We start from the raw sequence: 385,849 nt of genomic DNA, 5'->3' as shown, positions 1-385,849 counted from the left end.
GTCCTCGTACTGGATGTACTTGGGCTTTCGCCCGGTGCGGCGAGAGTGCGTGCATGGCGTCGCGCGGCAGACGGGACTTTCGCAACACGCCCTAGGCTCCGTCGCCGAACCGGGCCCGCCACAGGTCACGCAGGAGGGCGATCTCGGCCATGTGGTGGACGAGTTCGACGTTGGTCTCCCAGACCACGTCGACGAACGGGTCGTCGGGGTCGGAGCCGGACGGGTACTGCGAGAGGCCGACGGTGTCGAGCTGTGCGTCGGTGACGGCGGCGAGGCCGGTGCGCCAGCGGTCCGCCGTCGCCCAGAACCGCTCCAGCGCCGTGGCGGCGTGCGGGGTGAAGTCGACGAGCAGCCGCGGCGGGCACCGCCGGTCGCCGAAGGTCCACTCCCAACGGCCGGCCAGGCAGGAGTGCAGGTGCCCGAGCCGCCAGGCGATGGTGGTGACCGGCGCCCGGTCCGGCTCCGGGGGTCCGGTGCGCGCGAGGATCTCCTCGACCCTGCCGGTACCGACGCCCCAGTCCTCGGCGATCTTGGCGACGGACATGCCCGCGGCGGCCTGGCGCGCGACCTCCGCGTACTCGCCGGCCGGGATGTCCGGCGCGCCCTTGTCGAGGACCCAGTCGCCGGGGCCGTACGCCCCGGGTGTCGTCGCCTCCGCCCGGCGCCGCACGGACCAGCAGCCGGGCACCGGCTCCCACAGGTACTCGTCGTCGCCGAGCCCGGTCAGCCGCACCTGGGCCAGTTCCCCGGCCCGGTCGAACTGGTCGAGCAGCAGTGCCGAACGGCCGGTCCCCATGCGTCGCTCCCTCCGCGGTCCCCTGCCTGCCACGCTCCGGCGGAGACTAACGGGCCGCCGGCGGCGGGCGCGACGGATTTCCGTGCCGGTGGCCGCGGGCCGCGGGCTCAGCTGTCGTAGTCGACGGTCAGCTTGTCGGAGACCGGATAGGTCTGGCAGGTGAGCACGTAACCGGCCTCCACCTCGGCCGGTTCCAGGGCGTAGTTGCGGCGCATGTCGGCCTCGCCGTCGGTGATCCGGGCCCGGCAGGTGCCGCAGACGCCGCCCTTGCACGCGAAGGGAAGGTCCGGGCGGATGCGGGCCGCGGCGTCCAGGAGCGCGGTGCCGCGCGGCAGGCGGGCGGTGGTGGAGCGGCCGTCGAGGGTGACGGTGACCTCGCTGGCCGGTCCGGTCGCGGGCGCCTCCTCGTGGCGGACGGGTTCGACCGGCTCGTCGGCGAAGAACAGCTCCTGGTGGATCCGCGCGCCGGGAACGCCGAGCCCGGCCAGGACCTGGCGGGCGTCGAGCACCATGCCGTGCGGGCCGCACAGCCACCAGTGATCGGCGGCGGGGACGTCGATCAGGCCCGCGACGAGGGCGGCGAGCCGGTCGCCGTCGAGGCGGCCGGAGAGGAGTTCGGCCTCGCGGGGCTCGCGGGAGAGCACGTGGGCGAGGTGGAAGCGGGTGCGGTACTCGTCCTTGAGGTCGGCCAGTTCGTCGGCGAACATCACGGTGTCGGTGCGCCGGTTGCCGTAGAAGAGGGTCACCCGGGAGCGCTCGTCGGCGGCCAGGACGGACTCGGCGATGGACATCATGGGGGTGATGCCGGAGCCCGCGGCGATCAGCACGTGGTGGCCGGGCACGGTGAGGTCGGGCGTGAAGGCTCCGGTGGGTGCCATCACCTGGACGGTGTCGCCGGGCCGTACCTCGTGGACCAGCCACGCGGAGAAGAGGCCGCCGGGCACCTCCCGGACGCCGATGCGGGGCGCGGCGCCGGCCGGCGAGCAGATCGAGTAGGAGCGCCGCTCGTCGCGTCCGTCGATCTCACGGCGCAGGGTCAGGGACTGGCCCGGACCGAACGCGAACTCCTCGGCGAGGTCGGCGGGGATGTCGAAGGTGACGGCCACGGCGTCCTCGCACAGGCGCTGGACGGCGGCGACGCGCAGGGGACGGAAGGCTGGGCGGCGCCGGCGGGCTGTCGTCGCGGGGGCGCCGGCGGTCGGTGCCATCAGCTCTGCCATCAGATCTCCTTGACGTACTCGAACGGCTCGCGGCAGGCCAGGCACCGCCACAGCGCCTTGCAGGAGGTGGCCGCGAAGCGGGAGGTCTCCTCGGTGTCGGCCGATCCGCAGCGCGGGCAGGTGACCGTGCGCCGGGTCGGGGACAGGTCGAGCGGGACGGGTCCCGCGGGGTGCCGTGGTGCGGCCGCGGGCGGCGCGATGCCGTGTTCGGCGAGCTTGCGGCGCCCCTCGGGGGTGATCCAGTCGCTGGTCCACGGCGGGTCGAGGACGGTGCGGATCTCGACCCGGTCGAAGCCTCCGGCGCGCAGCCTTGCGGCGACGTCGGCGCGCATCTCGGCCATGGCGGGGCAGCCGGAGTAGGTGGGCGTCAGGGCGGCGACCACCGTGCCGTCGGCCTCGGCCGTCACGGTCCGCAGCACCCCGAGGTCGGCCAGGGTGAGCATGGGCAGTTCCGGGTCGGGGACCTGTTCGGCGAGGTGCCGGGCCCGGTGCACGTCGGGCAGGACGGTCACCATGTCGCCTCCGGGTGGGCGCGGGCCACGCTCTGCAGCTCGGCCAGGAGCGGGGCGAGGTGTTCGGTGTGTCCGCCGTGCCGGCCGTGGCCGGGCAGCGGTGCGGCGGACGGCAGCGGGAGTCCGGCGGCGTCGAGGACCTGGCGGAGGTCGCCGAGGACCGCGTCGCGCACGTCCTCGGCGGCGAACAGCTCTTCCCAGTAGGGCGCCTGCGACTCCAGGGCGGCCAGCATCCGGGCGTGCGACTCCTCGGTGCCGTCACCGAGGCGTACGACCCATTCGGCGGCGTACTGCCGGTGGTAGGTCAGCTCCTTGACGCCCTTGGCGGCGATCGCCGCGAGCACCGGGTCGGGTGCGGCGGCCAGCGCGGTGAAGTGCGCGAGGCGCCAGCAGGCGAGGACCAGCAGCCGCAGGACGGAGAAGGCGAAGTCGCCGTTGGGGAGTTCGGCCAGGCGTACGTTGCGGAAGTCGCCGGGGTCGCGGAAGTAGGCGTAGGCGTCCTCCGTGCGGCCGGTGCCGTCCGTCTGGCCGCAGCGCGCGTACAGCAGCCGTGCCTGGCCCAGCAGGTCGAGCCCGATGTTGGCGAGCGCCACCTCCTCCTCCAGCTCGGGCGCCCGGGTGACCCATTCGGCGAGCCGCTGGGCCTGCACCAGGGCGTCGTCGCCGAGCGCCAGGCACTCGGCGGCGAGCCGGGCCGCGTCGACGCCCTCGGGGACGGCGGTGTCGACGCCGTGCAGCGGGTCCTCGAAGCCGGTGCCGAAGGCCCAGCGGGCGTCGCCGTCGTCGTGGCCCTCGGCCAGCGAAAGGTAGACGTGGTCGTCGCTCATCACCGGCTCCTAGATGTGCGGGACATCGTCGGGGATGTCGTAGAAGGTCGGGTGGCGGTAGACCTTGTCGGCGCTCGGGGCGAAGAAGGGGTCCTTCTCGTCGCGGGTGGAGGCGGCGATGTGGTCCGAGCGGACGGCCCAGATGCTGACGCCCTCGTTGCGCCGGGTGTACAGGTCGCGGGCGTGGGTGAGGGCCATCTCGTCGTCCGCCGCGTGCAGCGATCCGACGTGGACGTGGTTGAGGCCGCGCTTGCCGCGGACGAACACCTCGTACAGGGGCCAGTGCTCCGAGTCGCTCATGCGACGGTCTCCTTACGTGCCCGGGCGGTCTGCTTGGCGGCGTGCGCGGCGGCGGCCGCGCGCACCCAGGAGCCCTCCTCGTGGGCGTCGCGCCTGCGCCGCATCCGCTCCGCGTTGCAGGGGCCGTTGCCGCTGATGACGTCCTTGAGTTCGGCGTAGTCGGGGGTGCCGAAGTCGTGGCGGCCGCGCTCCTCGTTCCAGCGCAGGCCGGGGTCGGGCAGGGTGACGCCGAGCCGGGCCGCCTGGGGCACGGTCATGTCGACGAAACGCTGGCGCAGTTCGTCGTTGCTGTGCCGCTTGATCTTCCAGGCCATCGACTGCGCCGAGTTGGGCGAGTCGTCGTCGGGCGGGCCGAACATCATCAGGGACGGCCACCACCAGCGGTCCACGGCGTCCTGCACCATCTCCCGCTGGGCGTCGGTGCCGCGCATCATCGTCATCAGCAGTTCGTAGCCCTGTCGCTGGTGGAAGGACTCCTCCTTGCAGATCCGCACCATCGCGCGGGCGTAGGGCCCGTACGAGCTGCGGCACAGCGGGACCTGGTTGCAGATGGCGGCGCCGTCGACGAACCAGCCGATGACTCCGACGTCCGCGAAGCTGGGCGTGGGGTAGTTGAAGATCGACGAGTACTTCTGGCGGCCTTCGAGGAGGCGCTGGGTGAGGTCCGCCCGGTCGACTCCGAGGGTCTCGGCGGCCGAGTAGAGGTAGAGGCCGTGGCCCGCCTCGTCCTGGACCTTGGCGAAGAGGATCGCCTTGCGGCGCAGCGAGGGCGCCTTCGTGATCCACTCGCCTTCCGGCTGCATGCCGATGATCTCCGAGTGCGCGTGCTGGGCGATCTGCCGCACCAGCGTCCTGCGGTAGCCCTCCGGCATCCAGTCACGCGGTTCGATGCGCTGGTCGCGCGAGATCGTCGTCTCGAAGAGGGACTCCAGGTCGTGCTCGGCGTCCCTTCCGGCCGCTTCGGTCATCTCCACCCACTCCCTACCGACCATTCGTTCGGTTCATCATAAGGTATGTGCTCCCCGATCTGGCAAGGGCCGCACCGGATCGGTGCCCGGCGGACGAGGGCCGTCGACACCGGGCCGCCGCGCCGTCCGGCGGTCACCAGGTGTAGAAGCCGCGGCCCGTCTTCTGTCCCAGTTCGCCGCGGGCCACCTTCTCGCGCAGCAGCCGGGGCGGTGCGAAACGCTCGCCGAGCGTGGCGTGCAGGTGCTCGGCGATGGCGAGGCGGACGTCCAGCCCGACCAGGTCGGTCAGCCGCAGCGGGCCCATCGGGTGCTTGTAGCCGAGCCGCATCGCGTCGTCGATGGCCTCGGGGGCGGCGACGCCCTCCTCGACCATGCGGATCGCCTCCAGGCCCAGGGCCAGGCCGAGGCGGCTGCTGGCGAAGCCGGGCGAGTCCTTCACCACGACGTCCTGCTTGCCCAGCGCCCTGGTCCACTCCAGCGCGGACCGGACGGTGTGCTCGGCGGTACCGGGCGCGACGACGATCTCGACGAGCGCGGAGGCGGGCACCGGGTTGAAGAAGTGCATCCCGAGGAACCGGTCCGGGCGACTGAGGACGGCCGCGAGGTCGGTGACCGACAGCGAGCTGGTGTTGGTGGCCAGCACGGCGGTGTCGCCCACGGCGTCCTCCGCGGCCCGCAGCAGCCGGGCCTTGAGCGCCGCGTCCTCGGGGACGGCCTCCACGACCAGCTCGGTCCCGGGTGGCAGGGCGTCCACCGCGGGCACGACGCTCACGCGGGCGGCCACCAGTTCCGCCGGCTCGTCCAGGTGGCCGCGCTCCCCGGCCCGCCGCAGGCTGCCGGCGATCCGCTCCAGCGCCGCGGCGGCGGCCTGCGCGCCGCTCTCCACGACGGTCACCGAGGAGCCTGCGGTGGCGAAGGACTGGGCGATCCCGGCGCCCATCCGGCCGCCGCCGACGACCGCCACGGCCGCGGGTGCGGACGTCGTGCGCGGCTCCGGTCGTGAGGGATCCGAGGGGCCGGTCACACCCGCTCCACCAGCATCGCGACCCCCTGGCCCACACCCACGCAGAGCGTGGCGAGGCCGCGCCGGCCGCCCTCGCGTTCGAGGCGGCCGAGGAGGGTGAGCAGGATGCGGGCGCCGGAGCAGCCGAGCGGATGCCCGAGGGCGATGGCGCCGCCGTCCGCGTTGACCTTGTCCTCGTCGAGCTTGAGGCGGCGGGTGACCGCCAGGGCCTGCACGGCGAAGGCCTCGTTGAGCTCCACGGCGTCCAGGTCGCCGGTCTGCCAGCCGGCCAGGGCCAGCGCCTTCTCGGTGGCCGGGACCGGGCCCAGGCCCATGAGGTGGGGCTGCACCCCGGCGGAGGCCGAGGCGACGATCCGGGCCCTGGGGGTGAGGCCGTGCCGCTCCACCGCCTCGGCGCCCGCGACCACGAGGGCCGCCGCGCCGTCGGACAGCGGGGAGGAGGAGCCCGCGGTGACGACTCCGCCGTCGCGGAAGACGGTGCGCAGGGAGCCGAGCTTCTCCAGGGTGGTGCCCGGGCGCGGGCCCTCGTCCCGGGTCACCTCGCCGTCGCGGACGGGCACGGGGACGATCTCGCGGTCGAAGCGGCCGGCATCCTGGGCGGCCACGGCCCGGCGGTGGCTGCGCAGCGCGAAGGCGTCCGACTCCGCGCGCGTGATGCCGTCCAGGGCCGCCACCTCCTCCGCGGTCTCACCCATGGACAGGGTCACCTTGACCGCCTCCGGCCCGGCGCCCGCGGGGACGGCACGGTCGGCGGCGGTGAAGCGCGGGTTGGTGAACCGCCAGCCCAGCGCGGTGTCGTACACCTGACCCGGCTTGGCCCACGGGGTGCCGGGCTTCTCCGTCACCCAGGGCGCCCGGGTCATGGACTCCACTCCCCCGGCGACCATCAGGCCGGCCTCCCCGGCGCGGATCGCCTGGGCCGCCGAGGCCACGGCCGTCAGGCCCGAGGCGCACAGGCGGTTGACGGTGTAGCCGGGCACGGTGTGCGGCAGACCGGCGAGCAGCACCGCCATCCGGGCCACGTCCCTGTTGTCCTCGCCCGCCTGGTTGGCGGCCCCGAGGACGACCTCGTCGACGGCCTCGCCGGGTACTCCCGCGCGCCGGACGGCCTCTTTGACGACGAGGGCCGCGAGGTCGTCGGGGCGTACGGTGGCCAGGGCGCCGCCGTAGCGGCCCTGCGGGGTGCGGGCCCCGTCGATCAGGTAGACGTCCGGCATCGGGCGGCCTCCTCGGCTCTGGTGGGGACGGGGCGTCGCGACGGCGCCGGCCGGGGCCCGGAGGGGGCCGGTCCGGCATGCGGAGCACCTCTTGACATGCGGAGGGCTTGCTGGATTACTTGACCACACCGCACGCTAACCGAATGTTCGGTCGGTCCACAAGGTGGTGGAAATGACGACCCGGGTACCGGATACGACGCCTGGCCCCGTCGAGACGATGTTCGCCGCGGACGAGGCGTCGCGAGGACTCGGCATCGAGCTTCTCGAACACGGCGAGGGAACGGCCGTCCTGCGGATGACCGTGACGGCCTCCCAGGTCAACGGGCACCGGATCGCCCACGGCGGCTATCTCTTCCTCCTCGCCGACACCGCGTTCGCCTGTGCCTGCAACAGTCACGGCCCCGTGACGGTCGCCGCCGGCGCCGACGTCGAGTTCGTCGCGCCCGCCTACGAGGGCGACGTCCTGGTGGCCACGGCACGGGAGCGCATCCGGTTCGGCCGCAGCGGTGTGTACGACGTGAGCGTGGTGCGCGGGGACGATGTGATCGCGGAGTTCCGCGGCCGCAGCCGTACCCTCCGCGCACGGACCGAGGAGCCGTGATGAGCAGCGAAGTGATCGCGTCCGAGCCGAGGGCCGTCCGCCGGGGGGAGCCGCTGCCCGAGGCGCTCCTGGACGACGCCGAGCGGATGTCCCGCGCGGAGCTGACGGCGCTTCAGCTCACCCGGCTGCGCGCGACGCTGCGGCACGCGTACGACAACGTGGAGCTGTACCGCAGGAAGTTCGACGCGGCGGGCGTCGGGCCCGAGGACTGCCGCACCCTCGCGGACCTCGCCCGCTTCCCGTTCACCACCAAGGCGGACCTGCGGGACACCTACCCCTTCGGGATGTTCGCCGTCCCGATGTCCGAGGTGCGGCGGGTGCACGCCTCCAGCGGGACCACCGGCCGCCCGACCGTGGTCGGCTACACCGAGAACGACCTGTCCATGTGGGCGGACGTCGTCGCCCGCTCCATCCGGGCCGCCGGCGGCCGGCCCGGACACAAGGTGCACATCTCCTACGGCTACGGCCTGTTCACCGGCGGACTGGGGGCCCACTACGGCGCGGAGCGCGCCGGCTGCACGGTGATCCCGGCCTCCGGCGGCATGACCGCCCGCCAGGTCCAGATCATCCAGGACTTCCGTCCCGAGATCATCATGGTCACGCCGTCCTACATGCTCACCCTGCTCGACGAGTTCGAGCGCCAGGGCATCGACCCGCGCTCCACCTCCCTGGAGGTCGGCATCTTCGGCGCCGAGCCGTGGACGGAGGAGATGCGCCGGGAGATCGAGGAGCGTCTGGACATCCACGCGGTCGACATCTACGGGCTGTCCGAGGTCATCGGCCCTGGGGTCGCGCAGGAGTGCGTGGACACCAAGGACGGCCTGCACGTCTGGGAGGACCACTTCCTCCCCGAGATCGTGGACCCGCTGACCGACGAGGTGCTGCCCGAGGGAGACGCCGGCGAACTGGTCCTCACCTCGCTCACCAAGGAGGCTCTGCCGATCATCCGGTACCGCACCCGCGACCTGACCCGGCTGCTGCCCGGCACCGCGCGTCCCGGAATGCGCCGGATCGAGAAGATCACCGGCCGCTGCGACGACATGATCATCCTGCGCGGGGTCAACGTCTTCCCCAGCCAGGTGGAGGAGATCGTGCTGCGCACGCCCGGCGTGGCCCCGCACTTCCAGATCCAGCTGAGCCGGCGCGGCCGCATGGACCACATGACCGTGCGCGTGGAGGCCAGGCCCGACGCGAGTCCCGCCGACCGCGAGGCCGCCGCGCGGACGATCGCCCAGGGCGTCAAGGACGGCGTCGGGGTCACGGTGGAGGTGGCCGTCGTCGATCCGGAGACCCTGGAGCGCTCGCTCGGCAAACTCCGCCGGGTCAAGGACCTGCGCGAGGCGTAATGCGCTGGCGGACGGGCGGCCCCGGTGCCTACCGTCCTCCCCATGCCCGAGCTGCAGCCGCTCCGCTCCGACCACGCCCCGGCGCTCCTCGCCTTCGAGCTGGACAACCGCGCCTACTTCGCGGCGTCCGTCCCCGACCGCGGTGACGACTACTTCGCCCGGTTCGAGGAGCGGCACCGCGCGCTGCTCGCCGAACAGCGGGCCGGGAGCTGCCGCTTCCACGTGGTGGTCGGCGCGTCGGGCGAACTGCTGGGGCGGATCAACCTGGTGGACCTGGCGGACGGCGGCGCCGACCTCGGCTACCGGATCGCCGAGCGGGCCGCGGGCCGCGGGCTGGCGACCTGGGCCGCGCGGGAGGTCTGCGGCCTGGCCGCCGACGCGTACGGCCTGACCTTCCTGCGGGCCGCGGCCCGTCTCGACAACGAGGCGTCCCGCACGGTGCTGGCCCGGGCCGGCTTCACCGTCACCGGCGAGACCCGGCTGTCGGGGCATCCCGGTCTGACCTTTGTGCGGCAACTGGGCTGACGGGCGGGAACATTCGGGTTCGTCCCGTCGTTGGGCCGACACCGAATCCCGTCCCCGGCCCTGGGAGCATCGTGCCCGAATCCGTGTCCGCCGCCTCCGCCGTCCTGCCCGCGCTCCCGCCCCTCGGCACCCAGGCCGAACGGCTCATCGCGTCGGGGGTGCACGAGATCGCGGGCCTCTCCCCCGCCGAGGTGCGTGCCGTGGCCGCGGCCCCGGCCGGGGAGGGCGCCCTGCTCGCCGTGGACCCGCAGCGCGCTCCCGCCTCCGCGCTGGCGCCGCTGCTGCGGCACGCCGGGCGGCCGGGGTTCGTGGTCACCGACATGACCGACGTCGACCTCTTCGCCCCGCTCGGCACGACCGTGCCGCCCGCCGCCCCGCTCTACGTCCTCACCGGTCTCGACCGCGGCGACCGGCTGGCGAACCGGAGCCCGGACGAGGCGCTGCCCGCGCTCACCGCGGAGGGCCGCACGCCGCTGCTGCTCACCGAGGGCATCCACTGGCTGCTGCAGCGCCCCGAGGTGCTGGAGCGCAACCACTGCTTCATGACGATCGGTTCACGGCTGCGCAAGGCGGACGGCGCCCTGGACTCCCGCACCCCGGCGATCTGGCTGAGCAACGGCACCGGACGGGACGGCCGCGAGCGCCGCGACGCGCCCAAGGTGGGCTGGTGCTGGGCCGGCAACCGTCACACCTGGCTGGGCTTCGCCTCGGCGACGGACCGGCGGGCGGCCGGATGAGCCGGTAGGCACGCCTCGCCCGGGGCGGGTGGAGTACGCACGTCAGCGCCCGTCGCCGCCGTACCGGCCACGGGCGCGGCGGCGCGGGTGACGGCCGGCTGCTCGTACCCTGGCCGACGTGTCTCGCACCCCTCTGCACCGTGTCGCCGTCCTCGTCCTGGAAGGGGCCAAACCCCTCGACGTCGGGATCCCCGCGCAGGTGTTCACGACCCGGGCCAGCATGCCGTACGAGGTGCGGGTGTGCGGGGCGGCGCCCGGTCTGGTGGCCGGCGGCGACGGGCTGTCGTACCACGTCGCGCACGGCCTCGACGCGCTGGAGTGGGCGGAGATCGTGTTCGTCCCCGGCTACCGCTTCCCGGACCGCAACGACCCGCCGCCCGCGGTCGTCGAGGCGCTGCTCGCGGCACACCGGCGCGGTGCGCGGGTGGCCGCCATCTCGACGGGGGCCTTCGCGCTCGCCGCGACCGGGCTGCTCGACGGCCGGCGCGCCACGACCCACTGGCACTACACCCGGTCCCTCGCGGAGCGGCATCCGCTGGTCCGGGTCGACGAGAACGTGCTCTTCGTCGACGAGGGCAGCGTGCTGACGTCGGCCGGCGCCGCCTCCGGCATCGACCTGTGCCTGCACATCCTCCGCGGCGACCTGGGAGTGGCCGCCTCCAACCACGCGGCCAGGCGGCTGGTCGCGGCGCCCTACCGCAGCGGCGGCCAGGCGCAGTACGTGCCGCGCAGCGTGCCCGAACCGCTCGGCGAACGGTTCGCCGCCACCCGCGAGTGGGCGCTGCACCGGCTGGCCGAGCCGCTCACCCTCGACGCGCTCGCCCGCAACGCCGGGGTCTCGGCGCGGACGTTCTCGCGGCGCTTCGTCGCGGACACCGGGTACACCCCGATGCAGTGGGTGATGCGGGCCCGGATCGACCTGGCCCGGGAACTCCTGGAGCGCTCGGAGCGGAGCGTCGAGCAGATCGCCGGCGACGTCGGCCTCGGCACCGGGGCCAATCTGCGGCTGCACTTCCAGCGCATCCTCGGGACGACACCGAGCGACTACCGGCGCACCTTCACCAGGGGCGAGTAGCGCGCGGCCGCCCCGACACGGCCTGGCGGGATCCTTTTGAACCATGGCGATGTGGCCGCTGTCGCCCGCGGAGGCGGCCCGCGAACCTGGTGGCATGACGAAGGGACGCCACTCATGACTCGCATCGCCATCAACGGATTCGGCCGCATCGGACGCAACGTGCTGCGTGCCCTGCTGGAGCGGAACACCGACCTGGAGGTCGTCGCCGTCAACGACCTGACGGAACCCGCCGCTCTCGCCCGGCTGCTCGCCTTCGACTCGACGGCGGGGCGGCTCGGGCGTCCGGTGAGCGTGGACGGTGACGTGCTCGTCGTGGACGGCCGTCGTATCAAGGTGCTCGCCGAACGGGAACCGGCGCAGCTGCCCTGGGCCGCGCTCGGCGTGGACATCGTGCTGGAGTCGACCGGCCGCTTCACCTCCGCCAAGGCCGCCCGCGCCCACCTCGACGCCGGTGCCCGCAAGGTCCTCGTCAGCGCGCCCTCGGACGGTGCCGACGTCACGCTCGCGTACGGCGTGAACACCGGCGCGTACGACGCGGAGCTGCACACGATCGTCTCCAACGCGTCGTGCACGACCAACGCGCTCGCGCCGCTCGCCGCCGTCCTGGACGAACTCGCCGGGATCGAGCACGGGTTCATGACCACGGTGCACGCCTACACGCAGGAGCAGAACCTCCAGGACGGCCCGCACCGCGACCCGCGTCGCGCCCGTGCCGCCGGGGTCAACATCGTGCCGACCACGACCGGCGCGGCCAAGGCGATCGGCCTGGTGCTGCCGAACCTCGACGGCCGGCTGTCCGGCGACTCGATCCGGGTGCCGGTGCCGGTGGGTTCGATCGTCGAGCTGAACACCACGGTCGCCCGTGACGTCACGCGTGACGACGTGCTGGAGGCCTACCGTGCGGCCGCGGCGGGACCGCTCGCGGGTGTCCTGGAGTACTCGGACGACGCGCTGGTCTCCTCCGACATCACCGGCAACCCGGCGTCGGCGATCTTCGACTCGGCGCTCACCCGGGTCGACGGCCGTCACGTCAAGGTGGTCGCCTGGTACGACAACGAGTGGGGCTTCTCCAACCGTGTGATCGACACCCTCGAACTGCTGGCGCGGGGCTGACGATTCAAGAGAGCGGCCGGCCGTCCGACGACGGCCGGCCGCTCCGTCGTGCGGGTCGACCGGCGACGGCTGCCCGCCCGTCCTCAGTAGGTCGACCCCAGTCCCCGTGTCGTGTACGCGCACTCCGTGTAGAGGTAGCCGTCGCGCAGCTTGGCGGTGTCGGAGCCCGGCGTGGCCGTGCTGTCGGTCTTCGGCTCGTGCACGAAGTAGGTGGTACCGGGCGGCAGGCTGATCGTGTGCTGCGGGTAGTTCCTGCCGCTGTCGCCGCAGGGCTCCCAGCCGGGGCGCAGCGAGTCGGTGAACGAGTACGCCGTGCAGCTTGCGCACGGGCCGAGGGTGAAGCTTCCGGTGACCGGGCCGGTGTAGAGGACGGTGATCTCGTCGGGGCTGTCGTTCTTGACGGTCACCGGGATGGAGCCGCCGGACGCCGTGGTGGGCAGCTTCTTCCCGGCGGCCGGGAGGGTCTGGGCCACCTGGGCGCCGATCGCGATCTTGCGGGCCCGGTCGCGGTTCTTGTCGTGCGGGTTGTCGGTGACGAACTGCGTCATGGTCTGCTGCGCCTTGGCGAAGTCGCCGTCCCGGTACTGGTCGACGCCGCACGCGTAGCCGCCGGAGTCGGCGCTGCGGTCGGCCCGGCCGGCGACGGCGGCCAGGCCGTCGGTCCCGCCGGGCAGTTGGCCGATCTGGGTGCTCAGCGTGCGCAGCCGCTCGACGGCCGCGCAGGGGTCCTTCCCGGCGACGGCCTTCGCCGTCCGCTTCTCGGCCGCGTCGACGGCGGGGACGACCTTGGCGGCCTGCGCGGAGTCGGGGAAGGTGTCCAGCAGGTAGCCGAACCGGGGGACCCAGTCGCCGCCGGTGCCGGTCAGGCCGTCCGCTCCGCATGCGTACAGCGAGGTGGCGAGGCGGTCGTCGGGCCAGTGGGTGAGCGTGCCGAGCTGGTCCCTGGGCATCGAGTCGGGCACCGTCCGCAGGTACTTCAGCGGTTCGACGGCCGCGCAGTAGTCCTGGTCCGCGTAGGCGGCGGCGACGGTCGTGTAGTACGTCCGCATGCGGCCGGGGACCCGGGCTGCGGCACGAGAGCCCGCGTGGTGGACCGCGAGGTCGCGGTAGACGCCCAGGGCGTCCCGGTAGGCGGGCCCGGCGGTGGCGAAGTCCTTCTCCCCGGCCGCGTCGACCTGCCGGTCGGCGGCGGCGAGCCGGTCGAGCAGCGCGCGTTCGACGGCCTCCTTCCGCGCGCTGTCGTACCAGAGCGCGCCGCCCGCCGGGACGGCGAGGAGGACGATGCCCAGCGCGAGCGCGACGGCCCGCTGCCCCGGCCACACCAGCCGGGTGCGCAGGCCGGCGAAGGCGCCGTGGACGGCGGCGAGCAGCAGGAGGACCGCGTAGCCGGCCAGTGCCGAGCCGGGCACGCCGTCGGCGTCCGCGGGCAGCGCGACGAACAGCAGGGCGGCGGTCGCCGCCAGGCAGACGGCGAGCGGGAGCCACCGCCGGACGAGCAGATAGCCGAGGCCCAGACCGGTCAGGTTGAGCAGGGCCACGGCGGCGGCGCGCAGCGCGTCCGGCGGCGCGGGCGGCGGACCCGACGGCATCGGCGGAACGTACGGGCCCGGCACCGGGAAGCCCTGTCCGGGCGGCGGCCCGCCGAAAGGCCCGTGCGGAGGTTCCTGCTGCGGTGGTCCCGGATACGGACCGTACGCGTCCCCGGACATGGCGGCTCCCCCAATTGCTGCCGAATCCTACGGAATTGACAGCGTACGGCCAATCGCGCGACGCCGACAGGGTCCAGAGCACCCGTCAGGCGGCCGGACGGCCGTCCGGCCGCCATCCGCGTGAAAGCCCGGCCGCCTCGGGTGGTTGCCGTCGCGCCGTGCGCGTGGCACGCCGGGCGGCCGGGTGCGGCCCGCCTACATTCCGGCTGACGGACCGCCGGCCGGACCGTCGAGGAGTGGACCGTGCGCAACGACACCGACGAGACCCACTCGTTCCACATCCACACCAACGACTTCCAGCTGATGAGCGTCGACGGGAAGCCGCACGACCCCGACCACGCCTGGTACGACACCATCGACGTGCCGGTGCGCGGCACGGCGGTGCTCCGCGTGCACTACGCGGACTTCACCGGCAGGACCGTGCTGCACTGCCACATCCTCAACCACGAGGACATGGGCATGATGGCGGTCCTGGACATCGTCGCGCCCCGCGCGGACGCGCCCGGCAAGTGATCACCGCGCCGGGCCGCGCCCCCGGGACCGGTCGGGCGGGATCTCCTGCTCGGCCCAGATGATCTTGCCGTCGCCGGTGTAACGGGCGCCCCAGCGGTGGGCGAGCTGGGCCACCAGGAAGAGGCCCCGGCCGCCCTCGTCCATGCTGCGGGCGTGCCGCAGCCGCGGGGCGGTGCTGCTGGCGTCGGCGACCTCGCAGGTCAGCCAGGCGTCCCGGAGCAGCTTCAGCCGGATCGGCGGCTCGGCGTAGCGGATGGCGTTGGTGACCAGTTCGCTGACGATGAGTTCGGTGGTCATCGCCAGCTCGTCGAGCCCCCACGCCACCACCTGGCGGGAGGCCAGGGCCCGGAGGTCGGCGACGGCGGCCGGGTCCACGGGCACGTCCCACCAGGCGACGTGGTCGGCGCCCAGCGCGTGGGTGCGGGTCAGAAGCAGGGCGATGTCGTCGGGCTGGGGCACCGGCACCAGTTGTTCCACGGTGGCCGTGCAGAGCGTGGCGAGGTCGGCGGCCGGATCGGCGAGCGCGCCGCGCAGCCGGGCCATGCCGCGTTCGACGTCCTGGTCCGCGCCTTCGATGAGGCCGTCGGTGTAGAGGCCGAGGAGGCTGTTCTCGGCGAGTTCGATCTCGGTGGCCTCGAACGCCATGCCGCCGAGCCCGAGCGGCGGTCCCGCGGGCAGCTCGGCGAACCAGGCCCGCCCGTCGGGTGCCACGACGACCGGCGGCGGGTGCCCGGCCCGGGCCATGGAGCAGCGCCGGGTGACCGGATCGTAGATCGCGTACAGGCAGGTCGCCCCGACGAACGTGGCCGTGCTGCCCTGCGAGCCGGTGCCCCCGCTCTCCTCCTCCCCGAGCCGCAGCACCAGGTCGTCCAGGTGGGCGAGGAGTTCGTCGGGAGGCAGCTCCATGTCGGCGAGGGTCTGCACGGCGGTGCGCAGCCGGCCCATGCTCGCGGCGGCGGCGAGGCCGTGGCCGACGACGTCGCCGACGACCAGGCCGACCCGGGCGCCGGACAGCGGGATCACGTCGAACCAGTCGCCGCCGACGCCGTCCGTCGCGTCCGCCGGCAGGTACGAGGACGCCACCTCCAGGGCCGTACCGCCGGTCAGGGCCTGCGGCAGCAGGCTGCGCTGCAAGGTCACGGCCGCCGTGTGCTCCCGCGTGTAGCGGCGGGCGTTGTCGACGCACACGGCGGCGCGCGCGACCAGTTCCTCGGCGAGCAGGACGTCGTCGGGCTGGAAGGAGACCGGGTTCACCGAGCGGGCGAAGGTGGTGAGGCCCAGGGCGGTCTTGCGGGCCCGCATCGGCACCGAGATGAGCGAGTGCAGTCCGAACTGCCGCATCCGCGCGGTCCGCTCGGGCTGCTCGGCGAGCCACAGCGGGTCCTCAGGATCCAGTTCGGGGATGAGGACCGGGTCGCCGGTGATGAGCAGGTCCATGCCGTGCGCCGGGGGCAGGAAGTCCACCGGGTCGCCGATCTCCGCCACCGCCTCGGGGCTGCCGTCGCGGACGGTCCGCAGGGCGGCCCGGCGCATCACCGGGCCCTCGGGCACGGGGCCCGCGTCGCTCAGCCACGCGCCGTGGCCCTCGGTGCTCAGGACCGGCTCCAGCAGGTCGACGATGACGAAGTCGGCGAAGCGCGGGACGGCGAAGTCGGCGAGTTCCTGGGCGGTGCGCAGGACGTCCAGGGTGGTCCCGATCCTGGTCGCGGCCTCGTTGACCATCGACAGCCGCTGGCGGGCGTTCCACCGTTCGGTGACGTCGGAGACCATGTAGCAGACGCCGGTCACCGAGTCGTCGGCGTCCACGAGCGGGAAGAACGACGTCGAGTAGGCGTGCTGGCGGTGCGGATCGGCCCAGCTCCAGCCGAGGTACTCGTAGTCGGTGATGGGCTCCCGGGTGGTGAGCACCTTGCGCATCAGGCCTTCGATGGTGGTCGCCTGCAGGCCGGGCAGCAGTTCGCTCAGCCGGCGGCCCAGGCGCTGTTCCCGGGGCACCCCGCCGAACCGCTCCAGGGTGTCGTTGAGCCACACGTACCGCAGCTCCGGGCCCATGACGGCCATGCCGATCGGCGAGCGGGTCAGGAAGCCGTCGAGGACGGACTGCTCCATCGTCCACTGCGGCCGGCGCTCACGGGCCGACAGCAGGAAGCACTCCCGTTCGTCGATGTGGAAGGCGGCGGAGACCCGCAGGTCCACTTCGAGGGTGTGGCCGTCGCGGTGGCGTACCGGGATGAGTCCGCTCCATCCCATGCCGGAGCGGCAGCGCTCGGCGACGCCCGCGATCCGCGCCGGGTCCGCGCGCGACGCCAGCAGCCGGACCGCGGAACGGCCGACGACCTCGGCGGCCGGACGTCCGAGCAGGGCCTCGGCACCGCGCGTCCAGCCCAGCACGACGCCCTCGGCCGACAGCACCGCCGCGGCGTCGCTGGAGGCGTCGAGGAGGTCGCGCGGGCCCCGGGCGGGCGGCGCGTCGAATTCTTCTCGCGGAAAATCCATTGGCTACATCCTCTACGTACCCCAATGTTCCTGCTTGTCCACCCGATGCGCACGGGTCTCCGGAGCGCCTCCGGCGGGGCCGCGCGGGGGCCCGCCGCGCATCGGGGTACCCGGCCCGGGTCGGCACGGGCGGGCTGTCCGGGGCAGCATGGAAGTGCCGCGACGGCGATGTCGGCCCGCAGGCCGATGGAGGTGGTGGAGCCATGGCTGTGGGATTCCTGCGCTCCGGTGGCCCGGACGGTTCCGGTGGTGACGAGTACGGGCCCGGCGGAGCGCGTCCGACCGGCCTGCTGGACGTGCTGAGCGTGGCCGCGGTGGCCCTGGACTCGCAGGGCCGGATCGTGTTCTGGACCCCGCAGGCCGAGGAGCTCTTCGGGTACACGGCCGAGGACGCCCTGGGGCAGAACGCGGCACGCCTGCTCGCCAGCCCGGAGCACCTGAAGGCCGCGGTGAACATGTTCATGGAGGTGCTGGAGACCGGCCACAGCTGGGCCGGCGCCTTCCCGGTGCGGCGCAAGGACGGCGGCACCCGGTTGATGGAGTTCCGCACCATGCGGCTGCTGGACGATCTCGGCGACGTGTACGCGCTGGGCATCGTGGCCGACCACTCCATGCTCCAGCGGGTGGAGACGGACCTGGCGCTGTGCGAACGGCTGATCAACCAGTCCCCGATCGGTTTGGCCCTCCTCGACCCGGAGCTGCGCTATCTGCTGGTGAACCCGGCGCTGGAGCGGATCGACGGCGTCCCCGCCAGGGAGCACATCGGACGCCCGCTGCGGGAGACCCTGGCGCTGCCCGACATCGACAGCGTCGAATCGGCGCTGCGGCAGGTCCTCACCACCGGGACCCCGCTCCTGGACCAGTACCACGTGGGCCGTCCGCCGACCGATCCCGACCACGAGCACGCCTGGTCGTTGTCGTTCTACCGGCTGGAGGATCCCGGCGGCCGCGTCCTGGGCGCGGCGACCTCGGTGGTCGACGTCACCGAGCGGCACCGGGCGGCGGCCGAGGCCGACCGGGCCCGGCGGCGGCTCGCGCTGATCGCGGACGCCTCGGCCCGGGTGGGCACCTCGCTGGAGGTGGAGCGCACGGCGCACGAGCTGGCGGAGATCGCCACCCCGGTCCTCGCGGACGTGGTCGCCGTCGACGTGCTGGACTCGGCGCTGGCCCTGCGGCGCTCCCGCCGTCCGGAGAACGGCCCGGAGCTGTTCCGGGCGCTGGCGCTGAAGGCGGACCATCCCACGGTCGCGCTGCGGGCCGCCGACCCGCCGGGCGATCTCGCGGCGTACGAGGGCGACCGGCTGGTCACGCTGTGCGTGCACACCGGGCGGCCGGTCCTGGTGCCGCACGTCGGCGCGCGCGACCTGCCGCGCATCGCGCGCAACGCCCAGGCCGGCGAGCTGCTGGCGCAGGCCGGTGTGCACTCGTACCTCGCGGTGCCGCTGATCGCCCACGGCGAGGTGCTCGGCGCCCTCGACCTCAAGCGCACCCGCAATCCGGTGCCCTTCGACGAGGACGACGTCGTGCTGGCCACCGAGCTGGCCGGGCGGGCGGCCGTGGCCATCGACAACGCCCGCTGGTTCCAGAGCGTCCGCAACACCGCCCTGACCCTGCAGCGCAGCCTGCTCCCGGACCATCCGCCGCACCACACCGGTCTCGAACTGGCCTCCCGCTACCAGCCCGCCCAGGCGACCAGCGAGGTCGGCGGCGACTGGTACGACGTGATCCCGCTGTCGCAGGACCGCACCGCGCTGGTCGTCGGCGACGTCATGGGCAACGGCATCGACGCGGCGGCCACCATGGGCCGGCTGCGGACCGCCACCTGCGCCTACGCGGACCTGGAGCTGCCGCCCGCCGCGGTGCTCCAGCACCTGGACAAGATCACCTGCGATCTGGAGCACTACATCGTCACCTGCCTGTACGCGGTGTACGACCCGCGGCAGCGGACCTGCGAGATCGCCAACGCGGGTCACATGCCGCCCGCGTTCGTGCACTCGGGCCGGGCGCCGGACCTGCTGAAGCTGCCGCCGGCCGCGCCGCTCGGCGTGGGCGGCGTCCCCTTCGAGACCAGCACCGTCGACCTCTCGGCGGGCGACCTGCTGGTCCTGTACACCGACGGCCTCGTGGAGACCCGCCGCCACTCGATCGACGACCGCCTCGGTGTCCTGCTGGGCTTCCTGGACGAGCCGCAGCGGCCGCTGGAGGAGACCTGCGACCTGCTGCTGCACGGACTGCGCCATCCGGACGACCACGACGACGTGGCGCTGCTCGTCGCGCGGACGCTCTGAGGCTCCCCGGACGCTCCCGGTCTACGGCGTCCGGCAGCAGTCGGTGCGGCAGAAGCAGGACGCGCCGATCGGCACGTCCGCGTGGGCGGCGGCGATCTTCAGCTGCTGGGCCACGATCCGTGCCTCGCCGTCCTTGCCGAGCCGCCGCAGGCACTCGTGGAATCCGTGCAGGGCCCACACGTTGCCCGGGTGCTGGAGCGGCCGGGGCAGGGTGTCGTCGAGGCCCAGGTCGGCGCGGTAGACCGCCTCGGCCTCCTCGACCCGGCCGCGTTCGAGGAGCAGGGCGCCGAGGGCGTGCCGGGTGGGCTGCATCCAGCCCCAGGGCTCGTCGTAGGGCAGGTTGTCGTCCAGGTCCGCCGACCGGCGCAGGGCGGCGAACGCGGTGTCGAAGTCACCTTTGCGGTAGGCGAGTTCGCCGTCGAGCATGGCGGCGGCGACGGCCAGGATGTCGGCGCAGGTGTTGTTGAACAGCATGCGGGTTTCGGGGACGGCGGCGGCCGCCTCGCGGAAGCGGTCGCGGTCCGCCTCGGCCTCGGCGGTCCGGCCGGTGGCGGAGTGCGCGACGCCGCGCGCGTAGTGCAGCATCGCGGTGGACACGCAGTACAGCCGGGGGTCGGCGGGCAGCGGCAGGCGCAGGATGTCGTCCCAGCGGCCGAACCGGATCAGGACGTGCACCCGCATCGCCAGGAAGCCCTCCAGCCAGTCGGCCATCGGCGGGCTCGTCACCCGCAGCAGTTCCTCCGGCACGGCGGCTTCGAGCCGTCCGGCCGTGTCCAGGGCGTCCTGGAGGCGGCCGAGGAACATCGCGCCGTAGATCCGGAAGTGCAGGTTGTGGCAGCGGTAGAGGGTGTAGAAGTTCATCGCCCCGGCGCGCGCGTGGTACTTCTCGTCGGCGGCGACGGCCGTGGCGTTGTCGGAGAGCACCCGCCGGTAGTCGCCGCACAGCACCTCCAGGTGCGAGGGCATGTGCTGGAGGTGCCCGGCGTCCGGGACGAGGCCGCGCAGCAGGCCGGCGACGGGCAGGGCGGTCTCGGGCGCGGGTGACATCTCCATCAGGTGGATGTAGAGGTGCAGCAGCCCGGGGTGGCGGGTGCCCGCGTCGGTGCCGAGGGCCCGTTCGAGCACGGCCTTGGCCTCCGGCGTCCGGGCGCCCTCGGCCGGCCGGCCGCTGCGGACGTCCCAGAGCTGCCAGGGGGTGAGGTTCATCAGGGCGTCGGCGTACAGGGCCGCGACGTCGTGGTCGTCGGGGGCCAGCGCGTACACCTCGCGCATGCTGTCGGCGTAGGCCGCGTTCCACACCGGGCAGGCCGCCGCGTCCGGGGCCGACGCCTGCGGGTAGCGGGCCCGCAGCGCCTCGACGAGGGCGCGTTCGACCGGGGTGGCCTGGCCGGCCTTGGCATGGGCGCGCTCCACGGCGGCGTGCGTGCGCCGCACCGTGTGCGCCAGGTCCTCCTGGTCGAAGGAGTCCCAGGGCTTGTTGTAGTTGGGGCCGAGCGCGTAGGCCACGCCCCAGTCGGCCATCGCGCAGTCCGGGTCCGCCGCACCGGCGGCCTCGAAGCAGCGGACGGCTTCCTCGTGGTGGAAGGCGTAGGTCCAGATCAGTCCCCGGTCGAACCACGTCTGCGCCTCGGGGGACGACGTCGTCACAGGCCGGCTGTGACTGCCCAGGTCGTAGTAGTCCACGCCGACGAACCTAGCGGCGGCGGGCGCACGGCAGCGCCCCGTTCATCCGAACTCGTGAGGATGGCGCGGCGGTTGACGGGCCGCCGCGCCGGTCGTGCCGTCGGCCTCAGGGAGCGGTCGCGCGGCCGGTCGCCGGGGAGATGCGTCCGGAGCACAGGCCCTTGGCCGCCAGGGTCTGCGCGATGCGCGGGATCGCGCCGAGCGTGTTGGCGGGCCATTCGTGCATGAGGACGACCTGGCCGCCGGTGAGTCGGGAGACGGCCTGCACGATCGCGTCGGTGCTCGCGCCGTTCCAGTCCTGCGAGTCGACGTCCCAGATGACCTCGGTCAGTGCGTACTTGGCCTCGACCGCGCGCACGGTCGCGCCGGTCTCGCCGTACGGGGGCCGGAAGAGCACCGGAGTGCCGCCGCCGGCCGCGGCGACGGCCGCCTGGGTGCGGGAGATCTCCGAGTCGACCTGCGCCTGGCTCTGCTGGGTCAGGTGCGGGTGGGTGTAGCTGTGGTTGCCGACCCACATGCCAGCGTTCACCTCGGCCCGGACCTGGGCCGGGTAGGCGGCCGCGTACTGGCCCTCGTTGAACAGGGTGGCGCGCAGCCCGTTCGCCCTGAGGGCGCCGAGCAGGGCCGGGGTGTGGGCGTCGGACGGGCCGTCGTCGAAGGTGAGCCCGACGTACCCGGCGCAGCCGGCGGAGTGTGCGGGGGCGGCGCCGGCGAGCGTGCCCGCGACGGCCAGCGCGAGGGCGGCCGCGGCCGCCGCGGAGGTACGTGACAGGCGCTCCGGCACGGTGCTCATCAGGCCACCGTGATGCTGGAGCTGCCGCTGCTCTGGTAGCCCTCGGTCGCGAGGATCTGGTAGTAGGCGAAGGCGCCGAGGGGCATGCCGGCCCTGGCCCAGGCGTCGAAGTGGTTGCCGGTGGTGACGGTGCCGCCGGTGCGCTTGGACTGGCGCACGCTCCAGTACTGGTTGAAGGTCTTGGTGCCCTCGACGGACGGGGCGTTGTAGCGGGTGGTCTGGTAGATGTCGTAGGTGCCGCCGTCGCTGGTGACGCTGCCCTTGTAGGTGCCGGTGGGCCGGTAGGTGCCCCAGTTGTCGACGATGTAGTACTCGACGAGCGGGTTGGACGTCCAGCCGTAGAGGGACAGGTAGCCGTTGCCGGACGGGCTGAAGCTGCCCGAGTAGGTCACGTTGCGGCGGGCGCCGGTGCTCCAGCCCTTGCCGCAGACGAAGTTGCCGGTGTTGCGCCAGCTGGTGGCGTAGCCGCCGCCGGAGCCGAGGGTCATGGAGACGGTGCCCTGCGCGTCGGTCCAGAACGAGTAGTAGTACCCGTTGCTGGTGCCGGTCTGGTTCGTGGTGACGACCGTGGCCGCGCGGGCGGTGCCGGGCAGGGCGAGTCCTGCGGCGGCGCCCAGCAGCAGGGCGCCTGCGCTCCGGCGGCTCAGTGCGTGGTCGAGCGGGTTCATCGCGGTGCCTCCTTGTGTGGCCGTTGCGGGTGCGACTCGATGCGAGTTTTGGCCTGCACATGTCAGCTGTCAACAGTTTCGGTAATTGTTTCGAAACCTTCGCCGATCGGGCGCGACCGTTTTCGCACATCACATGCTGTACCGATATTCCGAGGGTCATCCGAGTCGACAATCGGCCATTCGAAGATCAGATCATGGGCATCAGAATTCCCGAATGTTTCGGAGCTGTGGCCGAACACGGTCGTGGGAGCGCCGGAACATGCCGCCGACCGGAGCAATCACCGGCGCGCCGGGCGGCCTGCCGCCAGGCTGGGCGTCTTGTCGAGATTCGCATGCCAGGAGTCCCAGGGTGAGGCACGACGGTCGCCACTCAGCACTGCCCGCGCCCCCCGCGTGGATGCGCTGGCTCCCGCTCCTGTACGTCATCGGCGTGCTGCTGCTCGAACCGATCACCCCCGTGCAGTGGCCGGTCAGCTTCGTACTGATCGCCCTCCCCCTGGTGACCGCCTTCGCGCACCCGCCCGCCGTCGTCGCCGGCGCCACCGTCTTCGGTATCGGCCTCGAACTTTTACTGGCCGGAACCCCGTGCTGCGCCGGACGCGCCGTCGGCTACGTCTGGGAACGGCACTACGTCGCCGCCTACGTGTGCACGGTCCTGGTCGGCGCCCTGGGCACGATCCTCGCCGCGCACCGGATCCGGCGGGAACGCACCCTGGCCGACGTCCGGTTCGTGGCCGAGATCGCCCAGCGCGTCCTGCTGCGACCCGTCCCGCACCGGATCGGGAACCTGCTGCTCGAAAGCTTCTACCTGTCGGCCGCCGCGGAGGCACGGATCGGCGGCGACCTCTACGAGGCGGTGCCGACCGCGTACGGGGTGCGGCTGGTCATCGGCGACGTGCGGGGCAAGGGCCTGCTGGCGGTGGAGACCGCGGCGGCCATGCTGGGCGCGTTCCGGGAGGCCGCGCACGACGAACCCGACCTCAACGCCCTGGTGGAGCGGGTGGACATCAGCATGAGCCGCCGGGCCCACCAGCTGGGCGGCAGCGAGACGGGCGAGCGGTTCGTCACCGCCGTCTTCGCCGAGGTCCGCGACGACGAAGGGGTGGTCCGGGTCGTCAACTGCGGCCACCCGCCGCCGCTGCTCATCCGCCCCGGCGAGGTGAGCGAACTGGACCGCGGGCGCTCGGGGCCGCCGCTGAACCTCGGCATGCTCGTCGGCGACCCCTACCACGTCGACACCTACCGCTTCGGTCCCGGCGACCAGCTGCTGCTCTACACGGACGGCGTCACCGAGACCCGCGACCCGCACGGCTCCTTCTACCCGCTGCTGCAACGGCTGCGTTCGTGGGGTCCGATGCCGCCGCCGGAGCTGCTGGACCGGCTCCACCAGGATCTGCAGACCTACAGCGGCGACCAGTTGCAGGACGACACGGCCGCGCTGACCGCTTTCCTGCTGCCCTCGGCGGCTGCCGGACCGGCGGACGCCGGGCCGGACGAGCAGGACGCCGAGGGGTACGCGGACCCGTCGCCGTGAGCCGGGACGCGCGGACGCGCCGCCGAGGCCCGGTCAGAGGAAGCTGACGCCCTGGGCCAGGGTGAGGGCGCCGGAGTAGTTGACCGTGTTGGTGGCCGCGCGCATGTACGCCTTCCACGCGTCGGAACCGGACTCGCGGCCGCCGCCGGTGTCCTTCTCGCCGCCGAAGGCACCGCCGATCTCCGCCCCGGAGGTGCCAATGTTGACGTTGGCGATGCCGCAGTCGGAGCCGGCCGCGGACAGGAAGATCTCGGCCTCCCGCTGGTCCCGGGTGAAGATGCTGGACGACAGGCCCTGCGGGACGTCGTTGTGCAGCGCGATCGCCTCGTCGAGGGTGTCGTAGGCCAGCACGTACAGGATCGGCGCGAAGGTCTCCTCGCGGACCACGTCGGTCTGTCCGTCGACGCGCACCAGGACGGGCTCCGTGTACGCGGCCGCCGGCGCCGCCTCCGCCAGCCGCCGGTTCCCGCCGGCCAGGACCTTGCCGCCCTGGGCCCGGACCCGGTCCAGGGCGTCGTGCATGGCGTCCAGGGCGGCGGTGGAGATGAGCGGGCCGACCAGGGTCGTCTCGTCGAAGGGGCTGCCGACGGGCAGCCGGCCGTAGACGGCGGTCAGCCGCTCGACGAGGGCGTCGGCGACGTCCCGGTGCACGATCAGGCGGCGCAGGGTGGTGCAGCGCTGGCCCGCGGTGCCGGCCGCGGCGAAGACGATGCTCGGCACCGCCAGGTCGAGGTCGGCGGAGGGCGCGACGATCGCCGCGTTGTTGCCGCCGAGCTCCAGCAGGCTGCGGCCGAACCGGGCGGCGACGCGCGGGCCGACCGCGCGGCCCATCCGGGTGGAGCCGGTGGCGCTCACGAGCGCCACCCGCGGGTCGTCGACGAGCAGTTCACCGACCGCGCGGCCGCCGAGCAGCAGCCGGTGCACGTCACCGGGCGCGCCGGTCTCCTCGGCGGCACGGGCGAGCAGGTGGTGGCAGGCCAGCGCGGTCAGCGGGGTGAGTTCCGAGGGCTTCCAGACCACGGTGTCGCCGCAGACCAGCGCGACGGCGGTGTTCCAGGACCAGACGGCGACGGGGAAGTTGAAGGCCGAGACGACGCCGACCACGCCGAGCGGGTGCCAGGTCTCGGCCAGCCGGTGGCCGGGGCGTTCGGAGGCGATCGTACGGCCGTACAGCTGCCGGGACAGGCCCACCGCGAAGTCGCAGATGTCGATCATCTCCTGGACCTCGCCGAGCGCCTCGGAGCGGATCTTGCCCGCCTCGACGGTGACGAGATCGGCCAGGTCGCCCTTGTGCTCCCGCAGCAGCTCCCCGAGCCTGCGCACGACGTCGCCGCGGCGCGGGGCGGGTGTGCTGCGCCAGGTCAGGAAGGCGGCGCGGGCGGCCGCGAGGGCCTCCTCGACGTCGTCGCCGGTCGCCGCTCCCAGTCCGAAGAGGTGCTCGCCGGTGACGGGCGTGCGGGCCGGGAGGTCCCCGCCCTCCGGGACCCGCACGCCGATGGTCCGCAGCCGGGTCCGGGCGAGGGCGCGCAGGTCGTCCGTGGTGGGCAGCGCGGTGCTGGTCATCGTGGGACCTCCAGGGGTGAGGGGTCAGCCGAGGGTGCCGGTGAGGCCCAGGGTGCGGGCGACGCGGGCGAGGGAGGCGTTCTGCTGCTGCTCGTAGAGGGCGAAGGGGTCCAGGACCTCGCGGCCCATGGCGCCGGAGAGCCAGTCGGCGTCGTAGGCGGTGCCCTGCCGGTCGTCGTCGCGCATCCCGGCGCCGGTGAGGTTGGACTGGAAGATGCCGGCGGCGGAGCGGGGCAGGAAGTCCTCGTAGACGACGGGCTCGGCCCGCACCCAGCCCTGCCGGACCAGTTCACCGATCCCGGCGGGCGGGCCGCCGCCGTGCCGCGGCCGTCGGTCGGCGGGCCGGTAGGTGAAGAAGGCCAGGCCGCGCGCCGCGAGTTCCTCCTCGCTGCCGGGCATGTGCCGCTCCCACACGGCGCGGGCGAGGCCGTCCCGCGCCGCCGTGGGGTTGCGGGACGCCTCCTCGTCGACGCGGCCGAGGAGTTCGTCGTAGTGGGCCCGTCCGGCGCGGGTGAGGGCGATGCCGCGGGCCTCGACCTCGCCGAAGCGCACCCGCAGGGAGCCGCGGACGACGTCGCCGTCCTCGGTGCGCATCGGACGGGATTCGGCCAGGGCGCGGAAGGAGGTCTGGCGCAGCAGGACGTCGGGGCCGTGCCAGGCCGGCGGCCCCTGGACGGTGTCGATCATCTCGACGCCCCGGTCCGTCATGCGGCGGTACAGCTCGTCGATGTCCAGGACGCGCGGGGTGAGGTGGTTGATGTGCGTGCCGCGCACCCCGCCGATGTCGGCGGCGACGGCCGAGATCCGCTCCAGGGTCCGGTACCAGGCCCGGTCCACCGGTTCCTTCGACAGCTCGAAGACCCCCACGGCCAGGGCGAGGAAGCGCTCGGCGTCGTCGGGCGGCAGTCCGCGGTCGGCCGCGGCGCGGTCGGCCAGGGCCAGCAGCTCCGGCGGGAACAGCTCGCGGCCGGCCAGGAAGGCCGCGAGGCGCGGGCGCAGTCCGGCATCGAAGAAGCGCGGGTCGGCGACGGTGAGCATGGAGGTGAACACCCGGAACGGGTTGCGGGCGAGTTCGGCGCCGTCGACCGGCCGGAAGGCGGTGGAGACCACGGGTACGGCGCTGGCGGCGGCCTCCCTGAGGTCGTAGAAGCCGACCGGGTGCATGCCGAGGGCGCCGAAGACCCGGGCGACCTGGGCCAGTTCACGCGGGGTGCCGACGCGGATCGCGCCGTGCCGCTCGGCGGTCACCCGGCCGATGGATCCGAGGCGTTCGGCGTCGGCTCCGCGGGTGCGCAGCACGTCCTCGTTGACCTCGCGCGAGACGTCCACCAGCGTCGTGTAGGCGGGCACCTCCCGGCCGTACATCTCCGACAGCCGCACCGCGAACGCGGCCCGCAGCCGCCACTGGCTGATCATCGGCATGGTTCGGCCCTCCGGACGGCCCGCGGGACGGGACGGCGATCATGTCTTCGATGGTCGCCGAACCTCCCTCCGCCGTACAGACGGCGGGGCCGTGCGCGGGCCCGCCGGCGGCGGAACGGAAACCCACTGGACCGACCGCCACCCGCGCTCCCTACCATATGACGGCAAGACAACTATGCGACCGGTGCGTTGGACGCGGGCCGGTCGGGGTCGCCGATGCCAGGGTCCGCTCCCCGGGCTGCGGTGATCTTCCTACCCAGGAGGACCTTCCGCATGTTCCGACGTATTGGCACTGCCGTCGTCCGACATCCCGTCTGGACGATCGTGGCATGGCTGATCGCGGCGGTGGCGATCGTCGCCACCGCCCCGAGCCTGCCCTCGAACAGCGACGAGAGCAGCTTCCTGCCCAAGAGTTACGAGTCGATCCAGGCGGCCGATCTCCAGCAGAAGGCGTTCCCCAGCGCCTTCACGCCGTCCGCGATCGCGCTCTACCAGCGCACCGACGGCGGCAAGCTGAGCGCCGCCGATCTGAAGGACGTCGCCCGGATCACCACCGAGCTGGGCGGCAAGCACATCGACCAGGTGCAGAAGGTCGTCCCCGGACCGCCGTCAAAGGACGGCAAGTACTCCATGACCCTGGTCCAGATGGACAGCAAGCAGGCCGGCCAGCCGGCCCAGGCCGACGCCGCCAAGGTGCTGCGCGACGACGTCAAGCAACTCGCCAAGGGCACGGACCTGGAGGTCAAGCTCGGCGGATCCGCCGCGCAGGCCCTGGACCAGCAGGACTCCTCCAAGCGCGGTGAGGCGCTGATCGGCATCGGCACCTTCGTGATCATCCTGGTCACGCTGCTGATCATCTTCCGGGCGCCGATCCTGGCCTTCCTGCCGCTCGTGCTGATCGGCGTGGTGTCGGCGATCGCCAACGGTCTGATCGCGTACGCCACCAAGCTGTTCGGCCTGCAGGCCAACAGCTCCGTCTCGTCGATCCTCATCGTCGTGCTCTTCGGCGTGGGCACCGACTACTTCCTGTTCCTGATGTTCCGGTACCGCGAGCGCCTGCGCGCGGGTGACGAACCCAAGCAGGCCATGATCAACGCGGTCGACCGGGTCGGCGAGGCCATCGCCTCGGCGGCCGGCGCGGTCATCATCGCCTTCCTCGCGCTGGTGCTGTCCACGCTGGGCTTCCTCAAGCAGATGGGCCCGGCCCTGGCCATCTCGGTCACGGTCACCCTGATCGCGGGCCTGACCCTGATCCCGGCCGTCGTCTCGCTCATCGGCCCGAAGGTGTTCTGGCCCTCGAAGTCCTGGCAGCAGGAGCCCTCCAACGCCCGGTTCGCGGCCCTGGGCCGAAGCGTGCAGCGCCGCCCGGCGCTGACCGCGGCGGTCTCCGGTCTGATCCTGCTCGTGCTCTCGCTCGGCACGCTCGGCTACAAGGCCACGTTCGACCTGGCCTCGGGCTCGATGCCGAAGACCAAGGAGTCGATGGTCGTCCAGGACCGGATGCAGACCGCCTACTCGGCGGGCGCCGCCGCGCCCACCGACGTCTACCTCTCCAGCGGCGACGGCAAGCCGCTGGACCGGTCCGCGTTCGACGCGTACGCCGCGAAGCTCGGGGCCGTGGACGGTGTCGCGAGCGCCCGGATGTCCCAGGTGAACAAGGCCGGTACGACCGCGGACTTCACCGTCACGCTCAAGTACGAGGCGTCCACGGACAAGGCGATCGACGCCGTGGGCCGGGTACGGGACGTCGCGCACGCGAACGCCCCCGACGGCACCGAGGCCGTGGTCGGCGGCATGTCCTCGATCTACAAGGACATCGACTCCGCGGTCAACCACGACTACCGCACGGTCTTCCCCGTCGCCGCCCTGCTGATCATGGTGATCCTGGGGCTGCTGCTGCGCAGTGTGGTCGCGCCCTGGTACCTGATCGCCTCGGTGGGACTGGGCTTCGGCGCCACGCTCGGTGCCACGGTCTGGATCTTCCAGGACGCGCAGAACAAGCCCGGTCTGATGTTCATGCTCCCGGTGATCATGTATCTCTTCGTGGTCGCCATCGGCACGGACTACAACATCCTCATGATCGCCCGGCTCCGTGAGGAGGCCCGCGAGGGCCGCGAGCCGCGCGAGGCGGCCGGGATGGCGCTGCGGCACGCCGGTCCGACGGTGGCCGCGGCGGGCTTCATCCTCGCGGCGACCTTCGCCACGATGATGCTGGCGGGCAACGCGCTGCTCACGGAGATGGGCTTCGCGGTCTCCTTCGGCATCGCGGTCGCCGCGTTCGTGATGGCGATGTTCTTCACCCCGAGCCTGACCGCGCTCATCGGCCACGCCGCCTGGTGGCCGGGCCACGCCGACCGGGCGCAGCCGGCCACGGACTCCGGTCCGGCCGCCGCCGCGGACGACGACGACGAGTACCAGGCCGCCGGACACCGCGGCTAGTACCGCGGTAACAGCGGGCAGGGGGTCCGCCGGGCCGTGAGGTCCGGCGGACCCCCTGCGTGTCTCCGGGCGCCGCCCGTGGCCGTGACCGCCGCGTCCGGGGCGGACGCCGGAGGCGGGTGCTACGCCGCCAGGGCGTGACCGGGATGCAGGACCACCTTGGTGTAGCCCTCGATCCGCTTGTCGAACTTCTGGTAGGCCTCCGGTGCGTCCTCCAGCGGCAGTTCGTGGGAGACCACGAAGCTGGGCTTGGCCCGCCCCGCGATGATCAGGTCGCGCAGCTGGCGGTTGTACTGCTTGACGTTGCACTGGCCGGTGCCCATCCGCTGCCCCTTCTCGAACATCCGGCCGATGGAGACCAGCAGCTGGCCGTGCTTGGCGTGCTCGTCGGGTCCGCCCGGGTCGGACGGGACGTACAGGCCGGGGATGCCGAGCATGCCGGTCGGACGTACCGTCTCGACCAGGGTGTTCAGGACGACCGCGGGCTCCTCGTGGCTGGCGTCGGGCGACTGGGCCTGGTAGCCGACGGCGTCGACGCCCTTGTCGGTGCCCTCACCGCCGGTCTGGGCCTTGATCTGCTCGGCCGGGTCGCCCTTGGAGAAGTCGATCGGTATCGCGCCGATCTGCTCGGCCTTGGCCAGCCGCTCGGGGACCCGGTCCACCGAGAACACCTTGGCGGCGCCGCGCAGCAGCGCGGAGTACGCGGCCATCAGCCCGACCGGTCCTGCCCCGAAGACGGCGACGCTCTCGCCCGGGGTCACCTGGGCCAGCTCACAGCCGTGATAGCCGGTCGGGAAGATGTCGGCGAGCAGCACGAAGTCGGTCTCGAACTCCTCGCCCGGCGGCAGCTTCAGGCAGTTGAAGTCGGCGAACGGCACCCGCAGCAGCTCCGCCTGCCCGCCCTCGTAGGGGCCCATGGCCACATAGCCGTAGGCTCCGCCGGCGAAGCCCGGATTGACCGTGAGGCAGAAGCCGGTCTTGCCGGCCAGGCAGTTCTTGCAGAATCCGCAGGCCACGTTGAACGGCATGACCACACGGTCGCCCTTGGACAACGAGGTCACACCGCTGCCGATCTCCTCGACGATGCCGAGGTTCTCGTGCCCGAAGACGATGCCCGACTCCGCTGCCGTCCGACCCTCGTACATGTGCAGGTCGGAGCCGCAGATGGCGGTCGACGTGACCCGTACCAGCACGTCGTTCGGGTGCTCGATGCGTGGATCGTCGACGTCCCTGACAGCGACGCTGAAGGGCTTCTCGTACACAACGGCTTTCACCTGGTTCACCTCCGCGTCGAACGCCGGGACACGACGACGGACCGCACAGACCGAGGCTCTGGCCAGGAGAAACATGTCGGAGCCGAGCCCCCGGTCCATGCCGCAGCCCTAGGCGCTCGTGTTTCACCATCGGATACTTCCAGAAAACGCCGGTCCCGCAGGCGCTGCAACCGGCGGCCGGCCGGTGTCTAGGGTGTGGGCCATGGATGCCAGTACAACGCCCTCCGCTCCGGCCGCCGTTGACCCCGCGGAGCTGTTCGCCGACCCGTACGCCGTGTACGCGCGGCTCCGGGAGGCCGGGCCCGTGCACCGCTTCACGGGGACGGACGGGCTGCCCGCCTGGCTGGTGACCCGGTACGACGACGTGCGGCAGGCCCTCGCCGACCCGCGGCTGTCGCTGGACAAGGCGCACGCGAAACCGGGCGGCTACCGGGGGCTCGCGCTGCCGCCCGCGCTCGACGCCAACCTGCTGAACATGGATCCGCCGGACCACACCCGGATCCGGCGCCTGGTGTCCCAGGCCTTCACCCCGCGCCGGATCGCACGGCTGCGCGAGCCCGTGCGGCGCACCGCGGACGCGCTCCTGGACGCCGTCGCACCGCTCGGCCGTGCGGACCTGATCGCCGACTACGCCGCACCGCTGCCCATCGCCGTGATCTGCGAGCTGCTGGGCGTGGCCGAGGACGACCGGCCGGACTTCCGGTCCTGGACCGACGCGCTCGTCGTCCCCGACCCCGCCCGGCCCGACGGCGCGCGGGAGGCGGTCAGGGCGCTCCTGGCCTACTTCGCCGGGCTGCTCGCCCGCAAGCGCGCCGAGCCCGCCGACGACCTGCTCTCCGCGCTGATCGCCGTACGGGACGAGGAGGACCGGCTCAGCGAGGACGAGCTGATGTCCCTGGCCTTCCTCATCCTGTTCGCCGGCTACGAGAACACCGTCCACCTGATCGGCAACGCCGTCCTCGCCCTGCTCGTCGACCCGCCCCAGCTGGCCGCCCTGCGCGCGGACCCGGCCCGGACCGGCGCAGCGGTCGAGGAACTGCTCCGCTACGACGGACCGGTCCCGCTGGCCATCCGCCGCTTCCCCACCGAGGACGTGACGATCGGCGGGGTCGCCGTACCGGCGGGCGAGACGGTGCTGCTGTCCCTGGCGGCCGCACACCGTGACCCGCGGCGGTTCCCCGAGCCCGACCGGCTCGACCTCGGCCGCGACGGCGCCGGCCACCTGGCCCTCGGCCACGGCATCCACTACTGCATCGGTGCGCCGCTGGCCCGCCTGGAGGCCGAGATCGCCCTGACCGCGCTGCTGGATCGCCTCCCCGGTCTCGCACTCGACGTCCCCGTGGACGCGCTGCGCCACCGCCCCTCGATGCGCACCCGCGGCCTGCTGGCGCTGCCGGTGCGGTTCTGAGCCGTTCGCGGCGGCCCGGAAGGCTGGCCGTACCCCGGGGCCGGGGGCGCGGGGCCGGCCCGGCGCCGGGGACGGAGTTCGTCGGAGCGCCGTCAGGAGGCGCCCGGGAGCGGGTCGTCGCGGCGGGGCACGGCGTCCGTGCCGCGGGCGGCGACCGGTCCGGTCACCTGGTCCACCGGTAGGTGGCGAAGGAGCCCGCCGGTACGGTCGCGACGAACGTCCGGTCGCCGACGGTCACCCTGACCCTGCGGTCGGTGCCGGCGCCGTTGCCGAGGACGGCCGTGTAGCCGCCCGAGCGGGTCCGGTAGACCACGTTGGCGACGCCGTTCTGCGCGGCGCTGGACTCCAGGCGTACGTCACCGGGTGACAGGTACTTCGCGAACTGCCCGAGCTGGTACAGCTCGTCGCGGACCGTGAAGGTGCGGGTGCCGGTGTTCACCGTGACCAGCCGGTCGGGCCACTTGGTGGTGGCCGCGACCTGGTCCCAGTCGATGTCGTTGTCCCGCGACGGCGTCCAGTGCAGGGTGCCGCCGTCCTGGTCGGTGGTCTGGGCCCAGAGGATGTAGGACCCGGCGTCGAGGCGGAAGTCGTCGAGGACGGTGGCGGGCGACAGGTCGCTCGTCTCGGTGAGCTGGACCGGTTTACCGGTCTGCTCGTACGCGTCGCGCATGACGGTCGCGTCGCCCCAGTAGGGGTGGAAGGCGATGGCGTCCGAGGCCGCGCGGACCTGGGCGCCGGTCACCGAGCCGTCCGGGGCGTCCTCGAAGATGCGGTGGTAGTTCTTGGTCGCGGTGCTGTTGGGGTCGCGCCAGTCCCAGAAGTTGAAGTCGTGCACGTAGAGCTGGGTGCCGAGGCGGGCGGCGCGCAGTTCGCGCTTGACGGCCAGCGCCAGCTTCTGCTGCTGGGCGACGCTGATGTCCATGGCCGGGTAGACGACGTCCATGCCCGGCTCGTTGAGCAGGGTCAGCGCGTCGACGCGGATGCCCTGCCCGGCGTACGCCTGCACGAACTTGACGTAGTAGCGGGCGAACACCTCGATGCAGTCGTCCCGGAGCTTGCCGACCTGGTAGTGGTCGGTGCTGCTGCCGGGCTTGAGGGCGACCTCGCCGAGGAACCGGTCGTTCGTCTTCATCCAGGCGGGCGCGCTCCATGCCGACGCGAAGAACGTGGCGCGGGGGTTGTAGCGCTGGATGAGCTTGACGGTGTCGACGATGTGCAGGTCGAGGTCGCGCCGGATGGAGAAGTGCTTCAGCCCGAAGTCCTCGGTGACTCCGGCGGGCAGGTCGTCCTCCGACCAGAACGGCAGGTGCTCGATGAGGTCGGGGCTGCCGATCGTCAGCCGGAAGCGGTCGAATCCGGCGCCGTGCTCGGGGTCCACCAGCAGCCGGATCGCCCTCGCCCGCTCGGCCGGGGTGAGCTTCCACAGGTTGGACACGCTCGTCTCGTCCAGGGAGAAGCCGATGCCGGTGTACCGCTGCCGCAGGGCGCGCGGGTCGGCGACCACGGTGGCGTCGACGGGGCCACCGGTGTCCGTGCCCGTCCTGACGACCGGCAGGGGACGCCAGGCCGCCGTGGCGCCCGAGGAGTAGGTGCCGGTCACCACCCGGCCGTGCCCGGTGTGTCCGGCCTGGCCCGCGCCGACGAGTGGCAGTGTCATGACCGTCACGGCCGCGACCGTGGTGAGCGCTCGTCTCACAGCTGCTCCTGGGTTCTGGTGGGTGGGGGGTGGTGCCGTGCCGAACCGGAGGCGCGTGACACCGCTGTTTCACCAACGGCCCACGAGGAACGCCGACTTGAGATCCAAGCAATGTCCTTGATGTTAAGTCAAGGCGTGAAGAAAGGGTTTCGCCGCGTGCGGCACCCGGCTCCGCGGCCGTCAGGCGCCCAGCCGCTCGATGTCCTTGCTGTACAGGATCCGGTTCGCGGTGACGTCCGGGCGGGTCAGGGCCAGCATGGCGCGGCCGAGGTGGTCGGTGGTCGTCGTGTGCGCGGGCAGGAGCCGGTGCAGCACCGGGTAGAGCCAGGACGTCAGGGAGTACAGGAAGCGGTAGGAGCGGGTGCGGGAGACGGCTCCGTGGCGGGGCTGGATGTAGCCGGGGCGGAACATGTACGCGTTCAGGCCCGTCGCCAGCAGCGCGTTCTCGGCACGTCCCTTCACCCGGGCCCACATGGTGCGGCCCTGCCCGGTGCTGTCGGTGCCCTCGCCGGAGACGTAGGTGAAGGTGAAGGACGCGTCGGCGCCGGCGGCGGCCAGCGCGCGGGCGGCCGCGAGCGGGAAGTCGTGGGCGACGCGGGTGTAGTCGGCCTCGCTCATACCCGCGGACGAGACGCCCAGGCAGTAGAAGCAGGCGTCCAGGCCGGTCAGCCGGTCCTCGACGACGGACAGGTCGGCGAAGTCGTCGTGGACGAGCTCGGTCAGCCGGGGATGGCTGATACCGAGCGGGCGGCGGACCACCACCAGGACCCTGTCGACCGCGGGATCGAGGAGGCAGGCGCGCAGGACGCCCTGTCCGACCATGCCGGACGCGCCGAAGACGACGACGTTCACGAGGATCTCCATGCGTGGGAGGCGGGGTCCGGCACGCTACCGGACCGCCGTCGGGTCTCCCGCGCCGGGAGCGGCGATCAGGTCGCACGGGTGCGCCCGGCGGGACCGGGTACCCGGCGGCCACGGGAGCGCCGGTCGCATCCGACGGCGTCCCGACGACGAGCCGTTTCCGACGAGGAGGAACCGATGAGCACGGTCAGGAAAGCCGTGGACGTCGCCGTCCCGGTCCACACGGCCTACAACCAGTGGACCCAGTTCGAGGACTTCCCGCAGTTCATGGAAGGGGTCGAGGAGGTCAGGCAGGTCGACGACCGGCACAACCACTGGACCACGAAGATCGGCGGGATACAGCGCGAGTTCGACACCGAGATCGTCGACCAGCTGCCGGACGACCGGATCACCTGGCGGTCGACCGAGGGTGACACCCGCCAGCGGGGCTCCGTGCGGTTCGAGCCGCTGGACGAGACCCACACCCGGGTCGAACTCACCATGGACGTCGAGCCCAGCGGCATGGCCGAGAAGGGCGCCGACGCGCTCGGCCTGATCGACCGCCGGGTCAACGGCGACCTCAACCGCTTCAAGGACTACATCGAGGGACGCGGAGCCGAGAGCGGCGCCTGGCGCGGCCGCATCCGCCCCGGCGACCCCGGCGGCACCCCCGGCCCGGCCTTCTGAGCCCGGCCGTGCGAGCGGCCGGCCCGCCGAGCCCGGCCCTGCGATCAGCACGGTGAGGACCCCGGGACCGGTATCCCCGGTCCCGGGGTCCTTCGTGCGCGGCGGTCCGCGCCGTGTCCGCCGTACCCGCTCGCTCCGGGCGGCCGCGCCTACCAGCGGCGCCGGGTCTGGTCCTCACCGGTCCTGGTCGGCGCGTTGCCGAGCTGGTGCGGGGTGAGACGGGTGCCGTCGTTCCCGGCCCGCGGCACCTCGTTCGGCTCGCGGATCTCGCTCTCCTCACGCACCGGTCCGGTGGCGGGCAGGGTGGGCTGGTCCGCGCTCCGGGGCGGCGGGGACTCCCGCCGCCGTACCCCGATACCGAGCCGGACCGCCGCCACCAGCGCGCCCGCGACGAGCAGACCGCAGACGACGATCACGATCATTCCCGCCGCCGAACCGGCGGCGGCCAGCTGTTCACGAGTCATGTCCATCGGCCCCGGGTACCCACCGCCGCGCGACGGATGCCCACGGGTCCGCTCAGAGCGGCTTGCTCCACGGGGCGTCGGAGCGGGCCTGCACGCACGCGGCGAGCGCGCAGCCGGCCAGCAGTACGCAGGCGAGCAGCAGCGGCAGCGCGGGGCTGCCGCGGCGGACGGCGAAGGCGCCGACGAGGGCACCGGCGAACATCGCGAGCGCGGACAGGGCCCGCCGGCCGGTCCTGCCGCCGGTGCCTCCCGCGGCCCGGCTGTCGGAGGCCATGCCGGTGATGGTCAGGGTCAGGACGGTCGTGGTCAGGTCGGGTACGGCGAGCGCGCGGGCGGTCGCGTTCTGGACGCCCATGGCGAGGCCGAGGAGCGCGATCAGCAGGTACCGGGCCGCGGAGGCGTCCGGTGCGGTGCCGTACCGGGCGACGGCGTAGGCCGCCAGGAACAGGACGGTCTCCACGGCGAGCGCCGCCCGCAGGACGCGGCCCCGGTGGGCGCGGGCCCGGTGCGCGATCCGGCCGCCCACCAGGGCGCCCGCGCCGAAGGCGGCCAGCGCGGCCAGCGCGGCGGCCAGGGAGAAACCCGCGGCGCCCGCGACGGCGAAGCCCGCGAAGACCACGTTGCCGGTCATGTTGGCGACGAAGACATGGCCGAGCACCAGGTAGCTGAAGGCGTCCACCAGCCCGGTCACGACCGTCAGGGCGAGCATCAGCGGAGGCAGCGGGCCGTGCCGGTCCGCCGGATCGGGCAGCACGGTCGCCCGCGCCTCCCGCAGGACCGGGCGGACGGCGTCCTTGATCGACATGGCGGCCTCTCGGGGCGGGGACGGGACCGCACCTCGTGCGGTGCGTGCCTCCAGCCTCCGGCCGCACGCATCCCCCTGTCCAACATATGGATGAGACCGCAGCGATCGCTCAGGCCGATCAATCGGGGTCGAAGCCTTCCAGGACCTCCAGGAACGCCTCGACGGCCGGTGCCGGCCGGGTGCCGTCGTGGACCACGCGGACGTGGTGCACGGCCTCGGGGTCCGTCAGACGGAGCATCCGCGCGCCCCGGGGCAGCAGGTCGGCGCTGTCGAGTCCCATGACGGAGCCGGGGCCCTCGACGGCCGACCGGGGCACGACGGTGACGCCGACCCCGCGCGCGGCCAGCCGGATCATGTCGCGGACCTGGCCCACCTCGAAGTGCCCGCCCGCCTCGGCGCCCGCCCGGGTGAAGGCGGCCTCGACCTGGCGGCGCAGGCCGGTGCCGCGGGTGAACTGGATCAGCGGATGGCTGTCCGGCAGGTCGGCCAGGCCGATGACGTCCCGGTCCGCGAGCGGGTGCTCGCGCGGTACGACGACGACCAGCGGGGCGCTGCCGAGCGTGCGGTGGGCCAGCCCGTCCGGCACCTGCGGGGCGGCGAGTCCGACCACCGCGACGTCGAGGGTGCCGGCGAGGACGGCGTCGGCCATCCGGGAGCTGGGCGCGTTGGAGACCCGCAGGTCCACGCCCGGATGCCGGGCACGGTAGGCGGCGAGCACCTCCACCATGTCGAAGGGGACGGCCATCGTCTGCACCAGGCCCAGCCGCAGGCGGCCCCGGCGCAGTCCGGCCAGCGCGTCGAGGGCGTCCTGCGCGTTGTCGACGTCGGCGAGGATGCGCCGGGCCAGCGGCTCCAGCAGCTCGCCGGCGGCGGTCAGCCGTACCGACCGGCTCGTCCGGGTGAACAGCGGGGCGCCGACGTCCTTCTCCAGCCGGGCGATCTGCTGGCTGAGCGCCGACTGGGCGACGTAGCAACGCGCCGCGGCCCGGGTGAAGTTGCGGGTCTCGGCCACCGCCAGGAAGTACTTCAGATGCCGCAGTTCCATGGCGGACAATCTCTCCCGCCGATCGACCGGGGTCAATTCATGCGTCACACCGATGCCGGGCCCCGCACCCGGCGTTTTCCCGGTCGTCCGACTGATGATCCGCGGGGCGGCTTCTGACAGGCTTACGGCGTTCCGGTCCGGCGGCGGTGCGCGCCGGCCGGGGCGCCCGGGCCCAACTCTCGCGGAGCGGTGACATGGCAGTGAGCACGAAACCCGGACCCGGCGGCGGATCCTCCGGCTCCGAGTCGTCCTGGGCGCCCCTCGCGCTCCCGGTGTTCCGGGCCCTGTGGATCGCGCAGTTCGTGTCGAACGTCGGCACCTGGATGCAGACGGTCGGCGCGCAGTGGCTGCTGCTCGGCCACGGAGCCACGCTGGTCACCCTCGTCCAGACCGCCTCCAGCCTGCCGGTCGTCCTGCTGGCGCTGCCCTCCGGCGTGCTCGCCGACCGTTTCGACCGGCGCCGGCTGCTGGTCGTCGCCCAGCTCGCGATGTGCGCGGTGGCCACCGTCCTGGCCGTCCTGGCCTTCGCCGGCACGCTGTCCCCCGGTCCGCTGCTCGCGCTGACGTTCCTGCTCGGCTGCGGCACCGCGCTGATGGGCCCGGCCTGGCAGGCGATCCAGCCGGAACTGGTCGCGCGCAGCCAGCTGGCGGAGGCGTCCGCGCTGGGCGCGGTGAACATGAACCTGGCCCGGGCCATCGGGCCGGCCGTCGGCGGCGTGCTGGTCGCGGCGGCGGGCGCGGGCTGGACGTTCGCCTTCAACGCGGTCTCGTTCCTCGGCATCGTGATCGTCCTGGTGCTGTGGAAACGCCCGCCGGCCGAGCCCGTCCCGGCCGCCGAACGCGAACGGTTCCTCACCGCCCTGTACGCGGCCCGCCGTTACGTCCGCAACGCCCCCGGCGTCCGCCGTGTCCTGCTGCGCACGGCCCTGTTCATCCCCGGCGCGGCCGCCGTGTGGTCGCTGCTGCCGCTGGTCGCCGGCCGCTCGCTCGGCCTGGGCTCGGGCGGTTACGGCCTGCTGCTCGCGGCCGTCGGCGTCGGCGCGGTCAGCGGCGCCTTCCTGCTGCCCCGGATGCGCAGGCTGCTCGGCGCCAACGGCACGCTCGTGGCCGGGGCCGCCGTCTTCGCCGTGGTGCTGGCCGTCCTCGCCACCGTCCACGTCACCTGGGTCGTCGCGCTGGCCCTGCTCCCCGCCGGCCTGGCCTGGATCGGTGTCCTGTCCACCCTGAGCGCGGCCACCCAGACCCGGCTGCCCGGCTGGGTGCGGGCCCGCGGTCTGGCCGTCTACCTCCTGGTCTTCCAGGGCGGGCAGGCGCTCGCCGCGCCGCTGTGGGGCGGACTGGCCCAGTGGCTCGGGCTGAGCACCGCGCTGCTGATCGCGGCGGCGCTGCTGCTGCTCGCCGCGGCGAGCGTCCCGCGGTGGCCGCTGTACGACGCCACCCGCATCGACCCGACGCCGTCCGACCACTGGCCCACTCCGCCCCTGGTCTACGAGCCAGGTCCGGCCGACGGCCCGGTCCTGGTCTCCGTCGTCTACCGCGTCGCGCCCGCCGACCGTGCCGCCTTCACCGCCGCCATGGCGGACGTGGCCCGCTCCCGGCGCCGGACCGGTGCGCTCACCTGGGGCCTGTACGAGGACGGCAACGAACCGGGCCGCTTCATCGAGAACTACCTCATCGCCTCCTGGGCGGAGCATCTCGCCCAGCACCACACCCGGCTGACGGAGACCGACCGCCGCTTCGAGACGACGGCCAGGGCCCTGGTCCTGCCGGGCACCGAGCCGGAGGTCACGCACGCCTTCGACGTCACCGCCACCGCGCGGGACACCGTCGCCTGAACGCACGCCGGCCACGACACCGGAGCCGAAGATCGTTGCGTACGCTCGGGCCCATGGTCCAGCATCGATTCATCGACGTGAACGGAATCCGGCTGCACATCGCCGAGGAGGGTTCCGGCCCCCTGGTCGTGCTGCTGCACGGCTTCCCCGAGTCCTGGCACTCCTGGCAGCACCAGTTCGGCCCGCTGGCCGCCGCCGGCTTCCGCGTGGTCGCCCCGGACCAGCGGGGCTACGGCAGCAGCGACCATCCCGAGGACGTCGACGCGTACAGCATCTTCCATCTGGTCGGCGACGTCGTCGGGCTGATCGGGGAGCTGGGCGAGGAGCGGGCGTTCGTCGTCGGGCACGACTGGGGCGCGCCGGTGGCCTGGCACACCGCGCTCTTCCGTCCGGACCTGGTGCGCGGGGTGGCCGGGCTGAGCGTGCCGCCGCCGTTCCGCGGGACGAGGCCGCCGTTGCGGGCCATGGACGAGATGTTCGGCGGCCGCTTCTACTGGAACTACTTCGCCCGGCCGGGCGTCGCGGACGCCGAGTTCGGCCGCGACCCGCGCACCACGCTGCGGAAGTTCTTCCACCTGGCCTCCGCCGACAGCGGTGCGGCCGGGCAGCCCCTGGTGGACCCCGAGCGCGGCTGGCTCGCCGACATGCCGGATCCCGAGGTGCTGCCCGCGTGGTTCACCGAGGAGGACCTGGACGCGCTGACCGAGAGCTTCTCCGCCGGCTTCACCGGGGCGCTCAACTGGTACCGCAACCTCGACCGCAACTGGGAACTCACCGCCCCCTGGCACGGCGCCCGGGTCACCCCGCCCGCGCTGTACGTCTACGGCGACCGTGACGTGGTCCCGGCGTTCCCCGGCACCCCCGAACTCATCGCCAGGCTGCCCGCCCTGATGCCCAACCTGGTGCGCGAGCCGCTCGAACTGGCGGGCTGCGGACACTGGACGCAGCAGGAGCGCCCGGACGAGGTGAACGCGGCGCTCGTCGAGTTCCTGACCTCCCTCTCCTGAGCGCTCGTCCCCGGCCGGTCCCGGCGCTCCCCGCTGCCTCTACGATCATCCGGTGAGCGCGTGGAAACAGAGCCTGACCGCGGCCGGGATCCGGGATCCGCGGCTGCGGCAGGACTACAGCACCCAGCGGCGTACGGTCCGGCGGTACCGCCGGAGCGCCTATCTGGCCTGCCGGTTGCTGCTGCCGCCAGCGGTGCAGCCGTACGTGGTGGCCGCGACGGCCGTCATGCACCACGGCGACGACCTGCTGGACAGCGGTCCCGAGGCGGGACGGGCGGGGGCGTGGGCCGACTGGGAGCGGCGGGTGCGGGCGGGGCTGGAGACCGGGACGAGCGCCGATCCCCTGATCCGCACCCTGCTCCACACGGTCACCGGGCATCCCGGTCACCGCGAGGTGGTGGAGACGTATCTCGGCACCGCCAGGACCGAGTTGGAGTTCACCGGCTTCCGTACCGAGGCCGAGTACCAGGACTATCTCGACGCCTACTCGATGCCGGCCTTCCTGCTGATAGGCGCGCTGCTGGGGCCCGCGGCCGATCCCGGCGGACGGTTCCTGGCCGCCTGCCGCCGGCTCATCGACGGCAGCCAGCGGCTGGACTTCGTCAACGACCTGGCCGAGGACCTGCGGGAGGGCCGGCCGGGCATTCCGGCACAGACCCTGGAACGGTTCTCGGTGACGGCGGACGACCTGCGGGCGCACCGCGCCTCCCCCGGTCTGCGCGCGCTCGTGGCGCACGAGGTCGAGCGGGCCAGGACCGACCTGGGCGCGGCCCGGGACGTGCTCGAACTGATCCCGCGGGCCCACCGGCCGCTGGTCGGCACGCTGATCGAGATCGAACTGCTCACCGCCGACGCCGTGCTCGCACCGGGCACGGACGTGCTGCGCGGCTCGGTCTCACCGTCCACGGCGGGCACGCTCAAGCTGGTGCTCGGTGCCCGCCGCGAGGCGGTCGGTGCTCAGCGGTAGGTGGTCCCGGCGGCCCCGGAGCCGGTCAGCCCTTGTGCCACTTCTGGTTGGGCGTGCCGGCGCAGGTCCACAGCTGGAGCTTGGTGCCGTTGCCGGTGCCCTTGTCGGTGACGTCCACGCACTTGTCGGCCAGCGCGCTGACCAGGTCGCCGGCCGAGCTGAGGTAGAAGAGCTGCGCGCGGTTGCCGCTGCACTTGGCGACCTGGATCGCGGTGCCGTTGGCGGTGTTGCCCCAGGCCAGGTCCATGCACAGGCCGAGCGAGCGGATGGTGCCGTCCGACTGGAAGACCCACTTCTGCTTGGCCGCGCCCGAGCAGTCCAGGATCTCCAGCCGGGTGCCGTCCCCGCCCGCGTTGGTGACGTCGACGCAGCGGCCGGACGGGTTGCCGATCAGGGCCACGCCGGGGACGGTGGTGGTCTTCGTGCCGCCGCCCGTGGAGGAGCCCCCGGAGGAGGTCTTCCCGCCCGAGGACGACGATTTCGTGCCGCCGGACTTCGTACCGGACGAGGTGGAGCCCGAGTTCGTGCCGCCGCCGGTGCCGGTGCCGGTGCCGGAGGCGACGGACCCGCCGCCGGACTGCTGCCCGCCCGAACCGGTGCCGCCGCCGCCCGTGCCGCCGCCGGATGCGGAGCCGCCCTGGTCCGTCGTGGCGGGCTGGTGGGAGGGAGCGTGGGACGGCTTCGACGACGAGGAGGACGGGGACGGCGACTCCGACGTGCTGGACAGCGTTGTCGGCTCTCCGGGCACCACCGCCGCGGCCGCCTTGGTGTCCGGGTCCGGGAAGAGGTCGACATGGCTCAGCACCGGAACGGCCAGGGCCGCGACGACGGTCAGTCCGGCCGCTCCGGCCACGGTCGCCCACACCCGCATGCCGGGCACCAGCCCGCGACGGGGCGTGGTGGGACGGTTGGCGAAGGTGTCACTGAAACGTCCCGTCGGATTGCCGGGCCGTCCTGCCGAGGGCCGGGGTTTGCGAAGGGGCGGCACGTCGTCTCCTGAAGGTCTCGTGAAGTTCTCGGAACGCCCGGAACGAGCGGGACACAGGAACAGTAACCAAGGCGGGGCCCAGCTCCGGACGCCTGTCAGCGAAGATCCCGCCGAACGTCACCTTCCGTCCACCTATGCGGAGTCGGCTGTGACGAAGTTGTTGAACTGCGCAGCAATGCTGGCTTCGGGAAGTTCCGCTTTTCGCGCTAGCGTTCGTCCCTGCAGCGTTTCACAGTGACACAGAGCAACACCGCACGACAGCACAACAGCACAACAGCACCACCCGACACCGGAAGGCGGAGGCATTGAGCCTCATCGACCCTGACCGCGCCGACGGCGCGGACCGGACGCTCGGCCTCCTGCTCGCGGAGCGCGAAAGCCTGCGCCGCTTCGTGACCGGCATGATGGGGCGCGACCCCCACGGCGCGGAGGACGTCGTCCAGGAAACCCTGTTGCGGGCCTGGCAGTCGGCCGGCCGGCTGGACTGGCACGACCGGCCCATCCGCCTGTGGCTGTTCCGGGTCGCCCGCAACCTCGTGGTCGACAGCAGGCGCCGGGACCGGTCGATACCCGTGGGGATCAGCGCGGCCGACTTCGGCCCCGCCCTGACGCCGACCGTGCCCGACCACGCCGAACAGGTCGGCGACCGCCGGGTGCTGGTCTCCGCGCTGCGCACCCTGGCCCCCGCCCACCGCGAGGCCGTCGCCCGGGTCCACCTGCTGGGCCAGTCCGGCGACGACGTGGCCCGTCAGCTCGGGCTGCCGCCGGGCACCGTGAAGTCCCGCACCCACCACGGCATCCGCGCGCTGCGCACCACCCTCGAATCCCACGGCTGCCCCCCGGCCGGAGCAGACAGACTCCGGAGAGAGACGCGATGACCTCCGACACCATCACCACCCTGCTCGGCCTCGTCGGCGTGCTGGTCCTCGTCCTCGCCGTCACCAGCTGGCTGGTCCGGCGCGGCGGCGGCTGGAAGGCCCTGTGGCGCCGCCTGCGCCGCGAGATCGCCCTGACCGTCAAGGCGTTCACCGGCCCGGTCCGCACCGAACTGCGCTACCGGCGCGGACTGCGCCTGCTGGTACGGCTGCTGCGCGATCCGGCCGTGTGGTCCGACGCCGAGCGGGCCACCGCCCAAGCCGCGGCCGTCCGTCCCGGGGTGCGTCCCTACGGCGTGCTGGCCGGGCCCGAATGGATGGCCGTCATGGTCGCGGCGGACGGCGACGCGCTGCGCGAGCCGCCGGAGCCGTGGGCGCCCGACGAGAGCGATCCGCGGCTGTGGTGGATCGACCGCGGCGATCTGGCGGACGACGTCGAGGACCCGGCCGCGCCGCTGCTGGTGTGCGTGGGCCACGACATGGGGCACGCCGTGCTGCTCGACGCGCGCTCGGGACCGCCCGCGCTGTCCGTGTACGGGCCGCCGCGCGCCGCCCGTACCGCCCGCGCCGTCCTCCAGGCGCTCGCCGCCCAGGCGGAGGCCCGGCTGCCCGACGGCAGGGTGGCCATCGCGGGCGGGGTGCACCCGAGGCATCCGGGGCCGACGGCCACCGCCGCCGTCGGACAGCCCGGCATCGAGGTCGCGGTGTGCGCCGATCCGCTGGAGCGGTCGCTGCCGTCCACCGTGCGGCTGCTGAGTCTCGGCGTGGCCCGGGGCCGGACCCGGCTGCTGGAGATCGCGCCGGACTCCACGCTCACCGTGCACGGCGCTCCCGCCGCCGCCCGCGTCGACGTCCTGCCGCTGTCGCGGGCGGTGGCCCGGACGCTGGCCGCCCTGCCGCCGTGCCCCGAGCGCCCGGACGACGAGGTGGCGCGCCCGCGGGACACCGCGTCCGCCGCCGACCCCGACCTGCTGCCGGACGAGCCCGGCCGCGGCGCCGAGGCACCGCCGGCCGCCGAGCCGACCGGCGTCTCCGCCACCCGGCCGGCCCCCGAGCCCGCACCGGCCGCCGCGCCGGTCCCCGCTCCGGCCGCGGCCGCCGACGGCGACGACGACTTCGCGGAACCGAGCACCTCCGGTGCGGCCGGTGTCTCCGCGAGTTCGCCGCCGGCGCCGTAACCCGCCGTACCCGTCCCCCGATCCCGTACGAACGATTGCCCGGCTGGGAGCCGTGAACCTCACCATCACCACCGTGGACGCCACGGACGGACAGCGCCGCGACCACCAGGTCCGGCTGCCCTCGAACGCGACCGTCGGCGATCTCGCCGCCGCCCTGACCCAGGACGAGGCCGCCGCCGGCGGCGCCGACTGGGCCGCGGCCGGCGCCCCGCAGGCCCGCAACCTCTACGCCGACGGCCACCGGCTGGATCCCGCGACGCGGGTCTCCGGCAGCGGCATCCGCGACGGCGGGCTGCTCGGCCTCGGCGGCCCGGCCCGCCCGGCCGACCTGGTCCGGGTCCACGACGACGGCGACCGGGACGGCGTCCTCGCCGAGGTGCACATCGTCTCCGGGCCCGGCGCCGGGCGCACCTGGCGGCTCGGCCCCGGCAGCCACGAGATCGGCACCGACCCGCTGTGCGCCCTGCGGCTCGACCCGGGCGCCGGGGTGCCCGAGTCCGGGCTGTGGGTGACGGTCGGCGCGGACGGCTCCGCGGCCTGGCACCGCACCGACGACGAGCCCGAGGCGACCGTGCGGGCCCGGCTCGCCTCGCCGCCGCCGGACGACGCCATCACCCAGCTGCGCCGGCCGCGCCCGCAGCCGCCGCGGGAACGCCCGGCGGGTCCGGGGCCGGTGCCCTGGCCGGCCGGCGAGGACCTGACGGTCGGTCCGGTGCTGCTGCGGATGAGCGCGCCCGTCGAGGCGGACGCCGCCGTGACCCCGTCCGCCGACGGGTACGGCGTGGACTACAACCGGCCGCCGCGGATCGCCCCGCACCTGGACGCCGAACGGGTCCGGCTGCCGCAGCCGCCGTCGCCGCCGCAGAAGCGGCCGTTCCCGACCGTGATGATGATCTCGCCGATCATCCTCGGCCTGTTCATGGTCAGCATCTTCCACTCGTACTACTTCCTGGTGTTCCTGTTCCTCAGCCCGATGATGATGCTGTCGAACTGGGCGACCGGCCGGCGCGCGGCGCGCAAGCAGTTCCTGGAGTCCGAACGCGCCTACGAGCAGCGCCGTGACGTCCTGGAGAAGCAGGTCAGGGACGCGGTCGTCGGCGAGCGGCGGGTCCGCGACAAGACCGGCCCGGACCCGGCGGCCGTCGCCCTGATCGCGACCGGCCCCGGCGGCCGGCTGTGGGAGCGCCGCCGCCGCGACCCCGACCACCTGGTGCTGCGCCTCGGCACGGTCGACCAGCCGTCGGTACGGGAGCTGGAGGACCCGGCGCGGGACGAGAACCACCGCTCGATCCGCTGGAACATCCCCGACACGCCGATCGGCGTCGACATCACCGCGCACGGGGTCGTCGGCGTCGCCGGCCCGGCCGCCGAGGTGCAGCCGCTGGCGCGCTGGCTGGTGGCGCAGGCGGGCGTGCTGCACAGCCCGCGCGACCTGAGGATCGTCGTCCTCACCGAGCCCGACCGGGTGGCGGACTGGGCGTGGACGCGCTGGCTGCCGCACCTCAAGCCCGGCACGGCCGCCGGCCCGGTGGTGCTGATCGGCAACGACCCCGAGTCCACCGCGGCCCGGATGAGCGAAATGGTCTCGCAGGTGCAGGCCCGCCGCCGGCAGGCCGGCAACGACCGGGACGTGGTCTTCACCGAACCCGACGTGCTGGTGATCGCGGACGGCGCCCGGCGGCTGCGTGACGTGCCCGGCATGGTCCAGGTGCTCACCGAGGGCCCGCGGGTGCGGATCTTCAGCGTCTGCCTGGACGAGCAGGAGCGGCTGCTGCCCGAGGAGAGCACCGGAGTGGTCCTCGCGGCCGCCGGCCGGCTGACCGTGAAGCGTCCCGGCGCCCCCGACCTGCCCGCCGTCCGCGCCGACCGGGTCTCCCCCGAGTGGTGCGAGCAACTGGCCCGCGCCCTGGCCCCGATCCGGGACGTCAGCCCCGAGCACGACGCCGGACTCCCCCAGCGGGTCCGCCTCCTGGACCTGCTGGACCAGGAACCGCCGAACGCCGAGGGCCTGCTGGAGCGCTGGCAGAGCCGGCCCGCCAGCACCTCCTTCCTCATCGGCACCGGCTTCGACGGCCCGCTCTCCCTGGACCTGGTCCAGGACGGACCGCACGGCCTGGTCGCCGGTACGACGGGTTCCGGCAAGTCGGAACTGCTGCAGACGTTCGTGGCCTCGCTGGCCGCCGCCAACCGGCCCGACGAACTCACCTTCGTGCTGGTCGACTACAAGGGCGGCAGCGCCTTCAAGGAGTGCGCCCACCTGCCGCACACCCTCGGCATGGTCACCGACCTCGACGCCCACCTCGTGGAACGCGCCCTGGAGTCGCTGGCCGCCGAACTCCGGCGCCGGGAGCAGGTGCTCGCCGCCGCCGACGCCAAGGACCATCCGGAGTACCGGGCCAAGCGGGCCGCCGATCCGTCGCTGGCGCCGCTGCCCCGGCTGCTGCTGGTCATCGACGAGTTCGCCACCCTGGTCCGCGAGGTCCCGGACTTCGTGCCCGGACTGATCAGCATCGCCCAGCGGGGCCGTTCGCTCGGCATCCACCTGATCCTGGCCACGCAGCGGCCGGCCGGCGTGGTCACCGGTGACATCCGCGCCAACACCAACCTGCGGATCGCGCTGCGGGTCACCGACCAGACCGAGAGCCAGGACATCATCGACGTCAAGGACGCCGTCGACATCTCCTCGGCCACGCCCGGCCGGGCCCTGGTGCGGCGCGGACCGCGGCAGGCGGATCCGTTCCAGACCGCGTGGGTCGGCGCCGAACGCCCCCGGGAGAACCCGGCCGCGGCGGCCGAGGCGGAGGCCGGTCCACGGGGGCCCGTGCGCTCGGTGGATGTCGGCTGGGACGCGCTCGGCCGGCCCGCCGGACTCCCCGCGGAGACCCGCACGGTCACGGCCTCGGCCCCGCAGGGCCCGGCGCCGACCGATCTCCAGGTCCTCGTCGAGGAGATCCGCTCCGCCGCCGACCTGCTGGACGACTTCACCCAGCAGCCCAGCCCCTGGCTGCCGCCGCTCCAGCGCCAGTTGGTCCTGGACGACCTGGACGAACTCGGTGCCACCCGCGACGGACGCCTGGTCATCCCCTACGCCCTGGAGGACGTCCCGCAGCTCCAGCAGCGCCGGGTCGCCGTCGCCGACCTCACCACCTTCGGGCACCTGTACATCATCGGCGCGCCGCGTTCCGGACGCACCCAGGTGCTGCGCACGCTCGCCGGTTCGGCGGCCCGGGTGGCGAGCAGCGCCGACGTGCACCTGTACGGCATCGACGCGGGCGGCGGCGGCCTCAGCGCCGTCGGCGCGCTCCCGCACTGCGGCGGCGTGGTCTCCCGGCACGACCTGGAGCGCCTCGGCCGGATGCTGCGGCGGCTGAACAGGGAGCTGACCGAACGGCAGGACCTGGCCCAGACGCACAGCGCGACCGGCATCGCGGAGCTGCGCCGGCTGCTGCCGAAGGCCCAGCGGCCGGCCCACATCATGCTGCTGATCGACGGCTGGGACTCGCTGCAGATCCTGCTCGACGAGCACGACCACGGTCAGCTGCTCCAGGAGGTCATCCGGCTGATGCGCGAGGGCGCGGCGGCCGGCATCCACGTCGTCGCCACCTCGGAACGGTCGCTGCTGGGCGGCCGGATGGCGGCGCACAACGACCACAAGCTGCTGCTCCGCCAGGGCGACCGCAGCGACTACCAGGCCGTCGGCATGATGCCGAACAAGATCCCGGCCGACATCCCGCCGGGCCGCGGCTGGCACGTGCTCAGCGGCACCGAGACCCAGGTGGCGCTGCTCGCCGAGGGCGGCGGTACCGAGCAGGCGGAGGCGCTGCGCTCGATCGGCGAGAGCGCCCGCAAGCGGGACGCCCAGGTGCCGGACGCCCGGCGGCCGTTCCAGGTGGCCGTGCTGCCGCGCTCGGTGGAGTTCGCCGAGGCCTACGCGAAGGTGCAGCCGGACCGGCGGCGGCCGCTGTGGGGTCTGCTGGGCGTCGGCGGTGACGACGGCGGCGCCGTCGGCACCGATCTGGCCGGGACCGCCTCGGCGTTCGGCGTGTTCGGGCCCGCCGGTTCGGGGCGCAGCAACACGCTCGCCTCGATCGCGGTGTCGCTGCTGGCCGGCGGGACCTCGCTGGTGGTGCTCACGCCGCGCGAGTCGCCGCTGCGGGCCCTGGACCGGCATGCCACCGCCACCGTGCTCACCGAGAACGACCCCTCGGCGGACACCGTGCGGGCGGCGCTGGACGCGCTGCCCGGACCGAAGGTGGTGATGATCGACGACGCCGACCTGCTCACCAACTCGGCCGCGGACAAGCTCCTCAAGGAACTCGCCGTGTCCGGCCGTGACCAGGGTCTCGGCCTGGTCTACGCGGCCTCCGCGGAGGGCTTCCAGAGCGGTATGAGCGGCTGGACGCTGGCCGCCCGGCGGGCCCGGAGCGGTCTGCTGCTCGCGCCGAAGAACCTGTCCGAGGGCGACCTGGTCGGCCTGCGGCTGCTGCCCAGCGTGGTCCGCGCGGCCACGCATCCGGGGCGGGCCTGGACGTCCGGCCCCGGCGGCACGCTGCTCTCCGTCCAGGTGCCGCTGACGCCGCTGCGCAGCTGACCGGCGCGGCGCACACGCGAAGGGCCTCCCCGGAGTTTCCGGGGAGGCCCTTCGCGTACGGGGTTACGAGTTGTTCTGCAGGCTGCTGCTGATGCCCTGGTCGAACTGGATCGCGTTCTCCTTGATGCCGTTGAACATCTCGGAGAAGTCGTTGATGCCCTTCACGGCGGCCAGCAGGCTGGTGTCGAAGTTGTTGTAGGTGGTCCGGATGACCTCGCTGGACTGCTGGAACACCATGCCGTCGTCGACCAGGGTGTTGACCCGGTTGCGCAGGTTGCTGAGGACCGGCAGGAGGTTCTCGTGGGCGTCGTGCAGCAGGTTCACGACCTCCTCGATCTTGTGGTAATCGAGGTTGATGCCGTTGTAGTTCGCCATTTCGTTCCTGTCGTTCTCGAAGGGGTGCTTCTCTGAGGGAGGTCTGTCGGGCTACGCGATGGCCGGGTGGGCGCCGCCACCACCGCCGCCACCGCCACCGCCGCCGCCCGAACCGCCGTCGTCGTCGTCCGGGTCGCCGCCCACCTGCTGCCAGTCGGGCTGGTTGCCGTCGGCGTCCTTGGGGCCTCGGGTGTACTCGGTGCGGTCACCGTCACTGCCGGTGGTGACCATCGTGCCGCTGCCGTCGGAGTTGAGGTTGGTCTCCGAGTGGACGGTGGAGCCGTCCGGGTACGAGGTGTCCGTGGTGTAGTGGTTGCCGTCGCTGGAGTAGTTGGTGACCGAGGTGTACGTCTTGCCGTCGTAGGTGACGGTGGACTCCTCCTTGATCACGTGGTGCTGGTCGTCGAGCGTGAGGTGGGTGTGGACGCTGCCCCGCTCGGTGTTGATGGTCTGGTCCAGCGGCGGGTCGCCCGGGTCGGTGGCGGAGCAGAAGTCCGGCATCGAGCCGTCCGGGCCCGGCACGCACTGGTCGAGGTGGGACTGCTTGTAGTCCCAGAGGTCCTTGTCCCGGAAGTAGTTCTGCAGGCCCAGGTTGCTGCCCGTGATGCCCATGCCCTGGGCCAGTTCCGAGTCGAAGGACAGGAACGCCTCGCCCACCGAACCGAACGCCCCGGCCAGCTCCTTGAGGCCCTTGTCCGCGTGGCTCATGGTGCTGCTGGCGTTGTCGTAGAAACCCGCGACCGCGTCGGCGAGGGTCGCGTCGCCGAGGATGGTGAAGGCGTCGCCGGAGGTGTATCCGTCGTAGTCCCGCTGTCCCACCTGGGAGAAGAGGCTGTTGTCGAGTAGCGGGCCGATGTCTCCGGCCAGGCTCTCCAGGTCCCTTTTGGCGTCGTTGAGGACGTTGTATTCGATTTTCAGGCTATCGGCCATGTGGGCCTCCCAGTCGAGACTCCGGTCAGTTGGACCACGCCGCACGCGTCCCGCCGGTTCACCGCCGGCGACGGGTGTAACCCAGATCACGTGAACCGCGGCGGGCACTGTGGCGTGGTCCATTGGGGAGTGACCGCCCCGAGCCACGCAGCTGCCGGGAGGAACCCGTATGCCACGCCCGACCGACTGGAACGCGATCGGGCTGGACAGCGACCCCACACCGGGTGACCCGGACCAGATCCGGACGCTGTCCACCGAGCTGAACAACCTGGGCTCCGAGGCCCGGCGCATCAGCACGGCCATCGACGCGGTCATGAACACCGCCGGGGACAGCGTGTTCGTCGGCGAGGCCGCCAACGCCCTGCGCGACAAGGTCAACGGGCGGCTGCGCGGGCACATCGAGGACGTGGCGCAGTCCTTCGAGTCCGCCGCGACCGCGCTCACCACCTGGGCGGACAAGCTCGTCGACCTCCAGTCCCGCGCGGACGGCGCCCTCAACTCGGGGCGCGGGCTGTCCGAGGACGACCCGGACCGCGAGACCTACGCCTCCACGGCCCGGCAGGCCGGCACCGAGCACGGCGAGGGCGCCTCGGCGGCGGCGGGCAGCATCTCGGGCGTCTCCAACATCCAGCTGCCGATCTCCAAGTGCCAGATCTTCTGGGAGGCGTTCCAGTGGCTGGCGATCATCCTGATCGTGCCCGCGCTGATCTTCGGCGGTCCGATCGCGCTGCTCGCCCTCGGCGTGAACCTGACGCTCTTCATCAAGACGATCGTCGACTTCGCCAACGGTGACGCCAGCTTCCTCGACCTCTTCCTCGCCGGACTCGGCATCCTCGCGCCCACCACCAAGGCGCTGCCGATCTTCCAGATCATCAAGGGCGTCGGCACGACCGCCTTCGCCAAGGGCTTCGCCAACATCGCGCGGGGCACCTTCCAGGCCCTGCGCAACCTCTTCACCAACGGCTTCCGCCCCACCACCCTGTTGCTCGGTCTGCGGGACCTGGTGAAGCTGGGCAGCACCTGGGTCTACAAGGGCGGCCTGTGGGTGCTGGACGGCATCCACAACCTGCCCGGCATCATCGGCCGCGGGGTCAACTCGGCCGGCCTGACGATCGTCCAGGGCATCAAGGGGATCCCCGGGTTCGTGCGCGGGCTGCCGGCGACGTTCTCCAAGGGCTGGCAGGCGACCAAGACCTGGGTGGGCCAGGAGTTCGGCGGCACCAAGTGGCTGCGGATCTTCCTGCCGGTGGACGCGGCCGAGATCGGCGAGTACGGCTTCGCGCGCGCCCTGCGGATCAGCCTCTTCGACCGCGGCGTGCTCGGCCAGCACGTCTTCGGCGCCCCGATCACCAGCGGCATCGGCCGCACGATCAGCTCGGTCCCGATCGACCCGCGCGGCGTGGACGCCCTGGTGGACATGCCGCGCATCCAGCTGGACCAGGTGCGGTTCGGCGCCGGTCCGGGCCAGAGCAGCATCCGCAACCTCGACCTGAACCTGCCCGGACCGCACCTGGACGTCACCTCGACGCTGCGGCCGCCGACCCTGAACCTCGGTGACGTCGGCGCCATCGCGCACCGCGGCAACTTCGGCGTGCACGCGGCGCGTACGGTCGACGCGCTGGTCGACATGCCCCATGTGCAGCTCGCCAACGTCCACGTGGAGAACTTCGGTGCGCTGGGCGGCCGTTCGGAGGTCGGGGTGAGCGCGGCCACGCCGACGGTCACCACCGCCTCCGGCCTCCACGTGCCCGCGTCGGCCGGCGTCCCCGGCGCCGCCAACGGCCTCACCGGCACGCCGGTCACGGCCGTCCCCGGCGGCGCCCACACCACGCTCACCGGTCTGCACCCGACGCCGGCGAACCTGACGTCCACCGCCGACGTGCTGCTGCCGGGCGGCGCGCACAACGCCAACCACGTGCCGGGCACCACCGTCCTCACCGGCACGCACGCCACCCCGCCGCCGGTCGCCGGCACCGTCGGGGACCTCTCCACCGGCAGCCCGGCCGTGGGCTCCGTGCACGCCGCGCTCACCGGCAACCCGGGCGTCGGCGCCGTGCACGCGCCCGGCACGCCCGGCATCGGCGCCACCCACGCCACGCTGACCGGCACCCCCGGCACGAACCTGGCGCACACCGCGCTGAACTCGACGCCGACGCCCGGCGCCCCGCACGACGTGACCGCCCCCAACAGCCTGCTCACCGGCCCCACCACGGTGAGCCACCCGTCGCCGACCGGTATCGGGCACGGCGCGCCGGGCAGCCTCGACACCGGGAACTCGGCGTTCGACCTGCTCGCGGGCACCCGCCACAGCACACCGAACTCCCCGGTGGCCCCCGGTACCGGCAACGCCCTGGCCGACCGCACCACCAGCGCCCTGTCCGCGAACCAGACCCGGCTGCACCTGGACGAACTGGTCCAGAGCCCCGGCTCCCCGCACCCCGCCTCCCCGCAGCAGCTGCACCACACGCCCGCCACCCCGCCGGCCGGCCTGGACCGGCTCACCACGAACCCGGCGTCCGTGACGACCCCGGACCGGCTCACGACCGGCCCCGGGAACGCCGGCAGCCCCGACCGCTTTGCCGGCAACGGCGGCCCGCACGACCCGGCGCCCGTCTCCCCCGGCGGCTCCGGGCACTCGGGCGGGCACGGCAACAGCGCCGCCCTCGATCTCGTGGACACCGGCCGCAGCGCCCGCCCGGCCGACAGCCCCGCCTTCGCCGGCACGCCCACGCACACGGACGCCGACAAGGGCCTGGCCGGATCGGCGAACGGCACCTCCGCGCACGTCCCCGAGACCCTGCCGGCCCACACCGCGCCCACCCCGCCCGGGACCCACACCCCGCTGCCGGGCCACTCCTCGCCCACGCCGGCCGTGCACACCGCCGACACCACGAGCGCCTTCGACGCCCTGCTCAAGGACCCCAACGTCGTCAAGGTCCCCGGCGGCCACGAACTCGCGGTCAAGGCACCGCGCGGCGGCACTCCCGAACTCCACGGCGGGGCCGTCGAGTCGGGCCTGTTCACCGTGGACAAGCTGGGCACGGGCTTCGTCGTACGGCAGCTGGACGCCGTCGGCGGCACCGTGGTGCACAGCTGGACGTTCAAGCGGCTGGGCGGCATCCGGCTCGCCGAGGAGACCGTGCGGTTCGGCGACGGGCCCTTCAGCGGGGTGAGCGTCAAGGTCGCGGGCAAGACCGTGGACCCGGTGAGCGACGGCGTCGGCACCTGGCCGGCGAAGCTGGGCGGCGACGACGAGATCGTCGTGGCCTCGGCGTCCGGCACCCACGTCTACAGCCGCTCCACCGGCGATCTGCTGCACGCGGCCACCCCGCACGCCACCCTGCCCCCGCGCCCGGCCGGACTCGTCGGCGCGCCCGCGGACAGCTGGGACGCCGCCGCGCACGCGACCCGCAGCCACATGGGCAGGGCGGCCACCGACAGCGAGACCAAGCTGTTCATGCAGGGAGTCATCGGCGGCGCGTTCACCTCGAAGAAGGGCTACGGCGGCTTCGTCAACCCCAGTGCCGTGGAAGGCGGCCTGGTCGGCAAGGTCAAGCAGTTCAACAAGATCGCCGGCGACCTGATGTTCGAGGGCCCCAACCAGCGCATGACGGTGTGGCGGGGCGTGTCCATGGACCCGCGGGCCGCCCAGGCCGACGTGTTCGTGGAACGGCTGCCCGCCTCGACGTCCAACGACTTCACCTTCCAGGCGGAATGGGCGAAGAACGGCGTCAACAGCAACCGGGTCGTCTTCGAGATCGACGTCCCCGCCGACCACGGCAAGTTCTCCATGGCCTATCCGCCGGGGTACGAGAGGTCCGCCGACGACGCCATCGCCCTCAACCAGGACCAGCGCGAGGTCACCCTGTCGCCGACCCGGCTGGTGCGGACCGGGCCCGCCCGGGTCGAGAATGGCATCACGGTCGTCCCGGTGCGCGCCGAGCAGATCCCGGAGACCCAGCTCGAAGGGCTCATCAACGAGAAGTGGTCGGGGCTCTCCTCGGGCGAGGCGTTCGAGGACTTCGGCCGTGCCTTCGGGCAGGACGCGATGCGCCGCTGGGAGGGCCTCGGCGACGCGATCGTCCGGGAGGGCGGTGCCGGCCCGGACGTGAAGACGTTCACCGTGGGCCGGCCCGGCCACGCGGACGAGATGACCATCACGGTCACCCACAAGGCGGACACGAACGCCGTCTCCGTGACGATCTCCGGCGGCGAGCGCACCTTCGCCAAGGAGTGGAGCGGCACCGGCTTCAACGACCTCGCCGCCGACCTGCGCGGCCACGTCCTCCACAACAACGAACTGCTCAGCTCGCTGCCGACGCCCACGTCCTGGGGCAGGGAACTCCCGAGCCCGGTCCACCCCGGCTCCCGTCCGGACACCCCGGTCCCGAGCCCGGCCCGTGCCACCGCGGACACCACGCCGACGCCGCACCAGGACACTCCGCACACCGGTGGCCAGGAACTGCCCGGTCACGGCTCCCGGCTCACCCCGGCCGAGATCGAACAGGCCTGGTTCCGCGACGGCCAACGCGTCGACGCACTCTTCGGCGACCTCGACGACCCCCTGCGCGGCGCCCGCCGCGACGCCTGGCGAGACCACGTCCAGGCACGATACGACCTCGGCCGCGCCGAAGACCTCCTCCCCCACAACGGCCACGCCGGCAGCTCCCACGGCCCCACCCCCGCCGAGATCACCGCCCGCGACAACGTCGACACCGCCCGCGCCCAGTACAACGCCACCCACCAGCGGCTCACCGAACTCGGCATCGACCCCGTCCGCATGGAAGCCGACCTCGCCGACCTCCGACAACTCAGCCTCAAGGAACGGCCCCGGCTGCTCGGCGGCACGGTCCTCGGCGCGTCGGACGACGCGACCGCGCCGCCCGCGAGCGCCGTCCCCGCCGCCCACGGCGAGAGCGGCGCGGCCTCCGTGACGCCGCCCCGGCGGCTGAACGAGATCCTGGCCGACCAGACCAAGGCCCACCAGGAGCTGCAGCAGGCGGAGATCAAGCAGACGCAGACCGGCAAGGACGTCGACAAGATCGCGGAGGCCAGGACCAACCTGTCCGACGCGGACACGAAGCTCAAGGACACCACCCGCGAACTCGACCAGGCGCTCCAGCACGAGCTGGACAACCGCCTGCTCTCCCAGCGTGAACTGAACATGCTCGTCGACCAGTTCGCGGGCGCCGGCGACATCGGACGGGCCCGCACGCTCCAGGCCCACGCGCAGGACCTGGACGCCGCCTCCCGCGGCGCGGGCAACGGCCCCGTCCGCTCGGACCAGTTCATCAGGACGGGCGGGGAGATCCAGTCCCGGTCGGTGACCGTCCGGCGGCTCGCCAACGAACTGGAGAGCCTGGTCACCGCGGGCGCGACGCCCCACGCAGAACTCAAGGGCCTGGCCGAGGGACTGGAGCAGGCCGCCAAGGACCTGGACGCGGCCCTCCAGGGGCACGTCACCGACGCCGCCCGTTTCGGGGGCACCTACACCCTGCGCAACGAGCACGCGCCCGTCGCCGCCGTGGCCCACCATCTCGCGGAGCTGGTCGACGACGCCGTCAAGGCGGCGAAGCCGGGCGACGGCCTCGTCCTCAAGGGCTTCCTCGGCACCGACGCCTCCGTGGAACGGGTCCAGCGCGGCATCCCGGGCCTGCTGCGCCGCTACCGCGAGAACCAGGCGTTCGGCGACGTGCACAGCGGCGAGCAGTGGAAGGCGGTCCTGCCCGGGACCGAGGCCCAGTGGAAGCAGGTCTTCGACGACTTCGACGGCTTCGACAAGCTGTCGAGGTCCCAGCAGCACGACTTCGTGCGCAAGCTGTCCGAGAAGAACATCGCGGACCTGCGTGCGGACGTCGAGGGCCTGCTCAAGGACCTGCCGGCGGCGGACCGCCTGAAGTTCCAGGAGCTGCAGGCGAAGCTGGAGGCGCTGCCGTACCGGATCAAGCACGCCACTCCGGCCTACCACGCCATCGCCAACAGCGGCGTGATGTCCTCCCAGGGCGACCTCGCCCGACGGGGCGTCAGGTTCCTGGCGTCCGGCAAGAGTTCGGTGAAGAACACCTCCAACCTGGGCAACGACGACTTCGTGTTCTTCCGCATGGAGGTCGGGGACAAGCCGATGGCGACCCGGTACGGGCCGACCACGCTCGTCTTCGACGCCAAGGTCCTGGAGGAGAAGGGCGGCTGGGTCTCGCTCCACGACCAGCTGCACCCGCTGGACCGCGACACGATGAACCAGCTGAAGTTCGGCGACGACACCGTCCGCAGCGCGAAGTACGACGAGGGCTTCGACGAGGTGGGCAAGCGGGGCCGCTGGACGTACGAGTACCCCGGTGAGCGGACCCGGCAGGTCTCCTTCGAGCAGGAGGTCTTCCACGGCGCGCACGTGCAGGAGGCGCTCGCCCTGTCGGTGGTGCGCGAGGTGCACCTCATCGGCGGCGGCTTCAAGGACGACGTCTTCCGGCTGCTCGCCGACACGACGACGCCGGAGGAGCTGGGCTCGGTCATCTCCAAGCTGTACCGGCCCGAGGCGAAGTTCGGCTCCGGGCTGCCGATCAACCCGCACGGGAGCCACGCCACGAGCGAGTGGCCGAAACCGCTGGCGGTCCACGACGCGGACGGCGACGGACGGTACCTCGCCGACGGCTCGGTCGATCCGGCGGCACGGGCCGCCGGCAAGGCCTTCGACGAGGCCTCGGACCGGGTGCGGCAGGCGGACAACGCCTTCAAGAGCGGCAACGCCAAGGCGCAGCGGTACAACCTCAACAAGGCGCAGCCGCACGCCGAGCAGGCGGTCAAGCTGACCCAGGAGTTCCACGCGGCCTCCGTCGGCGAGCGCAAGGCCATGGCGCAGACCCTGCTCGACCAGCGTGAGCAGCTCCTCAAGGACATCAACCTCCGCCTCGACGACCTCAAGGGCGGGAACCGGCCCGACGGTGCGAAGGGGCAGCCCAGGCCGGGCAGGAACCAGCCCGCCGGAGCGTCCTCGTCGGCCGCGGCGACCAACGGCCCGAACCTCGGCACGCTTCCGCAGGCGGCCGAGGACGCGCTCAACGCCGTCCCCGGGATCACCGACCACATGCGGAAGATGATCCGGGCGCTCGCCAACTCGGACGGCTTCCGGGTCCTGTCGGACTCCAAGAACGGCACCCTCACCGCGGAAGCCGTGGACCTGGGCCGGAACGCCTTCGACAAGGCGTTCAAGAACCTGTCCGGCAAGGGGCTGGTCCGCGGCGAGGCCGACGGCCTCCACCTCACGGACGAGGGACGCGCACTGTTCCTGCCGCCGCGCGCCGAGACGACTCCCCCCGCCCTCAGCGCGGACGGCCTCGTGTCCCGCCTCCCGGACACCGACGCCTCGGTCCCGAGCCCGGTCCGCACCACTTCGGACACCACGCCGACGCCGCACCAGGACACCCCGCACACCGGTGGCCAGGAACTGCCCGGTCACAGTTCCCGGCTCACCCCGGCCGAGATCGAACAGGCCTGGTTCCGCGACGGCCAACGCGTCGACGCACTCTTCGGCGACCTCGACGACCCCCTGCGCGGCGCCCGCCGCGACGCCTGGCGAGACCACGTCCAGGCACGATACGACCTCGGCCGCGCCGAAGACCTCCTCCCCCACAACGGCCACGCCGGCAGCTCCCACGGCCCCACCCCCGCCGAGATCACCGCCCGCGACAACGTCGACACCGCCCGCGCCCAGTACAACGCCACCCACCAGCGGCTCACCGAACTCGGCATCGACCCCGTCCGCATGGAAGCCGACCTCGCCGACCTCCGACAACTCAGCCTCAAGGAACGGCCCCGGCTGCTCGGCGGCACCTCGATGCCCGCCGACGACGCCACTCCCCCGCCCGTCCACTCCGGTCCCACCCTGCACAGCGAGACACAGGCGACCGCCGACCTGACACCGCCCCGGCGTCTCGCCGCGATCCTCGGCGACCACACCGACGCACAGCGCGGCGTGCACCAGGCCGAGATCAACCTCGCCAACGCCACGGTCAAGCAGCGCCCGGCCATGGAGACGGCGCTGGCCAAGGCGAACGAGGAGGCGTCCCAGGTCTCCGTGCACCTGGACGACGCCATGACGGAGGCGTTCACCGAGGGCCGGCTGTCCCAGCGTGACCTCAACATGCTGGTCGACCAGTTCGCCGGGGCCGGTGACATCCAGCGGGCCCTGCGGTTCCAGGAGCACGCGGTGCGTCTGGACACCGCGGCCCGCCACGCGCCCGGCACCGCCCGCGCGGACCAGTTCATCAGGACCGGCGGCGAGATCCTGGAGCAGTCGCGCGACCTGCGCGCGCTCACGCAGCGGCTGGAGGACCTGGTCGGCGCGGGCAAGAAGACCCCGCAGGAACTCCAGGCCCTGGCCCGCACCCTGGACGAGGCCGCCCTCACCCTCGACTCGTCCCTCCAGGGCTTCGTCAAGGACGCCGCCGAGCTGGGCGGCGTCTACACCCTGCGCAACGAGCACGCCCCCGTCTCCACGGTGGCCCACCAGCTCGCCAGGACGGTCGACGAGGCGGTGACGGCCGCGAGGCCGGGCGAGTCCATCGCGCTGAAGGGCTTCATCGGCACCGAGGCGTCGATCACCCGCCTGCAGCGCGACATGCCCGCCATCGCCCGCCGCTTCCGGACCGACCGGGCGTACGCCGAGGTGCCCACCGGCCTCCAGTGGAAGGCCGAACTGCCCGGCTCCCAGGCCCAGTGGAAGCAGGTCTTCGACAACTTCGAGGACTTCGACAAGCTCTCCGCGGCGCAGCAGACCCAGTTCGTGCAGAAGCTGTCCGAGCGGAACATCACGCAGCTGCGCCAAGAGGTCCGCGGCCTGCTCGACGGCCTGCCGTCGACCGAACGCGTCCGGTTCGAGAAGCTGTTGGACAGCCTGGAGCACCTGCCGTACCGGATCAAGCACGCGACTCCGGCCTACCACGCCATCGCCAACAGCGGAGTGATGTCCTCCCAGGGCGACCTCGCCCGACGGGGCATCAGGTTCCTGGCGTCCGGCAAGAGTTCGGCGAAGAACACCTCCAACCTCGGCAACGACGACTTCGTGTTCTTCCGCATGGAGGCCGGCAACAAGCCGATGGCGACCCGGTACGGGCCGACCACGCTCGTCTTCGACGCCAAGGTCCTGGAGGAGAAGGGCGGCTGGGTCTCCCTCCACGACCAGCTGCACCCGCTGGACCGCGAGACCATGCGCGACCTGAAGTTCGGCGACGACACCGTCCGCAGCGCCAAGTACGACGACGGCTTCGACGAGATGGGCAAGCGGGCCCGCTGGACCTACGAGTACCCGGGCGGCGGCGCGTCCCGCACGGTCTCCTTCGACCAGGAGGTCTTCCACGGCGCACACGTCCAGGAGGCGCTCGCCCTGTCCGTGGTGCGCGAGGTGCACCGGATCGGCGGCGGCTTCATGGACGACGTCCTGCGGCTGGCCGAGGGGACGGTCGACGTGGAGAAGATGGGCGCCGTCGTCTCCAAGCTGTACCGGCCCGAGGCGAAGTTCGGCTCAGGCCTGCCCATCAACCCGTTCGAGAGCGGTGTCAGGTCCGAGTGGCCGAAGCCGCTCGCGGTCCACGACGCGGAGGGCGACGGACGGTACCTCGCCGACGGGACGGTGGACCCGGCCGCGCGGGCCGCGGGCAAGGCGTTCGACGAGGCGTCCGACAAGCTGCGCCAGGCCGACAACGCCGTCACCAGCAACAACAGGAAGGCGCAGCGCTACAACCTCAACAAGGCGCAGCCTCTTGCCGAGCAGGCGGTGAAGCTGACGCAGGAGTTCCACGACATCGCCCAGGGCGCCCGCAAGGAGATGGCGAAGGGGCTGCTCGACGAGCGGGTGAAGCTCCTGGACACCGTCAACGGACGCATCGACGCGCTGAAGGGGCAGCCCGACACGGACGCGGTGAAGACGCAGCCCAGGCCGGGCAAGACCCAGCCCGCCGGGGCGTCCTCGTCGGCCGCGGCGACGAACGGCCCGAACCTCAGCACGCTGTCGCCGACGGCCGAGAGCGCGCTCGACGCCGTCCCGGGGATCACCGACCACATGCGGAAGATGATCCGGGCGCTCGCCAACTCGGACGGCTTCCGGGTCCTGTCGGACTCCAAGAACGGCACGCTCACCACGGAAGCCGTGGACCTGGGCCGGAACGCCTTCGGCAAGGCGTTCAAGAGCCTGTCCGGCGAGAAGCTGGTCCGCGGCGAGGCCGACGGCCTGCACCTCACGGACGAGGGCCGCAGGCGGTTCCTGCCACCGGGCGCCGAGACGAGGACGGCGGCGCCGTCCACGTCCGTCACGACCGGCCTCCACACGACTCCCGACCGCACCCCGCCCCAGCTTCCGCACACGCTGCCGGGCCCCGACACCAAGGCCCCCGCGCTCGTCGGCGACGGCCTCCCCTCCCACGGCACCGGCACGGACACGCTCATCCCCGCGCCGCACGACCTCGACGCCACGCCCCCGGCCCCGCTGCGCGTCGACCCGGACCTCGTCCCGCCGGTCGTCAAGGAGGGCGACACCGGCGTCTCCGTCGCCACGACCCACGGCGCGGAACCGCACCTCGCGGACACCGAGACGCGCACGCCGCACCCCACCGACACCGACACCACCCCGCCGCACCCGACGGACACCGACACCACCCCGCCGCACCCCGCCGACACCGACGCGGCCGTCGTACACCTCGACGACGTGCACGCCGTCGCGCCGCACCACGGTGACGACGGCGGGCTCGCCGTGCTGCCTGCGCGAGACGGCATCCGGCCCGGCGCGCCCGTCCTGGACGACCTGCTCGGCTCCCCGCGGCGGACCGGCGAGACCACCACGGCGGCCCCCGGCACCGCTCACGCGCCCGCCGCTGACCTCCTCGACCGGGACGTCTTCCGGCGCAGCACCTACCGGGAGCACGGCATCCGGGCCCGCTCGCAGATCCGGTTCGTCGACCGGGCCCTGGAGGACTTCCACGACGTCCCCGCCGACCAGTTGGCGCGCCGGGCCCAGGCGCTCGACACCGTGGCCGACGCGGCGGAGCGCTTCCTGCGGGACCGCCCGGTCTCGGTGCGGCGCCCCGGAGTGGAGGACCTGCTGCGTCAGGTGCGCGCCGAGGCGCACGCCTACCGGCTGCTCGACGACGTCCGGCGGCTCGGCGGCGACGGCGACGGGCTGGCCGGCCGTATCCGTACCGCTCTCGACGCCGGCGGCACGACCCCGGACACCCGGACCGGGCTCAGGACGGCGCTCGACGGCCTGGACCGCTCCGCGCGGGACCGGCGGCAGAACGACGCCCTGAGCCTGCTGGACGGCACCCCGCCGCTCCCGCACCCCGCCGACACCACCCTCGCCGCCCCGCCCAGGCCGGACGGCGACACCGCACCGGCGGCATCCGCCCGCCCCAAGGTCGACACCAGCCCCGCCGTACCCTCGCGGCAGCCCGCTCAGGCGCTGTGGCAGGAGGACCGGGCGCGGTTCGACGCGCTCCTCGGCGGCGAGGGCCGGCCGGTCCGGGAGGCCTGGGTCGAGCTGTCGGCCGCGCGGGCCGAACTGAACCGGGTCGAGGATCTGCGCGGCGCGCCGGGCGGAGCGAGCACCTCACGGGGTGTCAGCGAGTACGACGTCCAGCTCAACCACGAACTGGTCGCCGCCCAGGAGCGGTTCCGCGCCGCCTACACGAACCTGGAGGACCTCGGCGTCCGTCCGGCCGAGATCGAGACGCGGATCCACGAGATCGAGAGGGCGGCCACCGAGCGCGGCGCGACGCTCGGCGCGGGCAAGCTCAACACCCTGCCCGACAGCGTCCCGCACACCGTCGACCGGATCCCTCTCAACGACTCGGGCGTGTCCGGGCCGAACGGCCTGGTCATCGAGCGGAGCACGGGTCAGGACCAGGCGGTGACCCTCCAGGTGCTCGACCAGCGGCTGGACCCGGACCCGACGCGCACCGTCGTCACGCGGCCGGACGGCGGCTTCGACATCCGGCACACTCCGTCCGGCACCGTCGACACGTACACCGTGAACGGTGACCGGATCGCCCACGAGATGCCGCTGTACGGCGGTGCCGGCGAGCCGACCGGCATGCGTCTGCACGCCGCCCTCAACGGCCACGGCGTCCGCCAGGAGCTGACGGTGCACGGGCCCGGCGCCGACCGGCTGACGGCCCTCCCGCTGCCCGACGGCGCGGCACGGATCACGCACCTCGACACCGGCGTCACCCACCGCGTGGACGCGGCGGGTCTGCGGCTCGACGAGGGCGTGCGGCTGACCGGCCGCGACGGCGTACCCGGCGGCACCGACCGGGTGCTGGTCACCACGGGCGGCGACGTCCACGTCTCCGATCTCGCGGGCGGCCGTCTGGACCTGCGGGTGCAGCACCTGGGTGACGGGAACGGCGTCCGGGTCACCGACGAGGCGACCGGGGTGTCCGTACGCCACGACGGTCAGGGCCGCCTCCAGGAGACCGGTGTCTCGCTGACCGACCCGCAGGGCAGGCGCGGGCAGCTGTTCCTGGCCGGTGACGGCACGGGCCGCTTCACCCTGACCGACGCGGCCGGCGCCCGGCAGACCGGGACGGTCACCGCGCTGCCCGGCGGCGCCGGATTCCGGCTGACGGACGAGACGACCGGCGCGACCAGCAGGTTCGCGGCCGACGGCGGGTACCGGGACGTCGGCCTCGCGCTGTTCGACCCGGTGGCGAACGCCCGCGGCGGCCGGATCCTCGTACCGGACGGCACGGGCGGCCACCTGCTCACCGACACGGCGGGGCAGCCGCTGCCCCAGCGGGTGGTCCCGGTGGGCGGCAACCGGCCGCGCACGATCGACGACGTCACCGGCGAGTCCGTGCTCTACGACGTCCAGGGCCGCCCGCTCGGCACTTCGACCGCGCTGGCCGACCCGGCCGGCGGGCCGCGCGGCGCCCGCTTCGCCGAGCCCGACGGCGCCGGCGGCCACCGGCTGACCGACGCCGACGGCAACGCGCTGCCCGGTACCGTCACCGCGCTCCCGAACCACGGCGGTTTCCGTACCGGCCACGGCACCGGCTACCGCACGTTCGGCGCCAACGGCGACTTCGCGGGCGACGGACTGCGGCTGACCGGACGCGACGGAACGCCGGCCGGGCATCTGGACCGGCCGCTGGGCGCGGCTCCGCGCTGGCTGGACGACGCCTTCGCCCCGGACCCGGCGCGCGTGGTCACCTTCGACCCGGCGGGCCGGATCGAGGTCGGCCCCGCCGGCGGCGCCCGCCAGGGCTTCGACCAGGCCACCGGCCGGTTCGTCCAGGAGAGCGTCCCGCTGCCCGGCGGCGGCCACCGCACCACCGTGGCCGACGGCTCGTTCACCCGGTACGACGGCCACGGCGCCGTCACGGCGACCGGCACGCCGCTGCCCGCGGGCCACGGCGGCCGCTTCCTGGTCGTGGACCCGCCGGGCGCGGCCCGCCCCGGTGCCTGGCTGGAGGACGGCGCGGGCGTCAGGCTCGCCCACTGGGACGCCGTCCGGAACCCCGACGGCACCGCCCGGATCGCGTTCGATGAGCCGGGCCGTCCGCGGCACGGCGAGTTCCTGGAACTGGCCGCCGACGGGACCCCGGCCCGGCAGGGCTTCAACGTCCTCGACGACGGACGGCCCACGGCCTTCCGGTACGTCCTCGACCACACCGCCGGCACCTGGGAGCGGACCGCTCTGGACGGCACGCCGACGGCCGCCGGTTCCTTCCACCACGGCACCGCCGACCTCTCCGGCGCGGCGAGCGGCCACGTCCGCCTCCTCAGCTCGACCAGGACCCGGGTGCCGGTCTTCGAACGGCGGGTGCTGCCCGGCGCCGCCCAGGAGACGGTGGACGCCTTCCGCCGTACCGACACCATCGCCTTCGCCCGCACCAACCCCCGTACGCACTGGGTGCGCTGGGACGGGACCGGCACCCCGGCCGGTACCGGCGGCCGGCACTACGACACGGCGGGCACCGGCTGGCGGGACACCGACGGCCGGGGCCGCACGGTGCGCGAGTACCGCGACGGGCTGCAGAAGTTCGACGGACGGGCCGGGCACACCCTGGGCGTCCGCGACGGCGACGGCGGCTGGACCTGGCACCGCTACGACGGAGCGGGCCGGCAGCTCGCCTCCGGTCCGCGGACCCGTGAGCACCTCGGCGGCGGCTGGACCGACCGCACCGCCGGCGGTGGCATCGCGCAGCGGCAGTGGGGCACGGCGGAGTGGCCCGAGCGGGCCGGCCAGTACCAGGAGCACGCGATGAACGCGGACGGCTCGCTGCGCGGTACCTGGGAGCGGCAGTCCCCGCACGGCAAGGAGGTCGGGAAGCACGAGGTGTTCGGCGACGGCTTCCTGACCACGGACCGCTGGCGCGAGCAGCGCCCGCCGACCTGGGTGCGCACCCGCTGGCTGACCGGCGCCGAGCACACCCGGCCGCCGTACGCGCACGTGCGCGGCGACGACACCTACCAGCTGTTCACCTGGAGCAGGGAGGCGAACGACGGCACCGTCGCCGCCTCCGGTGTGCGCTACGTCGGCATGGACGGCAGCGCCCTGGACCTGGCCGCCGACGGCGGCTTCGCCCGGTTCAGCGGCAAACTGCACGACGGCACATCCCTGAAGGTCGGCGACCACGCCGGCCGTCCCGGGCACGCCCCGGCGAACCCCGCCGACCAGCCCTGGCAGGCGGGTGCCGTACGGGGCTACCGCGAGCAGCTCGACGGCGACCCGGCGGGCAGGCTCTGGCAGGACGTGTACCAGGACGCGGGCGGCACCACGCACGTCGCCCGCGAGGGACTGCCGGGCGGGGTGGTCAGGGAGTACACCGGCCTGCCGGCGGACCGGCGCTGGGTGGAGCGGGACCCGCACGGCAACCTGGTCGGCCAGAGCCACGCCATGCCGGACCGGCCGGGTCACGTGGTCCAGGGATCGGGCCGCGCCGACTCCGGCCGCTGGACCTGGCGCGAGCTGGACGCCAATGACGCGCAGGTCGCCGGCGGGCGGCGGGAGTACTTCCGCGGTTCCACCGACTCCCGGCTGCCCTGGGACGACTCCTACCGGGACTTCGACGCGAACGGACGGCTGGTCCGCGAGCGCCGGATGCTCGACTCGGGCGGCTACGTGGACTCCTGGCGCGGTGCCGACGGCCGGTGGAGCGCCAACGCCTTCCGGCGCGACGGCACGGCCCTGGACCCGGCCCTGGCGAACCAGACCCGCCGCTGGTGGCACGGCGGCGCCTGGCACGACCAGTGGGCCCCCGGCTCCCGGCACTTCCGCGACGAGCTGCCCGGCGCCGGGCAGGGCGCCGCGCCGACCGTGCTGCGCGAGACCCCGGTGCACAACGGCGGTCCGGTGCGGGTGCGGACGTACGACACCGCGGCGAACACGCCGGGTTCGGTGTGGAAGGAGTACGACCACGGCGGTGTGGTCCGCGAGCGGAAGGCGGAGGGCACCGGTTTCCTGGAGACCGATTCCTGGCGCGGCCAGTGGAACCGGTACAGCGGCCGGGGCGAGCTGATCGCCCAGCGCACCGACAACGGGCTGGTCTTCGAACGGGACAGCTTCGGCCGGATGCGGCTGACGGGCAACGAGTACGACTTCCGTGGCCCGCTCACCGAGATCCGCGGCTGGGGCCGCACCACCCGTGAGGCGCAGCGCATGCCGTGGTCGGGCACGGTCCTGCCGAACGGCGACGCGGCGCTGCGCGAGGCGCGTTACGAGCCGTACTGGCGGAGCGTGGCCAAGAAGGCGGCGCTGGAGTTCGGCCAGGAGTTCATCCTGGAGTTCGGTGCCAACCTCGCCGTCAACGGCATCGTGGCGGCCGTCCAGAACAAGCCGTTCACCGGGAAGGACGCGCTCAAGTCGTTCGCCAACGCGGCGGTCGGCGCGACCGTCAAGACCGGTCTGACCACCGCGGTGCACGAGAACCGGGCCCTCGGCTTCGAGAAGATCGGCTCGTTCAAGGCGGGGGTCGCCAACGTCGACGGCGGCAAGCCGTGGACCCGGCGTCCCATGAACCACGACAAGACCTGGGTCAACGAGTGGGCGGGCAACGAGACGCCGACCCGCTGGCGGGGCGGCACCTACGACTTCTCGTTCGGTGTGCTCAGCAGCGCGCTGTCCGGCTGGGTCAACGGCAGCATGAACGCGGCCGTGTGGGGCGTGACGAACGCCGACGGACAGACGGTCAAGCTGCACGGCGGGGACGCGGTCTGGGAGGGCGGCATCAACGCGGCCGCCTCGGTCACCACGGCCGCCACCACCGGCCTGGTCAAGAACGTGTTCGTGATGAGCGCGGGCGGCCGGCTCTTCCACCGCCAGGGCTTCGCCGACTTCTGGATCCAGCTACCCTTCAAGATCTTCGAGAAGTCGATCCAGTCGCTGTACCTGACCAGTGCCTACCGTGCGAGCATCAGTCCCACGTACTACCAGGCACCATGATCGGGCCGGCGACGATCACCGAGGACACTGAGGAAACGTAGATGACCACCCGTCACACCGTGGCGCCCAAGGGTCAGGGCGGCCGGGGCGCGTACCGGACCATCGGCGAGGCGATACGCGCCGCCTCGCCCGGCGACCTGGTGGTGATCGCGCCGGGCACCTGGACCGAGAACCTGGTCCTGGACCGTGCTGTCGTGCTCACGGCGGAGCACGGCCGGGGCAGCGTGGTGATCGCGCCGCCGCCCGGTGAGGCGCCCGCGGTGACGGTGGCCGGCCCGGACTGCGCCCTGCACAACATCACCGTGTGGGGGTCCGACGCGGGGCTGCCCGCGGTGAGCGTGTCGCCCGGGGCCGGTCTGGTCCTGGAGGAGTGCTCGGTGGAGGGCGGCCGGGTGCAGGCGAAGGGCCCGGAGGACGAGGAGGGCGGTACGACGGCGCTCGTGCTGCGCCGCTGCCGTCTGGAAGGGGCCCGGCTGGCCGGTCTGCACCTGGCCGGGAGTGTCCGGGCCCGGGTCGAGGACACCGCGGTCACCGGGGTCGACGGCACCGGTGTGGTGCTGTCCGGCACCGCGAGCCTGGACGCCGTACGGCTGCGGCTGGAACGCACCACCGGGTCCGGGGTGCGGCTGCGCGGCCGGTCCCGGCTGCGGCTGACCGACTCGGTGCTGGCCGGCAGCGGCCGGGCGGGGCTGCTCCTGGAGGACGCCACCGAGGCCACCGCCGGGGAGTCGCGCATCGAGACGCCCGGAGCGGCGGGGGTGCACCTGACGGGGTCGGCGCGTGCGGAGCTGACCGACTGCAAGATCCGCGGCGCGGCCGCCAGCGGTCTGGTGGTGCAGGAGACCGCGCGGCTCAGCGCGTCCGGCTGCTCGGTGGCCGACGCGGGCGCGAACGGGCTGCTGGTGACGGGCGCGGGCGAGGCCGAGCTGGCCGACTGCCGGATCGACCGCAGCACCTTCAGCGCGGTCCACCTCGCCGGTACGGCCGTGGGACGGCTCGCCGACTGCCGGGTGCGCGGCGGTGCGGAGCACGGGGTGCACGCCACCGGTGAGGCCCGGATCGAGCTGACCGACTGCGGGATCGTCGACGTCGCGATGACCGGCGTGAGCATCCTGGAGCGGGCGGTGGCCACGCTCACCGGCTGCCGGGTCGCCGGGTCCGCCGCGGGCATCGGCATCGGCTCGCCCACCGGGAGCACGGTCGCCGACTCCACGGTGACCGGTACGAAGGAGATCGGCGTGCAGGTCGCCAAGGGAGCCGCCGCCTCGCTCGCCGGGATCCGGATCAGCGGCGCCGGAGCGGCCGGGCTGGTGGTCGACGAGGGCGCCGAGGCGACGGTGACCGGGGGCTGGGTCGAGAACTGCGCGGGGTCCGGCGCCGTCGTGTGGACCGGGGCCAGACCGGAGATGACCGGGCTGCACATCGACCGGCCGGGCAAGAACGGCGTGTTCCTGGCGGAGGGCGCGGGCGGCACGTTCACCGGGCTCGACGTCAGCCGGGCCGGCTTCCCTGCGCTGCACGTCGCCGCCGGGGCCGACCCGGTGTTCCGGCACTGCCGGGTCCGTGACTGCGCGGAGGCGCTGGGCACCGACGAGGGCGCCAAGCCGGTCCTGGAGGACTGCACGGCCGACGGTGCCCCGCTGACCTTCGGCGCCCCGGCCGCGGCCGCGGCGAACGGCACCTCCGGCACGGCGCCCGCCGCGAAGACCGCGAAGACGGGCGGGGACGACACGGAGGAGCCGGAGGAGGAGAACCTGGAGGACCTGCTCGGCGAACTCCACGAGCTGGTCGGTCTGGACCGCGTGAAGCAGGACGTCGGGTCGCTGGTCAAGCTCATGCAGACGGTCCGGCGCCGCGAGGAGGCCGGGCTGCCGGCCCCGCCGCTCAGCCGGCACCTGGTGTTCGCCGGCAACCCGGGCACCGGCAAGACCACGGTGGCGCGTCTGTACGGCCGGCTCCTGAAGGCCCTCGGTCTGCTGCGCCGGGGCCACCTGATCGAGGTCGACCGGACCGCGCTGGTGGGCGAGTACGTCGGCCACACCGGTCCGAAGACCACCGCCGCCTTCAACCGGGCGCTCGGCGGGGTGCTCTTCATCGACGAGGCCTACTCGCTGGCGCCGGCGCTGGCGGGCAACGACTTCGGCACCGAGGCCGTGGCGACCCTGGTGAAGCTGATGGAGGACCACCGCGACGACGTCGTGGTGATCGCCGCGGGCTACCCCGGTGACATGCACCGCTTCATCGGCTCCAACCCGGGTCTGGCCTCGCGTTTCGGCCGCACGCTGCTCTTCGAGGACTACGAGTCCGCCGAGCTGGTCTCGATCGTGGAGTTCCAGGCCGGTCAGCACCGCTACGAGCTGACGCCCACCGCCCGCACCGAGCTGCTCGGCCTGTTCGAGTCGATGCCCCGCGGCGAGGGCTTCGGCAACGGCCGCTCGGCCCGCCAGATATTCCAGGAGATGACCGAGCGCCAGGCGCAGCGGGTCGCGGAGCTGTCCGCCCCGACGTCGGAGGAGCTGATCAGCCTGGAGGCGCAGGACCTGCCGCACCCGGCGGCGCGCTGACGGCGCCGCCGGACCCGGTGGCCGTCAGAGCGCGGCCGCCCAGGCGTCCACGGTCGTGACCTCGGCCTGCTTGGGGAACACCTTCTCGGTGAGGACCCGGTGCACCTCCGGGTCGGAGTCCAGGCAGGCGTCGGACAGGACGGTCAGTTCGAAGTCGAGGTCGGCGGCCTGGCGCAGGGTGGACAGCACGACGCCGCTGGTGGCGATGCCGGTGAGGACGAGGTGGTCGATCCCGCCGGCCCGCAGCACGACGTCCAGGTCGCTGCCGGCGAAGGCGCTGACCCGCCGCTTGGTCACGACGGTCTCGCCCGGTGCGGGCGCCACGCCGGGGTGCACCCGCGTGGTCGGGCCGTCGCCCGCCAGGGAGGCCGCACGGTCCGCCACGGCGGCGAACGTCTTGTTGCGGGGGCTGATCTCCGGGTATCCGGGGCGGAAGCCGACGACCACGTAGATCACCGGGATCCCGCTCGCGCGGGCCGCGTCGACCGCCCCGGCGAGGCGGGGCAGGTAGTCGTCCACGGCGAACCGGTCGGTGACGGCCTGCTGGACGTCCATGACGAGCAGAGCTTGCTGAGGCACCGTCGGTGTTCCTTCCCACGAACCCGTTGGCATCGGTCGATCACCCGCCAACGTAGCCCCGCCCGGCGGCCGGGGTCCGCCCGGGGTCCCGGTCACTCGGGCCAGGCGGAGCCCTTGATGACCTCGACGAAGTCGCCGCGGCGGAAACCGGGGACGTAGTGGGCCAGGACGTCGGCCTTGACGTTGCCGAAGGTGGTGTCGGGGCGGTCCTGGATGCCTTCGGTGAAGGCGGCGAGGATCTGGTTCTTGAAGTCCGGGCGGGGATGGGCGGCGACGACCGCCGTGCGCTGCTCGTCGCTTACCGCGTGGTAGCCGATGCCGAGGACGTCGAGTTCGACCCCGCGGGTGACCAGGGCGATCTCGGGTGCCATGTGGAGCGGGATCTCCGGTGTGGTGTGCAGGGCGATGGCGGTCCAGACCCGGTCGGCGGGCTCGCCGGTGATGCCGTGGCCGTGCAGGAAGCGGCGGGCCTCGTCGGCGCCGTCGATCTCGAAGCGCTGGTCGGTGCGGCGCAGGCTCTTGGTGAGCCCGAGGTCGTGGAACATCGCCCCGACGTACAGCAGCTCGGGGTCGTAGGACAGCCCGAGGGCCGTGCCGCGCAGCGAGCCCCACAGGAAGACCCGCCGGGAGTGGTCGAACACCAGGGGTGTGGCGGCGTCGCGGACCAGCTCGGTGGCCTCCCGCACCAGCGCGGTGTCCGGGATCCGTACGCCTGCGATCTCTTCGCTCATCGTCCTCTGCCTCCGTGCGGGATGGGGTGGATGCGTCTAGGGTCGCCGGGGCGACGTAGGCTGGGCCATGTCTCTGCTGCCGGGAAAACCACGGATTCGGACATGGCACATCGTGTGGGCCTCGTGGTCTTCGAGGGCGTCACCCTGCTCGACGTCAGCGGCCCCTCGGAGGTGCTGCACCAGGCGGGCCGCCTCGCCGGCCCCTACGAGCTGGTGCTGGTGTCGCCCGCCGGCGGAACGGTCACCAGCTCCGCCGGGCCGGCGCTCTCGGGCACCGTCCCGGCGGCCGACGCGGGCCCGTTCGACACGGTCCTGGTCGCGGGCGGCGACCGGCTGGCCGAGCGGCCCGTCGAGGAGGAGCTGCTGGCCTCGGTCCGTGCGCTGGCGGGGCCGGCGCGCCGGGTCGCCTCGGTGTGCACCGGCGCGTTCGTGCTCGGTGAGCTGGGTCTGCTCGACGGGCGCCGTGCGACGACCCACTGGCGGCATGCGGCCGCGTTCGCCCGCCGCTGTCCGCGGGTGCGGGTCGAGCCGGACGCCATCCACGTCCGCGACGGCCGCTACCTCACCTCGGCGGGGATCAGCGCGGGCATCGATCTCACGCTGGCCCTGGTGGAGGAGGACCACGGCGCGGGGGTGGCCCGGGACATCGCCCGCGAACTGGTCGTCTTCATGCAACGGCCGGGCGGGCAGTCGCAGTTCTCCACGGCGCTCACCACCCCGCCGGCCCGTAGCGGCCTCCTGCGCGGCCTGATCGCCTCCGTGCTCGCGGATCCGACCGCCGACCACAGCCTGCCGTCGCTGGCCGCTTCGGCCGCCGTCAGCCCGCGCCACCTCGCCCGGCTGTTCCGCGCCGAACTGGACACCACGCCCGCCCGCTGGGTCGAGCGGGTCCGGCTGGACCGTGCCCGTCAACTGCTCCTGGAGGGCCACAGCGTCACCTCGGCGGCGCACCGCAGCGGGCTGGGCACCGACGAGACCCTGCGCCGGGTCTTCGCCCGCCATCTGGGCACCACCCCTACGCACTACCGCAGGCGGTTCGCCACCACGGGCGGCGAATCACAGCTGGAGGAGTAGGTGGCGGGGGCCGCGGAGCATGGCGTTCTGGCGGTACGGCGGCGGGTCCTGGACCAGGCTCGCGGTGCCGAGCAGCGGAAGCAGGGCGCTCAGCGCGGTCTGGGCCTCGATGCGGGCCAGTGGTCCGCCGTAGCAGAGGTGGATGCCGTTCCCGAAGCCGAGGTGTTCGTTGTCCGGGCGGGTGGGGTCGAACCGGTCGGGGTCCTCGAACCGCCGCGGGTCGCGGTTGCCCGAGGCGAGCGCGAGGATGACCGGGGTGCCCCGGGGAAGGGTGGTGCCGCCGACGGCGATGTCGGTGAGCGGGATGCGTTCGCGCATGTGGACCGGGGGTTCGTAGCGCAGGAGTTCCTCGACCGTCCGCGGCATCAGGCCGGGTTCGCGGCGGAGCAGGTCCAGGTGCTCGGGTTCGCGCAGGAACGTGAGCACGCCGTTGGTGATGAGGTTGACCGTCGTCTCGTGGCCCGCGATGAGCAACAGGACGGCGGTCTCGGCGAGTTCCTCCTGGGTCAGCCGCAGGGCCGGGTCGGGTTCGTTGACGAAGGCGGAGAGCAGGTCGCCGCCCGGGTGGCCGCGGCGCTGTTCGGCGAGGTTCACGAGGTAGCCGCCCAGCTCGGCCCGTGCCTGCTCGCCCGCCTCGTGCTTGGCTGCGGAACCGGCGTCCTCGGGGGTGAGGTCGGCGGACGCGACCAGGGTGTCGGACCAGGCCCGGAAGAGCGGCTCGTCCTCGCGCGGCACGCCGAGCAGGCGGCAGATCACCGTGACGGGCAGCGGATAGGCGAAGTCGTCGACGAGGTCGATCCGGCCGCCGGCCTCCAGGGGCGCCAGCAGTTCCGCGGTGATGCGGGCGACCTCGTCGCGCATGGCGTCGACGTGACCGGGGCTGTGCGGCGGTCCGAAGGGCCGCATGGCCAGGGTGCGCAGCCGGTGGTGTTCGGGGTCGTCGAGCCGCAGGAAGGGCGGCTTGCGGGTCTCCTGGCCGCGGGTGCGCGGATCGGCGCTCATCCGCGGGTCGTGGAGCAGGGCGGCGATGTCGTGGTAGCCGCCGACGAGGTGGCTGCCGTCCGCCTGGCGTACCGCGGGGCCGGTCTCCCGCAGTTCCGTGTAGAGCGGGTAGGGGTCGGGGCGGCTGGCGTAGTCGGTGATCCGGGCCAGAAGCGTCTCGGAGTCCATGGTGGCTCCTCGGGGTGGGAGTCGTGGCCGGGCTCGGGTCAGTGCGTCGGCTGCACCACGGCCAGCCGGCGGTCGGGGAGGTAGCCGGTGAGCGCCACGGTGGGGCCGTGGGAGAGCACGGAGGGATCCGGGACGTCGGAGGGGACCGGGACGTCGGCGGCGAGCGCCCGGTCCGCCGCGCCGGGCGGGGGCGGGAACGGGGCGGCCGTCTCGATCATGTGCCGGTAGTAGTCGAGGGACTTGGCCATGTCGACGGTGACCGCGGCGGTGACCCGCCCCTGGAAGCCGTAGACCATGACCAGGCGGCGCGCCTCCAGCGATCCCTGGGCGATGACCACGTGGTCGGAGTAGGTCGGCACGCCCACCGACTTGATGTTGAGCCCGAACTGGGTCGACCAGAACGTCGGGATGGCGAGGTGGGGGCGGCGCAGCGGGCCCGGGCTGACCATGTTGTGGGCCGCGACCGCGGCCTGTTCGACCGCGTTGCCCCAGTGTTCCAGGGAGAGCAGCTGGTAGCCGAAGAGCGGGTGGGGGAAGCGCGAGACGTCACCGGCCACGAACACGTCGTCGGTGACGATCCCGTACATGGTGAAGGCGCGGCAGCCGGCGTCGCAGGCCACGCCGCGCGGGCCCGCGGCCAGTCCGGAGTCGGCCAGCCACTCGACGTTGCGGACGGCGCCGAGCGCCACGACGCACACGTCGGCGTCGACGCGGCTGCCGTCGGACAGCTCCGCGCCGACGAAGGCGCCGTCGCCGTCGCCGAGCAGGGCGCTGACCGTCACGCCGGTGCGCAGGTCGACGCCGTGGTTGCGGTGCATGACGGCCGCGAGTTTCGACAGGGTGCCGCCGAGGGCGCCGACCAGCGGCGCGGGGCCGCGTTCGGCGACGGTGACGGCGAGGCCGCGTTCGCGGCAGGCGGAGGCGATCTCCGAGCCGGTGAAGCCGCCGCCGATGACCAGGACCCGTTCGGGTCCGGCGGCCAGCCGCTCGGCGAGTCCCGCGGCGTCCTCGCTGGTGCGCAGCGTGAACACGCCGTCCAGGGCGCCTTGGTCGGCATGGGGCCAGGGGCGTGCGCGGGTGCCGGTGGCGATCAGCAGCCGGTCGTACGGCAGGGAGTCGCCGTCCGCGAGGAGCACCTGTCTCGCGAGCGGGTCCAGGCCCGTGGCGGGTACCCCGAGCCGCCAGTCGGCGTCCGGATCGCGACGCATCGGCAGTCCGGTGGTGTCCGCGGTCGCCTGTCCGAGCAGCACCTGCTTGGACAGCGGCGGCCGGTCGTAGGGCGGACGGGCCTCGTCGCCGACCACGGTCAGCGAACCGGTGAAGCCCTCGTCGCGCAGCGCCTCCGCGGCCCTCAGACCCGCGAGCGAGGCACCGACGATGACGATCCGGCCGTCCTTGAGGTCATCGGGCACCGCCGCTCACCTCTTCCCCGAGGAGGATCGCCTGCACCGGGCACGCGGCCACGGCCTGCTGCACCCGCTCCACCTGGTCGTCCGGGACGGCCGTGGCGTACAGCAGTCCCTCGTCGCCGTGCAGCTCGAACACCTGCGGTGCGAGGAAGACGCACTGCGCGTAGCCCTGGCAGCGCGTGAGGTCCACAACGACCTGCATCCCCACCACTCCCTCCGTTGCCGCGCCCCCCTCGTTGGCCGCCCCTCGTCTCCAGCATGGAGCCGGAGCGGGACTCCCGCACGCCACGCTGTCCGCGGTGCCGGAGGGCTCAGCCGCGGCCCTTGGCCCACGAGGCCCACAGACGCGCGTAGACGCCGTCCCTCGACCGGAGTTCGCCGGGGCTGCCGTGTTCGGCCGCGCGGCCGTCCTCCATGACCAGGACCGTGTCGCAGCCTTCCGCCTGGGAGAGGCGGTGCGCGACCACGACCGCGGTGCGGCCCTCGGTGACCGCGAGGGCGGCCCGGTCGAGGGTATGGGCCGCGTCGCTGCCCGCCTCGGCCGTCGCCTCGTCCAGTACGACCACTTCGGGGTCGAGCAACAGAACCCGGGCGAGGGCGAGTTGCTGGATCTGACGGGCACTCAGGTGGATGCCGTCGAGGCCGACGGCCGTGTCGAGGCCCTCGGGGAGGGCCGCGGTCCAGCCGGCGGCGCCGACGGTCGTCAGCGCCGCCTTCAATTCGTCGTCGGAGGCCGTCGCGCGGGCCAGGCGGAGGTTGTCGGCGACGGTCCCGGCGAAGAGGTGGTGTTCCTGGGGCACCAGTGCGATCCGGCGGCGGCCGTCGGGCGTGGGGCGGGCGAGGCCGGCGGTGGGGACGCCGTCGAGCGTGACGTGTCCCGCGTACGGCGCACGCGTCCCGGCGATCAGGCCGGCCAGGGTGGACTTGCCCGATCCGGTCGTGCCGACGACGGCCAGGCGGTCACCGGGGGCGAGGCCGAGGGTGATGCCGTGCAGGACCTCGGGGCCGTCGTGGTAGCGGTGGCGGACGTCGCGGACCGCGAGCCCGGTCCGCGGGCCGCCGCCGGGCGTGCCGGTCGCGGGTGCCGGTGCGGGGCCGGCGGCGAGGCCGACTCCGGCGATGCGGGCCAGGCCCGCCGCGGCCTGCTGCACGCCGTCGAAGGTGCCCAGCAGGGTGTTCACGGGGTCGAACAGGCCGACGAAGAACAGGGCGGCCGTGGTGGCGGCGCCGAGGTCGGCGCGGCCGGTGCGCACCAGGGCGTAGGCCACCACGAGGATCGCGGTCAGGCCGGTGAACTCGGCGGCGTTGAGGCGGCCGTAGAAGCGGGTCGCCGCCCGGGTGGCCGCGAACTCGTAGGCCGTCGCCTCCGTGGAGGCCGCGGCCACCCGGGTCTCCCGGCCGGCGCCGAGGCGCAGGGCCCGCAGGGTGGGCAGGCCGGTGAAGGCGCCGAGGAGCGCCGCGGCACGGCGGCCGTCGGCGGTACGGCCGGCCGCGTACAGCGGCCGGGAGGTGCGCAGGTACCAGCGCAGGGTGTGGGCCTGGAGGGGCAGCGCGAGCAGTCCCGCCACGGCGAACCGCCAGTCCAGGACGGCCAGTCCGGCGAGCGCGGAGACGATCGCCAGTGCCGCCGCGGCAAAGTCGCCCAGCGCGCCGGACGCGGCGTCCGTGACCCGGTCGACGTCACCGGAGACACGGGAGACCAGGTCGCCGGTGCCGGCGGCCTCGACCACGTCGGCGGGCAGCGTCATGGCCGCGGCGACGGCGTCCTCCCGCAGCCGGCCGGTCACGGCGAGGACGACGCGTGCCAGCAGCAGGGTCGCGGCCCATCCGGTCAGTGCGGCCGCGATCGCGGCGGCGGTCAGGAACAGGACCGGGCCGGTGAGCGCGCCGGGTCCGCGGTGGTCGGCGACGGCCTGGGTGATCCGGCCGATGGCCACCGGCGGGGCCAGGGTCAGCACGCTGTCGAGGACGAGGGCGGCGAGGGCGGTCACGAGCGCGGTCCGGCGGCCGTGCAGGGCCTCGCGGAGCCGGGCCCGGGTCTGCCGCGCGGTGGCGACGGGGAGCGGCGCCGGTGCGGTCGCGGGGGCGGTCACCGGGTCACCGTCCGGGCGGCGGGGACGCGGACGACCTGGTCGCAGCGGGCCAGCCAGGCGGGGGCGGCGGTGATGACGAGCGTGGTGCGGCCGGCTCTGGAGCGCCGCACCCGGTCGGCTATCGCGTCCTCGGTGACCGCGTCCACGGCGGTGGTGGGGTCGTGCAGGACCAGCACGGGCGGCCGGGCGGCGAGGGCGCGGCCCAGGGCGATCCGCTGGCGCTGGCCGCCGGAGAGGGTCTCGCCGCGGTCGCCGACCGGGGTGGCGGCGCCCTGCGGGGCCGCGTCCACGACCTGGTCGCTGAAGGAGGCCCTGGCCGCCTCGGACACCGCGGGGCCGTCCTCGGTGAGGGCGCCCAGGTTGTCCGCGACGGTGCCGGGGAGCAGGACCGGTTCGTGGTGGCAGACGAGGACGTCCGCGCGCAGCCGGTCCAGCGGCAGACCGGCCAGTGCGGTGCCGTCCAGCAGGATCCGGCCGGTCTCCGGGTCGCTCTCGCGGGCCAGCAGGGACGCGACGGCGTCGGCGGTGGCCGGGTCCTCGCACACGAGTCCGGTCATGCGGGCGGCGGGCACGGTCCAGTCGGCGCGGGTCCCGTCGGGCAGGAGCACGTCGCGGAACTCGATCCGGCCGGCCGTCGCCGCGGGCTCCGCGCGTCCGTCGTCCGGCACGGCCGGCGGTGTGGTGAGCACTTCGTGGACGCGGGCCGCCGAGCCCAGTGCGCGGGCGAGCCGGGCGTGCGCCGAGGAGAGGGTCCGCATCGGGCCGATCACGAACCGGGCGAGGCCGAGCACCGCGATCAGCTGGCCGAGGCCGATCCGGCCGTCGAGGGCGAGCCATGCTCCGACGGCGGCGACGGCCGCCAGGTACAGCCCGGTCAGGACGGTGCCGACCGCGATCAGGGCGGCCTCGGCGGACACCGCGCGGCGGGCCGCGCGCACGGCGGAGCGGCTGACCCGGGCGTAGTCGGCGGCTACGGTGTGCTCGGCCCCGATGCCCTGGACCACCCGGAGGCCGCGGACCAGGTCCTCGGCGAGCGCGGTCGCCCGTGCCTGCCGGGCCTGTTCGGCGGTCCCGGCCCGGCGCAGCAGGCGGGCGAGACGGTTCTGGGCGAGCAGGAGCACGGCGGTGCCGGCGACGACGAGCGCCCCGAGCACGGCGGAGATCCGCAGCAGCAGGGCGGTGGAGCCGAGCAGGACGACGACCGCGGCGACCGTGGTGGTGAGGGTCCCGGCGAAGGTCCCGACCCGCTCCGCGTCGCCGGAGGCGCGGCTGAGCAGGTCGCCGGGCGGCAGCCGTATCCCGCCCGCGGGACGCAGCACCCGTTCGGTGAGCGCCATCCGCACCCGGTGCTCGGTGTGCCGGCGGGCCCGGACGGCGGCCCGGGCGCCGAAGCGGTACGACAGGGAGAGCAGCAGGAAGTCCGCGGCGAGCAGGGCGAGGTACAGCGCGAGGCGGGCCGGGCCGCCGTCCAGGACCACCGACCCGACCGTCGCGCCGACGATCACCGGGACCAGTGACTCGCCCAGCTGGTGGGTGCTGAACAGCAGTGCGGAGAGCGCCAGGTCGCGGCGGCCGGCGCGCAGGGAGCGCCACAGCAGGGTCCGGGGCGAACCGGCCGGGGCCGCGGGCGGCGGTGCGGAGCGGGAGGTCGGGGTGGCGGAGGGGCCGGCCAGGGCGGATGCGGTCACCCGGCTACGTTAGGGTCGCCTTACTTTTGTCGTAAACGCCGCAGTGCGCCAGCGTATGTCGCGCAACAGCCATCCGGGGGACGGCCGCCGCGGCGCGCGGGACAGCGGAACAGAGACCGATCCAGAGGCGGAACACCGGGCATGACACAGGACGGCACCATCGACCTCACCCGGTTCGAGATGGTCCGGGGGCAGACCTTCCAGCACCATGTGCACGACGACCACCAGCTGGCGTGGGCGAGCAGCGGTGTCGTGATGGTCGACACCGGGGACCGCTGCTGGGTGCTGCCGCCGCATCTGGCGCTGTGGATTCCCGGCGGCCTGCGGCACGCCACCGGGGCGCTGCGCGCGTCCGTGCTGCAGGGCGTCTACCTGGAGCCGTCGACGTGCCCGCTGGCCTGGACCGTGCCGACCGTGCTGGCCGTGTCGCCGCTCGCCCGGCATCTGATCGCCTACCTGGCGGGTGAACTGCCGTCCGCGGTGCGCCTGCACGCGGAGGCGGTCCTGCTGGAGGTGCTCAGGCCCGCGGGCGGCGCCGTGTTCGAGCTGCCGCTGCCGGCCGACCCGCGCGCCCGCGAGGTCGCCGGGCTGCTCCTGGACGATCCCGCCGACCAGCGCGGGCTGGGCGAGCTGGCGCACGAGGTCGGCTCCAGTTCCCGCACCCTGCTGCGGCTGTTCCTGGCCGAGACGGGGATGACGTTCAACGAGTGGCGGGTGCACGCCCGGTTGCAGGCCTCCCTCGCACATCTCGCCGAGGGCACGCCGGTGGGGCGGGTGGCCGAGCGGGTCGGCTACGCGACGCCGAGCGCCTTCGTCGCCGCGTTCCGGCGGGTGACCGGGGCGACGCCCGCGGCGTACTTCGCCGGGCTGCGCGGCGAGGCGGCGGCCGGCCGGTGAGCCGGGGGCCGGGGCGGGTCCGTCCCCGGCCGTGGCGGATGCGCGACACGAGGTGGCGACTGACCGGCTTGTCGTGCCCACCCCCGCCTGCCTAACGTACTTAGGCAAGCCTAAGCTAACCCCTTGAGACCCTTCACGACCCCGCCGTTCCCCGTATCGGCAGGCACGCCGACGAGGAGCACGATGGCCTCCAGCACCACCCGCGCCACCGCCACGGTGGCCGGTCCCCCGGCCCGGGAGAGACGGCGGGCCGGGCCGCTCGCCGCCCGGCTGCTCGGACTGCTCGCCGCGGGCGCGCTGCTCGCGCTGGTCATGGTGGCGAGCGTCGCCGTCGGCGCCAAGGCCATCCCGCCCGGCGAGGTCCTGCACGCGCTCGTCCACGGCCGGGACTCGGTCGACAGCACGGTCGTCCTCGACCTGCGGCTGCCCCGCACCCTGCTCGCCGTGGCCGTCGGCGCCGCGCTCGGACTGGCCGGCGTGCTCATGCAGGCGCTGACCCGCAACCCGCTCGCCGACCCGGGGCTGCTCGGGGTCAACATGGGCGCGTCGGCCGCCGTCGTCGCCGCGATCGCCCTCTGGCGCAGCACGGATCCGGCGTTCTTCGTCTGGTTCGCCTTCCTCGGCGCGGGCGCCGCCGCCGCGCTGGTGCACCTGCTGGCGTCCCGCGGGCGCGGCGGCCCCGGCCCGGTGCGGCTGGCCCTCGCCGGCACCGCGGTCAGTGCCGTGCTCGGGGCGCTGATCTCGGTGGTGACCCTGCTGCGGCCCGACGTCTTCGACCAGTTCCGGTTCTGGGGCGTCGGATCGGTGGCCGGGCTGCCGCTGTCGCTGCTGGACGACGTGCTGCCGTTCCTCGCGGCCGGCGCGCTGCTCGCCCTCTGCCTCGCCGGTCCGCTCAACGCGCTCGCCCTCGGCGACGACACGGCCCGCTCGCTGGGCACGCGGGTGCGGCGCACCCGGGTGCTCGGGATGCTCGCCGTGACCCTGCTGTGCGGCGCCGCCACCGCCGCGGTCGGCCCCATCGCCTTCATCGGCCTGGCCGTGCCGCATCTGGCCAGGACCGTCACCGGACCGGACCACCGCTGGCTGCTGCCGTACGCGATGGTCCTGGGCGCGGTCCTGCTGCTCTGCTCCGACATCCTCGGCCGGGTCGTGGCCCGGCCCGGCGAGGTCCAGGCCGGGATCGTGACCGCCTTCGCCGGAGCCCCCGTCTTCATCGCCCTCGTGCGCCGCCGCCGGATCGCCGAACTGTGACCACGACCCGGACCTCCCCGAACCTCCCCTCCCGGACGGCCCCGCCGCCGGACTCCGCCGCCGGCCACAGCGTCCCGCGCGGCCGGGTGCTGCGGCTGCACGGCGGCCGGGTGTCGCTGCGCTGGCGGCCCCGCACCACGCTGGTGTGCCTCCTGCTGGGCGCCGCCTGCCTCGCCGTGGGCGTGCTCGGCCTGACCACCGGCACCTACCGGGTACCGCTGCCGGACGTGCTGGCCAGCCTGTCCGGCCACGGCTCCGGTGCCGACACCTTCATCGTGGTGAACCTCCGGCTGCCACGGCTGCTGTGCGCGCTGCTGGCCGGGGCCGCGCTCGGCATGAGCGGCGCGGTCTTCCAGAGCCTGTCCCGCAATCCGCTCGGCAGCCCCGACATCGTGGGCTTCACGAGCGGCGCCGCGACCGGCGCCGTCGTCCAGATCGTGGTCTTCCACGGCGGCGCGTACGCCACCTCCGGCGCGGCGCTCGCGGGCGGCCTCGTCACCGCGCTCGCGGTGGCGCTGCTCGCGGCCGGCCGGGGACCTGCCGTCGGCTACCGGATCGTGCTGGTCGGGATCGGCGTGAGCGCGATGCTCACCTCGCTGACCGCGTATCTGCTGACCCGGGCCAGCCTGTACGAGGCGCAGGACGCGCAGATCTGGCTGATCGGCAGCCTCAACTCGGTCAGCTGGTCCGTGGTCGCGCCGCTGGCGGCCGCCCTCGCCGTCCTCACCCCGGTCACCGTCGTCGCCGCCCGGGCGCTGGCCTGGCTGGAGCTGGGCGAGGACACGGCCCGCGGCCTCGGCGTGCCGGTGGGGCGCACCCGGCTGGTGCTGGTGGTCACCGCGACCGCCCTCGCCGCCGTCACGACCGCCGCGGTCGGCCCGATCGTCTTCGTCGCCCTGGCCGCGCCCCAGCTGTGCCGCCGGCTGGTCCGCTCCCCCGGCGCACCGGTCGTGCCCGCCGCGTTCATGGGCGCGCTGCTGCTGTCGGTGAGCGACTTCGCCGCCCAGCGCGTGCTCCCCGCCACCGAGTTGCCGGTGGGCGCCATGACCGGCGTGCTGGGCGGCCTCTACCTGTGCCGCCTCCTCGTCGTGCGCCGAAGGGCGAACGGCGCATGACGGTGATCCCCGACCGCGGGCGGCGCCTGCCGTCGTACGAGCCGTTACCCGCGCAGGCCCCGACCCCGCACCCGCGCTATCCCTAGGACGACCCCATGACCAGCACCACCCTCACCCGCCCCCGTTCCGCCGCCCGGCCCACCCGGCGCGGGCTCGTCGCCGGCGGGCTCGGCACGGCCGCGCTCCTCGGTCTGACCGCGTGCGGGAGCGGCGCGTCCGCCTCCGCCCCGTCGGCCACCGGATCCGGCGACGGCGGGTGGTCCTTCACCGACGACCGCGGCCACACCGTACGGCTGGCCCGCCGGCCCCGGCGGATCGCGTTCCTCACCGACACCGCGGGTGCCGCGCTGTGGGCGGCCGGCCTGCGCCCGGTGGCGGCCACCGACTCCGGGCAGGGCATCGTCTCCGCCGTCGGCCCGGACTGGAACGGTGTCACGAAGATCTACTCCGCGGACAAGGGCGTACGGCTCGAAGCGCTGGCGCAGGCCCGCCCGGACCTCCTGGTCGACGCGGTGCAGGCCGACGGCACCCTCCAAGTGGCCTCGCAGCTCTCCGAGGTGAGCAGCATCGCCCCGGTGGTGGGGCTGAGCACCTACCGGCCGATCGAGGACATCGCCGGGACCGCCGACCGGCTGACCCGCTCCCTCGGCCTGCCGCTCGCCGACTCCGCGGCCGAGAACCGCTTCCGGCAGGGCGGCACCCGGCTGCGCAGGGCCGTCGCCGCCAACCGGGACCTGCGGGTCGGCTTCGTCTTCGGCATCGACAAGGCCACCCTCGGCGTGATGAACCCCGGCACGTGGGCCGTGCTCAAGACGGTGCGCGCGCTCGGCATGCGCCTGCTGCCGGTGCCCGCCGGCGCCGACAACACCTACAGCCAGGCCGTCAGCTGGGAGAACGTGCCGACCCTGCCGGCCGACCTGCTGGTGTGGGCGGTCGCCGACCCGCTGCCGGACAACGCCCTGTGGCGGCGCACCCCCGCCGTGCGCGCCGGACAGGTCTTCAAGCCAGAACTGGCCTCCTGGTACGCCTACAGCTGGGAGAACTTCGCCGTCCTGCTCGACGGCCTCGCCACCCACGTCCAGTCAGCCCGCGCGGGCGTCGGCCCCGACGCCGCCTGACACCGGGCCCTCACCCCCGTCCCCTCCCCCGACACACTCACCTGGATCCGTCATGCCCCGGTTCTCCCGCACCACCCGCGCCCGCCTGCTGCGCCCCGCCGTCGCCGCCACCGCCCTCGCGCTGGCCCTCACCGCCTGCGGATCGTCCGGCTCCGGCGGCACGGACGCCAAGACCGCCGCGACCCGGGTGGTCGCCACCGCGCACGGCAAGGTGACCGTGCCCGCCCGCCCGCTGCGGATCGTCTCCGTGCACTCGTGGTCCACCGAGTCGCTGTTCGACCTCGGGCTTGAGCCCGTGGGCGTCGAGAACAGCGGCGCCAACTACGTCCCCCCGCGCTACCTGAAGAACTGGAAGGCCGCCGCGAAGGTGACCACGGGCGCCGACCTCGACTACGAGAAGATCGCCTCGCTCAGGCCGGACCTGATCGTCGGCGTCGACGTGCCGTACCTCTCCAAGGCCTACGCGAAGCTCTCGGCCATCGCGCCGACCGCCTTCGCGTCCTTCGACGAGACCGCGGACTGGACCAAGTACCCCGACGACACGGCCCGGTTCGTCAACCGCCCGGCCCAGCTGGACGCGCTGAAGCAGGCGTACGAGAAGCGGCTCGCGGCGGTGCGCGAGAAGTACGCGGGCACGCTGGCGGACGGCACGTGGGACGTCGTCCAGGGTGGCTTCGACAGCGGCAACTACTGGATCTACGGCTCCGCGTCGCCCGTCGGGAACATCCTCGGCAAGCTCGGGGTCCGGTTCGCGTCGGCCACCGCCTCGGTCGCCGCCGGCGCCACCAAGTCCGTGTCCTACGAGCGCGCGGACCTGCTGGACGACGCCGGCTACGTCATCTACTACACGAACAACGACGGCTCTCCCGCCAACGACATCCAGAAGCTGTTCGCGCTCGACTCGTTCAAGCGGCTGCCGGCCGCGAAGGACGGTCACGTGGTCGGCACCCCGGACTTCCTGCCGGGGTCCTACCGGGACGCCATGGGTGTCGTCGACAGCGTCGAGGCCGCACTGGGCGGAAAGACCGGCTGACCGGCCGCGGGGACCGGGGCAGGGCGGCGAGGACGGGCTTCACGCCTCGTCCTCGTCGTCCTCTTCCTCCTCCTCGGTCTCCTCGTCCTCGCCGTCGCCCTCCTCCGCTTCGTCCTCGTACTCGTCCTCGTACTCGTCGTCCGCGTCCTCGTCCTCTTCCGGGTACTCGTTCTCCGGCTGCTCCTCGTCCTCCTCGCCGGCCTCCTCGTCCGGTTCCTCGTCCTCGCGCTGCGCCTCTTCCTCCTCCATCGCCTCCTCGTGGGTGCGCACCACCTCGCCGTCGCGGATCTCACCGCGCCAGCCGTCGGGGTCCTCGTCGGAGAGGGTGACGTAACGCTGGAAGTGCTTGGCGTCCAGCCGCAGCCGGCGGCCCTGGGCACGCCACAGGTTGCCGGTCTTCTCGAAGAGACCGGAGGGGTAGTACTCGACGACGAGCACGATGTGGGTGAGCGTGGGCGTCACCTCGTGGAAGCTGACGCATCCCCGGGTGCTGCCCTTGGCACCGTCGGACGTCCACATGATGCGTTCGTCCGGGACCTGTTCCTGGATGGTGGCCTTCCACGAACGCGTGGAGGGACCGACCTTCACCTTCCAGTCGCTGCCGGTCTCGTCCCCCTGCGAGACACTGCGCACGCCCTTGGTGAAGGAGCTGAACTTCTCGAAATGGGTCCAGTGGTCGTAGGCGGCCCGGATCGGCACACCGACGTCCAGGTGCTCGATGATGGTCGTCACCTTGGGAGTTCCGGACTTGCGGCCCTTGCCGCCGCCGAACAGGTTCGAGATCTTCTCGGTGGCGCTGTCCTTGATGCTCTTCGCCTTCTCGCCGATGAGCGCCTTGACGGGCGAATCCCCCTGAAGGACGCGGGCGCCGACCTTCGGCAAAACACCGCCGCCGTCGACCACGTCCTTCAACTGGTCGGTCAGGCCCTCCACCTTGCCGCCCGCGACGTCCGCGAGATGCTCCACCTGCGCACCGAGGTAGTCGACGAACTCCTCGCGCAACCGGTCCAGGCCGGAGGACTGGTCCTGCCCGTTCTGCTCTGCCGTCCTCACCATGGCCTACCTCCGCCGCGCGGACGTCTTCTTGGCGGTCGTCTTCTTCGAAGCGGTCTTCTTCGCGGCGGTCTTCTTCGCCGCGGTCTTCCGGGCGGGCGCCGCGGTCTTCTTCGCCGCGGCCTTTCTCGCCGGAGGCGCGGACCTCTTCGCCGCGGACTTCCGGGCGGGAGCCTGCTTCTTGGCGGGCGCCTTCTTGGCCGGCTGCGCCTTCTTGGCGGCGGCCTTGCGCGCCGGGGCCTTGCGGGGCTCGGACGTACGACGGCCCGGCGACTCCTTCCCGGTGTCCCCGGACCGGCTCCGCCCCGACCTGAACCTCCTGGCCCTGGGCTTCTCCTCCGGCTCCGGCTCCTCCAACTCCTCTTCCTCGGGCTCTTCTTCCTCCTCTTCTTCCTCCTCTTCCTCCTCGCCCTCTTCCTCGTCCTCTTCCTCCTCCGGGCCTTCGCCCTCGCCCTCGTCCTCGTACTCGTCCTCGTACTCTTCCTCCTCGTCCTCCTCGGGCTCGTACTCCTCCTCGTCCTCGTCCTTCGCCTTCCCGCTTCCGACGCGCGCGGTCCGGGCGTGCAAGGCGTCCGCGAAGTCGGCGAGTTTGCGGTCGGCCGCCGCCATGAGGGCCTTGCGTCCCGCGTCCTTGAACTCGCCGCGCAGTTGCTCGTTGAGGTCCGCGACCTGAGGGATCTCCTGGACCCTGCGCAGTCCTTCGGTGAGCAGTTGCTGGGGTTCGAGACCGAAACGGCGGCCCGCCAGGTACGTGGCCAGGCCGAAGGCGACCTTTCCCTTCTTGGTGCGGCCGAGGACGTAGCCACCGGCGACCGCGGCAGCGAGAGCGATCTTCGTCGATTCGTTCATCGATCATTCCCTCCGGCGAGCCGCTGCGCGGCCGGACGGCGGCGCACGGTCGCCATCGGCCCGTCGCAGCACACTTTCAAGATGTATATGGTGAAATAGTACATTTTGACCATGGTGGAGCGCGCTCCAGCGACGGAGTTGGGAACATGGCCGCGTCCGACAAGAACGGCACGGGGAGTGGCAGGCGCCCCTCCCGCAGTCACGACGACGCACGGCGCAGCACCCGCACCGGGGGGACCCGGAAACCCGCCGGACACTCGGCGGCCTGGGCCATGCGCTCCGCGGCGGGGCAGCTGGAGGAACTCCTCGGACGCGCCCCGGAGTCGGTCTCGGCGATCAGACGGACCGAGGAGGGATGGGAAGCCGATGTCGAGGTACTCGAACTGGAGCGAGTACCCGAAACCACCAGCGTCCTGGGTACCTACCACGTGACGCTGAGTGCGAGAGGTGAACTGCTGGCGTACGAACGGACCGGCCGCTACACCCGCGGCCAGATCGACCGGCGCCGCTGATCCGCACCAGGGGGTGGTGAAGGGAGGCACCATGACTGTGGTGCCACAAGGCGCGGGCGGAGTCTCGCGCGGCAGCACGGGCAGCCTGTACGACGTCCTGGATCTGATCCTGGACCGCGGCCTCGTCATCGACGTCTTCGTCCGCGTGTCACTCGTCGGCATCGAGATCCTCAAGATCGACGCCCGGATCGTCGTGGCCAGCGTCGACACCTATCTGCGCTTCGCCGAGGCCTGCAACCGCCTCGACCTCGAATCGGGCAGCAAGCAGCCCACCCAGCTCACCGACCTCGTCGGCGAGATCACCGAGGGCGGGGCCGCGGGCAAGTCCAAGGGCGCCCTGACCGGCGCGGTCGAGGCCGTCAAGGACACCCTGACGGGCGACGGCGGCGAGGAGGACGAGGAAGAGCCCCGCCAGAAGCGGCGGCCGGCCAGAACGGCGACGCGGCGGCGGAGGGAATGACCATGGCCGTCTACGTGTACTCCATCATCTCCGAGGACCATCCGGCGCGGCTCGACGGCGTCCACGGCGTCGGCGACCCTCCCGCCGCGCTGCGCACGGTGGCCGGCGGCGGCCTGTGTGCGGTCGTCAGCGAGGCGCCCGAGGGGCTGCGGGCCAGGCGGCGTGACGTCGCGGCCCATCAGGAGGTCCAGGAGCGGCTGATGGCCGACGGTGCCGTACTGCCGCTGCGGTTCGGCATGACGACCGAGGACGACGACGCCGTGCGCGCGGCCCTGGCGGGCAGGGCGGCCGAGTACGCGGAACGGCTGCGCTCGCTGGACGGCACCACCGAGTACAACCTGAAGTGCTCGTGGGAGGAGGCGGCGCTGCTGCGCCGGATCCTGCTGGAGTCCGACGAGGCCCGCGAACTCAACACCGCCATCCGCGACGGCTCCGGCACCCCGCAGATGTCGCTCGCGCTCGGCGAACTGGTCGCCCGGGAGGCCGAGACCCGCCAGGAGGCGCTCGCCAAGGGCATCGTCGAGGCCCTGCACCCGTACGTGTCCGACGAGAGCGTCTCCGCGCCCGGCGGAGAGGACTTCCTCAGCGTCTCCTTCCTGGTCCCCGCGGACAAGGAGGAGATGTTCCTGGCCACCGGGATCAGCCTGGCCAACCAACTCGGCGAGGAGTGCGAGATCCGGCTGCGCGGACCTCTGCCTCCCTACAGTTTCGTCTGAGGGGATGCGCTCATGGGTTTGCTGACTCAACTCCTGACCCTCCCGCTCGCCCCGGTGCGCGGCGTGGGCTGGGTCGTCGACCGGGTGGTCGAGGCCGCCGAGCAGGAGTACTACGACCCGGCACCCGTCGAACGCGAACTGGCCGCGCTGGAGGAAGAGCTGCTGGCGGGCCGTATCGACCAGGCGGCCTTCGAGGAGCGCGAGGACCTGCTGCTGGACCGCCTGGAGGAGATCGCGGCCTTCCGGCGCGGCGATCCCACTCCCTGACCCGGAATCGAGGTGCTTGCGGTGTCCGAACCACCGGCCGACCGGCTGAGCGCGTACCCGTCGCGGGCACCGGCTCCGTACGGCTACGACCACGGCTCCTCGGCGAACCTGGCCGACATCCTGGAACGCGTCCTGGACAAGGGCATCGTCATCGCGGGAGACATCCGCATCAACCTCCTCGACATCGAGCTGCTCACCGTCAAGCTCCGGCTGATCGTCGCCTCCGTGGACAAGGCCAGGGAGATGGGCATCGACTGGTGGGAGCACGACCCGTCGCTGTCCTCACGGGCCGGGGACCGTGCCCTGGCCGAGGAGAACCGGAGGCTGCGGGCGGAGATCGAGGCGCTGCGGGAGGAACCCGCCCTGCGCGCGGACGAGCCGCGGCCGGCCGCCGTACGCAGGCGTGCGCCGCGGACCTCCCGCACCCGGCGCGGGAACGGAGCGGCCGATGACTGAGGAGGTCGCCTACGTCTACGCCGTGCTGCGTCCCGCCGAGGGCCTCGACGCGGCCCTCGGCGCGCTGGCGGGAGTCGCGGGAGCGCCCGTGCGCCTGGTGCCGCAGGGCGCCACGGACGCACCGGTGGCGGCCGTCAGCGCGGTACCCGCCCAGGACTTCCGGGAGGACGCCCTGCGCCGGCACCTGGAGGACCTCACCTGGCTGGAGGCCGTCGCCCGCGCCCACCACGGCGTGATCGAGGCCGCGGCCGCACGCACCACGGTGCTGCCGCTGCGGCTCGCCACCGTGTACCTGGACGACGACCGGGTGGCGGCGGTGCTCCGCGAGCAGGCGGACGCGTTCTCGCAGGCCCTGCGGCGGCTGGCGGGCCGGCTCGAATGGGGCGTGAAGATCTACGTCGAGTCCCGGGCGGACGCGCGGGGCGCCGACGAGACGGTGGCGGCCGGTGCGGCCGATGGGGTCAGCCCCGGCCGGGCGTACCTCCGCGCCCGGCGCTCCCAGCGGCACGCCCGCGACGAGTCCTACCGGGCCGCCCGGCAGGCCGCCGACCGGGTCGAGGCGATCGGCCGCGCGCTGGCCGCCGATCACGCCCGGCACCGGGTCCAGCAGGGAGAACTGGCGGTCGGCGGCGGGGAGAACGTGGTCAACGACGCCTATCTGCTGTCCCGTGAGACGGCGGCTGACTTCCGCAGCCAGGTCCTCGGCGCCGTCCGTGACCTGCCCGGCGTGCGGATCGACGTCACCGGCCCGTGGGCGCCGTACTCCTTCACCGCCCCGCCCGACGGCGACCCGCCCGGCGGTGAACCGCCCGACGGCGACCCGCCCGGCGGTGAACCGCCCGGCCGTGAGCCGCCCGCGGCGGAGCGGGCGCCATGACGGACGTCGAGCGGACGAGCGGGCGGACGAGCGGGGCGGAGCCGCTGGCCCAGCGCCAGGTGGCCCTCGTCGACCTGCTCGACCGGCTGCTCAGCGGCGGTGTCGTCGTCACCGGTGACCTGGTGCTCTCGATCGCCGACATCGACCTGGTGCGCATCTCGCTGCGGGCCCTGATCGTCTCCGTGAGCGCCCGGAACCCGTCGCCCTGGGCGGCCCCGGCTGACCCCGAGGGCCTGTCATGACCGGCGGACGCGCCGGCCGGAGTCCCGGCTCACCGGACCGGCTGGCCGAGGTGGCCGACGCGGCCGGCCGGGCCTTCCGGCTGCTGCCCGCCGTACCCGAGGACGTGGCGCCCGCCGGGCGGCCGGGGCCGTCGCGGCCGGTCCGCCGCATCAGCACCGATCCGGACACCGTCGAGCGGGACCTGGTCAGGCTGGTCCTCACGCTGGTCGAGCTGCTGCGGCAGCTCATGGAGCGCCAGGCGCTGCACCGTGTGGACCAGGGAGACCTCACCGAGGAGCAGGAGGAGCGGCTGGGCTCCACCCTGATGATCCTCCATGACCGCATGGCCGAGCTGTGCGCCGACCACGGGCTGACCATGGAGGACCTCAACCTGGATCTCGGCCCGCTGGGAACGCTGCTCCCGCCGCCCGGCACCGAGTGAGGGGAGGCCGAACGGGTGACGTCTGTTTCGTCGGCCGACATGGGGTTACTCGGTGGGCAGCACGGTTTCCCCCACGGGATGAGGACGGTGAACGAGGATGTCCGGAGAGCAGAAGGCCAAGGGCAAGATGGAAGAGGCCACCGGCAAGGCCAAGGAGACGGTCGGCCGCGCGGTGGGCAACGAACGGATGACGGCCGAAGGCCAGGCCAAGAAGTCGAAGGGCGCGGCCCGTCAGGCCAAGGAGAAGACCAAGGACATCTTCAAGCACTGACGGAGCAGCCGATGCCGAAGAGCGGGGTCCCCCTCCGGGGATCCCGCTCTTCGGCGTACCCGGGGCGGCCCGGTGTTTCCGCGGCCGCCGAACGGGGACCCGCCAGGAACGAGACCGCGACGCCCCGGACCCGGACGGCCGGGGCAGAGAGAAGACGACGTCGTGAGCATGGAAGTCATCGGCACGAGCAGCATCCGCGGATCCGAGACGGGATGGGCGACGGCACGCCGCCTGCGCGGAAAGGGCATACGCACCTGGGTGCGGGCGACGGCCGAAGGCGGCCGGGACCGGCCGCGGCGCGGCGACGACTGGAACGTGGTGCGGGGCGAGGACTGAGCCGTCACCCGGCCGCGCCACGGCGCGCTCACGCCGTCGTGGCGCCGTGGCCGACGGTGACGACGATCTTGCCGACCTGCTCGTTGGCCGCCATGTAGCGGTGCGCCTCCGCGATGTCCGCGAGGTCGAAGGTGCGGTCCACGACCGGTGCGAAGGCGCCGGAGCTGAGGCCCGCGTTGACGAAGGCGACCGCGCGGCGCAGCCGCTCGGGGTCGGTGGTGATCTCGAACAGCGTGTAGGTGCTGCTGGTCAGCGCCGGGAAGGACTGGGCGTTGGGCAGCGGCGTGGGCTGCGGGTCGAGGGCGCCGTAGACCACCAGGAAACCGCCGGGCGAGATGCCCTGGGCGAGGGTCTCGACGCCGGGTCCCGCGACCGGGTCGAAGGCCAGCCGGACGCCTTCGCCGCCGGTGATCTCCTTGATCCGGGCGGGCAGGTCCTCCTCGTCGGTGACGATCACATGGGCCGCGCCCGCGTCCAGGAGCCGCTGCTTCTTGCCGGGTCCCCGGGTGGTGGCGATCGGGACCGCGCCGATGTGGCGGACGATCTGAATGGCGGCCAGCCCGACGCTGCTGGAGGCCGCGGAGATCAGTACGTGGTCGCCGGGGCGTACCCGGCCGCTCTCGGTGAGCGGCCCGTAGGCGGTGACGTAGGCCATCCACACGGCGGCGGCCCGGACGGGGTCGACGTCGGCGGGGCGGGGCACGACGGCCGAGGCGGGGACGAGGACGTGGTCCCCGTAGGTGCCGTAGTCGGTCTGCAGGAACTGCGGTACGACCGCGACCGGGTCGCCCGCGGCGAGGCCGGTCACGCCCTCGCCGACCGCCTCGACGACGCCGGCGGCCTCGTAGCCCAGCGTCGAGGGGAAGACCGGGTCGTAGAAGTAGGCGCCCTCGCGGTACATGATCTCGGCGCGGTTCAGGCCGATCGCGTCGACGCGGATCCGCACCTCCCCGGCGCCGGGATCACCGACCTCGACCTCGCGGAGGGTCAGGACCTCGGGTCCGCCGGTCTGATCGAACTGCACGAGTCGTGCCATGGTGAATCCGTCCTCAGGCAGGAGAAAAGGGGCGTAAGGCGCACCGAACGCGCTCGGCGGCACGACCCACCCTGCCTCAAGCTTCGATGGCCGTCAAATTTCGACGGCGATCAAAATATGAACGGACCGGCGGCCTCAGCCGGCGCTCACCTCGTCCACGCGCTTCCCGTCCTCCGCCGCCACGGCGGCCAGCACCGCCGTCAGCAGGCCGGGAAAGCGCCCTTCCAGCTCGTCGGCGCGGAGCGTGTTCATCTTGGCGGTCCCGACGTAGTACTGCCGGATCACGCCGGCCTCGCGCAGCACGTTGAAGTGGTGGGTCAGCGTGGAGAGCGACACCGGGGCCTGGAAGGTCCCGCAGGTCAGGTCCTCGCCCGCGCGGGCGAGCTGCGCCACCACCAGGCGCCGTACCGGATCCACCAGCGCCTCCAGCACCTGCTGGAGCGAGACCTCCGCCAGCTCGGGGTGCTCCACGGTGCGGGCGGCGGTACGGGGGCGGGCCACGGTGGCTCCTTGGGGTGGCTTCGGGACGGTCAGGTCATGGTACGACCGTCGTCGCAACCACCGGCGGGACCGGGATCATTCCCCGGCGGCCCGCGGCGCCGGCCCGTCGGCCGCCAGCAGCCGGAAGTCCGCGAGATCGAAGCGGTGCCCGTTGACCTGGAGCTGCACGGCGTGCGCGCCCGGGTAGTAGACGCGTGTGGTGATGGGCCGGAACGAATGGCTCCGCCGTATGTCGGCCGACTCGCCGGGGGCCAGCTCGCGCTTGGCGAGCTTGAACACCTTCGGCGCGGGCCTGCCGTTCGCCTTCAGGTGGTGGACGACGTAGTCGACGGCGAGGGAGACCGGCCGCGCCGAGACGTTGGTGATGCGGGCCGTGAAGACGAGGTCACCGCCCATCGGGACGTCGGTCTCCGCCAGCAGCGGCCCGACCACCTTCAGGTCCTCGGCGCCGCCGTGGAACCCGACCAGCTCCAGGGCGGCCGGGTCACCCTGCTTGACCAGGGTGCGCATGGCGTGCCGGACCAGGGCGCCGGTGGTGGCCCGCGGCTCGCGCGCCCAGCGGGCCGCGGTCCCGGCGGCCAGTGCGGCGTCCAGCCGGGAGATGTCGTTGAGGTGGTTCGCCACCGACCTGCGCACGTCCGGCGAGGCGTCGGTGTACAGCCGGTCCAGCACCGGGACCGTGACGGCGGGGTCGCGGTTGAGCGCGGGCACCTGCCGGGCCCAGGGCAGCTTGGGGCGGGTGCCCTCGCTGGCCAGCCTGCGCACGGCGTGATCCGGGGAGCCGGTCCAGGCCAGGGCCGTGGCAAGGGTCCGGTCCAAGTCCGCGATCAGGAAGGTGCGGAGCGCGAACTCACCGGTGAGCCGCGGTGTGAGCCGGGCCAGCAGCTCCAGGCCGTCGTCGAAGTGGCGGCCGGTGCCGGAGGTGGTGGCCGCGACGGCGACGGCCTCGCTGACCGGCCAGATCATCCAGCCCGTCAGCTCGGGCCTGGCGAGCGCCCGCCGTACCGCACGGGCCAGCTCCTCGTGGTCCCGGCCGCAGTCGGCCAGCAGCGCCTCGCCCACCGTCCGGGCCCGGTCGCTCAGACCCAGCGGGCCGAGCAGGGCCGGGCTGTCCGCGACGGCCTGCCAGCGCGACGCGCGGGGGGCCGCCTCCTGGAGGACGGCCGCGAGACGACGCACGACGTCGGGGCCGATCAGCTCGTCCGCGGTGGGCATGCTTCCTCCAGGGACGCGGGTTGCCGGGGCCGAAGCAGATTACTCCACCCGCCCGAAGGCCCGGGTCACCGGCGGATCGCGGGGCCTCAGAGGTTGATCATGTGGCCGGCGAGTCCGTGCAGGGCGTCCTGGACCGCCTCGCTCAGCGTCGGGTGGGCGTGGACGTTGCGGGCGAGTTCGGTCACCGTGAGGTCCCATTTCTGCGCCAGCGTCAGCTCGGGCAGCAGCTCGGTCACGTCCGGGCCGATCATGTGACCGCCGATGAGTTCGCCGTGGCGGGCGTCGCTCACCAGCTTCACGAACCCGGCCGTGTCGCCGAAGCCGTGGGCCTTGGCGTTCGCCGTGAAGGGGAACTTCGCCACCCGCACGTCGAAGCCCTCGGCGCGCGCCTGTGCCTCGGTCCAGCCGAAGCTCGCGATCTGCGGCTGGCTGAAGGTGGCCCGCGGGATCATGCGGTAGTCCAGCTCCATGGTCTCCGCGCCGGCGATGCTCTCGGCGGCGACGATGCCCATCGCCTCGGCGGTGTGCGCGAGCATCAGCTTGGCCGTGACGTCCCCGATGGCGTAGATGTGCGGCACGCTGGTGCGGCAGTACCCGTCGATGTCGACGGCGCCGCGCCCGGTCAGGCGCACTCCGGTGGCGGCCAGTCCGTAGCCGGCCGTGCGCGGCTGGAAGCCGGTGGCCTGGAGCACCTTCTCGGCTTCGAGGACCTGCTCGGCGCCGTCCCGGCGGACGGTCACGCGCACGCCGTCCTCGGTCTCCTCGATCCCCTGGACGGCCGTCGAGGTCAGCACCCGGATGCCCTGGCGCTTGAAGCGCCGGGTGAGTTCGGCGGAGACCTCCTCGTCCTCCAGCGGTGCGATCCGGTCCAGGAACTCCACCAGCGTGACCTCGACGCCGTAGGACCGCAGCAGGTACGCGAACTCGACGCCGATGGCCCCCGCGCCCGCGATGACCATGCTGCCGGGCAGGCTGTCGGAGAGGATCTGCTCCTCGTAGGTGACCACCCGCCGTCCCAGGGTGGTGCCCGGCAGCAGCTTCACGACGGAGCCGGTCGCGACGATGCAGGAGCGGAAGGACAGCGCCGTCTCCCCGTCCCGCAGGCGCACCTGGAGGGTGTGCGGGTCGAGGAAGGTGCCCTGCCCGTCGAACTGCGCGATCCCGTTCTTGCGCATCAGATAGCCGACGCCCTTGACGCGTCCGTCGGCCACCACCCGGCTGCGCTCGTAGGCGGCGCGGTAGTCCAGGGCGATCTCGCCGCTGATCCGCACGCCGAACTTCCCGGCTTCGTGCGTGATCAGCTGGGCCACCTCGGCGTTGCGCAGCAGCGCCTTGGCCGGGATGCACCCGATGTTCAGGCAGACCCCGCCCCAGAACCGGCCCTCCACGACGGCGGTGCGCAGGCCCAGCTGGGCGGCCCGGATCGCGGCCACGTAGCCGCCGGGCCCGGCTCCCAGGACGACGACGTCGAAGTCGGTCTGCATGGCTCACCTCACCACTGGGTCGGGTCGGTCCGCGGCCAGGCCGCCGCACGCTCAGGCGGTGCCGTAGAGGAGATCGAGCGGTCCGGACAGCGCCGCGCGGACCTTCCGGGCCGTCTCGTCGACCAGCACCTCCGGCTCGTCGCGCGCGAGGGCGTCCATGGTCCGGGCCGCCACCTCGGACGGGTCGGACTTCGGGCCCGGGACCTCGGTGGTGGCGTCGGTGTCCACGTAACCCACGTGCACGCCGACGACCAGCGTCCCCTGGTCCCGCAGGGCCAGGCGCAGCGCGTTGGTCAGCGACCACTGGGCGGACTTCGACGCCGCGTAGCTCGGGAACCTGCTGTTGGCCCGCCAGGAGGCCACGGACAGCATGTTCACCAGCGCTCCGCCGCCGTTGGCCGCGAGGACCGGCGCGAAGGCACGGGAGACGGCCCAGGTGCCGAGGTAGTTCACCTCCAGCTCCCGCCGGGCCCCGTCCAGGGAGCCGTCCCCCAATAGCGGGGGGCCGCCCTGGATGCCCGCGTTGTTGATCACGACGGTGGCGTCGGACGCCGTCCGCGCCGCGGACGCCACCTGGTCGTGGTCGGTGACGTCCAGGAGCAGCGGTTCCAGGCCCGGTTCGGTGAGGTCCTGCGGCCGGCGGACGCCCGCGTACACCCTGGCCGCGCCCCGGTCCAGCAGGGCGCGGCAGAACGCCAGCCCGATCCCCCGGTTCGCTCCGGTCACGACGGCGACCGATCCCGCGATCTCCATGGCCGGCACCTCGTCTCGACGTAGGGATCCCGTCATGACCAGTCAAAGCGCACCCGGCGGCGCTGTCCACGCGGCCCGTGCCCGGCGGACCGCCGACGGCCCGTACGCGCATACCGCCGTCAGGTCAGTTTTTTGATGAGACCCGGTGTGCGGGGCTCGGTATCGTGAGGCCATGAAACGGACGTCGTTCGCCACGTGGCCGTGCTCCATCGCACGGACCGTCGACCTGCTGGGTGACCACTGGACGCCGCTGGTGGTGCGGGAGGCCTTCTACGGGATCCGTCGCTTCGACGAGTTCCAGCGGGAACTGGGCATCGCCCGCAACACGTTGACCGACCGGCTGCGCCACCTGGTCGACGCGGGGATCCTGGAGAGGCGGCCGTACGAGGCCGAGCCGCCGCGGTACGACTACGTCCTCACCGAGAAGGGGCGGGACCTGTTCGCGGTGCTGGCCGCGATGTCCGCCTGGGGCGACCGCTGGCTGGCCGGGGAGAGCGGGGTGCCCGTGGTGTTCCACCACGATTCCTGCGACCACGACACCACGGCCGAGGTGGTCTGCGCCCAGTGCCGCGCGCCCCTGCGGGCCGGGGACACCTCGATGCGGATGGGCCCCGGCTATCCCGAGCGGCTCGCGCGGCGCCCGGACGTACGACGGCGGTTCGGCACGGAGTGAGCGCCGTCCGGGCCCGGCGCGCGCCGGGCCCGGCCCGGACACCCGACACGCGGTGTCCCGCGCTCTTGACACGCAGAGTCTCATAAAGCAACTCTGGAGGTCAGACCCCGGACGGCGAGGAGGCCGACGACTTTGGAGTGGACGGGCGCACGCTACGCGGACAAACCCACGGTCGAGGTGCGGACCTGGATCGACGCCCCACCGGAGACGGTGTGGGCCCTGGTCAGCGACATCGAACTGATGCCGGACATGAGCGAGGAACTCCGCTCCGTCGCCTGGCTGGACGGCGCGACCCGGCCCGCGGTGGGCGCGAGGTTCGTCGGCCGCAGCGAGCACGAGGCGCTCGGCACGTGGCAGACCACGTCCCACGTGATCGAGTGCGCACCGGAGTCGGTGCTCGCCTGGGCCGTCGAGGACCCGGCCGCTCCCTCCGCGGTCTGGCGGTTCCGGCTGCGCCCCGAGAAGGGCGGGACCGAACTGGCGCAGTGGATGCAGCTGGGACCGGGCCGGTCGGGGCTGTCCGCGGCGATCGACCGGATGCCCGACAAGGAGCAGAAGATCGTGTTCGTGCGGCTGCGGGAGTTCGAGCGGAACATCACCGCCACCCTCGCCCAGATCAAGCGGCGGGCGGAGGCGTGATGCGGACGGCCACCACGATCGAGGCCTCGGGCGGCGACCACTGGTCCGGGCTGGGCGACTTCGTCGTCGAGGCGGAGAAACTGGGCCTGGACATCTGCTGGGTCGCCGAGGCCTGGGGCTCCGACGCGCCCTCCGCGCTCGGCTACTACGCGGCGCGCACCGAGCGGATGCTGCTCGGCTCCGGTGTGATGCAGCTGGGCACCCGGACCCCGACGGCGGTGGCCCAGACGGCCGTCACGCTCTCCAACCTGTCCGGCGGGCGCTTCCTGCTCGGCCTCGGCGCCTCCGGGCCGCAGGTGATCGAGGGGCTGCACGGCGTGCCCTTCGCCCGGCCGCTGCGGCGCATGCGGGAGACGGTGGAGATCGTGCGGCGGATCTTCGACGGCGGCCGGCTCTCCTACTCCGGCGCCGAGTTCGCGATCCCGCTGCCCGGCGGCGAGGCCAGGCCGATGCGGCTGTCGATGCGCGCCGAGCACCGGATCCCGGTCTACCTCGCCGCCCTGTCCCCGGCCATGCTGCGCCTGACCGGCGAGGTCGCCGACGGCTGGCTCGGCACCAGCTTCGTGCCCGAGGGCGCGGCCGAGGCCTACTTCGCCCCGCTCGACGAGGGCCTGGCGCGCGGCGGCAGGACCCGGGCGGAGCTGGACGTGTGCCAGGGCGCCGAGGTCGCCTTCGCACCGGACGAGGAGGCGCTCGGCGCGATGGTCGCCGGACGCAAGAAGGAACTCGCCTTCAGTCTGGGCGGGATGGGCTCGGCCTCGACCAACTTCTACAACGGCGCCTACAGCCGTCAGGGCTGGGCCGAGGTGGCCGCCGAGGTCCACGAGCGCTGGCAGGCCGGCGACCGGGACGGCGCGGCCGCCCTGGTGACGGACGAGATGGTGCTCGGCACGACGCTGATCGGCACGGAGGCCATGGTGCGCGAGCGGCTGGCCGTCTGGCGCGACGCGGGCGTGGACACGGTCCGCCTCTATCCGGCCGGAGAGACCCTGGAGGACAGGCTCGCCACCCTGGGCCGTGCCGTCGAGCTGGTCCACGAGGCCGGCCGGGCCTCCTGAGCGGCGTCCGGCCGTCCGCCGGGGGCGGGCGGCCGGCTCCGGGAGCGATGGCTGCTCAGGGCCGCAGGCCGTCCAGGAGGGCGGTCAGGATGCGGGTCAGCCGGGGTTCCACGTCGACCACCGCGTGCGCCATCTCCGGGTGGCTCTCGTAGAGTTCGCGAAGGCCCGTGCCGGGTGCGGCCATCTGCCAGAGCGCTCCGGCCATGCCCGTGGCGGTGGCGATCACGTCCACGGCCGCGTCCTCGCCGATCCCGAGCAGGCCGCGCAGCGCGGCGGCGATCGAGGCGACCTCGGCGAGCGCGACCGTCTTGAAGGCGTAGGCGGAGTCGAGCGACACGTTGCGCTCCAGGTTCAGCGGAGCCTGGGCGAGCAGGTCGCAGAAGAACGGCCGCGCCGCGAGCGACCGGGCGAGGGCCGCCGCGATCTCCCCGTGCCCGGCGCCGGCGAGTTCGCCGAGCCGCGCGCGCAGCGCCGCCGACCACTCCTGCCAGCCTTCGCCGGTGAGCGTCAGGAAGATCTGCTCGCGGGTCTCGAAGTACCGCAGCATCGCGGACTTGTGCATGCCGACGGCGGCGGCGATGTCGGTCAGCGTGACCTCACGCACGCTGCCGGCGGTGCCCAGCGACCGAGCGGCGTCGAGGATCTCCCGCTCCCGCTGTCGCTTGGCCTCCGTACTGCGGGCGCGCTGGGGGCGGGGCGAACTCACGGGCGGGATTCTAGCACAACCCGGTTGCATTAATTCCGTGGGCCCGTCCGGGCCGACCGCCAACACCGATCGGCCCGGCCGCCGTTAAAGGACACGCGGGGAGCCCGTCGCGGATCTCCCGCGGAATTGTCCGTGATCGGTAACGGATGGAGCCGGAGCCCACCGCCTTCCGTCTGCACGGGTGCACGAGGACAGCGGAACGAGGATCGGGGCGGACGATGGCACGGCGCGGACGAGGATGGTACGGCCAGGTGGCCGCGGCTGCGACGGCGGTCACGGCGGTGGCCGTGGCCGCCTCGCTGTGGACCTCACCGGCCGGTCCCGCCGACGGGAACACGCGGGCCCGCGCCGCGGAGCGTCCCGCGGCGCCCGGCGCGGGTCCGAAGGCGGCGCCGGTGTCGGTGGAGATCGCGCACGCCTCGGACCGGGGCGCCCGGGGCGTGAACATCACGATCGACGACGGCCCGGACCCCGTCTGGACGCCACGGGTGCTCCAGGTGCTCAAGGAGTACGGCGCGAAGGCCACGTTCTGCATGATCGGCCCGCAGGCGCAGGCCCATCCCGACCTGGTCAGGGCCGTGGTCGCGGCCGGTCACCGGCTCTGCGACCACACGGTGTCGCACGACGTCACCATGGACAAGAAATCCGAGGCCTACCAGTCCCGGCAGATCCTCGACGCGGAACGGATGATCACCGAGGCGTCGGGCGGCGTCCGGCCGCTCTACTACCGCGCCCCGGGCGGCGCCTTCACCCCGTACAGCAGGAAGCTCGCCGCCTCGCACGGCATGCGGCCGCTCGGCTGGAACGTCGACTCCAAGGACTTCGAACGCCCCGGCACGTCCGCCGTCGTCGCCACCGTCAAGGACGAGATGCCCAACGGACCGACCGTGCTCTTCCACGACGCCGGCGGCGACCGTTCCGAGACCGTGGCCGCCCTGCGCGAGCTGCTGCCGTGGCTCAAGGGACAGGGGTACACGTTCGGCTTCCCGGTGCGCTGAGCCCGGCCCGGCCGTACAGTCCCGGTAGACGGTGCGGACCGCGCGGCGGTGTCCGCACCCGGGTGGTGTGCGCGGTGCGGCGGCGGGGCCGGCTGCCCTGGGCCAGCGGGAGGTGTACATGTCGGGGCGGGCACCGCGCTGGCTGAGGTGGCTGCGCGACCGGGACCCGGACCTCGCGGCGACCCGGCGGGCCGCCCGCACCGCCCTGGTGATGCCCGCCCTGTTCGCCCTGTGCGGAGAGGTGTTCCACAACGCGACGATGGCCAGCTTCGCCGCGTTCGGGACGTTCTCCATGCTGCTCCTGGTCGACTACTCCGGTCCGATGGCCGAGCGGCTGCAGGCACAGGCGGCCCTCGCGGTGGCGTGGCTCGGGCTGATCTGTGTCGGCACACTGGCGGCCGCCGACGTCCGGCTCGCCGTCGCGGCCACGGTCGTGGTCGGTTTCGTGATCCTCTTCGCCGGTGTGGTCAGCTCGGTGCTGGCCGGCAGCTCGACGGCGCTCCTGCTGGCGTTCGTGCTGCCGGTCAGCGCACCGGTACCGCTGTCCCAGCTGCCCGACCGCCTGGCCGGAGCGGGACTGGCGGCGGCGGTGGCGCTGCCCGCGGTCGCCCTGCTGTGGCCGCGTCCGGTCGCCGACCCGCTCAGCGCACCGGCGGCGGCCGTCTGCCGCGCCGCCGCCGGCTACCTGCGCGCCCGCTCCTCGGGACCGGCCCCGGACGGACCGGCGGCCTTCGTCGACCACTGCCGGGCGGCCGCGGAGATCACCGCGCAGACCGGCGCAGACCTGCGCGGCGCCTTCGACGCCACCCCCTACCGGCCCACCGGCCTGTCCGCGACCTCCCGGGCCCTGGTCCGGCTCGTCGACGAACTCACCTGGCTGTGCGCCGTCCTCGTGGACCGGTCCGACTACACGGACGAACCGCCCGGCTGTGATCCGGTCGCCCACGACGTGCGCCGCGCCGCCGCCCATGTCCTGGACGAGGCCCGCGCGTTGCTCACCGACCTGCGCGGTGCCACCGGCCCGCTGCGCGCCCGCGGCGAGGAGCTGCGGGCGGCGCTGAACGCGATGGAGCACAGCTCCACCGTCCAGGTGCCCGCCGAACACCCCGGCGGGAACAGCACGGCGGAGGTCTACGGGTTCATCGCCGCCCTCGACGTGTCCTTCCGGGCCCAGGAACTCGGCTTCGCCGTGCTGCAGATCGCCGACAACGTCGACATGGCGGCCACCGCCTGGCAGCGCGGCTGGCAGGCTCGGCTGCTCGGCCGGGAGCCGGGCGCGCTGGCCGCGCCGCTGGCGGCGGCACGGGAGCGGGCCGCGGCCCACCTGCGGACCGACTCGGTGTGGATGCACAACAGCCTGCGCGGCGCCGTCGGACTCGGCATCGCCGTGTTCCTGGCCGACGCGACCGGCGTGGGGCACTCCTTCTGGGTCCTGCTGGGCACCTTGTCCGTGCTGCGGTCCAACGCGCTCAGCACCGGGCAGAACGCGGTCCGCGCGGTCCTCGGCACGGTGGCCGGGTCCGTCATCGGCGCCGCGCTGCTGCACCTGATCGGCCATCACGGCACCGCGCTGTGGTTCGTGCTCCCGGTGGCCATCCTGTTCGCCGGGATCGCGCCCGCCGCCATCTCCTTCGCCGCCGGGCAGGCGGCGTTCACGGTCACGCTCGTGGTGCTGTTCAACATCGGCCACGACCCCAACTGGCACGTGGCCCTGCTGCGCGTCCAGGACATCGCGCTGGGCTGCCTGGTGAGCATCGTCGTCGCCGTGTTCTTCTGGCCGCGCGGCGCCCAGGCCGCCGTCCACAAGGCCCTCGCCCAGGCGTACGAGGACAGCGCCCGTTATCTCGCGGGCGCCGTCGACTACGCCCTCGGCCAGCACGGCCCCGCCGACCCGGATCCGCGCGGCCGTGCGGCGGCGGCCTCCGCGCGCCGCCTCGACGACGCCTTCCGCAGCTTCCTGGCCGAACGCGGCGCCAAACCGCTGTCGCTGGCCTGCACGACGACCCTCGTCTCGGGAGTCGTCGGCCTGCGGCTCGCCGCCGACGCCGTCGTCTCCCTGTGGCAGGGCGAGGACCGGGCGCGCGTCCAGGCCGTGCGGGCCGACGCCCACTGCGCCGTCCTCGACTCGGCGGACCGCGTCACCGGCTGGTACCACGGGTTCGCCGCCGGCCTCGGCGACCACTCCCCCGTCCCCGACGTCGTCCCGCTGCGCCCCGAGGGTGCCGCGCGTCTGGTGCGTTCGGTGCGCGGCGAACTCAGCGACGGACAGGGCCGGGCCACTCCCGTCGCGGTCCGGATCATCTGGACCGACGACCACGTCGACGCCGCCCGCCGCCTCCAGCCGGGCCTCGCGGACGCGGCCCGCACCCAGGCGGCGGCACACCGCGGCCGCCTGCGGAAGTGGCCCGCCGGCTGACCCGGAGGCGGGAGGCGGGTGCGGCGCCGGAGGCCTCCCGTCACTGCCCCGCAGGCCGTACCGGTGTCCGGAAGAGGTAGGCGGGCGCGGCCCAGGCGACGTCGTCGACGGCGAGCCAGGGGGCGGCGGAGACCGCCGTGGGCGTTCCGCCGGTGAACGCGCGGACGTCGCGGTGCAGGTGGGACTGGTCGGCGTAGCCGATCTCGGCCGCCACCCGGGCGGCGCCGTGTCCCGCGGCGAGCAGGTGGGCCGCGTGGTCGAAGCGGATCAGCTGGGCGGCGCGCTTGGGGGTGAGGCCGGTCTGGGAGCGGAACCGCGACCACAGGCGCTTGCGGCTCCAGCCGACCTCGGCCGCCAGCGGTTCGACGCGGATCCCGCCGAGGCGCGTCACCATCCGCCGCCACACGAACGCGATCTCCGGGTCGACGGCGGCGCCGTCCTGGTGCCGGCGGGCGAGCGCGGCCTCGGCGAGCGCGAACCGGTCCGGCCACGACGTCGCGGCGCGCAGCCGCTCCTGGACGCGCTCCGCGTCACGGCCCCAGAGGTCCTCCAGCGAGACCACCGCGGAGCCCAGTTCCGAGGAGGCGCCGAGGACGGTGTGCGCGACGGCCGGGGACAGCCGGATCTGCAGGCACTCGACGGCCCGGCCGTGCCCGCGCAGCCCGCCGGCCGCGAGCCCGGCGACGATGCTGCCGTGGTGCCGGCCGCCCGGGTCGTCGACGCTCAGCGACCGGTCGCCCAGGTCGAGGACCACGGTGACCGCCGGGTACGGGATCACGCCCAGGTCGACGGGGTCGGCGGTGCGGGCGCGGAACCCCGCCATGCTGACCCCGGGCAGCCGGCCGGGCCGCCCCGGTACGGCGATGTCCCAGATCTGCGCGGCGTCCCGAGCCTGCCCGGCGGTTGGCATGGCGCCAGCGTACGGAACATTCGTCCAAGACGGAGCGGCTCGGGCGCGCCGAGACTGACGGCCCGTCCGTCGCGGACCCCGGCACACCCGCCGGACGTCCGACGGCGTCCCGGACCGGAGAGGACCGCACGTGACGCGCGCACCGATCGACCTGTTCACACCGGCCGTCGAACTCGCCCAGGCCATCCGCCGCAAGGAGGTGAGTCCCGTCGAGGTGGCGGACGCCTGCCTGCGGCGGACGGACGAACTGGATCCCCGGCTGAACGCCTTCTGCCACCGGGCCGACGACGACGTCCGCCAGGCGGCGGCCGCGGCCGCCGACGCGGTGGTACGCGCCGCGTCGCCGGACGAACTGCCGCCCTTTCTCGGCGTCCCGCTGCCGGTCAAGGACCTGATCGACGTGGCCGGCTGGCCCACCACCTACGGCTCCGCGGGCGCCGGCAGGGCACCGGCCGCGGTCTCGGACCCGGTGGTACGGCGGTTCACGGACGCGGGGTTCGTGCTCCTCGGCAAGACCACGACCTCCGAGCTGGGTGCCGTGCCCTTCACCGAGAGCCCGGCCCTCGGCGTCTCGCGCAACCCCTGGGATCCGCGGCGCACGCCGGGCGGGTCCTCCAGCGGGGCGGGCGTGGCCGTCGCCGCCGGGATGGCGCCCCTCGCCCACGCGGAGGACGGCGGCGGGTCGATCCGTATCCCCGCCTCGTGCACCGGGCTCGTCGGCCTCAAGCCCACCCGCGGCCTGGTCAGCGGCGAGATCGTCTTCGTGGAGGGGCTGGCGTCGAGCGGCGTGGTGACCCGCACGGTGGCGGACACCGCGGCCGTCCTCGACGTGCTCGCGCGCCACGATCCGGGCGCCTGGTGGTCGCCCCCGTCGCCGCGTGGTTCGTTCGCCGCCGCGGCGGCGAAGGAGCCGCCGGCCGGGCTGCGGATCGGTGTGCTCACCGGTTCGCCGCTCGACGGGATCACCGTGGACCCGGCCTGCGTGACGGCGGTGGAGAGCACCCTGAGGGCACTGGAGTCCGCCGGGCATCACCTGGTGGACGCTCCGCTGCCGCTGCCGGCGACGGAGGAGCTGGTCGGCGCGTTCACCACCGTCTGGAACGCCGGGGGCGCGGCGATCGAGCTGGCGGATCCCGAGCGCGTGGAGCCGCACAACCGCGCGCTGCGCGCGGCGGCGCGGTCGACCGACTCGTGGGCCTACGTCGAAGGGGTGCGGCGCACCCAGCAGTTGTCGCGGCGCGTCGTGGAGGGGTTCACGGCCCGCTTCGACCTCCTCGTCACGCCGACGATGGCCTGTCTGCCGCCGCTCGTCGGCACCTTGGGGGCGGGCGCCGACGAGAACCCGCTCGCGCCGCTGCTGAACAGCTACCCGATGGGGGTGTTCACGTCGGTGTTCAACGTGACCGGGCAGCCGGCCGTCTCGCTCCCCCTCCACCACGACGAGGCCACCGGACTGCCGGTCGGCGTCCAGCTCGTCGCCGCGCCCTGGCGGGAGGACCTGCTGCTCCAGGTGTCCCGCACCCTGGAGCTGGCCCTCCCGTGGAGCGGCCGGCGACCGCCGGCCTGCTGACGCCTCGCGTCAGGCGCGGTGGTACTGGACGGGCGCGCCGACCGTGCCGCCGAGCTGCGCGGCGGCGTGCCGGGCCCAGTACGGGTCGCGCAGGAGTTCGCGGGCCAGCAGGACGGCGTCGGCGGTGCCCGAGCCCACGATCTCCTGGGCCTGCCCGGGATCGGTGATCATGCCGACGGCGGCGACGGGCATGCCCGTCTCGCTGCGGACGCGCTCGGCGAAGGGAACCTGGTAGCCGGGGCCGGTTGTGATCCGGGCGTCCGGGACGATGCCGCCGGTGGAGACGTCCATCAGGTCGACGCCGTGGGCCAGCAGTTCCTTGGCGAAGCGGACGGTGTCGTCGGCGGTCCAGCCCTCACGGCCGTCCTCGGGGTTCTCCGAGAGCCAGTCGGTGGCGGAGATCCGGAAGAACACCGGCAGTTCCTCGGGCCACACGGCGCGGACGGCGTCGACGACCTCCAGCGCGAACCGGGTCCGGCCCTCGAAGGAGCCGCCGTACTCGTCGGTGCGGCGGTTGCTCTGCGGGGAGAGGAACTGGTGGATCAGGTAGCCGTGGGCGCCGTGGATCTCGGCGACCTGGAAGCCGGCTTCGAGGGCGCGCCGGGCCGCGTCGGCGAACTGCCCGACGATCTCACGGATGCCTTCGGCGGTCAGTTCCTCGGGGACGGTGGACTTCCCGTCGAAGGGGACGGCGCTGGGGGCGAGCGGGGTCCAGCCGAAGGGTTCGGCCGGGGTGATCGGGCGGCCGCGGTCGACCCAGGTGCGCTCGGTCGACGCCTTGCGTCCGGCGTGCGCCAGCTGGATCCCGGGGACGCTGCCCTGCGACTTCAGGAACGCGGTGATGCGCCGGAAGGCGGCGGTCTGCTCGTCGTTCCAGATGCCGAGGTCGTAGGGCGAGATGCGGCCCTCGGGGCTGACGGCGGTGGCCTCGGTGATGATCAGCCCGGTGCCGCCCGCGGCGCGCGCGGCCAGGTGCGTGAAGTGCCAGTCCGTGGGCACGCCCGCCAGCTCGCCGCCGGGCTCGGCGCTGTACTGGCACATCGCCGCCATCCAGACGCGGTTGGGGATCGTCAGCGACTTGAGGTCGAAGGGGGTGAACAGCGAGGTCGACACGGGACTCCTTGGGGGCGGACGGGACGGGTTCCGGAGACGGCCGGGGTCCGGCCGGTGCTCCGCACATCCCCAATAATTGCATGCGCGGGTTTTTTATTTCCGCCCACTACCCGCGACAAGAAAAGAATCTTCCCGGCCCGACGCCCGGTCGCCGCGCGCGTCCTCTCAGGGCCGCCGGTCCCGGGGCCTGTGCCGCGCGACGATGGCGGCGGCCTCCCGCACGGGACCGATGAGCTGCGCCTGCAGGAGACGCAGCGCGTCGAGGTGGTCCGCCGTCCAGATCATCCGTACGACCGAGGCGGCGTCACCGGCGGCCCCGTCGGCGGCCAGCTCACGGCGCAGCGCCTGTTCGAGGGCCTGGTCCGCCTCCCGCGGGCCCACCGTACGCTCCGGTACGGACGCGCGGCCCGCCAGGGCGCGGCCGGACCTCTCGAACCAGGCCGCGATCGGCTCGCAGACGCCGAGCACCGCGGCACGGGCGGCGGCACGGTCGCCGCTGGGCCGGTATCCCTCGCGCGACCACAGGTCGGCTATGGCGTCGCCGGTCAGCCGCACGGCCGTGACCGAGTTGACCATGCGGGCCACCTCGGGCAGCGGGAGCCGTTTGGTACCGCGCTCGGCCAGGAACCCGCGGAAGGCGTCGTCCAGCCGCCGGGCCGCGGCAGCGGCCGACCGCCGGTCCTCGCCCGAGGTCGCCGAGGGCGCCGCCAGGCCGTCGCAGCGCAGCAGTCCGAACGCGACGGCGCCGCGCAGGTACCGGGCCGCGTCCAGGAACGCCTCGCACAGCACGCAGCCCAGTGCGGCACCCGCCCCGCGGGGCCAGAACAGGACCCCCACCACCAGGCTCACCGCGCACCCGAGCGCCATGTCCTCGATCCGGACCAGCCCCACCTTCCAGCCGACGGGACTGATGATGCTGAAGAGGATCAGCAGGACGACGGTGAAGCCGGCCTGCCCGGCGGTGAACGAGGTGACGGACGGCTCCAGACCGATCAGGACGATCGCGAACGGGAGCAGCACCCACAGGGCGACGGGATGGGCGCCGAGCGCGAGGATGAGCGCCACCCCGACGACGAAGCCGATGGCGGTGCCCAGCAGGGCGCGTCCGGCGGTCTGGCCCGTGTTCACGGCGTTGGAGCGCAGCACGGCCAGCGTGCCGAAGACGACCCAGAACGAATGGCCCACGCCGCTGAGCTGCGCGACGACCACGGCGAGGCTGAGCGCGGCGGCGCTGCGCACGCTGTTGTGCAGCCACACGGAGTGGCGGTCGAGGTGGGCCGCGAGCCGGTCGCGGGCCGAGGACAGGGCGGGCGCGGTGGTCGCGGGGCGCTGTCCGAGCAGCCGTCGCCACCAGGCGCGGCGGCGGGCCGCGAGGGCGAGTTCGATGTCCGTCGCCGTCACCGCCACGACGAAGGCGATCCGCCGGGCCCGGAACCCGGGCTCCAGCGAGGCGATCAGCACGGCGATCGGATCGGCCGCCGTCACGGGACCCGTACGGGCCGGGGTCCGGACGGAGCGGGCCGCCAGGCTCTCGGGCAGCGCGCCGGTCATCACTTCTTCGAGACGCCCTCCCGCCGCCCTGAGCCGCGCGATGTCGGAGGCGAGGCCGTGCAGGGGTCCCGTGCCGGACTGCAGGAGTGCCGCTCCGCGCTCCAGCACGGCGGCGGCCGCGAGTTCCACGTCGCACACCACCAGCCGGCTCGCCCGGTCCTGCCGGTGCGAGGGCGCCTGCTGCAGGATGCTGCCGAGCCACAGGACCTCGTCGACCAGCCGGACCAGGGCACGGGCCGTCGTGGAGAGCCCGGTGGGACGGTAGGGCGTCGCGTAGAAGGTCTTCCGGAGCGCGGCGACGGCGGTCCCGGTGTCGCGTGCGGCCGCGTCCAGCGCCGCGGCCCGCGGCAGGCCGGCCCGGACGCAGTCCGTCTCGGCGCGCAGTTGTCCGGCCTGCCGGGCGCAGGCCTCGGCCAGGGAGGCACGCAGCGGGTCGACGGGCGGCCGGGGCCACAGCAGCGTCACGGCGAGGACGGTCGCGGCGCCGCCCAGCGACCAGCCGGCCACCCGGTCCGGGATCGAGGCGACCGGGCCGGTCAGGGTGGCCGACAGCACGAAGCTGATCAGCAGCGACGTTCCCGCACCGACCAGCGCGGAGCTGACGACACCGGCGAAGAGCACGGCGAAGGCGACCACGAAAGTGGCGACCCCGGCGAGCCACACCCGTTGGCCCGCGAGGCTCCCCAGGCAGACCAGCGCGGTGGAGACCAGCACCAGGCTCAGCTGCTGGGCGGCCCGCTCCCGGATCGGACCGCCGAAGTCCACGAACATCATCAGCACCATGGGGCTGAAGGCGGCGAAGACCGCCATCACCGGGTTGCCGATCACGAGATAGGTCACGGCGAACAGCGAGGGCGTGATGATCGCGGTGCGCAGTCCGCGCCGCAGCGCCGACAGACCCGGATCGTGCTCCCGTATCCGCCGGAACATCAGGACGGCCGGTCGCGTCCGAGGCCGGCCGCCCTCGGGGGGACGCTGCCGATCCGGAGCACCTTCATGGAGGACACCTCTCTCCCTCGCGACGGCGCCCGCCGGACCCCGTTCCGCCAGGGCGGGCCCTTCCCCGCGACGGGCCGCGCGTGCGGCGGAGCGGGACGAGCCCGGCTCCCCACCATCATGTCCCCGGCCCGCCCGGTCCCGCGACCGGCCCCGGCGGTCAGTACCGGTCAGGACGGTGACGGCCTCGCGGCCCGAGCCGGTCAGGCGGCGGACGCCGGCAGCGTGACGGACTTGTGCTCGACGTACTGGGCCAGTCCCACCGCCCCGTACTCGCGGCCGATCCCGCTCGCCTTGTAGCCGCCGAACGGTCCGTCGAAGGAGATGGCCGCGCCGTTGACGGTGACCGTGCCGGTGCGCAGGCGGCGGGCGACCTCCAGCGCGTGCGCGTCGTCGGCGGACCACACGCCTCCGGAGAGTCCGTACTCGGAGTCGTTGGCGATCCGTACCGCCTCGTCCTCGTCGTCGTAGGGGATGACCACGAGGACCGGGCCGAAGATCTCCTCCCGGGCGATCCGCATGGAGTTGTCGACGTCGGCGAACACGGTCGGCGTCACGTAGTTGCCCCGCTCCAGCCCCGGCGGGATGCCGGGACCGCCGGTGACCAGCCGGGCCCCCTCCGCGATGCCGGCCTCGATGTAGTCGCGCACGCGCTGCTGCTGGTCGCGGCGGATCATCGGGCCGATGAAGGTGTCGGGGTCGGCGGGGTCACCGACCTTGAGGGACTCCACGAGGCCCTTCAGGCCGGTGACGACCTCCTCGTACCGGCCGCGCGGCGCGAGGACGCGGGTCTGCGCGATGCAGGACTCGCCGTTGTTGAGCAGCGAGGCGAACCTGAGTCCCTGCACCGCCCGGTCGACGTCGGCGTCCGGCAGCAGGATCGCGGCCGACTTGCCGCCCAGTTCGAGGCTGACCCGCTTGAGCCGTTCGCCCGCGAGGGCGGCGATCCGGCGCCCGGCCCGGGTCGAACCGGTGAACGCGATCTTGTCGACGTCGCGGTGCGTCACCAGGTACTCGCTGGTCTCCCGGTCGGCGGGGAGCACGCTGATCACGCCGTCGGGCAGGCCGGACCGTTCCAGCAGTCCGGCGAGGAGTCCCATGCTCAGCGAGTTCTCCGGGGAGACCTTCAGGACGACCGTGTTGCCGGCCAGCAGCGCCGGGACGATCTTCGCCATGGCCGACGAGAACGGGGAGTTCCAGGGGATGACGGCGGCGACGACACCGACGGGTTCCCTGCGCACGACGGTGCGCACCGCGGAGCCCGACTCCAGCGTCTCCTCCCAGCCGAAGGCCTCCGCGGCCCGCAGGTAGGCCTCGGCCTGCCGGGTGAGTCCCGGCTGGCCGGCCCGGGTGAACCAGGCCGCCGAGCCGTTCTCGGCCGAGATCAGGCGGGCGATCTCCTCGGCCTCCTCCTCGCGGAGCGCGTTCAGGCGCCGCAGGACGGCGATGCGGTCCGCCGGTGCGGTGCGCGGCCAGGGCCCTTCGTCGAAGGCGGCCCGCGCGGCGGCCACCGCGCGGTCGACGTCGGCGGGCCGGGCCTGCGCGGCACGGCCGATGACCGACTGGTCGTGCGGGGACCTGATGTCGAGCAGCCCGGGGTCGCTGGGCGCCTCCCAGGATCCGGCGATGAAGAGACGGTCGTACGTGATCATGTGCCCGCTCCGGGGGGTGTCGAGTGAGGCCGGTCGATTAACTGTCACTTCAATGTAGCACTTGAATGACAGAAAGCCTCATGCATGAGTCGGTAGTCGGGTCAGACTCCACATCTGCGGGTATGCTCGGCGCGTGAGAGCAGACGCAGCACGCAACCTGGAAGCGGTCCTGACCACCGGGGCCCGCATGCTCGCCGCCGACCCGGCCGCGAGCATCGCGGCGATCGCCGCCGAGGCGGGTGTCGACCGGCGCACCGTCTACCGGCGGTTCGCCTCCCGCGAGGAGCTGCTGGCGGCCATCTACGAGGCGCGGTACGACGCGGTCGAGCAGGCCGTGGCCAACGCCAGGCTGCGGGCGGCTCCCGTCGCCGTGGCGCTGCACCGGTACGTCGAGGAGATCATCGGCGTCAACCGCACATGGCCGGTGGAACTCGGCCGGCTGCGCGCCGACGAGGCGATCAGACGGCGGCGCGACGCCCTGATCGGGGAGCTGGACGACTTCCTGCGGCGCGCCACCGACGAGGGGCTGCTGCGCGCGGACCTCCCGCTCGCCTGGGCGAGTTCACTGCTGCCGCAGCTGATGCACCTCGCCTCGCAGGAGTTGTCCGAGCTCAGCGCCGCCCAGGCCGCCGACGTCGTGGTGGACAGCTTCCTGCACGGCCTCGGCCCGCGATGATCGTCACGGCTCTTGTGGTGCGCTCGCGCGTCTGATTGGGTTCGGCCCGGCAGAACGGGAGCGACCGACATGGATCACGACGCGCCGCAGGGCGCCCGAGGGGCGCTGCCCGAGGGACTGGGGCAGGCGATACGGCGGACCGGCGACGACATCGCCGCCGTACTGGACGGCCTGGCGGACACGCGCGGCGCCGTGCCGGGGTCGCGGTGGACCGTCGGTGAGGCGGCGGCCCATCTGGCGCTGGCCAACGAGCTGATGGCCGACCTCGCCCTCGGCACCGAACGCCCCTACGGGGACGGCACGCCGGGAAGCCTGGCGGCGGCCAACGCCCGGTCGCTGGCCGCGTTCACCGAGCGGCGGGCCGCACCGCTCGCCGCGATGATCACCGAGCAGGCCGCGCGCTGTGCCGACGCGCTGGCCACGGCGCCGGACGGGCCGGCCCCGGTCACACCGCTCGGCCCGATGGACCGGTCGGTGCTCGGCTCCTACCTCCTCACGCACATGCTCGGCCACGGCTACGACCTCGCCCGCGCGCTGCGCCGCCCGCACATGGTCGACGCCCAACGGGTCGCGCTGTGCATGCCGTTCATGCTCGCGGTGATGCCCGCCGTGGCCGACGCCCGCGCCGTCGCCGGACTGACCGCCCGTTACACGATCCGGCTGCGCGGCGGCGGCGCCTTCGGCGTCGGCCTCGCCGACGGCACCGTCCAGGTGACACCGCGACCGCAGGACCGTCCGGACTGCACGATCCTCATCGACCCGGTCGCCTTCCTCCTCATCGCCCTCGGCCGCCGCGGTCCGTGGCCGGCCATGGCCCGCGGCCAGATCCTCGCCACCGGCCGCAAGCCCTGGCTGGCCCCGCGCTTCCCCGCCCTCTTCACCGCTCCCTGACGGCCCGTCCCGGCCCTCCACCCCGGCCCGCGACACCGTCCTCCCGGCCCGTCCCGTCCTCCCCCGGCCGACCGCCTCCGTCGGCCGCCCCGCCCGCACGCCCGGACACCCCCCGTTCGGCTCAGCCCCGCTCCGCCAGAAGAGGCGCGCGGGCGTGACCGATGTGACCGTGGTGGAAGGTATGGGCGCGCGTACGGATCCGAGGAGGCTGCATGGCCGAGGGACTGGTCGACGGCAGGGTGCCCCGCAGTGCCCCCGCGGACGGCTCGCGACAGCCCGGTGAGCCGTCCGGGCACGTGTTCGGTCAGGTGAGCGCCGTCGCCGACGCCGTCCTCTACGAGGGCTACCTCCTCTACCCCTACCGGCGGTCCTCGCCGAAGAACCGTGCCCGCTGGCAGTTCGGGGTGCTCTTCCCGAGGGACTGGGCGGAGGCGGGCGGGCCGGTCAGCCCGAGTGTGTCCGGTTCGGCCGACTCCTGGTACCAGCAGACGGAGTGCCTGGTGCGGGTGGAGCGGCCCGGCGCGGTCCTGCGGGTGCGGGTGCGGTACCTGCAGATGCAGCACAAGCAGGTCGAGGACGCCGACGGGCAGCCGGTCGAGTCGCTGACGTGCGACGACGGGACCGTGCACCTGACGTTCGAGGAGGCGGTGCCGCGCGAGAGGGACCTCGCCGTCCCGCTGGCCGAGGGAGTACACCGTTTCGCGGTGGGCTCCCCCTCCGGTACGGACACGGAGACGCTGCCCGGCGGCGCCGGACGGATCGTCAGGCGCCGGGAGGAGAGCGCGGCGAGCACCGCCCTGGAGATCGAGCGGGCGGGCGAGGACCTGCTCCGGCTCCGGGTGCGCACCGCGCACGAGGGACGCACCGCGGATCCGGACGCCCCGCGCGACCACGCGCTGCGGCACGCCCTCATCGCCACCCACACCCTGCTGGCCGCCGAGGGCGCCGTGTTCGTCTCCCTGATCGACCCCGGCCAGGACAGTCAGGAGGCGGCCCGCAGCTGCCGCAACGACTTCACCTTCCCGGTGCTCGGCGGCGCACCACCCGCCGTCTCCCCCGCGGACGGCTCGGCCTCCGCCCTGCTGCTCTCCTCGCCGATCATCCTGCCCGACCATCCGCAGGTGGCACCGGAGAGCCCCGGGGACCTGCACGACGCCGGCGAGATCGACGAGATCCTCACCCTGCGCACCATGCTGCTGACGGACCAGGAGAAGCGGGAGGCCCGCGCCACCGACCCGCGGGCCGCCGAGATCCTCGACCGGGTCGACACGATGCCGCCCGAGGTCCTCGGGCGCCTGCACGGCGCGATCCGTTCGCTGAAGCCCGCCGCGAACCGTCCCGCCTGGTGGCAGGAGGGCGCCGACGAGGGACTCTCCCCGGCCACCGACACGGTCCTGGTCGGCGCCGTCCGGGTCGGCGGCGGCAGCGCGGTACGGCTCCGGCCGCGCGGCCGGGGTGCCGACGCCCAGGACATGTTCCTCGCGGGCCGGACCGCGACCGTCGCCGCCGTCTTCCACGACGTGGACGGCAGCACCCACCTCGCCGTCACCGTCGACGACGATCCGGCGGCCGAACTGCACGGCTGGTACGGCCGATTCCACTACTTCCGGCCCGACGAAGTCGAGCCGCTCGGGGGCACCGACGTCCCGGACCCAGTGACGGCGCAGGAGCCGCCCGCGGGACCCACTCCATCGGAGGCCTAGCGTATGAGCACCGACAACGGCACCACCGCGGTGGACGCACCGGGCGCGACCGGCGAGCACCGGGGATTCGACGAGATCACCATCCTGTGGATCTCCGAGGGCATGAGCTGCGACGGCGACACGGTCTCCGTCACCGCGGCCGACCAGCCCTCCATCGAGGACCTGGTCCTCGGCCTGATCCCGGGGATACCGAAGGTCAACCTGGTCAACAAGGTGCTGTCGCCGAGCCTGGGCGGCGAGGACTTCCTCGCGCCCTACCGGAAGGCCGCGCGCGGCGAGCTGGAGCCGTTCATCCTCGTCATCGAGGGCTCGGTCCCGAACCAGAACATCATCGAGGGCGAGGGCTTCTGGACGTCCTTCGGCAACGACCCGGAGACCGGCCAGCCGCAGACCCTCAACGACTGGATCGACCAGCTGGCGCCCAAGGCCTGGGCGGTGGTGGCCGTCGGCACCTGCGCCACCTTCGGCGGCATCCACGCGATGGCCGGCAACCCGACCGGCTCCATGGGTCTCGCGGACTACCTGGGCTGGGACTACAAGTCCCAGGGCGGCCTGCCCGTGGTGAACATCCCGGGCTGCCCGGTGCAGCCGGAGAACTTCATGGAGACCCTGATCTGGGTGCTCTACCACGCGGCGGGCACCGCGCCGCCACCGCCGCTGGACCACATGCTGCGCCCGCAGTGGCTGTTCGGCCGGACGGTGCACGAGGGCTGCGACCGGGGCTCGTACTACGAGCAGGCGTCCTTCGCGATGGACTACAACTCCCCCAAGTGCCTGGTGAAGACCGGCTGCTGGGGTCCGGTCGTGAACTGCAACGTGCCCAAGCGGGGCTGGATGGCCGGCATCGGCGGCTGCCCCAACGTCGGCGGTATCTGCATCGGCTGCACCATGCCGGGCTTCCCGGACGCGTTCATGCCGTTCATGGACGAGCCGCCCGGCGGCACCCTCTCGTCGCTGGCCATCAAGCCGTACGGGGCGGTCATCCGCCGGCTGCGCGGCTTCACCAACGACCTGGTCAACCACGAGCCCAAGTGGCGCCACAACAAGCGCAAGCTCACCAGCGGGTACGCCCCGCGCTGGCGGCCCTGACACGCCGGCCACCTCCCACCCCACGTCCCCCCACAGCAAAGGTCAGCGACGCCGATGACAACCGAGGCCCGGCAGGCAGGGCGCAAGCCCGAGCAGATCGTGGACATGTCCTGGGATCCGATCACCCGGATCATCGGGAACCTGGGCATCTACACGAAGATCGACTTCGCCAACCGGGAGGTGGTGGAGTGTCACAGCACCTCCTCCCTCTTCCGCGGCTACTCCGTCTTCATGAAGGGCAAGGACCCGCGCGACGCCGGGTTCATCACCTCGCGGATCTGCGGGATCTGCGGCGACAACCACACCACGTGCTCCGACTACGCCCAGCAGATGGCGTACGGGGTGAAGCCGCCGCCGCTGGCCGAGCACATCGTCAACCTCGGCGAGGCGGCCGAGTACATGTTCGACCACACGATCTTCCAGGACAACCTGGTCTTCGTGGACTTCTGCGAGCAGATGGTCAAGGCCACCAACCCGAGCGTGCTGGCCCGCGCGCAGAAGACCGCCGCGCCGCGCGGTGACATCCACGGGTACCGGACCATCGCGGACATCATGAAGGCCTTCAACCCCTTCGAGGGCGAGGTCTACAAGGAGGCCCTGAAGGTCTCCCGGACCACCCGCGAGATGTTCTGCCTGATGGAGGGCCGGCACGTCCACCCCTCCACGCTGTATCCGGGCGGTGTCGGCACCATGCCGTCGCCGACCGCGTTCACCGACTACCTCAGCCGGCTGATGCACGTCATCGACTTCGTGAAGAAGGCCGTCGCCATGAACGACGACGTCTTCGACTTCTTCTACGAGGCGCTGCCCGGCTACGAGGAGGTCGGCAAGCGCCGTATCCTGCTGGGCTGCTGGGGTGCCTGGCAGGACCCGAAGGTCTGTGACTACCGCTACGAGAACATGGACCGCTGGGGCAAGGCGATGTACGTCACCCCGGGCATCGTGGTCGACGGCGAACTGGTCACCAACAACCTGGTCGACATCAACCTGGGCCTCAGGATCATGCTCGGCAGCTCGTTCTACGAGGACTGGGTGAACGAGGACCCGTTCGTCACCCACGACCCGCTCGGCAACCCCGTCGACATGCGCCACCCGTGGAACCAGACCACCCTCCCGGTGCCGCAGAAGCGGGACTTCGACGCCAACTACAGCTGGGTGATGAGCCCGCGCTGGTTCGACCAGCGCACCGGCGACCACCTGGCCCTGGACACCGGCGGCGGCCCGCTGGCCCGGCTGTGGTCGACCGCGCTGAGCGGCATCGTCGACACGCCGTACATCAAGGCCACCGGCACCAGCGTGCGGATCTCGCTGCCCAAGGGCGAGTCCCTGCCGGAGACCACGCTGGAGTGGAAGATCCCGAAGTGGTCCAACACCCTCGAACGCGACCGCGCCCGGCCGTACTTCGTCGCCTACGCGGCGGCCATGGCGCTGCAGTTCCTGGACGAGGCGATGGGCCTGGTGCGGTCCGGCGACACCAAGGTGTTCGAGGACTTCGAGGTGCCGGACGAGGCGATCGGCTGCGGCTTCCACGAGGCCGTGCGCGGTGTCCTCTCCCACCACCTGGTCATCAAGGACAAGAAGATCGCCAACTACCACCCGTACCCGCCGACCCCGTGGAACGCGAGCCCCCGGGACAAGTTCGGCACCCCCGGCCCCTACGAGGACGCCGTCCAGGGCCAGCCGATCTTCGAGGAGAACGGTCCGGACGACTTCAAGGGCGTCGACATCATGCGCACGGTCCGCAGCTTCGACCCGTGCCTGCCGTGCGGTGTCCACATGTACACCGGCAAGGGCAAGACGCTGAGCGTCACGCACTCGCCGACGTACGGGGCGAACCATGGCTGACCCCGGGCGGCTGGACGCGGCGGCGGTCGAGGCCCGGCTGGCCCGCCTCGACACGCTGCTCGAAGGCCTGGAGTCCACGCCCGGCCCGGCCACCGGACCGGCCGTCGAGGCGGTGCGCCTGCTCACCGAGGTCTACGGCGAGGCGCTCGCCCGGGTCCTGGACCGCGCGGACGCGGACCTGACCGGGCACCTCCTCGACGACGAACTCCTCGACCACCTGCTGGTCCTGCACGACGTCCACCCCGAGCCGCCCGAGCGGCGGGCGGCCCGCGCGGTGGAGCGGCTGCGGCCGGCCGTGCGCGAACGCGGCGGCGACGTCGAGTGGGCCGGCCTGGAGGGCCAGGTGGGCCGGGTGCGGCTGACCACGGGCGGCGGTTGCGGCTCCGGGTGCGGCGGAGGTACTACGGACGTGGCCGACGCGGTCCGCGAGGCGGTGCTCGCCGCGGCCCCCGAGCTGGCGGACGTGCAGCCGCTGCCCGAGGACCCGGCCCCCGCCTTCGTGCCCCTCGCATCGCTGCGCCGGCCGCAGGAGACACGGTGAGCACCGACGGAGCCCTGGCCCGCCTCATCCGCTCCGCCGCCGACCACCGGCCGGCGTCGGAAGCGGAGGTGTGCGACCTGTGCGCCGCCCCGGTGCCCGAGGACCACCCGCATCTGTACGACGTCGGTCAGGCCGAGGTCCGCTGTGCCTGCCGGCCCTGCTCGCTGCTCTTCCCGGCGGAGCAGGGACGGCCCGGTCCCGGCGGCGGAGACGTCCAGTTCCGGCTGATCCCGACCCGCCGGGTCCGCCTTGCGAAGGTGGACACGGCGACGCTGGGGGTCCCGGTCGGCCTGGTCTTCTTCGTCCCGCGCGCCGACGGCTCGGTCACCGCCGAGGGGCCGAGCCCGGCGGGTGCCATGCGCTGGGAGGTGGACGCGGCGGCCTGGCAGCGGGCGGCCGCCGGCTGCCCGCCCCTGGCCGGCATGGCCCCGGACGTCGAGGCACTGCTGGTCAACACCGTGCACGGCCTGGACCACCACTGGATCGTCCCGGTCGACGACTGCTTCCGCATGCTCGCCGTGGTCCGCCGGGAATGGCGCGGCCTGTCCGGCGGCGGGCGGATGTGGCCGGCCGTGGAGCGCTTCTTCGAGGAGCTCACCGAGCGCCCTTGAAGAACGGCAGCACAGGAAGGAGAAACCCCATGGGAAGCATCCGGCTCGGCCGACCGCAGGCGAGGCCCGACACGCCCTCCCACGTGCGCGGTCTGCACCAGGGCAACCAGGGGCCGCACACCACCCAGCCCGGGCACCACCCGGACGGCACCGCCGACGCGCGGCGCTCCACCGGCATCCACTGGAAGCGGCACGACACCCTGCTGGACGTCATGCCGAACATCCCTCCGGGATGACACAGAACAGGGAGTCCCCGTCATGAAGGTCCAGCGAAAGAGAACCGGAACCGCCGCCCGGCGGGTGCTGACGGCCGAGATCGCCGTCGTCGGCGCCGTCGCCCTCGCGCTGCTCGTCACGGAGCTGCCCTCGATCATGCGCGAGATGAAGATCTGGCGGATCTCGGGTGGCCTGCGTGCCGGTCACCGGTATCCGTGAGCCGGCCGTGCACGAACTGTCGATCGCGACCGCGATCGTGGAGCAGGCCGGCGAGTGGGCCCGGGCGGACGGGGCGGACACCGTCTCCGCCGTGACCGTCCGGGTCGGCGAGCTGTCCGGGGTGGTCCCCGACGCCCTCGACTTCGCCTTCGAGATGGCCCGCGACGGCACCGCGCTGGCCGCGGCCCGGCTGGTCGTCGAGCAGGTGCCCGGCCGGGCCTGGTGCGGGCCGTGCCAGGAGGAGTTCGCCCTGGGGATGCCGCCGTTCTTCTGGTGCCCGGTCTGCGACCGGCCGAGCAACGAGCTGCGCAGCGGCCGCGAACTGGAGATCACCGCGGTGGAGTGAGCCCGCGCGGTGCCCCGGCCGGTTCCGGGGCACCGCGCGGACACCGGTCCGTCGTCAGCAGATGCGCGGCAGCTGCTCGCCCAGCGGCAGGTCCACGACCCGGGTGCCGCCCAGCCCGGTGGCCACCACGACCATCCCCGGGTGCTCGGCCACGCACTCGCCGATCCGGGTCGCGCCCGCACCCTGCGGATGGGACCGCATCGCCGCCAGGACGGCGTCGGCCTCGCCCGGCGGGACGAAGGCCACGAGCCGTCCCTCGTTGGCGACGTAGAGCGGGTCGAGCCCGAGGAACCCGCAGGCGTTGGCGACCTCGTCCGGTACCGGGACGGCCCGCTCGGTCAGCCGCACCCCGGTGCCCGAGGCGCGCGCGATCTCGTTGAGCGAGGCTCCCAGGCCCCCGCGGGTGGGGTCGCGCAGGACGTGGATGTCCGGGGTGACGTCCAGCATGGTGGCGACCAGGTCGGCCAGCGGGGCGGTGTCGCTGGCGATCTCGACGCCGAACTCCAGGCCCTCGCGCACGCTCAGCACGGCCACCCCGTGCAGTCCGATCGGCCCGCTGACGATGACCGCGTCGCCGGGCCTGGCGCGCTGCGGCCGGATGTCGACGCGCTCGGGGACCAGGCCGATGCCGGCGGTGGTGACGTACACGCCGTCGCCGTGCCCGGACTCCACCACCTTGGTGTCGCCGGTGGCGATGGTGACCCCGGCCGTCTCGGCGGCCGCGCCCATGGCCCGCGCGACCCGCTCGACGACGGCCAGCTCCACGCCCTCCTCCAGCACGAACGCGGCGGACAGGTACGCGGGCCGCGCGCCGCTCATCGCGAGGTCGTTGACCGTGCCGTTGACCGCGAGGTCGCCGAGGCAGCCGCCGGGGAAGAACAGCGGCCGTACGACGTAGGAGTCGGTGGAGAGCGCCAGCCGGGCGCCGCCGAGCTGGAGGACCGCGGCGTCGGTCATCCCGGCCAGCAGGGCGTTGCCGTAGGCGGGGACGAAGACCTGCTCGATGAGTTCGGCGGAGAGGGCGCCGCCGCCGCCGTGCCCCATCACCACGACCGGCTGGTCACGGATCGGCGCCGGGCAGCTCCAGTTCGCCGGGTCGACGACGGTCGGGTCAGCCAACGGGGTTCATCTCCTCGGGCGCGGGGGCCGGTTCGGACATCCGGCGGTACAGGTAGTAGGCGGCGCAGGCACCCTCGCTGGAGACCATGGTGGCGCCGAGCGGGGTGCGCGGGGTGCAGGTGGTCCCGAAGGCCTCGCACTGAGTGGGCTTGATGAGCCCCTGGAGGACCTCTCCGGCCCGGCACTCGGCGGGTTCCTCGGTGCGGATGCCGGTGACGTCGAAGCGGTGCTCGGCGTCGAATCCCCGGTAGGCCTCGGAGAGCCGCCAGCCGCTGGCCGGGATGGGGCCGATGCCCCGCCAGGAGCGGTCGGTGACCTCGAAGACCTCCTCGATCATGCGGACGGCCGCCGGGTTGCCGTCCTCGCGCACGGCACGGGCGTAGGCGTTCTCCACCCGGTGTTCGCCGCGCTCCAGCTGGAGGACGGTGCGGCGGATGCCCTCCAGGATGTCGAGGGGTTCGAAGCCGGTGACGACGACCGGGACCCGGTGGCGTGCGGCCAGTTCCGGGTATTCGGCCATGCCCATCACGCTGCACACGTGTCCGGCGGCCAGGAAGCCCTGCACCCGGCACTCGGGCGCGGTCATGATGGCCTCGATGGCCGGGGGGACCCGCACGTGGGAGACCAGGAGGCTGAAGTTGGCCAGGCCCAGGCGCCTGGCCTGGTGGACGGCCATGGCGTTGGCGGGCGCGGTGGTCTCGAAGCCGATGGCGAAGAACACCACCTGGCGGTCGGGGTGCCGCCGGGCGAGCTGCAGCGCGTCCAGCGGCGAGTACACCACCCGGACGTCACCGCCCTCGCCCTTGACCCGGAACAGGTCGCGGTCGGTGCCGGGCACCCGGAGCATGTCGCCGAAGGAGCAGAAGATCACTCCGGGGCGGGCGGCGATCTCCAGCGCCTTGTCGATGCACTCCAGCGGGGTCACACAGACCGGGCAGCCCGGACCGTGGATCAACTCCACCTCTTCGGGCAGGAGTTGGTCGATGCCGTGCCGGATGATCGAGTGGGTCTGGCCGCCGCACACCTCCATCAGGGCCCAGGGCCGGGTGACGGCGGACCGGATCCCGTCCAGCAGCCGGCGGGCCAGCTGCGGGTCGTTGAACTCGTCGAGATACTTCACCGGACCTCCTTCTCCTCGGCCTGCCGGGCGGCCTGCTGCCAGGCGTCGCCGAACTCCTCCTCCAGCAGGCCCAGTTCCTCGAAGAGCCGGAGGGAGGCCAGGGCCGACTCCTCGTCCAGCTTCTGCAGGGCGAAACCGACGTGCACGATGACGTACTCACCGACGCGGACGTCGGACACGTACTCCAGACACGCCTGCTTCTGCACGCCACCGAAGTCGATCATGCCGGTGAGCGGGTCGGCGGTGGCGTCGATGCTCACGACTCTGCCGGGCACTGCCAAACACATGGGTCACTCCGTCTCGTCGCTGACTGCCGTACGTCGTCCGCCGTCGGGTCGTCGTCCCCGGGCCGCGACCATGAGCTGGCCGAGGGCCAGCCCGCCGTCGTTGGGCGGGACCTCGCGGTGCCGCAGGACCGTGAATCCGTCGTCGCGCAGCAGGTCGGCGGCGGCCTGCTCCAGAAGAGCGTTGGCGAAGACGCCGCCGGTGAGGGCGACGGTCGCCAGGCCGGTGTCCCGGCGTACGCCGCGGCACAGGCCGAGGACGGTCCGGGCGACCCCGCGGTGGAAGCGGGCCGCGATCACCGGCACCGGGGTGCCGCGCCGCAGGTCGGTGATGACCGCGCGCAGCGCCGGGGCCGGGTCGAACCGGTCGCCGAACGGGTGGGCGGCGGTGTCCTCGTCCCAGGCCAGGCAGGCCTGCGCCTCCAGCTCCACGGCGGCCTGCGCCTCGTACCCGGCGCGGTGGCAGACGCCGGCGAGGGAGGACACCGCGTCGAAGAGCCGGCCCATGCTGGAGGTGGCCACGCAGCCGACGTGGCTCGGCAACTGCCGTGCGAGGAGGCTGAGTTCGTCCGGCGAGCAGGCGGCGACGCTGGGCAGGTCAGGGTCCCAGGGCAGGCCGGCGGCCCAGAGTCTGGCCAGTGCCGTACGGCAGGGGTTGGCGACCCCGGCGTCCCCGCCGGGCAGCGGGGCCGGGGCGAGGTGGGCCAGGCGCCGGTAGCCGGTGTAGTCGGCGACCAGCACCTCGCCGCCCCACACGGTGCCGTCGTCGCCGTAACCGGTGCCGTCGAAGGCGACGCCGATGACCGGAGTGGTGCCGTCGAGTCCCGCTTCGGCCATGGCGGCGGCGACATGGGCGTGGTGGTGCTGGACGAACACCGGGCGGTCCAGCGGGAGGCGGGCGGCGCGGCGGCGGGCCCAGGCGGACGCGTGGTAGCCGGGGTGGCGGTCGGCGGCGACGAGTTCGGGGCGGACACCGGTGAGCCGGTGCAGGTGCCGTTCCACGCGGACGGCGGCCTCCAGCGTCGCCAGGTCGCCCATGTCGCCGATGTGCGGTCCGAACCAGGCCAGTTCGCCCTCGCCGACGCAGAGCGCGTTCTTGAGGTCGCCGCCCACCGCGAGCGCGGGCCGTACCGGGACGGGCAGGCGCAGCGGGGTGGGCACGTAACCGCGGGAGCGGCGCAGGACCTGTTCGGTGCCGTCGGCGCGCACCCGCAGCAGGGAGTCGTCGCAGGGCGAGGCGATGGGCCGGTCGTGGGCGAGCCAGGCGTCGGCCAGTCCGAACAGCCGGGTGAGCGCCTCGTCGTCGTCGGTGACGATCGGTTCGCCCGACCGGTTGCCGCTGGTCATGACCAGGACGCGGGGGCCGGGCGGGTCGCCGGGCAGCCCGAACAGGAGGGTGTGGAGCGGGGTGTAGGGCAGCATCACGCCGAGGTGCGGGCTGCCGGGGCAGACGCCGGGTGCCGGGCGTGCGCCGTCGCGGGGGCGGAGCAGGACGATGGGGCGGCGGGGCCCGGTGAGCGCGGCGCGTTCGGCGGCCCCGACGACGGCGATCCGCTCCGCCTCCTCAAGGTCCGCGCACATCACGGCGAACGGCTTGTCGCCGCGTGCCTTGCGGGTGCGCAGCGTCTCGACGGCCCGGGCGTTGCCGGCGTCGCAGGCCAGGTGGTAGCCGCCGACTCCCTTCACGGCGACGATCCGCCCGGCGGCGAGCAGCTCTCGCGCCCGTGAGAGGGCGTCACCGTCGCGAGCGGCTCGCACGCCGCTGTCCGCGGCGGGCACCAGCCGCAGCCGGGGTCCGCAGTCGGGGCAGGCCACGGGCTGGGCGTGGAAGCGGCGGTCGGCCGGGGCGTCGTACTCGCGGGCGCAGTGCGGGCACAGCGGGAAGCCGGACATCGTGGTGGCCGCGCGGTCGTAGGGCATGGCGTTGGCGATGGTGAAGCGGGGGCCGCAGTGGGTGCAGTTGATGAACGGGTGGCGGTGCCGCCGGTCGGCCGGATCGGCCAGCTCGCGCAGGCAGTCGGCGCAGGTGGCGGTGTCGGCCGGGAGCAGGGTGCGGCCCGCGGCGGCGTGCTCGGTGGCGCGGATGGTGAAGCCGGGGTCCGCGCCGGTGGCGGGCAGGTCCTCGACGGCGACGGCGGTCACCGTGGCCAGCGGCGGCGGCTCGCCGGCGAGCAGCGCGCAGAACCGCTCGACGGCGCTCGCCGTCCCCTCGACCTCGATGACCACGCCGTCCGCCGTGTTGCCGACGAACCCGGTGAGCCCGAGACCGGCGGCGAGGCGGTGGACGTACGGGCGGAACCCGACGCCCTGGACGGTGCCGCGCACGGTGACGCGGCGGCGGACGTCCGTCGCCGTGGGCGCCGTCACGGGGCGCTGGGCGCGTGCACGTGCGGGTGCGGGGCGAGGGGCGGCCGGTGCGCGGGAGCGCCGTCCCGTACCGCGAGGACGCGGTCCAGGACCGTGTCGACGCCCTCGCCGGTGCGGGCGCAGGAGCGGACGATCTCCACCCCGGGGTTGACCCGCCGCACCTGTTCGGCGAAGGCGGCCTCGTCGAAGCCGGCCGGCCCGGCGAGGTCGGTCTTGGTGAGGACGACCAGGTGCGCGGAGCCGAAGGCGGTGGGGTACTTCGCGGGCTTGTCCTCGCCCTCGGTCACCGCCATCAGCACGATCCGCAGCCGTTCACCGAGGTCGTAGGAGGCCGGGCAGACGAGGTTGCCGACGTTCTCCACGAACAGCAGCGCGGTGTCCCTGGGCAGCCAGCCCTCCAGGTGGCCGCGCACCTGCCGGGCCTCCAGGTGGCACAGCCCGTCGGTGAGCAGCTGCTTCACCGGCGCGCCGGAGAGGGCCAGCCGCCTTGCGTCGTTCTCGGTGGCGAGGTCGGCGGTGAACGCGGCGACGGGCACCTCACGTTCCAGTGCCCGCGCCAGCACCCGGCCGAGCAGTTCGGTCTTCCCGCTGCCGGGGCTGGAGAGCAGGTTCACCACGCTCACCCCGCGCGCGGCCAGGTCGTCGCGCAGGCCGGCGGCCAGGTCGTCGTTCCTCGCCAGGACGGCCCGGGTGACCTCCTCGGACTGACACATGGGTGCTCCTCGATCGCTGGGGTGCCGTGGAACCGCCGGACCGGAGGGGTCCCGTCCCGGTCCGCTAGCGATCCTCCGCGCCGGTGGCCGCCGGGTGCGGGAGCCCGGCCGCGGCGGGGCCCGCGGATTCCTCCGGGCGGGCCAACGCGGGGGTGGCCCGGGGATCGGCGAGCAGGGCCGGGACCAGGGCGTGCAGCGCTTCGACGGCCTGTCCGACCGCGGCCCGCACGGGCTCGGTCAGGCCGGGGGCGATGTCCTCGTCGCCGCGCGGCAACCGGCCGGGCTCGCAGGCGAGCACCAGGACGCGCGGCAGGGGTTCGTCGCCGAGGTGGGCGGCGAGGGCGAGCACCTTCGCCGGGTCCATGCCGTGCGCCTCGGGCGGGGCCGCCGGGGCGCCCGAGGGGAGTTCCGGCTCGATCAGCGAGAGCGTGCCCGGGGGCAGGCCGCGGGCGGCGGCGTCCACGAGCACGGCGACCGTCCAGCCGTCGAGCAGGGTGTAGGCGAGGTCCATGCCCCGGATGCCGTAGTCCCGGACCCGTACCTCGGCAGGCAGCGGGCGCCGGGCGAGGGCCCGGATCACCTCGGGGCCGAAGGAGTCGTCGCCGAGGAAGATGTTCCCGACGCCCGCGACCAGCAGCCGCGTCACCGGGCACCGCCCCGCGGGGAGAAACCGTCACCGGCGTTGACGGCGAGCAAGATGTCCATGATGCGGCATATTTACCGCATCAGCGTCGGCCGGAAAGCACCCCCGCGGCGTTTCGCCCGCCCTCGTGGGCCGCGCGCTCCGCCGGGGCCCGGAACGCCCAGTCCATCCTGGGCTCCAGCACGAACCGGAAGACCCGGCGCACCGGCGGTGTGCACAGCACGGTGACCACCGCGGCGGCGACGAGCGTGACCGTCACCGCGCCCAGCGGGCCGTGCATCCAGGCGGGGTCGTACCAGTGGGCGGGCTTGGCGCTCTGCGCGACGAAGCCGTGCAGCAGATAGCCGTAGAGCGTGCCGGCGCCGAGGGCGGTGAACCAGGTGCGGCGGCCCGGCACCCAGGCCAGGAAGCAGGCCGCCAGCACCAGCGAGCAGCCGAAGACGGCGAAGGTCATGACGGGTCCGTACCAGCCGGGCAGGCCGAGTTGCTGGGCGCTGTCCCGGTGGAAGAACCAGCGGTAGGCCAGGTGCGGCGCCGACCAGTAGGCCACGGCGAGCGCGCCCAGGGCGACCGGGACGGCGCACAGCCGCACGCTCCACCGGCGCAGCAGGCTGAAGTGCTCCGGCCGCAGGCACAGGCCGAGGACGAAGTACGGCAGGAACTGCAGGACGCGCTGGAGGTCGAAGTCGCTGCCGATGGACGGCGTCAGGCTCGCCAGCGCGGCGACGGCGAGCGCGACCGGCAGCGGCCACCGTACGAGCCGCCAGACCGGCGTGGTCAGCCGCCAGATGAACAGGGCCGCCAGGAACCAGGTCAGGTACAGCGGGTCCAGCAGGCTGATCTCGCGGTCGGGGGCGTGGTCGCTCCAGCGGGTGAAGAGGGTGTAGCCGACCTCGAACACCACGTAGGGCACGGCGACCCCGGTGACCAGCCGCTTGATCCGGGCGGGACTGGCGTCGAAACTGCGGGAGAAGTAGCCGGAGATGATGATGAACGCCGGCATGTGGAAGGCGTAGACGAACGTGTAGAGCGCGGTGACGGTACGGCTGTCCGAGCGCAGCGGCTCCCAGGCGTGCCCCACCGCCACCAGCACGATCGCCAGGTACTTCGCGTTGTCGAAGTAGGCGTCGCGCCGGACGGCGGGCGGCCCGTTGCGGGTGTCAGGGCCGCTCCGCACGGCCGCGGACCGGACCTGGGTCCGGTCCGCGGCCCTGACGGGCGGCGCGTCGACGGTGGCTGCTGACTCGCGGAAGCCGGACAGACCAGAACACCTCTCACACGACGGGCGCTCCGGGGAGCGACGGGGGCCGTGCGCGGGGCTCCGTCAGGGAGAGGTGCACGGCGGCGGTACACGGGCGGTACTCCGGTCACGCGGCTCTCCGGAATCCCGCGAAGTAAACCTGTCGTGCCGCTCCGGCGTCCATGCGGGAAACCCCACACGTCGGCCGGGCTCACGGCGCGAGGATGGTCCCGCCCGTGTCGACCGATGCCCCTGGGGAGCGTGCCGCGTGACGCCGTCGGACCGAGTCACCGCGCGAGTCGCGGAGTTGCTGGACACCCGCCCGGACGTCCTCGCGGAGGCGGCCGACGACTTCGGGCACCTGGTGCGCCGGCCGCCGCTGGGCGTGCTGCGCCCCCGGTCCGCGGCCGAGGTCAGGGACGCGCTGGTGTACGCGGGGCCGCGCGGGATCCCGGTCGCCGCGCGGGCCGGCGGGCATTCGCTGTACGGCCAGGGGCAGGCGCCCGGCGGGATCGTCCTGGACCTGTCCGGCCTCGACGCGGTCGGTCCGGTCAGCGGCGACCGGGTGGCGGTGCGCGCCGGGGCGCTGTGGCGGGACGTGCTGGCGGCGACCGGGGAGCACGGCCTCACGCCGCCCGTCCTCACCGACTACCTCGGCGCCGGCGTCGGCGGGGTGCTGAGCGCGGGCGGGCTGGGCGGCGCGAGCCACCGGCACGGTCTGGTCGCCGACTCGGTGCGGGAACTGGAGGTGGTGACCGGCGCCGGTGAACACCTGGTCTGCTCGCCGGACCGGCACGGCGACCTCTTCGACACCGTCCTGGCCGGCCTCGGCCAGGTGGCCGTGATCGTCCGCGCCACGCTCGCGCTGACGCCGGCGCCCGTCACGGTGCGCCGCTACTGCCTGTCCTACCGCTCGCTCGACGCCTGCCTCGCCGACCAGCGCCTGCTCGCGACCGCCCCGCGCTTCGACCATCTCGAAGGCCAGGCCCGCCCGGCCGAAGGCACCACGGACGCCTGGACCTACCTGATCGAGGCGGTGGCCCCGCACCAGGGCCCGACCCCGCCCGACGACCGGGCGCTCCTCGCGGACCTCGCCTTCGACTCCGCCGAGATCACGGACCTCGGGCACGCCGAGTTCGCGCACCGGGTCGCCGCCGACGAGGAACTGCTGCGCGCGACCGGCGAGTGGCTGCATCCGCATCCCTGGCTGAACCTGCTGCTTCCCGAGGACACCGCCGCGTCCGTCGTGACCGGCGTCCTCACCGACCCCGGCTTCCGTGACCTGCGCGAGAACGGCCTGGTCCTGCTCTACCCCCTGCTCACCCGCGCCCTGCGGGCCCCGCTGTTCCGCCGCCCGCGCGGCGAGGTCGTCTACCTGCTCGCCCTGCTGCGCACGGCCGCGCCGGGCGCCGCCGGTCCGATGGTGGCCGCCAACCGCGGCGCGTACGCGTTCGCGCGGGCACGGGGTGCCGTCGCCTATCCGGTCAACGCGCTGCCGATGACCCCGGCCGACTGGCGTGCGCACTACGGCGACCGGTGGGACGGCCTGGTCCGGGCCAAGGCCGTCCACGACCCGTACGGCGTCCTGGGCGGGGGCCACGGGATGACGGGCTGAGAATTCTCCTTCCGCCGGGTGTCGATTCCGCGGGGCGCCGTTCGTCGGTGGGGTGTAGGAAGCTCATGAGGACCGGGAGGAACGATGAAATACATGCTGCTGGTCTGCGGCGACGACACCGCGGACGCCTCCGGGACGGCACCCGTCGAACCCTGGGTGGAGGAGCACGGCGTCCGGACCGGGGCCCGGCTCTACGGCCACCGGCTGCGGCTGCCCGACGCGGCGGTCACCGTCCGCGTCCGCGACGGCGAGGTGCTGCGCACCGACGGCCCGTTCGCGGAGACGAAGGAGTACGTGGCCGGTTTCGACGTCGTCGACTGCGACAGCCTGGAGGAGGCCGTACGGATCGCCGCCGGGCATCCGGTGGCCACCGTCGGGGCCATGGAGGTGCGGCCGTTCTGGGACGAGGGGTTCGCCGAGGATCCCGCGGCGGCGATCCGGGCGCTGGACGCCGAGCTGACCGAGGCCGCCCGCGAGCGGGACGCCGAGCGGCTCACCGCCTGCTACGCGCCCGACGTGGAGGTCTTCGGGCTCACCGGCGCCGAGCCGCTGTCGGGGATCGCCGCGTTCCGCAAGGCGGTCGAGGGATGGTTCGCGGCGCTCGCCGGGCCCGTCCACCGCGAGGTGCTGGACCTGCGGGTACGCCCCGGGGAGGGCAGCGCCTTCAGCCATGCCCTGGTCCGGGTGCGCGGCACCCGCGTGAGCGGGGAGCCCCTGGACCGGACGGTACGGGTCACCACCGGCCACCGGGACACCGGCTTCGGCTGGCTGATCGCCCACGAGCACGTGTCGGCCGTGCCGGCCAAAAGCACCGGAGAGGAGCGGTCGTGAAGTACGTCCTGTTCATCTGCACGCCGGTCGGCGGCGAGGAGCTCAGCCCCGCCGAGATCGCCGAGGACCCGCGGTTCACCGCGTACGTGGACGAGGTCCGCAGCCGTGACGTCGTCAAGGGCGGCGCCCGGCTGCGGCCCGCGGCCGACGCGACCACCGTGCGCGTCCGCGGAGACGAAGTGCTGCTGAGCGACGGGCCGTTCGCCGAGACCAAGGAGTACGTCGCGGGGCTCGACATCATCGAGGTCGCCGACCTCGACGAGGCCGTCGCGCTCGCCTCCCGGCACCCCGCGGCGCTGGCCGGCGGCTCGGTCGAGGTCCGGCCGGTCTGGGAGTGACGGTCACGGACGACGTCAAAAAGGCCGTCGCCGCCGCCTTCCGCGAGGAGTGGTCCCAGGTCGTCGCCACCTTGATCCGGGTGACCGGCGACTGGGACCTCGCCGAGGAGTGCGCGCAGGACGCCTTCGCCCAGGCGCTCGTGCGGTGGCGGCGGGACGGGGTGCCCCACCGGCCGGGCGCCTGGCTGACCACGACCGCCCGCAACCGCGCCCTGGACGTGCTGCGCAGGGAGGCGGTGGGAGCGGCGAAGCTGCGGGAGGCGGCCGTGCCGGCACGCGACGAGGGACCGTACGACCCGGACCACGAGGGCGACGACAGCGGGGTGGCCGACGACCGGCTGCGGCTGATCTTCACCTGCTGCCATCCGGCGCTGGCCGTCGAGGCGCGGGTCGCGCTGACCCTGCGCACCCTGGCCGGGCTGACCACGCCGGAGATCGCCCGCGCCTTCCTGGTCCCCGAGGCGACGATGGCGCAGCGGCTGGTGCGCGCCAAACGGAAGATCCGCAACGCCGGCATCCCCTACCGGGTGCCGCCCGCGCACCTGCTGCCCGACCGCACCACGGGCGTCCTGGCCGTGCTCTACCTGCTGTTCAACGAGGGGTACGCGGCCACGGCGGGCGCCGGCCTGATGCGGGCCGGACTGTGCGCGGAGGCCGTCCGGCTGGCCCGGCTGCTCGCCCGGCTGATGCCCGACGAACCGGAGGTCCTCGGGCTGCTCGCGCTCCTGCTGCTGCACGACGCGCGCCGGGACGCCCGGGTGGACGCGGCCGGTGACCTGGTGACCCTGGAGGACCAGGACCGCTCGGCGTGGGACCGCGTCGAGATCGACGAGGGCACGGCCCTCCTGGAGGGCACGCTGCGCCGCGGCCGTCCCGGTCCCTACCAGATCCAGGCCGCCGTCGCCGCCTGTCACGCCACCGCCGCGACCGCCGCCGACACCGACTGGGCGGACATCGCCGGACTCTACGGCGAACTCCAGCGGTACGTGCCCTCGCCGGTGGTCCGGCTCAACCGCGCGGTGGCCGTGGGCATGGCCGAGGGCGGCGAGGCCGGTCTCGCCCTGGTGGCGGAGCTGGAGGCGGAGGGCGGCCTGGCGGGCTACCACCTGCTGCCGGCCACCCGCGCCGACCTGCTGCGCCGCATGGGCCGCGGCGGCGAGGCGGCCGCGGCCTACGAACGGGCCCTGGAACTGGTGGAGAACACGGCGGAGCGCCGCTTCCTGGAGAGCCGGCTCGCCGCGTGCCGGGCCGGGTAGCGGGGTCCGGCACACGGCGGAGGACCCGGCGGCGCGCCGCGACCGGCCGGTGCCGCGCACCGGCCGACCGCACGGCGCCCGCCCGAGGTCCGGCGCATCTCACCGCGTCCGCCCGCCGGGCCGCGCCGGCGCACCCTCGCGGCCTGAGCCGGACCCGCCGGCCACGGTCCGGCGCGGGCCGCGTCCGGCACGGGCCCGGCCGACGCGCGGTCGTCAGCCGCCGAGCGCGGCCGTCACGACCGCCTTGGCCTCCTCCTGGACCCGGGCGAGGTGGTCGGGGCCCTGGAAGGACTCGGCGTAGATCTTGTAGACGTCCTCGGTGCCGGAGGGGCGGGCCGCGAACCAGGCGCTCTCGGTGGTCACCTTGATGCCGCCGATGGCCGCGCCGTTGCCCGGGGCCTCGGTGAGGACGCCGGTGACCGGTTCACCGGCCAGGGTCTCGGCGGTGACCTGGGCCGGGGAGAGCTTGGCGAGGAGCGCCTTCTCCTCGCGGGTCGCCGGGGCGTCGATGCGGGCGTAGGCGGGCTCGCCGAAGCGGCCGGTGAGGTCGGCGTAGTGCTCGGACGGCGTCCTGTCGGTCACCGCCGTGATCTCGGAGGCGAGCAGGGCGAGCAGGATGCCGTCCTTGTCGGTGGTCCACACCGAGCCGTCCCGGCGCAGGAAGGAGGCGCCGGCCGACTCCTCGCCGCCGAACCCGATGGCTCCGCCGGCCAGTCCGTCCACGAACCACTTGAACCCGACGGGGACCTCGACCAGCCGCCGGCCGAGGTCGGCCGCCACCCGGTCGATCATCGAGGAGGAGACGAGGGTCTTGCCGATGCCGGTGTCCGACGGCCACCGGTCGCGGTGCCGGTAGAGGTAGGAGATGGCGACGGCCAGGTAGTGGTTGGGGTTCATCAGGCCCGCGTCGCGGGTGACGATGCCGTGCCGGTCGGCGTCCGCGTCGTTGCCGGTGGCGACCCGGAACGCGTCCCGCTTCTCGATCAGCGAGGCCATCGCGTACGGCGAGGAGCAGTCCATGCGGATCTTGCCGTCCCAGTCCAGCGTCATGAACCGCCAGGTGGGGTCGGTGTACGGGTTGACCACGGTGAGATCCAGGCTGTGCCGTTCGGCGATCCGGCCCCAGTAGGCGACGGAGGCGCCGCCGAGCGGGTCGGCGCCGATGCGCAGCCCGGACGCCCGGACCGCGTCGAGGTCCAGGACGCTGGGCAGGTCGTCGACGTAGACGCCCATGAAGTCGTACCGGCCGGTGGTGGGCGCGGCGAGCGCACGCTCGTACGGGATGCGCTGTACGTCCTTCATCCCGCCCGCGATGATCTGGTTGGCGCGGTCCTGGATCCAGGAGGTGGCGTCGGAGGCGGCGGGGCCGCCGCTGGGCGGGTTGTACTTGAAGCCGCCGTCGGCGGGCGGGTTGTGCGACGGGGTGACCACGACGCCGTCCGCGAGGCCGGTGGTCCGGCCGCGGTTGTGGGTGAGGATGGCGTGCGAGACGGCGGGGGTCGGCGTGTAGCCGTCGGCGCTGTCGACCAGGACGGTCACGCCGTTGGCGGCGAACACCTCCAGGGCGGTGACCTTCGCGGGCTCGGACAGGGCGTGCGTGTCGGCGCCCAGGAAGAGGGGGCCGTCGGTGCCCTGGCCGCTCCGGTACTCGCAGATGGCCTGGCTGGTGGCCGCGATGTGGTCCTCGTTGAACGCGGTCGCCAGGGACGATCCGCGGTGCCCCGAGGTGCCGAACGCCACCCGCTGGGCCGGGTCGGCCGGCTCGGGGTGGCGTGCGTAGTAGGCCGTGACCAGCCGGGCCACGTCGACGAGGTCCTCCGGAGCCGCCGGCCGGCCCGCTCGCTCATGCGGCATGAGTCCACTTCCTCCGCAGTCGTTGATCGATCGCTGGACGCCCATCTTTCCCTGCCCGCGGCGGCGGACGCGAGTGCGGCACCGGTGCTCCCGCGAAGTCACGGCGGATTCACGGCCGGTTCACACCAGTCGCGGGGTACCCGGGGCGCGGTGGCGGCGGAGCAGGTCCGCGATCGCGCAGCGCAGGCACTCGGCGTCCGGCGGGTGGCAGTCCGCCGTGCCGCCGACCAGGTCCTCCAGTTCGCTCAGGAGCTGTTCGGTCCGCTTCACCTGCTGGGCGAGCACCCGGACCCGGGCGCTCTGGCCGCCGATCTGCCGTCGGCTGGCCACCAGTTGTTCGTACTCGCGGACGGTGAGCGCGACGGCCTCGTGGCCGCCGAGGGTGATACGACGTGGCTGGGGGTGTCGTGCCACTCGGGTCCTCCGCTGCTCGCCTTGGGTCGTCCGCGCCCGGTCCGCCGGTGCCAGGAGAACGCGAGAGGGCCCCCGGTCGGTTCCGAAGGGCCCTCGCGTGGCGTGAATCGATCAGTTCGCGGCGGGAACCGCACGTCCGGCCGGAGCCGTCGCGGGCTTGGGGTTGAGCTGCCGGTGCGCCAACTCGCCGAAGACCAGGCCGAATCCGCCCCACAGCACCAGCTGGATGGCGAGCGCCGAGAGCCGGAACCGCCACAGCAGGGTGGCCGGGAAGTCGGCCGGCACCTCGTTGATGACGGGCAGGAACTGGTAGGCCAGGGCGATGACGACGGCGAACGCGGCCACCGCGGTGACGGTCGCCCACCAGGTGCCGAGGCTCGGCCGCAGCCGCTTGCCGAGGAGGGTGGCGGCGACCGCGAGCAGCACGCTGAGCACCATCATCAGGAAGTACAGCGTGGTCCGCTTGCCGATGGTGTCCGGATCGCCCACCGACGGCGGGTTGGCCGGGTACTTGAGGAAGGGCACCACGTAGACGGCGAGCAGCGCGCAGCCGGACAGCAGCAGCGTCGTCGCGCGCGGCGAGAAGCGGCCGACGCGGCCCAGGGCGAAGCAGAAGGCGAGCGCGGCGATGCCGCCGAAGGCGACCCCGTAGACCAGCACGCCGGTGGCCAGGCCCGCGGTGGACTGGAGCGAGCGGGAGACGACCTCCATCTCGTGCTCGTGCGCGTGGGCGTCCTCGAAGCCGATCGCCTTGTCGACGTTCGGCTCACCGAGGAGGTAGGCGACGACGAGGGCGAGCACGCCGGCGGCGAGGCCGGCGAGCATGCCCCGCACCAGGAGGTTTCGTACGGTTGCGGAGTTCATGAGCGGATGGCGTCCCTCGCGTCAGTGGCAGGGGAAGCCGAGGAGGTGACGGGCGTCGTGCACCCATTCGTGGACGTCGGTGCCGCTGAACACGGAGGTGGCGCCCTGCTCGGCGCCGACGAAGTAGAGCAGGATGAGCATGAGGATGCCGAAGAAGACCGCCCAGGGAGCTATCGCGCTCAGCGGCAGCTTGGCGGGAACGACGGGGGTGGTGGCTGTCGGCTGCGCGACGGTCTGCGCCATGGCAGAACCTCCTCTGGGAGTTCGCGTCCCATCTCGGTGGTGCACTGGACGACGGCTACGGGTCTGACTTACGAGCTCCCGGGGGTGCTCGCACACAGTGGCGCGACCGTGCCGGACTTGCACCGGCTTCCGTTCTGTCGTCATCGATACCGGACAGACGGTACCGCGTGTCAGGGGCACGGCCAAGACCGCCCCACCAGGCGTGATCTTCCTCTCCCGTCCGGTGACCTGCCGATGTCGCCGGATCAGCGGTGCGGATGTCCCGCGCCGTCGGCCAGTCCGAGTTCGCGCGCGCCGAGCGGGGCGAAGAAGCGGTCGACGTCGGCGTCGGTGACCTCGGCGAGGGTGGCCGGGGACCAGTGCGGGTCGCGGTCCTTGGCGATGACCTGGGCGCGGATGCCCTCCACCAGGTCGGCGGTGGACAGGGCGGCGCAGGAGACGCGGTACTCCTGGTCCAGGACCCGCTCCAGGCCGCCGAGTCGGCGGGCCCGGCGGAGCGCTGCCAGGGTGACCTTGAGCGCGGTGGGCGACCGGGACAGCAGGGTCCGCGCGGCCTCCTTGGCGGCGGGGTCGGGGTGGGCGAGCAGCCGGTCGACGATCTCCTCGACCGTGCCCGCGGTGTAGCAGGTGTCGATCCATCCGCGGTGCGCGGCCAGTTCGCCGTCCGGCGCGGGCCGCACGTGCCGGGCGAGCGCGTCCGGTACGGGCCGCTCGGCGAGGTCGGCTGTCAGCTGCCCGATGCGGTCGGAGGGGACGAAGTGGTCGGCGAGTCCGCACAGCAGGGCGTCCGCGGCGCCGATCTGCGCACCCGTCAGGGCGAGGTGGGTGCCGAGTTCTCCCGGGGCGAGGGCGAGCAGGTGGGTCCCGCCGACGTCGGGCACGAACCCGATCCCGGTCTCCGGCATCGCGATCCGGGAGCGTTCGGTGGCGATGCGGACACTGCCGTGCGCCGAGACACCGACCCCGCCGCCCATCACGATCCCGTCCATCACCGCGACGTACGGCTTCGGATACCCGGCGATCCGTGCGTTGAGCCGGTACTCGTCCCGCCAGAACGCGGCCGCCGCGCTCCCGTCGCCGTCCCGCGCGTCGTCGTGCACGGCCCGGATGTCACCGCCCGCGCACAGCCCCCGCTCCCCCGCGCCGCTGATCACCACCGCCTCGACGGCCGGATCCCGCTCCCAGGCCGCGAGCGCCTCGTCCATGGCGAGCACCATCGCGTGCGTGAGCGCGTTCAGGGCCTTGGGCCGGTTCAGCGTGATGTGTGCCGTCCGGCCGTCGGTGCGGAACAGGACGTCGCTCATCCGAGGACCTCCGTGCGGCGGCGGGTCGCGTTGACGCGCATGATCTGGTCGGTTCCTTCCGCGATCCGGTGGGCCCGCGCTCCGCGGACGATCTTCCCGCCACCGTACGCGCCCGTGCGGGCGGGCCGGTGCGGGCGGGCGGTGCGTCGCGGTACCGCCGGGCCGTGGCGGCCGCCCGGTCCGGCTAGGGCGTGTTGCGAAAGTCCCGTCGTTCGCCCGGAGGGCGGGCCGCGCGGCGTCAGGTGCGTGCTCTCGGCGTGCCGGGCGGAAGTCCTCGTACTGGATGTACTTGGGCTTTCGCCCGGTGCGGCGAGAGTGCGTGCATGGCGTCGCGCGGCAGGCGGGACTTTCGCAACACGCCCTAGCCGCGCAGATGCCGGCTCACGTCTCCCACCAGGTTGATCGTGACTCGTCGGGCGGCGAACCTCCAGGTGCCGTCGCGGAGTTCGAAACGGTCGAGGTAGCGGCCCGCGGCGATCGGCTGGAGGGGCAGCAGGCCGGGCAGCGCCTGGAACACGGTGACGTAGGAGCGGGCGGTGGCGGTGCCGGCCGCCGCGTCGGTCTCCACGGCGATGTTCGTCGTGGCGTGGTGGGTGCGCGGGGTGCCGTCCTCGTAGCGGATCACGGACTCGCGGAGCATCCGCTCGACGCCCTCGCGTCCCACGGCGGGCGGCCCGCTCCCGACGAACTCGCCGTCGGCGAAGAGTTCACCGGCCCCCGCGAAGTCACCGCCGTCGACCAGTTCCGCGTACCGCATGATCAGGCCGGTCACGGCCACGATGTCCGCCATGTCGTTCATGGCAGGCGAGGATAGGAGACCGGACCGGCGGGCGCGTGCGGGGTTCTCCGGGAGGCCGGGTGAACCGGCAGGGAACTCTTGGTCATGGGTTTGCCTGGACGGCCGTTCGAGCGGCCGGGCCTGCCTAGCATGAGGCGGTCACGCACGGTACGGACCCGGGAGTTCGGGATGGTGTTGTCCGGCCTGAGCCGGAGGTCGTCGCGTTCCTGGACGGTCGTCGCGGTCGCCGTCGTCTGCCTGGTGGCGGGCGTGCTGGCCGTCACCCGCGACCCGCACCCCGCGCACGCGGGCCCGAAGGCGCTGCCGCACACCGCGGTGGAGGTGTCCGCGGCCCGCTGCGGCCGGGGCTGGAGCGCTCCGGTCCCCGGCGTCCAGGTCTTCGACCTGAAGAACCCCACCGACGGAGCCGCCGAGGTCCTCCTGGAGGATCCGGCGAGCCGCGCGGTGTACGGCGAGGTGGAGGACATCGGTCCCGGCACCACCCGGCAGCTCACCGTCCGCCTCGGCAAGGGCAGTTACGCGTTCAAGTGCGTCCCCGACGACGCCGACGCCGTCACCGGGCCGACGGTCCGGATCACCGCGGGCCGGAGCGGTCCGGCCGCTGCCCCGGTCACCGAGCACGACCTGATCCCGCCGGCGCTCGCCTACCAGAAGTGGATCGGCGGCGGCCTGTCCGACGTCGTACGGCTGACGACGGCGCTCCGGGACGCGATCGACGACGGCGATCTCGCCGCCGCCCGCGCCGACTGGCTGCCCGCGCACCTGGAGTACGAGCGGCTGGGTGCCGCGTACGACGCCTTCGGGGACGCGGACGGCGCGATCGACGGGACCGACGCGGGGCTGCCCGGCGGGGTGCACGACAAGGACTTCACGGGCTTCCACCGGATCGAGTACGGCCTGTGGCACGGCGAGCCGGCGAGCGGCCTGCGCGGCCCGGCGGCCGGCCTCGTCCACGCGGTCGGCGCGCTCCGCGACGGCTGGGCCACGGCCCGGATGGACCCCGCCCAGCTCGGGCTGCGGGCGCACGAGATCCTGGAGAACACGGTGCAGTTCGAGCTGACCGGCCGTACCGACTACGGCAGCGGCAGCAACCTGGCCACCGCCCGCGCCAACCTGGACGGCACGGTGCAGGTCCTGACCCGGCTGGACCCGCTGCTGGCCACCCGCTACCCCGGGCTGCCGGCCCTGCGCGGCGCACTGGACCGGACCGGCCGGATGCTGGACGGATTCGACCGCGGCGGCACCTGGACTCCCCTGGGACGGCTGGACCGCCGGCAGCGCGAGCACGTCGACGCGGCCCTCGGCGACCTGGTGGAACGGCTGGCGTCGGTGGCGACCCTGTGCGATCCGCGGAGGACGGTGTGAACGGCGGCGAGAGGACGGCCGGCGGCCGGGTCGGCCGCCGCGGCTTCCTGCGCGGTGCGGCGCTCGCGGGCGCGGGGCTCGCCGCGGGCGGCGCCTCCGCACCGGTCACCGGCCCGGACGCGGCGGCGGCCGTCGCGCCCTTCCACGGCGCCCGTCAGCTGTCCGCGGTCGCGGCGCCCCGGCGGACGACCGTCTTCGCCTCGCTGGACGTCACCGCCGACGGCCGCGCCGAACTGGCCGACCTGCTGCGCACGCTGACCGAACGCGCCCGTTCCCTGACCGCGGGCGGCGTCCCCGGCCCGGTCGGCGTCACCGCGCCGCCCGCCGACTCCGGCGTCCTCGGCGAGGACGTGCCGTCGGGCGCGCTGGCGGTGACCGTCGGCGTCGGCGCCTCGCTCTTCGACGACCGCTTCGGCCTCGCAGGACGCGGACCGCGCCGGCTGACCGCCATGCCGGCCTTCCCCGACGACGACCTGCGGCCCGAGTGGTGCCACGGCGACCTCAGTTTGCAGTTGCACGCGGACGACACGGACACCGTGCTGCACGCCCTGCGCGACATCGCCCGGCACACCCGGGGCGGTATGCAGGTCCGCTGGCGGCTCGACGGGTTCAGCAGCCCGCCCCGGCCGTCCGGCACCCCGCGCAACCTGCTGGGCTTCAAGGACGGCACCGCCAACCCGGAGACCGGCAGCGCCCGTGAGATGGACCGGCTGGTCTGGGTCGGCGCGGGCTCCGGCGAACCGGACTGGGCGGTCGGCGGCAGCTACCAGGTGGTGCGGCTCATCCGGATGCTGGTGGAGTTCTGGGACCGGGTCTCGCTCGCCGAGCAGGAGCGGATGTTCGGCCGCTCCCGTCAGTCCGGGGCACCGCTGGACGGGGACGCCGAGCACGACACGCCCGACTTCGCCGCCGATCCCAAGGGTGACGTGATCCCGCTGGACGCGCACATCCGGCTGGCCAACCCCCGTACCGCGGCCACCGCGGAACAGCGGATCCTGCGCCGCGCCTACAACTACGACCGGGGCATGGACGCCAACGGCAACCTCGACATGGGCCTGCTGTTCTGCTGCTACCAGCAGGACCTGGCACGGCAGTTCGAGACGGTGCAGAAGCGGCTGGCCGGCGAACCGCTGGTCGACTACATATCGCCCTTCGGCGGCGGGTACTTCTTCGCGCTGCCCGGCGTGCGGGACCGCGCCGACTGGTACGGGCGCGCACTCCTCGCCTGAACCCGCCGAAGGCCAAGCTTGTCCGGACAACTCCCGCAGCCGGTCGGTCAATTCGCGGTCAAAGTTTGCCCCGGCATCCCTGACCCGGTATTCACCCGCCCGCCATCACGGCTCCGCCGCGACGCCGGGAAGCGGGCGAAACATGCCTGCCTGTACGACGCAGAGACGTTCATGCCCGGAGGGTGAGCCCGCATGGCCAGGACAGCAAGACGAACGGCGATCAGGAGCCTGGGGGCGCTCGCGGGCGCCGCCGCGCTCACGGTCCTCGGCGGCACCGCGCCCAGCTGGGCGGCCGTCCCCGCCGGGCACGGCGGCACGCCGTCGACCACGACACCGATCAAGCACGTGGTCGTGCTGTTCGACGAGAACATCTCCTTCGACCACTACTTCGCGACCTACCCGAAGGCCGCGAACACCGACGGCACGCGGTTCACGGCGTCCCGCAAGACCCCGAAGGACGTCGACACCGTCGCGCACGCCGGGCTGCTGACGAAGAACCCCAACCAGTACGCGCCCAAGCGGCTCTCCTCCTCGCAGGCCATGACCTGCGACCAGAACCACTCCTACGGGCCCGAGCAGCTGGCCTACGACGGCGGCAGGGCCGACCGGTTCGTACAGAACACCGAGGTCGACAAGTGCAGCGGCGGCCTGTTCGGCGAGCCCGGACTGGTCATGGACTACTACGACGGCAACACCGTCACCGGGCTGTGGAACTACGCCCAGCAGTACGCCCTCAACGACCGTTCCTACAGCTCGGTCTACGGCCCGTCCACGCCCGGCGCGCTCAACCTGATCTCGGGCCAGACGCACGGCGCCGTCTCGGTCGACTCCGTGACCGGCAGGCAGACGGCGACGCCCGACTCGTACGCCATCGCCTCGCCGAACGCCAAGGGCGTCGGCACGGTCATCAACGACCCCGACCCGGCCTTCGACGACTGCTCCGACAAGGACCACACCAGCACCAGCGCGCTCGCCTCGCTCCAGGGCAGGAACATCGGTGACCTGCTCAACTCCAAGCGCGTGAGCTGGGGTTGGTTCCAGGGCGGCTTCCGCCCGTCGACGGCCTACAACGGCACGTCGGGCTCCTACGCCAAGTGCGACACCACGCACACCAACGTCGGCGGCGCCGCCGTGGTCGACTACAGCCCGCACCACAACCCGTTCTCGTACTACAAGTCGACGTCCAACCCGCACCACGTGGCGCCGAGGAACGTCGACGAGATCGGCCACGACGGCCGGGCCAACCACAACTACGACCTGACCGACTTCACCGCGGCCGCCAGGGCGGGCAAGCTCCCGGCCGTCAGCTTCCTCAAGGCAGGCGAGTACCAGGACGGCCACGCCGGTTACTCGGACCCGACCGACGAGCAGCACTTCCTCGTCGACGAGATCAACGCCGTGCAGAGCTCGCCCCAGTGGAAGTCCACGGCGGTCGTCATCGCCTACGACGACTCCGACGGCTGGTACGACCACGCCTACGCCAAGCCCCGCAACGGCTCCAAGGACTCCACGCCCGGCTCCAACGGCCAGGCCACCGACGGCCCGGCCTGCCAGGCGGGACCGGCCGCGTCCGGCGGCTACGCCGACCGCTGCGGCCCGGGTACCCGGCAGCCGCTGCTGGTCATCTCGCCGTACAGCAAGGTGAACAAGGTCGACCACACGCGGACCGACCAGTCGTCGGTGATCCGCTTCATCGAGGACAACTGGCGCACCGGCCGCATCGGCGACCACTCCTTCGACGCCACCGCCGGCTCGCTGGCCGGCATGTTCGACTTCCGGCACCCCAACGGCAAGCAGGTGCTGCTGAACGCGAACGGCTCCGTCAGGCACATCGGCCCGATCCGCCACGTGGCTCCGGTCGGCACGCACCTCACGCCGGGCCCGGCGATGGTGGACACGGCCGCGGCCTCGGGCTCCGGGACCCTCCCGGTGGGCCTCGGCGTGGGCGCCCTGGTGGCCGCCGGCGCCACCGGCACGTACCTGACGCTGCGCCGCAGGCACCGCACCGCCGCCTGACCCCGGTTCGGCCCCGGCGACTTCGGCACGGTCCTCCTCCCCGGACCGTGCCGAGGCGCGTCCGGCCCGGTGCCGGGGGCGTCGCCGCGGCCCCGTGCGGGCTCCCCGGCGCCCGCTGGTTACGATCATGGCGGCACCGACAGCGGCACGGCGAACGGGGAGTTGCACGATGACAGCCGAGGAGACCGCCGTACTCGACGACCCGGTGGGCGCCTCCCTGCACGGTCACCACGCCCCGCTGGGGCGGCGGCTCGGCCGGGCCGCGAGCTACGTGCCGGACGTCGCGACCTTCTCGTCGGTGTCCGCCGACCCCGGTCCCGAGGACTGGGCCGACCTGGCCCGGCTGCTCGGTCCGGGCGCCTTCGCCGACATGTTCAACTGCCCGGCGGCGCCGCCCGCCGACTGGGAACCGGTGTTCGTCCTCGAAGGCCGGCAGCTGGTCTGGCCCCGCGACCTCCGGCCCGCGCCCGCTCCCCCGGCGGCCGGCACCGAGCTGGTCGAACTCGGCGCGGCCGACGTCCCCGAGATGCTCGCGCTCGTCGCGCGGACCGCACCGGGACCGTTCCGGCCGCGCACCCGCGAACTCGGCACCTACCTCGGCGTCCGCGAGAGGGGCACGCTGGTCGCCATGGCAGGCGAGCGGCTCAGGCCGCCGGGATGGACCGAGATCAGCGCGGTCTGCACCGCTCCCGAGGCGCGCGGCCGGGGTCACGCCGGCCGGCTGGTCGGCGAGCTGGCCGCCCGCGCGCTGGCCCGGGACGAACGTCCCTTCCTGCACGCGGCGGAGGCGAACACCGGCGCGATCGCGCTGTACGAACGGCTCGGCTTCGTGAGCCGCGCGCACGTGACCTTCCGCGGCTTCCGCACCCCGTGACCACGCCCGCGCACCGCACCCCGGCACACTGAGTGCAGTGTGCACCCTCTCACCCGGCGCGACGGCACGGATGCCGGCGGCGTCCCGGGTGTCCAGCCTGTGAGGAGAGACGTCCGTTGGCCATCCCGACCGCGACCCAGGGCAGTTACTTCGAGGCCGTCGACGACCACCGCTACAAGCCGACGCCCCGCGCGGGCGGCGCGTGGTCCCCGGACGAGCAGCACTTCAGCCCGCTGTCGGGGCTCGTCGTGCACGCCCTGGACCGGTACCGGGCCGCCCGCCCGGACAACGGCCTGCTGCTGTCCCGGATCAGCTACGACATCCTCGGCCGGCTGCCCCTGGACGAGTGCGAGATCGAGGTGGAGACGGTCCGCCCCGGACGCACCATCGAACTCCTCGAAGCGGTCGTGCGGATCTCCGGCCGTACGGTCCTGCGGGCCCGCGCCTGGTACCTGGCCGAGCTGGACACCGCCGCGGTGGCCGGCGGCCCCGACGACCGTCTCGCCGCGCCCGACTCCCTCGCCCCGTGGCCGGCGGGCGAGCTGTGGCCCGGCGGCTACATCGGCTCCGTGGAGATCCGCCCGGTCGGGCCGCGCCGCCCCGGCCGCACGGCCGCCTGGATCTCCTCGCCCGTGGACCTGGTCGCCGGGGTCCGGGTCGGTCCGCTCGCCTCGTTCCTCACCCTGGTCGACACCGCCAACGGCATCGCCGTACGCCGGTCGCCCACCGAGTGGATGTTCCCGAACGTCGATCTGACCGTCCACCTGCACCGCCAGCCCCGGGGGATCTGGACGGGGCTGGACACCAAGGTCAGCTTCGGTCCCACCGGACAGGGGCTCACCAGCACCGTCCTGCACGACGTGGACGGCCCGGTCGGGCACGCGACGCAGATCCTCACGGTCCGGCCGCTGCCGGCCGCGTGATCAACCGGAGGCGGCCCGCAGCTCGGCGCCCTTGACGGACAGCCGGCCGCCGCGCTGCACGACCTGGGTGACGGTCGCCGAGACGAGGGTGATCGTGCGGGCCCGGCCGGCGGGACGCGCGAGCCAGCGGGGGACGGCGTCCGGTGTGACGGCGACGGCACGGCGCGCCGGGAGCGGACCGCCGCCGACGCCGGTGACCCGGCCGGTCAGCCTGCGGACGTAGAGGGTGACCACGCCCGTGGCGCCCTGCCCCTTGAGCGTGGCAGTGGTCGCGGGCCGGGCCCGCAGCCGCAGCGCCGCGCGGCCCCGGCCCGCGGTGAGGTCGAGGTCGACGGCGTCCAGCGACCGCACGGTGAGCTTCACGGCCCGGACGGTGCCCGTCGCGGTGCGCATGGTGACGGTCCCGTGGAACCTGGCGCCGCGCAGCACGAGCCGGTCCGCACGCAGCACCAGGGAGCCCTTGTCGGCGGCGGACGGGCCGGGCCGCGGCGCGCCGGCGGGCGCCTGCCGGCCGCTCGCCGCCGGGTGCGGGAACAGGGACAGGGACAGGCAGGCCACGGCCGCCGCGCAGGCGAGCGGCGCGGACGCGCGGGCGAGCGCGATGGTGGTACGGCCCCGGTGCTGACGGCCGGGTCCGCCGGTGCGCGCGCTCGCGCCGTCGTCAGCGGTCGGCACCGGGACCCTCCGCCGCCGCGACAGCCGTGGCCGTGCCGTCGTGCTGGACGGACGGGCCCGCGTCGGCCTCGGGCGGCAGCCAGGCGCAGGCCAGGGAGCCGCCGACCAGGCCGCAGGCGACGCCCAGGAAGAGGCCGCCGAAGTTGGCGACGGGGAAGGAGATGACGGCGAGCAGGAGGGTGGCGACGCCCGCGAAGACCCTCAGGTGCGGGCGGCAGCACAGGGAGACGCCCAGCACCAGGAGCAGGATCCCGATCACCAGCGCCCCGGCGCCCGAGGTGGTCGACAGGGCGAGCGGGATGCCGGCCAGGTCCAGTCTCGCGTAGGGCCAGTAGAGGATGGGCAGTCCGGCGGCGAAGGTGAACAGGCCCGCCCAGAAGGGGCGTTCACCGCGCCAGTCACGGAACCTGCGGCGCAGCTCCGGTGCCGCGGCGAGCAGTTCGCGGCGCCTGCCGATGGGGTTGATCACTCGGCCCGTCCTGATCAGGGCCGCCGCGGTCCGCCGGGTCAGGGGCATGAACGGGCGCCCGATTCGATGCGGATCCGCAGTCCGGGGATGTTCAGGGTGCCGGCGGACACCGCGACCGTGTTGACCCGTACGTCGGTGAGGGTGACCGACGTGGACTGCAGGCCGACGCCGTCGGGGTTGAAGAACCGGGAGTCGCGGTCACCGGATCTGACCGGGCCCTTGGAGATGGCGCCCTGGGCGACTCCGATGTCGAGGCCGGTGAAGTTCGCCTGCGCGGCGGCCTCGGCGGTGGCGTCGAGGAACAGGTCCGTCGCCCCGACGAGCCGCTTGTCGCCGCCGCTGATGAGGAGGGTCTGGGTGCCCAGCACGGGGACGTCGACCGTGATGGCCTCGCACAGGCCGCTGATCGTCGCGTGCCGGAAGCCGGTGACCACGACGGGGATGAGTTCGCGCTTCCTGGTCACGTCGATCATGCTGTAGAGGCTGACGCCCCGGGCCGTCAGCGAGTCGGCGGTGACCTGGAACTTCTCGCCGGAGACGAAGAAGGACGCGGCGAGCACACCCTGCGCCATGCCGATGCCGACGGTCGCGCACGCGGCGACGGCGGGCACCAGGACCACCCCGAAGAGCCGCCAGCGGGTCCTCCCGGCGCGGTGCGACATCCCGACTCCTTCAGTCGTGAGGTACGGCCCCGCCCCTCCCGGACAAGGCGAGATGTCCTGTTTGTCCGGTCACGGATCCTAGGCTTCCGGGTCGCGCGATCGGCTGCACGCCGGGCCCGCCGTACGAGTGACGCACGTTCCGCTGGTCCCTTCGGGCGACGGGGGTGCGCCGCACGGGGGAAGAGGGCGGCGCCCGGAACGCGAGAGGTCCGGGACCGGCACGGTGGTGCCGGTCCCGGACCCGTGGAGCGGTGTGCGTCAGCCGTCGATGCGGTGGGTGGTCCAGAACGACGTCAGGTCGGTGCTGGTGGCCGCCTGCGCCGCCGCCTTGAACTCGGCGGTGGTGGAGACGCCGTACCAGTGCGCACTGGCGTAGTTCCGCAGCAGCGTGGTCATGGCGCTGTCGCCGATGAGGCGGCGCAGGTCGTGCAGGGCGCACTTGCCGTAGCCGTAGACGACGGTGGAGTAGCGGGAGGAGTGGGCGTCCCAGTAGGCCATCGAGTTGGTGATCTTCTCGGCCGAGGAGGCCCAGGACACGCTGTTCCAGCAGTTGGTGCCGCTCAGCCCCTGCGCGAGGTCGGTCGCGTAGTCGGTGAACGCCTCGTCCAGCCAGGGGCTGTTGTACTTGTCGTCGCCGACGATGCCGTACCACCACTGGTGGCCGATCTCGTGGGTGAGCGCGGTGGTGCTGACCAGGTCGAGGACGAAGCCCGGGTACTCCATGCCGCCGAACCAGAAGTTGTTGTCGATGACCGCGTCCAGCTCGCCGTACGGGTACGCCCCGAAGCGGCCGGCGTGGGCGTCGACGGCGGACTTGGCGGTGCTGAGCATGGACTGGGCGTTGGAGGAACTGATGCCCGAGACCGAGTAGATGTTGACCGGGACGCCGCCGGGCGAGGTGCCGGAGATCTTGCTGAAGGGCCCGGCCGCCCAGGCGAAGTCACGGACCTTGGAGGCGGTCGCGGTGGTGACGGTACGACCGCTGGTGCCGGGGGTGTCGGTCGAGGTGCCCGTGGCCGGCACCAGGAGGCTGGTGGGGTGGTCCAGGGTCACCTTGAAGTCGGCGGCCAGCGAGTAGAACGACTCGCCGTTGTTGGTGTACGGGTCCAGGTGCCAGCCCGAGCCGTCCTTGACCGCGAGGACCGGCAGCGCGTTGCCGATCATGTTGAAGGCGCCGTCGTGGCCGAACCGGTCGGCGCCGCTCGGGACGGTGATCCCGAGGTCGAAGCCGATCGTGGTCGACTGGCCCTGCGCCAGCGGGGTCGGCAGCGCGATCTGGAGGGCCGTGCAGGCCACCGACAGGGCGCCCGCGGTGCCGCCGGTGACGTTGGTGACCGTGATCGGCGGCGCGGAGCAGGTGCCGTGGTAGTTGTCCCACAGCCGCAGGTAGACCTCGGTGAGCGCGGTGGCCGAGGCGTTGGTGAAGGTCGCGCTCTCGTGTCCGGTCCACACGGTGCCGGCGGTGTTGCTGCTGAGGCTGACCGTGTACGCCGGGGCGGCCGGCGTGCGCGTCGAGTCGGCCGGCGGGGCGGTGTCGCCGGAGGCGTTCAGGGCGATGTCGTCCAGGACGAAGCTCGTCTGGAGGCTGGAGTCCTCGGTGCCGGTGAAGGCGAGGCTCACGGTCTGGCCGGCGAACGCCGAGACGTCGAAGGACTTCTGGACGTAGCCGGTGGCCTTGTTCAGGTTCGAGTACGTCGCCAGGGTCGTGCTGCCGATCTTCGCCGTGAGCTTGTCGTACGCGGTGGACGACGTCGTCTCGGCGGTGTCGACGTGCAGCCAGAAGGTGAGGGTGGCGCTGCTGCACCCGGACGGGATCGTGACGCTCTGGGAGAGCGTGTCGGTGTGCGTGCCGCCGACGCCGTCGAGCCAGGCGAAGCTGGTGCCGCCGTGGGCGCTCTGCCCGGTGCGGCTGGTGATCACGCTGGTCGACGACTGCGTCCAGGGCGAGGTTCCGCTCTCGAATCCGCCGTTGGCGACCACCTGGGCCGGGGTGCAGGCCGCCTGCGCGGCGGCCGACGCCGTACTGCCGGGGAGCAGGGCCGCGGCCAGTGCCGCGACGGCCAACGCACTGGTGACGAAGGCCTTGTGGGGGGTCGATCTCACACGAAACTCCTTTGCGGCGACCGGGGTCCCGGTCTGCTCGGTGGCCGCCCGGCCGGCTGGGGTGCGCCGGGGACGGCCACGGGTCACGCGCTCTGGGTGGTGCGAGTCCGAAGCCTGACAGAATTGACCAGGCCATGTCACTAAGGGATTACCCGCGTGTCAGGGATGGTCCGCGCAGCAGGGTGTGGGATCGGGTACCTCGAAGGGCGCCAGCAGGCCGCCCGCGGCCGGGACCAGGGCCAGGGTCAGGACGCCGTCACGCCACTCCGGGCGGACGTGGTCCTGCGTCAGGATGCGCGCGCCGGGCGGGAGTCCGGCGGCCGGCGCGCCGAGGACCACCAGGCGTTCCACGGCTGTGCGGTCGAGGACCGTGCCCGCGGTGACCGTGCCGGTGAGGTGCCGGACGCCCGGATAGACGAACAGCGGGAGTCGAGGTCATGGTGCGGTAAAGAACCGCCGATGCGCAGCAGGCTATGGGGAGTTGACACCGGACGGTGGCGCACGCGGACGCGAGGACGCCCGGGCCGGCCGGTGGAGGCCGGCCCGGGCGTCAGGTCCCGGGCGTCGCCGGGATCAGATCAGGTCGAACCGGTCCGCGTCGGCGACCTTCGCCCAGGCGGCGACGAAGTCCCGCACGAACTTCTCCTTGGCGTCGTCGCTCGCGTAGACCTCGGCGACCGCGCGCAGCTCGGAGTTGGAGCCGAAGACCAGGTCGGCACGGGTGCCGGTCCACTTGACCGCGCCGGTGGCCAGGTCGCGGCCCTCGAACGTGGTCTGGTCCTCGGAGGTCGACTTCCACTCCGTGCCCATGTCGAGCAGGTTGGCGAAGAAGTCGTTGGTCAGCACGCCCGGGGTCTCGGTGAGGACACCGTGCTTGGAGCCGCCGGTGTTGGCGCCGAGCACGCGCAGACCGCCGACCAGGACGGTCAGTTCGGGGGCGCTGAGGCCGAGCAGGTTGGCGCGGTCCAGGAGCAGGTACTCGGCCGGCAGGCGGTTGCCCTTGCCGAGGTAGTTGCGGAAGCCGTCGGCCGTCGGCTCCAGGGCCGCGAAGGACTCGGCGTCCGTGTGCTCGTCGGTCGCGTCGACCCGGCCCGGGGTGAAGGGCACCTCGATGTCCACACCGGCGGCCTGGGCGGCCTTCTCCACGGCGGCGGCACCGCCGAGGACGATGAGGTCGGCGAGGGAGACCTTCTTCGCACCGGAGTTGAACTCCTGCTGGACACCCTCCAGGACGCGCAGGACCTGCGCCAGCTCCTCGGGGTCGTTGACCTCCCAGCCGCGCTGCGGCTCCAGGCGGATCCGGGCGCCGTTGGCACCGCCGCGCTTGTCGCTGCCGCGGTACGTCGAGGCCGACGCCCAGGCGGCGGAGACCAGCTGGGCGACCGTCAGGCCGGAGTCGAGGAGCTTGGCCTTCAGGGCCGACACGTCGGCGGCGTCGACGGCCTCGCCCTCGGCGGCCGGCAGCGGGTCCTGCCACAGCAGGGTCTCCGCCGGGACCTCCGGGCCGAGGTACAGGGACTTCGGGCCCATGTCACGGTGGGTCAGCTTGAACCAGGCGCGGGCGAAGGCGTCCGCGAACTCCTGCGGGTTCTCGTGGAACCGGCGGGAGATGGGCTCGTAGATCGGGTCGAAGCGCAGCGACAGGTCGGTGGTGAGCATCGTCGGGAGCTTCTTCTTCGACGCGTCGTGCGCGTCGGGGATGATCGCCTCGGCGTCCTTGGCGACCCACTGGTTGGCGCCGGCGGGGCTCTGGGTCAGCTCCCACTCGTAGCCGAAGAGGATGCCGAAGAAGTCGTTGCTCCACTGGGTGGGCTTGGTGGTCCAGGTGACCTCCAGACCGCTGGTGATCGCGTCGCCGCCCTTGCCGGTGCCGTAGGTGCTCTTCCAGCCCAGGCCCTGCTGCTCCATCGGCGCGCCCTCCGGCTCGGCGCCCACGTTCTCCGCGGGGCCGGCGCCGTGCGTCTTGCCGAAGGTGTGGCCGCCGGCGATGAGGGCGACGGTCTCCTCGTCGTTCATCGCCATCCGGCGGAAGGTCTCACGGATGTCGCGGGCCGCGGCGATCGGGTCCGGGTTGCCGTTGGGGCCCTCGGGGTTGACGTAGATGAGGCCCATCTGGACGGCGCCGAGCGGGCTCTCCAGGTCGCGGTCACCGGTGTAGCGCTGGTCGTCGAGCCAGACCTTCTCGGGACCCCAGTAGACGTCGTCCTCCGGCTCCCAGACGTCCACGCGGCCGCCGCCGAAGCCGAAGGTCTCGAAGCCCATCGACTCCAGGGCCACGTTGCCGGTGAGGATCATCAGGTCGGCCCAGGAGATGGCCTGGCCGTACTTCTTCTTGACCGGCCACAGCAGGCGGCGGGCCTTGTCCAGGTTGCCGTTGTCCGGCCAGCTGTTGAGCGGGGCGAAGCGCTGCTGGCCGGCGCCGGCGCCGCCGCGGCCGTCGGAGATGCGGTAGGTGCCCGCGCTGTGCCAGGCCATCCGGATCATCAGCGGGCCGTAGTTGCCGAAGTCGGCCGGCCACCAGTCCTGCGAGGTGGTGAGCACCTCCGCGATGTCCCGTTTCACGGCCGCGAGATCAAGGCCCTGGAACGCCTGCGCGTAGTCGAAACCCTCGTCGAGCGGGTTCGAGACGGCGGGGTTCTTGGCAAGGATCTTCAGGTTGAGCCCCTCGGGCCACCACTGGCGGTTGCCGCCACCCTGGGTGGGGTGGGGCGCCCGGTCGTGCGCGACCGGGCACGTGCCCGCGGCGTTCTCCTGGGTCTCAGACATGGGGGAAATCCTTCCGGAGGGGGCGGATCGACATACTCATGAATCAGTGACGGTGGAGCAGGCGGGGCACAGGCCCCAGTAGATGACCTCGGCCTCGTCGATGGCGAAGCCGTGGTCGTCCGAGGCGGTCAGGCACGGCGCGTCGCCGACCGCGCAGTCGACGTCGGCGACGGCGCCGCAGGACCGGCACAGGACGTGGTGGTGGTTGTCGCCGACGCGTCCCTCGAACCGGGCCGGGCTGCCGGCCGGTTCGATACGGCGTATGAGTCCGGCCGTGGTGAGCGCGTGCAGCGCGTCGTACACGGCTTGGAGCGATATGTGGCCTACGCGCTCACGAACGCCCGAGGCGACCCCTTCGACATCGAGGTGGTCACCGCCGCGGACGGTCTCCAGCAGCGCGACGCGGGCGGCCGTCACCCGCAGGCCGACACCACGGAGCTCGTCGGCGGTGGTCGGGGGCTGGGATGCGGTCATGGCGGCCAACCTACCCCCACAAACACGAGTGATTCAAGAAAACAAACCATTCAAGTCTGGCGACGGCCCGGAGAACACCGACCACGGCCCGGCCTCCCGCCGCCACCCCGCCCACCGGCTTTGCCATCTCTTTACAACCTGTCCCGGCGCCGGGTCGTCTCTCCGCTCGATCCGTTACGCAGCCCGCGCCGACCACCGCGGGCCGACGAAAGAGAGCGTCTCCATGCGCCGAACTGTCCTGGCCGCCACGGCACTGGCCTGTACCGCCGTCCTCGGCGGCACCGTGCCCGCGTTCGCCGACGGCTCCACCCCGCGCCCGGTCCGTACCGCGACGCCGACCCCCGCCACCTCCGCGGAGCCCTCCGCCGCCCCCTCCGAGGCGCGGTCCGCCGAGCCCACCCGGGCCTCCACCCCCGCCCCGGCCCGGGACCGCGGCCAGGTCGCGGCCGTGCCCGCGGGCGCGCCCGACACCGGGGTGGCCGAGCCGTCCTCGGACTCCGGGACGGAGAACGCCCTGATCGGCGGCGGCGCGGCGGCGGTGCTCGCCGCGGGCGCCGTCCTGGTCACCGTGCGCCGCCGCCGGGCGACCGGGGCATGACCTCGCTCTCCAGGCGCGCCTTCGTCTCCGCGGCCACGGTCTCGCTGCTCGCGGGCTGCGCGGGGCCGACCGCCCACCGCACGGCGGGCGCCGTCCGCGACGAGCGGCCGTCCGCGCCCGTCCCGTCCGTCACGCCGGCCGCGCTCGGGCGTTCCGTGCCGGTCCGGCTGCGCATCCCGGCGATCGGCGTGGACACCCCGCTGCTGCGGCTCGGGCTGGCGGCCGACGGCACGGTGCAGGTGCCGCCGGTCACCGCGCACGACCGGGCCGGCTGGTACCGCCACTCCCCCACCCCGGGGCAGGTCGGCCCGTCGGTGATCCTCGGCCACGTCACGGTCGGCAGCTACGGCGACGGCGTCTTCCGCCGGCTCGCGGAGCTGCGCCGGGGCGAGCGGGCGGTGGCGCGTCTGGAGAACGGCCGGTCGGCGGTGTTCACCGTCGACGAGGTGCGTACGGTCGCCAAGTCCGCGTTCCCCACGGACGACGTGTACGGCGACGTGGACCGCCCCGAGCTGCGGCTGATCACCTGCGGCGGCCCGCGCGGCGGCGACGGCTACCTCGACAACGTGATCGTCTTCGCCTCGCTGACCGGCACGACCGCCTGACCACCGGCACGGCGGTGCGGGACCGGCGGAACGCGTCCGGCCGGTCCCGCATCCTCCTCATCGCCCACGATGAGCCCCTCGACCCTGGAGAACGTTGAAACGGTCCCGTGACAAGGCGGCGTCGGAGCTGTTCGCCGCCCTGTACCCGCGCCTGGCCGGCTGGTGCCGCCGCCTGGTCGACGACGACGAGACGGCCCACGAGATCGCCTCGGAGGCCTTCACCCGGCTGTGGGCCCGGTGGACGTCGGTGGAGGAGCCCCGCGGTTTCCTCTACGTCACCGCGGCCAACCTGGTCCGGGACCACTGGCGCAAGCTGGAGCGCGAGCGCCGGACCGTGCGCCGCGTCGGCTCGGACGCCGCGACCCGCCCGCACCCCGAGCAGGCCGACCCCTCGGTACGGCTGCTGGTGCAGTCGCTGCCGGAGCGACTGCGGGTCCCGATCCTGCTGCACTACTACGCTGACATGCCGATCCGGGAGGTGTCCGAGCTGACCGGACGCAAGGAGGGAACCGTCAAGGCCGATCTGCACGCGGCCCGTGAACTGCTCCGCGGCCATCTGAGGAGAAGCCTTGATCACACGCCTTGACGAGGAGCCGGAGTTCGACGGCCCCGACGATCCGCTCACCGTCGTCCTGCGGCCGCCGGCCGCCCATCTCGGCCCGCCGCCGGGCCGCTACGAGGAGATCCGGCGTGCCGCGGGCCGCCGCCGGCTGCTGCGCGTGGCGGCGGGGGCCGGAGCGACCTGCGCCGTGGCCCTCCTGATCGCGCTGCCGATGCGGCTGACGGCCCCCTCGGCGCCGGTCACCCCGCAGGTCCCGCTCGCGCCGCCGGCCGTCGGCCCGACGGCACCGCACCGCGTCCCGGCGTCCCCGGCGCCGAGCGCCCGGACACCGCGTCCGAGCGTCACGCCGGAGCGCAGCCGCGCCGCCCGGGACCCCGGCCGCACGCCGTCGTCGACTCCGTCCGCGGCCCTGGTCCCACCGTCCGAGCTCCGCAGTACACCGGCCGACGGGAGGCGCACCGCCGCCGCCACCCGCTCCCGGTCCTGACGGCGTCAAGTCGGCGAAGGGCCGCATCACCCGTTCGTGCGCCGGTGTTTCGGTGCGCCGTCCGTGCCGGGCCCGCACGGGCCGGGGCGTGCGGGCGGGGGGTGCGGCGGCGCGCGGGGGCGTCGGCCGGTACCGGCCGTCCGGGTAGGGTCGCACGCGCCCATCCGGCCGCCCCGGCTCGGCGTTGGTGTGATGTTTCGTGCGAGGCCGGAATGAAAGGTGCGGAACGGGCAACGTCCGTTCCATGCTCCACGCGCGAACCCTCCGGCAGGTGACCCGATGACGACGGCGACCAAGGCCCCGCTGACCGCTCCGGCCGCCGCTCCGCCCTCCCGCACCCAGCCGTCCGCCCCCGCACCCTCGCTGCCGTCCCTCACCGGGCTCCGCTGGATGGCCGCGCTGCTGGTCTTCGGTCTGCACGTGCACAACTTCCGCTATTTCGGCGGCACCGGCGCCCGTTTCGTGTCGTGGGGGTTCGAGGCCGGCGCGTCCGGGGTGTCGTTCTTCTTCGTGCTGTCCGGGTTCGTACTGATGTGGTCGGCGCGGCCGGGCGACCGGCCGGGGCGGTTCTGGTGGCGGCGCGTCGCCCGCGTCTACCCGGTGCACCTGGTGACCGCGGCGATCGCCCTGCTGATGGCGCTCACCCTGCCCCGGCAGCCGCGGCCGACCCTGCCCCAGGGCCTGGCCGACGTCTTCCTGGTGCACTCCTGGTGGCGGCCGTGGTGGCAGACGCTGGACCCGGTCAGCTGGTCGCTGGCCTGCGAGGCGTTCTTCTACGCCGCCTTCCCGCTGCTGGCCCTGCTGCTGCGCCGGCTGGACGTGCGGGGCGCCCGGCTGCTGGCCGGCGTCTCCGTCCTCGCCGTGTTCGCGCTGGCCGGGACCGACGCCCACCACTGGTGGACCCAGCCGATCAGTTCCTTCCCGGCGGCCCGGCTGCCGGAGTTCGTGCTCGGCGCCGCCGCCGCGCGGCTGGTGCTGCTCGGCCGCTGGCGCGGCCCGGGTCTGGAGGCCTCGCTCGCGCTGGCGGTCGTCGGCTACTTCCTGGTCCCGCAGTTCACCGCCGAGTACGCGGCGACCGCGTGCACCATCACGGGTTTCGCGCTGCTCATCCCGGCGGCGGCCCTCGCGGACCTGCGCGGGCTGCCCTCGCTGTGGCGGCGCCGGTGGCTGGTGCGCCTGGGAGAGCTGTCGTTCGCGTTCTACATGGTCCATCTGCTGGTGCTGCGGACGGGTACCCACCTGCTCGGTACCCGCCCGCGTTTCGGCCCGCTCACCGGCTCGGCCGCCGCCGTCGTCGCGTTCGCCGTGTCGCTCGGCCTGTCCTGGCTCCTCTACGAGGGCGTGGAACGGCCGGCCCGACGGCTGCTGCTGCGGCGTCCGGCCCGGCGGACGGCGGCCTGACCGGCTACGGGAACTGCGTCACCTTGGAGGGGGTGGTGCTGGTCCCCGACGTCGGCGATCCCGTGTTGTTGACGACGTGGGCGTACTGGCCCATACCGCCGAGCGAGATCACCAGCAGGTCGTGCATCTTGATTCCGGAACCGGTCGGCACCTGGAAGCCGTTGGACTGCACGATCGACGGATCGGCCGTGTAGTTGCAGTAGCTGCCCAGGCCCCACGCCTCGTGGTTGGTCACGGTGTCGGCGACCTTGTAGGCCGCGTATCCGACGACGCCGTCATGGGTGATGGCGGCGGCGTTCGGGGCGTCGTAGGCCTTCTCGTTCTGGAAGAAGATGGTGCGGCCTCTCTCGCCCTGCCAGTAGACGTCGTACTTGTTGAAATGCTCGACGAACAGTCCGGTGGCGAGGACGTCGTTGCCGTTGACCCGGAGGCCGTAGTCGGCGCGGTTGGTGTTCCATCCGACCCCGGTGCCGTGGTCGGCGCGCCACAGCCAGGTGTGGTCGATGAGGACGTTGTTGCTGTTGACGACCACGGAGTTGGTCGCCAGGCCGGGTCCGGCACCGCCGACGCGGACGAACACGTCCTGCATGCTGGTCGGGTTGGCGGAGTGGTCGGCGGTGGAGCCCGGGTCGCCGATCCGCAGCAGGGTGTCGGAGTTGACCGAGCCCGCGTCGATCAGGAACCCGGCGAGCTTGACGCCGTCGACGTCGGCCACGTGCATGGCGTCGATGCCGTTGTCCGGGACCAGGGTGGCCAGGCCCAGGCCGAGCACGACGGTGTTGGCGCGGGTCACGTTGATGGTCTGGTTGAGGTGGTAGACGCCCGGGGTGAAGAGCAGGTTGAGGCCCTGGGCGAGAGCCTGGTTGATGGTGGCCGCGGTGGCGCCGGCCTTGACGACGTAGAACTGGTCCAGCGGGATGGAGCTGCCCGCGTTGGCCGGCCAGGACACGCCCCGGGCGTTGGTGCGCTTGGCCGGGACGAAGACCTTGTACGTGCTGCCGTCCAGGTACAGGAACGGCTTCTCGCGCGAGACGGGGGTGGTGTCCAGCGTGGTGTACGGGCCGGAGTCGAAGTTGGTCGCGGGCGCGCCCTGGACACCGGTGAAGGTCATGTTCCAGACGCCGTTGGTCCAGCCGCCGACCGAGCTGTCGCGGGTGTACCACTGCTGCTGGGAGTACGGACCGACGGTGCCGTCGATCTTCGAGTCGGCGATGTAGCCGCCGGAGGCCCAGCCGTAGCCGTTCGGCGCCAGGTTGAGACCGCCCTTGACGTGAACCCGGCGGAAGGGGGCCGCCTGAGCCACGGCCCACCGGTCCGTCCCGTTCGACGGCGTGATGGCGAGGTTCTCCGCCGAACGCCAGAAGTTCTGCGTGGCGTTGCCGTTGAACCAGCCGGCGTCGACCGTGACGTCACCGTTGATCTGCGTGTCGTCGGGGTTGAGACCGAGACCGGAGATCGAGGTGTAGAAACCGATCTGGGCGTTGATGCCGTTGTAGGTGCCCGGCTTCAGCAGGAACTGGTAGCGGCCGCTGCCGAACTGCGCCGACTCCTGCTGGGCGAAGACGGAGTCGAACTTCGCCTGGAGGTTGGGGGTCGACGGGTCGACGACGATCACGTTGGGGCCGAGGTCGCCGCCGCCCTGGACCGGCGGGGTGCCGGTGGTGGTGCCGAAGACCTGGAACTCCCAGAGCGAGTAGCCGTACTGGGTCGCACGGTGCACGCCCTGCATCCGGACGTAGCGGCCCTGTCCGGACACGGCGAGCGTGTCGTTGCCGCCGTCACCGCCGGTGACCGACTTGAGGTCGGTCCAGCTGCTGCCGTTGGCGGAGATCTGGACCTTGTAGTCCTTGCCGTAGGCGGCCTCCCAGTTGAGGACCACCTGGCTGACCGTGGCGCTGGCGCCGAGGTCGACCTGGAGCCACTGGTCGTCGGTGAAGGCGGACGACCAGCGGGTACCGGTGTTGCCGTCCACCGCGTTGGCCGCGACGGTTCCGCCGTTCTCCTCGGAGGAGGCGGTGGCCGTCTTCCCCTGGGACAGCAGGGTGTCTGCGGCCTGGGCCGCCGGGGCGTGCACGGTGGGTAGGGCGAGCAGCGCTGCCATGGCGGCGAGCGCGACGCCCAGCGATCTCAGTCTCATCAGCGGCTCCCTGAAGTGGGCACGGGACGCACTCAACCGGCACGCCCCACTGCTTAGTTCAGGTTTTGATTTAAGTGGTGAGGCAACTGGGCGACAACCCTTCGGCAGCGGTTTTTTCGACGGCCCTCCCGCCGCGGGGTCGCGGCGGGAGGCCGGCGGACGGGCCCGGAGCCCAGGTCACCGGGCGGCGAGCTGCTCGTACATGGCGGCCGGATCGCCGGACAGAGCGCCCTTGACCCAGCGGGTGAGGTCGTCGGCGAGCACCTCGTAGGCGTCCGACTCGACGCCGTCGAGGGCGGCCGAGGCGATGTCCCGCGGGCTCGTCTTGGGCCCGTCGACGTGGGCCGCCATGTCGGTGTCGACGTAGCCCATGTGCAGGCCGGTGACGCCGATGCCGCGCGGCTGGAGCGCCTGGCGGAGGCTGTTGGTCTGGGACCAGAAGGCCGCCTTGGAGGCGCTGTAGGCGCCGCCCTCGGCGAACCAGGACAGCACCGAGTGGACGTTCAGGATGTGACCGCCGCCGTTGCGCTCGATCAGCGGGACGAATGCGCGGCTGAGCAGCAGCGGTCCGTAGAAGTTGGTCTCGAACTCGGCGCGGATGTCGTCGAGCGAGGAGGTCAGGAAGCGGGTGCCGGAGGCGACGCCCGCGTTGTTCACCAGGATGGTGACGTCCTGGGCCTGCTCGGCCACGGCGGCCACCGAGTCGGGGTCGGTGACCTCCAGGGCCAGCGCCACCGCGTCGGGATGGGCGACCGAGCGCGGGTCGCGGGCGGTGGCGTAGACCTTGCCCGCGCCACGTGCGTACAACTCCTCCACCAGGGCCTTTCCGACACCTCGGCTGCCACCGGTGACGAGGACGACGGAGTCCTTGATCGCGGTCATGACACTCACACTCCAGACGGGACGGCGACGCTGAAAACCGATCGGTTTCCGGCGGTTCGGAGCCAGTGTAAACCGATCGGTTTCCGACTTCCAGCGCGGCCGCCCGCCACCGGCCGCCGGACCCGGCCGACGGCCTTGCGGGCAGGGCGGGTTACTCGCATCAGTTCCTTGCGTCCGACCCCTGGCTACGGACTCCTACCGGGCGGTATACAGACCCCCGACACACGCGTGCGGCCGCCCGTCGGGACCGGTTTCGCGCGCGTCCCGTTCCCAGGGGGGATCTGTATGGCGTACGGCACCGTGCGGGACGGTTCGGCGAAACGGAACCGGCGCAGGGCCACCGTGGCGGCGGCGCTGGGCGGCTGCGCCCTGGTCGCCGCGTCCACGACACCGGCCGCGGCGCACGGCGGCGGCGGTCACGGCGGCCACGACCGGGGCACCCGCTACGCGGCGCTCGGCGACTCCTACACCTCGGGTCCCGTCATCCCGACGCAGGTCGACGCCGACTGCGCCCGCTCCGATCACAACTACCCGTCGCTGGTGGCGGCGGCCCGGCACGTCAGCGCGTTCAAGGACGTGAGCTGCGGGGGCGCGACGACCGCGGAGATGTGGAAGGCGCAGGGCACCAACGGCCCTCAGCTCGACGCCGTACGGCGGGACACCGACCTGGTCACGGTCCAGATCGGCGGCAACGACATCGGGTTCGGCTCCATCATCGGCACCTGCGCGGCGCTCGGCGCCACGGATCTCGCGGGCAACCCCTGTCAGCGGTACTACAACGCCTCGGGCCACGACCAGCTGACGCTCAAGATCGCGCAGACCGCGCCCAAGGTCGACAAGGTCCTGCGGGCCGTGCACGCCCGGGCCCCGCACGCCCGGATCCTGGTCGTCGGCTACCCCGACCTGCTGCCCGACGACGGCAGCGGCTGCTATCCGACGGTGCCCTTCGCCACCAAGGACTTCCCCTACCTGCGGGACGTCGGCAAGCGGCTGAACCTCATGCTGCGCCTGGTCGCCGCGTGGAACGGCGCCGGGTACGTGGACACCTACGGCCCGACCGTCGGCCACGACATGTGCAAGGCCCCCGCCGACCGCTGGATCGAACCCCTCCAGCCGGCCTCACCGGCCGCTCCCGCCCATCCCAACGCCAAGGGCGAGGCGGCCATGGCCCGGGCCGTGCTGGCGCGGCTGGACCGGCGTCACTAGGGGCCTCCTGCCCCGACACCCCCGGTCCGGCGCCCCCATGGGAGGGGCCGGGGGGCGGTTCGCGATAGGTTGGCCTGCATGAGCGACAAGGTTTACTTCGACATCTCGATCAACAACGAGCCGGCCGGCCGGATCGTGTTCAACCTGTTCGACGACGTGGTCCCGGACACGGCCCGCAACTTCCGTGAGCTCGCCACCGGGCAGCACGGCTTCGGCTACGCCGGTTCCGGCTTCCACCGGGTCATCCCCCAGTTCATGCTCCAGGGCGGTGACTTCACCCGCGGTGACGGCACCGGCGGCAAGAGCATCTACGGCGAGAAGTTCAAGGACGAGAACTTCCAGCGCAAGCACGACCGCAAGTACCTGCTGAGCATGGCCAACGCGGGCCCGCACACCAACGGCTCGCAGTTCTTCGTCACCACCGTGCTGACCCCGTGGCTCGACGGCAAGCACGTGGTCTTCGGCGAGGTCGTCGAGGGTTCGGACATCGTCGACAAGATCGAGGGCTACGGCAGCCCGAGCGGCACCCCGAAGGCCGAGATCAAGATCACGGCGAGCGGCACGGTCTGACCGCGTCCCACCGGCACGGCGACGGTGACCGGGCGTCCCGCCCGGTCACCGTTCGTCCTCCGCACGGCGTGCCTGCCCGTCCTGGGGCGGTGCCCGGCCGGCCGGGTGGTCGTGGGCGCTGAGGTGTTCCAGGGCCTCGGCCAGTTCCTGGCAGGCCTCCTCGACGGAGAGCCGGGTGTTGCGCTGCTCGGTGATCACGGCCGACAGCAGCAGCGCGGTCAGCGCCAGCGACCCGTTGAACAGCTGGAGCTTCAGCATCACCTCGACATGGGACAGCCCGGTGAAGGCGCCGACGCCGTCCGTCGCCGCGATCGTGGCCATCACCGACGCGAACAGCGCGCACGGCGCGCTGCCCGCCAGCCGGAACCGCAGCGCGGCCCAGATCAGCAGCGGGTAGACGAGGAAGAGCGCGCTCAGAGCGCTGCCTGTGGCCACCGGCACCAGGACGGCCGCGCCGACGACGAGGGCCAGGGTCTCCTTCCAGCGGCTGAGCCGCGGCGGCCATCGGGCGCCGAGCAGCACCAGCAAAACCGGGGTGACGAGCAGGACGCCCATCGCGTCGCCGACCCACCACACCAGCCAGATGGGCCAGAAGTTCGCCGCGTCCAGTTTCCCGGCGCAGACCAGTGTGACCACGTCGACGGTGGCACTGACGAGCATCGCGGCGAGCGCCCCGAGGAACACCAGACACAGACCGTCCCTGAGCCGGCCGAGGTCGGTACGGAATCCGGCCCGGCGCAGCATCAGGTAGGCGCAGACAGGACCGGCCGAGCTGCCGACGAGGATGCCCACGACGTCGGGTCCGGGTGTGCCCAGCGACAGCACGAGGAAGAACGCGCCGAGCGCGATGCCCGGCCAGCAGTTCAGGCCGAGGACCAGCAGACAGGCCAGCGCGACCCCGGTCGACGGATAGACGGGGGTGAAGACGGCGCCCTCGACGGTGAGCCGGCGGAGCAGGCCCAGCCGCCCTGCCGCGTAGTAGCAGGTGGCGACCGCCAGCGCCTGGACGGCGTACCCGAGCGGCCGGCGCTGTTCCTGGATACCCACCACAGCAGCCATCAGACACCGGTCCGCCCAGGTCGGCGAGGCGAAAGCCGCCTTCGGCCGACGCAGGGGCCCGCCGTCCGGGGGGTCAGGGCGTGCCGTCGAGGCCGTCGTGGCCCATGACCAGGACCGCGGCGTCGTCCTCGTGCCCCACCTGTTCCGCGCCCTTGATCACGGCGGCCGCGAGCGAGTGCGCCTCCAGTCCTGCGACGGCGGCGATGCCGGCCAGCCGCGCCACCTGGTCGAGTCCTTCCTCGATGTTCATCGAGGGTCCCTCCACCACGCCGTCCGTGAGCAGCACGAACATGCCTCCGGTGGTGAGCCGGAACCGGGACACCGGGTACTCGGTACCGGGCTCGATGCCCAGCGGCGGCCCGCCCTCGTCCTCGCCGATCCCGGACTTCCCGTCCGCGGTGGCCCAGACGAAGGGGATGTGACCGGCCCGCGCGCTCTCCAGCACCCCGGTCTCCGGGTCCAGTCGCATGAACGTGCAGGTGGCGAAGAGATCGTTGCCGAGGGTGATCAGCAGGTCGTTGGTCCGGCTGAGCAGTTCGCCCGGTTCGCCGGTCACCGAGGCGAGCGCGCGCAGTCCCGCCCTGACCTGGCCCATGAAGGCGGCGGCCTCGATGTTGTGGCCCTGGACGTCGCCGATGGACAGGCCGATGCGGCCGTCGGGCAGCTTGAACGCGTCGTACCAGTCGCCGCCCACGTTCAGCCCGTAGGTGGCGGGCGCGTACCGGACGGCGAGGTGGAAGCGCGGGGTGTCGGGCAGGTCCCGGGGCAGCATGCCGCGCTGGAGGGCGATGGCCAGCTCGACCTGGGAGCGCTGGTACTCGGCCCGCTCACGCGCCTGGGCGGTGAGCGTCCTGAGTCTGGCCAGCAGCTCGTCGTCCGTTGAGAGCTTGCGGGGCATGGATCACTCCGGCGGAGGCGACGTCCTTTCCAGGGCGAACCGTGGTGTTTGCACCTTGACAGGATCATAGGCCGAATATCGGATGGACGACCGGCCACGACGACGAGGCCCGGACACCGGCCATGACGTCGAGGTCCGGACACCGGCCACGGCTGCCGGCCGCCGACCTCGCCCTGGCGGGCCCGATTCTCGCGGCCGGCCCGGCGGACGGGTCAGGGCGCCGGCCCGGCGGACGGGTCAGGACGAGGGACGCCGGGGCGGACGGGGCGACGGACGGGAGGGGGCGGCGTGGCCCCGCGGGCGGGACGGTCCAGGGAGCCGCAGGGGGTGGCACGGTCCCGGGGGCACGGCCCGGGGAGCCGGACGAGACGGCGGGCCGCCCGCGCCCCGGGGCGGGGTCGGGGGCCGGGGTCGCAGGCGCCGGCTCACTCCTCGCGGATGCCCTCCGGGCGGCGCGAGGCCCGCATCGTGCCGACCGTCCTGAGCAGCCGGTCGGCGGGCTCGCGCAGCCGGGGATGGGCGAGCACGGTGTTGCGCAGGCCGCGGACCGGGCGGCGCCACATCCGGTGCGCCGCGGCCACCGGGTGGGCGCGGGTGGCGAAGCCCTCCCCCACCCGCAGTTCGCGGGTCTTGAGCCAGTCCTTGTACTCCTTGTCGCCGCGCCCCAGGTCCACGAGGGTCACGCCGCCGCGGGCCGCGCCCTCCGCGGTGCGCAGATGCATCATCAACCCGGGTGAGTAGTAGTGCAGTTCCGGGTCGTAGGCGGTGAACCAGGCGGCCAGCACGGTGCTCGATCGCGGCCCGAAGTGGGCGGCGACCGGGCGGTCGCCCGCGTAGAGCACCGAGAGGACGCCGGTGAAGTGCTCCTCGCGGGTGTGGAAGAGATGGTCCACGAGGTCGACGATCCAGGGGCGCGCGAAACGGTCCATGCGTCCGGTGCGCCGGTACTGTGCGGACTTCCAGCGCATCAGGGTGCGCAGCACCGCCGGATCGCGTTCGTCGAACGCGAAGCGCAGCTCGCCGATGTCGCGGCCGAGGCGCCGTTCCTTCTTCAGCGTGGTCTTCGCCAGTCCCGGGTAGGTGGCCCGCAGCCAGTCAGGGTAGCCGCCGTCGCCGGGTTTGACGTCGATCACCGGCGAGGCGAAGGTGCCGGTGACGTGACCGGCGAACGGCCGCTGTTCGGCGACCAGATGGTCGAACTCGAAGATGGACAGCCCGCACGCGCTCAGCAACTCCTGGGCGTCCCAGGTGACTCCGGGCCGGTGGACCAGCGCCTGGCAGTCGGAGAGACCGAGCCCGACGGCCCGGCCGACGCCCAGGGCGTTGCGCTCGTACGGGAGGAAGCCGACGGGTTCACCGGCGTCACGCAGGACCGCCACCCGTACGCCCCCGCGGTACCGGCCGACGCCGGTCGCGAACTCCGGTGCCAGGAACGGGTTGGCGTACTCCGGCGACTCGTCCATCGCGTGATGCCAGGCCCGGCGGAGCGACTGGGTCAGCTCGCCGGGTCTGTGGACCGTGATCTGCACCTCAGATCGACCGCCCTTCGGCCGCCGAGGCGCCCCGCGCACGACTCCGGGACCGGATCCCGGACGGACCCCTGCTCTGACCTCTGGATCGCATGGGCGACCGCTCCCCCCATCACGCGGATTCCGCGTCCTGCCGTTGCCGCGAACAGCTCCTGTTCCCCGCCGGACGCCGGCCGTCCGGGACCGGCGACGGCGTCGCCGGTCCCGAGGTGCCGCTCAAACGTCGCGAAACAGTACGCACACTGTCAAGAGTGCCACTGTCACGGCGGGTTGGGGTGAGAGATCCGGACTTTCCCGGCCCTTCGCGTCAGGTCGCCGTCGCGGCGGCCGCCGCCCGGCCGGCCTGGCGGCCCGAGAAGAGACAGCCGCCGAGGAAGGTGCCCTCCAGCGAGCGGTAGCCGTGCACTCCGCCGCCGCCGAAGCCGGCGACCTCGCCGGCGGCGTACAGGCCGGGCACCGCGGTGCCGTCGCTGTTCAGGACGCGCCCGGACAGGTCGGTCTGGAGGCCGCCGAGGGTCTTGCGGGTGAGGATGTTGAGCCGGACGGCGATCAGCGGGCCGGCGGCGGAGTCGAGGATCCGGTGGATCGGCGCCGTACGGCTGAGGGAGTCGCCGATGTAGCTCAGGGCGTTGCGGATGCCCTGGACCTGGACGTCCTTGGAGTACGGGTTGTCGATCTCGCGGTCGCGGGCCTCGATCTGCCGTCTGAGGTCGGCGAGGTCGATGAGGTTGTCGCCGGTCAGCTTGTTCATGCCGGTGACGAGGGCGGCGAGGTTGTCGGCGACCACGAAGTCGGCGCCGTTGTTCTTGAACTTCTCGATGGGCTCGGGGGTCTGCCAGATCCGCGACAGCAGCTGCCAGACGTTCTTGTTGGTGAGGTCGGGGTTCTGCTCCGAGCCGGAGAGCGCGAACTCCTTGGCGATGATCTTCTGGGTGGTGACGAACCAGGAGTAGTCGTAGCCGGAGGCGGTGATCGAGCCCAGCGTGTGCAGGGTGTCGTAGCCGGGCACGTCGGGCGAGTTGAAGCGGCGGCCCTTCGCGTCGAACCACATGGAGGACGGGCCGGGCAGGATGCGGATGCCGTGATTGGGCCAGATCGGGGCGTAGTTGCGCAGGCCCTCGGTGTAGTGCCACATCCGGTCGGGGTTGACGATCCGGCCGCCCGCCCGCTCGGTGATGGCCAGCATCCGGCCGTCCACGTGCGCGGGGACCCCGGTGACCATGAACTTGGGCGCGGTGCCGAGCCGGGCCGGCCAGTTCTGCCGGACCAGGTCGTGGTTGGCGCCGATGCCGCCCGAGGTGACGACCACGACGGGCGCCCGCAGTTCGAAGTCGCCGACGACGGTACGGCTGCTCGGGGTGCCCCGGGCCGCGCTGCTGGGCTCAAGGACCGCGCCCCGCACGCCGGTCACGGCACCCGCGGTGGTCACCAGTTCGTCCACCCGGTGGCGGAACTTGAAGGTCACCTTGCCGGCGGCCACCGCCGCCCTGACCTTCTTCTCGAACGGCTCGACGACGGCCGGGCCGGTGCCCCAGGTGACGTGGAAGCGGGGCACCGAGTTGCCGTGCCCGTCGGCGAGGCCGCCGCCGCGCTCGGCCCAGCCGACGATCGGGAACCACTGCACGCCGAGACCGGACAGCCAGGAACGCTTCTCTCCGGAGGCGAAGTCCACATAGGACTGGGCCCACTTGTAGGCCCAGTAGTCCTGGCCCTTCGGGTCGGCGACGCCCCGGTCGAAGCCGGCCGCGCCGAGCCAGTCCTGCCAGGCGAGGTCGTGGGAGTCCTTGACGCCCATCAGCCGCTGTTCGTCGGAGTCGACGAAGAACAGGCCGCCGAAGGACCAGAACGCCTGGCCGCCGAGACTGGCCTCCGGTTCCTGGTCGAGGAGCAGCACCTTGCGTCCGGCGGCGGCGAGTTCGGCGGTGGCGACCAGGCCGGCGAGGCCGTGGCCGACGACGATGGCGTCCGCGTCCTGGGACTCGGCGGCGAACGCCCCGGCCTGGCCGAGGGTCAGGCCGGCGAGCGTGCCGCCGGCCACCGTCAGCACCTGACGGCGGGTGAAGCGGGACGGCCGGCCGATCCCGTCGACCGGTCCGGCGTCTGCTCTGGGATTCTCCATGGGTGGGGGTGCCTTCCGTACGGATGCGGGCGGTGCGGGAGACAGGTCTGAGACTGCCGCGACGGCAGGGTGTTACCGACGGTAGCCCACGGTCCGGGGTGCCGACCAGAGTTCTGCACACGGGGATTGTCAGATGTTCCGGGGCCAACACACCTGCGGCAAGCGAGAGTTGACCGACAGCGTCACCGCCTCGACGCCCGCCGCCCGGACCTGCCGTTCACGCGCGCCGAGCACCACGACACACCCCCCGATCGAACGGGGGTTCCCTGGGCGTGCTAGGACGCTGCCCATGGAACCCGAGCCGATCACCACCGTCACCCCACGGCCCGTACGGCGGCCCACCCAGGTGCAGGGCTGGCACGAACTCACCTTCCTGCACTGGCCGGTGGAGCCGGAGCGGGTCGCGGGGCTGCTGCCCGCCGGCACCCGGCCGGACACCCTGGACGGCGTCACCTACGTCGGCCTGGTGCCGTTCCTGATGAGGGGCGTGGGCCCCGGTCCCGGCCCCGGACTGCCGTATCTGGGGAGCTTCTGCGAGACGAACGTCCGGCTGTACTCGGTGGACGAACAGGGCCGCCGCGGCGTGGTGTTCAGGTCCCTGGACGCGTCCCGGCTGCTCCCCGCACTGACGGGCAGGTTCGGGTTCGGGGTGCCGTACCTGTGGTCCTCGATGCGGGTGCGCCGGGAGGGCGGGACGGTCACCTACACCTGCCGGCGGCGGGGCCGCGCGGCCACCGGCAGCCGGGCGGTCGTGCGGACCGGGCCGCCGATCGCCGAGCCGTCGCCGCTCGAACACTTCCTGACCGCACGCTGGGGGCTGCACGCCACCTGGCACGGGCGCACCATGTATCAGCCGAACGAGCACCCGGCCTGGCCGCTGCACCGGGCCGAACTCCTCGATCTGGACGACGGCCTGGTGGCGGCCGCGGGCCTGCCCGAGCCCGCCGGGCCACCGGTCAGCGTGCTCTGGTCGCCGGGCGTCAGGGTGCGCTTCGGGTGGCCGTCACTGCTCCGGCACGACAGGTAAAGACTTCGTATGGTCTAGTCCAAAGTGCACTTTGGTCCAGTCCAATCTATTGACGTGATCGCGACACCTCCGGAAGCTGGGGCACCACCCCCCACCTCCCCGGCTCCCCCTGGAGGCACCAGTGAGACCCCTTCGCGCATGTCTGGGCGCGGCGGCCGCCGTCACCCTCGCCGCCGCCGGCACGACCGCGCTCATGGCGAGCAACGCCTCGGGCGCGACCACCGCTCTGAGCAACCGCTGGTACGCGGCCGCGCCGTACCTCATGCCCCTGGACAACAATCCGCCGAACGCGGCCACGATCATGGACGCCACCGGCCTCAAGGCCTTCCAGCTGGCCTTCGTCCTCGCCCCCAACGGCGGCGGCTGCTCGCCCACCTGGGGCGGCACCGCGGCGGTCTCCTCGGACACGGCCGTCCAGTCGGTCATCAACACGATCCGGTCCAAGGGCGGCGACGTCTCCGTCTCGATCGGCGGCTACGGCGGCACCAAGCTGGGCCAGACCTGCGCAGACCCCGCCTCCACCGCGGCGGCCTACCAGCAGGTCATCACCAAGTACGGACTGCACGCCATCGACTTCGACCTGGAGGAGCCGGAGTACGAGAACACCGCGGCGATCAAGAACGAGATCGGCGCCGCGAAGATCCTCCAGCAGAACAACCCGGGCCTGTACGTCTCGGTGACCACGGCCGGCACGGCCGACGGCACCGGCTGGTTCGGCAAGCAGATGCTGCTGGAGGCGAAGTCCCAGGGCTTCACGCCGAACAACTTCTCCATCATGCCGTTCGACGGCGGCTTCAGCGGGGCGGCGGCGCAGACCAGCGCGCTGACCAACTTCAACTCGATCCTGCAGTCCACCTTCGGCTGGGACCAGGCGACCGCCTACGCGCACGAGGGCTTCTCCGGGATGAACGGGCGCAGCGACTCCGGGGAGTACTTCTCCCAGGCCGACTTCCAGACGGTGCTCGACTACGCCACGAACCACCACATGGACCGCTTCACGTTCTGGTCCCTGAACCGCGACCGCCAGTGCAGCCCGCCCGACAACAACGGCACCACGTCCGGGACCTGCTCCAGCGTGGCGCAGAACGACTGGGACTTCGCCAAGTACTCGGTGAAGTTCGCCGGGGTCACCCCGCCGACCGGCACGCCCACCCCCACTCCCACGCCCACCCCGACCCCGTCGTCCACCTCCTGCAAGACCGCGTGGAGTTCGGCGGCGGTGTACACGGCCGGCAACGAGGTCTCGTACAGCGGCCACAACTGGAAGGCCAAGTGGTGGACCCAGAACGAGGTGCCCGGCGCCTCGGAGTGGGGTCCCTGGCAGGACGAGGGAGCCTGCTGAACCTCTTGACGGGGTTGGTTCGGACCTTTAGCTTCACGGGTCATCGACGGTTATGGATGCGTCCGGAGTTCACGGACATGAACACCGGGATCCCCGGACGCGTCCCTCCCCGAAAGGACCCCCCACATGAACCTCTCCCGGCTGTCGGCGGCCCCCGCCGCCGCGGGCCTCGCCCTCGCCCTCGTCCTGCTCACCGGCGGCAGCGCGGGAGCCGCGGACCCGGGCAAGGCGCCCGGCGGCAACTTCGACCTGTCCGTCTGGCAGCTCCAGGAGCCGGTCGGCTCCCCCGGCTCGCCGACCACCATCTCCTCGTCCCGGCTGCAGGGCTCGAACGGCTACCAGGACGCGTACTTCTACACCGACACCCGCGACGGCGCGATGACCTTCTGGGCGCCCGAGAAGGGCGTCACCACCCCGAACTCCAACTACGCCCGCTCCGAACTGCGCGAGATGAACCGCGACGGCAGCGCGGCCAACTGGTCGCTGGGCGGCAGCCACCGGATGAACGCGACGCTGCGGGTGGTCTCGGTGACCAAGAACGTGTGCGTGGGCCAGATCCACCTCGGCACCGGCGGCTCCTCCACCAAGCCGCTCCTGGAGCTGTACTACCACTCCAACGGCGACATCGTCCTCGGCACCGAGAACTCCCCGTCCGGCGGCCAGACCACGCGCACCGTGGGCCATGTGTCGATCGGCAAGACCTGGACCTACACCATCGCCGTCTCCGGCGGGAACACCATCGACCTGACCGTCAACGGCTCGACGACCCACTACGGCATCCCGTCCTCGTTCAACCCGTACAAGCAGTACTTCAAGGCGGGCTCTTACAACCAGTCGTCCTCCGACAGCACCACCAACGGCGCCCGGGTCGCGTTCTACGGCCTGACCGTCCAGCACGGCTGACACCGGCCGTACCGACCGGGCGGGCGGCCCGCGGCGCCGGTCAGCGGCGTCCGGGCCGCCCGCCGCGGCGTTCCCGGGCCCGCACGGCGCGAGTGGTACATCCGGCGGGACGGTCGTAGCGTCGAAGGGAAGGACACACGGCGGAACTGGTGGGAGCGACCATGCGCAGACCAGTGGTGGGAACGGCGATCGGACTCGGAGCGGCCCTGCTGCTCACGGCGGGCATGACGACGGCCTCCGCGACTCCGCCGACACCGGCCTCCGCACGGACCGTCCAGCACCCCGTGCTGGTCGACTGCGTCTGGCACCAGCGGTTCCGGCCGACCGACTTCCTGCTGGCCTGCGGTGACGGCAACAGCGTGCTCACCGGCATGCGTTGGACCCAGTGGAACGACAGGACCGCGGTCGGGCACGGCGTGAACGCGGTCAACGACTGCAAGCCGAACTGCGCGGCCGGCACCTTCCGCAAGTACCCGGTGACGGTACGGCTCGACCGGCCCACGGCCTGGACGAAGCACCCGAACGTGGAGCAGTTCACGCGGCTGAGCCTGAACTACAGCGGGGCCAAGCCGGCGGGATACACGCAGGTCATGAACTATCCGCTGTGGAACTGAGCGGAGCCCGTCACCCGGCTGCGCGGCAAGCGGGGCCACGCCGTGCGCCGGGCGGGCGACGTCCCGGCCGGGGCTGACCCGGGCCGGGACCGACGGCACGTCATGTTGGTGTGACCGGTACGCCGGAGCCTCGCGCTCCCGTCGAAAGAGGTCACATGCCCCGATTCCTCCGTCCGGCCGCCGTCGCCCCGGCGGTCGCGCTCGGCCTGCTCGCGGCGGCTCCGGCCGCGGGCGACGAGCCGGTCCTCTCCCGCCCGCACGCGATCGCACACTTCGACCTGGCCGCCGGGCAGACGCCCGAGAACGTCGTCACCGAGCGGGCCGGCTCGGTCGACGTGACCTTCGCCTTCGCCCGGCAGGTCGCCAGGATCACCCGCGAACGGCGGGTGCGGGTGCTGGCCACCCTCCCCGCCGTGGACCACCCCCGCACCTCCCTGCTGGGCGGCGCCGTCACCCTCGGCCTGGCCCGCGCCCACGACGGCACGCTGTACGTCACCTACGCCACCGGCACCGACCGGACCGGCGTCTGGCGCATCCCGGCGGGCGGCGGCACCCCGCAGCGGATCGCCCAGCTGCCGCCGAACGGCCTGCCCAACGGGCTGACCCTGGACGAACGGCACCGGGTGCTCTACGCCGCCGACTCGACGCTGGGCACGGTCTGGCGGATCCCGCAGGCCGGCGGCACGGCGACGGCCTGGTCCACGGACGCCGCCCTGCGCGCGCTCCCGGCGCCGGCCGGCGGCTTCGGCGCCAACGGCGTCAAGGTGCACAAGGACGCGGTCTGGGTCACCAACAGCGACCGCGGGACGCTGCTGCGCATCCCGGTCCGCGCCGACGGTTCGGCGGGGGCGGCCGAGACCCGGGCCACCGGCCTGACCGGCGTCGACGACTTCGTCTTCCCCGGGCACTCCGACGTCGTGCTCGCCGCGCTGAACGCGTCCAACGAGGTCGTCATGGTCCGCCCGGACGGCACCCGCACCACGGTGCTCACCGTGCACGACGGGCTGTCCAACCCGACCTCGCTGGCCGTCTCCGGCCGTGACGTGTTCGTGGCGGGCAGCGCCTACTCCACCCAGCGCGACCCGAACCTGCTCAAGGCGCGTCTGGGCGCCCACTTCGCCCGCTCGTAGCCGAGAGCCCTTTCCCGGCCGGGGAAGGGAACCGCGGCCGGGAACGGGGAGGCCCGGCCGAGGCCGGTCCTCCCCCGCCCTCGCGCGGGTCCGGTCTCAGGCGATCTCGACCAGCAGGTCGCCGCCCTCCACCTGCTGGATGCGGTTGATGGCGAGCCGGGAGATCCGGCCGGCCTTCGGGGCGGTGATGGTGGCCTCCATCTTCATCGCCTCGATCGTGGCCACCGTGGCGCCCGCCGCGACCTCCGCGCCCTCCTCGACGGCGAGGGTGACGACTCCGGCGAACGGGGCCGCGACATGGCCCTGGTTGGCGCGGTCGGCCTTCTCGGTGGCCGGGATGTCCGAGGCGGCGGCCCGGTCGCGGATCTGGATGGGCCGCAGCTGGCCGTTGAGGCTCGACATCACCGTGCGCATGCCGCGTTCGTCGGCCTCGCCGACGGCCTGCAGCTCGATCAGCAGCCGGACGCCGGGCTCCAGGTCGACGGCGTACTCCTTGCCCGGGCGCAGACCGTAGAAGAAGTCCTTGCTGTCCAGGACGCTGGTGTCGCCGAAGGTCTGGCGGTGCGTCTCGAACTCCCGGGTGGGGGCCGGGAACAGCAGCCGGTTCAGGGTCGCGCGCGGGTCCTTGGCGAGGCCCTCGCGGTCCTCGGCGGCCAGTTCGGGGACCGGCTTGGCGGCGCCGCGGCCCTGGAGCGCCTTGGTGCGGAACGGCTCGGGCCAGCCGCCGGGCGGGGTGCCCAGCTCGCCGCGCAGGAAGCCGATCACCGAGTCGGGGATGTCGAAGGTGTCCGGGTTCGCCTCGAAGTCCTCAGGGTTCACACCGGCGCCGACCAGGTGCAGGGCGAGGTCGCCGACCACCTTCGAGGACGGGGTGACCTTGACCAGCCGGCCCAGGATCCGGTCGGCCGCCTCGTACATCGCCTCGATGTCCTCGAAGCGGTCGCCGAGCCCGAGGGCGACGGCCTGGGTGCGCAGGTTGGAGAGCTGGCCGCCGGGGATCTCGTGGTGGTAGACGCGGCCGGTCGGGGAGGCGAGGCCCGCCTCGAAGGGCGCGTAGACCTTGCGGACGCTCTCCCAGTACGGCTCCAGGTCCTCGACCGCCCGCAGGTCGAGCCCCGTGGGACGCTCCGAGTAGTCGGTCGCGGCCACGATCGCCGACAGGGAGGGCTGCGAGGTCGTACCGGCCATGGAGGCCACCGCGCCGTCCACCGCGTCCGCGCCCGCCTGGATCGCCGCCAGGTAGGTGGCCAGCTGACCGCCCGCCGTGTCGTGGGTGTGCAGGTGGACGGGCAGGTCGAACTCGCTGCGCAGCGCCGAGACGAGCTTCGCCGCGGCGGGCGCGCGCAGCAGGCCGGCCATGTCCTTGACGGCCAGGACGTGCGCGCCCGCCTCGACGATCTGCTCGGCGAGCCGCAGGTAGTAGTCGAGGGTGTAGAGCCGCTCGTCCGGGTCGGACAGGTCCGCGGTGTAGCAGAGCGCGACCTCGGCGACGGCGGTGCCCGTCTCGCGTACGGCCTGGATGGCGGGGCGCATCTGGCCGACGTCGTTGAGGGCGTCGAAGATGCGGAAGATGTCGATGCCGGTGGCGGCGGCCTCCTGCACGAAGGCGTCGGTCACCTCGGTCGGGTACGGGGTGTATCCCACCGTGTTGCGGCCGCGCAGCAGCATCTGGAGGCAGATGTTGGGGACGGCCTCGCGCAGCGCCGCCAGCCGCTCCCAGGGGTCCTCGGCGAGGAAGCGCAGCGCCACGTCGTAGGTGGCGCCGCCCCAGCACTCCAGGGAGAGGAGGCCGGGCAGGGTGCGGGCGACGACCGGGGCGACGGCGAGGAGGTCCCTGGTGCGCACCCGGGTGGCGAGCAGGGACTGGTGGGCGTCACGGAAGGTGGTGTCGGTGACGCCGATGGTCGGCGACTCGCGCAGGGCCCGCGCGAACCCCTCCGGGCCGAGTTCGACGAGCCGCTGCCGGGATCCCGCGGGCGGCTCGCCGGCCGGCAGCGCGGGCAGCTTGGAGGTCGACTCGACCAGGTGCGGGCGCTCGCCGTGCGGCTTGTTGACGGTGACGTCGGCCAGGTAGGTGAGCAGCTTGGTGCCGCGGTCGGCGGAGGTGCGGGCGGTGAGCAGGTGCGGGCGCTGCTCGATGAACGAGGTGGTGATCCGGCCCGCCTGGAAGTCCGGGTCGTCGAGGACGGCCTGGAGGAAGGGGATGTTGGTGGCGACGCCGCGGATGCGGAACTCGGCGACGGCACGCCGGGCGCGGCCGATGGCGGCCTTGAAGTCCCGGCCCCGGCAGGTGAGCTTGACCAGCATCGAGTCGAAGTGCGCGCTGATCTCCGTGCCGGCGTGGGTGGTTCCGCCGTCGAGCCGGATGCCGGAGCCGCCCGGCGAGCGGTAGGCGCTGATGCGGCCGGTGTCGGGACGGAAGCCGTTGGCGGGGTCCTCGGTGGTGATGCGGCACTGCAGGGCGGCGCCGTGCAGCCGGACCGTCTCCTGGGAGAGCCCGAGGTCGGCCAGGGTCTCGCCGGACGCGATGCGCATCTGGGCCTGGACCAGGTCGACGTCGGTGACCTCCTCGGTGACCGTGTGCTCGACCTGGATGCGGGGGTTCATCTCGATGAAGACGTGGTTGCCCTCGCGGTCGAGGAGGAACTCGACGGTGCCGGCGTTGCGGTAGCCGATCTCGCGAGCGAAGCGGACCGCGTCGGCGCAGATGCGGTCGCGCAGGCCGGGGTCGAGGTTGGGCGCGGGGGCCAGCTCGATGACCTTCTGGTGGCGGCGCTGGAGCGAACAGTCGCGTTCGAAGAGGTGGATGACGTTGCCCTCGCCGTCGGCGAGGATCTGCACCTCGATGTGGCGCGGGTCGACGACGGCCTTCTCCAGGAAGACGGTGGGGTCGCCGAACGCGGAGGCCGCCTCGCGGGAGGCCTGTTCGATCGACTCGCGCAGCGCGGCCGGCTCCTCGACCCGGCGCATGCCCCGGCCGCCGCCGCCGGCGACGGCCTTCACGAACACCGGGAAGCCGATCTCGTCGGCGGCGCGGACCAGTTCGTCGATGTCGTTGGAGGGCTGCGAGGAGCCGAGCACCGGTACGCCCGCGGCGCGGGCGGCGGCGACCGCGCGGGCCTTGTTGCCGGTCAGCTCCAGCGTCTGGGCGCTCGGCCCGACGAAGGTGATGCCCGCTTCCTCGCAGGCGCGGGCGAGTTCCGGGTTCTCGGAGAGGAAGCCGTACCCCGGGTAGACGGCGTCGGCGCCGGCCCGGCGGGCGGCGGCGATGATCTCCTCGACGGAGAGGTAGGCCCGTACCGGGTGCCCCGCCTCTCCGATCTCGTAGGCCTCGTCGGCCTTGAGCCTGTGCAGTGAGTTGCGGTCCTCGTAGGGGAAGACGGCGACCGTGCGCGCGCCCAGTTCGTAGCCCGCGCGGAAAGCGCGGATGGCGATCTCTCCACGGTTGGCGACCAGCACCTTGCGGAACATCCCTGGATCCCTTCAGCCTGCCGGCGACGAACACCATGGTGTCAGCCGCGCCCGTCCGTAGCCCGCGCAACATTAGGGGCAACCCGGACCGGCTGAAGTGCGAAAACCATCACATTGACGTCGTTGGGCAGTTCGGCGGTCCTGCCGCGTGAGATATGGGGTTTCGGGGAATGCGGAGGGGTTGGGGAGCGTCAGGGAAGCAGTCTGAGCGACGGGACGGGATGGTGCTGCGGGTCGGGCCGTGGTGCGGGCGGGCCCGACCCGGGCGGGGACGGCGGGGTGCCGAGGCCCTGGGCGGGGAGGTCGGCGCGGCGGACGGGGATCGGCGGCCGGCGGCCGCGCAGCAGGCCGAGGACGAGCGCGGTGACCACCGCGATCAGGTGCTCGCGGCCGGCGAGGTTCGGTACGGCCAGGGACTCCCACACCATCGAGCCGCCGGTCAGCGCGAAGACGACGGGCGCCCGGCGGACCACGGCCAGATAGGTGAACAGCCCCACCACCGCGGCGGACGGCCCCGTGTCGAGGATCCGGCCTGCCTCCGGAGGCAGGCCGAGGCCCCACCGGCCGGGGCCGAGCGCGACCATCACGCGGGCCGCCAGGGTGCCGGCCAGGGTGGTGAGGTAGGCGACGGCGAGGGTCCGGGCGCGGCCGAGGACGAGTTCGGCGAGGGCGAAGGCGAGGAAGAGCTGGGTGATGCCGGCCCAGACCGGGAGGTCGAGCGCGGGCACGTAGAGCGAGACCGGGGTGCGCAGCAGGGCCAGCCACAGCGGGAGGTCGGCGGTGACTCCGCCGAGGTGCCACACCAGCCGCCGGCCGCCGGGGTGCTGGGCGACGCCGTGGAAGAGGATGACGCCGAACGCGGCCACGAACGCCAGCACGATCCCGGACAGGCCGCGCCGTACGAGCTGCCGCAGCGGATCGGTCACGATGCCGTGCCATTCGCGGCGCAGGGTGCGCCCCACGAACCGGACGGCACGCGCGGCCGGCGTCCACCGGTTTCCGTTCCCCGTCATGAAAGGCATCGTCCCCTCGACACCAGCCCCGGGCCGCCGGTCGTGCGCCCCACGACAGACTCTCCGCTCCCGGCCGTTCCACGCGTCATCGTAGAGACGTTCGGATCATTCGCGACGATCCAGGAGCTACCGGCGGCCGAATGTCGCCGTCGGGTATGTCACCCGTCCACGACGCAACCCGCGAGGACGCGATCACGTCCCTCTCGGGGAAACCTCGGCAAAGGAGTGGTAATGCAGCAGCTGTCGCGCCGCGTCGTGCTCACCGCGGCCCTGGGAACCGCCCTGCCCGCCCGTACGGCTCCGGACACCGCGGGCGTCTTCCGTGCGCTGGAGCGCGAACACGGCGCCCGCCTCGGGGTGTTCGCGTGGGACACCGGCTCGGGAGCCAGGGTCCGCTACCGCGGCGGCGAACTCTTCCCGATGTGCTCGACGTTCAAGACGCTCGCGGCCGCCGCGGTGCTGCGGGACCTGGACGAGTCCGCGCTCCGCGAGGTCGTCCACTACGACCAGAGCGACATCGACCGGGCGGGCGGCGCGCCCGTCACGGGCAGGCCGGAGAACCTCGCCGCCGGGATGACGGTGGATCAGCTGTGCGAGGCGGCCATCACGTACAGCGACAACACCGCGGGGAACCTGGTGCTGGAGCGGCTGGGCGGACCGGGCGCGGTGACGCGGCTGTGCCGTTCGATCGGTGACCCGGTGACCCGGCTCGACCGGTGGGAGCCGGAGCTGAATTCGGCCGAGCCGGGACGGGTCACGGACACCACCTCTCCCGAGGCGATCGGCACCACCTACGCGAAGCTCGCCGTCGGGCACGCCCTGGACCGCGCGGACCGGCGGCGGCTCACCGGCTGGCTGCTGGCCAACACCACCGGCGGGGAGCGGATCCGCGCGGGGCTCCCGGCCGGGTGGGCCGTCGGCGACAAGAGCGGTACGGGCGAGTACGGCACCGCCAACGACGTCGCGATCGCCTGGCCCCCGGGCCACCCCCCGGTCGTCGTCGCCGTCCTGTCCACGCGCCCCGACCCGGCCGCCCAGGCCGACTCGGCCCTGGTGAAGGAGGCGACCGCGGTGGTCGCCGACGTCTTCAGCCGGGGTGCCGCGTAGGGACGTTCACCGTGGGTGATCGGCAACGTGGCCCGGCGGGCGGCGGTTTCACCGAAGGGAGGCGGAACTGTTCAGTTTTGATCACGAACTCTCGTATAGTGACGCCCAGTTCACCACCGAGCGTCACTCTCCCTTCACCGGCTCCACCGGAATCACATCCCTACCCGCTCCGAGGACCAGACCGGACCGATGACCGCGACCACGCATCCCGGCGACCGACCTGCCTTCCGCACGCTCGCTGCGACCCTCGCGCCGACCGCGGCGGTGTCGGCCCTCGTGGTCGTCGCCGCGGTGCTCGCCGCGCCCGCCTCGGTCCGCACCCCGCTCGCCCTGGGAGGCGGGGCGGCCGCACTGGTGCTGTGCGCCGCGGTGACCTGGGCCGTCCACGCGGCACGGGCCGCCCGGCGCGCCCGGCGCCGGCTGGAGGCGGTGAGCCAGGACGTCGGACGGCTGCTCCAGCAGCAGGCCCGTACGACCGAGGAGGCGCGCCAGGAGCAGCAGCGGCTGATCGACGAACTGGCCGAGCAGCGCAGTGAGTTCGCCGACGCGATCGCACAGGAGCGGACGCGGTTCCAGGAGGCCGGCAGCCAGGAGCTGGACCGGTACCGGCAGGAGAACGGCCGCCTCGCCGCCGCCCTGGAGCAGGCCTCACGGGAGCGGGCCGCGGCGATCGCCGCGGCGGGCAACGCGGCCGGCCGGATGCAGGCCCTGGCCACCGCCACCCTCGCCGACCTGCGGGCCATGGAGGAGCGGCACAGCGACGAGGAGGTCCTCGCCGACCTGCTGCACCTGGACCACCGCACCGCCCAGGCGGGCCGGATCGCCGACTCCATCGCCGTCCTGACCGGGGCGCGCTCCGGCCGCCGCTGGGCCCGGCCGATCAGCATGGAGTCCATCCTGCGCGGTGCGATGGGACGCATCAGCGGGTACCGGCGGGTGCGGGTGCACTCGGTGAGCGACACGGCCGTCACCGGTCACGCGGCCGAGGGCGTCATGCACGCGCTGGCCGAACTCCTCGACAACGCGGCCAACTTCTCGCCGCCGACCGCCGAGGTCCACGTCTACGTGGAGGAGGTGCCGGCCGGGGTCCTCGTGTCCGTGGAGGACAGCGGCCTGGTGATGGGCGACGTGCAGCTGCGCCGGGCCGAGCGGGCGGTCACCGGTGACACCTCCGAACTGGGCGGTCTCACCGGGACCCGGCTCGGGCTCGCGGTGGTCGGCAGGCTGGCCGGCAAGCACGGCCTGAAGGTGTCGTTCCGGCCGTCGGCGCGCGGCGGCACCGGCGTGCTGATGCTGGTGCCGCAGGACCTGCTGACCCGGCCCGCCGCCGAACCCGCACCGGCCGCGCAGCCGGAGCCGGCCGCACCGGCTCCCACCCCGCACGAGAGGGCACCCGTCCACGAGTCCCCGCGGCCCGCCGAGGACGAGGACGGCTCCGGCGGCCTGCCCAGGAGGCGCCGCGGCCGCACCCTCGCCGAGGCCGAACGCCGGGCGGCCCCGCAGCCGGCGGACCCGCGTCCGGTACCCGGCACGCAGGACGCCCAGGTCCGCGCCGCCCGCTTCAACAGCTTCCGGCAGGCCGTCCGCCCGGCCCCGGCCGACGCCGCCGACGCTCCCGGCACACCCCCGTCCGCCCCCGCACCGGAGCCCGACGGACTCCCCGCGGCCCGCCCGGAACCCGGCTCCGAGCCCACCTCCCACTCGCACGCGCACCCGGAAGGCGACACCACTTCATGACCGGCAGGACCACCGCCGACTCCCAGCTCACCTGGCTCATCGAGGGTCTTCTGGAGCGCACCCCCGGCGCGCGCCACGCCCTGGTGCTCTCCCGCGACGGGCTGAAGCTCTGCCGCACCCCGGAGCTCTCCGTGGACCAGGCCGACCAGCTCGCGGCCATCGCCGCCGGCATCCAGTCGCTGTCGCACGGGGCGTCCGTCGAGTTCGGCGACGGCAGCGGCGGCGTGCGGTCGGCGATGACCGAGTTCTACGGCGGCGTGCTGTTCATCGTGGAGGCCGGCGAGGGCGCCCACCTGGCGGTGGTGACCGGCGAGGACGCGGATCCGGGGCTGGTCGGGCACAACATGAGCGAACTGGTCGAGCAACTCGGCGAGCATCTCACCGCGCAGCCCCGCACCGCATGAGCCGGCCCGGCAGGGACGACGCACCCGACCGTCTGTACACCCTCACCGGCGGTCGCAGCGGAGCCGGGCCGGACAGTCCCTTCGACCTGGTCACCCTCGTCGTCGCCGAGTCGGAGCCGGCCGCGGGCATGCAGTCGGAGCACGCGGCGATCCTGCGCCTCGCGGAGTTCCCGACCTCGGTGGCCGAGATCGCCGCGGAGCTGCGGCTGCCGGTGAGCATCACCAAGATCCTGCTGTGCGACCTGCAGGCGGCCGGCCGGGTCAGCGCCCGGCACCCTTACCGGCCCGCCATCACCGACCCCGACATCCTGGAGCAGGTGCTCGTTGGACTCCGCAACCTCTGACGCGCGCACCCCGCTGGGTGCCTCCGCCGCCAACGGATTCAAGATCGTGGTCGTGGGCGGCTTCGGCGTCGGCAAGACCACCCTGGTCCGCTCCGTCAGCGAGATCCGTCCCCTCAACACCGAGGAGACGATGACCCAGGCGGGCGCGGACGTCGACGACATCCGGGAGGTGCGCGGCAAGTCCGCCACCACCGTGGCCTTCGACTTCGGGCGCATCACGCTGGACGCGCGCAACGTGCTGTACCTGTTCGGGGCTCCGGGCCAGGAACGGTTCTGGTTCCTGTGGGACCGGCTGTTCTCCGGCACCCTGGGCGCGGTGGTGCTCGTCGACACCCGCCGGATCGACGACTCCTGGTACGCCATCGACCGGCTGGAGCGGCACGGCACGCCGTTCATCGTGGCCTGCAACGACTTCGGCGGACCCGTGCACACGCCCGCGGACGTCCGGCACGCGCTCGACCTGGACCCGCACATCCCGCTGGTCGACTGCGACGCCCGCGCACGCGAGTCGGGCAAACAGGTGCTGATCCAGCTGGTCCAGCACGTCAAGAACCGCTACGCCGGCCCCTCGGCACCGGCGGCCCTGCCCCGACAGGAGTTCGTGTGACCCCCGAAGCCGTACCGCTCGGCGGCCCCCGGTTCCAGGCCGAACCCGCGCGTCTGTACCGGGAGATGCGGCGCGAGCACGGCGCCGTGACCCCGGTCGTGCTGGACGGCGGCGTGCCGGCCTGGCTGGTGCTCGGCTACCGCGAGCTGCACCAGGTGACCGGCGACCCGGTGCTGTTCAGCCGGGACTCGGACCTGTGGAACCAGTGGGACACGATCCCGGACGACTGGCCGCTGCTGCCGATGATCGGCCGCAAGCAGCCGTCGATCCTCTACACGGTCGGCGAGCGGCACCGGCAGCGGGCCGGGATGATCAGCGACGCGCTGGAGGCCGTCGACCCGTTCCAACTGCGCGGCCACGCCGAGCGGTTCGCGGACGAGCTGATCGACGGGCTGTGCGCGAGCGGCGAGGCGGACCTGGTCGGCCAGTACGCGATGCTGCTGCCGGTGCGGGTGCTCGCGCGGCTCTACGGCTTCTCCGACGAGGAGGGCCCCGGCCTGGTCACCGCGCTCAACGACATGATCGACGGGCGTGAGCGGGCGATCGCCGGGCAGACCCATCTGGCAGCGTCCATGGCCCAGTTGCTGGCCGACCGCACGGCGGACCCGGCCGACGACGTGGTGTCCCGGATGCTCCAGGACAAGAGCGGGTTCAGCGAGGAGGAGATCGCCCAGGACCTGATGGTCATGATGGCGGCCGGGCACCAGCCGACCGCCGACTGGATCGGCAACTCGCTGCGCCTGATGCTCACCGACGACCGGTTCGCGGCCTCCCTGTTCGGCGGCCGCAACAGCGTCGCCGAGGCCATGAACGAGGTGCTGTGGGAGGACGCCCCCACCCAGAATGTCGCCGGCCGCTGGGCCGCCCGGGACACCCGGCTGGGCGGCCGCCGGATCCGCGCGGGCGACCTGCTGCTGCTCGGCCTCCAGGGCGCCAACTCCGATCCGCAGGTGCGCACCGACGCCTCGGCGCTGACCGGCGGCAACAGCGCGCACTTCTCCTTCGGGCACGGCGAGCACCGCTGCCCGTTCCCGGCGCAGGAGGTCGCCGAGGTGATCGCGAGGACCGGCATCGAGGTCGTCCTGGACCGGCTGCCGGACATCGACCTGGCGGTGCCCGCCGGCTCCCTCGCCCGCCGCCCCTCGCCCTGGCTGCGGGGGCTGACCGAGCTTCCCGTCCGGTTCACGCCCGTACCCGCCCTGTAGTCCGACACCGACGGCCGGGGGCGGCACCGAACGCGGTGCGGCGCCCCGGCCCCGCCCTGGGAGGCACGTCACGATGACGACCGGTACCGAACACGCCAGGATCGCCCTCGACCCCTTCGTCACCGACCTGGACGGCGAGAGCGCGCGGCTGCGTGCCGCGGGTCCGCTGGCCGCCGTGGAACTGCCGGGCGGGGTGCCCGTCTGGGCGGTCACCCGGCACGCCGAGGCCAAGGCGCTGCTCACCGACCCGCGCCTGGTCAAGGACATCGGCGTGTGGGGCGCCTGGCGGCGCGGGGAGATACCGCAGGACTGGCCGCTGATCGGCCTGGCCAACCCCGGCCGGTCCATGCTGACCGTGGACGGCGCCGACCACCGCCGGATGCGCGGGCTGGTCGCGCAGGCCCTCACCCCGCGCCGGGTGGAGCGGATGCGGGAGCGGATCGAGAAGCTCACCCAGGACCTGCTCGACGCGCTCCCGGCGGACGGGGAGAGCGTCGATCTGAAGGCGGCCTTCGCCTATCCGCTGCCGATGTACGTGATCGCCGACCTGATGGGCATCGACGAGGCCGAACTACCGCGTCTGAAGGTGCTGTTCGAGAAGTTCTTCTCGACCCAGACCCCGCCCGCGGAGGTCGTCGCGACCCTGACCGAGCTGGCCGGGATCATGGCGGCGACGGTCGCCGCCAAGCGGGCCGAGCCCGGCGACGACCTGACCAGCGCGCTGATCCTGGCCTCCGAGGACGGCGACCACCTCACCGACGAGGAGATCGTCTCCACCCTGCAGCTGATGGTGGCGGCCGGTCACGAGACGACGATCTCCCTGATCGTCAACGCCGTGGTCAACCTCTCCGCCCACCCGGACCAGCGCGCCAGGGTGCTCTCCGGCGAGGTGGACTGGTCGGCGGTGGTCGAGGAGACCCTGCGCTGGTCCACCCCGACCTCGCACGTGCTGATCCGTTTCGCCACCGAGGACGTGCCGGTCGGCGACCGGGTCCTCCCGGCGGGCGACGCGCTCATCGTGTCGTACGCGGCGATCGGCCGCGACGAGGAGGCGCACGGGCCGAGCGCCGGGGAGTTCGACGTCGGCCGGGAACCGGGGAACCGGCACATCTCCTTCGGCCACGGCCCGCACGTGTGCCCCGGCGCGGCGCTGTCCCGGCTGGAGGCGGGCGTCGCGCTGCCCGCCCTGTACGAGCGCTTCCCCGGCCTGGATCTCGCGGTACCGGCGTCCGAGCTGCGCAACAAGCCGGTGGTCACCCAGAACGACCTCTTCGAACTGCCGGTCCGGCTCGGCTCCTAACCCTTCTTGACCGAGTACGACTTGGCTCCCGTGCCGGCCAGCCCGCCGCCGTCGACGATCAGGTACTCGTCACGAATCGGGCGGCCGGCCAGCCAGGACTCCAGGATCTCCCGGGTGCCGGCCGCGTAGCGGGCCTGCGCGGAGAGGCTGGAACCCGAGATGTGCGGGGTCATGCCCTGGTGCGGCATGGTGCGCCACGGGTGGTCGGCGGGCGCGGGCTGCGGGAACCAGACGTCGCCCGCGTAGCCGGCCAGGTGCCCGCTGCGCAGGGCGCGGTCCACGGCGTCCCGGTCGGCGATCCTGGCCCGCGCGGTGTTGATGAGGTAGGCGCCGCGCTTCATCGTGCCGATCAGCTCGTCGCCGAACAGGCCCTCGGTCTCCGGGTGCAGGGGCGCGTTGACGGTCACGACGTCGCAGTGCGGGACCATGGCGGCCGCGCTCTCGTGGAAGGTCAGGTTCAGCTCGCGCTCGACGGCCTCGGGCAGCCGGGTGCGGTCGGTGTAGTGCAGCCGCACGTCGAAGGGCGCCAGGCGGCGCAGCACCGCGAGCCCGATCCGGCCGGCGGCGACGGTCCCGACGTGCATGCCCTCCAGGTCGTAGGAGCGGCTGACGCAGTCGGCGATGTTCCAGCCGCCGTCGAGCACCACCTGGTGGGAGGGCAGGTAGTTGCGGACCAGGCCGAGGATCATCATCACCACGTGCTCGGCGACGCTGATGCTGTTGGAGTACGTCACCTCGGTGACCGTCACTCCGTGGGCGATCGCGGCGTCCAGGTCGACGTGGTCGGAGCCGATGCCGGCGGTGACGGCCAGCTTGAGGTTCTTCGCGGCGGCGATCCGCTCGGCGGTGAGGTAAGCGGGCCAGAACGGCTGCGAGATCACCACGTCCGCGTCGGCCAGTTCACGGTCGAAGACGGAGCCCGCCCCGTCCTTGTCGGAGGTGACGACGAGGGTGTGGCCGGCCTTCTCCAGGAAGGAGCGCAGGCCGAGCTCGCCGGAGACGCTGCCGAGGAGGTGGCCGGGGGTGAAGTCGACCGCCTCGGGGGCGGGGGTGGTCTGGCCGCCCGGGTAGTGGTCGATGACGGGGATGTCGTCGCGGGCGTAGCTCGTGGGGTATCCGTCGGTCGGGTCGTCGTACAGGACGCAGAGCACCTTGGCCATGGCGGCGGCTCCTCAACTCCGTTGCGGAAGGTCTTCCAACGACGATCCTCGGGACGCCCGCGCAGGTCAAAGCGAACCTGGTGATGTGCTCATAGGCCGCGGCTATCGGTCGTGGCCGTCCAGGTGGGCGGTCAGCAGGCTGTCCAGCGCGTCCCGCAGCCGGGTCTGGCGGGCGACCTTCACCAGGGCCTCGGCGAGCACGGAGGGGGGTTCGCTGCGGGCGACGACGAGACCCACCCGGGGACCGTGGGCCGGGCCCGCCAGGGGGACCACGCGCATGCCCGGGGGCACGCCGAACATGTGCAGCCAGGCGTGCGAGATCACGCTGGACCAGCGGCCGCCGGGAAGGTGGGCGTAGAGGCCGGCCACGCTGTCGGACTCGACCGCGGGGACCGGCGCCGCGCCCTCGGCGGCGAAGCATTCGTCGATGATCCGCCGGTTGCGCATCCGCGGCCCGAGCAGGCACAGCGGGAGCGCGGCGGCCTGGGACCAGGTGGCGCCGGCTGCGTCGCCCAGCGGGCCGCCGACCGGGGTGAGCAGGACGTACCGCTCCTCGTAGAGGGGATAGCGGCGGACCTGGCGCGGTTCGCCGTCGTCCAGGTAGGTCATGGCCGCGTCCAGCTCGTACTCCGCGAGGCCGCGCCGTATGTCGAGGGACGACAGGGACTCCATGGCCACCCTGGCGTGCGGATGCCGGTCGCAGAACGGGCCGGTGAGCAGCGCGGCCACCGGGACGACGGTGGGGATGATCCCGAGCCGCAGGGTGCCGGTGAGCCCGTCCCGCAGCGCCGACAGCTCCTGGTGCAGCGCGTCCCGCTCGGCGAGGATGCGGTGCGCCCAGGCCAGCACCACCTCGCCCTCGGGGGTCAGGCCCTCGTAGCGGCGGCCCCGGCGCACGATCGGCACGCCGAGTTCGTGTTCCAGCCGGCGTATCGCGGCGGACAGCGAGGGCTGGGAGACGTGGCAGGCGGCGGCCGCGCGGGCGAAGTGCCGCTCCCGGGCGAGGGCGACGAGGTATTCGAGCCGGCGCAGCAGCATGTGGGCTCCCCGGGAGGCTGGGCGGCGATCACGGTGGTGGGCTCTACATGTACCGGATCGGCGGGGGCCGCCGTTTGACTTCGAGTGCTCTTGAAGTCGTAGCGTCGGCGGCGCCGGGCACCGCCCGGGATGCCGACGGGCACGAACCGCCGCTCCATGGAGTGAGGGGTGCGCGTCCTGAGCCAGGAACGAACGAGCAGGGAAAGGCTGGAGTCACATGCGACAGCGCCATCTGGGAGATCTGCAGGTTTCCGCCATCGGCCTCGGCTGCATGGGGATGTCCGCCTTCTACGGCACCGCCGACCAGGACGAGGGCGCACAGACCATCCACCGCGCGCGGGAACTGGGCGTCACCTTCCTCGACACCGCGCAGCTGTACGGGCCGCTCACCAACGAGACGCTGGTCGGCGAGGCGGTCCGCGGGCACCGGGACGAGTACGTGATCGCCACGAAGTTCAACTACCGGATGGACGACGCCGTCCCCGGTGACATGAGCAGCATCGGCCGGCAGGACGGCTCCGCGGAGCACGTGCGCAGTTCGGTGCACGGCTCGCTGCGGCGGCTCGGCACCGACTACATCGACCTCTACTACCAGCACCGTGTCGACCCGAACGTGCCGATCGAGGAGACCGTCGGCGCCATGGCCGAGCTGGTCGCCGAGGGCAAGGTGCGGCACATCGGGCTCAGCGAGGCGAGCGCCGAGACGATCCGGCGGGCCCACGCGGTGCACCCGATCGCGGCGGTGCAGACCGAGTACTCGCTGTGGACCCGGGACCCGGAGGACGAGGTGATCCCGGCCTGCCGGGAGCTGGGCATCGGCTTCGTCCCGTACTCGCCGCTCGGCCGCGGTTTCCTGGCCGGCCGGTTCTCCTCCCCCGACGACCTCGACGCCAACGACTGGCGCCGCTCCGGTCCCCGCTTCACCGGCGACAACCTGGAGGCGAACCTGCGGCTCGCCGCGAAGGTGAAGGAGATCGCCGCGGAGAAGGGCGTGACCCCGGCCCAGCTGGCCCTCGCCTGGGTGCTGGCCCAGGGCGAGCACATGGTCCCGATCCCGGGCACCAAGCGCCGCACCTACCTGGAGCAGAACGCGGGCGCGGTCGACGTGGAACTCACCAAGGACGACCTGGCCCGCATCGACGCCGAGGTGCCGAAGGCGGCGGGCGAGCGCTACGACGAGTCGGGCATGCGGAGCGTGAACCTCTAGGCCGCTTCCGCAGGCGCGCGGTGGCCGGGGGCGGGGCGGTGACGCACGCTGGTAGGCATGGGGAGCCGGTGGAGCGCCGCGAGGCGGCGACAGGCGTGGCAGACCTCGCACGCGCTGCTGCTGCTCCCGGTGCTGCTCGTCGTGGCGATCACGGTGGCGGCGATCGGATCGCCGCCCGACGTCCACCTGGGGCCGACCCTCGTCATCGCGCCCGCGCTCACCCCCTCGCTCGCCGGAGCCCGCGCGACGGCGCTGGTGGGCGCGCTGGCGGTGGCCGCCCAGGTGGTCATCGGGGTGTTCCACGGCGGGCTGATGAACGCCAACCACCTCGTGCAGATCGTCACCCTCATGCTGCTCTCCGTGATGGTGACGGTCTACGCCGCGCTCCGTGACCGGCGCAGGCTCCAGCTGGCCCAGGTCCGCTCGGTCGCCGAGGCCGCGCAGCACGTGCTGATGTGGCCGCTGCCGGAGCAGATCGGCCCGCTGCGGATCGCCTCGCTGTACCTGGCGGCCGAGGACGAGGCGCAGATCGGCGGCGACCTGTACGCCGTCACCCACGCGGGCGGCCAGGTCCGCGTGCTGATCGGGGACGTCCGGGGCAAGGGGCTGGCCGCGATCGGTGAGGCGGCGCTGCTGCTCAGCGCCTTCCGGGAGTCGGCCCACCGGGACATCAGCCTGCCGGAGCTGGCCGCGGTGCTGGAACAGAGCGTGACCCGGTACGCGGCGGACATGGACTCGCCGGAGGAGGCGGGCGAGCGGTTCGCGACCGCCCTGCTGATCGAGATCCCGGATCTGGACCCGGTCACCCGGATGACCAGCTGCGGCCATCCGCCGCCGCTGCTGCTGAGTCCGGGGCACGCGGTCACCGTGCCGAGCCTGCACCCGTCGCCTCCGCTGGGCGTGCACGGGACCCCGGCCTCGGAGCACACGCTGGACGTGTTCTCCTTCGAGCCGGGCGACACGCTCCTGCTGTACACCGACGGGGTGATCGAGGCGCGGGACGCCCGGCACCGCTTCTATCCGCTCACCGAGCGGGTGGCGCAGTGGACCGACGCCTCGCCCGAGTCGCTGATCCACCACGTCCGGCGGGACCTGATGACCCACGCGGGCGGCCGTCTCGGCGACGACGCGGCCCTGATCGCCCTGCACCGCACCGCGAGCGTGCACCGGCAGCATCACGGGATCCTCGGCCACGGCGGTGTCCGGGCCGGGGAGGTTCCCGAAATCCCCGGTTCGTGAGCCGTCCGCCGGGTCCGGCGGCACGGGCGCGGCGGTCTTCGCCGTTCAATTGTCTTTGGTTCAAAGTTAAGTCGTGAGGGTGGTCTCGACCATTGGCCGAATGTCAGACTCCGCATCGCCTTTCCGAGACAGGGAGTCGACATGCCGGACCCGCAACCCCCCACCCGCAGGCGGCCGTTGAGCCGGGCCACGGCCGCCGTCCTCGGCGCGCTCGCGCTGGTCGTCGCCGTACCCGCCACCGCGCACGCCAGTGTCCTGACCCTGCTGCCGCAGAACGCCGACGGACTGGAGCAGTCCTTCTCGCCCGCCTACGACTACGACGGCGACGGCTGCTACACCACCGCCGCGATCGGCGCCGACGGCACCCTCAACCCCGGTCTGGGGCTGGGCGGTGACGTCAACGGCCACTGCCACGACTACGCGCAGCTGGCCAACGCCAACACCTACTCGCGCGAGAAGTGCAACAACGGCTGGTGCGCGGTGATGTACGCCAGCTACTTCGAGAAGGACCAGGCGACGTACGGGCCGCTGGCCATCGGTCACCGGCACGACTGGGAACACGTCATCGTGTGGATCCAGAACAACCAGGTGCAGTACGTCTCGGTGTCCCAGCACAGCAGTTACCAGGTGGCGGCCGCGTCGGCGATCCGGTTCGACGGCACCCACCCGAAGATCGTCTACCACAAGGACGGCGCGTCCACCCACGACTTCCGGTTCGCCAACTCCAACGACGACCCGCCGGAGAACGCGACCGGCGGCTGGTTCTTCCCGCGTCTGGTGGGCTGGAACGGCTATCCGGCGGGCTACCGCGACAAGCTGATGAACGCCGACTTCGGCGACGCCACCATCAAGATCAAGGACGGGTCCTTCGAGTCGAATCTCGCGTACGCGAAGCCCTCCGGGATCGCGTTCGACCCGAACGGCTGAGCAGCACCCCGGTGTGGGGGGGGGGCGGGCCCCCCCCCCCCCCCGGGGCCCCCCCCGGGCGGGGGGGGGGGGGGGGGGCCCCCCCCCGCCCCGGGGGGGGGGGGGGGGCCGGGGGGGGCCCCCCCCCCCCCCCCCCGGGTCACGACCGTGCCGGGGCCGGGAAGGTGAGCCCGGCCCCGGCACGGGGTCCTCGGGTCACGGCTTGCGCGCGACCGCTCCGTACATCGCGATGTCCTCGTCGCGGATGCCCTGCTCGCCGGTGCCGTCCGGGTGCCACTTGTGCACCTGGACGATGCCCGGCTCGACCAGTTCGAGGCCCTCGAAGAACGTGTGGGCCTCGTCGATGGTGCGCAGCCGCATCGGCATGTTGCGGGCCTCGTACTCGCGGGCGACCCGGCCCACCTCCTCGGGCGCGAACTCGGCGGTGCCGATGGACATCGCCAGGTAGCTGCCGGAGGGCAGCGGCTCCAGCAGCCGCCGTACGACACCCACCGCGTCGTCCGCGTCCAGCATGAAGTGCACGATGGCGATCACCGTGAGCGCCACCGGCCGGTCGAGGTCGAGGGTCTCCAGCAGTTCGGGGGCCTGGTAGAGGTCCGTCAGGTCCCGGAAGTCCGCCTCGATGTAGGCGGTCCTGCCCTCGGGCGTGCTGGAGAGCAGCCCCTGGGAGAGGGTGAGGACGATGGGGTCGTTGTCCACGTAGACGACCCGGGTGTCGGGGGAGACCGCCTGGGCGATCTCGTGCAGGTTCGGCGAGGTGGGTATGCCGGTGCCCACGTCCAGGAACTGGCGTACCCCGGCCTCCTCGGCGAGCCAGCGCACGGCACGGTTCATCCAGTCGCGGTTGGCCCGCATGTGGATCGGGAGCGCGGGCCACTCCCGGGACATGGCGTCGCCCGCCTCCTGGTCGGCGGGGTAGAAGTCCTTGCCGCCCAGGATGTAGTCGTAGATCCGGGCGGAGTGCGCGTTCTCGGTGTCGATGCGGTCGGCCGGCCATCCGTTGTCGGGCAACGCCGTGTCTCCCATTCGGGTGAGGGGGTGCGGGGGGTGTGTCCGGTGTGGGGGGTTGGTTCAACGATCAGCTATAGCAAGGAAGTTCCGGCAGCAAGGCTCACATCAGGAAGTCGGCGTCACCCGCCTTCACACCGGACAGGAAGGTGTTCATCTCGCGGGGCGTGAAGACCAGCGCGGGACCGTCCGGGTCGGTGGACTGGCGTACCGCCACCCGCCCGTCGGCGAGCTTCTTCACTTCCACGCAGGCGCCGCCGGCGTCGTCGCTCCACGGCTTGGACCAGCCGCGCGCGCCCAGTTGCCGGGACGGGATGCCGTTGCGTATGGGGTGGTGCACTCAGAGCTCCTCGCGAATCGCACCGAGGATGACCTCGGTCTTCCTGGCGGGCGCCGCCTGGGCGCCCAACCGGTCCAGGGCCTCGCGGTAGACCACGACGTCCTCCCTCTTGTCCAGGTAGACGGCGCCCACCAGGCCGTTGAGATAGACGATGTCGGGCAGTTCGGGGGCCCGGAACCGGAAGAGGTGGTACGCACCGGCGCGCATCGCCGGGTGCGGGCCGTTGGCGAACGGCATGATCTGCAAGGTCACGTGGGGCAGCCGGTTGATCTCGATGAGATGGTCGATCTGCGCGCGCATCACCGCGGCGCCGCCGACCGGCCAGCGCAGCACCGTCTCGTCCATCACGACCCACAGCCGGGGCGGCGCCTCCCGGGTGAGGAGTTCCTGGCGGCGCATGCGCAGGGCCACCCGGCGCTCGGTGGCCTCGGTGGGCGCGTGCGGGTTGCCGGCCCCGAGCAGCGCGGCGGCGTACTCCCGGGTCTGCAACAGGCCGTGCACGAACTCGTTCTCGTAGACGCGGATCTGCGACGCGGCCTGCTCCAGGCTCAGATACGCGGCAAACCAGTCGGGCATCACGTCGCGGTAGGTGTGCCACCAGCCGCGCTTGTTGGCCTCGCGTACGGACTGTAGGAAGGTGTCGACCTCCTGGCGGTCCGTCACGCCGTAGACCTGCAGCAGCTTCTCGGCGTCGGCCAGCCGGAGCCGGGCCACCTTGGCGGCCTCCATCCGGCGGATCGTCGAGTGGCTGACGCCGATCGCCGCGCCGGCCTGCTCATAGGTCAGTCCCGCCCGGGTCCGCATGTCCTCCAGCTGACGGCCGAGGATCATGCGCAGGACGGAAGGTGCACCGCCCCAGTCGGTCTCCGAGGTCACGCCCTACCCCCTCGCACCAGGTTTCAGGGTCACCGTCTCACAGACCGGTGAGCGGCTCGCGGACTCATTGGATCACTTCCTGCCGGGAGCAGCATGCACTTCGCTTCTTGCAATTTTCAACTTGCCGGTTGCGAGGCGATGTTGGCAGGTGCCAGAGTGGACCTACTGCTCCGGTCGACCAAGGAGCAGGCGAAGCAGTCCAGTTGGGGGAGGCTGAACTGCGGCCCGATGCCGTCCAGGCACCGGTCGTCGTCTGCCCCCTCGTGGCCCGGGGCGAATGCGACCGCTCAGCCCCCCACGCTGCGAAGCCGGACGAAAGGCGCACGGCGATGGCCCCGCCCGCTCTCCCCCAGCCGCTCGACCGACTGCCCGACGACCGGATACCCGGACTGCCCCGACCGGCCCTCGCGGCCGGTGCCGAGGGCCCGCGCCGCCCGTCGGACGCGACCGGTGTCCCCCGACCACCCGGAGGCGAACGCCTCGGTCGACTCCCTGGGCCGCAAGGCCTCGACCGGTTCGCCTCCGGGGACGCGCCCCTCCCGCACAGCCTGGCCTTCGACCTGGCACCGACGCCCAGAGCGGTCGGCAACGCCCGCCGCAGCGTGGGCGAGCTGCTGACCTCGTGGGGCGTGGGCGAGGAGGCCCGCGACAACGCGGTCCTGGTGACCTCCGAACTGGTCACCAACTCGATCGTCCACTCGGCCGGCCGGCGGATCATCTGCCGCGTGCACGCCGCCGTCGACCGGATCCGCATCGAGGTCGAGGACCAGAGCGGGAGCTACACGCTCCCGGCCCCCCGGCAGGCCAGACCGGACGAGCAGAACGGCCGCGGGCTGTTCCTCGTCGACGCGCTCAGTCTCGACTGGGGCGTCACCCTCGCACCGGAGGGATCCACCGCACGGGTCGTCTGGGCCGAGCTGTCGACGGCACCGGGCTGACCACCCGCCCCCCATCCCAGGAAGCACGTCGTCCCATGAACCATCCCCCCACACCCGCACCCGCCGCCGACCCGTCCTGGACCCGGACCCGCCCCAAGCCCGGGCCCGACCAACCGCACACCACCCCGGCGGACTGACCCGCACCCCGTCCCGCGGCCCGGGCCTCCCGTGAGGCCCGGGCCGCCCGGTGTCCGGCACGGGACGCGGCCGCCGGGGCCGCTCCGCATGAGCGGGGGAAGGGGGCGGCGGCGGAAGGGGGCACCGGAACGGGACGGACCGTCGCCAAGACCGTGGCCCGCGTGGCCGGGGCCGCCGAGTGGGTCCTGGTGGACACGGTGGCGCCGGACTTCGCCTGCCACCGCCCGCAGGGCACGGACCGGGCCTCGGTACCGGGCGGCGATCGCCTGCTGGTCCTGGAGGCGGCGCTGCGCGGCTGACACGCGGCCGGTGGCCGCCCGGTCAGTCCGTCGCGTGGGCCCGCAGCGCCCGCGCCGCACGGCGCAGCCGGGCCGCGGCGGCCGCGCAGGCCGTCGCCTGCCGCTCCAGGGCGCGCCCGCTCCCGTCCGGTGCCCCGGCGCAGCCCGCCAGGGCGGTGGCGGCGCCGCGCAGCCGTCGCGCGTAGCCGTCCATCCGGTCCGCGTCCGCCCTCAGGTCGTCGGCGTAGGCGAGGAGTTCGGGGGCGGCGGGGGCGGGACGGGATCCGGTCACCATGGGGCGCACCTGCTTCTCGGGTTCAGCGCGGCAGCTGCGCGCCGGCGCTTCTGTGGGCCATGAACCGCGGGCTGGTCAGGACGAACCCCGGCCGGACGGTGTCCAGTTCGAGGATCTGGACGTGGCGGGCCAGCGGTCCGTGCACGGCGCCGAGCCGCACCCGAACCCGGGGGCGGGTGTGCACGCGCGGCCGGCCGTCGGACCGCACCAGGGTGCGTACGGTGCTGTCGCCGCGGCGCCCGTAGAGCACCCAGTCCGCTTCGGGGCAGCGCACTCCGGGACCGGCGGGGCCCGCGACACTCAGGCCCAGCTCCGGTGCCTCGGCCCGGAGTTCACGCCCCTGCAGGGACACCTCGGCGGCCGCGTGCACGGCGGGCTGGGCCCAGACCTCCTCGGCCACCGCCCGCGCCTCCCGGGTGCCGACGGCGAGCGCGACGACGTAACGGCCGGTGCGGCGCAGGTCGACCCGGCGCAGCAGGTCCCCGGCCAGACCGTACGGGTGCGGCCGCCACGGGTCGTCGACGAGGACGGAGAGTCCGAGTTCGGTGTAGGGGCCGATGGTGGTGCAGCGGTGCTCGTAGAGGGAGAGCACGGCCAGGGCGCGGCGCCCGAGGCGGGTGGGGACCAGCCAGTCGAGGTCCGGCAGCAGGCTGCGGGCGACGCCGGGGTCGACCGGGAAGCACAGGTGCGCCGCGGAGGAGTCGTAGAAGCGCACCGGCACGTCGACCGGACCCGCCGACGTGGGCACGGTGGTGGTGGGGACGGTCAGCAGGGGGTGGCCCTCGGGCGGGCGGGCGCGGGCGCCGAGCCGGTAGACCCGGCTGCGCTCCACCGGGCCCCGGTAGCGCGTGAGGGCCGCGTCGATGTCTCGGGCGGCCCGCGGGACCACCGTCTCCAGGTGGCCGATGTAGACGCTCAGCAGGTGGCTGCGCGGGAACTCGGAGTCGGGTCCGGTGTAGTCGGCGCGGTACCGGTTGGGGTGCGGGCCGCGGGCGGCGGCCGCGGGGCCGTCCGCGGACGGGACGATGTCGTGCCGGTTGGTGACGGCGGCGAGCCAGGTGCGCGGGTCGGCGGGTTCCCTGCGGCCGGCCGGCGCCCCGACGGTGACCACGTGGGTCACCCGGTAGGCGCGGCAGAACTCCTCGTCCGCGGCGAGGTTCAGCAGGGCGGTCCCGCCCTCGCCGTGTCCGAGGAGCGCGAGGTCGGCGCCGCGCGGGACGCCGTGGTGCCGGATCGCCAGCAGGATCGAGCGGCTGTACGGCGAGTCGGTCGTGAACAGGTCGCGCCAGGCGTCCGCGAAGTCCGGCGGGACGCACCCGCGGGGGCGGCCGGGGGTGGTGCCGGGGGCCTGGACGACGTAGCGGAGCACGCCGTCGGGGCCGCGTACCTCCTGGATCAGGACGCGGTCCTCGGCCTCCAGGGCGTCGAGGCCGCGCAGGAAGCCGAGCAGCGACCCCTCGACGGCGAAGCCGCCGGCCTCCCGGGCGGAGGGTTCGACGGCCCGGACGGCGCCGTCGGGGGCACCGGGTGCGCGGGGGTGCGCGGCGCTGACGCGGCGTGCCGGGTCGGCGGCCAGCTCCCGGCCGGCGGCCAGCGCCCACGCGGTCTCGTCGCTGACCGGGTTCTCGCCCAGCAGGCCGTGGACGGCGAGGAGTTCGGTGAGGACCGGGGTCGGTCCGGCCAGCGACCGCCGGGCGTCCCGGTCCTTGAGCAGGGCCCGCAGCGCGCGGACGGCCTCGGAGTCCGGGGCGGCGCCGACCGCGGCCCTCAGCCGGCGCATGCCGGGGTCCTGGGCGAACTCGGGGTGGCCGAGCAGGACGGCGGCGATCCGCAGCCGCAGCGAGACCACCGCCACCTGCGCCGCCAGGCTCTCCCTCCCCAGCGCCTCCCCCGCCGCGCCGAGGAGCCGCCCCACCCCGTCCGGGGCCACGACCGCCGCACCGCCGAGCCCCTGCCGGTCGGTGAGCGCCCGCAGCAGCGCCCAGCGGGCCGCGCAGCCGGTGCGCGGACGGCGGCGCGCGGACGCGGTCAGCGCGGGGGCGAACAGGACGGAGCTGGTGCGCGCGCAGACCTCCCGGATGCCTTCGGCGACGTCCACGACGTCGTGGGCGCATTCCCGCAGCACTTCCTCCGCGGGCGGCCCGGAGGCACGGCGACGCGCTGCCATCCGGCGCTCCCTCGGATCGACGACATGGCCTGACCCCATCGTGGGCCCTGGATCCGGCGCCCGCACCTTCGTCCGTCCGGGTGACGACGGACCCGGCGGGGAGCGGTCAGGCGCCGTCGGCGAGCCCGGCGGCGACGGTCGCGCCGAGTTCCCAGCACGCCTCGACGCCGGCCTTGCCGGGATCGCCGGTCACGGTGACCGGCTGCGCGGCCCGGCGCCAGCCGAGACCCGTGGTGATGGAGTCGAGGGCGCGCAGGGCGCCGGTGACGTCGTTGCCGCCGTGCACGTAGGCGCCGAAGGGCCGGCCGCGCGTCTCGTCCAGGCAGGGGTAGTAGATCTGGTCGAAGAAGTGCTTGAGGGCGCCGGAGAGATAACCGAGGTTGGCCGGGGTGCCGAGGAGATAGCCGTCGGCCGCCAGGACGTCGGAGACCGTGGCCGACAGCGCCGCCCGCCGCACCACCCGGACCCCCTCGATGTCCGGGTCCGTCGCGCCGGAGACGACGGCCTCGAACATGGCCTGGCAGTGCGGGGAGGGCGTGTGGTGGACGATCAGCAAGGTGGGCACACCGGCACCCTGCCGTGCCCGGCCCGCCGGAGGCAACCGGCACGGGCACCGGCCGGGGGTGCGGCTGTACGGGCACGGCTGCATGGGCACGGCGGCACGGGCTCGGTCGTACAGGCGAGGCGGCACGGCCGCGGCCGTACGGGCTCGGCCAGGGAATTGGGTCGGCCGGGGCCGGTGCCCTTGGTTACAGTGACCCGCCGGGAACGCCGAAGGGGAGGCTGACGGGTGGGGACCCTGGGGAGAAGGGCCGTGGCGCTCGCGCTGCTTGCGGGGCTGCTGACGGGATGCCGGGTGTCGGCACGCGCGACGGACGTCTCGGTGTCGGGAGCGGCGTCCGAGGCGGCGGCCCAGAGCGGCGGCACGGTCGGCGGCTCCGGTTCGGCCTGCCGGCTGCCGGTCACGTTCGACACCGCCCGCGGCTGGCGGGCCGAGGCGGTCGACGGCCTCGCCGCGGTCGCCTCGAACGCCCCGGACGACGACCTGGCGCAGAGCCTGCTGCGGCAGGGGCCGGTGACCCTGGTCTGCGAGATCGACGCGAAGCCCGCCGGGGCCGTCGGCTTCCTGCGGGTGTCCACGGGCGAGCCGGGAAGCGGTGACGCCGGCGCGGTGCTCCGGGCCTTCGTGGCCGCCGAGGGCCACACCGGCCGGGCCAGGTACCGGGCCTTCACGTCCGGCGGGCTGACCGGGACGCGGGTCGACTACGACTACACCAGCGACCTGCTGGGCGAGAGCAAGAAGGAATCCGCCCTGGCCGTGGTCACGCCCGAGGGACCCGTCGTCCTGCACCTGGGCGGGCTCGACAGCGCGGAGCACGAGGAGATGCTCCCCGCGTTCGAACTCGCCCGGCAGACGCTGCGCCCCGCCTGACCCCGGGACCGGGGCCGGGCGGGGAGGGCACGCCGCAGGGTCAGGAGGACCGCCACCTGGTGCGCCACAGCAGGACGAACCCGGCGGCCAGCAGCAGCCCGCCGAAGACGGCCGGCCAGAGGTGGGCGCCGGTCTCGGCGAGATCGCCCTGGACGGCCTGCGGCTCGGTCTGGGGCGCGGTGCCGGGCGGGGTCTCCTGGCCCGCCGGGCTCTGCGCGTCGGCCGGGGCCTGGGTCTCGGGCCGGTCGGTCGGCTTGCTGATGACACCGCCCGTGCCGGACGACTTCTTGGGCGAGGCGCTCGTGTAGACGTGCGGCAGACCGGTGCCGCCCGAGCTGTCCGAGCCGTTCTTCGTGGCGGTGGGCTCGGTCGCCGGCTCGGAGGGCTCGGTCGCCGGCTCGGACGGGTCGGCGCTGCCGGTCTCGGCCGGCGGGTCGGCCGGGGCCGCGGTGTCGCTCGGCTCGGTGACCGGGCTCGCGGTGTCGGACGGCGGGTCCTGCGGGGTCGCCGACTCGGACGGGTCGGGTTCGGCGCTCTGCGACGGCGGCTGCTCGCCGGCTCCCGCGCCGCAGGTGCGGCCGGAGTTGATGCAGTCGACCATCTTCCGCATCAGGTCCTCGTCGAAGACGTTGATGAAGTCGCCGTGGTCGGTGACCGGCTTGTGCAGCTGCTCGGGGAACGAGTCCACCGCGAACAGCGGGACCGTGCGGCCGCCGTCGGCGAGGCTCGGCGCGTCCACGGCGTAGACGATGCGCTGCACCAGCTGCGGGATGGCCTCGAACCCGGCCGGGCAGCTGCCGTCGGCGGCCTCGAACGCCACGTGGGTGCGGTGGTTGGCGCTGTCGATGTTCCGGCCGTCCCAGCAGCTCTGGAACCTGAACGTGCGCACCACGTCACTGCCCTTGGGACACAGCGGGTACTTGTCCTTGAGCTGCCGGTCCTCGAAACCGGTACAGCTCCAGGAGGCGTTGGCGTTGGCCGGGCCGTTGACGAAGGACTTGGCGTCGCCGGTGATGATGCGCAGCAGCCGCGGCATCTCGGTGACCTTCGAGGTCGGGTTGCCCTCGAAGGTGAGCGTCACCTGCTTCGCCGTCACGATCTGCCCGGCGTTGCCCTCGGTGCCGCCGCCCGGCTTGTCGGCGTCGCGCTCCTGCTTGCCGTTCTGCAGCCGCAGCACGGGCCAGTAGTACGTCGACTTGTCGCCGCGGTCCGCGCAGCTCGTGTCGGCCTTGGCGAGGTCGTCGTCGCTGGCGAACGCGTTGTTGGACTGGTTGCCGATGTAGTCGTGGAAGTGGTGGGCGCCGTTGGAGACGCCGGGCGCCACGATCACGTTGTCCGAGTTGAACAGGCCGTTGGCGTTCACCCCGCAGCTGGAGGAGAAGGTGCCGGTGGAACCGCCGGACTGCTCGGCGGGGGTCGCGGCGTTGGGCTGCACGCCGGTGATGTCGGCGTAGTCGGCGGCGACGGGACCGTTGCCGCCCTGGCCGCCGCTGCCGGTACCTGCACTGGCACTCGCACTCGCGCTCGCGCCCTGGCTCGGCGCGCCGCTGTCCTGCGGCGACGCCGACTGGCCGCCGCTGCCCTGGTCCGAGGAGCGCAGGGTGCAGGCGGCGAGGTCGTCGAGGCCCTGCGGACGGTCGCCCGCACGGCCGATGGCGTCGGCGATCCGCTGCAGGGACTGCGACCGCTTCTCCTTCAGCGGCGCCAGGATCATCCCGTCGGCGGCACCGGGGTCCTGCTGGATCGCCGCCGCCTGCTCCTTGAGCTGCTGGTAGGCGGCCGCGATCTGCTGGTCCAGCTGCGCGAGTTCGTCGTCGACGTCGGCCCGCGCCGCGTCGGGCACGGTGGTCAGGCGGCTGCCGACGTCGGGGCAGTAGACGGTGGGCGCGGACAGCACCTGGGCCGTCTGCCCGGTCTGCTGGTCCGAACTCCCCTCGGTCGCCGAGGCGTAGACGTTCACCGCGACCAGTGTTCCGCCGCCGAGCATCAGGGCGACCGCTGCGAAGGTCGCGCGTTGTGCGCCGGTAGGGCGTCTGCGCCTGTTGGGTCTCAAGGTCGTTCCCCTGCGTGTCGTGGTCGGCCGGGCATGGAAATCCCCCCGCCCTGTACGCGGCACGGCACCCCTGTGTTCAACGGCCCCGCGAATTCACGGCAATCTCATAGGAAGCCGCCGTACGGGCCGCCCCGGCGCGGGTCCGGCACCTCGAACGCTACGACGAACATCACAATTACGTATCGGACATTAGCCACCTCAACCTTCACACGAGTGACACAAGTTGGCTAGGTTGACGGGCAAGCCGCTCGGCTCCCCCCGGCGAATCCCGTCGGGCCGCGCGGCCTCCGCCCAATCCGGTGCCCAACGGGGCTTTCCGGAGCCGGGGACCCAACCGAACCACTGGGGTGAATCGGCCGACCGCCCTGAGGGGCCGCGGCCGTAGGGCATGCCTTCCGGATCGACCCGCCCGAACCCGACAGCTAACCCGGTCGGCGGAGTACGGAAGGAGCACGACCCCCATGGCGCCCGAGAGCCGTGACGAGGTTCGCCGACGGATCGACAGCCTCTACGACCAGGCCGAGAACGCCACCGGGAACTACAACGCCACGCGTGCGATGAACGGGGGCTCGCGGTCCCGCGGGGTCCCGCTGTTCAAGCGGCCGCGGCGTGACGACCCGGGCCTGGAGAGCATCGCCCGTGAGTGGTTCGACGGAGCGCGCTCCCGGCTCGGACCGAGCGTCCCGGCGGCGCTGCCCGCCGACCGGCAGCCCGCCCGTCCCGGCCCGCGCCGGCCCGTCAGCGCGATGGCGGCCGACCTGATCGGCCAGCTGGAGGACTCCGGACCGGACCGTCCGGAGCTGACCGCGGGGCCGTCCGCGAACGGCGGCATCGAGGTGGTCCGCGAGCCGGCGGAGCGCCCGCAGCGGGAACTGACGGCCGGCTCCCAGGCCGCCCTGCCGCCCGGGCCGTCCGCCGCGGCCAAGGCGCTGCCCGCCGCCGCGCCCAGGCGGGCGACGCCGGGCGCGTCCAAGACCAGGAGCCAGCTGAAGATCGCCAAGGCGCGCGAGATCCTGTCGCAGCGCACCGGGCGGCGCGCCGTCGCGGCCCTCGAACCGGCCGCGCCCGCCCCGGCCGCCCCGACGCCGTGGCCCGTCGCGGAAGCCCAGCCCCCGGCGCAGCACTGGCCGGCCCCCGCCGGCCTGCCGGGCCAGTACGGCGACACCGGCGCCTTCGCGGCGGACGCCCTGACCGGCACCGGCGCCTTCGCGGCCGTGACCGTGACGGAGACGGCGATCCCGGTGATACCGGCCACGGACACGGGCTCCTTCCGGGCCGTGTCCCCGGGCGACACGGGCGGCATCCCGCAGATACCCGCCCTGGACACCGGCGGCTTCCGCATCATGAGCCCCGGCGCACCCCAGCCCCAGCCCCCGGCGGACACCGGCGGCTTCCCGGCCATGCCCCCGAGCGACACGGGCGGCATCCCGGCGGTACCCGCCCTGGACACCGGCGGCTTCCGGGTCATGAGCCCCGGCGCCCCTCAGCCCATGTCCGCGGCGGACACCGGCGGCTTCCCGGCCATGTCCCCGGGTGACACCGGAGGCATCCCGCAGATACCCGCCACGGACACCGGCGGCTTCCGCATCATGAGCCCCGGCGCACCCCAGCCCCAGCCCCCGGCGGACACCGGCGGCTTCCGGGTCATGACACCCGGTGGTAGCGGCGGGCTTCCCGGCGCGGCGCCCATGGACTCGGCCGTGCCGTCCGCCGTGAGCCCGGGTGACACCGGTTCCTTCCGGGTCATGACGCCGGGCGCCACGGGCACCTTCCGGATGCCGGACGACACCGGCTCGTTCCCGGCCATGACACCGACGGACACCGGCAGCTTCCCCGCCATGGCACCGGCGGACACCGGCGCCTTCCCCGCCATGACGCCCGCGGACACCGGCGCCTTCCCCACCGCCGTGCCCGGCCAGGCTCCGGTGGCCGGTGGTTCCTTCCCGGGGGCGGCCGTCGCCTATCCCGGCGCGCCCCAGGCCGTCGTGGAGGCCGTTGCGCCCGCCGTCCAGTACGGCATGCCGTCGGCCGACTTCGGCACCGGGGGCCTCCCCGTGGCCGCGCCCGCCGTGGACATGGACATGGGCGGTTACGCCACCGCCGGTTACGCCGCCGCCCCGGCCATGGCCGCCGTACCCCAGCCGCCGATGCCGACGGCGGTCGCGGACCCGCCGTGGGCGATGCTGGCGACTCCCGCCGCGCCCGTCGAGCCGCCCTTGGCGATGGCCGCCGCCGCATCGCTCGCCGCGGCACCGCTCCCCGTCGCGACGGTCCCGCCGATGCCCGCGGTGGTCACCGCGGCCGTCCCGACGGTGCCCCCCGTGGCCGTCGCCGACCCGCTGCCCACCGCTCCCCCGGCCGCGCCGTTCGTGCCCGCCGCCGTGGCCGAGCCCGGCAAGGCGATGAAGGCGCTGGCGTTCGCCCGCGCGCAGATCGGGCGGCCCTGCGTCTGGGGCGCGACCGGTCCTGAGTCGTACGACTGCTCCAGCCTGACCCAGGCCGCCTGGCGGGCCGCCGGGGTGTCGCTGCCGCGCAGCGCGCCGGAGCAGGCCTTCGCCGGCACGCCGCTGACGCATGCCGCCGTCGAGCCGGGTGACCTGGTCTTCTTCTTCGACGACGACAGCCACGTCGGGGTCTACGCGGGCGACGGCATGATGATCCACGCGCCCAGCCCCGGCGCCTCCATCCGCGAGGAGTCGATCTACAACGCCGGCGAGTCGGCCATCCACCGGGTGGTGCGCCCGGCCTGAGCCGGGCCGTCCGGGTCAGACCCTCCGCCGCCGGGTGCGCCAGCTCTCGTGGTGGTCCAGGAGGGTCTGCTCGACGGGCCGGTAGGCCAGGCCCAGTTCGCGGACGCTCCGGCCGTTGTCGACGGGGAAGCGGATGCCCAGGTGTTTGCGTATGTAGTCCTGGGTGAGGCCGAAGAACGGGCCGAGGAGCCGTACCGGCCAGTGCGGCAGCGCGGTGCGCGGCAGGCGCGGGTCCCAGGGGCGGCGGGCGCGGATGATCCGGGACATCTCGTGGAAGGACGTCATCGTCTCGTTGGCCACGATGTAACGGCCGCTCGCCGCCGGGCGCTCCGCCGCCGCGATGTGCGCGTCGGCCACGTCGCGGACGTCCGCGGTGGTGAAGCTGAAGTCCGGGGCGCCGTAGCAGAACAGGCCCTTGAACAGCTCGTCCAGCAGGAACAGGCTGCCGGACTCGGAGGCCGGCGTCAGTGAGGGTCCGAGGACCAGACCGGGGTTGACGGCGACCATGCGCCAGCGGTCCTGGGCGGCCTCGGCGTCCCAGGCGGCGCGTTCGGCGAGCGTCTTGGCGTAGTGGTACGGGTTGCCGGTCAGCGTGCTGGTGGTGTTGAAGTACTTCTCCGTGAGGATTCCGCCGGCCATCTCGCGGACGTCGCAGTAGTCGCCGAAGATCGCGCCCACGGTGGAGGTGAGGACCAGGGTCGTCACCTCGGGCGTGCGGTCCACGCTCGCGAGCACGTTGCGGGTGCCGTGCAGCGCCGGGTCCACCACGTCCCGCCTGCCGTCCTTGATCCGCTCCGGCATCAGGAACGGGGAGGCGACGTGGAAGACGGTCGCACAGCCCCGGAACGCCTCGTCGAAGGAGCCCTTTGCGAGCAGGTCGGCCTCGAACAGGGCGAGCCGGCCGGGGAAGGCCTCCTGCAGCTCCCACAGCGGCCGGACCTTGGCCGCGTCGCGGGCGCTGCGGACGGTCGCCCGGACCCGGTAGCCCCGCTCCAGGAGCCGGCGCACCAGATGGCCGCCGACGAATCCGCTGCCGCCGGTCACCGCCGCGGTCGTCTGCCCGCCTGCGTCCACGCCGCCACCCCTCGCCCCTGGGCCACCGCGGCTCGGTGTCCCGCCAGGGACAGGCTGGTGCATGCCGGGGGCGGCCGCCAAGGTCCGGGAGCGGAGCTGTACCGTCTCCCGGGCATAAGCAGGACCCGAGAGAGGTCATAAGGTCGACTTATGGGGTCATAGACCGGACCCGCGTACTAACTTAGGACTGCCTTAGTTTAGGCTTCCCGTTCGAGATCGATTGTCTTCACTCGATCGATTGTCATCACTCGAAGGGAACCTGATCATGCCGCGCCCCCTGCGGGTAGCCATCGTCGGTGCCGGCCCGGCCGGGATCTACGCCGCCGACGCCCTGCTGAAGTCCGAGGTGGCCGCCGAGCCCGGCGTGTCCGTCGACCTCTTCGAGCGGATGCCCGCCCCGTTCGGCCTGATCCGCTACGGCGTCGCTCCCGACCACCCCCGCATCAAGGGCATCGTGACCGCCCTGCACCAGGTCCTGGACAAGCCGCAGGTCCGCCTGTTCGGCAACGTCGACTACCCCACCGACATCAGCCTGGACGACCTGCGGTCCCTCTACGACGCGGTGATCTTCTCCACCGGCGCCACCGCCGACCGTGAACTGCGCATACCCGGCGTCGACCTGGACGGCTCCTACGGCGCCGCCGACTTCGTCTCCTGGTACGACGGCCACCCCGACGTGCCCCGCACCTGGCCGCTGCACGCCGAGAAGGTCGCCGTCCTCGGCGTCGGCAACGTGGCCCTGGACGTCGCCCGGATCCTCGCCAAGACCGCCGACGAACTCCTGCCCACCGAGATCCCGCCGAACGTCCACGAGGGCCTGAAGGCCAACAAGGCGCTCGAGGTCCACGTCTTCGGCCGCCGCGGCCCGGCCCAGGCCAAGTTCTCCCCGATGGAACTGCGCGAGCTGGACCACTCCCCGAACATCGAGGTCATCGTCGACCCCGAGGACATCGACTACGACACCGGCTCGATCCAGACCCGCCGCGGCAACAAGCAGGCCGACATGGTCGCCAAGACCCTGGAGAACTGGGCCATCCGCGACACCGGTGACCGCCCGCACAAGCTCTACCTGCACTTCTTCGAGTCGCCCACCGAGATCCTCGGCACCGACGGCAAGGTCACGGGCCTGCGCACCGAACGCACCGCCCTGGACGGCACCGGCAACGTCAAGGGCACCGGCAAGCACACCGACTGGGACCTCGGCGCCGTCTACCGGGCGGTCGGCTACCTCTCCGACAAGCTGCCCAAGCTGCCCTGGGACATCGACTCGGGCACCGTCCCGGACCAGGCCGGCCGCGTCATCGAGGAGTCCGGGAACCACCTGCGCTCCACCTACGTCACCGGCTGGATCCGCCGCGGCCCCATCGGTCTGATCGGCCACACCAAGGGCGACGCCAACGAGACCGTCGCCAGCCTCCTGGACGACTACGCCTCCGGCCGCCTGCACACCCCCGAGGCTCCCGCCCCGGAGGCCGTCGACGCCTTCCTCACCGAGCGCAACGTCCGCTTCACCACCTGGGAAGGCTGGTACAAGCTGGACGCCGCCGAGAAGGCCCTCGGCACCCCCCAGGGCCGCGAACGCGTCAAGCTCGTCGAACGCGAGGACATGCTCCGGGAGAGTGGCGCGTGACACGCCGCTGAAGCGCTCGCAGAGCTGGAAAGGGGGGCCGCCGGATCACCGGCGGCCCCTCTCCCGTCCGGCGCGGCGAGCGGGGCCCGCTCCGATGCGGATGGACGAACGGGCCCCGCTCACCGCACCATTGTCCGGAATCCGCCCGGTCCGGGACACGGGTGAACCGGCGTCGCCGACGCACCCGGCGCACACCCCGGGTGCGCGGCGCACTCCCCGGGCGCGGAGGCACCCACCCTGTGGAACACGCTCCCGAGCAGTGATACTGGAACGCACGACCCGCCCCCATCAGCAGATTGGCCCATGTCGAACTCCGCCACCGACCGTGCCGTCCTCCCGCCGACCGTCTGGGCCGCCCGTGGCCGCCACACGGGCCCGGACTCCGAGGAGGTGATCCGCCGGATCCTGCGCCGCCGCAAGGAGACCGGCGCCGTCGACGACTTCGCCGAACCCGCCGGAGCTCCCGGCCCCGCCGAGACCGCCGTGCCCGAGATGCCAGGACCGCGGGTCTTCGAGGCCCGCTGGCGCGTCGACGAGGGCGCGGTGACGGTGCGCGCCCGGCTCACCCTGGTGGCACGGCAGGCCGGACGCGAGTGGCAGCTGGTCGCCGAGGCCGAACGGCCCTGGGACGAGACCTGGCCCTCACCGGCCACGGTGTTCTGGCCCGACGGCGACGAGGCCGGGGACGGCGGCGAGGCCGCCTGGGACTACCACCCGGCCGTCGCGGGCGTGCGGCTGCGCACGGTCAACCCGCTGCCCGCCGACGACAAGGACATGCGGCGGGTGCTGCGCGAGGCGGCCAAGGACGCCTGGTGCGTCAACCTCGTCGTGCACGAGGCGATGACGCCCGACACGCTCGGCCGGCAGCCGCTGGTCCGGCAGCTGCCGCCCGGCCTGGCCCACCGTGTCGTGGAACACCGGGCCACGCCGCAGCAGTTCCGGGCCGTCAACTGGGCGGTGCGCGACCTCGGCGTCGAAGTACCGCGCGGCGGTGCGGTCCTGCTGCCCCCGGACCCGGCACCGGCCGACTACGACGCGTCGCAGTACGCGGTGCGCAGCGTCTTCCTCGACGGCTCGCGGTCCACCGAACTCATCGCCGTCCTGCGCCGGTTCGCCGCGCTGCCCAAGCCCGCACCGCAGGGCGCCGAGGAGGCGCTGGCCGATCTGCGCGACCACTGGACCCTGATGACCCTGGAGGAGGAACTGGCCCGCGAACGCGAGCGGGTCGCGCAGTACGCCGAGGCGCTGGAGGCCATGACCAGGTCCCGGGACCTGTACAAGGAGGCCGCGCAGCGGGCCGACGAGGCGCTCGCCGCGCTCCGCGACGCTCCCGCCGCCGCCCTGCCGTCGTCCCAACCGGCCTCTCCGCTCCAGCAGTTCACCCGGGTCTTCAAGGGCCTGCGGCCGCCGAAGGAGAATCCGGGCCCGACGGCGATGCCCGGGGACGAAAGCGGGAAGACGGACCGGTGAGAACCCCGGGCCGGACCGGGGCGGGACGACAGGACAGCCATGGACACCACCACGACCGTGCTCGTGATCTGCGCGATCGTCGCGGCGGCCCTGCTCGCCGGAGCGGTCACCGTGCTCGTACGACTGGTCCGCACCCGGCGCAGCCTGCGCCAGGCCGGGCTGCCCACCGGACCGCGCTGGGTGTTCTGGGGCGCCGTCCTGTACCTGGTGCTCCCGACCGACCTGCTCCCCGACCCGATCTACCTGGACGACATAGGGGTCCTGCTGCTGGCCCTGCGCTCGATGCGCGCCGCCAAGGTCCTGCCGGCCGAGGACCCCGAACTCTGAGCCCGCCGGTGCCGCCCGGGTGCGTCGGGTGGGCGTCGAGGCGCATTCTTGCTGTGTCCCCACCCGGCGGTGCACGGACGAGGTAGGACCGGATGACTGGGAGCGGCGAGCACCTGGGCCGGGCGCGTGAACGGCTGACCGCACTGCTGGTCGACGCCTCGACCGGCGCCCTGGGCGCGGCCGGCGGCCACGTCGCCGGGGTCTACCTGCGCGCCGGCAGCCCCGGACTGCTGCGGCTCTCGACGCTGGTCGGACTGCCCGGCCGGCTGTTCAGGCCCTGGTGGCGGCTGCACATGGACCGGCCGTTCCCGGTCGCGGACGCCTACCGGCTCGGGGTGCGCGTGGTGCTGCCGAACGCCACCGAGATGGTGCGCCGCTACCCCCAGTTCGCGGCCGGGCTGCCGTTCCAGTTCGGGTCGGTGTACACGCCGGTGCCCGGCACGGCGCCGTCCTTCGGCGTGCTCACGGTGCTGCGTCCGGCGGTCCCGGACGCCGAGGACGAGCTGCCGGGCCTGGACCATCTGGGCCGGCTGGCGGAGGACCTGGGGGCCGGGCTGCGGGCGCTGGCGGCCGAGGAGGGCGACGCGGCGGTGGCCTGGGAGGGCGAGCCGGTGTGCGTCCGGCCGCCCGCGACCCGGGCGGGATCGGCCCGCGCGGGCCGTTTCACCTGGGACCCGGCCACCTCGGCGGTGTACGCGGACGACCGGCTGCACGCGCTGCTCGGCGTGGCGGCCGAGGAGTTCCCCGCCACCGGCGCCGAGCTGGCGGCGGCCGTGACGCCCGGCGACGCCCGGCAGGTGCTGGCCGCGCTGCGCGAGACCGCGGCCGGCCGGCCGCCGCGGTCGCCGCTGCGGGTGCGGGCCGCGGACGGCGCGCCGCGCCTGCTGGAACTGTGGCCGCCGCCCGGCGGCCCGGATCCGCCGCTGGTCTCCGGGATCGTCGTCGACCCGGGACCGGGCGGGGCCGCGGACGGGGTGGCCGACCTGCTTCCCCAGGGCGTGTTCTGCCTGGACCGCTCGGGAGTGCTCCGTTACGTCAACCCGGCCGCCGCCCGCCTGGCCGGCCGGCCGCCCGCCGAGCTGCTGGGCAGGTCCGTGTGGGAGGTCATGCCGTGGCTGAGCGGACCACCGTACGACGACCACTGGCGCAGTGCGCTGCTGGCGCCGGATCCGGTGCACTTCCAGGTCCGCCACGGTGACACCGGCGAGGGCGACTGGCTCGCCCTGTCCCTGCACCCGGGTCCCGGTGTCGTCACCGCCACGGTCGTGCCCACCCGCCGGATCGACCCGGACGTCCGGCTGCCCGGCCCGCCGGAGCCGGGCGCGGCGGGCGGCGCGGTCCCCGTCGCCGGCGTCCCGACGGCCCCGCTGTACCGGCCGATCGCGCTGGCCATCGCGCTGACCGACGCGGTGACCGCGCGCCAGGTGTCGGCGGTGGTGATGCAGGAGCTGCTGCCCCCCTTCGGCGGCCGCCGGCTGGCCATCTACCTCCTCCAGGACCGCCATCTCTACCTGGCCTGGGAGTACGGCTTCCCGCCGGGCTTCCTCGCCCCCTTCGACGGAGTCGCCCTGGACGCCCGCATCCCCGGGGTCGAGACCCTCACCACCGGCCGGCCGCTGTTCTTCGAGTCGATGCGGAAGCTGGCGGACACCTATCCGGGCCTCGCGCTGGACGCCGACGTGGGCGCCCGCGCCTTCCTGCCGCTGATCGCCTCCGGCCGTCCGGTCGGCTCCTGCATCCTCGGTTTCGACGTCGAGCGCGGCTTCACCACCGAGGAGCGCACCGTCCTGACGGCACTCGGCGGCCTGATCGCGCACGCCATGGAGAAGGCCCAGCGCTACGACACCGAGGCCGCCCTGGCCCGCGGGCTCCAGCAGGCGCTGCTGCCCCGCAGGCTGTCGGCCCACCCGCAGGTGGAGACGGCCGGCCGGTACCTGCCCGGGACCCAGGGCATGGACGTGGGCGGCGACTGGTACGACGTCGTCGGCGCCGGCAGCGGGCTGGCCCTGGTCATCGGGGACGTGCAGGGGCACGGGGTGCAGGCGGCGGCCACCATGGGCCAGCTGCGCAGCGCGGTCCGGGCGTTCGCGCTCGGCGACCGGCCGCCCGACGAGGTGCTCAGCGGCACCAACCATCTGCTCATCGACCTGGACCCGGGCCAGTTCGCCAGCTGCTGCTATCTGCGCCTGGACCCCGCCACCGGGGCGGCCCGGGTCGCCCGCGCGGGCCATCCGCAGCCGCTGCTGCGCGCCCCGGACGGCCGTACCCGCGTCCTGGACATCGCCGGAGGGGTCGTGCTCGGCGTGGACCCGCGGGCCCGGTATCCGGTGACCGAGCTGGAGCTGGAGCCGGACGCGATCCTCGCCCTGTACACCGACGGCCTGGTGGAGCGGCCCGGCGCCGACATCGACGACGGGATCGCGGCGCTGGCGACGGCGCTGGCCGGGGCCGGGGCGGCACCGGGCCGGCACGGCGGCCGGTCGCTGGCCGGGGTCGCCGACCGGCTCACGGCGACCGCCCGGCGTGCGGCCGACCGGCCCGACGACGTGGCGCTGCTGCTCGCCACCCGCCGCCGGGCGTCCGGAGGCGGGCCATGACTCGGCACAACGGGGCATCGCGCCGGTTGTCCCTGGAGACCCTCTCGCCTCGCCGGGCCGGGCAGTGTAGACATGGGCTCATGGTCCGTCTGTCCGGCCGGTCCGAGACCCGGCCGCCCCCTGCCGAGGCTTCGCGTGCGCCGCTCGCGGAGGGAGAGCCGACGGCGGCCCGGCCGGAGCGGGGACGGCCCGGACCGTGGTGGTCGGCGCGCGGCAGCCGCAGCGTGGCCGGACAGGTCTTCATGCTGCAGGTCGTGATCGTGCTGCTGCTGGTCGTGAGCGCGGCCGTCGAGCAGGTGCTCCAGGTCCGGCACGACAGCAGCACGGAGGCCCGCAACCGGTCCGTGGCCGTCGCGCAGTCCTTCGCCAACGCGCCCGGTACCGCGGCGGCGCTGCGGCTGCCGGATCCGACCACCGTGCTCCAGCCGAAGGCCGAGGCGGCCCGCAAGGCGACCGGCGTCGACTTCATCGTCGTCATGAACACCGAGGGGATCCGCTACACGCACCCGAAGCCGGACCGGATCGGGAAGAAGTTCGTCGGGAACATCGGGCCCGCGGTGGCCGGCGGCACGGTCACCGAGGAGGTCCAGGGCACCATCGGGGAACTGGTGCAGGCCGTGGTCCCGGTCAGGGACACCGACGGCAAGGTGGTCGGGCTGGTGTCGGCCGGCATCACCACCGCGCACGTGGGCGGCGCCGCCGATCAGCAGCTGCCGCTGCTGCTTGCCTCCGCGGGCGCCGCGCTGGCCCTGGCGACGGCGGGCACGGCACTGGTCAGCAGGCGTCTGAGGCGCCAGACGCACGGCCTCGGCCCGAACGAGATGACCCGGATGTACGAGCACCACGACGCGGTGCTGCACTCCGTGCGGGAGGGGGTGCTGATCGTCGGCGGCGACGGCCGGCTGATGCTCGCCAACGACGAGGCGCAGCGGCTGCTCGACCTGCCGCAGGACGCCGAGCGCCGCAGGGTCGGCGATCTCGGCCTGGACAGCGACACCGCGGAGCTGATCGCCTCGGGGCGGGTCGCGACCGACGAGGTGCACCTGGTCAAGGACCGGCTGCTGGCCGTCAACCAGCGCCCCATCGAGGTGCGCGGCGGCCCGCCGGGCAGCGTCATCACCCTGCGCGACTCCACGGAGCTGCGCGCCCTGTCCGGGCGTGCCGAGGTGGCCCGGGAGCGCCTGAACATGCTGTACGACGCCGGGGTGGGCATCGGCACCAGCCTGGACGTCACGCGTACGGCGGAGGAGCTGGGCGAGCTGGCCGTGCCGCGGTTCGCGGACTACGTGGGCGTCGACCTGTACGACGCGGTGCTCAAGGGCGAGGAGCCCAAGCCCGGGGATGCGCTGCGCCGGGTGGCGTTCGCCGGTGTGCGCAAGGACTCGCCGCTGTACCAGATCGGTGAGCGGATCAGGTTCGTGCCGTCCTCGCCGCAGGGCCGCTGTCTGGTGACCGGCGAGTCCGTGGTCGAGCCGCGGCTGCGGGACGCGCCGGGCTGGCGGGCCCAGGACGTGGAGCTGACCGGCCGGATCCTGGAGTTCGGCATCCACTCGCTCATCACCGTTCCGCTGCGGGCCGGGAACCTGGTGCTGGGCGTGGTCAACTTCTGCCGTTCGGAGAAGCTCGCGCCGTTCGACGCGGAGGAGCTGGCCCTCGCGGAGGAGCTGGTGGCCCGTGCCGCCGTCTCCATCGACAACGCCCGCCGCTACACGCGCGAGCACAGCATGGCGGTGGCCCTGCAGCGGAGCCTGCTGCCGCGCAGCCTGCCCGAGCAGAGCGCCCTGGACATCGCCTACCGCTATCTGCCGGCGCAGTCCGGTGTGGGCGGCGACTGGTTCGACGTGCTGCCGCTGTCCGGGGCCCGGGTCGCGCTGGTGGTCGGGGACGTGGTGGGGCACGGGCTGCACGCGGCGGCGACCATGGGACGGCTGCGGACGGCCGTGCACAACTTCGCGGCGCTGGATCTGACCCCCGACGAGCTGCTGGGCCTGCTGGACGAGCTGGTGGGCCGTATCGACCAGGACGAGACGCCCACCGACAGCACGGCCCCGGTCAGCGGCGCGACCTGCATCTACGCGATCTACGACCCGGTCTCCCGGCGCTGCACGGTGGCCCGTGCCGGTCATCCGCCGCCGGCGGTGCTCGGGCCCGACGGCAGTGTGCGGTTCCCGGACGTGCCGCCCGGGCCGCCGCTCGGGGTGGGCGGGCTGCCCTTCGAGACGGCCGATCTGGAGCTGCCCGAGGGCAGCAGCCTGGTGCTGTACACCGACGGCCTGGTGGAGGACCGGCGGCGGGACATCGACGAGGGTCTGGACCTGCTCGCGGGCGCCCTGGAGTCGGCGGCCGGTACCACTCCCGAGGAGACGTGCGCGGCCGTCCTGGAGCGGCTGCCGGCCCGTCCCAGCGACGACGTGGCGCTGATCGTCGCCCGGACCCGTGCGCTCGGTCCGGACCGGGTCGCGGAATGGCAGGTGCCGGCCGATCCGGCGGCCGTCTCCGAGGTGCGTGCCAAGGTGACCCGGCAGCTCGCCGACTGGGATCTGGAGGAGCTGTCGTTCACCACCGAGCTGATCCTCAGCGAGCTGGTCACCAACGCCATCCGGCACGGCCGGGGGCCCATCGGGGTACGGCTGCTCCGCGACCGGACGCTGATCTGCGAGGTCTCCGACGCCAGCACGACCTCGCCGCACCTGCGGTACGCGGCCAGCACCGACGAGGGCGGCCGGGGCCTGTTCCTGGTCGCGCAGATGGCCGAGCGCTGGGGCACCCGGTACACGCCCGCGGGCAAGGTCATCTGGGCGGAGCAGCAGGTGCCCTGAGCCGGGCCGGCGCCCGCGCGCCCGTCAGCCGAGCGCCCGGTCCAGGTTGAAGGCGGCGCTGATCAGCGAGAGATGGGTGAAGGCCTGCGGGAAGTTGCCCTGCTGCTCGCCGGTGCGGCCGATCTCCTCGGCGTACAGGCCGAGGTGGTTGGCGTAGGTGAGCATCTTCTCGAAGGCGAGCCGGGCCTCGTCCACGCGTCCGGCGCGCACCAGGGCCTCGACGTACCAGAACGAGCAGATGGAGAAGGTGCCCTCGTCACCGCGCAGGCCGTCGGGGCTGGCCTGCGGGTCGTAGCGGTAGACCAGGGAGTCGGAGACCAGGTCCTCGCCGAGGGCGTCCAGCGTGGAGAGCCACTTGGGGTCGGTCGGGGCGATGAACTTGGCCAGGGGCATCATCAGGAGCGAGGCGTCCAGCACGTCCCCGCCCTCGTACTGGACGAAGGCGCGGCGCCGCTCGGACCAGCCGCGGTCCATGATCCGCCGGTAGATGGCGTCCCTGGCGCCCAGCCAGTGGCCCAGGTCGGCGGGCAGGCCGCGCCGCCGGGCCAGCCGGATCGCCCGCTCGATGGCGACCCAGCACATGAGCCGCGAGTAGAGGAAGTTCTTGCGGCCGCCGCGGGTCTCCCAGACGCCCTCGTCGGGCTGGTCCCAGTTGTCGCAGACCCAGGCGACGAGCCGGGTGACGTCGTCCCACTGCGCGCTGGAGATGGGCTGGGCCCATTTGTCGTAGAGGTAGATCGAGTCGATGAGCGCGCCGTAGATGTCCAGCTGGAGCTGGCCCGCGGCGGCGTTGCCGACCCGGACCGGGGCGGAGCCGCAGTGGCCCTCCAGGTGCGGGAGCACGCGTTCGGGCAGGTCGGTCCGGCCGTCGATGCCGTACATGATCTGCAGCGGTCCGGAGGCGGCGCCGTCGCCGGGGCTGACGCAGGTGGTCAGGAACTTCATGAACGCCTCGGCCTCGCCGGTGAAGCCGAGCCGCAGCAGGGCGTAGACGGCGAAGGCGGCGTCGCGGATCCAGACGTAGCGGTAGTCCCAGTTGCGTTCGCCGCCGAACTGCTCGGGCAGGCTGGTGGTGGGCGCGGCCACGATGGCGCCGGTGGGCGCGTAGGTGAGCAGCTTCAGGGTGAGGGCGGAGCGGTGCACCATCTCGCGCCAGCGGCCGCGGTAGCGGGACCGGGACAGCCAGTGCCGCCAGTAGCGGACGGTGTCCTCGAACTGCCGTTCGGCCTCGGCGCGGGCGCAGCCGCGGGGTGCGATGCGCTCGCCGGCCTGGTCGAGGGCGAAGACCGCGGACTCGCCCTCGGCGAGTTTGAAGTCGGCGTGCGCGTCCGGGCCGTCGCTCTCCATGACCACCGTGGAGGTGAGCGCGAGCGACATCGTCGCGGACTCGAACAGGGCGATGTCGTCGACCATCCGCAGGGTGTGCCGGTCGGCGCCGTAGTTGAAGCGGGGGGCGACCCTCACCCGGAAGGGGACGGTGCCGCGCACGCAGAGCACCCGGCGGATCAGCCGGTGCCGCTCGCACTCCCCGGACTTGCCGGTGACGGGCATGAAGTCCTGGACCTCGCCGACGCCGTCGTCGGTGAAGAAACGGGTGATCAGGACGTTGGTGTCGGGGAAGTAGAACTGCTTGGTCCGGGCCGGTACCGCCGGGGCCAGGGCGAAGTGGCCGCCGCGCTCGGCGTCCAGGAGTGCCGCGAAGACGCTGGGGGCGTCGAAGGACGGACAGCAGTACCAGTCGATGGTGCCGTCGCTGCCGACCAGGGCGACGGTCCGCAGATCACCGATCAGCCCGTGCTCGGCGATCGGCGGGTAGCGGGGGCTGCCGGGCGCAGTCTCGAAGAACCGCTGTTCGGTCATCGCGGCAGCCTCCCCGGATCGGACGTATTGGCACGGTACCTCCTGAAAGGGATAATTTCCTTCCCGCGCCGGGTAACCGCCGCGGGAACGGCCCCGGGCCGCTCCGGATGCGGGGTGCGGCCGGGCGGGCAATCGTGAGAGTGTGCACCCCGCTCCGTGAAGGAGGGACCATGTCGATCTCAGAACCCGAAGCGTCCCGGCCGTCCGACGACCGCGCCACCCCGGACTCACTGCTGCACAGCGCCCCCGGCACCGGGGTGGCGCCCGAGGACCTCGTGATGGCGTCGGGCCGGGACGTCACCCCGGCCACGCTGGAATGGGCCAGGAAGAAGATGGAGCGCGAGGGACCCAACTGCGTCGAGAGGCTCCTGCCCTGACGCTGGACAGACGCCGTCTCCTCGGACTGCTCGGATCGGCGGGCGTGGTGTCGTCCGGGCCCGCCGTGCACACACCGCGACCCGCCTCCGCCTCCCCCGCCGCCTCCGCGCCCGGCGACGACGGCGGGGATCACGCGCGGTTCATGAGGGCCGCGGTCGGCGAGGCGCTCCGCAACCCGCGGTACCCCTTCGGCGCGGTCCTCGTCCGCTCCGGCCGGATCCTGGGGCGCGGCGTGAACACCTCGGCCGAGAACCCGACGTACCACGGGGAGATGGTCGCGATCGCCGACTACGTGCGCCGGGCCGGCAACCACGGCTGGACCGCGACGACCCTGTACTCGACCGGCGAGCCGTGCGCCATGTGCATGAGCGCCTGCGCCTGGGCGGGCGTGGGCCAGATCGTCTGGGGCACCTCGATCGACGGGCTCGGCAGCACCGGGCTGGTCCAGATCGACCTGCCGGCGCGGGCGGTGGCCGACGCGGCCGGCTCGTTCTACACGCCCCGGCTGCTCGGCGGCGTCCTCGCCGCGACGACGGACGCGCTGTTCCGGCGGGCCGAGATCCTGCGCGGCGGACCGGCCCACGAGGCGTCCTGAGGCGGCGGGAGCGGGACTCAGGCGCGACGGCCCAGGTCCGTACCGGATTTCCCGCGAAGGCCGGCCGTTCTCCCTTTCGGAGCGAGGGCGCCTGCTGACAGACTCCGCAGGGTGCCAGACTTCGACATGCTCGTCATCGGATCCGGACCCGGCGGCCAGAAGGCCGCCATCGCCGCGGCCAAGCTGGGCCGCAGGGTCGCCGTGGTCGACAGCCCAGAGATGGTCGGCGGTGTGTCCATCCACACCGGCACCATCCCCTCCAAGACCCTGCGCGAGGCGGTCCTCTACCTGACCGGCCTCACCCAGCGCGACCTCTACGGCCAGAGTTACCGGCTCAAGGAGGACATCACCGTCGCCGACCTGACCGCGCGCACCCAGCACGTGGTCAGCCGCGAGGTGGACGTCATCCGCAACCAGCTCTCCCGCAACCACGTCACCCTCTGCTCCGGCACCGGCCGTTTCACGGACCCGCACACCGTCGCCCTGCGGGAACCGAACGGCGACGATCGGACGCTGACCGCGGAGCACATCGTCATCGCCACCGGCACCCGGCCGGCCCGCCCGGACAGCGTCGAGTTCGACGGGCGCACCATCATGGACTCGGACAACGTCCTCTCGCTGGAGCGGGTGCCGCGCTCCATGGTCATCGTGGGCGCCGGCGTGATCGGCATGGAGTACGCCTCGATGTTCGCCGCGCTCGGCAGCAAGGTCACCGTGGTGGAGAAGCGGGCGGGCATGCTCGACATGTGCGACGTCGAGGTCGTCGAGTCGCTCAAGTACCACCTCAGGGACCTCGCCGTCACCTTCCGGTTCGGCGAGACCGTCGCCGCCGTCGAGCGCCATCCCCGGGGCACGCTGACCGTGCTGGAGAGTGGCAAGAAGATACCGGCGGACACGGTGATGTACTCGGCGGGCCGGCAGGGCCTCACCGACGGACTCGACCTGGACAAGGCGGGGCTGTCCGCGGACCGGCGGGGCCGGATCACGGTGGACGAGCACTTCCGCACCGAGGTGGAGCACATCTACGCCGTCGGGGACGTCATCGGCTTCCCGGCGCTGGCCGCGACCTCGATGGAGCAGGGCCGGGTCGCCGCCTACCACGCGTGCGGGGAACCGGTCGGGCAGATGGACAACCTCCAGCCCATCGGCATCTACACGATCCCGGAGATCAGCTTCGTCGGCAAGACCGAGGACCAGCTCACCGAGGAGTGCGTGCCGTTCGAGGTCGGCGTGGCCCGCTACCGCGAACTGGCCCGGGGACAGATCATCGGCGACTCGCACGGCATGCTCAAGCTGCTGGTCTCCCCCGGCGACCGGCGGCTGCTCGGCGTGCACTGCTTCGGCACCGGAGCGACAGAACTGATCCACATCGGTCAGTCGGTGATGGGGTGCGGCGGCACCGTCGACTACTTGGTGGACGCGGTCTTCAACTACCCGACGCTCGCGGAGTCGTACAAGGTCGCGGCCCTGGACGCCACCAACAAGCTGCGGCAGCTCGAACGGCTGGAGGACTGAGGGGCCTCAGGAACGGCCGCTTCCGGTGTGCGAGTTGGCGTCTTCAACTGGCATATGTGATTACCGGTCGGTCATCTTGAAAGGCGAAAGAGGGCCGCTATCATCACACCCACACACGCGGTGTGACCGTGCGCGGACTCTCGGCATGCGGCCCTCACCACGCCTTTCCCACTTCTGACCGTCCCCTGCCCGAGGCGATCCCTCTGCGGGTGCGAGACGGGCGGGACACCCCCACCCGTACCACCGCGGGCCTGCACTCCCGTGCGCCCTGCACGACCGGAAAGCAGCACGACCATGAGCAACAGCAGGGGCAGAGGGCTGCAGGCCAACGCTCTCGGCACGTTCGACACGGTGGTGATGGCCGTGGCGGGCAGCGCACCGGCCTACTCGCTGGCCGCTACCACCGCGGTCCTGGTGGGCGCGGTGGGCCTGGCCAGTCCGGCCGCCCTGCTGTGGTGCGCGATACCCATGCTGGGCATCGCGCTGGCCTTCAGCTACCTGGGCCGGATCGACGTGAACGCGGGCGCCAGCTACTCCTGGGTGGGCCGCACCCTGCACCCCTTCCTCGGCTTCGTCAGCGGCTGGGCGCTGGTGGTGTCGGCGACCATCTTCATGGTCGCCGGCTCCCTGCCCGCCGGCTCGATGACGCTGTCCCTGTTCGACGAGGGCCTCGCCGACGACGTGGCGCTGTCCACGGTGGTCGGCGCCGCCTGGTTCCTGGTCATGCTGGCGGTGGTGCTCGGCGGCGCCCGGCTCACGGTCCGCGCCCAGCTGCTGATGTCCGGCATCGAGCTCGCGATCCTGCTGCTGTTCGCGGTGCTCGCCCTCTTCCACACCGGCAACGCCCGCGCCTTCGACTGGTCCTGGCTCGGCTTCGGCCACTTCGACGGCGTCTCCGGTTTCGCCTCGGGCGCGCTGATCGCCGCGTTCTACTACTGGGGCTGGGACGTCACCAGCAACCTCAGCGAGGAGACCCGCAACTCGCGCCGTACGACCGGACTCGCGGGCCTCATCGGAGTCGGCATCGTCTTCGCCCTCTTCGAGGTGTTCACCATCGCCGTGAACGTCATCCTGTCCTCGCGCCAGATCGCGGCGAACGACGCCAACGTGCTGGCGGTACTGGGTGACGAGGTCGCGCCGGGCTGGGGCGGCAAGCTGCTGGTCGTGGCCGTGATGCTGTCCACCATCGCCACCCTGGAGACGACCCTCATCCAGGTCACCCGCTCACTGTTCGCGATGGGCCGCGACCGCACGATGCCGGCGGCGCTCGGCAAGGTGCACCGCACCTGGAACACACCGTACGTGGCGATCGCGGTGGTCGGCGCGGTGGCGCTGGTGATGTTCATCGCCTCCAACGCGCTGGGCTCGGTGGGCGAGATCCTCTCCGACGCCATCTCGGCGATCGGCCTCCAGATCGCCGTCTACTACGGTCTGGCGGGCCTCGCCGTGGTGGTCGCCTACCGCAAGATGCTCTTCAGGTCCGCGGGCAACTTCCTGCTCGGCGGCGTCTGGCCGCTGCTCGGCGCGGTGTTCATGTTCTGGATCTTCGTCGAGTCGCTGAGCGAGCTGAGCGCCGCGGCGATCACCATCGGCGTGGGCGGTCTGGCGGTCGGTCTGATCCCCATGCTCTGGTACTGGAAGCAGGGCAGCGAGTACTACCGGCCCGCCAGGCTGGACGCCACCCGCACGGTCCGGACCGACTACGTGCCCGCCGACCACGTCACCGCACAGGCCCAGGCTTACGAAGGCCTCCCCACGGATTTCTGAGGTAGCCGCTCGATGGCGAGAGACCGCTTCGTTGCCGACTTCGACCCGGACTGCGGGGACACCGACCTCACCTCGGCCCGGCAGGACGTCGTCATCGGCCGCTGGCAGGGCCTGCGGGACCTGCTGCGGGCCACCGGCCCCGACTGGCTCGTCCGCGGGCACCGGGTACGGCTGCTCGCGCAGGCCTGCGCGGGCAGTTCGACGGCGGAGTCCTGGCTGGCCGCGGAACCGCACGGCGCCGACGCGCTGGCGCTGCGGGCGGCGACCGAGACGGCCAGGGCGTTCCAGCTGGCCATCTCGGCGGGCCGGGGCGCGCCGATCGACCGGTCCAGGATCGACGCGGCCGTGCTGGCCTGCCTGGCGGCCGCGGAGGCCTACCCGCAGGACCCGACCCCGTGGGTCTCCCTGATCTCGGTGGCCCGGCTGTACCCGTCCGGCGTGCGGCGGCAGGAGCTGGCCCGCTGGTGGGACGAGCTGCACCGCCGCGACCCGTACAACGTGGAGGGCCACCTCCAGGTGCTCCACTACTACTCCGCGCGCTGGCACGGCACGCACGGCCTGATGTACGACTTCGCCCGGGACGCGGCCGGGGTCGCGCCGCCCGGCTGCGCGCTGCCGGTCCTGGTGCAGTACGCCCGCGTCGAGGAGTTCCGCCACACCTTGGACGAGGCGCGGGGACGGCAGGCGCCGGCGGGGCACGGCCAGCACTGGAAGCACGACGGCGCGGTCAGCGACGTACGGCGCACCTGGGAGCGCTGGATCGCCCAGCGCGCCGAGGAGACCGTCGCGCCCGGCGAGCTGCGTGACCTCAACTACCTGACGCACGCGGCCTGCCAGGCGGGGATCACGGACATCGCCGCGTCCCTGCTGCGGCTCCAGGGCCGGCGGATGACCCGCACCCCGTGGTCGTTCACCGGCGACGCGGAGAAGCAGATCGTCAAGTGGCGGGCGGACCTGAAGCTGCGCGGCTGATCCGGGCGGCGGGCTACGCCTCGGTCCGCTCGGCGGGCCGGGCCAGGCCCGTCGTCCACTTCTCCTCGATGCGGCCGGCCTTCCAGACCAGCAGGGCGATCACCCAGGTGGCGAAGAACAGGCCGACGATGACGAAGCCGACGGTGTTCAGGTCGAGGCCGGCGACCCAGTCCCAGAAGACGCCGTGCAGGTCCATCTTGTCGGCGAGCAGGCCGAGGAGTTCCACGGTGCCGATGATCAGGGCGACGGCGACGGACAGGCCGGTGATGGTGAGGTTGTAGTAGACCTTGCGGACCGGCTTGGAGAACGCCCACTCGTAGGCGAAGTTCATGAACGAGCCGTCGATGGTGTCGAGGAGCGACATGCCGGCGGCGAACAGGACCGGCAGGGTCAGGATGGCGTACCAGGGCAGGCCGGAGGCGGCGCCGGAGCCGGCCAGCACCAGCAGGGCGATCTCCGTGGCGGTGTCGAAGCCGAGGCCGAACAGCAGGCCCAGCGGGTACATCTGCCAGGGCTTGCTGATCGAGCCGGTGACCCGGCCGAGGAAGCGGTTCATGAACCCGCGGTTGTTCAGCTGCGTCTCCAGGGCGGCCTCGTCGTAGGCACCGGACCGCATCTGCCGGAAGACCTTCCAGATGCCGGCCAGGATGACGAGGTTGATCCCGGCGATGAGGTAGAGGAAGGTCCCGGAGACCGTCGTACCGATGAGGCCGGTGACCTCGTGGAGGTGCGAGTCGTCGTTCTGGACCGGGCCCGCCAGGGTCTTCATGCCGAGCGAGAGCAGCAGCGCGAGTCCGAAGACGATGCTGGAGTGGCCGAGGGAGAACCAGAAGCCGACGGACAGCGGGCGCTGCCCCTCGCCCATCAGCTTCCGGGTGGTGTTGTCGATGGCGGCGATGTGGTCGGCGTCGAAGGCGTGCCGCATGCCCAGCGTGTACGCGGTCACGCCGATGCCGATGCCGAACGACTCGGTGCCGACGCTGAAGTGCTGCGGCGCGATGATCCCGACCAGGGTGCCCCAGCCGATGACGTGCAGCGCGAGCACGAAGGCGGCCATCCCGCCGACCCTGGCCCACTCCTGCCGCGTCATGGAGTGCCGGACACGGCGCCAGGCCGAGCGCTTGGCCTCGGCCTCGGCGGGGAGGGACGGAGCGGAACCAGGGGCGGCCGTCATCGGGAGGTGACATCCTTCGGTCGAGCATGAGCAGCTGCCGTCGGCAGCCTGGTGCCATCCTCCCGTACCTGCAAGTCGTTCGCATTAAAGGCGGCGGCAGGCCTTTCCCATGAGAGTCCCACGCGCGGGCAAAGGAATGTCCTGGTGCGCAGTTCGGAGCGCTGATCGCCCGTCGGCCCGCCCGGTCACAGGGCCCGGCGGCGGACCAGCAGTCCGAGCACCACCAGGCCCGGCAGCAGCGGCAGCCACATGGTCAGCAGCCGGTAGCCGAGCACCGCGGAGGCGGCCGCGGCGGCCGGGGTCCCGGACGCGGTCAGGGCGAGGGCGAGGGCCGCGTCCAGCGAGCCGAGGCCGCCCGGAGTGGGCAGCAGCGCGGCGGCGCCGCTGGCCGCGAGGTACAGCAGCGCCACCCGGGCCGGGGACAGCGGGAGCCCGACCGCCCGGGTCACCGCGATCAGGACCAGGGAGTGCAGCGCGGCGAAGGCGGCCGAGCCGCCCCACAGCGCGGCCGCGCGGACGGGCCGGGTGTGCAGGTCCCTGATGTCGGCGGCGACGGCGGTCACCGCGCCCCGGCAGCGGGCCCACAGCCGGGCCCGGACCAGGACGGCGAGCAGGACGGCCGCGGCGGTCACCGCGAGGAGCACGGCGGCGGGCACGTGCGGGATCCGCAGCAGTCCCGGGCAGACCGGCGCGAGGGCGGCGATCAGGACCAGGCGGACCACCGCGCCGGCGGCGGCCTTGACCGCCAGGGCGGAGGCGCCGCGCCCCGCGGGGAGTCCGCAGCGCATCAGGAAGCGCAGGTTCACCGCGCCCGCGCCCAGCCCCGCGGGCAGCAGGTGGTTGGCGGCCGAGGCGGCGAACTGGGCGGCGACCAGGCGCCCGCCGGGCAGCCGGCGGGCGACCGCGCCCTGCTGGGCCAGGGCCGAGGACACCCAGGTCCCGAGCGCCGCCAGGGCCGCCACGAGCAGCCAGCCCTGGTCGGCGACGGCGAGCCGGAGCGCCCCGTGCCGCACGGTCGGCCAGTGCCGGGACAGCAGCCAGCCCGCGCCGGCCAGCAGCACGAGGCAGAGGCCGGTCTGCCAGTAGACACCTCGGCGGCCCGTGACGGGCGTGGCGTTCACGTTCGGGACCATCGAGGCACCCACCCCTGTTCCCCTACAGCTCGCAGGACCGTTGTCGGGCTTCAGGGACAAACACTGACAAATAAATGACAATTACTGTCGGAGGCAGCGCAGGTACGTCCATCCGAACGCAGGCACTACGCGCTGTAAGGTTGTGCCATGGCTGGCACAGGGTCCCGCGGCAGGGCGGAGCGGCGCAGCGCCGGAGAGCTGGAGAGCGAAGTCCTGGCAGCCCTGTGGGCCACCGAACGCCCCCTGACCCCGGCCGAGATCCAGTCGGAGATCGGCGGCGGACTCGCCTACAACACGGTCCACACCATCCTCAAACGGCTGTACGACAAGGGGCTGGTCCTGCGGGACGCCGACGGACGTCGCGGCGCCTACCGGCCGGCGAAGAACGCCGCCGAGCTGACCGCCGAGGCCATGCACGAGGCACTGGACCGCGGGCCCGACCCGATCGCGGCCCTCCAGCAGTTCGTGTCCGGGCTGAGCGCCGAGGAGGAGCGGGCCCTGCGCAACCTGTTCGCCGGAGGCGGCGCATGAGGTTCGACGTCTACACCCCGCTGCTGGTCGCCCTGCTGCTGCGGCCGGTCAGCACGGTGATCGGCCGCCGGGTCGCCCCGGGCCCGGCCGCGCGCGTGCTGACCTGGGCAGCGGTGGTGACCGCCGCCGCGACCACCTGGTCGCTGGTGCTGCTGACCACCGCCCTGCTGGGCGACGCGCCGCCGGTGGTCCGGGAGGCCCGCGAGGACGGCCGCCCGCTGACCGACCCGGTGCCCGGCGTGATCGGCATCGCCGCCTGTCTCGCGCTGGCCGTGGTGGTGTGGCGGGTCCAGCGGGCGGTGCGGGCCGAGCGCCGCACCCGGCGGGCGCTGAGGCGGCTGTGCGAGGGCCATCCGCGGGACACGGAACTGGTGGTGGCCGCCTGCGAGGTGCCGCGGGCGTTCGCGATCCCGGGCCGGCCGGGCCGGATCCTGGTCACCTCGGCGATGCTCGGCGCGCTGGCACCGGAGGAACGGCGGGTGCTGCTGGCCCACGAGCGGGCCCATCTGACGCACCGGCACGGCCGGCTGGTGACCGCGGCGACCCTCGCCGCGGCCGCCAACCCGCTGCTCGGCCCGGTCCGGTCGGCCGTCACCTTCCTGGTGGAGCGGTGGGCGGACGAGCGGGCGGCGGCCGAGGTCGGCGACCGGACGGCCACGGCCCGCGCGCTGGCCCGCGCCGCCCTCAGCACGGGCCGCGCCCGCCCGTCCTGCGCTCTCGGCTTCACGGACCGCGCGGTGACCCGCCGGGTCGCAGCGCTCCGGACCGGCCCGCCGCCCGCCCGGTGGCCGGCCGCGGCGGGCGTGCTCGCGCTGGGCGCGGCGGCCGCGCTGTTCGCGGCGGACGCCACGAGCGACCTGGTGGGGCTCCTTTTCCATGCGCTCACCTGAAAGGCCCTGCATTCAGGTCTTTTTGGAGACGCGAGGAACTGCGCGACCAGCCGCGGCGGTGGCCGCGGACGACCGTGGCGGAGTGCCGGTCCGCGGGGGCTGATCGCGCAGTTCCCCGCGCCCCTTACGGGGCGCTGGTCCTCATGCCGGGCGGGTCGGTGCCCGATGCGGGGGCTGCTGCGGGGCCGGTCCCGGGCGGAGCGGCGGCACCGCACGGACCGCCGGGCCGTCCGCGCCGACCGTCACCGGCTCCCCGTGGTGGTGCACGGTGAGCGGCGGCCCGGCCAGGAGCGTGTAGGTCGCCTTGTCCGCGCCGATCTCCACCCGCAGCCTGCTGCCGCGCAGTTGCAGGCTGAAGGCGAGCCGGCGCAGCCGCTCCGGCAGCCGGGGCGCGAAGCGGGCCCCGTCGTCGTAGTGGCGCATACCGCCGAAGCCGGCCACCAGCGCCATCCAGGTCCCGGCGAGGGAGGCGATGTGCAGTCCGTCGCGGGTGTTGTGCTCCAGGTCGTCGAGGTCCATCAGCGCGGCCTCGGCCGTGTAGGCGTGGGCCAGCGACAGATGCCCGGCCTGGGCGGCGACGACGGCCTGGCAGCAGGCGGACAGCGAGGAGTCGCGCACGGTCAGCGGCTCGTAGTACGCGAAGTTGCGGGCGACGTGCTCCTCGTCGAAGTAGGCCCCGCAGGTGTACATCGCCAGCACCAGGTCGGCCTGTTTGACGACCTGTTTGCGGTAGAGGTCGAAGTAGGGGAAGTTCAGCAGCAGCGGATACTGCTCGGGAGAGGTGTTGGCGAAGTCCCAGCGCTGGTAGCGGGTGAACCCGGCGTGCTGCTCGTGGACGCCGAGTTCGTCGTTGTAGGGGACGTGCACGGAGTCGGCCGCGTCCCGCCAGGCCGCGCTCTCCTCCGCGTCGACACCGAGCCGGGCCGCCTGCCGGGGATGGCGTTCGACCGCGTCGGCGGCGGCCAGCAGGTTCGCCCGGGCCATCAGGTTGGTGTAGGTGTTGTCGTCGGCGACCGCGCTGTACTCGTCGGGGCCGGTGACGCCGTCGATGTGGAAGGCGCCGCGGCTGTCGTGGTGGCCGAGGGAGCGCCACAGCCGGGCGGTCTCCACGAGCAGTTCGACGCCGGTGTCCCGTTCGAAGTCGGTGTCGCCGGTGGCGGCGACGTAGCGGACCACCGCGTCGGCGACGTCGGCGTTGACGTGGAAGGCCGCGGTGCCGGCCGGCCAGTACGCGGAACCCTCCGAACCGGCGATGGTCCGCCAGGGGAAGGCGGCACCGTCCAGCCCCAGTTGGGCGGCGCGCTCACGGGCGGCCGGCAGGGTGTTGTGACGCCAGCGCAGTGCCTCGGCGACGGCGTCGGGCGCGGTGTGGGTGAGGACGGGCAGCACGAACATCTCGGTGTCCCAGAAGGCGTGCCCGTCGTAGCCGGAGCCGGTCAGGCCCTTGGCGGGTATCGCGCGCTGTTCGGCGCGGGCCCCCGCCTGGAGCACGTGGAAGAGGGCGAACCGGACGGCCTGCTGGACCTCCTCGTCGCCGTCCACCTCCACGTCGGCGCGGGACCAGTAGTCGTCGAGGTAGTCGCGCTGGTCGTCGGCGAGTCCCTGCCAGCCCTCGTGCGCGGCGGCCGCCAGCGCGGCGTCCACCTGGTCGGCCATGGCGGGCAGCGAGCGCACCCCGGACCAGCCGTGGGCGACGAACTTCTCCACCCGCAGCCGCTCCCCCGGCTCCAGCACGGAGGTGACGGTCAGCCGGGCCACGTCGATGTCGCTCTCGGCGTCCGTGGTGGTCCCTCCGGGACCGGCGACCGTGTGGTCCGCGGCGACCGCGACGCGCAGGCCGCTGCGCCGGGTGCGGTGCACCAGGCGCAGCCGGCGCCCGGAGGCGAAGCCGTCCTCCTGCTCCAGCGGCGACTGGAGGGCCATGGCGGCGCGCGGGTCGCCGTCGGAGCCGGGCAGCTGCTCGTTGGCGACCAGCTCGGACTGGAGCACGATCCGGCAGCGCCGGTCGACGGCCTCCACCTCGTAGGCGACGGCGGCCACCGCCCGCTGGGTCAGCGACACCAGCCGGGTCGAGCGGACCCGCACGGTGGACCCGGCGGGCGAGGTCCACTCGCAGGTCCGCTCCAGCACGCCCCGGCGCAGGTCCAGCACCCGTTCGTGGGCGACCAGCCGGCCGTAGCGCAGGTCGAAGGGCTCGTCGTCGACGAGCAGCCGCAGGATCTTGCCGTTGGTGACGTTGATGACGGTCTGTCCGGACTCCGGGTAGCCGTAGCCGGCCTCGGCGTACGGCAGCGGGTGCACCTCGTGCACGCCGTTGAGGTAGCTGCCGGGCAGGCCGTGCGGCTCGCCCTCGTCGAGGTTGCCGCGCCAGCCGACGTGCCCGTTGGACAGCGCGAACACCGACTCGCTCTGCGCGAGCACGTCGAGGTTGAGGGCGGTCTCGCGGACCGACCAGGGCTCCACGGCGTACGACCGTTGGGTGATCACTGCTTGCCTCCCAGCTCGGCGAGGTCCGGTACGACGGTGTCCGCGCCGTGCGCGTACAGGGCGTCCGTCTGCCCGACGCGGTCCACGCCGACGACGTACCCGAAACGGCCCGCGCGACCCGCGTCCATGCCGGCGAGGGCGTCCTCGAAGACGGCGGCGTGGGCGGGTTCGACACCGAGGTCGTGGGCGGCGGCCAGGAAGGTGTCCGGATGCGGCTTGCCGGGCAGGTGGCGTTCGGCGGCCACCACCCCGTCGACGCGGACGTCGAAGAAGTGCTCGGCGCCGATCGAGCGGAGCACGTCACGGCAGTTGGCGCTGGAGGAGACGATCGCGGTGCGCAGTCCCTGGGCGCGGACCGCCTCCAGGTAGCGCAGGGTGCCGTCGTAGGCCTCGACGCCGTCGGTGCGGATCTTCTCCAGGAGCAGTTCGTTCTTGCGGTTGCCGAGGCCGTTCACGGTGGCGGCGTCCGGCGGGTCGTCCGGGCCGCCCTCGGGCAGCCGGATGGAGCGGGACTCCAGGAAGGCGCGGACCCCGTCGGCGCGGGGGCGGCCGTCGACGTACTCGTCGTAGTCGGCGACCTCGTCGAAGGGCCGCTGGCCGTCGTAGCCGCGCAGGAAGGCGTCGAAGGTCTCCTTCCATGCCGCCGCGTGCACGACGGCCGTCTTGGTGACGACCCCGTCGAGATCGAAGAGGCAGGCCTGGATGGTGTCGGGCAGACCGAGTGCTGTCATGTCCGGCATCTTCCCCACCTGACGGCTTCCAGGGGGTGGTACACACCACAACCCGGGCTCGGTGTCACACTTTTTGCGTGCCGCTGACTTTCGACGACCTCCTCGACCGGGCCCGTTCACTCGCCGGACGCGGTCCGCGCGCGATCCTCGGCATCGCGGGCGGCCCCGGCGCCGGCAAGTCCACGCTCGCCGCACGGCTGGTGCGCGAGCTGAACGAGGGCGGTGAGCCGTGGGCCGCGCAGGTGCCCATGGACGGCTTCCACCTGGCCGACACCGAACTGGACCGGCTGGGCCTGCGGGACCGCAAGGGCGCGCCCGCCACCTTCGACGCGGCCGGCTACGCGGCGCTGCTGCGGCGGCTGCGGGAGGACACCGGCGAGGTGGTGTACGCGCCGGGCTTCGAGCGGGTCCTGGAACAGCCGCTGGCCGGCGCGATCCCGGTGGAGCCCGCAGTACGGCTGGTGGTGACGGAGGGCAACTACCTGCTGCTGCCGGACGGTGCCTGGTCGCGGGTGCGGCCGGCCCTGGACGAGGTGTGGTTCTGCGAGATCGACGAGGCCGAACGGATACGCCGGCTGGTCGCCCGGCACGAGGAGTTCGGCAAGGGCCACGAGGAGGCGGTGGCCTGGGTCGCGGGCACCGACCAGCGCAACGCCGACCTGGTCGCCGCCACCCGCGACCTGGCCGACCTGCTGGTCCAGGAGACAGCACTGGGCAGCGCCCCGTAGCCCCCGGCGAACCGCACGGCAGCGCCCCTTGGGGGCGCTGGGGGTACCCCCGGCCGAAGGCTGGGGGAGGAACTGCGCGACCAGCCACGACGACGCGGCACGTCACGACACGGCGCGCTCAGCAGCCAGTGAGGTCCAGCTCCAGAACCCCGTGCGCGTCCTCGGCCCCGATCACCGCCGTGAACGCCTCCGTGCGCACGGTCAGATCGCCCTCGAACGACGGCGTGAACGCCCCGCCCTCCCCGTACCGTACGGCGAACACGTGCAGGTGCGGCGGCGCGCCCGGCGCCGGTTCGGCCTCGTAGGCCGAGGAGGAGACCAGGTGGCGCCAGCCCGCGTCCGGGTCGCCGTACCCGCGCGGGTCGGCGGCGAGCGCGAACGCGGCCTGCTCCTGGGTGAGTTCGGCACGCGCGTCGAAGTGGTCGGCGCCCGGCCGCGCGGGATGGGTGAGGCGCAGCCCGCCCGCCGCGGCGATCCCGCCCTCGGCGACCCGGCGCACCCGGTCGCCGTCGTCGGCCGCGTACGGCAGCCCGGCCAGCAGGTACGGCGTCCCGTCGAGCCGCTCCACGGCCACCGTCACCCACAGCCGGGTGCCGTCCGTGACGTACAGCGAGCGCACATGGCGCAGCACCTGGTCGCGGCCCACGACCGGTTTGCCCACCAGCTTGGCGGCCAGTGAGCCGGCGCGCACGTCCCGGACCCGGACCTCGCCCATCGGCCGGCAGTACAGGAAGCCGTCCAGGACCGGCCCGAAGCCGTGCTGCCGGTTCACCGCGGCCGGCAGGTGATAGGTGCCGCCCGCCTCGACCAGCGAGGGTGTCATGCGGTGGTCGAACGCCACCGACACGGATCCGGACCGGAGTTGGTGGCGGGCCGGGGAAGCCGACGGGGTGCGGTGCCAGGGGGTGGTGTCCTGGATCTGCCAGACGAGCATCCAGGCGAAGTGCCCGTCGACACCGCCGTCCGCCTTGACCGCGTGCCGGCCCCAGCGGGTGTCGCCCCGGTAGCGGCCGAGGTCGGAGCCGATCCGGGCGCCGAAGTAGCGCAGTCCGAGGACGGACTCGAAACCGGAGTGCTGTTCGCTGTAGCGGGGGCCGCCCTGGTCGAAGCCGCCGTTCGGCAGGCGGGCGTCGAGGTAGCGGGCGAGCGCGTCGCCGTCCTCCGCGAACATCGGCTCCCCGCTGGTGCGGTGGGCCTGGGCGAGGAAGGACAGGGAGATCGGGCCGTAGTTGTTGTCGTAGGCGCCGCCGTGCTCGGGAGGCAGCAGGGCCCCGCGGTCCAGGACGCGGTGGGCGCGGATCCGGTCCCGGTACAGGGCCAGCGCCCGTGCGCGGACCGCTTCGCCGTCCTCGGCCGGCAGGTGCCGGGCCAGCATCAGCCCTGCGACCACGCAGCCGATCGCCTGGTTGCCCGCCTCCTGCGGGTTGAAGAAGGTGGCCTCGGTGAGCCAGCGCCAGTAGCCGCGACTCAGCTCGGCAAGTTCGGCGCGCTGCGCGGCGTCGACCAGGCCGTCCGCGAGGTCGAGGACGTCGACCGCCTGGAGCAGCGCCCACACCGTGCTGGGCCAGTCCCCGATCGGGTGCGCTCCCGGTGCGAGGACGTAACGGGCGTACGGGAGGCCAAAGTCGCGGACCGTGAGGTTCGGGTAGCCGGGGTTGTCCTCGGTGTACACGCGCTCGCGCAGGTGGAAGGCGAGGCTGCGGTGCACGGCCTCGGGCAGCCGCGGGTCCCTGGTGCGCTGCCAGGCAAGTGCCAGCAGCGAGGTGATGCCGAGCGAGGTGTCGCCGATGTCGTCGTCGGCGTCCGGGTGTTCGAGGCTGCCTTCGGGGGTGAGGCGGGAAAGGGCCTGCTCCACGATGTCGGCGAGGACGGCGTCGTAGGCCTCGGGCGTGGCCGGCAGGTCGTGCAGCGGGCCGAGCTGGCGCGGGAGGTGCATGGGTGGATCAGCCCTTCATGCGGGGGTGGCCTGGGTGTGGTGTGCCGGGGTCGCACGGCGGGCGCGCAGGGTGAGGGTCAGGGTGTGCGGGCCGGCTCCGCCGAGGAGGACGCGGTCGCCGGTGGTCGCGTCGGTGCCGCCGGCCACGGTGTGGTCCTGCCCCGGGTCGTACCGCAGCAGGTCGCCGCGGTCCGGTCCGGCGAGCGGGCCGCCCGCCTCGACACGGGCCTCGGCCCGGATCTCGTCGTCACCGGCCCGGTACGTCATGGGCACGGCCGTCAGGCACCAGCGTCCGTCGCCGAGCGGCAGGGCGCCCAGGGGCACGCCGCCCGGCCGGAAGGTCAGTTCGAGGGCCCAGGGCACCGGTGGTCCCTCGACGGCGATCCGCAGGTCGATGCCGTCCTCCCGCAGCTCCGCGTCGATCCGGGTGGTCTGGGAGACCTCGTTGCGGGGCCGGTCCGGGAAGGCCATGGCGGCGGAGAAGCGCCCTTCGTCGGTCATGCGGTAGGCGCCGTCGGGCCGTCGTCGCGGCGGCGGCAGCGGCTGGTAGTAGGCGGCGGTGAGGGTTTCGGTGAGCCGGTACCGGTGGTCGCCGAGCCGGCGCATCGCGGCGGCCCGGAACGGGCCCAGGTCGAAGAATCCGCGGGAGAGGCGGACCGCGTCGAGGACGGCGTCGCCGGCGAACAGGCGCAGGAAGGTGGGGTTGCGGGCGAGGCCCGAGCGGACGCGCCGGTGCTCGGGCACGTCGGAGCCGCCGTACAGGACGCCGTGCGCGGTGGCGGAGACCCGTGAGGCCAGGCGCGCCGTGCTGAAGTACCGCGTGCGGGAGGGTGGTTCGGGTGCCGGTGGCGGCAGGGTGCGGCACAGGTCGGGGGTGAGGAGGGTCTCGGCGAGCAGGCCCGGATCGTCGATGCCGCCGGCCGCCGCCGTGCGGGCCGCCCGTCCGAGGTCGCCCCGGCCGGTGCGGATCGCGAGCAGCCGGTAGTGCGGCAGGTACGGCGCCAGCGGGAACGGGCCGTGCTGGTCCTGCCGTCGTGAGTGGACGGTCTCCACGGTGCCGTCCGGTCTGATGAGGTCCAGAGTCGCGGTGAGGTGGCGTTCGACGGCGTCCCGCAGGTCGGTGCGGCCGAGGACGTCGGCGAGCAGCAGCAGCGACGGGTTGGTCACGTGGGCCGCGTAGAGGGCGCTCCGCTCTGAGTACAGGCCCTCCGCGTCGATGTCGACGCCCTCGGCCAGCCATGCGTCGATCCGGTCGGTCAGCCGGGGGTCGGGGAAGGATCGGTGCAGCCGGGCGAGGGCGGCGCACAGTTCCCAGCGGTGGTTGGGCGTGTGCACCCCGCCGGTCCGCAGGCCGTCGGACGCCGCACCGGCGATCTCGGCGAGGACACCGGCCACCTCGCGCAGTTGTGGCCCCGCGTCCGCGGCGAGGAGGTGCGCGTCGCACACGTCGTTGACGGTGAACGCGGAGTCCGGTGGTGACTGCACGTTGTCGCCGCCGGCGAAGAGCCCGGTCGCGGTCTGCGCGGCGCGCAGGGCGCGGAGGTGGACCGTCGCGGCGGCGAGGGCCCGCTCGCTGCCGTGCAGGGCCGAGTCGGGTGAGCGGTAGGCGGCGACCAGGGTCCGCACCCGGCGGGCCAGGGCGCGGTGGGTCACGCCGGCGGGGCGCCGCTCGGCGGCGGCCGCCAGCGGGACGGCCTGCCCGTCGGCGGCGCCGGCCACCGCGCGGACGAACTCGGTGTCGAGCGGGGCGGGCACGGTCAGTCCTTCAGTCCGGCGTTGATGTCTGCGCTCATGACGTACCGCTGGAACACCAGGAAGACAAGGATCAGCGGGATCATGGAGATGACGGAACCGCCGAGCAGCACCGACCAGTTGATGTTCTGGGCCCCGACGAGGCTCTGGATGCCGATCTGCACGGTGAACTTGTTCGGGTCGTTGAGCATGAGGAGCGGCCAGATGTAGTCGTTCCACCGCCACTGGAACGACAGGATGGCCAGCGTCAGCATGATGGGCCGCGAGATCGGCACCATGATCCTCAGGAAGATCGACAGTTCACGCGCGCCGTCGATGCGGGCGGCCTCGACGAGTTCGTCGGGGACCGTCAGGAAGAACTGGCGGAACATGAAGCATCCGGTCGCGGTGAGCACGGCCGGGAGGATGATCCCGCCGAAGGAGTTGTAGAGGCCGAGGTCGCGGACGACCAGGAACTCGGGGGCGAGCATGACCTCGGACGGCAGCATCGTGGTGGCCAGGATGCAGAGGAAGAAGAACTTGAGCCACTTGTTGTCGTACTTGGCGAGCGCGTAGCCGGTGCAGCAGCTCACTCCCACCGTAAGGATCGTCGTGATCACGCACACGAGGGCCGTGTTGACGAAGTACTGGGAGAAGTTGGCGCTGTCCCAGGCCGCCCGGTAGCCCGACAGGGTGGGATGGTGCGGGAGCACCGTCAGGGGCAGGGAGAACAGGTCTCCGGCCGGCTTGAAGGAGCTGAGGACGAACCACAGCACGGGCAGCCCGTAGAGGGCGGCCAGGATCCACAGCAGGGTCGTCGCGGGTACCGCGCGCCGCAGGCCGCCGTCGCGTCCGCCGCGCGGCCGCTTCCCGGAGGCGGCCTTCGCGGAACCCGCACCGGCCGGACGCGGTGTGTCGGTGACGGTCATCGGTTCTCCATCCGCCGGTTGGCGACCAGCTGGACGACCGCGACGGCCATCAGGATGAGCATGAGCACGAACGACGCGGCGCTCGCGTAGCCGATCTGGCCCCGGTTGAATCCGGTCTGGTAGATGTACTGGACGAGCAGGTTGTTCGAGGTGCCCGGTCCGCCGTTGTTGAGGGAGACGAACAGCGGGTACTCCTTCATCGCGTTGATCGTGTTGAGCAGGATGACGATGAAGGAGGTCGGCGCGATGCTCGGCAGCGTGATGCTGACGAACTGGCGCCAGGGGCCCGCGCCGTCGAGGGCGGCCGCCTCGTAGTACGAGGTGGGCACGTTCTTGATCGCCGCGATGAACAGCAGCATCGAGAAGGCGGTTCCCCACCAGGCGCCGGCCATGACGACCACGCCCAGCGACAGGTCCGCGTTCGACTGCCAGGCGATCGCGTGCCCGCCGAGCTTCTCGACGACGTAGTTGATCAGCCCGAAGTTCTCGCCGAACAGCCAGCGCCACAGGACGCCGACGACGATGGGCGAGATCAGCCACGGGACGAAGAAGACGACGCGGGCGATCGACGCGCCCTTGGCCTGCCGGCTCACCACCAGGTTGGCGATGAGGAGCGAGAGCACGAAGTTCAGCGGGACGACGAGCACGGTGTAGAGCAGCGTGCGGAACAGCGCGTCGTAGAAGGTGGAGTCGCCGAACAGGTTCTGGTAGTTGTCCAGTCCGATGAACCGGAACGCCCCCACGCCCGTGTAGTCCGTGAAGGAGTAGACGAGTCCGATCACCGCCGGCCACACGAAGAACAGCGCGAACAGCACCACGTTGGCCGCGACGAGGACGAGCGGCGCGAGGGTGTAGGTGGTGCGTCGCCTGGGCGGGCTCCCGGACGCGTCCGAGGCGCGTTGTGTCATCTTCCTGACTCCGTGCTGTGGGAAGGGGTTGCTGCGGGCTCACGCCAGGGGTCCGGCGCCGTGCGGGCGGCGGGGCCGGGCGGCGGCGCCGGCACCGCCGCCCGGCCCCGTCTGCTAGGACCCGCCGCCGACCTGCTGGTTGTAGCCGGCCACGATGTTCTCCAGGGCCTTGTCGGCCGACTGCTGGCCGTTGATCGCCTTGCCGAGTTCCGTCTTGGTCGGATCCTCGGTGAGGCTCTTGCCCTTCAGCACCCACGCCGTCTGCGCGCTGTTGAAGTAGCCGGAGATCGGGGCGTAGAGCGGGATCTCCTCGTTGTAGAGCTTGAACGCCGCCTGCGCGGCGTCGGAGGTGAAGGGGTACTTGGGGTCCAGTCCGCTCTCGACGGGCAGGAACCCGGAGGTCTCGACCAGTTCGGTGTACTGCTTCGGGTCGTACACCCAGGTCATGAACTTCTTCGCGGCGGTGGCCGCGGCGCCGTTGTTGTCGAAGCCGACCATCATGCCGCCGCTGTTGACGTCGCTGGCCTGCACGGGCTGGGCGGGGGTCGGGACGCTCGCCCAGTCGAACTTCTTGATGCTGTCGGCGAAGGCGGCGACCTGCCACACGCCGGACCAGTAGGCGACCACGTCACCGCTCTGGAACATGGCGGACGGGTCGGCGCCGCTGGTCCACACCGACTTCGGCATGGTCTTGTCGTCGTTGAGCCCGACGAAGTACTTCACGGCCTTCTTGGTGGCGTCGTCCACCGAGAAGGTGCCGGAGGAGTCGGCGTGGACGTACGTGCCGCCCATCTCGTACACCATGGCGCGCAGCCGGGACGGCGACTGGTCGAAGGTGAGGGAGTACTTGGCGCCGGTCTTCTCCCGGACCTTGTCCGCGGCGGCGATGAACTCGGTCCAGGTCCAGGTCTTCGACGGCGAGGACGGCACGGCGACGCCGGCCTTCTCGAACAGCGTCTTGTTGATGAACAGGCCGGAGGCGGTGACGTCCGAGGGGATGGACAGCACCTTCCCCGACGAGTCCTTGGCGAGGAAGTTCGGGTTGATGCGGTAGCTCTTGTCGTCGGCGATGGAGCTGAGGTCGATCAGCTTGTTCGACCAGATCGGGTCGAGCGCCGGCACGTCGGCGACGTCGGGCAGCGAGTTCGCCTGGGCGGCGTTGTGCAGCTTCGTCGGGTAGCCGTCGTAGGGGATGTTGACGAGCTTGACGTCGACGCCCGTCTCCTTCTTGTACTGCGCCACCAGCTTCTTCCAGCCCGCGTCCTGTCCCGGGACGGTGGAGATCCAGAACGTCAGGGACTTGGCGTTCCCGCCGGATCCGGAGCCCGAGCCGCAGGCGGAGAGCAGCAGGGCGCCTGCCGTGGCGACGGCAGCGAGGGGAACCAGGCGGCGCACACCGCCGCGGCCGAGCCGGCGGGAGCGCCGCACACCCACAGTGGTCATCTTCGATCCCATTTCGTCAGAGGGACGGAGCACGGCGCCGACCGAGGCGGCACGGGTGCATTGTGGTGGAAAGTCCGCTTTCCGGGGGGCGCGGCCTCGCCCGGCCGCATCGTCCACGCGGGGCGGGATCCCCGGCCGTCCTGGCCGTCACCGCACGGGCACGCCCTCGTGCGGTTGCCGTACGTCGCGTACGGGCTGGGAAGCTCGCCCCAAGCCGGCGTCCCGGCCGGCTTAGAAAGCGCTTGTCCGGACATTGGCAGACCGACTCGGAACCCGTCAATCCTTCGCCTGCGCGCCTTCGGTCACGTTTTGGACTCCCTTGACCACCGCGAGCCGGGCCGCGCCCACGACGGTGCCGAGATCCCCGATCTGGCTGCTGACCACCTCGGTGGGCCAGCTCAGCCGGCCCAGCTCGGCCCGCACCCCGGGCAGGAGCTGCGGATCCGCGCCGGTGCTGCCGCCGAGCACGAGCAGCCCCGGATCCAGCACGGCGGTCACGGCGGCGGCCAGCCGGCCCACGTCGGCGGCGTGCCGGGCGACCAGGCCGCGGGCGGGTTCGCGGCCCTCGGCGGCGAGCGCGAAGAGGCGTTCGGGGGTGTGCGGGCAGGGGCCGTCGCCGGCCCGCCAGGCCTCGGCGGCCCGGCGGAGCAGGGCCTGCGAGCCGACGTAGGCCTCCAGGGCCTCCTGGCGGGGCTCGCGGTCGTCGTCCCAGGGGTACGGCAGCCGGGCCAGTTCACCGGCCGCCCCGTTCGCACCGCGCAGCACCTGGCCGCCGATGACGATGCCGAGTCCGACGCCGACGCCGATCCGCAGGTAGCCGAAGGTGCGGCGGCCCCGGGCGGCGCCCTCGTGGAGTTCGGCGAGGGCGGCGCAGTTGACGTTGTTCTCCAGGTGCACGGGGACGCCCGGCGGCAGCGCGACGGAGACCGCGTCGAAGACGGGTCCGGCCTTGGCGGTGGCCGGGCGCATGCCGGTGCCCGTCCGGTCGGGTGCGGTGACGTCACCGACGGCGACCACGATGGCCCTCAGCGGGGCGCCCGCGGGAAGTGCGGCCAGCGCCTCGCGGACCGCGTCGGCGGCCCGGGCCCGCGGGGTGGCCGCCTCGGCGAGCAGGGTGCCGTCCAGGGCGCAGCCGCGCACCCGGGTGCGGGCCGGGCCGAGATCGACGGCGAGGACGGTCCCGGAGGCGGGCCCGAGGCCGTAGACGGCGGCGGAGCGGCCGGTGGCGCCGGTGGAGGTGCCGGAACAGGCGGCCAGTCCGGCGGCCTCCAGTTCCGCGACGGCGGCGGAGACCGTCGGCTTGGACAGGCCCGCGAGGCCGGCGAGCTGCGGCCGGGTGGCGCTGCCGGCCTGGGCCAGCACGGCGAACACGGCACCGGCGCTCTCGGTGAGGCGGGGGGCTTCGGTCAGGACGGGTTCCACAGTTCCCCCATGGGTCAGAGCCGCGCTGCCCGGGTGGCGGGACGCGGCGATGCGATGCCCTCGCGCCACGCGGTCCCGCCCGGCGGCGGTGTCCCGATGATCGACTGCGTGACGACTCTTGACGCACTGTACTTCGTTAGTTAACTTCCTAACGAAGTACACGGTACTCGCCTGCCGTGGTCCGCACGAAGCCCGTCCCGGGGCTTCCCGAATGCCTCGACTCCTGTTCGGTCACGTACGGTTCGCCCACCGTCGCAGCCAGGGCCCCGGTCCTTCGGCGCCCCTCGCCCGGACGACGAAAGAGGATCCGTGCAGGATGCATCTTCTCCCCCGCTGGTGATCGGCATCGACGTGGGCGGCACCAAGACCCATCTCCGCGCCGTCACCGGCGCGCGGACGGTCGCCGATCACGTCCGTCCGAGCGGCGGCTGGCGGCCGCACGATCCGGCCGCCGCCGCCCGCTGGCTGACCACGCTGGTCCACGAGGCCCTGCCGGCCGGCGTCCGCCCCGCCGCGCTCGCCGTCGGCGGGCACGCCTGTGAGACGCCCCGCCAGTGCGCCGGCATCGCCGCCGCCCTGCGCGACGTCCACGGGACGCCGGTCCGGGTGGTGGGCGACGCTGAACTCCTCGTCCCCGCCGCCGGACTGGCCACCGGTGTGGGTCTGGTCGCCGGCACCGGTTCGGTGGCCGTCGGACGGCGGGCCGACGGCGGTCCCGTCCAGGTCGGCGGCTGGGGCGCGGTCCTCGGCGACGAGGGCGGCGCCGCCGGACTGGTCCGCGAGGCCGCCCGTGCCGTCTGGGCCGCGCACGATCGCGGCGAGGCGCCCGACGCCCTCGCGACCGGGCTGACCGCCGCCTTCGGCGTGGCCGAAGTACCCGGCCTCGGAGCCGCGTTGGAGGGTGCATCGGACGTCTCCGCGCAGTGGGGCCGGCACGCGCCGGTGCTCTTCGCGGCGGCCGAGGCGGGCTCGGCTCTCGCCGCGGAGGTGATAGCCGACGGCGGCCGTGCGCTCGCCGCCCTCGTGCTGCGGCTCGCCGCGCGCGGCCTGCCGGTGGACGACGTGGTGGTCGCGGGCGGCACCATCCTCTCCCAGCCGCGCCTGTACGACGCCTTCACCGCCGCGCTCGCCAGGGCCCTGCCGGGCGCCAGGCCCCGCCCGTTGCGGGTTCCGCCGGTCGAGGGAGCGGTGGCGCTGGCACGTGCGCTGCTGTGACGGACGTGAACACGTCCCCGGTCCCCGGACCACGGGCCGTGCGGTGCCGCGAGCGCGCGGTTCCGCCGCCGTTCCAGGGGTGAACCACCGGTCCGTCCTCCGACTCCGGTCCGCCGTGCGGCAGTCGGGGGCATGGCCGCCGCTGCGCGGGCCCGCCCCGCGCCGCGACTCGTCCGACCCCTTCCCGCACGAACGCACCCCGCGCGCACCGGGAGTTCGTGTGCATCCCCTCCGGCCGCCGGGCCGTGGAACTCAAGAGAGGCACACCCATGCCGTCACCTGCCGGGCACCGCACCTCCTCACCGGCCCGCGGACTTCCCGTCGGCCGCCGTGGATTCCTGAAGACCTCGCTAGGCGCGTCCGCCGGTGTGCTGGCGGCCCCGACGTTCGCCGGGTGGCTCGCCGCCGCGGACGCCAAGGCCGCGACCGCCCTCGCGTTCGTCGACGACTACCGGACGAACGTCGCCGCCAACCTGACCGCCGACACCAACGCGGTGGTCCGGATCCTCGGCGGCTTCGCGCGGACATGGCGGACCGGCTCCGCCTGGAACACCGGCACCGTGCTGAGCGCCGACGTCCTGCGCGCCGACATGCGTCACTGCGCCGAGGTCACCCGCGGGCGCACCGACGCCGAGGCGAGGAAGGCCTTCCTCTACGACCGCCGGCACCAGAGCTACGCGATGATCGCGGGCCTCGGCCCGCTGGCCGGCCTCTACGAGGACGGCTCGCTCGCGGTCACCTCGATCACCGAAGCACCCGACGGCACCCCCGCGACCACCGTGAACGACGCCGTCCCGGCCGACGCGCCGGCGGGCTCCGCACTCGGCGCCGGCGCGCACGACTCGGCGCTCGGCAAGGTCGCCGAGCTGGTCGACACCGTGCGCGGTCCCTACGCCTCCGGCAACCCCGCCAAGTACGCCTACCAGTACCCGCGTCCGTGGCGCCTGAACGAGGACAGCGAGGTCGTCGACACCGGCCGGACCGACGCCTACGGCTTCCCGGTCTACGACTCGCAGGTGACGGTCGCCCCGCAACTGCTGCGCCAGCGCGGCACCTCCCCGGCCGACGACGGCGGCTTCCCCTCCGGGCACACCAACGCCTTCCACCTGGCGGGCCTCGCCTACGCCTACGCGGTCCCGGAGCGCTTCCAGGAACTGGTCGCCCGCGCCCTGGAACTGAGCGACACCCGCATCGTCGCCGGCATGCACCACACGGTCGACGTGATCGGCGGCCGCGTCATGGCCACCGCCCTGGCCGCCGCCGCGCTCGCCGACCCGGCCAACGCCGACCTCAAGGCGGCCGCCCGCGCCCAGGCCCTCGCCTACTTCGAGGCCCGGACCGGCGCCACCGCCGACACCCTGTACGCCTACGCCCACGCGGCCGGTCCTGACACCGACCCGTACGCCGACCGCGCGGCCAACGAGCGGGCGGCCAGGCCCCGGCTGACGTACGCCCTGCGGCGGCACGGCGCCGACCGGCCGCTCACCGTGCCCAAGGACGCCGAGGTCCTCCTGGAGACCCGCCAGCCCTACCTCACCGCGGGTCAGCGCCGTGACGTGCTGCGCACCACCGCCCTGCCGGCCGGCTACGTCCTGCTGGACGGCCCCGAGCAGTGGGGCCGCCTCGACCTGTTCGCCGCGGCGGACGGCTACGGCGCCTTCGACACGGACGTCACCGCCACCCTGGACGCGGCGGCCGGCGGCTTCTCGGCGGCCGACACCTGGCGCCACGACATCGACGGCCACGGCGGCCTGACGAAGAGGGGCACCGGCACGCTCACGCTGACCGGCGCCAACCGCTACCGCGGCGCCACCGTGGTGGCCGGCGGCACCCTGGTCGCCGCCTCCGGCCAGGCGCTGGGCCACGGCGACGTCCAGGTCACCGCCGGCACCCTGCGGGTGGCCGGGACCCTGCTCGTGCGCGGGACGTACTCGCAGGGCGCGGGCACCCTCGACGTGACGCTCCGCACCGGCGGCGGGGCGCCGCTGCGGGTCGGGCGCCGGGCGGTGCTGGGCAGCGGCAGCACGCTGTCGCTGACGCTCGGCGGCGAGCACCCGCCGGCCGCGGGCCGTATCCTCGCGGTGCTCGACGCGCCCCGGCTGCGCGGACGGTTCGACCGCGTCGAGCTGAACTCCGACCGGCTGCGGGCCGTACCCGTGTACACGGCAGACGGTCTGTCGGTACGACTCGTGAAGCGGTGACGCGCCCGGTGGCGGGAGCGGTGCGAGAGCAGGGCCCGTGATCCTGCTCCTGGCCGCTCCCGTCACCGCGGGCCCGTGTCCCCGCGGGGCGGATGATGGCAAGCGAACAGCAGTCGGTCCTCGATCCCGGCGACCTCGTCGACCCCCGACCCGCCCCACGGCCGGCCCTCGCGGTCCGGGCGGCCGCCGCGCTGCGCGCCCGACGCCGGTGGCTGGTGCCGGTCCTCGTGGTCGTGCTGCTCGCCCAGATGGCGGCCGCGATGGTGACCTGCGCGCTCCGGCAGACGCCGACCATCGACGAACCGGTCTACGTCGCCACGGCCACCGACTACCTGCACGAGCACCGGCTGCGCTACAACCCCGAACACCCGCCGCTCGGCAAGCTCGTGGTCATGGCCGGGGTCGCGGCCGCCGACCCGCACTACGACCCGTCGTACCGCGGCGACCAGGGCCAGGTGGGCCGGCATCTGCTGTACGCGTCGGGCAACGACCCCTGGCGGCTGATGCTGTGGGCCCGGCTGCCGGTGATCGTGCTGACCCTGCTGTTCGCGCTGGTGGCCCTCGCCTTCGCCCGTGAGGTGCTCGGTACGGCCGCCGGGCTCCTCGCGCTCGCCCTGTACTGCTTCTCCCCCGACCTGATCGCGCACGGCTCGCTGGCCACCCTGGACGTGCCCGCCGCCGGGTTCGTGCTGACGTCGGCCTGGCTGCTGTGGCGGGCGCGGCACCGGCCGCGGCGGTATCTGCCGCTCGCCGGAGCCGCGTTGGGCGCGGCGGTGGCGACGAAGATGAGCGCGCTGCCCGCGCTCGGGCTGCTGCCCCTGCTGGCGGTGGTGTCGGTGTGGGGCGTGCGCCCGGGCCGGCTGCGGCGCGCGCTCACGGCCGCGGCGGTGGTGACGGTGACGGCGGTCGCGGTCGTGTGGCTGTCCTATCTCGCCGTCGACCCCCGGCTGCGGGCGGAGTCCGCGGTGCCGGTCCCGGCGATCCACGGCGCGCGGGGCCTGCTGGTGGACCTGATGCCCTTCCCGCACGCCTACCGGGACGGCATGCGCGTGCAGTTCGGCCTGGAGGACCAGCCCTGGCAGGGCTATCTCTTCGGGCACCTCTACACCGGCTCCCGCTGGTACTACCTGCCCGCCGCACTGCTGGTGAAGACCCCGCTGGGCATGCTAGCGCTGTGGGCGGCCGGCACGGTCGCGGTGGTGTCGGTACGGCGGCTGCGGCCGGCCGTGCCGTACGTGCTGGTGCCGCCCGCCGTGCTGCTGGCCTCGGCGATGACCGGTTCGCGGGACTTCGGGACGCGGTACGCGCTGTTCATGCCGATGTTCCTGGCGGTGGGCGGCGCCGCGGTGGCGGCGGTGCGCCTGCGGTGGTCGCGGCCCCTGGGCGGGGCGCTGCTGCTGTTCGTGGCGGTGAGTTCGCTGCGCACGTTCCCCTTCTATCTCCCCTACTCCAACGAGGCGTTCGGCGGTCCGGCCAAGACGCATCTGCGGCTGCACGACTCCAACGTGGACTGGGGCCAGGACCTCGGCCGGCTCGCCGACCGGCTGCGGGAGCGCTATCCGGGCGAGCGGGTCTGGCTGGTCTACAAGGGCAGCGGCATCCCGTCGTACTACGGAATCCACGCCGCCGATCCCCGCACGGTCCCGCCCGGTGAGGTGCACGGCCTGCTGGTCGTCTCGGACTCGTCGGTGGCCAAGGCATGGGGCCGGCTGGCCGCGCTGATCGCGAGCAGCCGTGCCGTCGACGACGTCGGGCACTCCATCACCGTCTACCGGCGCTGACCGCGGGGAGCGGTCGGGCGGGCGGCACAACCCCTGGTCACCACGGTCCGTGAGCTATGTTGAGTCCTCGTGGGAGACAAAGGAGGCGCTTCGGTGCCATCGCCGCAGCAGGCTCGCGCCCAGGCGTCCGCGATCACCTCGGGCAAGACGGTGCCGGAGGCGGAGGCCGCGCCCACCTCCCAGCTCCGCGAACTCTTCGACGGCCCGCGGCTCTCCCCCGGCCAGCGGCGCATCGCGCAGTACCTGATCGACCACATCACCGAGGCGGCCTTCCTGTCGATCACCGACCTCGCCGAACGGGCCGGGGTCAGCCAGCCGTCGGTGACCCGGTTCGCGGGCGCGGTCGGCTTCAGCGGGTATCCCGCGCTGCGCGAGCGGCTCCAGTCGATCGCGCTGCGCACCCTGGCGGGCGGCACCGGAGCCGCCACCGAGCACCGCAGCAACGAACTCCAGGCGGCCGTGGACGCCGAGATCGAGAACCTGGAGAACCTGCGCCGGGACTTCGCCGACCCGGACCGGGTGATCTGGATCGGCCGCGAGCTGTCCAGGTCCTCCCCGCTGACCGTGCTCGGCCTGCGCATCTCCGTCTCGCTTGCGGAGTACTTCGCCTACGCTGCCCGCCGTATCCATCCCGACGTACGGCTGGTGACCAGGGGCGGCAGCGTGGCCTACGACGCGCTGCTGCAGTCGCGGGAGGCGGGCGGGACCTGGGTGCTGGCCTTCGGGATGCCGCGGCACGCGCAGGAGACGCTGACCGCGATCCAGGTGGCGCGCACCGCGGGTCTGCGGGTCGCGCTGGTGACGGACCAGGCGCTCGGCGCGCTGGCCGACGAGGCCGACGTCACCTTCAGCACCGGCATCGGGTCCCGCCTGGTCTTCGACACCTACGCGGCGCCCGGTCTGCTGGCCGCGGCCCTGCTCCAGGCCATGACCGACGCCGACCCTGAGCGCACCCAGGCCCGCCTGGAGGAGTACGAGCAGGTGGCCGAGCAGCACCAGTTCTTCCTCAAGGACTGAACCCGGCTTCTTCCTCAGGGACTGGCCCCGGCGCACCGGCGCCGCCCTCGCCCCGGCACACGGCAACTCCGTAAGGGGATCATTCACCGCAATTCACGCATGAATGTTTTCATGCGTCTTGCAAACCGGTCGGCATATATAAATACTGCTCACGGACCGTCCCGGCACCCTCCGGGCACGTGCCGCTCCGAGGACGCACCGCTCGCACCCGCCCCGAGAAAGCCGACGGACCGCCCATGCGCACGCAGCACCACTCGCAGTGCCGGCGGCCGACGCCCGGGGTCCCTGCACGGACACCCCTTGCCGCCGTCTCCTACCCGCGTCGGCGCCGGGGATGTTCGAACGGGCATCGCCTGCGCGATTCGCCCGCGGCGGCTCCGGCCATCCCCTAGGCCGGAGCCGCCCAGACATCCGTCGACCACCCTTCCCGGCGCCGCATCACGGAAGAGCGATGATCATGACCCTGACGACGACCACCCGCATCACTCCGGACTGGCCCTGCCAGGTCAAGACGCCGGGCAGTTACGACTGGGAGCGCTCCGCCGCCAGGTGGCTGCGCGAGCTGGTGCCGGCCCGCTACGCCAGCTACCCGGCGCTGATCCGGCACCCCGTCCTGCTCGCGCGGCACGCGCAGATCCAGGTGCAGCACGAGGTCCGGGTGGCCCGCACGGCGCTGCAGACCGCGCGGGCCGAACTGCCCCTGCTCGGGCTGCCGGAGTCGGTCATCGAACACACCATCAAGCTGTACGCGGCGGAGGTGCTGCAGCTCCAGCACATCGCGCGCAGCGTCCGCGTGGTCACCGAGGCGCTGGTCGGGCACAGCACCGGCCGCTGACCGCAACGCCCCGTCCCGTCCCGTCCGGGGGCACACGGTTGCGGCACGGGCGTGATCGCGGGCCCCGTCCTGTGCCATGCTCGATCCGTGACGAGCGAGCACGTCCCGCCGGCCGGCACCGGAGCCGAGCCTGCGGACCTGGCCAAGGTCGTGTCCCGGCAGCGCGCCGAGCTGGACCGGCTGCGCGACCAGGCGGCCGTCTCGGCCGTGGTGGAACGGGCCACCGGCGCCCTGATGGCCGCCTCGGGCTGCTCCCCCGACGCCGCCCACGAGACGCTCGCGGAGCGGGCCAGGACCGGGAACCGCACCCTGCTGGAGGAGTGCTGGCTGACGCTCGGCGCCCTGCCGCCCGCCGTCCCCGCGTCCGACCCGCCCGGCACCGGGCACCCCGCACCCGCGGCACCCCGTACCGCGCCCGCCGCCGGCACCGCGGCGGCCCTCGGCCGGCTGGGCACGGACCTGGTGCGCGTCGGCTCCCCGCAGCAGCTGGCCGGCACCCTGCTCGGCCATCTCGCGCCCGAGGTCGGCGCCGACGCCGTCCTGCTGTACCGGCGGCCGCCCGGCCAGGGCCTCGAACTCATCGGGTACGCCGGTGTCGACGCGACGCTCGCCGCCCAGTGGCAGCGGGTACCGCCGCTGACCGGCTTCGCCCCGCTGGAGAGCCTCCGATCCGGTGAGCCCGTCTGGCTGGAGCACTTCGCCGAGGACCTGCGGGAGTACCGGCTCATCGACGAGCCGCCCGGCCGCTGGCTGTCCCGGGCCTGGCTGCCGGTCACGACCGGGGACACGACGGGTGTGACCCTCGGGGTGCTGCGCCGGCACGGCGCGGCCTTCGGTGCCGGGGAACGCGACCTGCTGAAGGCCGCCGCCCGGCTGTGCGCGGGCCGCCTCGCCGCGCTCGGCACCCCCGCCGAACCGCCGACTCCGGACCTCTCCCGGACCGTGCAGACGGTGCTGGACGCGCTGCCCGGTGCGACGGTGCTGCTGACCCCGCTGCGCACCGCCCTCGGGAACGTCGAGGACTACCGGATCGAGGCGGCCACCCCGGACGCCGTCGACATCCTCGGCCGGACCGGCCGCGAGCTGGTCGGCGCGCACATCCTGGAGAGCTATCCCTCCGTGGCCGGGGAGGCGCTGTGGCAGGGGTACCTCACGGCCCTGGACGGCGAACCGTACGAGGGCGAGCCCTTCGTCCACGAGGAGGTCGTCGACGGGACGACAGTGCGGGCCGCCTACTCGGTGCGGGCCGCGCGGTTGGGCGACGGGCTGCTGGTGACCTGGCTCCGGCACGACCTGGAGGGACGCCAGGAACAGCGCCTGGCGGACATGCAGCGGCTGGGCAACCTCGGCTGGGCGAACTGGAACCTGGTCACCCGTCAGGTCACCTGGTCCTCCCAGGTGTACACGATCCTGGGCCGCGACCCGGGGCGCGGCGCGGTCGCGCTGGACCTGCTGCCGGACCTGGTGCTGCCCGAGGACGCCCGCGCGCTCGCCCGCTCGGTCGCCGAACTCGCCCGCAACGGAGGGTCGTTCGACGTCCCGTTCCGGATCAGGACCGGCAACTCGATACGGCATCTGCGGGCCGTCGCCGAGGGAGTGAGCGCCGAGGACGGCATGGTCGTCGAGGTGCACGGCTTCGTCCAGGACCTCACCGCGCAGCGCAGCGCCGAACTCGCCCTGGTCGACAGCGAACAGGCCATCGTCACGCAGCGCGGTGTCCTGGACGCCGAACGCGCGCTGGCCACCAGGCTCCAGCACGCCCTGCTCCCGCTGCCCAGCGGGCCGGTGCGGTTGTGCGGGCTGCGCGTCGAGGTCGCCTACCTGCCCGCGCAGGCCGGGGTGCATGTCGGCGGCGACTGGTTCAGCGCCATCGAACTGCCCGACGATTCGGCGCTGTTCGTCGTCGGTGACGTGGCCGGTCACGGGGTCGACGCGGTCGCGACGATGGCCCAGCTCCGGTTCAGCGCCAAGGGCATGGTGATGACCGGCTCCTCGCTGACCGGCGCGCTCTCCCGGCTGAACTTCCTGCTCCTGCACTCGCGTGACAGCCAGTCCACCGCGACCCTCGTGCTGGCCCGCTACCAGCCCGCCGAGCGGCGGCTCGTGTGGGCGCAGGCGGGCCACCTGCCGCCGCTGCTGGTGCGCGCCGGCGAGGTCCGGCGGCTGGACCGGCCCGAGGGCATGCTGCTGGGGGCCACGGCCGACCCGGTGTACGGGTCGGCCGAGGTCCTGCTGGAGCCCGGCGACCGGCTCCTGCTGTACACCGACGGCCTGGTGGAGCGGCTCGGGGAGGACGTCGAGACGGGTCTGGCACGGCTGGCCCGGGCCGTCCGCACCCCCGAGCCCGGCTCCCTGGACGCGCTGCTCGCCGCAATGCTGGAGGGCGAGTGGCGCGACGACGTGTGCGTGCTGGACATCCGGGTGCCGCTTTCGGAGGAGGAATAGCGGACGGGGACGGGCGCCGCATGCAGCGGCCCGCCCTCAGCCGTCCGCCGCCGGGCCGGTGCGCGACTCCAGGGCGCGGCGGGTGTCGTCGCCGTAGACGCCGCGCTCGTCACCGCTGATGCCGTACCAGATCTGGAAGCGCTCCACGGCCGCCGTCAGGGCGGCGTCGTAGGTGCCGCCGGTGGAGCCGTCGCGGTAGACGTCCGGGATGCGCAGCAGCCGCTGCTCCAGGTCGACGACCTCGGGACCGCTGTCGCCCGCGCGCAGGGTGCCGGCGCCGTCCGGGTCCGCCGAGGTGTCCGCGGCGGGCGGGGCGGAGGCGGCCGGTGCCGTGGTGGCCGGGGGTGCGGACCGGTCGGCCGCGGCGGCGCCCTCGCGGCCGGGCAGCAGGAGCGCGCAGCCGAAGCCGACCAGGGCTGCCGCGCCGACGGCCACCACGGCGGCGGCCCGGCGCAGTCCGGGGCCGGAGCCGGGGGCGCGGCCGGAGCGGCCGGTGCGCGGGCCGTCCGGTACCGGCGGCAGTTCCTCGGTGTCGTCCTCGGTCCCGGCGGCGGACCGGCGCTCCCTCTCGAAGGCGTCGAAGGCCTCGGGGCCCGGCTGTCCGCCGGTGCGCGGGCCGGCCCCGTCCGTCCGTCCGCCGGCCTCGGCCTCCTCCCGGATCTCGCGCATCAGCTCCGCGAGGGCGTCGAGGCGGCGTGGACGCAGGACCCGGACCGGTTCCAGGACCGGCCCGCGGTGCGGTTGCTCAGGGTCGGGCGGTGTCGACACACTGCTCTCCTTCCGCGTCCCGTGCGCCCGGGACGTCCGCGATCCCCGGGAACAGATACGGCGGGACCGCTCCCCCGGTTCATCCGCGGCGGGACACGACAGCGGAGTGCACTCAGTTCCCCACCAGGTGTGCACTGAGTGCCATGAGGCTGGTGAAGTGCTACGTTCGCGTCCATGAGCTCCAGCAGCACGGCGCCGCCCGTGAAGCCGCCCATGCGGGACGCCCTGGTGACGGCGGCCTTCAGGCTCTTCCTGGAGCGCGGCTACGAGCAGACGACCGTCGACGACATCGTCGCCCTGGCCGGGGTGGGACGGCGCTCGTTCTTCCGCTACTTCCCGTCCAAGGAGGACGTGGTCTTCCCCGACCACGAGGGCTGCCTGGCCGACATGACCGCCTTCCTGGCCGCCAGCGGCCCGGAGTGCGAGCCGGTGGCGCGGGTGTGCGACGCGGCGCGGCTGGTGCTGCGGATGTACGCGGAGAACCCCACCTTCTCGGTGCAGCGCTACCGGCTGACCAAGCGGGTGCCGGGGCTGCGCGCGTACGAACTGTCGGTGGTGTGGCGCTACGAGCGCGCGCTGGCCCAGTACCTGCGGGACCGGTACGCCGGCCGCCCGGAGGGGACGCTGCGGGCGGACGTGGTCGCCGCCGCCGTGGTCGCGGCGCACAACAACGCGCTGCGCTCCTGGCTGCGTTCGGACGGCGAGGGCGACGCGGCGGTGACCGTCGACCACGCCCTCGGCTACGTGCGGGCCGCGTTCGGCGGCCCGGCGGCCGGACCGGCGGCCGACGGCGCCCCGGCCGCGCTGTTCGGCGGGCCGGTGGAGCATCCGGACGACGTGGTCGTGCTGGTCTCCCGGCGGGACGCCCCGCTGTGGCGGGTCGTGCAGGAGATCGAGACCGCGTTCGGCCGCGCCTGACGGCCCCGGACGGCCCTCGGCGGCTCCGGCACCCGGTGGTCCTCGCGGAATCCCCGCATTTTCGGGGTACGCAGTGCCTTTACGGCTGACACTGAGTGCCATACGCTGACGGCGTGCACGGTGGCACGGCGAACCGGGCACACGCGTGCGCGGTCCGGTCCGTGCATGCGCGATTCGGGTTTCCGGGCGAGCGCAGGGAGTTGACCAGCGTGTACCACCACTCGGCGAGCGCCGCGCAGTCGGCGGTCGGATTCGCGACGAGCGTTCTCGACCCCGTGCCCGCCGGCCTCGGTCGTACGGACCGTCCCAAGGACGCCATCGTCTTCCAGCGCTGCACCTGGTGCGCGACGGCCATGTACCACCGGCTGCTGTGTCCGGTCTGCCAGGGCAGCGACCTGCGCACGGAGCACAGCGAGGGCACCGGAACGGTCCGCCACTCCACGGTGGTGCACCGCAACACGCCCGCCGCGCGCAACGTGTCCCTGATCGAGATGGCCGAGGGGTTCGTGGTGCGGGGCCGGGTGATGGGTCCGCCGATCGGCATCCACAGCGGCGACCGGGTCAAGCTGTCCACGGCCAAGGACCCGGTGCGGGGCGAGCCGGTCTTCCAGCTGCTCGACGAGCCCTACCGGGCGTGGAGCTGACGGCCCGGCACCCGGCGACGCGAGAGCCGGACCGGGGCGAGGAGGGCACCATGAACGAGGAACCCGAGCAGGTGCGGGCGGCGATCGCGGGCGAGCTGCGGCTCATGGATCCCGAGGTGCGCGCCTCACGGGAACGCGCCGCCGAACTGCTCGACGCGGAGTTCGTCGAGGTGGGCGCGCACGGCCGCCGGTACACCTACGAGCAGGCGCTCGGCGGACTCCCGGACCGGCCCGGGGCGGTGCGGAACGGCCCGCGCTACGAGCCGTACGGCATGACCGGGGTCGTCCTCGCCCCCGGGCTGGTGCAGTTGACCTTCGAGGCCCGCCTCGGCGACCGCCGCTCCCGGCACAGCTCGCTGTGGCGCAGGCGCGACGAGGAGAGCGGCTGGCGGATGTACTACCACCAGGCCACCCTCGTCCCGCCGGACGATCCGGCCTTCCACTGAACGACCCGACGCGCAGGGCCCATTGACGTGGTGCCGCGCCTCAGTGCGTGAGGGTCACCCGGATGCCCACGGTGCCCTCGCGGCCGCGCCGCAGCCTGCTGCCGAGCAGGGTGAGCCGGCCGGTGATGCCGTACTTACGGGCGATGAGGCCGCGGTAACGGGCGGTGGTGGCCTCGTCGGTGATCTCGGCGGTGGCCGCCACCGGCTCGCCGGTCGGCCGGCCGCGCAGGTCGCAGGGGCCGACCCGGACATCGGCGCGGCGGCGGATCCGCTTGACCTTCCAGGAGTCGGCGGTCGTCCAGACGCCGAGCGTCTCCCCGTCCCGCACCACCCAGACCGGCGTGGGAACGGGCGAGCCGTCCTTGCGGAAGCTGGTGACGAGCAGGTACTTGCCGGCGCCGAGCCGGTCGATGTCGGTGCCGGTGGTGTCGTCCATGCCGGAAGTGTAGGGCCGCCCCGGCGGGGCCGCGCCTCACCCCACGGCCGCCGCCATCCGGCGTACCGCCTCGGTGATCACCTCGGGCGAGGTGGCCAGGTTGAGCCGTACGTGCCCGGCGCCGCCGGTGCCGAACGGGAGCCCCGAGTTGACCGCGACCCGGCCGCGCGTCAGGAAGACCTCGGCCGGGTCGTCTCCGAGTCCGAGGGCGCGGCAGTCCAGCCAGGCGAGGTAGGTGGCCTCGGCGGGCCGGTACCGGACCGCGGGCAGGTGCCGGTCCAGGAGGCCGGCCAGCAGCCGCCGGTTCTCGTCGAGTCCCGCCAGCAGGGCGTCCAGCCAGGCGGTGCCGTCGGTCAGGGCGGCCGTGTGCGCGAGGACGCCGACATGGCTGGGCCCGTGGCTCACCTCCTCGGGAAGCCGGGCCAGGTAGGTGGCGGCCCCGGGCCCCGCGACCGCGAGCGCGGCCTTGAGGCCCGCCAGGTTCCAGGCCTTCGAGGCCGACATGAGGGACAGGCCGCGTTCGGCGCCCGGCACGCTCAGGTAGGGCACGAAACCGGCGCCCGGCGCGGTGAGCGGCGCGTGGATCTCGTCGGCGACGACCCGGACGCCGTGCCGCTCGGCGAGCCGGGTCAGGGCGGTGAGTTCACCGGCGGTGTGCACGGTGCCGGTCGGGTTGTGCGGGCTGCACAGCAGGTGGGCGGCGGGCCCGCCGCCGAGCCCGCGGAAGACGTCCGCGAGGACGTCGAGGTCGAGCCGTCCGCCGGGACCGAGCGGAGCCTCCACGACCCGCCGGTCCATGTGCTCGATGAACTGGTAGAACGGCGGATATACCGGCGAGTTGACGACGACCGGGTCGCCCGGACCGGTGACCAGTCTCAGCATCTCCACGACCCCGAGCATCACGTCGGGGACGATCGCGGTGCGGGCCGTGTCCAGCCCGTGCCAGCCCCAGCGTTTCGCGGCGAACGCGGCGAGGGCCTCGGCGTAGCCGGTGCCCGCCGGGTAGCCGGTGTCGCCCAGCGTCATGGCGTCGGTGACCGCGCGGACCACCGGCGCGGCGAGCTGCACGTCCATCTCCGCCACCCAGACCGGGAGCACGTCCTGCGGGTAGGTGCGCCATTTCATGCTGGTACGGCGGCGCAGTTGGTCGAGGGTGAGGGCGCGCAACGGGTTGGGTTCGACCGGGTTCTCCTGGTGGATGCTGGTCATGGGGTCAAGATAGGCGGCCCGGGGGCGGGCGGGAACGTGCCCGGAGGCCATGTCGCGGCACCATGGGATCGCAAAGATCAAGACCGCGCTGAACACCCCCGCGCCCGGCCCCGTATGGAGAGCAGGGCGCTCGACGACCGGAGGGCCCCGCGGTGTCGGCACCGCGCGTTCGGGGTTTCGGGAGCCATGGATGAGGCACGCACGACGACGGGTCGTCCGGCGGGGGACACAGCTGGCGGCGGTCGGCGGACTCCTTCTGGGAGGCGCGATGGTCACCACGGCCATGGCGAGCGAGACTCCCGGTGGCGCCGCCGTCCCGTTCAGCTCGGCGGCCGAGGCCGGTGACACCGGCAGCGCCCTGGTGGCGCGGCTCGGGACGGCCCGTACCGCGGGCAGCTGGATCGGCGCCGACGGCAAGCCAGTGGTGGCGGTGACCGACCGGCAGGCCGCGGCGGCGGTCGAGCGGGCGGGCGCCGAGCCCAGGATGGTGTCGCACAGCATGAACGAGCTGAAGGCGGCGACCGCCGCGCTCCGGGCCGCGCCGCGGGTGGCCGGCACCGCGTGGGCGGTGGACTACCGGACCAACCGGGTGACGGTGGAGGCGGACAGCACGGTCTCGGCCGCCGACTGGTCGGACCTGAGCCAGGTGGCCGCGCGGATCGGCGGCTTCGTCCAGATGCACCGCTCCCAGGGCACGTTCAGCCCCCGGCTCAACGGCGCGCAGCCGATCCTGTCCACGGGCGGCCGCTGTTCGGCGGGTTTCAACGTCACCAACGGGCAGACCGACTTCATCCTGACCGCCGGGCACTGCGGTCCCGCCAACACCGTCTGGTTCGACGACAACCAGGGCGACCGGCAGCTGGGCACCACGATCAACACGCAGTTCCCCGGCAACGACTTCTCGCTGATCCAGTACGCGTCCGGGAAGGCCGGTGACAACGCGGACGTGGTCGCCATCGGCAACGGACAGGGCGTGCGGATCACCGGCGCGGCCGATCCGACGGTCGGGCAGAAGGTGTTCCGCAGCGGCTCCACCAGCGGGCTGCACGACGGCACGGTGACCGCGCTCAACGCGACCGTCAACTACCCGGAGGGCACGGTCACCGGGCTCATCCAGACGAACGTGTGCGCCGAACCGGGCGACAGCGGCGGGCCGTTGTTCTCCGAGGGGATCGCGCTGGGCGTGACCTCGGGCGGCAGCGGCGACTGCACCGCGGGCGGGGTGACGTTCTTCCAGCCGGTGACGCGGGCGATGGCGGCGCTGAACGTGCGGCTGGCCGGGTCGGCGGGGAACGGCGCCGCGGGACAGGCCGCCCCGGCCGCGCCGTCGGCGGCGGCCACCCACAGCGCGATCGCGCCGAACGCCGCCTCGCCGGGTGCGTCGGCGCCGGTCGGCTCCGCGGGCGGCACCGGTCTGGTCGACCGGCTCACGGACACCCGGAACGTGGGGCCGGGTCTGCTGGTGATCGGGGGCAGCCTGGTGGCGCTGGTCGCGGCGCGCTACTTCCGTGCGGAGCAGGACCGCAAGGCCTACCAGCGCTACTACTCGGCGACTTGGGGCTGACGGCGAGGGCCGGGGCCGACGGGGCTCCGGAGGGATCCGCGGGGCCACGAGAAGGGCACCCGCCTCGACGGGTGCCCGGGACGGGCGGTCAGGCCGCCTGGTCCGGCTGGTGCGGGGAGGCGGCCGCCCATTCGAGGACGAGCCGCTGGTACTCCTCGCGCTGCTCGGTGCTCAGTGTCCCGCCCGACCGGAGCCACAGGGCCCGGATCTCCTCGTTGACCTCGTCGGCCGATCGCTCGGTGACGGCTTCAACAGTGGTGGACATGGTGTGAAGCATATGCCGATCGACGTGAAGGCGCCGTGAGTAAGTACGACCGATATGGACATATCGGACCGTGTTCATCATCACGTCAATGAGCGCGAAGTAAAAGGGAGTTATATTCCCGGCGGCACCGGCCGCCGGGGCGGCCACCGCGGTTCATCCTCCGGCGCCGCCACCGCCGAGCACCAGCACCTGGATCGCCAGCACGGCCGCGCCGCGGGCCCAGTCGTGGAAGTCGGAGACCTTGGTCTCCAGGTGCACCGGGGCCGCGAGCGGATGCCGGTGACCGCGGACGGTGTCCCGCACCACGTCTGCGGCCACCTCCATCAGGCCGACCCCCTCGCCGGCGAGCAGGATCTTCTGCGGCATGACGAAGTTGGCGATGTGCGCGAGCAGGGTGCCCAGCGCGCGGCCGGCCTCGCCGATCACCCGCGCGGCCATCGGCTCGCCCTCCGCGGCGCGCGCGAGGATCTCCTCGTAGGACGCGTCGCGGCCGGTGGCGGCCCGGATCTGGTAGCGGATGCTGGGGATGGTGAGCAGCGACACGGCGCTGCCGCGCTCGCCGTCCGGGGTCAGCGGGCCCTGCGGGTCGATGATCCAGTGCCGGCCGAAGCCGCGGTCCTCCTCGGCGTAGGGCACCCGCCGGCCGCCGAGCACCAGCCCGTAGCCGATGCCGGCGCCGATGGTCAGGACGACGAAGCGGTCCAGTCCCCGGCCGGCGCCGAACCAGGTCTCGGCCTCGACCAGGGCGGCCACGTCGTTCTCCACCACGACCGGCAGGCCGGTGCGCCGCCGGACCAGGTCGGCCAGCGGGACGTCGCGCCAGCGCAGGTAGGGCGACTCGCCGACCACCGCGTGCTCGCGCACGAACCCGCCGACACCGATGCCGATGCCCGCGACGGCCGGGTGCCGCACGGCGAGTTCCGCGGCCATGGCGGCCAGCAGGTCCGCGACCTGTTCGGGATCGTGGCTGGTGAGGGGACGGTCGAGCCGGGCGACCACGTCGCTGCGCAACGTGGTGACGACGCCGTACACCGTCTCGTCGGTGACCTTGAAACCGAGGAAGCAGCGGGACTCGGCGACCACGTCCAGCGGCTGCGAGGGACGCCCCTGGCGCGCCTCGGCCGGCGCGCCGGTCCAGGAGGCCTCGACGAGCAGGCCGGACTCGATGAGCGGCTTGGTGAGGCGGGTGAGGCTGCCCTGGGAGAGGTTCAGCCGGCGGGCCAGCTCGGTGCGCGACAGCGGGCCGTTCACCAGCACCTCGATCGCCACGGAGCGTTCCGCGGAGCTCAGCGGCAGCCAGTCGGACACGGCACTCCTTTTCTTCCGTAGCCGAAGTAACCCGACCACCCTACTGTGCGCCGCACGCGCCGAGGAAGCGCCCTCTTGAGGTCTGTCCTGCTTCTTTCCACCCCTTGACGGCGAGATTCTTCCGAAGCAAAAGTAACCGTCATGACTTTCTCACTCGGCATCGTCGGCGCCGGCCAGTTCTCCGGCCAGTTCGCCACCCTGTTCCAGGCTCATCCCGGCGTCGGGAACGTGTACGTCACCGACCTCCTCCCCGAGCGGGCGGAGCGGCTCGCCGCCGCCCAGGACCTGGCGGGGACCTTCCCGTCGTACGAGGCGATGCTGGAGTCGGCGGACGTCGACGCGGTCGCGATCTTCACCCAGCGCTGGACGCACGGCCCGCTGGTCCTGCAGGGCCTGAACGCCGGCAAGCACGTGTACTCCGCGGTGCCCATGGCGATCACCACCGAGGAGATCGCGGCGATCATCGACGCGGTCCGGGCGACCGGGCTGACGTACATGATGGGCGAGACCAGCCAGTACAACCCGGCGACGGTGCACGCCCGCAACCAGATCGCCGAGGGCGCCTTCGGGCGGCTGTTCTACGCCGAGGGCGACTACGTCCACGACATGGACCTGGGCTTCTACGACGCCTACCGCTACAGCGGCGGCGAGAACTGGAAGGCGACCGCCAGCTATCCCCCGCTCCTCTACCCGACGCACGCGGTGGGCGGTGTGCTGGGCGCCTGGCAGACGCACGCGGTCAGCGTGTCGGCGATCGGGGTGACGGACGACCGGGGCGACGGCGTCTTCGACAAGGACGTCAGCCAGTTCGGCAACGACGTGTCCAACGCCACCGCGCTGTTCGAGGTCGCGGGCGGCGGGTCGTTCCGGACGAACGAGTTCCGGCGGGTGGGCTACCCGTCGCACATCCGCGAGTCCCGCTTCCGGTTCTTCGGTACCGAGGCCAGCATGGAGCAGCTGGCGACGGTGGCGTTGTGGCAGGACAAGAAGGGCGTCCAGGACATCAGCGAACTGCTGGAGCCCAAGCCCACCATGTCGCCCGACGACCCCTCGCTCCAGCACATCGCGCCGGAGCTGCGGGCCGCCTTCACCTCCGGCTCGGCGCCGGTGCACGACCGGGCCCGGCTGCCGCGGGAGTTCGACACGCTGCACAACGGGCACGAGGGCAGCCACCACTTCCTGGTGGACGACTTCGTGACGGCCGTCAACACGCGCTCGCTGCCGTCGGTCAACGCCTGGGTCGCCGCCCGCTACACCCTGCCGGGCATCATCGCGCACGAGTCCGCGCGGCAGGGCGGGGCCAGGCTTGCGATCCCGGACTTCGGGGACGCCCCGGAGAGCTGAGCCGGGACGGCGGCCGGGGCCGGGTGCCGTCAGGTGCCCGGCTTGCGGCCGTACACGTAGACGTCGTCGCCGTTCTTCAGGAGCGACCAGTACTTCTTGGCGGTCGCGGTGGTCATGTTGACGCAGCCGTGCGAACCCGGCGGGTTCCACATGCTGAGACCCACCGAGTGGAAGGCCTGGCCGCCGTCGAAGAACTGGCTGTAGGGCATCGACACGTTGTAGAGCGAGGAGACGTGGTCGATGTCACGCCAGTAGATCTTCTTCAGGCCGGTGCGGGTGACGAACCCCTTGCGGCCGGTACGGACCGGGACCGGGCCGTAGACCAGCTTGTTGCCGTCCTGGATCCAGCTGAGCTGGAGCGACAGGTTGACGCAGGCGATGCGCCCCTTGTCGGTCGGGCACTTGCCGTCCTTGTTCGGCTTGTCGCCGACGGCCTTCTGCTTGTTCATCAGGTCCATCACGCCCCACGTGACGGGCCCGGCGTAGCCGATGTCCGGCGTGATGCCGTGCTTGTCCTGGAAGGCCTTGACCGCCTTGCAGTCGGCGGCGGACTGCTTGCCGTCCACCGGCCGGCCGAGGAACTTCTCCACCTGCTTCTGGTACGGCCCCGCCTGGGTCGTACAGCTCGCGGCCTGCGCCGGAGCGGAGGTGAGGGCGAGCGTGAGCGGCGCCACCAGTGCGGTGACACCGAGCACGACGACACCTCGTCTGCGTATGTCCCCCATGTGAAGCATGTCTCCTTCCTGTGTCCTGCGATCTCGTGGTCCTAGACCGGCCGATCGAGGGCATTGGTTGTAGCACCGGCCACGCTGTGACGAAACGGTTAACTTCGGCGGCGGCGGCACGGGCGGCCTAGGCTGCCGTCCATGCACCGCATGCTCGCCGACGATCTCGCCCGGTTCCCGGAACTCCTGCGGTCGGCCCGTGACGTGGCCGTCCGTGCGCTGGCCGGGCTGGACGAGCGTCCGGTGGCCGCGCTCGGTCCCGCGCCCGCACGGGCGGCACTGCCCGGACGGGGAGAGGGCGGGGAGGGCGCGCTGGCCCGGTTCACCGAGCGGTGGACGCCGGGTCTGTCCGCCTCGGCCGGACCACGCTACCTCGGTTTCGTCACGGGCGGTGTGACGCCCGCCTCCCTCACCGGCGACTGGCTGACCTCGGCGTACGACCAGAACGCGGCCGCCGCCACGGGCTCCTGGGGGGCCGCGCTGGAGCGCGAGACGGTGGCCTGGCTGGCCGAACTGTTCGGGCTCGGCGAGGCGCACGGCGGGGCGTTCGTGACCGGCGCCACGATGTCCAACACCGTCGGACTGGCGATCGCCCGGGAGTGGCTCGGGGAACGGCTCGGAGTGGACGTGTCCCGGGCGGGCGCGGCCGCGCTCGGCCCGGTCGACGTGCTCTCCGGCAGCCCGCATTCCAGCGTCGGCAAGGCGCTGTCGGTGCTCGGCATCGGCCGGGACCGGCTGCGGCCGGTGCCGCTGCTGCCGGGTGATCGGGAGGCGGTGGACGTCACGGCGCTCGACGCCGCGCTGGCGGCGCTCGACGGGCGTCCGGCGATCGTCGTCGCGAACGCGGGCACGGTGAACACCGTCGACTTCGACGACCTGCGGGCGATCGCCGCGCTCCGGCGGCGGTACGACTTCTGGCTGCACGTCGACGCCGCGTTCGGCGCGTTCGCCGCCCTCTCCCCCGCCCACGCCCCGCTCGTCGCCGGACTGGACGAGGCCGACTCGGTCTGCGTGGACCTGCACAAGTGGCTCAACGTGCCCTACGACGCGGCCGTGCAGTTCACCCGCCGCCGCGACCTCCAGGTGGCCGTCTTCCACAACGAGTCCCCCTACCTCGGTCCGCCCGCCGACGACCCGGACTTCCTGCACCTGACCCCGGAGACCTCCCGCCGGCTGCGGGCGCTGCCGGCCTGGTTCTCCCTGACCGCGTACGGCCGTGACGGGTACCGCGAGATCGTGGAGCGGAACATCGCCGAGGCCCGGCGCCTCGGCTCCGGCATCGACGCCCTCGCGGACCTGCGCCTGCTGGCCCCGGTCCGGCTCAACGTGGTCTGTTTCACCCTCGCCGAGAACCCCGCGCAGGACCGGGTGGACGCGCTCGCCCGCGCGGTGGCCGCCTCCGGGGAGACGTTCCTCACGCCGACCGTGTACGGCGGGGTGCCCGCGCTGCGGGCGGCGTTCAGCAACTGGCGGACCACCGAGGAGGACACCCGGCGGGTGCTGGCCGCGCTCACGGCGGCGTCAGCCGCCCTGTGAGGCGTGCCGGACCTCCCGGTGTGGGCGCAGCGCCGCGTGGAAGCCGCCGTGGACGGCGGTGAGGCCGCCGTCGACGCGGAGCGTGGTGCCGGTGATCCAGGCGGCGTCGCGGGAGGCGAGGAAGGCGACGGCCGCGGCGACGTCGGCCGGCTCGCCGATCCGGCCCAGCGGGTAGAGCGGGCGGAGGGCGTCGAGTTCGTCCTCGCGTCCCGCCCATGCCGAGGTGCGGACGGTGCCCGGCTCGACCAGGTTGACCCGGACCCCGCGCGCGGCCGCGTGCCCGGCCAGGGTGCGGGTCAGCGAGACCAGGCCGGCCTTGGCGGCGCTGTAGGAGTGGTTGCCGAAGTCGGCCTCGGCGTTGACGGAGCCGATGCTGACGACGGCGCCCCGGCCGGAGGCGGCCAGGTGCGGCAGCGCGGCCCGGCAGCAGCGGTAGACGCCGGTGAGGGTGATGTCGAGGTCGAGGTCCCAGCCGTCCTCCGGCTGGTCCTCGAAGAGCGGGACGTCCGGGGTGCAGTGCGCGGCGCAGTTCACCAGTACGTCGAGTCCGCCGAAGGCGCCGACGGCCCGCTCGACGGCCGCCGTCACCGAGTCCCGGTCGGCCACGTCGCAGCCGAACGCCTCGACCGCCAGGCCCTGTTCGCGCAGGGCGGCGGCCGTCCGTTCCGCCTCGGGCAGGTCCCGGTCGGCCGCCAGCACCCGGGCGCCCTCCTCGGCCAGCCGCCGGGCGACGGCCGCCCCGATGCCGCGGGCCGCGCCCGTGACGAGAACCCCGTGTCCCGCAAAGCGATTGAGTCCGGTCATGACGACGACCGTACGGCCCCGACGATCAACAGGACAGATACCGTGCCGACATGACCGCGTTCTGGCAGCAACTCCCGGCCCTCATCGGCGTCGTGATCGGCGCGCTCGGCTCGTATCTCGCGGTGGTGCGGGGTGACCGGGTGCGGTTCCGGCGGGAGCAGGAGGCGCGCTGGGACGAGCGCCGGCTGACCGTGTACGCCGAGTGGGCGCAGGCGCTCAAGCGGACCGTCTCCGTCGACTACCGGGTCGCCGCCCACCTGGGCAACGACCCGCACCCCCACCCGCTCTCCCCGCGGGAGGCCGCACCCCTGCTGGCCGAGGCCCAGTCGGCCCGTGACCCGCACGGCGAGCGGCTCATCATGCTGGGCAGCCCCGCGGTGGTCGCCAAGGGCCAGGAGTGGGTGCTCGCGGTGATGGCGATGGAGCGGTTCCTGCGGGAGGAGCGGCGCGATCCCGAGGCGTGGCGGACCCTGCTGGAGCGGCAGCGCGACGGGCGGGACGGCTTCTACGCGGCCGTCCGCGCGGATCTGGCGCTGCCGCCCGGCCGTTCCGGACGCCTGCCGCTCGCGGAGGCCTGACGCCTCCGCGAGCGGTGTCCGGCTCAGTGGCCGCGGGCCACCCACTCCGCCAGGTGCGGGGCCTCGGCGCCGATGGTGGTCGGGTCGCCGTGTCCGGTCAGGACCTTCGTCTCCGGCGGGAGCGTGAGCAGCCTGTCGCGGATGGAGTCGATGATCGTCGGGAAGTGCGAGTAGGACCGTCCGGTCGCGCCGGGACCGCCCTGGAAGAGGGTGTCGCCGGTGAAGACGGTGGCCAGCCCCGGTTCGTACAGGCACACGGCGCCGGGCGCGTGGCCCGGTGTGTGCAGCACGGTCAGGTCGGCGCCGGCCGCCTCGATGACCATCCCGTCGGTGAGGTGGTTGTCGGGATCGCGGTCGGGGTGGGTGAGCTTCCACAGCGGCAGGTCGTCGGGGTGCAGCCAGATCTTGGCGCCGGTCAGGTCCGCGAGGGCGGGCGCGGCGTCGATGTGGTCGTTGTGGGCGTGGGTGCAGACGATCGCCTTCAGGACCCGGTCCTCGACGGCCTCGGCGATGGCCTCGGCGTCGTGGGCGGCGTCGATGACGATCACCTCGCGTTCGTCGCCGATGATCCAGACGTTGTTCTCGACGTCCCAGGTGCCGCCGTCGAGGGTGAACTGCCCGGCGGTGACGAGACGTTCGATGCGGGTGGTCATCAGAGCACCACCACCGAGCGCAGCACGTCGCCGCCGTGCATCCGGTCGAAGGCCTTCTCGACCTCGTCGAGCCGGACGGTCTCGGTGACGAAGGCGTCCAGCGGCAGCCGGCCCTGCAGGTGCAGGTCGATCAGCATCGGGAAGTCCCGGCTGGGCAGACAGTCGCCGTACCAGCTGGACTTGAGGGCGCCGCCGCGGCCGAAGACGTCCAGGAGCGGCAGTTCGAGCTTCATCTCGGGCGTGGGCACGCCGACGAGGACGACGGTGCCGGCCAGGTCGCGGGCGTAGAACGCCTGCCGGTAGGTCTCCGGGCGGCCGACCGCCTCGATGACGACGTCGGCGCCGAAGCCGCCGGTCAGCTCGCGGATCGCCTCGACGGGATCGGTCTCGCGCGAGTTGACCGTGTGGGTGGCGCCCAGGGTGCGGGCCGTCGCCAGCTTCCGGTCGTCGATGTCGACGGCGATGATCTTCGCGGCGCCCGCCAGGTTCGACCCGGCGATCGCCGCGTCGCCGACCCCGCCGCAGCCGATCACGGCGACCGAGTCGCCGCGGCCGACCCCGCCCGTGTTGATGGCGGCGCCGATGCCGGCCATCACCCCGCAGCCGAGCAGTCCGGCGACCGCCGGGGAGACGGCCGGGTCGACCTTGGTGCACTGCCCGGCGGCCACCAGCGTCTTCTCCGCGAAGGCGCCGATGCCGAGCGCCGGTGACAGCTCCTGCCCGGTCGAGGCGAGGGTCATCTTCTGCTTCGCGTTGTGCGTGTCGAAGCAGTACCAGGGGCGGCCGCGCAGGCAGGCCCGGCACTGGCCGCACACGGCACGCCAGTTGAGGATCACGAAGTCACCGGGGGCCACGTCCGTGACGCCCTCGCCGACCGACTCCACCACTCCGGCGGCCTCGTGGCCGAGCAGGAACGGGAACTCGTCGTTGATCCCGCCCTGCTTGTAGTGCAGATCGGTGTGACAGACCCCGCAGGCCTGCACCTGTACGACGGCTTCGCCGGGCCCCGGGTCCGGCACCACGATCGTCTCGACCCGCACCGGCTCGTCCTTGCCCGGTGCGATCACGCCGCGTACTTCCTGCGCCATGGACCTGACCCTTTCGTCGCTCTGCTGACCTGCCTGTTCCGACCCTACGCGGGACCGGCCGCCGCGGCACGGAGCACGTCGGTCACCGCGGATCTTTCCCCCGGCCGACCGCCTTCCGCCCCGGCGCCGGGGCGGACCGACGTAGCCTTGGTGGGCCGCCCACCGTCCGGACGAGGAGCACCGTGACCACCGCAGACGCCCTTGTGCCGGTACGGACCGCGGGCCGCCCCGGTCCGTCCGCGTTCCGGCTGCTCCTGAGCTATGTCCGGCCGCACCGCTGGGCCCTGTTGGCGGGTGCGGTGCTCTCGCTGCTGACGGGCGCGACCGCACTGCTGCTGCCGCTGGTGGCGCGGGGCCTGATCGAGGACCTGTCCCACGACCGTTCGGTGTCGGGGAAGTTGCTCGCGATGGCGGCTCTGGTGATCACCAACACCGTCGTGGGCGCGCTGGGTTCCTACGTCCTGCGGCGCACCGCCGAGTCGGTGGTGCTCGGCGCCCGGCGCACCCTGTCGTCGTACCTGCTGCGGCTGCGGATCGCCGCGGTGGACCGCACCGAACCCGGTGACCTGATGGCGCGGATCACCTCGGACACCACGCTGCTGCGCGAGGTCACCACGGATTCGCTGGTCGCGCTCGGCACCGGCGGCCTCACCCTGGTCGCCACCGTGGTGATGATGGGGGTCGTCGACCCGGTGCTGCTGGGCGTCACGCTCGCGGTGATCGCCGGGGCGGGCACCGTCCTGGGCACGATCGTGCCGCGCATCCACCGGGCGAGCCGGCGGGCGCAGGACGCGGTCGGGGTGATGGGGGCGTCGCTGGAGCGGGTGCTGGGCGCGCTGCGCACCGTGAAGGCGTCGGGCGCCGAGCCCCGCGAGGAGCGTGCGCTGCACGAGGCCGCCGAGGAGTCCTGGCGGCAGAGCGTGCGGGCCGCCAAGTGGTCGGCCGCGGCCGGCAACACGGCGGGACTCGCGATGCAGCTGGCGTTCATCACGGTGCTGGCGGTGGGCGGGGCGCGGGTGGCGACCGGTGCGATCGGCATCGGCACGCTGGTGGCGTTCCTGCTCTACGTCTTCTACCTGATGTCGCCGATCCAGCAGGTCGTCGGCGCCGTCACGCAGTACCAGACCGGGGCCGGCGCGCTCGCCCGGATCCGGGAGGCGCTGGAGCTGCCCGCCGAACCGCCCTTCGTGCCCGTCGACTTGCCGGCGGCCGGCGCCGAACCGGCCGCCGTCGCCTTCACCGACGTACGGTTCCGGTACGCCGACGACCTGCCGTACGTGCACCACGGGGTCAGTTTCGCGGTGCCCGCCCGGGGCATGACGGCCTTCGTCGGCCCGTCCGGCGCGGGCAAGACCACCGTCTTCTCGCTGATCGAGCGGTTCTACGACCCGGAGTCCGGCACGATCACCCTCGACGGCCGCCCGCTCGCCGACTGGGAGCTGCCCCGGCTGCGTTCGGCCATCGGCTACGTCGAGCAGGACGCGCCGGTGCTGTCGGGGTCGTTGCGGGACAACCTGCTCCTCGGCAACCCGGAGGCGGACGAGGGCACGGTGACGCGGGTGCTGAAGACGACCCGGCTGGACGGCCTGGTGGAGCGGCTGCCGCAGGGTCTGGAGACGCTGGTGGGGCACCGCGGGACCAAGTTGTCGGGCGGGGAGCGGCAACGGGTCGCGATCGCGCGGGCGTTGCTGCGCCGGCCCCGGCTGCTGCTCCTCGACGAGGCCACCTCGCAGCTGGACGCGGTGAACGAGGCGGCCCTGCGGGACACCGTCGCCGACGTGGCGCGGTCGACCACGGTGCTGGTGGTCGCGCACCGGCTGTCGACGGTGACGACGGCCGACCGGATCGTGGTGATGGACGCGGGCCGGGTCCGCGCGGTGGGCACGCACCGGGAGCTGGTGGCCGGGGATCCGCTGTACGCGGAGCTGGCGGCGACCCAGTTCCTGGCCGCCGGGCACTGAGCACGGCGAAGGGCCGTCCCCGCGGCGGGGACGGCCCTCGGGTGCGGCCGGGGTCAGGCCTCGATGCCCGGCAGCAGTCCCATGGCGGGCGCGGCCAGGTCGGTGAGCTGGTGCAGTTCGCCCAGCTTCTGGAGCCCGTTCAGTCCCTGCAGCTGCTCCGAGACCTTGGGGATCTCGTCCTGGTGCTCCGCCGGGATGCCGATGCGCGAGACCGAGTCGAGCACGCCGAGCGCGGTGAGCTTCCCGGGGTCGTGTGCGCTCGCGTCGGCCGCGTTCGCCAGCGGCGCGGCGAGGCCGGTGACCCCGACGGCAAGGCCGACGGCGGCGACGATACGTCGTGTTGAGATCATGTCTCCAGCAACGGCCGGAGTGCCCGCCCGGACACGGGCGGGCACTCCCGCTCACCCGTCAGGCGGAGCGTGCGGCCTGCGCTTGCCGAGCCGGGCGGGGCGGAGGAGGCTCGAAGACGGGGCTGCCGCGGCCCGCTCCGCATCGGCCGCGGGCTCCCGCTGGAGGTCACCATGGGCACCGCGCCGGGCTCCACGTTCGACACCGAGACGCTGCGCCGGGCCATCGAGGGCAACACGGGCAACAGTCTGCTGGCGCTCTACGCGGACGACGCCGAGATCCGCATCGTCGACCGCACCGCGCAGCCGAGCCACCCCAGGGTCCTGCACGGCCGCGGGGACATCGCCGCGCTGCTGGACGACGTCTACAGCCGGGACATGACGCACACCCTGGACCAGTGCGTCGTCCAGGGCGACCGGGCCGCCTACAGCGAGTCCTGCGAGTACGCGGACGGCGTCCGGGTGCTCGCCGAGTCGATGATCACGCTGCGCGACGGGAAGATCGCCGAACAGATCATCGTCCAGGCATGGGACGAGTAGCCGCCAGGGCCGCAAGGGCCCAGGTCAGCGCTCGGCTGACCTGGACCTTCTCGGCGCGGGCCGGGCTGGGACAGCGGCGTCGGGCCCGTCCTCGCACCTCCGCCGTGCTGCTCCGAGCGCTGCTGCGGGCGGCGCATCGCCGCGGGAGTCGCTGAGCGCCTCGGTTACCCTGGGCTCGGGCCGTGACTGGCGCTGAGGTGGAGCACCACCGTGGAGCGGCCCGCACTGTCGATGCCGTGCGCCTGGGCGATCAAGGTCGAATCAGCTCAGGAGTGTGCCGCATGACCCATGCCCGACTCATGGACGGAACCGCCGTCGCCCGCCGGATCGTCGAGGAGACCGCGGAGCGCGCCGCCGCCCTCACCGCGCGCACCGGCGTCACGCCGTGCCTGGCCACCGTGCTGGTCGGCGAGGACCCGGCCTCCGTCACCTATGTGCGGATGAAGCAGAACCGCAGCCGCAAGGCCGGTATCGCCTCCCGGCACGTGGCGCTGCCCGCCGCCACGACCACCGAGGAACTCGTCGCCGTCCTGCGGGAGTTGTCGGCCGATCCGGCGGTGCACGGCATCCTGCTCCAGCACCCGGTCGGCGAACACATCGACGAGCGGGCCGCGTTCGAGGCGATCGCGCCGGAGAAGGACGTGGACGGCGTCACCTTCGCGTCGTTCGCGACGATGAGCTTCGGGCTGCCGGGCTTCGTCTCCTGCACGCCGGGAGGCATCCTGCGCCTCCTGGACGCGTACGACGTCGACCCGGCCGGCAAGCGCGCGGTGGTGGTGGGCCGCAGCGCGATCCTCGGCAAGCCGGCCGGCATGCTGCTGCTCGCCCGCGACGCCACCGTCACCTACTGCCACTCCCGTACCCGTGATCTGCCGGCCGCCGTGCGGGAGGCGGACATCGTGGTCGCCGCGGTCGGCCGCCCGCGGCTGGTCCGGGGCCAGGACATCAAGCCGGGGGCGGTGGTGCTCGACGCCGGCTACAACGAGGGCAACGTCGGCGACGTCGACTTCGACTCCGCCGTCGAGCGGGCCTCGCTGATCACTCCGGTGCCGGGCGGGGTCGGTCCGATGACCATCGCCGTGCTGCTGGAGCAGACCGTCGAGGCCGCCGCCCGGCAGCTGGGGGCGTGATCAGCGCATCCAGGCGCTGTAGTCCATGACGTCACCGGCCCGCACGCCGTACTCGGGGTCGTCGCGGGTGAACGTGGTCTCCAGGCCGAGGACGGTGCCGGTGGCCGGGTCCAGGATCAGCATCCGCCGCCCGCCCGGGGCCGCGTCGAGGACGTACGCCTGCCCGGTCCGGCCGAGCCGGTCGGTGACCCGGCCGGCCGGCCGCAGTCCGGGGGCCTCGGCGAGGAGCGCGGCCAGGGCGGCCGTCTCCCGCGCGCCGAGCGTCCAGTTGTCCAGCAGTTCCCGGGTGGCGTCCAGGAGCTCCGGCGTGGTGAGGGTGCGGGTGCCGCCGCCGGCCAGCTCGGTCAGGTAGGTGCGCAGCCTCGCCGGGTCGTGCGGCGGTGTGCCGTACGGCGGGGCGTCGCCCCACATCGGCGGGAAGGTGCGGCGGCTGAGCACGTGGCCGTCCTCGACCGGCCGCGTCCGGTCGCCGTCGTCGGTGAGGACCGGGCGGCCGGGGCGGGCCGGGTCGGTGGCCACGACGACCTCGGTGTGGGTGCCGTCCGCCGCCCAGCGCACCACCCGTTCCTCGGGCAGCGTGACCGGCGGCCTGCCGTCGCTCATGCCGAGGCTCCAGGACTGCACGTGCGTGCCCTGCCGCAGGGCCGGTGACCCGTCCCGGGCCGCCGCCGCGGCCAGTTCCGCGACGTCGGCCAGCGGGACGGGCGCGGAGTGGGCGCGGACGGCGAGCGGGCGGGGCGCGGCCACCGCGGGGGTGCCGGCGGGACCGCCCTGGAGCACGGCGAGCGCGGTGACGGCGGCGGCGAGGGCCGCGGCGAGCGACCAGACCAGCCGCCGCGACCGGGGCCGGGGGCGTGGGCGCGGGGTGTCGTGCAGCAGCCGGGCGAGGTGCCGTTCGGCGGTGTGGTCCAAGGGTCCGTCGCCGTAGTGGGGGCCGCCGGCGGGTACCGGGTCGGCGGTGCGCAGCAGGTCGAGTTCGTCAGCCATGGCGGTGTCCCTCGGAGAGTGCCTCGGCGGCAGGGGGGCGCAGTCGGTCGATCTCGGCTCTGAGCCGGCGGCGGGCGCGGTGCAGCCGCATCGCGGCGGCCCGGCTGCCGCAGCCCAGGACGACCGCGACCTCGTCGACGCCCAGGTCCTCCCAGGCGGTCAGGCGCAGGACCTCCTGGTCGGCCGGGGAGAGCCGGCCCAGTGCCTCGTGCACCCAGGAGCCGGGCCGGTCGGTGTCCGGTCCGGCCACGGTCTGCCGTCCGTGGGCGGTCTCGTCGTTGCCGAGCCGGTCCACCAGCCGGCGCCGGCGCCCCTGTCCGCGTACCGCGTTGGCGAGGCAGTTGCGTGCCACGCCGTACAGCCAGGGCAGCGGGGTCGCCGGAAGGTCGGCGCGGCGGCGCCAGGCCACGGTGAACACGTCTGCCACCACTTCCTCCACCTCGCCGGTCCGCCCGTCCAGTCGCCGCGCGACATAACGGCTGACCGCCCAGTAGTGCTCGCGATAGGCAGCGGCGAAGGTCTCGTCGTTGCTCATGTCGTGTTCGTGTCCGGCACCTTCCCGATCGTCACACCCTTGCTGGTGACGCTCGTCGCATCCGTCGAGTGTGACCGGCGCGATCGGCCCGGACACAGGCGGGGCATGAGGAACCTCAAGTGGCTCACGACCACCGACCACAAGACGATCGGGACGCTGTACCTGGTCACGGCGTTCTCGTTCTTCTGCCTCGGCGGCGTGATGGCCCTGTTCATGCGCGCGGAGCTGGCCCGGCCAGGTCTGCAGATCATGTCGAACGAGCAGTTCAACCAGGCGTTCACGATGCACGGCACGATCATGCTGCTGATGTTCGCGACGCCGCTGTTCGCGGGCTTCGCGAACTGGATCATGCCGCTGCAGATCGGCGCGCCGGACGTCGCCTTCCCGCGCCTGAACATGCTGGCCTACTGGCTGTACCTGCTCGGCTCGACCATCGCGGTGGGCGGCTTCCTCACCCCGCAGGGCGCGGCCGACTTCGGCTGGTTCGCCTACGCCCCGCTGTCGGACGCGGTGCGCACGCCGGGCGTCGGCGCCGACATGTGGATCATGGGTCTGGCGCTCTCCGGGTTCGGCACCATCCTGGGCGCGGTCAACTTCATCACCACGATCATCTGCATGCGCGCACCCGGCATGACGATGTTCCGGATGCCGATCTTCGTGTGGAACGTGCTGCTGACCGCCGTCCTGGTCCTGCTCGCCTTCCCGGTCCTCGCCGCCGCGCTGTTCGCGCTGGAGGCGGACCGGAAGTTCGGGGCGCACGTCTTCGACGCCGCGAACGGCGGGGCGCTGCTGTGGCAGCACCTGTTCTGGTTCTTCGGCCACCCGGAGGTCTACATCATCGCGCTGCCGTTCTTCGGCATCATCAGCGAGGTCATCCCGGTCTTCGCCCGGAAGCCCATGTTCGGCTACATGGGCCTGGTCGCGGCGACGATCGCGATCGCCGGTCTGTCGGTGACGGTGTGGGCGCACCACATGTACGTCACGGGAGGCGTGCTGCTGCCGTTCTTCTCCTTCATGACCTTCCTGATCGCGGTGCCGACCGGTGTGAAGTTCTTCAACTGGATCGGCACCATGTGGCAGGGCTCGCTGTCGTTCGAGACACCCATGCTCTGGACCCTCGGCTTCCTGGTGACGTTCGTCTTCGGCGGTCTGACCGGCGTCATGCTCGCCTCGCCGCCGATCGACTTCCACGTCTCCGACTCGTACTTCGTGGTGGCGCACTTCCACTACGTGGTCTTCGGCACGGTCGTCTTCGCGATGTTCTCCGGCTTCCACTTCTGGTGGCCCAAGTTCACCGGCAGGATGCTCGACGAACGGCTCGGCAAGATCACCTTCTGGACGCTGTTCGTCGGCTTCCACGGCACCTTCCTGGTCCAGCACTGGCTGGGCGCCGAGGGCATGCAGCGCCGGATCCCCGACTACCTGGCCGTGGAGGGCCTCACCACCCTCAACACGGTCTCGACGATCTTCTCGTTCCTGCTGGGATCGTCGCTGCTCCCGTTCCTCTACAACGTGTGGAAGACGGCCAGGTACGGCGAGAAGGTCGAGGTCGACGACCCGTGGGGGTACGGCCGTTCGCTGGAGTGGGCGACCTCCTGCCCGCCGCCGCGCCACAACTTCGTCTCCCTCCCGCAGATCCGCAGCGAGTCCCCGGCGTTCGACCTGCACCACCCCGTGGAGCGGGAGTTGAGCACCCGGTGACGGCACGCGAGGAGGAACGGGCGCTGGTCGCACAGGTCGAGGGCCATCTGCTGCTGGCGGCGGCCAGGGCGGAGGGCCGCAGGGCGGCGGCGCGGCTCGCGGACCGGCTCGGCTGGCTCACGGACTCCCAACGCGCCGATCTGGAGCGGCATTTCGAGAGCGAGTACCTGGAACTGACCCGGTCGTCCTGGCGGCGCACCGCGGAGCGCGGCGAGCAGCTGAGGCGTGAGTACGAGAGCCGGTACCGGTTCCTGCGGCGGCGTCTGCTGGCCTGCTTCCTGCTGGTCTGCGCCCTGCTGACGGCGGCGGCCCTCCTGACGCCGTCCGTGTGAGGGACGAAGCCGCGGGCCGGCGGGGCTACCGGGCGCCGCCGGGCGTCCAGCCCTCCGGGCGCAACATCCCCACCAGCAACCGGACCAGTTCCTCCACGACGTCGTCCAGCGTCGCGTCCACCCGGCCGGCGCTCCAGTCGTGCAGCAGCCCGTTCACGCTGCCGATGAAGGCCGTCGCCGCCAGCCGGTAGTCGCGGGGCGCCGCGTCACCGCGCGCCACCGCCGCGTCGGCCTCGCCGCAGATCAGCTCCACCCACCGGGCCCGCCGCGCCAGGCGCTGGTCCTCCAGCCGCGGGCTGACGCCGATGATCTCGACGAAGGCGACCCGGATGCGGCGCGGGTCCGAGGTGACGTCACGGGCGTACGCCCTGAAGAGCACCGTCACCCGCTCCACCAGCGGCAGCGGCTCCGCCTCCGGGAACGCGTCCCGGACCGCCTCCTCGGCCCAGCCGTTGACCTCCAGGTGCAGCGCGGCGAGCACGTCCTCCAGGGTGTGGAACTCCTCGTAGAACTGCCGGGTCGACAGGCCGGCCGCGTGGCTGAGCGCGGCGACGGTCGTGGCGCGGTATCCCGGCGTGTCGCCGAAGAGCCGGAGCGCCGCGTCGAGGAAGCGCCGGCGCCGTTCGGCCTTGCGTTCCTCGGCGGACCGGCCGCCGTAGCGTCCCGTCGGTGCCTTGAGCCTGCCCGCCACGATTGCCCCCTACGTCATCCGCGCGATGACCGATTCTGTCGCCCCGCGTCTCGCCTCCGGTGCTCCTACCCCACCTTACTTTCCGGTAAGTCCTCTTTGGCATCAACGGGATTGCGCCGCGAGCCGCCGGATGCCCGAAGGCTCGGCGGCCCGTGGCCGGTCTCAGAACCTCGCCGCCACCCAGGCGGCCAGTTCCGCCCTGGCCGCGTTCAGCCGGTCGGCGCCGGGCGCGGTGGCACCGTTCGTCACCAGCGCGAAGTGCGCCACGCCGGAGTCCGCGTCGGTGAGCAGCAGCCGGCGGCTGCCCGTGCCCCCCGGTTCGGGCGCCACGCCGACCGGCGTCGAGGACGTGTACGACGGCGGCCCGTAGGCGGTGCCCAGGTCCGAGACGACCGTGGTGGACGCGGTCGGGAAGGACGCCGGGAGGTGCAGTTCGGTGGGTGCGGCGGCACTGCCGGAGCGCCAGACCTGGACGGCGTACTGGCCGGATCCCACCAGTGCGGCCACGTTCGGCAGCGAGCCGGGCACCGGGTTCCAGGTCAGCGTCGTCGAGCCGTCCCGCGAGCGGTCCTCGTAGGTGAAGGCGAGGGTGGAGCCGGAGGTGGCGGCCGGGTAGATCCGGTCGAGGAGCCTGGCGTCCTGGCGGAGGGTCACGGTGCCGGAGTCGTTCATGGCGACGGCCGAGAGGTCCTCGTCGTTCCAGGCGTCGCCGGAGGTGAGGACCTTGCCCGGGTTGCCGTTCATCAGCTCGTGGTGACGGCCGCTGTAGAGGTCCCACTGCCACTGGGTGCCGGAGAGGACCGGGCCCGAGGACGCCGGGGCGGACCACCAGGCGGCTCCGGTGAGACGGGAGTCGAGGGCCTGGTACATGGCCTTGTCGACGGTCGGGGCCTTGCCCGCGGTCGTTCCGGACAGCGGATGCCCGAACTCGCTGACGATCGCCGTGGTCCCGGCGGCCGCGGCACGGTCGCGGACGGTGCCGAAGTCGGCGCTGTACTGGCCGTCCGAGGCGTTGCCCCACATCAGGATGCCGGAGATGGCCTTCTGGTCGTAGAAGTGGGTGTTGAAGACGTAGCGGGAGCCGAGGGTGCCGGCGTCCAGCAGGCCGCCCTCCTGCTTCTGGGTGCTGATGTTGGCGTTCCAGAAGAGGTTGGGCTCGACCAGGGCCGGCTTGGCGCTCCAGCCGGCCTCGTCCATCCGGTCCCGGAACCGCTGGTAGAAGGGCCACAGCAGGTCCCGCTCCCAGGTCCGGGAGGTCTGGCCGGAGTCGTAGGTGCCGGCGTAGGGCTCGTTGTACGGGTCGAAGCCGACGACACCGGCGAACTCGTCGGACGTCAGGTGCCCGGCCAGGTAGGCCATGGTGGTCTGCGCGGTGGCCAGGAAGGCGTCCTGGAGGCCGTGGTTGTCGTGCCAGAAGTCGTACTGGCCTTTCTGCACGGCCGCGTTCTGGGTGATGTTCTGGCCCCAGAACAGGCAGATGCCGCACGACTCGGCGGGGTAACCGCCCAGTGCCACGGCCCACTGGGGTGCGCCGTCGCCGGTGTACCAGCTGCCCTGGCCGAACAGGTAGCGGGAGTAGAGGTCCTGGTGGAAGTCGGGCAGGACCCGGATGCCGGCGTCCAGGAACACCTGCATCTGGGCGGTGACGGCGGCCAGGTAGGCGGTGTCCACCTGGCCCCGCACGGGTTCGGCGTGGGCCCAGGAGAGCAGGAAGCGCACCACGTCGCCGCCGCCGAGGGCGCGCAGCGCGGTGGCGGACTTCCTGGCGTCGGCGACGGAGGCGAACGGCAGGCCGCCGTTCTCCTCCAGCTTCGTCTCGCCGGAGACGTTGTAGCCGCGCAGCACCACCTCGCGGCCCTGGCCGTCGGCGAAGCGGCCGTTCCGCACGGTGAGCGAGGTGCCGTCGAACCAGAGGGAGTCGGACGGGGTGGCCGCGGCGGCGGACGGAGCGCCCGCCACCGCGAGGAATCCGCAGAGGACGACCAGGACAACGATCAGACGCGCCCGGACAGGAGTCATGTCCACCACAGTCCGGTGCTCCCCGGGCACCGTCAATGCTTCTGACTCATGGGTAAGTTGAATATCCGTCAGACACGCACGGCTCAGCCGCCCGTCCGGCCCGCCACGTTCAGCAGGTACTCCTTCCGGCTGAGCGGGTTGTGGTCGGTGCGCGGGCGTTCGGGGACCGCGCCCTGCGTGACGGGCGCGTAGTGGTCGAACGCGCTCTCCAGCTCGCCCTCGCCCCGGGTCAGCCCCGGCAGCAGCTGTTCCAGCCGGTGCACCCGGCCGGCGGGCACCACGCCCTCCAGGCGGCAGAACGCCCCTCGCGTCCCGGTCCGTCCGGGCACCGCGCCGAGCCGGGTGAGCACCGGAAGCAGCGCGCCCAGCGTGTCCGCGGGCGCCTCCAGCACGAACCGGTGCATCGGTTCGTGCACCCGGGTCCCGGCCCGGCGCAGCGCCTCGGCCAGCACGAGCGGGGTCAGCCCGCGGAAGTCCTGGCCCGTGCTCGACATGCTCTTGTCGAACCCCTGGTGGGCGTGGCTCTGCCGGGGCGAGTAGCCGGAGTGGGTCATGGTCACCGTGCAGTCGGGGACCGGCCAGCCGTGCAGCCCCTGGCCGAGCGTCTCGCGCACGGTGTCCTCGACGGCCTTGAAGAAGGCGTACGGCATCGAGCCCAGCTCCACCTCCAGCCCGAAGCCGACGCCCGCGCCGGCCGGCGCCGGTTCCACCCGCAGACCGACCGTCGCCAGGAAGGGGTTGCCGTCCTTCTTGTTGAACTCGGCGGCAGCGCCGGTGCCGGTGAGGCGTTCGACGCAGAGGGGGGTCGTCTCGCGGAAGGTGACGCCGAGGCCGTACGCGTCGGCGAGGGTCGCCTGGACGACCTCCTTCTGCACCTCGCCGTACAGGGACACCGAGGTCTCCTGCCGTACCTCGTCGTGCCGGACGTCGATCAGCGGGTCCTGCTCGGCCAGCTGGGTGAGCGCCACGTGCAGGGCGCGCCGGTCGGTGGCGGGCGCGGGGACGACGACGGTCTCCAGGCTCGGGGGCGCGAAGTGGTGCTCGTACGCCCGTCCGGGCACGCCGAGCGCGTCGCCGACGCGGACGCCGCCGAGCCCCCACACCTTGACGATGTGCCCGGCACCGGCCCGCTCCCGCCGCACCTCGGTGCCGCGCTCGGCGACGCTCAGCGCGGTGATCCGGCCCTCCGGCCTGGTTCCGCCGGCCCCGCCGGGGACCCGGTCCGCCGCCTCATCCTTCCGGGCGGCGCTCCCGAACGGGATACGGTCGCGGACCCGCAGGGCGCCGGAGAAGACGCGCGCGTAGGCGATCTTCTCGCCCGCCGGTCCGCGTTCGACCTTGAAGACCGAGGCCGACAGCGGACCTGCCGGATCGCCCGCTGCGGCGGGCAGCAGCCGTTCCAGGCCCGTGACGAGGTCGGGAATGCCGGCGCCGGTGGCGGCGGAACCGAAGTAGACCGGGTGGACGAGGCTCCGGCGGGTCTGGTCGGCGAGCGCGGCGCGCAGCCGGCCGCCGGCGACCTCGCCGTAGAGGTGGGCGGCGAGCAGCGCGTCGTCGTGGTCGGCGAGCACGTCCACCGCGGCCGGACCGAGGCCCGGCTCGAAGCGGGCGGCGCGGGTGCCGAGCGCGACCGGGCGTCCCATCGGTACGAGCGGGACGTCGAGCCTGCGGGCCAGCTGGGCGAGGACCGCCTCGTGCCGGGCACCGCGCCGGTCGATCTTGTTGACGAAGACCAGCGTGGGGATGCGCAGCCGCCGCAGGGTCCGCATGAGCACGCGGGTCTGCGCCTGCACGCCCTCCACGGCCGAGACGACCAGGACCGCGCCGTCCAGCACCCCGAGGACCCGCTCCACCTCGGCGATGAAGTCCGGGTGGCCCGGAGTGTCGATGAGGTTGACGGTCACCGAGTCGAGGGGGAACGAGACGACCGCGGACTTGATGGTGATGCCGCGCCGCCGCTCCAGGTCAAGGCTGTCGGTCCGGGTGCTGCCGGCGTCGACGCTGCCGATCTCGTCGATGACCCCGGCGGTGTGCAGCAGCCGTTCGGTCAGACTGGTCTTACCTGCGTCGACATGCGCGAGAATTCCGAGATTGAGCAGATGCACTGAGCGTGACGTCCTTCGGCATGGGTGGGTTTCCTTCCTCGGCGGACAGGCACGCAGGGCGCATCGGTGATCCTCTCGGTGGGGTGTCGGGCCGTCAGGTCAGGGGGAAGTGCAGCAGGGCACCGCACCCGCCGCAATGGATTAACGTTCAACGGTCATCTCGCCACGGCCCCGGCCCACGGCCCCTCCGCGCGGCGCTCGCCGGGTCCTCCCGCAGCGTTCGCCGCCTTCCGGCGCCGGTCATAGAGTGATCTGCACCATTTCGTCACGCCGCTCGGGCGTCGCTTTCTCCGTGCGCGGCGACGCGGGCCGGTGCCGCCACGGGAAGGGAGCGGATCGTGCGGGAGATCCTGCCGGCGCTGGCCGGCTGGCACGCGGCCGGGCTTCCGTTCGGGCTGGCCACGGTGGTCGCCGTCAGCCGCAGCGCGCCGCGCGGGCCCGGTGCGGCGATGGCCGTGGGCCCGGACGGCGAGGTCGTCGGCAGCGTCTCCGGCGGCTGCGTGGAGGGCGCGGTGTACGAGCTGGCGCAGGAGGTCGTGGCGAGCGGCGAGGCGCGGCTGCGGACCTTCGGCTACAGCGACGCGGACGCGTTCGCGGTGGGGCTGACCTGCGGAGGCGAGATCACCGTGCTGGTCCGGCCGGTGACGGCCCGCTCCGATCCGGCGTTCGGCGCGGTCGCCGCCTCGGTCGCCGCGGGCGAACCGGTGACCGTGGCGACGGTGGTGGACGGTCCCGCGGCGCGCGGAGCGGTCCTCGCCGTGTGGCAGGACCGGGCGGCCGGCACCCTCGGCGCGACCGGCCTGGACGTCGCCGTCACCGCGGACGCGCGCGGCGAACTCGCCCTCGGCGCCTCCGTGTCGAGGCACTACGGGCCGCACGGGGAACGCCGCGAGGACGCGGTGACGGTGTTCCTGCAGTCGTTCGCGCCGCCTCCGCGCATGCTGGTCTTCGGCGCGATCGACTACGCGGCGGCGGTGGCCCGGATCGGCGACTTCCTCGGCTACCTGGTGACGGTCTGCGACGCCCGCCCGGTCTTCGCCACGGCCAAGCGGTTCCCGGCGGCCGTCGAGGTGGTCGTGGACTGGCCGCACCGCTATCTGCGGTCCACCGCGACCGACGACCGCACGGTGATCTGCGTCCTCACCCACGACCCGAAGTTCGACGTGCCGCTGCTGGAGGAGGCGTTGCGGCGGCCGGCCGCCTACGTCGGGGCGATGGGCAGCCGCAGGACCCACGACGAGCGGCGCGCCCGGCTGGAGGAGGCAGGTCTGACCGAGGCGGAACTGTCCCGGCTGCGCTCACCGCTCGGCCTCGACCTCGGCGCCCGCACCCCCGAGGAGGTCGCCGTCTCCGTGGCCGCGGAGATCGTCGCGCTGCGCTGGGGCGGCAGCGGTGCGCCGCTGACGACGACCAGCGGGGCCATCCACGCGGCCGCCGCGCGCTGACCTCCGCCAGGGGCGCGTCACGGCACCGCGCCGCCACGGCCTGCCGACCGGTTCCGGCGGCGCGCGGCCCGAGCGGCGCGCCCCGCCGAACGGCCCTGTGGTGCGGCGCCGATGGCGTGTTCCGCCCGCCGAACACTATGAACACAACGCGCGAGCCATGGTTCCGGTCCCGGCCCGCTCCCTAGCATCGCCGCGGACGGCGCGACGGAGCGCCGACGACGACAGGGAGCCGCGTCTTGGACAGGTCGACCACGCCCGCACGGATCCGCAGGGCCCGCCGTCACCGGCGCACCGGACTGCTCGCCTCGCTGGCGGCGGCCCTCACCGCCGCGTTCGCGGGCGCACCCGCCGCGCAGGCGCAGACACCGCCGCCGACCGCCGTGTCGTGTCCGGCGGAACTCGACGGCAGGGCCACCTGCTACACCGGACAGGACGCCCACGGCGCCTACTACACCGTGGCCGTCCCCGCGCACTGGAACGGCTCCCTGGTGGTGCACGCCCACGGCGGTCCCGACCTCGGCGCCGGTTCGGATCCCGCACGCAGCGTCGACGACCTGGCCCGCTGGTCGGTGATGGTCAAGGAGGGCTACGCCTGGGCGGGTTCGTCCTACCGCCGGGGCGGCTACGGCACCCGTATGGCCGCCGAGGACACCGAGAACGTGCGCCGGCTGTTCGTCCGGGACTTCGGCGAGCCGCGGCGGACGTACGTGCACGGCCAGTCCTGGGGCGGGAACGTCGCCGCCAAGGTGGCCGAGGTGTACGGCGGCCGGGGCGGGCCCTACGACGGGGCGCTGCTCACCAGCGGGGTCCTCGGCGGCGCGTCGCGGGGGTACGACTACCGTGTCGACCTGCGCGTGGTCTACCAGTACTACTGCCGCAACATGCCCCGGCCGACCGAACCGCAGTACCCGCTGTGGCAGGGGCTGCGCGCGGACTCGACGCTGACCGCGGCCGGACTGCGCGCCCGGCTCCAGGAGTGCACGGGCTACGCCTCGGCCCCGCAGGAGCGCACCGCCCTCCAGCAGCGCAACCTCGACGACATCCTCGCCGTCACCGGCGTCCCCGAGCGCACCCTGGAGTCGCACCTGCGGTTCGCGGTCTTCACGTTCCGGGACATCGTGCACGAGCGGCTCGGCGGGCGTGACCCGTTCTCGAACCGGGGGGTGCGGTACTCGGGGTCGCACGACGACAGGGCGCTGAACGCCGGGGTCGAGCGGTTCACCGCCGATCCGACGGCGGTACGCGACCTCTCCTGGGACAGCGACCTCACCGGGAAGGTGTCGATCCCGGTGCTCACGCTGCACGCGATCGACGACCCGACCGCGTTCGTGGAGCACGAGTCGGCCTACCGGGCCGCCCTGAGCGGCGCGCACCGGGACCGGTACCTGGTGCAGACGTTCAGCCACGAGTCCGAGCACAGCGCGCTGAGCGACGCGGAGTACGCCGACTCGATCGCGGCCCTGGACGGCTGGGTGCGCACGGGCCGGAAGCCGACGCCCGGCTCGATCGCGGCCGCGTGCGCCGCGTACGACCGGGTCTACGCCACCGGCTGCTTCTACGACCCCGGCTTCAGGCCCGGCTCCTACGCCTCCCGGGTCCGCCCGCGGCCGGGCGGGCTGAGCTGGCCGGCCATGACGGCGGCCCAGGAGAGGCGCTGGAGCAGGATCGACGGGGTCGGGATCGCTCCCTGACCCGGTCCCCGGCGTCCGGGTGCGCGTCCTGTCACCGCGGCGGCAGCCGGTGCAGGTTCACCTCGGTGAGCGTGCCGTCGGCGACCGTCGCGGTGAGGTAGGTGTGGTGCGGCTGCCGCCGCCGGTCGGTGGGCGAGCCGGGGTTGAGCAGGCGCAGGCCCGTCGCGGCCGTGGTGTCCCAGGGGATGTGGCTGTGCCCGAAGACGAGGACGTCCAGGTCCGGGAAGCGGGCGGCGCAGCGGGTCTCGCGGCCCTGGGCGGGACCGGTCTCGTGGATCACCCCGAAGCGCAGGCCGCCCAGGTCGGCGCGGGCCACCTCGGGGAGCCGGGCGCGCAGGCCGGGGCCGTCGTTGTTGCCGTACACGCCGACGAGCCGGCGGCTGTGGCGCGTGAACAGGTCGAGGGTGGCCTCGTCGACCCAGTCGCCGGCGTGGAACACGACGTCGGCGCGCGGGAGTTCGGCCAGGAGCTGGTCCGGGAGCAGCTTGGCGCGCACCGGGAGGTGCGTGTCGGAGGTGAGGAGCAGGCGCACGGGACCAGCCTAACGACCCCCACGAGATCTTCAGCTCGAACTTAACAGTTCCAGCTGGACAGTTTTTGCTGACGGTCCTAGGGTGGTCGGCATGGTTGAGATCTCGGACTCCGCGACCCGTACGGCGCGCGACCTGCGCGTGGCGTTCAGCAGACTGCGCCGCCGTATCCGGGAGGTCGCGCAGGACGCCGACCTCACCCCGTCCCAGGAGTCGGCGCTCACCCTGGTCGCCAAGCACGGCGCCGCCACGGCCAGCGCGCTGGCCTCCGCCGAAGGGGTGCGGCCGCAGTCGATGGCGACCACCCTGGCCGGCCTCGACCAGCAGGGACTGATCCGCCGCAGCCCCGACCCCACCGACGGCCGCCGCCAGCTGGTCACCCTCACCGAGGCCGGTCAGGCCCGCGTCGAAGGCAACCGGCAGGTCCGGGACGAGTGGCTGGCCCGCGCCTTCGAGGAGCGCTACACCGAGGACGAACGCCAGACCATGCTCACCGCGTTCGAACTGCTGGAACGGCTCTCCCGCCCGTGATACCGAAACTCACCGGACGCACCCCGCAGGACACCCGCCCCGCCCCCGACGGCTTCGACCGGCGGCTGATCGCGCCGATGGTCCTGGGGTCGGTCCTGAACCCGATCAACTCCTCGATGATCGCCGTGGCCCTGGTGCCGATCGGCATCGCCTTCGGGGCCCCGCCCGCCGAGACGGTGTGGCTGGTCACCGCGCTGTACCTGGCGACCGCCGTGGGCCAGCCGGTGATCGGCCGGCTCGTGGACATGTACGGACCGCGGCGGCTCTACCTCGTCGGCACCGGCCTGGTCGGCGTCGCCGGTCTGATGGGCGCGCTCGCCCCCTCGCTCGGCGTGCTGATCGCGGCACGGGTCCTGCTCGGGTTCGGCACCTCGGCGGCCTACCCGGCGGCGATGCGGCTGACCCGGAGCGAGGCCGAGCGGACCGGGCAGGACAGTCCGGCCGGGGTGCTGACCGCGCTCGCGGTGTCCGCGCAGACCGTTGCGGTGATCGGCCCCACGCTGGGCGGTCTGCTGATCGGCGCCGGCGGCTGGCACCTGGTGTTCACCGTCAACGTGCCGCTCTCGGCCGCCTGTCTGGTCCTCGGCGTCAAGTGGCTGCCGCGGCCGGTGTCCGACGGACGGCGCCAGAGCATGGACCTGCCGGGCATGGCCCTCTTCGCCGTCCTGCTGATCGCGCTGATGCTGTTCCTGATGGCGCCCGGGGCCGACCGCTGGTACCTGCCGGTGCTGACGCTGGCGGCCGCCGCCGCCTTCGCGGCACGGGAGCTGCGGGTGCCGGACCCGTTCGTCGACCTGCGGGTCCTCGGCGGCAACGTCCCGCTGATCGTCACCTACGTACGCCAGTTCCTCGCGTACACCACCTCCTACGCCTTCCTCTACGGCTACACGCAGTGGCTGGAGCAGGGCCGCGGGCTCAGCGCCTCGACGGCCGGACTCGCGCTGCTGCCGCTGTCGGCCGCCGCGCTCGTCACCGCCACGCTCACCGGCCGCCGGGAGGCCGTCCGCGCCAAGCTGGTGATCGGCTCCGTGCTCCAGATCGCGGGCTGCGCGGCCCTGCTGCTGGTCGACGCCGGCAGTCCGCTCTGGCTGCTGCTCGCGGCCGGCGCGCTGCTCGGCATCCCGCAGGGGCTGCTCGGACTCGCCGCGCAGACCGCGCTGTACCGGCAGGCCGACCCGGAGCGGATCGGCTCCGCCGCCGGACTGCTGCGCACCTTCATGTACCTCGGCGCGCTGGGTGCCTCCGCCGCCACCGCGGCGTTCTACCCGCACCGCGCCGACACGGGCGGCCTGCACGGCCTGGCCCTGTTCATGCTCGCCGGCTCCGCAGTGCTGCTGGCGATCACCCTGCCGGACCGCTCCCTGGCCCGGCTCACCCCCCAACCCAGTCAAGCCCCCCGAAAGGCCTGATCCACCCCATGTCTCTGAGCACCCTCGACCCGCGTTCCGCCCTCGTCGTCATCGACCTCCAGCAGGGCATCGTGGGCATGCCCACCCAGCCGTACACCGGTGCCGAGGTGGTGGCCCGCAGCGTCGAGCTCGCCGACGCCTTCCGCGCCCGGAACCTGCCCGTGGTCCTGGTCCGGGTGTCCTTCGCCGCCGACGGCGCCGACGCCGTCCCGGGCCGCACCGAACGCCAGGCGCGCGGCCTCGCCTTCCCCGAGGGCTGGGACGTCGTCGTGGACGAGCTGTCCGGCCACGACGGCGACATCCTCGTCACCAAGCACAACTGGAGCGCCTTCCACGGCACCGGCCTGGACGACCAGCTGCGCCGCCGGGGCGTCACCCAGATCGTCCTGACCGGCATCGCCACCAGCATCGGCGTGGAGTCCACCGCCCGTGACGCCTACGCGCACGGCTACCACGTCACGCTCGCCACCGACGCCATGGCCGACGCCGACCCGGACGCCCACCGGGGCAGCGTGGAGCGCGTCTTCCCGCGGCTCGGCGAGTCCGGCAGCACGGCCGACGTCCTGGAGCTGCTCGCCAAGACGCACGGCTGAGCTGGCGTTTTGACACACGGCTGACCTCTGACGACCCGGCCCTGGCCCAAAGGTAAGAAATCCCCAGGCCACGGCCGGGTTAGCATGCGGCAACGCGTACGTGCCGTCCAGCGGAACGGACGGCCTATCCAGGGGGCTAGGAAACCGGATGCCGGTCAAGGTCAGTGTCGTCGTTCCTGTCTACAACCCGGGGCCCTACATCGAGGACTGCATCGCCTCGGTGCTGCGGCAGTCACTGCCGGACGACGAGTACGAAGTGATCTTCGTGGACGACGGCTCCAGCGACGGGACCCCGGCCCGGCTCGACGCGGTCGCCGCCGAGCACCCGCACGTCCACGTCATCCACCAGGAGCCCTCCGGCTGGTCCGGCAAGCCGCGCAACGTCGGCATCGAGGCCTCCAAGGGCGAGTTCGTGATGTTCGTCGACAACGACGACTTCCTCGGCGACGAGGCCCTGGAGCGGATGTACGACTACGGCGTCGCGAACGAGGCCGACCTGATCATCGGCAAGATGGCGGGCAAGGGCCGGCCGGTGCCGGTGGAGCTGTTCCGCCGCAACCGTCCGCGGGCCACCGTCGAGAACGCCCCGCTGATGGACTCCCTCACCCCGCACAAGATGCTGCGCCGGTCCTTCCTCGACCGCATCGGGCTGCGCTTTCCCGAGGGCCGCAGGCGGCTGGAGGATCACGTCTTCGTCGCCGAGGCCTACCTGCGCGCCTCCAACATCTCGGTGCTCAGCGACTACGTCTGCTACTACCACCTCAAGCGCGAGGACGCCTCCAACGCCGGTTTCCAGCGCTTCGACCCGGTCGGCTACTTCGCCAACCTGCGGGAGGCCCTCGACGTCGTCGAGCGCTACACCGAGCCCGGACCCAAGCGGGACCGGATGTTCCGCCGCTGGCTGCGCAGCGAGATGGGCGAACGGCTGCGCGGCAACCGGTTCCTCAAGCTGCCCGACGACTACCGCAGGGAACTCTTCGACGAGATCCACAAGGTGATCGCCGAACGCATGGCCCCCTCCGTGTTCGCCCAGCTGGAACCGGCCCACCGGGTGGTCACCGAACTGGCGGGCGCCGGACGGTACGAGGACGTGCTCGCGCTGGCCGAGTGGGAGGCCGCCGTCGTCCCCTCCACGGCCCTGGAGAGCATCGCCTGGGACGGCGGCGCGCTGAAGATCGCCTTCAGCGCCGAGTACAGCGCGCACGGCGCGCCCAAGACCTATCCGGCCGACACCGCCGCGGTCCCGCTCGACGGGCCGCCGCGGACCGTCGCCGACGCCGTCGCCCGGCTGGAGGCCGGCACCGCCGCCCGCTTCCCGAAGTCCAAGGTCGACCTGATGATGCGGGAGCGCGAGACCCACGCGCAGTTCTTCCAGCCGGTCGAGTTCACCCGCGAGACGGTACCCGTCGAGGACGAGCCCGGCCGCGTCCGGCTCGTGGTCAGGGCCACCGCCACCGTGGACCCGGCCACCGCGGCCGGGGGCGTCCCGCTCCCGGCCGGGCTGTGGGACGCGTTCGTCCGGCTGACCATCGGCGGCTGGAACCGCGAGTACCGGCTGTTCCCCGCGTCCCGGGACCCGTTGCCCGCGATGCCGCTGCCGGGCGTGGCCGGCGGCCGCCGGGTACTGCCGTACTGGACGGTCAAGGAGAGCGCCGCGCTCGACGTCGACAAGGCGGACAAGCGGCTGGGCCTCGGCGAGCTGCGGCCCGAGGAGTTCACCGTGGCGGGCGACCGGCTGCGCGCGGTGCTGCCCTTCCACGTCGCCGGGGACGTCAAGGCCTCCCTCCGGCTGACCGGCCCGAAGCGGGCCGCGGAGGTGCTGGAGGTGCCGGCCACGCTGTCGCCCGACGGCGAGGGCCGGGCGGTGCTGGACGCGCCGCTGCCGGTGCGCTCGGTCCGGGAGGGCCGCTGGCGGCTCGCGCTGTGCCTGGTCGCGGACGCGCCCGAGCCGCGCTTCTTCACGCTGCCGCTCGCCGTCCGCGCCTCACCCGTGGGCCTGAAGGTGGTGCCCGCCTCGAAGTCGCCCGCGGGCGACGAGCACGGCACCGGGGCCGCCCCCGGCATGATCCGGCGCCTCGCCCGCACGCTGCCGCTGCCGGTGCGCCGCGCACTGCTCAAGGCCCTCGGCAGGGGCAAGTCCGCACGACAGGAAGGCAAGTAGGAACGTGCGACCGCTGGACATCGAAGGCGCCTGGGTACAGGAGCCGAAGGTCTTCCCCGACGACCGGGGCAGCTTCCACGAGTGGTTCAGGGCCGGGGAGTTCCGTGAGGCGCTCGGCTACGACCTCGACCTCGCCCAGGCCAACTGCTCGGTCTCGCGGCGGGGTGTGCTGCGTGGCATCCACTTCGCCGACGTGCCGCCGAGCCAGTCCAAGTACGTCAAGTGCGTGCGCGGGGCCGTGCTGGACGTGGTCGTGGACATCCGGGTCGGGTCACCGACGTTCGGCCGCTGGGAGGCGGTCCGGCTGGACGAGGAGAACCGGCACGCCGTGTTCCTCTCGGAGGGCCTCGGGCACGCGTTCATGGCGCTGACCGACGACGCGACGGTGGTGTACCTGTGCTCGGCCGGGTACGCGCCGGGCCGTGAGCACGGGATCGACCCGCTCGACCCGGAGCTGGGCATCGCGTGGCCCGCGGGGCTGGAGCCGGTGCTGTCGGAGAAGGACGCCGGGGCGCCGTCCCTGGCCGAGGCGGCCGCGTCGGGGCTGCTGCCGGCGTACGCGGACTGCGTGGCGTACCGCGAGAGCCTGCGCTCCGGCGGCTGAGCGTCCGCCGGGTTCCCGCGGCGCGCGGACAGCGCGCGCCGCGGGGCGGTTCAGGACGCTTTCAGCTGGTCCAGCGCGACGCGCAGCTGCTCCCAGCCGCGGGCCCGCTTGGTGCCCCGGTTGCGGGAGGCCACCAGGGGCTTCCAGAAGCCGGCGCCGACGAACTGCTCCGGGGTGACCGCCGTGGTGCGGCCCAGGATCGCCTCGGGGACCTTCTGCGGGTCCGGGACGTCGAACTCGGCGATGATCTCGTCGTACCTGTCCTGGAGGACGGTGTTCTCCGGGTCCGCGCCGAAGACCACGAGCTGGCCGGTGGGTGCGGTGTCGACGAGGACGGTCACCAGGTCGGGCCGGTGACGGTTGAGGATCTCGACCAGCTTGTAGACGTCACCGGTCCAGGCGTCGGTGTGGCGGTCGCGGGCCGCCTCGTCGATGTTGCGCGGCAGCATGTCGTCGAACACGATCACACTCGCCCAGTCCGAGTGCTTCTCGATGTTGATGAAGTCCCGCAGCGCGTACTCGAAGAGGTGCATGCCGTCGATGAACGACAGGTCGAGCGTGGTCCGCTGCCAGTAGCCGAACGGGCTGCGGTTGCGCGCGATGTTGCGCAACGGGTGGCGGCCGCCGCGCAGATGGGCCAGCGGGTTCTCGCGGGCGAAGAAGTCGTCGCTGGTCGCCCTGGCGAGGTGCACGTCGCAGCGGATCTCCGAGACCACCTTGAAGGCGGGGTCGACCGCGATGCTGGGCACCCGGGAAAGGGTCAGGCTGCGACCGTCGTTGACCCCGATCTCCAGGTAGTTGCGGTTGGCGCTGACCTTGTGGAGTTCCCGCAGGAACTCGTGCCGTTTCACTGGGACATCTCCTTGCGGATATGGGGCAGTGCTTCGTGCAGTGCCGACTTCCAGTCCCGGGACGGCTCCAGACCGATCTCGCGCCATCTGGCGTGCCCCAGGGCGCTGTACGCCGGACGGGGCGCGGGCCGGACGAAGGCCCGGCTGTCGGTGGGACGCACCCGGCCGGGGTCGGCCCCGGCCGACCGGAAGACCTCGCGGGCCAGTTCGTACCAGCTGGCCTCGCCGGAACTGGTTCCGTGGAAGATACCGTGTGCGGCGGGATCTTGGGAGAGCCTGGGACCGAGCTGTGCGATCAGCGCCGCCAGGTCCGCGGTCCAGGTGGGCTGCCCGCGCTGGTCGTCCACGACGTCGACGGTGTCCAGGCGCTGTTCGAGTTCGAGCATCGTGCGCACGAAGCTGCGGCCGTGGACGCCGTACAGCCAGGCGGTGCGCACCACGGCGGAGGCGCCGGGCAGCTCCTGGAGGACCGCCTGTTCGCCGGCGAGCTTGGTGCGGCCGTAGGCGGTGCGCGGGGCGGTGGGGTGGTCCTCGGGGTACGGCGTGGCGCGGGCCTCGCCGTCGAAGACGTAGTCGGTGGAGACGTGGACCAGGCGGGCGCCGTGCCGGGCGGCGGCGCGGGCCAGCAGGCGCGCGCCCTCGCCGTTGATCAGCAGGGCCCGCTCCTCGTCGGTCTCGGCGTCGTCGACGGCCGTGTAGGCGGCGCAGTTCACCACCAGGTCGGGCCGGTGCTCGGCGAACGCCGACTCCACCGAGCCGGCGTCCGTGACGTCGAGGCCGGCGCGGCCGAGGGCGACCACCTCGGCGCCCCGGCGGGTGAGTTCCCCCGCCATGTCGTGGCCGAGCATTCCGCCCGCGCCGGCGACCAGCCACTTCATCCGCGCTTCTCCTGCTCCTTGCGGGACTCCAGGGCGGCGCGTTCCTTCAGCGGCTCCCACCAGTCGCGGTGGTCGCGGTACCAGGCGACGGTGTCGGCGAGGCCGGAGGTGAAGTCGCGCTTGGGCGTGTAGCCCAGCTCGTCGTGGATCTTGCTCCAGTCGACGGAGTAGCGCTGGTCGTGGCCCTTGCGGTCGGCGACGCGGTCGACGCGGTCCCAGCCGGCGCCGCAGGCCTCCAGGAGCAGGCCGGTGAGTTCCCTGTTGCTCAGCTCGGTGCCGCCGCCGATGTTGTAGACCTCGCCGGGCCGGCCGCCGGTGCGGACCAGGTCGATGCCCTGGCAGTGGTCCTCGACGTGCAGCCAGTCGCGGACGTTGCTGCCGTCGCCGTACAGCGGCACGTTCCTGCCGTCGAGGAGGTTGCTGACGAAGAGCGGGATCACCTTCTCGGGGAACTGGTGCGGCCCGTAGTTGTTGGAGCAGCGGGTGACGCGCACGTCCAGGCCGTGGGTGCGGTGGAAGGCCAGCGCGAGCAGGTCCGAGGAGGCCTTGGAGGCGGAGTACGGCGAGTTCGGCTGGAGCGGGTGGGTCTCGGGCCAGGAGCCGGTCTCGATGGAGCCGTAGACCTCGTCGGTGGAGACGTGCACGAACGGGCCGACGCCGTGCCGCAGGGCCGCGTCCAGCAGGGTCTGGGTGCCGACCACGTTGGTGCGGACGAACGCGCCGGCTCCGTCGATGGAGCGGTCCACGTGCGACTCGGCGGCGAAGTGCACCACCTGGTCGGCCTCGGCCATGAGCCGGTCGACCAGTTCGGCGTCGCAGATGTCGCCCCGCACGAAGGCCAGGCGGGGATGCGACGCGGGCAGGTTGGTGAGGGTGCCCGCATAGGTGAGCTTGTCCAGCACGGTGATGTGCGGCGCGTCGGGGCCTTCGACGGCGAGCAGGCCGCGGACGTAGGTGGAGCCGATGAAGCCGGCGGCGCCGGTGACGAGGAGGTTCATGAACGGATCTGCACCTTGCTGTGGTCTCCGAGGACGAGGCGGTGGGCGCTGGGGGTGCCGGCGGCGGGGGTCACCTCGACGTGCCGGCCGATCAGCGAGGACTCGATCCTGCCCACCCCGTCGATGGAGGAGTCCCGCAGCACGATGGAGAACTCCAGCTCGCTCTCGGTGATCCGGCAGTTCTCGGCGATCGACGTGAAGGGACCCACGTAGGAGTCGCCGACGACGGTCCCGGCGCCGATCACGGCCGGGCCGACGATCCGCGAGTTGGTGACGCGCGCGCCCGCCTCCACGACCACCCTGCCGACGATCTCGCTGGCCTCGTCCACCTCGCCGTCGATGCGCGGCTCCTGGCCCTCCAGGACGGTCCGGTTGACCTCCAGCATGTCGACGACGTTGCCGGTGTCCTTCCAGTAGCCCTTGATCACCGTGGAGCGCACGTCGGCACGCCGGTCGATGAGGTGCTGGATGGCGTGGGTGATCTCCAACTCGCCGCGCCAGGAAGGGCTGATGGCGCGCACGGCGTCGTGGATGGCGGGCGTGAACAGGTAGACGCCGACCAGCGCGAGGTCGCTCTTGGGCTCCTGCGGCTTCTCCTCCAGGCCGACCACCTGTCCGCCGGCGTCGAGTTCGGCGACGCCGAAGGCCCGCGGGTTGGGCACGTGGGTGAGGAGGATCTGCGCGTCGGGGCGGGTCTCGCGGAACTCGTCGACCAGTCCGCTGATGCCGCCGACGATGAAGTTGTCGCCCAGGTACATGACGAAGTCGTCGTCACCGAGGAAGTCCCGTGCGATCAGCACCGCGTGGGCCAGGCCCAGTGGCCGTTCCTGCGGGATGTAGGTGACGTCGAGGCCGAACTTCGAGCCGTCGCCGACCGCTTCCTCGATCTCGGCGGCGGTGTCGCCGACGATCATGCCGACTTCGGTGACGCCCGCCGCGGCGAGGGATTCGAGTCCGTAGAACAGCACGGGCTTGTTGGCCACCGGTACGAGTTGCTTGGCCGATGTGTGGGTGATCGGCCGAAGCCGCGTGCCGGCACCGCCGGAGAGCACCAGAGCCTTCATTCGCTACACCTTATAGGTGAACATCCGATTGAGACGTTCTTCTGATTTCCTGACGGGTTACGACACTATGGCCTCGGCACGGACGTCATGCGGCCACACGGTGTCCCGCGGGGACATCTCACCGGATTCTTGCCAACGTCGGGCGCCGTCGCCGGAGCGGCTCAGGCCTCCTCCGGCCAGGCCGCGGCGCGTTCCACCTCCGCCTCGACCTCGGACCGCTGCCTGCCCTCGTCGCGGGCGTACTCGCTGACCGCGGTCAGTTCGTCGCGGGCCAGGTCGCGCCAGGCGCGCAGCGCCGTCTCGTAGGTCTCGGACTGGGCGCCGCCCGGTTGCTGCAGGGCCGGTGGTCCGTAGGTGTCCCGCAGTTCCAGGACCTTCTCGTGGGCCGCGTCGGCCGCGCGGTGCTTCGCCACGAGTTCGTCGAAGGTGTGTGCCACATCAAGGACCTTAAGGACGGTCGTCCCGGCCCGCCTCCCGAGAACGCCGGCCGCCCGCCTCCACGGCCCTCAGTCCCGCGGCCGGTCCGGCGCGACCGTGTCGCCCCGGTCCGGCAGGACGAGGTCCGCCCACACCTGTTTGCCGCCGCTCACCGGCACCGTCCCCCAGGCCGACGACATGGCCTCCACCAGCAGGATCCCGCGGCCGCCGGTGGCCTCCCAGCCGATGTTCGCGGGTTTGACCGGGCTGCGCGGCGAGGCGTCGGCGACGGCGATCCGCAGCCGGTGGTCGACCAGGGTCAGGTCCAGCCGGACCGGGCCGTCGGTGTGGATCAGGGCGTTGGTGACGAGTTCGGAGACGACCAGCAGGCCCGTGTCCATGGCGTCGTCGGTGACGCCCCAGGAGCGCAGCGTGCGGCGGCTGAAGCGGCGGGCGTGCCGGGCCGCCTCCGGGACCCGCCACACCGTCCAGCTCTCCCGCAGCGGGCGCACGGCCATGCCGTCGTAGCGCATCAGCAGCAGGGCGACGTCGTCGGTGCGGTGGGCGTTGCCGAGCAGGCCGTCGGCGACCAGGCCGAGGTGGGAGGGGTCGCTGGCGCCGAGGTCGCGGGCGAAGCGCAGCATGCCGTCGTCGATGTCCGCGTCGGGTGACTCGACCAGGCCGTCGGTGGTGAGCGCCAGCAGGGTGCCGGGGCGCAGGCTGAGCTGGGTCATGGGGAAGTCGGCCCGGTCGAGCACACCGAGCGGCGGGCCGCCGTCGGTCCGGCAGACCTCGGCGGTGCCGTCCGGGTGGCGCAGGACCGGCGGCAGATGCCCGGCGCGCACGCACCAGGCGGTGCCGGCCTCCATGTCGACGTCGACATAGCAGCAGGTGGCGAAGAGGTCGCTCTCCATGTCCACGAGGAGCCGGTTGGCGTGCGAGACGACCACGTCGGGCGTGTGCCCCTCGGTCGCGTAGGCGCGCAGCGCGGTGCGCATCTGGCCCATCAGGGTGGCGGCCGCGGCGCTGTGGCCCTGGACGTCGCCGATGACGAGGGCGACGTGGTTGTCGATCAGCGGGATGACGTCGTACCAGTCGCCGCCCACCTCCAGCCCGCCCGCGGTGGTGGGCAGGTAGCGGGCGACGGCGACCGCGCCGGGCAGCCGGGGCAGCCGGCGGGGCAGCAGGGCGCGCTGGAGCATGCCGACGAGTTCGTGTTCGGCGTCGAAGGCGTGGGCGCGCACCAGGGCCTCTCCGGCGAGACCGGCCGAGGCGGTGAGCAGGGCGCGTTCGTCGGGGCCGAAGTCGTGCGGGCTGTCCCAGCCGATCAGGCAGGCACCCGCCATCCGGCCGCCGGCCGGCAGCGGCAGGACGGCGAGTCCGCCCGGCCCGACCTCGGCGAGCGCGGGCTCCAGGGTGGTCGGCGCGGGCCAGATCCGGGGACGGCCCTCGCGCAGGACGGCGGCCAGCGTGGGCATGGCACGCACCGGCGCGTCGGGCCACTCGGTGCGCCATTCGCTGCGCCACAGCTCCGGCCAGGACTCCGCCTCCGGCGGGTCGAGGACGGTGACGACCAGGCGCTCGTTCTCCAGTTCGGCCAGGGCGATGCGGTCGGCCTTGAGCGGGCCGCGCAGGGCGGTGACCACGGCCTGGCCGACGTCCTTGACCGTGCCGGCGGTGGCCAGGGCGGCGGCGAGCCGCTGCACGCGGGCCACGTCGGTGACGTCGGAGCGGAGCGTGGAGGCGTCGGCGACGGTGCCGGCCAGCCGGGCGGAGCCTCCCTCGGCGGCCGGCACCATGCGGCCGCGCAGCCGCAGCCACCGGGGCGAGCCGGTCGGGTCGAGGATCCGGAACTCCAGCTCCCGGTCGCCGATGGACATGTGGTCGGCCTCGACGACGGACATCAGGGCGGGGACGTCCTCGGGCACGGTACGGCCCAGCAGCGTCTCGACCTTGCCGTCGAACTCGTCCCGGTCCATGCCGAACAGGCCGAGGATGCCGTCGCCGACCTCGATCCGGCCGGTGTCCATGGCGAGACTGAAGGCGTCGGCGGTCAGGTCGCCGGTGGCCGGGACGCCGGGGAACGGGGCGGGCAGGGCGATCGCGCCGGCGATCAGCTCCAGGCAGGCGCGGTCCTCGGGGTCGAAGCCGCCGTCCCGCTCGCTGACCACGGTCAGCAGTCCGGCACGGGCGGGCAGCGGCAGGACCCCCAGCGAGAACTCCTGGGACGGGGTCCGCCGCGCCTCCGGGCAGTCGGCCAGCTCCTCGGGTGCCAGCCAGCGGATCCGCCCGGTGCCGTGGGCCTCCGCGGCCGGGGACTGACCGACGGCCGGGTAGGCGTCGCGCAGTCCGAAGAAGGTGCGGGGCAGTCCGGCCGACTCGGCCAGCCGCAGCACGGTCCCGTCGTCGCCCGGTGTGTACACCCCGGCGAAGGAGGCGCCGGCGAGCACCAGCGCCTGTTCCAGGACACGGCGGAGCCGGTCGGGAGCGCCGGGATCGCCCGTGAGCGTTTCGAGGGCGATTTCGGCGCGCTCCGTTCTGATTCCGCGTACCGCAGCGCCCTCACTGACCACGCCGCCATTACAGCGCTTATGAGCCGTCTGCGCAGCCCCTGTGACCGTTCCGTGGAGGCGGGCGTCCCGTTCCGCCCGTGAGGCACCGAACAGGAACCACCAGGCGGCCCGGCGCGGCCTCCCGTACCGCTCTCGCCGTGCGCCGGTCGCCGCCGCGAGGGAGTCTTGACCCCGAGGACGCGACGCGCGGCCGGACGAGGAGGTGGTCGGGCGTGTCCGACACGACGGGGGCCCCTCCCGCGCCGAAGACACCGGGCCCGAAGGCCAGGGCGGGCGCCGCGGCCCGGCCCGGCAGGCCGCCGCTGCTGTCGTTCGCGCTGGCCTCCCTGATGGAGGAGGTCCAGGCGCACTCCGGGGCGATCTATCTCCTCGCCGCCGGCGAGCCGGTCCTGGAGATCGCCGTGACGGCGGGGCTGCCGCGGGCGTTCGTCGCGCCCTGGGAGCGGGTCGGACTGAGCACGCCGATCCCGGTCGCCGAGGCGGTGCGCGAGCGGCGCCTGGTGTGGGTGGGCGGCGAGGAGGAGATGGCGCGCCGGTATCCGCGGATCTCGGTGGTGCTTCCCTACCCGTTCGCGCTCGCCGCGGTGCCGGTGGCGACGGCGGACACCGTGTACGGGGCGTTGTACGTGACCTGGCCCGGGTCGCACCCGACGGTGCTCTCCGACCGGGAGCGGACGGAGCTGACCGCGGCGGCCGACCGGCTGGCGAAGCGGCTGGCCAGGTCCGCCCGGCAGCAGCGGCCGCTGCGCGCCGAACCCGATCTGCCGGCCGCACCGCCGTCCGGGGTGGCGGGCACGCTGGGCACGGTGGAAGCGGCGCGGATGGTGGGGCGGCTGCCGTACGGGCTGATCTCGCTCGACCTGCACGGGCGGGTCGCCTTCGCCAACTCGGCGGCCGCCGAACTGCTCGGCGCGCAGGTCGCGGACCTCCTCGGCACCCAGCCGTGGGTGTCGGTGCCCTGGCTGAACGACCCGATGTACGAGGACCGGTACCGGGCGGCGCTGATCAGCCAGCACGTGACGTCGTTCGTGGCGCTGAAGCCGCCGGGCGACTGGCTGTCGTTCCGGATGTACCCGAGCACCACGGGTCTGACCACCCGGATCAGCCGGGCGCGGGCGGTCGCGGAGATGGTGGGTGCGCTGCCGCGCGCCGACGCGGCGCCCGGCTCCCGGCTCGTCACCATCTCCCAGCTGCTGAGCCTGGCCGGGGCACTGACGGAGGCCGTCGGCGTGCAGGACGTCGTGCAGCTGGTGGCCGACGAGGTGGCCCCGGCCGTCGGCAGCCAGGCGCTGGTGATCCTCGGGTCGCGGGGCGGGCGGCTGCACGTCCTCGGGCAGCGCGGGTACGACGACCCGCGGACCGTGGAGCGTTTCGACGGCCTGCCGCTGGCCGAACGGACGCCCGGCACCCATGTCCTGAACACCGGCGTGCCCGCGTTCTTCGAGTCGAAGCAGCAGCTGGAACGGCTGTATCCGGGCCGCGACGACACCCCGGACGGCTTCGCGGCCTGGGCGTACCTGCCGCTGATCGCGTCCGGCCGGCCGGTGGGCACCTGCGTCCTCGCCTACGCCGAACCGCACGTCTTCCCCGCGGACGAGCGCGCCGTGCTGACCAGTCTCGGCGGTCTGATCGCGCAGGCCCTCGAACGGGCCCTGCTCTACGACGCGAAGAACCAGCTGGCGCACGGGCTGCAGGCGGCCCTGCTGCCGCACTCGCTGACTCCGCCGCCCGGTATCGAGGCGGCCGCCCGGTATCTGCCGGCCATGCACGGCATGGAGATCGGCGGCGACTTCTACGACCTGGTGCCGACCCGGCCGCTGGCGGCGGCGGTGATCGGGGACGTGCAGGGGCACAACGTGACGGCGGCCGGTCTGATGGGGCAGATCCGTACCGGTGTCCGGGCCTTCACGACCGTCGGGCAGGCGCCGGAGGAGGTGATGCGGAGCACCAACCGGCTCCTCATCGACTCCGGGGCGGACCTGTTCGCGAGCTGCCTGTACCTGCGGCTGGATCCGGAACGGGGACGGGCGGTCATGGCGCGGGCCGGGCATCCGCCGCCGTTGCTGAGACGCCCGGACGGGCGGGTGCGGGTGCTCGACCTGGCCGGGGGGCCGCTGCTCGGCATCGACGCGGAGGCGACGTACCCGACCACCGAGGTGTCGCTGGCGCCCGGTTCGGTGCTCGCCCTCTACACCGACGGGCTGGTCGAGTCGCCCGGTGTGGACATCGAGGACGCCTTGGTCGACCTGGGCGAACTGCTGGCGGAGAACGGCGGCCAGCCGCTGGACAAGCTCGCCGACACGCTCGTGCGGCACAGTGCGGCGGCGCAGGAGCGTGTCGACGATGTCGCGGTGCTCTTGCTCAGAGCCTGCCCCGACGGCTGACGGCCGCGGCCGTCAGCCGTCGGGGCGGGCGGCGGGTCAGTGGGACGACGAGCCGTCGCCGGCCGCCGAACCGTCGTCCGCCCCGGTCCCGGACTGGTCGCCGGTGCCCGTGCCGTCGCCGGTGCCGTTCTGGTCGCCGGCCGTCGCGGACGGGTCGGCGCCGCCGATCTGGTCGCCGCCGGCCTGGTCACCGGCGCCGTTCTGGTCGCCCGCGGTGGCGGACGGGTCGGCCGTGGCACCGGCGTCACCGGCGCCGGCGCCCGCGTCGCCGAGAGTGGCGCCGGTCGCCTGGAGGGCCGTGGTCACCGGCTGGAAGAAGGTCTCGCCGCCGGAGGTGCAGTCGCCGCTGCCGCCGGAGGTCATGCCGACCGCGCCGCCGTCCTGGGTGAACAGCGAGCCGCCGCTGTCGCCGGCCTCGGCGCAGACGTCGGTCTGGATGAGACCGGTGACGGTGTCGACGCCGTTCGGGTCGGTCTCGCTCTGGAAGTTGACGGTGGCGTCGAGGCCGGTGACCTGGCCGTCGTGCAGACCGGTGGTGGAGCCCATCCGGAACACGGTCTCGCCGACGGTCGCGTCGACGGCCTGGTTGATGGCGACGGTCTGGCCGTTGCCTATGTTGACCTCGCTCGGCGCCTGGGTGGTGGCGTCGTCGTACTTGACGAGCGAGAAGTCGCCGTTGCCGGGGAACTGGGCCTGGTCGACCGTGGCGATCGGCTGGCCGGTCTCGGAGTCGGACCAGTCCTTGGCGGCGACGCCGCAGTGACCGGCCGTCAGGAAGGCGGGGCTGCCGTCGGAGGCGGTCACGTTGAAGCCGAGGGAGCAGCGGACGGTGCCGTCGGCGACCTGGGAGAAGATCGCGTCGCCGCCGGAGACGAGCGGTTTGAAGGTGCCCGACGACTTCTTGAGGGTCGCCATGTCGGAGCCGAGGCCCTTCACCGTCGACTCCAGCGTGTCCCACCGGGAGCCGGTGACCGTGGAGTCGGCGGTGACGACGACCTTGTTGGTCTTCGGGTCGACGGCCCAGGCGGTGCCCGGGATGGTCGCCTTGCTCTTGAGGGTGCCGGCGACGGCGGCCAGCGCGGAGTTGCTGTTGCGCACCTGGCGGACGACCGCGCCGGCCTTCTGAGCCTGGACGACCGTGTTGCTGTCGCCGTTGATGACGTTGACGACGAGCTGCTGCTTGCCGCTGTCGTAGTAGGAGCCCGCGAAGGCCTGCCCGAGCAGGCCCTGGAGCTGCGCGGCAAGACCCGAGGCGTCGCTCGCCGACTTCAGTGTCCTGGGGGCGGTGGCGCCTGCGGCGTCGTCCTGGGACGCGTTGGCCATCGGCAGCAGAAAGGCCGCAGCTCCGAGCGCCGCGACTCCGCCCACCGCGACAGCGGCCTTGCGCTTCGGAATTCGCTTGTGACTCAAACTTCTCGACCTCCAAGGGACGGAGTGCCTGCCGTGTGGGGGCAGTTGTTCGTGAGCGGCGCCTGGATGGCCATAGGTACGGGCGGGTCACACGGTGCGTTCAGTTCCGTTTCCCGACGTCCTCTCACCGAGGGCGAATCGGCCACGCGGCCGGGGGCCGGGCGCGATGGCGGAGACTGCGGTCGCGCCCGGCCCGGAGCGGCTGGGCAGCGACGACGGCGGTGCGGCGGCCGACGGCGGCCCGGCGCGGTGACCGGTGCGGATGTCCTGATCGAGGCGGTGCCCGGCGCACCCGGCCACCCGCCGGCGCGCGCGGACATCACGATGCGCGACGACCGGGTGGGCGCCGTCGCGGTCCGGACGGACCCGGTCCGCGGCGCGACGGCGCCGGAACGGCGCCCCGGTTCGACACGAACGGCACCCGATCACTCACGTTCCGTGGCGATCGCGTACCGGAATCCTTGCTTCAGGGAATCTGCACATCCACCGCCCAACGGGGTCACGGGCGGCGGCGGATCTGCACAACCCCGCGCCCCCTGCCGCGCCTTTGGCGCGGAGTGCCGGATTCGCCTCCGCGAGGGCAAGCGGGGGGACCGCGACGAAGTCGTGAGCTGTGTGAAGGAGTCGGCCGCAAGACGTGCCCACGCCTGCACGGATAAGCCGCTTGGCCGCTCAAGTGCCCAGGTCGGAAGCCGGATTGATTGGATGTGCGGAGCGGGCGCGTGCTTTGATCCATCGCACCGCAAGGCCGCCCGGGTCTCCCGGAGACGGGCGCCCGGTGCCTGCGGTCGCGGCCATCCGTACTGTCCCCTCAGGGCCGTTGGGGGCCGCTCTCCCCCTTGTGAATATCCATATGAAGGGAAGTTCCATCATGAACTCCACCCCCCAGGTTGAGACCGTCGAGATCTCCGACGCCGAGCTCGACAACGTCTCCGGCGGCCTGTCCGTGAACGCGCTCGGCACCGTCACCGGCCTGGTGGACGGCGTTGCCCCGGTTTCCGGCCTGGTCAACACGGTTGTCGGCACCGTCGAGGGTGTCACCGGCCTGAACACCCAGCCGGTCACCAACCTGGTCGCCGGTATCTGAGCGCACCACGTTGCCGCTGAGTCCCGGAGCCGTACCGCGGCCCCGGGGCTCTCGGGTGTTTTGAGGCCCCCTCGGACACCCCATTTCGCCAGCGTCTCTCCCACAGGTGAGGGAAGTTCCGTGCAGTTCCGCCAACAGGCCCTCGCCAAGCTCCAGTCACCGGAGGAGCTCGACCTCCCGGTGCGCTTCGCCCGTCCGCAGGGCTGGCTCGCGCTGTCCGTCTCCGTCGTCGTGATGGCGGCGGCCTCGGTGTGGGCGGTGACCGGTTCGGTCGCCTCCACGGTGAACGCGCAGGCCGTCCTCACCCACGGGCAGGGCAGTTACATCCTGCAGAGCCCGGTCGCCGGGCAGGTCACGGCCGTCCTCGCCCGGCAGGGCGAACGGCTGGCGGCCGACGCCCCGGTCCTCAAGGTGCACACCGGCCAGGGCGACGAGGTCGTGCGCACGGTCGCCGCGGGCCGGATCAGCGCGCTCGCCGCCACCATCGGGCAGATCATCCAGACCGGTACGAACGTCGCCGCCGTGGAGAAGATCGCGCACGCCTCGGACCCGCTGTACGCGACGGTCTACGTACCGGCCGAGAACGCCTCCGCCATCCCCGCGGACGCCCCCGTCGACCTGACCGTCTCCTCGGTGTCGACCCAGGAGTACGGGGTGCTGCGCGGCCACGTGAAGTCGGTGGACCGCGCCGCCCAGTCGGCCCAGTCGATCTCCGCGTTCCTCGGGGACGACCAGCTCGGCGAGCAGTTCACCAAGAAGGGCCGGCCGGTGGCGGTCCTGGTCCGGCTGGATCCGTCGCGGCGGACGAAGAGCGGCTACCGGTGGTCCTCGGCGGACGGCCCGCCGTTCCGGCTCGACTCCATGACCCTGGCCTCGGGCGCGATCCGGCTGGCCGACCAGCACCCCGTCGATTGGCTGCTCCCGTGACCACCGCCCAGGAGAACCAGGAGACCCGCGGCCGCAGACGCGCCGCCCCGCCCAAGCGGCCGGTGCCCAAGGCCCGCGGCCGCGCGGTCCGCACCCCGAGCGTGCTCCAGATGGAGGCCGTCGAGTGCGGAGCGGCCTCCCTCGCCATGGTCCTCGGCCACTACGGCCGCCACGTCCCGCTGGAGGAGCTGCGGATCGCCTGCGGTGTCTCCCGCGACGGCTCGCGCGCCAGCAACCTGCTGAAGGCGGCGCGCAGTTACGGTCTGACGGCCAAGGGCATGCAGATGGACCTGGCCGCCCTCGCCGACGTGCAGGCCCCGGCCATCCTGTTCTGGGAGTTCAACCACTACGTCGTCTACGACGGGATGGGCCGCCGCTTCGGCCGCCGGGGCGTGTTCGTCAACGACCCCGCCAAGGGCCGCCGTTTCGTGCCCATGGAGGAGTTCGACGGCAGCTTCACCGGTGTCGTCCTGGTCCTGGAGCCGGGCGAAGGCTTCGAGCGGGGCGGCCGCAAGCCCGGGATCCTCGGCGCGATGCCGGCCCGGCTGCGCGGCACGGCGGGCACCATGCCGGCGGCGGTGCTGGCCAGCCTGCTGCTGGTGGCCGTGGGCGCGGCGGTGCCCGCGCTCAGCCGCCAGTACATCGACATGTTCCTCATCGGCGGCCAGACCTCGCTGCTCGGGGTGCTGTTCGCCGCGATGGGCAGCTGCGTGCTGCTCACCCTGGCCCTGACCTGGCTGCAGCAGGCCAACCTGCTGCACGGCCGGATCGTCTCCTCCACGCTGTCCAGCGCCCGCTTCCTGCGCCATCTGCTGCGGCTGCCGGTGACCTTCTTCGCCCAGCGCAGCCCGGCCGACCTGGTGCAGCGCCTGCAGTCCAACGACCAGGTGGCCGAGACCCTGGCCCGCGACCTCGCCGCGGCTGGCGTGGACGCCGTGGTCGTGGTCCTGTACGCGGTGCTCCTGTACACCTACGACGCGCAGCTCACCTTCCTCGGCATCGGCGTGGCGCTGCTGAACATCGTGGCGATGCGGTTCGTCGTACGGCTGCGCGCGACCCGGACGGCCAAGCTGCGGGCGGACACCGCGCGGCTCACCAACACCTCGTACACCGGTCTCCAGCTGATCGAGACGATGAAGGCGACCGGCGGCGAGGACGGCTACTTCCGCAAGTGGGCCGGGCAGCACGCCAGCACGCTGGAGGAGCAGCAGCGCCTCGGGGTGCCGAGCGCCTGGCTCGGGGTGGTGGCTCCGACGCTCGCCACCGTCAACAGCGCGCTGATCCTGTGGATCGGCGGGATGCGGGCGGTCGAGGGCGGCATCTCGGTGGGCCTCCTGGTCGCCTTCCAGTCCCTGGTCACCCGCTTCACCGCCCCGCTGACCCGCCTGAACGGCGTCGCGGGCCGGATCCAGGACTTCGCGGCGGACGTGGCCCGGCTGAAGGACGTGGAGAACTTCCAGGCCGACCCGGTCTACGCCCGCCCCGGCGCCGGCGACTCCACCCGGCGGCTGCACGGCCATGTCGAGCTGGAGAACATCACCTTCGGCTACAGCCCGCTGGACAAGCCGCTGCTCACCGGCTTCGACCTGACCGTCGGGCCCGGCCGCCAGGTGGCCCTGGTGGGCGGCTCGGGCAGCGGCAAGTCGACGGTCTCCCGGCTGATCTCGGGTCTGTACGCGCCGTGGGAGGGCGTGATCCGCATCGACGGGCAGCGCCTGGAGGACATCCCGCGCGGCGCGCTGGCGGCCTCCGTCTCCTTCGTCGACCAGGACGTGTTCCTCTTCGAGGGTTCGGTGCGCGACAACGTGGCGCTGTGGGACCCCTCGATCCCGGACGAGGCGGTGGTGGAGGCGCTGCGGGACGCGGCCCTGTACGACGTGGTGGCGCGCCGGCCGGGCGGTATCCACAGCAGGGTCGAGCAGGACGGCCGCAACTTCTCCGGCGGCCAGCGCCAGCGCCTGGAGATCGCCCGGGCGCTGGTCCGCGGGCCGAGCATCCTGGTGCTCGACGAGGTGACCAGCGCGCTGGACGCCGAGACCGAGCTGACGGTCATGGACAACCTGCGCCGGCGCGGCTGCGCCTGCGTGGTGATCGCGCACCGGCTGAGCACGGTCCGCGACAGCGACGAGATCGTCGTGCTCCAGCACGGCACGGTCGTGGAGCGTGGACGGCACGACGCGCTGGTGGCACACGGCGGGGCGTACGCCGCGCTGGTCAGGGAGCGATGAGATGACGACCGCAGACGACGGCGACCTGGTGCTCGGCGCGCTCGGCTCCCTGGGCGCCCGCATCGACTGCGCCGGCCACAACCGGCTCGACCTCGAAGGCCCGCAGGTGCTCTGGCTGGTGGTGTCCGGCGCCCTCGACCTGTTCGCGGTGGACGCGGCGGAGCAGGGCCAGTGGCATCACCTGGGCCGGCTGGAGGCGGGCGCGCTGCTGCTCGGCCCGGTCGCCGGCCCTCAGCACACCCTGGTGGCCCGCCCGTTGCGGGACTGCGTGGTGCACCGCGTCGGGCTGCGCGAGCTCTACCAGCCGGCCGCCACCGAGACCTGGTCCTACGACGCGTACGGCAACCCGCAGTACGTGCCGCCGACCACCAGCCCGCTGGAGTACGCGCTGGCGCTGGGCGTCGGCCGCGGCCTGTCGATCCTCTTCCAGGCCCCGATGTCCGCGGGCGAGCGGGCCGCGGCCCCCGCCGACGACGACGTCTTCTGGATGCAGGTGCCGCCGGGCAGTGTGCAGTACGGCTCGCTGTACGGCGCGGAGGCCGCCGCCGACCTGCTGATGGACCCGGCCCTGTGGCAGAGCATGGTCGACCAGCAGTACCGGCTGCTCACCACGCTGGACCGGTGGATCGAGCAGCTCGAACACACCCATGAGACCCGTACCGCGGCCGGTATCAAGGCCGGTGAGGCGGTCCGCGCCCAGGCCGACCGGACACTGCTGGCCTCCATCGGCAAGGCGGAGAGGCGGACGACCGCCGCCGACGCCGACGCCTCCTACGCGGCGTGCCGGCTGGTCGCGCAGGCGGCCGGCATCACGCTCGCCGAGCCCGCGCAGAGCGGCACCGAGAGCGACCGGATCGACCCGGTCGAACGGGTGGCCCTGGCGTCCCGGGTGCGGATCCGGGCGGTGCGGCTGGACGGCCGGTGGTGGCGGGAGAACGTGGGACCGCTGGTCGGTCACCGTGCGCTGTCCGGTGCTCCGGTCGCGCTGCTGTGGCGGCGCGGCGGTTATGTCGCCGTGCATCCGGCGACCGGCCGGGAGACGCCGATCGAGAAGGCGAACGCGGCGGAGTTCGAGCCGCGCGCGGTGATGTTCTACCGCCCGCTGCCCGACAAGGCGCTCACCCCGTTCGGTCTGCTCCGGTTCAGTCTGCGGGGCACGCGCGGCGACCTCGGCAGCCTGCTCCTGGCGGGTCTGGTGACGGTGGCGATCGGCTCCCTGGTGCCGATCGCGACCGGCCGGGTGCTGGGCGACTACGTGCCGAAGGCCCAGACGAACCTGATCGTGCAGGTCTGTCTGGCGGTGATGATCAGCGCGGTGGTGTCGGCGGCGTTCACGCTCCTGGAGAACCTGACCATCCTCCGCCTGGAGGGCCGGATCGAGGCGACCCTGCAGCCGGCCGTCTGGGACCGGCTGCTGCGGCTGCCGACGCGGTTCTTCACCCAGCGCTCGACCGGTGAACTGGCCAGCGCGGCCATGGGCATCAGCGCGATCCGCCGGCTGCTGGCGGGGGTCGGCCCGGTGGTCGCCCAGTCGGTGACCGTCGGGGCGATGAACCTGGGCCTGCTGTTCTGGTTCAGCGTCCCGATGGCGCTGGCGGCCCTCGGCATGCTCGTGGTGATCGGCGCCCTCTTCCTCGGGCTCGGGCTGTGGCAGGTGCGCTGGCAGCGGCGGCTGGTGGTGCTCGGCAACAAGCTGAACAACCAGGCCTTCCAGACCCTGCGGGGCCTGCCCAAGCTGCGGGTCGCGGCGGCCGAGAACTACGCGTACGCGGCCTGGGCGGGCGAGTTCGCGCGCAGCCGTGAACTCCAGCAGAAGGTGGGCCGGATCAAGAACCTCACCACCGTGCTGGGTTCGGTCTACCTGCCGGTCTGCACGCTGCTGATGTTCATGCTGCTGGCGGGCCCGGCGCGGGGTGCCATGGACGCGGCGGCCTTCCTCACCTTCAACACCTCGGTGACGATGCTGCTCACCTCCGTCACCCAGCTGACCGGCTCCTTCGTGTCGGCGGTCGCCGCGCTGCCGCTGTTCGAGGAGATCAGCCCGGTGCTGGAGGCGGCGCCGGAGGTGCGCACCGCGAGCACCCGGCCCGGCCCGCTGTCCGGCGGCATCGAGGCCCGCCGGCTCTCCTTCCGGTACTCCGACGACGGGCCGCTCGTCCTCGACGACGTCTCCTTCGACGTGCGGCCGGGCGAGTTCGTGGCGGTCGTCGGCCCGAGCGGCTGCGGCAAGTCGACGCTGCTGCGGCTGCTGATCGGCTTCGACAGGCCGGTCTCGGGGAGCGTGCTCTACGACGGCCAGGACCTGGGCGCGCTCGACCAGTCGGCCGTGCGCCGGCAGTGCGGGGTGGTGCTCCAGCACGCGCAGCCGTTCACCGGCTCGATCCTGGACGTGATCTGCGGCACCGAGCCGTACACCGCCGAGGAGGCGATGGCGGCGGCCGAGATGGCGGGCCTCGCCGAGGACATCAAGCGGATGCCGATGGGCCTGCACACGATCGTGGCCGGGAGCGGCGCGGTCTCCGGCGGCCAGCGGCAGCGGCTGATGATCGCCCAGGCGCTGATCCGGCGGCCCCGCATCCTCTTCTTCGACGAGGCGACCAGTGCCCTGGACAACGACACCCAGCGCACGGTCATCGAGTCCACCCGCAAGCTGAACGCCACCCGGATCGTGATCGCGCACCGGCTCTCGACGGTGATGGACGCCGACCGGGTGGTGGTGATGGAGGACGGCAAGGTCGCCCAGCAGGGGCCGCCCGCCGAACTGCTCGCCGACACCGGAGGGCGGCTGCACGAGCTGGTGCGGCGGCAGCTGGCCTGACCGGTCAGGCGTCGAGGCCGGGGACGGGGGCTCCGGAGGGGATGCCGGCGTCCAGGTAGGCGTCGTAGAACCGCCGCCAGTGGGCGGCGTCCCCGGAGTGCGGACCGGCGTGGTCCTCGCCGCGGGCCAGGGCGTCGAGGGCGAGCAGGCACACCTCCCAGCCGGCGCCGTTGCGGGCGGCCGCGTTCTCCTCGGCCAGCACCTGGGTGAGGGTGAAGCGGGTGCGCCGCGCGTCCACGGCGTCGAGGTCGAAGCGCAGTTCGTCGCCGCCCCAGGTGAAGGAGAGGTGCCGGGGTTCCTCGGCGGCGAGCACCGTGCCGGTGTCGTCGGCCTGGCGGGGGTCGCCGCTGAACCGGACGGTGCCGCCGTCGCGCGGTTCGACCTCCAGGCGCGAGGGGAACCAGCGGGCCGACTCGTCCGGGTCGGTCACGAACCGCCAGACGCGTGCCGCGGGCCGGTCGTAGGTGCGGGTGAAGCGGACGGCCGGGCGGCCGTCGTCCAGGGTGAGGTAGCTGCCGGTGAGTTCGACGGGCATGGGGACCAGTCCTTCGGAGAATGTCCTGTCGCTTTCCGTGTTCCCGCGGCGACTCTTTCATTCCGTCCACGTCCTCGCGGGGAGGCGGCGGCTCGCGCCGTCCGGGTCCTGCCGGCGGGTGCCGGTCCCCGCCTCCTGCGAAACGTTGCCGTTTCGCTGAAAGTGGTCTACCCTCTCGATGTGTACGAAACCGTTTCGTTCGCGGCCGGCCCGGCCGCCGCCCCGGCACGGTTTCCCCGAACAATCCCGAACGACTTCCCTGGAGTGGTTCCCCCATGTCTGAGAAGACTTTGACCGACGACGTCCGCGTCGGTGCCACGCAGGCACCGCCGGCCGACGCCTCCCCCAAGCGGTGGTGGATCCTCGCGGTCATCGCCGTCGCCCAGCTTATGGTGGTGCTCGACGCCACGATCGTGAACATCGCCCTGCCGTCCGCCCAGGCCGACCTCGGCTTCTCCGACGGCAACCGGCAGTGGATCGTCACCGCGTACGCCCTGAGCTTCGCCTCCCTGCTGCTGCTCGGCGGCCGGATAGCCGACCTCTTCGGCCGCAAGACCGCCTTCCTCGTCGGTGTCGTCGGCTTCGCCGCCGTGTCGGCGCTGGGCGGTGCCGCGAACGGCTTCGGCATGCTGGTCACCGCGCGCGCCCTGCAGGGCGCCTTCGGCGCGCTGCTCGCACCGACCGCGCTCTCGCTGCTCAACACCACGTTCACCGACGCCCGTGAGCGGGCCCGGGCGTTCAGCGTCTACGGCGCGATCGCCGGTGCCGGCGGTGCGGTGGGCCTGCTGCTCGGCGGCATCCTGACCGACACCTTCGACTGGCGCTCCACGCTGTACGTGAACGTCGCCATCGCGGTCGTCGCCTTCGCGGGCGGCATGGCGCTGCTGCACAACCACCGCGACGCCGGCAACTCCAAGCTGGACGTGCCCGGCACGGTCCTGGTCGCCGCCGGTCTGTTCTCGCTGGTCTACGGCTTCTCCAACGCCGAGACGCACGACTGGGGCTCGCCGCTGACCTGGGGCTTCCTCTTCGCCGGCGTCGTGCTCCTGGCGGCCTTCGCCTGGTGGCAGACCAAGGCCAAGTACCCGCTGCTGCCGCTGGGCATCCTGCTGGACCGCAACCGGGGCGCCTCGTTCCTCGCCGTGCTGATCTCCGCGGGCGGCATGTTCGGCGTCTTCCTCTTCCTCACCTACTACCTGCAGCTGAACCTCGGATTCAGCCCGACCAAGACCGGCCTGGCGTTCCTGCCGATGATCGGCGCCCTGATGGTCACCGCCCAGGTCGGCACCCAGGTGCTGGTGCCGCGGATCGGCCCGAAGGCGGTCGTCCCGCTCGGCTTCGCGGTCTCCGCGGTCGGCATGGCCTGGCTGACCGACATCGGCGTCGGCTCCAGCTACGTCAGCGCGGTCCTGCCGCAGCTGATCGTGACCGGTCTCGGCCTCGGCCTGGTCATGCCCGCGGCCATGCAGCTGGCCACCGGCGGAGTGACGGCCGACGAGGCGGGTGTCGCCTCCGCGACGGTCAACGCCATGCAGCAGGTCGGCGGTTCGATCGGTACGGCGCTGCTCAACACGCTCGCGGCGAGCGCGGCCACGGACTACCTGACCGGCCGGGACGCGACCAGCAAGCTGGTGCAGGCGCAGGCCACGATCGAGAGCTACACCACCGCGTTCTGGTGGTCGGCGGGCATGTTCGCGGCGGGCGCGGTCATCGCCTTCCTGCTGTTCCGCAAGGGGGTGCCGCAGCAGGACGCGGACGCGGCACCGGTCGTCCACATGTGACCTGAGATCCGCGGAGCCGCCGAAGACCGAAGGGTCGCCGTCAGCAGGGAGACGGCGACCCTTCGCCTATCCCGGACCGTCTCCGGTCAAGCCACTTGAGGGAAATTCACCGAACCGAGTGAAACTGATCTTGCGGCGCCCGCATCAGGGATGGCAGGGGCTCCCGGCGGGTACCAACCGGTCCCGTACGCGCCCTGTGCCAGGGGGAGCAGAGATGACGCCGGAAGCGGAAGAACCCGGGCTGCCCGCCGCCAACTCCTGCGCGCGGAGCCGCCGTCGCGGGAGGTGTCTCGTCGTCGAGGTCTTCGGCGAGATCGACATCGCCACCGCGGAGCTGCTGGCCGAGCATCTGCTCGCGGCCACCGCCCGCGCCGAGCCGGACGTGCTCGTGGATCTGCGGCGGCTGGACTTCCTCGACTGTTCGGGGCTGCGGGTGCTGTGCCGGGCCGAGGCCAGGGCCCGCGAGCGGGGCGGGCGGCTGCGGCTGGTGTGCGAAGGCCCCCGCGTCCCGCGGCTGCTGCGGGCCGCGGGTCTGCTGGGGCGGTTCCCGCCGCTCCCCGGGCTGCCCCGGGACGGGAGCGCCGGGGAGCGGCGGTGATGCCGGGGGTCGGCGGGCAGCCCCACACTGTCCGCCGGCCCCCGGGGCGAGATCGCAGGTTCCCCGTTCCAGGGGCCGCACTCCCCAGTTGCGGACCTGTTCCGGCAGTCACGAGGACCGTGCGATCCCGGGCTCAGAAGGAGAAGACGCTGACTCCGTAGGCGTCCCTCATGCACTGGTTGCCGAAGGTGCGCTCATAGGAGACGCGCTTGCCCTGCCAGACACCCTCGACCGTGACCACGACGGGATCGTAGAGCTTGGTGCACCACACATCGGTTCTGGGCGCGAGGGCGTCGAAGTCGCCGGCCACGCCCCGGAGTTCGGCGCAGGCCTGGACGGCCGCCGGATGGGTGCCGGAGGCGCCGGGGGCGCAGTTCAGCGTGACGGCACGCTCGGGCGTGGCGGTCACCGCCGACGTTCCGTGGCCGGTGGTGAGCACCAGAGCCGAGGGCGCGTAGAGCGAGCTCGGGGCGGCGACGGAGGCCCCGGTCAGGGGTCCGCAGACGGCGGCGGCGGTGAGACCGAGGGTCACTGCCCAGCGCGCGGTGGTTCGCATTGTGTGCATCCTTCCGCTTGATTCGACGGGTGCCGTCCACGGCCCGGTAGGTGCCGGGGCGGCGGGCGCCACTCTGCCGAGTCCGCGGTCGAAACACACATCGAACCCACAGGTTTCAGTAACATTGCGTATTGAATCAGTGGCGCGAAGTCACGGAGTTCACACGGGCCGACCGCCCAACGGAGCGGTTCTTGATCGCTCGAAACAGCCGAATGGCCGGTTCTCGCCGCTTCGTTAATCGTCCTGAAACATTCCGCTTCCGCTGTCGGCGGACTTCTCGGCAAGCCCTTGCCTTTGCGCCGCGCCGGAGTAATCGTCATTACATGATTACGCAGGAGCAACGAGAGAAGCTGCGCGGCTGGTTCGCCGGGCGGCTGCCCGACGACCTGTTCGAGGAACTGGTCGAGGTGACGGTGGACCGCGAGGAGATCACCGTCGTGGGGCGCATACCGGGGCCCCGGCAGGCCGAGGGCGTCTCGGACGCCGAGCGGGAGGCCGCCGTGGAGGGCCGGATCCAGGAGTTCCGGGAGCGCACCCGGCAGACGCGGATGGACGTGGCCCAGGAGGCGGAGCACCAGTTCCGCCACAAGGTGTCCTGGGGCGTGGAGTGCTCCGGGCGGCGGGCCCTGTTCACGCATGTGGCGGCGCCGGTGATGACCCGGCTGCGGCAGCCCGAACGCCAGGTGCTGGACACGCTGATCGCCGGCGGGGTGGCCCGCAGCCGCAGCGAGGCGCTGGCCTGGTGCGTACGGCTGGTCCAGAAGCACACCGACGACTGGCTGTCCGAACTGCGGGACTCGCTGGAGCACGTGGAACGGGTCCGCGCCCAGGGACCCGACACCGATCAGGACTGAGACCGGCCGCCGGCGGCCGGATCATCCCGCCGCGGCGCCCCGGGCGGCCGCGACGGCGCGGCCCGGGGCGGCCGGCGGCGAGGGAGCCGCGCGGCGGGCGTGTCAGGTGCCCGCGAGTCCGGCCGGCCGGGCCGAGGCACCGCCGGCGCCGGCGGTGGAGAGGGAGCCGGAACTCTGGGACGGGCCCGGCGGGTCGGTCAGCCAGTGCTGGCCGGTGGACCGGTCACGGGCCTTCACGACGACGTCGGCGCCCGCGTCCTCGCCGGCCGTGCCGAGCGCGAGGGTCGGGTCCCAGCGGGGCAGGAACTCGCCCTGCGCCGTGAGGTCGTAGCGCACGTCCGCGCCGCGGTCGCTGCCGGCGTCCGCGCAGGTGCCGAGGATGACGACCCCGCCGTCCGCGTGCGAGTCCAGGCACAGCCCGTGGTCGGCCACGCTGCGCAGCACGCCGTCGCTCTCGTAGGCCCACTCCTGGGTGGAGGACGAGGAGCACGTCGCCAGGACGACGCCCGCGCCGGCCTGCGGCGCCCCGTTGATGTCCAGGCACAGCTGGGCGGCGGAGTTGCGCAGCCGGGTCGCGTGGTCGGCGGCGGGGAGCCGGGCGGCCGTACCGGGGGTGGGGGTCGCGTCGGGGTCGGTGCCGCCGGGCACCAGACCGGCGGAGGCCACGGCCTCGCTGCCGTCGCCGCCGCCCGACAGCGCGCTGACGGCGAGGACCGAGGCGAGCAGGCCGGCCCCGGCGACGCCGACGCCGGTCAGCAGTGTCTTCGAGGACCAGGAGCCCGGCGGCCGGCGCACCGGCTCGGTGATGCGGGCCAGGATCCGGGTCCGTGCCGTCGCGCGGCGCCGTCCGCCTGCGGCCCGCCGGGCGGCGGCCCGGGTACGGGGTTCGCCGTCGCCCTGCCTGCGTCCGGGCCGCGAGTCGAGGTAGCGGCGGGCGCCCCAGCCGAGCACCGCTTCGACGAGCAGTGCTCCCGGTCCGCCCTCGACCTGGCCGAGCTGTTCGGCGGCGGCACGGCAGTACGGGCACTGGGCGAGATGCTCGCGGACGTCCGGCAGCAGCCCGCCGCCGCGGCGCAGCGGAACGTCCAGCAGCCGGTTGTAGTAGCGGCACTCCTGGGAGGGCGCGAGTTCGCGGTGGGCGCGGACACAGCCTTCCCGGAATTTCTCCCGGGCGTCCTCCAGAGCCGCCCCCGCGGTTGCCGTGTCCATGCCCAGCAGACCGGCCGGTACGGTTATCGGTTCCGCCTCGACCTCGACATGCCACAGCAGGCTCTGGCCGAGCACCGGAAGCCCGCGGAATGACCGCTCGGCGAGGGTGCGGTTTTCCGGTGTCATCGACTTCGCGGCGCGCATACCGCGGCCGCCGGCCGGTTTCCCGAGGTCCGGGAGAACCTCCGCTATTCGGTCCTCGGCCGACCAGTCGGCGACGGTGTCACGGACGGACACCAGCAGGCGGGGCCGCAGCGCGTCGGCGGTCTCCCCCAGCGCCACCCGGTCCAGGACCTGGTGGAACGCGGCGGCCGCGACCATGTGCGCGACGGGCCCGGAGGCCGCCAGGCAGATGACCGCGTACTCCTGCACCGGCCGCCAGTGCCGGGCCATGAGCAGCGCGGCGGACCGGGAGGCCTCGATGTCGGATCCGGCGCGCAGCGGGCCGGCGAGCGACTCGTCGGACTCCCCGGCACCACCTCCCGGCGGCGGATAGGGGGGTCGAGGCGGCTGGGGGGTGGGCACTGAGCGGATTCCTTTGGTGCGATGGTGCGTACCTTTTTGGTGCGCGTGCGGGGAGCGGGAATTGACCGGCACGGGGGGTGGTCCTGTCCCCCAACTCCGGAATATTTCCTGGCCATTACCCCCGCGGCGATGATTCACCTTCGCACAAGTCTCACACACGCAACAAGGCGCCCGTACGACATCGACAGCATTGACAGAATGTCAGAAAGAGACCCCTGGCCATTGTCCTGTCACGGCCGTATTCACTTTTACGCACACCCCGTGTGAACGGTGCGCGCACTCCGGTCCCGCGCGCACGCTCCCGTCCCGACGGCGCGAGCGGTCCACTGGTGTGCGGCCCTTCTCGAACGGCCCCGCGCGCAACGGCGGCTCTCGCGCGCGGAACAGGTCGCCGGCCCCGTTCCTCCCGCCCGTGGGCCGGCGATCCCCGAGACGCCGGAGGCGGCTTCGCCCGCACGTCCGGGCGGGTCAGAGCTGCCAGGAACGGAGCCGGTCCGCCGCGGCGTAGACGTCGGCCTTGCCGTCGATCAGGTCGCGGGCGAGGTCCACGAGGGCGCCGTACGGCGGGTCGATGCCCACGCCGCTGACGAACATGTAGGCCACGGCGGTCGCGCAGGCGAACCGGGCGTTGGCCGTGGGCAGCGGCTTGAGGAGGGCGAGGGTGTGCAGCAGGGCGGCGGCCCGCCAGGCCGGGTCGGAGTCGACCCCGAGCCGGGGCGGGTCCACGCGGTGCCGGGCGACGGCGGCGACCAGGGCGGAGAAGTCGTCGACGGTGGGCTGGTCCGGCAGCACTTCCTCGTGGCGCTGCAGGAGCCAGGGCACGTCGATGTGGATGACCGGCGGCATGGCTCAGGCGGCCTCGCCCTTCGCGGGCTGTTCGTCGTCGGGGAACGCGGCCGCGAACTCGGCGGCGTGCGCGGCGAAGAACCTGCGGAACTCTTCCGCGCCCTCCTGCAGCGCCCGGTGCCGGGCGATGTCGGCGGCGGCCGCTTCACGGACGAGGGCCTTCATGGACGTACCGCGCTCCTTGGCGATCTGCCGCAGGTCCTCTAGCTCGCGGTCGCTGAACTCCACGTTGAGAGCTGGCATGCTCCTCACGGTACCGCGCGGGTACTCACCCGTAAATACCCGCAGGTCACAGCGGAATCCAGCGGTACCGGCGGGCGGGGACCGGCCACCCGTGCGGCCGGTCCCCGCCCGGCGGCCTCAGAAGTCGAGCCTGCTGATCCGCAGGGCTCCCGAGGTCTGTCCGGGACTCGCGCTGGTCAGGGTCAGCCGGAGCCGGGAGCCGCGGGTCCGGGGGAAGGTGACGACGGTCGGGGTGTCCGAGGTGGCGGCCCAGTCCACCGTCGCGCCCTCCACCACGCGGTACGCCCCGTCGTCCCAGACCGCCACCTCCACCGCGGCGGGCAGCGCGTGGACCGCGTCCACGGTGAAGGAGACCTCCACCCGGTCGAAGGCGCGGGGACGGCCGAAGTCGACCGACACCCAGTCCCGCGGACGGGCGCCGCCGAACGCGGGCAGCAGGGCGGTGGCCGCCTTGGCGAAGGCGTTGGACCAGCCGGTGGCCGGGTCGCCGTCCAGCATGGCGGCCGGCAGGGTGTCCGGGCGGCCCGAGTAGCTCGCGTCCGGGTGGGGGCGGTCCGGCGGGGCGGGCCGGTCCGGGCCGAGGACGAGGGCGGGGGTGCGGACCGCGGCGCGCGCGGATTCGGCGCGGACGCCGACGGTGCCGCCGCGCAGGCCGTCCGCGCGTGCGGTCACCGTGAGGGAACCCGGTCGCGTACCGGCGCGGACGATGGCGAGCGCCCTGCCGTGGAAGGCGGACCGGGTGGTGGCCTGGTAGCGCTCGGCGCTCTCCTGCCGGCCGTTGTCGAGCCCGGCGAGGGAGCCGCCGGACACCGCGAAGGACACGAGGTGCTCGGCGTCGGGCACCACGACACCGTGCGCGTCGACGATCTCGGCGGTCACGAAGACCAGCGCGCGGCCGTCGGCGGCGAGGGACGTGCGGTCGGCGGTGAGGCGCACGGCGTGCGGGGCACCGGCGGTGCGCAGGACGTCGGTCGCCACCACCTTGCCCGCGCGCCGCGCCACGGCTTTCAACTCCCCCGGCTGGTAGGGCACTTTCCAGGTCAGGTGCAGTTTGCCGGCGCTGCCGTTCGGGCTGGTGTAACTGCCGGGGTACGGACCGGCGGTGAAGGTCTTGTCGTCGCCGGTGGCCTCGGTGGTCTCCAGGTAGGAGCGGCCGTCCGTCGTCGTCTTGGTGTCGAACTCCCTCACCCCCAGGGACTTCCCGTTCAGGAACAGTTCGACCGTGGGCACGTTGGCGTAGGCCCACACTTCGACCGTGTCCCCGGCCTCGTGGTTCCAGGTCGTCGGCAGCAGGTGCACCATGGGCTCGCTCACCCACTGGCTGCGGAAGAGGTGGTACATGTCCTTCGGGAAACCGGCCGTGTCGACCGCGCCGAAGAAGGACGCCTTGACCGGGAAGACGTCGTACGGCGTCGGCTCGCCGATGTAGTCGATGCCCGACCAGAGGAACTGGCCGGCGAACCACGGGCGGTCCCGGTCCTTCTTGTGGCCGTACTCGCCGCTCATCGTCCAGGAGGCCAGGTTGTTGTCGTACGACGAGGTCGCGCGGCGGCCCGGCGTGTGGTTCTCGCCCGTGTTGAGGTGCTCCGGCTCCTGGTAGGTGCCGCGGGTCGAGGTCTGCGAGGAGGACTCGGACTCGAACAGGAAGAGGTGCGGGTAGGCGGCGTGCAGCGCGTCCACGGACTTGGCGGTGTTGTAGTTGAGGCCGAGTCCGTCGAGCTTGGCGAGCATCAGGTCGGCGGCGGAGCCCGGCTTCGGCAGGCTGCGGTACTTGTCGGAGCCGATGACCAGCGGGCGGGTGTCGTCGGCGGCCCTGATCGCGGCGATGATCCGGTCGGCCATGGCGAGGCCCGCGGTGGAGGTGGAGTCGGGGATCTCGTTGCCGATGGACCACAGCACGACGGCGGGCGAGTTGCGGGCCGCGCGGACCATCTCGGTGACGTCGCTCTCGCACCACTCGTCGAAGAACCGGCCGTAGTCGTAGGCGGTCTTGCCGGTCCGCCAGCAGTCGAAGGCCTCCACCATCATGACGATCCCCAGCTCCTCGCAGACCTGGATCATCTCCGGCGAGGGCGGGTTGTGGGAGGTCCGGAAGGCGTTGACGCCCATCGACTTCATGAGGGTCATCTGCCGGCGCACCGCGTCGGCGCTGATCGCCGCGCCGAGTGCGCCCTGGTCGTGGTGGAGGTCGACGCCCCTGATCTTGGCGCGCACGCCGTTGAGGGAGAAGCCCTCGTCCGGGTCGAAGCGGTGGCTGCGGATGCCGAAGACCGTGCGGCAGGTGTCCGTGATGGTGGCGCCGACCCGGAGTTCGGTGTGCAGGACGTAGCGGTGCGGGGCTTCGATGGACCACAACCTCGGTCTCGTGACGGTCAGTTCGTGGTCCTCGTCGGTCCCGCCGGAGCCGGGCCCGGTGACCGGGACCGTGGAGGACGTCCGGGCGACGGTGCGGCCGTCCGGGTCGGTGATCCGGGAGACGACGGTGACGTCCGCGCCCTGCCCGGACGCGTCGGCCACGGTGGTCCGCACCCGCACCACGGCGCGCTCGGCGGTGATGTCCGGTGTGGTGACGTACGTCCCCCAGCGCGCCACGTGCACCGGCTCGGTGATCACCAGGCGGGCCTCGCGGTAGATGCCGCTGCCCGAGTACCAGCGGCTGCTGGGCAGCCGGTTGCGCACCCTGACCGCGAGGACGTTCGCGGTCCTGCCGTCGGTGTGCACCAGCCCGGTGAGGTCCAGGGCGAATCCGGTGTACCCGTAGGGGTGACGGCCGGCCTCGGTGCCGTTGCAGTAGACGTAGGAGTCCATGTAGACGCCGTCGAACTCGACCGAGACGCGCTTGCCCGCGCAGCCGGGCGGCAGGGTGAAGGCGAGCCGGTACCAGCCGAGGCCGCCGGGGAAGAAGCCGGTGCCGCCGGTGGTGCCGTGTTCGGTGGTGGGGGTCTGCTCGATGCTCCAGTCGTGCGGCACCGCGACCCGGCGCCAGGCCGAGTCGTCGTACCCGGGTGCGGCGGCGTCCGTCGAGGCGGCGGCCGGATCGGCGGTGCCGTCGGGATCGACGAGCGAGAACCGCCAGCCGTCCCGCAGGGCCACCGTGCGACGGCCGGTGACCTGCGTGGCCGTATCCGCCTCCGGGACCGCCAGGGCGGCCGGGGCGCCCCGGAGGGCACCGGCCGCCGGGGCTGCCGTGGCGGCTGCCAGGACCGATCTGCGTGTGACCGTCATGGTGCGGCTCTCCCTCATCAGGGCCCAGAACTACTCACAACTGATCGCGAACAAACAGATTCTGACGGTGTGCCATACGGAGGAGTCAAGGGTCCGGAGGCGACCGGTCCCGGATTTCGTCCTCTCCACCGGCCCGCGTTCGCCCCTCCGGACGAAGCCGGTCCCGCCCGGCCGGACGCCCGCGCCTGCCGGTCACGGGCGGGTCCGACGCACTAGGCTGAACACCTGTGGTGCACCTGTTGACGGTGAGTGTGCGCTTGGGAGTGGCGAGATGAGCCGGGTCTATCCGTTCGACGATGCGGCGACGGCCCGGGCTGTCATCGACGAGGACGGCACGCTGGTCGAGTGGAACGAGGGCGCGCGGCGGCTCCTCGGCCACCCGGCCGACGAGGTCGTGGGCCGGCCCGCGGCGCTGCTGCTGGCCGGGGACCCGCCGCCGGTGCCCGCCGGCACCCGCTGGGACGGCACCCTCGCGCTCCGGCACCGGGACGGCCGTACGGTCCCGGTCTGGCTCGTCGCCCACCACCGCACCGCGGCCGACGGGTGCCCCGCGCGCTGGCTCGTCTTCGCACCCGTGACCGCCGGCCGCCCCGACGAACCGGACTCGCCGCTGGCCAGGGCCGCGCTGATCCAGTCGCCGTGCGCGATCGCGGTCTACGACGAACGGCTGCGGCTGCGCCAGGTGAACGAGGCGATGGCCGAGGTCATCGGGCTGCCCGAGGAGCGGATCCGGGGACTGCGGATCACCGAGATCGGCGGCAAGCCGCAGAGCGAGGAACTGGAGCGCAAGATGCTCCAGGTGCTGACCACGGGCCGCCCGCTGGACGTGCAGACCTACATGCGCACCGGCGGGGAGTACCGGGCGCACGCCTGGCTGGCCCGGATGGCACCGGTCACCGACGCCGCCGGACGCGTGCTGGGGGTGAGCCTGGCCGCGCACGACATCACCGAGAACTACCTGGCCAGGGAGCGGCTGCAACTGGTCAACGAGGCGAGCGTGCGCATCGGCAGCACCCTGGACGTCACCCGGACGGCCCAGGAGCTGGCGGACGTCTGCGTGCCGGCCCTCGCCGACTTCGTCACCGTCGACCTGCTGGACCCGCCGGAGAACGGCGGCGACCTCCCGACCCGGTTCAGCGCGCCGGTCACCCTGCGCCGCATCGCCCACCAGTCCGTCCTGCCCGGCGTCCCCGAGGCGGTGCTCAAGCCCGGTCACACCGAGGCCTACCCGGCTTCGTCCCCGCAGGCCGATTCGCTGATCGCGGGACACACCATCGTCGCCTCGGTGGCGTCCGGCGAGATGACGCAGTGGCTGGACTGGCACGGGCTGCGCGCGGAACGGGTGCGCGAGTTCGGCGTCCACTCCTCGATGGCCGTGCCGATCCAGGCGCGCGGCACGACCCTCGGGGTCGCCGTGCTGACCCGGCACCGGCGGCCCGATCCGTTCGGCCCCGACGACGTGCTGCTGGCCGAGGAGATCACCGCGCGGGCCGCCGTCTGCGTCGACAACGCCCGCCGCTACTCCCGCGAGCGCGAGACCGCCCTGGCCCTGCAGCGCAGCCTGCTGCCCCGCACGCTGCCGCACACCGCCGCCCTGCAGGCGGCCTCCCGCTACCTGCCGGCCGCCCGCGCCGGGGTGGGCGGCGACTGGTTCGACGTGATCCCGCTGTCCGGGCTGCGGGTCGCCATGGTCGTCGGGGACGTCGTCGGCCACGGTGTGCAGGCGTCGGCGACCATGGGCCGGCTGCGGACCGCGGTGCGCACCCTGGCCGACATCGACCTGGCCCCGGACGAACTGCTCACCCACCTCGACGACCTGGTGGTCCGGCTGTCGGAGGAGCTGGGCGGCGAGGGCAGCCCCGGGGAACTCGGCGCGACCTGCCTGTACGCCGTCTACGATCCGGTGTCCCGGCACTGCACCCTGGCCCGCGCCGGTCATCCGGCCCCCGTCGTGCTGCGGCCCGGCCACCGCCTGCACGAGGTGGACCTGCCCGCCGGTCCCCCGCTGGGCCTGGGCGGGCTGCCGTTCGAGTCCACCGAGATCGAGCTGCCCGAGGGCACCGTGCTGGCCCTGTTCACGGACGGCCTGATCACCTCCCAGCACCGTGACCCGGACGCCGGTCTGCGCCTCCTCCACGAGGCGCTGGCCGCCTACAGCGACTCGCTGGACGAGACCTGCGACCGGATCCTGCACGCCCTGCTGCCGTCGGGCGGCGCGGCCGACGACGTGGCCCTGCTGCTGGCCCGCACCCAGGGCCTGCCGCCGTCCCGCGTGGCGAGCTGGGACATCCCCGCCGATCCCGCCCTGGTCGCGCCCATCCGCAAGCAGGTCGTGGAACGGCTGGAGGTGTGGGACCTGACCATGGCCTCCTTCACGGCGGAGCTGGTCGTCAGCGAACTGGTCACCAACGCCATCCGGTACGGCGCCCACCCGATCCGGCTCCGCCTGATCCACGACACGACCCGGCTGATCTGCGAGGTCTCCGACACCAGCCACACCGCCCCGCACCTGCGCCGGGCCAAGACCTGGGACGAGGGCGGCCGGGGCCTGCTCCTGGTGGCCCAGCTGACCCAGCGCTGGGGCACCCGGCACACCGGCGAGGGCAAGACGATCTGGGCCGAGCTGTCCCTCTTCCCGGAGGACGCGGTCTAGGAGCCGCTGGTCAGGACCACCAGTTGCCGGGTCGCCCGGGTCATGGCGACGTAGCGGTCGACGGCGCCCTCGACACCCGTGCCGAAGTCCTCCGGATCGACGAGGACGACCAGGTCGAACTCGAGCCCCTTGGACAGCTGCGGGGTGAGCGACCTGACCCGGGGCGTCGCCGTGAACGCCGGATCGCCGATCACGCAGGCGATGCCCTCGGCGTGCGCGGCGAGCCAGTCCTCCAGGACCGAGGCCAGCCGGTCGGCGGATCCGTGGACGACGGGCAGGCCGCTGCCGCGGATCGAGGTCGGCACATTGGCGTCCGGGAGCGCGGCCCGGATGACCGGCTCGGCCTCCGCCATGATCTCCTCGGGGGTGCGGTAGTTGATGCCGAGGGAGGCGAGGGTGATCCGGTCGAGTCCGACCCGCTCCAGCCGCTCCCGCCACGACTCCGCGAACCCGTGCCTGGCCTGTGCGCGGTCACCGACGATGGTGAAGCTCCGGGACGGGCAGCGCAGCAGCAGCATCTGCCATTCGGCGTCGGTCAGCTCCTGGGCCTCGTCGACGACGATGTGCGCGAACGGACCGGCCAGCAGGTCCGGGGTCGGGGCCGGCAGTTCGGACTCGTCGACGAGGCTGACCTTGGCGTCCTCGCCGCGCAGCATCCGCACCAGGCCCTCCCCGTCGTCCCCGTCGGCGCCGGAGTCGACGGCGGCCCCGATCAGGTTGTCCACGACCTGGGCCATCCGCTCGCGCTGGGCGGCGAGCGCGGCCTCCTGCCGCTGCCTGCGCCGGGCCGCCGCCGGGTCGCCGAGCCGCTGCCGGGCCGCGTCCAGGAGCGGCAGGTCGGACACGGTCCAGGCCTGGGGGTCGGCGCGCTGGAGCAGCCGTACCTCGTCGCGGTCGAGCCAGGGGGCGCACATCCGCAGGTAGGCGGGGACCGACCACAGGTCGCCGACCAGGTCGGCGGCCTCCAGCAGCGGCCAGGCGCCGTTGAGGGTCTCGGTCAGCTCCCGGTCCTGCTGGAGCGATCCGCGGAACCGCTCGGGCGGGACGTCGTCACCGGTGTGCTTGTCCAGCAGGATGGTGGCCAGTTCCTCCCAGATGTGGTCGCGGCCCTCGTTGTGCGGGGTGCCCGGGCCCGGCGCCCGGAACGCGTCGGCCCAGTCGGCGGCGCTGAGCCACACCTCGCCCCAGTCGGTGGTGACCGTCATGCCCTCGGCGGGCGGCTCCTCGTAGAAGCGGACGGCCGTCTCGACGGCCCGCACCAGGTCCGCGGACGACTTCAGGCGGGCCACCTCCGGGTCGGTCTCGGGTGCCGCGGTGGCGCCCTCGTCGACCAGGTCCGCCAGGACACAGGTCTGCACGCCTTCCTCGCCGAGGCTCGGCAGCACGTCGGAGACGTAGTTCAGGTAGGGCCGGTGCGGGCCGACGAACAGCACACCGCCGCGCCGGTGCCCGAGGCGCGGGTCGGAGTACAGCAGGTGGGCGGTGCGGTGCAGGGCGACGACGGTCTTGCCTGTGCCCGGACCGCCGTCGACGACGAGGGCGCCCCGGGATCCGGCGCGGATGATGGCGTCCTGGTCGGCCTGGATGGTGGCGAGCACGTCCCGCATCCGCTCCGACCGGTCGGCGCCGAGGCTCGCGATGAAGGCCGACTGGTCGTCGAGCGCGGCGTGTCCCTCCAGCCCGTCGGCGGTGAACACCTCGTCCCAGTAGTCGCTGATCCGGCCGTCGGTCCAGCGGTAGCGGCGGCGGCTGCGCAGCCCCATCGGGTCGGCGTGGGTCGCCGCGAAGAACGGCTCGGCCGCGGGTGACCGCCAGTCGAGCAGCAGCCTGCGGCCCTCGCTGTCGGTGAGCCCGAGCCGGCCGATGTACACGGGCTCGGGGTCGTCGGCGGCCACGATGCGGCCGAGGCACAGGTCGAGGCCGAAGCGGCGCAGGGTGCGCAGCCGGCCGGTGAGGCGGTGGACCTCGATGTCGCGGTCCATCGCGGCCCGGCCGGTGCCGCCCGGGGCCCTGAGGGTGGCGTCGAGGCGGTCGGAGAGGTCGGAGAGGGTCTCCTCCAGGCAGCGCGCGACGGCCGCGAAGTGCTGCTCGTCGTCGGCGATCAGGGCCGGTCCGGCCTTGGCGGAGAGGTGGTCGGGGAGGTCGAAGGCGCGGGTGGTCAGGGGATTCACTGCATCAGCTCCGTCGGGGTGCCGGACACGGCGCCGGGAACGGCGCCTGGTGGGGGCGGCTCTGGTCGGGTCTTCGGGGGCGGGTGCCGGGGGCACGGCCGTGGGGCGGTGCGCCGCTCCCCCGGCGGATGCCGGGTACGGCTACGCGTGCGGGCGGTGCGGCGGTGTCCGCCGGTGCGGTCTCGGGCGGCACGGGGGTTTTCCGTGCCGGTGCGGTCTCGGGCGGCTCCGTGGTTTTCCGCGCCGGTGCGGCCTCGGGCGGCACCGCGGTGTCCGGCGCCGGTGCGGCCTCGGGCGCCTCAATGGCCGGCGGCCGCGGCGGGAGCCGGTGGCCGCGCGGCGCGGGACGGTGCCGGCGGGGCGGCTCCGGCCGTGCCGGAGCCGCCGGGTCACGCGGACAGGGGCGGCTGCCCGTCGGTCCCGTCCAGCAGGAGCCGCGCGGCGACCGTCGCGCCGTCGGTGCGGACGTCCCCGGCGACGGCGGCCGCACGGGTGCGGACCGCGGGGGCGAGGGCGAGGGCCAGCGCGGCGGAGAGGGACTCGGTGGTCGGGGTCGGGCCGTCGTGGGCCGCGCCGATGCCCAGCTCGGCGACCCGGGCGGCCCAGTACGGCTGGTCCACGATCTGCGGGACGACCACCTGGGGCACGCCGGCCACCGCGGCGGCGGTCGTGGTGCCCGCGCCGCCGTGGTGGACGACGGCGGCCACGCGGCGGAACAGCGCCTGGTGGTTGACCTCGCCGATCGCGAGGCAGTCGGCCCGGCCGTCGATCGGCGCGAGATCGGCCCAGCCGCGCCCGACGAGCACCCGGCGGCCCTGGGCGCGGACCGCCTCGACGGCCGCGCGGGCGGCGTCCGGCGCGCCGCGCATCGCCATGCTGCCGAAGCCGACGTACACCGGTGGCTCGCCGGCCGCCAGGAAGGCCGTCAGGTCGTCCGGCAGCGGCCTCTCGTCGGGCAGCAGCCACGCCCCGGTCTGCACGAGGTCGAGATCGGTCAGGTCCTGCCACGGTCCCAGGACCGGGTCGGCCGCGAGCCAGGCCCGGCCGGTGAGGACGTGGGCGCGGACGTCGTCCACCGGGGGCAGCCCGGCGGCGGCCCGGTGGGTGTTCAGGGGTTCGCCGTACAGCGCGTCCACCCGTTCGGCGTCCACCTTCCACAGCGTCCGCAGGTCGGCGCCGGGCGGGGCCGGGCGGCCCGGCCGGCCGGCCGGCGGGAAGTGCGAGGACGGCATCCCGAACGGATGGGGGCACGCGAAGACGTACCGGATGCCGAGCCGCTCGGTCACGGACCGTACGCCGGCCGGCATCAGGCCGGTCGCCACCACCGCGTCGCACCCCTCGGCCGCCTCGGCGACCGCGCCGAAGTGCGCCGCGACCAGCTCGGCCGCGAGCCGGAAGGCGTCCGAGGGCTGCGGATCGGGCCTGGTCACCACCGAGCGCACCGACGGCCCGAACGGCACGTGCGGGACGCCCGCCCGCGCCAGCAGCCCGGCGAACTCCGGATCCGGCGGGGCGCACACCCGTACCTCGGCGCCGAGCCGGCGCAGCGCGAGCCCGAGCGCCGCCAGGGGCTCGACGTCCCCGCGCGACCCGTATCCCATCAACAACACACGCACCTGGTGAATCCCCCAAATACCGCTGGTTCTGGCTTCGGCCTGCGATTTTGCGGGACGAGGGGGGCCTTGCCGCAAGCCCCCCTGTGCGCTATAAGTTAAGAGTGGCGAGGAGAGCATGAACTCCTTGCCCTATTTTTTTTGCCGCGCCGCTCCCCGAGCGCGCGCCCCGTCCGGGCGCGCCCGTGACGGCGCTCACCGCTCCCGTCACGGCGCGCTGAGCCAGGGCCGGACCTGCTTGCGCGCCTCGTGCAGCCGCGACTTCAGCGTCCCCAGCGGAATCCCCACCCGTTCGGCGACCTCGGCGTAGTCCAGCTGGCAGATGTCCCGGTAGACCAGCGGGGCGACCAGCTGCGGGTGCTCCCGCTCCAGCCGGTCCAGCGCCTCCAGCAGATCGATCCGGGAGCCGGCGATCACGCTGGTGGTGCGCGGGTCGACGTGCTCGGCGGGCTCGATGGTGGCGGGCTGCTCCGCCGACCGCCGCTTCAGGTCCCGGTACTTCTGCCGGGAGCAGTTGGCGACGACGGTGTACAGCCAGGTGCTGAAGCGGCTGCGGCCCTCGAAGGTGGAGATCTTCCGGGAGATCTGCAGCAGCACGTCCTGAGCCGCCTCCTCGGCGTCCTCGCGGCACGGCAGGAACCGCCCGCAGCGCCGCACGACGTCCGGCCAGACCTCGGACAGCAACTGGTTCAGGGCCGCCTGGTCGCCGGCGGCGGCCCGCCGGGCGAGGTCTTCGGTCAGCGCGGCGTCCGGCACGGGAGGTCCCCCTCGAAGTCGATCTCAGGCCAGGCATGATAGTCGTATGCAACCCCTGGAGCGGATCGGCCGCTATCGCCTCGAACGGCGCCTGGGCACCGGTGCCTTCGGGACGGTCTGGCTCGCCCATGACGATCAGCTGGACGCGTCGGTGGCGGTGAAGGTGCTCGCCGACAACTGGTCCCACCGTCTCGACATCCACGACCGCTTCCTGTCGGAGGCGCGGCTGCTGCGCCGGGCCGACTCGAAGCGGGTGGTGCAGGTCTACGACATCGGTGAACTCCCGGACGGGCGGCCGTACTTCGTGATGGAGTACGCCGACGCGGGCACCCTCGCCGATCTGCTCGGGTCGGGCCCGCTGCCGGTCCCGGACGCGCTGCTGCTGACCGCGCTCGCGGCGCGCGGGGCCGCGGACCTGCACGGGGCCGGGATCGTGCACCGGGACATCAAGCCGACCAACGTGCTGCTGCGCACCGCGCAGGACGGCTCGCGGCGGGTGCTGCTGGCCGACCTGGGGCTGGCGAAGAGCCTGGCCCAGGCGTCGGGGCTGACGCTCGCCGCCGGTTCCGCGGGCTATCAGCCGCCGGAGCAGGCCGAACCCGGCGAGGGCATCGACGCGCGGGCCGACGTGTACGCGCTGGGTGCGGTGGGCTACGAGCTGGTCACCGGGACGGTACCCGCGGCGCCCGGGAAGGTGGTGCGGCCGGAGCGGCTGCGGCCCGGCCTCGGTGACGACGTGCAGCGCGCGCTGATGCGGGCCCTGGAGCCGGACCGGGAGCGGCGCTGGCCGTCGGCGCAGGCCTTCGCGGACGAGCTGGACCGGCTGTCGGCCGCCGCGGCGGCGCGCCGGCCCCGGCGTCTGGACGGCGTCCGCCGCCGCCTCAACGTCGTGACGCTGACGGTCGCCGCGGTCCTGGCGGCCGGCGGGACGGCCCTGGCGGTGACGCTGGTCGACCGGGACGGCTCGGCGGGCGACGGGACCAGGGTCGCCGACGCCACCGGGCGGGTGGTGGCACGGGTGCCGTCCGCGTGGGCAGGCGAGCTGCGCGACTCCGGCTGGAATCCCCAGGCGCTCGGGCTGGCCGCGGGGCACGAGCCGGGCCTGGAGGTCGCCGACGACGTGTCCGAGTGGCAGGACCTGAAGACGGCGGTGAACGGCGTGTTCATCGGCGTGAGCGCGCACGGCGACGTCACCGCCGAGGTGAACGGCCTGTCCCACGGGCAGTGCCACTACGACGGCAGCCGTGCCTTCTCGGGCGGCGCCTGGAAGGGCCGCGTGCGGACCTGGAGCGGCTGCTCGGGCGCGGGCGGCTCCGTCCAGGAGGCGGCGCTCGTCCCGGCCGGCGGCGCCGCCCGGCCGCAGGTGTACGTGCAGGTACGGCAGAAGGGAAAGCCCGACGAAACGGCCACGGACGGCATACTTCGCTCGATCCGGGTCACCTGACCCGACGAACCACGGCGTGCCCCCGAACTTTTCCGCCGTTCATCGCATCGGATGGAAGTGACGGCGCACGGAGCGCCTCGGGCACGCCCCGGCGGCGTGCCGACGAACACCAGGAGTGTGGAGAGACATGGCGCACACGTCCCAGTCCTTGCGGCGCGGGGCGGCCCTGCTCGCTAGCACGGTCGCCGCCCTGGGCCTCCTGACCGCCTGCGGCAACGACACCTCGGGCTCGTCACCGGAGTCGGTGTCGGGCACCGCGGCTCCCGCGACCGGCGATTCCGCGGGTTCCAGCGCGTCGGACTCCGGCACCGCGCCGTCCGGTACGGCGTCCCGGAGCACCGGATCGACGGCGACCGACGGCGCCTCGAAGGACGGCGGCTCGGCGACCGGTGGCGGCGGCACGAAGACCGCGGGCACCGCGTCCGGCAGCCGCTGCCACACCTCCGAGCTGTCCGCCTCGGTGGGCGGCAACGACCCGGGCGCCGGCCAGGAGAACTTCCCGATCGTGTTCACCAACACGTCGGGCCGCACCTGCACGGTCCGCGGCTTCCCGGGCGCGGCCTTCGTGAACGCGGCCGGCGGCCAGCTCGGCCCCGACCCGCAGCGGGAGTCCGGCAGCAGCCCCGCGACGGTCACCCTCAAGCCCGGTCAGAGCGCGTGGGCGGGACTGACCTTCTCCAACCCGGAGATCAGCGGCGCCAAGACGGCGACCCCGGCCGCGCTGAAGGTCACCCCGCCGGACGAGCGGGACGCCCTGAAGGTCACCTGGAAGGGCGGCACGGTCCCGGTGTCCGGGAACTCCTCCTCGGTGCGGCTGACCGTGCTCAGCGCCGGCACCGGTGCCTGACCCGGTCAGGCCCCGCCCGTCCGGGGCCTGACCGGCCGTACTCGGACCCCGCCGCCCACTCCCCCCGGGCGGCGGGGTTCGTCATGTCCGGGCCACGACTGTCACAGGAGTGCAACACGCGCCGCCGGTTCCGATCTTTTCCGCCGGACCGCCCATCGAACCCGTCGACCACACAGGAAGCGGGCGCCGTGAGGGCCCGGGACGACGGAATCGGGGACGGACATGAGCGGCATCTCCCGCAGGCGGATCCTGACGGCGGGCGCGACGGCGGGCGCCCTGGGTGCACTGGGCGCGGTGTCGGGGTGCTCGAACGGCGCGTGGTCGGTGGGCGGCGGAGGCGGGTCCGCCGCGGACGGCGGCAAGGACGGCGGCGCACCGGCGAAGCCCCTGAAGCTCATCGGGGACGGTTCCACCGCCGACACCGGAGCCCAGCCGCACCAGCCGAAGGCGGCGCGGCTGGCCGCCGGCGCCAGGCCGCCGCAGTTCGTGGTGTTCTCCTGGGACGGCGCCGGCGAACTCAGCAACAAGCTGTTCTCCCGGTTCCGCAAGGTGGCCGCCGACCACGGCGCGAAGATGACCTTCTTCCTGTCCGGCATCTACACCCTGCCCGAGGCCAAGAAGGACCTGTACCGGCCGCCGCAGCACGAGGTCGGCGCCTCCGCGATCGGCTACCTCTCCGACCGGCACATCCACAACACGCTCCAGCAGGTGCGCTCCGCCTGGCTGGAGGGCCACGAGATCGGCACCCACTTCAACGGGCACTTCTGCGGCAGCGACGGCGTGCGCAACTGGTCCCCGGCCGAGTGGCGCAGCGAGATCGACCAGGCGATCGGCTTCGTCACGAAGTGGAAGACCAACACCGGCTTCACCGACCTGGAGCCGCTGCCCTTCGACTACCGCAAGGAGCTGATCGGCGGCCGCACCCCGTGCCTGGAGGGCCAGACCAACCTGCTGCCCACGGCGGCGGCGCTGGGCTGGAAGTACGACGCCAGCTCGCCCGGCGGCCTGCAGATCTGGCCCGGCAAGGTGCAGGGCAACCGCATCTGGGACTTCCCGCTGCAGTCCATACCGTTCTCCGGGCACTCCTTCCAGGTCCTGTCGATGGACTACAACATGATGTTCAACCAGTCGGCCGGCAACCCGCTGGGCGACAAGGCGCAGTACGACGCCTGGCGCACCCAGGCCCGCGACACCTACCTCGCGGGATTCCAGCGCGCGTACACCACCAACCGGGCGCCGTTCTTCATCGGCAACCACTTCGAGCGCTGGAACGGCGGCATCTACATGGACGCCGTCGAGGAGGCGATCGGGAAGATGGCCGAGTACGACGACGTGCGCTTCGTCTCCTTCAAGCAGCTGGTGGCCTGGCTGGAGGCGCAGGACCCGGCCGTGCTGCGCACCCTGCGCACGCTGAACCCGGGCCAGGAGCCGACCGGCGGATGGGCCGAGTTCCTGGGTCCGGCGGGTACTCCGTCCGCGTAGCCGGATCCGTCTGCTTTCATGGGCGGGCCGCACTTGATCACGCCCCGAGGAAGCCGCCCTGAACACCCCGCTCGCCGAGACCCTGTCCGTCCTGCTCCTCGCCGCCGTCCTGGCCTGGGCCGTGATCCGGCCCCGCGGCCTGCCGGAGGCGGTGCTCGCCGTGCCCGCGGCGGGAGTGGTGATCGCCACCGGCGCGATCTCGCTCGGCCACGCCCGCGAGGAGGCCGAACGGCTCGGGCCGGTCGTCGGTTTCCTCGCCGCGGTCTTGGTGCTCGCCCACTTCTGCGACGTGGAGGGCCTGTTCCAGGCCTGCGGGGCGTGGATGGCCCGCTGGTCGGACGGGCGGCCGGTACGGCTGCTGACCGCGGTGTTCGCGCTGGCCTCGGTGATCACCGCCGTGCTGAGCCTGGACGCGACGGTGGTGCTGCTGACGCCGGTGGTGTTCGCGACGGCGGCCCGTTCCGGGGTGCGGGCCAAGCCGCACGTCTACGCGTGCACGCACCTGTCGAACACGGCGTCGCTGCTGCTGCCGGTGTCGAACCTGACGAACCTGCTGGCGTTCGCGGCGAGCGGGCTGAGCTTCACCCGGTTCGCCGCGCTGATGGTGCTGCCCTGGCTGGTGGCGATCGGCGCCGAGTACCTGGTGTTCCGGCGGTTCTTCGCCCGGGACCTTTCCTCGGCGGCGCCGGGGGCGAAGGACACCGGGGAGCCGCCCCGGCTGCCGCTGTTCGCGGTGGTCACGGTGGCGAGCACGCTCGCCGGGTTCGTGGTCACCTCCGCGTTCGGGGTCGACCCCGCGTGGGCCGCGTTCGCCGGCGCGCTGGTGCTGGCCGGGCGGGCGCTGGTACGGCGGCGGGCGACCCCGCTGTCGGTCGTGAAGGCGGCCGCCCCGGCGTTCCTGGCGTTCGTGCTCGCGCTCGGGATCGTGGTGCGGGCGGTCGTCGACAACGGGCTGTCCGACGCGCTCGGGCGGGTCCTGCCGGGCGGGACGGGGCTGCCGGCGCTGCTCGGCATCGCCGCGCTGGCCGCCGTGCTCGCGAACATCGTCAACAACCTGCCCGCGGTGCTGGTGCTGCTGCCGCTGGCCGCGCAGACCGGACCGGCGGCGGTCCTCGCGGTGCTGCTCGGGGTGAACATCGGCCCGAACCTCACCTACGCCGGTTCCCTGGCGACGCTGTTGTGGCGCAGGATCGTGCACCAGCACGATCACGGGGTGGACCTCGGCGAGTTCACCCGGCTGGGGCTGTTCGCCGTGCCGACCGCGCTGGCCGGTGCGGTGGTGGCACTGTGGGGGGCGCTCCAGGTGGTCGGGATCTAGACGGGAGGCCATGGGCATGCGGGTGATCGTCTGGCTGGTCGAGGGGACCTGGCCGGCCTGTGTGGACGCGGCGCGCGACAGCGCGCGGGACGCGGACGAGGTGGTGCTGCTGCACGTGACCGAGCCGGGGGTGCCGGGGCTCGCGCACGGCGCCTTCGCCGGGCTGCTGGGCCGGGCGGGTTCGGAACCCGACCCGGAGCAGCGGCTGGTGGCTCTCGGCGGCACGTCGGCGGTGGAGCTGCTGGACGCGGCGGAGACCCGGCTGGGCCGGCCGTGCACCCGGCTGGAGCGGGCCGGGCGCGTGGAACGCGAGGTGGTGGCGGCCGCCGGGGGCGCCGGTCTGCTGATCGTGGCACGGGACGGCGACCGGTCCCGGCTCGGGCCGCACAGCCTGGGCAAGGCGGTGCGGTTCGCCGTCGACCACGCGCCGTGCCCGGTGCTGCTGGTGTGGCCGGAGGGGGCGCCGGACCTGGCGACGATGCCGCCCCCGCCACCGCGTCACCCCTGAGTCCGTGGCGGCTCAGCGGTGGTGGTGACCACCTCCGCCGCCGCCGTATCCGCCGCCGTCGCCCCATCCGCCGCCGGAGCAGTAGCCCGGGTACTCCTCGCAGGGGTCGTAAGCGGAGGCGCTGCCCGACGGGGTGGGCCGCGCGGTGGTGCGGGTCGCGGACGGGGTGGGCCTCGGCGCGGGACTCTGCGCGGTCCCGGTCGTCGCGGGGGGCGTGGTCGGTGCCGAGGAGGGCCCAGGGACCGGCTTCGTGGTGGTGTCGGCGTCCCAGTTGACGACCTGCATCTGCAGGTCGGGCTTCGAGGTGTCCATCACCCAGCGCTGGGAGGCCGCGTTCGCCCGGGTCTTGACGACCAGGGCGCCGCCGCCGTCGGTGGCGGCGGGGGCGAGCGCGAGGTCCTGGTTCCAGCGGGGTATCAGGGCGCCCTGGAGGGTGAAGTCGTAGCGGATGCTGCGGGTGCCGGTCCCGGAGGCGGCGCAGGGCGCCAGCCGGACCGAGTAGCCGAGGCGCGAGTCCAGGCACAGACCGGGATCGGCGCCGTTGCGCAGCAGACCGTCGTTCTCGTACGTCCACTGCTGTCCGGCGGCCGAGGAGCAGGCGGCCAGTTCGGTCTCGGCGCCCTTGGCGGGCTCGCCGCCCGCCACGCCTATGCACAGGCCGGAGGCGACGTTGTGCAGGCGTCCGTGCAGGGTGCCCTGGGTGGTCCGGCCGGCGCCGACCCACGAAGGGCCCGAGCCGGCGGTGCCGGAGCCGGGCGTGGCGGAGGGCTTGCCGGCGGCCGTCGCGCCCGGTTCGTCGCCGGAGCCGAGCACCGACCACAGCACCAGCGGCAGCACGACCAGGCCGCTCACCGTGCCGACCGCGACGGCGAGGTTGCGGCGGCGCACCCGGCGGGCGGCCCGCTTCGTGGCGCGGCGGGACGGGGCGTTGCGCACCGCCGGCTCGTCGCCCGGCGTGTGAGCCGTCGTGCCGAAGGCCTCGCCGCCCTCGGGTCGGCCGTCGGCCGCGGCCTCGGGTACGGCGGGCTGTTCGGTGCGGCGGGCCCGTGACTCCAGGTAGGCGTGGGCGCCCCAGCCGAGGACGGCCTCGGCCAGGGCGAGGCCGAGGCCGCGGTTGAACGGGGCGAGCTGGTCTGCGGTGTACCGGCAGTGGACGCAGCCGTCGAGGTGCTGCCGGAGGTCGGGGTCGATGTCGACACCGCCGCGCCGGAAGGTCACGTCGATCATCCGGACGTACCGCTGGCACTCGTCCTCGTGGGCGAGTTCCCGGTGCACCTGGAGGCACTCCTCGCGCAGCCGTTCGCGGGCCCTGCGCAGTTCGGCCCGGGTGTCCTGCTCGTCGAGGCCGAGCAGCGCGGCGGGCGCGGACAGCGGCTCCGACTCGACCTCGGCGTGCCACAGCACGGCCCGCGAGGACTGGGTCAGGCGCTGGAAGGCGCGGGAGAGCAGGCGGCGGTTGGCGGGCGGCAGCAGCCGGACGGCGGCTCGCTCGCCCTCGGTGGCGCGCAGTTCGGGGTGCAGGAGTTCACCGCGGCCGTCGTTGTCCCATTCGGCGGCGATCCGGCGGACGGTGACGAGGAGTTGAGGGCGCCAGGCGGCGGTGGGACCCGCCTGGCGGAGGGATTCGCCGAAAAGCCGGGTGAATGCGGCGGTGGTGAGCATTCCCGCGCCGCGGGGTCCGTCGGTGCACAGGCGGGCGTAGGCGAAGGCCGCTTCCCAGTGCCGGTCGAGGAGTTCACCGACGGGGTGCAGGGCGGGGGTGGCGCCCGTCCATTGCTTGAGCTCGGCGCTGAGCTGCTCGTCGGTGACGTCGAACGGCCGGGCGGGGGTCGGGGAATTCCCCAGGCCTGCGTCATTCACGGCGGCATTCCTTCCAGGCGCTACGCGTGATGCGGTCCGTACCAATTGGCAGGTGACCGGTATGCGGCCCGGCCGGCACCAGGGCAGGACGGGCTGTCGGGGGTTCGGCGCTCGAACGTCCGCCGTCGGCTGCTCTTTTGAAGCGTGGGGGGCGTACGGGAGCGGCCTCGCGCACGCGGGAAATCAATTGTCCGCATGCCGGCACGGCACACCTTTGCACAGGCCGACGGAGCAGAACAAGAGATCCCTTGGTTTTGCGCATTGCCCTGAACCCGGGTTAATTTGACCCGCCGTCAATGAGCGAGTGGGCACCGTGTCGCTGTATCGACATCGCAATTGAGGCGAGGAATACGGGACGACGACGGTGTTCTCCGCGCCAACCATTGCGGCCCGGTCCGACCTGCGCGGACCGCCCGCCCGACGGCGACCGGAAACCAATGGCCGTGCTCCTCAGAGGCGTTCACCGGAACGGTAGGCGCCGGGCGGGACCCCGTATCGCTCGCGGAAAACAGCATGAGCGGCGAGCGGGTCTTGCTGCCGGAGAGCGTGGGGGCCGGTCCGTGCGGGACCGAGTGGTCGTGACGCTCGGGCCCGCGGGTGGGGGCCGGCCGCGCGGCTCCCCCGCCCCTTCGAAGCACCGGACAGGGGCCGGTCTCAGTGGCCGGCGACGGGGCGGGGGCCGTAGGGCTCTTGCAGCTCTTCGAGTTCCTTGTCGCTGAGCGCCAACTCCACCGCCGCCACCGCGTCGTCGATGTGGTGCGGCTTGGACGCGCCGATGATCGGGGCCGTCACGGTGCTCTGGTGGAGCAGCCAGGCCAGCGCGACCTGGGCCCGGGTGACACCCCGGTTCTCGGCGATCCGGGTGACCGCCTCGACGATCGCCCGGTCGCCCTCGTGGTAGAGGCGGCTGCCGAAGTTGTCGGTGGCGCTGCGCTCGGTGACCGTGCCCCAGTCGCGGGTGAGGCGGCCGCGGGCGAGCGGGCTCCACGGCAGGACGCCCACGCCCTGGTCGGCGCAGAGCGGCAGCATCTCGCGCTCCTCCTCGCGGTAGAGGAGGTTGTAGTGGTCCTGCATGGAGACGAACCTGGTCCAGCCGTTCCGCTCGGCCGTGTACTGGGCCTTGGAGAACTCCCAGGCGTACATCGAACTCGCCCCGATGTAGCGGGCCTTGCCCGCCTTGACGACGTCGTGCAGCGCCTCCATCGTCTCCTCGACCGGCGTCTCGTGGTCGAAACGGTGGATCTGGTAGAGGTCGACGTAGTCGGTGCCGAGGCGGGCGAGGCTGTGGTCGATCTCGGTGAGGATCGCCTTGCGGGACAGACCGCCGCCGTTGGGGCCGGGGCGCATCCGGCCGTGCACCTTGGTGGCGAGGACGATCTCGTCGCGGCGGGCGAAGTCGCGCAGCGCCCTGCCGACGATCTCCTCGCTGGTGCCGTCCGAGTAGACGTTCGCGGTGTCGAAGAAGTTGACGCCCGCCTCCAGCGCCTGCCGGATCAGCGGGCGGGAGGCCTCCTCGTCGAGGGTCCACTCGTGGGTGCCGCGGTCGGGCAGGCCGTAGGTCATGCAGCCGAGGCAGATCCGGGACACGTCCAGACCGGTCCGGCCGAGCTTCACGTACTCCATCGTTGTCTCCCGCCGTCGAGATCACGTCGTACAGAGCCGAGCGTACGTCGGCCGGCCGGCCCCGCGCGGCGTGGGCGGCCGCCGGACGCGTCAGCCGCGCTCCAGCAGGTCCAGCACCCGTTCCCAGGCGAACTCGGGCCGCCCGCCGTCCACTTCGCCCGCGCCGGTGTGCGGGTCGCCGAAGCGGACGCCCAGCCCGCGCAGCCGGGCCACGCTCTCCCGGTAGGCGGGGTGCGCGGCCAGCGCGTCGGCGACGCAGGGCAGGACCGCTATCGGGACGCCGAGGCCCAGGGCCTCGCAGAGGGTGCCGACGGCGAGGGTGTCGGCGAGCCCGGCGGCCCATTTGTTGACGGTGTTGAAGGTCGCGGGCGCGACGGCCACCGCGTCCGGTGCCGGAAAGGGGCGCGGGTCGGAGGGGCGGCGCCACGCCGACCGGACCGGGCGGCCGGTGCGCGCCCGGACCTCGTCGGCGTCGAAGAAGCCGTTCATCGCCACCGGGGTGGCGATGACCCCGACCTCCCAGCCGCGTTCCTGGGCCGCGCCGATCAGCCTGCCGACGCCCGCGGCGACGCCGGCCCCGCAGACGACGAGGTACAGGAAGGGCTTCGGGGACGCTTCGGTCATCCGGGAACCCTACGCGGGCGCTACCGGAGCGGGAACGACCGGCCCCGCTCGGACTCCGGGCGCGGACCGTGGACACGGCGTTCGCCCTCCTCGATCCGGACGTCGTTGATGCTGGCCTCGCGCCGGGTCATCAGGCCGTGGCCGTCGAACTCCCAGAGTTCGTTGCCGTACGACCGCCACCACTGGCCGGACGCGTCGTGGCACTCGTACTGGAAGCGGACGGCGATGCGGTCGCCGTCGAAGGCCCACAGGTCCTTGCGGAGCGCGTAGTCGAGTTCCCGCTCCCACTTGGCGGTGAGGAACTCGACGATCTCGGCGCGGCCGGTGACGAAGGTGTCCCGGTTGCGCCAGACCGAGTCCTCGGAGTAGGCGAGCGCCACGCGCTGCGGGTCGCGGGTGTTCCAGGCGTCCTCGGCGGCCTGGACCTTCTGGAGGGCGGTCTCGCGGGTGAAGGGCGGCAGGGGCGGACGGTCGGCCATGGGTCTCCTCCTCAGACGGAGAACGTACGTTCTCCGGGTCGCTGCTAACGTAGGAGAACGCACGTTCTCACGTCAAGGAGCCATCAGGAGTGGTCATGGACAGCGCGGTCGCGCGGGAGCAGGCCCTGGACGCCGCCGAGCGGCTGTTCTACGGGCGCGGGGTGCAGTCCGTCGGCATGGACGACATACGCGGCGCCTCCGGAGTCTCCCTCAAACGGCTCTACCAGCTCTTCCCCGCCAAGGAGCAGCTCGTGGTGGCCTATCTGGAGCGCCGGGACGTGCGCTGGCGGCAGCGGCTCGCCGCGCACGTCGAACGGCAGCCGGACCCCAGGCAGCGGCTGCTCGCGGTCTTCGACTGGCTGGCGGTGTGGTTCGGCGAGGCGGACTTCCGGGGGTGCGCGTGGATCAACGCGTACGGCGAGCTGGGCGCCACCTCCGAACGGGTGGCGGCCCAGGTGCGGGGCCACAAGCAGGCCTTCCGGGACGGTCTCGCCCGTCTGGTGGCCGACGCGGGCCTCGACCCCGCGCTCACCGGGCCGCTGTTCCTGCTGGCCGAGGGCGCGATGGTGACCGCGGGCATCACCGGCAGCACGGAGCCCGCGACGGTGGCCCGCGAGGCCGCCCGCACCCTGCTGCGCGACCGCTGAGGCGGGGCCGCGCAGCAGGGCGCGGGCGGCCGTTACCGGGCGGTCCGCGTGGTCAGGCCGCGGCGAGCGCCGTGAGTGTCGCGCGGGCCCGGTCGAGCGAGGCTGCCGCCGCCGCTTCCCGGCCGGCCAGGAAGGGCAGCACGTCGACCCGGGTCAGCTCCGCGGCCACCGGGTGCAGGTGCTCCGGGCGGACGCCCAGCCTGCCCCACCAGGCCCTCAGGTACGGCGTCTGGAAGTCGCGGGCCGCCTGGCCGGTGTCCGGGCCGTAGGCGCCGCCGCGGGCCATGACCGCCACCACCCGGGTGCCGGCCAGCAGGCTCTCCCCGCTGTCCGGGTGCAGGAAGGCGCCGGGGAAGGTCACCCGGTCGATCCACGCCTTCAGCGCGGCGGGCACCGAGAAGTTGTACATGGGAACGCCGAGCAGCACCGTGCGGGCGGCTGCCAGTTCGGTGACCAGGGGCAGCGTCAGCTCCCACTCCCGCGCCTCGGCCGGGCTCTCCACCAGCGCGGAGACCTTCGCGGGCGGCACCAGGCCGACCCGCTCCACGCGGCGGCCCAGTGTCGTGTAGGCGCCGGTCAGCGGCGGCACCGCGGTGGCGGCCAGGTCCCGGTGGCGGTACTCCGCCGCCGGGTGCCGTGCGCGCCAGGCGCGGGCGAAGTCCGCGGTGAGACGCCTGGTCACGGAGTCGGCGGGCGCGTCGGCGCTGGAGTCGATGTGCAGCAGCATGGGGTGGTCACCTCGGTCGGGTCGGATACGTCGACGGGGTGACGGAGCAGGGAGCGGAAAGGTGACCCATGGACCGGCACGACGAACTGGCGGCGGAGTTCGAGGCGCGGCGCGCGCGGCTGCGGGCGATCGCGTACCGCATGCTGGGCTCGGCCGGGGACGCCGAGGACGCGGTCCAGGAGACCTGGCTGCGGCTGGACCGCACGGGCGGCGCCGGCGTCGGGAACCTGAGCGCCTGGCTGACGACGGTCGTCTCCCGCATCTGCCTGGACGTGCTGCGGGCCCGCACGGCGCGCCGTGAGGTGCCCTGGGGCGAGGACGACCCGGAGCGCGCCGCCGGGGACGGCCCCGAGGAGGAGGCCGTCCTCGCCGAGTCGGTGGGGCTCGCCCTGCTGGTGGTGCTGGACACCCTGAGCCCCGCGGAACGGGTGGCGTTCGTGCTGCACGACCTGTTCGCGGTGCCGTTCGACAGCATCGCCGCGATCACCGGGCGGTCGCTGCCGGCCGCGAAGAAGCTCGCCAGCCGGGCCCGGCACAAGGTCCGCGGCACGCCCGCGCTGCCGCCCGCCGAGCAGGAACGGCACCGCGGGGTCGTGGAGGCGTTCCTGGCCGCCGCCCGCGGCGGTGACCTGGGCGCGCTGCTCGGTCTGCTGGCCCCGGACGTGGTCCGGCGCGCCGACCCCGCGACCCTGCCGCCGGGCGTGCCGGCCGAGCTGCGGGGCGCCCGCGCGGTCGCCGAGGGCACGGTGCTGCTGCGCGAGCGCGCCCGGTCCGCCGTGCCCGCGCTGGTCGACGGCCGCCCCGGCCTGCTGGTCGCCCCGCTCGGCCGGCTCCGGTACGTCCTGCGGGTCACCGTGGCGGACGGCCGGGTGACGGCGTACGAGGTGATCGCCGCCCCGGAGCGGCTGCGCGCGCTGGACCTGGCGGCGCCGCAGACCCCGCCCGCCCCGGCCTAGGGCGTGTTGCGAAAGTCCCGTCGTTCGCCCGGAGGGCGGGCCGCGCGGCGTCAGGTGCGTGCTCTGGGGGTCCCCCCGGCCGAAGGCTGGGGGGAGTGCCGGGCGGAAGTCCTCGTACTGGATGTACTTGGGCTTGCGCCCGGTGCGGCGAGTGGGGGCACCTCCCACGCCCTTCAGGCAGTGGGGGAGCGTGCATGGCGTCGCGCGGCAGACAGGACTTTCGCAACACGCCCTAGCCGGTCGGTTCCTTCACGGTGATGGCGTGCACCGGGCAGGCCCGGGCCGCCTCCTTGACCAGCGGGTCGCCGCCGCCGTCCTCCTTGCCGGGGATCAAGGTACTAAAGCCGTCGTCGTCCTGGGTGAAGACGTTCGGGGCCGTCATGGCGCACTGGCCGGCTCCGATACAGACGTCCGTGTCGATCTCGATGTGCATGGCAGGAGCCTCTTACCAGGTCACGGGGAGTTCCAGCATCCCCTGGATCGTGTCGCCGGGTTTGAAGGGAATCTTCTCCGGCGGCGCGGCCAGCCGCAGGTCGGGTAGCCGCTCCCACAGGGTGCGCAGGGCGATCTCCAGCTCGGTGCGGGCCAGGTTCTGGCCGAGGCACTGGTGGATGCCGAAACCGAAGGCCACGTGGTGGCGGGTCGGACGGTGCCAGTCGATGGTGTCCGGCTCGTCGTACACGGACTCGTCGCGGTTGATGACGGAGGTCGCGAAGAGCACGCCGTCGCCCTTGCGGATGGTGGTGCCGGCCACCTCGATGTCCTCCAGGGCGACGCGCAGCAGCCCGTCGGCGATGGACAGCATCCGCATCAGTTCCTCGACGGCGGCGGGCACCAGCGCGGGGTCGGCGCGCAGTTCGGCGAGCCGCTCGGGCTGCTGGAGCAGGGTGAAGGTGCCGAGCGAGATCATGTTGGCGGTGGTCTCGTGGCCGGCGACCAGCAGGATGAGGGCGAGCGAGACGACCTCGGAGCGGTTCAGGTCGCCCTCGCGCAGCCGCTCGTGGACCAGGTCGTCCAGGACGCCGTCGCCGGGCACCTCGTCCCGGCTCTTGCGGTCGGCCAGGTCGCCCAGGTAGGCCTCCAGCCGGTCGCGGGCGTCCAGCGAGTCGGCGGCCTCGGGACCGCGCAGCAGCCGCCGGGACTGCGCCTCGAAGAACTCGTGGTCGGCGTAGGGCACGCCGAGCAGATCGCAGATGACCATGGACGGCACCGGCAGCGCGAAGGCGCTCACCAGGTCGGCCGGCGGCCCCTGGGCGATCATCCGGTCGAGCAGTCCGTCGACGATCCGCTGGATGGCGGGCCGCATCCCGGTCGCCCGTTTCAGGGTGAAGTCCGGAATCAGCATGCGGCGCTGGATCTGGTGCTCGGGGTCGTCGAGGCCGAGCAGCGCGACCTGGCGGCGCTCCCGGGCCGCGGCGAACCGGGCGTTCGGCATCGGGAAGTCGTCCCGGCGGCGGTCGCTGGACAGCCGCGGGTCGGAGAGCAGCGCGCGGGCCGTCCCGTGGCCGGTGACCGCCCAGGCGGTGCGGCCGTCGTAGAGGGTGACCCGGGACAGCGGGGGTCCGTCGCGCAGCGGGTCGTAGCCGGTGGGCGGGTGGTAGGGGCACGTGCGGTCCTGTGGCCAGGCCACAGGGTCGGCCGGGTGGGCCCCGGTGGTGGGTTCCGTCAGGTCCGTCAGTTCGTTCATGGAAGACCTCGCAGACGAATGTCGTACGTCGTGCCGATCTTCATTAGATGCCCGGGGCATCTATAGGGCGACCGCAAGTTCGGCCAGATCGGTGATTCGGATGATCTGGCCGAACCGCACCCGGTCGGGGGACGATTCCGCGCCGAAAACGGCTTGCCGGCAGGACGAGGCGGACCACAGGATCTGCGCATGAACACTCCTGACGCCGTGGTGCCGCTGACCTTCGCGACCGTCGCTCGGGGGCGGGTCCGGCAGCAGCCGAGGCGTCCGTGGAGGCCCGGACCCGCGCGCCCGTGACGGCCGCGCTCGTCGCCGGCCTGCTCGCCGGGTACGGGATCGCCGTCCCGGTCGGTGCGGTCGGCACATATCTAGTGTCCCTCACGGCCCGCACGTCACTGCGGACCGGCGCCTGCGCCGCCCTGGGCGTCGCGAGCGCCGACGGCCTCTACGCCCTGCTCGCCGCGGTCGGCGGGGCCGCGCTGGCGGCCGCGCTGCTGCCGGTGCTCGGGCCGCTGCGCCTGGCCTCGGCGGCGGTCCTGGTGGGGCTCGCGGTGCGCGGTGCGGCGGTGGCGCTGCGCCAGTACCGGGAGCGGCGGCTGCCGACGCGGACCGAGCGGCCGGTACCCGGTCCCGGACGGGCGTATCTCGGCCTGCTCGGGATCACGCTGCTCAACCCGACGACGATGGTCTACTTCGCGGCCCTGGTGGTCGGCTCGCGCTCCGCGGGGCCGGTGCGGCCGCTGGAGCAGGGCACCTTCGTCGGGGCTGCCTTCGCCGCCTCCGCGAGCTGGCAGCTGCTGCTGGCGGGCGGCGGCGCGCTGCTCGGCCGGAGCCTGACCGGCCACCGGGGACGCCTGGTCACGGCGTTGCTGTCGAGCTGCGTGATGCTGGGGCTCGCGGCCCGGACGGTGCTGTCGCCGGGCTGAGACCGCCGGGTCCCGGTCAGGGCGCGAAGGCGCCGGCGACGGCGAGGCTGTCCTCGTAGACGTGGTGCCGTACGACGAGGCCGTCCCGGACGGTGAGGTGCAGGGCGAATCTGGCGTGATACGAGCGGCCGGTGGGTCGCGCGGTCTGCCGGATCTCGCCGAGCACCACCGCGTCGTCGCCGTCGACCAGCACCCGCTCGATCCGGGTGTCCGCCCGCTCGGGCACGTGGTGCGCGGCCAGGTCGCGGTAGTGGGCGGCGGCTCCGGCGCGGCCGGTGCGGCGGGTGATCCAGGGCGTGTCCCGGCGGTCGTGCTCGTGCCGGGGCCAGTTCAGCCGCCAGTCGGCGTCCTCGGCGTACAGCTCGGCAATCCGCTCGGGGTCGCCGGCGGCGATCCGCCGCAGGAGTTCCGCGACGACGGTGCGGGTGGGGGACATCGGTGTGACCTGCCTCGGGTGTCGGTCCTGACGGTGTGTCCACGACTGTGCCCGTGCCGTGCGGGACGTGCGATTACCCGTGAGGTAAGGAGGTCCCGGTGTCGTGTGGATGATCCGGGGCGCTCGCGGTGTTGAATCGTGCCGTCAGTTGTGGAAGCGACGAGGGGACGGACCTCATGCCTCTTGAGGGCGAGTACGAGCCCAGCCCGGCGGCCTGGGTACGCGAGCAGGTCGAGCTGTACGAGAACTCCGGCGGGACGGAGGGCACGACCCTGATGGACACCGGACTGCCCGTCATCGTGCTGACCACCCTGGGGGTGAAGAGCGGGAAGATCCGCAAGACGCCGCTGATGCGGGTGGAGCACGACGGGAAGTACGCGGTGGTCGCCTCGCAGGGCGGCGCGCCGAAGAACCCGGTCTGGTACTACAACGTCAAGTCGCAGCCGCTGGTCGAGCTCCAGGACGGGCCGGTCAGGCAGGACATGACCGCCCGTGAGATCACCGGCGCGGAGAAGGACGAGTGGTGGGACCGTGCGGTCGCCGCCTACCCGCCCTACGCCGACTACCAGAAGAAGACCGACCGGGAGATCCCGGTGTTCGTGCTGGAGCCGCACGGGGGGAACTGACGGTTCCGGGAATCCTTTCCGGCCGGGGAACGTCGGAATTTAGAAAAATCTGTTTCCCCCGGGCATGGACCGGCTTCGTGCCGGGCAGCCGAATGTCAGGCCCCGCCGCGTTCCCCCGTCGCGGCGGGGCTCTCCCGTACCTCCTGCGCAAGGCGGTCGGTCACGTCGAGGAAGATCTGGTCGGTCTCGCCGAACTCCTCGTCCAGGGACCGCTTGATGCGCACCATGACCTCCTCGACCTCTTCGCTGTCCAGACCGGGCACCAGGTCGACGCGGGCCGCCACCAGGGTCGAGTCGAGGCCGAGCTTCATCGTGAACAGCGCCTCCACGCTGTCGATCTCGGGTTCCCCGGCCAGCCGCTCGCGGATCCTGCCGCTCAGCTCCGGGTCCGCCGCCTCCCCGATCAGCTGGGCGCGGGCGTCGGCGCCGAGCCGGTAGGCCACGAACACCAGCAGGACACCGATGGCCAGCGAGGCCGAGGCCTCCCAGACGACCTGTCCTGTGACCATGTGCAGGGCCATGCCGGCCATCGCGAACAGCACGCCGAGCACCGCGGTGCCGTCCTCGGCGACGACCGTGCGCAGCGCCGGGTCCTTCAGCCCCCGGTCCTCACCGCGGGCCTGGTGCAGCGCCCTGACCAGCGAGGCGCCCTCGGCCACCAGGGCGACGGCCAGCACGATCAGGCCCGCCACGTAGCCGCTGTGCGTCTCGTCCGCGCCGTTGCGCAGCGCCTCGACGCCCTGGAAGACGGAGAAGCAGCCGCCCATGACGAAGATCCCGACGGCCGCGAGCAGGGACCAGAAGAACCGCTCCTTGCCGTAGCCGAAGGGGTGCCGTTCGTCCGGCGGGCGGCGGCTGCGGCGCAGGGCCGCCAGCAGGAACACCTCGTTGAGGCTGTCGGCGACGGAGTGCGCGGCCTCGGACAGCAGCGCGGGCGACCCCGCGACCACTCCGCCGACGGCCTTGGCCGCGGCGATCACCAGGTTGGCGGCGAGCGCCACGAAGACGGTCAGCCGGGTGCCGCGGTCGGCGTCCGACCGCCCCGAGGACCCCTGCGCCTCGTCTCGCGCGTGTTCCTGCCGCTGTTCTTTCGACGTAGTCCCACTCACGTCGGCCGACTGCCCCGGCCCGGCCCGATCACACCGTGCGCGCGGCGCGAATCGGGGAACATCGGGAAACACAGCGCATCGGGCACGTAAGGGAGTCGGCATGAGCGACGAAGGCGGCAACACCTCGCTGGGACGCAGGGCGTTCTCACGGTCCCGCAGTCACTTCGCGGACCGGATCACGGCGGACGGCCGGGACGGCTGGCCGGTCGCCGCCGGGCGTTACCGGCTGGTGGTCAGCCGCGCCTGTCCGTGGGCGAGCCGGGCGCTGGTCTCCCGGCGGCTGCTCGGCCTGGAGGACGCGCTGTCGCTGGCCGTCACCGACCCGGTCCAGGACGACCGCAGCTGGCGCTTCACCCTGGATCCCGGCGGCCGTGACCCGGTGCTCGGCATCCGGTTCCTCAGCGAGGCCTACGACCGCCGGGAGACCGGCTATCCGGGCGGTGTGAGCGTGCCCGCGATCGTGGACGTACCGAGCGGGCGGCTGGTCACCAACGACTACCAGCAGCTGACCCTGGACCTGGCCACCGAGTGGACGGCCCTGCACCGGGACGGGGCGCCGGACCTGTATCCGGCCCGGCACCGGGACGAGATCGACGCGGTGACGGCCGAGATCTACGAGGACGTCAACAACGGTGTCTACCGGGCCGGGTTCGCGCACGAGCAGAAGGTGTACGAGGAGGCGTGCACGGCGGTGTTCCGGCGGCTCGGGCTGCTCGCCGAGCGGCTGGCCGGGCGGCGCTACCTGGTCGGGGACACGATCACGGAGGCCGACATCCGGCTGTTCACCACGCTGGTGCGGTTCGACGCCGTCTACCACGGCCACTTCAAGTGCAATCTCTGGAAGGTGGCGGAGAACCCGGTGCTGTGGGCGTACGCGAGGGATCTCTACCAGACGCCCGGATTCGGTGACACCGTCGACTTCGACCACATCAAGCGGCACTACTACCAGGTGCACACCGGCATCAACCCCACCCGTATCGTACCTCTCGGCCCGGATCCCGCCGGGTGGCTGACGCCCCATCACCGGGAGCAGCTGGGAGGCCGGCCCTTCGGGGACGGCACGCCGCCCGGCCCAGTGCCGGCGGCCGAGCAGGTCCCGGTCGCGGGGCGGCCCTGACAACGCGGAGGCAGGCATGGCCAAACGCAGGAAGAAGCAGAAGCTCCCTCTCGTCTACGCACCGCTCGGTTTCGTGCTGAGCTGGGCCGGCGGAGCGCTGGGCGCGCTGGCCTTCCGCCGGACCTGGATGGCGCTGCGCGGCGAGCAGGACGCGCCGGACGCCCTGGACCGGGACCGCGGCTGGGGCGAGGTGCTGCTGGCCGCGGCGCTCCAGGGCGCCGTCTTCGCGGTGGTGCGCAGTGCCGTGGACCGCACCGGCGCCACCGCCATCGAGCGTTCCACCGGGACGTGGCCGGCGACCCGCAAGGGCGGCCGGGACTGAGCGCGTTCAGCCCTGCTTGGGTGCCGTGGGCGGTACCAGGCGCAGGGTGAAGGAGTGTCCGGCCGGGTCGGCGTACCCCCGTTCCTCGTACGGCCCGGCCGCGTCCTTCGTCTCGATCGGCCGTCCGCCGAGGCCGACCACCCGCAGTTCGGCCTCGTCGAGGTCCTCGACCAGGAAGTCGAGGTGGGCCTGGAGCGAGTTCTCGGGCCGCGGCCAGCTCGGCGGGGTCGCGTTGACGTCGCGCCGGAAGGCGATCCGGAAGCCGCCCGGGGTGCGGATCTCGACCAGGTTGGCCGATGCCTCGCCGTCCTGGCCATCCAGCAACTCCCGGTAGAAGACCGCGAGTTTCTCGGGTTCGGCGCAGTCGAGCACCACGACGGCCGCGTTCACCAGTGCCATGCTTCCTCCCTGGACGGATCCTTGGAGTGCGGATATCCCCGGCCGCCGGATTCAGTCCCGGGCGCGCGTCCGGGCGAGGCGGGCCTCGGCCGCCGTGAGGAGCAGTTCCAGGGCGGCCGGGTAGGAGCTGTCCCGCATCGAGGCCACGAGATGGCGGGCGGTGGCCGCGATGTGCGGGTGGGTGCCGGCGGGCAGCCGGGCGTAGGTCGCCTCCCACACGTCCGCCTCGGCCTCGCGGGCGGCCGCGGGCAGGGCCGTGTTGGCCGAGTCGAGGGCGCTGTAGGCCAGGGCCTGGTCGACGAAGGCGTGGTAGACGCGGACCGCTTCCGCGTCCGGGAAACCGGCGTCGCGCAGCACCCCGAGGATGGTCTCGACGGCCTGGATCTCGTACCTCCGTCCGGTCACCCGGTGCGCGCTGAGCACCGCCGCCCGGGGATGGGCGAGCGCTCCCGCGTGCATGCGCAGGCCCAGGTCGCGCAGGTCGGCGCGCCAGTCGCCGGTGGGCCGCCAGGCGTGCAGCGTACGGCCGATCAGCTCGTCCGCGACGGCCAGCATCAGGTCGTCGGTGTGCCGGAAGTAGCGGTAGAGGGAGCTGGGGTCGGCGCCCAGGGCGCGGCCGAGGCGGCGCACCGACAGGGCCTCGGCGCCGTGCTCCTCGATCAGCCGCAGCGCGGTCTCGACGATCAGCTCCTCGGAGAGGACCACGCCCTGTTTGGTGGGGCGTCTGCGCCGCCGGCCGGCGGCCGGGACGACTCGTTCGCTCATGCTGGCTCCCTTCCTGGCCGCGACCTTATGACAACACCGTTGACCTGTGAAGTGCACCGGCAGTTTCATGTCCGCTCACCGGGGCCGACCAGGTCCGGCCCCCAGGTGCGAGCGGAGTTCTGGCCATGACCGACAAGCCCTACACAGTCGACCCCCCTGAGTTGCGCAAGTCCCTCGGCGTCCTGGACGGCGTCGCGGTCGCCGCGTCCAGCACGGCCGCGACCACCAGCATCGGCATCGGTCTCGGGGTGACGGCCGGGGTGGTCGGGCTGCACCTGCCGGCCATCATGCTGCTCGCGTTCCTGCCGGTGCTCGGCATCGCGGGCGCCTACTCCCGCCTGAACCGGGTGGAGCCGAACGCGGGCAACGGCTACGTGTGGGTGGGCCGTTCGCTCAATCCGTGGCTCGGTTTCCTGGTCGGCTGGGTGAACATCGTGGCCACGGTCGCCTTCCTCGCGTACACCACGGCGGTCACCGGCTCGGCGATGCTCCAGCTGGCGGGCGAGGCCGGGGTGCACCGCGTCGGCGGTCTCGCCCTGGACCCGGGTTCGACGGCGCAGACCACGGCCGTCGGCATCGTCGTGCTGGTCGCGGTCACCCTCACCGCGGTGACCGGCATCCGCACCGCGGCCCGGCTCCAGACCGGGCTGCTGGTCTTCGAGTACGTGGTGCTGCTCGGCTTCTGCGGCTACGGCATCGTCACCGGACCGCACCCCTTCAGCCTGAGCTGGTTCGACCCGTTCGCGATCCCCTCCGCGACGGCGCTGGCGCAGGGGCTGCTCCTCTCGGTGTTCTGTTACTGGGGCTTCGAGGCCGCGTTCAGCGTCAACGAGGAGGTCCGCGAGCCGCGGGACGCCTCCCGGGCCGGGCTGATCACGCTGGTGATCATGCTGGGCCTGTTCCTGCTGGGCTCGGTGGCGTTCCAGCGGGTCCTCTCGGAGCGGGAGCTGGCCGGGCACGGGGCCGAGGGGCTGGCGTTCTTCGGCGACCGGCTCGCCGCCCAGCCGTGGGCGGCGCTGCCGCTGGTGGCGCTGATGTTCTCCGCGATGGCCTCGCTCCAGGCCGGGGTGATCCCGACGGCGCGCGGCATGTTCGCGATGAGCCGGGACCGCACCCTCGGGCCGGTCTGGGCGAGGGTCAGTCCGCGCTACGGCACTCCGGCGGCCGGAACCCTGCTCATCGGCGCGACGGCCACCGCGGTCGCCGTGCTGGCCCTGGTGATCCCGAGACTGGCCGACATGATCATGGCGACGGTGAACGCGGTCGGCATCGTCGTCGCCCTGTCGTACGCGCTCACCGCGTTGGCCGCCGCCGTGCGCTTCCGGGCGCTGCTGCGCGAGGACTGGCGCCAGGGCGTCCGGGCGGTGGTGCTGCCGGCGCTGAGCGCCTCGGCACTGCTGGGCCTGGGCGGCTACCTCGGCTGGTCCTTCTACACCTCCGCCGACCACTTCGAGGTCAGCGCGGACAACGGCTGGTTCCTGCTGACCACCCCGCTGGCGATGATCGTGTCCGGGTTCGCCGCCGCCGCGTGGGCGAAGTACGTGCGCCGCTCCCCGTACTTCCGCACCGGCGCGGGCACGGACGCCGACGCGCCCCAGCTGCTCACCACCTCCAACTAAGGAACAGGAACGATGTACGCAGATCTGCTCTTCACCGGCGGTCCCGTCCTCACCCCCGAGGGCCCGGCGGACTCCGCCGTCGCCGTCACCGGCGAGCGCGTCACCGCCGTCGGCCCCGCCGAGGAGCTGCGCGAGCTGGCCGGGCCGCGCACCGAGGTGGTCGATCTCGCCGGACGGCTGCTGCTGCCCGGTTTCCAGGACGCCCACGTCCACCCGCTGCCGGCGGGCCTGGAGCTGAGCCAGTGCGACCTGACCGGGCTGCGGACCGCCGAGGAGTCCGTGGCCGCCGTGCGCGCCTACGCCGAGGCCCATCCGGAGCGGGCGTGGATCCTGGGCGGCGGCTGGTCCATGGAGGCGTTCGAGGGCGGCACCCCGTCCCGCGAACTGCTGGACGCCGCCGTACCGGACCGCCCGGTGTACCTGCCGAACCGGGACCACCACGGAGCCTGGGTCAACAGCCGCGCCCTGGAGCTGGCCGGGGTCGACCGGCACACGCCGGATCCGGCCGACGGACGGATCGAGCGGGACGCGTCCGGCGCGCCGAGCGGCACCCTCCAGGAGGGCGCGATGCAGCTGGTCGGCCGCCTCGCGCCGCCCGCCACCGCGGCGGACCGGCTGGCGGCCCTGCTGCACGCCCAGCGGTACCTGCACGCGCTGGGCGTCACGGCCTGGCAGGACGCGCTGGTCGGGGACTTCCTCGGCATGGACGACCCCGCGCAGGCCTACCTGACGGCGGCCCGGGACGGTTCGCTGACCGCGCGGGTCGTCGGCGCGCTGTGGTGGGACCGCGAGCGCGGCGCCGAACAGATACCGGAACTCGTCGAGAGGCGGGCCGCGTCGAGCCACGGCCGGTTCCGGGCGGGCACCGTGAAGCTGATGCTGGACGGGGTCGCCGAGAACGGCACGGCCGCGCTCCTCGACCCCTACCTCGACAAGTGCGGCTGCGCCACGGCCAACCGCGGCAAGAGCTTCATCGACCCGGCGCGGCTGCCCGCCTACGTCACCGAGCTGGACGCGCTGGGCTTCCAGTGCCACTTCCACGCGCTGGGCGACCGTGCCGTACGGGACGCGCTGGACGCCGTGGCGGCGGCGCGCGCCGCCAACGGGCCCAGCGACACCCGGCCCCACCTGGCGCACCTCCAGGTGGTGCACCCCGCCGACGTGCCGCGGTTCGCCGGGCTCGGTGCCACCGCGAACATCCAGGCGCTGTGGGCCGCGCACGAACCGCAGATGGACGAGCTGACGATCCCCTTCCTGGGATCCGAACGGGCCACGTGGCAGTACCCGTTCGGCTCGCTGCTGCGCTCCGGGGCACGGCTCGCGGCCGGCAGCGACTGGCCGGTGAGCAGCCCCGACCCGCTCCAGGCCGTCCATGTCGCGGTGAACCGCGTCGAACCGGGCGGCAGCGCGCCGGTGTTCCTGGCCGGTGAGCGGCTCGGGCTCCGGGACGCGCTCACCGCGTACACGGCCGGATCGGCGTACGTGAACCACCTCGACGACACCGGCCGGGTGGCGGTCGGGGCGCTCGCGGACCTGGTGGTGCTGGACCGCGATCCGTTCGCCGGGGCCCCGGAGGAGATCGCGGACGCCCGCGTGACGCACACCTACGTGGGAGGCACCGCGGTGTACCGGGCCCAGGAGGGCTGAGCGCACCCGCTCAGGCGTCGAACTCGACGGGCAGGCCGTCCAGCCGGGACGCGAAGGCGGAGGCCGTCGAGGTGAGGTCGCCGGCCGGGACCGCCAGGCGCAGTCCCGGCAGCCGGTGCAGCAGGACGTGCACGGCCGTCTCGACGATGCCCAGGGCGATGTTCTGTCCCGGGCACTCGTGCGGTCCGGCGCCGAACGCCAGGTGGGCGTGGTTCCCGGCCAGGGAGACCCCGGTGTCCGGGCGGATCAGCGGGTCCCGGTTGCCGGCCGCCAGGCCGAGCAGCAGCAGGTCGCCCTCCTCGACCCGGCGTTCGCCGAGTTCCAGGTCGCCGGTGGCGAACCGGCCGGGCAGGACGGCGAACGGCGGGGAGTTCCACATCACCTCCTCCACCACCGAGGTGATGTCCAGCTCCCCGCCGACCAGCCCGGAGTGCACCGCGGGGTCGGTGAGGACCGCCTCCAGCACGCGGGCCAGCAGGTCGCCGGTCGCGGTGTGGGCGGTGACCAGCACCGACCGCAGGAGCCGGACCGTCTCCTCCTCGTCCAGGTCCGCGTGGTGGGTGATGAGCCCGGTGGCGAGGTCGGCGCCGGGCTCCGTCCGCTTGCGGGCGGCGAGCGCGGCGAGGACGCCCGCGATCCGCTCGTCGTGCGCGGCGGCGTCCGGACCGCCCTCGGCGGCCTGTGCGCAGGACTCGGCGAGGACGCGTCCCTCGCTCTCGGTGAGCCCGAGGACCCGGGTGAGCACCAGCATCGGCAGGTCCGCGGCGAAGTCCGCGACCAGGTCGGCCCGGCCGGTGTCCGCGAAGGCGTCGATCCGCCTGCCGGCGTAGTGGGTGACGTGGCGCCGGATCCCGCGCCCGGCCGCCGCCTGCAGGTTGTCGGTGACCGCGGCGCGCAGCCTGCGGTGCGCTTCGCCGTCCTCGCGGATCCCGTCGGGGCCGCCCGCCTGTCGCACCGGCGGCGGGTCCTCCGCGGTCCCGCCCGCCCGCCGGATCCGGGGGTTCCGGCCGAACTGGAGGGGGTTCTCCAGCACCCGCCGGATCTCCCGGTAGCCGAGCACCAGCCAGGCGGGTACGTCGCCGTCCACCAGGACCGGGGCGATCGCACCGTACCGTTCGCGCAGCCGTGCGTGGACGGCGTGCGGGTCGCCGGTCGCGTCGGGTCCGTGGAGCCGGATGAGGTCCGTGCCGTGGACGACCGGGCAGCCGGCCCGCGGACCGTGCGGCGGTGTGGTCATCGGGGCTCCAGGGCTGCGCGCGGGCGGTCCCGGAGGTGTTCGACGAGCGCGACGAGCACGTCACGGCCGGCGGCGCGGTCGCGGGCGTCGAAGGCCACGACCGGGATGTGCGCGGCGATGTCGAGCGCGTCCCGGATCTCCTCGACGGGATGCTCCGCGGCGTCCGGGAACATGTTCAGGGCGACGACGAAGGGCACCTCCTGCCGCTCCATCTCCTCGATCGCCCGGAAGCTGGAGGACAGCCGGCGCGTGTCCACCAGGACGACCGCGCCGAGCGCGCCCTTGAACAGGCCGTTCCACAGGAACCAGAACCGCTCCTGGCCGGGGGTGCCGAACAGGTAGAGCACCAGGCTCTCGTTGAGGCCGATCTTGCCGAAGTCGAGGCTGACGGTGGTCTCGGCCTTGTCCGCGACGCCGACGAGGTGGTCGACGGCGGCGCCGGCCCGGGTGAGGGTCTCCTCGGTGGTCAGGGGCCGGATGTCGCTGACGGAGCCGACCATGGTGGTCTTCCCGGTGCCGAACCCGCCGGCGATCATCACCTTGACCGAGCGGGTCCCCCCGGTGTCGGGGTCACCGGGCCGCTCAAATCCCTTCCAGTCCATCGAGTACCTCCTGGAGCAGCGCGAGGTCCGGGCCGCGTCCGGCGCGGTGCGCCGGGATCGGGTCGCGGACTTCGACCCGGCCCGCGTCGAGCAGGTCGGACAGCAGTACCGCGACGATGTTGAAGGGCAGTTGGAGGTGGGCGCCGAGTTCGGCCACCGACAGCGGTTCACGGCAGCGCCGGAGTATCTCCTCGTGCTCGTACTGCATGCCCGGGGCGGGGGCCGTGCGGGAGACGACGAGGGTCGCCACGTCGAGGCTCGCCGCCGCTGCGCCCGGCCCGCTGCGTCCGCCCGTCAGGACGTAGTAGCGTTCGAGTCCGTGCGGGTCCCTGCTGCCCGAGCGGGGCCGGGGGTCCGCCGGCCGGCCGGGAACGCTCATCCAGAGCGCTCATCCAGGCGCCGAGAGGTGCCGAGCAGTTCACCCATCCGCCGGGACACGTCCCGCATCTGGTGCCCGAGCAGCCCCTGGTCGAGGCCTTCACGGGCGAGGACCCCGAGATACGTCTCCACACCGGCGCGCACGACGAAGAGGTGACCGCCGTCGACCTCGATCATCGCCAGCCGCAACTGCCCCTTGTAGCGGGGGAACTGTTCGGCCACCGGCAGGGCCAGCGCCTGCAGTCCGGCCACCACGGCGGCGAAGCGGTCCACGTCGTCGGGGTCGTCGGCGCCGAAGGAGGTGATGGCCTTGCCGTCGCTGGAGGCCACGAGCGCGAAGCGGATCTCCGGGATGCTCTCCACCAGGTCGCGGAGCGCCCAGCTCACGTCGGTTCCCTGTTGCGTCATGTGAACTAGTCGCTCTCTTCAGTACGGTGCTCGGCGAACCCGGGTCCGGCGGCGTCGTCGGCGCCGGCCCGGGGCGCCGCCGCCCCCGCGGGATCGTCCTGGTCTGCGGCCGGTCCGCGGCCGCCGGCGGCTTCGGCCGCGGCGGGCGCGCGGCCCGCGGCGGCGAAGGCGGCCAGCCCCGCGAAGGACTCCTCCGACGGGACGGCGGTGAACGCGACGGCCTCCGTGCGCGCGGGGCGCGCCTCGGTCCGCTCCTCCCCCGCGCGGCGCCTGGGGCGCCGCCGGGGCAGTCCGCCCGGGGTGGTGTCGGCCGCCTCCTCGCCGGGCTCCGGCGGGGCGGCCGGGCCGTTGTCCCGCGCTCCGGACGCGTCCGTGGCGGCGGGCCCGGCGGGAGCCTGGGTGACGGGCAGCGGACCGAAGTACTTGTGCGGGACGACGACGACCACCGAGGTGCCGAGCCAGGGCGAGTCCGCGAAGGTGACCCGGATGCCGTAGCGGCGGGCGAGGATGCCGACGACGCGCAGTCCGACGGTGGCGTCCTCGGAGATGCCGCCGATGCCGGGTCCCGCTCCGGTGCCCGCGAGGATCAGCTCGGCCTCGCGTTTCTTCTCCTCGCTCAGGCCCTTCCCGGAGTCCTGGATCTCGATGCCGACGCCGTTGGTCACCGCCTTGCCGGAGACCACGACCAGTTCGGTGAGCGGCGAGTAGCGGGCCGCGTTGTCCAGCAGATGGGCGAGGATCAGCGTGAGGTGGTCCACCAGGCCGCCGTCGACGCCGAGTTCGGGCAGGTGCCGGACCTCGACGCGGTGGAAGTCCTTGATCCGGCCGATGCCGCCGCGCACCACGCTCAGCAGCCGCTGCGGCTCCTGCCACTGGCGGCCCGGACGGTCCGAGCCGCCGAGCACGGCGATGCTCGCGGCGAGCGAGTCGGCGGGGCCCAGTTCCTGGTCCAGTTCCATGAGCCCGCGGGCCACGGCGGGCAGCCGGCCGTGCTCACCCTGCATCTCGTGCAGCCGGCCGCGCAGTTTGCCGGTCAGGACGTGGATGCGGTTGCCGATGCTGATGACGGCCTGTTCGGCGGCGGTGGAGCGGTTGAACTCCTCCTCCACGCCGATCAGCGAGGTGCGCAGGATGCGGCGCAGGTCGGCCTGGAGTTCCTTGTCGACCCGGGCGCACTGTCCGGTCTCCGGCAGCAGGTCGTCGACGGCGGCACCCGCGCGCAGCCGGCCCAGCGCCTCGGGCAGTTGCTCACCGGCGAGCCGGGCGATCGCGGCCCGCTCGTGCGAGAGCTGTTCCTGCCAGACCTCGGCCTGGTCGGCGAGCTGGACCGCGGCGGACTCGGCCTGGGCGCCCAGCCGTTCCTCGTACGCCCTCGTCTGTTCGGCGAGCCGGGTCTCGTAGTGGGCGCTCTGCCCGGCGAGCCGGGCGTCGAAGTCGGCCGACTCCTCGGTCAGCCGGTCCTCGAACAGGGCGCGCTCCGCGGCGAACTTCCGCTCCAGGCCCGCGACATGCTGCTGCCACTGCTGGGTCTGCTCGGTCCGCGAGCCGCGGAACGCCTCGTCGGCCCGGCGCAGTCGGCGCTGCGAGCGGATCAGCAGCCGTACGCAGACGGCGCACGCCGTGGTGGCCGCGGCACCGGCGGCGGCCACGGTCAGATGCTCCGAACCCGCGAACGCGGCGGCGACCGTCCCTCCTCCCAGGGCCAGCGGCATCAGCCACCAGCCGTGCCAGGCGACGGGGACCCGTGCCGCCGGCCGCGAAGAGGCGAGTTCCATCTGCATCCTTCTGGGCAACACGATCGGACAACAGCGAACAGGGGACCGTGGTGCGACAGTCGCGGTCACGAGTGCGCACGACGGGACGGCCCCCGCGCCGGGGTGCGTCAACTCGCCGTGACGAATGGAGCTTATCGGGTTTGAACCCGAAAGGATCAACCTCGACGAGCAGCGGACGTGAAGGTTCCGTCACGCTCCGCCAGATGGCGGCACGTCGACAAATCCCCCTGAAGGCACGGCACTTGCCGATCCGCACCGCACGGCGGGTCCCCCGGCGCCCCCACGCATTCCTGGACACCTGTCCAGCTATAGTGGACACCTGTTCAAGACCGAGGGAGGGTTCGCGATCATGGGAATCGTGGCGAATGTGCTGGTCGGGCTCATAGCCGCGCTGCACGTGTACATCCTGGTGATGGAGATGTTCCTGTGGCAGAAGGGGCCGGGCATGCGCTTCCACGGCTTCGACGCCGAACTGGCCCGGCGGACCGCGCCGTTGGCCGCCAACCAGGGTCTCTACAACGGATTCCTGGCGGCCGGCCTGGTGTGGGGACTCGTGGCGGCCGACCCGACGGGCTTCCGGGCCCAGGTGTTCTTCCTGTCGTGCGTGGTGGTCGCGGGGGTGTACGGCGCGGTCACCGCCAACCGGCGGATCCTGTTCGCGCAGGCGCTGCCCGGCGCCCTCGCCCTGGCCGCCGCCCTCGCCGCCCGGTGACCGGCACCCCGCCCCGCCCCGCGGCCGAGGACCCGCGCGCCGCGCGCACCCGGGCCAGGCTGCGCGCGGCCCTGCTGGCGGAGTGCGCCGAACGGCCGCTCGCGGACGTGGGCGTGGCCGCGCTGGTACGCCGGGCCGGGGTGGGCCGGGCCACCTTCTACGTGCACTACGACGACCTGGAGGCGCTGGCGGTCGACGCCTGCGCGGACGTCGTACGGGAGGCCGTGGACGCGCTGCACGCCTGGCGGGGCCGGCCCGATCCGGTGCACGCGCCGCCGGCGCTGCGGGACTTCTTCGCGGGGCTGGTCCCGCACAGGGACCTGTACCGGGAGCTGCTCGCGCCGGGCGGCGGCGGTCCGCTGGGCCGGGTGCTGCACCGGGACCTGCGCGCCCGCAGCGTGGCCGAACGCGAGCTGGCCGGCGCGGCCGACGCCCCGCTGGTGGCCTCGGCGGTGGCCGCCACCTTCGCCGGGGTGCTGGCCGACTGGCTGCACGGACTGCTGGACGCCGGCCCCGGCGAGGTGGCCGACCAGGTCTGGCAGCTGCTGGTCGCCCTGCACATGAGCCGCTGAGGCGGCCGGTCCCGACCGGGGCACCGGCACGGAAGGGTGCTGGCACGATTCCATCGAAGGTTGGCCATCGTGCCATTTCCCGGGCGGGCGCGTCCGGGCAGGCTGGGTGACCATGAACGATGTGAACACGATGCGCGCGGTCGGCCAGGACGTCCTCGGCGGACCCGAGGTCCTGAAGCTGATCGAGACGGCACGGCCCGCGCCGCGCCCCAACGAGGTACTGGTCCGGGTACGGGCCGCCGGGCTCAACCCGACCGACTGGAAGCACCGGGAGAACGGCGGTTTCCTCGGCGAGCCGCCGTTCGTCCTCGGCTGGGACGTCTCCGGCACCGTCGAGGAGACCGGGATCGGGGTCGCCGCCTTCCGGCCCGGCGACGAGGTCTTCGGCATGGTCCCCTACCCGTTCGGCCACGGCACCCACGCCGAGTACGCGATCGTCCCCGCCCGCGCCCTGGTGCCGAAGCCGGCCGGGATCGACCACGTCCAGGCGGGCGCGCTGCCGCTGGTGTCGCTCACCGCCTGGCAGGCCCTGGTGGAGAACGCGGACGTCCAGGCCGGCCAGCGGGTGCTGATCCACGCGGCGGCCGGCGGGGTCGGCCACGTGGCGGTGCAGATCGCCAAGGCGCGCGGCGCGTACGTGATCGGCACGGCGAGCGCCGCCAAGCACGACTTCCTGCGCGAGATCGGCGTGGACGAGCCGGTGGACTACCGGGCCGTGGACGTCACCCAGACGGTGCGGGACGCCGACGTCGTGCTCGACACGATCGGCGGCGACACCTCGGTCGCCTCGCTGCGCGCCCTGCGGCCGGGCGGGATCCTGGTGTCGATCCTGCCGGTCGGCTCCGCGGAGCTCTACGACGAGGCCGCGCGCCGGGGAGTGCGGGCGGTGCGGATGCTGGTGGACGCCGACCGGGCCGGGATGCGCGCGGTCGCCGGGCTGGTGGAGGAGGGGAAGCTGCGCGCCGCCGTCGCGGGGACCTTCCCGCTGGCCGACGCCGCCAAGGCGCATGAGGTGGGCGGCACCGGGCGGACCACGGGGAAGCTGGTCCTGGTGGTGGACTGACCCGGCGGGGGTCCGCCGGCGGGGACACGAGCACGGGCGAGCGGGTCGCGCCCGTGCTCGTTCCGTGCGGTGGCACCGCTCCCACGTGCCCGTTCTCCGACTGTCGCGCACGCCACAGAAATTGGCGCACCAAACCAGCAGACATATGTCAATCGAACATGCTCAAATTCCCTCCATCGAGGGTAACTTGCTCAGCGGGGAACGGAATTGGGCCGGCCGGGGTGGGAGGTGATGCCGTCGTGCGCCAGGAACCCCGGCGGGACTCCGGGCCGCTCACCCGGCATCTGCGCATCCGCCAGGACCGCGGGTACACGGTGCTGGAGTTCCGGGGTGAGATCGACATCGCGGCGGCGGCCGAGATGGCTCCCCACCTGGACCGGGTGACCGCGCGGGAGAGCACCCGAGTGGTGATCGACCTGCTCCCCGTCGACTTCTTCGACTGCTCGGGGCTGCGGCTGCTGTACCGGGCCCGCGGCCGGGTGCTGGAGCGCGGCGGACAGCTCCAGCTGGTGTGCGCGCACCCGCTGACCCTGCGGGTGCTGCGGGTGACCGGGCTGTCGCAGCTGCTGCCGCCGCTGGCGACCCTGGACGCGGCCCTCGGCCGGCCGGAGGCCACGTCCGGGTCGCTGTGACGTCCCGCCGGGCCGGCTAGAGGTTGCGCGGCTCGTCGAAGAGGGCGCTCACCGACTCGCCGTTGTGGATGCGGCGTACGGCCTCGGCCAGCGCCGGGGCGATGGACAGGATCCGCAGTTTGTCGGTGAACTCCTCGGCGGGCACCGGCACGGTGTTGGTGCAGACGATCTCCAGCACGTCGGGCTGCTCGCTCAGCCGCTTGAGCGCGCCGGCCGCGAACAGCCCGTGCGTGCAGGCGATCCGGATGGACCGCGGCGGCCCCAGCTCGCGCAGCCGCTCCAGGAGTTCGAGGACCGTACTGCCCTTGGCGATCTCGTCGTCGAGCACGATGACGTCCCGGTCGGCCACCTCGCCGATCACGGAACTGATGATCACCCGGTCGTCGGCGAACCGCTGCTTGGCGCCCGCCGCCACCTGGGCGCCGATCAGCCGGGCGAAGGCGGCCGCCTCCTTGGCGTTGCCGAGGTCGGGCGAGACGACGGTGGTGCGCGAGAGGTCGTACCGCCGGAAGTGCGCGGCCAGCTCCCGCAGCGCGTGCAGGTGGTCCACCGGCACCGAGAAGAAGCCGTGCACCTGCGGGGCGTGCAGGGCCATGGCGAGGACACGGCCCGCACCGGCGGCCACCAGCAGGTCGGCGACGAGGCGGCCGCCGAGCGAGATGCGCGGCGCGTCCTTCTTGTCGGAGCGGGCGTAGGAGTAGTGCGGCATCACGACGGTGATCCGGCCGGCCGAGGCGCCGCGCGCCGCGTCGCACATCAGCAGCAGCTCCACCAGGTGCTCCTGCACCGGCCGGACCAGGGGCTGGATCAGGAAGACGTCCCGCTCCCGGCAGTTCGCCTGGAGCTGTACCTCCAGACAGTCGTTGGCGAACCGGCTGACCCGCGTCGGGCTGAGCGGCACCCCGAGGTGCGCGCAGACCTCCTCGGCCAGCTCGGGGTGGGCACTGCCGCTGAAGACGGCGATGTCTCGCACGATCCGCTCCTCGCATGATCAATACGGGTTATGCGTTCATGCTACGGACCGCCGCGCCGTCACCACGGCACGAGCGTGCCGTCGAAGGAGAAGAACCCGCCGGTCGGCCCGTCGTCGGGCAGCAGCGCCAGCCGTACGGCCGCCTCGGCCGCCTCCGCCGGATCGCCGCCGCCCGCGGCCGCCCCCGGGATCAGGTCGGTGGCCCGCCGCCCCGGCGCCAGGGCGTTCACCTTGATGCCGTCCTCGGCCAGCTCCTGGGCGTAGAACACGGTCAGCGCGTTGAGCGCCGCCTTGGAGGAGCGGTAGGCGGCCGACCTGGGGCTGCCGTGGGCGAACTGCGGATTGGGGTGCGTGCTCCAGGTGAGGGACGCGGTGCCGCTGGAGACGTTCACCACCCGCGGGTGCGTGCCGCGGCGCAGTGCGGGCAGGAAGGCGTTGGTGACCGCGAGGACACCGAAGACGTTCGTCTCGTAGGTCCGGCGGAGGTCCTCGGTGCCGGTCGCGGTGGGCGGGCCGGTGACCGGCTGCACGCCGGCGTTGTTGACCAGGACGTCGAGGCGGTCGACGCACGCGGCGGCCCGTTCGACGCTGCGGGGATCGGTGACGTCCAGCTGGAGGAGCCGCGCGTCGCCGCCGATCCCGGCCACGGCCCGCTCACCGCGCTCGGCGGACCTTGAACCGACGTGGACGCGGAAGCCCCGCTCGGCGAGGAGCCGGGCGATGTGGAAGCCGATGCCCTTGTTGGCACCGGTGACGAGTGCTGTGCGATCGTTCATGACAGCCACGGTTCCCCGGCCGGGTCCGTCCTGCCAGGGACCGTCTGTACCAGGCAGAACCGGGAGGCGGCGGTATGGCGAGGGCGAGGCAGGAACTGGCGCGCTTCCTGCGGGAGCGCCGCGCGGCGCTGGGTCCGCGGACGGTCGGGCTGGCGCCGGGCGCCGCCGCGCGCCGGACGCCCGGCCTGCGCCGCGAGGAGGTCGCGGAGCTGGCCCACATGTCCGTCGACTACTACGTCCGGCTGGAACAGGCCCGCGGCCCGCGGCCCTCCGCGCGCGTCCTGGACGCCCTGGCGGAAGCGCTGCGGCTGGCTCCCGCCGAGCGCAGCCATCTCTTCCGGCTGGCCGACTGGCCCGCGCCGCCGGCCGCCCCCGCCGCGGTCCGGCGGGTGCGCCCGCACGTGGCCGGGATGCTGGAGCGGCTGCCCGGCACCGCGGCGATCGTCACGGACGCCTGCTACGGCCTGGTGGCCTGGAACCCGCTGGCCGTCCAGCTGTTCGGCTATGACCTGAGCGGCGGTGCCACCAACCTGGCGCGGCGGCGCTTCCTCGGCCAGGGCCGGATGTACGCCGGCTCCACCGCCGGGCAGTTCGGCGAGGTGGTGGTGGCCCGGCTGCGGCGGGCCGCCGAACGGTATCCGCACGACGGACACCTCGCCTCGCTGCTCGACGAACTGCACACCGGCAGCGCGGAGTTCCGGCAGCTGTGGGCGACCCATCCGGTGTACGCCCCGGGCCACCGGACCAAGGTCGTCGACCATCCGGAACTGGGGCGGCTGCGGCTGAACTGCGACGTCCTGCTGGTCCCCGAGGACGACCAGGAGGTCGTCCTCGTCACGGCCGACCCGGGCACACCGTCGGCCCACCGCCTCGCGGAACTGGCGGCGCGAGCCTAGTCGTTGTACCGCGGGTCACCAGGAGACGGGCAGGTGCCTCGGGCTGCGGGTCATCTGGCCCTCGCGCCAGTCGATCGTCGCGGGCGTGAACTCGGCGCGCAGGCCGGGGAAGCGGACGGCGAGCCGGTGCAGCGCGAGGGTGATCTCCAGGCGGGCCAGCCATGCGCCCAGGCAGTGGTGGGGCCCGGCGCCGAAGACGACGCTCGGCACCGGCAGCGGCGCGGTGAGGTCGGGCGGGCCCGGCGGATGGACGCCCGGGTCACGGCCCGCCGAGGCGGTCTGCACGGCGACGACACTGCCCGCCGGGATGCGGACGCCGCCCACCACCGCGTCCTCGACGGCCCTGCGCAGCAGCCCCGGCAGCACCCGGCCCTCGCTGAGCGGCACGGTCCGCAGCAGCTGCTCGGCGGCCGTCGCGGCGGCCTCCTCGTCCACCGCGAGCGACGGCCAGTCGGCGTGCCCGTCGGTGAGGAGGTAGACGACGATGTTGCCGAGCGCGGACATCGTCGTCTCGTGCCCGGCGACCACCAGTCCGCAGACCAGGCGCACCAGCGGGCGGTCCTCGATGCCGAGCGAGTCCCCCGCCGCCACCAGCCCGCTGACCAGGTCGTCGCCGGGCCGGGCCCGCCGCCGCGCGACCAGGTCGGCCCCGAAGGTCCGGAACTCGTCCATGGCGTCGGCGACTTCGCCGGCGGTGTGCGCGCCGCCGGACAGCGCGTGGTCGGCCCAGTGCCGGATGCGCTCGCTGTCGATGTGGTCGAGTCCCATCAGCCGGCAGATCACCGCCACCGGCAGCCGCCGGGTGAACCCCTCGACGATGTCGGCGGGGCGCGGCGCCGAGGCCAGCTCGCCGAGGAGCGATTCGACCACCGACGCCACCCACGGCCGCCAGCGGGCCACGGACCGCGGGGTGAACGCCCGCTGCACCGTGCCGCGCAGCCGCTGGTGGGCCGGACCGTCCTGGTTGACCAGCCCGTCGGGATCGCTCAGCAGGTTCGGTACGGCGAGCAGCGGCGGGGCGTCCTCGCCGTGCAGGGAACGGCGGTCGAACCGCTGGTCCATGAGCACCTGGCGGACGTCGTGGTACCGGGTCACCAGCCACACCGGGGTGCCGGTCGCCAGGGTGCCGAGCCGGGGCGGCCCGGACTCGGGAAACGCCGTGCGGTGCATCGGACAAAGGGGCCGGGAGGTGCTGTCTGCGGTCATCCTGGACTCCTCGCGCGCCGCCGGGAGGTCACTCCACGCTAAAGCGTGTATCAGTCCGGCGTCAGCTGTCTCAATCGGCCAACAACACGGTCTGGCACGGCGTTCGGCGGGCATTCGTGTCGTGGGAAAGGAGGACCGTCACATGGCGAGTTCCACCAAGGAGACCAAGGAGACCTCCGCGCAGGAGACTCCCGTCAAGGCCCGGCCCCGGCGCATGCCCGGTTGGGCGAAACTGCTCACCGCGTTCCTGCTGGTGCTCGTGGTGCTGTTCGCCGGGATCAAGCTGGCGGTGCTACCGGGCATCAAGGACCTGTTCGGCACGGAGACCCGTGACAACACCGGTCCGGCACTGCTCAAGTCCATCCAGGACATGAGCCGTTACGACGCGGCCTCGGGCAACTTCCAGGTCGTCGTGGACCTGGAGAAGGACGCCAAGTACCTGCCGAGCGCGATCCGCGGCACCCGCACCCTGTACGTCGGTGCGGGCAACGTCGACTCCTACGTCGACCTCGGGAAGATCGGCACGAAGGACGTGACGGTCAACGACGACCGCACCGAGGCCACCATCCGGCTGCCGCACGCGCAGCTCGGCAAGGCCACCCTCGACGCCGACCACTCCTACGCCGTCTCCAAGCAGCGCGGTCTGCTGGACCGGCTGGGCGACCTGTTCTCGGACAACCCCAACAGCGAGCAGGCGGTGCAGAAACTGGCGGTGAAGCACATCTCGGACGCGGCCAAGTCCAGCGGACTGACCACGCGCGCCGAGACCAACACCACCGACATGCTGGAGGGCCTGCTGCACTCGCTCGGCTTCACGGAGGTGCACGTGTCCTACGGCACGGTCTGATCGACGCCGTCCGGTCAGCGCCGTCTCATCAGCCGCCCAGCACGGCCGGAAGGGCCAGCGCCCCGAGCGCCGCGGCGCCGACCAGCAGCCAGGCCACGTAGTCCCCGAGGTGCCCGGACTGCAGGCGGCGCAGCGGCAGTGTCCGGCCCCGGGCCACCAGCAGGCCGGGGCGGCCGACCGCGAGGGCGGCCAGCGCGACGGCCAGGAGGGTGGACAGGCAGCCCAGCAGGACCCCGGCGGACGTCCAGTGGACGACGGCCGGGGTCCTGCCTCCGTCCACGGCACGGGCCAGCGCCTCCTGGAGGCCGGGGGCGAGGCCCAGGGCGAGGGCACCGGCCAGCAGCGCGGCGGGGACGGCGGTCATCGTGGCCGGGATCCGCCCGAGTCGGCCCTCGGTCTCGGGCTCCTCGTCGGCCCCGGTGGTCTCGTACCCGTCGCCCTTCGGCGGCCTCTCCCCCAGGCCGAGGAAGACCCGGGCGGCGACCCGCAGCACCGCTCCCGCCGTCACCGCCGACACGACGACGTAGAGCACGGTCAGCGGAGCGCCCACGGCCTCCTCGGCGACCGACTTGCCGAGCGCCGTGCCGAACGGCGGCAGCCCCGCGAGGGCCAGCGCACCGACGGTGAACACGACGCCCACCGTGCGCAGGTCGCGGCCCCGGCCGTGCAGCGCGCGTTCGTCGACGTTGCCGTACCGGTCCAGGAGGATCCCGGCGCAGGCGAACAGGGCGGCCTTCACCCCGGCGTGGCCGAGCAGGTACAGGGCGGTCCCCGCGTCACCCGCCGGGGTGAGGACGCCGAGGCCGACGAGGAACAGTCCGGTGTGCGCGATCGTGGAGTTGGCCAGCAGCCGTTTGATGTGCCGCTGGTGCCAGCACATGTACGCGCCGAGCGCCGCCGTGAGCGTGCCGAGGACCACCAGCGCGCGTTCCAGGTCGGCCGCCGGGATGCCGCCGGGTCCGGCGAAGACCGTGCCGTACACCCGCCAGACGCCGTACGCGCCGAACTCGACCATGACTCCGGAGAGCAGTATGCAGACCGGGGTGGGGGCGACGGCGTGGGCGTCGGGCAGCCAGAAGTGGAAGGGCACGGCCGCCGCCTTGACCAGCAGGGCGGTGAGCACGAGGACGAACGCGGCCAGCACCAGGGCGTCGGGGCGGCGGTGCGCGTCCAGGCCCTGTCCGATCTTCGCCATGTTCAGTTGGCCGGTGCGGGCGTACAGCAGGGCGATGCCGGTCAGCATGGAGTACGCGCCGAGCGAGTTGACCACGCCGAAGGTCAGCGCCCCCTGCACCGCCTTGGCGTCGTCGATGCGGTAGCCGGTCAGCGCGTAGGCGACGACGCTCATCAGCTCGAAGAAGACGAACGCGTTGAACAGGTCGCCCGCCAGGGCGAAACCGCACATCCCGGCCTGGAAGACCAGCATGAGCGCCGGGAAGGAGCCCGCGTGCCGGTGCGGCGGCTCGGCGAAGTACCGCCAGGAGTACACCAGCGCGGCCAGGGTCAGCAGCGAGGCCAGGGCGGCCATGCCGAGCGCCGGACCGTCCCCGTTCAGGACGATCCCGACGCTCTCGCCGCCCACGGGGCGCCATCCTCCGACCCACTCGACGAGCGGGGGCGAGGAGTGCAGGAGCAGGACCAGCGCGAGGACGCAGGTGCCCGCGCACACCGCGCAGGCGAAGCTCTCGGCGAGGAACCGGTGCAGGCGGCGGCCGCCGGCCACCAGCAGGGTGGCACCGAGCAGCGGGACGGCCACGAGCAGCGGCAGCAGGGGGGACATCAGCCGCGCAGCTCCGTCAGTTCGTCGGGGTCGACCGTGCCGTGCCGCTTGGCGATCTGCAGGACCAGGGAGAGCAGCAGCGCGGTGACGGCCGCGCCGACGACGACGTCGGTCAGGGCGAGGGCCTGCACCACCGGGTCGACCAGCGGCCGGGTCCCGGGCCTGAGGTCGGAGAAGACGGGTGCGGTGCCGCCGTCGCGGTAGCCGACCGCGAGCAGCAGGACGTACGTCGAGGACTGCACGACGGCCAGGCAGCCGACCGCGTGGATCAGGTTCCGGCTGGTGGCCAGTCCGTAACAGCCGGTCAGGAAGATCCAGACGGCGACCAGGTAGGGGAAGACGTGCATCACCGGCGGCTCAGCTCCCGTTCTCGTCCACGATCTCGACGGCCTGGTCGAGGAAGCCGGCCAGCAGGACGACGACCCCGCTCGCCACCTCCATGCCGATGGCCGCGTTGAGCAGGGGCACCTGGCCGCCGGAGGACAGCGTGTCGAACGTCCCGTACGGCAGCCACGTGTTGGCGAGGAAGGCCGCGCCGGCCAGCAGGGCGGCCAGGCCCAGCACCAGGTAGGCGCAGGCGGCCAGGGCGTCGGCGACCTCGAAGACGCCGATCGGGCGGACGCGTTCCAGGGCGCGGTAGTCGGCACCGAGGTAGAGCAGGTGCAGGGCGGTGGCGGCGACCACGCCGCCCTGGAAGCCGCCGCCGGGGCTGAGCTGGCCGTGCGCGATGACGTACAGGCCGGTGACCACGGCGACGGGGAGCACCAGCAGGGCGTACCTGCGCACGGGCCGGGCCACCTCGGCGGGGGCCGGGGCGGCCCGGTGTTCGTCGCGGGTCTGGCGCAGCAGGACCGCGCAGCCGAGGACGGCGGCGAACAGGATGCCCATCTCGCCGAGGGTGTCGTAGGCGCGCTGGTCGAAGTTGACCGAGGAGATGACGTTGGCGGTGTGCCGGGCCAGGGCGGCCCGCACCGCGCGGTCGCCGTAGGGGTGGCTGCGGCCGCCGAAGGACGGCAGGTCGAGGCACGCGGCGACCAGCAGGGCGGCGAGGCCCGCGCCGCCGGCGGCCAGCAGCCACAGCCGCAGGCGCCGGGTCACCTGTCGTCCGTCCTGCCGCGCCGCCGCACCTTGCGGACCGCCAGCATGATCAGCAGCGGGGTGAGCGCGGAGCCGACGGCGAGCTGGGAGAGGCCGACGTCGGGGGCCTGCAGCACGGTGAACAGGACGCCGAGGACCAGGCCGAGCAGGGACAGCACCAGGGCCTGGCGGGCCGGGTCGCGGGTCGCCACGGCCACGGTCGCCGAGGCGGCCGTCAGGAGCAGCGCGACGACGATCACCGCGTCAGCCACCGCGCACCTCCCGGAACCCGCCGGACAGCGCGCGGGAGGCGATCAGGTTCCCGCCGATCAGGAGCGCCCCGACGACCAGCAGTTTCACCGCCGCCCGCCCCGGTCCGGCGACCGCGCACAGCACCACCACGACCAGCGCGCCGATCCCGGCCGCCGCCCAGGTCAGGCGCCGGGCGGCGGGCCGCTCGACGGACAGCTCGTCGGCGAGCAGCCGGGCGAAGACCAGCGTGCCGACCGGGCCGAGCAGGGCCGTCAGCAGGGCGAGATCGACGTAGGACGGACGGCCGTAGCCCTGGGCGAGCAGCAGCAGGCTGGGGCAGACCGCGGAGGTGGCGAGGTTCTGGCCGGTCACCCGGCGCCCGAGCGGGCCGGTGGCGACGGCCCACAGGGCGGTGCCCGCGCCGCCCGCCAGCAGGACGGTCGCGGCCAGGATCCAGCCGTTCACCGCCGGCTCACCTCCCGTCGGCCGGCCCGGGCCGCGAGGGCGCCGACGGCCGCCGCGCTCGCGCCGACGACGCGCTCCAGGGTGTCGACGGGGCCGATGAGGACCAGCCAGAGCAGGGCCAGTCCGGCCCACCAGGTGATCAGTTCGGCCGTGGCGACGAGTGCCGTACGTCCGGTCATGCGCCGCCTCCTCGGGTCGCCTTGCGACGTGGTGACCGTTTCGCCGCTTTCGGCATCCAAGCACCGCCGCCGCCGCGGGGAGCGGCGGCACGCGGGGACGGGTCCCCAGTGCCCGGGGAGCGCGACCGGAAACCTCGGGCACGTATCGGCGGCTGTCGCGGACACGCGGGAATCTCCGGACGGTTCCGGGGTAACTGGGCTAGCACGCCGGACTGTTGACTATGGAGGATCCGATGGCCAGTGCTGTCTCGCGCCTGCGCACGACCAGGGCCGAGAAGAACGACGGGACGAACGGGGACAAGGAGACCGGCAGGCCCGGGGCACTGACCAGGGCCGCCCGCGCCGTCGGCGTGCGCCGCGCCGGGCCCGCTCCCGCCGCGAAGCCCGCCCCCGCGAAGAAGGGCCGCACCGGCCGGACGGAGCGCACCGGCCGGACGGGCAGGGCCGACAGGACCGCCCGCACCGCCAGGCCCAGCGGGACCGAACGCCGCCCGCTTCCGCTGCCGTTGCGGATCCTGGCGATGCTGTTCGCGTTCGCGGCCATGGTGGCGTTCGCCGTCGTGCTGGCCCGGCTGACGCTGGATCCGTCCCCGGCGTCCGTGTCCATCGCCCACACCAACCTGCACCCGGGCGAGTCCCTCAAGATCTACCTGGACCAGCCGGCCCTGCGCGACGCCGTCAAGCAGATCGGCGGCAACATCGTGCTCGGCATCCCGTTCGGGATCATCGTGCCGGTCCTGGTGCCGCGCGCCCGGGGCTTCTTCGGGGTGCTGCTGCTCACCGCGTTCGTGATGCTGATGGTCGAGACGGCACAGGGTCTGCTGGTCGAGGGCCGTGCCTTCGACGTGGACGACGTCATCCTCAACACCTCGGGGGCGCTGATCGGCTGGCTGCTGGTGGGCCGGCGGCTCGGCCGCGCGGTGCACGCGCGCAAGCCCAAGAAGCAGCGGGCGTGACACTGGTCCGTACCAAACTATTGACGCACCACTTATCTCATCTCTTAAATCAAGAGGCGACGCCTTCACCCCCCACCTCGGCCGGACGTCTCCCCGCGTCCGGCCGCCGTACGGAAGGAAGAGCCGTGGCCTCCCCACGAACGCTCCGCAGATGCCTGCTCGCCGCCCTGTCCGCCGTGCTCCTCGGCTCCGTCGCGGTCGGACCCGCGCACCGGGCCGAGGCCGCCGACGCCGGCGCGGCCGCCGCGACCTTCTCCGACACCTTCGACGGTCCCGCCGGTTCGGCGGTCAACTCCTCGAAGTGGACCCAGGAGACCGGCGACAACGTCAACAACCACGAGCGGGAGTACTACACCTCCGGCACCAACAACGCGGCCCTCGACGGCCAGGGCCACCTGGTCATCACGGCCAAGAAGGAGAACCCCGCCAACTACCAGTGCTGGTACGGCACCTGCCAGTACACCTCGGCGCGGCTGAACACCTCGGGCAAGTTCAGCGCCCAGTACGGGCACGTCGAGGCCCGGATGAAGATCCCGCGCGGGCAGGGCATGTGGCCCGCGTTCTGGATGCTGGGCACCGACATCGGGCAGGTCGGCTGGCCGAACTCCGGTGAGATCGACGTGATGGAGAACGTCGGCTTCGAGCCCTCCACCGTGCACGGCACCATCCACGGCCCCGGCTACTCCGGCTCGGCCGGCATAGGCGCCGGCTACACGCTGCCGAACGGGCAGGCCTTCGCGGACGGCTTCCACACCTTCGCGGTGGACTGGGCGCCCAACTCGATCACCTGGTCGGTGGACGGGATCGCCTACGAGACCCGCACCCCGGCCGACGTGGGCGGCAACACCTGGGCGTTCAACAAGCCGTTCTTCCTGATCCTGAACCTCGCCGTCGGCGGCTACTGGCCGGGCGACCCCAACAGCTCGACCGCCTTCCCGGCGCAGCTGGTCGTGGACTCCGTGTCGGTGACGACGAGCGACACCTCGACCGGCGCCGCGATCAAGGGCCTGGCCGGCAAGTGCGCGGACGTGGCCGGGGCGAACTCCGCCAACGGCACGCCCGTCCAGCTCTACGACTGCAACGGCAGCGCCGCCCAGAAGTGGACGGTGGGCAGCGACGGCACCGTGCGCGCGCTGGGCAAGTGCCTGGACGTCACCAGCGGCGGCACCGCGGACGGCACGCCGGTCCAGCTCTACGACTGCAACGGCAGCGCCGCCCAGAAGTGGGCCGTCTCCGCCGCGCACGACATCGTGAACCCGCAGGCGAACAAGTGCCTGGACGTCACGGGCAACAACTCGGCCAACGGCACCCGGCTGCAGATCTGGACCTGCACGGGCGGCGCCAACCAGAAGTGGACCGTGGGCTGAGCACCCGGTCCGCCGTCCGGGGCGTGCCGCGGACCCTCCGCGGCACGCCCTCCGGCGCGAAACGCGCAGCGGAGGCTAGTGCCGGGGCACCCAGGTGAACTTGTCCCCGCCCACCCAGCAGACCACGGCCGGGTCGTCCAGGTCGTGGACCGTGATCCCGTGGGTCGCGGCGACGGCCAGCACCTCGGTGATGTCCCGCGCCTCACCGACCACCTCGCCGTCGATCTCCACGATGCGGAAGGGCGGGGTGCCCGGCTTGCCGGTCATGACCCCGAGCACCAGGATCCGCGGCTGGGAGATGAACGGGCTCGCTATCTCGGTCATGAAATCGAGGGTAGATCTCCCCGGGCGGATGTGACCTGCCCGGTTGACCCTGCCGGAGGAGGCGGTCCGGGGCCCCGCCGAGGCCCCGGAACAGGCCGCCCTTCGGCAGTCCCGGCCTCCGGCCCGGGAATCCACCGCCCGGATTTGCCCGGATATTTGCGCATGCTTGAAGAAGATACGGGTTGTCCGCTGCCACGAGCGGGTGATGCGTGTCACCCGGGCGGCCGGAACAGCACGGGGTGGTTGCCCGTTGAACGAGGCGTGGGTGCGGATGGGACAGTGTCCCCGGGCCTCACCTTCCGCCCACAGGGACGATCGTCCGGCTGAAGCCCTGTGGAGCCCTTCGCCGCGAGGCGACCGCCATGCGCACCCACCACTCGACCGCCCCGGTCGCGAATCCCCCGTCGCGGCCGGGGCTTTCCGCTGTCCGGGGGCGGTTTCCGGCCGCCGGGGGCGCGGCTTGACTTCGAGCGCACTCCAATTCGTAGCGTTCACGCCATGAGCACTACGACTGCGCAGCACAAGATCGGTTCCGGATTCGGCGCGGACAGCACCGCGGACGACGTCCTCTCGGGCCTCGACCTCGGCGGCCGGCTGGCGATCGTCACCGGCGGCTACTCCGGGCTCGGCCTGGAGACCACCCGGGCCCTGACCAAGGCGGGCGCCCGTGTCGTCGTCCCCGCGCGGCGCGCCGAGGCCGCCCGCGAGGCCCTCGCGGGTCTGGACGGCGTCGAGGTGGACGAGCTGGACCTCGCCGACCTGGAGAGCGTGCGCGGCTTCGCCGAGCGGTTCCTGGCCTCCGGCCGGCCCGTCGACTTCATGATCGACAACGCGGGCGTCATGGCCTGCCCCGAGACCCGGGTCGGGCCCGGCTGGGAGGCCCAGTTCGCCACCAACCACCTCGGGCACTTCGCGCTGGTCAACCGGCTCTGGCCGGCGCTCGCGGCGGGCGGCGGCCGGGTCGTGTCGGTCTCCTCGCGCGCCCACCACTTCGGCGGGATGCGCTGGGACGACGTCCAGTGGCGGCGGAGCTACGACAAGTGGCAGGCGTACGGCCAGGCCAAGACCGCGAACGTGCTGTTCGCCGTCCACCTGGACCGGCTCGGCCAGGACGTCGGCGTACGGGCCTTCGCCCTGCACCCGGGCGGCATCATGACCCCGCTCCAGCGGCACATCCCGCGCGAGGAGATGGTCGAGCGCGGCTGGGTCGACGAGCAGGGCACCGTGCTGAACCCGCAGGGCTTCAAGACGCCCCCGCAGGGTGCGGCCACCCAGACCTGGGCGGCCACCTCCCCACAGCTGGCGGGCATGGGCGGGGTGTACCTGGAGGACTGCGACATCGCCGAGCCCGCCGTGGAGGGCGCGACGACCGGCGTCAAGGACTGGGCGATCGACCCGGCGCAGGCCGCCCGGCTCTGGGGCCTGTCGGCGGAACTGACCGGCGTCGACGCGTTCGCCTGACCCGCGCCGCCGCGCTCGGGCGCTCAGGCGCTCAGGCGCTCAGGCCGAGGGTTCCTCCGGCAGCGGCTCCTCCGGGCTGACCACGCCCGGCCGGGGCGCGTCCCGCAGGCCCGTTCCGGCCTCGTCGGTGGAGGGAAGTCCGTCGTCGTCACGGGTGTCCGGGTCGCTGCCCTCGGGCGCGTCCCACGGGTCGCGGTCGTCGGGCCGGGCCTGCTGGTCCGGCAGGTCCCTGGGGACGGGCCCGCCGCCCTGCTGGTCGCTCACGGCTGCTCTCCTCACACGTCTCATCGGTCCGGGCGGTACGCGGGTACCTCGGCCGGGAGCAGTGAAACCGGGGCGGATCAGCGCGGGGTGCGCTCCTCCAGGGCCATCCGCCAGGCGGGCAGCCGGTCCTCGGTCGCCGGTTCGGCGCGGCGGCCGCCCCGGCTGAAGAAGTCGGCCAGCGGCAGGATGGCGGCCCCGACGGTGACCGCGTCGGGACCGAGGCGGCCGAGGTCGATGGTGACCTGCTCGGCGGGGTGGCGCAGCGCGTACGTGGTCGCGTACCGGCGTACGGCGGGCAGGAAGCGGGCGCCGAGCTGGAGACCGGCCCAGCCGCCGATCAGGATCCGTTCGGGCTGGAAGAGGTTGATCAGGTCGGAGAGGCCGGCGCCCAGGTACTCGGCGGTCTCCTCCAGGACGGCGAGCGCGACCGGATCGGGGTCGGTGCCCTCGGCCGGGTAGGCGGCGGCGAGCATCGCGGTCAGCGCGGTCTCCTCGTCGGTGTCCTCGGCGGGACGGCCGCCCTCCTCGCGCCAGCGGGCCAGCAGCGACTCGGCGCCGGCGTAGGCCTCCAGGCAGCCGAGCGCGCCGCAGCGGCAGCGGCGGCCCCGCACCCGTACCGTCAGGTGGCCCCACTCGACGGCCCGGCCGTGCTCCACCTCGGCGGTGACCAGACAGGCGCCGACGCCGGAGCCGAACAGCACCACCACCGCGTTGTCCGCGCCGCGCCCGGCGCCGAACCACATCTCGGCCTGGCCCAGGGTCTTGGCGCCGTTGTCGATGAAGTACCGCACGGAGTCGGGAAGGCCGCGGCCGGTGCGGAGCAGTTCCTCCAGCGGGACCGCGTCCCAGCCGATGGTCTGCCCGTGCACCAGGGCCCCGCGGTCCGCGGTGTGCTCGACGATGCCGGGGACGCCGACGCCGACGCCGAGCAGCAGTTCGGGCGAGGCGCCCTCGGTGGCGAGGACCTCGGTGATGCCGTCCCGGATGTGGCCGACGATCACATCGACGTCGTAGCCCTGCTGCGTCAGCGGGCGTTCGACGCGGGCGAGTTCGGTGAGCGTGAGGTCGAACAGCTCGACCCGGACCCGGGTCTCTCCGACGTCGACGCCGATCATGTGGCCGCTGTGCGGGGCGACCCGCAGCAGGGTGCGGGGCCTGCCGCCGTCGGAGTCGACGCTGCCGGCCTCCTCGACCAGACCGTCGGCGACCAGGTCGGCGACCACGTTGCTCACCGAACCGGAGCTCAGGCCGGTGGCCGGGCCCAGCTCGAAGCGGCTGAGGGGGCCGTCGAAATAGAGTCGCTGGAGCACGGCCGTGCGGTTGGCCCTCCTGAGGTCGCGTACCGTGCGCCCGTTCCGCCCCGCCATGTGGCTCCCTTCACGAACCCTTCCCGACCTGCAACATACTCCTTCGAGAGGGCGGAAGCGATATTTTCCCAACCCTTAGTTCACGCTGTGAGCTAAGGAGAGGTCAATGCCGGATTGTGCCGGAGGGGTACGGCTTGTGCGCGAGCGGCCGTACGCCGTGGCGCCGCGCACGGTCCCCGGCGTCCCTCGCGGGGCGCCGGGCCACCGCGCCGGTCAGCCGGCCGCGTACACATCCTCCACATAACGGCCTTCCGTCACCAGGGAGTTCAGCCACTCTTCGGGATCTCCCCCGGGCATGCGGTCTCGGAACATGGTACGGAACGCCTCCCGCACTCCCGGCGCCATCCTGCCGCCGTCCCCGCAGACGTACACCCGGCCGCCCGCGGCGAGCAGCGCCCAGACCTCGTCGGCCTCGGCGGCCACGCGGTGCTGGACGAAGGTGCCCGCCGTGCTGAAGGCCGGGCGCAGCGACACCGCTCCGGCGGTCTCGGCACCGCGCAGCTCCTCGGCGTGCAGGAAGTCGGCGTCGGCGGCGTCGCAGCCGAAGTAGCAGAGCGCGGGCGGGAGTTCGGCGCCCGCCGCACGCGCGGCCGCACGGTCGGCGACGGCACCGCGGAAGGGCGCCAGGCCCGTGCCCGCGGCGATCATGACGGCCGGCGCGCCGCCGTCGACGCGGAACGCCTCCCGGCAGGGCTGGACCCGGGCGTACAGCGTGTCGCCGGGGCGCAGCGTCGCGAGGTGGCCGGAGCCGGTGCCGCGGTAGACGCCCCGGCCCGAGCGCGCCGGGGCCGCCAGCACGGAGACCATCAGGTCGGCGTGGCGCGGGTCGGCGGCCGGGGACGAGGAGATCGAGTAGTGCCGGGGCTTCAGCGGGGTCAGCAGGTCCAGGATCCGGGGCCAGTCGAGGGCGCCGCGCAGCGCCGGGTGGTCCTCGACGATCTCGACCAGGGTGCGCGGGTCGTCACCGAGGGCGGCGAGCGCGGCCCGCTCCGGCGGGCAGGGGTCGGCGTCGGCGAGCAGGGCAAGCTGGCGGGCGTTCGGCCGTTCCTGCAACTCGACGTGATGGGTCAGGAGTTGGCGTACCGTCAGCGGCCGGTCCAGGGGCAGGCCGTCGCGGCGCGGGCGGGCGGCGCGGACGTCGAGGACGGTGTCGAGGCCGACGCCGAGGGCGGTGGCCGCGCGGGTCACCAGCTCCGGGTCGTTGGCGGGGAGCACGGTGAGGTGGTCGGCGGTGCGGTAGGTGACGCCGTCGGGCAGGGCGACGCGCAGGAACCGCTTGGTGCGGGGGTGGCCGGGCGCCGTGAGGTCGCGGGCCTCGGTGACCGTCATGGGGAGGAGCCCGTGGCGTTCGGCCAGGGCGTCGAGGGGGCCGCCGGTCAGGGTGCGGACCTCGTAGCCGGCGGTGGGCTCCGGGCCGGCCGGCGCGGCATCCTGGTCGCCGTACCGCTCCAGCAGGGCGGTGCGCAGCCGGGCGGTGAACGCGCGGACAGTGCCGGTGAGGTCGCCGGAGGCGTCGGCGGCGGCCCGCTCGGTGAGGCGGGTGGCGCCGAGTTCGGCGAGCCGGGTGTCGATGCGGGCCGGGACGTGCTGGTAGGTGGCGGCCCAGTTGCGGTCTCCGACGCCGAGGACGGCGTAGGTGACGCCGGTGAGGTCGGGGGCGCCGTCGAGCCAGGCCGCGAAGGCGGTGGCGTCGTCGGTGGGGCGGCCGTTGTAGGAGGCGGCGGTGATGACGACGGGCCGGTCGGTGGGCAGGCCGCCGGCGTAGGCGTCCAGGGCGGCCACCTCGGTGCCGCAGCCGATCCCGTCCGCCTCGTCGGCGAGCCCGGCGGCGAAGTCGCGGCAGGCGCCGTAGTTGCTGCCGTGCAGGAGCAGCACGCCGGTGCCGGCGCGCACCCGGGCCGGCAGGCCGGCCGTGTCCTCGGCGTCGTGGGCCGTGGCCGCCGCGGTCCCGGGCAGCGGCTGGTGGACGCGGTCGGCGGCGGTGCGCGGGGTGAGGGTCAGGGTGAAGCCCTCGGGCTTGAGGGTGAGGGTCTCCTTGACGGTGAGCCGGTAGTCGGCGTGGTCGTGCGGCCGGTAGCGGTGGACCAGCATGGCCAGCAGCATGGTCGCCTCGTGCAGGGCGAACTGGCGTCCGATGCAGGCGCGTTCGCCGGTCCCGAAGGGCTTGAAGGCGTGCACCGGGCGGGCTGCCTCGGCCTGCGCGGTGAACCGGGAGGGGTCGAACAGCTCCGGGTTGTCGCCCCACACCGGCTGGCGGTGCAGCATCGGCGCGAGGACGGTGACGGCCTGTCCGGCCCTGAGCGGGATCCGGCCGCCGAGCACGGTGTCGCGCAGGGCGTGCCGGCCGAACGCGGCGGCGGTGGGCCACAGCCGCAGTGCCTCGTTGAGCACCTGCCGGGTGTAGGTCAGGCGGCCGACCTCGTCGTACGTCGGCTCCGGATCGGGCGTGCCGCCCCACAGGGCGTCCGTCTCACGCTGGACCAGTTGGAGCGCGGTCGGGTTCTTGGCCAGGTAGTAGAGGGCGAAGGACATCGCGCCCGAGGTGGTCTCGTGGCCGGCGATGAGGAAGGTGATGACCTGGTTGCGGATGTTGGCCGGGTCCAGGGTGGTGCCGTCGTCCGGGTGCCGGGCGGAGAGCATCAGGCCGAGCAGGTCCTCGGCCGCGCTCTGGTCGGTGCCGGAGCGCGAGGCGATGACGTCGTCGACGACCCGGGCGAGGTGGCCGGCGTGGTCGCGGAAGGCGGCGTCGGCCGCCGCGTGGTCGGTGCCGGGCCTGCGGGCCAGGCTGGTCATGCTCCACTCCAGGCAGCGGACCATCGACTCCACGAACGGATGGGGTTCGGTGCGCCCGAAGGAACCGAAGTCGTAGCCGAAGCCCGCCAGTCCGATGGTGTCGAGCGTCATCCGGGTCATGTCGTCCGGGACGTCGACGGGCCGGCCGTCCCGTGCGGCGCGGTCCCAGGACGCGATGAGCCGGCGGGCGACGCGGAGCATCACTGGGTGGTAGGTGCGCAGGGAGCCGAGCGCGAAGGCGGGCATCAGGATGTCGTGCGCCTTGGCCCAGTTGGGCTCGTCGTCGTACGCGGTGAACAGGCCGTCGGCGGTGAAGGCCCGGACGTTCTCCAGGGCGGGTCCGACGTGCTTGGCGAACCGCTGCTCGTCGGCGAGGTCGGCGACCAGGTCCGCGTCGGCGACGAACAGGGTGTCCCGCCCGTGCAGCCGCCGTACGAGGACCGGCCCGTGCTCCCGCATCAGGTTCATGACCTGCTGGATCGGGGTGCGGCCGGGTCCGGTGGCGGTGATGTCGACGACGGGGACGCCGTACGGCGTCGTGGCGGCGCGCGGGTGCGGCGCGGTGGGGGGATGCGGCGCGGTGGGGGGATGCGGCGCGGTGGGGGGCATGGCGCGACAACTGCCTTTCGCAATAAGGAAGTCCTGCGCTCAAGCGTGGTCCTCCGCGGACCCGGCGGGGCGCGGCCGCACTACACGATCGTGCAGTCGAAACAGCGCGCCGGCCCTTGCGCCGTACCGCCGGGTTGCCTGTGACCTGCGCGGTCGCCTTGGATGGAGGGCGTGGCAGCGGAGGTGGGCAGGCCGGTGGACCGGCTCGACGGTGTGGTGTGGCGCAACCGCGCCCTGACGCTCTTCGACCGGGTGGCGGTGCCGGTCGCGGTGTGCGACGTGTACGGGCTGGTCCTGCTGGCCAATCCGGCGATGGCCGCCGAGTGCGGGACGGCCCCGGGCCGGCTGCGCGGCCGGGAGGTGCTGGAGCTGTTCCGACCGCAGGAGGAGGCGCAGGTGGAGCGGATCGCCGAGGCGCTGCGGCTGCGGCACCGCTCGCGCTACCGGGTGTCGGTGCGGTGGCGGGCGCCCGGCGGCCGGGAGCGGTACGGGGAGCTGACGGCGGATCCGGTCAGCGAGGCGGTGGGCGAGACGCCGTCGCTGCTGGTGATGTTGCGGCCGGACGGCGAGCGCGAGGCGCCGCCGGCGGAGCCCTCCAGGGTCAGCGCGGTCGAGGGACGGGTGCTGGCACTGCTGGCCAGGGGTGCCAGTACGGTCCAGGCCGCCCGCGATCTCGGGCTCAGCAGGGACGGTGTCACCTATCACCTGCGCCGCCTGTCGGCGCGCTGGTCGGCCGCCAACCGCACCGAACTGGTGGCCCGCGCCTACGCCCTGGGCGTGCTGGCCCCCGGCGTCTGGCCGCCCGAACCGGCCGAGTAGGCGGTGCCGGCGCCTTCCGGGGCGCCGAACCGGGCGAGGGTGTGCCAGACCATCTTGAGGTCCTGGACCGGGTAGCGGCCGGTGCGGGCCGCGTCGCCGAGGATCCGGGGGTCCACGACGCCCTTCTCGGCGATCAGGGCGCCGAGCGCGGCGTACCGCGGGCCGCGGTAGTCCGCGCGGCGGTGCAGCTCGGGCACGGTGATCCGGTAGCCGGGATGCCATTCGACCGGGAAGGGCAGCCGCCGGGCCGCCGCCGCCACGGGGGTCCCCCGGTAGGAGGCGTCCAGCACCAGGGCGGCCACGTCCCGGTCGAGCCGTACCCCGCCGTGCACCTGCGTCTCGACGTAGTCGTTCAGGGCGTCCTGCTCGTCCTCCTCGGCGAGGGCGAGCAGGTGCGTGCCGGCGGCGACGCCGAAGTCGGTGGGCTCGGCCGCGCTGTCGGGGTAGCAGAAGGTGGCGCGGCGCAGCACGGGTCCGGTCAGCCGCAGGTGCGAGGAACCGAACCTGGGGGCGGCGCCCACCACCTGGCGGCGGAAGTTCAGTGCCCCGTACACCGGCCGCTCGGCCGGCTCCGCGTCGTCGTAGGCGCCGCCGAAGATCCGGCTCTCCCAGCGCCAGCGGTCGCCGCCGGGGTGCGCGGTGAGCCCGCCGTTGCCGGTTCCGGTGACGAACTGGGAGTGGTAGGCGCCGTCCCGGGCCAGCGCCTCCAGGATCGGCAGCCCGGCCGAGTGCCGGTCGGGGTGGAAGTTCAGGGTGACGGGCAGGCCGGGGTCCAGGGCCGGTCCGCGGGACAGCGCGGCCACATGGCCGAGCGCCGCCGCGGCTCGCGCCGTCAAGGTGTCCGTGCGTCCCATCGGCTCCCCCGCCCGTCCCCGCCCCTCAGGTGGCGGCGACCCTAGGGCGTGTTGCGAAAGTCCTGTCTGCCGCGCGACGCCATGCACGCTCCCCCACTGCCTGAAGGGCGTGGGAGGTGCCCCCACTCGCCGCACCGGGCGAAAGCCCAAGTACATCCAGTACGAGGACTTCCGCCCGGCACTCCCCCAGCCTCCGGCCGGGGGGACCCCCAGAGCACGCACCTGACGCCGCGCGGCCCGCCCTCCGGGCGAACGACGGGACTTTCGCAACACGCCCTAGCCGATCACCGCGTTCCCGGTCGCGGCCGTTTCGTCGCACGGAGCCGGGCCCCAGCGCGACGGGCGTCCCGGCGGCCGGGCACGCTGCGTAGTCCACCCTGGTCATCCAGCCACCGGCGCCAGGGTGATCCGCGGAAAACACGTTCGGTGCGACGTGTGAGCGGGAACAGGCCAAGGGATGCAAGACGTACGGGAGTGGGCCAGGGGTCTGCCGGAACTGCTGCGGCGCCATCGGGACCCGGTGGTCGTCCAGACGCTGCGGTCGTCCGCCGCGGCCACGATCGCCTACGTGGTGGCGCTCCGGCTGAGTCCGGAACCGGCTCCGCTCACCGCGCCGCTGACCGCCCTCCTGGTCGTGCAGGTGACCCTGTACGCCACCCTCACCAACGGGTTCCGGCGGGTGAACGCGGTGGTGGCCGGCGTCCTGGTGGCCATCGCCTTCAGCCAGCTGGTCGGCCTGACCTGGTGGAGCCTGGCCCTGCTGATCGTGGCCTCGCTGGGGGTCGGGCATCTGGTCCGGGTCGACGAGTACATCCCCGAGGTGGCGATCAGCGCCATGCTGGTGCTCGGCGTCACCACCATCAGCAGCACCGCCTGGGCGCGGATCGTGGAGACGCTGATCGGGGCGGTGGTCGGCATGGGCTGCAATCTGCTGCTGCCGCCGCCGGTGTGGGTGGACGAGGCCGGGGAGTCGATCGAGGGCCTGGCCCGCCGGGTGCGGCAGCTGATGCTGCGCATGGGCGAGGAGGCGTCGGGGCTGACGCCCTGGCGGCAGGCGGCCGAGCGGCTGCACGAGGCCCGCCGGCTCGACCACGCCATCGTGGACGTGGACGCGGCGCTGCGGCAGGCCGAGGACAGCCTGCGGCTCAATCCGCGGGTCCGGGAGGGCCTGCTGCACCGGGTGGTGCTGCGCACCGGTCTGGACACGCTGGAGATCTGCACGGTCGTGCTGCGCGTGCTGGCCCGCACCTTCACCGACCTGGCCAAGGCCCGCGAGCCCGAGCCGCTGTTCGCCTCGGACACCGGGGCGGCGGTGGAGCAGCTGCTGTCCCAGATCGCCGACGCCGTGGTGAGCTTCGCGGTGCTGGTCACCACCAGCATCAGCGAGAGCGCCGAGTCGGCCGAGGCCCGGCTCTCGGCCGAGCTGCACACCGCGGCCGGCACCCGCGACAAGCTCGCCGAGCTGCTCCGGGACGAGATCCGCCACGACGACCGGAACTGGCAGCTGCTGGGCGCGGTCCTGACCGAGGTCAACCGGCTGATCGACGAGATGAACACCGAGCACCGCACCCGGCGGCTGCTGGAGGAGCTGGACCGGGTCTCCGGCGAGCAGCGGGTCAGGCGGCCGCGGCTGACCTGGCTGCGGGAGCGGATCGGCGTACCGGAGCGGCTGCGGCGGAACCGGGCGGGTGGTGCGGCGCGTTCTCGGTGAAGGACGGCGGACGGGACACGAAGGGGGCGCGCCGGTGACGGAATCGGCGGTACGGATCGACGGGAACACGCTGCGGCTGCCGGGCGGGGTGGCGGTGCGCTTCGTGCGCACCCTGCGGCTGCCGGAGACGGGCACGCATCCGCTGCCGCCGGGGCTCGGCGAGTTCCCGGTCCGGCGGGTGAGCGACCATGCGGACACGGTCCCGCAGGAGTGGCTGGCGCGTGGCGGGGTGATGCTCCCGGTGTATCTGCGCGAGGCGATGTGGCTGAGTTTCGCGGGCACGGCGGAGCCGGCCGCCCTCCAGGTCGGCGTCGGCAAGGTGTGCGCGGTCTCCGGCGAGCCGTGGAGCGACCGGCTGTCGCGGGATCCGCAGAACTACCTGGTGCTGCCGCGGCAGCCGTGGCTGGACGGCATCAATTCCGGCCGGGGCACGGTCCGCCAGTTCGTGGCGGTGCCGCTCGGCCTCGGCGCCACGGTGGAGGGGCAGGTCACCGGCGAGGAGGTGTGGGGCGGGGTGCAGCTGCAGTCCTTCACGCTGAAGGACGAGCCGCTCGCCCGGTGGCGGCGCGAGGAGCGGCTGCGGCGCAAGCGGACACCGACGGCGCAGGGGCCCGGCGGCTACGGCGCGGCGCTCCCGATGATGGCCGCGGCACCGGCACCAGGCGGCGCCCCGCGCTCCCGTGCGGCCGGGATGGGTCTCGGGGCCGGCGGCTCGATGCGCCAAGAGGTCTACGAGGACGACCGGCCCGCGCTCGACTGGGCCACCGGTCCGGCCGGCCGGGTCTTCGTGCACCTGGCCACGCCTCCGCAGTGGCGTCGCATCACGGGCGAGGAGCCCCCGCCGTCGCCGGTGGACCGGGCCGCGTACACCCGCGCCGGGCTGCCCTGGTACGACTACTACGACCAGGACGCCCGGGACCTGGCCCCCGCGGACGCCCTGGAGGCGGTCAAGCCGGTCGGCGACTGGCTCGGCGACGACCTGGAGCCCTGGCAGCAGCCGTCCCAAGGACAGGTGATCCCGCTCAAGGACCCGCCGGGCAAGCCGGTGGCGGACGGCGACTGGTGACCGTGCGTTGCAGGCTGCGCAACGGCCGTTGTCCGTCTTGCTTTTGACCCCGGGCCCGCGTCAAGGTGGCTGTGACGACCGGGGCGACCGACGACCTGAGGTGCGGGCATGGGCAGTGGTACGCAAGCGACGCGGGGCGGCTGGAGCAGGCGCCGGTTCGTCGGCGCGGTGGCGGGAGCCGCCGCGGTGGCGGCGGTCCCGGCACCCGCGGCCCCGCCCGAGGAGAGCGCCCCGGCACCCCGGCCCCGCCGGGCCGCGAAGACTCCGGCGGCGGCGCCGGCCGGCCCGCGCCCGCTCCGCATCGGCACCTACACCTCCGTGGACGGCGGCGGCACCGGCATCGGCCTGGCCTCCTACGACCCCGGGACCGGCGAGATCACCGGCGCCGGCACGCTCACCGGCGTCGCCGACCCGTCGTATCTGGCCGTGCACCCGGACGGCCGCACGCTGTACGCGGTGAACGAGCGCACGGACGGCGGGGTGACCGCCGTCCGCCTCGCGGACCGGAGGATCCTCGGCACCCGGAGCACGGGCGGGGCCGGGCCCTGTCATCTCTCGGTGCACCCGAGCGGCCGCTGGCTGCTGAGCGCGAACTACACCTCGGGCAGCGTGGCCGTCCATCCGATCGACGCGGGGGGCGCCCTCGGCGAGCGCACCGACCTGGTCACGCACACGCGTCCGGCGCCCGGTCCTGGACAGCAGGGCCCGCACGCGCACCAGTTCCTCACCGGTCCGGACGGCGGGCATGTCCTCGCCGTCGACCTGGGCACCGACACGGTCTACAGCTACCGCCTGGACCTCGCCGGGGGCCGGCTCACCGAGGTGTCCCAGGCGCACACCAGGCCGGGGGCCGGGCCGCGCCATCTGACCTTCCATCCGGGCGGGCGGTACGCGTACCTGGCCAACGAGGTGGACGACACGATCGCGGTGTGCGGCTACGACGAGGCGTCCGGCCGGCTCACCGTCGGCGCCCCCCAGCCCACCGGCAGCAGGGCGGGCACCACCAACTACCCGGCGCAGATCCTGGTCACCGCCGACGGCTCCTACGCCTACCTGGCCAACCGCGGCGACAACACGCTCGCGCGGTACGCGGTCGAGGCCGCCGGGGCCCGGCTGCGGCTGCTGGACACGGTGCCGGTGGAAGGGGACTTCCCCCGGCAGATCGCGTTCTCGCCGGACGGCCGGCTGCTGTTCGCCGCGTGCCAGCGGTCCGGCACCGTGAGCGTCTTCGGCGTCGACCGGGCGACGGGTGAACTCCGCCTCACCGGGCGGCCGTTCGCGTCACCCGTCGCCGTCTGCGCGCTGCCGCTGTAGCGTCCGCGGGCAGGAGGCGGCGGCGCTGGCCTGGGTCAGCAGGACGTGCATGCGCTCGGTGAGCTGGGTGACGTCGTCGGCGGGCGCGTGGAAGGCCAGCCGTACGTCGCCGTGGGCGCGGGTGCGTTCGATGCGCAGGGTCAGTCCGTGCCGGTCCACGGCCAGCGGCTGGACGCGGGTCACGGCGTGCAGGGTCTCCGGCTCCACGAGCCTGGTGAGCCTCTCGACGGCGTCCGGGTGGGCGTCGGCGAGGTGGGTGAGCAGGTGGGCCTCGGCGCCCGCGAGCGGGTCGGGGGACGCGGCCGCGAACTCGCCGAGGTCGACGACGACCGCGCCGGAGGGCCGGCGCAGCACCACCCGGGTGGGCTGGAAGACGAGGTGCTCGTCGCGGGGAGCGAACCAGCCCGCCATCCACAGCCGGGCCCGGATCCGGTTGCGCACCGCGACGGGCGCGACGTCGGCGAACTCCAGCACCGCGGACGGCTCGCCGCGCGGGGCGCAGATCGCGGCCGCGAGCAGGGCGCTGTCCTCCGGCACGTGCAGCAGGACCCGGCCGTCGTCGGCGACCTCGTGCGCGCCGACGAACTCCTCGCGTCCGCCCTCCGCGGTCACCGCGCACGACCACGCCGTGGCCAGCACCGACCGGGCCTGTTCGGCCGCGCCCGGGCCGGCGGCCCAGGCCGCCTGTTCGTCACCCATCCCGAACCTCCTTAGGTAAGCCTCACCTAACTTAGCGAAGATCGGGGAGTACGCCAAGCACGCGGCGCGCGACACGCGCGACGACCGGGCCGACGGGTTCAGGAGATGACGCCCAGCAGCGCCCGTGCGCACAGGTCCCGTACCTGCTGCCGGGTCAGCTCCCCGGTGCGCAGCCACTCCAGGCAGACGTGCGTGGTGAAGGCGAGCCAGCCGCGCACCGCCAGCCGGGTGTCGGGACGCAGTTCCAGGGCAGGGCCGAACTCGGGGTCGGCGGCGAGGGCGGCCAGGATCTGGCGCTCCTGCGCGGCCTGGGCCTGCCGGTAGACGCGCCGCACGGCCTGGTCGCCGGAGGCCTCGGCGCGGTGGAAGGCGCGGAAGCCGTGCGCGTGCGTGTGGACGTAGTCGAGGTAGACGTCGAGGCCCGCGGTGAGCTGCTCCCGGGCGGACATGCCGGGCCCGGCCGCGGTCATCCGCAGCATCCGCTCACTCTCCCGCTCCACCACCGCGGCGAAGAAGTCCCGTTTGGTCGGAAAATAGTGATACAGCAGCCCCCGGGAGACGCCCGCGATCTCCGCGACCTGCTCGATCCACACGTCGTCGTACGGGCTCTCGGAGAAGAGCCGGGCACCGACCGAGAGGAGCTGCTCGCGTCGTTCCGCGGTGCTGAGTCTGCGGCGGCTGCGCTCACCCTGGTTCGCGACCATGTCCGCACTTTACTTGACGTGGGTTCAACAACGGGACGAGACTGAAACCGCCTATTGAACTCACGTACAACTAGCTCAACCTGCCGCAGCATCGAGGGAGATCGCGTCATGGCGGAGACGGCCACGCAGACGACGGCGGGAGCGGACGGCCCGCTGCCCAAGGGGTTCCGGGGCGCCGAGCAGGGGTGGCCCGAGCTGCACCGGATTCCGCACCCGCCGCGCCGGCTGCCCCTCCTCGGGGACGTCCTGGGCGTCGACCGCCGCACGCCGCTCCAGGACTCCATGCGCTTCGCCCGGCAGCTGGGCCCGGTCTTCCGCCGCCGGGCGTTCGGCAACGAGTTCGTCTTCGTGTGGGGCGCCCGGCAGGCCGCCGACATGGCCGACGAGACGCGGTTCGCCAAACACGTCGGCCTCGGGGTCGCCAACCTCCGCCCGATCGCCGGGGACGGCCTGTTCACGGCGTACAACCACGAGCCGAACTGGCAGCTGGCGCACGACGTCCTGGCGCCGGGCTTCAGCCGGGAGGCCATGGAGGGCTACCACGCGATGATGCTGTCCGTGGCCGGCCGCCTGACCGGCCACTGGGACCGGGAGCTGGCCGCGGGCCGCTGGGCCGACGTGCCGGGCGACATGACCAAGCTGACCCTGGAGACGATCGCGCGGACCGGGTTCGGCCACGACTTCGGCTCGTTCGAACGGGACCGGCCGCACCCCTTCGTGACCGCGATGATCGGCACCCTCACCTACGCCCAGCGCCTCAACAGCGTCCCCGGACCGCTGGCCCCGCTGCTGCTGCGGCAGGCATCCCGGCGCAACGCGGCCGACATCTCCTTCCTCAACCGCACGGTCGACGCCCTGGTCGCCGAGCGCCGCGCGTCGGGACGCGGGGACGGCGACCTGCTGGACCGGATGCTGGAGACGGCGCACCCGCAGACCGGGGAGCGGCTGTCCGCGCAGAACGTGCGCCGGCAGGTGATCACCTTCCTGGTGGCCGGTCACGAGACCACCTCGGGCGCGCTCTCCTTCGCCCTGCACTACCTCGCCCTGCACCCGGAGATCGCCGCCAGGGCCGCCGCCGAGGTCGACCGGGTCTGGGGCGACACGCCCGCGCCGGACTACGACCAGGTCGCCAAGCTCCGTTACGTCCGCCGGGTCCTCGACGAGTCGCTGCGGCTGTGGCCGACCGCGCCCGCCTTCGCCCGCGAGGCGCGCGTGGACACCGTGCTCGCCGGCGGCCATCCGATGCGCCGGGGCGCCTGGGCCCTGGTCCTGACCCCGATGCTGCACCGGGACCCCGAGGTGTGGGGCCCGGACGCGGAGGGCTTCGACCCGGACCGCTTCGAGCCCAAGGCGGCGCGCGGCCGGGCACCGCACACCTTCAAGCCGTTCGGCACGGGGGCCAGGGCCTGCATCGGCCGCCAGTTCGCCCTGCACGAGGCGACGCTGGTCCTCGGCCTGCTGCTGCGCCGCTACCACCTCGAGGCCGATCCGGAGTACCGGCTGCGGGTGACCGAGCGGCTGACGCTGATGCCGGACGGGCTGCGGCTGCGGCTGGAACGGCGTCGGCCGGCCCCGGCGCCGGTGACCGTGCCGGACGGCACGGCCGCCTCAGCGGACGGCGGCTGCCCAGTGCACGGGGCGGGTGACTGACACAGGCAGCCGGGTGCCGGCACTCCCCCGGGCCGCGTCGAGCTGCGGCTGCGTCAGGAAGAACGCGCCCGTGAGGTCCGCGTCCGTGAGATCGGCGTCGCGCAGGTCGGCGCCGATCAGGTCGGTGTCGCGCAGGTCCGCGCCGGTGAGGTCGGCGGCGATCAGGTAGGACCCGCGCAGGCTCGCACCGCGCAGGCGGGCACCTCGGAGCCGGGCACCCATCAGATCCGCGCCCCGGCGGTCCTTCCGCCGCCCGGGCACGCTCGCGCGGACCAGTTCGCTGCTGCGCAGCAGCAGCACGTTCACCCGCTCCCGGTGGGCGGCCACGTCGAGTGCGGCGAGTTCCGCCGGGGTGCCGAGGGCCAGGTCACCGGTGGCCTTCAGCAGCCGCCGCAGCTCCGCGTGGACCGGGCGGGCGGCGGGCAGTTCCAGTGCCTCGGTGAGGTACCAGAGCAGCTCGTGCAGCTGCCGTACGACCGGGAAGGCGTCGAACATCCGGCGGGCGTCCTCGGGCGCCCCGGTCCGCCAGTCCTGCCCGCCGAAGGTGACCTGCGAGATGCGCTGCCCGGCGCCGAAGCAGTCGTAGACGGTGCAGCCGGTGAACCCGCTGCGCCGCAGGTCGGTGTGGATCGTGCAGCGGTGGTCGCCGCCGAGGTTCCGGCAGGGGCTGCCCGCGGGCTTGTCGACCGCGAAGTCGGCCGAGGCGGTGAACGTCAGGGCGACACAGCACAGGCCGAAGCAGCGGGCACAGTCCCCGCGCAGCTCCCGCAGTCCGGACGGTTCGGATATGTGTTCTGGCACCCGTACAGCGTACTGAGAGGATCGTGCACGTCCTCGGTGCGATCGTTCTAACGTTCGCGCAGCTCAGGCTGGTTTGCTCGAAGAGCCGGAATTCCCGGCCCAGCCACCAGGGAGCATGACATGGCACTCGACTCGTACGTCGGTCTCGGCCGTTCCGGGCTGAAGGTGAGCCCGTTCTGCCTCGGCGCGATGAACTTCGGCGAGGACGGCGGCTTCGGCTGCTCGGTCGAGGAGTCGGAGAAGATCCTGCAGACCTATCTCGACCTCGGCGGCAACTTCGTCGACACGGCGAACTTCTACACCAACGGCCACTCGGAGGCGATCCTCGGCGACTTCCTCGCCGCCCGCCCCGGCCGGCGCGACCGCCTGGTGCTCGCCACCAAGTTCTTCGGCAACCTCCACCTCGGCGACCCCAACGGCGGCGGCGCGGGCCGCAAGGCCCTCGTCGGCCAGCTGGAGGAGTCGCTGCGCCGGCTGCGCACCGACTACATCGACCTGTACTGGCTGCACAACCACGACCGGTCCACCCCCGTCGAGGAGACCCTGCGCACGCTCGACGACCTGGTGACGGCCGGCAAGATCCGGTACGTCGGCTTCTCCGACACCCCGGCCTGGTTCACCGCCAAGGCCCACACCACGGCGCTGCTGCGCGGCTGGACGCCGGTGACCGCGCTGCAGATGGAGTACTCGCTGCTGGAGCGCACCATCGAGGGCGAGCTGATCCCGCTCGCCGAGGACGCCGGGATGGGCCTGCTGCCCTGGAGCCCGCTCAAGAGCGGCTACCTGTCCGGCACGTACCGCCGCGAAATGGCGGCACCCGCGGACGCCCGGCGGGCCGCGGTCCTCGGACGGCCCAGCGACGCCCAGTTCACCGTCATCGAGGAACTCGCGGCGGTCGCCGAGGAGGCCGGGGCGAGCCCCGTGGCCGTGGCGCTGTCCTGGGTGCAGAACCGTCCCGGTGTCACCTCCACGCTGCTCGGCCCGCGCACGCTCGGCCACCTGGAGGCGAACGTCGCCGCCCTCGACGTCCGCCTGACACCGGAGCAGACGGCACGCCTGGACGAGGTCTCGGCCCCCGCCCTCGACTTTCCGCACGACCTCAACCGCCAGGTCGGCGCGATGCTCAAGTACGCGGGCGCCACGGTCGACGGGGAGCCGACCGCGGTCTACCCGCCGCTGCTGGCGAGCACCGCACGCTACTGAACCGGGTCCTCGTCGGGCCGTACGTGGCCGAGCTTGTCCGGGTTGGTGACCACGTAGACGCCGCGGACCCGGTCGCCGTCCGGGGTGAGGTCCATGACCATCACGGCGTACGGCGAGTCGCCGGTGAACAGCACGGCCGCGTCGTCGCCGTTGACCCGGCGGTAGTGCACGTCCAGGTCCCCGGCGCGCCGGGTGGCGTAACCCGCGAGCATGCGGGCGGCCTTGTCCCGGCCCTGCACCGGGCGCAGTCCGGCCGCCTGCCGCGCCCCGCCGCCGTCGATCCACACCGTCACGTCCGGCGCGAGGATCTCCATGAGGGCCTGGAGGTCGCCGCCGAGGGCGGCCGACACGAACCGCTCGGTCGCCTCCCGCCGGACCCGGGGATGGGCGCGGTAGCGGGGGCGGCGGGCCTGCACGTGGGCACGGGCCCGGTGGGCGAGCTGGCGCACGGAGGCCGGGCAGCGGTCGAGCATGCCGGCGATCTCGGTGTGGGGATAGCCGAACACCTCGTGGAGGACGAACACCGCCCGTTCCAGCGGGGTGAGGGTCTCCAGGACCACCAGCATCGCCAGCGAGACGGTCTCGGAGCGGAGCACGTCGTCGTCGCTGCCGGCGACCAGGGGCTCGGGCAGCCAGGGGCCGACGTAGGTCTCGCGCCGGGCGGCGAGGGCGGCACGCCGGGCGAGCGCGTGGTTCACGGCGATCCGGACCAGGTAGGCCCGCGGGTTCGCGATCTCCGGCGCCGGCGTCCGGCGGTTCCTGCCGGACCAGGACAGCCAGGTCTCCTGCAGCACGTCCTCGGTGTCGGCGACGCTGCCGAGCAGGGTGTAGACGACGGAGAACAGCAGCTCGCGATGGTCGGTGAAGTGCCGGGTCGCGGTGTCCGGCGGCCCGTCGCGGTCCGTGTCGGCGTGCGCGGGCCGCCCGGCCGGATCCGGGCTCACCCGCGGCCCCCGAAAGCCTCTTTCCGTATGACGTCGAGGATGCCGGGGACGCCCTCGGTGGTGCGGACGTCGACGAAGGCACGCACATGGCGGTCGTCGACGGCCTCCCGCAGCAGTGCGGCGCCCAGGTCCGCGCGCGAGGTGAACCGGCCGGGCAGCCGCGAGGTGGCGACCTGGTAGTCGCTGACGGCTTCGGCGTCGAAGAGGCCCGCGGGGCGGACGACGGTCCACCGGTGGTCCCCGTCGCGCACGGTCTCCTCCATGCGCCGCATGTCCTCGTACACCGTGCGCCCGACGGTGCGGGCGATGGCGGGTTCGACCACCTTCCGGAAGAAGAAGGTCTCGCCCGGTGCCGCCACCCGGAACAGGACGGTGGAACTCACGCAGACCAGGCGCCGGACGCCGTGCTCGGTCATGGCCCGCGAGATGGCGGTGACGCCCGCGGAGTACACGGTGACGGGCTTGCGGCCGTAGGGCACGCCGAGCGTCGAGATCACCGCGTCCTGCCCGGCGACGGCGCGTGAGACCGCCGCCGGGTCGAAGACGTCCGCGCCGGCCACCCGGAGCCGCGCCTCGCCCGCCGGGAACCGCTCGGGACGGCGGGTGACGGCGGTGACCGTGTGGCCCTCGGCGAGCGCCTGCGCGGTCACCTGCCGCCCGGTCGGTCCGTTCGCGCCGAATACGACGATGTTCACGTGCTTTTCCCCTCTCCTGCGGACTGCTGCCCTATGAGAGGGGAGCGGTGGCGGCGAGTGTGACATCCCGCCGCCGGGCGGCAGCCGGCTCACCGCGTCTCGGCGGGCAGGTCCAGACGTCCGAGCCGGTCGGGGTCGGCGAGGATGTACATCCCGGTGATGCGGCCGTCCACCACGGTGAGCGCCGAGACCGACAGCGGGCGCCCTTCGGGCATGGTGACCACGCCGACCGTGCCGTTGACGAGCACCGGCCGCGACCAGGCCGAGAACTGCCGGAAGGTGAACGCCCCTTCGGCCACCGACCGGGCGCCGCGCAGCACCTTGGAGGCGGCCGCGCCGCGCACCAGCGCTCCCGAGTCCACGCGCAGCACCACATCGGGGTGGAGCACCGCGAGCAGCGCCTCGAAGTCGCCGTCGCGGGAGGCGGCGAGGAAGGCCTCCACGGCCCGGCGCTGCCGGCCGAGGTCGGGGTCGGCCGACGGGGTCGCCCCCTGCACCCGGCGGCGGGCGCGGCTGGCCAGCTGCCGGGTCGCCGCCGCGCCGCGCTCCACGATCGGCGCGATCTCGTCGAAGGGCACGGCGAACAGGTCGTGCAGGACGAACGCCAGCCGCTCGTCGGGCTCCAGGGTCTCCAGGACGATCAGCAGGGCGATCCCGACCGAGTCGGCCTCGACCGCCTCCTGTTCGGGGTCCGTGTCGGACAGCGGCCTGACCACCGGGTCGGGGACGAACGTCTCGTCGATCGGCTGCTCGCGGCGGGCCGTGCGGGAGCGCAGCAGGTCCAGGCAGACCCGGCCGGTCACCGTGGTCAGCCAGCCGCCGAGGTTGCGGATCTCGTCGGCTTCGGTGCGGCCGAGTCTGAGCCAGGCCTCCTGGACCGCGTCCTCGGCCTCGGTGACCGAACCGAGCATCCGGTAGGCCACCGCGCGCAGCCGCTCGCGGTGCTCCTCGAAGCAGCCGGCCAGCAGTTCCGTGTCGTTCATCCCGTCTCCCCGTCCGTCGGCCGGGGCGCTCGGCCGTCGCCGGGCGCCCTCCCCGCACACCGTCTTACCAGGCGGCGCGGACAGCGGGTGTCCGCCGGTCGCGTCCGGGTGCCGCTCGCGAGGTGTCAGACCTCGTCGCGGACGAGCGCGAGGAGCCGGTCCAGGACCCGCGGTGCGCCGGTGCGCAGTCCGTCGTGCTCGTACTCGTCGGTGACCCAGGTGCGCAGGCCCCGCACGGCCCGCGCGGTCTCCAGCGAGTGCCCGGCGTCGACGTACATGTCGTCGTGGTAGACGGCGGCGGCGACCGGGACCTCGTTGGCCGCGAGCCGGGCCGGGTCGTACAGCGGCTGCCAGTCGGTGCGGGCGGCGACCAGTTCGGCGGCCTCGCGCAGCGGGCGCAGGGACGGGTCGGTCTCGAACATCCAGGGGTGGATCGTCTCGCCGGTGAAGAGCACCGGGGCGTCGTCGGCGAGCGCCTTGGCCGCGTCGAACTGCGGGAACTCGGCGCGCACCCGCTCGGCCGCCCAGGCGGTGGGGCGGCCGCCCTGGCCGTAGACCGGTTCGTGGACGAGGGCGTAGAGCGGGTTGGCCGCGTACGACAGGAGGGCCTGGACCTGTTCCTGGAAGGCGTCGGAGAGTTCGGGGCCTGCCGCGGTGCGGACGAAGGCGTCCTCCAGCAGGAAGTGGAGGCGGTGGCTGCCGTCGCTCATGCCCAGCATCAGGCCGAGGGACTGGAAGGCCTCGACGGTGAGCCGGTAGCCGCCGGGCAGCTCCACCGGGTGGTCCAGGAGGTGCTCGGCGATGCGCCGGGCCCGCTCGACGTCCATGGGGTAGCGGTCGTAGTGGGCGGCGACCTTGCGTTCGATGCGCGGGTAGGCGGCCCGGTAGACGTCGTCGGCGTGCGCGTCCAGGGACGGCAGGCCGCCGGTGATGAGGGAGGTGGTGAGGCCTTCCGGCGCGAACGACAGGTACGTCACCGTGCAGAAGCCGCCGAAGCTCTGGCCGAGGGTCGTCCAGGGGGCGCCGCCGGTGAGCTGGGGACGGACCGCCTCGCAGTCCCGGACGATCGAGTCGGCGCGGAAGCGGGCCAGGTGGTCGGCCTGGGCGGCCGGATTGCCGCGCAGCGGCAGCGTCTGGCGGCCGACGGGGGTGGAACGGCCGGTTCCGCGCTGGTCGAGAAGGAGGACGCGGTACTCCTGCAGGGCCCGGTCGAGCCAGGCCTGACGTCCGACGAAACGATTCGCCCCGAATCCCGGGCCGCCCTGCAGATAGAGCAGCCAGGGCAGCTCCTCGTCCGCCCTGTCGCTCGCGACCGCCTCACGGGCGTACAGCTCGATGGTCTCGCCGTCCGGGTCGGCGTGGTCCAGGGGGACGGTGAAGTGGCGGTCGGTGAGGACGACGCCGGGCTGGCGATAGCTGAGGCTCAACGTTTCTCCCGTGACGGACGGATGGTCGCGACCCAGTTCAGCACACGTACGGGGTCCCGCCGCGCCCGGGATCATGAAATCGTTACTGAATAGCCGATCAGCGGGCCGCGAGGCTGGAGCGGCGCACCACCAGTTCCGGCTGGAGCACCACCCTGCGGTGCTCGTGCGCCGCCTGCCCGTCGCGCTCCTCGGTCTCCTCCAGCAGCAGGCCGGCGGCCATCGCGCCCATGGTCACGGCCGGCTGCCGGACCGAGGTCAGCGGTACGGCGGCCGCGGCGGCGAACTCGATGTCGTCGTAGCCGACGATCGCCAGGTCGTCCGGGACGACCACCCCGGCCGCGTACAGCGACTGCAGGACACCGAGGGCGAGCAGGTCGTTGGCGCAGAACACGGCGGTGGGCCGGTCCGCGAGCCCGAGCAGGCGGGCGCCCGCGTCCCGGCCCGCCGCGACGTCCAGGCGCTCCGTCGGCAGTTCGCGCAGCGCCTCGGGTCCCAGGCCCGCCTCGGCGAGGGCGTTCAGCGCGCCGGTGCGCCGGTCGCGGACCTGGTTGAGCCCGGGAGGCCCGCTGACGTAGGCGAGGGAGCGGTGTCCGGCGTCGAGGAGGTGCCGGACCGCGAGCGCGCCGCCGGCCACGTCGTCCACGCTGACCGAGCACTCGGTGGTGCCCTCGGCGACCCGGTCGACCAGCACGAAGGGGATGCCGTGCCGGCGGAAGGCCGCGATGTTGCGGCCGGTGGCGTCCGCCGGGGTGAGCAGGACGCCGCGCACCCGCTGTTCGGCGAAGAGCGCGAGGTAGTCGGCCTCCTCGCCGGCGTTCTGGGCGCTGTTGCAGACCATCACGCCGAGCCCGGCCTGCCGTGCCGCGCGTTCGGCGCCGCGGGCCACGTCCACGAAGAAGGGGTTGCCCATGTCGAGGACGAGCAGGCCCATGATCCGGCTGCGGCCCGCCCGCAGCTGGCGCGCGGACTCGCTGCGGACGTAACCGAGCCGGTCGATCGCCGACTGCACCCGTGCCCGGGTCTCGCCGGCCACGGAGTCCGGGCGGTTGATGACGTTGGAGACCGTGCCCACCGAGACTCCGGCGGCGCGGGCGACGTCCTTGATACCCACCGACTGGGCCATCGGGCGACCTCCAGAAAACCGTGGACGGCGCCTCCGCAGCGGGGAGGGGCACATCCGGAAGGGCTTCACATTACGACATGACGCGCACACCGGCCCGGGTCGGGCGGGCGGGGCGAAGTCGGCCACCGGCGGCGCCGGGGGCATCCGGGTCACCGCCGTCGTACAGCGGCTTCGGCGGTCTGCCCGCGGGCCCCGGACGCGGTGGCCGGGCGCCGCCGGACCGGTCCGGGACCGGCTCGGCGCGCCGGTGGTCAGGCGAGGTGGAACACCTCGGTGAGCGGTGTCATCGCCTCGTCGGGCCGGGCGCCGTCCGGTGAGGCGAAGAAGGGTCCCATCTGAGCCTGCCAGCGGGCGTTGACCTCGGTGGCCGCCATCCCGGCGCGGGCGGCCTCGAAGTCCTCCGTCTCCAGATAACCGACGAGCAGGCCGTCGTCGCGCAGGAACAGCGAGTAGTTGTGCCAGCCGGTGGCCGAGAGCGCCTCGCGCATCTCGGGCCACACGGCGGCGTGGCGCTCGCGGTACTCGGCGACACGGTCCTCGCGGACCCTGAGGAGGAAACAGACCCGCTGCATCAACGCCCCTTGGGCTACTAGAAGTTGAACTGGTCGATGTTCTTGGCGTCGAACACGGTCGGCTTGCCGAGGTTGATCACGCCGTCCTTGCCGATGGTGTAGGTGGTGCCGCCGGCCTTGAAGGTCTCGCCCTCCTTGCCGGTGATCTGCCCGGAGGCGAGCGCGACGGCGGTGCGGGCGGCGAGGTCGCCGAGCTTGGCCGGGTCCCACAGCTCGAAGCCCTCGACGGTGCCGTTCTTCACGTACTGGCGCATGTCGTTCGGGGTGCCGAGGCCGGTCAGCTTGACCTTGCCCTTGTACTTGGAGCCGGACAGGTACTGGGCGGCCGCCTTGATGCCGACGGTGGTCGGGGAGATGATGCCCTTGAGGTTCGGGTACTGCTGGAGCAGGCCCTGGGTCTGCTGGAAGGACTGCTGGGCGTCGTCGTTGCCGTAGGCGACCTTGACCAGCTTGACGTCCTTGTACTTGGGGTCCTTCAGCTCCTCCTTCATGAACCCGATCCAGGTGTTCTGGTTGGTCGCGGTCTGCGCGGCGGACAGGATCGCGATCTCGCCCTTGTACCCGATCTGTTGGGCGAGCAGCTGGACCTCGGTGCGGCCGAGGTCCTCGGCGCTGGCCTGCGAGACGAAGGCGTTGCGGCAGCCGGCGTTGGTGTCCGAGTCGTAGGTGACGACCTTGATGCCGTTGCTCATGGCCTGCTTGAGCGCGGTGCACAGGGCGCCGGGGTCCTGGGCGGAGACGGCCATGGCGTCGACCTGCTGCTGGGTGAGGGTGTTGACGTAGGAGACCTGCCCGGAGGTGTCGGTGGCGCTGGAGGGCCCGACCTCCTTGTACGTGCCGCCCAGTTCGGTGAGGGCCTTCTCGCCGCCCTTGTCGGCGGAGGTGAAGTAGGGGTTGTTGACCTGCTTGGGCAGGAAGCCGACGGTCAGGCCCTTCTTGAGGGCGGCGTTCGGGTCGGCCTTGGCGGTGGAGGTGGCGGCCTTGTCGTCACCGCCGGAGTTGTTCTTGGTGGTGCCGCCGCAGGCGGTCGCGGCGAGCGAGAGGGCCGAGACGGCGGCGAGGGCGACGCAGGCGCGCCGGAGGGATGACTGACGCATGGCGGTTCCTTTGGCAGTGGGAGCGGCGAGGACGGGCCCGTGTTCCCTGTCGGGGCGCGGGACTGCGGTGCGGGTGCGGCTGCGCCGTGCGGGCGCGATCGACCACACGACTCACGGTGTTTCAGGCGGCCTTGGCGGCCTTGTGCCGGGCGAGAGCGATCTGCCGGGCGACCCTCGGGCCCAGCACCGAGACGACGAGCAGCACGCCGGTCACGACGATCTGGGACTGCGCGGAGACGTTCAGCAGGCTCATCACGTTCTGGAGCGCCCCGAGCAGGAACACCCCCGCGATCGCCCCGCCGAGCGTTCCCCGGCCGCCGTCGAAGTCGATGCCGCCGAGCAGCACCGCGGCCACGACGCTCAGTTCGAGGCCCGTCGCGTTGTCGTAGCGTGCGCTGGCGTAGTGCAGGGCCCAGAAGACCCCGGTCAGGGAGGCCATCAGCCCGGTGGCGACGAACAGGATCAGCTTGTTCCGCCTGACCCGGATCCCCGCGAACCGCGCCGCCTCCTCGCTGGCGCCGACCGCGAACAGCGACCGTCCGAACGGCGTGGCGTGCAGCACCACCACGGCGATCACGAGGAGTACCAGGAACGGCAGGAAGGCCCGTGGCAGGAACGTGTCGCCGAGCCGCCCGGCCGCGAAGTCGAGGTACTGCGTGGGGAAGTCGGTGACCGCGTCGGAGCCGAGCACGATCTGCGCGATGCCCCGGTAGGCGGCGAGCGTGCCGATGGTGACGGCCAGCGACGGCAGGCCGAGCCGGGTCACCAGCAGCCCGTTGACCAGTCCGCAGGCCACGCCCAGCAGCAGGCACAGCGGGATGATCGTCTCGATCGCCATGCCCTCGTTCCAGAGCCTGCCCATGACCGCGCCGGAGAGCCCGGCGGTGGAGGCCACCGACAGGTCGATCTCACCGGCGACCACCAGCAGCGTCATCGGCAGCGCGACCAGGGCGATCGGAAGCGTGTTGCCGATCAGGAACGACAGGTTGAGCGCGTTGCCGAAGCCGTCCACGAAGCCGAAGGAGAACAGCAGCAGCACGATCAGCAGGGCGCCGACGACGGTGTCCCAGCGAATCGCACGCGTCAGGGACTCAGGCATGGCCGGCACTCTCCTTGCTGGTCGCGGTCCTCTTGAGGGCCGACTTCTTCTTCAGCGCGGCCGCCACCCGCAGGGCCACGACCCGGTCGACGGCGATGGCGAGCAGCAGCAGGAAGCCGTTGATGGCGAGCACCCACACGGAGCTGACCCCGAGGGCGGGCAGCACGCTGTTGACGGAGGTCAGCAGCAGCGCGCCGAGCGCGGCGCCGTACACGCTCCCGGAGCCGCCGGTGAAGACGACGCCGCCGACCACGACGGCGCTGACGACGGTGAGTTCGTAGCCGGTGCCGGTGCCGGAGTCGACGTTGCCGAAGCGGGCCAGGTACATGGCGCCGGCGAGGCCCGCGAGGGCGCCGCAGAAGGTGTAGGCGGTGAGGATCCGCCGGCGCACCGGGATGCCGGCCAGCCGGGCGGCCTCCGGGTTGGAGCCGAGGGCGTACAGCTCCCGGCCGCTGCCGAAGTGCTTGAGGTAGTAAGCGGTGGCGACCAGGACGGCGAGCGCGATGAGCGCGAGCCAGGGCACCGCCGCCAGGCCGCCGGAGCCGAAGTCGTTGAATCCGCCGGGGAGATCGGCGGCCGTGATCTGCCGGGAGCCGACCCAGACGGAGTCGAGGCCGCGGATGATGTACAGCGTGCCGAGGGTGACCACGAGTGCGGGCACCTGGCCGAGGCTGACGAGCAGGCCGTTGAGCAGTCCGCAGCCGACGCCGAGCAGGACGGCCAGCACGATCGCGACGAACGTGCTGCCGCCGCCGTGCAGGTAGTCGCCGGCGGCGAAGGCGGTGATGCCGAGCGTCGAGCCCACCGACAGGTCGACGTTGCGGGTGATCACCACCAGGGACTGGCCGGTGGCGACCAGCACCAGGATGGTGGCGTTCAGGAGCAGGTCCTTGATGCCCTGCTGGGAGAGGAACTGGCTGTTGCCCGCCTGGGTGACGGCGATCATCACCAGGAAGACGGCGAGGATGGCGAGTTCGCGCATCCTGAAGACGCGGTCGACGAGCCGGGTCCCGCTGGACTCGGGCGCCTCGGCGACGGCGGTCTGTCCGGAGGTGGTCACCGTCATGCGGCGGCCCTCCCCGCGGGGCTGGTCGTCATGCGGCGGCCCTCCCGGTCGCTGCGGCCATCACGGTTTCCTCGGTCGCGTCGGAGCGCGGGATCTCGGCGGTGATCCGGCCCTCGTGCATCACCAGCACGCGGTCGGCCATGCCGAGGATCTCGGGCAGGTCGGAGGAGATCATCAGGACGGCGACCCCGTCGGCCGCCAGCTCGCCGAGGAGCCGGTGGACCTCGGCCTTCGTCCCGACGTCGATGCCTCGGGTCGGCTCGTCGACGATCAGCACCTTCGGCCCGGTCGCCAGCCATTTGGCGAGGACCACCTTCTGCTGGTTGCCGCCGGAGAGCGTGTTGACGGTGTCGGCGATCCGGGCGTACTTCACCTGGAGCCTGACCGCCCAGTCGAGGGAGCGGCTGCGCTCGGCACCGCGGTCCACGAGACCGGCCCTGACGGTCGTCCGCAGTCCGGTCAGGCCGATGTTGCGCTCGATGGACATGTCCATCACCAGGCCCTGGGCGCGGCGGTCCTCGGGGACCAGGGCGAGTCCGGCGGCCATCGCGAGGGAGGGGGCGCCGTTCGTCAGTCTGCGGCCCCGCACCTCCACCTCCCCCGCGTCCCAGCGGTCGACGCCGAACACGGCTCGGGCGACCTCGGTCCGGCCGGCGCCGACCAGTCCTGCGAGGCCGACGATCTCGCCCGCGCGGACCTCGAAGGAGACGTCGGTGAAGACGCCTTCGCGGGTCAGCCGCCGTACCGAGAGAGCGACTTCTCCCGTCGGGACGTCCTGCTTGGGATACAGCTCGTCCAGGTCGCGGCCGACCATCCGGCGCACCAGGTCGTCCTCGGTCATGCCCTCGACGGACTCGCAGGCGATCCGGGCGCCGTCCCGCAGGGTGGTGACCCGGCCGCAGATCCGGAAGATCTCCTCCAGCCGGTGCGAGATGAACAGCACGGCCGCGCCGTGGTCGCGCAGGGTGCGCACGACACCGAAGAGGCGGGCGACCTCGCTGCCGGTGAGGGCCGCCGTCGGCTCGTCCATGATCAGGACCCGGGCGTCGAAGGAGAGCGCCTTGGCGATCTCCACGATCTGCTGGTCGGCGATCGACAGGCCGCGGGCCGGGCGGTCGGGGTCGAGTGCGACGCCGAGCCGCTTCATCAGGGCGGCGGTGGCCGCGCGGGTGGCCTTGTGGTCGATCCGGCCGAGCGCGCGCCGGGGCTGACGGCCCATGAAGATGTTCTCGGCGATCGAGAGGTCGGGGAAGAGCGTGGGTTCCTGGTAGATCACGGCGATCCCGGCGTCGCGGGCGTCGCCGGGGCCGTGGAAGACGACGGGCTCGCCGTCGAGCAGCACCTGGCCGGCGTCCGGTCGGTGCACCCCGGCGAGGGTCTTGATCAGCGTCGACTTGCCCGCGCCGTTCTCGCCGGCGAGGGCGTGCACCTCGCCGGGAAACAGCTCGAGGGAGACGTCCCGCAGGGCGCGGACGGCGCCGAAGGACTTGGAGACGTCCTTCAGTGCCAGCACCGGGGCCGGTCCCGTGTCGGACGGGTGGGTCATGGAGGGCTCCTCGACGACACCCGCGTGGCGGTCGGCTCCGGCCCCACGGCGTCGTGAAAGGTTTCAACTGGATTGCCGGGACCGTAGGCACCGCGGGCATGTCACGTCAATGGGTCCGTGTCGAAAAGTTTCCCGGACCCGCGGTCACGGCCTGGTTACGGAAAACCGGGTCGACCGGAGTGCTTGACACTCCTCCGGAGGGCTCATACTTTGCCGTCCTGAATCGTTTCACCGCTCGGACTCCAGGAGCTTCCACGTGACCGACCTCGCCGCGGTGAAGACCGCGCTGAAGACCCAGGCCGTCGAGACGCCGTCGTGGGCGTACGGAAACTCGGGGACCCGTTTCAAGGTGTTCGCCCAGCAGGGCGTGCCGCGCTCGGCGAAGGAGAAGCTGGACGACGCGGCACAGGTCCACGCGGTGACCGGGATCGCGCCGACGGTGGCCCTGCACATCCCCTGGGACACGGTGGACGACTACGCCGACCTGGCCGGGCATGCCGAGAAGCGGGGGCTGCGGCTGGGGGCGGTCAACTCCAACACCTTCCAGGACGACGCCTACCGGCTGGGCAGCATCTGCCATCCGGACCCGGCGGTGCGCCGCAAGGCCGTCGGCCATCTGCTGGACTGCGTCGGCATCATGGACGCGACGGGCTCCCGCGACCTGAAGCTGTGGTTCGCGGACGGCACCAACTATCCCGGGCAGGACGACATCCGGGCCCGCCAGGACCGGCTCGCGGAGGGACTGGCGGAGGTGTACGCGCGCCTCGGCGAGGGGCAGCGGATGCTGCTGGAGTACAAGCTGTTCGAGCCGGCCTTCTACACGACCGACGTGCCCGACTGGGGCACCGCCTACGCGCACTGCCTCAAACTGGGCCCGAAGGCACAGGTCGTGGTCGACACCGGGCACCACGCGCCGGGCACCAACATCGAGTTCATCGTCGCCACGCTGCTGCGGGAGGAGAAGCTCGGCGGCTTCGACTTCAACTCGCGGTTCTACGCGGACGACGACCTGATGGTCGGAGCGGCGGATCCCTTCCAGCTGTTCCGGATCATGTGCGAGGTCGTGCGCGGCGGCGGACTCACCTCCGAGGTGGCCTTCATGCTCGACCAGTGCCACAACATCGAGGCGAAGATCCCGGCGATCATCCGCTCCGTGATGAACGTGCAGGAGGCCACGGCGAAGGCGCTGCTGGTGGACCGCGAGGCCCTGGCCGACGCCCAGACCGCCGGGGACGTGCTCGGCGCGAACGCCGTGCTCATGGACGCGTACGACACGGACGTGCGCCCGCTGCTGCGCGAGGTGCGGGACGAGATGGGACTGGACCCCGACCCGCTCGCGGCGTACCGCCGGTCCGGATGGGCCGAGAGGATCGTCGCCGAGCGGGTGGGCGGGCAGCAGGCGGGGTGGGGTGCGTGAGCGTCCGCCGGGAGGTGTGAGCCGCGGACCGCGGGTCCGCCGCGGCCGGTCGCGCCCGCGCGGCGGAGCCGCACACCGGTACAGCCCCGCGTCCCCGGGGGACGCGTCAGTCCGCCGTACACCGAGACATCAGGAACCCTCATGACCACGCATCCCGAAGCCGCCGCTCTCCTGTCCCGTTCCCACCGGCTCGGCGCCGATCCGCGGAACACCAACTACGCCGGCGGGAACACCTCCGCCAAGGGCACCGGCACCGATCCCGTCACCGGCGGCGACGTCGAACTGATGTGGGTGAAGGGGTCCGGCGGGGATCTCGGCACCCTCACCGGCGCCGGCCTCGCCGTGCTGCGGCTCGACCGGCTCCGGGCGCTCGCCGCCGTCTATCCGGGCGTCGAACGCGAGGACGAGATGGTCGGCGCCTTCGACTACTGCCTGCACGGCAGGGGCGGGGCCGCGCCGTCCATCGACACCGCCATGCACGGGCTCGTGGACGCCCCGCACGTCGACCACCTGCACCCGGACTCCGGGATCGCGCTGGCCTGTGCCGCCGACGGCGAGAAACTGACCGCCGAGTGCTTCGGGGACACGGTGGTGTGGGTGCCCTGGCGGCGGCCCGGGTTCCAGCTGGGGCTGGACATCGCGGCCGTGCGGGCCGCCCACCCGGAGGCGATCGGCTGCGTCCTGGGCGGCCACGGGATCACCGCCTGGGGCGCCACCTCCGAGGAGTGCGAGCGCAACTCGCTGCACATCATCCGCACCGCCGAGGCCTTCCTGACCGAGCGCGGCAGGGCGGAGCCCTTCGGGCCCGTCGTCGAGGGGTACGGCGCGCTCCCGGAGGCGGAGCGGCGGGAGCGGGCGGCCGCCCTCGCCCCGTACGTCCGTGCCGTCGCCTCCCAGGACCGTGCGCAGGTCGGGCACTTCACCGACTCCGAGGCGGTCCTCGACTTCCTGGCGCGGGCCGAGCATCCGCGTCTCGCGGCGCTGGGCACCTCGTGCCCGGACCACTTCCTGCGGACGAAGGTACGGCCGCTCGTCCTCGACCTGCCGCCCACCGCACCCCTCGACGAGGCCGTCGCCCGGCTGCGCGAGCTGCACACGGCGTACCGCGAGGAATACGCGGCCTACTACCGGCGGCACGCGCTGCCCGACTCCCCCGCCATGCGCGGCGCCGATCCGGCGATCGTCCTGGTGCCCGGCGTCGGCATGTTCAGCTTCGGCAAGGACAAGCAGACGGCCCGGGTCGCGGGCGAGTTCTACGTCAACGCCGTCAACGTGATGCGCGGCGCCGAGGCGGTGTCGTCGTACGCGCCGATCGAGGAGTCGGAGAAGTTCCGCATCGAGTACTGGGCGCTGGAGGAGGCCAAGCTCCGGCGGATGCCCGCGCCCAAGGCCCTGGCGACCCGGGTGGCCCTGGTGACGGGGGCCGGCAGCGGGATCGGCAGGGCGATCGCGCACCGGCTCGTCACCGAAGGCGCCTGCGTCGTCGTGGCCGACCTCGACGCCGAGGGCGCCGCCACCGTCGCGGAGGAGCTCGGCGGGTCCGACCGGGCCGTCGCCGTCACCGTCGACGTGACCGACGAGGACCAGATCGCCGCCGCCTTCCGGGCCGCCGTGCTGGCCTTCGGCGGGGTCGACCTCGTCGTCAACAACGCCGGGATCTCCATCTCCAAACCGCTGCTGGAGACGTCGGCGAAGGACTGGGACCTCCAGCACGCGATCATGGCCCGCGGCTCCTTCCTGGTGTCGCGGGAGGCGGCCCGGGTGATGACCGCCCAGGGCCTCGGCGGCGACATCGTCTACATCGCCTCCAAGAACGCCGTGTTCGCCGGACCCCACAACATCGCCTACTCGGCGACCAAGGCCGACCAGGCGCACCAGGTGCGGCTGCTCGCGGCGGAGCTGGGCGAGCACGGCATCCGGGTCAACGGGGTGAACCCCGACGGTGTGGTGCGGGGCTCGGGCATCTTCGCGGGCGGCTGGGGAGCGCAGCGGGCCGCCGTGTACGGGGTGGAGGAGGCGAAGCTGGGCGAGTTCTACGCGCAGCGGACCCTGCTCAAGCGGGAGGTGCTGCCCGAGCACGTGGCGAACGCGGTGTTCGCGCTGACGGGCGGCGAACTGACCCACACCACCGGGCTGCACGTGCCCGTCGACGCGGGTGTGGCGGCCGCGTTCCTGCGATGACCGGCCCGAGGTCCTACGCCGCGGTCGACCTCGGCGCGTCCAGCGGACGGGTCATGGTCGGCCGGGTGGGGCAGGACTCGCTGGAGCTGGCCGAGGCCCACCGGTTCGCGAACCGGCCGGTGCGGCTGCCGGAGGGGCTGCGCTGGGACGTACTCGCGCTGTACACCGGGGTGTTGGCGGGGCTGCGGGCGGCGGGGCCGGTGGACTCCGTCGGCATCGACAGCTGGGCCGTGGACTACGGGCTGCTGGACGCCGACGGCGCGCTGCTCGGCAACCCGGTGCACTACCGGGACGCCCGCACGGAAGGCGTCGCCGAGACGGTGTGGGCGACCCTGCCGGCGGCGGAGCTGTACGCCCGCACCGGACTCCAGTACGCGCCCTTCAACACGCTGTACCAGCTGGCGGCGGCCCGGTCGAGCGCCCAGTTCGCCCGCGCCGAGCGGCTGTTGCTCATCCCCGACCTGCTGTCGTACTGGCTGACCGGCGAACAGGGCACCGAGCTGACCAACGCCTCCACCACCCAGCTGATCGACCCCCGCACACGCCACTGGTCGCGGGAGGTGGCCCACCGGGCGGGGATCGACCTCGGGCTGTTCGCGCCGCTGCGGCGGCCCGGGGACCCGGCGGGACTGCTCCGTCCGGAGGTGCTGGAGGAGACGGGGCTCACCGGACCGGTGCCGGTGACCGCCGTCGGCTCGCACGACACCGCGTCGGCGGTGGCCGCCGTACCGGCCGCGGGTGAGCGGTTCGCGTACATCTGCACCGGGACCTGGTCGCTGGCCGGCCTCGAACTGACCGCGCCCGTGCTGACCGAGGAGAGCCGGGCCGCCAACTTCACCAACGAACTGGGCCTGGACGGCACGGTCCGCTACCTGCGCAACATCATGGGGCTGTGGCTGCTGCAGGAGTGCGTACGGGCCTGGGGCGGCCCGGAGCTGGACGGGCTGCTGCGGGACGCGGCGGCCGTGCCGGCCCTGCGTTCGGTGGTGGACGCGGGGCACCCGGATTTCCTGGCCCCGGGCCGGATGCCGGAGCGGATCGCCGAGGCGTGCCGGGCGTCCGGGCAGCCGGTGCCGCGGACTCCCGGCGAGATCACCCGGTGCATCCTCGACTCCCTGGCGCTCGCCCACCGCCGGGCCGTCACCGACGCCCAGCGGCTCGCCGGCCACCCGGTGGACACCGTGCACGTGGTGGGCGGCGGCGCCCGCAACACGCTGCTCTGCCAGCTCACCGCCGACGCCTGCGGGCTGCCGGTGGTGGCCGGCCCGGCGGAGGCGGCCGCCCTGGGCAACGTCCTGGTCCAGGCCCGCGCCCACGGTCTGGCCGGCGACCTCGCCGCCATGCGGCGCCTGCTCACCAGGACCCAGCCCCTCACCCGGTACGACCCGCGCGGTGACACCGCCCGCTGGGCCGCGGCCGAGGCACGACTCGCCAGCCGGTGAAACGGGGCTCCCGCGCATCGCACCGGCCCACTACCCTGCACTCATCGGATGACCGACCTCTAGGAGCCGCGATGCGTGTCGCCTTGTTCCTGACCTGTGTCAACGACACGTTGTATCCGGATACGGGTCGTGCGGTGGTGAAGCTGCTGTCCAGGCTGGGTGTCGAGGTCGATTTCCCGATGGGTCAGACGTGTTGCGGGCAGGCCCACTACAACACCGGGTACCGGCATGAGGCGGAGCCGTTGGCACGGCATTTCTCCGATGTCTTCGGCGGGTACGAGGCGATCGTGACGCCGTCGGGGTCGTGCGGGGCGATGGTGCGGGAGCTGTATCCGCGGCTGGGTGACCGGGCGCGGGCGCAGGGCCGGGGCGGGGACCTCGCGGCCGTGCTGGCGCCGGTGGCGGCGAGGACGTACGAGCTGACCGAGTTCCTGGTGGACGTCCTGGGGGTGACGGACGTGGGTGCCTGGTATCCGCACCGGGTGACGTATCACCCGACCTGTCACGGCCTGCGGAGCCTGGGGCTGGGGGACCGGCCGCGGCGGCTGCTGGAGGCGGTGCGGGGCCTGGAGCTGGTGGAGCTGCCGGGCGCGGAGGAGTGCTGCGGGTTCGGGGGGACGTTCGCGGTCAAGAACCCGGACGTGTCGGCGGCGATGGGCGCGGACAAGGTCGCCAGTGCCGTCTCGACGGGCGCGCAGGTGCTGTGCGCGGCGGACAACTCGTGTCTGATGCACCTCGGGGGGACGATGACCCGGCTGGGGACGGACCTGCGGCCGGTGCACCTCGCGGAGATCCTGGCGAGCACGGAGGAGGAGCCGGCGGCATGAGCGGAACCTATCTGGGGATGCCGGCGTTCCCGCAGGCCGCGCACGAGGCCGTCAACGACCCCGTGCTGCGCGGGAATCTGCGCCACGCCACCCATACGATCCGGGCGAAGCGGGCCAGGGCGGTCGCCGAGCTGTCCGACTGGGCGGCGCTGCGCGAGGCGGGCCGGCGGATCAAGGACCACACCCTGCGTCATCTCGACCGCTACCTGGTCCGGTTGGAGGAGGCCGTGACGGCGGCCGGCGGTACGGTCCACTGGGCGGCCGACGCCGAGGAGGCCAACCGGATCGTGACGGACCTGGTCAAGGCGACCGGTGAGACCGAGGTCGTGAAGGTCAAGTCGATGGCCACGCAGGAGACCGGGCTGAACGAGGCTCTGGAGGCCGAGGGAATCCGGGCGTATGAGACCGATCTCGCGGAGCTGATCGTGCAGTTGGGCCGCGACCGGCCCTCGCACATTCTGGTCCCGGCGATCCACCGCAACCGGGGCGAGATCCGGGACATCTTCCGCCGCGAGATGAGCCAGTGGGGCCGCCCCGCGCCCGACGATCTCACCGACACCCCGGCCGAACTCGCCGAGGCGGCCCGGCTGCACCTGCGCGAGAAGTTCCTGCGCGCCAAGGTCGGGATCTCGGGCGCCAACTTCATGGTCGCCGAGACCGGCACCCTGGTGGTCGTGGAGTCCGAGGGAAACGGCCGGATGTGCCTCACCCTCCCCGAGACACTGATCTCGGTCGTCGGCATCGAGAAGATCGTCCCGACCTGGCAGGACCTCGAAGTCTTCCTGCAGACCCTCCCCCGCTCCTCGACCGCCGAACGCATGAACCCCTACACCTCGACGTGGACCGGCACCACCGACAGCGACGGACCGCACACCTTCCACCTCGTCCTCCTGGACAACGGCCGCACCGACACCCTCGCCGACGACGTCGGCCGCCAGGCGCTGCGCTGCATCCGCTGCTCCGCCTGCCTCAACGTGTGCCCCGTCTATGAACGCGCGGGCGGACACGCCTACGGCTCCGTCTATCCCGGCCCCATCGGCGCGATCCTCAGCCCGCAACTCCGGGGCACGGCGAGTGCGATCGACGCCTCGCTGCCGTACGCGTCATCTTTGTG

The 385,849-nt window shown here is 73.4% G+C and carries 333 protein-coding genes, 1 pseudogene and 3 riboswitches; of the genes and pseudogenes, 167 read left to right on the top strand and 167 right to left on the bottom strand.

All coding sequences use genetic code 11. The features are described 5' to 3' along the window. Positions 1 to 91: 91 nt before the first annotated feature. The 8 genes from ACIQOE_RS35185 to ACIQOE_RS35150 all read right to left on the bottom strand — a co-directional run bounded on the left by ACIQOE_RS35185 (position 92) and on the right by ACIQOE_RS35150 (position 6,864). A complete protein-coding gene (locus ACIQOE_RS35185) occupies positions 92 to 796 on the bottom strand; it encodes a DinB family protein (protein WP_401415847.1) in 705 nt (234 codons plus the stop codon). A 107-nt stretch (positions 797 to 903) separates the two neighbouring features. Beyond that, entirely contained in the window at positions 904 to 2,004 is a 1,101-nt protein-coding gene (gene paaE, locus ACIQOE_RS35180; RefSeq protein ID WP_365558806.1) for a 1,2-phenylacetyl-CoA epoxidase subunit PaaE, read from the bottom strand. Between the two features lie 11 nt (positions 2,005 to 2,015). Further along, entirely contained in the window at positions 2,016 to 2,531 is a 516-nt protein-coding gene (gene paaD / locus ACIQOE_RS35175; RefSeq protein WP_363019218.1) for a 1,2-phenylacetyl-CoA epoxidase subunit PaaD, read from the bottom strand. Next, entirely contained in the window at positions 2,525 to 3,355 is an 831-nt protein-coding gene (paaC, locus tag ACIQOE_RS35170) for a 1,2-phenylacetyl-CoA epoxidase subunit PaaC (RefSeq protein WP_351323648.1), read from the bottom strand. The genes paaD and paaC overlap by 7 nt, the downstream gene beginning before the upstream one ends. Before the next feature lie 9 nt (positions 3,356 to 3,364). Further along, entirely contained in the window at positions 3,365 to 3,655 is a 291-nt protein-coding gene (paaB, locus tag ACIQOE_RS35165) for a 1,2-phenylacetyl-CoA epoxidase subunit PaaB (RefSeq protein WP_351323649.1), read from the bottom strand. After that, positions 3,652 to 4,623: a 1,2-phenylacetyl-CoA epoxidase subunit PaaA gene (gene paaA / locus ACIQOE_RS35160; protein WP_351323650.1), complete on the bottom strand. Its 972-nt coding sequence runs from the start codon at positions 4,621 to 4,623 to the stop codon at positions 3,652 to 3,654. Before paaA ends, paaB begins: the two co-directional genes overlap by 4 nt. Positions 4,624 to 4,756: 133 nt before the next feature. Next, complete coding sequence (locus ACIQOE_RS35155; RefSeq protein ID WP_401415843.1) at positions 4,757 to 5,647, bottom strand: 3-hydroxyacyl-CoA dehydrogenase family protein; 891 nt, start codon at positions 5,645 to 5,647, stop codon at positions 4,757 to 4,759. Then, the gene (locus ACIQOE_RS35150) at positions 5,644 to 6,864 is read right to left on the bottom strand and encodes a thiolase family protein (protein ID WP_401415841.1); all 1,221 of its coding nucleotides are present in this window, start codon (positions 6,862 to 6,864) and stop codon (positions 5,644 to 5,646) included. The genes ACIQOE_RS35155 and ACIQOE_RS35150 overlap by 4 nt, the downstream gene beginning before the upstream one ends. A 172-nt stretch (positions 6,865 to 7,036) precedes the next feature. Here ACIQOE_RS35150 and paaI point away from each other — a divergent pair, with 172 nt between their 5' ends. The 6 genes from paaI (at position 7,037) to gap (ending at position 12,261) form a co-directional block, all read left to right on the top strand. Beyond that, entirely contained in the window at positions 7,037 to 7,465 is a 429-nt protein-coding gene (gene paaI / locus ACIQOE_RS35145) for a hydroxyphenylacetyl-CoA thioesterase PaaI (RefSeq protein ID WP_351323653.1), read from the top strand. Then, entirely contained in the window at positions 7,465 to 8,811 is a 1,347-nt protein-coding gene (paaK, locus tag ACIQOE_RS35140; protein ID WP_401415839.1) for a phenylacetate--CoA ligase PaaK, read from the top strand. The genes paaI and paaK overlap by 1 nt, the downstream gene beginning before the upstream one ends. A gap of 42 nt (positions 8,812 to 8,853) precedes the next feature. Beyond that, positions 8,854 to 9,336, top strand: coding sequence for a GNAT family N-acetyltransferase (locus ACIQOE_RS35135; RefSeq protein WP_365558395.1), 483 nt, complete (start codon positions 8,854 to 8,856; stop codon positions 9,334 to 9,336). Positions 9,337 to 9,407: 71 nt separating this feature from the next. After that, a complete protein-coding gene (locus tag ACIQOE_RS35130; RefSeq protein WP_401415836.1) occupies positions 9,408 to 10,073 on the top strand; it encodes a DUF5701 family protein in 666 nt (221 codons plus the stop codon). A 118-nt stretch (positions 10,074 to 10,191) separates the two neighbouring features. Beyond that, positions 10,192 to 11,148, top strand: coding sequence for a helix-turn-helix domain-containing protein (locus ACIQOE_RS35125; protein WP_351323657.1), 957 nt, complete (start codon positions 10,192 to 10,194; stop codon positions 11,146 to 11,148). 114 nt (positions 11,149 to 11,262) lie between these two features. Continuing rightward, positions 11,263 to 12,261, top strand: coding sequence for a type I glyceraldehyde-3-phosphate dehydrogenase (gene gap, locus ACIQOE_RS35120; RefSeq protein ID WP_351323658.1), 999 nt, complete (start codon positions 11,263 to 11,265; stop codon positions 12,259 to 12,261). A gap of 83 nt (positions 12,262 to 12,344) precedes the next feature. On the opposite strand, the gene ACIQOE_RS35115 is transcribed toward gap, so the two are convergent. Then, positions 12,345 to 13,850 carry a hypothetical protein gene (locus ACIQOE_RS35115; RefSeq protein WP_401415831.1) on the bottom strand — a complete coding sequence of 502 codons (1,506 nt, stop codon included), beginning with the start codon at positions 13,848 to 13,850 and terminating at the stop codon, positions 12,345 to 12,347. Positions 13,851 to 14,213: 363 nt separating this feature from the next. Between ACIQOE_RS35115 and ACIQOE_RS35110 the strand changes: the two genes are divergently transcribed. Then, positions 14,214 to 14,483, top strand: coding sequence for a multicopper oxidase domain-containing protein (locus tag ACIQOE_RS35110; protein ID WP_401415829.1), 270 nt, complete (start codon positions 14,214 to 14,216; stop codon positions 14,481 to 14,483). On the opposite strand, the gene ACIQOE_RS35105 is transcribed toward ACIQOE_RS35110, so the two are convergent. After that, positions 14,484 to 16,979 carry a SpoIIE family protein phosphatase gene (locus tag ACIQOE_RS35105; RefSeq protein ID WP_401415826.1) on the bottom strand — a complete coding sequence of 832 codons (2,496 nt, stop codon included), beginning with the start codon at positions 16,977 to 16,979 and terminating at the stop codon, positions 14,484 to 14,486. Positions 16,980 to 17,182: 203 nt separating this feature from the next. On the opposite strand from ACIQOE_RS35105, the gene ACIQOE_RS35100 reads away from it, so the two are divergent. Further along, complete coding sequence (locus tag ACIQOE_RS35100) at positions 17,183 to 19,267, top strand: SpoIIE family protein phosphatase (RefSeq protein ID WP_351323661.1); 2,085 nt, start codon at positions 17,183 to 17,185, stop codon at positions 19,265 to 19,267. 21 nt (positions 19,268 to 19,288) lie between these two features. Here the strand turns inward: ACIQOE_RS35100 and ACIQOE_RS35095 are convergent, their stop codons facing one another. From ACIQOE_RS35095 to ACIQOE_RS35085, 3 genes and pseudogenes are all read right to left on the bottom strand, one after another. After that, positions 19,289 to 20,950, bottom strand: a complete 1,662-nt coding sequence (locus ACIQOE_RS35095; RefSeq protein ID WP_401415824.1) for a hypothetical protein — start codon at positions 20,948 to 20,950, stop codon at positions 19,289 to 19,291. A gap of 109 nt (positions 20,951 to 21,059) precedes the next feature. After that, positions 21,060 to 21,743: pseudogene (locus ACIQOE_RS35090) on the bottom strand (polysaccharide deacetylase family protein); the annotation flags it as partial. Next, complete coding sequence (locus ACIQOE_RS35085) at positions 21,743 to 22,411, bottom strand: glycoside hydrolase family 11 protein (RefSeq protein WP_351323663.1); 669 nt, start codon at positions 22,409 to 22,411, stop codon at positions 21,743 to 21,745. The gene ACIQOE_RS35085 and the pseudogene ACIQOE_RS35090, both read right to left, overlap by 1 nt. A gap of 349 nt (positions 22,412 to 22,760) precedes the next feature. Here ACIQOE_RS35085 and ACIQOE_RS35080 point away from each other — a divergent pair, with 349 nt between their 5' ends. Continuing rightward, positions 22,761 to 23,945, top strand: coding sequence for a PP2C family protein-serine/threonine phosphatase (locus ACIQOE_RS35080; protein WP_401415822.1), 1,185 nt, complete (start codon positions 22,761 to 22,763; stop codon positions 23,943 to 23,945). A 33-nt stretch (positions 23,946 to 23,978) separates the two neighbouring features. Here the strand turns inward: ACIQOE_RS35080 and ACIQOE_RS35075 are convergent, their stop codons facing one another. Together ACIQOE_RS35075 and ACIQOE_RS35070 are read right to left on the bottom strand one after the other, a co-directional pair. Further along, positions 23,979 to 25,508: an aldehyde dehydrogenase family protein gene (locus tag ACIQOE_RS35075; RefSeq protein WP_365576256.1), complete on the bottom strand. Its 1,530-nt coding sequence runs from the start codon at positions 25,506 to 25,508 to the stop codon at positions 23,979 to 23,981. Positions 25,509 to 25,532: 24 nt separating this feature from the next. Next, the gene (locus ACIQOE_RS35070; RefSeq protein ID WP_401415864.1) at positions 25,533 to 26,924 is read right to left on the bottom strand and encodes a 2-oxoadipate dioxygenase/decarboxylase family protein; all 1,392 of its coding nucleotides are present in this window, start codon (positions 26,922 to 26,924) and stop codon (positions 25,533 to 25,535) included. A 279-nt stretch (positions 26,925 to 27,203) separates the two neighbouring features. On the opposite strand from ACIQOE_RS35070, the gene ACIQOE_RS35065 reads away from it, so the two are divergent. Further along, positions 27,204 to 29,369: an MMPL family transporter gene (locus tag ACIQOE_RS35065; RefSeq protein ID WP_351323666.1), complete on the top strand. Its 2,166-nt coding sequence runs from the start codon at positions 27,204 to 27,206 to the stop codon at positions 29,367 to 29,369. A 122-nt stretch (positions 29,370 to 29,491) separates the two neighbouring features. Here ACIQOE_RS35065 and ACIQOE_RS35060 read toward each other — a convergent pair whose 3' ends face one another. Beyond that, the gene (locus ACIQOE_RS35060; RefSeq protein ID WP_365558421.1) at positions 29,492 to 30,643 is read right to left on the bottom strand and encodes a glutathione-independent formaldehyde dehydrogenase; all 1,152 of its coding nucleotides are present in this window, start codon (positions 30,641 to 30,643) and stop codon (positions 29,492 to 29,494) included. Between the two features lie 202 nt (positions 30,644 to 30,845). Here ACIQOE_RS35060 and ACIQOE_RS35055 point away from each other — a divergent pair, with 202 nt between their 5' ends. Then, a complete protein-coding gene (locus tag ACIQOE_RS35055; RefSeq protein ID WP_399009160.1) occupies positions 30,846 to 32,051 on the top strand; it encodes a cytochrome P450 in 1,206 nt (401 codons plus the stop codon). 163 nt (positions 32,052 to 32,214) lie between these two features. On the opposite strand, the gene ACIQOE_RS35050 is transcribed toward ACIQOE_RS35055, so the two are convergent. Then, the gene (locus tag ACIQOE_RS35050; protein WP_401415817.1) at positions 32,215 to 33,747 is read right to left on the bottom strand and encodes a glucosidase; all 1,533 of its coding nucleotides are present in this window, start codon (positions 33,745 to 33,747) and stop codon (positions 32,215 to 32,217) included. A 180-nt stretch (positions 33,748 to 33,927) separates the two neighbouring features. Beyond that, positions 33,928 to 34,611 (bottom strand): epimerase, encoded by a 684-nt coding sequence (locus ACIQOE_RS35045; protein ID WP_401415815.1) that lies wholly within the window; start codon positions 34,609 to 34,611, stop codon positions 33,928 to 33,930. 174 nt (positions 34,612 to 34,785) lie between these two features. On the opposite strand from ACIQOE_RS35045, the gene ACIQOE_RS35040 reads away from it, so the two are divergent. After that, the gene (locus ACIQOE_RS35040; RefSeq protein ID WP_399009162.1) at positions 34,786 to 35,274 is read left to right on the top strand and encodes an SRPBCC family protein; all 489 of its coding nucleotides are present in this window, start codon (positions 34,786 to 34,788) and stop codon (positions 35,272 to 35,274) included. A 149-nt stretch (positions 35,275 to 35,423) separates the two neighbouring features. Here ACIQOE_RS35040 and ACIQOE_RS35035 read toward each other — a convergent pair whose 3' ends face one another. The 3 genes from ACIQOE_RS35035 to ACIQOE_RS35025 form a co-directional block, all read right to left on the bottom strand. Continuing rightward, the gene (locus tag ACIQOE_RS35035) at positions 35,424 to 35,744 is read right to left on the bottom strand and encodes a DUF6479 family protein (protein WP_365576266.1); all 321 of its coding nucleotides are present in this window, start codon (positions 35,742 to 35,744) and stop codon (positions 35,424 to 35,426) included. A gap of 46 nt (positions 35,745 to 35,790) precedes the next feature. Further along, positions 35,791 to 36,543 carry a YoaK family protein gene (locus tag ACIQOE_RS35030; RefSeq protein WP_401415811.1) on the bottom strand — a complete coding sequence of 251 codons (753 nt, stop codon included), beginning with the start codon at positions 36,541 to 36,543 and terminating at the stop codon, positions 35,791 to 35,793. Positions 36,544 to 36,661: 118 nt separating this feature from the next. Next, positions 36,662 to 37,588 carry a LysR family transcriptional regulator gene (locus ACIQOE_RS35025; protein ID WP_401415809.1) on the bottom strand — a complete coding sequence of 309 codons (927 nt, stop codon included), beginning with the start codon at positions 37,586 to 37,588 and terminating at the stop codon, positions 36,662 to 36,664. Between the two features lie 194 nt (positions 37,589 to 37,782). Here ACIQOE_RS35025 and ACIQOE_RS35020 point away from each other — a divergent pair, with 194 nt between their 5' ends. From ACIQOE_RS35020 to ACIQOE_RS35010, 3 genes are read left to right on the top strand one after another with little or no spacing between them, the layout of a single operon-like run. After that, entirely contained in the window at positions 37,783 to 39,423 is a 1,641-nt protein-coding gene (locus ACIQOE_RS35020) for an MFS transporter (RefSeq protein WP_351323674.1), read from the top strand. A 53-nt stretch (positions 39,424 to 39,476) separates the two neighbouring features. Beyond that, positions 39,477 to 40,430, top strand: coding sequence for an alpha/beta hydrolase (locus ACIQOE_RS35015; RefSeq protein ID WP_365558441.1), 954 nt, complete (start codon positions 39,477 to 39,479; stop codon positions 40,428 to 40,430). A gap of 52 nt (positions 40,431 to 40,482) precedes the next feature. Then, positions 40,483 to 41,397, top strand: a complete 915-nt coding sequence (locus tag ACIQOE_RS35010) for a phytoene/squalene synthase family protein (RefSeq protein ID WP_399009168.1) — start codon at positions 40,483 to 40,485, stop codon at positions 41,395 to 41,397. A gap of 25 nt (positions 41,398 to 41,422) precedes the next feature. Here ACIQOE_RS35010 and ACIQOE_RS35005 read toward each other — a convergent pair whose 3' ends face one another. Next, on the bottom strand, positions 41,423 to 42,385 hold the full coding sequence (locus ACIQOE_RS35005; RefSeq protein WP_401415806.1) for a ricin-type beta-trefoil lectin domain protein: 963 nt from the start codon (positions 42,383 to 42,385) through the stop codon (positions 41,423 to 41,425). A gap of 305 nt (positions 42,386 to 42,690) precedes the next feature. Between ACIQOE_RS35005 and ACIQOE_RS35000 the strand changes: the two genes are divergently transcribed. From ACIQOE_RS35000 to ACIQOE_RS34990, 3 genes are read left to right on the top strand one after another with little or no spacing between them, the layout of a single operon-like run. Then, positions 42,691 to 43,263, top strand: a complete 573-nt coding sequence (locus ACIQOE_RS35000; protein WP_351323678.1) for a sigma-70 family RNA polymerase sigma factor — start codon at positions 42,691 to 42,693, stop codon at positions 43,261 to 43,263. Beyond that, positions 43,260 to 44,438 carry a hypothetical protein gene (locus tag ACIQOE_RS34995; RefSeq protein ID WP_401415803.1) on the top strand — a complete coding sequence of 393 codons (1,179 nt, stop codon included), beginning with the start codon at positions 43,260 to 43,262 and terminating at the stop codon, positions 44,436 to 44,438. Before ACIQOE_RS35000 ends, ACIQOE_RS34995 begins: the two co-directional genes overlap by 4 nt. A gap of 52 nt (positions 44,439 to 44,490) precedes the next feature. Further along, entirely contained in the window at positions 44,491 to 49,029 is a 4,539-nt protein-coding gene (locus tag ACIQOE_RS34990; protein WP_401415800.1) for an FtsK/SpoIIIE domain-containing protein, read from the top strand. A 63-nt stretch (positions 49,030 to 49,092) separates the two neighbouring features. On the opposite strand, the gene ACIQOE_RS34985 is transcribed toward ACIQOE_RS34990, so the two are convergent. Together ACIQOE_RS34985 and ACIQOE_RS34980 are read right to left on the bottom strand one after the other, a co-directional pair. Continuing rightward, positions 49,093 to 49,404, bottom strand: coding sequence for a hypothetical protein (locus tag ACIQOE_RS34985; protein ID WP_351323681.1), 312 nt, complete (start codon positions 49,402 to 49,404; stop codon positions 49,093 to 49,095). Between the two features lie 51 nt (positions 49,405 to 49,455). Continuing rightward, positions 49,456 to 50,334 (bottom strand): hypothetical protein, encoded by an 879-nt coding sequence (locus tag ACIQOE_RS34980; RefSeq protein WP_363019273.1) that lies wholly within the window; start codon positions 50,332 to 50,334, stop codon positions 49,456 to 49,458. A 169-nt stretch (positions 50,335 to 50,503) separates the two neighbouring features. Here ACIQOE_RS34980 and ACIQOE_RS34975 point away from each other — a divergent pair, with 169 nt between their 5' ends. Together ACIQOE_RS34975 and ACIQOE_RS34970 are read left to right on the top strand one after the other, a co-directional pair. After that, positions 50,504 to 66,763, top strand: a complete 16,260-nt coding sequence (locus ACIQOE_RS34975; protein ID WP_401415796.1) for a hypothetical protein — start codon at positions 50,504 to 50,506, stop codon at positions 66,761 to 66,763. Between the two features lie 41 nt (positions 66,764 to 66,804). Next, entirely contained in the window at positions 66,805 to 69,327 is a 2,523-nt protein-coding gene (locus ACIQOE_RS34970; protein ID WP_401415794.1) for a right-handed parallel beta-helix repeat-containing protein, read from the top strand. A gap of 24 nt (positions 69,328 to 69,351) precedes the next feature. Here the strand turns inward: ACIQOE_RS34970 and ACIQOE_RS34965 are convergent, their stop codons facing one another. Together ACIQOE_RS34965 and ACIQOE_RS34960 are read right to left on the bottom strand one after the other, a co-directional pair. Then, positions 69,352 to 69,906 (bottom strand): isochorismatase family cysteine hydrolase, encoded by a 555-nt coding sequence (locus ACIQOE_RS34965; protein ID WP_365576278.1) that lies wholly within the window; start codon positions 69,904 to 69,906, stop codon positions 69,352 to 69,354. Positions 69,907 to 69,998: 92 nt separating this feature from the next. After that, positions 69,999 to 70,637 carry an HD domain-containing protein gene (locus tag ACIQOE_RS34960; protein ID WP_365558461.1) on the bottom strand — a complete coding sequence of 213 codons (639 nt, stop codon included), beginning with the start codon at positions 70,635 to 70,637 and terminating at the stop codon, positions 69,999 to 70,001. A 102-nt stretch (positions 70,638 to 70,739) separates the two neighbouring features. Here ACIQOE_RS34960 and ACIQOE_RS34955 point away from each other — a divergent pair, with 102 nt between their 5' ends. Beyond that, positions 70,740 to 71,711: a GlxA family transcriptional regulator gene (locus tag ACIQOE_RS34955; RefSeq protein ID WP_401415791.1), complete on the top strand. Its 972-nt coding sequence runs from the start codon at positions 70,740 to 70,742 to the stop codon at positions 71,709 to 71,711. Here the strand turns inward: ACIQOE_RS34955 and ACIQOE_RS34950 are convergent. From ACIQOE_RS34950 to ACIQOE_RS34930, 5 genes are all read right to left on the bottom strand, one after another. Further along, on the bottom strand, positions 71,694 to 72,881 hold the full coding sequence (locus tag ACIQOE_RS34950; protein WP_365558466.1) for a cytochrome P450: 1,188 nt from the start codon (positions 72,879 to 72,881) through the stop codon (positions 71,694 to 71,696). The two genes, ACIQOE_RS34955 and ACIQOE_RS34950, sit on opposite strands and share 18 nt — an antisense overlap. 38 nt (positions 72,882 to 72,919) lie before the next feature. Then, positions 72,920 to 74,293 (bottom strand): FAD-dependent oxidoreductase, encoded by a 1,374-nt coding sequence (locus ACIQOE_RS34945; RefSeq protein ID WP_365576284.1) that lies wholly within the window; start codon positions 74,291 to 74,293, stop codon positions 72,920 to 72,922. Continuing rightward, positions 74,283 to 74,492, bottom strand: coding sequence for a ferredoxin (locus ACIQOE_RS34940; protein WP_365558471.1), 210 nt, complete (start codon positions 74,490 to 74,492; stop codon positions 74,283 to 74,285). The genes ACIQOE_RS34945 and ACIQOE_RS34940 overlap by 11 nt, the downstream gene beginning before the upstream one ends. Positions 74,493 to 74,601: 109 nt before the next feature. Beyond that, complete coding sequence (locus ACIQOE_RS34935) at positions 74,602 to 76,383, bottom strand: ABC transporter ATP-binding protein (protein WP_401415787.1); 1,782 nt, start codon at positions 76,381 to 76,383, stop codon at positions 74,602 to 74,604. After that, a complete protein-coding gene (locus tag ACIQOE_RS34930) occupies positions 76,380 to 78,071 on the bottom strand; it encodes an ABC transporter ATP-binding protein (RefSeq protein WP_401415785.1) in 1,692 nt (563 codons plus the stop codon). The genes ACIQOE_RS34935 and ACIQOE_RS34930 overlap by 4 nt, the downstream gene beginning before the upstream one ends. 141 nt (positions 78,072 to 78,212) lie before the next feature. Between ACIQOE_RS34930 and ACIQOE_RS34925 the strand changes: the two genes are divergently transcribed. The 5 genes from ACIQOE_RS34925 to ACIQOE_RS34905 all read left to right on the top strand — a co-directional run bounded on the left by ACIQOE_RS34925 (position 78,213) and on the right by ACIQOE_RS34905 (position 83,485). Continuing rightward, positions 78,213 to 78,968 carry a helix-turn-helix transcriptional regulator gene (locus ACIQOE_RS34925; protein WP_351323693.1) on the top strand — a complete coding sequence of 252 codons (756 nt, stop codon included), beginning with the start codon at positions 78,213 to 78,215 and terminating at the stop codon, positions 78,966 to 78,968. A gap of 183 nt (positions 78,969 to 79,151) precedes the next feature. Next, on the top strand, positions 79,152 to 80,219 hold the full coding sequence (locus tag ACIQOE_RS34920; RefSeq protein WP_401415783.1) for a FecCD family ABC transporter permease: 1,068 nt from the start codon (positions 79,152 to 79,154) through the stop codon (positions 80,217 to 80,219). Next, complete coding sequence (locus ACIQOE_RS34915; RefSeq protein ID WP_401415780.1) at positions 80,216 to 81,334, top strand: FecCD family ABC transporter permease; 1,119 nt, start codon at positions 80,216 to 80,218, stop codon at positions 81,332 to 81,334. The genes ACIQOE_RS34920 and ACIQOE_RS34915 overlap by 4 nt, the downstream gene beginning before the upstream one ends. Before the next feature lie 95 nt (positions 81,335 to 81,429). Then, positions 81,430 to 82,452, top strand: coding sequence for an ABC transporter substrate-binding protein (locus ACIQOE_RS34910; protein ID WP_401415778.1), 1,023 nt, complete (start codon positions 81,430 to 81,432; stop codon positions 82,450 to 82,452). 52 nt (positions 82,453 to 82,504) lie between these two features. Next, positions 82,505 to 83,485, top strand: a complete 981-nt coding sequence (locus ACIQOE_RS34905) for an ABC transporter substrate-binding protein (protein WP_351323696.1) — start codon at positions 82,505 to 82,507, stop codon at positions 83,483 to 83,485. 39 nt (positions 83,486 to 83,524) lie between these two features. Here ACIQOE_RS34905 and ACIQOE_RS34900 read toward each other — a convergent pair whose 3' ends face one another. Further along, on the bottom strand, positions 83,525 to 84,541 hold the full coding sequence (locus ACIQOE_RS34900) for an SRPBCC family protein (protein ID WP_401415775.1): 1,017 nt from the start codon (positions 84,539 to 84,541) through the stop codon (positions 83,525 to 83,527). 3 nt (positions 84,542 to 84,544) lie between these two features. Beyond that, positions 84,545 to 85,387, bottom strand: coding sequence for a histone protein (locus tag ACIQOE_RS34895; protein WP_401415772.1), 843 nt, complete (start codon positions 85,385 to 85,387; stop codon positions 84,545 to 84,547). Positions 85,388 to 85,533: 146 nt separating this feature from the next. Between ACIQOE_RS34895 and ACIQOE_RS34890 the strand changes: the two genes are divergently transcribed. The 10 genes from ACIQOE_RS34890 (at position 85,534) to ACIQOE_RS34845 (ending at position 89,946) form a co-directional block, all read left to right on the top strand. Then, positions 85,534 to 85,899: a gas vesicle protein gene (locus tag ACIQOE_RS34890; protein WP_351323699.1), complete on the top strand. Its 366-nt coding sequence runs from the start codon at positions 85,534 to 85,536 to the stop codon at positions 85,897 to 85,899. A 31-nt stretch (positions 85,900 to 85,930) separates the two neighbouring features. Continuing rightward, positions 85,931 to 86,359: a gas vesicle structural protein GvpA gene (locus tag ACIQOE_RS34885; RefSeq protein ID WP_401415769.1), complete on the top strand. Its 429-nt coding sequence runs from the start codon at positions 85,931 to 85,933 to the stop codon at positions 86,357 to 86,359. Positions 86,360 to 86,361: 2 nt separating this feature from the next. Continuing rightward, positions 86,362 to 87,075, top strand: a complete 714-nt coding sequence (locus ACIQOE_RS34880) for a GvpL/GvpF family gas vesicle protein (protein ID WP_401415766.1) — start codon at positions 86,362 to 86,364, stop codon at positions 87,073 to 87,075. A 12-nt stretch (positions 87,076 to 87,087) separates the two neighbouring features. Further along, positions 87,088 to 87,342 (top strand): gas vesicle protein GvpG, encoded by a 255-nt coding sequence (locus ACIQOE_RS34875; protein ID WP_401415763.1) that lies wholly within the window; start codon positions 87,088 to 87,090, stop codon positions 87,340 to 87,342. A gap of 21 nt (positions 87,343 to 87,363) precedes the next feature. Beyond that, a complete protein-coding gene (locus ACIQOE_RS34870) occupies positions 87,364 to 87,798 on the top strand; it encodes a gas vesicle protein (protein WP_401415760.1) in 435 nt (144 codons plus the stop codon). Continuing rightward, positions 87,791 to 88,675: a GvpL/GvpF family gas vesicle protein gene (locus tag ACIQOE_RS34865; RefSeq protein ID WP_401415757.1), complete on the top strand. Its 885-nt coding sequence runs from the start codon at positions 87,791 to 87,793 to the stop codon at positions 88,673 to 88,675. The genes ACIQOE_RS34870 and ACIQOE_RS34865 overlap by 8 nt, the downstream gene beginning before the upstream one ends. Next, entirely contained in the window at positions 88,672 to 88,917 is a 246-nt protein-coding gene (locus ACIQOE_RS34860) for a gas vesicle protein (protein WP_401415754.1), read from the top strand. Before ACIQOE_RS34865 ends, ACIQOE_RS34860 begins: the two co-directional genes overlap by 4 nt. After that, a complete protein-coding gene (locus tag ACIQOE_RS34855; RefSeq protein ID WP_365558495.1) occupies positions 88,914 to 89,339 on the top strand; it encodes a gas vesicle protein K in 426 nt (141 codons plus the stop codon). The genes ACIQOE_RS34860 and ACIQOE_RS34855 overlap by 4 nt, the downstream gene beginning before the upstream one ends. A 97-nt stretch (positions 89,340 to 89,436) precedes the next feature. After that, a complete protein-coding gene (locus ACIQOE_RS34850; RefSeq protein WP_351936038.1) occupies positions 89,437 to 89,610 on the top strand; it encodes a CsbD family protein in 174 nt (57 codons plus the stop codon). 162 nt (positions 89,611 to 89,772) lie between these two features. Beyond that, on the top strand, positions 89,773 to 89,946 hold the full coding sequence (locus tag ACIQOE_RS34845; protein ID WP_351323974.1) for a hypothetical protein: 174 nt from the start codon (positions 89,773 to 89,775) through the stop codon (positions 89,944 to 89,946). Between the two features lie 28 nt (positions 89,947 to 89,974). Here the strand turns inward: ACIQOE_RS34845 and ACIQOE_RS34840 are convergent, their stop codons facing one another. From ACIQOE_RS34840 to ACIQOE_RS34820, 5 genes are all read right to left on the bottom strand, one after another. After that, positions 89,975 to 90,982, bottom strand: a complete 1,008-nt coding sequence (locus tag ACIQOE_RS34840) for a zinc-dependent alcohol dehydrogenase family protein (RefSeq protein WP_401415750.1) — start codon at positions 90,980 to 90,982, stop codon at positions 89,975 to 89,977. Between the two features lie 135 nt (positions 90,983 to 91,117). Then, positions 91,118 to 91,483, bottom strand: a complete 366-nt coding sequence (locus ACIQOE_RS34835) for a helix-turn-helix domain-containing protein (protein WP_362643381.1) — start codon at positions 91,481 to 91,483, stop codon at positions 91,118 to 91,120. Positions 91,484 to 91,558: 75 nt separating this feature from the next. Next, entirely contained in the window at positions 91,559 to 92,698 is a 1,140-nt protein-coding gene (locus ACIQOE_RS34830) for a DNA alkylation repair protein (protein WP_401415747.1), read from the bottom strand. Between the two features lie 86 nt (positions 92,699 to 92,784). Then, complete coding sequence (lpdA, locus tag ACIQOE_RS34825) at positions 92,785 to 94,182, bottom strand: dihydrolipoyl dehydrogenase (protein ID WP_401415745.1); 1,398 nt, start codon at positions 94,180 to 94,182, stop codon at positions 92,785 to 92,787. Positions 94,183 to 94,233: 51 nt separating this feature from the next. Further along, positions 94,234 to 94,935, bottom strand: a complete 702-nt coding sequence (locus ACIQOE_RS34820; protein ID WP_351323712.1) for an SDR family oxidoreductase — start codon at positions 94,933 to 94,935, stop codon at positions 94,234 to 94,236. A 172-nt stretch (positions 94,936 to 95,107) separates the two neighbouring features. Between ACIQOE_RS34820 and ACIQOE_RS34815 the strand changes: the two genes are divergently transcribed. The 3 genes from ACIQOE_RS34815 to ACIQOE_RS34805 all read left to right on the top strand — a co-directional run bounded on the left by ACIQOE_RS34815 (position 95,108) and on the right by ACIQOE_RS34805 (position 97,305). Further along, positions 95,108 to 95,608, top strand: coding sequence for a helix-turn-helix domain-containing protein (locus tag ACIQOE_RS34815; protein ID WP_363019315.1), 501 nt, complete (start codon positions 95,108 to 95,110; stop codon positions 95,606 to 95,608). A gap of 132 nt (positions 95,609 to 95,740) precedes the next feature. Further along, on the top strand, positions 95,741 to 96,247 hold the full coding sequence (locus ACIQOE_RS34810; RefSeq protein ID WP_351323714.1) for an SRPBCC family protein: 507 nt from the start codon (positions 95,741 to 95,743) through the stop codon (positions 96,245 to 96,247). Further along, on the top strand, positions 96,247 to 97,305 hold the full coding sequence (locus ACIQOE_RS34805; RefSeq protein WP_401415742.1) for an LLM class flavin-dependent oxidoreductase: 1,059 nt from the start codon (positions 96,247 to 96,249) through the stop codon (positions 97,303 to 97,305). Before ACIQOE_RS34810 ends, ACIQOE_RS34805 begins: the two co-directional genes overlap by 1 nt. Positions 97,306 to 97,360: 55 nt before the next feature. On the opposite strand, the gene ACIQOE_RS34800 is transcribed toward ACIQOE_RS34805, so the two are convergent. Then, positions 97,361 to 98,011 (bottom strand): TetR family transcriptional regulator, encoded by a 651-nt coding sequence (locus ACIQOE_RS34800; protein ID WP_351323716.1) that lies wholly within the window; start codon positions 98,009 to 98,011, stop codon positions 97,361 to 97,363. A 218-nt stretch (positions 98,012 to 98,229) separates the two neighbouring features. Between ACIQOE_RS34800 and ACIQOE_RS34795 the strand changes: the two genes are divergently transcribed. Both ACIQOE_RS34795 and ACIQOE_RS34790 read left to right on the top strand, forming a co-directional pair. Then, positions 98,230 to 99,009 (top strand): polysaccharide deacetylase family protein, encoded by a 780-nt coding sequence (locus ACIQOE_RS34795; RefSeq protein ID WP_362643375.1) that lies wholly within the window; start codon positions 98,230 to 98,232, stop codon positions 99,007 to 99,009. A 118-nt stretch (positions 99,010 to 99,127) separates the two neighbouring features. Further along, positions 99,128 to 101,425 (top strand): FUSC family protein, encoded by a 2,298-nt coding sequence (locus ACIQOE_RS34790; protein ID WP_401415739.1) that lies wholly within the window; start codon positions 99,128 to 99,130, stop codon positions 101,423 to 101,425. Positions 101,426 to 101,465: 40 nt separating this feature from the next. Here the strand turns inward: ACIQOE_RS34790 and ACIQOE_RS34785 are convergent, their stop codons facing one another. Further along, a complete protein-coding gene (locus ACIQOE_RS34785) occupies positions 101,466 to 102,335 on the bottom strand; it encodes a helix-turn-helix domain-containing protein (RefSeq protein ID WP_401415737.1) in 870 nt (289 codons plus the stop codon). Positions 102,336 to 102,465: 130 nt separating this feature from the next. Between ACIQOE_RS34785 and ACIQOE_RS34780 the strand changes: the two genes are divergently transcribed. Continuing rightward, complete coding sequence (locus ACIQOE_RS34780; RefSeq protein ID WP_401415735.1) at positions 102,466 to 103,905, top strand: amidase; 1,440 nt, start codon at positions 102,466 to 102,468, stop codon at positions 103,903 to 103,905. A gap of 9 nt (positions 103,906 to 103,914) precedes the next feature. Here ACIQOE_RS34780 and ACIQOE_RS34775 read toward each other — a convergent pair whose 3' ends face one another. The 3 genes from ACIQOE_RS34775 to ACIQOE_RS34765 form a co-directional block, all read right to left on the bottom strand. Then, entirely contained in the window at positions 103,915 to 105,018 is a 1,104-nt protein-coding gene (locus tag ACIQOE_RS34775) for an NADH:flavin oxidoreductase/NADH oxidase (RefSeq protein WP_401415733.1), read from the bottom strand. 165 nt (positions 105,019 to 105,183) lie between these two features. Continuing rightward, on the bottom strand, positions 105,184 to 107,499 hold the full coding sequence (locus ACIQOE_RS34770) for an FUSC family protein (RefSeq protein ID WP_401415730.1): 2,316 nt from the start codon (positions 107,497 to 107,499) through the stop codon (positions 105,184 to 105,186). 269 nt (positions 107,500 to 107,768) lie between these two features. After that, the gene (locus ACIQOE_RS34765; RefSeq protein WP_401415727.1) at positions 107,769 to 109,217 is read right to left on the bottom strand and encodes an aldehyde dehydrogenase; all 1,449 of its coding nucleotides are present in this window, start codon (positions 109,215 to 109,217) and stop codon (positions 107,769 to 107,771) included. A gap of 187 nt (positions 109,218 to 109,404) precedes the next feature. Between ACIQOE_RS34765 and ACIQOE_RS34760 the strand changes: the two genes are divergently transcribed. The 10 genes from ACIQOE_RS34760 (at position 109,405) to hypA (ending at position 117,354) form a co-directional block, all read left to right on the top strand. Further along, the gene (locus ACIQOE_RS34760; protein ID WP_351323963.1) at positions 109,405 to 109,893 is read left to right on the top strand and encodes a TetR family transcriptional regulator; all 489 of its coding nucleotides are present in this window, start codon (positions 109,405 to 109,407) and stop codon (positions 109,891 to 109,893) included. 69 nt (positions 109,894 to 109,962) lie between these two features. After that, a complete protein-coding gene (locus ACIQOE_RS34755; protein ID WP_365558530.1) occupies positions 109,963 to 110,784 on the top strand; it encodes a maleylpyruvate isomerase family mycothiol-dependent enzyme in 822 nt (273 codons plus the stop codon). A 212-nt stretch (positions 110,785 to 110,996) separates the two neighbouring features. After that, positions 110,997 to 112,487 carry a hypothetical protein gene (locus tag ACIQOE_RS34750; RefSeq protein ID WP_401415724.1) on the top strand — a complete coding sequence of 497 codons (1,491 nt, stop codon included), beginning with the start codon at positions 110,997 to 110,999 and terminating at the stop codon, positions 112,485 to 112,487. A gap of 3 nt (positions 112,488 to 112,490) precedes the next feature. Next, entirely contained in the window at positions 112,491 to 113,576 is a 1,086-nt protein-coding gene (locus ACIQOE_RS34745; RefSeq protein ID WP_365558536.1) for a hydrogenase expression protein HypE, read from the top strand. A gap of 54 nt (positions 113,577 to 113,630) precedes the next feature. After that, positions 113,631 to 115,421, top strand: a complete 1,791-nt coding sequence (locus tag ACIQOE_RS34740; RefSeq protein ID WP_351323727.1) for a nickel-dependent hydrogenase large subunit — start codon at positions 113,631 to 113,633, stop codon at positions 115,419 to 115,421. Continuing rightward, entirely contained in the window at positions 115,414 to 115,962 is a 549-nt protein-coding gene (locus ACIQOE_RS34735) for a NifU family protein (protein WP_351323728.1), read from the top strand. The genes ACIQOE_RS34740 and ACIQOE_RS34735 overlap by 8 nt, the downstream gene beginning before the upstream one ends. After that, a complete protein-coding gene (locus ACIQOE_RS34730) occupies positions 115,959 to 116,573 on the top strand; it encodes a DUF5947 family protein (RefSeq protein WP_401415721.1) in 615 nt (204 codons plus the stop codon). Before ACIQOE_RS34735 ends, ACIQOE_RS34730 begins: the two co-directional genes overlap by 4 nt. A 29-nt stretch (positions 116,574 to 116,602) precedes the next feature. After that, entirely contained in the window at positions 116,603 to 116,809 is a 207-nt protein-coding gene (locus ACIQOE_RS34725; protein ID WP_351323730.1) for a hypothetical protein, read from the top strand. 22 nt (positions 116,810 to 116,831) lie between these two features. Then, the gene (locus ACIQOE_RS34720) at positions 116,832 to 117,008 is read left to right on the top strand and encodes a hypothetical protein (protein ID WP_351323731.1); all 177 of its coding nucleotides are present in this window, start codon (positions 116,832 to 116,834) and stop codon (positions 117,006 to 117,008) included. Between the two features lie 7 nt (positions 117,009 to 117,015). Next, positions 117,016 to 117,354 carry a hydrogenase maturation nickel metallochaperone HypA gene (gene hypA, locus ACIQOE_RS34715; protein WP_351323964.1) on the top strand — a complete coding sequence of 113 codons (339 nt, stop codon included), beginning with the start codon at positions 117,016 to 117,018 and terminating at the stop codon, positions 117,352 to 117,354. Between the two features lie 54 nt (positions 117,355 to 117,408). On the opposite strand, the gene hypE is transcribed toward hypA, so the two are convergent. The 7 genes from hypE to ACIQOE_RS34680 form a co-directional block, all read right to left on the bottom strand. Continuing rightward, the gene (gene hypE / locus ACIQOE_RS34710) at positions 117,409 to 118,398 is read right to left on the bottom strand and encodes a hydrogenase expression/formation protein HypE (protein ID WP_362643446.1); all 990 of its coding nucleotides are present in this window, start codon (positions 118,396 to 118,398) and stop codon (positions 117,409 to 117,411) included. A gap of 67 nt (positions 118,399 to 118,465) precedes the next feature. Further along, the gene (gene hypD, locus ACIQOE_RS34705; RefSeq protein WP_401415718.1) at positions 118,466 to 119,593 is read right to left on the bottom strand and encodes a hydrogenase formation protein HypD; all 1,128 of its coding nucleotides are present in this window, start codon (positions 119,591 to 119,593) and stop codon (positions 118,466 to 118,468) included. Continuing rightward, complete coding sequence (locus tag ACIQOE_RS34700) at positions 119,590 to 119,880, bottom strand: HypC/HybG/HupF family hydrogenase formation chaperone (protein WP_351323733.1); 291 nt, start codon at positions 119,878 to 119,880, stop codon at positions 119,590 to 119,592. Before ACIQOE_RS34700 ends, hypD begins: the two co-directional genes overlap by 4 nt. Before the next feature lie 3 nt (positions 119,881 to 119,883). Then, positions 119,884 to 122,244, bottom strand: a complete 2,361-nt coding sequence (gene hypF, locus ACIQOE_RS34695; protein ID WP_401415715.1) for a carbamoyltransferase HypF — start codon at positions 122,242 to 122,244, stop codon at positions 119,884 to 119,886. Next, positions 122,241 to 122,957 (bottom strand): hydrogenase nickel incorporation protein HypB, encoded by a 717-nt coding sequence (hypB, locus tag ACIQOE_RS34690; RefSeq protein WP_365576328.1) that lies wholly within the window; start codon positions 122,955 to 122,957, stop codon positions 122,241 to 122,243. Before hypB ends, hypF begins: the two co-directional genes overlap by 4 nt. 64 nt (positions 122,958 to 123,021) lie before the next feature. Beyond that, positions 123,022 to 123,603 carry a hydrogenase maturation protease gene (locus tag ACIQOE_RS34685; RefSeq protein WP_351323739.1) on the bottom strand — a complete coding sequence of 194 codons (582 nt, stop codon included), beginning with the start codon at positions 123,601 to 123,603 and terminating at the stop codon, positions 123,022 to 123,024. 79 nt (positions 123,604 to 123,682) lie between these two features. After that, positions 123,683 to 124,777 carry an acyltransferase family protein gene (locus ACIQOE_RS34680; RefSeq protein WP_365576330.1) on the bottom strand — a complete coding sequence of 365 codons (1,095 nt, stop codon included), beginning with the start codon at positions 124,775 to 124,777 and terminating at the stop codon, positions 123,683 to 123,685. Between the two features lie 331 nt (positions 124,778 to 125,108). On the opposite strand from ACIQOE_RS34680, the gene ACIQOE_RS34675 reads away from it, so the two are divergent. The 4 genes from ACIQOE_RS34675 (at position 125,109) to ACIQOE_RS34660 (ending at position 128,880) form a co-directional block, all read left to right on the top strand. After that, positions 125,109 to 126,455: an FAD-binding protein gene (locus ACIQOE_RS34675; RefSeq protein WP_401415710.1), complete on the top strand. Its 1,347-nt coding sequence runs from the start codon at positions 125,109 to 125,111 to the stop codon at positions 126,453 to 126,455. An 84-nt stretch (positions 126,456 to 126,539) separates the two neighbouring features. After that, the gene (locus ACIQOE_RS34670; RefSeq protein WP_365558555.1) at positions 126,540 to 127,286 is read left to right on the top strand and encodes a nuclear transport factor 2 family protein; all 747 of its coding nucleotides are present in this window, start codon (positions 126,540 to 126,542) and stop codon (positions 127,284 to 127,286) included. Next, the gene (locus ACIQOE_RS34665) at positions 127,283 to 127,624 is read left to right on the top strand and encodes a YciI family protein (protein ID WP_351323745.1); all 342 of its coding nucleotides are present in this window, start codon (positions 127,283 to 127,285) and stop codon (positions 127,622 to 127,624) included. Before ACIQOE_RS34670 ends, ACIQOE_RS34665 begins: the two co-directional genes overlap by 4 nt. Continuing rightward, positions 127,621 to 128,880, top strand: a complete 1,260-nt coding sequence (locus ACIQOE_RS34660; RefSeq protein WP_401415706.1) for an RNA polymerase sigma factor — start codon at positions 127,621 to 127,623, stop codon at positions 128,878 to 128,880. The genes ACIQOE_RS34665 and ACIQOE_RS34660 overlap by 4 nt, the downstream gene beginning before the upstream one ends. Positions 128,881 to 129,093: 213 nt before the next feature. Here the strand turns inward: ACIQOE_RS34660 and pgm are convergent, their stop codons facing one another. From pgm to ACIQOE_RS34630, 6 genes are all read right to left on the bottom strand, one after another. Further along, positions 129,094 to 130,734, bottom strand: a complete 1,641-nt coding sequence (pgm, locus tag ACIQOE_RS34655) for a phosphoglucomutase (alpha-D-glucose-1,6-bisphosphate-dependent) (RefSeq protein ID WP_401415704.1) — start codon at positions 130,732 to 130,734, stop codon at positions 129,094 to 129,096. Positions 130,735 to 130,854: 120 nt separating this feature from the next. Further along, positions 130,855 to 131,148 carry a hypothetical protein gene (locus tag ACIQOE_RS34650; protein WP_351323749.1) on the bottom strand — a complete coding sequence of 98 codons (294 nt, stop codon included), beginning with the start codon at positions 131,146 to 131,148 and terminating at the stop codon, positions 130,855 to 130,857. Between the two features lie 111 nt (positions 131,149 to 131,259). After that, entirely contained in the window at positions 131,260 to 132,012 is a 753-nt protein-coding gene (locus tag ACIQOE_RS34645; protein ID WP_401415701.1) for a CbtA family protein, read from the bottom strand. Between the two features lie 21 nt (positions 132,013 to 132,033). Continuing rightward, on the bottom strand, positions 132,034 to 132,255 hold the full coding sequence (locus tag ACIQOE_RS34640; protein WP_351323751.1) for a CbtB-domain containing protein: 222 nt from the start codon (positions 132,253 to 132,255) through the stop codon (positions 132,034 to 132,036). A 38-nt stretch (positions 132,256 to 132,293) separates the two neighbouring features. Further along, positions 132,294 to 132,429: riboswitch (cobalamin riboswitch) on the bottom strand. A 71-nt stretch (positions 132,430 to 132,500) separates the two neighbouring features. After that, a complete protein-coding gene (locus ACIQOE_RS34635) occupies positions 132,501 to 133,559 on the bottom strand; it encodes an enoyl-CoA hydratase/isomerase family protein (RefSeq protein WP_401415699.1) in 1,059 nt (352 codons plus the stop codon). 361 nt (positions 133,560 to 133,920) lie between these two features. Further along, positions 133,921 to 134,358, bottom strand: coding sequence for a nuclear transport factor 2 family protein (locus ACIQOE_RS34630; RefSeq protein WP_351323754.1), 438 nt, complete (start codon positions 134,356 to 134,358; stop codon positions 133,921 to 133,923). Between the two features lie 168 nt (positions 134,359 to 134,526). Here ACIQOE_RS34630 and ACIQOE_RS34625 point away from each other — a divergent pair, with 168 nt between their 5' ends. The 5 genes from ACIQOE_RS34625 (at position 134,527) to ACIQOE_RS34605 (ending at position 140,765) form a co-directional block, all read left to right on the top strand. Beyond that, positions 134,527 to 135,723: an EfeM/EfeO family lipoprotein gene (locus ACIQOE_RS34625; protein ID WP_365576342.1), complete on the top strand. Its 1,197-nt coding sequence runs from the start codon at positions 134,527 to 134,529 to the stop codon at positions 135,721 to 135,723. Then, the gene (gene efeB / locus ACIQOE_RS34620; protein WP_401415696.1) at positions 135,720 to 136,952 is read left to right on the top strand and encodes an iron uptake transporter deferrochelatase/peroxidase subunit; all 1,233 of its coding nucleotides are present in this window, start codon (positions 135,720 to 135,722) and stop codon (positions 136,950 to 136,952) included. The genes ACIQOE_RS34625 and efeB overlap by 4 nt, the downstream gene beginning before the upstream one ends. Positions 136,953 to 137,144: 192 nt before the next feature. Continuing rightward, a complete protein-coding gene (locus tag ACIQOE_RS34615; protein WP_365558574.1) occupies positions 137,145 to 138,968 on the top strand; it encodes an alkaline phosphatase family protein in 1,824 nt (607 codons plus the stop codon). A gap of 169 nt (positions 138,969 to 139,137) precedes the next feature. Then, on the top strand, positions 139,138 to 139,842 hold the full coding sequence (locus tag ACIQOE_RS34610; protein ID WP_401415694.1) for a GNAT family N-acetyltransferase: 705 nt from the start codon (positions 139,138 to 139,140) through the stop codon (positions 139,840 to 139,842). 116 nt (positions 139,843 to 139,958) lie between these two features. After that, on the top strand, positions 139,959 to 140,765 hold the full coding sequence (locus ACIQOE_RS34605) for a thioesterase family protein (RefSeq protein ID WP_401415692.1): 807 nt from the start codon (positions 139,959 to 139,961) through the stop codon (positions 140,763 to 140,765). Here the strand turns inward: ACIQOE_RS34605 and ACIQOE_RS34600 are convergent, their stop codons facing one another. The 7 genes from ACIQOE_RS34600 to ACIQOE_RS34570 all read right to left on the bottom strand — a co-directional run bounded on the left by ACIQOE_RS34600 (position 140,766) and on the right by ACIQOE_RS34570 (position 147,914). After that, positions 140,766 to 141,440, bottom strand: a complete 675-nt coding sequence (locus ACIQOE_RS34600) for a hypothetical protein (protein WP_401415690.1) — start codon at positions 141,438 to 141,440, stop codon at positions 140,766 to 140,768. Continuing rightward, the gene (locus ACIQOE_RS34595) at positions 141,427 to 141,909 is read right to left on the bottom strand and encodes a DUF6114 domain-containing protein (protein ID WP_365558581.1); all 483 of its coding nucleotides are present in this window, start codon (positions 141,907 to 141,909) and stop codon (positions 141,427 to 141,429) included. The genes ACIQOE_RS34600 and ACIQOE_RS34595 overlap by 14 nt, the downstream gene beginning before the upstream one ends. A 38-nt stretch (positions 141,910 to 141,947) precedes the next feature. Next, complete coding sequence (locus ACIQOE_RS34590) at positions 141,948 to 142,571, bottom strand: DUF6230 family protein (protein WP_351935991.1); 624 nt, start codon at positions 142,569 to 142,571, stop codon at positions 141,948 to 141,950. A 258-nt stretch (positions 142,572 to 142,829) separates the two neighbouring features. Further along, entirely contained in the window at positions 142,830 to 144,674 is a 1,845-nt protein-coding gene (locus ACIQOE_RS34585; RefSeq protein WP_401415686.1) for a M1 family aminopeptidase, read from the bottom strand. Between the two features lie 159 nt (positions 144,675 to 144,833). Then, positions 144,834 to 145,025, bottom strand: a complete 192-nt coding sequence (locus ACIQOE_RS34580) for a hypothetical protein (protein ID WP_401415684.1) — start codon at positions 145,023 to 145,025, stop codon at positions 144,834 to 144,836. A gap of 222 nt (positions 145,026 to 145,247) precedes the next feature. Further along, positions 145,248 to 147,440, bottom strand: a complete 2,193-nt coding sequence (gene katG / locus ACIQOE_RS34575; protein ID WP_401415682.1) for a catalase/peroxidase HPI — start codon at positions 147,438 to 147,440, stop codon at positions 145,248 to 145,250. Positions 147,441 to 147,476: 36 nt separating this feature from the next. Beyond that, entirely contained in the window at positions 147,477 to 147,914 is a 438-nt protein-coding gene (locus tag ACIQOE_RS34570; protein WP_351323772.1) for a Fur family transcriptional regulator, read from the bottom strand. A 223-nt stretch (positions 147,915 to 148,137) separates the two neighbouring features. Between ACIQOE_RS34570 and ACIQOE_RS34565 the strand changes: the two genes are divergently transcribed. The 5 genes from ACIQOE_RS34565 to ACIQOE_RS34545 all read left to right on the top strand — a co-directional run bounded on the left by ACIQOE_RS34565 (position 148,138) and on the right by ACIQOE_RS34545 (position 151,567). Beyond that, positions 148,138 to 148,512 (top strand): sortase-dependent protein, encoded by a 375-nt coding sequence (locus tag ACIQOE_RS34565; RefSeq protein ID WP_351935988.1) that lies wholly within the window; start codon positions 148,138 to 148,140, stop codon positions 148,510 to 148,512. Next, the gene (locus ACIQOE_RS34560) at positions 148,509 to 149,117 is read left to right on the top strand and encodes a class F sortase (protein WP_365558593.1); all 609 of its coding nucleotides are present in this window, start codon (positions 148,509 to 148,511) and stop codon (positions 149,115 to 149,117) included. The genes ACIQOE_RS34565 and ACIQOE_RS34560 overlap by 4 nt, the downstream gene beginning before the upstream one ends. A gap of 94 nt (positions 149,118 to 149,211) precedes the next feature. Beyond that, positions 149,212 to 149,703, top strand: coding sequence for an RNA polymerase sigma factor (locus ACIQOE_RS34555; RefSeq protein WP_351323777.1), 492 nt, complete (start codon positions 149,212 to 149,214; stop codon positions 149,701 to 149,703). Then, the gene (locus ACIQOE_RS34550) at positions 149,687 to 150,166 is read left to right on the top strand and encodes a hypothetical protein (RefSeq protein WP_401415678.1); all 480 of its coding nucleotides are present in this window, start codon (positions 149,687 to 149,689) and stop codon (positions 150,164 to 150,166) included. Before ACIQOE_RS34555 ends, ACIQOE_RS34550 begins: the two co-directional genes overlap by 17 nt. A gap of 279 nt (positions 150,167 to 150,445) precedes the next feature. Next, positions 150,446 to 151,567 carry an acyltransferase family protein gene (locus tag ACIQOE_RS34545; RefSeq protein WP_401415676.1) on the top strand — a complete coding sequence of 374 codons (1,122 nt, stop codon included), beginning with the start codon at positions 150,446 to 150,448 and terminating at the stop codon, positions 151,565 to 151,567. Positions 151,568 to 151,571: 4 nt separating this feature from the next. Here ACIQOE_RS34545 and ACIQOE_RS34540 read toward each other — a convergent pair whose 3' ends face one another. Together ACIQOE_RS34540 and ACIQOE_RS34535 are read right to left on the bottom strand one after the other, a co-directional pair. Further along, positions 151,572 to 153,704 carry a discoidin domain-containing protein gene (locus ACIQOE_RS34540; RefSeq protein ID WP_365576361.1) on the bottom strand — a complete coding sequence of 711 codons (2,133 nt, stop codon included), beginning with the start codon at positions 153,702 to 153,704 and terminating at the stop codon, positions 151,572 to 151,574. Between the two features lie 177 nt (positions 153,705 to 153,881). Next, positions 153,882 to 154,586, bottom strand: a complete 705-nt coding sequence (locus ACIQOE_RS34535; protein ID WP_365558602.1) for an SDR family oxidoreductase — start codon at positions 154,584 to 154,586, stop codon at positions 153,882 to 153,884. A 285-nt stretch (positions 154,587 to 154,871) separates the two neighbouring features. Here ACIQOE_RS34535 and ACIQOE_RS34530 point away from each other — a divergent pair, with 285 nt between their 5' ends. Beyond that, positions 154,872 to 155,792 (top strand): SGNH/GDSL hydrolase family protein, encoded by a 921-nt coding sequence (locus ACIQOE_RS34530; protein ID WP_401415672.1) that lies wholly within the window; start codon positions 154,872 to 154,874, stop codon positions 155,790 to 155,792. Between the two features lie 78 nt (positions 155,793 to 155,870). Then, positions 155,871 to 156,362 carry a peptidylprolyl isomerase gene (locus ACIQOE_RS34525; protein ID WP_351323786.1) on the top strand — a complete coding sequence of 164 codons (492 nt, stop codon included), beginning with the start codon at positions 155,871 to 155,873 and terminating at the stop codon, positions 156,360 to 156,362. Between the two features lie 45 nt (positions 156,363 to 156,407). Here the strand turns inward: ACIQOE_RS34525 and ACIQOE_RS34520 are convergent, their stop codons facing one another. The 4 genes from ACIQOE_RS34520 to ACIQOE_RS34505 form a co-directional block, all read right to left on the bottom strand. Then, positions 156,408 to 157,421 (bottom strand): MASE1 domain-containing protein, encoded by a 1,014-nt coding sequence (locus ACIQOE_RS34520; RefSeq protein ID WP_365558607.1) that lies wholly within the window; start codon positions 157,419 to 157,421, stop codon positions 156,408 to 156,410. A 73-nt stretch (positions 157,422 to 157,494) separates the two neighbouring features. Continuing rightward, entirely contained in the window at positions 157,495 to 158,319 is an 825-nt protein-coding gene (locus tag ACIQOE_RS34515; RefSeq protein ID WP_401415669.1) for a PP2C family protein-serine/threonine phosphatase, read from the bottom strand. A gap of 425 nt (positions 158,320 to 158,744) precedes the next feature. Beyond that, complete coding sequence (locus ACIQOE_RS34510) at positions 158,745 to 159,848, bottom strand: GNAT family N-acetyltransferase (protein ID WP_401415666.1); 1,104 nt, start codon at positions 159,846 to 159,848, stop codon at positions 158,745 to 158,747. A 307-nt stretch (positions 159,849 to 160,155) separates the two neighbouring features. Then, positions 160,156 to 161,967 (bottom strand): FAD-binding dehydrogenase, encoded by a 1,812-nt coding sequence (locus ACIQOE_RS34505; RefSeq protein WP_401415663.1) that lies wholly within the window; start codon positions 161,965 to 161,967, stop codon positions 160,156 to 160,158. A gap of 289 nt (positions 161,968 to 162,256) precedes the next feature. Between ACIQOE_RS34505 and ACIQOE_RS34500 the strand changes: the two genes are divergently transcribed. The 5 genes from ACIQOE_RS34500 to ACIQOE_RS34480 all read left to right on the top strand — a co-directional run bounded on the left by ACIQOE_RS34500 (position 162,257) and on the right by ACIQOE_RS34480 (position 166,983). After that, positions 162,257 to 162,994: a YqjF family protein gene (locus ACIQOE_RS34500; RefSeq protein WP_401415661.1), complete on the top strand. Its 738-nt coding sequence runs from the start codon at positions 162,257 to 162,259 to the stop codon at positions 162,992 to 162,994. A gap of 121 nt (positions 162,995 to 163,115) precedes the next feature. Next, positions 163,116 to 164,336 carry a carbohydrate-binding protein gene (locus tag ACIQOE_RS34495; protein WP_351323797.1) on the top strand — a complete coding sequence of 407 codons (1,221 nt, stop codon included), beginning with the start codon at positions 163,116 to 163,118 and terminating at the stop codon, positions 164,334 to 164,336. Between the two features lie 126 nt (positions 164,337 to 164,462). Then, complete coding sequence (locus ACIQOE_RS34490) at positions 164,463 to 165,239, top strand: polysaccharide lyase family 7 protein (RefSeq protein ID WP_363019804.1); 777 nt, start codon at positions 164,463 to 164,465, stop codon at positions 165,237 to 165,239. A 161-nt stretch (positions 165,240 to 165,400) separates the two neighbouring features. Further along, positions 165,401 to 165,853, top strand: a complete 453-nt coding sequence (locus ACIQOE_RS34485) for a hypothetical protein (RefSeq protein ID WP_351323800.1) — start codon at positions 165,401 to 165,403, stop codon at positions 165,851 to 165,853. Between the two features lie 155 nt (positions 165,854 to 166,008). Continuing rightward, complete coding sequence (locus ACIQOE_RS34480; protein WP_365576371.1) at positions 166,009 to 166,983, top strand: hypothetical protein; 975 nt, start codon at positions 166,009 to 166,011, stop codon at positions 166,981 to 166,983. 96 nt (positions 166,984 to 167,079) lie between these two features. Here the strand turns inward: ACIQOE_RS34480 and ACIQOE_RS34475 are convergent, their stop codons facing one another. Next, on the bottom strand, positions 167,080 to 170,454 hold the full coding sequence (locus tag ACIQOE_RS34475) for a pyruvate carboxylase (protein WP_401415657.1): 3,375 nt from the start codon (positions 170,452 to 170,454) through the stop codon (positions 167,080 to 167,082). Positions 170,455 to 170,645: 191 nt separating this feature from the next. Then, positions 170,646 to 171,467 (bottom strand): hypothetical protein, encoded by an 822-nt coding sequence (locus ACIQOE_RS34470; protein ID WP_399009235.1) that lies wholly within the window; start codon positions 171,465 to 171,467, stop codon positions 170,646 to 170,648. Positions 171,468 to 171,698: 231 nt separating this feature from the next. Here ACIQOE_RS34470 and bla point away from each other — a divergent pair, with 231 nt between their 5' ends. The 7 genes from bla (at position 171,699) to ACIQOE_RS34435 (ending at position 178,171) form a co-directional block, all read left to right on the top strand. After that, positions 171,699 to 172,574 carry a class A beta-lactamase gene (gene bla / locus ACIQOE_RS34465; RefSeq protein ID WP_401415654.1) on the top strand — a complete coding sequence of 292 codons (876 nt, stop codon included), beginning with the start codon at positions 171,699 to 171,701 and terminating at the stop codon, positions 172,572 to 172,574. Between the two features lie 189 nt (positions 172,575 to 172,763). Next, positions 172,764 to 174,311, top strand: coding sequence for an ATP-binding protein (locus tag ACIQOE_RS34460; RefSeq protein ID WP_365558628.1), 1,548 nt, complete (start codon positions 172,764 to 172,766; stop codon positions 174,309 to 174,311). Further along, entirely contained in the window at positions 174,308 to 174,715 is a 408-nt protein-coding gene (locus ACIQOE_RS34455; protein WP_351323810.1) for a roadblock/LC7 domain-containing protein, read from the top strand. Before ACIQOE_RS34460 ends, ACIQOE_RS34455 begins: the two co-directional genes overlap by 4 nt. Then, the gene (locus ACIQOE_RS34450) at positions 174,712 to 175,059 is read left to right on the top strand and encodes a DUF742 domain-containing protein (protein ID WP_351323812.1); all 348 of its coding nucleotides are present in this window, start codon (positions 174,712 to 174,714) and stop codon (positions 175,057 to 175,059) included. The genes ACIQOE_RS34455 and ACIQOE_RS34450 overlap by 4 nt, the downstream gene beginning before the upstream one ends. Then, a complete protein-coding gene (locus ACIQOE_RS34445; RefSeq protein ID WP_399009240.1) occupies positions 175,040 to 175,666 on the top strand; it encodes a GTP-binding protein in 627 nt (208 codons plus the stop codon). Before ACIQOE_RS34450 ends, ACIQOE_RS34445 begins: the two co-directional genes overlap by 20 nt. Further along, positions 175,663 to 176,871 carry a cytochrome P450 gene (locus ACIQOE_RS34440; protein WP_362643317.1) on the top strand — a complete coding sequence of 403 codons (1,209 nt, stop codon included), beginning with the start codon at positions 175,663 to 175,665 and terminating at the stop codon, positions 176,869 to 176,871. The genes ACIQOE_RS34445 and ACIQOE_RS34440 overlap by 4 nt, the downstream gene beginning before the upstream one ends. A gap of 73 nt (positions 176,872 to 176,944) precedes the next feature. Beyond that, a complete protein-coding gene (locus tag ACIQOE_RS34435; protein ID WP_351323814.1) occupies positions 176,945 to 178,171 on the top strand; it encodes a cytochrome P450 in 1,227 nt (408 codons plus the stop codon). Here the strand turns inward: ACIQOE_RS34435 and ACIQOE_RS34430 are convergent. Next, on the bottom strand, positions 178,168 to 179,331 hold the full coding sequence (locus tag ACIQOE_RS34430) for an NAD-dependent formate dehydrogenase (RefSeq protein WP_351323816.1): 1,164 nt from the start codon (positions 179,329 to 179,331) through the stop codon (positions 178,168 to 178,170). The two genes, ACIQOE_RS34435 and ACIQOE_RS34430, sit on opposite strands and share 4 nt — an antisense overlap. Before the next feature lie 102 nt (positions 179,332 to 179,433). Then, the gene (locus tag ACIQOE_RS34425; RefSeq protein WP_401415649.1) at positions 179,434 to 180,369 is read right to left on the bottom strand and encodes a LysR family transcriptional regulator; all 936 of its coding nucleotides are present in this window, start codon (positions 180,367 to 180,369) and stop codon (positions 179,434 to 179,436) included. A gap of 217 nt (positions 180,370 to 180,586) precedes the next feature. On the opposite strand from ACIQOE_RS34425, the gene ACIQOE_RS34420 reads away from it, so the two are divergent. From ACIQOE_RS34420 to ACIQOE_RS34410, 3 genes are all read left to right on the top strand, one after another. After that, entirely contained in the window at positions 180,587 to 181,576 is a 990-nt protein-coding gene (locus ACIQOE_RS34420) for an aldo/keto reductase (RefSeq protein WP_401415646.1), read from the top strand. 57 nt (positions 181,577 to 181,633) lie between these two features. Continuing rightward, positions 181,634 to 182,815 (top strand): PP2C family protein-serine/threonine phosphatase, encoded by a 1,182-nt coding sequence (locus ACIQOE_RS34415; RefSeq protein WP_399009245.1) that lies wholly within the window; start codon positions 181,634 to 181,636, stop codon positions 182,813 to 182,815. A 141-nt stretch (positions 182,816 to 182,956) separates the two neighbouring features. Beyond that, positions 182,957 to 183,742, top strand: coding sequence for an NPP1 family protein (locus tag ACIQOE_RS34410; RefSeq protein WP_401415644.1), 786 nt, complete (start codon positions 182,957 to 182,959; stop codon positions 183,740 to 183,742). 195 nt (positions 183,743 to 183,937) lie between these two features. Here ACIQOE_RS34410 and ACIQOE_RS34405 read toward each other — a convergent pair whose 3' ends face one another. From ACIQOE_RS34405 to ACIQOE_RS34395, 3 genes are all read right to left on the bottom strand, one after another. After that, positions 183,938 to 184,753 carry an SAM-dependent methyltransferase gene (locus tag ACIQOE_RS34405; protein ID WP_351323825.1) on the bottom strand — a complete coding sequence of 272 codons (816 nt, stop codon included), beginning with the start codon at positions 184,751 to 184,753 and terminating at the stop codon, positions 183,938 to 183,940. A gap of 100 nt (positions 184,754 to 184,853) precedes the next feature. Continuing rightward, a complete protein-coding gene (locus ACIQOE_RS34400; RefSeq protein WP_351323827.1) occupies positions 184,854 to 185,090 on the bottom strand; it encodes a DUF397 domain-containing protein in 237 nt (78 codons plus the stop codon). After that, on the bottom strand, positions 185,091 to 185,966 hold the full coding sequence (locus ACIQOE_RS34395) for a helix-turn-helix transcriptional regulator (protein ID WP_351323829.1): 876 nt from the start codon (positions 185,964 to 185,966) through the stop codon (positions 185,091 to 185,093). Between the two features lie 329 nt (positions 185,967 to 186,295). On the opposite strand from ACIQOE_RS34395, the gene ACIQOE_RS34390 reads away from it, so the two are divergent. Both ACIQOE_RS34390 and ACIQOE_RS34385 read left to right on the top strand, forming a co-directional pair. Beyond that, a complete protein-coding gene (locus ACIQOE_RS34390; protein WP_401415641.1) occupies positions 186,296 to 186,904 on the top strand; it encodes an ATP-binding protein in 609 nt (202 codons plus the stop codon). A 299-nt stretch (positions 186,905 to 187,203) separates the two neighbouring features. Next, positions 187,204 to 187,341, top strand: a complete 138-nt coding sequence (locus tag ACIQOE_RS34385; protein ID WP_351323833.1) for a hypothetical protein — start codon at positions 187,204 to 187,206, stop codon at positions 187,339 to 187,341. Between the two features lie 22 nt (positions 187,342 to 187,363). Here the strand turns inward: ACIQOE_RS34385 and ACIQOE_RS34380 are convergent, their stop codons facing one another. The 3 genes from ACIQOE_RS34380 to ACIQOE_RS34370 form a co-directional block, all read right to left on the bottom strand. Further along, entirely contained in the window at positions 187,364 to 187,615 is a 252-nt protein-coding gene (locus tag ACIQOE_RS34380; protein WP_362646988.1) for a hypothetical protein, read from the bottom strand. A 22-nt stretch (positions 187,616 to 187,637) separates the two neighbouring features. Beyond that, entirely contained in the window at positions 187,638 to 189,782 is a 2,145-nt protein-coding gene (locus tag ACIQOE_RS34375) for a hypothetical protein (RefSeq protein ID WP_401415638.1), read from the bottom strand. A 106-nt stretch (positions 189,783 to 189,888) separates the two neighbouring features. Beyond that, positions 189,889 to 190,347 (bottom strand): NAD(P)H-dependent oxidoreductase, encoded by a 459-nt coding sequence (locus ACIQOE_RS34370; RefSeq protein ID WP_351323836.1) that lies wholly within the window; start codon positions 190,345 to 190,347, stop codon positions 189,889 to 189,891. A gap of 249 nt (positions 190,348 to 190,596) precedes the next feature. On the opposite strand from ACIQOE_RS34370, the gene ACIQOE_RS34365 reads away from it, so the two are divergent. Then, complete coding sequence (locus tag ACIQOE_RS34365) at positions 190,597 to 191,214, top strand: lipoprotein (protein ID WP_399009249.1); 618 nt, start codon at positions 190,597 to 190,599, stop codon at positions 191,212 to 191,214. Between the two features lie 40 nt (positions 191,215 to 191,254). Here ACIQOE_RS34365 and ACIQOE_RS34360 read toward each other — a convergent pair whose 3' ends face one another. Next, a complete protein-coding gene (locus ACIQOE_RS34360; protein ID WP_401415860.1) occupies positions 191,255 to 193,201 on the bottom strand; it encodes a DUF1996 domain-containing protein in 1,947 nt (648 codons plus the stop codon). A 344-nt stretch (positions 193,202 to 193,545) separates the two neighbouring features. Next, a riboswitch (cyclic di-AMP (ydaO/yuaA leader) is annotated at positions 193,546 to 193,720 on the top strand. 8 nt (positions 193,721 to 193,728) lie between these two features. Between ACIQOE_RS34360 and ACIQOE_RS34355 the strand changes: the two genes are divergently transcribed. Then, positions 193,729 to 196,017 (top strand): C40 family peptidase, encoded by a 2,289-nt coding sequence (locus ACIQOE_RS34355; RefSeq protein WP_401415635.1) that lies wholly within the window; start codon positions 193,729 to 193,731, stop codon positions 196,015 to 196,017. Positions 196,018 to 196,032: 15 nt separating this feature from the next. Here ACIQOE_RS34355 and ACIQOE_RS34350 read toward each other — a convergent pair whose 3' ends face one another. Then, positions 196,033 to 197,091 carry an NAD-dependent epimerase/dehydratase family protein gene (locus ACIQOE_RS34350; protein WP_365567191.1) on the bottom strand — a complete coding sequence of 353 codons (1,059 nt, stop codon included), beginning with the start codon at positions 197,089 to 197,091 and terminating at the stop codon, positions 196,033 to 196,035. Between the two features lie 265 nt (positions 197,092 to 197,356). Between ACIQOE_RS34350 and ACIQOE_RS34345 the strand changes: the two genes are divergently transcribed. The 5 genes from ACIQOE_RS34345 to ACIQOE_RS34325 all read left to right on the top strand — a co-directional run bounded on the left by ACIQOE_RS34345 (position 197,357) and on the right by ACIQOE_RS34325 (position 205,934). Further along, on the top strand, positions 197,357 to 198,721 hold the full coding sequence (locus ACIQOE_RS34345; protein ID WP_351323841.1) for an FAD-dependent oxidoreductase: 1,365 nt from the start codon (positions 197,357 to 197,359) through the stop codon (positions 198,719 to 198,721). Between the two features lie 303 nt (positions 198,722 to 199,024). Further along, positions 199,025 to 200,191, top strand: a complete 1,167-nt coding sequence (locus tag ACIQOE_RS34340; RefSeq protein WP_362647002.1) for a hypothetical protein — start codon at positions 199,025 to 199,027, stop codon at positions 200,189 to 200,191. 39 nt (positions 200,192 to 200,230) lie between these two features. Further along, positions 200,231 to 200,518 (top strand): YkvA family protein, encoded by a 288-nt coding sequence (locus ACIQOE_RS34335; protein ID WP_351323845.1) that lies wholly within the window; start codon positions 200,231 to 200,233, stop codon positions 200,516 to 200,518. A 92-nt stretch (positions 200,519 to 200,610) separates the two neighbouring features. Further along, on the top strand, positions 200,611 to 203,115 hold the full coding sequence (locus tag ACIQOE_RS34330) for a SpoIIE family protein phosphatase (protein ID WP_401415632.1): 2,505 nt from the start codon (positions 200,611 to 200,613) through the stop codon (positions 203,113 to 203,115). Positions 203,116 to 203,357: 242 nt separating this feature from the next. Beyond that, positions 203,358 to 205,934 (top strand): SpoIIE family protein phosphatase, encoded by a 2,577-nt coding sequence (locus ACIQOE_RS34325; protein WP_401415858.1) that lies wholly within the window; start codon positions 203,358 to 203,360, stop codon positions 205,932 to 205,934. Positions 205,935 to 205,958: 24 nt separating this feature from the next. On the opposite strand, the gene ACIQOE_RS34320 is transcribed toward ACIQOE_RS34325, so the two are convergent. Beyond that, the gene (locus ACIQOE_RS34320) at positions 205,959 to 207,794 is read right to left on the bottom strand and encodes a glycoside hydrolase family 15 protein (RefSeq protein WP_351323848.1); all 1,836 of its coding nucleotides are present in this window, start codon (positions 207,792 to 207,794) and stop codon (positions 205,959 to 205,961) included. Positions 207,795 to 207,964: 170 nt separating this feature from the next. Here ACIQOE_RS34320 and ACIQOE_RS34315 point away from each other — a divergent pair, with 170 nt between their 5' ends. The 5 genes from ACIQOE_RS34315 (at position 207,965) to ACIQOE_RS34295 (ending at position 213,021) form a co-directional block, all read left to right on the top strand. Then, positions 207,965 to 208,171 (top strand): hypothetical protein, encoded by a 207-nt coding sequence (locus ACIQOE_RS34315; RefSeq protein ID WP_351323850.1) that lies wholly within the window; start codon positions 207,965 to 207,967, stop codon positions 208,169 to 208,171. Positions 208,172 to 208,314: 143 nt separating this feature from the next. Next, positions 208,315 to 208,767 (top strand): nucleoside deaminase, encoded by a 453-nt coding sequence (locus ACIQOE_RS34310; protein WP_365567199.1) that lies wholly within the window; start codon positions 208,315 to 208,317, stop codon positions 208,765 to 208,767. A gap of 111 nt (positions 208,768 to 208,878) precedes the next feature. Continuing rightward, positions 208,879 to 210,282, top strand: a complete 1,404-nt coding sequence (gene sthA / locus ACIQOE_RS34305) for a Si-specific NAD(P)(+) transhydrogenase (protein ID WP_401415628.1) — start codon at positions 208,879 to 208,881, stop codon at positions 210,280 to 210,282. A gap of 294 nt (positions 210,283 to 210,576) precedes the next feature. Then, positions 210,577 to 212,049: an APC family permease gene (locus ACIQOE_RS34300; RefSeq protein ID WP_351937968.1), complete on the top strand. Its 1,473-nt coding sequence runs from the start codon at positions 210,577 to 210,579 to the stop codon at positions 212,047 to 212,049. Positions 212,050 to 212,061: 12 nt separating this feature from the next. Further along, positions 212,062 to 213,021: a hypothetical protein gene (locus ACIQOE_RS34295; protein ID WP_351323855.1), complete on the top strand. Its 960-nt coding sequence runs from the start codon at positions 212,062 to 212,064 to the stop codon at positions 213,019 to 213,021. 13 nt (positions 213,022 to 213,034) lie between these two features. On the opposite strand, the gene ACIQOE_RS34290 is transcribed toward ACIQOE_RS34295, so the two are convergent. Further along, positions 213,035 to 214,195, bottom strand: coding sequence for a HoxN/HupN/NixA family nickel/cobalt transporter (locus ACIQOE_RS34290; protein ID WP_351323856.1), 1,161 nt, complete (start codon positions 214,193 to 214,195; stop codon positions 213,035 to 213,037). Between the two features lie 185 nt (positions 214,196 to 214,380). After that, entirely contained in the window at positions 214,381 to 215,328 is a 948-nt protein-coding gene (locus tag ACIQOE_RS34285) for a lysylphosphatidylglycerol synthase domain-containing protein (protein WP_365558678.1), read from the bottom strand. A 147-nt stretch (positions 215,329 to 215,475) separates the two neighbouring features. Between ACIQOE_RS34285 and ACIQOE_RS34280 the strand changes: the two genes are divergently transcribed. Further along, on the top strand, positions 215,476 to 215,859 hold the full coding sequence (locus ACIQOE_RS34280; protein WP_351323859.1) for a BlaI/MecI/CopY family transcriptional regulator: 384 nt from the start codon (positions 215,476 to 215,478) through the stop codon (positions 215,857 to 215,859). Further along, the gene (locus ACIQOE_RS34275; protein WP_399009254.1) at positions 215,856 to 216,749 is read left to right on the top strand and encodes a M56 family metallopeptidase; all 894 of its coding nucleotides are present in this window, start codon (positions 215,856 to 215,858) and stop codon (positions 216,747 to 216,749) included. The genes ACIQOE_RS34280 and ACIQOE_RS34275 overlap by 4 nt, the downstream gene beginning before the upstream one ends. Positions 216,750 to 216,890: 141 nt before the next feature. Here the strand turns inward: ACIQOE_RS34275 and ACIQOE_RS34270 are convergent, their stop codons facing one another. Then, positions 216,891 to 219,236, bottom strand: coding sequence for a glycosyl hydrolase family 65 protein (locus ACIQOE_RS34270; protein WP_351323862.1), 2,346 nt, complete (start codon positions 219,234 to 219,236; stop codon positions 216,891 to 216,893). Further along, positions 219,233 to 219,967: a beta-phosphoglucomutase family hydrolase gene (locus ACIQOE_RS34265; protein ID WP_365558685.1), complete on the bottom strand. Its 735-nt coding sequence runs from the start codon at positions 219,965 to 219,967 to the stop codon at positions 219,233 to 219,235. The genes ACIQOE_RS34270 and ACIQOE_RS34265 overlap by 4 nt, the downstream gene beginning before the upstream one ends. Positions 219,968 to 220,044: 77 nt before the next feature. Here ACIQOE_RS34265 and ACIQOE_RS34260 point away from each other — a divergent pair, with 77 nt between their 5' ends. Further along, the gene (locus ACIQOE_RS34260) at positions 220,045 to 220,695 is read left to right on the top strand and encodes a nucleoside/nucleotide kinase family protein (RefSeq protein ID WP_351323866.1); all 651 of its coding nucleotides are present in this window, start codon (positions 220,045 to 220,047) and stop codon (positions 220,693 to 220,695) included. A gap of 118 nt (positions 220,696 to 220,813) precedes the next feature. Here ACIQOE_RS34260 and ACIQOE_RS34255 read toward each other — a convergent pair whose 3' ends face one another. From ACIQOE_RS34255 to ACIQOE_RS34230, 6 genes are all read right to left on the bottom strand, one after another. Beyond that, positions 220,814 to 222,631 (bottom strand): hypothetical protein, encoded by a 1,818-nt coding sequence (locus ACIQOE_RS34255; protein WP_401415623.1) that lies wholly within the window; start codon positions 222,629 to 222,631, stop codon positions 220,814 to 220,816. 15 nt (positions 222,632 to 222,646) lie between these two features. Beyond that, positions 222,647 to 224,386: a hypothetical protein gene (locus ACIQOE_RS34250; RefSeq protein WP_401415621.1), complete on the bottom strand. Its 1,740-nt coding sequence runs from the start codon at positions 224,384 to 224,386 to the stop codon at positions 222,647 to 222,649. Positions 224,387 to 224,388: 2 nt separating this feature from the next. Next, on the bottom strand, positions 224,389 to 225,291 hold the full coding sequence (locus ACIQOE_RS34245) for a carbohydrate ABC transporter permease (protein WP_362166449.1): 903 nt from the start codon (positions 225,289 to 225,291) through the stop codon (positions 224,389 to 224,391). Then, positions 225,288 to 226,199 (bottom strand): sugar ABC transporter permease, encoded by a 912-nt coding sequence (locus tag ACIQOE_RS34240; RefSeq protein ID WP_365558697.1) that lies wholly within the window; start codon positions 226,197 to 226,199, stop codon positions 225,288 to 225,290. Before ACIQOE_RS34240 ends, ACIQOE_RS34245 begins: the two co-directional genes overlap by 4 nt. A gap of 114 nt (positions 226,200 to 226,313) precedes the next feature. After that, positions 226,314 to 227,642 carry an ABC transporter substrate-binding protein gene (locus ACIQOE_RS34235; protein ID WP_401415618.1) on the bottom strand — a complete coding sequence of 443 codons (1,329 nt, stop codon included), beginning with the start codon at positions 227,640 to 227,642 and terminating at the stop codon, positions 226,314 to 226,316. Between the two features lie 276 nt (positions 227,643 to 227,918). Further along, on the bottom strand, positions 227,919 to 229,052 hold the full coding sequence (locus ACIQOE_RS34230; protein WP_401415855.1) for an ROK family protein: 1,134 nt from the start codon (positions 229,050 to 229,052) through the stop codon (positions 227,919 to 227,921). Positions 229,053 to 229,373: 321 nt separating this feature from the next. On the opposite strand from ACIQOE_RS34230, the gene ACIQOE_RS34225 reads away from it, so the two are divergent. The 6 genes from ACIQOE_RS34225 to ACIQOE_RS34200 all read left to right on the top strand — a co-directional run bounded on the left by ACIQOE_RS34225 (position 229,374) and on the right by ACIQOE_RS34200 (position 238,558). Next, entirely contained in the window at positions 229,374 to 230,279 is a 906-nt protein-coding gene (locus ACIQOE_RS34225; protein WP_401415615.1) for an N-acetylglucosamine kinase, read from the top strand. Between the two features lie 269 nt (positions 230,280 to 230,548). Continuing rightward, complete coding sequence (locus ACIQOE_RS34220) at positions 230,549 to 232,480, top strand: phosphatase PAP2 family protein (protein ID WP_401415613.1); 1,932 nt, start codon at positions 230,549 to 230,551, stop codon at positions 232,478 to 232,480. Positions 232,481 to 232,572: 92 nt separating this feature from the next. Continuing rightward, positions 232,573 to 234,261: a phospholipid carrier-dependent glycosyltransferase gene (locus ACIQOE_RS34215; protein WP_401415611.1), complete on the top strand. Its 1,689-nt coding sequence runs from the start codon at positions 232,573 to 232,575 to the stop codon at positions 234,259 to 234,261. Positions 234,262 to 234,354: 93 nt separating this feature from the next. Continuing rightward, positions 234,355 to 235,278, top strand: a complete 924-nt coding sequence (locus tag ACIQOE_RS34210; RefSeq protein ID WP_351323884.1) for a MurR/RpiR family transcriptional regulator — start codon at positions 234,355 to 234,357, stop codon at positions 235,276 to 235,278. Positions 235,279 to 235,729: 451 nt separating this feature from the next. After that, complete coding sequence (locus ACIQOE_RS34205) at positions 235,730 to 236,113, top strand: hypothetical protein (RefSeq protein WP_351323885.1); 384 nt, start codon at positions 235,730 to 235,732, stop codon at positions 236,111 to 236,113. Between the two features lie 87 nt (positions 236,114 to 236,200). Next, a complete protein-coding gene (locus ACIQOE_RS34200) occupies positions 236,201 to 238,558 on the top strand; it encodes a SpoIIE family protein phosphatase (RefSeq protein WP_401415608.1) in 2,358 nt (785 codons plus the stop codon). Between the two features lie 36 nt (positions 238,559 to 238,594). On the opposite strand, the gene ACIQOE_RS34195 is transcribed toward ACIQOE_RS34200, so the two are convergent. Continuing rightward, positions 238,595 to 239,326: a peptidoglycan-binding protein gene (locus ACIQOE_RS34195; RefSeq protein ID WP_401415606.1), complete on the bottom strand. Its 732-nt coding sequence runs from the start codon at positions 239,324 to 239,326 to the stop codon at positions 238,595 to 238,597. Between the two features lie 174 nt (positions 239,327 to 239,500). Here ACIQOE_RS34195 and ACIQOE_RS34190 point away from each other — a divergent pair, with 174 nt between their 5' ends. The 3 genes from ACIQOE_RS34190 (at position 239,501) to ACIQOE_RS34180 (ending at position 241,334) form a co-directional block, all read left to right on the top strand. Then, complete coding sequence (locus tag ACIQOE_RS34190) at positions 239,501 to 240,244, top strand: TetR family transcriptional regulator (protein WP_365558712.1); 744 nt, start codon at positions 239,501 to 239,503, stop codon at positions 240,242 to 240,244. 209 nt (positions 240,245 to 240,453) lie between these two features. Beyond that, positions 240,454 to 240,888 (top strand): zinc ribbon domain-containing protein, encoded by a 435-nt coding sequence (locus ACIQOE_RS34185; RefSeq protein WP_351323894.1) that lies wholly within the window; start codon positions 240,454 to 240,456, stop codon positions 240,886 to 240,888. A 50-nt stretch (positions 240,889 to 240,938) separates the two neighbouring features. Then, entirely contained in the window at positions 240,939 to 241,334 is a 396-nt protein-coding gene (locus ACIQOE_RS34180) for a DUF4440 domain-containing protein (protein WP_365558718.1), read from the top strand. 40 nt (positions 241,335 to 241,374) lie between these two features. On the opposite strand, the gene ACIQOE_RS34175 is transcribed toward ACIQOE_RS34180, so the two are convergent. Together ACIQOE_RS34175 and ACIQOE_RS34170 are read right to left on the bottom strand one after the other, a co-directional pair. Then, a complete protein-coding gene (locus ACIQOE_RS34175; RefSeq protein WP_401415603.1) occupies positions 241,375 to 241,770 on the bottom strand; it encodes a PPOX class F420-dependent oxidoreductase in 396 nt (131 codons plus the stop codon). 36 nt (positions 241,771 to 241,806) lie between these two features. Next, the gene (locus ACIQOE_RS34170) at positions 241,807 to 242,979 is read right to left on the bottom strand and encodes a MalY/PatB family protein (RefSeq protein WP_401415601.1); all 1,173 of its coding nucleotides are present in this window, start codon (positions 242,977 to 242,979) and stop codon (positions 241,807 to 241,809) included. 190 nt (positions 242,980 to 243,169) lie between these two features. On the opposite strand from ACIQOE_RS34170, the gene ACIQOE_RS34165 reads away from it, so the two are divergent. Next, entirely contained in the window at positions 243,170 to 244,543 is a 1,374-nt protein-coding gene (locus ACIQOE_RS34165) for a S1 family peptidase (protein ID WP_401415599.1), read from the top strand. An 88-nt stretch (positions 244,544 to 244,631) separates the two neighbouring features. Here ACIQOE_RS34165 and ACIQOE_RS34160 read toward each other — a convergent pair whose 3' ends face one another. Then, positions 244,632 to 244,820: a hypothetical protein gene (locus tag ACIQOE_RS34160; protein WP_351323903.1), complete on the bottom strand. Its 189-nt coding sequence runs from the start codon at positions 244,818 to 244,820 to the stop codon at positions 244,632 to 244,634. A gap of 141 nt (positions 244,821 to 244,961) precedes the next feature. Then, complete coding sequence (locus tag ACIQOE_RS34155; protein WP_362647088.1) at positions 244,962 to 246,116, bottom strand: ROK family transcriptional regulator; 1,155 nt, start codon at positions 246,114 to 246,116, stop codon at positions 244,962 to 244,964. A gap of 141 nt (positions 246,117 to 246,257) precedes the next feature. On the opposite strand from ACIQOE_RS34155, the gene ACIQOE_RS34150 reads away from it, so the two are divergent. Then, positions 246,258 to 247,460: a Gfo/Idh/MocA family oxidoreductase gene (locus tag ACIQOE_RS34150; RefSeq protein WP_351323906.1), complete on the top strand. Its 1,203-nt coding sequence runs from the start codon at positions 246,258 to 246,260 to the stop codon at positions 247,458 to 247,460. A gap of 29 nt (positions 247,461 to 247,489) precedes the next feature. On the opposite strand, the gene ACIQOE_RS34145 is transcribed toward ACIQOE_RS34150, so the two are convergent. Then, positions 247,490 to 248,185, bottom strand: coding sequence for a L,D-transpeptidase family protein (locus tag ACIQOE_RS34145; RefSeq protein ID WP_365567231.1), 696 nt, complete (start codon positions 248,183 to 248,185; stop codon positions 247,490 to 247,492). A 141-nt stretch (positions 248,186 to 248,326) separates the two neighbouring features. Here ACIQOE_RS34145 and ACIQOE_RS34140 point away from each other — a divergent pair, with 141 nt between their 5' ends. After that, on the top strand, positions 248,327 to 249,721 hold the full coding sequence (locus tag ACIQOE_RS34140) for a pyridoxal phosphate-dependent decarboxylase family protein (protein WP_401415594.1): 1,395 nt from the start codon (positions 248,327 to 248,329) through the stop codon (positions 249,719 to 249,721). Here ACIQOE_RS34140 and ACIQOE_RS34135 read toward each other — a convergent pair. Then, positions 249,707 to 250,525 carry an SDR family NAD(P)-dependent oxidoreductase gene (locus ACIQOE_RS34135; RefSeq protein WP_351937998.1) on the bottom strand — a complete coding sequence of 273 codons (819 nt, stop codon included), beginning with the start codon at positions 250,523 to 250,525 and terminating at the stop codon, positions 249,707 to 249,709. The two genes, ACIQOE_RS34140 and ACIQOE_RS34135, sit on opposite strands and share 15 nt — an antisense overlap. A gap of 50 nt (positions 250,526 to 250,575) precedes the next feature. Between ACIQOE_RS34135 and ACIQOE_RS34130 the strand changes: the two genes are divergently transcribed. Then, positions 250,576 to 251,103 carry a hypothetical protein gene (locus tag ACIQOE_RS34130; protein ID WP_365558732.1) on the top strand — a complete coding sequence of 176 codons (528 nt, stop codon included), beginning with the start codon at positions 250,576 to 250,578 and terminating at the stop codon, positions 251,101 to 251,103. Between the two features lie 23 nt (positions 251,104 to 251,126). On the opposite strand, the gene ACIQOE_RS34125 is transcribed toward ACIQOE_RS34130, so the two are convergent. Then, positions 251,127 to 251,756, bottom strand: a complete 630-nt coding sequence (locus ACIQOE_RS34125; protein ID WP_351323912.1) for an MBL fold metallo-hydrolase — start codon at positions 251,754 to 251,756, stop codon at positions 251,127 to 251,129. Beyond that, positions 251,756 to 252,844 (bottom strand): S-(hydroxymethyl)mycothiol dehydrogenase, encoded by a 1,089-nt coding sequence (locus ACIQOE_RS34120; protein WP_351323913.1) that lies wholly within the window; start codon positions 252,842 to 252,844, stop codon positions 251,756 to 251,758. Before ACIQOE_RS34120 ends, ACIQOE_RS34125 begins: the two co-directional genes overlap by 1 nt. 182 nt (positions 252,845 to 253,026) lie before the next feature. Here ACIQOE_RS34120 and ACIQOE_RS34115 point away from each other — a divergent pair, with 182 nt between their 5' ends. Then, entirely contained in the window at positions 253,027 to 254,805 is a 1,779-nt protein-coding gene (locus ACIQOE_RS34115) for an ABC transporter ATP-binding protein (protein WP_351323914.1), read from the top strand. Positions 254,806 to 254,858: 53 nt separating this feature from the next. On the opposite strand, the gene ACIQOE_RS34110 is transcribed toward ACIQOE_RS34115, so the two are convergent. Continuing rightward, positions 254,859 to 255,155, bottom strand: a complete 297-nt coding sequence (locus ACIQOE_RS34110; RefSeq protein WP_351323915.1) for a hypothetical protein — start codon at positions 255,153 to 255,155, stop codon at positions 254,859 to 254,861. A gap of 171 nt (positions 255,156 to 255,326) precedes the next feature. Between ACIQOE_RS34110 and ACIQOE_RS34105 the strand changes: the two genes are divergently transcribed. Continuing rightward, complete coding sequence (locus tag ACIQOE_RS34105) at positions 255,327 to 255,692, top strand: nuclear transport factor 2 family protein (RefSeq protein WP_351323916.1); 366 nt, start codon at positions 255,327 to 255,329, stop codon at positions 255,690 to 255,692. A gap of 172 nt (positions 255,693 to 255,864) precedes the next feature. Beyond that, positions 255,865 to 255,947: riboswitch (ZMP/ZTP riboswitch) on the top strand. 26 nt (positions 255,948 to 255,973) lie between these two features. Next, positions 255,974 to 256,822 carry a bifunctional 5,10-methylenetetrahydrofolate dehydrogenase/5,10-methenyltetrahydrofolate cyclohydrolase gene (locus ACIQOE_RS34100; protein WP_365567239.1) on the top strand — a complete coding sequence of 283 codons (849 nt, stop codon included), beginning with the start codon at positions 255,974 to 255,976 and terminating at the stop codon, positions 256,820 to 256,822. Here ACIQOE_RS34100 and ACIQOE_RS34095 read toward each other — a convergent pair whose 3' ends face one another. Both ACIQOE_RS34095 and ACIQOE_RS34090 read right to left on the bottom strand, forming a co-directional pair. After that, positions 256,823 to 257,809: a CU044_5270 family protein gene (locus ACIQOE_RS34095; RefSeq protein WP_401415588.1), complete on the bottom strand. Its 987-nt coding sequence runs from the start codon at positions 257,807 to 257,809 to the stop codon at positions 256,823 to 256,825. Then, the gene (locus ACIQOE_RS34090; RefSeq protein ID WP_351323922.1) at positions 257,802 to 258,344 is read right to left on the bottom strand and encodes a sigma-70 family RNA polymerase sigma factor; all 543 of its coding nucleotides are present in this window, start codon (positions 258,342 to 258,344) and stop codon (positions 257,802 to 257,804) included. The genes ACIQOE_RS34095 and ACIQOE_RS34090 overlap by 8 nt, the downstream gene beginning before the upstream one ends. Before the next feature lie 105 nt (positions 258,345 to 258,449). On the opposite strand from ACIQOE_RS34090, the gene ctaD reads away from it, so the two are divergent. Beyond that, positions 258,450 to 260,045, top strand: a complete 1,596-nt coding sequence (gene ctaD / locus ACIQOE_RS34085) for a cytochrome c oxidase subunit I (RefSeq protein ID WP_401415586.1) — start codon at positions 258,450 to 258,452, stop codon at positions 260,043 to 260,045. Beyond that, positions 260,042 to 260,377 carry a hypothetical protein gene (locus tag ACIQOE_RS34080; RefSeq protein ID WP_362647116.1) on the top strand — a complete coding sequence of 112 codons (336 nt, stop codon included), beginning with the start codon at positions 260,042 to 260,044 and terminating at the stop codon, positions 260,375 to 260,377. The genes ctaD and ACIQOE_RS34080 overlap by 4 nt, the downstream gene beginning before the upstream one ends. Before the next feature lie 25 nt (positions 260,378 to 260,402). Here ACIQOE_RS34080 and ACIQOE_RS34075 read toward each other — a convergent pair whose 3' ends face one another. The 3 genes from ACIQOE_RS34075 to ACIQOE_RS34065 all read right to left on the bottom strand — a co-directional run bounded on the left by ACIQOE_RS34075 (position 260,403) and on the right by ACIQOE_RS34065 (position 265,192). Next, the gene (locus ACIQOE_RS34075) at positions 260,403 to 261,068 is read right to left on the bottom strand and encodes a TetR/AcrR family transcriptional regulator (RefSeq protein WP_351323927.1); all 666 of its coding nucleotides are present in this window, start codon (positions 261,066 to 261,068) and stop codon (positions 260,403 to 260,405) included. Positions 261,069 to 261,230: 162 nt separating this feature from the next. Next, complete coding sequence (locus tag ACIQOE_RS34070; RefSeq protein ID WP_401415584.1) at positions 261,231 to 263,087, bottom strand: cellulase family glycosylhydrolase; 1,857 nt, start codon at positions 263,085 to 263,087, stop codon at positions 261,231 to 261,233. An 83-nt stretch (positions 263,088 to 263,170) separates the two neighbouring features. Further along, entirely contained in the window at positions 263,171 to 265,192 is a 2,022-nt protein-coding gene (locus ACIQOE_RS34065; protein ID WP_401415581.1) for a GTP-binding protein, read from the bottom strand. Between the two features lie 338 nt (positions 265,193 to 265,530). Here ACIQOE_RS34065 and ACIQOE_RS34060 point away from each other — a divergent pair, with 338 nt between their 5' ends. Beyond that, positions 265,531 to 266,637, top strand: coding sequence for an XdhC family protein (locus ACIQOE_RS34060; RefSeq protein ID WP_401415578.1), 1,107 nt, complete (start codon positions 265,531 to 265,533; stop codon positions 266,635 to 266,637). Positions 266,638 to 266,873: 236 nt separating this feature from the next. After that, the gene (locus ACIQOE_RS34055; protein WP_399009299.1) at positions 266,874 to 268,328 is read left to right on the top strand and encodes a hypothetical protein; all 1,455 of its coding nucleotides are present in this window, start codon (positions 266,874 to 266,876) and stop codon (positions 268,326 to 268,328) included. A 31-nt stretch (positions 268,329 to 268,359) separates the two neighbouring features. On the opposite strand, the gene ACIQOE_RS34050 is transcribed toward ACIQOE_RS34055, so the two are convergent. Beyond that, positions 268,360 to 268,860: a metallophosphoesterase gene (locus tag ACIQOE_RS34050; RefSeq protein WP_351323936.1), complete on the bottom strand. Its 501-nt coding sequence runs from the start codon at positions 268,858 to 268,860 to the stop codon at positions 268,360 to 268,362. Positions 268,861 to 268,951: 91 nt separating this feature from the next. Between ACIQOE_RS34050 and ACIQOE_RS34045 the strand changes: the two genes are divergently transcribed. The 5 genes from ACIQOE_RS34045 (at position 268,952) to rfbC (ending at position 274,156) form a co-directional block, all read left to right on the top strand. After that, a complete protein-coding gene (locus ACIQOE_RS34045) occupies positions 268,952 to 269,389 on the top strand; it encodes a MarR family transcriptional regulator (RefSeq protein WP_351323938.1) in 438 nt (145 codons plus the stop codon). After that, positions 269,386 to 270,798 carry an MFS transporter gene (locus ACIQOE_RS34040; protein ID WP_351323939.1) on the top strand — a complete coding sequence of 471 codons (1,413 nt, stop codon included), beginning with the start codon at positions 269,386 to 269,388 and terminating at the stop codon, positions 270,796 to 270,798. Before ACIQOE_RS34045 ends, ACIQOE_RS34040 begins: the two co-directional genes overlap by 4 nt. Before the next feature lie 8 nt (positions 270,799 to 270,806). Continuing rightward, positions 270,807 to 271,391, top strand: coding sequence for an isochorismatase family protein (locus ACIQOE_RS34035; RefSeq protein WP_363018327.1), 585 nt, complete (start codon positions 270,807 to 270,809; stop codon positions 271,389 to 271,391). A gap of 148 nt (positions 271,392 to 271,539) precedes the next feature. Next, the gene (locus tag ACIQOE_RS34030) at positions 271,540 to 273,552 is read left to right on the top strand and encodes a glycosyltransferase family 2 protein (RefSeq protein WP_399009302.1); all 2,013 of its coding nucleotides are present in this window, start codon (positions 271,540 to 271,542) and stop codon (positions 273,550 to 273,552) included. 4 nt (positions 273,553 to 273,556) lie between these two features. Further along, positions 273,557 to 274,156 carry a dTDP-4-dehydrorhamnose 3,5-epimerase gene (gene rfbC, locus ACIQOE_RS34025; protein WP_365558766.1) on the top strand — a complete coding sequence of 200 codons (600 nt, stop codon included), beginning with the start codon at positions 273,557 to 273,559 and terminating at the stop codon, positions 274,154 to 274,156. 50 nt (positions 274,157 to 274,206) lie between these two features. Here rfbC and ACIQOE_RS34020 read toward each other — a convergent pair whose 3' ends face one another. From ACIQOE_RS34020 to ACIQOE_RS33995, 6 genes are all read right to left on the bottom strand, one after another. Then, a complete protein-coding gene (locus ACIQOE_RS34020) occupies positions 274,207 to 275,007 on the bottom strand; it encodes a class I SAM-dependent methyltransferase (protein WP_362647146.1) in 801 nt (266 codons plus the stop codon). Further along, positions 275,004 to 275,885 carry a dTDP-4-dehydrorhamnose reductase gene (rfbD, locus tag ACIQOE_RS34015; protein WP_351323947.1) on the bottom strand — a complete coding sequence of 294 codons (882 nt, stop codon included), beginning with the start codon at positions 275,883 to 275,885 and terminating at the stop codon, positions 275,004 to 275,006. The genes ACIQOE_RS34020 and rfbD overlap by 4 nt, the downstream gene beginning before the upstream one ends. Beyond that, positions 275,882 to 276,883 (bottom strand): dTDP-glucose 4,6-dehydratase, encoded by a 1,002-nt coding sequence (gene rfbB / locus ACIQOE_RS34010; RefSeq protein ID WP_401415571.1) that lies wholly within the window; start codon positions 276,881 to 276,883, stop codon positions 275,882 to 275,884. Before rfbB ends, rfbD begins: the two co-directional genes overlap by 4 nt. Further along, positions 276,880 to 277,947, bottom strand: a complete 1,068-nt coding sequence (locus tag ACIQOE_RS34005; protein ID WP_401415568.1) for a glucose-1-phosphate thymidylyltransferase — start codon at positions 277,945 to 277,947, stop codon at positions 276,880 to 276,882. Before ACIQOE_RS34005 ends, rfbB begins: the two co-directional genes overlap by 4 nt. A 161-nt stretch (positions 277,948 to 278,108) precedes the next feature. Continuing rightward, positions 278,109 to 278,384, bottom strand: coding sequence for a hypothetical protein (locus ACIQOE_RS34000; protein ID WP_351323952.1), 276 nt, complete (start codon positions 278,382 to 278,384; stop codon positions 278,109 to 278,111). 69 nt (positions 278,385 to 278,453) lie between these two features. Continuing rightward, positions 278,454 to 280,937, bottom strand: a complete 2,484-nt coding sequence (locus ACIQOE_RS33995; RefSeq protein ID WP_365567257.1) for a SpoIIE family protein phosphatase — start codon at positions 280,935 to 280,937, stop codon at positions 278,454 to 278,456. A gap of 212 nt (positions 280,938 to 281,149) precedes the next feature. Between ACIQOE_RS33995 and ACIQOE_RS33990 the strand changes: the two genes are divergently transcribed. After that, the gene (locus ACIQOE_RS33990) at positions 281,150 to 283,321 is read left to right on the top strand and encodes a SpoIIE family protein phosphatase (RefSeq protein ID WP_401415564.1); all 2,172 of its coding nucleotides are present in this window, start codon (positions 281,150 to 281,152) and stop codon (positions 283,319 to 283,321) included. A 36-nt stretch (positions 283,322 to 283,357) separates the two neighbouring features. On the opposite strand, the gene ACIQOE_RS33985 is transcribed toward ACIQOE_RS33990, so the two are convergent. Beyond that, positions 283,358 to 284,731 (bottom strand): S1 family peptidase, encoded by a 1,374-nt coding sequence (locus ACIQOE_RS33985; RefSeq protein WP_365558775.1) that lies wholly within the window; start codon positions 284,729 to 284,731, stop codon positions 283,358 to 283,360. A gap of 871 nt (positions 284,732 to 285,602) precedes the next feature. Between ACIQOE_RS33985 and ACIQOE_RS33980 the strand changes: the two genes are divergently transcribed. From ACIQOE_RS33980 to ACIQOE_RS33965, 4 genes are all read left to right on the top strand, one after another. Then, positions 285,603 to 285,818 (top strand): type A2 lantipeptide, encoded by a 216-nt coding sequence (locus ACIQOE_RS33980; protein ID WP_351327472.1) that lies wholly within the window; start codon positions 285,603 to 285,605, stop codon positions 285,816 to 285,818. A 120-nt stretch (positions 285,819 to 285,938) separates the two neighbouring features. Continuing rightward, positions 285,939 to 286,745, top strand: coding sequence for an HlyD family efflux transporter periplasmic adaptor subunit (locus ACIQOE_RS33975; protein ID WP_401415560.1), 807 nt, complete (start codon positions 285,939 to 285,941; stop codon positions 286,743 to 286,745). Then, positions 286,742 to 288,973: an NHLP family bacteriocin export ABC transporter peptidase/permease/ATPase subunit gene (locus tag ACIQOE_RS33970; protein ID WP_365558777.1), complete on the top strand. Its 2,232-nt coding sequence runs from the start codon at positions 286,742 to 286,744 to the stop codon at positions 288,971 to 288,973. The genes ACIQOE_RS33975 and ACIQOE_RS33970 overlap by 4 nt, the downstream gene beginning before the upstream one ends. A 1-nt stretch (position 288,974) precedes the next feature. Then, positions 288,975 to 291,791, top strand: a complete 2,817-nt coding sequence (locus tag ACIQOE_RS33965; RefSeq protein ID WP_351327475.1) for an NHLP bacteriocin export ABC transporter permease/ATPase subunit — start codon at positions 288,975 to 288,977, stop codon at positions 291,789 to 291,791. A 4-nt stretch (positions 291,792 to 291,795) separates the two neighbouring features. Here the strand turns inward: ACIQOE_RS33965 and ACIQOE_RS33960 are convergent, their stop codons facing one another. Then, the gene (locus ACIQOE_RS33960) at positions 291,796 to 292,326 is read right to left on the bottom strand and encodes an SRPBCC family protein (protein ID WP_351327477.1); all 531 of its coding nucleotides are present in this window, start codon (positions 292,324 to 292,326) and stop codon (positions 291,796 to 291,798) included. 275 nt (positions 292,327 to 292,601) lie between these two features. On the opposite strand from ACIQOE_RS33960, the gene ACIQOE_RS33955 reads away from it, so the two are divergent. Beyond that, positions 292,602 to 294,107, top strand: a complete 1,506-nt coding sequence (locus tag ACIQOE_RS33955; protein WP_362646237.1) for an MFS transporter — start codon at positions 292,602 to 292,604, stop codon at positions 294,105 to 294,107. A 214-nt stretch (positions 294,108 to 294,321) separates the two neighbouring features. Beyond that, entirely contained in the window at positions 294,322 to 294,705 is a 384-nt protein-coding gene (locus ACIQOE_RS33950) for an STAS domain-containing protein (RefSeq protein ID WP_401415555.1), read from the top strand. Positions 294,706 to 294,838: 133 nt separating this feature from the next. Here the strand turns inward: ACIQOE_RS33950 and ACIQOE_RS33945 are convergent, their stop codons facing one another. Continuing rightward, positions 294,839 to 295,261 (bottom strand): subtilase-type protease inhibitor, encoded by a 423-nt coding sequence (locus ACIQOE_RS33945; RefSeq protein WP_351327482.1) that lies wholly within the window; start codon positions 295,259 to 295,261, stop codon positions 294,839 to 294,841. Positions 295,262 to 295,584: 323 nt separating this feature from the next. On the opposite strand from ACIQOE_RS33945, the gene ACIQOE_RS33940 reads away from it, so the two are divergent. Continuing rightward, positions 295,585 to 296,115 carry a hypothetical protein gene (locus ACIQOE_RS33940; protein WP_351327484.1) on the top strand — a complete coding sequence of 177 codons (531 nt, stop codon included), beginning with the start codon at positions 295,585 to 295,587 and terminating at the stop codon, positions 296,113 to 296,115. Between the two features lie 102 nt (positions 296,116 to 296,217). On the opposite strand, the gene ACIQOE_RS33935 is transcribed toward ACIQOE_RS33940, so the two are convergent. From ACIQOE_RS33935 to ACIQOE_RS33920, 4 genes are all read right to left on the bottom strand, one after another. Further along, positions 296,218 to 297,849, bottom strand: coding sequence for an RICIN domain-containing protein (locus tag ACIQOE_RS33935; RefSeq protein ID WP_365558780.1), 1,632 nt, complete (start codon positions 297,847 to 297,849; stop codon positions 296,218 to 296,220). 468 nt (positions 297,850 to 298,317) lie between these two features. Continuing rightward, positions 298,318 to 298,695 carry a toxin Doc gene (locus ACIQOE_RS33930; protein ID WP_365558782.1) on the bottom strand — a complete coding sequence of 126 codons (378 nt, stop codon included), beginning with the start codon at positions 298,693 to 298,695 and terminating at the stop codon, positions 298,318 to 298,320. Between the two features lie 3 nt (positions 298,696 to 298,698). Next, positions 298,699 to 298,938 (bottom strand): hypothetical protein, encoded by a 240-nt coding sequence (locus tag ACIQOE_RS33925; protein WP_351327490.1) that lies wholly within the window; start codon positions 298,936 to 298,938, stop codon positions 298,699 to 298,701. Positions 298,939 to 299,055: 117 nt separating this feature from the next. Continuing rightward, positions 299,056 to 302,163, bottom strand: a complete 3,108-nt coding sequence (locus tag ACIQOE_RS33920; RefSeq protein ID WP_401415551.1) for a glycoside hydrolase family 2 TIM barrel-domain containing protein — start codon at positions 302,161 to 302,163, stop codon at positions 299,056 to 299,058. 271 nt (positions 302,164 to 302,434) lie between these two features. Between ACIQOE_RS33920 and ACIQOE_RS33915 the strand changes: the two genes are divergently transcribed. Further along, entirely contained in the window at positions 302,435 to 304,816 is a 2,382-nt protein-coding gene (locus ACIQOE_RS33915; RefSeq protein WP_401415549.1) for a SpoIIE family protein phosphatase, read from the top strand. Here ACIQOE_RS33915 and helR read toward each other — a convergent pair. From helR to ACIQOE_RS33900, 3 genes are all read right to left on the bottom strand, one after another. Then, positions 304,813 to 306,987: an RNA polymerase recycling motor ATPase HelR gene (helR, locus tag ACIQOE_RS33910; protein WP_401415547.1), complete on the bottom strand. Its 2,175-nt coding sequence runs from the start codon at positions 306,985 to 306,987 to the stop codon at positions 304,813 to 304,815. The two genes, ACIQOE_RS33915 and helR, sit on opposite strands and share 4 nt — an antisense overlap. A 389-nt stretch (positions 306,988 to 307,376) precedes the next feature. Further along, positions 307,377 to 308,603: a glycosyltransferase gene (locus tag ACIQOE_RS33905; RefSeq protein ID WP_401415545.1), complete on the bottom strand. Its 1,227-nt coding sequence runs from the start codon at positions 308,601 to 308,603 to the stop codon at positions 307,377 to 307,379. A gap of 204 nt (positions 308,604 to 308,807) precedes the next feature. Beyond that, positions 308,808 to 309,356 carry a sigma-70 family RNA polymerase sigma factor gene (locus ACIQOE_RS33900; protein WP_351327500.1) on the bottom strand — a complete coding sequence of 183 codons (549 nt, stop codon included), beginning with the start codon at positions 309,354 to 309,356 and terminating at the stop codon, positions 308,808 to 308,810. A gap of 46 nt (positions 309,357 to 309,402) precedes the next feature. Between ACIQOE_RS33900 and ACIQOE_RS33895 the strand changes: the two genes are divergently transcribed. From ACIQOE_RS33895 to ACIQOE_RS33875, 5 genes are all read left to right on the top strand, one after another. Then, positions 309,403 to 310,800: a serine/threonine-protein kinase gene (locus tag ACIQOE_RS33895; protein WP_351327502.1), complete on the top strand. Its 1,398-nt coding sequence runs from the start codon at positions 309,403 to 309,405 to the stop codon at positions 310,798 to 310,800. Between the two features lie 127 nt (positions 310,801 to 310,927). Next, positions 310,928 to 311,647 carry a DUF4232 domain-containing protein gene (locus tag ACIQOE_RS33890; RefSeq protein WP_365558793.1) on the top strand — a complete coding sequence of 240 codons (720 nt, stop codon included), beginning with the start codon at positions 310,928 to 310,930 and terminating at the stop codon, positions 311,645 to 311,647. A 222-nt stretch (positions 311,648 to 311,869) separates the two neighbouring features. Continuing rightward, entirely contained in the window at positions 311,870 to 313,129 is a 1,260-nt protein-coding gene (locus ACIQOE_RS33885) for a hypothetical protein (RefSeq protein ID WP_401415542.1), read from the top strand. 58 nt (positions 313,130 to 313,187) lie between these two features. Continuing rightward, positions 313,188 to 314,447: an arsenic transporter gene (locus tag ACIQOE_RS33880; protein ID WP_401415853.1), complete on the top strand. Its 1,260-nt coding sequence runs from the start codon at positions 313,188 to 313,190 to the stop codon at positions 314,445 to 314,447. A 16-nt stretch (positions 314,448 to 314,463) separates the two neighbouring features. Next, complete coding sequence (locus tag ACIQOE_RS33875) at positions 314,464 to 314,955, top strand: universal stress protein (protein ID WP_365558796.1); 492 nt, start codon at positions 314,464 to 314,466, stop codon at positions 314,953 to 314,955. A gap of 12 nt (positions 314,956 to 314,967) precedes the next feature. Here the strand turns inward: ACIQOE_RS33875 and ACIQOE_RS33870 are convergent, their stop codons facing one another. The 4 genes from ACIQOE_RS33870 to ACIQOE_RS33855 form a co-directional block, all read right to left on the bottom strand. Then, positions 314,968 to 316,815: a ricin-type beta-trefoil lectin domain protein gene (locus tag ACIQOE_RS33870; protein WP_401415540.1), complete on the bottom strand. Its 1,848-nt coding sequence runs from the start codon at positions 316,813 to 316,815 to the stop codon at positions 314,968 to 314,970. A 654-nt stretch (positions 316,816 to 317,469) separates the two neighbouring features. Continuing rightward, positions 317,470 to 318,438: an aldo/keto reductase gene (locus ACIQOE_RS33865; protein ID WP_401415538.1), complete on the bottom strand. Its 969-nt coding sequence runs from the start codon at positions 318,436 to 318,438 to the stop codon at positions 317,470 to 317,472. Positions 318,439 to 318,528: 90 nt separating this feature from the next. Beyond that, positions 318,529 to 319,062, bottom strand: a complete 534-nt coding sequence (locus ACIQOE_RS33860; RefSeq protein WP_362646195.1) for a flavoprotein — start codon at positions 319,060 to 319,062, stop codon at positions 318,529 to 318,531. Between the two features lie 20 nt (positions 319,063 to 319,082). After that, positions 319,083 to 319,541, bottom strand: a complete 459-nt coding sequence (locus tag ACIQOE_RS33855) for a nuclear transport factor 2 family protein (RefSeq protein ID WP_351327516.1) — start codon at positions 319,539 to 319,541, stop codon at positions 319,083 to 319,085. 95 nt (positions 319,542 to 319,636) lie between these two features. Here ACIQOE_RS33855 and ACIQOE_RS33850 point away from each other — a divergent pair, with 95 nt between their 5' ends. Continuing rightward, the gene (locus tag ACIQOE_RS33850) at positions 319,637 to 320,188 is read left to right on the top strand and encodes a TetR/AcrR family transcriptional regulator (RefSeq protein WP_399009333.1); all 552 of its coding nucleotides are present in this window, start codon (positions 319,637 to 319,639) and stop codon (positions 320,186 to 320,188) included. 52 nt (positions 320,189 to 320,240) lie between these two features. On the opposite strand, the gene ACIQOE_RS33845 is transcribed toward ACIQOE_RS33850, so the two are convergent. Then, on the bottom strand, positions 320,241 to 320,915 hold the full coding sequence (locus ACIQOE_RS33845) for an FMN-dependent NADH-azoreductase (RefSeq protein ID WP_401415535.1): 675 nt from the start codon (positions 320,913 to 320,915) through the stop codon (positions 320,241 to 320,243). Between the two features lie 68 nt (positions 320,916 to 320,983). Between ACIQOE_RS33845 and ACIQOE_RS33840 the strand changes: the two genes are divergently transcribed. Then, the gene (locus ACIQOE_RS33840; RefSeq protein ID WP_365558804.1) at positions 320,984 to 321,871 is read left to right on the top strand and encodes a sigma-70 family RNA polymerase sigma factor; all 888 of its coding nucleotides are present in this window, start codon (positions 320,984 to 320,986) and stop codon (positions 321,869 to 321,871) included. A 232-nt stretch (positions 321,872 to 322,103) separates the two neighbouring features. Here ACIQOE_RS33840 and ACIQOE_RS33835 read toward each other — a convergent pair whose 3' ends face one another. Beyond that, positions 322,104 to 322,304 (bottom strand): ferredoxin, encoded by a 201-nt coding sequence (locus ACIQOE_RS33835; RefSeq protein ID WP_351327524.1) that lies wholly within the window; start codon positions 322,302 to 322,304, stop codon positions 322,104 to 322,106. Positions 322,305 to 322,316: 12 nt separating this feature from the next. Continuing rightward, positions 322,317 to 323,558, bottom strand: a complete 1,242-nt coding sequence (locus tag ACIQOE_RS33830) for a cytochrome P450 (protein ID WP_351327526.1) — start codon at positions 323,556 to 323,558, stop codon at positions 322,317 to 322,319. A 293-nt stretch (positions 323,559 to 323,851) separates the two neighbouring features. On the opposite strand from ACIQOE_RS33830, the gene ACIQOE_RS33825 reads away from it, so the two are divergent. After that, positions 323,852 to 324,484, top strand: coding sequence for a LysE family transporter (locus ACIQOE_RS33825; protein ID WP_351327698.1), 633 nt, complete (start codon positions 323,852 to 323,854; stop codon positions 324,482 to 324,484). Positions 324,485 to 324,500: 16 nt separating this feature from the next. Here ACIQOE_RS33825 and ACIQOE_RS33820 read toward each other — a convergent pair whose 3' ends face one another. After that, the gene (locus ACIQOE_RS33820; RefSeq protein WP_401415532.1) at positions 324,501 to 324,920 is read right to left on the bottom strand and encodes a nuclear transport factor 2 family protein; all 420 of its coding nucleotides are present in this window, start codon (positions 324,918 to 324,920) and stop codon (positions 324,501 to 324,503) included. A 176-nt stretch (positions 324,921 to 325,096) separates the two neighbouring features. Here ACIQOE_RS33820 and ACIQOE_RS33815 point away from each other — a divergent pair, with 176 nt between their 5' ends. Then, the gene (locus tag ACIQOE_RS33815; protein WP_351327530.1) at positions 325,097 to 325,546 is read left to right on the top strand and encodes a nitroreductase family deazaflavin-dependent oxidoreductase; all 450 of its coding nucleotides are present in this window, start codon (positions 325,097 to 325,099) and stop codon (positions 325,544 to 325,546) included. 95 nt (positions 325,547 to 325,641) lie between these two features. Here ACIQOE_RS33815 and ACIQOE_RS33810 read toward each other — a convergent pair whose 3' ends face one another. Then, positions 325,642 to 326,655, bottom strand: coding sequence for a cation diffusion facilitator family transporter (locus ACIQOE_RS33810; protein WP_362646180.1), 1,014 nt, complete (start codon positions 326,653 to 326,655; stop codon positions 325,642 to 325,644). Positions 326,656 to 326,755: 100 nt separating this feature from the next. On the opposite strand from ACIQOE_RS33810, the gene ACIQOE_RS33805 reads away from it, so the two are divergent. Both ACIQOE_RS33805 and ACIQOE_RS33800 read left to right on the top strand, forming a co-directional pair. Continuing rightward, positions 326,756 to 327,772: a glutathione S-transferase C-terminal domain-containing protein gene (locus tag ACIQOE_RS33805; protein WP_365565078.1), complete on the top strand. Its 1,017-nt coding sequence runs from the start codon at positions 326,756 to 326,758 to the stop codon at positions 327,770 to 327,772. Positions 327,773 to 327,788: 16 nt separating this feature from the next. After that, entirely contained in the window at positions 327,789 to 328,094 is a 306-nt protein-coding gene (locus ACIQOE_RS33800; RefSeq protein WP_351327536.1) for a DUF4235 domain-containing protein, read from the top strand. A gap of 6 nt (positions 328,095 to 328,100) precedes the next feature. Here ACIQOE_RS33800 and ACIQOE_RS33795 read toward each other — a convergent pair whose 3' ends face one another. Both ACIQOE_RS33795 and ACIQOE_RS33790 read right to left on the bottom strand, forming a co-directional pair. Further along, positions 328,101 to 328,493 carry a VOC family protein gene (locus ACIQOE_RS33795; protein WP_351327538.1) on the bottom strand — a complete coding sequence of 131 codons (393 nt, stop codon included), beginning with the start codon at positions 328,491 to 328,493 and terminating at the stop codon, positions 328,101 to 328,103. 51 nt (positions 328,494 to 328,544) lie between these two features. Continuing rightward, the gene (locus ACIQOE_RS33790; protein ID WP_363018273.1) at positions 328,545 to 329,258 is read right to left on the bottom strand and encodes a TetR/AcrR family transcriptional regulator; all 714 of its coding nucleotides are present in this window, start codon (positions 329,256 to 329,258) and stop codon (positions 328,545 to 328,547) included. A 125-nt stretch (positions 329,259 to 329,383) separates the two neighbouring features. Between ACIQOE_RS33790 and ACIQOE_RS33785 the strand changes: the two genes are divergently transcribed. Both ACIQOE_RS33785 and ACIQOE_RS33780 read left to right on the top strand, forming a co-directional pair. Beyond that, complete coding sequence (locus ACIQOE_RS33785; protein WP_401415529.1) at positions 329,384 to 330,877, top strand: APC family permease; 1,494 nt, start codon at positions 329,384 to 329,386, stop codon at positions 330,875 to 330,877. Positions 330,878 to 330,889: 12 nt separating this feature from the next. Then, a complete protein-coding gene (locus ACIQOE_RS33780; protein ID WP_401415527.1) occupies positions 330,890 to 332,524 on the top strand; it encodes an amidohydrolase in 1,635 nt (544 codons plus the stop codon). 10 nt (positions 332,525 to 332,534) lie between these two features. Here ACIQOE_RS33780 and ACIQOE_RS33775 read toward each other — a convergent pair whose 3' ends face one another. The 5 genes from ACIQOE_RS33775 to ACIQOE_RS33755 are packed head-to-tail and all read right to left on the bottom strand — an operon-like array spanning position 332,535 to position 336,924. Next, complete coding sequence (locus ACIQOE_RS33775) at positions 332,535 to 333,761, bottom strand: cytochrome P450 (RefSeq protein WP_399009337.1); 1,227 nt, start codon at positions 333,759 to 333,761, stop codon at positions 332,535 to 332,537. Further along, positions 333,758 to 334,363, bottom strand: a complete 606-nt coding sequence (locus tag ACIQOE_RS33770) for an ATP/GTP-binding protein (protein ID WP_351327548.1) — start codon at positions 334,361 to 334,363, stop codon at positions 333,758 to 333,760. The genes ACIQOE_RS33775 and ACIQOE_RS33770 overlap by 4 nt, the downstream gene beginning before the upstream one ends. Next, entirely contained in the window at positions 334,344 to 334,742 is a 399-nt protein-coding gene (locus ACIQOE_RS33765) for a DUF742 domain-containing protein (RefSeq protein WP_351327550.1), read from the bottom strand. Before ACIQOE_RS33765 ends, ACIQOE_RS33770 begins: the two co-directional genes overlap by 20 nt. Beyond that, a complete protein-coding gene (locus ACIQOE_RS33760) occupies positions 334,739 to 335,149 on the bottom strand; it encodes a roadblock/LC7 domain-containing protein (protein ID WP_351327552.1) in 411 nt (136 codons plus the stop codon). Before ACIQOE_RS33760 ends, ACIQOE_RS33765 begins: the two co-directional genes overlap by 4 nt. Positions 335,150 to 335,154: 5 nt before the next feature. Continuing rightward, positions 335,155 to 336,924, bottom strand: coding sequence for an ATP-binding protein (locus ACIQOE_RS33755; RefSeq protein WP_401415524.1), 1,770 nt, complete (start codon positions 336,922 to 336,924; stop codon positions 335,155 to 335,157). A 349-nt stretch (positions 336,925 to 337,273) separates the two neighbouring features. Here ACIQOE_RS33755 and ACIQOE_RS33750 point away from each other — a divergent pair, with 349 nt between their 5' ends. The 4 genes from ACIQOE_RS33750 to ACIQOE_RS33735 all read left to right on the top strand — a co-directional run bounded on the left by ACIQOE_RS33750 (position 337,274) and on the right by ACIQOE_RS33735 (position 339,903). Beyond that, positions 337,274 to 337,636, top strand: a complete 363-nt coding sequence (locus ACIQOE_RS33750) for a DUF1304 domain-containing protein (protein ID WP_401415522.1) — start codon at positions 337,274 to 337,276, stop codon at positions 337,634 to 337,636. Continuing rightward, a complete protein-coding gene (locus ACIQOE_RS33745) occupies positions 337,633 to 338,208 on the top strand; it encodes a TetR/AcrR family transcriptional regulator (RefSeq protein ID WP_365565053.1) in 576 nt (191 codons plus the stop codon). The genes ACIQOE_RS33750 and ACIQOE_RS33745 overlap by 4 nt, the downstream gene beginning before the upstream one ends. Positions 338,209 to 338,320: 112 nt before the next feature. Next, complete coding sequence (locus tag ACIQOE_RS33740) at positions 338,321 to 339,271, top strand: NADP-dependent oxidoreductase (RefSeq protein ID WP_365567304.1); 951 nt, start codon at positions 338,321 to 338,323, stop codon at positions 339,269 to 339,271. A 239-nt stretch (positions 339,272 to 339,510) separates the two neighbouring features. Next, entirely contained in the window at positions 339,511 to 339,903 is a 393-nt protein-coding gene (locus ACIQOE_RS33735) for an anti-sigma factor antagonist (protein WP_351327562.1), read from the top strand. 16 nt (positions 339,904 to 339,919) lie between these two features. Here the strand turns inward: ACIQOE_RS33735 and ACIQOE_RS33730 are convergent, their stop codons facing one another. Together ACIQOE_RS33730 and ACIQOE_RS33725 are read right to left on the bottom strand one after the other, a co-directional pair. Next, the gene (locus ACIQOE_RS33730) at positions 339,920 to 340,876 is read right to left on the bottom strand and encodes a ribose-phosphate pyrophosphokinase (protein WP_351937451.1); all 957 of its coding nucleotides are present in this window, start codon (positions 340,874 to 340,876) and stop codon (positions 339,920 to 339,922) included. Positions 340,877 to 340,935: 59 nt separating this feature from the next. After that, positions 340,936 to 341,652: an SDR family oxidoreductase gene (locus ACIQOE_RS33725; protein WP_365565047.1), complete on the bottom strand. Its 717-nt coding sequence runs from the start codon at positions 341,650 to 341,652 to the stop codon at positions 340,936 to 340,938. Between the two features lie 74 nt (positions 341,653 to 341,726). On the opposite strand from ACIQOE_RS33725, the gene ACIQOE_RS33720 reads away from it, so the two are divergent. Continuing rightward, positions 341,727 to 342,548: a helix-turn-helix transcriptional regulator gene (locus tag ACIQOE_RS33720; RefSeq protein ID WP_401415518.1), complete on the top strand. Its 822-nt coding sequence runs from the start codon at positions 341,727 to 341,729 to the stop codon at positions 342,546 to 342,548. Between the two features lie 15 nt (positions 342,549 to 342,563). Here ACIQOE_RS33720 and ACIQOE_RS33715 read toward each other — a convergent pair whose 3' ends face one another. Further along, positions 342,564 to 343,754 (bottom strand): cytochrome P450, encoded by a 1,191-nt coding sequence (locus ACIQOE_RS33715; protein ID WP_365565041.1) that lies wholly within the window; start codon positions 343,752 to 343,754, stop codon positions 342,564 to 342,566. A 214-nt stretch (positions 343,755 to 343,968) separates the two neighbouring features. Between ACIQOE_RS33715 and ACIQOE_RS33710 the strand changes: the two genes are divergently transcribed. Then, a complete protein-coding gene (locus ACIQOE_RS33710; RefSeq protein WP_351327699.1) occupies positions 343,969 to 344,601 on the top strand; it encodes a DUF4230 domain-containing protein in 633 nt (210 codons plus the stop codon). Between the two features lie 28 nt (positions 344,602 to 344,629). Here ACIQOE_RS33710 and ACIQOE_RS33705 read toward each other — a convergent pair whose 3' ends face one another. From ACIQOE_RS33705 to ACIQOE_RS33680, 6 genes are read right to left on the bottom strand one after another with little or no spacing between them, the layout of a single operon-like run. After that, positions 344,630 to 346,381: a complex I subunit 5 family protein gene (locus ACIQOE_RS33705; RefSeq protein WP_401415515.1), complete on the bottom strand. Its 1,752-nt coding sequence runs from the start codon at positions 346,379 to 346,381 to the stop codon at positions 344,630 to 344,632. Further along, positions 346,381 to 346,728, bottom strand: coding sequence for a sodium:proton antiporter (locus ACIQOE_RS33700; RefSeq protein ID WP_351937488.1), 348 nt, complete (start codon positions 346,726 to 346,728; stop codon positions 346,381 to 346,383). Before ACIQOE_RS33700 ends, ACIQOE_RS33705 begins: the two co-directional genes overlap by 1 nt. A gap of 10 nt (positions 346,729 to 346,738) precedes the next feature. Beyond that, the gene (locus ACIQOE_RS33695) at positions 346,739 to 347,479 is read right to left on the bottom strand and encodes an MnhB domain-containing protein (protein WP_351327575.1); all 741 of its coding nucleotides are present in this window, start codon (positions 347,477 to 347,479) and stop codon (positions 346,739 to 346,741) included. Continuing rightward, positions 347,476 to 347,730 (bottom strand): hydrogenase subunit MbhD domain-containing protein, encoded by a 255-nt coding sequence (locus ACIQOE_RS33690; RefSeq protein ID WP_351937457.1) that lies wholly within the window; start codon positions 347,728 to 347,730, stop codon positions 347,476 to 347,478. Before ACIQOE_RS33690 ends, ACIQOE_RS33695 begins: the two co-directional genes overlap by 4 nt. Then, positions 347,723 to 348,175 carry an MrpF/PhaF family protein gene (locus tag ACIQOE_RS33685; RefSeq protein WP_365565032.1) on the bottom strand — a complete coding sequence of 151 codons (453 nt, stop codon included), beginning with the start codon at positions 348,173 to 348,175 and terminating at the stop codon, positions 347,723 to 347,725. The genes ACIQOE_RS33690 and ACIQOE_RS33685 overlap by 8 nt, the downstream gene beginning before the upstream one ends. Beyond that, on the bottom strand, positions 348,172 to 348,354 hold the full coding sequence (locus tag ACIQOE_RS33680) for a hypothetical protein (RefSeq protein WP_365565029.1): 183 nt from the start codon (positions 348,352 to 348,354) through the stop codon (positions 348,172 to 348,174). Before ACIQOE_RS33680 ends, ACIQOE_RS33685 begins: the two co-directional genes overlap by 4 nt. A gap of 350 nt (positions 348,355 to 348,704) precedes the next feature. Here ACIQOE_RS33680 and ACIQOE_RS33675 point away from each other — a divergent pair, with 350 nt between their 5' ends. Further along, the gene (locus ACIQOE_RS33675) at positions 348,705 to 349,310 is read left to right on the top strand and encodes a VanZ family protein (protein ID WP_401415849.1); all 606 of its coding nucleotides are present in this window, start codon (positions 348,705 to 348,707) and stop codon (positions 349,308 to 349,310) included. 125 nt (positions 349,311 to 349,435) lie between these two features. Next, entirely contained in the window at positions 349,436 to 350,677 is a 1,242-nt protein-coding gene (locus ACIQOE_RS33670; protein WP_351327583.1) for an RICIN domain-containing protein, read from the top strand. 75 nt (positions 350,678 to 350,752) lie between these two features. On the opposite strand, the gene ACIQOE_RS33665 is transcribed toward ACIQOE_RS33670, so the two are convergent. After that, positions 350,753 to 351,001, bottom strand: coding sequence for a hypothetical protein (locus ACIQOE_RS33665; protein WP_351327585.1), 249 nt, complete (start codon positions 350,999 to 351,001; stop codon positions 350,753 to 350,755). Positions 351,002 to 351,499: 498 nt separating this feature from the next. Here ACIQOE_RS33665 and ACIQOE_RS33660 point away from each other — a divergent pair, with 498 nt between their 5' ends. Continuing rightward, entirely contained in the window at positions 351,500 to 352,462 is a 963-nt protein-coding gene (locus ACIQOE_RS33660; protein WP_365567319.1) for an SDR family NAD(P)-dependent oxidoreductase, read from the top strand. A 39-nt stretch (positions 352,463 to 352,501) separates the two neighbouring features. Here ACIQOE_RS33660 and ACIQOE_RS33655 read toward each other — a convergent pair whose 3' ends face one another. From ACIQOE_RS33655 to ACIQOE_RS33645, 3 genes are all read right to left on the bottom strand, one after another. Then, positions 352,502 to 352,726: a hypothetical protein gene (locus tag ACIQOE_RS33655; protein ID WP_401415511.1), complete on the bottom strand. Its 225-nt coding sequence runs from the start codon at positions 352,724 to 352,726 to the stop codon at positions 352,502 to 352,504. 77 nt (positions 352,727 to 352,803) lie between these two features. Further along, positions 352,804 to 354,093, bottom strand: a complete 1,290-nt coding sequence (locus ACIQOE_RS33650; RefSeq protein WP_351327591.1) for an ROK family transcriptional regulator — start codon at positions 354,091 to 354,093, stop codon at positions 352,804 to 352,806. Positions 354,094 to 354,306: 213 nt separating this feature from the next. Continuing rightward, entirely contained in the window at positions 354,307 to 357,495 is a 3,189-nt protein-coding gene (locus tag ACIQOE_RS33645) for a cytochrome P450 (protein WP_401415508.1), read from the bottom strand. A 162-nt stretch (positions 357,496 to 357,657) separates the two neighbouring features. On the opposite strand from ACIQOE_RS33645, the gene ACIQOE_RS33640 reads away from it, so the two are divergent. After that, positions 357,658 to 358,314 carry a PAS domain S-box protein gene (locus ACIQOE_RS33640; RefSeq protein WP_401415506.1) on the top strand — a complete coding sequence of 219 codons (657 nt, stop codon included), beginning with the start codon at positions 357,658 to 357,660 and terminating at the stop codon, positions 358,312 to 358,314. Here the strand turns inward: ACIQOE_RS33640 and ACIQOE_RS33635 are convergent. Further along, positions 358,260 to 359,168, bottom strand: a complete 909-nt coding sequence (locus tag ACIQOE_RS33635; protein WP_365565013.1) for a DUF3626 domain-containing protein — start codon at positions 359,166 to 359,168, stop codon at positions 358,260 to 358,262. The genes ACIQOE_RS33640 and ACIQOE_RS33635 overlap by 55 nt on opposite strands. A 457-nt stretch (positions 359,169 to 359,625) precedes the next feature. On the opposite strand from ACIQOE_RS33635, the gene ACIQOE_RS33630 reads away from it, so the two are divergent. From ACIQOE_RS33630 to ACIQOE_RS33620, 3 genes are all read left to right on the top strand, one after another. Beyond that, positions 359,626 to 360,879, top strand: a complete 1,254-nt coding sequence (locus tag ACIQOE_RS33630; protein WP_365565011.1) for an FUSC family protein — start codon at positions 359,626 to 359,628, stop codon at positions 360,877 to 360,879. A gap of 34 nt (positions 360,880 to 360,913) precedes the next feature. Further along, positions 360,914 to 361,945: a hypothetical protein gene (locus ACIQOE_RS33625; RefSeq protein ID WP_401415503.1), complete on the top strand. Its 1,032-nt coding sequence runs from the start codon at positions 360,914 to 360,916 to the stop codon at positions 361,943 to 361,945. A gap of 108 nt (positions 361,946 to 362,053) precedes the next feature. After that, the gene (locus tag ACIQOE_RS33620; protein WP_351327605.1) at positions 362,054 to 363,259 is read left to right on the top strand and encodes a lactonase family protein; all 1,206 of its coding nucleotides are present in this window, start codon (positions 362,054 to 362,056) and stop codon (positions 363,257 to 363,259) included. On the opposite strand, the gene ACIQOE_RS33615 is transcribed toward ACIQOE_RS33620, so the two are convergent. Together ACIQOE_RS33615 and ACIQOE_RS33610 are read right to left on the bottom strand one after the other, a co-directional pair. After that, positions 363,227 to 363,958, bottom strand: a complete 732-nt coding sequence (locus ACIQOE_RS33615) for a DUF2470 domain-containing protein (RefSeq protein WP_351327607.1) — start codon at positions 363,956 to 363,958, stop codon at positions 363,227 to 363,229. The two genes, ACIQOE_RS33620 and ACIQOE_RS33615, sit on opposite strands and share 33 nt — an antisense overlap. A 98-nt stretch (positions 363,959 to 364,056) precedes the next feature. Next, positions 364,057 to 364,662: a TetR/AcrR family transcriptional regulator gene (locus tag ACIQOE_RS33610; RefSeq protein WP_351327609.1), complete on the bottom strand. Its 606-nt coding sequence runs from the start codon at positions 364,660 to 364,662 to the stop codon at positions 364,057 to 364,059. Between the two features lie 108 nt (positions 364,663 to 364,770). Here ACIQOE_RS33610 and ACIQOE_RS33605 point away from each other — a divergent pair, with 108 nt between their 5' ends. Further along, complete coding sequence (locus ACIQOE_RS33605; protein ID WP_351327611.1) at positions 364,771 to 366,312, top strand: cytochrome P450; 1,542 nt, start codon at positions 364,771 to 364,773, stop codon at positions 366,310 to 366,312. Here ACIQOE_RS33605 and ACIQOE_RS33600 read toward each other — a convergent pair. Next, positions 366,271 to 367,113 carry a pentapeptide repeat-containing protein gene (locus tag ACIQOE_RS33600; RefSeq protein ID WP_401415500.1) on the bottom strand — a complete coding sequence of 281 codons (843 nt, stop codon included), beginning with the start codon at positions 367,111 to 367,113 and terminating at the stop codon, positions 366,271 to 366,273. The two genes, ACIQOE_RS33605 and ACIQOE_RS33600, sit on opposite strands and share 42 nt — an antisense overlap. Positions 367,114 to 367,233: 120 nt before the next feature. Here ACIQOE_RS33600 and ACIQOE_RS33595 point away from each other — a divergent pair, with 120 nt between their 5' ends. Continuing rightward, positions 367,234 to 368,316 (top strand): aldo/keto reductase, encoded by a 1,083-nt coding sequence (locus tag ACIQOE_RS33595; protein WP_401415498.1) that lies wholly within the window; start codon positions 367,234 to 367,236, stop codon positions 368,314 to 368,316. Here ACIQOE_RS33595 and sigJ (ACIQOE_RS33590) read toward each other — a convergent pair. The 10 genes from sigJ (ACIQOE_RS33590) to ACIQOE_RS33545 form a co-directional block, all read right to left on the bottom strand. Beyond that, positions 368,310 to 369,260: an RNA polymerase sigma factor SigJ gene (gene sigJ / locus ACIQOE_RS33590; protein WP_401415496.1), complete on the bottom strand. Its 951-nt coding sequence runs from the start codon at positions 369,258 to 369,260 to the stop codon at positions 368,310 to 368,312. The two genes, ACIQOE_RS33595 and sigJ (ACIQOE_RS33590), sit on opposite strands and share 7 nt — an antisense overlap. Further along, on the bottom strand, positions 369,257 to 369,955 hold the full coding sequence (locus ACIQOE_RS33585; RefSeq protein WP_365564989.1) for an SDR family oxidoreductase: 699 nt from the start codon (positions 369,953 to 369,955) through the stop codon (positions 369,257 to 369,259). The genes sigJ (ACIQOE_RS33590) and ACIQOE_RS33585 overlap by 4 nt, the downstream gene beginning before the upstream one ends. Positions 369,956 to 370,044: 89 nt before the next feature. Beyond that, positions 370,045 to 370,938 carry an RNA polymerase sigma factor SigJ gene (gene sigJ, locus ACIQOE_RS33580; protein WP_401415494.1) on the bottom strand — a complete coding sequence of 298 codons (894 nt, stop codon included), beginning with the start codon at positions 370,936 to 370,938 and terminating at the stop codon, positions 370,045 to 370,047. A 125-nt stretch (positions 370,939 to 371,063) separates the two neighbouring features. Next, a complete protein-coding gene (locus ACIQOE_RS33575) occupies positions 371,064 to 372,365 on the bottom strand; it encodes an alpha/beta fold hydrolase (RefSeq protein WP_401415492.1) in 1,302 nt (433 codons plus the stop codon). Between the two features lie 97 nt (positions 372,366 to 372,462). Next, entirely contained in the window at positions 372,463 to 373,488 is a 1,026-nt protein-coding gene (locus ACIQOE_RS33570) for a LacI family DNA-binding transcriptional regulator (RefSeq protein ID WP_351327623.1), read from the bottom strand. Positions 373,489 to 373,739: 251 nt separating this feature from the next. Beyond that, positions 373,740 to 374,060, bottom strand: a complete 321-nt coding sequence (locus ACIQOE_RS33565) for an L-rhamnose mutarotase (protein WP_401415489.1) — start codon at positions 374,058 to 374,060, stop codon at positions 373,740 to 373,742. A 17-nt stretch (positions 374,061 to 374,077) separates the two neighbouring features. Further along, positions 374,078 to 375,157 (bottom strand): rhamnose ABC transporter substrate-binding protein, encoded by a 1,080-nt coding sequence (gene rhaS, locus ACIQOE_RS33560; RefSeq protein ID WP_362646070.1) that lies wholly within the window; start codon positions 375,155 to 375,157, stop codon positions 374,078 to 374,080. Between the two features lie 121 nt (positions 375,158 to 375,278). Next, a complete protein-coding gene (locus tag ACIQOE_RS33555; RefSeq protein ID WP_365564976.1) occupies positions 375,279 to 376,256 on the bottom strand; it encodes an ABC transporter permease in 978 nt (325 codons plus the stop codon). After that, complete coding sequence (locus ACIQOE_RS33550; RefSeq protein ID WP_351327632.1) at positions 376,249 to 377,322, bottom strand: ABC transporter permease; 1,074 nt, start codon at positions 377,320 to 377,322, stop codon at positions 376,249 to 376,251. Before ACIQOE_RS33550 ends, ACIQOE_RS33555 begins: the two co-directional genes overlap by 8 nt. A gap of 28 nt (positions 377,323 to 377,350) precedes the next feature. Beyond that, entirely contained in the window at positions 377,351 to 378,868 is a 1,518-nt protein-coding gene (locus tag ACIQOE_RS33545; RefSeq protein ID WP_351327635.1) for a sugar ABC transporter ATP-binding protein, read from the bottom strand. Between the two features lie 256 nt (positions 378,869 to 379,124). Between ACIQOE_RS33545 and rhaI the strand changes: the two genes are divergently transcribed. The 5 genes from rhaI to ACIQOE_RS33520 form a co-directional block, all read left to right on the top strand. Beyond that, positions 379,125 to 380,285: an L-rhamnose isomerase gene (rhaI, locus tag ACIQOE_RS33540; protein ID WP_365567340.1), complete on the top strand. Its 1,161-nt coding sequence runs from the start codon at positions 379,125 to 379,127 to the stop codon at positions 380,283 to 380,285. 141 nt (positions 380,286 to 380,426) lie between these two features. Further along, complete coding sequence (locus tag ACIQOE_RS33535; protein WP_401415485.1) at positions 380,427 to 382,466, top strand: bifunctional aldolase/short-chain dehydrogenase; 2,040 nt, start codon at positions 380,427 to 380,429, stop codon at positions 382,464 to 382,466. Continuing rightward, positions 382,463 to 383,908, top strand: a complete 1,446-nt coding sequence (locus ACIQOE_RS33530) for a rhamnulokinase family protein (RefSeq protein WP_351327641.1) — start codon at positions 382,463 to 382,465, stop codon at positions 383,906 to 383,908. The genes ACIQOE_RS33535 and ACIQOE_RS33530 overlap by 4 nt, the downstream gene beginning before the upstream one ends. 71 nt (positions 383,909 to 383,979) lie before the next feature. Further along, on the top strand, positions 383,980 to 384,735 hold the full coding sequence (locus tag ACIQOE_RS33525; protein ID WP_399010413.1) for a (Fe-S)-binding protein: 756 nt from the start codon (positions 383,980 to 383,982) through the stop codon (positions 384,733 to 384,735). Continuing rightward, positions 384,732 to 385,849 (top strand): lactate utilization protein B (locus ACIQOE_RS33520; RefSeq protein WP_401415483.1); only part of this gene is annotated, 1,118 nt, incomplete at its 3' end. The genes ACIQOE_RS33525 and ACIQOE_RS33520, both read left to right, overlap by 4 nt.

It is taken from the genome of Streptomyces sp. NPDC091282, assembly GCF_044757385.1.
GTDB classification, from domain to species: domain Bacteria; phylum Actinomycetota; class Actinomycetes; order Streptomycetales; family Streptomycetaceae; genus Streptomyces; species Streptomyces gramineus.
Note: the sequence above shows the minus strand (reverse complement) of the source record. Positions and strands in the feature narration are given on the sequence as shown.

What these genes read in the sequence shown, in the direction of transcription:
- ACIQOE_RS34980 (WP_363019273.1), bottom strand. Translation starts at nt 50,334, where the DNA reads ATGGCCGATAGCCTGAAAATCGAATACAACGTCCTCAACGACGCCAAA.
- ACIQOE_RS34720 (WP_351323731.1), top strand. Translation starts at nt 116,832, where the DNA reads ATGAAGGTCCAGCGAAAGAGAACCGGAACCGCCGCCCGGCGGGTGCTG.
- ACIQOE_RS34735 (WP_351323728.1), top strand. Translation starts at nt 115,414, where the DNA reads ATGGCTGACCCCGGGCGGCTGGACGCGGCGGCGGTCGAGGCCCGGCTG.
- ACIQOE_RS34215 (WP_401415611.1), top strand. Translation starts at nt 232,573, where the DNA reads ATGATGGCAAGCGAACAGCAGTCGGTCCTCGATCCCGGCGACCTCGTC.
- ACIQOE_RS35185 (WP_401415847.1), bottom strand. Translation starts at nt 796, where the DNA reads ATGGGGACCGGCCGTTCGGCACTGCTGCTCGACCAGTTCGACCGGGCC.
- ACIQOE_RS35020 (WP_351323674.1), top strand. Translation starts at nt 37,783, where the DNA reads ATGGCAGTGAGCACGAAACCCGGACCCGGCGGCGGATCCTCCGGCTCC.
- ACIQOE_RS34410 (WP_401415644.1), top strand. Translation starts at nt 182,957, where the DNA reads ATGCCGGACCCGCAACCCCCCACCCGCAGGCGGCCGTTGAGCCGGGCC.
- ACIQOE_RS34985 (WP_351323681.1), bottom strand. Translation starts at nt 49,404, where the DNA reads ATGGCGAACTACAACGGCATCAACCTCGATTACCACAAGATCGAGGAG.
- ACIQOE_RS33770 (WP_351327548.1), bottom strand. Translation starts at nt 334,363, where the DNA reads ATGGACTGGAAGGGATTTGAGCGGCCCGGTGACCCCGACACCGGGGGG.
- ACIQOE_RS34525 (WP_351323786.1), top strand. Translation starts at nt 155,871, where the DNA reads ATGAGCGACAAGGTTTACTTCGACATCTCGATCAACAACGAGCCGGCC.
- ACIQOE_RS34880 (WP_401415766.1), top strand. Translation starts at nt 86,362, where the DNA reads ATGGCCGTCTACGTGTACTCCATCATCTCCGAGGACCATCCGGCGCGG.
- ACIQOE_RS34745 (WP_365558536.1), top strand. Translation starts at nt 112,491, where the DNA reads ATGAGCACCGACAACGGCACCACCGCGGTGGACGCACCGGGCGCGACC.
- katG (WP_401415682.1), bottom strand. Translation starts at nt 147,440, where the DNA reads ATGTCTGAGACCCAGGAGAACGCCGCGGGCACGTGCCCGGTCGCGCAC.
- ACIQOE_RS34290 (WP_351323856.1), bottom strand. Translation starts at nt 214,195, where the DNA reads ATGACGGCCGCCCCTGGTTCCGCTCCGTCCCTCCCCGCCGAGGCCGAG.
- paaA (WP_351323650.1), bottom strand. Translation starts at nt 4,623, where the DNA reads ATGACCGAAGCGGCCGGAAGGGACGCCGAGCACGACCTGGAGTCCCTC.
- ACIQOE_RS33710 (WP_351327699.1), top strand. Translation starts at nt 343,969, where the DNA reads ATGCCCGGTTGGGCGAAACTGCTCACCGCGTTCCTGCTGGTGCTCGTG.
- ACIQOE_RS34455 (WP_351323810.1), top strand. Translation starts at nt 174,308, where the DNA reads ATGACCGGCAGGACCACCGCCGACTCCCAGCTCACCTGGCTCATCGAG.
- bla (WP_401415654.1), top strand. Translation starts at nt 171,699, where the DNA reads ATGCAGCAGCTGTCGCGCCGCGTCGTGCTCACCGCGGCCCTGGGAACC.
- ACIQOE_RS34615 (WP_365558574.1), top strand. Translation starts at nt 137,145, where the DNA reads ATGGCCAGGACAGCAAGACGAACGGCGATCAGGAGCCTGGGGGCGCTC.
- ACIQOE_RS34470 (WP_399009235.1), bottom strand. Translation starts at nt 171,467, where the DNA reads ATGACGGGGAACGGAAACCGGTGGACGCCGGCCGCGCGTGCCGTCCGG.
- ACIQOE_RS34830 (WP_401415747.1), bottom strand. Translation starts at nt 92,698, where the DNA reads ATGCCCACCGCGGACGAGCTGATCGGCCCCGACGTCGTGCGTCGTCTC.
- ACIQOE_RS34315 (WP_351323850.1), top strand. Translation starts at nt 207,965, where the DNA reads ATGTCGATCTCAGAACCCGAAGCGTCCCGGCCGTCCGACGACCGCGCC.
- ACIQOE_RS34940 (WP_365558471.1), bottom strand. Translation starts at nt 74,492, where the DNA reads ATGCAGGTCGTTGTGGACCTCACGCGCTGCCAGGGCTACGCGCAGTGC.
- ACIQOE_RS34635 (WP_401415699.1), bottom strand. Translation starts at nt 133,559, where the DNA reads ATGAGCGACGTCCTGTTCCGCACCGACGGCCGGACGGCACACATCACG.
- sigJ (WP_401415494.1), bottom strand. Translation starts at nt 370,938, where the DNA reads ATGAACGACACGGAACTGCTGGCCGGCTGCTTCGAGGAGCACCGCGAG.
- ACIQOE_RS33605 (WP_351327611.1), top strand. Translation starts at nt 364,771, where the DNA reads ATGGCGGAGACGGCCACGCAGACGACGGCGGGAGCGGACGGCCCGCTG.
- ACIQOE_RS35115 (WP_401415831.1), bottom strand. Translation starts at nt 13,850, where the DNA reads ATGCCGTCGGGTCCGCCGCCCGCGCCGCCGGACGCGCTGCGCGCCGCC.
- ACIQOE_RS33635 (WP_365565013.1), bottom strand. Translation starts at nt 359,168, where the DNA reads ATGGGACGCACGGACACCTTGACGGCGCGAGCCGCGGCGGCGCTCGGC.
- ACIQOE_RS33610 (WP_351327609.1), bottom strand. Translation starts at nt 364,662, where the DNA reads ATGGTCGCGAACCAGGGTGAGCGCAGCCGCCGCAGACTCAGCACCGCG.
- ACIQOE_RS34560 (WP_365558593.1), top strand. Translation starts at nt 148,509, where the DNA reads ATGACCTCGCTCTCCAGGCGCGCCTTCGTCTCCGCGGCCACGGTCTCG.
- ACIQOE_RS34540 (WP_365576361.1), bottom strand. Translation starts at nt 153,704, where the DNA reads ATGAGACTGAGATCGCTGGGCGTCGCGCTCGCCGCCATGGCAGCGCTG.
- ACIQOE_RS33960 (WP_351327477.1), bottom strand. Translation starts at nt 292,326, where the DNA reads ATGCCCGTCGAACTCACCGGCAGCTACCTCACCCTGGACGACGGCCGC.
- ACIQOE_RS33860 (WP_362646195.1), bottom strand. Translation starts at nt 319,062, where the DNA reads ATGACCGAAGCGTCCCCGAAGCCCTTCCTGTACCTCGTCGTCTGCGGG.
- ACIQOE_RS34950 (WP_365558466.1), bottom strand. Translation starts at nt 72,881, where the DNA reads ATGGACTCCGAGACGCTTCTGGCCCGGATCACCGACTACGCCAGCCGC.
- paaB (WP_351323649.1), bottom strand. Translation starts at nt 3,655, where the DNA reads ATGAGCGACTCGGAGCACTGGCCCCTGTACGAGGTGTTCGTCCGCGGC.
- paaE (WP_365558806.1), bottom strand. Translation starts at nt 2,004, where the DNA reads ATGGCACCGACCGCCGGCGCCCCCGCGACGACAGCCCGCCGGCGCCGC.
- ACIQOE_RS34725 (WP_351323730.1), top strand. Translation starts at nt 116,603, where the DNA reads ATGGGAAGCATCCGGCTCGGCCGACCGCAGGCGAGGCCCGACACGCCC.
- ACIQOE_RS34475 (WP_401415657.1), bottom strand. Translation starts at nt 170,454, where the DNA reads ATGTTCCGCAAGGTGCTGGTCGCCAACCGTGGAGAGATCGCCATCCGC.
- ACIQOE_RS34820 (WP_351323712.1), bottom strand. Translation starts at nt 94,935, where the DNA reads ATGGAGATCGCGGGATCGGTCGCCGTCGTGACCGGAGCGAACCGGGGG.
- ACIQOE_RS33715 (WP_365565041.1), bottom strand. Translation starts at nt 343,754, where the DNA reads ATGACCGCAGACAGCACCTCCCGGCCCCTTTGTCCGATGCACCGCACG.
- ACIQOE_RS34190 (WP_365558712.1), top strand. Translation starts at nt 239,501, where the DNA reads ATGAGCTCCAGCAGCACGGCGCCGCCCGTGAAGCCGCCCATGCGGGAC.
- ACIQOE_RS34995 (WP_401415803.1), top strand. Translation starts at nt 43,260, where the DNA reads ATGACCTCCGACACCATCACCACCCTGCTCGGCCTCGTCGGCGTGCTG.
- ACIQOE_RS34545 (WP_401415676.1), top strand. Translation starts at nt 150,446, where the DNA reads ATGACGACGGCGACCAAGGCCCCGCTGACCGCTCCGGCCGCCGCTCCG.
- ctaD (WP_401415586.1), top strand. Translation starts at nt 258,450, where the DNA reads ATGAGGAACCTCAAGTGGCTCACGACCACCGACCACAAGACGATCGGG.
- ACIQOE_RS33660 (WP_365567319.1), top strand. Translation starts at nt 351,500, where the DNA reads ATGAGCACTACGACTGCGCAGCACAAGATCGGTTCCGGATTCGGCGCG.
- ACIQOE_RS34275 (WP_399009254.1), top strand. Translation starts at nt 215,856, where the DNA reads ATGAGGTTCGACGTCTACACCCCGCTGCTGGTCGCCCTGCTGCTGCGG.
- ACIQOE_RS34610 (WP_401415694.1), top strand. Translation starts at nt 139,138, where the DNA reads ATGACAGCCGAGGAGACCGCCGTACTCGACGACCCGGTGGGCGCCTCC.
- ACIQOE_RS34360 (WP_401415860.1), bottom strand. Translation starts at nt 193,201, where the DNA reads ATGCTCGGCGGCGGAACACTGGTCGCGGTGAACGTCTACGCCTCGGCG.
- ACIQOE_RS34895 (WP_401415772.1), bottom strand. Translation starts at nt 85,387, where the DNA reads ATGAACGAATCGACGAAGATCGCTCTCGCTGCCGCGGTCGCCGGTGGC.
- ACIQOE_RS34165 (WP_401415599.1), top strand. Translation starts at nt 243,170, where the DNA reads ATGAGGCACGCACGACGACGGGTCGTCCGGCGGGGGACACAGCTGGCG.
- ACIQOE_RS34335 (WP_351323845.1), top strand. Translation starts at nt 200,231, where the DNA reads ATGGACACCACCACGACCGTGCTCGTGATCTGCGCGATCGTCGCGGCG.
- pgm (WP_401415704.1), bottom strand. Translation starts at nt 130,734, where the DNA reads ATGCCGCATGAGCGAGCGGGCCGGCCGGCGGCTCCGGAGGACCTCGTC.
- ACIQOE_RS35105 (WP_401415826.1), bottom strand. Translation starts at nt 16,979, where the DNA reads ATGGATTTTCCGCGAGAAGAATTCGACGCGCCGCCCGCCCGGGGCCCG.
- paaI (WP_351323653.1), top strand. Translation starts at nt 7,037, where the DNA reads ATGACGACCCGGGTACCGGATACGACGCCTGGCCCCGTCGAGACGATG.
- ACIQOE_RS34245 (WP_362166449.1), bottom strand. Translation starts at nt 225,291, where the DNA reads ATGACCGTCACCGACACACCGCGTCCGGCCGGTGCGGGTTCCGCGAAG.
- ACIQOE_RS33740 (WP_365567304.1), top strand. Translation starts at nt 338,321, where the DNA reads ATGAACGATGTGAACACGATGCGCGCGGTCGGCCAGGACGTCCTCGGC.
- ACIQOE_RS34310 (WP_365567199.1), top strand. Translation starts at nt 208,315, where the DNA reads ATGAGGGCCGCGGTCGGCGAGGCGCTCCGCAACCCGCGGTACCCCTTC.
- ACIQOE_RS34855 (WP_365558495.1), top strand. Translation starts at nt 88,914, where the DNA reads ATGACCGGCGGACGCGCCGGCCGGAGTCCCGGCTCACCGGACCGGCTG.
- ACIQOE_RS33620 (WP_351327605.1), top strand. Translation starts at nt 362,054, where the DNA reads ATGGGCAGTGGTACGCAAGCGACGCGGGGCGGCTGGAGCAGGCGCCGG.
- ACIQOE_RS34805 (WP_401415742.1), top strand. Translation starts at nt 96,247, where the DNA reads ATGCGGACGGCCACCACGATCGAGGCCTCGGGCGGCGACCACTGGTCC.
- hypB (WP_365576328.1), bottom strand. Translation starts at nt 122,957, where the DNA reads ATGTGTCAGTCCGAGGAGGTCACCCGGGCCGTCCTGGCGAGGAACGAC.
- ACIQOE_RS34070 (WP_401415584.1), bottom strand. Translation starts at nt 263,087, where the DNA reads ATGACTCCTGTCCGGGCGCGTCTGATCGTTGTCCTGGTCGTCCTCTGC.
- ACIQOE_RS34030 (WP_399009302.1), top strand. Translation starts at nt 271,540, where the DNA reads ATGCCGGTCAAGGTCAGTGTCGTCGTTCCTGTCTACAACCCGGGGCCC.
- ACIQOE_RS33965 (WP_351327475.1), top strand. Translation starts at nt 288,975, where the DNA reads ATGACGACCGCAGACGACGGCGACCTGGTGCTCGGCGCGCTCGGCTCC.
- ACIQOE_RS34565 (WP_351935988.1), top strand. Translation starts at nt 148,138, where the DNA reads ATGCGCCGAACTGTCCTGGCCGCCACGGCACTGGCCTGTACCGCCGTC.
- ACIQOE_RS34090 (WP_351323922.1), bottom strand. Translation starts at nt 258,344, where the DNA reads ATGAGCAACGACGAGACCTTCGCCGCTGCCTATCGCGAGCACTACTGG.
- ACIQOE_RS34135 (WP_351937998.1), bottom strand. Translation starts at nt 250,525, where the DNA reads ATGACCGGACTCAATCGCTTTGCGGGACACGGGGTTCTCGTCACGGGC.
- ACIQOE_RS33530 (WP_351327641.1), top strand. Translation starts at nt 382,463, where the DNA reads ATGACCGGCCCGAGGTCCTACGCCGCGGTCGACCTCGGCGCGTCCAGC.
- ACIQOE_RS35030 (WP_401415811.1), bottom strand. Translation starts at nt 36,543, where the DNA reads ATGTCGATCAAGGACGCCGTCCGCCCGGTCCTGCGGGAGGCGCGGGCG.
- ACIQOE_RS33775 (WP_399009337.1), bottom strand. Translation starts at nt 333,761, where the DNA reads ATGACCACACCGCCGCACGGTCCGCGGGCCGGCTGCCCGGTCGTCCAC.
- ACIQOE_RS34905 (WP_351323696.1), top strand. Translation starts at nt 82,505, where the DNA reads ATGCCCCGGTTCTCCCGCACCACCCGCGCCCGCCTGCTGCGCCCCGCC.
- ACIQOE_RS34975 (WP_401415796.1), top strand. Translation starts at nt 50,504, where the DNA reads ATGCCACGCCCGACCGACTGGAACGCGATCGGGCTGGACAGCGACCCC.
- ACIQOE_RS33630 (WP_365565011.1), top strand. Translation starts at nt 359,626, where the DNA reads ATGCAAGACGTACGGGAGTGGGCCAGGGGTCTGCCGGAACTGCTGCGG.
- ACIQOE_RS33550 (WP_351327632.1), bottom strand. Translation starts at nt 377,322, where the DNA reads ATGACGGTGACCACCTCCGGACAGACCGCCGTCGCCGAGGCGCCCGAG.
- ACIQOE_RS34535 (WP_365558602.1), bottom strand. Translation starts at nt 154,586, where the DNA reads ATGACCGCGATCAAGGACTCCGTCGTCCTCGTCACCGGTGGCAGCCGA.
- ACIQOE_RS34670 (WP_365558555.1), top strand. Translation starts at nt 126,540, where the DNA reads ATGAAATACATGCTGCTGGTCTGCGGCGACGACACCGCGGACGCCTCC.
- rfbD (WP_351323947.1), bottom strand. Translation starts at nt 275,885, where the DNA reads ATGAAGTGGCTGGTCGCCGGCGCGGGCGGAATGCTCGGCCACGACATG.
- ACIQOE_RS35100 (WP_351323661.1), top strand. Translation starts at nt 17,183, where the DNA reads ATGGCTGTGGGATTCCTGCGCTCCGGTGGCCCGGACGGTTCCGGTGGT.
- ACIQOE_RS34785 (WP_401415737.1), bottom strand. Translation starts at nt 102,335, where the DNA reads ATGCCAACCGCCGGGCAGGCTCGGGACGCCGCGCAGATCTGGGACATC.
- ACIQOE_RS34750 (WP_401415724.1), top strand. Translation starts at nt 110,997, where the DNA reads ATGGCCGAGGGACTGGTCGACGGCAGGGTGCCCCGCAGTGCCCCCGCG.
- hypE (WP_362643446.1), bottom strand. Translation starts at nt 118,398, where the DNA reads ATGGGGCACGGCGGCGGCGGCGCCCTCTCCGCCGAACTCATCGAGCAG.
- ACIQOE_RS33820 (WP_401415532.1), bottom strand. Translation starts at nt 324,920, where the DNA reads ATGTCCCCCACCCGCACCGTCGTCGCGGAACTCCTGCGGCGGATCGCC.
- ACIQOE_RS34970 (WP_401415794.1), top strand. Translation starts at nt 66,805, where the DNA reads ATGACCACCCGTCACACCGTGGCGCCCAAGGGTCAGGGCGGCCGGGGC.
- ACIQOE_RS35135 (WP_365558395.1), top strand. Translation starts at nt 8,854, where the DNA reads ATGCCCGAGCTGCAGCCGCTCCGCTCCGACCACGCCCCGGCGCTCCTC.
- ACIQOE_RS34435 (WP_351323814.1), top strand. Translation starts at nt 176,945, where the DNA reads ATGACGACCGGTACCGAACACGCCAGGATCGCCCTCGACCCCTTCGTC.
- rfbB (WP_401415571.1), bottom strand. Translation starts at nt 276,883, where the DNA reads ATGAACCTCCTCGTCACCGGCGCCGCCGGCTTCATCGGCTCCACCTAC.
- lpdA (WP_401415745.1), bottom strand. Translation starts at nt 94,182, where the DNA reads ATGCAGACCGACTTCGACGTCGTCGTCCTGGGAGCCGGGCCCGGCGGC.
- gap (WP_351323658.1), top strand. Translation starts at nt 11,263, where the DNA reads ATGACTCGCATCGCCATCAACGGATTCGGCCGCATCGGACGCAACGTG.
- ACIQOE_RS33945 (WP_351327482.1), bottom strand. Translation starts at nt 295,261, where the DNA reads ATGCGAACCACCGCGCGCTGGGCAGTGACCCTCGGTCTCACCGCCGCC.
- ACIQOE_RS34220 (WP_401415613.1), top strand. Translation starts at nt 230,549, where the DNA reads ATGCCGTCACCTGCCGGGCACCGCACCTCCTCACCGGCCCGCGGACTT.
- ACIQOE_RS34240 (WP_365558697.1), bottom strand. Translation starts at nt 226,199, where the DNA reads ATGACACAACGCGCCTCGGACGCGTCCGGGAGCCCGCCCAGGCGACGC.
- ACIQOE_RS34425 (WP_401415649.1), bottom strand. Translation starts at nt 180,369, where the DNA reads ATGCTGCTGCGCCGGCTCGAATACCTCGTCGCCCTCGCCCGGGAGCGG.
- ACIQOE_RS34285 (WP_365558678.1), bottom strand. Translation starts at nt 215,328, where the DNA reads ATGGTCCCGAACGTGAACGCCACGCCCGTCACGGGCCGCCGAGGTGTC.
- ACIQOE_RS34130 (WP_365558732.1), top strand. Translation starts at nt 250,576, where the DNA reads ATGACCGCGTTCTGGCAGCAACTCCCGGCCCTCATCGGCGTCGTGATC.
- ACIQOE_RS33760 (WP_351327552.1), bottom strand. Translation starts at nt 335,149, where the DNA reads ATGACGCAACAGGGAACCGACGTGAGCTGGGCGCTCCGCGACCTGGTG.
- ACIQOE_RS34755 (WP_365558530.1), top strand. Translation starts at nt 109,963, where the DNA reads ATGGATCACGACGCGCCGCAGGGCGCCCGAGGGGCGCTGCCCGAGGGA.
- ACIQOE_RS34100 (WP_365567239.1), top strand. Translation starts at nt 255,974, where the DNA reads ATGACCCATGCCCGACTCATGGACGGAACCGCCGTCGCCCGCCGGATC.
- ACIQOE_RS34375 (WP_401415638.1), bottom strand. Translation starts at nt 189,782, where the DNA reads ATGGCAGCGCGTCGCCGTGCCTCCGGGCCGCCCGCGGAGGAAGTGCTG.
- ACIQOE_RS34005 (WP_401415568.1), bottom strand. Translation starts at nt 277,947, where the DNA reads ATGAAGGCTCTGGTGCTCTCCGGCGGTGCCGGCACGCGGCTTCGGCCG.
- ACIQOE_RS34795 (WP_362643375.1), top strand. Translation starts at nt 98,230, where the DNA reads ATGGCACGGCGCGGACGAGGATGGTACGGCCAGGTGGCCGCGGCTGCG.
- ACIQOE_RS34145 (WP_365567231.1), bottom strand. Translation starts at nt 248,185, where the DNA reads ATGGGGGACATACGCAGACGAGGTGTCGTCGTGCTCGGTGTCACCGCA.
- ACIQOE_RS33930 (WP_365558782.1), bottom strand. Translation starts at nt 298,695, where the DNA reads ATGCCGCCGGTCATCCACATCGACGTGCCCTGGCTCCTGCAGCGCCAC.
- ACIQOE_RS34630 (WP_351323754.1), bottom strand. Translation starts at nt 134,358, where the DNA reads ATGAACGACATGGCGGACATCGTGGCCGTGACCGGCCTGATCATGCGG.
- ACIQOE_RS34095 (WP_401415588.1), bottom strand. Translation starts at nt 257,809, where the DNA reads ATGGCTGACGAACTCGACCTGCTGCGCACCGCCGACCCGGTACCCGCC.
- ACIQOE_RS33650 (WP_351327591.1), bottom strand. Translation starts at nt 354,093, where the DNA reads ATGGCGGGGCGGAACGGGCGCACGGTACGCGACCTCAGGAGGGCCAAC.
- ACIQOE_RS33615 (WP_351327607.1), bottom strand. Translation starts at nt 363,958, where the DNA reads ATGGGTGACGAACAGGCGGCCTGGGCCGCCGGCCCGGGCGCGGCCGAA.
- ACIQOE_RS34885 (WP_401415769.1), top strand. Translation starts at nt 85,931, where the DNA reads ATGACTGTGGTGCCACAAGGCGCGGGCGGAGTCTCGCGCGGCAGCACG.
- ACIQOE_RS34205 (WP_351323885.1), top strand. Translation starts at nt 235,730, where the DNA reads ATGATCATGACCCTGACGACGACCACCCGCATCACTCCGGACTGGCCC.
- ACIQOE_RS34320 (WP_351323848.1), bottom strand. Translation starts at nt 207,794, where the DNA reads ATGACCGAACAGCGGTTCTTCGAGACTGCGCCCGGCAGCCCCCGCTAC.
- ACIQOE_RS34415 (WP_399009245.1), top strand. Translation starts at nt 181,634, where the DNA reads ATGGGGAGCCGGTGGAGCGCCGCGAGGCGGCGACAGGCGTGGCAGACC.
- ACIQOE_RS33895 (WP_351327502.1), top strand. Translation starts at nt 309,403, where the DNA reads ATGCAACCCCTGGAGCGGATCGGCCGCTATCGCCTCGAACGGCGCCTG.
- paaK (WP_401415839.1), top strand. Translation starts at nt 7,465, where the DNA reads ATGAGCAGCGAAGTGATCGCGTCCGAGCCGAGGGCCGTCCGCCGGGGG.
- ACIQOE_RS33720 (WP_401415518.1), top strand. Translation starts at nt 341,727, where the DNA reads ATGGCGAGGGCGAGGCAGGAACTGGCGCGCTTCCTGCGGGAGCGCCGC.
- ACIQOE_RS34265 (WP_365558685.1), bottom strand. Translation starts at nt 219,967, where the DNA reads ATGACAGCACTCGGTCTGCCCGACACCATCCAGGCCTGCCTCTTCGAT.
- ACIQOE_RS33980 (WP_351327472.1), top strand. Translation starts at nt 285,603, where the DNA reads ATGAACTCCACCCCCCAGGTTGAGACCGTCGAGATCTCCGACGCCGAG.
- paaC (WP_351323648.1), bottom strand. Translation starts at nt 3,355, where the DNA reads ATGAGCGACGACCACGTCTACCTTTCGCTGGCCGAGGGCCACGACGAC.
- ACIQOE_RS35040 (WP_399009162.1), top strand. Translation starts at nt 34,786, where the DNA reads ATGAGCACGGTCAGGAAAGCCGTGGACGTCGCCGTCCCGGTCCACACG.
- ACIQOE_RS33815 (WP_351327530.1), top strand. Translation starts at nt 325,097, where the DNA reads ATGCCTCTTGAGGGCGAGTACGAGCCCAGCCCGGCGGCCTGGGTACGC.
- ACIQOE_RS34110 (WP_351323915.1), bottom strand. Translation starts at nt 255,155, where the DNA reads ATGATCTCAACACGACGTATCGTCGCCGCCGTCGGCCTTGCCGTCGGG.
- ACIQOE_RS34345 (WP_351323841.1), top strand. Translation starts at nt 197,357, where the DNA reads ATGCCGCGCCCCCTGCGGGTAGCCATCGTCGGTGCCGGCCCGGCCGGG.
- ACIQOE_RS35070 (WP_401415864.1), bottom strand. Translation starts at nt 26,924, where the DNA reads ATGATCAGCCAGTGGCGGCTGCGGGCCGCGTTCGCGGTGCGGCTGTCG.
- ACIQOE_RS33790 (WP_363018273.1), bottom strand. Translation starts at nt 329,258, where the DNA reads ATGAGCGAACGAGTCGTCCCGGCCGCCGGCCGGCGGCGCAGACGCCCC.
- ACIQOE_RS35045 (WP_401415815.1), bottom strand. Translation starts at nt 34,611, where the DNA reads ATGGAGATCCTCGTGAACGTCGTCGTCTTCGGCGCGTCCGGCATGGTC.
- ACIQOE_RS33535 (WP_401415485.1), top strand. Translation starts at nt 380,427, where the DNA reads ATGACCACGCATCCCGAAGCCGCCGCTCTCCTGTCCCGTTCCCACCGG.
- ACIQOE_RS34325 (WP_401415858.1), top strand. Translation starts at nt 203,358, where the DNA reads ATGCTGCAGGTCGTGATCGTGCTGCTGCTGGTCGTGAGCGCGGCCGTC.
- ACIQOE_RS33890 (WP_365558793.1), top strand. Translation starts at nt 310,928, where the DNA reads ATGGCGCACACGTCCCAGTCCTTGCGGCGCGGGGCGGCCCTGCTCGCT.
- ACIQOE_RS34295 (WP_351323855.1), top strand. Translation starts at nt 212,062, where the DNA reads ATGGCGAGAGACCGCTTCGTTGCCGACTTCGACCCGGACTGCGGGGAC.
- ACIQOE_RS33555 (WP_365564976.1), bottom strand. Translation starts at nt 376,256, where the DNA reads ATGCCTGAGTCCCTGACGCGTGCGATTCGCTGGGACACCGTCGTCGGC.
- ACIQOE_RS33725 (WP_365565047.1), bottom strand. Translation starts at nt 341,652, where the DNA reads ATGAACGATCGCACAGCACTCGTCACCGGTGCCAACAAGGGCATCGGC.
- ACIQOE_RS34520 (WP_365558607.1), bottom strand. Translation starts at nt 157,421, where the DNA reads ATGGCTGCTGTGGTGGGTATCCAGGAACAGCGCCGGCCGCTCGGGTAC.
- ACIQOE_RS33595 (WP_401415498.1), top strand. Translation starts at nt 367,234, where the DNA reads ATGGCACTCGACTCGTACGTCGGTCTCGGCCGTTCCGGGCTGAAGGTG.
- ACIQOE_RS34530 (WP_401415672.1), top strand. Translation starts at nt 154,872, where the DNA reads ATGGCGTACGGCACCGTGCGGGACGGTTCGGCGAAACGGAACCGGCGC.
- ACIQOE_RS34460 (WP_365558628.1), top strand. Translation starts at nt 172,764, where the DNA reads ATGACCGCGACCACGCATCCCGGCGACCGACCTGCCTTCCGCACGCTC.
- ACIQOE_RS34740 (WP_351323727.1), top strand. Translation starts at nt 113,631, where the DNA reads ATGACAACCGAGGCCCGGCAGGCAGGGCGCAAGCCCGAGCAGATCGTG.
- ACIQOE_RS33665 (WP_351327585.1), bottom strand. Translation starts at nt 351,001, where the DNA reads ATGACCGAGATAGCGAGCCCGTTCATCTCCCAGCCGCGGATCCTGGTG.
- ACIQOE_RS33915 (WP_401415549.1), top strand. Translation starts at nt 302,435, where the DNA reads ATGAGCCGGGTCTATCCGTTCGACGATGCGGCGACGGCCCGGGCTGTC.
- ACIQOE_RS33940 (WP_351327484.1), top strand. Translation starts at nt 295,585, where the DNA reads ATGATTACGCAGGAGCAACGAGAGAAGCTGCGCGGCTGGTTCGCCGGG.
- ACIQOE_RS34490 (WP_363019804.1), top strand. Translation starts at nt 164,463, where the DNA reads ATGAACCTCTCCCGGCTGTCGGCGGCCCCCGCCGCCGCGGGCCTCGCC.
- rhaS (WP_362646070.1), bottom strand. Translation starts at nt 375,157, where the DNA reads ATGCGTCAGTCATCCCTCCGGCGCGCCTGCGTCGCCCTCGCCGCCGTC.
- ACIQOE_RS34420 (WP_401415646.1), top strand. Translation starts at nt 180,587, where the DNA reads ATGCGACAGCGCCATCTGGGAGATCTGCAGGTTTCCGCCATCGGCCTC.
- ACIQOE_RS34920 (WP_401415783.1), top strand. Translation starts at nt 79,152, where the DNA reads ATGGCCTCCAGCACCACCCGCGCCACCGCCACGGTGGCCGGTCCCCCG.
- ACIQOE_RS34140 (WP_401415594.1), top strand. Translation starts at nt 248,327, where the DNA reads ATGCACCGCATGCTCGCCGACGATCTCGCCCGGTTCCCGGAACTCCTG.
- ACIQOE_RS33680 (WP_365565029.1), bottom strand. Translation starts at nt 348,354, where the DNA reads ATGACCGGACGTACGGCACTCGTCGCCACGGCCGAACTGATCACCTGG.
- ACIQOE_RS33920 (WP_401415551.1), bottom strand. Translation starts at nt 302,163, where the DNA reads ATGACGGTCACACGCAGATCGGTCCTGGCAGCCGCCACGGCAGCCCCG.
- ACIQOE_RS34925 (WP_351323693.1), top strand. Translation starts at nt 78,213, where the DNA reads ATGACACAGGACGGCACCATCGACCTCACCCGGTTCGAGATGGTCCGG.
- ACIQOE_RS34390 (WP_401415641.1), top strand. Translation starts at nt 186,296, where the DNA reads ATGGCCCCGCCCGCTCTCCCCCAGCCGCTCGACCGACTGCCCGACGAC.
- ACIQOE_RS34760 (WP_351323963.1), top strand. Translation starts at nt 109,405, where the DNA reads ATGCTCGCCGCCGACCCGGCCGCGAGCATCGCGGCGATCGCCGCCGAG.
- ACIQOE_RS34890 (WP_351323699.1), top strand. Translation starts at nt 85,534, where the DNA reads ATGGCCGCGTCCGACAAGAACGGCACGGGGAGTGGCAGGCGCCCCTCC.
- ACIQOE_RS33785 (WP_401415529.1), top strand. Translation starts at nt 329,384, where the DNA reads ATGACCGACAAGCCCTACACAGTCGACCCCCCTGAGTTGCGCAAGTCC.
- ACIQOE_RS33705 (WP_401415515.1), bottom strand. Translation starts at nt 346,381, where the DNA reads ATGTCCCCCCTGCTGCCGCTGCTCGTGGCCGTCCCGCTGCTCGGTGCC.
- ACIQOE_RS34255 (WP_401415623.1), bottom strand. Translation starts at nt 222,631, where the DNA reads ATGCACCTCCCGCGCCAGCTCGGCCCGCTGCACGACCTGCCGGCCACG.
- ACIQOE_RS35025 (WP_401415809.1), bottom strand. Translation starts at nt 37,588, where the DNA reads ATGGAACTGCGGCATCTGAAGTACTTCCTGGCGGTGGCCGAGACCCGC.
- ACIQOE_RS33840 (WP_365558804.1), top strand. Translation starts at nt 320,984, where the DNA reads ATGGACCGGCACGACGAACTGGCGGCGGAGTTCGAGGCGCGGCGCGCG.
- ACIQOE_RS33850 (WP_399009333.1), top strand. Translation starts at nt 319,637, where the DNA reads ATGGACAGCGCGGTCGCGCGGGAGCAGGCCCTGGACGCCGCCGAGCGG.
- ACIQOE_RS34105 (WP_351323916.1), top strand. Translation starts at nt 255,327, where the DNA reads ATGGGCACCGCGCCGGGCTCCACGTTCGACACCGAGACGCTGCGCCGG.
- ACIQOE_RS34450 (WP_351323812.1), top strand. Translation starts at nt 174,712, where the DNA reads ATGAGCCGGCCCGGCAGGGACGACGCACCCGACCGTCTGTACACCCTC.
- paaD (WP_363019218.1), bottom strand. Translation starts at nt 2,531, where the DNA reads ATGGTGACCGTCCTGCCCGACGTGCACCGGGCCCGGCACCTCGCCGAA.
- ACIQOE_RS34700 (WP_351323733.1), bottom strand. Translation starts at nt 119,880, where the DNA reads ATGTGTTTGGCAGTGCCCGGCAGAGTCGTGAGCATCGACGCCACCGCC.
- ACIQOE_RS34480 (WP_365576371.1), top strand. Translation starts at nt 166,009, where the DNA reads ATGCCCCGATTCCTCCGTCCGGCCGCCGTCGCCCCGGCGGTCGCGCTC.
- ACIQOE_RS34300 (WP_351937968.1), top strand. Translation starts at nt 210,577, where the DNA reads ATGAGCAACAGCAGGGGCAGAGGGCTGCAGGCCAACGCTCTCGGCACG.
- ACIQOE_RS34815 (WP_363019315.1), top strand. Translation starts at nt 95,108, where the DNA reads ATGAAACGGACGTCGTTCGCCACGTGGCCGTGCTCCATCGCACGGACC.
- ACIQOE_RS33875 (WP_365558796.1), top strand. Translation starts at nt 314,464, where the DNA reads ATGCGGGTGATCGTCTGGCTGGTCGAGGGGACCTGGCCGGCCTGTGTG.
- ACIQOE_RS33805 (WP_365565078.1), top strand. Translation starts at nt 326,756, where the DNA reads ATGAGCGACGAAGGCGGCAACACCTCGCTGGGACGCAGGGCGTTCTCA.
- ACIQOE_RS35015 (WP_365558441.1), top strand. Translation starts at nt 39,477, where the DNA reads ATGGTCCAGCATCGATTCATCGACGTGAACGGAATCCGGCTGCACATC.
- ACIQOE_RS34280 (WP_351323859.1), top strand. Translation starts at nt 215,476, where the DNA reads ATGGCTGGCACAGGGTCCCGCGGCAGGGCGGAGCGGCGCAGCGCCGGA.
- ACIQOE_RS34790 (WP_401415739.1), top strand. Translation starts at nt 99,128, where the DNA reads ATGTCGGGGCGGGCACCGCGCTGGCTGAGGTGGCTGCGCGACCGGGAC.
- ACIQOE_RS34330 (WP_401415632.1), top strand. Translation starts at nt 200,611, where the DNA reads ATGACTGGGAGCGGCGAGCACCTGGGCCGGGCGCGTGAACGGCTGACC.
- ACIQOE_RS33950 (WP_401415555.1), top strand. Translation starts at nt 294,322, where the DNA reads ATGACGCCGGAAGCGGAAGAACCCGGGCTGCCCGCCGCCAACTCCTGC.
- ACIQOE_RS34765 (WP_401415727.1), bottom strand. Translation starts at nt 109,217, where the DNA reads ATGATCACGTACGACCGTCTCTTCATCGCCGGATCCTGGGAGGCGCCC.
- ACIQOE_RS34850 (WP_351936038.1), top strand. Translation starts at nt 89,437, where the DNA reads ATGTCCGGAGAGCAGAAGGCCAAGGGCAAGATGGAAGAGGCCACCGGC.
- ACIQOE_RS35085 (WP_351323663.1), bottom strand. Translation starts at nt 22,411, where the DNA reads ATGAACCCGCTCGACCACGCACTGAGCCGCCGGAGCGCAGGCGCCCTG.
- ACIQOE_RS33925 (WP_351327490.1), bottom strand. Translation starts at nt 298,938, where the DNA reads ATGCCAGCTCTCAACGTGGAGTTCAGCGACCGCGAGCTAGAGGACCTG.
- ACIQOE_RS34625 (WP_365576342.1), top strand. Translation starts at nt 134,527, where the DNA reads ATGGTGTTGTCCGGCCTGAGCCGGAGGTCGTCGCGTTCCTGGACGGTC.
- ACIQOE_RS34235 (WP_401415618.1), bottom strand. Translation starts at nt 227,642, where the DNA reads ATGACCACTGTGGGTGTGCGGCGCTCCCGCCGGCTCGGCCGCGGCGGT.
- ACIQOE_RS33525 (WP_399010413.1), top strand. Translation starts at nt 383,980, where the DNA reads ATGCGTGTCGCCTTGTTCCTGACCTGTGTCAACGACACGTTGTATCCG.
- ACIQOE_RS34380 (WP_362646988.1), bottom strand. Translation starts at nt 187,615, where the DNA reads ATGGTGACCGGATCCCGTCCCGCCCCCGCCGCCCCCGAACTCCTCGCC.
- ACIQOE_RS35065 (WP_351323666.1), top strand. Translation starts at nt 27,204, where the DNA reads ATGTTCCGACGTATTGGCACTGCCGTCGTCCGACATCCCGTCTGGACG.
- ACIQOE_RS34430 (WP_351323816.1), bottom strand. Translation starts at nt 179,331, where the DNA reads ATGGCCAAGGTGCTCTGCGTCCTGTACGACGACCCGACCGACGGATAC.
- ACIQOE_RS35150 (WP_401415841.1), bottom strand. Translation starts at nt 6,864, where the DNA reads ATGCCGGACGTCTACCTGATCGACGGGGCCCGCACCCCGCAGGGCCGC.
- ACIQOE_RS35055 (WP_399009160.1), top strand. Translation starts at nt 30,846, where the DNA reads ATGGATGCCAGTACAACGCCCTCCGCTCCGGCCGCCGTTGACCCCGCG.
- ACIQOE_RS34910 (WP_401415778.1), top strand. Translation starts at nt 81,430, where the DNA reads ATGACCAGCACCACCCTCACCCGCCCCCGTTCCGCCGCCCGGCCCACC.
- ACIQOE_RS33755 (WP_401415524.1), bottom strand. Translation starts at nt 336,924, where the DNA reads ATGGAACTCGCCTCTTCGCGGCCGGCGGCACGGGTCCCCGTCGCCTGG.
- ACIQOE_RS35075 (WP_365576256.1), bottom strand. Translation starts at nt 25,508, where the DNA reads ATGACCAGCACCGCGCTGCCCACCACGGACGACCTGCGCGCCCTCGCC.
- ACIQOE_RS33885 (WP_401415542.1), top strand. Translation starts at nt 311,870, where the DNA reads ATGAGCGGCATCTCCCGCAGGCGGATCCTGACGGCGGGCGCGACGGCG.
- ACIQOE_RS33645 (WP_401415508.1), bottom strand. Translation starts at nt 357,495, where the DNA reads ATGCCCCCCACCGCGCCGCATCCCCCCACCGCGCCGCATCCCCCCACC.
- ACIQOE_RS34770 (WP_401415730.1), bottom strand. Translation starts at nt 107,499, where the DNA reads ATGTTCCGGCGGATACGGGAGCACGATCCGGGTCTGTCGGCGCTGCGG.
- ACIQOE_RS34640 (WP_351323751.1), bottom strand. Translation starts at nt 132,255, where the DNA reads ATGGCGCAGACCGTCGCGCAGCCGACAGCCACCACCCCCGTCGTTCCC.
- ACIQOE_RS33955 (WP_362646237.1), top strand. Translation starts at nt 292,602, where the DNA reads ATGTCTGAGAAGACTTTGACCGACGACGTCCGCGTCGGTGCCACGCAG.
- ACIQOE_RS34500 (WP_401415661.1), top strand. Translation starts at nt 162,257, where the DNA reads ATGGAACCCGAGCCGATCACCACCGTCACCCCACGGCCCGTACGGCGG.
- ACIQOE_RS34875 (WP_401415763.1), top strand. Translation starts at nt 87,088, where the DNA reads ATGGGTTTGCTGACTCAACTCCTGACCCTCCCGCTCGCCCCGGTGCGC.
- ACIQOE_RS33700 (WP_351937488.1), bottom strand. Translation starts at nt 346,728, where the DNA reads ATGCACGTCTTCCCCTACCTGGTCGCCGTCTGGATCTTCCTGACCGGC.
- ACIQOE_RS34645 (WP_401415701.1), bottom strand. Translation starts at nt 132,012, where the DNA reads ATGAACTCCGCAACCGTACGAAACCTCCTGGTGCGGGGCATGCTCGCC.
- ACIQOE_RS34840 (WP_401415750.1), bottom strand. Translation starts at nt 90,982, where the DNA reads ATGGCACGACTCGTGCAGTTCGATCAGACCGGCGGACCCGAGGTCCTG.
- ACIQOE_RS34340 (WP_362647002.1), top strand. Translation starts at nt 199,025, where the DNA reads ATGTCGAACTCCGCCACCGACCGTGCCGTCCTCCCGCCGACCGTCTGG.
- ACIQOE_RS33865 (WP_401415538.1), bottom strand. Translation starts at nt 318,438, where the DNA reads ATGGAGTACGTGAAGCTCGGCCGGACCGGTCTGGACGTGTCCCGGATC.
- ACIQOE_RS34515 (WP_401415669.1), bottom strand. Translation starts at nt 158,319, where the DNA reads ATGCCCCGCAAGCTCTCAACGGACGACGAGCTGCTGGCCAGACTCAGG.
- ACIQOE_RS34045 (WP_351323938.1), top strand. Translation starts at nt 268,952, where the DNA reads ATGGTTGAGATCTCGGACTCCGCGACCCGTACGGCGCGCGACCTGCGC.
- ACIQOE_RS35035 (WP_365576266.1), bottom strand. Translation starts at nt 35,744, where the DNA reads ATGGACATGACTCGTGAACAGCTGGCCGCCGCCGGTTCGGCGGCGGGA.
- ACIQOE_RS34860 (WP_401415754.1), top strand. Translation starts at nt 88,672, where the DNA reads ATGACGGACGTCGAGCGGACGAGCGGGCGGACGAGCGGGGCGGAGCCG.
- ACIQOE_RS34170 (WP_401415601.1), bottom strand. Translation starts at nt 242,979, where the DNA reads ATGACCAGCATCCACCAGGAGAACCCGGTCGAACCCAACCCGTTGCGC.
- ACIQOE_RS33750 (WP_401415522.1), top strand. Translation starts at nt 337,274, where the DNA reads ATGGGAATCGTGGCGAATGTGCTGGTCGGGCTCATAGCCGCGCTGCAC.
- ACIQOE_RS34175 (WP_401415603.1), bottom strand. Translation starts at nt 241,770, where the DNA reads ATGGACGACACCACCGGCACCGACATCGACCGGCTCGGCGCCGGCAAG.
- ACIQOE_RS34120 (WP_351323913.1), bottom strand. Translation starts at nt 252,844, where the DNA reads ATGGCGCAGGAAGTACGCGGCGTGATCGCACCGGGCAAGGACGAGCCG.
- ACIQOE_RS34485 (WP_351323800.1), top strand. Translation starts at nt 165,401, where the DNA reads ATGCGCAGACCAGTGGTGGGAACGGCGATCGGACTCGGAGCGGCCCTG.
- ACIQOE_RS33855 (WP_351327516.1), bottom strand. Translation starts at nt 319,541, where the DNA reads ATGGCCGACCGTCCGCCCCTGCCGCCCTTCACCCGCGAGACCGCCCTC.
- ACIQOE_RS34355 (WP_401415635.1), top strand. Translation starts at nt 193,729, where the DNA reads ATGGCGCCCGAGAGCCGTGACGAGGTTCGCCGACGGATCGACAGCCTC.
- ACIQOE_RS34150 (WP_351323906.1), top strand. Translation starts at nt 246,258, where the DNA reads ATGACTTTCTCACTCGGCATCGTCGGCGCCGGCCAGTTCTCCGGCCAG.
- ACIQOE_RS33795 (WP_351327538.1), bottom strand. Translation starts at nt 328,493, where the DNA reads ATGGCACTGGTGAACGCGGCCGTCGTGGTGCTCGACTGCGCCGAACCC.
- ACIQOE_RS33545 (WP_351327635.1), bottom strand. Translation starts at nt 378,868, where the DNA reads ATGACCCACCCGTCCGACACGGGACCGGCCCCGGTGCTGGCACTGAAG.
- ACIQOE_RS33780 (WP_401415527.1), top strand. Translation starts at nt 330,890, where the DNA reads ATGTACGCAGATCTGCTCTTCACCGGCGGTCCCGTCCTCACCCCCGAG.
- ACIQOE_RS33640 (WP_401415506.1), top strand. Translation starts at nt 357,658, where the DNA reads ATGGAGGGCGTGGCAGCGGAGGTGGGCAGGCCGGTGGACCGGCTCGAC.
- ACIQOE_RS33830 (WP_351327526.1), bottom strand. Translation starts at nt 323,558, where the DNA reads ATGAACGAACTGACGGACCTGACGGAACCCACCACCGGGGCCCACCCG.
- ACIQOE_RS34180 (WP_365558718.1), top strand. Translation starts at nt 240,939, where the DNA reads ATGAACGAGGAACCCGAGCAGGTGCGGGCGGCGATCGCGGGCGAGCTG.
- ACIQOE_RS33565 (WP_401415489.1), bottom strand. Translation starts at nt 374,060, where the DNA reads ATGCAGCGGGTCTGTTTCCTCCTCAGGGTCCGCGAGGACCGTGTCGCC.
- ACIQOE_RS34900 (WP_401415775.1), bottom strand. Translation starts at nt 84,541, where the DNA reads ATGGTGAGGACGGCAGAGCAGAACGGGCAGGACCAGTCCTCCGGCCTG.
- ACIQOE_RS33800 (WP_351327536.1), top strand. Translation starts at nt 327,789, where the DNA reads ATGGCCAAACGCAGGAAGAAGCAGAAGCTCCCTCTCGTCTACGCACCG.
- ACIQOE_RS34590 (WP_351935991.1), bottom strand. Translation starts at nt 142,571, where the DNA reads ATGTCGCACCGCGCCGGGAGGACCCGCTGGCGGCTCTTCGGGGTGGTC.
- ACIQOE_RS33835 (WP_351327524.1), bottom strand. Translation starts at nt 322,304, where the DNA reads ATGCACATCGAGATCGACACGGACGTCTGTATCGGAGCCGGCCAGTGC.
- ACIQOE_RS34570 (WP_351323772.1), bottom strand. Translation starts at nt 147,914, where the DNA reads ATGACCGCATCCCAGCCCCCGACCACCGCCGACGAGCTCCGTGGTGTC.
- ACIQOE_RS34035 (WP_363018327.1), top strand. Translation starts at nt 270,807, where the DNA reads ATGTCTCTGAGCACCCTCGACCCGCGTTCCGCCCTCGTCGTCATCGAC.
- ACIQOE_RS34125 (WP_351323912.1), bottom strand. Translation starts at nt 251,756, where the DNA reads ATGACCACCCGCATCGAACGTCTCGTCACCGCCGGGCAGTTCACCCTC.
- ACIQOE_RS34865 (WP_401415757.1), top strand. Translation starts at nt 87,791, where the DNA reads ATGACTGAGGAGGTCGCCTACGTCTACGCCGTGCTGCGTCCCGCCGAG.
- ACIQOE_RS34955 (WP_401415791.1), top strand. Translation starts at nt 70,740, where the DNA reads ATGGCACATCGTGTGGGCCTCGTGGTCTTCGAGGGCGTCACCCTGCTC.
- ACIQOE_RS34960 (WP_365558461.1), bottom strand. Translation starts at nt 70,637, where the DNA reads ATGAGCGAAGAGATCGCAGGCGTACGGATCCCGGACACCGCGCTGGTG.
- ACIQOE_RS34505 (WP_401415663.1), bottom strand. Translation starts at nt 161,967, where the DNA reads ATGGAGAATCCCAGAGCAGACGCCGGACCGGTCGACGGGATCGGCCGG.
- ACIQOE_RS34160 (WP_351323903.1), bottom strand. Translation starts at nt 244,820, where the DNA reads ATGCTTCACACCATGTCCACCACTGTTGAAGCCGTCACCGAGCGATCG.
- ACIQOE_RS33765 (WP_351327550.1), bottom strand. Translation starts at nt 334,742, where the DNA reads ATGAGCGTTCCCGGCCGGCCGGCGGACCCCCGGCCCCGCTCGGGCAGC.
- ACIQOE_RS33570 (WP_351327623.1), bottom strand. Translation starts at nt 373,488, where the DNA reads ATGGCCCAGTCGGTGGGTATCAAGGACGTCGCCCGCGCCGCCGGAGTC.
- ACIQOE_RS33845 (WP_401415535.1), bottom strand. Translation starts at nt 320,915, where the DNA reads ATGCTGCTGCACATCGACTCCAGCGCCGACGCGCCCGCCGACTCCGTG.